The sequence below is a fragment of the Roseibium sp. genome (assembly GCF_965232425.1).
Classification (GTDB): domain Bacteria; phylum Pseudomonadota; class Alphaproteobacteria; order Rhizobiales; family Stappiaceae; genus Roseibium.
The window spans coordinates 2481938-2934992 of the sequence record NZ_OZ246971.1; the positions used below are offsets into that span (position 1 = coordinate 2481938).

General features: G+C 61.2%; 441 protein-coding genes and 4 tRNA genes (2 of these 445 cut by a window edge). 207 read left to right on the plus strand and 238 right to left on the minus strand.

Going from position 1 to position 453055, the window contains the following annotated elements; genetic code table 11:
* A protein-coding gene (locus ACO08A_RS11310; protein WP_422041160.1) for a DUF2125 domain-containing protein crosses the window boundary here: on the plus strand, positions 1-28 show its end. The gene continues 1031 nt to the left of window position 1, outside the view; only the last 28 of its 1059 coding nucleotides appear in the window; its start codon lies off the left edge, out of view; it ends in the stop codon at positions 26-28.
* A 23-nt stretch (positions 29-51) separates the two neighbouring features.
* Here the strand turns inward: ACO08A_RS11310 and ACO08A_RS11315 are convergent, their stop codons facing one another.
* Positions 52-513, minus strand: coding sequence for a GNAT family N-acetyltransferase (locus ACO08A_RS11315; protein WP_422041161.1), 462 nt, complete (start codon positions 511-513; stop codon positions 52-54).
* 218 nt (positions 514-731) lie between these two features.
* Between ACO08A_RS11315 and ACO08A_RS11320 the strand changes: the two genes are divergently transcribed.
* From ACO08A_RS11320 to ACO08A_RS11330, 3 genes are all read left to right on the plus strand, one after another.
* A complete protein-coding gene (locus tag ACO08A_RS11320; RefSeq protein ID WP_422041745.1) occupies positions 732-1577 on the plus strand; it encodes a DMT family transporter in 846 nt (281 codons plus the stop codon).
* Between the two features lie 91 nt (positions 1578-1668).
* Positions 1669-2553: an HpcH/HpaI aldolase/citrate lyase family protein gene (locus tag ACO08A_RS11325; RefSeq protein WP_422041162.1), complete on the plus strand. Its 885-nt coding sequence runs from the start codon at positions 1669-1671 to the stop codon at positions 2551-2553.
* Between the two features lie 12 nt (positions 2554-2565).
* Entirely contained in the window at positions 2566-2769 is a 204-nt protein-coding gene (locus ACO08A_RS11330) for a DUF1737 domain-containing protein (RefSeq protein ID WP_422041163.1), read from the plus strand.
* Between the two features lie 73 nt (positions 2770-2842).
* Here the strand turns inward: ACO08A_RS11330 and ACO08A_RS11335 are convergent, their stop codons facing one another.
* From ACO08A_RS11335 to ACO08A_RS11355, 5 genes are all read right to left on the minus strand, one after another.
* Positions 2843-3616, minus strand: coding sequence for a sulfotransferase (locus tag ACO08A_RS11335; RefSeq protein ID WP_422041164.1), 774 nt, complete (start codon positions 3614-3616; stop codon positions 2843-2845).
* A 316-nt stretch (positions 3617-3932) separates the two neighbouring features.
* On the minus strand, positions 3933-4946 hold the full coding sequence (locus ACO08A_RS11340) for an ATP-grasp domain-containing protein (RefSeq protein ID WP_422041165.1): 1014 nt from the start codon (positions 4944-4946) through the stop codon (positions 3933-3935).
* Positions 4918-5571, minus strand: coding sequence for a LolA family protein (locus tag ACO08A_RS11345; protein WP_421980357.1), 654 nt, complete (start codon positions 5569-5571; stop codon positions 4918-4920). The genes ACO08A_RS11340 and ACO08A_RS11345 overlap by 29 nt, the downstream gene beginning before the upstream one ends.
* 84 nt (positions 5572-5655) lie before the next feature.
* Positions 5656-8445, minus strand: coding sequence for a DNA translocase FtsK 4TM domain-containing protein (locus ACO08A_RS11350; protein WP_422041166.1), 2790 nt, complete (start codon positions 8443-8445; stop codon positions 5656-5658).
* Positions 8442-9665: an aminotransferase class I/II-fold pyridoxal phosphate-dependent enzyme gene (locus tag ACO08A_RS11355; RefSeq protein ID WP_422041167.1), complete on the minus strand. Its 1224-nt coding sequence runs from the start codon at positions 9663-9665 to the stop codon at positions 8442-8444. The genes ACO08A_RS11350 and ACO08A_RS11355 overlap by 4 nt, the downstream gene beginning before the upstream one ends.
* Positions 9666-9837: 172 nt before the next feature.
* Between ACO08A_RS11355 and ACO08A_RS11360 the strand changes: the two genes are divergently transcribed.
* Positions 9838-10497 carry an SGNH/GDSL hydrolase family protein gene (locus ACO08A_RS11360; RefSeq protein WP_422041168.1) on the plus strand — a complete coding sequence of 220 codons (660 nt, stop codon included), beginning with the start codon at positions 9838-9840 and terminating at the stop codon, positions 10495-10497.
* 2 nt (positions 10498-10499) lie between these two features.
* Here the strand turns inward: ACO08A_RS11360 and ACO08A_RS11365 are convergent, their stop codons facing one another.
* The 3 genes from ACO08A_RS11365 to ACO08A_RS11375 form a co-directional block, all read right to left on the minus strand.
* Positions 10500-11018, minus strand: coding sequence for a hypothetical protein (locus ACO08A_RS11365; RefSeq protein ID WP_422041169.1), 519 nt, complete (start codon positions 11016-11018; stop codon positions 10500-10502).
* A 19-nt stretch (positions 11019-11037) separates the two neighbouring features.
* Positions 11038-11301 (minus strand): DUF1674 domain-containing protein, encoded by a 264-nt coding sequence (locus tag ACO08A_RS11370; RefSeq protein WP_421980352.1) that lies wholly within the window; start codon positions 11299-11301, stop codon positions 11038-11040.
* Between the two features lie 164 nt (positions 11302-11465).
* A complete protein-coding gene (locus tag ACO08A_RS11375) occupies positions 11466-12704 on the minus strand; it encodes a glycosyltransferase family 87 protein (RefSeq protein WP_422041170.1) in 1239 nt (412 codons plus the stop codon).
* A gap of 376 nt (positions 12705-13080) precedes the next feature.
* Between ACO08A_RS11375 and htpX the strand changes: the two genes are divergently transcribed.
* From htpX to purH, 4 genes are all read left to right on the plus strand, one after another.
* On the plus strand, positions 13081-14043 hold the full coding sequence (gene htpX, locus ACO08A_RS11380) for a zinc metalloprotease HtpX (RefSeq protein ID WP_422041171.1): 963 nt from the start codon (positions 13081-13083) through the stop codon (positions 14041-14043).
* A gap of 138 nt (positions 14044-14181) precedes the next feature.
* Positions 14182-15558, plus strand: coding sequence for an RsmB/NOP family class I SAM-dependent RNA methyltransferase (locus tag ACO08A_RS11385; protein WP_422041172.1), 1377 nt, complete (start codon positions 14182-14184; stop codon positions 15556-15558).
* Positions 15559-15786: 228 nt separating this feature from the next.
* Complete coding sequence (locus ACO08A_RS11390; protein ID WP_422041746.1) at positions 15787-17463, plus strand: heparinase II/III family protein; 1677 nt, start codon at positions 15787-15789, stop codon at positions 17461-17463.
* A gap of 96 nt (positions 17464-17559) precedes the next feature.
* Entirely contained in the window at positions 17560-19176 is a 1617-nt protein-coding gene (purH, locus tag ACO08A_RS11395) for a bifunctional phosphoribosylaminoimidazolecarboxamide formyltransferase/IMP cyclohydrolase (RefSeq protein ID WP_422041173.1), read from the plus strand.
* A 53-nt stretch (positions 19177-19229) separates the two neighbouring features.
* Here purH and ACO08A_RS11400 read toward each other — a convergent pair whose 3' ends face one another.
* Both ACO08A_RS11400 and ACO08A_RS11405 read right to left on the minus strand, forming a co-directional pair.
* Positions 19230-20609, minus strand: a complete 1380-nt coding sequence (locus tag ACO08A_RS11400) for an MFS transporter (protein ID WP_422041174.1) — start codon at positions 20607-20609, stop codon at positions 19230-19232.
* Positions 20610-20685: 76 nt separating this feature from the next.
* A complete protein-coding gene (locus tag ACO08A_RS11405) occupies positions 20686-25497 on the minus strand; it encodes an NAD-glutamate dehydrogenase (RefSeq protein ID WP_422041175.1) in 4812 nt (1603 codons plus the stop codon).
* 94 nt (positions 25498-25591) lie between these two features.
* On the opposite strand from ACO08A_RS11405, the gene ACO08A_RS11410 reads away from it, so the two are divergent.
* The 3 genes from ACO08A_RS11410 to leuD all read left to right on the plus strand — a co-directional run bounded on the left by ACO08A_RS11410 (position 25592) and on the right by leuD (position 27853).
* Positions 25592-26158 (plus strand): peroxidase-related enzyme, encoded by a 567-nt coding sequence (locus tag ACO08A_RS11410; RefSeq protein WP_422041176.1) that lies wholly within the window; start codon positions 25592-25594, stop codon positions 26156-26158.
* 89 nt (positions 26159-26247) lie between these two features.
* On the plus strand, positions 26248-27198 hold the full coding sequence (gene argC / locus ACO08A_RS11415) for an N-acetyl-gamma-glutamyl-phosphate reductase (protein ID WP_422041177.1): 951 nt from the start codon (positions 26248-26250) through the stop codon (positions 27196-27198).
* A 49-nt stretch (positions 27199-27247) separates the two neighbouring features.
* Complete coding sequence (gene leuD / locus ACO08A_RS11420) at positions 27248-27853, plus strand: 3-isopropylmalate dehydratase small subunit (protein WP_422041178.1); 606 nt, start codon at positions 27248-27250, stop codon at positions 27851-27853.
* 153 nt (positions 27854-28006) lie between these two features.
* Here leuD and ACO08A_RS11425 read toward each other — a convergent pair whose 3' ends face one another.
* Positions 28007-28531 (minus strand): flavodoxin domain-containing protein, encoded by a 525-nt coding sequence (locus tag ACO08A_RS11425; RefSeq protein ID WP_422041179.1) that lies wholly within the window; start codon positions 28529-28531, stop codon positions 28007-28009.
* A gap of 438 nt (positions 28532-28969) precedes the next feature.
* Here ACO08A_RS11425 and ACO08A_RS11430 point away from each other — a divergent pair, with 438 nt between their 5' ends.
* Complete coding sequence (locus ACO08A_RS11430) at positions 28970-30820, plus strand: EAL domain-containing protein (protein ID WP_422041180.1); 1851 nt, start codon at positions 28970-28972, stop codon at positions 30818-30820.
* A 39-nt stretch (positions 30821-30859) separates the two neighbouring features.
* Here ACO08A_RS11430 and ACO08A_RS11435 read toward each other — a convergent pair whose 3' ends face one another.
* The 5 genes from ACO08A_RS11435 to ACO08A_RS11455 all read right to left on the minus strand — a co-directional run bounded on the left by ACO08A_RS11435 (position 30860) and on the right by ACO08A_RS11455 (position 34849).
* Positions 30860-31747: a formyltransferase family protein gene (locus ACO08A_RS11435; protein WP_422041181.1), complete on the minus strand. Its 888-nt coding sequence runs from the start codon at positions 31745-31747 to the stop codon at positions 30860-30862.
* Positions 31734-32861, minus strand: a complete 1128-nt coding sequence (locus tag ACO08A_RS11440; RefSeq protein ID WP_422041182.1) for an SIS domain-containing protein — start codon at positions 32859-32861, stop codon at positions 31734-31736. Before ACO08A_RS11440 ends, ACO08A_RS11435 begins: the two co-directional genes overlap by 14 nt.
* A gap of 160 nt (positions 32862-33021) precedes the next feature.
* On the minus strand, positions 33022-33501 hold the full coding sequence (locus ACO08A_RS11445) for a hypothetical protein (RefSeq protein ID WP_422041183.1): 480 nt from the start codon (positions 33499-33501) through the stop codon (positions 33022-33024).
* A 132-nt stretch (positions 33502-33633) separates the two neighbouring features.
* Positions 33634-34140 carry a Crp/Fnr family transcriptional regulator gene (locus ACO08A_RS11450; RefSeq protein WP_422041184.1) on the minus strand — a complete coding sequence of 169 codons (507 nt, stop codon included), beginning with the start codon at positions 34138-34140 and terminating at the stop codon, positions 33634-33636.
* A 25-nt stretch (positions 34141-34165) separates the two neighbouring features.
* On the minus strand, positions 34166-34849 hold the full coding sequence (locus ACO08A_RS11455; protein ID WP_299477884.1) for a response regulator transcription factor: 684 nt from the start codon (positions 34847-34849) through the stop codon (positions 34166-34168).
* A 192-nt stretch (positions 34850-35041) separates the two neighbouring features.
* Here ACO08A_RS11455 and ACO08A_RS11460 point away from each other — a divergent pair, with 192 nt between their 5' ends.
* Positions 35042-35581: a L,D-transpeptidase family protein gene (locus ACO08A_RS11460; RefSeq protein WP_422041185.1), complete on the plus strand. Its 540-nt coding sequence runs from the start codon at positions 35042-35044 to the stop codon at positions 35579-35581.
* A gap of 27 nt (positions 35582-35608) precedes the next feature.
* Here ACO08A_RS11460 and ACO08A_RS11465 read toward each other — a convergent pair whose 3' ends face one another.
* On the minus strand, positions 35609-36094 hold the full coding sequence (locus ACO08A_RS11465; RefSeq protein WP_422041186.1) for a hypothetical protein: 486 nt from the start codon (positions 36092-36094) through the stop codon (positions 35609-35611).
* A gap of 167 nt (positions 36095-36261) precedes the next feature.
* Here ACO08A_RS11465 and ACO08A_RS11470 point away from each other — a divergent pair, with 167 nt between their 5' ends.
* From ACO08A_RS11470 to ftsY, 4 genes are all read left to right on the plus strand, one after another.
* Positions 36262-37155 carry a neutral zinc metallopeptidase gene (locus ACO08A_RS11470; RefSeq protein WP_422041187.1) on the plus strand — a complete coding sequence of 298 codons (894 nt, stop codon included), beginning with the start codon at positions 36262-36264 and terminating at the stop codon, positions 37153-37155.
* A 149-nt stretch (positions 37156-37304) separates the two neighbouring features.
* Positions 37305-38213 carry a diaminopimelate epimerase gene (gene dapF / locus ACO08A_RS11475; protein ID WP_422041188.1) on the plus strand — a complete coding sequence of 303 codons (909 nt, stop codon included), beginning with the start codon at positions 37305-37307 and terminating at the stop codon, positions 38211-38213.
* On the plus strand, positions 38210-39478 hold the full coding sequence (gene mtaB / locus ACO08A_RS11480; protein WP_422041189.1) for a tRNA (N(6)-L-threonylcarbamoyladenosine(37)-C(2))-methylthiotransferase MtaB: 1269 nt from the start codon (positions 38210-38212) through the stop codon (positions 39476-39478). Before dapF ends, mtaB begins: the two co-directional genes overlap by 4 nt.
* An 85-nt stretch (positions 39479-39563) precedes the next feature.
* Positions 39564-40859, plus strand: a complete 1296-nt coding sequence (gene ftsY / locus ACO08A_RS11485; protein WP_422041190.1) for a signal recognition particle-docking protein FtsY — start codon at positions 39564-39566, stop codon at positions 40857-40859.
* Between the two features lie 14 nt (positions 40860-40873).
* Here ftsY and ACO08A_RS11490 read toward each other — a convergent pair whose 3' ends face one another.
* A complete protein-coding gene (locus tag ACO08A_RS11490; protein WP_422041191.1) occupies positions 40874-41497 on the minus strand; it encodes a CGNR zinc finger domain-containing protein in 624 nt (207 codons plus the stop codon).
* Positions 41498-41634: 137 nt separating this feature from the next.
* Between ACO08A_RS11490 and ACO08A_RS11495 the strand changes: the two genes are divergently transcribed.
* Positions 41635-42252, plus strand: a complete 618-nt coding sequence (locus ACO08A_RS11495) for an FMN-dependent NADH-azoreductase (RefSeq protein WP_422041192.1) — start codon at positions 41635-41637, stop codon at positions 42250-42252.
* Positions 42253-42306: 54 nt separating this feature from the next.
* On the opposite strand, the gene ACO08A_RS11500 is transcribed toward ACO08A_RS11495, so the two are convergent.
* The 3 genes from ACO08A_RS11500 to gloB form a co-directional block, all read right to left on the minus strand.
* Positions 42307-42732: a cupin domain-containing protein gene (locus ACO08A_RS11500; protein ID WP_422041193.1), complete on the minus strand. Its 426-nt coding sequence runs from the start codon at positions 42730-42732 to the stop codon at positions 42307-42309.
* Positions 42733-42797: 65 nt separating this feature from the next.
* Positions 42798-43010 (minus strand): hypothetical protein, encoded by a 213-nt coding sequence (locus ACO08A_RS11505; protein ID WP_422041194.1) that lies wholly within the window; start codon positions 43008-43010, stop codon positions 42798-42800.
* A gap of 123 nt (positions 43011-43133) precedes the next feature.
* Positions 43134-43916 (minus strand): hydroxyacylglutathione hydrolase, encoded by a 783-nt coding sequence (gloB, locus tag ACO08A_RS11510; RefSeq protein ID WP_422041195.1) that lies wholly within the window; start codon positions 43914-43916, stop codon positions 43134-43136.
* A gap of 121 nt (positions 43917-44037) precedes the next feature.
* On the opposite strand from gloB, the gene ACO08A_RS11515 reads away from it, so the two are divergent.
* The gene (locus ACO08A_RS11515) at positions 44038-44838 is read left to right on the plus strand and encodes a class I SAM-dependent methyltransferase (protein WP_422041196.1); all 801 of its coding nucleotides are present in this window, start codon (positions 44038-44040) and stop codon (positions 44836-44838) included.
* A 12-nt stretch (positions 44839-44850) separates the two neighbouring features.
* Here ACO08A_RS11515 and metW read toward each other — a convergent pair whose 3' ends face one another.
* Entirely contained in the window at positions 44851-45483 is a 633-nt protein-coding gene (gene metW, locus ACO08A_RS11520) for a methionine biosynthesis protein MetW (RefSeq protein WP_421980326.1), read from the minus strand.
* A 1-nt stretch (position 45484) separates the two neighbouring features.
* Entirely contained in the window at positions 45485-46687 is a 1203-nt protein-coding gene (gene metX / locus ACO08A_RS11525; RefSeq protein ID WP_422041197.1) for a homoserine O-acetyltransferase MetX, read from the minus strand.
* 250 nt (positions 46688-46937) lie between these two features.
* On the opposite strand from metX, the gene ACO08A_RS11530 reads away from it, so the two are divergent.
* The 3 genes from ACO08A_RS11530 to ACO08A_RS11540 are packed head-to-tail and all read left to right on the plus strand — an operon-like array spanning position 46938 to position 49878.
* On the plus strand, positions 46938-47783 hold the full coding sequence (locus ACO08A_RS11530; RefSeq protein ID WP_422041198.1) for a chorismate mutase: 846 nt from the start codon (positions 46938-46940) through the stop codon (positions 47781-47783).
* A gap of 14 nt (positions 47784-47797) precedes the next feature.
* Positions 47798-48916, plus strand: a complete 1119-nt coding sequence (hisC, locus tag ACO08A_RS11535; RefSeq protein WP_422041199.1) for a histidinol-phosphate transaminase — start codon at positions 47798-47800, stop codon at positions 48914-48916.
* Between the two features lie 17 nt (positions 48917-48933).
* Entirely contained in the window at positions 48934-49878 is a 945-nt protein-coding gene (locus tag ACO08A_RS11540; RefSeq protein ID WP_422041200.1) for a prephenate/arogenate dehydrogenase family protein, read from the plus strand.
* Here the strand turns inward: ACO08A_RS11540 and ACO08A_RS11545 are convergent.
* Positions 49862-50767 carry a polyprenyl synthetase family protein gene (locus ACO08A_RS11545; protein WP_422041201.1) on the minus strand — a complete coding sequence of 302 codons (906 nt, stop codon included), beginning with the start codon at positions 50765-50767 and terminating at the stop codon, positions 49862-49864. The two genes, ACO08A_RS11540 and ACO08A_RS11545, sit on opposite strands and share 17 nt — an antisense overlap.
* Positions 50768-50927: 160 nt before the next feature.
* Between ACO08A_RS11545 and ACO08A_RS11550 the strand changes: the two genes are divergently transcribed.
* The 4 genes from ACO08A_RS11550 to ACO08A_RS11565 all read left to right on the plus strand — a co-directional run bounded on the left by ACO08A_RS11550 (position 50928) and on the right by ACO08A_RS11565 (position 53841).
* Positions 50928-52148: a class I SAM-dependent methyltransferase gene (locus tag ACO08A_RS11550; RefSeq protein WP_422041202.1), complete on the plus strand. Its 1221-nt coding sequence runs from the start codon at positions 50928-50930 to the stop codon at positions 52146-52148.
* Positions 52135-52878, plus strand: a complete 744-nt coding sequence (gene mtgA / locus ACO08A_RS11555) for a monofunctional biosynthetic peptidoglycan transglycosylase (protein WP_422041203.1) — start codon at positions 52135-52137, stop codon at positions 52876-52878. Before ACO08A_RS11550 ends, mtgA begins: the two co-directional genes overlap by 14 nt.
* A 180-nt stretch (positions 52879-53058) precedes the next feature.
* Positions 53059-53244, plus strand: a complete 186-nt coding sequence (gene rpmF / locus ACO08A_RS11560) for a 50S ribosomal protein L32 (RefSeq protein ID WP_306142215.1) — start codon at positions 53059-53061, stop codon at positions 53242-53244.
* A gap of 171 nt (positions 53245-53415) precedes the next feature.
* Entirely contained in the window at positions 53416-53841 is a 426-nt protein-coding gene (locus tag ACO08A_RS11565) for a hypothetical protein (protein WP_422041204.1), read from the plus strand.
* Positions 53842-53850: 9 nt separating this feature from the next.
* Here ACO08A_RS11565 and ACO08A_RS11570 read toward each other — a convergent pair whose 3' ends face one another.
* Positions 53851-54492 (minus strand): septation protein A, encoded by a 642-nt coding sequence (locus ACO08A_RS11570; protein WP_422041205.1) that lies wholly within the window; start codon positions 54490-54492, stop codon positions 53851-53853.
* A 241-nt stretch (positions 54493-54733) separates the two neighbouring features.
* Between ACO08A_RS11570 and ACO08A_RS11575 the strand changes: the two genes are divergently transcribed.
* Positions 54734-55564 carry a hypothetical protein gene (locus tag ACO08A_RS11575; RefSeq protein ID WP_422041206.1) on the plus strand — a complete coding sequence of 277 codons (831 nt, stop codon included), beginning with the start codon at positions 54734-54736 and terminating at the stop codon, positions 55562-55564.
* An 8-nt stretch (positions 55565-55572) separates the two neighbouring features.
* Here the strand turns inward: ACO08A_RS11575 and ACO08A_RS11580 are convergent, their stop codons facing one another.
* The gene (locus ACO08A_RS11580; RefSeq protein ID WP_422041207.1) at positions 55573-56391 is read right to left on the minus strand and encodes a methyltransferase domain-containing protein; all 819 of its coding nucleotides are present in this window, start codon (positions 56389-56391) and stop codon (positions 55573-55575) included.
* 93 nt (positions 56392-56484) lie between these two features.
* Here ACO08A_RS11580 and ACO08A_RS11585 point away from each other — a divergent pair, with 93 nt between their 5' ends.
* On the plus strand, positions 56485-57201 hold the full coding sequence (locus ACO08A_RS11585; RefSeq protein WP_422041208.1) for a DUF3299 domain-containing protein: 717 nt from the start codon (positions 56485-56487) through the stop codon (positions 57199-57201).
* A gap of 21 nt (positions 57202-57222) precedes the next feature.
* Here ACO08A_RS11585 and ACO08A_RS11590 read toward each other — a convergent pair whose 3' ends face one another.
* The 3 genes from ACO08A_RS11590 to ACO08A_RS11600 form a co-directional block, all read right to left on the minus strand.
* On the minus strand, positions 57223-57678 hold the full coding sequence (locus tag ACO08A_RS11590) for a YybH family protein (protein ID WP_422041209.1): 456 nt from the start codon (positions 57676-57678) through the stop codon (positions 57223-57225).
* A 66-nt stretch (positions 57679-57744) separates the two neighbouring features.
* Complete coding sequence (locus ACO08A_RS11595; protein ID WP_422041210.1) at positions 57745-58149, minus strand: nuclear transport factor 2 family protein; 405 nt, start codon at positions 58147-58149, stop codon at positions 57745-57747.
* The gene (locus ACO08A_RS11600) at positions 58136-58678 is read right to left on the minus strand and encodes a redoxin domain-containing protein (protein WP_422041211.1); all 543 of its coding nucleotides are present in this window, start codon (positions 58676-58678) and stop codon (positions 58136-58138) included. Before ACO08A_RS11600 ends, ACO08A_RS11595 begins: the two co-directional genes overlap by 14 nt.
* A 70-nt stretch (positions 58679-58748) precedes the next feature.
* On the opposite strand from ACO08A_RS11600, the gene ACO08A_RS11605 reads away from it, so the two are divergent.
* A complete protein-coding gene (locus tag ACO08A_RS11605; RefSeq protein WP_422041212.1) occupies positions 58749-59354 on the plus strand; it encodes a TetR/AcrR family transcriptional regulator in 606 nt (201 codons plus the stop codon).
* Positions 59355-59513: 159 nt separating this feature from the next.
* Positions 59514-60443 (plus strand): peptidoglycan-binding domain-containing protein, encoded by a 930-nt coding sequence (locus tag ACO08A_RS11610; RefSeq protein WP_422041213.1) that lies wholly within the window; start codon positions 59514-59516, stop codon positions 60441-60443.
* Between the two features lie 80 nt (positions 60444-60523).
* On the opposite strand, the gene phbB is transcribed toward ACO08A_RS11610, so the two are convergent.
* Both phbB and ACO08A_RS11620 read right to left on the minus strand, forming a co-directional pair.
* The gene (phbB, locus tag ACO08A_RS11615) at positions 60524-61252 is read right to left on the minus strand and encodes an acetoacetyl-CoA reductase (protein WP_422041214.1); all 729 of its coding nucleotides are present in this window, start codon (positions 61250-61252) and stop codon (positions 60524-60526) included.
* A gap of 136 nt (positions 61253-61388) precedes the next feature.
* A complete protein-coding gene (locus ACO08A_RS11620; protein WP_306142204.1) occupies positions 61389-62570 on the minus strand; it encodes an acetyl-CoA C-acetyltransferase in 1182 nt (393 codons plus the stop codon).
* 297 nt (positions 62571-62867) lie between these two features.
* Here ACO08A_RS11620 and phaR point away from each other — a divergent pair, with 297 nt between their 5' ends.
* On the plus strand, positions 62868-63464 hold the full coding sequence (gene phaR / locus ACO08A_RS11625; RefSeq protein WP_422041215.1) for a polyhydroxyalkanoate synthesis repressor PhaR: 597 nt from the start codon (positions 62868-62870) through the stop codon (positions 63462-63464).
* A 97-nt stretch (positions 63465-63561) separates the two neighbouring features.
* Here phaR and ACO08A_RS11630 read toward each other — a convergent pair whose 3' ends face one another.
* A complete protein-coding gene (locus ACO08A_RS11630; protein WP_422041216.1) occupies positions 63562-63996 on the minus strand; it encodes a GlcG/HbpS family heme-binding protein in 435 nt (144 codons plus the stop codon).
* Between the two features lie 255 nt (positions 63997-64251).
* Between ACO08A_RS11630 and ggt (ACO08A_RS11635) the strand changes: the two genes are divergently transcribed.
* Both ggt (ACO08A_RS11635) and ACO08A_RS11640 read left to right on the plus strand, forming a co-directional pair.
* Complete coding sequence (ggt, locus tag ACO08A_RS11635; RefSeq protein ID WP_422041217.1) at positions 64252-65847, plus strand: gamma-glutamyltransferase; 1596 nt, start codon at positions 64252-64254, stop codon at positions 65845-65847.
* A 126-nt stretch (positions 65848-65973) separates the two neighbouring features.
* Positions 65974-67359: a multicopper oxidase family protein gene (locus tag ACO08A_RS11640; protein ID WP_422041218.1), complete on the plus strand. Its 1386-nt coding sequence runs from the start codon at positions 65974-65976 to the stop codon at positions 67357-67359.
* 7 nt (positions 67360-67366) lie between these two features.
* Here ACO08A_RS11640 and ACO08A_RS11645 read toward each other — a convergent pair whose 3' ends face one another.
* The 6 genes from ACO08A_RS11645 to ACO08A_RS11670 form a co-directional block, all read right to left on the minus strand.
* On the minus strand, positions 67367-67687 hold the full coding sequence (locus ACO08A_RS11645; RefSeq protein WP_422041219.1) for a hypothetical protein: 321 nt from the start codon (positions 67685-67687) through the stop codon (positions 67367-67369).
* Positions 67688-67904: 217 nt separating this feature from the next.
* Positions 67905-68198: a hypothetical protein gene (locus ACO08A_RS11650; protein WP_422041220.1), complete on the minus strand. Its 294-nt coding sequence runs from the start codon at positions 68196-68198 to the stop codon at positions 67905-67907.
* Between the two features lie 409 nt (positions 68199-68607).
* Positions 68608-70044, minus strand: coding sequence for an alanine/glycine:cation symporter family protein (locus ACO08A_RS11655; RefSeq protein WP_422041221.1), 1437 nt, complete (start codon positions 70042-70044; stop codon positions 68608-68610).
* A gap of 242 nt (positions 70045-70286) precedes the next feature.
* Positions 70287-70646: a 50S ribosomal protein L20 gene (gene rplT, locus ACO08A_RS11660; RefSeq protein WP_306142195.1), complete on the minus strand. Its 360-nt coding sequence runs from the start codon at positions 70644-70646 to the stop codon at positions 70287-70289.
* A 26-nt stretch (positions 70647-70672) separates the two neighbouring features.
* Positions 70673-70870 carry a 50S ribosomal protein L35 gene (gene rpmI / locus ACO08A_RS11665; protein ID WP_145345317.1) on the minus strand — a complete coding sequence of 66 codons (198 nt, stop codon included), beginning with the start codon at positions 70868-70870 and terminating at the stop codon, positions 70673-70675.
* 269 nt (positions 70871-71139) lie between these two features.
* Positions 71140-71754 (minus strand): FMN-dependent NADH-azoreductase, encoded by a 615-nt coding sequence (locus ACO08A_RS11670; RefSeq protein WP_422041222.1) that lies wholly within the window; start codon positions 71752-71754, stop codon positions 71140-71142.
* A gap of 94 nt (positions 71755-71848) precedes the next feature.
* On the opposite strand from ACO08A_RS11670, the gene ACO08A_RS11675 reads away from it, so the two are divergent.
* Positions 71849-72742, plus strand: coding sequence for a LysR family transcriptional regulator (locus ACO08A_RS11675; RefSeq protein ID WP_422041223.1), 894 nt, complete (start codon positions 71849-71851; stop codon positions 72740-72742).
* 681 nt (positions 72743-73423) lie between these two features.
* Here ACO08A_RS11675 and acuI read toward each other — a convergent pair.
* The 5 genes from acuI to ACO08A_RS11700 are packed head-to-tail and all read right to left on the minus strand — an operon-like array spanning position 73424 to position 78632.
* A complete protein-coding gene (gene acuI / locus ACO08A_RS11680; protein WP_422041224.1) occupies positions 73424-74416 on the minus strand; it encodes an acryloyl-CoA reductase in 993 nt (330 codons plus the stop codon).
* 15 nt (positions 74417-74431) lie between these two features.
* On the minus strand, positions 74432-76066 hold the full coding sequence (locus ACO08A_RS11685; RefSeq protein ID WP_422041225.1) for an AMP-binding protein: 1635 nt from the start codon (positions 76064-76066) through the stop codon (positions 74432-74434).
* A 2-nt stretch (positions 76067-76068) separates the two neighbouring features.
* Positions 76069-77190 (minus strand): dimethylsulfoniopropionate demethylase, encoded by a 1122-nt coding sequence (locus ACO08A_RS11690; protein ID WP_422041226.1) that lies wholly within the window; start codon positions 77188-77190, stop codon positions 76069-76071.
* A gap of 12 nt (positions 77191-77202) precedes the next feature.
* Positions 77203-77829: a DUF1326 domain-containing protein gene (locus tag ACO08A_RS11695; protein WP_422041227.1), complete on the minus strand. Its 627-nt coding sequence runs from the start codon at positions 77827-77829 to the stop codon at positions 77203-77205.
* Complete coding sequence (locus tag ACO08A_RS11700; RefSeq protein ID WP_422041228.1) at positions 77829-78632, minus strand: DUF2182 domain-containing protein; 804 nt, start codon at positions 78630-78632, stop codon at positions 77829-77831. The genes ACO08A_RS11695 and ACO08A_RS11700 overlap by 1 nt, the downstream gene beginning before the upstream one ends.
* Positions 78633-78786: 154 nt before the next feature.
* Between ACO08A_RS11700 and ACO08A_RS11705 the strand changes: the two genes are divergently transcribed.
* The 15 genes from ACO08A_RS11705 (at position 78787) to ACO08A_RS11775 (ending at position 95026) form a co-directional block, all read left to right on the plus strand.
* The gene (locus ACO08A_RS11705; RefSeq protein WP_422041229.1) at positions 78787-79518 is read left to right on the plus strand and encodes a FadR/GntR family transcriptional regulator; all 732 of its coding nucleotides are present in this window, start codon (positions 78787-78789) and stop codon (positions 79516-79518) included.
* A gap of 268 nt (positions 79519-79786) precedes the next feature.
* A complete protein-coding gene (locus ACO08A_RS11710) occupies positions 79787-80293 on the plus strand; it encodes a tetratricopeptide repeat protein (protein ID WP_422041230.1) in 507 nt (168 codons plus the stop codon).
* Between the two features lie 17 nt (positions 80294-80310).
* Positions 80311-80934 (plus strand): hypothetical protein, encoded by a 624-nt coding sequence (locus ACO08A_RS11715; RefSeq protein WP_422041231.1) that lies wholly within the window; start codon positions 80311-80313, stop codon positions 80932-80934.
* 434 nt (positions 80935-81368) lie between these two features.
* Positions 81369-82814 carry a type II and III secretion system protein family protein gene (locus tag ACO08A_RS11720; RefSeq protein WP_422041747.1) on the plus strand — a complete coding sequence of 482 codons (1446 nt, stop codon included), beginning with the start codon at positions 81369-81371 and terminating at the stop codon, positions 82812-82814.
* A complete protein-coding gene (locus tag ACO08A_RS11725) occupies positions 82795-83085 on the plus strand; it encodes a hypothetical protein (RefSeq protein ID WP_422041232.1) in 291 nt (96 codons plus the stop codon). Before ACO08A_RS11720 ends, ACO08A_RS11725 begins: the two co-directional genes overlap by 20 nt.
* Positions 83086-83372: 287 nt before the next feature.
* Positions 83373-84659, plus strand: coding sequence for an amidohydrolase family protein (locus tag ACO08A_RS11730; protein ID WP_422041233.1), 1287 nt, complete (start codon positions 83373-83375; stop codon positions 84657-84659).
* A gap of 47 nt (positions 84660-84706) precedes the next feature.
* Entirely contained in the window at positions 84707-85834 is a 1128-nt protein-coding gene (locus ACO08A_RS11735) for a substrate-binding domain-containing protein (RefSeq protein ID WP_422041234.1), read from the plus strand.
* A gap of 256 nt (positions 85835-86090) precedes the next feature.
* Positions 86091-87614: a sugar ABC transporter ATP-binding protein gene (locus ACO08A_RS11740; RefSeq protein ID WP_422041235.1), complete on the plus strand. Its 1524-nt coding sequence runs from the start codon at positions 86091-86093 to the stop codon at positions 87612-87614.
* Positions 87607-88551 carry an ABC transporter permease gene (locus ACO08A_RS11745; protein ID WP_422041236.1) on the plus strand — a complete coding sequence of 315 codons (945 nt, stop codon included), beginning with the start codon at positions 87607-87609 and terminating at the stop codon, positions 88549-88551. The genes ACO08A_RS11740 and ACO08A_RS11745 overlap by 8 nt, the downstream gene beginning before the upstream one ends.
* Positions 88548-89507 carry an ABC transporter permease gene (locus ACO08A_RS11750; protein ID WP_422041237.1) on the plus strand — a complete coding sequence of 320 codons (960 nt, stop codon included), beginning with the start codon at positions 88548-88550 and terminating at the stop codon, positions 89505-89507. Before ACO08A_RS11745 ends, ACO08A_RS11750 begins: the two co-directional genes overlap by 4 nt.
* A 21-nt stretch (positions 89508-89528) precedes the next feature.
* Positions 89529-90890 (plus strand): substrate-binding domain-containing protein, encoded by a 1362-nt coding sequence (locus ACO08A_RS11755; RefSeq protein ID WP_422041238.1) that lies wholly within the window; start codon positions 89529-89531, stop codon positions 90888-90890.
* On the plus strand, positions 90883-91521 hold the full coding sequence (locus ACO08A_RS11760; protein ID WP_422041239.1) for a hypothetical protein: 639 nt from the start codon (positions 90883-90885) through the stop codon (positions 91519-91521). The genes ACO08A_RS11755 and ACO08A_RS11760 overlap by 8 nt, the downstream gene beginning before the upstream one ends.
* On the plus strand, positions 91518-92354 hold the full coding sequence (locus ACO08A_RS11765; protein ID WP_422041240.1) for an alpha/beta hydrolase: 837 nt from the start codon (positions 91518-91520) through the stop codon (positions 92352-92354). The genes ACO08A_RS11760 and ACO08A_RS11765 overlap by 4 nt, the downstream gene beginning before the upstream one ends.
* Complete coding sequence (locus ACO08A_RS11770; RefSeq protein ID WP_422041241.1) at positions 92351-93505, plus strand: fumarylacetoacetate hydrolase family protein; 1155 nt, start codon at positions 92351-92353, stop codon at positions 93503-93505. The genes ACO08A_RS11765 and ACO08A_RS11770 overlap by 4 nt, the downstream gene beginning before the upstream one ends.
* A 12-nt stretch (positions 93506-93517) precedes the next feature.
* The gene (locus ACO08A_RS11775; RefSeq protein ID WP_422041242.1) at positions 93518-95026 is read left to right on the plus strand and encodes an aldehyde dehydrogenase (NADP(+)); all 1509 of its coding nucleotides are present in this window, start codon (positions 93518-93520) and stop codon (positions 95024-95026) included.
* A 48-nt stretch (positions 95027-95074) separates the two neighbouring features.
* Here the strand turns inward: ACO08A_RS11775 and ACO08A_RS11780 are convergent, their stop codons facing one another.
* The 7 genes from ACO08A_RS11780 to ACO08A_RS11810 all read right to left on the minus strand — a co-directional run bounded on the left by ACO08A_RS11780 (position 95075) and on the right by ACO08A_RS11810 (position 102611).
* Complete coding sequence (locus tag ACO08A_RS11780) at positions 95075-95851, minus strand: SDR family oxidoreductase (protein ID WP_422041243.1); 777 nt, start codon at positions 95849-95851, stop codon at positions 95075-95077.
* The gene (gene denD / locus ACO08A_RS11785; RefSeq protein WP_422041244.1) at positions 95848-96834 is read right to left on the minus strand and encodes a D-erythronate dehydrogenase; all 987 of its coding nucleotides are present in this window, start codon (positions 96832-96834) and stop codon (positions 95848-95850) included. Before denD ends, ACO08A_RS11780 begins: the two co-directional genes overlap by 4 nt.
* Positions 96835-97073: 239 nt before the next feature.
* The gene (locus ACO08A_RS11790; RefSeq protein WP_422041245.1) at positions 97074-97658 is read right to left on the minus strand and encodes a sarcosine oxidase subunit gamma; all 585 of its coding nucleotides are present in this window, start codon (positions 97656-97658) and stop codon (positions 97074-97076) included.
* Positions 97651-100608 carry a sarcosine oxidase subunit alpha family protein gene (locus ACO08A_RS11795; protein ID WP_422041246.1) on the minus strand — a complete coding sequence of 986 codons (2958 nt, stop codon included), beginning with the start codon at positions 100606-100608 and terminating at the stop codon, positions 97651-97653. Before ACO08A_RS11795 ends, ACO08A_RS11790 begins: the two co-directional genes overlap by 8 nt.
* Positions 100605-100892 (minus strand): sarcosine oxidase subunit delta, encoded by a 288-nt coding sequence (locus tag ACO08A_RS11800; protein ID WP_422041247.1) that lies wholly within the window; start codon positions 100890-100892, stop codon positions 100605-100607. The genes ACO08A_RS11795 and ACO08A_RS11800 overlap by 4 nt, the downstream gene beginning before the upstream one ends.
* Positions 100889-101344, minus strand: a complete 456-nt coding sequence (locus ACO08A_RS11805; RefSeq protein WP_422041248.1) for a pyridoxamine 5'-phosphate oxidase family protein — start codon at positions 101342-101344, stop codon at positions 100889-100891. The genes ACO08A_RS11800 and ACO08A_RS11805 overlap by 4 nt, the downstream gene beginning before the upstream one ends.
* Positions 101345-101360: 16 nt before the next feature.
* Positions 101361-102611, minus strand: a complete 1251-nt coding sequence (locus ACO08A_RS11810; RefSeq protein WP_422041249.1) for a sarcosine oxidase subunit beta family protein — start codon at positions 102609-102611, stop codon at positions 101361-101363.
* Between the two features lie 114 nt (positions 102612-102725).
* Here ACO08A_RS11810 and ACO08A_RS11815 point away from each other — a divergent pair, with 114 nt between their 5' ends.
* Positions 102726-103715: a GlxA family transcriptional regulator gene (locus tag ACO08A_RS11815; protein WP_422041250.1), complete on the plus strand. Its 990-nt coding sequence runs from the start codon at positions 102726-102728 to the stop codon at positions 103713-103715.
* 32 nt (positions 103716-103747) lie between these two features.
* On the opposite strand, the gene glnT is transcribed toward ACO08A_RS11815, so the two are convergent.
* From glnT to ACO08A_RS11860, 9 genes are all read right to left on the minus strand, one after another.
* A complete protein-coding gene (glnT, locus tag ACO08A_RS11820; RefSeq protein ID WP_422041251.1) occupies positions 103748-105055 on the minus strand; it encodes a type III glutamate--ammonia ligase in 1308 nt (435 codons plus the stop codon).
* 55 nt (positions 105056-105110) lie between these two features.
* Complete coding sequence (locus tag ACO08A_RS11825) at positions 105111-106439, minus strand: FMN-binding glutamate synthase family protein (RefSeq protein ID WP_422041252.1); 1329 nt, start codon at positions 106437-106439, stop codon at positions 105111-105113.
* Between the two features lie 10 nt (positions 106440-106449).
* Positions 106450-107136 carry a protein GlxC gene (locus tag ACO08A_RS11830; protein WP_422041253.1) on the minus strand — a complete coding sequence of 229 codons (687 nt, stop codon included), beginning with the start codon at positions 107134-107136 and terminating at the stop codon, positions 106450-106452.
* A 2-nt stretch (positions 107137-107138) separates the two neighbouring features.
* Positions 107139-108035: a class II glutamine amidotransferase gene (locus tag ACO08A_RS11835; RefSeq protein ID WP_422041254.1), complete on the minus strand. Its 897-nt coding sequence runs from the start codon at positions 108033-108035 to the stop codon at positions 107139-107141.
* Positions 108036-108163: 128 nt separating this feature from the next.
* Positions 108164-108856, minus strand: coding sequence for a helix-turn-helix domain-containing protein (locus tag ACO08A_RS11840; RefSeq protein ID WP_422041255.1), 693 nt, complete (start codon positions 108854-108856; stop codon positions 108164-108166).
* A 124-nt stretch (positions 108857-108980) separates the two neighbouring features.
* On the minus strand, positions 108981-110114 hold the full coding sequence (locus ACO08A_RS11845) for a CaiB/BaiF CoA transferase family protein (protein ID WP_422041256.1): 1134 nt from the start codon (positions 110112-110114) through the stop codon (positions 108981-108983).
* Between the two features lies 1 nt (position 110115).
* The gene (locus ACO08A_RS11850) at positions 110116-111258 is read right to left on the minus strand and encodes an extracellular solute-binding protein (protein WP_422041257.1); all 1143 of its coding nucleotides are present in this window, start codon (positions 111256-111258) and stop codon (positions 110116-110118) included.
* A 26-nt stretch (positions 111259-111284) separates the two neighbouring features.
* Positions 111285-112094 (minus strand): IclR family transcriptional regulator, encoded by an 810-nt coding sequence (locus ACO08A_RS11855; protein WP_422041258.1) that lies wholly within the window; start codon positions 112092-112094, stop codon positions 111285-111287.
* Between the two features lie 39 nt (positions 112095-112133).
* Positions 112134-112970, minus strand: a complete 837-nt coding sequence (locus ACO08A_RS11860) for an amidohydrolase family protein (protein ID WP_422041259.1) — start codon at positions 112968-112970, stop codon at positions 112134-112136.
* Between the two features lie 115 nt (positions 112971-113085).
* Between ACO08A_RS11860 and ACO08A_RS11865 the strand changes: the two genes are divergently transcribed.
* The 9 genes from ACO08A_RS11865 (at position 113086) to ACO08A_RS11905 (ending at position 120976) form a co-directional block, all read left to right on the plus strand.
* On the plus strand, positions 113086-114393 hold the full coding sequence (locus tag ACO08A_RS11865) for an extracellular solute-binding protein (protein ID WP_422041260.1): 1308 nt from the start codon (positions 113086-113088) through the stop codon (positions 114391-114393).
* A gap of 101 nt (positions 114394-114494) precedes the next feature.
* Complete coding sequence (locus tag ACO08A_RS11870) at positions 114495-115391, plus strand: sugar ABC transporter permease (RefSeq protein ID WP_319384663.1); 897 nt, start codon at positions 114495-114497, stop codon at positions 115389-115391.
* Positions 115392-115394: 3 nt separating this feature from the next.
* Complete coding sequence (locus tag ACO08A_RS11875) at positions 115395-116261, plus strand: carbohydrate ABC transporter permease (RefSeq protein ID WP_422041261.1); 867 nt, start codon at positions 115395-115397, stop codon at positions 116259-116261.
* Between the two features lie 6 nt (positions 116262-116267).
* Positions 116268-117356, plus strand: coding sequence for an ABC transporter ATP-binding protein (locus ACO08A_RS11880; protein WP_422041262.1), 1089 nt, complete (start codon positions 116268-116270; stop codon positions 117354-117356).
* A gap of 3 nt (positions 117357-117359) precedes the next feature.
* Positions 117360-118472: a mandelate racemase/muconate lactonizing enzyme family protein gene (locus tag ACO08A_RS11885; RefSeq protein ID WP_422041263.1), complete on the plus strand. Its 1113-nt coding sequence runs from the start codon at positions 117360-117362 to the stop codon at positions 118470-118472.
* A 9-nt stretch (positions 118473-118481) separates the two neighbouring features.
* Positions 118482-118811 (plus strand): L-rhamnose mutarotase, encoded by a 330-nt coding sequence (locus ACO08A_RS11890; protein WP_422041264.1) that lies wholly within the window; start codon positions 118482-118484, stop codon positions 118809-118811.
* A gap of 63 nt (positions 118812-118874) precedes the next feature.
* Positions 118875-119930: a Gfo/Idh/MocA family protein gene (locus ACO08A_RS11895; protein ID WP_422041265.1), complete on the plus strand. Its 1056-nt coding sequence runs from the start codon at positions 118875-118877 to the stop codon at positions 119928-119930.
* On the plus strand, positions 119927-120379 hold the full coding sequence (locus ACO08A_RS11900; protein ID WP_421980264.1) for a MaoC family dehydratase: 453 nt from the start codon (positions 119927-119929) through the stop codon (positions 120377-120379). The genes ACO08A_RS11895 and ACO08A_RS11900 overlap by 4 nt, the downstream gene beginning before the upstream one ends.
* A gap of 72 nt (positions 120380-120451) precedes the next feature.
* Positions 120452-120976, plus strand: a complete 525-nt coding sequence (locus ACO08A_RS11905) for a MaoC family dehydratase (protein ID WP_422041266.1) — start codon at positions 120452-120454, stop codon at positions 120974-120976.
* Positions 120977-121000: 24 nt separating this feature from the next.
* Here ACO08A_RS11905 and ACO08A_RS11910 read toward each other — a convergent pair whose 3' ends face one another.
* Positions 121001-122131 (minus strand): CaiB/BaiF CoA transferase family protein, encoded by a 1131-nt coding sequence (locus ACO08A_RS11910; protein WP_422041267.1) that lies wholly within the window; start codon positions 122129-122131, stop codon positions 121001-121003.
* 272 nt (positions 122132-122403) lie between these two features.
* On the opposite strand from ACO08A_RS11910, the gene ACO08A_RS11915 reads away from it, so the two are divergent.
* Positions 122404-123372, plus strand: coding sequence for an SMP-30/gluconolactonase/LRE family protein (locus tag ACO08A_RS11915; RefSeq protein ID WP_422041268.1), 969 nt, complete (start codon positions 122404-122406; stop codon positions 123370-123372).
* 152 nt (positions 123373-123524) lie between these two features.
* Here the strand turns inward: ACO08A_RS11915 and ACO08A_RS11920 are convergent, their stop codons facing one another.
* The 3 genes from ACO08A_RS11920 to ACO08A_RS11930 all read right to left on the minus strand — a co-directional run bounded on the left by ACO08A_RS11920 (position 123525) and on the right by ACO08A_RS11930 (position 127190).
* On the minus strand, positions 123525-124235 hold the full coding sequence (locus ACO08A_RS11920; protein WP_422041269.1) for a hypothetical protein: 711 nt from the start codon (positions 124233-124235) through the stop codon (positions 123525-123527).
* 692 nt (positions 124236-124927) lie between these two features.
* The gene (locus ACO08A_RS11925; protein WP_422041270.1) at positions 124928-125893 is read right to left on the minus strand and encodes an AraC family transcriptional regulator; all 966 of its coding nucleotides are present in this window, start codon (positions 125891-125893) and stop codon (positions 124928-124930) included.
* Between the two features lie 232 nt (positions 125894-126125).
* The gene (locus ACO08A_RS11930; RefSeq protein ID WP_422041271.1) at positions 126126-127190 is read right to left on the minus strand and encodes a helix-turn-helix domain-containing protein; all 1065 of its coding nucleotides are present in this window, start codon (positions 127188-127190) and stop codon (positions 126126-126128) included.
* A gap of 950 nt (positions 127191-128140) precedes the next feature.
* Here ACO08A_RS11930 and ACO08A_RS11935 point away from each other — a divergent pair.
* Together ACO08A_RS11935 and ACO08A_RS11940 are read left to right on the plus strand one after the other, a co-directional pair.
* On the plus strand, positions 128141-130531 hold the full coding sequence (locus ACO08A_RS11935) for a hypothetical protein (protein WP_422041272.1): 2391 nt from the start codon (positions 128141-128143) through the stop codon (positions 130529-130531).
* A 472-nt stretch (positions 130532-131003) separates the two neighbouring features.
* Positions 131004-131525: a hypothetical protein gene (locus tag ACO08A_RS11940; RefSeq protein ID WP_422041273.1), complete on the plus strand. Its 522-nt coding sequence runs from the start codon at positions 131004-131006 to the stop codon at positions 131523-131525.
* 220 nt (positions 131526-131745) lie between these two features.
* On the opposite strand, the gene ACO08A_RS11945 is transcribed toward ACO08A_RS11940, so the two are convergent.
* Positions 131746-131822 (minus strand) — tRNA-Arg (locus tag ACO08A_RS11945).
* 358 nt (positions 131823-132180) lie between these two features.
* Here ACO08A_RS11945 and ACO08A_RS11950 point away from each other — a divergent pair.
* From ACO08A_RS11950 to ACO08A_RS11960, 3 genes are read left to right on the plus strand one after another with little or no spacing between them, the layout of a single operon-like run.
* The gene (locus ACO08A_RS11950) at positions 132181-133044 is read left to right on the plus strand and encodes a hypothetical protein (RefSeq protein ID WP_422041274.1); all 864 of its coding nucleotides are present in this window, start codon (positions 132181-132183) and stop codon (positions 133042-133044) included.
* Positions 133022-134539 carry a M48 family metalloprotease gene (locus tag ACO08A_RS11955; protein WP_422041275.1) on the plus strand — a complete coding sequence of 506 codons (1518 nt, stop codon included), beginning with the start codon at positions 133022-133024 and terminating at the stop codon, positions 134537-134539. The genes ACO08A_RS11950 and ACO08A_RS11955 overlap by 23 nt, the downstream gene beginning before the upstream one ends.
* Positions 134540-134556: 17 nt before the next feature.
* Complete coding sequence (locus ACO08A_RS11960) at positions 134557-135348, plus strand: alpha/beta fold hydrolase (RefSeq protein ID WP_422041276.1); 792 nt, start codon at positions 134557-134559, stop codon at positions 135346-135348.
* A 22-nt stretch (positions 135349-135370) separates the two neighbouring features.
* Here the strand turns inward: ACO08A_RS11960 and ACO08A_RS11965 are convergent, their stop codons facing one another.
* From ACO08A_RS11965 to ACO08A_RS11985, 5 genes are all read right to left on the minus strand, one after another.
* A complete protein-coding gene (locus ACO08A_RS11965) occupies positions 135371-136234 on the minus strand; it encodes an RNA polymerase factor sigma-32 (protein ID WP_421980257.1) in 864 nt (287 codons plus the stop codon).
* Positions 136235-136452: 218 nt separating this feature from the next.
* Entirely contained in the window at positions 136453-137046 is a 594-nt protein-coding gene (locus tag ACO08A_RS11970) for a CarD family transcriptional regulator (protein WP_421980256.1), read from the minus strand.
* 452 nt (positions 137047-137498) lie between these two features.
* Positions 137499-137831 (minus strand): ferredoxin FdxA, encoded by a 333-nt coding sequence (gene fdxA / locus ACO08A_RS11975; protein ID WP_306142131.1) that lies wholly within the window; start codon positions 137829-137831, stop codon positions 137499-137501.
* Between the two features lie 216 nt (positions 137832-138047).
* Positions 138048-138413 (minus strand): RNA-binding S4 domain-containing protein, encoded by a 366-nt coding sequence (locus tag ACO08A_RS11980; protein ID WP_422041748.1) that lies wholly within the window; start codon positions 138411-138413, stop codon positions 138048-138050.
* A 38-nt stretch (positions 138414-138451) separates the two neighbouring features.
* The gene (locus ACO08A_RS11985) at positions 138452-141652 is read right to left on the minus strand and encodes a helicase-related protein (protein WP_422041277.1); all 3201 of its coding nucleotides are present in this window, start codon (positions 141650-141652) and stop codon (positions 138452-138454) included.
* A 790-nt stretch (positions 141653-142442) separates the two neighbouring features.
* Here ACO08A_RS11985 and pyc point away from each other — a divergent pair.
* The 3 genes from pyc to ACO08A_RS12000 all read left to right on the plus strand — a co-directional run bounded on the left by pyc (position 142443) and on the right by ACO08A_RS12000 (position 148389).
* Positions 142443-145883 (plus strand): pyruvate carboxylase, encoded by a 3441-nt coding sequence (gene pyc, locus ACO08A_RS11990; protein ID WP_422041278.1) that lies wholly within the window; start codon positions 142443-142445, stop codon positions 145881-145883.
* 191 nt (positions 145884-146074) lie between these two features.
* Positions 146075-146671, plus strand: a complete 597-nt coding sequence (locus tag ACO08A_RS11995; protein ID WP_422041279.1) for a hypothetical protein — start codon at positions 146075-146077, stop codon at positions 146669-146671.
* 152 nt (positions 146672-146823) lie between these two features.
* Complete coding sequence (locus ACO08A_RS12000) at positions 146824-148389, plus strand: DUF1254 domain-containing protein (protein ID WP_422041280.1); 1566 nt, start codon at positions 146824-146826, stop codon at positions 148387-148389.
* A gap of 29 nt (positions 148390-148418) precedes the next feature.
* Here ACO08A_RS12000 and ACO08A_RS12005 read toward each other — a convergent pair whose 3' ends face one another.
* The gene (locus ACO08A_RS12005) at positions 148419-149174 is read right to left on the minus strand and encodes a glutamine amidotransferase (RefSeq protein ID WP_422041281.1); all 756 of its coding nucleotides are present in this window, start codon (positions 149172-149174) and stop codon (positions 148419-148421) included.
* Between the two features lie 128 nt (positions 149175-149302).
* Positions 149303-149779, minus strand: a complete 477-nt coding sequence (locus tag ACO08A_RS12010; protein ID WP_319384637.1) for a TerB family tellurite resistance protein — start codon at positions 149777-149779, stop codon at positions 149303-149305.
* A 306-nt stretch (positions 149780-150085) separates the two neighbouring features.
* On the opposite strand from ACO08A_RS12010, the gene ACO08A_RS12015 reads away from it, so the two are divergent.
* From ACO08A_RS12015 to ACO08A_RS12035, 5 genes are all read left to right on the plus strand, one after another.
* Positions 150086-151348, plus strand: coding sequence for an imelysin family protein (locus ACO08A_RS12015; protein WP_422041282.1), 1263 nt, complete (start codon positions 150086-150088; stop codon positions 151346-151348).
* Between the two features lie 89 nt (positions 151349-151437).
* Positions 151438-152967 carry a di-heme oxidoredictase family protein gene (locus ACO08A_RS12020; RefSeq protein WP_422041283.1) on the plus strand — a complete coding sequence of 510 codons (1530 nt, stop codon included), beginning with the start codon at positions 151438-151440 and terminating at the stop codon, positions 152965-152967.
* Positions 152968-154038 carry an imelysin family protein gene (locus tag ACO08A_RS12025; RefSeq protein WP_422041284.1) on the plus strand — a complete coding sequence of 357 codons (1071 nt, stop codon included), beginning with the start codon at positions 152968-152970 and terminating at the stop codon, positions 154036-154038.
* The gene (locus ACO08A_RS12030) at positions 154019-155176 is read left to right on the plus strand and encodes a DUF1513 domain-containing protein (RefSeq protein ID WP_422041285.1); all 1158 of its coding nucleotides are present in this window, start codon (positions 154019-154021) and stop codon (positions 155174-155176) included. The genes ACO08A_RS12025 and ACO08A_RS12030 overlap by 20 nt, the downstream gene beginning before the upstream one ends.
* A 148-nt stretch (positions 155177-155324) precedes the next feature.
* Positions 155325-158210, plus strand: a complete 2886-nt coding sequence (locus tag ACO08A_RS12035; RefSeq protein ID WP_422041286.1) for an AsmA family protein — start codon at positions 155325-155327, stop codon at positions 158208-158210.
* A 64-nt stretch (positions 158211-158274) separates the two neighbouring features.
* On the opposite strand, the gene ACO08A_RS12040 is transcribed toward ACO08A_RS12035, so the two are convergent.
* Together ACO08A_RS12040 and ACO08A_RS12045 are read right to left on the minus strand one after the other, a co-directional pair.
* Complete coding sequence (locus ACO08A_RS12040) at positions 158275-159333, minus strand: adenylate/guanylate cyclase domain-containing protein (RefSeq protein ID WP_422041287.1); 1059 nt, start codon at positions 159331-159333, stop codon at positions 158275-158277.
* Entirely contained in the window at positions 159330-159698 is a 369-nt protein-coding gene (locus ACO08A_RS12045; protein ID WP_422041288.1) for a group I truncated hemoglobin, read from the minus strand. Before ACO08A_RS12045 ends, ACO08A_RS12040 begins: the two co-directional genes overlap by 4 nt.
* Before the next feature lie 305 nt (positions 159699-160003).
* Between ACO08A_RS12045 and ACO08A_RS12050 the strand changes: the two genes are divergently transcribed.
* Positions 160004-160771, plus strand: a complete 768-nt coding sequence (locus tag ACO08A_RS12050) for a ChbG/HpnK family deacetylase (RefSeq protein WP_422041749.1) — start codon at positions 160004-160006, stop codon at positions 160769-160771.
* Between the two features lie 56 nt (positions 160772-160827).
* Here ACO08A_RS12050 and phnN read toward each other — a convergent pair whose 3' ends face one another.
* The 9 genes from phnN to phnG all read right to left on the minus strand — a co-directional run bounded on the left by phnN (position 160828) and on the right by phnG (position 168072).
* Positions 160828-161406: a phosphonate metabolism protein/1,5-bisphosphokinase (PRPP-forming) PhnN gene (gene phnN, locus ACO08A_RS12055; protein ID WP_422041289.1), complete on the minus strand. Its 579-nt coding sequence runs from the start codon at positions 161404-161406 to the stop codon at positions 160828-160830.
* Positions 161399-162544 carry an alpha-D-ribose 1-methylphosphonate 5-triphosphate diphosphatase gene (locus ACO08A_RS12060; protein WP_422041290.1) on the minus strand — a complete coding sequence of 382 codons (1146 nt, stop codon included), beginning with the start codon at positions 162542-162544 and terminating at the stop codon, positions 161399-161401. The genes phnN and ACO08A_RS12060 overlap by 8 nt, the downstream gene beginning before the upstream one ends.
* On the minus strand, positions 162541-163290 hold the full coding sequence (locus ACO08A_RS12065) for a DUF1045 domain-containing protein (protein ID WP_422041291.1): 750 nt from the start codon (positions 163288-163290) through the stop codon (positions 162541-162543). Before ACO08A_RS12065 ends, ACO08A_RS12060 begins: the two co-directional genes overlap by 4 nt.
* 110 nt (positions 163291-163400) lie before the next feature.
* Positions 163401-164105 (minus strand): phosphonate C-P lyase system protein PhnL, encoded by a 705-nt coding sequence (gene phnL / locus ACO08A_RS12070; RefSeq protein ID WP_422041292.1) that lies wholly within the window; start codon positions 164103-164105, stop codon positions 163401-163403.
* A 16-nt stretch (positions 164106-164121) separates the two neighbouring features.
* Positions 164122-164910: a phosphonate C-P lyase system protein PhnK gene (gene phnK, locus ACO08A_RS12075; protein WP_319384624.1), complete on the minus strand. Its 789-nt coding sequence runs from the start codon at positions 164908-164910 to the stop codon at positions 164122-164124.
* Positions 164907-165836 (minus strand): alpha-D-ribose 1-methylphosphonate 5-phosphate C-P-lyase PhnJ, encoded by a 930-nt coding sequence (locus ACO08A_RS12080; protein WP_422041293.1) that lies wholly within the window; start codon positions 165834-165836, stop codon positions 164907-164909. Before ACO08A_RS12080 ends, phnK begins: the two co-directional genes overlap by 4 nt.
* On the minus strand, positions 165833-166954 hold the full coding sequence (locus tag ACO08A_RS12085) for a carbon-phosphorus lyase complex subunit PhnI (RefSeq protein ID WP_422041294.1): 1122 nt from the start codon (positions 166952-166954) through the stop codon (positions 165833-165835). The genes ACO08A_RS12080 and ACO08A_RS12085 overlap by 4 nt, the downstream gene beginning before the upstream one ends.
* A 3-nt stretch (positions 166955-166957) precedes the next feature.
* Positions 166958-167599 (minus strand): phosphonate C-P lyase system protein PhnH, encoded by a 642-nt coding sequence (gene phnH, locus ACO08A_RS12090; RefSeq protein ID WP_422041295.1) that lies wholly within the window; start codon positions 167597-167599, stop codon positions 166958-166960.
* A complete protein-coding gene (gene phnG, locus ACO08A_RS12095; RefSeq protein ID WP_422041296.1) occupies positions 167599-168072 on the minus strand; it encodes a phosphonate C-P lyase system protein PhnG in 474 nt (157 codons plus the stop codon). Before phnG ends, phnH begins: the two co-directional genes overlap by 1 nt.
* Positions 168073-168202: 130 nt before the next feature.
* Between phnG and phnF the strand changes: the two genes are divergently transcribed.
* The gene (phnF, locus tag ACO08A_RS12100; RefSeq protein WP_422041297.1) at positions 168203-168943 is read left to right on the plus strand and encodes a phosphonate metabolism transcriptional regulator PhnF; all 741 of its coding nucleotides are present in this window, start codon (positions 168203-168205) and stop codon (positions 168941-168943) included.
* A 17-nt stretch (positions 168944-168960) separates the two neighbouring features.
* On the opposite strand, the gene ACO08A_RS12105 is transcribed toward phnF, so the two are convergent.
* On the minus strand, positions 168961-169803 hold the full coding sequence (locus ACO08A_RS12105; RefSeq protein ID WP_422041298.1) for a LytTR family DNA-binding domain-containing protein: 843 nt from the start codon (positions 169801-169803) through the stop codon (positions 168961-168963).
* Between the two features lie 60 nt (positions 169804-169863).
* Positions 169864-170043, minus strand: a complete 180-nt coding sequence (locus ACO08A_RS12110) for a hypothetical protein (RefSeq protein WP_422041299.1) — start codon at positions 170041-170043, stop codon at positions 169864-169866.
* Between the two features lie 32 nt (positions 170044-170075).
* On the opposite strand from ACO08A_RS12110, the gene ACO08A_RS12115 reads away from it, so the two are divergent.
* The gene (locus ACO08A_RS12115) at positions 170076-170732 is read left to right on the plus strand and encodes a VPLPA-CTERM sorting domain-containing protein (protein WP_422041300.1); all 657 of its coding nucleotides are present in this window, start codon (positions 170076-170078) and stop codon (positions 170730-170732) included.
* Positions 170733-170794: 62 nt separating this feature from the next.
* On the opposite strand, the gene ACO08A_RS12120 is transcribed toward ACO08A_RS12115, so the two are convergent.
* Positions 170795-171274: an Lrp/AsnC family transcriptional regulator gene (locus tag ACO08A_RS12120; RefSeq protein WP_422041301.1), complete on the minus strand. Its 480-nt coding sequence runs from the start codon at positions 171272-171274 to the stop codon at positions 170795-170797.
* Positions 171275-171414: 140 nt separating this feature from the next.
* Here ACO08A_RS12120 and ACO08A_RS12125 point away from each other — a divergent pair, with 140 nt between their 5' ends.
* Complete coding sequence (locus tag ACO08A_RS12125; RefSeq protein WP_422041302.1) at positions 171415-172431, plus strand: 1-aminocyclopropane-1-carboxylate deaminase; 1017 nt, start codon at positions 171415-171417, stop codon at positions 172429-172431.
* Positions 172432-172525: 94 nt separating this feature from the next.
* Here the strand turns inward: ACO08A_RS12125 and ACO08A_RS12130 are convergent, their stop codons facing one another.
* Positions 172526-174136: a BCCT family transporter gene (locus ACO08A_RS12130; protein ID WP_306142103.1), complete on the minus strand. Its 1611-nt coding sequence runs from the start codon at positions 174134-174136 to the stop codon at positions 172526-172528.
* Between the two features lie 272 nt (positions 174137-174408).
* Here ACO08A_RS12130 and ACO08A_RS12135 point away from each other — a divergent pair, with 272 nt between their 5' ends.
* The 9 genes from ACO08A_RS12135 to ACO08A_RS12175 all read left to right on the plus strand — a co-directional run bounded on the left by ACO08A_RS12135 (position 174409) and on the right by ACO08A_RS12175 (position 183819).
* Positions 174409-175173 carry an SDR family oxidoreductase gene (locus ACO08A_RS12135; RefSeq protein ID WP_422041303.1) on the plus strand — a complete coding sequence of 255 codons (765 nt, stop codon included), beginning with the start codon at positions 174409-174411 and terminating at the stop codon, positions 175171-175173.
* A 129-nt stretch (positions 175174-175302) separates the two neighbouring features.
* Positions 175303-176328, plus strand: a complete 1026-nt coding sequence (locus ACO08A_RS12140; protein WP_422041304.1) for a LacI family DNA-binding transcriptional regulator — start codon at positions 175303-175305, stop codon at positions 176326-176328.
* 225 nt (positions 176329-176553) lie between these two features.
* Positions 176554-177873 carry an ABC transporter substrate-binding protein gene (locus ACO08A_RS12145; RefSeq protein ID WP_421980223.1) on the plus strand — a complete coding sequence of 440 codons (1320 nt, stop codon included), beginning with the start codon at positions 176554-176556 and terminating at the stop codon, positions 177871-177873.
* A gap of 136 nt (positions 177874-178009) precedes the next feature.
* Positions 178010-178957, plus strand: a complete 948-nt coding sequence (locus tag ACO08A_RS12150; RefSeq protein ID WP_306142098.1) for a carbohydrate ABC transporter permease — start codon at positions 178010-178012, stop codon at positions 178955-178957.
* On the plus strand, positions 178954-179895 hold the full coding sequence (locus ACO08A_RS12155) for a carbohydrate ABC transporter permease (RefSeq protein WP_306142097.1): 942 nt from the start codon (positions 178954-178956) through the stop codon (positions 179893-179895). The genes ACO08A_RS12150 and ACO08A_RS12155 overlap by 4 nt, the downstream gene beginning before the upstream one ends.
* Complete coding sequence (locus tag ACO08A_RS12160; protein WP_421980222.1) at positions 179892-180080, plus strand: hypothetical protein; 189 nt, start codon at positions 179892-179894, stop codon at positions 180078-180080. Before ACO08A_RS12155 ends, ACO08A_RS12160 begins: the two co-directional genes overlap by 4 nt.
* 4 nt (positions 180081-180084) lie before the next feature.
* Positions 180085-181182: an ABC transporter ATP-binding protein gene (locus ACO08A_RS12165; RefSeq protein WP_421980221.1), complete on the plus strand. Its 1098-nt coding sequence runs from the start codon at positions 180085-180087 to the stop codon at positions 181180-181182.
* Positions 181175-182170 (plus strand): ABC transporter ATP-binding protein, encoded by a 996-nt coding sequence (locus ACO08A_RS12170; protein ID WP_422041305.1) that lies wholly within the window; start codon positions 181175-181177, stop codon positions 182168-182170. The genes ACO08A_RS12165 and ACO08A_RS12170 overlap by 8 nt, the downstream gene beginning before the upstream one ends.
* An 11-nt stretch (positions 182171-182181) precedes the next feature.
* Positions 182182-183819 carry a dihydroxyacetone kinase subunit DhaK gene (locus ACO08A_RS12175; RefSeq protein WP_422041306.1) on the plus strand — a complete coding sequence of 546 codons (1638 nt, stop codon included), beginning with the start codon at positions 182182-182184 and terminating at the stop codon, positions 183817-183819.
* 80 nt (positions 183820-183899) lie between these two features.
* On the opposite strand, the gene ACO08A_RS12180 is transcribed toward ACO08A_RS12175, so the two are convergent.
* The 8 genes from ACO08A_RS12180 to ACO08A_RS12215 form a co-directional block, all read right to left on the minus strand.
* Positions 183900-184790, minus strand: a complete 891-nt coding sequence (locus ACO08A_RS12180; RefSeq protein ID WP_422041307.1) for a phytanoyl-CoA dioxygenase family protein — start codon at positions 184788-184790, stop codon at positions 183900-183902.
* Positions 184791-184882: 92 nt separating this feature from the next.
* Positions 184883-186385, minus strand: coding sequence for a pyridoxal phosphate-dependent decarboxylase family protein (locus tag ACO08A_RS12185; protein ID WP_422041308.1), 1503 nt, complete (start codon positions 186383-186385; stop codon positions 184883-184885).
* Positions 186336-187415 carry a cysteine synthase A gene (cysK, locus tag ACO08A_RS12190; protein WP_422041309.1) on the minus strand — a complete coding sequence of 360 codons (1080 nt, stop codon included), beginning with the start codon at positions 187413-187415 and terminating at the stop codon, positions 186336-186338. Before cysK (ACO08A_RS12190) ends, ACO08A_RS12185 begins: the two co-directional genes overlap by 50 nt.
* Positions 187416-187885: 470 nt before the next feature.
* Positions 187886-189457: a winged helix-turn-helix domain-containing tetratricopeptide repeat protein gene (locus tag ACO08A_RS12195; protein WP_422041310.1), complete on the minus strand. Its 1572-nt coding sequence runs from the start codon at positions 189455-189457 to the stop codon at positions 187886-187888.
* A 129-nt stretch (positions 189458-189586) separates the two neighbouring features.
* Positions 189587-189946 carry an antibiotic biosynthesis monooxygenase gene (locus tag ACO08A_RS12200; protein ID WP_422041311.1) on the minus strand — a complete coding sequence of 120 codons (360 nt, stop codon included), beginning with the start codon at positions 189944-189946 and terminating at the stop codon, positions 189587-189589.
* A 23-nt stretch (positions 189947-189969) separates the two neighbouring features.
* Positions 189970-190149, minus strand: coding sequence for a hypothetical protein (locus ACO08A_RS12205; RefSeq protein ID WP_422041312.1), 180 nt, complete (start codon positions 190147-190149; stop codon positions 189970-189972).
* Complete coding sequence (locus ACO08A_RS12210; protein WP_422041313.1) at positions 190142-191383, minus strand: MFS transporter; 1242 nt, start codon at positions 191381-191383, stop codon at positions 190142-190144. The genes ACO08A_RS12205 and ACO08A_RS12210 overlap by 8 nt, the downstream gene beginning before the upstream one ends.
* Positions 191384-191425: 42 nt before the next feature.
* Positions 191426-191668 (minus strand): DUF1127 domain-containing protein, encoded by a 243-nt coding sequence (locus ACO08A_RS12215; protein ID WP_422041314.1) that lies wholly within the window; start codon positions 191666-191668, stop codon positions 191426-191428.
* An 84-nt stretch (positions 191669-191752) separates the two neighbouring features.
* Between ACO08A_RS12215 and ACO08A_RS12220 the strand changes: the two genes are divergently transcribed.
* Positions 191753-192658, plus strand: coding sequence for a LysR family transcriptional regulator (locus tag ACO08A_RS12220; RefSeq protein ID WP_422041315.1), 906 nt, complete (start codon positions 191753-191755; stop codon positions 192656-192658).
* 438 nt (positions 192659-193096) lie between these two features.
* Here the strand turns inward: ACO08A_RS12220 and ACO08A_RS12225 are convergent, their stop codons facing one another.
* Positions 193097-194662 carry a CHAD domain-containing protein gene (locus tag ACO08A_RS12225; protein ID WP_422041316.1) on the minus strand — a complete coding sequence of 522 codons (1566 nt, stop codon included), beginning with the start codon at positions 194660-194662 and terminating at the stop codon, positions 193097-193099.
* A gap of 213 nt (positions 194663-194875) precedes the next feature.
* Between ACO08A_RS12225 and ACO08A_RS12230 the strand changes: the two genes are divergently transcribed.
* Positions 194876-194960: transfer RNA gene (locus tag ACO08A_RS12230), tRNA-Leu, on the plus strand.
* A 31-nt stretch (positions 194961-194991) separates the two neighbouring features.
* On the opposite strand, the gene ACO08A_RS12235 is transcribed toward ACO08A_RS12230, so the two are convergent.
* On the minus strand, positions 194992-195873 hold the full coding sequence (locus tag ACO08A_RS12235; protein WP_422041317.1) for a LysR substrate-binding domain-containing protein: 882 nt from the start codon (positions 195871-195873) through the stop codon (positions 194992-194994).
* Positions 195874-195982: 109 nt separating this feature from the next.
* Between ACO08A_RS12235 and ACO08A_RS12240 the strand changes: the two genes are divergently transcribed.
* The 4 genes from ACO08A_RS12240 to speB all read left to right on the plus strand — a co-directional run bounded on the left by ACO08A_RS12240 (position 195983) and on the right by speB (position 201456).
* Positions 195983-196732 carry an SDR family oxidoreductase gene (locus tag ACO08A_RS12240; RefSeq protein WP_422041318.1) on the plus strand — a complete coding sequence of 250 codons (750 nt, stop codon included), beginning with the start codon at positions 195983-195985 and terminating at the stop codon, positions 196730-196732.
* Between the two features lie 256 nt (positions 196733-196988).
* A complete protein-coding gene (locus ACO08A_RS12245; RefSeq protein ID WP_422041319.1) occupies positions 196989-198107 on the plus strand; it encodes a 2Fe-2S iron-sulfur cluster-binding protein in 1119 nt (372 codons plus the stop codon).
* A complete protein-coding gene (locus ACO08A_RS12250) occupies positions 198104-200386 on the plus strand; it encodes a mechanosensitive ion channel domain-containing protein (protein ID WP_422041320.1) in 2283 nt (760 codons plus the stop codon). Before ACO08A_RS12245 ends, ACO08A_RS12250 begins: the two co-directional genes overlap by 4 nt.
* Positions 200387-200490: 104 nt before the next feature.
* Positions 200491-201456 (plus strand): agmatinase, encoded by a 966-nt coding sequence (gene speB / locus ACO08A_RS12255; protein ID WP_422041321.1) that lies wholly within the window; start codon positions 200491-200493, stop codon positions 201454-201456.
* A gap of 30 nt (positions 201457-201486) precedes the next feature.
* Here the strand turns inward: speB and ACO08A_RS12260 are convergent, their stop codons facing one another.
* Complete coding sequence (locus tag ACO08A_RS12260; RefSeq protein WP_422041322.1) at positions 201487-202086, minus strand: helix-turn-helix domain-containing protein; 600 nt, start codon at positions 202084-202086, stop codon at positions 201487-201489.
* Positions 202087-202368: 282 nt separating this feature from the next.
* Between ACO08A_RS12260 and gcvT the strand changes: the two genes are divergently transcribed.
* The 8 genes from gcvT (at position 202369) to ACO08A_RS12300 (ending at position 210168) form a co-directional block, all read left to right on the plus strand.
* Positions 202369-203466: a glycine cleavage system aminomethyltransferase GcvT gene (gene gcvT / locus ACO08A_RS12265; RefSeq protein WP_422041323.1), complete on the plus strand. Its 1098-nt coding sequence runs from the start codon at positions 202369-202371 to the stop codon at positions 203464-203466.
* Positions 203467-203482: 16 nt separating this feature from the next.
* Positions 203483-203848, plus strand: a complete 366-nt coding sequence (gene gcvH / locus ACO08A_RS12270) for a glycine cleavage system protein GcvH (RefSeq protein ID WP_306142076.1) — start codon at positions 203483-203485, stop codon at positions 203846-203848.
* 14 nt (positions 203849-203862) lie between these two features.
* Positions 203863-206718 (plus strand): aminomethyl-transferring glycine dehydrogenase, encoded by a 2856-nt coding sequence (gene gcvP / locus ACO08A_RS12275; RefSeq protein WP_422041324.1) that lies wholly within the window; start codon positions 203863-203865, stop codon positions 206716-206718.
* A 47-nt stretch (positions 206719-206765) separates the two neighbouring features.
* Positions 206766-208181 carry an L-serine ammonia-lyase gene (locus ACO08A_RS12280; RefSeq protein ID WP_422041325.1) on the plus strand — a complete coding sequence of 472 codons (1416 nt, stop codon included), beginning with the start codon at positions 206766-206768 and terminating at the stop codon, positions 208179-208181.
* A gap of 146 nt (positions 208182-208327) precedes the next feature.
* On the plus strand, positions 208328-208906 hold the full coding sequence (locus ACO08A_RS12285; RefSeq protein ID WP_422041326.1) for a YqaA family protein: 579 nt from the start codon (positions 208328-208330) through the stop codon (positions 208904-208906).
* A gap of 14 nt (positions 208907-208920) precedes the next feature.
* A complete protein-coding gene (locus ACO08A_RS12290; protein WP_422041327.1) occupies positions 208921-209445 on the plus strand; it encodes a disulfide bond formation protein B in 525 nt (174 codons plus the stop codon).
* Positions 209442-209696: a hypothetical protein gene (locus tag ACO08A_RS12295; RefSeq protein WP_421980197.1), complete on the plus strand. Its 255-nt coding sequence runs from the start codon at positions 209442-209444 to the stop codon at positions 209694-209696. Before ACO08A_RS12290 ends, ACO08A_RS12295 begins: the two co-directional genes overlap by 4 nt.
* A gap of 37 nt (positions 209697-209733) precedes the next feature.
* Entirely contained in the window at positions 209734-210168 is a 435-nt protein-coding gene (locus ACO08A_RS12300; protein ID WP_422041328.1) for a metallopeptidase family protein, read from the plus strand.
* Between the two features lie 42 nt (positions 210169-210210).
* Here ACO08A_RS12300 and ppa read toward each other — a convergent pair whose 3' ends face one another.
* Positions 210211-210750 carry an inorganic diphosphatase gene (gene ppa, locus ACO08A_RS12305; RefSeq protein ID WP_422041329.1) on the minus strand — a complete coding sequence of 180 codons (540 nt, stop codon included), beginning with the start codon at positions 210748-210750 and terminating at the stop codon, positions 210211-210213.
* A 130-nt stretch (positions 210751-210880) separates the two neighbouring features.
* On the opposite strand from ppa, the gene ACO08A_RS12310 reads away from it, so the two are divergent.
* Positions 210881-211456 (plus strand): hypothetical protein, encoded by a 576-nt coding sequence (locus tag ACO08A_RS12310; protein ID WP_422041330.1) that lies wholly within the window; start codon positions 210881-210883, stop codon positions 211454-211456.
* Positions 211457-211478: 22 nt separating this feature from the next.
* Here ACO08A_RS12310 and ACO08A_RS12315 read toward each other — a convergent pair whose 3' ends face one another.
* Positions 211479-211997 (minus strand): GNAT family N-acetyltransferase, encoded by a 519-nt coding sequence (locus ACO08A_RS12315; RefSeq protein WP_422041331.1) that lies wholly within the window; start codon positions 211995-211997, stop codon positions 211479-211481.
* A gap of 539 nt (positions 211998-212536) precedes the next feature.
* Here ACO08A_RS12315 and ACO08A_RS12320 point away from each other — a divergent pair.
* Positions 212537-212926: a DUF2794 domain-containing protein gene (locus tag ACO08A_RS12320; RefSeq protein ID WP_319384575.1), complete on the plus strand. Its 390-nt coding sequence runs from the start codon at positions 212537-212539 to the stop codon at positions 212924-212926.
* 75 nt (positions 212927-213001) lie between these two features.
* Here ACO08A_RS12320 and ACO08A_RS12325 read toward each other — a convergent pair whose 3' ends face one another.
* The 4 genes from ACO08A_RS12325 to ACO08A_RS12340 all read right to left on the minus strand — a co-directional run bounded on the left by ACO08A_RS12325 (position 213002) and on the right by ACO08A_RS12340 (position 218173).
* Positions 213002-213784, minus strand: a complete 783-nt coding sequence (locus ACO08A_RS12325; protein ID WP_421980192.1) for a Bax inhibitor-1/YccA family protein — start codon at positions 213782-213784, stop codon at positions 213002-213004.
* Between the two features lie 171 nt (positions 213785-213955).
* Entirely contained in the window at positions 213956-214729 is a 774-nt protein-coding gene (locus ACO08A_RS12330) for a hypothetical protein (protein ID WP_422041332.1), read from the minus strand.
* A gap of 148 nt (positions 214730-214877) precedes the next feature.
* Positions 214878-217460 (minus strand): ABC transporter permease, encoded by a 2583-nt coding sequence (locus ACO08A_RS12335; RefSeq protein WP_422041333.1) that lies wholly within the window; start codon positions 217458-217460, stop codon positions 214878-214880.
* Positions 217457-218173, minus strand: coding sequence for an ABC transporter ATP-binding protein (locus ACO08A_RS12340; protein ID WP_422041334.1), 717 nt, complete (start codon positions 218171-218173; stop codon positions 217457-217459). The genes ACO08A_RS12335 and ACO08A_RS12340 overlap by 4 nt, the downstream gene beginning before the upstream one ends.
* 157 nt (positions 218174-218330) lie before the next feature.
* Here ACO08A_RS12340 and ACO08A_RS12345 point away from each other — a divergent pair, with 157 nt between their 5' ends.
* The 3 genes from ACO08A_RS12345 (at position 218331) to thpR (ending at position 220781) form a co-directional block, all read left to right on the plus strand.
* Complete coding sequence (locus tag ACO08A_RS12345; protein ID WP_422041750.1) at positions 218331-218927, plus strand: arylesterase; 597 nt, start codon at positions 218331-218333, stop codon at positions 218925-218927.
* Positions 218928-218997: 70 nt separating this feature from the next.
* Complete coding sequence (locus ACO08A_RS12350; RefSeq protein WP_422041335.1) at positions 218998-220050, plus strand: aldo/keto reductase; 1053 nt, start codon at positions 218998-219000, stop codon at positions 220048-220050.
* Positions 220051-220244: 194 nt separating this feature from the next.
* Positions 220245-220781, plus strand: a complete 537-nt coding sequence (gene thpR, locus ACO08A_RS12355; protein ID WP_319384570.1) for an RNA 2',3'-cyclic phosphodiesterase — start codon at positions 220245-220247, stop codon at positions 220779-220781.
* Here thpR and ACO08A_RS12360 read toward each other — a convergent pair.
* Positions 220763-221950 carry a glycosyltransferase family 4 protein gene (locus tag ACO08A_RS12360; protein ID WP_422041336.1) on the minus strand — a complete coding sequence of 396 codons (1188 nt, stop codon included), beginning with the start codon at positions 221948-221950 and terminating at the stop codon, positions 220763-220765. The genes thpR and ACO08A_RS12360 overlap by 19 nt on opposite strands.
* Before the next feature lie 84 nt (positions 221951-222034).
* Here ACO08A_RS12360 and ACO08A_RS12365 point away from each other — a divergent pair, with 84 nt between their 5' ends.
* Positions 222035-222826, plus strand: a complete 792-nt coding sequence (locus ACO08A_RS12365; protein ID WP_422041337.1) for an alpha/beta hydrolase — start codon at positions 222035-222037, stop codon at positions 222824-222826.
* Here the strand turns inward: ACO08A_RS12365 and ACO08A_RS12370 are convergent.
* Complete coding sequence (locus ACO08A_RS12370; RefSeq protein WP_422041338.1) at positions 222815-223456, minus strand: DNA-3-methyladenine glycosylase family protein; 642 nt, start codon at positions 223454-223456, stop codon at positions 222815-222817. The genes ACO08A_RS12365 and ACO08A_RS12370 overlap by 12 nt on opposite strands.
* A 112-nt stretch (positions 223457-223568) precedes the next feature.
* Between ACO08A_RS12370 and gluQRS the strand changes: the two genes are divergently transcribed.
* The gene (gene gluQRS, locus ACO08A_RS12375) at positions 223569-224453 is read left to right on the plus strand and encodes a tRNA glutamyl-Q(34) synthetase GluQRS (protein ID WP_422041339.1); all 885 of its coding nucleotides are present in this window, start codon (positions 223569-223571) and stop codon (positions 224451-224453) included.
* A 9-nt stretch (positions 224454-224462) separates the two neighbouring features.
* Here the strand turns inward: gluQRS and ACO08A_RS12380 are convergent, their stop codons facing one another.
* Positions 224463-225434 carry an AEC family transporter gene (locus ACO08A_RS12380; protein WP_422041340.1) on the minus strand — a complete coding sequence of 324 codons (972 nt, stop codon included), beginning with the start codon at positions 225432-225434 and terminating at the stop codon, positions 224463-224465.
* A gap of 193 nt (positions 225435-225627) precedes the next feature.
* Here ACO08A_RS12380 and ACO08A_RS12385 point away from each other — a divergent pair, with 193 nt between their 5' ends.
* Positions 225628-226773: a hybrid sensor histidine kinase/response regulator gene (locus ACO08A_RS12385; RefSeq protein ID WP_422041341.1), complete on the plus strand. Its 1146-nt coding sequence runs from the start codon at positions 225628-225630 to the stop codon at positions 226771-226773.
* Positions 226774-226829: 56 nt separating this feature from the next.
* Here ACO08A_RS12385 and ACO08A_RS12390 read toward each other — a convergent pair whose 3' ends face one another.
* A complete protein-coding gene (locus ACO08A_RS12390) occupies positions 226830-227468 on the minus strand; it encodes a 2-hydroxychromene-2-carboxylate isomerase (protein ID WP_422041751.1) in 639 nt (212 codons plus the stop codon).
* A gap of 164 nt (positions 227469-227632) precedes the next feature.
* Here ACO08A_RS12390 and ACO08A_RS12395 point away from each other — a divergent pair, with 164 nt between their 5' ends.
* The gene (locus ACO08A_RS12395) at positions 227633-228490 is read left to right on the plus strand and encodes a phosphatase PAP2 family protein (protein ID WP_422041342.1); all 858 of its coding nucleotides are present in this window, start codon (positions 227633-227635) and stop codon (positions 228488-228490) included.
* A 24-nt stretch (positions 228491-228514) separates the two neighbouring features.
* Here ACO08A_RS12395 and ACO08A_RS12400 read toward each other — a convergent pair whose 3' ends face one another.
* Together ACO08A_RS12400 and ACO08A_RS12405 are read right to left on the minus strand one after the other, a co-directional pair.
* Positions 228515-228805 carry a hypothetical protein gene (locus ACO08A_RS12400; RefSeq protein WP_422041343.1) on the minus strand — a complete coding sequence of 97 codons (291 nt, stop codon included), beginning with the start codon at positions 228803-228805 and terminating at the stop codon, positions 228515-228517.
* Between the two features lie 102 nt (positions 228806-228907).
* Positions 228908-229357 carry a low molecular weight protein-tyrosine-phosphatase gene (locus ACO08A_RS12405; RefSeq protein ID WP_422041344.1) on the minus strand — a complete coding sequence of 150 codons (450 nt, stop codon included), beginning with the start codon at positions 229355-229357 and terminating at the stop codon, positions 228908-228910.
* A gap of 80 nt (positions 229358-229437) precedes the next feature.
* Here ACO08A_RS12405 and ACO08A_RS12410 point away from each other — a divergent pair, with 80 nt between their 5' ends.
* Complete coding sequence (locus tag ACO08A_RS12410; protein ID WP_422041345.1) at positions 229438-229734, plus strand: 4a-hydroxytetrahydrobiopterin dehydratase; 297 nt, start codon at positions 229438-229440, stop codon at positions 229732-229734.
* Positions 229735-229746: 12 nt separating this feature from the next.
* Here ACO08A_RS12410 and ACO08A_RS12415 read toward each other — a convergent pair whose 3' ends face one another.
* On the minus strand, positions 229747-229974 hold the full coding sequence (locus ACO08A_RS12415) for a sulfurtransferase TusA family protein (RefSeq protein ID WP_422041346.1): 228 nt from the start codon (positions 229972-229974) through the stop codon (positions 229747-229749).
* Between the two features lie 204 nt (positions 229975-230178).
* Here ACO08A_RS12415 and ACO08A_RS12420 point away from each other — a divergent pair, with 204 nt between their 5' ends.
* The 4 genes from ACO08A_RS12420 (at position 230179) to ACO08A_RS12435 (ending at position 233750) form a co-directional block, all read left to right on the plus strand.
* Complete coding sequence (locus ACO08A_RS12420; protein ID WP_422041347.1) at positions 230179-230988, plus strand: substrate-binding periplasmic protein; 810 nt, start codon at positions 230179-230181, stop codon at positions 230986-230988.
* Between the two features lie 71 nt (positions 230989-231059).
* The gene (locus ACO08A_RS12425; protein WP_422041348.1) at positions 231060-231632 is read left to right on the plus strand and encodes a DUF924 family protein; all 573 of its coding nucleotides are present in this window, start codon (positions 231060-231062) and stop codon (positions 231630-231632) included.
* A gap of 430 nt (positions 231633-232062) precedes the next feature.
* Positions 232063-232401, plus strand: coding sequence for a P-II family nitrogen regulator (locus ACO08A_RS12430; protein WP_421980174.1), 339 nt, complete (start codon positions 232063-232065; stop codon positions 232399-232401).
* A 20-nt stretch (positions 232402-232421) separates the two neighbouring features.
* Positions 232422-233750 carry an ammonium transporter gene (locus ACO08A_RS12435; protein WP_319384556.1) on the plus strand — a complete coding sequence of 443 codons (1329 nt, stop codon included), beginning with the start codon at positions 232422-232424 and terminating at the stop codon, positions 233748-233750.
* Positions 233751-233874: 124 nt separating this feature from the next.
* On the opposite strand, the gene ACO08A_RS12440 is transcribed toward ACO08A_RS12435, so the two are convergent.
* The 19 genes from ACO08A_RS12440 to ACO08A_RS12530 form a co-directional block, all read right to left on the minus strand.
* The gene (locus tag ACO08A_RS12440) at positions 233875-234990 is read right to left on the minus strand and encodes a methyl-accepting chemotaxis protein (protein ID WP_422041349.1); all 1116 of its coding nucleotides are present in this window, start codon (positions 234988-234990) and stop codon (positions 233875-233877) included.
* A gap of 111 nt (positions 234991-235101) precedes the next feature.
* On the minus strand, positions 235102-235785 hold the full coding sequence (locus ACO08A_RS12445) for an HAD family hydrolase (protein WP_422041350.1): 684 nt from the start codon (positions 235783-235785) through the stop codon (positions 235102-235104).
* Positions 235786-235824: 39 nt separating this feature from the next.
* Positions 235825-236583 carry a carbohydrate ABC transporter permease gene (locus ACO08A_RS12450; protein ID WP_422041752.1) on the minus strand — a complete coding sequence of 253 codons (759 nt, stop codon included), beginning with the start codon at positions 236581-236583 and terminating at the stop codon, positions 235825-235827.
* A gap of 118 nt (positions 236584-236701) precedes the next feature.
* On the minus strand, positions 236702-237595 hold the full coding sequence (locus ACO08A_RS12455; protein WP_422041351.1) for a cation diffusion facilitator family transporter: 894 nt from the start codon (positions 237593-237595) through the stop codon (positions 236702-236704).
* 113 nt (positions 237596-237708) lie between these two features.
* Entirely contained in the window at positions 237709-238401 is a 693-nt protein-coding gene (locus tag ACO08A_RS12460; RefSeq protein ID WP_422041352.1) for a DUF1223 domain-containing protein, read from the minus strand.
* A 208-nt stretch (positions 238402-238609) separates the two neighbouring features.
* Positions 238610-239236, minus strand: a complete 627-nt coding sequence (locus ACO08A_RS12465) for a DsbE family thiol:disulfide interchange protein (RefSeq protein ID WP_422041753.1) — start codon at positions 239234-239236, stop codon at positions 238610-238612.
* Positions 239237-239241: 5 nt separating this feature from the next.
* A complete protein-coding gene (gene ccmD, locus ACO08A_RS12470) occupies positions 239242-239415 on the minus strand; it encodes a heme exporter protein CcmD (RefSeq protein WP_422041353.1) in 174 nt (57 codons plus the stop codon).
* 4 nt (positions 239416-239419) lie between these two features.
* Positions 239420-240184, minus strand: a complete 765-nt coding sequence (locus ACO08A_RS12475; protein ID WP_421980167.1) for a heme ABC transporter permease — start codon at positions 240182-240184, stop codon at positions 239420-239422.
* Positions 240185-240285: 101 nt separating this feature from the next.
* Positions 240286-240957, minus strand: a complete 672-nt coding sequence (gene ccmB, locus ACO08A_RS12480) for a heme exporter protein CcmB (RefSeq protein WP_422041354.1) — start codon at positions 240955-240957, stop codon at positions 240286-240288.
* A complete protein-coding gene (gene ccmA / locus ACO08A_RS12485) occupies positions 240954-241616 on the minus strand; it encodes a heme ABC exporter ATP-binding protein CcmA (RefSeq protein ID WP_422041754.1) in 663 nt (220 codons plus the stop codon). Before ccmA ends, ccmB begins: the two co-directional genes overlap by 4 nt.
* A 184-nt stretch (positions 241617-241800) precedes the next feature.
* Complete coding sequence (locus ACO08A_RS12490; RefSeq protein WP_422041355.1) at positions 241801-242583, minus strand: hypothetical protein; 783 nt, start codon at positions 242581-242583, stop codon at positions 241801-241803.
* A gap of 161 nt (positions 242584-242744) precedes the next feature.
* Positions 242745-243554, minus strand: a complete 810-nt coding sequence (locus tag ACO08A_RS12495) for a hypothetical protein (protein WP_422041356.1) — start codon at positions 243552-243554, stop codon at positions 242745-242747.
* A 30-nt stretch (positions 243555-243584) separates the two neighbouring features.
* Entirely contained in the window at positions 243585-244352 is a 768-nt protein-coding gene (locus tag ACO08A_RS12500) for a hypothetical protein (protein ID WP_422041357.1), read from the minus strand.
* Between the two features lie 64 nt (positions 244353-244416).
* Positions 244417-245340: an RDD family protein gene (locus tag ACO08A_RS12505; RefSeq protein WP_422041358.1), complete on the minus strand. Its 924-nt coding sequence runs from the start codon at positions 245338-245340 to the stop codon at positions 244417-244419.
* Positions 245337-246335, minus strand: a complete 999-nt coding sequence (locus tag ACO08A_RS12510) for a stage II sporulation protein M (RefSeq protein ID WP_422041359.1) — start codon at positions 246333-246335, stop codon at positions 245337-245339. Before ACO08A_RS12510 ends, ACO08A_RS12505 begins: the two co-directional genes overlap by 4 nt.
* The gene (locus tag ACO08A_RS12515; protein WP_422041360.1) at positions 246335-247612 is read right to left on the minus strand and encodes a DUF58 domain-containing protein; all 1278 of its coding nucleotides are present in this window, start codon (positions 247610-247612) and stop codon (positions 246335-246337) included. Before ACO08A_RS12515 ends, ACO08A_RS12510 begins: the two co-directional genes overlap by 1 nt.
* 17 nt (positions 247613-247629) lie before the next feature.
* Positions 247630-248586 (minus strand): AAA family ATPase, encoded by a 957-nt coding sequence (locus ACO08A_RS12520; RefSeq protein WP_422041361.1) that lies wholly within the window; start codon positions 248584-248586, stop codon positions 247630-247632.
* Positions 248576-249910: a hypothetical protein gene (locus ACO08A_RS12525; protein WP_422041362.1), complete on the minus strand. Its 1335-nt coding sequence runs from the start codon at positions 249908-249910 to the stop codon at positions 248576-248578. The genes ACO08A_RS12520 and ACO08A_RS12525 overlap by 11 nt, the downstream gene beginning before the upstream one ends.
* The gene (locus ACO08A_RS12530) at positions 249907-250623 is read right to left on the minus strand and encodes a DUF4129 domain-containing protein (RefSeq protein ID WP_422041363.1); all 717 of its coding nucleotides are present in this window, start codon (positions 250621-250623) and stop codon (positions 249907-249909) included. Before ACO08A_RS12530 ends, ACO08A_RS12525 begins: the two co-directional genes overlap by 4 nt.
* Before the next feature lie 445 nt (positions 250624-251068).
* Here ACO08A_RS12530 and acnA point away from each other — a divergent pair, with 445 nt between their 5' ends.
* The 5 genes from acnA (at position 251069) to ACO08A_RS12555 (ending at position 258042) form a co-directional block, all read left to right on the plus strand.
* Positions 251069-253744 (plus strand): aconitate hydratase AcnA, encoded by a 2676-nt coding sequence (acnA, locus tag ACO08A_RS12535; protein ID WP_422041364.1) that lies wholly within the window; start codon positions 251069-251071, stop codon positions 253742-253744.
* A 259-nt stretch (positions 253745-254003) separates the two neighbouring features.
* Complete coding sequence (locus ACO08A_RS12540) at positions 254004-255734, plus strand: DUF1963 domain-containing protein (protein ID WP_422041365.1); 1731 nt, start codon at positions 254004-254006, stop codon at positions 255732-255734.
* Between the two features lie 42 nt (positions 255735-255776).
* Positions 255777-256265: a glyoxalase superfamily protein gene (locus ACO08A_RS12545; RefSeq protein WP_422041366.1), complete on the plus strand. Its 489-nt coding sequence runs from the start codon at positions 255777-255779 to the stop codon at positions 256263-256265.
* A gap of 126 nt (positions 256266-256391) precedes the next feature.
* Positions 256392-257366: a hypothetical protein gene (locus ACO08A_RS12550; protein ID WP_422041367.1), complete on the plus strand. Its 975-nt coding sequence runs from the start codon at positions 256392-256394 to the stop codon at positions 257364-257366.
* 67 nt (positions 257367-257433) lie between these two features.
* On the plus strand, positions 257434-258042 hold the full coding sequence (locus ACO08A_RS12555) for a hypothetical protein (protein ID WP_422041368.1): 609 nt from the start codon (positions 257434-257436) through the stop codon (positions 258040-258042).
* Positions 258043-258060: 18 nt separating this feature from the next.
* Here ACO08A_RS12555 and queF read toward each other — a convergent pair whose 3' ends face one another.
* The 4 genes from queF to queC form a co-directional block, all read right to left on the minus strand.
* Complete coding sequence (gene queF, locus ACO08A_RS12560) at positions 258061-258528, minus strand: preQ(1) synthase (RefSeq protein WP_422041369.1); 468 nt, start codon at positions 258526-258528, stop codon at positions 258061-258063.
* Between the two features lie 62 nt (positions 258529-258590).
* The gene (queE, locus tag ACO08A_RS12565; RefSeq protein ID WP_422041370.1) at positions 258591-259319 is read right to left on the minus strand and encodes a 7-carboxy-7-deazaguanine synthase QueE; all 729 of its coding nucleotides are present in this window, start codon (positions 259317-259319) and stop codon (positions 258591-258593) included.
* Positions 259316-259702 (minus strand): 6-carboxytetrahydropterin synthase QueD, encoded by a 387-nt coding sequence (gene queD / locus ACO08A_RS12570; RefSeq protein WP_422041371.1) that lies wholly within the window; start codon positions 259700-259702, stop codon positions 259316-259318. Before queD ends, queE begins: the two co-directional genes overlap by 4 nt.
* Positions 259695-260384 (minus strand): 7-cyano-7-deazaguanine synthase QueC, encoded by a 690-nt coding sequence (gene queC, locus ACO08A_RS12575; RefSeq protein WP_422041372.1) that lies wholly within the window; start codon positions 260382-260384, stop codon positions 259695-259697. Before queC ends, queD begins: the two co-directional genes overlap by 8 nt.
* Before the next feature lie 194 nt (positions 260385-260578).
* Here queC and ACO08A_RS12580 point away from each other — a divergent pair, with 194 nt between their 5' ends.
* Positions 260579-261175: a TetR/AcrR family transcriptional regulator gene (locus ACO08A_RS12580; protein ID WP_422041373.1), complete on the plus strand. Its 597-nt coding sequence runs from the start codon at positions 260579-260581 to the stop codon at positions 261173-261175.
* Positions 261172-261819: a hypothetical protein gene (locus ACO08A_RS12585; protein ID WP_422041374.1), complete on the plus strand. Its 648-nt coding sequence runs from the start codon at positions 261172-261174 to the stop codon at positions 261817-261819. Before ACO08A_RS12580 ends, ACO08A_RS12585 begins: the two co-directional genes overlap by 4 nt.
* Positions 261820-261880: 61 nt before the next feature.
* Here ACO08A_RS12585 and ACO08A_RS12590 read toward each other — a convergent pair whose 3' ends face one another.
* Complete coding sequence (locus ACO08A_RS12590; RefSeq protein WP_422041375.1) at positions 261881-262309, minus strand: cysteine rich repeat-containing protein; 429 nt, start codon at positions 262307-262309, stop codon at positions 261881-261883.
* Between ACO08A_RS12590 and ACO08A_RS12595 the strand changes: the two genes are divergently transcribed.
* Positions 262308-262679, plus strand: coding sequence for a hypothetical protein (locus ACO08A_RS12595; RefSeq protein ID WP_422041376.1), 372 nt, complete (start codon positions 262308-262310; stop codon positions 262677-262679). The genes ACO08A_RS12590 and ACO08A_RS12595 overlap by 2 nt on opposite strands.
* 82 nt (positions 262680-262761) lie before the next feature.
* On the opposite strand, the gene ACO08A_RS12600 is transcribed toward ACO08A_RS12595, so the two are convergent.
* From ACO08A_RS12600 to ispG, 3 genes are read right to left on the minus strand one after another with little or no spacing between them, the layout of a single operon-like run.
* On the minus strand, positions 262762-263499 hold the full coding sequence (locus ACO08A_RS12600) for a DUF429 domain-containing protein (RefSeq protein WP_422041377.1): 738 nt from the start codon (positions 263497-263499) through the stop codon (positions 262762-262764).
* On the minus strand, positions 263492-264382 hold the full coding sequence (gene pdxY / locus ACO08A_RS12605) for a pyridoxal kinase (protein ID WP_422041378.1): 891 nt from the start codon (positions 264380-264382) through the stop codon (positions 263492-263494). Before pdxY ends, ACO08A_RS12600 begins: the two co-directional genes overlap by 8 nt.
* 21 nt (positions 264383-264403) lie before the next feature.
* Positions 264404-265663 (minus strand): flavodoxin-dependent (E)-4-hydroxy-3-methylbut-2-enyl-diphosphate synthase, encoded by a 1260-nt coding sequence (ispG, locus tag ACO08A_RS12610; RefSeq protein WP_421980138.1) that lies wholly within the window; start codon positions 265661-265663, stop codon positions 264404-264406.
* Between the two features lie 185 nt (positions 265664-265848).
* On the opposite strand from ispG, the gene ACO08A_RS12615 reads away from it, so the two are divergent.
* From ACO08A_RS12615 to ACO08A_RS12630, 4 genes are all read left to right on the plus strand, one after another.
* Positions 265849-266736, plus strand: coding sequence for a 4-hydroxy-3-methylbut-2-en-1-yl diphosphate synthase (locus ACO08A_RS12615; RefSeq protein ID WP_422041379.1), 888 nt, complete (start codon positions 265849-265851; stop codon positions 266734-266736).
* A 285-nt stretch (positions 266737-267021) separates the two neighbouring features.
* Positions 267022-267804, plus strand: a complete 783-nt coding sequence (locus ACO08A_RS12620) for a 3-hydroxybutyrate dehydrogenase (protein ID WP_422041380.1) — start codon at positions 267022-267024, stop codon at positions 267802-267804.
* 37 nt (positions 267805-267841) lie between these two features.
* Positions 267842-268855: a patatin-like phospholipase family protein gene (locus ACO08A_RS12625; protein ID WP_421980135.1), complete on the plus strand. Its 1014-nt coding sequence runs from the start codon at positions 267842-267844 to the stop codon at positions 268853-268855.
* Between the two features lie 465 nt (positions 268856-269320).
* Positions 269321-270151, plus strand: a complete 831-nt coding sequence (locus ACO08A_RS12630) for a pentapeptide repeat-containing protein (protein WP_422041381.1) — start codon at positions 269321-269323, stop codon at positions 270149-270151.
* 84 nt (positions 270152-270235) lie between these two features.
* Here the strand turns inward: ACO08A_RS12630 and ACO08A_RS12635 are convergent, their stop codons facing one another.
* On the minus strand, positions 270236-271036 hold the full coding sequence (locus ACO08A_RS12635) for a MipA/OmpV family protein (RefSeq protein WP_421980133.1): 801 nt from the start codon (positions 271034-271036) through the stop codon (positions 270236-270238).
* 231 nt (positions 271037-271267) lie between these two features.
* Here ACO08A_RS12635 and ACO08A_RS12640 point away from each other — a divergent pair, with 231 nt between their 5' ends.
* Positions 271268-271564, plus strand: coding sequence for a YggT family protein (locus tag ACO08A_RS12640; protein ID WP_421980132.1), 297 nt, complete (start codon positions 271268-271270; stop codon positions 271562-271564).
* A gap of 61 nt (positions 271565-271625) precedes the next feature.
* On the opposite strand, the gene ACO08A_RS12645 is transcribed toward ACO08A_RS12640, so the two are convergent.
* The 4 genes from ACO08A_RS12645 to ACO08A_RS12660 form a co-directional block, all read right to left on the minus strand.
* Positions 271626-271817, minus strand: a complete 192-nt coding sequence (locus ACO08A_RS12645; RefSeq protein WP_422041382.1) for a Trm112 family protein — start codon at positions 271815-271817, stop codon at positions 271626-271628.
* A gap of 36 nt (positions 271818-271853) precedes the next feature.
* Positions 271854-272531, minus strand: a complete 678-nt coding sequence (locus tag ACO08A_RS12650) for an LON peptidase substrate-binding domain-containing protein (RefSeq protein ID WP_422041383.1) — start codon at positions 272529-272531, stop codon at positions 271854-271856.
* A gap of 86 nt (positions 272532-272617) precedes the next feature.
* Positions 272618-273616: a thioredoxin gene (trxA, locus tag ACO08A_RS12655; protein WP_422041384.1), complete on the minus strand. Its 999-nt coding sequence runs from the start codon at positions 273614-273616 to the stop codon at positions 272618-272620.
* A 122-nt stretch (positions 273617-273738) separates the two neighbouring features.
* Positions 273739-274260 carry a prolyl-tRNA synthetase associated domain-containing protein gene (locus tag ACO08A_RS12660; protein ID WP_422041385.1) on the minus strand — a complete coding sequence of 174 codons (522 nt, stop codon included), beginning with the start codon at positions 274258-274260 and terminating at the stop codon, positions 273739-273741.
* Positions 274261-274501: 241 nt separating this feature from the next.
* Here ACO08A_RS12660 and ACO08A_RS12665 point away from each other — a divergent pair.
* Positions 274502-274576, plus strand: a tRNA-Gly gene (locus tag ACO08A_RS12665).
* Between the two features lie 73 nt (positions 274577-274649).
* Here the strand turns inward: ACO08A_RS12665 and ACO08A_RS12670 are convergent.
* Positions 274650-275675 carry a zinc ribbon domain-containing protein gene (locus ACO08A_RS12670; RefSeq protein ID WP_422041386.1) on the minus strand — a complete coding sequence of 342 codons (1026 nt, stop codon included), beginning with the start codon at positions 275673-275675 and terminating at the stop codon, positions 274650-274652.
* A 251-nt stretch (positions 275676-275926) separates the two neighbouring features.
* Between ACO08A_RS12670 and ACO08A_RS12675 the strand changes: the two genes are divergently transcribed.
* A complete protein-coding gene (locus ACO08A_RS12675) occupies positions 275927-276493 on the plus strand; it encodes a hypothetical protein (protein WP_422041387.1) in 567 nt (188 codons plus the stop codon).
* Positions 276494-276613: 120 nt separating this feature from the next.
* On the opposite strand, the gene ACO08A_RS12680 is transcribed toward ACO08A_RS12675, so the two are convergent.
* From ACO08A_RS12680 to ACO08A_RS12700, 5 genes are all read right to left on the minus strand, one after another.
* Positions 276614-276841: a hypothetical protein gene (locus ACO08A_RS12680; protein WP_422041388.1), complete on the minus strand. Its 228-nt coding sequence runs from the start codon at positions 276839-276841 to the stop codon at positions 276614-276616.
* A 78-nt stretch (positions 276842-276919) separates the two neighbouring features.
* Positions 276920-278203, minus strand: a complete 1284-nt coding sequence (locus tag ACO08A_RS12685; RefSeq protein ID WP_422041389.1) for an ATP-binding protein — start codon at positions 278201-278203, stop codon at positions 276920-276922.
* Entirely contained in the window at positions 278187-278870 is a 684-nt protein-coding gene (locus ACO08A_RS12690; RefSeq protein ID WP_422041390.1) for a winged helix-turn-helix domain-containing protein, read from the minus strand. The genes ACO08A_RS12685 and ACO08A_RS12690 overlap by 17 nt, the downstream gene beginning before the upstream one ends.
* A 72-nt stretch (positions 278871-278942) precedes the next feature.
* Complete coding sequence (locus ACO08A_RS12695) at positions 278943-279269, minus strand: PepSY domain-containing protein (protein ID WP_422041391.1); 327 nt, start codon at positions 279267-279269, stop codon at positions 278943-278945.
* Positions 279270-279446: 177 nt separating this feature from the next.
* Positions 279447-280331 carry a DMT family transporter gene (locus tag ACO08A_RS12700; protein WP_422041392.1) on the minus strand — a complete coding sequence of 295 codons (885 nt, stop codon included), beginning with the start codon at positions 280329-280331 and terminating at the stop codon, positions 279447-279449.
* A gap of 583 nt (positions 280332-280914) precedes the next feature.
* On the opposite strand from ACO08A_RS12700, the gene ACO08A_RS12705 reads away from it, so the two are divergent.
* Positions 280915-282450 (plus strand): hypothetical protein, encoded by a 1536-nt coding sequence (locus tag ACO08A_RS12705; protein WP_422041393.1) that lies wholly within the window; start codon positions 280915-280917, stop codon positions 282448-282450.
* A 36-nt stretch (positions 282451-282486) separates the two neighbouring features.
* Here ACO08A_RS12705 and ACO08A_RS12710 read toward each other — a convergent pair whose 3' ends face one another.
* Positions 282487-282972, minus strand: a complete 486-nt coding sequence (locus ACO08A_RS12710; RefSeq protein WP_422041394.1) for a hypothetical protein — start codon at positions 282970-282972, stop codon at positions 282487-282489.
* Between the two features lie 131 nt (positions 282973-283103).
* Here ACO08A_RS12710 and ACO08A_RS12715 point away from each other — a divergent pair, with 131 nt between their 5' ends.
* Positions 283104-283502, plus strand: coding sequence for a nuclear transport factor 2 family protein (locus tag ACO08A_RS12715; protein ID WP_422041395.1), 399 nt, complete (start codon positions 283104-283106; stop codon positions 283500-283502).
* A 340-nt stretch (positions 283503-283842) separates the two neighbouring features.
* Here ACO08A_RS12715 and ACO08A_RS12720 read toward each other — a convergent pair whose 3' ends face one another.
* Both ACO08A_RS12720 and ACO08A_RS12725 read right to left on the minus strand, forming a co-directional pair.
* Complete coding sequence (locus ACO08A_RS12720) at positions 283843-284895, minus strand: Gfo/Idh/MocA family protein (RefSeq protein WP_422041755.1); 1053 nt, start codon at positions 284893-284895, stop codon at positions 283843-283845.
* An 87-nt stretch (positions 284896-284982) separates the two neighbouring features.
* On the minus strand, positions 284983-285768 hold the full coding sequence (locus ACO08A_RS12725) for a ThuA domain-containing protein (protein WP_422041396.1): 786 nt from the start codon (positions 285766-285768) through the stop codon (positions 284983-284985).
* 215 nt (positions 285769-285983) lie between these two features.
* On the opposite strand from ACO08A_RS12725, the gene ACO08A_RS12730 reads away from it, so the two are divergent.
* From ACO08A_RS12730 to ACO08A_RS12740, 3 genes are all read left to right on the plus strand, one after another.
* Complete coding sequence (locus ACO08A_RS12730; RefSeq protein WP_422041397.1) at positions 285984-286352, plus strand: hypothetical protein; 369 nt, start codon at positions 285984-285986, stop codon at positions 286350-286352.
* Positions 286352-286912: a TetR/AcrR family transcriptional regulator gene (locus ACO08A_RS12735; RefSeq protein WP_422041398.1), complete on the plus strand. Its 561-nt coding sequence runs from the start codon at positions 286352-286354 to the stop codon at positions 286910-286912. The genes ACO08A_RS12730 and ACO08A_RS12735 overlap by 1 nt, the downstream gene beginning before the upstream one ends.
* A gap of 101 nt (positions 286913-287013) precedes the next feature.
* Positions 287014-287523: a hypothetical protein gene (locus ACO08A_RS12740; RefSeq protein WP_422041399.1), complete on the plus strand. Its 510-nt coding sequence runs from the start codon at positions 287014-287016 to the stop codon at positions 287521-287523.
* Here the strand turns inward: ACO08A_RS12740 and ggt (ACO08A_RS12745) are convergent.
* Positions 287517-289253 (minus strand): gamma-glutamyltransferase, encoded by a 1737-nt coding sequence (gene ggt / locus ACO08A_RS12745; RefSeq protein WP_422041400.1) that lies wholly within the window; start codon positions 289251-289253, stop codon positions 287517-287519. The genes ACO08A_RS12740 and ggt (ACO08A_RS12745) overlap by 7 nt on opposite strands.
* 174 nt (positions 289254-289427) lie before the next feature.
* On the opposite strand from ggt (ACO08A_RS12745), the gene ACO08A_RS12750 reads away from it, so the two are divergent.
* Positions 289428-289796: a c-type cytochrome gene (locus ACO08A_RS12750; RefSeq protein WP_422041401.1), complete on the plus strand. Its 369-nt coding sequence runs from the start codon at positions 289428-289430 to the stop codon at positions 289794-289796.
* A gap of 41 nt (positions 289797-289837) precedes the next feature.
* Here ACO08A_RS12750 and ACO08A_RS12755 read toward each other — a convergent pair whose 3' ends face one another.
* Positions 289838-290809 (minus strand): endonuclease/exonuclease/phosphatase family protein, encoded by a 972-nt coding sequence (locus ACO08A_RS12755; RefSeq protein ID WP_422041402.1) that lies wholly within the window; start codon positions 290807-290809, stop codon positions 289838-289840.
* A gap of 97 nt (positions 290810-290906) precedes the next feature.
* On the opposite strand from ACO08A_RS12755, the gene ACO08A_RS12760 reads away from it, so the two are divergent.
* Positions 290907-291305 carry a YchJ family protein gene (locus ACO08A_RS12760; protein WP_422041403.1) on the plus strand — a complete coding sequence of 133 codons (399 nt, stop codon included), beginning with the start codon at positions 290907-290909 and terminating at the stop codon, positions 291303-291305.
* Between the two features lie 27 nt (positions 291306-291332).
* On the opposite strand, the gene ACO08A_RS12765 is transcribed toward ACO08A_RS12760, so the two are convergent.
* Positions 291333-292100: an SDR family NAD(P)-dependent oxidoreductase gene (locus tag ACO08A_RS12765; RefSeq protein ID WP_422041404.1), complete on the minus strand. Its 768-nt coding sequence runs from the start codon at positions 292098-292100 to the stop codon at positions 291333-291335.
* Between the two features lie 132 nt (positions 292101-292232).
* On the opposite strand from ACO08A_RS12765, the gene ACO08A_RS12770 reads away from it, so the two are divergent.
* Positions 292233-292799, plus strand: coding sequence for a TetR/AcrR family transcriptional regulator (locus ACO08A_RS12770; RefSeq protein WP_422041405.1), 567 nt, complete (start codon positions 292233-292235; stop codon positions 292797-292799).
* A 419-nt stretch (positions 292800-293218) separates the two neighbouring features.
* On the opposite strand, the gene ACO08A_RS12775 is transcribed toward ACO08A_RS12770, so the two are convergent.
* Positions 293219-293911 carry a hypothetical protein gene (locus ACO08A_RS12775; protein ID WP_422041406.1) on the minus strand — a complete coding sequence of 231 codons (693 nt, stop codon included), beginning with the start codon at positions 293909-293911 and terminating at the stop codon, positions 293219-293221.
* Between the two features lie 746 nt (positions 293912-294657).
* On the opposite strand from ACO08A_RS12775, the gene ACO08A_RS12780 reads away from it, so the two are divergent.
* Positions 294658-296031, plus strand: a complete 1374-nt coding sequence (locus ACO08A_RS12780) for a lipopolysaccharide biosynthesis protein (RefSeq protein ID WP_422041407.1) — start codon at positions 294658-294660, stop codon at positions 296029-296031.
* Positions 296021-297151, plus strand: a complete 1131-nt coding sequence (locus tag ACO08A_RS12785; protein WP_422041408.1) for a GNAT family N-acetyltransferase — start codon at positions 296021-296023, stop codon at positions 297149-297151. Before ACO08A_RS12780 ends, ACO08A_RS12785 begins: the two co-directional genes overlap by 11 nt.
* 9 nt (positions 297152-297160) lie before the next feature.
* Here ACO08A_RS12785 and ACO08A_RS12790 read toward each other — a convergent pair whose 3' ends face one another.
* From ACO08A_RS12790 to ACO08A_RS12800, 3 genes are all read right to left on the minus strand, one after another.
* The gene (locus ACO08A_RS12790; RefSeq protein ID WP_422041409.1) at positions 297161-298792 is read right to left on the minus strand and encodes an AMP-binding protein; all 1632 of its coding nucleotides are present in this window, start codon (positions 298790-298792) and stop codon (positions 297161-297163) included.
* A 75-nt stretch (positions 298793-298867) separates the two neighbouring features.
* A complete protein-coding gene (gene xerD / locus ACO08A_RS12795; protein WP_422041410.1) occupies positions 298868-299791 on the minus strand; it encodes a site-specific tyrosine recombinase XerD in 924 nt (307 codons plus the stop codon).
* Entirely contained in the window at positions 299791-299934 is a 144-nt protein-coding gene (locus ACO08A_RS12800; RefSeq protein ID WP_319384484.1) for a hypothetical protein, read from the minus strand. Before ACO08A_RS12800 ends, xerD begins: the two co-directional genes overlap by 1 nt.
* Before the next feature lie 129 nt (positions 299935-300063).
* Between ACO08A_RS12800 and ACO08A_RS12805 the strand changes: the two genes are divergently transcribed.
* From ACO08A_RS12805 to ACO08A_RS12815, 3 genes are read left to right on the plus strand one after another with little or no spacing between them, the layout of a single operon-like run.
* Positions 300064-300711, plus strand: coding sequence for a shikimate kinase (locus ACO08A_RS12805; RefSeq protein ID WP_422041411.1), 648 nt, complete (start codon positions 300064-300066; stop codon positions 300709-300711).
* Positions 300712-300730: 19 nt separating this feature from the next.
* Positions 300731-301873 (plus strand): 3-dehydroquinate synthase, encoded by a 1143-nt coding sequence (aroB, locus tag ACO08A_RS12810; protein WP_422041412.1) that lies wholly within the window; start codon positions 300731-300733, stop codon positions 301871-301873.
* The gene (locus ACO08A_RS12815) at positions 301870-303195 is read left to right on the plus strand and encodes an HlyC/CorC family transporter (protein ID WP_422041413.1); all 1326 of its coding nucleotides are present in this window, start codon (positions 301870-301872) and stop codon (positions 303193-303195) included. Before aroB ends, ACO08A_RS12815 begins: the two co-directional genes overlap by 4 nt.
* 77 nt (positions 303196-303272) lie before the next feature.
* On the opposite strand, the gene ACO08A_RS12820 is transcribed toward ACO08A_RS12815, so the two are convergent.
* A complete protein-coding gene (locus tag ACO08A_RS12820; RefSeq protein WP_422041414.1) occupies positions 303273-303527 on the minus strand; it encodes a BolA family protein in 255 nt (84 codons plus the stop codon).
* A gap of 83 nt (positions 303528-303610) precedes the next feature.
* On the minus strand, positions 303611-303853 hold the full coding sequence (locus tag ACO08A_RS12825) for a hypothetical protein (protein ID WP_422041415.1): 243 nt from the start codon (positions 303851-303853) through the stop codon (positions 303611-303613).
* A gap of 121 nt (positions 303854-303974) precedes the next feature.
* Between ACO08A_RS12825 and ACO08A_RS12830 the strand changes: the two genes are divergently transcribed.
* The 4 genes from ACO08A_RS12830 to ACO08A_RS12845 all read left to right on the plus strand — a co-directional run bounded on the left by ACO08A_RS12830 (position 303975) and on the right by ACO08A_RS12845 (position 308583).
* Positions 303975-304565 carry a DnaJ domain-containing protein gene (locus tag ACO08A_RS12830; RefSeq protein ID WP_422041416.1) on the plus strand — a complete coding sequence of 197 codons (591 nt, stop codon included), beginning with the start codon at positions 303975-303977 and terminating at the stop codon, positions 304563-304565.
* A 65-nt stretch (positions 304566-304630) separates the two neighbouring features.
* Complete coding sequence (cobS, locus tag ACO08A_RS12835; protein ID WP_421980095.1) at positions 304631-305617, plus strand: cobaltochelatase subunit CobS; 987 nt, start codon at positions 304631-304633, stop codon at positions 305615-305617.
* A 7-nt stretch (positions 305618-305624) separates the two neighbouring features.
* Positions 305625-307529, plus strand: a complete 1905-nt coding sequence (gene cobT / locus ACO08A_RS12840; RefSeq protein WP_422041417.1) for a cobaltochelatase subunit CobT — start codon at positions 305625-305627, stop codon at positions 307527-307529.
* Entirely contained in the window at positions 307471-308583 is a 1113-nt protein-coding gene (locus tag ACO08A_RS12845) for an esterase-like activity of phytase family protein (RefSeq protein ID WP_422041418.1), read from the plus strand. The genes cobT and ACO08A_RS12845 overlap by 59 nt, the downstream gene beginning before the upstream one ends.
* Positions 308584-308629: 46 nt before the next feature.
* Here ACO08A_RS12845 and ACO08A_RS12850 read toward each other — a convergent pair whose 3' ends face one another.
* The 3 genes from ACO08A_RS12850 to rpmB all read right to left on the minus strand — a co-directional run bounded on the left by ACO08A_RS12850 (position 308630) and on the right by rpmB (position 310114).
* Entirely contained in the window at positions 308630-309022 is a 393-nt protein-coding gene (locus ACO08A_RS12850; RefSeq protein ID WP_422041419.1) for a GFA family protein, read from the minus strand.
* An 84-nt stretch (positions 309023-309106) separates the two neighbouring features.
* Entirely contained in the window at positions 309107-309793 is a 687-nt protein-coding gene (locus tag ACO08A_RS12855; RefSeq protein ID WP_422041420.1) for a queuosine precursor transporter, read from the minus strand.
* A gap of 24 nt (positions 309794-309817) precedes the next feature.
* Positions 309818-310114 (minus strand): 50S ribosomal protein L28, encoded by a 297-nt coding sequence (gene rpmB / locus ACO08A_RS12860; protein ID WP_319384474.1) that lies wholly within the window; start codon positions 310112-310114, stop codon positions 309818-309820.
* A gap of 343 nt (positions 310115-310457) precedes the next feature.
* On the opposite strand from rpmB, the gene ACO08A_RS12865 reads away from it, so the two are divergent.
* The 3 genes from ACO08A_RS12865 (at position 310458) to ACO08A_RS12875 (ending at position 314039) form a co-directional block, all read left to right on the plus strand.
* Positions 310458-311291: a DUF3108 domain-containing protein gene (locus ACO08A_RS12865; protein WP_422041421.1), complete on the plus strand. Its 834-nt coding sequence runs from the start codon at positions 310458-310460 to the stop codon at positions 311289-311291.
* A 172-nt stretch (positions 311292-311463) separates the two neighbouring features.
* Positions 311464-312423 carry an acetyl-CoA carboxylase carboxyltransferase subunit alpha gene (locus ACO08A_RS12870; protein WP_422041422.1) on the plus strand — a complete coding sequence of 320 codons (960 nt, stop codon included), beginning with the start codon at positions 311464-311466 and terminating at the stop codon, positions 312421-312423.
* A gap of 368 nt (positions 312424-312791) precedes the next feature.
* Positions 312792-314039, plus strand: coding sequence for a L,D-transpeptidase family protein (locus ACO08A_RS12875; RefSeq protein ID WP_422041423.1), 1248 nt, complete (start codon positions 312792-312794; stop codon positions 314037-314039).
* Positions 314040-314106: 67 nt separating this feature from the next.
* Here ACO08A_RS12875 and iaaH read toward each other — a convergent pair whose 3' ends face one another.
* From iaaH to typA, 4 genes are all read right to left on the minus strand, one after another.
* A complete protein-coding gene (gene iaaH / locus ACO08A_RS12880; protein WP_422041424.1) occupies positions 314107-315582 on the minus strand; it encodes an indoleacetamide hydrolase in 1476 nt (491 codons plus the stop codon).
* An 84-nt stretch (positions 315583-315666) separates the two neighbouring features.
* Entirely contained in the window at positions 315667-316440 is a 774-nt protein-coding gene (locus ACO08A_RS12885; protein WP_422041425.1) for a helix-turn-helix transcriptional regulator, read from the minus strand.
* Between the two features lie 75 nt (positions 316441-316515).
* Positions 316516-317568: a MaoC family dehydratase gene (locus tag ACO08A_RS12890; protein WP_422041426.1), complete on the minus strand. Its 1053-nt coding sequence runs from the start codon at positions 317566-317568 to the stop codon at positions 316516-316518.
* Positions 317569-318284: 716 nt separating this feature from the next.
* Positions 318285-320108: a translational GTPase TypA gene (gene typA / locus ACO08A_RS12895; protein ID WP_422041427.1), complete on the minus strand. Its 1824-nt coding sequence runs from the start codon at positions 320106-320108 to the stop codon at positions 318285-318287.
* 242 nt (positions 320109-320350) lie between these two features.
* On the opposite strand from typA, the gene ACO08A_RS12900 reads away from it, so the two are divergent.
* The 4 genes from ACO08A_RS12900 (at position 320351) to folK (ending at position 323482) form a co-directional block, all read left to right on the plus strand.
* Positions 320351-320812: a MarR family winged helix-turn-helix transcriptional regulator gene (locus ACO08A_RS12900; RefSeq protein WP_422041428.1), complete on the plus strand. Its 462-nt coding sequence runs from the start codon at positions 320351-320353 to the stop codon at positions 320810-320812.
* On the plus strand, positions 320809-322020 hold the full coding sequence (locus ACO08A_RS12905) for a multidrug effflux MFS transporter (RefSeq protein WP_422041429.1): 1212 nt from the start codon (positions 320809-320811) through the stop codon (positions 322018-322020). The genes ACO08A_RS12900 and ACO08A_RS12905 overlap by 4 nt, the downstream gene beginning before the upstream one ends.
* 108 nt (positions 322021-322128) lie before the next feature.
* Entirely contained in the window at positions 322129-322947 is an 819-nt protein-coding gene (gene folP / locus ACO08A_RS12910; RefSeq protein WP_422041430.1) for a dihydropteroate synthase, read from the plus strand.
* A 1-nt stretch (position 322948) separates the two neighbouring features.
* Positions 322949-323482 (plus strand): 2-amino-4-hydroxy-6-hydroxymethyldihydropteridine diphosphokinase, encoded by a 534-nt coding sequence (gene folK / locus ACO08A_RS12915; protein ID WP_422041431.1) that lies wholly within the window; start codon positions 322949-322951, stop codon positions 323480-323482.
* A gap of 295 nt (positions 323483-323777) precedes the next feature.
* Here folK and ACO08A_RS12920 read toward each other — a convergent pair whose 3' ends face one another.
* The 5 genes from ACO08A_RS12920 to ACO08A_RS12940 all read right to left on the minus strand — a co-directional run bounded on the left by ACO08A_RS12920 (position 323778) and on the right by ACO08A_RS12940 (position 327667).
* A complete protein-coding gene (locus ACO08A_RS12920; RefSeq protein ID WP_422041432.1) occupies positions 323778-324461 on the minus strand; it encodes a hypothetical protein in 684 nt (227 codons plus the stop codon).
* Positions 324462-324469: 8 nt separating this feature from the next.
* On the minus strand, positions 324470-325690 hold the full coding sequence (locus ACO08A_RS12925) for an argininosuccinate synthase (RefSeq protein WP_319384461.1): 1221 nt from the start codon (positions 325688-325690) through the stop codon (positions 324470-324472).
* A 135-nt stretch (positions 325691-325825) separates the two neighbouring features.
* Entirely contained in the window at positions 325826-326356 is a 531-nt protein-coding gene (locus tag ACO08A_RS12930) for a hypothetical protein (protein ID WP_422041433.1), read from the minus strand.
* A gap of 447 nt (positions 326357-326803) precedes the next feature.
* Entirely contained in the window at positions 326804-327004 is a 201-nt protein-coding gene (locus ACO08A_RS12935; RefSeq protein ID WP_422041756.1) for a GDCCVxC domain-containing (seleno)protein, read from the minus strand.
* Positions 327005-327049: 45 nt separating this feature from the next.
* Positions 327050-327667, minus strand: a complete 618-nt coding sequence (locus ACO08A_RS12940) for a TetR/AcrR family transcriptional regulator (RefSeq protein WP_422041434.1) — start codon at positions 327665-327667, stop codon at positions 327050-327052.
* Positions 327668-327842: 175 nt separating this feature from the next.
* Between ACO08A_RS12940 and ACO08A_RS12945 the strand changes: the two genes are divergently transcribed.
* Both ACO08A_RS12945 and ACO08A_RS12950 read left to right on the plus strand, forming a co-directional pair.
* The gene (locus ACO08A_RS12945) at positions 327843-328304 is read left to right on the plus strand and encodes a (2Fe-2S)-binding protein (RefSeq protein WP_422041435.1); all 462 of its coding nucleotides are present in this window, start codon (positions 327843-327845) and stop codon (positions 328302-328304) included.
* Between the two features lie 3 nt (positions 328305-328307).
* On the plus strand, positions 328308-330497 hold the full coding sequence (locus tag ACO08A_RS12950; RefSeq protein ID WP_422041436.1) for a molybdopterin cofactor-binding domain-containing protein: 2190 nt from the start codon (positions 328308-328310) through the stop codon (positions 330495-330497).
* Positions 330498-330569: 72 nt separating this feature from the next.
* Here ACO08A_RS12950 and ACO08A_RS12955 read toward each other — a convergent pair whose 3' ends face one another.
* From ACO08A_RS12955 to ACO08A_RS12965, 3 genes are all read right to left on the minus strand, one after another.
* Positions 330570-331181: a cytochrome P460 family protein gene (locus ACO08A_RS12955; protein ID WP_422041437.1), complete on the minus strand. Its 612-nt coding sequence runs from the start codon at positions 331179-331181 to the stop codon at positions 330570-330572.
* A gap of 295 nt (positions 331182-331476) precedes the next feature.
* The gene (gene rlmN, locus ACO08A_RS12960; RefSeq protein WP_422041438.1) at positions 331477-332700 is read right to left on the minus strand and encodes a 23S rRNA (adenine(2503)-C(2))-methyltransferase RlmN; all 1224 of its coding nucleotides are present in this window, start codon (positions 332698-332700) and stop codon (positions 331477-331479) included.
* A 215-nt stretch (positions 332701-332915) separates the two neighbouring features.
* Positions 332916-333425, minus strand: a complete 510-nt coding sequence (locus tag ACO08A_RS12965) for an invasion associated locus B family protein (RefSeq protein WP_422041439.1) — start codon at positions 333423-333425, stop codon at positions 332916-332918.
* 285 nt (positions 333426-333710) lie between these two features.
* On the opposite strand from ACO08A_RS12965, the gene ACO08A_RS12970 reads away from it, so the two are divergent.
* Together ACO08A_RS12970 and ACO08A_RS12975 are read left to right on the plus strand one after the other, a co-directional pair.
* Complete coding sequence (locus tag ACO08A_RS12970) at positions 333711-334277, plus strand: sigma-70 family RNA polymerase sigma factor (protein ID WP_422041440.1); 567 nt, start codon at positions 333711-333713, stop codon at positions 334275-334277.
* Between the two features lie 303 nt (positions 334278-334580).
* Positions 334581-335258 carry a M15 family metallopeptidase gene (locus ACO08A_RS12975; protein WP_422041757.1) on the plus strand — a complete coding sequence of 226 codons (678 nt, stop codon included), beginning with the start codon at positions 334581-334583 and terminating at the stop codon, positions 335256-335258.
* 12 nt (positions 335259-335270) lie between these two features.
* On the opposite strand, the gene ACO08A_RS12980 is transcribed toward ACO08A_RS12975, so the two are convergent.
* A complete protein-coding gene (locus ACO08A_RS12980) occupies positions 335271-336590 on the minus strand; it encodes an NADase-type glycan-binding domain-containing protein (RefSeq protein WP_422041441.1) in 1320 nt (439 codons plus the stop codon).
* Between the two features lie 177 nt (positions 336591-336767).
* Here ACO08A_RS12980 and ACO08A_RS12985 point away from each other — a divergent pair, with 177 nt between their 5' ends.
* A complete protein-coding gene (locus tag ACO08A_RS12985; RefSeq protein ID WP_422041442.1) occupies positions 336768-338198 on the plus strand; it encodes an MFS transporter in 1431 nt (476 codons plus the stop codon).
* Positions 338199-338258: 60 nt separating this feature from the next.
* Here ACO08A_RS12985 and ACO08A_RS12990 read toward each other — a convergent pair whose 3' ends face one another.
* Positions 338259-338804 carry an RNA methyltransferase gene (locus tag ACO08A_RS12990; protein ID WP_422041443.1) on the minus strand — a complete coding sequence of 182 codons (546 nt, stop codon included), beginning with the start codon at positions 338802-338804 and terminating at the stop codon, positions 338259-338261.
* A 166-nt stretch (positions 338805-338970) separates the two neighbouring features.
* Here ACO08A_RS12990 and ACO08A_RS12995 point away from each other — a divergent pair, with 166 nt between their 5' ends.
* Together ACO08A_RS12995 and ACO08A_RS13000 are read left to right on the plus strand one after the other, a co-directional pair.
* Positions 338971-339954 carry an NADPH:quinone oxidoreductase family protein gene (locus tag ACO08A_RS12995; RefSeq protein ID WP_422041444.1) on the plus strand — a complete coding sequence of 328 codons (984 nt, stop codon included), beginning with the start codon at positions 338971-338973 and terminating at the stop codon, positions 339952-339954.
* 31 nt (positions 339955-339985) lie between these two features.
* Positions 339986-340933, plus strand: coding sequence for an aminotransferase class IV (locus ACO08A_RS13000; RefSeq protein ID WP_422041445.1), 948 nt, complete (start codon positions 339986-339988; stop codon positions 340931-340933).
* A gap of 11 nt (positions 340934-340944) precedes the next feature.
* On the opposite strand, the gene xth is transcribed toward ACO08A_RS13000, so the two are convergent.
* A complete protein-coding gene (xth, locus tag ACO08A_RS13005) occupies positions 340945-341754 on the minus strand; it encodes an exodeoxyribonuclease III (RefSeq protein ID WP_422041446.1) in 810 nt (269 codons plus the stop codon).
* Positions 341755-342353: 599 nt separating this feature from the next.
* On the opposite strand from xth, the gene ACO08A_RS13010 reads away from it, so the two are divergent.
* The gene (locus ACO08A_RS13010) at positions 342354-343556 is read left to right on the plus strand and encodes a porin (protein WP_421980060.1); all 1203 of its coding nucleotides are present in this window, start codon (positions 342354-342356) and stop codon (positions 343554-343556) included.
* 141 nt (positions 343557-343697) lie between these two features.
* Here the strand turns inward: ACO08A_RS13010 and ACO08A_RS13015 are convergent, their stop codons facing one another.
* The gene (locus tag ACO08A_RS13015; RefSeq protein WP_422041447.1) at positions 343698-344183 is read right to left on the minus strand and encodes a TetR/AcrR family transcriptional regulator; all 486 of its coding nucleotides are present in this window, start codon (positions 344181-344183) and stop codon (positions 343698-343700) included.
* 536 nt (positions 344184-344719) lie between these two features.
* Between ACO08A_RS13015 and ACO08A_RS13020 the strand changes: the two genes are divergently transcribed.
* On the plus strand, positions 344720-345454 hold the full coding sequence (locus ACO08A_RS13020) for a GH25 family lysozyme (protein ID WP_422041448.1): 735 nt from the start codon (positions 344720-344722) through the stop codon (positions 345452-345454).
* A gap of 39 nt (positions 345455-345493) precedes the next feature.
* Here the strand turns inward: ACO08A_RS13020 and ACO08A_RS13025 are convergent, their stop codons facing one another.
* A complete protein-coding gene (locus tag ACO08A_RS13025; protein ID WP_422041449.1) occupies positions 345494-345985 on the minus strand; it encodes a hypothetical protein in 492 nt (163 codons plus the stop codon).
* A 196-nt stretch (positions 345986-346181) separates the two neighbouring features.
* On the opposite strand from ACO08A_RS13025, the gene ACO08A_RS13030 reads away from it, so the two are divergent.
* Positions 346182-346613 carry an SH3 domain-containing protein gene (locus tag ACO08A_RS13030; RefSeq protein WP_422041450.1) on the plus strand — a complete coding sequence of 144 codons (432 nt, stop codon included), beginning with the start codon at positions 346182-346184 and terminating at the stop codon, positions 346611-346613.
* A 10-nt stretch (positions 346614-346623) separates the two neighbouring features.
* Here ACO08A_RS13030 and ACO08A_RS13035 read toward each other — a convergent pair whose 3' ends face one another.
* A complete protein-coding gene (locus ACO08A_RS13035; protein ID WP_422041451.1) occupies positions 346624-347160 on the minus strand; it encodes a CAP domain-containing protein in 537 nt (178 codons plus the stop codon).
* A 382-nt stretch (positions 347161-347542) separates the two neighbouring features.
* Entirely contained in the window at positions 347543-348838 is a 1296-nt protein-coding gene (gene ccrA, locus ACO08A_RS13040; RefSeq protein WP_306141946.1) for a crotonyl-CoA carboxylase/reductase, read from the minus strand.
* A gap of 283 nt (positions 348839-349121) precedes the next feature.
* Between ccrA and ACO08A_RS13045 the strand changes: the two genes are divergently transcribed.
* The 6 genes from ACO08A_RS13045 (at position 349122) to ACO08A_RS13070 (ending at position 354432) form a co-directional block, all read left to right on the plus strand.
* The gene (locus ACO08A_RS13045) at positions 349122-351119 is read left to right on the plus strand and encodes a methylmalonyl-CoA mutase family protein (RefSeq protein WP_422041452.1); all 1998 of its coding nucleotides are present in this window, start codon (positions 349122-349124) and stop codon (positions 351117-351119) included.
* Positions 351120-351276: 157 nt separating this feature from the next.
* Positions 351277-351657 (plus strand): hypothetical protein, encoded by a 381-nt coding sequence (locus ACO08A_RS13050; RefSeq protein WP_422041453.1) that lies wholly within the window; start codon positions 351277-351279, stop codon positions 351655-351657.
* A gap of 160 nt (positions 351658-351817) precedes the next feature.
* Positions 351818-352813 (plus strand): sodium-dependent bicarbonate transport family permease, encoded by a 996-nt coding sequence (locus ACO08A_RS13055; protein ID WP_422041454.1) that lies wholly within the window; start codon positions 351818-351820, stop codon positions 352811-352813.
* A 4-nt stretch (positions 352814-352817) separates the two neighbouring features.
* Entirely contained in the window at positions 352818-353129 is a 312-nt protein-coding gene (locus ACO08A_RS13060) for a P-II family nitrogen regulator (protein WP_319384438.1), read from the plus strand.
* 105 nt (positions 353130-353234) lie between these two features.
* On the plus strand, positions 353235-353894 hold the full coding sequence (locus tag ACO08A_RS13065) for a carbonic anhydrase (RefSeq protein WP_422041455.1): 660 nt from the start codon (positions 353235-353237) through the stop codon (positions 353892-353894).
* Positions 353895-353913: 19 nt separating this feature from the next.
* Positions 353914-354432 carry a DinB family protein gene (locus tag ACO08A_RS13070; protein WP_422041456.1) on the plus strand — a complete coding sequence of 173 codons (519 nt, stop codon included), beginning with the start codon at positions 353914-353916 and terminating at the stop codon, positions 354430-354432.
* Between the two features lie 36 nt (positions 354433-354468).
* Here ACO08A_RS13070 and ACO08A_RS13075 read toward each other — a convergent pair whose 3' ends face one another.
* Positions 354469-355590, minus strand: coding sequence for a mandelate racemase/muconate lactonizing enzyme family protein (locus ACO08A_RS13075; protein ID WP_422041457.1), 1122 nt, complete (start codon positions 355588-355590; stop codon positions 354469-354471).
* Between the two features lie 58 nt (positions 355591-355648).
* Positions 355649-356689 (minus strand): isopenicillin N synthase family dioxygenase, encoded by a 1041-nt coding sequence (locus ACO08A_RS13080; RefSeq protein WP_422041458.1) that lies wholly within the window; start codon positions 356687-356689, stop codon positions 355649-355651.
* A gap of 126 nt (positions 356690-356815) precedes the next feature.
* On the opposite strand from ACO08A_RS13080, the gene ACO08A_RS13085 reads away from it, so the two are divergent.
* The gene (locus ACO08A_RS13085) at positions 356816-357703 is read left to right on the plus strand and encodes a LysR substrate-binding domain-containing protein (RefSeq protein ID WP_422041459.1); all 888 of its coding nucleotides are present in this window, start codon (positions 356816-356818) and stop codon (positions 357701-357703) included.
* Positions 357704-357763: 60 nt separating this feature from the next.
* Here the strand turns inward: ACO08A_RS13085 and ACO08A_RS13090 are convergent, their stop codons facing one another.
* From ACO08A_RS13090 to ACO08A_RS13120, 7 genes are all read right to left on the minus strand, one after another.
* A complete protein-coding gene (locus ACO08A_RS13090) occupies positions 357764-359482 on the minus strand; it encodes a methyl-accepting chemotaxis protein (RefSeq protein ID WP_422041460.1) in 1719 nt (572 codons plus the stop codon).
* Between the two features lie 194 nt (positions 359483-359676).
* Positions 359677-360570, minus strand: coding sequence for a DMT family transporter (locus ACO08A_RS13095; RefSeq protein ID WP_422041461.1), 894 nt, complete (start codon positions 360568-360570; stop codon positions 359677-359679).
* Positions 360571-360582: 12 nt separating this feature from the next.
* Positions 360583-361314 carry a TenA family protein gene (locus ACO08A_RS13100; RefSeq protein ID WP_422041462.1) on the minus strand — a complete coding sequence of 244 codons (732 nt, stop codon included), beginning with the start codon at positions 361312-361314 and terminating at the stop codon, positions 360583-360585.
* Positions 361315-361379: 65 nt separating this feature from the next.
* Positions 361380-362414, minus strand: coding sequence for an aspartate-semialdehyde dehydrogenase (locus tag ACO08A_RS13105; RefSeq protein WP_422041463.1), 1035 nt, complete (start codon positions 362412-362414; stop codon positions 361380-361382).
* A 379-nt stretch (positions 362415-362793) separates the two neighbouring features.
* Positions 362794-363537 carry a maleate cis-trans isomerase family protein gene (locus ACO08A_RS13110; protein ID WP_422041464.1) on the minus strand — a complete coding sequence of 248 codons (744 nt, stop codon included), beginning with the start codon at positions 363535-363537 and terminating at the stop codon, positions 362794-362796.
* Between the two features lie 39 nt (positions 363538-363576).
* Positions 363577-364713, minus strand: coding sequence for a M24 family metallopeptidase (locus ACO08A_RS13115; RefSeq protein WP_422041465.1), 1137 nt, complete (start codon positions 364711-364713; stop codon positions 363577-363579).
* Positions 364706-365788, minus strand: coding sequence for a pyridoxal-phosphate dependent enzyme (locus tag ACO08A_RS13120; protein ID WP_422041466.1), 1083 nt, complete (start codon positions 365786-365788; stop codon positions 364706-364708). The genes ACO08A_RS13115 and ACO08A_RS13120 overlap by 8 nt, the downstream gene beginning before the upstream one ends.
* Before the next feature lie 155 nt (positions 365789-365943).
* Here ACO08A_RS13120 and ACO08A_RS13125 point away from each other — a divergent pair, with 155 nt between their 5' ends.
* Together ACO08A_RS13125 and ACO08A_RS13130 are read left to right on the plus strand one after the other, a co-directional pair.
* Positions 365944-366276 carry an ArsR/SmtB family transcription factor gene (locus tag ACO08A_RS13125; protein WP_422041467.1) on the plus strand — a complete coding sequence of 111 codons (333 nt, stop codon included), beginning with the start codon at positions 365944-365946 and terminating at the stop codon, positions 366274-366276.
* Between the two features lie 22 nt (positions 366277-366298).
* Positions 366299-366802, plus strand: a complete 504-nt coding sequence (locus ACO08A_RS13130) for an arsenate reductase ArsC (protein ID WP_422041468.1) — start codon at positions 366299-366301, stop codon at positions 366800-366802.
* Positions 366803-366810: 8 nt separating this feature from the next.
* Here the strand turns inward: ACO08A_RS13130 and ACO08A_RS13135 are convergent, their stop codons facing one another.
* On the minus strand, positions 366811-368010 hold the full coding sequence (locus ACO08A_RS13135) for a multidrug effflux MFS transporter (protein WP_422041469.1): 1200 nt from the start codon (positions 368008-368010) through the stop codon (positions 366811-366813).
* Positions 368011-368239: 229 nt separating this feature from the next.
* Here ACO08A_RS13135 and ACO08A_RS13140 point away from each other — a divergent pair, with 229 nt between their 5' ends.
* Entirely contained in the window at positions 368240-370459 is a 2220-nt protein-coding gene (locus ACO08A_RS13140) for an esterase-like activity of phytase family protein (protein WP_422041470.1), read from the plus strand.
* Positions 370460-370769: 310 nt separating this feature from the next.
* The gene (locus ACO08A_RS13145) at positions 370770-372665 is read left to right on the plus strand and encodes a methyl-accepting chemotaxis protein (protein ID WP_422041471.1); all 1896 of its coding nucleotides are present in this window, start codon (positions 370770-370772) and stop codon (positions 372663-372665) included.
* 13 nt (positions 372666-372678) lie between these two features.
* On the opposite strand, the gene ACO08A_RS13150 is transcribed toward ACO08A_RS13145, so the two are convergent.
* Positions 372679-373551, minus strand: a complete 873-nt coding sequence (locus ACO08A_RS13150; RefSeq protein ID WP_422041472.1) for a LysR family transcriptional regulator — start codon at positions 373549-373551, stop codon at positions 372679-372681.
* 85 nt (positions 373552-373636) lie between these two features.
* Here ACO08A_RS13150 and ACO08A_RS13155 point away from each other — a divergent pair, with 85 nt between their 5' ends.
* The 7 genes from ACO08A_RS13155 (at position 373637) to ACO08A_RS13185 (ending at position 381697) form a co-directional block, all read left to right on the plus strand.
* Positions 373637-375100: an aldehyde dehydrogenase family protein gene (locus ACO08A_RS13155; protein ID WP_422041473.1), complete on the plus strand. Its 1464-nt coding sequence runs from the start codon at positions 373637-373639 to the stop codon at positions 375098-375100.
* Positions 375100-376077 (plus strand): membrane dipeptidase, encoded by a 978-nt coding sequence (locus tag ACO08A_RS13160; protein ID WP_422041474.1) that lies wholly within the window; start codon positions 375100-375102, stop codon positions 376075-376077. Before ACO08A_RS13155 ends, ACO08A_RS13160 begins: the two co-directional genes overlap by 1 nt.
* Entirely contained in the window at positions 376074-377759 is a 1686-nt protein-coding gene (locus ACO08A_RS13165) for a hypothetical protein (protein WP_422041475.1), read from the plus strand. Before ACO08A_RS13160 ends, ACO08A_RS13165 begins: the two co-directional genes overlap by 4 nt.
* Positions 377756-378382, plus strand: coding sequence for a DUF3726 domain-containing protein (locus ACO08A_RS13170; RefSeq protein WP_422041476.1), 627 nt, complete (start codon positions 377756-377758; stop codon positions 378380-378382). Before ACO08A_RS13165 ends, ACO08A_RS13170 begins: the two co-directional genes overlap by 4 nt.
* 12 nt (positions 378383-378394) lie before the next feature.
* Positions 378395-379405: an Ldh family oxidoreductase gene (locus ACO08A_RS13175; protein ID WP_422041477.1), complete on the plus strand. Its 1011-nt coding sequence runs from the start codon at positions 378395-378397 to the stop codon at positions 379403-379405.
* Positions 379406-379484: 79 nt separating this feature from the next.
* Positions 379485-381308: a BCCT family transporter gene (locus ACO08A_RS13180; RefSeq protein WP_422041478.1), complete on the plus strand. Its 1824-nt coding sequence runs from the start codon at positions 379485-379487 to the stop codon at positions 381306-381308.
* Positions 381309-381460: 152 nt separating this feature from the next.
* Positions 381461-381697: a hypothetical protein gene (locus ACO08A_RS13185; RefSeq protein ID WP_422041479.1), complete on the plus strand. Its 237-nt coding sequence runs from the start codon at positions 381461-381463 to the stop codon at positions 381695-381697.
* On the opposite strand, the gene ACO08A_RS13190 is transcribed toward ACO08A_RS13185, so the two are convergent.
* Complete coding sequence (locus ACO08A_RS13190) at positions 381652-383751, minus strand: winged helix-turn-helix domain-containing protein (protein WP_422041480.1); 2100 nt, start codon at positions 383749-383751, stop codon at positions 381652-381654. The two genes, ACO08A_RS13185 and ACO08A_RS13190, sit on opposite strands and share 46 nt — an antisense overlap.
* Before the next feature lie 193 nt (positions 383752-383944).
* Positions 383945-384931, minus strand: a complete 987-nt coding sequence (cysK, locus tag ACO08A_RS13195; protein WP_422041481.1) for a cysteine synthase A — start codon at positions 384929-384931, stop codon at positions 383945-383947.
* Between the two features lie 391 nt (positions 384932-385322).
* Between cysK (ACO08A_RS13195) and ACO08A_RS13200 the strand changes: the two genes are divergently transcribed.
* Positions 385323-386213 (plus strand): DMT family transporter, encoded by an 891-nt coding sequence (locus ACO08A_RS13200; RefSeq protein ID WP_422041482.1) that lies wholly within the window; start codon positions 385323-385325, stop codon positions 386211-386213.
* Between the two features lie 21 nt (positions 386214-386234).
* On the opposite strand, the gene ACO08A_RS13205 is transcribed toward ACO08A_RS13200, so the two are convergent.
* The 12 genes from ACO08A_RS13205 to tsaD all read right to left on the minus strand — a co-directional run bounded on the left by ACO08A_RS13205 (position 386235) and on the right by tsaD (position 395971).
* The gene (locus tag ACO08A_RS13205; protein WP_422041483.1) at positions 386235-386624 is read right to left on the minus strand and encodes a VOC family protein; all 390 of its coding nucleotides are present in this window, start codon (positions 386622-386624) and stop codon (positions 386235-386237) included.
* A 4-nt stretch (positions 386625-386628) separates the two neighbouring features.
* Positions 386629-387048 (minus strand): hypothetical protein, encoded by a 420-nt coding sequence (locus tag ACO08A_RS13210; RefSeq protein ID WP_422041484.1) that lies wholly within the window; start codon positions 387046-387048, stop codon positions 386629-386631.
* Positions 387049-387124: 76 nt separating this feature from the next.
* Positions 387125-388237 carry a 3-isopropylmalate dehydrogenase gene (leuB, locus tag ACO08A_RS13215; RefSeq protein ID WP_422041485.1) on the minus strand — a complete coding sequence of 371 codons (1113 nt, stop codon included), beginning with the start codon at positions 388235-388237 and terminating at the stop codon, positions 387125-387127.
* Positions 388238-388377: 140 nt separating this feature from the next.
* A complete protein-coding gene (locus ACO08A_RS13220; protein ID WP_422041486.1) occupies positions 388378-389142 on the minus strand; it encodes a sulfite exporter TauE/SafE family protein in 765 nt (254 codons plus the stop codon).
* 4 nt (positions 389143-389146) lie between these two features.
* Complete coding sequence (locus ACO08A_RS13225) at positions 389147-389941, minus strand: helix-turn-helix domain-containing protein (protein ID WP_422041487.1); 795 nt, start codon at positions 389939-389941, stop codon at positions 389147-389149.
* Positions 389942-390360: 419 nt separating this feature from the next.
* The gene (locus ACO08A_RS13230; RefSeq protein ID WP_421980018.1) at positions 390361-391536 is read right to left on the minus strand and encodes a M20 aminoacylase family protein; all 1176 of its coding nucleotides are present in this window, start codon (positions 391534-391536) and stop codon (positions 390361-390363) included.
* A gap of 143 nt (positions 391537-391679) precedes the next feature.
* On the minus strand, positions 391680-392339 hold the full coding sequence (locus ACO08A_RS13235; protein ID WP_422041488.1) for a class I SAM-dependent methyltransferase: 660 nt from the start codon (positions 392337-392339) through the stop codon (positions 391680-391682).
* An 88-nt stretch (positions 392340-392427) separates the two neighbouring features.
* Positions 392428-392853 carry an EVE domain-containing protein gene (locus tag ACO08A_RS13240; RefSeq protein WP_421980016.1) on the minus strand — a complete coding sequence of 142 codons (426 nt, stop codon included), beginning with the start codon at positions 392851-392853 and terminating at the stop codon, positions 392428-392430.
* Entirely contained in the window at positions 392854-393144 is a 291-nt protein-coding gene (locus ACO08A_RS13245; protein WP_422041489.1) for a YciI-like protein, read from the minus strand.
* Positions 393145-393222: 78 nt separating this feature from the next.
* A complete protein-coding gene (locus tag ACO08A_RS13250; protein WP_422041490.1) occupies positions 393223-394230 on the minus strand; it encodes an NAD(P)H-dependent glycerol-3-phosphate dehydrogenase in 1008 nt (335 codons plus the stop codon).
* Positions 394217-394720, minus strand: a complete 504-nt coding sequence (locus ACO08A_RS13255; protein WP_422041491.1) for an NUDIX hydrolase — start codon at positions 394718-394720, stop codon at positions 394217-394219. The genes ACO08A_RS13250 and ACO08A_RS13255 overlap by 14 nt, the downstream gene beginning before the upstream one ends.
* Before the next feature lie 144 nt (positions 394721-394864).
* Positions 394865-395971 carry a tRNA (adenosine(37)-N6)-threonylcarbamoyltransferase complex transferase subunit TsaD gene (gene tsaD, locus ACO08A_RS13260; RefSeq protein WP_422041492.1) on the minus strand — a complete coding sequence of 369 codons (1107 nt, stop codon included), beginning with the start codon at positions 395969-395971 and terminating at the stop codon, positions 394865-394867.
* A gap of 108 nt (positions 395972-396079) precedes the next feature.
* Between tsaD and hemC the strand changes: the two genes are divergently transcribed.
* From hemC to ACO08A_RS13285, 5 genes are all read left to right on the plus strand, one after another.
* Positions 396080-397003 (plus strand): hydroxymethylbilane synthase, encoded by a 924-nt coding sequence (hemC, locus tag ACO08A_RS13265; protein WP_422041493.1) that lies wholly within the window; start codon positions 396080-396082, stop codon positions 397001-397003.
* 7 nt (positions 397004-397010) lie between these two features.
* The gene (locus ACO08A_RS13270; protein WP_422041494.1) at positions 397011-397727 is read left to right on the plus strand and encodes a uroporphyrinogen-III synthase; all 717 of its coding nucleotides are present in this window, start codon (positions 397011-397013) and stop codon (positions 397725-397727) included.
* A gap of 110 nt (positions 397728-397837) precedes the next feature.
* The gene (locus ACO08A_RS13275) at positions 397838-399802 is read left to right on the plus strand and encodes a hypothetical protein (protein WP_422041495.1); all 1965 of its coding nucleotides are present in this window, start codon (positions 397838-397840) and stop codon (positions 399800-399802) included.
* Positions 399803-399880: 78 nt separating this feature from the next.
* Positions 399881-401869, plus strand: a complete 1989-nt coding sequence (locus tag ACO08A_RS13280; RefSeq protein ID WP_422041496.1) for a heme biosynthesis protein HemY — start codon at positions 399881-399883, stop codon at positions 401867-401869.
* 185 nt (positions 401870-402054) lie between these two features.
* Positions 402055-402130 (plus strand) — tRNA-Thr (locus ACO08A_RS13285).
* 196 nt (positions 402131-402326) lie between these two features.
* Here the strand turns inward: ACO08A_RS13285 and ACO08A_RS13290 are convergent.
* The 3 genes from ACO08A_RS13290 to ACO08A_RS13300 all read right to left on the minus strand — a co-directional run bounded on the left by ACO08A_RS13290 (position 402327) and on the right by ACO08A_RS13300 (position 405609).
* The gene (locus ACO08A_RS13290) at positions 402327-402959 is read right to left on the minus strand and encodes a hypothetical protein (protein ID WP_422041497.1); all 633 of its coding nucleotides are present in this window, start codon (positions 402957-402959) and stop codon (positions 402327-402329) included.
* Between the two features lie 332 nt (positions 402960-403291).
* Complete coding sequence (locus ACO08A_RS13295) at positions 403292-404284, minus strand: hypothetical protein (protein ID WP_422041498.1); 993 nt, start codon at positions 404282-404284, stop codon at positions 403292-403294.
* A 347-nt stretch (positions 404285-404631) separates the two neighbouring features.
* Complete coding sequence (locus ACO08A_RS13300; protein ID WP_422041499.1) at positions 404632-405609, minus strand: sterol desaturase family protein; 978 nt, start codon at positions 405607-405609, stop codon at positions 404632-404634.
* A 253-nt stretch (positions 405610-405862) separates the two neighbouring features.
* Here ACO08A_RS13300 and ACO08A_RS13305 point away from each other — a divergent pair, with 253 nt between their 5' ends.
* Positions 405863-407263 (plus strand): hypothetical protein, encoded by a 1401-nt coding sequence (locus ACO08A_RS13305; protein ID WP_422041500.1) that lies wholly within the window; start codon positions 405863-405865, stop codon positions 407261-407263.
* Positions 407264-407408: 145 nt separating this feature from the next.
* Here ACO08A_RS13305 and ACO08A_RS13310 read toward each other — a convergent pair whose 3' ends face one another.
* From ACO08A_RS13310 to ACO08A_RS13330, 5 genes are all read right to left on the minus strand, one after another.
* On the minus strand, positions 407409-407627 hold the full coding sequence (locus ACO08A_RS13310; RefSeq protein WP_422041501.1) for a tautomerase family protein: 219 nt from the start codon (positions 407625-407627) through the stop codon (positions 407409-407411).
* A 61-nt stretch (positions 407628-407688) separates the two neighbouring features.
* Positions 407689-408033 carry a hypothetical protein gene (locus ACO08A_RS13315; protein ID WP_422041502.1) on the minus strand — a complete coding sequence of 115 codons (345 nt, stop codon included), beginning with the start codon at positions 408031-408033 and terminating at the stop codon, positions 407689-407691.
* A 150-nt stretch (positions 408034-408183) separates the two neighbouring features.
* Entirely contained in the window at positions 408184-408495 is a 312-nt protein-coding gene (locus ACO08A_RS13320) for a non-heme iron oxygenase ferredoxin subunit (protein ID WP_422041503.1), read from the minus strand.
* An 88-nt stretch (positions 408496-408583) separates the two neighbouring features.
* Complete coding sequence (locus ACO08A_RS13325; protein ID WP_422041504.1) at positions 408584-409612, minus strand: fatty acid desaturase; 1029 nt, start codon at positions 409610-409612, stop codon at positions 408584-408586.
* A gap of 3 nt (positions 409613-409615) precedes the next feature.
* Positions 409616-410371 (minus strand): class II aldolase and adducin N-terminal domain-containing protein, encoded by a 756-nt coding sequence (locus ACO08A_RS13330; RefSeq protein WP_422041505.1) that lies wholly within the window; start codon positions 410369-410371, stop codon positions 409616-409618.
* Between the two features lie 110 nt (positions 410372-410481).
* Between ACO08A_RS13330 and ACO08A_RS13335 the strand changes: the two genes are divergently transcribed.
* Entirely contained in the window at positions 410482-411363 is an 882-nt protein-coding gene (locus tag ACO08A_RS13335) for a LysR family transcriptional regulator (RefSeq protein ID WP_422041506.1), read from the plus strand.
* A gap of 312 nt (positions 411364-411675) precedes the next feature.
* Positions 411676-412443 carry a hypothetical protein gene (locus ACO08A_RS13340; protein ID WP_421979996.1) on the plus strand — a complete coding sequence of 256 codons (768 nt, stop codon included), beginning with the start codon at positions 411676-411678 and terminating at the stop codon, positions 412441-412443.
* Between the two features lie 32 nt (positions 412444-412475).
* Here ACO08A_RS13340 and ACO08A_RS13345 read toward each other — a convergent pair whose 3' ends face one another.
* From ACO08A_RS13345 to ACO08A_RS13375, 7 genes are all read right to left on the minus strand, one after another.
* Positions 412476-413264: a crotonase/enoyl-CoA hydratase family protein gene (locus ACO08A_RS13345; RefSeq protein WP_422041507.1), complete on the minus strand. Its 789-nt coding sequence runs from the start codon at positions 413262-413264 to the stop codon at positions 412476-412478.
* Complete coding sequence (locus tag ACO08A_RS13350; RefSeq protein WP_422041508.1) at positions 413261-414121, minus strand: hydroxymethylglutaryl-CoA lyase; 861 nt, start codon at positions 414119-414121, stop codon at positions 413261-413263. Before ACO08A_RS13350 ends, ACO08A_RS13345 begins: the two co-directional genes overlap by 4 nt.
* A 301-nt stretch (positions 414122-414422) precedes the next feature.
* Positions 414423-416054 (minus strand): acyl-CoA synthetase, encoded by a 1632-nt coding sequence (locus tag ACO08A_RS13355; protein WP_422041509.1) that lies wholly within the window; start codon positions 416052-416054, stop codon positions 414423-414425.
* Positions 416041-418035: an acetyl/propionyl/methylcrotonyl-CoA carboxylase subunit alpha gene (locus tag ACO08A_RS13360; protein WP_422041510.1), complete on the minus strand. Its 1995-nt coding sequence runs from the start codon at positions 418033-418035 to the stop codon at positions 416041-416043. The genes ACO08A_RS13355 and ACO08A_RS13360 overlap by 14 nt, the downstream gene beginning before the upstream one ends.
* Positions 418035-418550 carry an O-acetyl-ADP-ribose deacetylase gene (locus ACO08A_RS13365; RefSeq protein ID WP_422041511.1) on the minus strand — a complete coding sequence of 172 codons (516 nt, stop codon included), beginning with the start codon at positions 418548-418550 and terminating at the stop codon, positions 418035-418037. Before ACO08A_RS13365 ends, ACO08A_RS13360 begins: the two co-directional genes overlap by 1 nt.
* A gap of 4 nt (positions 418551-418554) precedes the next feature.
* Positions 418555-420162, minus strand: coding sequence for a carboxyl transferase domain-containing protein (locus tag ACO08A_RS13370; RefSeq protein ID WP_422041512.1), 1608 nt, complete (start codon positions 420160-420162; stop codon positions 418555-418557).
* A gap of 1 nt (position 420163) precedes the next feature.
* Positions 420164-420793 carry a TetR/AcrR family transcriptional regulator gene (locus ACO08A_RS13375; protein ID WP_422041513.1) on the minus strand — a complete coding sequence of 210 codons (630 nt, stop codon included), beginning with the start codon at positions 420791-420793 and terminating at the stop codon, positions 420164-420166.
* Between the two features lie 183 nt (positions 420794-420976).
* Here ACO08A_RS13375 and ppk2 point away from each other — a divergent pair, with 183 nt between their 5' ends.
* From ppk2 to ACO08A_RS13390, 3 genes are all read left to right on the plus strand, one after another.
* Entirely contained in the window at positions 420977-421885 is a 909-nt protein-coding gene (gene ppk2, locus ACO08A_RS13380; RefSeq protein WP_422041514.1) for a polyphosphate kinase 2, read from the plus strand.
* Positions 421886-421989: 104 nt separating this feature from the next.
* Positions 421990-422997 carry a Gfo/Idh/MocA family protein gene (locus tag ACO08A_RS13385; RefSeq protein WP_422041515.1) on the plus strand — a complete coding sequence of 336 codons (1008 nt, stop codon included), beginning with the start codon at positions 421990-421992 and terminating at the stop codon, positions 422995-422997.
* Positions 422998-423182: 185 nt separating this feature from the next.
* Entirely contained in the window at positions 423183-423752 is a 570-nt protein-coding gene (locus tag ACO08A_RS13390) for a VPLPA-CTERM sorting domain-containing protein (protein WP_422041516.1), read from the plus strand.
* Between the two features lie 99 nt (positions 423753-423851).
* Here ACO08A_RS13390 and infC read toward each other — a convergent pair whose 3' ends face one another.
* Positions 423852-424391, minus strand: a complete 540-nt coding sequence (infC, locus tag ACO08A_RS13395; RefSeq protein ID WP_420336971.1) for a translation initiation factor IF-3 — start codon at positions 424389-424391, stop codon at positions 423852-423854.
* Positions 424392-424690: 299 nt separating this feature from the next.
* On the opposite strand from infC, the gene ACO08A_RS13400 reads away from it, so the two are divergent.
* Positions 424691-425155 carry a translation initiation factor IF-3 gene (locus tag ACO08A_RS13400; protein ID WP_422041517.1) on the plus strand — a complete coding sequence of 155 codons (465 nt, stop codon included), beginning with the start codon at positions 424691-424693 and terminating at the stop codon, positions 425153-425155.
* A gap of 40 nt (positions 425156-425195) precedes the next feature.
* Here ACO08A_RS13400 and ACO08A_RS13405 read toward each other — a convergent pair whose 3' ends face one another.
* Both ACO08A_RS13405 and ACO08A_RS13410 read right to left on the minus strand, forming a co-directional pair.
* Positions 425196-425576 (minus strand): YkvA family protein, encoded by a 381-nt coding sequence (locus ACO08A_RS13405; RefSeq protein WP_421979984.1) that lies wholly within the window; start codon positions 425574-425576, stop codon positions 425196-425198.
* 154 nt (positions 425577-425730) lie between these two features.
* A complete protein-coding gene (locus ACO08A_RS13410) occupies positions 425731-427419 on the minus strand; it encodes an acyl-CoA dehydrogenase family protein (RefSeq protein WP_422041518.1) in 1689 nt (562 codons plus the stop codon).
* A 168-nt stretch (positions 427420-427587) separates the two neighbouring features.
* Here ACO08A_RS13410 and ACO08A_RS13415 point away from each other — a divergent pair, with 168 nt between their 5' ends.
* Positions 427588-428472 carry a YihY/virulence factor BrkB family protein gene (locus ACO08A_RS13415; RefSeq protein ID WP_422041519.1) on the plus strand — a complete coding sequence of 295 codons (885 nt, stop codon included), beginning with the start codon at positions 427588-427590 and terminating at the stop codon, positions 428470-428472.
* Between the two features lie 21 nt (positions 428473-428493).
* Here ACO08A_RS13415 and ACO08A_RS13420 read toward each other — a convergent pair whose 3' ends face one another.
* A complete protein-coding gene (locus tag ACO08A_RS13420) occupies positions 428494-429420 on the minus strand; it encodes a DMT family transporter (RefSeq protein ID WP_422041520.1) in 927 nt (308 codons plus the stop codon).
* A 362-nt stretch (positions 429421-429782) separates the two neighbouring features.
* Between ACO08A_RS13420 and ACO08A_RS13425 the strand changes: the two genes are divergently transcribed.
* Positions 429783-430967: an NAD(P)/FAD-dependent oxidoreductase gene (locus ACO08A_RS13425; RefSeq protein WP_422041521.1), complete on the plus strand. Its 1185-nt coding sequence runs from the start codon at positions 429783-429785 to the stop codon at positions 430965-430967.
* A gap of 34 nt (positions 430968-431001) precedes the next feature.
* On the opposite strand, the gene ACO08A_RS13430 is transcribed toward ACO08A_RS13425, so the two are convergent.
* The 7 genes from ACO08A_RS13430 to secA form a co-directional block, all read right to left on the minus strand.
* Positions 431002-431799: an alpha/beta fold hydrolase gene (locus ACO08A_RS13430; protein WP_422041522.1), complete on the minus strand. Its 798-nt coding sequence runs from the start codon at positions 431797-431799 to the stop codon at positions 431002-431004.
* 76 nt (positions 431800-431875) lie between these two features.
* Positions 431876-433057, minus strand: coding sequence for an adenylate/guanylate cyclase domain-containing protein (locus ACO08A_RS13435; RefSeq protein ID WP_422041523.1), 1182 nt, complete (start codon positions 433055-433057; stop codon positions 431876-431878).
* Between the two features lie 68 nt (positions 433058-433125).
* The gene (locus ACO08A_RS13440) at positions 433126-434631 is read right to left on the minus strand and encodes a glycosyltransferase family 39 protein (RefSeq protein ID WP_422041524.1); all 1506 of its coding nucleotides are present in this window, start codon (positions 434629-434631) and stop codon (positions 433126-433128) included.
* Between the two features lie 36 nt (positions 434632-434667).
* Entirely contained in the window at positions 434668-435099 is a 432-nt protein-coding gene (locus ACO08A_RS13445; RefSeq protein WP_422041525.1) for a GtrA family protein, read from the minus strand.
* Positions 435089-436120 carry a glycosyltransferase family 2 protein gene (locus ACO08A_RS13450; protein WP_422041526.1) on the minus strand — a complete coding sequence of 344 codons (1032 nt, stop codon included), beginning with the start codon at positions 436118-436120 and terminating at the stop codon, positions 435089-435091. The genes ACO08A_RS13445 and ACO08A_RS13450 overlap by 11 nt, the downstream gene beginning before the upstream one ends.
* A 147-nt stretch (positions 436121-436267) precedes the next feature.
* Positions 436268-438037 (minus strand): B12-binding domain-containing radical SAM protein, encoded by a 1770-nt coding sequence (locus ACO08A_RS13455; protein ID WP_422041527.1) that lies wholly within the window; start codon positions 438035-438037, stop codon positions 436268-436270.
* Positions 438038-438285: 248 nt separating this feature from the next.
* On the minus strand, positions 438286-441060 hold the full coding sequence (gene secA, locus ACO08A_RS13460; protein ID WP_422041528.1) for a preprotein translocase subunit SecA: 2775 nt from the start codon (positions 441058-441060) through the stop codon (positions 438286-438288).
* Between the two features lie 268 nt (positions 441061-441328).
* Here secA and ACO08A_RS13465 point away from each other — a divergent pair, with 268 nt between their 5' ends.
* From ACO08A_RS13465 to ACO08A_RS13480, 4 genes are all read left to right on the plus strand, one after another.
* Positions 441329-442192, plus strand: a complete 864-nt coding sequence (locus tag ACO08A_RS13465; RefSeq protein WP_422041529.1) for a peptidylprolyl isomerase — start codon at positions 441329-441331, stop codon at positions 442190-442192.
* 140 nt (positions 442193-442332) lie between these two features.
* A complete protein-coding gene (argJ, locus tag ACO08A_RS13470) occupies positions 442333-443574 on the plus strand; it encodes a bifunctional glutamate N-acetyltransferase/amino-acid acetyltransferase ArgJ (protein WP_422041530.1) in 1242 nt (413 codons plus the stop codon).
* A gap of 83 nt (positions 443575-443657) precedes the next feature.
* Positions 443658-444059: an 8-oxo-dGTP diphosphatase MutT gene (mutT, locus tag ACO08A_RS13475; protein WP_422041531.1), complete on the plus strand. Its 402-nt coding sequence runs from the start codon at positions 443658-443660 to the stop codon at positions 444057-444059.
* 39 nt (positions 444060-444098) lie between these two features.
* Positions 444099-444308 carry a Flp family type IVb pilin gene (locus ACO08A_RS13480; RefSeq protein WP_422041532.1) on the plus strand — a complete coding sequence of 70 codons (210 nt, stop codon included), beginning with the start codon at positions 444099-444101 and terminating at the stop codon, positions 444306-444308.
* Between the two features lie 52 nt (positions 444309-444360).
* On the opposite strand, the gene ACO08A_RS13485 is transcribed toward ACO08A_RS13480, so the two are convergent.
* Positions 444361-445248, minus strand: a complete 888-nt coding sequence (locus ACO08A_RS13485; RefSeq protein ID WP_422041533.1) for a class I SAM-dependent methyltransferase — start codon at positions 445246-445248, stop codon at positions 444361-444363.
* 250 nt (positions 445249-445498) lie between these two features.
* On the opposite strand from ACO08A_RS13485, the gene ACO08A_RS13490 reads away from it, so the two are divergent.
* The 4 genes from ACO08A_RS13490 (at position 445499) to ACO08A_RS13505 (ending at position 447964) form a co-directional block, all read left to right on the plus strand.
* On the plus strand, positions 445499-446182 hold the full coding sequence (locus tag ACO08A_RS13490; protein ID WP_422041534.1) for a ComF family protein: 684 nt from the start codon (positions 445499-445501) through the stop codon (positions 446180-446182).
* 107 nt (positions 446183-446289) lie between these two features.
* The gene (gene grxC / locus ACO08A_RS13495; RefSeq protein WP_422041535.1) at positions 446290-446547 is read left to right on the plus strand and encodes a glutaredoxin 3; all 258 of its coding nucleotides are present in this window, start codon (positions 446290-446292) and stop codon (positions 446545-446547) included.
* A 47-nt stretch (positions 446548-446594) separates the two neighbouring features.
* Positions 446595-447449, plus strand: a complete 855-nt coding sequence (locus tag ACO08A_RS13500; protein ID WP_422041536.1) for a carbon-nitrogen hydrolase family protein — start codon at positions 446595-446597, stop codon at positions 447447-447449.
* Positions 447446-447964 carry a DUF1178 family protein gene (locus ACO08A_RS13505; RefSeq protein WP_422041537.1) on the plus strand — a complete coding sequence of 173 codons (519 nt, stop codon included), beginning with the start codon at positions 447446-447448 and terminating at the stop codon, positions 447962-447964. Before ACO08A_RS13500 ends, ACO08A_RS13505 begins: the two co-directional genes overlap by 4 nt.
* Positions 447965-448023: 59 nt before the next feature.
* On the opposite strand, the gene ACO08A_RS13510 is transcribed toward ACO08A_RS13505, so the two are convergent.
* The 3 genes from ACO08A_RS13510 to ubiG all read right to left on the minus strand — a co-directional run bounded on the left by ACO08A_RS13510 (position 448024) and on the right by ubiG (position 450205).
* Complete coding sequence (locus tag ACO08A_RS13510) at positions 448024-448536, minus strand: hypothetical protein (RefSeq protein ID WP_422041538.1); 513 nt, start codon at positions 448534-448536, stop codon at positions 448024-448026.
* Between the two features lie 218 nt (positions 448537-448754).
* On the minus strand, positions 448755-449447 hold the full coding sequence (locus tag ACO08A_RS13515) for an alpha/beta fold hydrolase (protein WP_422041539.1): 693 nt from the start codon (positions 449445-449447) through the stop codon (positions 448755-448757).
* Positions 449444-450205 (minus strand): bifunctional 2-polyprenyl-6-hydroxyphenol methylase/3-demethylubiquinol 3-O-methyltransferase UbiG, encoded by a 762-nt coding sequence (gene ubiG / locus ACO08A_RS13520; RefSeq protein WP_422041540.1) that lies wholly within the window; start codon positions 450203-450205, stop codon positions 449444-449446. Before ubiG ends, ACO08A_RS13515 begins: the two co-directional genes overlap by 4 nt.
* A gap of 201 nt (positions 450206-450406) precedes the next feature.
* Here ubiG and ACO08A_RS13525 point away from each other — a divergent pair, with 201 nt between their 5' ends.
* Positions 450407-451657, plus strand: coding sequence for an aspartate kinase (locus tag ACO08A_RS13525; RefSeq protein ID WP_421979961.1), 1251 nt, complete (start codon positions 450407-450409; stop codon positions 451655-451657).
* A 70-nt stretch (positions 451658-451727) separates the two neighbouring features.
* Positions 451728-453055, plus strand: partial view of a phosphoenolpyruvate--protein phosphotransferase gene (ptsP, locus tag ACO08A_RS13530; RefSeq protein ID WP_422041541.1) — the 5' portion only. 940 nt of this gene lie beyond the right edge of the window; the window shows 1328 of its 2268 coding nt (coding positions 1-1328); the start codon lies at positions 451728-451730; its stop codon lies off the right edge, out of view.

Sequence of the window (453055 nt, forward strand, 5' to 3'; positions counted from 1 at the left end):
CCCGCCGCTGTTTTCAGCGGGAACATAACCCGGCCGAGATCCGGGCGCTGCTCAGTCGCCGGCAACGCGATCGATGGGGATCACGTAGCTCTTACGATGGTCGGGTTCCGCAATCTTCTCGTAGAGCGCGACGGCCGGAGCGTTCTTGCCCGGCACAATCCAGCGTAGGTGAAGCCAGCCGCGCTTTTTGCCTTCGGCCACGAGAGCCTCGATAATCTTCCGGCCGGTCCCCTGGTTGCGGTGTTCAGGATGGACATAGATTTCATCGAGCTGGCCGATGCGCAGGCCCGTGATCAGCTCGGGCAGATCGAAGTAGACACCGAACCCGATCAGATCCTCGCCCGAAAATGCGCCGAGCACTTCCGCGTTCCTGTCCGACAGGATGCGTTCTGCGTAGTAGTCGTCTGGTCGCCGCGGTGCGCCGCGTTTCAGGGCCTGCGCGTTTTCCGCGATAAGTGGCGCAAGCTTGTGAGCATCGTCCTGCCCCAGCGTTCTGATTTCCGCAGTTGTCATGAAGTCCCCGGGATTCACAGGTCAAAATTAGTGCCCCAACATGTCCCGAAACGGGAGCCGGGATCAAGGACCTGAGTGAATTTCTTCTGGGGGTTCAGGTTCCCCTTTCGATATTGGACGATTCGTGCCAAGAGCGCGGAAGGTTCACGCACAGGTGCGGGGGTGTGGTGGAAAACGGACGCATAAGGGCGACGGCAATTGGCTTGAGCGCCGTCTTGATGTGGGCAACGCTTGGCGTCTTCGGCGCCGGGTCCGGGGCCGTGCCGCCGTTTCTGCTGAATGCGCTCTGTTTCGGCATTTCCGGTTCGCTCGCGGTGATCTGGCTGGTCTGTTCAGGCCGCCTCGGGCTGCTCCGGCAACCGCTCAGGGTCTGGATCTTCGGGACGGTCGGTCTGTTCGGGTTTCATTTCTTCTACTTCACGGCGATCCGGAATGCGCCGCCGGTGGAAGCCAACCTCATCAACTACACCTGGCCGCTGCTGATCGTTCTGTTTTCGGCATTTCTTCCGGGGGAGAAGCTGCGCGCGCATCATCTTCTCGGCACGGTGCTCGGCCTTGGCGGCGCGGCGCTACTGATCAGCGGTGGCGACGGCGTCCGGTTTTCGGGCAGTCATGCCATCGGTTACGGCGCGGCGGTCGCGTCCTCGCTTTTCTGGTCGAGCTATTCGGTTCTGTCCAGGCGGCTCGGCAAGGTGCCGACGGAAGCCGTCGCGGGGTTCTGCCTGATGACGGCGGTCCTGTCGGCTCTTTGTCACCTGATGCTTGAACAAACGGTCTGGCCGGGTGACGGGCGCGAATGGGCCTCCGTTGTCGCGCTTGCGCTGTTTCCGGTCGGGCTCGCCTTCTTCACCTGGGACATCGGCGTCAAGCGTGGCGACATCCAGGTTCTGGGTGCCGCGGCCTATTCTGCACCCTTGCTGTCGACGCTGCTGCTCATCGCCTTCGGCTTCGGTGCGCTGACGCTTTCGGTCCTGATCGCCTGCCTCGCGATCACGCTGGGCGCCGTCATCGCCGCCAAGGACATGATTTTCGCAAAGGCAAACAAAGGGAGAAACGGCGTCTGACATGTGCCTTTTCTTCTCCCTTCGGTGAATTTCACAGCGCGGCACAATCTTCTAGGCTGCGCCAACTTGTCTAAATCCACAGGATGACCCGATGACCGCAACGCTCAGGCCACGCCGCTCAGCCCTTTACATGCCGGGTTCCAACGCCCGGGCGCTGGAGAAAGCGAAAACCCTTGACGTCGACTGCCTGCTTCTGGATCTCGAAGATGCGGTCGCTCCCGATGCCAAGGATCTCGCACGCACGCAGATCGGCGAGGCGATCGCCGCCGGCGGGTACGGTGACCGGGAAGTCGTCATCCGGATCAACGCGCTCGACACGCCCTGGGGCGAAACCGATCTGCAGGCGGCCATCCAGGCCGGCCCGGACGCAATCCTCGTGCCCAAGGTGAACTCGGCTGCGGATCTGCAGCGGGTCGCGCACATGCTGTCGCTCCACAAGGCGCCAACGGCCCTGCGGTTGTGGGCGATGATGGAAACGCCCGAAGCCATGCTGAACGCCGGCGCCATCGGTGCCTGCGGCCGGGACCCGGAAGTCAGGCTCGACTGTTTCGTCATGGGCACCAACGACCTCGCCAAGGAAACGCGTGCGCGCCTGTCACCGGGCCGGGCGGCCATGATGCCGTGGCTGATGACATGTGTCGCTGCTGCGCGTGCAGGCGGTATCGACATTCTCGATGGCGTCTACAATGCCTTTCAGGACGAAGAGGGATTTGCGGCAGAGTGCGCACAGGGTGCGGACATGGGCATGGACGGCAAGACCCTGATCCATCCCAAGCAACTCGCGCCGTGCCATGACGCGTTTAGTCCGTCGGAGGCGGAAATCCAATGGGCGCGCAGGATCAACGACGCGTTCGAGTTGCCCGAAAATGCAGGCAAGGGCGCGATCCAGGTAGACGGGAAGATGGTTGAACGGTTACATGCAGAGATGGGCAAAAGGGTTATCGCAATCGCCGATGCCATTGCCGCACGCGGTTGACGGGACTCACGCATGAAACTCTACAGGCTGATCACGGGCACGGATGACAGCGCCTTCTGCCACCGTGTGACCCAGGCGCTCAACAACGGCTGGGACCTTCACGGGTCACCGACGGTTTCGTTCGACACGGCCAAGGGAACCACCATCTGCGGACAGGCTGTGGTCAAGGAGGCCCAGGGTACCTATTCACCCGGCATGAAGCTCGGTGAGCAATAGGCAGCCGGACGGGGTCCCGCTGCGGTTCTCCAAGGCGGCAACCGCAGCATCCATCCGATTGCTGTCAAAAAACCTAGTGTTTCAGCCGGGTTTCGAGAAGCTCGGTTAACCTGACCGCGTCAAACGGTTCCTTGAGGAAGTCGAACAGGGGTTCGAGTTTGCCGGCGCCTTCCAGATAATCTTCGTATCTCAGGCGGTGGCAGACCTCGGGATTTGTCTCGGCGTAGGCTGCGGTCAGTTCCTCGAAATTGTTCCATTTCCGGCGAACGTCAGCGGGCTGCATGTTTTTCCAGAACGATGACTTGACCACATTTTCAAAGGCGCGGTTCTGGAAAATGAAGCGGCTGCCCGGAAAATAGGTCCGGATGGTATCGAGAAACTTCGGGAAATATTTCGGATCGTTGTGATACCGGATTTCTTTGAAACCGAGAACGCGGGCATCGCCTTTCGGACAGAGCACCTTCGAGACGAAGGTATCGAAGAGGCTCAGCGCATAGTCGTCGACACTGACGTCCTCCATGCCGTACCAGGGATCGAGCGACGTACCGACCATCTTGCCGAAATAGGGCCGTTCACTGGAAATGATCGACCGCTGCGGTTCCTGCCGCTGCTGAAAATTCCCCTCGCCGCGAATAGCGGTGACCGACCGGCAGAGATGGACAAGCGCATTGCAGTTTTCGCCACGCACGAAATAGCCCGGAATGGAATTCAGCAAATGCTGCGTCAGCGTCGATCCTGACCGCCCGAACGCCACGACAAAGACGTACCCCTCCCTGGGGAAATAAAGCGAAGGATACTGCCTGTGCAGTTGGAAACTGTCCTCCCGGAGCGGCAATACATTCGACATCTTCTTGATCTCCTAATCGAGCGGTTTCTGCCCGAACTCTTCCGTTCGGTGAAACGCGCCATACCCCAACCACCTGCCATTGATCACCTTCGGCACGCCCGCCTGATTTCGAGTGTCAGAAATCTGTTGTTGTCGAGCAGCGGTCACAGCCTGCGATCAGCGGCATCTTGTGAAGTGAAACACGAAACATGGCTGTTTTTTGTTGAAGGGAAGAATTGCAATCAAGTCTTGTGAAATTTAATTTGAAACAACGAATTTAGATCTAAAATCTATTTGCGGTTACTCATAATCGAGAATTAATACAGATAAAATCGAACTATTTTGCAAACAATCTACTGAAAAGCGTGCCGTAAATGGCCCCGACGCATGCCGCTTCGCCAGGGCCTTGCCGATAAAGATTGCTCAACCCGGGAGCGGCGTTGACCTCCAGGATGACAGCCTCAGCGGTGTGTGGGGCGCTCCCGGTGAGGATCATGTCGACGCCCGCATATCTGAGACCCAGCACGGCTGCTGCCTTGCGCGCAGCGTCCAGGACCCCGGGTGCAAGCTGACCGGTCACGATGTCGGCGGTTCCGCCAGTTGAAAGATTGGTCACGGGCAGAAGTGCCACCCTGTCGCCTGCGCCGGGAACACTGTCGCGGGTGAGCCCCTGGTGGGCAAGCGCGGCATCGATCCTGCCGTCGGACGGCGCGATCCTGGTGTGCGCACCGATCAGCGTGGCAATGCTTTGCCTTCCATCGCCCGTAACCTGGGCCGCCCGGCGTTCGACGGCGCACAGGACATCGCCATCAAGAATGATGACGCGCAGATCCCGGCCAGACATCTCCGGCTGCAAAAGCAGCTGCGGGTGCGTGCCTGAAAGCCGATGCAGCATGTCGCTCAGTTCCGCAAAACCGTGAATGCGGAAGACATCCTGGCCTTCCTGGCCGATGTTGGGTTTCAGGAAGAGGGGAAAGCCGTGGTCTTCAACGAATTGCAAAATGTCTGCGGGCAGCTGACGGCCCGTACGGACGTCCTGGGCGAAGACAAGCAGGCTTTCAGGGACACGGACACCTGCCTGTTCAAGGAAGTGGAGCGAATAGGCCTTGTCATTCGCGATCTCGGCACTGCCGAGCGGATTGATGTCAAAGCGTGTCCCCTTGAAGAACCAGCGCTTGCCGCGCCCGTCTTCAATGCAGCCGGCATGGCCACGGCTGTCGCCGGCCGTCAGGTGGAGACCGTGTTCGGCGCAATATTGCTCAAGCAGTTCGTAAACGACCGACCGGCCGCGTGTGTCCGTTCTTGCGGCCGCGCCGTTCCGGTCAATTCCGGCCTTTGCGCTGGTTGGCATTGGCCAGATAGTCGATCTTGAAGAGATCGGGGTTGGTCGGGGCGTTGGAAACGACGTTATAGACGGCAACGGATGTGTCGTAGCCCTGCTGATCGGTCACGGTCCATTGCTTCAGGGCGAAGTTGTCGGTGTCGAAGATCAGAGTCAACGTCCCAGAATTGAACCGTGTCTTGTCGAAAATCGTGACGGTGATCAGGTCCTTCTCGACAAGGACATTGGTGACATTGGTGTCTTTCTCGAGATCTATGGTGTCGGACAGAAGGAAACGGAGCGGGGTCTGACCCAGAGGCCAGATATCCTGGGTGTTGAGCTTGCGGTCCCGGACGGAGACGGACTTGCCGTCGGCGACGATGTCGAGAACGGAGGGCTTGTTGTAATAGAAGCGGACCTTGCCGGGGCGGGCCATGTAGAACTTGCCGTCCGACTGGCTGCCGTCCGGACCGAACTGGATGAAGTCGCCGTGCATCGTTTTCACGGAGTTGAAAAAGCTGCTCAGCTCCTTGAGCGTCTTTTGTTCCTGCTGTGTCAGCGCGTGCGCCGGCAGCAGACAGGCGAGCACCAGGCATGCCGCCAGAAAAAGGCGGCCAATGTGTTCGGCAAGACGGGAGGCAAAGCGTGTCGGCATGATGCAATGTCCTAAGTCGTTAAATGACGCGAATACTATACCCCAGGTAATGCGCCTGTGTGGCAAAGCTTTGGCATTTACGGCCTAAAACTCTTCCTCGACACCGTTTTGCACGAGAATTTCCCGCTTGCCGGCATGGTTGGCCGAGCTGATCAGCCCCTCCTGCTCCATACGCTCGATGAGCGATGCGGCCCGGTTGTAGCCGATCGAGAGCCGTCGCTGGACATAGGACGTCGACGCCTTCTTGTCGCGCAGCACGATCGCGACGGCCTTGTCGTAGAGCTCGTTGCCCTCGCCGCCGCCGGCAAGTCCGCCGCCGCCATCGTAGGGGCTTTCGGCTTCTTCGTCCTCTTCCGTAACGGCTTCAAGATATTGCGGCGTGCCCTGGACCTTCAGATGCTTGACGATGTCCTCGACCTCATCATCGGAGACGAAGGGGCCGTGAACGCGCTGTATCCGCCCGCCGCCCAGCATGAACAACATGTCGCCCATGCCGAGGAGCTGTTCGGCACCCATTTCACCGAGGATCGTCCGGCTGTCGATCTTGGACGTCACCTGGAACGAGATCCTGGTGGGGAAGTTGGCCTTGATCGTACCGGTGATCACGTCGACCGATGGGCGCTGTGTCGCCATGATCAGGTGAATGCCGGCGGCACGTGCCATCTGCGCAAGGCGCTGGATCGCCCCCTCGATGTCCTTGCCCGCGACCATCATCAGATCGGCCATCTCGTCGACGATCACGACGATGTAAGGCATCTTCTCGAGCGGCAGTTCCTCTTCCTCGTAGATCGGCTGGCCGGTGTCGCGGTCAAATCCCGTCTGCACGGTGCGGGTAAAGCTCTCGCCCTTTTCAAGCGCCTGCTTGATGCGCGTGTTGTATCCGTCGATGTTGCGGACACCCATCTTGGACATCTTCTTGTAGCGGTCCTCCATCTCGCGGACGGTCCACTTCAAGGCGACAACGGCTTTTTTCGGATCGGTCACCACCGGTGTGAGAAGGTGCGGAATGCCGTCATAAATGGACAGTTCCAGCATCTTGGGGTCGATCATGATCAGTTTGCACTGTTCCGGCGTCAGCCGGTACAGCAAGGACAGGATCATGGTGTTGATCGACACGGACTTGCCCGAGCCGGTGGTACCGGCAACGAGCAGGTGCGGCATGCGCGCCAGATCCGCGACGACACTTTCGCCGTTGATCGTCTTGCCGAGCGCCAGCGGTAGCTTGGCCTTGGATTTTTCGAAATCCTGCGCGGCGATCAGCTCGCGCAGCAGAACCGTCTCGCGCCGGGCATTCGGCAACTCGATGCCGATCGCGTTCTTCCCGGGTATGACGGCGACACGCGCGGAAATCGCGCTCATGGACCGCGCGATATCATCGGCAAGACCGATGACGCGGGAAGACTTGATGCCCGGTGCCGGTTCCAGTTCATAGAGGGTCACGACCGGGCCGGGGCGCACTTCGATGATCTCGCCGCGTACGCCGAAATCCTCAAGGACGCCTTCCAGAATGCGCGCATTCTGTTCCAGGGCATCGGCCGACAGGCCGGGAACCTTGCCGCTTGCCTTCGGCTCGGAGAGCAGCCGCAACGGCGGCAGTTCGTATTCCTCCGGAGCGCCCAGGAAGGACGGCTGGGCTTCCTCGATCGCCCGCTTGCTCTGTTTCGGCCTGGGAGCCGGTGGGATGACACGGCCGGCCGGCGCCTGGGGGGCCGGCTGTCCCGCCGGTGCCTGGGGCTGGTTCGGTGCAGCGATCCCGACGGGCATCGCCTGCTGACCCGCAACCGGCCCCTTGTCGATAAGGAGGTCATCGGGTTCGAAGCCTTCGCCTTCCTCGTCGAATGGTGCGTCCATCAGCGGGCCGTCCAGATCCTCGTCTTCCGCGTCGCGGCCGCGGTCATAGAATTCGTCCAGACCGTCGTCGTCGTTCGGCATTAGCCGCCCTGTCAGCGCGCGCCGCAGGGCGGAAAACCTGCCGCCGCGCCGCTCACCGCCGTCGCCGTCTATCCCGGCGTCGTTCTCATCGAAACCGTCTTCGTCCCAATCCTCGTCCTCGTCGATATGACGGGTGCAGTTAAAACCGGTGAGACGGCGGAGTTTGGCGGTTGCCTGAAGACGCCAGTGCTCGACCTGTCCAACCATGGCGCTGAAAAAGAGGGACATTCTCGATTCAGCGTCGTCGTCATCAAGGCCCAGTTCCTCTTCGACCGACCGGCCGTGTCCCTTTGCGGCCGCAGCGCGTGTGCCATGCGCCGGATCCATTTCCGCATCGTAGCTGTCCTTGCCACCCAGCCATCCGGCTGCCGACAGGAGAAAGAAAATGGCCGGAACGCCGAGCCCGAGACCACCGATGATGGTCGCGGCGCCGGAGGTCATGTTCCCGGTGATGAGTGCGGGCACCTGATGGACGGAGTCGCCGAAAAAGCCGCCCAGACCGGTCGGTAGCGGCCAGCTGTCCGGGACCGGCAGCGCCGCGAGCGCGCCGGCGGAGAGGCCGGATCCGGCAAGCCAGTACACCAGCCGCTTGCGTCCGATGCCGAGCGCGTGCCCTGCCATGAGCCGCCAGCCCCACAGCACCAGCGGTACGAGGAAAACGGCGGTCGCCAGCCCGATTGTCTGCATGAGGATGTCCGCGACAACCGCTCCGGGCGTGCCGAGCGCATTGCGGACCGTGCCGTCGGTGGCGTGATTGAGGCTCGGGTCGTTCACCGACCATGTCGCAAGGGCGGCCGCGAGCATGGCCGCGAGTGCGATGAGGGCCAATCCGGACGCGCCGACGAGGTTCCGCCTCAGAAAGCGCTTGATCGGGCTTTCGGTGTCCAACAGGTCGACGGGTGACCGGCGGCCATTGCCGCGGATTGCGCTGGCGCGTCTCATGCCTGTTCTCCAAACCATTTTGCCATCCGCTCAAGTGCGATTTCCGTTTGCTCGAGCGGCGCTGTCAGCCCGACGCGAATGAAATCGCGGCCTGGGTTCGTGCCGTCCGACTGATCGGACGCGAGATATCCGCCCGGCACCACCTTGACCCCGCAGTCGCTCCAAAGCCGGCTGGTGAGCGAAATGCCATCGCCCCAGCGGCTGACGTCAAGCCAGAGGAAGAAGCCGCCCTCGGCGGTCACGTTGCCCATGATCGGGCCGAGATGCCGCTCGGCAGCCTCGAATTTCTGATTGTAGAGCCGTCTGTTTTCGATGACGTGGTCTTCGTCCTGATAGGCTCTGACCGCCACGGCCTGCGCCGGCAGGGGAACCTGCGGCGCAGCCAGCCCCCTGAATTTCGCCCATTTGCGCAGAAAGTCCGGATCGCCCGCAGCAAAGCCGCAGCGCAGTCCCGCAAGGTTCGAGCGCTTGGACAGCGAATTGAGGACAATGATGTTGGCGAAGCCGCCGCCCATCGCCGCGGCTGCCTCCAGGATGCCCGTGGGCGGCGTCTTCCGGTAGATCTCCGAATAGCATTCATCGGCGAAAATGTAGAACCGGTGCTTGCGGGCAAGGCCGATCAGGCGGGTCCAGAAATCGAGGTCGGCCGGGAAGCCTTCCGGATTTGTCGGCGAGGCGACATAGAATGCGACGGTTTCCTCAAGCAGGTCCGGATCCAGGGCGTCCAGGTCCGGCAGGAAATTGTTCCCCGGAACGGCATCGAGAAGCACGGCGCGCGCATCGGCGACATGCGCCGCCGCCGCATAGGTCTGGTAGAACGGATTCGGCAGGATCACGACCGGATGGTCCAGACCCTTGGCCAACTGGTCCCTGGCCGCAATCGCGCCGAACGAGAGGCCTTCGCGGGACCCGTTCAGAGGCAGAACGCCGTCCTTTGGATCGATCGCGCCATCCAGATGGTAGCGCCGGTCCAGCCAGCCGGCGACCGCACTCCTGAAAGCGTCCGAGCCGTTGATCGGCGGGTAGCGCCTGAAATCGGCCATGTTCTCGGCAAGAACCTCCGCCGTAAAACCTGGAATGGCGTGCTGAGGTTCGCCGATCGTCATGATGATCGGGTCAAGTCCGGGGGTCTTACCGTCAAGAAGTTCGGCAAGGCGCTGAAAAGGATTGGAGCTCGGCAGAACAGCGCCGCGCGTATAGGCTTGAGAGCTGGCAGTCATGCAATATCCGGCAGTCGTTACGCAGTACTTTGAGCCGACCCTATCGCCTTCTTGGTAAATCTCTGATTAACCAAGGAACAAATGGTGACTTTCATGATGGCCGATTGCCTGCCGTGCCGTTCTTTTTTAAGCTCGTGGGAGAAAATCCGATTGTGATCGCAAAAGGTTGTTCATGGCGCTGAAAAAGGATCCCGTTTCCGTCGTCTGCTTCGGAGACTCGCTCACCTGGGGGTTCAATCCCACGGACAAGTCCAGATACGGCCATGATGTCCGCTGGACGCGCCGGTTGCAGCAGGAACTCGGGGCCGGTTTCTTCGTCATCGAGGAAGGCGTGAACGGCCGTACCACCGTTTTTGAAGATCCGACACGCGGCGACAAGAACGGGCTGGCGCACCTGATGACGGTGCGCAAGACCCACATGCCGATCGACGTCCTGATCATCATGCTCGGATCGAATGATCTGCAGGACCGGTTCAACATGAGCGCGAATGCGATCGGCCTTGCGATGGGCAGGGTGCTGTTTGCCGCAACCCAGGCGACAGACGATGTCGAGGGCCGTGCGCCGAAAGTGCTGCTGATGGCGCCGCCGCCTCTCGGAGATTTCACGGGTCTCGAGTATGAGGGCCTTTATTCGAACGCCCATGGCGGTGTGCAGTCGAGACGGCTGGCCGAGGTCTATGCCGGACTTGCGGAGCAGTACGGAACGGCGTTTCTCGATGTCGGGCGTATCATGGCGCCGAGTCCCCTGGACGCTGTGCATTTCGAGGCTGCGCCTCAGGCAGAGCTTGCCCGGGTGATTGCATCCGAAGTCCGGACGCTCGTCGACGGGTGATATCAGGGGTTGATGCGCTCCAGAGCCTTGAGGACGCGCACCCTTACCGAACCAGCCGTTTCGCGCGTCATTGCTTCCTTCAGCCGGTCGAGAGCCTCGTTCCGATGTAACGGGAACCGTTCGGCGTGAAGCGCGAGCGCATAATACGCCCAGGCGCGCAGGAACCTGTTTTCTGCCTCAAGCGATTGCAGAATGAAGACGTGAAGGGGACGCTCGGCCTCACCGGGTATCGTCAGATGGTCGAAATATTGCAGAAGGTGAAGGCGGGTTTCCCAGTGGCTGAAATGGGCGAGGGCCGCAAGGTGGCGTGCACTGCGTTTCTCGGAAAGCGCCGGTTCACCTTTCGAGAACGCATGCTTGAGAAGCCAGGTTGCGCCGCGGTCGCAGCTTTGATCGGTGCTCAGGTCGATCAGGTGATCCACGAAACCGGGCTGAAGATGAAACCTTTCGTAGGCGGTCTTGAGCGTGGACGTGGTCTTGCCGTCCCAGCTACACACGAGTTTTTCAAGCGTGTCGCGCATGATGACCGCATTGCTGGCGTCAGAAGTCGACCGTCAGCCCCTTGATTTCCCAATCATCGTACCGAGTCGGTTCAAGGCCGCCGCGGCCATTCACTTCGTCCGGCAGGGCGTCCTGTTTCGCGTCGATCTCCCGGCGCCGTGCCTCGGCCTCTTTCAGCGCGCGCTGGGCGGCGGGCGGCAGATCCTCGAAGCGCTTTTTCGGCCTGTCTTCAATATCGGTGGCGAGGCTGGGAACATCGCTCTGGCGATAGGCGTGTGTCGGATTGTCTTGTTCGTCTGTCATGATCGCCTGCAGCAGGTTCGGTTCATGCGCTGAAAACGCGCTGTCGGACGCAATATAGGGCAAGCTTGGCAGCTTTTGCAGTGCCTCATGCGATCAGGAAACGGGGCCTATTCAGCCGGCTGATTGCAGGCAGGCGCGGCCCTCGCCCGGGCTTGATCGAACCGTCACGCGCGTTGCAGGGCCTCACTATCGCGTGGCACTGGCCCGGACGCCCTTCGCCGTATGAGCAGAAAGAAGCCCGTGACCAGCAGTGCCGTAATCACGAAGACAGCGGCCGCGTGCGCAGTGAGGGACGGTGGCAGGAGGGACAGCAGCAGCATGTAGATCAGGGGCTGCATCCAGGTCAGGCCGGCCAGGAACTGCAATTCCGCGGGCCAGTCGGGCAACGCGCGGGCCACAAACAGAACGCCGACCGCAAACAAGGGCCAGCTGTAATACATGAAGGAAGGCGCAACGAGCACGCTGAGAAGCAGCACCATCCCGAGCCGCAATTCATGTGGCCACGTCCTCTGGAGACGGAACGCACAGATCGCGCCGGCAAGAATTGCTGCCAGAACGAGTGCCGTTCTCACGTCCGCCGCGACATCGAGCCGGCCGAGAAAGGACCGGAAGGAGGTGTCCCATTGCAGGGCCGTCAAGGCGTAGGCCTGATACAGCGGGGTCGAAAACGAGGCGAGGTAGCTTTCAAAGAGACCGGGCCCGAACATGACCAGCGTCAGCGACGCCAGAAACAGGGTTCCGAGCGTCGCCCAGGCAATGCATCGCCACGCGCCGATGCCGGCCAGGAAGAAGGGGATCAGCAGGCCATATTGTGGTTTGATCGTTGCAACCGAAAGTGCGAGACCGGACAAAACGGGCCGTGACTTGGCGTGCACGGTTGCAAACACGATGAGCGCGATCACGAAGACGGACAGGTTCAGCCTCAGCAGGATCTGAACGGGTGCCGCGGAGGCAGCGAACAAGGCGGAAAGGGCGAAGGTCTGCCCGGTCATGCGCGGGATCGCAAAGAGCGCGATCAGCGTGAGGCAAATGAAGGCGATCTTGACTGTCGCGAAGTCGAACCAGGCAAAAACATGAAACACCGGCATGGCGTGCGGCGGATTAAGGAAGATCAGATCCGAGAGCCGCTCCGAGAGCCCATCCCGGAACAGGCTTGGATCATAAACGTATGACGAAGAACCGTAATTTGACATTTCCGATGCCCGGTAGAATGCGGCCATATCCTCGACCCGGGCATCTTTTAACGATGACGGAAGGTATAGGAGGGGAGCTCTTGTGTTGAAGAGGCACACCAGGGTTCCGAACGCGGTGATGATGAGCAGCCACAGGAAGATCGGGCCGCCAAAACCGGTCTTGATGGCGCGCGATTCCCAGAAGGGCAAAAGGCTTCGTGATGACGACAATTGGATGACCTAACGGAAGAAGGTGAAAAGAAAATTCTAAAAACCTTAAGTTGCATCAATGATTGAAGATTCCGTTAAACTCTAGATTGCACAATATTAAGTTGCGCACGATTTGTCTGCCTGCGAACCGTCTTCAGAACCACCGAATCCGATCGAAAACGTTGTTCCATCTCGCAATTTCTCAAAAAGATTTATGGCGTGAACAGTGCTGTGCAGAGGGCTTCCGGGAGCGCACCCGGGAGAGTGCGATCGTGGTGTGCACAGAAGGCAAACTTGCCAAGATTGCCGGCAATACCCATCTTCAGTCTGGAATTTTGACAGGCCGGCGGCACTGCCGATGCCGGCAAGAGAGAACAGGAAACGGACACCACACGCGATGAACTACGTACGCACAGCCATGCTGCTGGCAGCTATGACCGCGCTTTTCATGGGCATCGGCTTCATGATCGGCGGTCAGGCGGGCATGATGATTGCTCTTGCGATTGCGGCGGCGATGAACCTGTTCAGCTACTGGAACGCGGACAAGATGGTGCTGCGCATGCACCATGCGCAGGAAGTCGATGAGCGCTCCATGCCTGATTTCTACCGCATGGTGAAGCAGTTGGCGCAAAACGCCGACCTGCCGATGCCCAAGGTTTACATCATCAACAATCCGCAGCCCAATGCGTTCGCGACGGGCCGGAACCCGCAGAATGCCGCCGTCGCCGCGACAACAGGCCTGTTGAACATGCTGACGCCCGAGGAAGTGGCGGGTGTCATGGCACACGAACTTGCACATGTGAAAAACCACGACACGCTGATCATGACGATCACGGCGACGATTGCCGGCGCAATTTCGATGCTGGCCAACTTCGCGTTTTTCTTTGGCGGCAACCGGAACAACCCTCTGGGCATCGTCGGCATGCTGCTCATGATGATCGTGGCGCCGATGGCGGCGATGGTCGTGCAGATGGCCATTTCCAGAACGCGCGAATATGCCGCCGACCGGATGGGCGCGCAAATTTGCGGTGAGCCCATGTGGCTGGCCTCCGCGCTCGGCAAGATCGCGGGCGGTGTACAGCGCATTCATAACCCGGACGCGGAAGCCAACCCTGCGACGGCGCACATGTTCATCATGAATCCGTTGTCCGGCGAGCGCATGGACAATCTGTTTTCAACGCACCCGAACACCCAGAACCGGATCGACGAATTGCGCAAGCTGGCGAATTCCGGCCTTGGAACGGGCGGTGATGCGGCTTTCCGGACCGGTGGCAGCGCCCCCCAGTCGGGCCCCTGGTCGGGAATGGGCAGCCGGCCGGCAGACAGTTCGCCGGAGCGCTCGAAAGGACCGTGGGGATAAGCGCCGGCCGGAGGTTCAGAATTTTCTTTTCCGGCCTTGGTATTCGCCGTAAAATCTGTCACACGCGCCGCAGCCGGAGATCCGGTCTGCGGCGCTTCGATTTCGTCGCGAACATGCGACCCTCAGCAGGAACACGTCTTGAACAATCGCGGCAACAGGCGGCCGGGTCCGTCCGGCAGAAAAGAGAGCGAGCAACCGGACAGGCCCGGATTTGCCGCTCGAAAGGTCGCGGCGGACATCCTAGGCAACGTCGTCCACAAGAAGCGGCCGCTGGATGGGGAACTTGACGCCTCGTCGGGACATTCCGGGTTTCGCGCGCTGCCTGGCAACGATCGTGCGCTCGTAAGGGCGATCGTGGGGGCGTCGCTTCGCCGCCGCGGTGAGATTTCCGAAATTCTGGACCGGCTGCTCGACCGGCCGATCCCGGAAAAAACCGGCAGGGTGGTCGATATCCTGCACATCGCGATCGCGCAGATGCTTTTCCTGGATGTGCCGGACCGGGCCGCCGTTTCCCTGGCTGTCGATCACGCAGGGCTCGACCGGAGGGCACGCCCCTACAAGGGTCTCGTGAACGGGGTTCTGCGCCGGCTTGGCCGCGAGCGGGCCGATCTTGTTTCGGATCTCGATCCGCAGACGCTGAACACGCCGGACTGGTTGTGGCAAAGCTGGACGGACGGGTATGGCGAGGAGACCGCCAGAGCGATCGCGACCGCGCATCAGGGCGAGGCCGCGCTCGACCTCAGCGTCAAGTCTGATGCAGCAGGTTGGGCCGAACGGCTGGGTGGCCGGGTCGTCGTGGGCGGAAGCGTCAGACTGGACCGGAAAGGAGCGGTCGAAGCGCTTGAAGGGTACGAAGAAGGTGCCTGGTGGGTCCAGGATGCGGCCGCATCGCTGCCGGCGCGTTTGCTGGGAGACGTCCGGGGTCTGAAGGTCGCGGATCTTTGTGCGGCTCCCGGAGGCAAGACCGCGCAACTGGCAGCGGCCGGCGCGGAAGTAACGGCTGTCGATATCTCGAAAGGCAGGTTGAAGCGGCTTGAAGACAACATGCGGCGGCTCAAGCTGGACGTGACGACCGTTGTCTCCGATCTGCGGACCTACGTACCAGAGAGCCCGTTCGACGCCGTCCTGCTGGATGCGCCCTGCAGCGCAACCGGAACGATCCGGCGGCACCCGGATGTGGCATGGATCAAGAAACCCTACGACATCGAGAAGCTCGGTGAGATACAGCGCGAGTTGCTCGACAGGGTTCTCGACTGGGTCAAACCGGGCGGCCTCATCGTCTATTGCACCTGTTCGCTCGAAAAAGCGGAGGGAGAACTTCAGGCCGATGAATTCAGAGCCCGCAATCGGGAAAAAGTGGATCTTGTGTCCTTGAAGGCAGCGGAAGTCGGCGGACTTGAGCACCTGGTCACCCAAGAGGGCTATCTTCGCTGCCTTCCGCAGCACAGGGTGGGTGAGAGCGAGAAAATCCGCGGTATGGACGGTTTCTTTGCGGCCCGATTCAGGCGCTCTTAACGTAGCTTAAACCGTTCACTTGCATTGTTTCCTTAAATGAAATGCTAACCTTAATTGTCTGTTTCAGAACTGAAGAGCCCTCATGGGTTCGAAAACCGGAGAATTCACGATAGTTGCGCGTAAACCATCAGTCTCGGGGATGGTTTGGTGAATATAGCTAGCCTGAACGAAAGAAGCCGCGTCTGGCGGCTCGTGGCCCTGCATATCTGGCACCGTACCCTGAAATGGATGCATGGCGGACCCTTCTTCCGCCTGCAGCCGTTTTCGTCTGTGCCTTCGCGCCTGTTGATCGCGCCGCAGGATCTGCGCACTGCGGACGAGACAAACGCCGCCGACATTTACGGCGGCAGGTTCCTGTTTTCCGGGCACCTTGTTGAAACGCAAGGACGTTCTCCGTTCGAGATGAATGCCGTTCACGAGGATTGGCAACGCGAGTTGCACGGTTTCGGCTGGCTGCGGGACCTGAGGGCCGCCGACAGTCAGATCGCGCGGCAGAATGCGCGTGTCCTGGTCGAAGACTGGATGAAATACAGCGGCCGGCGGCATCCGATCGGCTGGGAAGCGCCGGTCGTGACCCAGCGGATCATCTCCTGGCTGGCCCATTCGCCCTTCATTCTGCAGGACGGTGATCACGAATTTTACCGGCGGTTCGTCAAATCGCTCGCAAGACAGGTGCGCTACCTGCGCCAGACGATCAACGAGACCGAGGACGGGGTGGTCCGGCTGCGAGCTGCCATGGCCGTAGCGTCCGCCTGCATCTCCATGGCGGGCCAAGGCCGGTTTGCACGCCAGAGCATCCGGCGACTCGATCACGAACTGACGCGGCAGATCTTGCCCGACGGCGGACATGTGTCGCGCAATCCGCGCGCTTTGATCGACATTCTGGCGGATCTTCTGCCGCTCCGGCAGGCGTTCGTCGCACAGGGGCTGGAGATGCCGCAGGCGATGCTTCAGTCCGTGGATCGCATGATGCCGATGCTCCGCTTCTTTCGTCACGGCGACGGCGCGCTGGGCCATTTCAACGGCATGGGGTCCACGCCGAGCGATCTCGTGGCGACGATCCTTGCCTATGACGATGCACGCGGTGCCCCGCCCCTGAACGCGCCGCACTCGGGCTATCAGAGGTTGAGCGGGGGCAGCTCGGTCGTTCTGATGGACACGGGACCCGTTCCCGCGCTTTCGGTTTCCGGCGATGCACATGCGGGGTGCCTGTCGTTCGAGTTTTCCTCAGGCACCAACAGGCTCGTGGTGAATTGCGGTGTGTCGCCGCGTTCCAATCCGCTCTGGCGAAAGGTCAGCCGGTCGACCGCCGCGCACTCGACCCTGACCATCGAGGACACCTCCTCTTGCCGGTTCCTGTCGGAAAAGCCATTCGGCAAGATGCTCGGCTCTCCGATCCTCTCCGGTCCGTCCTATGTCCCCCTCGAGCGGGAGGACGACATGGCCGGAAGCCGCATCACCGCCTCTCATGACGGCTATGAAGCCGATTTCAACGTTTTCCACGAGCGCGATTTGCGTCTTTCGGGAGACGGGACCGTCCTTGACGGCATCGACACCGTGAGAGCGCTCGGGTCGATCGACACCGAACACCGCTACGCACTGCGGTTTCATCTCTATCCCGGCCTCAGGACCTCCATGTTGCGGGGCGGTTCCGCTGTCCTCATGGTCTGCCGGGACGGTGAGGCGTGGGAGTTCGAAGCCCCGGGAAGCGAGTTGTCGCTGGAAGAAAGCATCTACCTTTCCGATGTCTACGGTCACCGGAAGACCGACCAGATCGTCGTCACGGGGTCACTGCTACAAAAACCGGCGGTCGGCTGGCAATTCAGAAAAACGGCGACCGCCAAGCTGAGCCGCCGCGGCACCAGCGAATTCGACGAACTGGACGAGTTGCCGCTGGAAGAATAAGCGCGCTTCGCAGCGCTTGCGGACCTTCCGATTTTGCCGAAGACATGTTAGGGCGTCGTCGGACCCCCCGATCGTCCCCTTCTGCGAGGCAAATTCATGGCCATTGTGTCCAAAGCCGTTCCTGTTCCCGAGCTTGTGCCCGTCAAGCGCGCCCTCCTGTCCGTTTTCGACAAGACCGGTCTTGTCGAGTTCGCGCGCGCGCTTTCCGAACGCGGCGTCGAGCTTGTTTCGACGGGCGGGTCCTACAAGGCCCTGGCGGATGCAGGACTGGCGGTCACGGACATCTCCGAGGTAACCGGCTTTCCCGAAATCATGGACGGGCGCGTGAAGACGCTGCATCCGAAGGTCCATGGCGGGCTGCTGTCGATCCGGGACGATCAGGACCATCAGGCGGCGATGGCGGATCACGGCATCGTCGGGATCGATCTCTTCTGCGGCAATCTCTATCCGTTTGAAGATGTTGTCGCCTCGGGCGCGGACTACGCCACGGGGATCGAGAACATCGATATCGGCGGGCCGGCGATGACCCGCGCCGCCGCCAAGAACCATGCCTACGTCACCGTGGTGACCGATCCGTCCGACTATGACGCCGTGATCGCGGAACTGGATGCCAATCAGGGGCAGTCGCCGATCGGCCTGCGCAAGCGGCTCGCACTCAAGGCATTTGCCCGCACGGCGGCTTATGACGCGGCGGTTTCCAACTGGATGGCAGACCAGCTCGCAGAGGCGACACCGGCGCATCGGGCGGTCGGAGGGGCACTTGCCGAAGTGATGCGCTACGGTGAAAACCCGCATCAGACGGCCGGCTTCTACAAGACCGGGGAAAACCGGCCCGGCGTTGCCACTGCACGGCAGATCCAGGGCAAGACGCTTTCCTACAACAACATCAACGACACCGACGCCGCGTTCGAGCTCGTCAGCGAGTTCGATCCGGCCCGCACGAGCGCGGTTGCGATCATCAAGCATGCGAACCCGTGCGGCGTCGCGGAAGGGGCAAGTCTCAGGGAAGCTTACGAAAAGGCGCTGCGCTGCGATCCCGTGTCCGCGTTCGGCGGGATCGTCGCGCTCAACAAAACACTCGATGCACAAGCCGCGGAAGAGATCGTCAAGGTGTTTACCGAGGTGATCATTGCGCCCGATGCCGACGAGGCTGCGCGCGAGATCATTGCCGCCAAGAAGAACCTGCGGCTCCTGGTGACCGGCGGCCTGGCGGATGCGCGCGCGCAAGGCCTGTTCGTCAAGTCGGTTGCGGGCGGTCTCCTGGTGCAGTCGCGCGACAATGGCGTGGTCGACGACCTGGATCTCAAGGTGGTGACCAAGCGCGCGCCGAGCGACCAGGAGCTTGCCGACCTCAAATTCGCCTTCCGGGTCGCCAAGCACGTCAAGTCGAACGCGATCGTCTATGCCCGCGACGGCGCCACCGTGGGCGTCGGCGCCGGCCAGATGAGCCGGGTGGATTCGGCGCGCATCGCCGCGCGAAAGGCGTTGGATGCAACGGAAGCCGCAGGATTGAGCGCGCCGCTGACCGAGGGCTGCGTGGTCGCTTCCGACGCCTTCTTCCCGTTCGCGGACGGCCTCTTGTCCGCAGCCGAGGCGGGCGCGACGGCCGTCATCCAGCCGGGCGGTTCCATGCGTGACGACGATGTGATCGCGGCGGCGGACGAGGCCGGTCTTGCGATGGTGCTCACGGGAATGCGCCACTTCCGGCACTGATCAAGGGCACTCTGAGGTGTCCTGCAATCGGACCGTTGCCGCGCGCCGGAGAGCTATCCGGCGCGTTTTTCCTGCACGCTGAGCATCAAGGCAAAGCCGACCGCGAAGAATACGAGCACCACCGACATGCCGCCGGCCTGGCTGCCCGAAAGGGCCGTGACAATGCCGACGGCAAGCGGTGCCAGGAAACTGGTGACCTTTCCGGACAGCGCCAACAACCCGAAATACTGTGTCATGTGCTGCTTCGGTGCGAGGCGTATCAGAAGGCTTCGCGAGGAGGCCTGCAGCGGACCGGACACGGCACCGATGACCGCGCCGAGGCCGATGAACATCTGTTCCGGCAGGGAGGCGAATTGCGCGCCCGCCGGAGCCGCCTGGGTCTTGATGAAAAACAGGACCGTCGTCCTGTCGATGGAAATCATGCCCAGTCCGCAGATCATCAGAACGACGAGAGAAACGAGGATCACCGGTTTCGCGCCGAACCTGTCATCGAGATGACCGGCCAGCACAAGACCGGCGATCCCGGTGATGATGACAATGATGCCGAAGACGCCGATTTCAATCGATCCCCAGCCAAGTTGGCCGGCGGAATAGATCCCGCCAAAGGCGAAAAGGGCGACCAGGCCATCCTTGAAAATCATGTTGGCAATCAGGAACTGGAAGATGTTCCGGTTTGTCCTTGCCTGGGCGAGGCTGGCTGCGAGCTCCGACAGGCCTTCGCGCACGGCTGTTGCGATTTTCCGCCGTGCGGGCGTGTCCGGCACGAAGAGGAACATCGGCACCACGAAAACGACATACCACAGCGCGGAAAAGGGGCCGGTGACCCTGTCGCCTTCCTGTGTTGCCGGATCAAGGCCGAGAACGGGACTGATGCCGGCCAGCGTCTTGCCGGTCTCCGCATTGGCGGAAAACAGCAACAGGGCGATTGCCAGCGTGATGAGCGCACTGACATAGCCCATGGCCCAGCCGAAGCTCGACAGCCTGCCGACCCTCTCGTGGGGAACGAGCGACGGCATCATCGCGTTGTTGAAGACAGTGGCCACTTCGATGCAGAGCGTGCCGATCGCGAAGGCGACGAGTGCTATGGCGACGCTGTTGCTTCCGCCCGGCGCAGCATACCAGAACATCCAGCAGCAGATGACGAAGGGGATGGAAAACAGGAAGATCCAGAGCTTGCGCTGGCCGGTCGCATCGGCCACCGACCCCAGGATTGGTGCCAGCAGGGCGATGCCGAGACCGGCCGTTGCCGTTGCGAACCCCCAGAGCGATTGGCCTTCCTCGGGTGTCGCCGCCAGAACGGACGCGAAATAGGGGGAAAAGACGAATGTCGTGATCAGGGTGAAGAACGGTTGCGCCGCCCAGTCGAACAGCGCCCAGGACCAGATGGCGCGGCGATCCGTGTTGTCCGGAAAGTCAGTGGAAACATCCGTCACGTGACGTCCTCTTTCGATTGCAAAGACCGGCAGAAAGACTGCCGGCCCCGAGTTTACAACGTCACCTTGCCGACCGTTATGCAGACCCGCAGATTTCAGCCAGCAGGCCTGCCGCAACCGTGAACTTGGACACGCTCAGGCCGCCATCCAGGATCTCGTTGACCGCACCGTGCCGGTTTTCCGCTTCACCGGCATGCTCCGTCAGCCAGTTGGCGAAGCTGCCGGCCCTGATGGCGGCGCTTGCAAGATCACGATGGGCAGAGAACAGGATCGCACGCGCCCGGTCGAGGGCAAGGCCGTCATAGTAGTCGCGGACTTCCAGCCCGCTGGCCAGTTCGTGCATGTTGCCGATCTTGAAGTGATGCGCCACCTGGTAGTAGGCCTCCGCCGCCGTTTCGAGATCGGCGCCGGTTTCCTCCGACACGATGACGATGTCGGGGATCGCCTGTTCCGCGATCAGCCAGGCAATGCGCCGGGCGAGCGAGGCTGGAACGCCCTTCTCCTCGTATTCGGCGGCGCGCGCATTGAGAAGCTCTGCCGGCTCCTCCGGCAAAAGGCTTTCCAGGCGCTCGCGCAGGTCGGCGATACCGTTTCTGAACCGGTCGACGACCGCCGACAAGCCCTTGTCGAAATGGACGTTGCGCTTGAACCAGACCACCCGTTCCAGAAGCAGCGATTGAACCTCGGTGTAAAGATCGAGCTGCAGGCCGCCGTCTATCTTCGTATCGAGCGCGTCGATTTCCGTATTGAGGTCGGTAAGATCGAAACTGTTGCGCACCGCGACAAACCCCTGGGCGATTTCCGTGGGTGTCGCGCCCGTCTGATCCATCAGCCTGGTCAGGAAGGTTGCGCCGCCCCGGTTGATCATGGAGTTGGCCAGCATCGTTGCGATGATCTCGCGGCGCAGTCGATGACCGTTGATCTCGTCCTCGTAGGCAGTCGCCATCTGCTCGGGGAAATAGCGGAACAGTTCCCGCGCGAGATAGGCGTCATCCGGCACGGAACTGTCCAGGAGCGCGTCGTAGAGGGTGATCTTGGCATAGGCCAGAAGGACGCCCAGTTCGGCCCGTGTGAGGAGCTGTCCGGCCTTTCGCATTTCGCGCAAGGTGGCCTCGTCGGGAAGCTGCTCGACGACGCGGTCGAGCAGATCCGCCTGCTCGAGCTGGCGCATCATGCGGACCTGGAAGCCGAAATCCTCGAGGCCACGCAGCTGCGTCATCGAAATGGCAAGTGTCTGCAGGTAGTTGTTCCGCAGAACCAGGTCGGCGACTTCGTCCGTCATGTCGGCGAGCAGCGTGTTCCGCTCCTCGACGTTCAGTTTTCCCGACTTGACCGCCGCTCCGAGGGCGATCTTGATATTGACTTCCATATCGGAAGAGTTCACTCCGGCGGAATTGTCGATCGCGTCGGAATTGCACCGGCCGCCATTCTTGTTGAACTCGATGCGAGCCAGCTGGGTGAGGCCCAGGTTCGCCCCCTCGCCGATAACCTTCGCGCCGACATCCGGTGCCGTGATCCGGATCGGGTCATTGGCCCTGTCGCCGGCGTCCGCGTCGGTCTCCGTCGTTGCACGGATATAGGTGCCGATGCCACCGAACCACAGCAGGTCGACATTCATCTTCAGGATCGCCGTCATGACTTCCTGGGGGGTCGCCGCGGCCTTTTCGAGGCCGAGCAGTGCCTGGATCTCCGGGCTCAACGGGATCGACTTCAGCTGACGGGAGAAGATGCCGCCGCCCTTGGAAATCAGATCGGTGTTGTAGTCGTTCCAGGACGACCGGCCGAGATCGAACATGCGATTGCGTTCGTCCCAGGTCCTTGCCGGGTCCGGGTCCGGATCGATGAAGATGTCCCGGTGGTCGAACGCGGCAACCAGTCTGGTCGCCTTGGACAGAAGCATGCCGTTGCCGAACACGTCGCCGGACATGTCACCGACACCGGCCGCCGTGAACGGTTCGGTCTGGATGTCCCGGTTCATCTCGCGGAAGTGGCGCTTGACGGCCTCCCAGGCACCGCGCGCGGTGATGCCCATCTTCTTGTGGTCATAGCCGGCGGAGCCGCCGGAGGCGAAGGCGTCGCCGAGCCAGAAATGGCGGCCTTCCGAAATGCCGTTCGCGGTATCGGAGAACGTCGCGGTTCCCTTGTCGGCGGCGACAACCAGGTAGGGATCGTCAACGTCGAAACGCTGTACCCGTTCCGGCGGCAGGATCCTGTCTTCATCCAGATTGTCCGTGACATCGAGAAGGGCGTTGATGAAGATCTTGTAGCTTTCCGTGCCCTCCTTGAACCAGGCATCCCGGTCGGTGATCGAGGGGAGCTGTTTTGGCACGAAACCGCCCTTGGCGCCGACCGGAACGATCACCGCGTTCTTGACCTGCTGGGCCTTGACCAGCCCCAGCACCTCGGTGCGGAAATCCTGCGGACGGTCGGACCAGCGCAGGCCGCCGCGCGCGACCATGCCGAAGCGCAGGTGGACGCCCTCGACGCGGGGGCTGTAGACGAAAATCTCGCGGAAGGGCCGCGGCTGCGGCAGATCGTCGATCTGGCGGCTGTCGATCTTGAACGCGAATGTCGGCTTTGGCTGGCCGTCGGTATCCAGCTGGTAGAAGTTGGTCCGCAAGACCGATCCGATGGCGTTCTGGAACCGGCGCAGGATGCGGTCGTCATCGAGGCTGGAAACGTCTTCCAGATCCTCGCTCAGTTCGCCGGCAAGGCGATCGGAGCCGAGTTCCCGGTCCTTTTCGGTCACATCCGGATTGAAGCGGAGATGGAACAGTTCCACCAGCTTCGCCGTAATCGCCGGATAGTTGTTCAAGGTGCTCCACATGTAGTCTTCCGAAAACGGGATGCCCGCCTGACGCAGGTATTTCGACAGCGCCCGAACGACGGCAACGTCGCGCCAGGCGAGGTCGGCGGTCAGGACGAGACGGTTGTAGCCGTCGTTTTCCGCGCGACCCATCCAGATCGCCATGAACATGCTTTCGAGCCGGGTCTGGAGCTCCTCCGGAAGATCGAAGTCTTCCCCGGAATGGCTCTCGAGGGTCATTTCATGCAGGTACGACATCGGCGTGTCGGCCGGTGTGACCCGGTAGGTTCGCTCGTTGATCACCTTGAAGCCCATGTTTTCCAGAAGCGGCACACGGGCGGAAAGCGGGATCGGCGAACCGCAGTGGTACACTTTCAGCGACAGGCGGTTGCCGCTCGATCCGGACGGTCGGTGGAACGTGATCGTCGTGTCGTCCAGTTCGCTCAGCGTTTCCAGTTTCACGATATCGGAAAGCGCGGACTGGGCGTTGTAGACCTCCTTGTAGCCGCCGTGGAAAGACAGCGCATACCGCTCGGCCAGCTGGCGTGCCTGAACCGGCGGAAATTCCTTGTTCAGGGCGTCCTTGACGTTGTCCGACCAGGTGCGGACCATGTCGGCGACGGCGGTCTCCAGCTCTTCCTGTTCCGGTTTCGGCGTTTCGCCGGTGTCGCGGCCGATAATGTAGTGGACCCGTGCCAGGGGGCCCTCCAGGTAGGTGACATACCAGGCCGACAGACGGCCTTCGTAGATGGACGCCAGATAGGTTCCGATATTGATCCTGACCTCGGTCGAATACCGGTCGCGCGGGACGAACACCAGGATCGAAACGTAGCGGTCGAACTTGTCCGGACGCGACAGGACACGGATGCGCGGGCGCTCATCGAGCTGCAGGATGGCAATGGCGAAATCGAAAAGGCGTTCGCGTTCGATCTGGAACAGTTCGTCACGCGGAAAGGCTTCCAGAACGTTGCGGAGCGCGCGCCCCGAGTGACTTTCAGAGCCATAGCCGGCGCGCGCCAGAACGCTGGCAACCTTGCGGCGCAGGAAGGGGATGGTGCTGGTCGGCTCGGTATAGGCCGTGGAGGCAAACAGGCCGACAATGCGCAGCTCCCCCGTCAGCCGGCCGTCATCGTCGTAGATCTTGGCGCCGACATAGTCCATGTGCACGCGCCGGTGCACGGTGCTGCGCACATTGGCCTTGGCAATGATCAGCGGTTCGGGGTTTTTCAGGAATTCACGGATTTCGGGCGTGATCTGGACATATTCGGAGCCGCGCCTGAGAACCCGGACGTCGGGATCCGTCAGCAGTCCGAGACCGGTGCCTTCGGACGGGGAGAGTTCGCCCTCGTCGACGCCGCCCTCGAACTTGTATTCCCGCATGCCGAGGAAAATGAAGTTGTTCTTCTCCATCCACTCCAGGAAGTGGATGGCTTCCCAGAGATCATCGCTGCTGCCGGGGATCTGCGTGGTCTTGAACGTGTCGATCGCTTCGGCAAGGCGCTCCTGCATCGGCTTGAAGTCGTCGACAACCGATCTGACGGAGGTCAACACGGCGTCGAGCCGCGCCAGCAAGGCGTCACGGGCTTCTTCCGAATCGATCCGGGTCACGTGGATATGAATGAAACTTTCCTGGCGATCCTTGCGCTTGGGCGGCTTTTTCCGGGCGACCGAAGACAGCAGCTTGCCGCTTTCGTCGCGCTCGACAATGAAGATCGGGTGGAGCACAAGATGCACGTCGAGTTTGCTGTTCTGCAGCTCGTCCATCACCGAATCAACCAGGAACGGCATGTTGTCATTGACGATCTCGATGATCGTCAGGCTGTCGATCTTCGGATTCTTGTTCTTTGTAGAGGGGTTGGTGATGCTGACGCGATGGGTGCCGAGCTCGTGGTCCTGAAAATCCTGCCAGGCGCTCCGGGCAAAGCCGTTCAGTTCCTCGGCGGTGTAGGCAACCAGATCCTCGGCGGCGGCCCGGTCATAGAAGGCGGCCGCAAACTCCGCCAGGGCGGGACTTTCCTGGTTCAGACCAGCATGAACTGCGTCGATGAGTTTTTGTTTCTCGACGTCATGTTTGTCCGGCATTTCATACCCCCTAGGCGATCTTAGTTGTGGCTCTGCCGCATGATATGATTTTGTATTGCTGCGACATAAAAGTTTTCATGACGGGAGAGGCAAATTGTCAAGTAAAGTCACGGCCTTGCTAATCGATTCAAACGAACCTTTGAACGAAAAAACCAGGGCCTACTTCCAATTGTGCGAGGAGAAGCTCGGACTGATCCCCAATGTGCTCAAGGCCTATTCCTTTGATGACACGAAGCTGCGCGCCTTCACCGACATGTACAACGATCTCATGCTGGCGGATTGTGGACTCACCAAACTTGAGAGAGAGATGATTGCCGTTGCGGTATCCGCCGTCAACAGCTGTTTCTATTGCCTGACCGCCCATGGCGCGGCTGTTCGCGAGCTGTCCGGCGATCCGGTGCTCGGTGAGCTGATGGTCATGAACTACCGTGTTGCCGAGCTGAGCGACCGGCAGCGCGCCATGCTCGACTTTGCGGTCAAACTTACCGAACGGCCTGCCGAAATTCTGGAGAGCGACCGGCAAGCCCTGCGCGATGCAGGTTTCAGCGACCGGGATATCTGGGACATCGCGTCCGTGGCCGCCTTCTTCAACATGAGCAACCGGGTCGCGGCGGCAACCGACATGCGGCCGAATGATGAGTATCACTCAAGGGCCCGTTGAAATCTGGTCGCGCCGACAATCGGTGACAAGACGGTCGATTGGGTGTATGACGCTCTCGATTTTACTGAAGTCGAGGAGAGGAGCGGGCCATGGCCGCGCGCGTGTTCATAGATGGTGAAGCCGGTACGACGGGTCTGCAGATCCGCGAGCGCCTCGCCATGCGCCGCGATCTGGAGCTGATCTCAATTCCCGACGAGAGCCGCAAAGACCCGGCGGCGCGTGCCGAGTATCTCAACAAGGCGGATGTTGCCATCCTGTGCCTGCCGGATGCGGCTGCCCGGGAAAGCGTCGCCCTGATCGAGAACGACACGACCCGCGTGATCGACGCGTCCAGCGCACACCGGGTTGCCGATGGCTGGGCCTACGGTTTTGCGGAAATGGAGCCTGGCCAGGCGGATGTCATTGCCGGCGCCATGCGCGTGACCAATCCGGGCTGCTGGCCGCAGGGCCTGATTGCATCGGTTCGCCCGCTCGTTGCCGCGGAACTGCTACCGGCCGATTTTCCGCTGACCTACCATGGCGTTTCGGGATATTCCGGTGGCGGCAAGGGGATGATCGCCGACTACGAGGGACAGGGCACGAGTGCGAATGTCCACGCGCCCTACGGGCTTGGCTTCAATCACAAGCACCTGCCGGAAATGACAGCCTACGGGCTGCTGGCATCGGCGCCGCTGTTCACGCCTTCGGTCGGCAACTATTACAAGGGCATGCTGACCGTTGTTCCCTTGAACCTGGCCGGTCTTGACCGGATCCCGACCGGGGCAGAACTGCATGCCGCGCTCGCCGATCACTTCGCCGGCGCCGCCAACGGGTTTGTCGAAGTTGCCCCGCTGGAGGCACTCGAGCGGGCCGATTTCCTGGATCCGCAGGCCGTCAACGACACCAATCTGCTGCGTCTGCATGTCTTTGCTAACGATGCGCGCGCGCAGGCGGCCATTATCGCGGTCTACGACAATCTCGGCAAAGGGGCGTCCGGTGCGGCGGTCCAGAACCTCAACTTGATGCTCGGCGTCGATCAGACCACAAGCCTCGCGGCCTGAGCCCGAAACACGGCGGCCGCGACCGACTGATCCTTCAGGAGAAAGAACATTGGAAAAATTTGAAACCCTGACCGGTGTCGCGGCACCCATGCCGATCGTGAACATCGACACCGACATGATCATTCCGAAGCAGTTCCTGAAGACGATCAAGCGGACCGGTCTCGGTACCGCCCTGTTTCACGAAATGCGGACCAATGACGACGGCTCCGAGAATGTTGATTTCGTTCTGAACAAGGCGGCGTATCGCGATGCCAAGATCCTGATCGCCGGCGACAATTTCGGCTGCGGCTCGTCGCGCGAACATGCGCCCTGGGCCCTGCTGGATTTCGGCATCCGCTGCGTCATCTCAACGTCCTTCGCCGACATCTTCTACAACAACTGCTTCAAGAACGGCATTCTGCCGATCGAAGTGTCCGAAGACGAGCTGGAAACGCTGCTGCACGCGGCGGAGCGTGGCGCAAACTTCACCCTGACGATCGACCTGGAGAACCAGGAAATCCGGGGCCTTGAAAGCGGCGACATCGCCTTCAAGATCGACCATTTCCGCAAACACTGCCTGATCAACGGCCTCGACGATATCGGCCTGACCATGGCGAAGTCCGAGCAGATCGATACATTTGAAGGCCGGTTGGGCGAAAGCCGTCCCTGGGTGTGATCCATCGCACTAGCTGACGCACCCGAAATGACCCGGGCAACCGGATCAAGACAGATACAGCCCTGCTGCCCGTCACCGGGCGCAGGGCTTCTTCGGTCTTGCGGGCGTTAGACTTCTTGGGGGCATGGCCGGCGCGCGCGAAACACCGCGCCCTCAGGAACCGGCGAAATCCGTGACCGTCTGTTTCAGGGTCTCCCAGTCGGTGAACTCGCGCATCTCCTGAAGGTCTTCATTGAGATGTCCCGCCAGGTCGCCTTCCAGCAGGGCCGATTTCTGGAACCAGTCGTAGTTGCCGGGCTTCACCGCCCCGGCGACCTGGATGGTCTGCGCCGGTTTCCAGCGCGTTGCCTCAAGAAAGGTGCCGACATATCCGCGGGCCTCGTCGAGCGTATCGGGAAATGCGGCCGCGAGGCTGACGGAGACAAGAAGGCCGGGCATCTGGTTCAACCGCTCCCGGTTTGCAAAGGCAAACAGTTCGAGATCGGGCTGATGTTTGCCCGAGTGCACGGAGCCTGCGACAATCACCTTGTCGTAGTCGGTGACCGTCAGTCCTCCGGACAGATCGCTCACATTGTGAAATCGAACCTCGTGACCTTCTTCGGTCAAGGCTGCGGCCATGAACCTGGCAATCTTGTCCGTTTGTCCTTCAGTGGTTGCATAGGCAATCAGAACGTTCACGCGTGCCCCCATCTGCTTGCATTCGATAGGGTCACGCTAGCACACGGCGGATGTTCGTTCCGTCCGCAATTCCACGTGTTTTTCCGCGCCTGATTGCGTCAAATTGACCTGCCTCTGCAACTCGGATAGACGAGGTCTGTGCCGGGTGGCGCTTCGCTACGGCGTTTTGTAGGACCGAAACTCGCGCAACGTTTGTCAGGATTATGCAAGCAAAGCGATAGAATAATTCGCATGCAACTTATCCCGATGGGGCAGTGTTCCGATTTATGCTTGATTTTTTTCTGCCTTGTTGCCCTATCTGAATCCTATTCTGCGAAAATTGCTTACTAGCATCATGCGAGAGGTCAAACTAAACTTAAGACGTTCAAATGATTCCAAATTTGCACTTATCTAATCTCTTGGTGCTCCATTGATTGTGTGTTCATTCGAGGCCCACACGTGATACCTGCGCAAATCCTTGACCAGATTACCGACAAGTGCACCGAAGGCCTGGCACTTGCGCTGGCTTGCGACGAAGACGGCGCAATCATGGAGCTTCAATGGTGCAACAGCGCCTTTACCCGGATCACCGGCTACGGGTTCGATGAGATTGTCGGCCAGCGCGGGACGATCCTGATCGGGTCGAGCATGGACCAGGGCGATCACCTGATCATCATCGAGAAGCTGATGAACTGGGAGCATTTCTCCGTGAAGGTGCGCAACAATCGACGCAACGGGGAACAATACTGGCAGAAGATGAGCTGGGTGCCGCTTTCAGACGCTCAAACCGGCAATCGCTGGTGGCTCTGCTCCCTGGTGGAACTGGAAGACCAACCTCGCGAAACAGCGCGGCGCAGACCCTATCCCGCGGTGGAACCGGACCAGGGGCAATTCGCGGTCTTCGCCGAGAAGATCAAGCGGCTCGAGAAGGAAAATGCGCGGCTGCACGAACTCGCCAAGATCGTGGCGAAGGAATCGAATGAGGATGCGCTGACCGGGCTCTCCAACCGGCGGCACTTTGAAATCGAGCTGAAGTCCTGGATATCGGATCTCAAGCAGGGTGGCCGGGACTTCGCCGTCTTCTACATCGACCTGGATCGCTTCAAATCCGTGAACGACACCCTGGGCCACGACGCCGGAGACCGGTTGCTGATCTCCGTCGCCGGCATGCTGCGCCGGCTGACAGACGGAAGAGATCTTGTTGCGCGTCTCGGCGGGGATGAATTCGTCGTCCTGAGACCGCTTGGCGACAGCGCCCTCAATATCAGCGGCCTGGCCGATGCGATCGTCCAGGAAATGCACGCTCCCTTTGCATTCGAGGGAAAGTCGACCTTCTGCAGCGCAAGCGTCGGGGTCGCCATCGCGAATGCCAGGATGGAGATCCCGGAGCAGGTTGTCGCGGATGCGGATATCGCTCTCTACCACGCGAAGTCGCAAGGCAAGGGTAGGTGGTCCTTCTTCACCGAGGAAATGCATGCCGAGGCAATCGCGACCAAGCGGCTGGTGTCGGACCTCCTTGTTGCATGCGAGAAGCGCGAATTCGTACCGCATTTCCAACCCCTGATCGACGCTGCCACCGGCAGGATCGCGAGCGCCGAAGTGCTCGTCAGGTGGGCGCATCCCAGGCTCGGCCTTCTGCCGCCCTCCGCGTTTCTGGAGACGGCGGCAAGCATGGGCATTCTGAAGCGGATCGACGAAATCACCTTCGCGGCGCTTCCGGACATCCTGGCTTCGTTCGACAGAGCAGGCGTCGAGCTGCCACGCCTTTCGATCAACATTTCGGCCGGGCGGCTCGCGGACCCGACCTTCATTCACGACATCAAGAGTTCCGGAATGGATCCGCAGAGACTGACCATCGAGATCCTGGAGTCGGTCTACCTGGAACGGATCGGCGATGTCGTTCAGTGGACGCTCGGCGAACTCAGGGCGCTGGGCGTGACGATCGCACTCGACGATTTCGGAACGGGCCATGCGTCCGTTCAGGGGCTTTTGAAAATCAAGCCCGCCGTGCTGAAGATCGACCGCCAGTTCATCCAGCCGATCGTTGAGGACGAGACCGCCCGTGCCCTGGTCGCGTCCATCATCGGCATCGGCAAGAGCCTCGGGATGAGCATCGTCGCCGAAGGCGTGGAAACGGAACATCACGCGCAGTTCGCGAGCGCCATGGGATGCGACTACCTGCAAGGCTTTCATTTCGGCAAACCGATGTGCTCGGACGATCTGCAGCAGCGCCTGGCAGAAACGGCGGGCGCCTTCTGGCATCCCGGAGCCGAACACGCCGGGTTGGAACGCATCCAACGGTTTTCCTGAAGCTCCGGATTTGATGACGGCGCCTCTCTGCCCGAAACGCTACCGGTCCGGCTCAACGTCGTTTTGCTGAAGACAATCCCGCATGCGCCGGATCAGCGCAGGCGCAGTCGAGAAGCCGATATGCCCGCTGTAGCGATAGGCTTTCAGTTGCTTCGCGACAGCTTGCGAATAGGCAATCTGAAAGGGTGTGAAATCGCGCCCCGCGTCCAGCAAGGTGGCGAGCAGCGCCTTTGCGAGAACGGGGTATGCATAAATGCAGAACTTGAAGCCGATATGCAGCGGGTTTGCCGGCAGGACGCCATCGCAATCGTGAAAGGGCAGGCCGGGCGTTTCGATGACGACGCGGCCCTCGTCGAAACCGGGGTCCAGCTCATGCACGACAACCTTGCCAAGATGTCCGTTGGCCTGTTTCAGGCCGGCTTCGATCGTGTCAAGAAAGGGCCGCGGACCGCGAATTCCGTGTTGTGTGTCCGACGGGTGCACGTTCCAGGCGCCAAGTCGCGGGCTGCGCAGGATCCCTTCGGGAATGAGCTGTCCGTAGAAAGCGGACAGGATGATGTCCGGCTTGCAGGTTTCCATCCAGTCCAGAAAGGGCGATGCGTGTATGGAGCCGGAAAAGAACGCGGTCCCCCGTTCGGTGCAATAGGACCGGGTTCGTTCATAGGAAAGCCTGCATTGCTCCGGCGAATAGTGCTGCCAAAGCCGTTTCCCGGCGCTGATGCGCGCTTTCGGATCCATGACCGCATCCGTGGCGACGCCGGCCAGCACGAGAGGACCGTTGCGCACCGCGTTGATCTCCTCGATTGCCGCTACGCAGGCGAACAGCGGGACATCGCTTGCGAGCAGCAGGACACGAAGACCTGCCCCAATGGCGTGGCCGGAGGGGATATGCTCGCCCCAGTCGTCCGTGCGGTCAGGCATCTCCATCGAGGCGGGTCCGGTCTCCCCGGTCCCGGATTGAGCCCTGATTGTACCAGGGATTGCCCGAGGCGTTGGAAATCAGCTCAAAGGATGGTTTTTCGTCGATTTCCGACAGGTGCGCCGCGACCATCGCGAAGAAATGCAGGGTGTGCAGCGTCGCATCGAGAAGCGGTCCTTCGGGCGCCTTGAACTCGTGAATGTCGACATTGTCCGCCGACGGGCAGGCGGCCAGCAAGCTTTTCGTTGCCTCGACGCGATCTTCCTCGAACGGGTTTCCGGCGGGGGTGCGCAGGATCAGGATCGCGAGCCGGCGCGATGTCGGGCCGACGGCGGCGATCTGGCTGTGCGTGAACTCATGAATGAGATTGGTCGCAATGTTGACCATCGCGATTTCGTTGAAATACATCCGGATCAGCTTCACGACCGATTCATCCCAAACCGGGTTCGACAGCACGAGGAGATCCCGCCCGGCCAGGCGTTCGGCCAGTGCCTCGGCTTCCGCAGCGTTCGCATTTTCGGCAAGGAACGTGCCCGCCCTGTCGAGCAGGTTTTCGTTCGCACCGTCGAGGATGCCGAGTTCCCGGCAGATGGCCGTCGCGCTGGCAAAGAATTCGACGGCGCTGAACAGCGGATATTCCGGGTCTTCTTCGTTCAATTGCCACTGAAACGCCGCATGGCCGTCGGCAAGCGCGCGCGCCTCCAGCTCGTCGCCGCCCTTGCCCGACGACCAGACCACGATGTTGTTCGTTCTTGTCGAAAGGTAATCATAGGCGATCAACGGTTCCAGGGAGGAGCCGCTGTAGGAACACAGCACGAAGACCGTGTGAGGGTCGGCGATCGCGTCGTCGTTGAAATACCAGTCCAGGCGGTAGTCATTGATCACCCGGGCCTCGACATGACTGTGCTCGGCAAACAGGAAAAGACGCAAAAGATCTCCCACCACAGCGGAGCAGCCCATTCCCATCAGGACGATGCGCCGGACCCGGTTCTTTCCCGCGTGAGGGTAGGGGTTGAGACAGCGGTAGCTTGTGGTGCGCCTGACCTGCTCGGCCATTTTCGCGTTCATCAGCTTGAACCGTTCCACCCTGTCGCCCAGAGGGCTGGCAGTCGTGTCGTTCATTCTGTTGGTCCTCCCATGGGAAATCCAGGCTTTTCAGAGAAGCGGCCGGGCCGGTGCAGTGCCACTGGTGGCTATTGATACGCGATTCGTCCGGATGTCGGCAGCTCCACAAGCGCGCCAGCGGAGAGGCATATGGCTTTGTGGAACTGCCGGTCCGGTTTCAGTTTACGGTCAATCGCGTTCCATCGAACTGATTGGCGAACCTGCGCTTCGGCTCGGCATCGTCCGCCAGCGGATTCTGTCCCTTGGCATAGGCCTTGCCGGTAAAGCTGCCGGACACGCTTTCAAAACGGCCGTCCTTCTCCCCGGAAAAACTGATGTCGTAGACCATCTGGGTCGCGCCGTTGCTGTCGCTCTCGCGCGCCGGGTCGTTGAAGTCGATAATCGCGGCGCGGGCGCTGTCGGGACCTGTCATCTCCCAGGTTCCGAGGCCGGAGGTGTAGCCGCGGACCTGCTGGCCCTGGCTGACGAGGCTGACGGAGCCGCCGGGATTGAGTGCGAGAAGCCGCTGGCTCTCATTCGGCTGCACCAGGAGGTAGGTTCCCTCCATGGCAGTGGTGTCGTTGTTTGCGGCGAACGCCACCGGGGCGGCGGTCAGGGCGCCAGCCAAGATTGCAGCGGGAAGCAGGGATTTCATCATTTCGGTCATCTCCTCTCTCATCGGAAACGCTCATCAGGAGCGGTTGATCAGGAGGTGGGAACGAAATGTGGCGGCGAACCGGCGGCAACCTTAAACTTTGGCAACGTCGCGGGAGTTCAGGATCAGGCGAGGTCACTCCCCCTTGGCATCATCCCGGAGGCGCCGTTCGGCATTGAGCTGTTCGAGTTCCGCCATCTTGTCGCCGATCGGCCGCAGGGCTGCAATCGTGGCGCGGTACTTGAGCGAGTGCTGTTCGAAGAGCCGGCGGGCGAGTTCGGGATATTCCTGGATCATGCGCTTGAAGAGCGCGCGCCGGATGCGGATGATGCTGACCGTCCCGACCGCATCGGCGCGGCACGGCCGCCTGCTTTCCGTCAGGAGCGCCGTCTGGCCGATGAGCGTGCCCGCGCCGACCCTGTCGACTTCCTCGAAGCTGTCTTCTTTCTTTTTCAGAAGGACAACCGTTCCGCTTGTGATGACAAGCCCGCCGTCAGCGCGCTCGTTCTCTTCGAAGAGGCGCTGCCCGTCGTGATAATCCATGCTTTCGGCACTGAAGGCGAGCAGGCGCAGCTGATCGTCCTGGAAATCCGAGAGCATCGGGATTTGTCTGAGAATCGCAATGTCTTGGGCAAGGCTCATGCCCAAGATTTACGCTGAATACCGGTCAGGGCACAAGCTTATATCCACCGGCTTCTGTCACCAGAAGCTCGGCATTCGACGGATCCCGCTCGATTTTCTGCCTGAGGCGATAAATATGGGTTTCCAGCGTATGTGTCGTGACACCGGAATTGTATCCCCACACTTCATGCAGGAGGACATCGCGGGTGACCGGTTTTTCGCCGGCACGATAGAGAAACTTCAATATGGAGGTTTCCTTCTCGGTCAGCCTCACCTTGCTGCCGGCGTCGTCCTGCATCACCTTTGCTGCCGGACGGAAGGAGTAGCGGCCGATCGCGAAGGTCGCGTCTTCGCTCTGCTCGTGCTGACGCAGATGGGCACGCACGCGCGCCAGCAGGACCGCGAACTTGAACGGCTTGGTGACGTAGTCGTTCGCGCCGGCTTCAAGACCCAAAATGGTGTCGCTGTCGCCGTCATGACCCGTCAGCATGATGATGGGTGCCTTGAACCCGTTCTTGCGCAGGAGCTTGACGGCTTCCCGGCCATCAATGTCCGGAAGACCGACATCCATCAGCAGCAGGTCGACATGTTCGTCCTTGGCAAGCCCGATACCGGAAGTCGCCGAATCCGCCTGGATGGTTTCGAACTCATCGTAGAGGGAGAGCTGTTCGACGAGCGCTTCGCGCAGTTCGGTATCATCATCGACAATCAAGATCGTGCGGGCGGTCATGGGTGCGGTCCTCGCCAAGTGTCTTCAATTGATCACGCCAACTTGTGCAAACGTCACATGCGTGTTCCTGCCTCTATGTGCGCGGGAAATAGTCGCCGCACAAGCAGGCATTCGTCAATTCTTCTTCACGCGGGGTTTAGGTCTGGTTTATCAATATCTTCAATCGGCATTCGCAGGGCGGGAACCCAAATCATGCTTAATTCGGGCAAACCGGCGGAAACACTGGAAGTCAGACCCCTGGCGCGTGACCGGACCAGGGGAATTATCCGGCTCGGCCCGATCACGGTTCCGTGTGCCCTCGGGAGGTCGGGTGTGATCGCCCGCAAGAAAGAAGGCGATGGTGCAACGCCGCTGGGCTGTTTCGAGCTCCTGCATGTCTTTTATCGGCCCGACAGGGGACGTCCGCCGAAAACAGTGCTGCCCGTCGAGCCGATAACAAGTGATGCCGGCTGGTGCGACGATCCCGGGCACCGCCTCTATAACCGCCCCGTCACACTGCCCTTTGCGGCAAGTCACGAAAAAATGTGGCGTGACGACCGGCTTTACGATGTCGTCGTGGTGCTTGACTGCAACATGTATCCGGCCGTCAGGGGGCGTGGCAGCGCAATCTTCTTTCACATTGCGCGCGAGAGCTACACACCCACGGAAGGATGCGTTGCTGTCTCGCCCGCGCATATGCGCCTGTTGCTCGAACGCGCCGCGCCCGGGTCTTGCATGACAATCAGGCGGTAGAGGGACCGGGGGTGTGCGCCTTCGGCTTCACTCTGCCGCCATCTGCGGCCGGTACACCGTGAACGAGCCACGGGTGACAACACGTGTCCGCCGGCCCTCGTCATTGGTCCAGTCGGCCGTGCGGACATGGAATGCGTGCTGCTGTACGCTGAAGCTGCCGCCGATATTGCATTCCAGAAAGGTCGCGAGACCGTTGGCGTCGATGCTGACAAGGATCGCGGTGTGTCTCGGCGTGCCGCGTTCGGCGAACTCGTCGTAACCGCCACCGTCCGGATTGTCGACCGATACGTCGACACGAAAGCTGGTGAACTGGAAGACATCGCCCGGTCTGGCATCATGCAACTGCTCGATTTCCCGTCCCCAGTCATAGGTTGACGAGGGTTTGTGAAAATCGAGCGCGCTGAAGCCATTGTTGACCAGCGTCCAGCATTGGCCGTCGCCCTCCTGCCGCCCGAGGCGGTCGCGTGCGAAGCTGATGAGCCGTTGGGCTTCCTGTTCCGTGACATCGCGCATTTCAAACGTCCTTCAATTGCAGCCCTGACGACGCGCATTCTCCGGCGAAAGGCGCCAAATTGCTGTAATTGGGATCACAATCAGGACGCCGCCGGGTCTTTTGACGTACCGGACGAACGCCCGGTCTGCTATTGATGACGGAGGGACAACGGACGGATACGTAAGCCATGCGCTGGAAAGGCCGCCGCGGCAGCAGCAATATCGATGACAGGCGGGGCAGGAGCAGCGGGGCGCGCCTACGCATGCCCCGTGGACGGCGCGCGCGCACCGGCGGCGGCATCGGGCTGACCGGGCTCATCATCGTGGCCGGGGTGGCCTGGCTCATGGGCATCAATCCGCTCACCGTGCTCAGCCAGCTCGACGGCGGCGGATCCTATGCGCCCGATGTTCAGCCGCAGGCGCCGCAATCGGTGGCGAACGACGAGACCGCGCAATTCGTCTCCGTCATCCTCGCGGATACGGAAGATACGTGGAGCGCCATCTTCTCCGATCTCGGCGGTGACTATCCGGAGCCGACGCTGGTTCTGTTTTCCGGGTCGGTGTCGTCCGCGTGCGGCTATGCCAGTGCCGCGACCGGGCCATTCTACTGCGGGGCGGACGACAAGCTCTATATCGACCTGTCCTTTTACAAGCAGCTTGCCGACCAGCTGAATGCACCCGGCGATTTCGCGCAGGCTTATGTGCTGGCGCATGAAGTCGGCCATCACATTCAGAACGTTCTCGGCATTCTGCCGGAGTTTCACAAGATCCGGCGCACGCTCAGCAAGACCGAGGCGAACGCCCTGTCGGTCCGGGTGGAGTTGCAGGCGGACTGTTTTGCCGGGATCTGGGCGCACTATGCCGCGCGGCAGCGCGGTTTTGTCGAGGCAGGCGACATTGACGAAGCGCTCAACGCGGCCAGCCGGATCGGCGACGACACCCTGCAACTCCAGGCGCAGGGTTACGTCGTGCCGGAAACCTTCAATCACGGTACGTCCGAGCAGCGGGCCAGGTGGTTCAGGAAGGGATTCGAAGCCGGCGCGATCGACGCCTGTGACACGTTCAAGGCCGCGCAGCTTTAGAACCGTTTCGTGATGCCGACCCCGTCGCCGGACGCATGGCAGGTCTGAAGCGGGTGCCCACTGGTAATTTGCCGCGTTTTCCGCCATATAAGGCGCCAGATCGCAAAACACCGATCCGTTTTCAAGAACCTGAAAGAAGTGCACCCGGTATGGCGTCTGAGATCAGACCCTTTTTGAAGATGAATGGCCTGGGCAACGACTTTGTTGTCTGGGATGCGCGCGCGCAGCCGTTGCGGCTTTCCGGCGACGTCATTGCCAGGCTCGGAGACCGGGACAACGGCATCGGATTCGACCAGATGATCACCGTTGAACGGTCATCGCTCGGTGTCGACGCCTTCATGCGCATCCACAACCAGGATGGCGGTGAGGTCTCGGCCTGCGGCAACGCGACCCGCTGCATCGGGCGCCTCTTGATGGAAGAGGTCGGAAAGGATCTCGTGACCATCGAGACGAGCGCCGGGCTTCTGCACGCCTTCGACAGCCCGGGACCGCGCAACGTGACGGTGGACATGGGCGCGCCACGGCTCGGCTGGGAAGAAATCCCGCTCGCCGAGGAGTTTGCGGATACGCGTGCCATCGAATTGCAGATCGGCCCGATCGACGATCCCGTTCTGCACACACCGGCCGCCGTCAACATGGGCAATCCCCATGCGATTTTCTGGGTCGATGACGTCGAAGGCTACGAGCTCGAGCGGTTCGGGCCCCTGCTCGAACATCATCCGATCTTCCCCGAAGGGGCCAACATTTCGCTCGCGCATGTGTTCGACGAAAACCAGATCCGCCTGAAAGTGTGGGAGCGCGGTGTCGGCCTGACGCTGGCGTGCGGGACGGCTGCCTGCGCGGTGGGTGTTGCCGCGGCCCGCGACAGCAAGACCGGCCGCAAGACAACGGTTCATCTGCCGGGCGGACCGATCGGCATCGAATGGCGCGAGAGCGACAATCACGTGCTCATGACCGGATTGACGGAGGTGGAGTTCGAGGGCGAGGTCGATCTGGACACGCTCGAGTGGCGCAAGACCGGATCCGGGGACGCAGTCGAGGCCGGAGAGGCTTCATGAGCATCGACGTGGTGACATTCGGCTGCCGGCTCAATTCCTACGAGTCGGAGGTGATGAAGCGCGAGGCGGAGGCTGCTGGGCTCAAGGACGCGATCCTGATCAATACCTGCGCGGTCACCAATGAAGCCGTTCGCCAGGCGCGGCAGGCCGTGCGCAAGGCAAAGCGCGACAATCCCGACGCAAGGGTGATCGTGACCGGTTGCGCCGCACAGACGGAAACCGAGACTTTTTCCGCCATGGAAGAAGTGGACCTCGTTCTCGGCAACACGGAAAAGCTTGAGCGCAAATCCTACCATGACGTTGTTGCCTTCGGCATTTCGGACAGCGAAAAAGTCCGCGTCAACGACATCATGAGCGTCGGGGAAACGGCCGGACACTTGATTGACGGCCTGACCGGACGCGCCCGCGCCTTCGTACAGGTCCAGAATGGCTGCGATCATCGCTGCACCTTCTGCATCATTCCCTATGGCCGCGGAAATTCCCGTTCGGTGCCGATGGGTGTCGTCGTCGACCAGATCAAGCGGCTTGTCGACAACGGCTACAATGAAATCGTTCTGACCGGCGTCGACATCACGTCTTACGGCGCGGACCTGCCCGGTGCGCCGAAACTCGGGACGCTGACGGCCAAGATCCTGAAAATGGTGCCGGAGCTGAAGCGCCTGCGCCTGTCTTCGATCGATTCCATCGAGGCGGACGCGGACCTGATGGCGGTGATCGCGGAAGACGCCCGGCTGATGCCACATTTTCATCTGTCGCTGCAGGCCGGGGACGACCTTATCCTGAAGCGGATGAAGCGCCGGCATCTTCGCGCCGACACGATCCGCTTTTGCGAAGAGGTCAGACGGATGCGGCCCGACGTGGTCTTCGGCGCGGACATCATCGCCGGTTTCCCGACCGAAACCGAGGAGATGTTCGGAAATTCGCTCCGCATTGTCGATGAGTGCGGGCTCACCCATCTGCACGTTTTCCCGTTTTCACCGAGGCCCGGCACACCGGCCGCGCGGATGCCACAGCTCGATCGCAGCATCGTCAAGGAGCGCGGTGCGCGTCTGCGGGCGAAGGGCGAAGACGTGCTGCTCTGTCATCTGAAGAGTGAAATCGGCAAGGTGCGTCCCGTCCTGATCGAAAAGGAAGGCCTTGGCCGGACCGAGCAGTTCACGCAGGTGGAACTCGCAGGCGGACAGGCCGGTGATATTGTCGAAACCCGAATTATCGGTCATACCGGACGGCATCTGCTGGGCGAAGCCCTTTCGAAGGCCGCGTGACCTGCGGACAGCATTCGGTTTCACATCGGGTTACCTGTCGGTCCGGCAGCCAACGAGCGCGACGGACGAGTTTTAGGGCAAATTCATGAGCGAGAAAAAACGTGGATTTCTGGGCCGGCTCTTCGGCGGGAAGGACAAGCCGGACGCGGAGCCGGATGCTGTTGCCGAAGCCACGGCAACCCCGGAAAAGGTCCGGGAGCGGATCGATGAAGATGCTGCCGATGTGACGGCGTCCGTTGAAATGAATGTCGAGCCGGTCGCTTCGATGAGTGCACCCACCGAGCCTTTCGGTATCGGGTCGGAGCCGCAGCTGATCCCGGACATGCCGCCGCCACAGGTTCCTGCCGGCCCGGAAGAATTTCTGTCGACAGATCTTGCAGATGAGCCGGAAGAGCCACCGGCAACGGACAGCGCCACAGAACCGGACGCGGTGGCCGAGCCGGAACCTGCCCTAGAGGAGCCGAAGCAGACCTGGTTTCAACGGCTGAAGAAAGGTCTCTCCCGATCGTCCGCGTCGCTGACGGAAGGCATCACGTCGATCTTCACCAAGCGCAAGCTGGACGCCTCCATGCTGGAGGAGCTTGAGGACATTCTGATCCAGGCGGATCTCGGCGTCGACACGTCCATGGCCATCACGGAGCGGCTGTCGGACGGGCGCTACAACAAGGAAATCTCCCCGGAGGAAGTCCGGGAAATCCTCGCCGAGGAAGTCGAGAAAGTATTGGAGCCGGTTGCACAGCCGCTCGATCTCGATACGGGGAAGAAACCTCACGTTGTCCTGATGGTCGGCGTGAACGGGACGGGCAAGACGACGACCATCGGCAAACTCTCCCGCAAACTGCGGTCCGAGAACAAGAAGGTGATGCTCGCCGCCGGCGATACCTTCCGCGCGGCGGCCGTCGAACAGCTCAAGATCTGGGGTGAACGGACCGGTGCAGAGGTGATTGCCCGGGACACAGGTGCCGATGCTGCCGGGCTCGCCTTCGACGCCATGAAGGAAGCGCAAGAGAAGCAGGTCGATGTGCTCCTGATCGACACGGCGGGCAGGCTCCAGAACAAGGCCGAGCTGATGGATGAGCTGGAAAAGGTCATCCGGGTCATAAAGAAACACGATCCCGAAGCACCGCATACCGTTCTCCTGACGCTCGATGCGACCACGGGTCAGAACGCCCTCAACCAGGTCGAGATCTTCGGCAAGGTTTCCGGCGTGACCGGGCTGGTCATGACCAAGCTCGACGGCACGGCGCGCGGCGGCATCCTGGTGGCGATTGCCGCCAAGCACGGACTGCCGGTGCATTTCATCGGCGTCGGCGAGGGTGTCGAGGATCTGGAGCCGTTTTCGGCCAAGGATTTTGCCAGCGCCATCGCCGGCCTCGCCTGACGGTTCAGGCCGCTTCAGGCTTTCCTCATTCGCTCCCTGAAGGCGGCCGTCTTGGCGCGATTGCCGCATAGTTTCATGTCGCACCAGCGGCGTTTCCTGTTCTTGGTGACGTCCGTGAACCAGAATGTACAAGACGGCCCTGCGCAGTTGCGGGTCAGCCGGCAATCCGTCTTCGTCAGAAGCTCTGAAATCTGCTGCGCGATCGGCACCAGCAGATCCGCCGCGGTCCCGATTTCATAGGCCCCTGCGAGGCGCAGTCCCGCACTGCCCGTGTCGTCCGGCAGCAGCCGGAACCGGTAGGTTCCCGCTGACATGAGGCTGTTGATCCCTTCCATTTCTTCCGCCGTGAGCTGCCAGCCGGGGCCCCCGTCCTGCCGGATGACCAGTGCCCTAAACCATTCGCGAAGCTCCCGCGCCTGCGCCGCCGCCGCATTCAGGTCTTCCGCCGGGATACGGGCAAGCGTGTCCGCGGCCTGAGCGTCGCTCAGAATACCTGCGGCCGTCATCCATGAGATCAACGCGGGGCCGTCCGCGATCCACTCAATCTCGGTCCCGTGCGGTGCGCCGACGGAGTTCAGGAAATCTAGCGCCGGATGATCGGCAATCAGGATGGGCGGCGTTCCGGCCGGATCAGTCACTCGGTTTCCTCTTCGCGTTCACGGGCTTTTGAAACCATCAAACAGTTATTTTGCAGGTTGCTCAACTTGTATGTAACCGTCAAATATGCATTTTGAAGGTTGCAAGATATCCTTTCCCAATTCCAGGAGATTTCGGAATGACCAAGATCCTGCATATCAATGCATCGCCGCGCGGTTCGAAGTCGCAATCGGCCCAACTGGCAAACGCCTATCTCGACACGCGGAGACAACGGGAGCCGGCCGTTGACGTCGATACCCTTTCCCTCTGGGAGGAAGATCTGCCGGAGTTCGACGGCGACAAGAATGCCGCCAAACTGTCTTTCTTCGGCGTTGGCGAGATGGATGCGGCCGGCAAGACCGCCTGGGACCAGGTGGTAGAGGTCACGCGGCGGTTCATGGCCGCCGATGAATATGTCTTCAACATTCCCATGTGGAACGGCGGCATCCCGTACAAGCTCAAGCACTATATCGATGTGATCACGCAGCCGGGTCTCCTGTTCGGCTTCGAACCGGAGCGCGGCTATTTCGGGCTTCTGGAAAACAAGGCCGCGCATGTGTTCTACAGTTCGGGCGTCTTCGCGCCCGGAGCTGACAGGAAATACGGCGAGGACTATCACTCGGCCTACATGAACTGGTGGTTCGGGCTCGTCGGGATCGAAAAGGTCGCCACGACGCGGCACCAGCCAAGCATTCTGACACCCACACCGGCTGATGACCTGGAACGGGCGATCGAACAGGCAAGGGCAGCCGCCTAACAGAGCGCCTGATCCTGACGACGGCGGTGGCCATGAAGGCCGCTGCCGCGGTCTTTACAGGCCTGGTTCCCAGCCGTCAGGGGCCATTTCGAATCCTTCGAACTGAAAACCCGGTGCCACCGTACAGCCGACAAGCGTCCAGGCTCCCAGTGATCGCGCCTGCTGCCAGCCGTCACGCGGCACGATGCCCTGCGGACGTTCACCGATGACGAGGTTGTTGCCCAGCCTGAGATCCTGCCGTGACTTGCCGTCGGTGCTGATGGACAGCTCCAGCGGCGCTCCGCCATACCAGTGCCACGTCTCGACGGCGTCGACCTTGTGCCAGCGCGACACGATCCCTTCGGGCAAAAGAAAATAGATCAGGGTAGAGGCCGCCCGGCCGTCCTGGTCCGTTACCTCGTCGCGGAACGTTTCGACGTAAAAACCACCCTCGGGATGCGGCTGCATGTTCAACAGATCGACGACGTCTTCGGCCGTCATGTTGGCAAGATCCTGCATCTCAAGGGAAATCCCGGTTGCGAGCGGAAGCGCTCAGTTGGGTTTGGTCAGGATTTTGTATCCGTACAATAGGCGAGGTCATCGATGGTTTCCCGCAATGCGGCGACAACTTCCTCGTAGAGTACCTGCATGTCCAGTTTGTGGCCGCCCCCATGGTGCATGGGGATCGCTTCGGCCTGGCTCAGGATACGGTGCACGACGTCCTTTGCGCGCTGTTCGGCAGTGCGTGAGGTGGACGTTCCGGCATTTGCTGGTGTCATGGTTTCTGCCCCGACATGATCACGATTGGGTGCATATGGGGACGGAAACCGGTGATATAAGGCTTTTGCCGAAGAAATGAGCCTCGTATTTTTGCCTATTGAACGCTCGGCAAAGAAACCGCGTCAGGCGTTGTCTTTTCGTGTCCTGATCTCTGCAAATATTTCCGCAGCAGACTTTCCGCTCATGCCGAGCGCGTCGGCTACGGAAGCTTCGCCCGCGCGCAGGAAGGGGTTTGTTGCCTTCTCGACAGACATGGTCGTGGGAAGCGTCGCTCCGCCGCTTGCACGGATCCGGCCGACCTCTTCGGCGCGCGCCTGCAGGTCGGCATTGCCGGGTTCGATAGTGAGCGCGAACTTCGCGTTTGCCTCCGTATATTCGTGGCCGCAATAGATGCTGGTGTCGTCGGGAAGCTGGTGAATGAGTTTTTCGAGGGACGACCACATCATTTCCTTGTCGCCCTCGAAGACCCGGCCGCAACCGAGCGAGAACAGCGTGTCTCCGGTATGGGCCATTCCGATTTCCGGGACATACCAGGAAATCTGATCGAGCGTGTGTCCCGGGGTTGCGATCGCCTTGATTTCGTACGGACCGCACTTGATGTGGTCGCCATCTTCCACCGTCCGGTCCAGCTCCGCGATCTTCTGCCGCGACCGCGCCGGGCCATAGACGGTTGCTCCGGTCGCCTGCTTGAGATCGCCCAGCCCCTGAACGTGATCCCAGTGATGGTGGGTGATGAGGATATGGGTGAGGTTCCAGCCCTTTTCCGACAGCGCTTTTTCGTAAGTGGTGGCCTCGGGGACATCGATGGCGATGGTCGTGCCGCTTTCGCGGTCGTGAATCAGCACACCAAAATTGTCGTTGAGGCAGGGAAACTGGTGGATCTCGGTTGTGTCGCTCAAGGCCATGTCGAAGGTTTCCGAAGTGATTGACTTGTTGTTTGCCACAGTGGCAAACAGGAAGCCGGAGGGCAAGACGGGAAGCGATGGCTTTCGGTCCGTGCCCGTACCCTAGCCAGTTCGGACCTGAATGTATCTCGACGTCGTTCATTTGCGCGCCTTTTACGATCTGCCGCTCGGGCGCCTGCTGCGCAGCCTGATCGGGGCGCCGATCCGCGAGATGTGGCCCGAGCTGAACGGGCAGCGGCTCCTTGGCGTGGGCTATGCCGGACCGTTCATGCGCCCCTATCTCGATTCGGCGGAACGTGCGATCGCGGCAATGCCGGCGCCCCAGGGTGCCGTGTCCTGGCCGCGCGAGCGCGACAGCGCCTGCACGCTCGTCGAGGACGCCAGTCTGCCCTTCCCGGACATTTCCTTCGACCGGATCATGCTGGTGCATGCGCTTGATCACTGCTCGGAACCGGAGGCGGTTCTGAAGGAAGCCTGGCGCCTGCTTAGTCCCGGCGGACGGCTGATTGCCGTGGTGCCGAACCGGCGCGGCCTTTGGGCACAATCCGAATTGTCGCCCTTCGGATACGGCCGTCCCTATTCGAGCGGCCAGCTGAAGGATCTGCTCAAGAGCTGCGAGTTCAATGTGGTCGACGACAAGGAAGCGCTGTTCATGCCGCCGTCGAAGGCGCGCACGATCCTGCGCGCCGCGCGCACCTGGGAAGGGATCGGCCGGCGGATCTGGCCTGTCTTCGGCGGCGTGCTTGTCGTGGAAGCGGAAAAAGTCGTCTTTCAGAGCCTTCCTGCCGACGGCAAGAAGAGCCGTCTCCGGGTCCTGCGCCCGGTGTTCATTCCCGAAGGCGTTGCCACGGGTCTGAAGCCCGTCAGGGCAGTGCGGTCCCAGAAGACAATTCTGTCACGTGAGGTGCCGGAAGGCTCGTGATGTGGGACCGGATCACCGTTTCAGCAGGAAAACGGCCTGTTCGGCGACGATGTTCCAGACCCACCAAGGCGCATTGACCGGGATCTTGTTGCCCTGCGCGCTCAGGGCGATCGCCTTTTCGACGTCCGCGTCCAGTTCGTGGCAGAGTTCCACGAAGTCGCGCAGCGAACAGAAATGAATGTTCGGCGTGTCGTACCACTCATAGGGCAGGTATTTCGTCACCGGCATCCGCCCGCGGAACAGGAGCTGCATGCGGTTGCGCCAATGGGCGAAGTTCGGGATCGAAACAATCACCTGTTTGCCGATGCGCAAAAGCTCGCTCATCACCTTTTTCGGCTCGCGCGTCGCCTGCAGCGTCTGGCTGAGGATGACCACGTCGAAGGCATCGTCCGGATAATCGGCGAGGTCCTTGTCGGCATCGCCCTGAATGACCGACAGGCCACGCGCGACACACCGGTTCACACCGGCCTGGCTCAGCTCCACGCCGCGGCCGTCAACTTGGCGTTCCCGCGCGAGATAATCCAGCAGCGCGCCGTCTTCCGAGCCGATGTCGAGCACGCGCCCGCCGAGCGGAACCAGCGAGGCGACGACCTTGTGGTCTCCGCGCACCTCGCCGGCGCGGGTCTGTCTGGGAGCCAGGTTCATGTCAGTCGGCCTCCCCCGGCGCAGGTATTCCGCGCGCATGGGCCGCGCCGGTCATGAAACCCTGAATGGTCTCGAACATTTCCGGCACGTCCAGAAGGAAGGAATCGTGCCCGCGGTCGCTTTCGATCTCCACGAAGGAAACGTTCGCCGCGGCCGCATTGAGCGCCTTGACCACGCTGCGGCTTTCGGAGGTCGGAAACAGCCAGTCGGACGTAAACGACATGACGCAGAACCGGGTCCTGGTGCCGGTAAAGGCCGCCGGCAGCGCCCCGCCGAATTCATGCGCCAGGTCGAAATAATCCATCGCCCGGGTCACGTAGAGATAGGAATTGGCGTCGAACCGGTCGACGAATGTCATTCCCTGGTGGCGCAGGTAGCTTTCGATCTGAAAGTCTGCGTCGAAGCCGAAGGTCAGCCGGTCCCGGTCCTGGAGGTTCCGGCCGAATTTCTGGTGCAGGGATTCGTCCGACATGTAGGTGACGTGCGCCGCCATGCGGGCGACCGCGAGGCCTTTTGTCGGCCGGACACCCTCACCGATATAGCCGCCGCCGCACCAGTTCGGATCCGCCATGATCGCCTGGCGCCCGACTTCGTGAAAGGCGATGTTCTGGGATGTGTGCCGCGCCGAGGCCGCGATGGGGACGGCCGCGAACACGCGCTCCGGGTAGCTCGCCGCCCATTGCAGCACCTGCATGCCGCCCATGGATCCGCCAATAACCGTAAAGAGCGTGTCGATGCCGAGAAAATCCACCAGCCGGGCCTGGGCGCGGACCATGTCCCGGATGGTGATCACCGGCAGATCAAGTCCGTAGGGGGCACCGGTTTCCACGTTGATCGATGCCGGACCGGTGGTGCCGAGGCAGCCGCCCAGAACGTTGGCGCAGACAACGAAATAGTGGTTGGTGTCGATCGGTTTTCCCGGGCCGACCATCAGTTCCCACCAGCCCGGCTTTCCGGTCACCGGGTTGGTCGAGGCAACATACTGGTCGCCGGTCAGCGCATGGCAGACGAGGATCGCGTTCGACTTGTCCGCGTTGAGCGCGCCATAGGTTTCGTAGGCAATCTGCCACGGTGCCAGCTGAACGCCCGAATCCAGTTCAAGCGGTTCATCCGCCGAAAAGCGCGCAAGCCTGCTCGACGGTGCCTCCGCTTCGTTCGCTTTCACATGGTCAAGCGCTTCCGGATTTTTGCTCTCAGTTGGCATGACAGGTCGGGCGTTCTTCTTGTATTAACCGGGGAACCTCGGGTGATGATGCTATACAGGACTGAACGTGCCCTAAATCCGGTTCGAGGGTTCGGGTTCGGCAAATCAGCCAGACGAGCGACCTAGCCGTGCGTGGCTCGATGAGTCAATGATTTCTTTTGCGTTTGGGCAATCACATGAATATGACTATGCGCCGCTGCACCATGAAACGAGGCTGGGACCCCAGATGCCGCAATCACCGGACGATGGCATGAAAACCGTCGATCTGCGCACCCGCGTCGACGAGATCGACATGCGCATCCACGAGGCCCTGATGGAGCGGGCGGAGGTGGAAACCGCGCTCCAGAATGCCGACAGCGGGACCGCGGTCGCAGCGCTGACCTACCGCCCTGATCGGGATGCGGACAGTGTCCGGCAGATGCTGGAACGGCACCGGGGCACGCTGCCGATCGCTGCGGTCGAACAGATCTGGCGCGACATTATCTGTGCCTGCACGCTGCAGGGAACCGAAACCGTCATTTTCCTGGACGGCGGCGCCGAGCTGATCGACATGCTCGACCTGGCCAGGTTCTATTTCGGGTTTTCGACGGAGCTCGACCCGTGCAGCGACGCCTCGGACGTCGTTGACGCGGTCGGCCTTTCATCCGGGAATGCAATCGGCCTCGTCGCCCTGAACGAGCGGGCGGACCTGCCTTGGTGGCGGGGGCTCAGCGAGACGGGCGCGCTCGTGAGGGCGCGCTTGCCGTTCGTGATGCTCGATGAACGCCCGGCCGATTTGCCGGCGCTGGTTCTGTCGCGGGCGGACAACCTTGTCGACAACACCGACGTTACGGTTTATGACGCGCGCTGGTCCGATGTTCTGCCCGGCAAGCTGATGGATCAGGGTATTGAAGTTCTTAGCTTTTTCCGGTCAGGTAGCGGTGTCGACGCATTGCTGGCGATATCGGGAGAACTGACCGAGGAAGATGCGCTGGCCGCCTGCACTGCAGCCGGGGCCAGACCGGACGTGCTGCGCCGGGTCGGCGGCTATGCCGCGCCGATCGACGGCGAAACCGATGGCGACGACGAGTTCGGCGGCGAAGAGCCGCAAGACTGAGCGGGAAGATGACGATGAGTGAAGCAGACGTGACCAGATCCGAGCGCCCGCAACCGCGCGCAGGTGTCATGGATATTGCCGCCTATGTTCCGGGCAAATCCAAGGGCACGCATGGCAAGACGCTGCACAAGCTGTCGTCCAACGAGACCCCGCTCGGTGCGAGCCCGAAGGCGAAGGCCGCCATTGAAACGGTCGCGCATAACCTTGAGCTTTATCCCGACGGTGCCGCCAACGAGCTGCGCGATGCCATCGCGGAAACCTATGGGCTGCACCCCGACCGCATCATCTGCGGCGCCGGTTCGGATGAAATCCTGAGCTTTCTCGCCTATGCCTATCTGGGGGCCGGCGACGAGGCGATCTATTCCGAGCATGGTTTCCTGATCTATGACATCGCGATCCGTGCGGCCGGCGCCACACCGGTCGTTGCGCCGGAAACGGATCTGAAAACCGACGTCGACGCCATCCTCGCCCGGGTGAGCGACAAGACGAAGATGGTTTTCATAGCCAATCCGAACAATCCGACCGGAACCTACCTGCCGTTCGAGGAAGTCAAACGGCTGCACGAGGGTCTGCCTGCACATGTGCTTCTCGTTCTTGATGCGGCCTATGGCGAATATGTGCGCAAGAACGACTATGAAAGCGGGATCGAGCTCGCGGCGACGTCCGACAACGTGGTCATGACCCGCACCTTCTCCAAGGTTTACGGGCTTGCCAATCTGCGCATCGGCTGGGGCTTCGGTCCGTCGCATATCATCGATGCGCTCAACCGGATACGCGGCCCCTTCAACGTCTCGGGCATGGCCATCGCGGCCGGGATCGCCGCGGTTCAGGACCGCGAATTCCTGACACGGGCCGTCGAACACAATGACGAATGGCTGCCCTGGGTGACCGCGGAGCTGGAAAAGCTCGGCCTGAAGGTGACGCCGAGCGTCGGCAATTTCGTGCTCGTCCACTTTCCCGACGAAGACGGCAAGCGGGCGGCAGATGCGGATGCCTATCTTCTGCAACATGGCTGCGTTCTGCGCCAGGTTGCGAATTACGGCCTGCCGAATGCCCTGCGCATGACCGTCGGCTCGGAAGAAGCGAACCGGACGGTCGTCGAACATCTGAAGACATTCCTGGGACAGGCCTGAAGGCAGAACAAGAAGACATGACTGGCGCTCCCATATTCGACCGGATGGCCCTGATCGGCATAGGCCTGATCGGTTCCTCGCTCGCGCAAGTGGCGCGGCAACGCGGCCTCGTGAACGAGATCGCCATTTCGACCCGCTCGGCCGCGACCCTGCAGCGCGCGGAAGAACTTGGCCTTGGCGACCACTACGCGCTGGATGCCGCAGAGGCTGTCGAAGGCGCGGATCTGGTCATTCTCTGCGTGCCGGTGGGTGCCAACGAAGCCGTTGCCAAATGGATTGCGCCGGCCCTCAAAAAAGGTGCGATCCTGACCGATGCGGGGTCCACCAAGGAATCGGTGGTGGAACAGGTGAGCCCGTATGTTCCGGACGGTGTGCACTTCATTCCGGGACACCCGATCGCCGGTACGGAACATTCGGGTCCGGATGCCGGCTTCCCGACCCTGTTCGACCAGCGCTGGTGCATTCTCACGCCGCCGGAAAACACGGATCCGGACGCGCTTGCCAGGCTCAAAGCCTTCTGGGAAGGCTGCGGATCCGATGTCGATCTGATGGAGCCCAAGCATCACGACCTGGTTCTGGCGATCGTCTCCCACCTGCCGCACCTGATCGCCTACAACATTGTCGGCACCGCCGACGATCTGGCCACCGTGACCAAATCGCAGGTGATCAAGTATTCCGCATCTGGGTTCCGTGATTTCACGCGCCTGGCCGCGTCTGACCCGACCATGTGGCGGGACGTCTGCCTGAACAACAAGGAAGCCATCCTTGAGATGCTGGCCCGGTTCTCTGAAGACCTGTCCGCCATGCAGCGGGCCATCCGCTGGGGTGACGGCGAGATGCTGTTCGACCTGTTCACCCGCACCCGGGGCATCCGGCGCTCGATCATCGAGGCGGGTCAGGAAACAGACGCGCCGGACTTCGGCCGCCATGCGGCCGGAACCCCGGTCAGTTCGACCGACTGACGATGAAATCCGCCAGCGCCGACAACGTGCGGGCGCTTTCCCGGTAGGGTGCCAGCAGCTGTTCGGACTCCTGCAGAAGTGTCTTCAGTTCGGCATGGGTCTTTTCCGCGCCCCAAAGGCCCACAAGCGTGGCCTTGCCCGCTTCGGCGTCCTTGCCGGTCGCCTTGCCCATGACTTCCGGGCTGGCCTCGACATCCAGAAGGTCGTCGGCCAGCTGGAAGGCCAGCCCGATCACTTCGCCGAAACGTGTCAGCCTGTCGATGTCGTCATCGGATGCGTCGGCGACGATGGCGCCCGAGCGGCAGGCATAGCGCAGGAGCGCGCCCGTCTTCATGGACTGGAGCAGACGGATTTCCGTTTCCGAACGGTCCCGGTGTTCCGATTCAAGATCGAGCATCTGGCCGCCGGCCATGCCGCCGACACCGGCTGCCCGCGACAGTTCTCTCGACAGCCGGAGCCGGACGGCGGCATCGCCGTGAACGGTTTCGCTGCCGACGACATCAAACGCGAGCGTCAGCAAGGCATCGCCTGCCAGGATCGCCGTTGCCTCGTCAAAGGCCTTGTGCACGGTCGGTTGTCCCCGGCGCAGGTCGTCGTCATCCATGGCCGGAAGATCGTCATGGATGAGCGAATAGCAGTGGATGAGTTCCAGCGCGCAAGCTGTCTGCAGAACGCCGTCATCATCGCGGCCGAACAGTCTGGCGGCCTCGACGACAAGGATGGGCCTGAGGCGTTTGCCGCCGTTGAGCGCGCCGTGACGCATGGCGTCGACCAGCCGGGGTGGGCGTGCTATCTCACCGGACAGCGCCGCCGGGTCCAGGATGTGTTTGAGAACGGTTTCAATCCGGGCGCCCTGTTCGCTCAGGTGCTGCGTCAGCTCAATCGTCACGAGGTACTCCAGACCGTATTTCCGGCAATTGCAAAGTTCGGCTTTCCCTGAGACCAATTCTTTGTATCGTCAAGACCGGAATTTCAAAAAATAGATCGACCGGCTAGTTTGACCAGCCACATACCGCGCCCGGATCGGGCCATCACCTGGAGACCCGCACATGAAATTGCTGTCGAACCTGTTGCGTTCCTTCATCAAACGGGGCCGCATGCGCGTCATCGACGTGACGGGAAAGGTTCACGCGTTCGGCTCCGGCGAGGACGGTCCGACGGTGACCATCCGTCTGCATGACAAGAAGCTCTACACAGCGCTGTTCCTGAACCCGGAACTGGCCGCAGGCGAAGCCTACATGGACGGCACGCTGACGATGGAAGAAGGGTCGACCTGCTACGATTTCATGTTCCTGTTCTCCATCAACAGGGCGCCCCTCGGCGCGCATCCGGTGCAGGGCCTCCTGCGCAAGGGGTGGAAGGCATTTCGGCGGCATCAGCAGAAAAACAGCGTCGAACGCGCCAAGAAGCAGGCCCGGCATCACTACGATCTTTCGACAGACCTTTACCGGCTGTTTCTTGACGAGGGCCTGAACTACAGCTGTGCCTACTACACCGACCCGGACGTGAGCCTCGAGGCGGCGCAGGACGCGAAGCTGACGCACCTGGTGGCCAAGCTCGACCTGGAAGATGGCATGGAGGTCCTGGAAATCGGCGGCGGCTGGGGATCGCTGGCGATCAGGATGGCGGAGGCCGGAGCCCGCGTCACGTCGCTGAACGTGTCGCCGGAACAGGTCAAGATCGCGGAAGAGCGGGTCAAGGCGGCGGGCGTGGAGGACCGGGTCAGGTTCGTGCTCAAGGACTACCGTGAATTCGAAGGGCAGTTCGACCGGATCATCTCGGTCGGCATGATGGAACATGTCGGCATCGGTCACCTGGATGACTATTTCGGCAAGATCCGGGAGTGCCTGACGGATCGCGGTTATGCGGTGGTCCATTCCATCGGGCGCATGACGCCGCCGGGCACGACGGGGCCGTTCATCAGGAAATACATTTTCCCCGGCGGATACGTCCCGGCCCTGTCCGAAGTCTTTGCATCGACCGAGCGCCTCGGGTTATGGGTCTGCGACAACGAGATCCTGCGGCTGCACTACTACTACACGATCCGGGACTGGCGCATCCGATTCGAGGAGAAGCGCGCTGCGGCGGCCGGGCTTTACGACGATGCCTTCTGCCGGATGTGGGAGTTCTATCTGTGCGCGGTCGAACTCGGGTTTCTGCACGGCTCGAACATGGTATTCCAGCTGCTCCTGTCGAAGGAACGCGATGCCGTACCGATCATCCGCGATTTCATTCAGGACAATGAACGGAAGTTGAATGGGACGACGTAAGGCGGCAGCCGGGAGCGGCAAGGGCTCTTCCCGGGACACCCGCAAAAAGCGTTCTTTCTGGCAAAGGGTCCGGCGGCGGCTGTTGCAGCTGCTGATGCTTGTGATCCTGTTGCCGCCCGTTCTCACGATTGTCTATTCCGTCGTCCCTCCGGTCAGCACCCTGATGCTCGCCCGCTATGTCCAGTTCCTCTGGGTTGACCGGCAATGGGTTCCCCTTGAGGAGATTTCTCCCAACCTCGTCAGATCGGTCATCACCTCCGAGGATAGCGGGTTCTGCACCAATGACGGCGTGGAATGGGAGGCGCTCCAGGACCAGGTCGAGGCGCTCAGCGAGGGCGAACGCCCCCGGGGGGCCAGCACGATCACCATGCAGACCGCGAAGAACCTGTTTCTTTGGGGCGAACGCTCCTATGTCAGGAAAGCGCTTGAATTGCCGCTTGCGCTGATGCTGGACGCAATCCTCACCAAGAGACGGGTTCTGGAAATCTACCTCAACATCGCGGAGTGGGGCGAAGGCATCTTCGGTGCAGAGGCCGCAGCGCAGGCCTGGTTCGGCAAGCCGGCGAAGGACCTGACGCGGACCGAAGCCGCGCGTCTGGCCACCGCACTGCCCAATCCGCTCGGCCGCAACCCTGCCAATCCGTCCGCCGGGCACCGCCGTCTGGCGGCGACCAATCTCGCCCGTGTCCGGTCTTCGGGCCCGATTTTCGGCTGTGTTCTGGCCAATTAACCCTGATACAAGGCGGATCAAACGGTTGCGCCTGAAATTGACCGAGAATTTTTTGTGTTTGGGGTGGCAAAACGCCGGCGTTGCCTGTATAACGCCGCGCATTCCAACACGCTGCGTGACGCCACGCCCCGGGCTGACCCGGTCCGGGCCGCGCGGTTATGGACCACGGAGAAAAACAAAATGGCAGTTCCAAAGAGAAAAACCTCGCGTATGAAGCGCGGTTTTCGCCGTTCTACGGACGCCCTTAAGCAGCCGACTTACGTCGAGGACAAGGATTCAGGCGAACTGCGTCGCCCGCATCACGTTGACCTGAAGACCGGCATGTACCGGGGCCGTCAGATCCTTTCCCCGAAAGAAGACGCATAAGCTCTTCCGCAGGGTGGATCGCCGCTTGGCAAACCAGATTGAGGCTGGCCTTGTTTCGACAGGCCGGCCTTTTTCGTTTGTTTTGAAGTCTTGCCTTGAAATCGTGTCTTTGATCGTGTCAGGTCGGCGCACTCCGCCCACCCCGTGTCCGCCTTTGCCGGGAGCCGCGCCATGCGCCTTTTTTCCGCACTTCCCTTCACGCTCTTCTCGCTGCTAATCTACAACGCGCTTGCTTTTACGACGGGCGCGGGCAATCCGCTGTTCTGGTCGGAGCCGATGATCTCGATCGCGATGGTTTCCGGCGCAACGTTCGAACTCCTGGCGAGCGATCTGCTGATCACGCTCGGCCTGTTCTTTCTGTTCATCGAAATCCTGAAGGCAACGCGGATCGGCACGACGGCGCTGCTCGATCACATGTTCTCGGTTCTGGTCTTCGTCGCCTACCTGGTCGAGTTTCTGGTGTTGCCGCAGGCGGCCACGTCGCTGTTTTTCATCCTGATGGTGATATCGCTGATCGACGTGATCGCAGGCTTTTCGATCTCGATCACCGGCGCGCGCCGCGACGTCTCTTTCGGGCACGGCGGCGAGCATCTTTAACCCTGAGCATCAGGCGTCCTTGGCCTCGTCGGTGATGGCGTATTTCTGGATCAGGGGAAGCTGGGTCAGGGTGAACACCAGCGTGATCGGCATGATGCCGAACACTTTGAAGCTGACCCAGAAATCCGTCGAGAAACTGCGCCAGACGATCTCGTTGATCGCTGCCAGCACGAAGAAGAAGATGCCCCAGCGAAAGGTGAGTTTGCGCCAGCCCTCGTCCGTCAGCTTGAAGGCACTGTCGAAGACGTAGCCGAGCAGCGCCTTGCCGAAGAAGAGGCCGCCGAGCAGGACGGACCCGAACAGGCAGTTCACGATGGTCGGTTTCAGCTTGATGAAGAGTTCATCATGCAGCCACAGCGTCAGCGCGCCGAAGACCAGGACGACGACGCCGGAAACCAGCGGCATGATCGGCAGGCGGCGCGTCAGCCACAGAGAAACGGTGAGCGAAATCGAGATGGCGACCATGAAGGCCGCCGTTGCCAGGAAGATCGGCTCGCCGATGACCTGCAGAACCGGAAACGCGTTGGCAATCTGTTCGCCGCGCGAGTTGAACAGGAAGAACACGCCGAGCGGACCCAGTTCAAGCGCCAGCTTCAGGAGCGGTGACAGCTCCTTTCGGGTCGGATCGTTCGGGTCGTGTTCCAATTCCATAGTGCAGATGCTCCTGATCAGGTGTTCCCGGGAAATAGGGGCAAGGGGGCAGGCGGGTCAAGGTTTTTGGTGAGAGATAGGCCCGGTTGCCTGCTGACAGATAAGTGAAACCCGCCTCTTGGCGAACCGACAGGGCCGTTTCGTGACAACTTGCCGGAAACCTGCACGGCGCCTGCACACGGCCGTGGTTCATTCGGAGCCGTTTCTTCAGCGTGTCTTGCGATCTGCAATGGATGGCCTTTTGAGTTTCTTGCTGCTTTTTCTGACCATCAGTGCCCTGCTGACGGCTCCGCTGCATTTCTTCGGCTGGAGGTCCGCGCTCAAGCTTTGCGCCTGCGCGGTCTTCGGGTTTTCGCTTTTCGGGCAGCTGAACCCCGGCACCTCCGAGGCACGACTGCTTGCCGGACTGGGTGCCGTTGTCTTCATCGTCGGGTTTGCGGGCAGCAGCCTGGTTCGGGGCGGCCTTGGCGGCCTCCACCTGCTCTCCGGCGACGAAGGACCCTGTCCGGGCGGTACGCGAGAATTGCCGGTTTGGGCAGAACTGGCCGCGGGACTTTTCTTGTCCGTCACCATCACGTTTCTGGTCTTTGTCGCCTTGTCCTGGTCGATGCAAAGCGCGTCCTATCCCTTGCTGATGCATCTTGGCCTGGCGGTTCCCGGTGCCTTGCTGGTCTGGGTGTGGTGGGCACTGGATTGGCGGAAGCCGACCAGGGCCGACGGTCTGCGCCAGACCTGTCTCGGATGCGGCCTGTCGCTGCTGCTGCTGACGTCCGGCAGCTGGTTCTGGTATCCATTGACAGTTCAGGCGGCGGTGAAAGACACCGTCGGTGACGCTTCGTTCTGCCTCTGGAACTCCGATACGCGGAAGCTGATGGAGAGCTGGGATGCGTTCACGTTTCTGACGGCACCGAAGCGGACGAGCGATTCCCACTTCCTGCTGGCGTCCGGCGACGGCCACATGTGGGCGTGGAGCTATTACAGGTTCGGTTTCGTTCCCAACACCAAATACAAAGGTAGGGCCTGGTTCACTGTTGAGTGTGCCGACGCGCCCGATCTGAAATCGGCAGAGTAGATGCCAAGCTATTGTTTCCGCCCGGCGACCACGTGGATGTTCAGCAAGGCGAAGAAGCGGTGGTTCTTGTCGCGGCCTTCCAGGTCCGCGTAAAAGGTCTTCGCTTCGGCTGCCGGGATTTTCTCCTCTAAAACACAGCGCTGAAGGGTTTCGGTCAGGTCGAAGATGATCTCGGCGTCGGCAAGCCTCTTCAGCAGGATGGGATGAACGCTGTGGTGGGTAATGGTGAGGTGGCCACCAACGAGATCGACAAGCTCCCGGCCGATCATCGGATTGAGAAACCCGTTTCTGAAGGCGTTCTCGGCATGGCGTGAAATTTCGGCGAGATCCGACCCGATGACGAAACTGCTCCAGTCCGGCTCCGAGGCGCAGACAATGCCGCCGGGGCGCACGATCCGCGCCATTTCGCCGATCGCCGCTGCGGGATCCGGGATGTGCTGGAGGGACCGGTCGATCCGCGCTGCGTCGAACAGATCCGGATCGCATCCAAGCCCATGGATGTCGCCCTGGCGGACGGTGATGGACGGGTCCGCGTCCCCCAGTACGTCGGTGACGTGGTGCTGTGCGGCCTTGACGAAACGGTCGCTCAGATCGAATCCGGTGACGCTGCCGCCAGGAACCAGCTGCTTCAACCGCGGCAGATCGAAGCCGAGGCCGCAGGCGAGGTCGGCAACCTTGCTGTCCGGGCCAAGGACCAGCGCCTCATAGGAGGTTCTCTTGTAGGTCTGGAAGTCCGGCAGGTGTTCCATCAATGACAGGCAGATCTCCAGCTTTGCGAGGTTGGCGGCATTGTCCACCTGTCTGAAACCGTCTGCGAGAAAGGTCATGGCACTATCCCTGCGCTGAAGTCATATGCCTTGCCGGCCGGAATCTGCTATCTATCAGGCAATCGAGCTGAAAAGAACACACGGGTCCTCGAAATGCGCGCAATCCTTTGCCTGATCCTGCTGATTGGCCTCATGCAACCGGCATGGGCGGTGAAACAGGTGAACTGGCAGGATCTGATCGACCCGGTCGCGGCTGATTTCGATGATCCCTTCGCCGCGCTCGGTCTCGCCGAGCTGAGATCTCTCGGTACGGTCCTGCGGTTGCGCAAGCTGCTCGCCGATCCCGGTCTTGAAAGTGATGCGCGGGCGGATGCCGCAGATCGGCTCGATCGCGAAGAGGCGAAACTTGCAGCGTCCGGCGTCGACACCGATGGTCTTTTGTCCCGCCGGCAGGAAATCGGCCGCAAGCGCGCGGAAGCGGTGATGGCGGGCAATCCCGATCTCGACGGCAGGCGCATCTCGATTCCCGGCTATGTCATTCCCGTTCTCGGCGCGGAGAACGCGGCCTCCACCGGCTATCTCGTTCCGGAACGGGGCATGTGTTCCCACACGCCCGCTCCCGACCCGAACCAGATGATCCGCTACACGCTGGCGACCGACTGGACGGCCGATTCCCTCTACGAACCGGTCGAACTCGTCGGCACGCTCAGCATCAGGCCGACCCGGCAGGAGATCACCCTGATCGACGGGCAGGTGGAGATGATCGCCGTCTTCGACATGCAGGTCACAGCAGTCGTCCCGCGCGCGCAGAAAGAACCCGGCACGGCAGAGAGGTCCTTTCTCCACTTCAAGCCTCCGCAGACGCGCTAGGCATCTGCGGACAAGCGTGGGTCACCTGGCGTGCTGATGCCACATGTCCGTGACCACTTTCCAGCCGTCTCCGGACGGCTTGAGCACGAAGAGATAGGTTCCGGTCGCATCCATGCCGACGCTTTCCATTTTGGCGTCGACTGACCCGATCATGACGGCAAGCGTGCCGTCGTCGGAGACGAAGAGCGTGTCTATGGAATGGGTGACGTCTCCCTTGTTGGCCGTGACGAACTCGAAGAGTTTCCTGGGTTCTGCAAGGCCTTCGACCGCGGGCTTGCCCTGCTCGATCCAGATCGTGTCATCCGCGTAGAGCGACAGGACGGCGTCCGCATCGTGATCTGCCACGGCTTCATTGAAGCGGTCGTTCAGGCGTTTCAGTTCGGTAACGGGATCGGCGCGGACATCGCCTGCCGAAAGAAGGGGGCCGGCAATCGCCGTTACGACTGCAAGCTTGATGAGAGATTTTCGGACATACATCAGTTGGTCTTTCGCGTGATTCATCTTCTGAAACGAGGTGTCTTTCGGCCAACGGAAAAGAAAGGTTCAGGCCGCATTTGTCTTTGGTCGTGTGACGATCACTTCGCGGGTGATCTGCCAGCGGTTCCTTTCGCGCAGCAGATCGATCCCAAGCGTGATCTGCATGTCGGGCCCGGTCAGCTCATTCTGCCGCGAGATCAGGACGTGGGCCTTGTCGCCGTCGACCGAGACATGATGAAATTTCGCCCAGGTTCCGATGGTGCCGTTGTTGGCCTCCAGGGCCGAGCGGATGATGTCCCGGAACTCCGCCTTGCCCGACACGCTGACCGCATCGTCCGGATCGAGCATGATGACCTGCATGTCGTCGTGATAGATCTCCTCGAGGATCGCGGAGTTGTTTTCGGCGACGTTCTCGATCAGGCGCTGAATGACGGCCTTGATTTCCTGCGTGGTCGTTTCAGATGTTGTCATGATGCGTCCCCCTGACCGGGTAGTTGTTGGCCGGGTTCTTGATGAAATTCAGTCCCATGAGCATCGACGACAGGGCCGGCCGCGCGAAGGGCGCGTTTGAAATGTCGACGACCTGAAGCTCGCCCGCACCATTGACGACAAAGAGCCCAGGCTCGGCGAAAGGGCGGTCGGTCTCTTCGGCGGAACGCGGATTGGAAACATAAAGACCGAGCGTTTGCATTTCACCGACACCCAAACCGATGCCGATGGGAAAGCTTACGCCCGCCTCGCCGGCCTGATGCGTGGCGCGATCTTCCGGGTCGGCCGACGCCGCCACGACATCCACGCCGATCCTGCTCAGCTCGGGCGCGATTTCTTCAAGTTCCGTCAGGTATCTGGTGCAGATGGGGCAGTGTTTGCCGCGATAGATCACGATCATCTGCCAGTCGTGCCCGTTTGCCGGCGTTCCGAGTTCCACTGTTCCGCCACCCAGGCGGGACAGGGTGATTTTCGGGAAGGCCTGACCTACAAGAGGTTTTGAGTTTGTCATCAGGGGCTCCGTGATATATATAATGACCGATACATAAATATCGGAGCGCAACAGAGTCAAGAGATATATATTGACCGATACAAAAAAAATGGGTCGCCCGCGGACATTTGATAGCCGGCAGGCGCTGACGGCTGCCATGAACGTGTTCTGGGCGAAGGGCTATGACGGTGCTTCGCTGAAGGATCTGACCGGAGCGATGGGCATCAGCGGGCCGAGCATGTATGCCGCGTTCGGTGACAAGCGGGAACTCTTCCTCAAGACCATCGACCTTTACGGAGACGTCGACGGGTGCGCGCCCGTTGTCATGTTCGAGAGCGAACCGGACATCCGGATTGCCGTGCGCGGGTTTCTGGAAGAGGTGATCACCTACGCAACGGCCCATGAAAGCGGGGCGAAGGGATGTTTCCTTGCCTCGAGCGTGTCGGCGAGCATCGGCGAAGTCGAGGGTGTCAAGGAGCGTGTCGAAAAGGCGATCGAAGACACGGACAAGCGCCTTGCCTCCCGGTTCGAGCGGGAAAAGGAGAACAAGGTACTTCCGGAAGATTTCCCCTCGCTCGAGCGCGCCCGGCTTCTTTACGATATCAGGCAGGGCTACATGTTCCGTGGCCGTGCCGGGTGGACGGCGGAGGCCATGCGCCGGGACCTGGATCACCGGGTCAGCATGATCCTCGCCTGAGGCGACGTATCGCGCCGGTGCCCGGGATCGCATTCACAGGCGGGTCCGGTCTTGATCCCGACAACCACGCCATAATTGCCAAACCTGCCCGGGGCACGCATTGTGTCGGTATACTTATCGTAAGGTAAGGTTTGACGCCTGCCTTGGGGGAGACCGGCCATGATGCTGTTGAAAATTGGTTCGCAAGGCGAGGCCGTGGAGCAGGTGCAAGGGGGCCTGAACCACGCAGGTGCCTCGATCTATCCGGAGTTGGAGACGGACGGGAACTTCGGCGGCAAGACCCATGCCAGGGTGGTCGAGTTCCAGGGCAAGAACGGTCTTGCCAAGGACGGCATCGTCGGACAGCAGACGAAAGGGGCGCTGGACAAGTTCATCGAGGCTTTCCTCAACCACATCAAGACACTGACGCCGCCAGCCGATGAGCAGGCCGCGCGCGACCGTATCGTCGACATAGCGCGCAAGATGCATGCAAGCCATGGCTGGCGACTGTCCGACCAGCTCGGCGCCGACCGCCAGCGGATCGCGATGAACTATCAGGCCGACAGCACCACCAAGGAACGCCAGGGCGGCGCCATCCTTGCCCAGATCGCCATGCTGACCGGCAACCCCGGTATCCAGGCGCATCGATGTCTTCATATTTCGGACACCGACGTCCAGCGCTATGCCGCCGCGCTGCCGCCGATGGATATCGGCAAGTGGTGCGGCGCGTTCGTCTTTGCCGTCTACAAGCTTGCCGGGCTGAAGATCGGGTCCTGGCCCATGGTGAGCACGGCAGCGCCAAAACAAGGAAAGCCAACGCTGTTCACGACCGTGACGAAGGCGTCGGACGTGAAACCCGGCGACTACGGGGTTGCGAACTGGGGCAAGGACCCGGTCACGAAGAAGCCGGGTGAAAACCACCACTTTCTCGTGGTGAAGGTCAACGGCGACCAGCTGACGACAATCGAGGGCAACGTCAATTTCCGGGTCAATGACACGTTCGCGCCGCTCACCATCGTGCAGCGCGACAAGTACTCGATCCACGGCATCATGAAGGACCCGCAAAAGGACAGCGGCTTCGGCCGGCCGATCTGGTCAAAGGTGCTTTGAGCAGGCGTTGCCGAACGGCTAAAAAAAAGAGCGCCCCGTAGGCGCTCCTTTCAGATTTGAAGATGTCCGCAGACGATCAATCAGCCGTTGGCGACGTATTGGCCGCCGTTGATGGTCATGACCGCGCCGGTCATGAAGGCGGAGGCGTCGGAGGCCAGGTAGACTACGGTCTGGGCGATTTCTTCCGGGTGGCCGAGACGGCCGACCGGGATGTTGGAGACGATCGACTCCAGCACCTTTTCCGGCATGGCGGCAACCATGTCGGTGTTGATGTAGCCCGGGCAGACGCAGTTCACGGTGATGCCCTTGAAGGCGTTTTCCTGTGCCAGCGCCTTGGTGAAGCCGATCACGCCGGCCTTGGCTGCCGAGTAGTTGGTCTGGCCCATCTGGCCTTTCTGGCCGTTGATGGAAGAAATGTTGATGATGCGGCCGGAGCCGCGTCCGCGCATGCCGTTGATGACCGGATGGGTCATCGTGAACATGGAATCCAGGTTGGTGGACAGCACGGCGCGCCACTGGTCGAAGTCCATCTTGTGGAACATGCCGTCGCGGGTGATGCCGGCATTGTTGACCAGCACCTCGACCGGGCCGAGTTCGCTTTCGACCTGGGCAATCCCGGCGGCGCAGGCTTCGGGGTCGGAGACATCCCATTTGTAGACATGGATACCGGTTTCCGCCTTGAAGGCTTCCGCCTTTTCGGTGTTGCCCGCGTAGGTGGCTGCCACGGTGTAGCCGGCGTCCTTCAGCCCGCGCGAGATTGCCTCGCCGATGCCGCGTGTTCCGCCCGTGACCAGTGCGACCTTGCTCATTCCCCTTCCTCCTGACTACCAGTTGGCCTCTTGGAGCTTTGCTCCCGGCTCTTCAACAGAGTGTTTTGTTCAAAAACTTCGGTGCTTGGACCACGGCCGGACGGTGCCGGCCATGATCCTTGTCAATTCCGTGCGATCAGCGCTCCAGGCACATGGCAACGCCCATGCCGCCGCCGATGCACAGGGTCGCGAGACCCTTCTTGGCGTCGCGGCGGTTCATTTCGTGCAGCAGGGTCGTCAGAATGCGCGCGCCCGATGCGCCGATCGGGTGGCCGATGGCGATCGCGCCGCCGTTCACGTTGACGATGTCGGGGTTCCAGCCCATGTCCTTGTTGACGGCGCAGGCCTGTGCGGCAAAGGCTTCGTTGGCTTCAACGAGGTCCAGGTCCGCCGCCGCCCAGCCGGCTTTCTCCAGCGCCTTGCGGGAGGCGGGGATCGGACCCGAGCCCATGATGGCCGGATCGACGCCGGCGGTTGCCCAGGAGGCGATCCGGGCGAGCGGCGTCAGGCCGCGCTTTTCAGCTTCGGCCGCGCTCATGACGAGGATGGCGGCGGCGCCGTCGTTGATGCCGGACGCGTTGGCGGCGGTGACGGAGCCTTCCTTGGTGAAGGCCGGGCGCAGCTTGGCAACGCTCTCAAGGGTCGCGCCGTGACGGATGTATTCGTCGTCCTCGACCACTTTCTCGGCCCGGCGTTCCTTGACGGTCACGGGCGTGATCTCGTCCTTGAACTTGCCGGCTTTCTGGGCGGCCTCGGCCTTGTTCTGCGAGGCGACGGCGAATTCGTCCTGCTGATCGCGGTTGATCTGCCATTTCTCGGCAACGTTCTCCGCCGTCTGGCCCATATGGTAGCCGTTGAAGGCGTCCCACAGACCGTCCTTGATCATGGTGTCGATCATCTTGTAATCGCCCATCTTGTAGCCGTTGCGCATATGCGCAGCATGGGGCGACAGCGACATGTTCTCCTGACCGCCGGCCATCATGATCGTGGCATCGCCGGTCTGGATCTGCTGCGCTGCAATAGCAACGGTGCGCAAACCGGATCCGCAAACCTGGTTCAGGGTCCAGGCGGATGAACTGTCGGCAATGCCGGCATTGATCGCGGCCTGGCGTGCCGGGTTCTGTCCCTGCGCGGCCGTCAGAACCTGACCGAACACGACTTCGTCGATGTCTCCGCCTTCGACGCCGGCCTGTTCCATGGCGGCTTTCATGACGATTGTGCCCAGGTCATGTGCCGGAACGTTGGCGAACGAGCCGTTGAAAGACCCAACAGGCGTGCGGGTTGCGCTGACAATAACGATATCTGTGGAAGCGCTCATACTACTCTCCAGGACTGATGGCCGAATGGCCGTAGACGGACGGTGCCTAAAGGGCACTTTTCGATCCTCAATTATGGGAGGACTAGAAACTGCCCGGGATACGGTGTCAACCGTAACAGCCCTTATCCGGGGGGTCTTTTCGCATTTGCGGCATAATCCTTTCGTCAGCGCACATAAAAAGAGTGGCACGATCCGATACGATTGGCTTAGTCTCTTTGTCGGAGGAGGCGGCACGTCGGCGAAAGCACTGTCGTCACATGGAAAACTAGCCGTAAGGCTGACAGGCGGAAATGACGAATGGCTAAGACAACCGAGCCTACAATCATCAAGAAATACGCCAACCGGCGGCTCTACAACACGGGCACCAGCACTTATGTCACGCTTGAGGATCTTGCGGTGATGGTGAAGGGAGAAGAAGACTTTGTGGTCTACGACGCCAAAACGGGGGAGGACATTACCCGGTCGGTGCTCACGCAAATCATTTTCGAACAGGAAGGCAAGGGCCAGAACCTTCTGCCCGTCACCTTTCTGCGGCAGCTGATCCGCTTTTACGGCGACAGCATGCAGGGCCTGGTTCCGAGCTTTCTCGAGTATTCGATGACATCGCTCACCAAGGAACAGGAAAAGCTGCGTTCGCAAATGAGCGAGGCATTCGGGGCGACCGCTTTCGACGCCATCGAGGATCAGGTGAAGCGAAACACCGAGATGTTCGAGCGGGCCATGAAAATGTTCATGCCGTTTCCGACCGGTGAATCGGGAAATTCCTCGACTGCCGGATCAGCACCCGCCGCCGATGCCAAGAAGAGCGCATCCGGCCCGGGCGAGCTCGATGACATGAAACGGCAACTGGAAGAAATGCAGAAGAAGATCAACCAGCTTTCGGACAAATCCTGACACCCGGACAAGGTTGTCGATCAGAATGAATGCCGGCAGGAAGCGGGTTGCCGCTTCCTGCCGTTGTTTTGCCGGGCGCTGTTTTCACCCTTGAGCGTCAGCCGCAATCGGCGACCAGACCGGCCGTTTCGATGCCGGCCACGGCGCAGGCTTCGTCGTTTTCGGATGTGTCGCCAGTAATGCCGACAGCGCCGAGTGTTTCACCTGCGTCATTCCTGACCAGCACGCCGCCCGGCACCGGTATGATGTTGCCGCCGGCGGCGCCGTTGAGCGCATTGACGAAGTGAGGACGCGTTTCCGCGTTGGCGTTCAGCCACCGGGTTCCGGTGCCGACCGCAAGCGCGCCGTTCGCTTTGCCGGTCGCGATCTGGGGGCGCAGGTTGGACGAGCCGTCCTGCCGCTTCAGGGTCACGGTATGACCACCTGCATCCAGAACGACAACAGTGAGCGGCTTCAGGCCCAGCTCGGCCGCTTTTGCAAATGCGGCGGAAGTGATGGTCTCTGCCGTTGAAAGTGAAATGCCATTTGCCATTGAATGTCGTCCTTTTGAAGGTTCATAACGGGGCGGGGCAAACACCTTTCTCAAGTCGCGCTACGTACGGCACCAGCCGCGCTCGGCTGTGTGCGCCCCATTTGCATGTTTGCGCATTTGCCGGTCACTCCTTAAGGTGCTGCCCTCAATCAGGGCTTGCTAGCAGACCGGAGCGCAGGCGAATAGGTGGCTTCGCCGAGAAACTTCTGCGGCGAAACGGAACAAGTGATGTGAAATTCGGGTTGGAGGAATTCAGTGAAGCGTGATTTTCAGGCCCCGGGCCGCTCGCCGGTCTTTGCGCGTAACGCGGCGGCTGCAACCTCTCACCCCCTGGCGACAAGCGCCGTTCTGGAAGTTCTGCAAAGCGGCGGCAATGCCGTCGATGCGGCAATCGCCGGGGTGGCCGTGCAATGTGTCGTCGAAACACACATGACCGGCATCGGCGGCGACTGCTTCGCGATCGTGACCGAGCCCGATGGCCGGCTCACCGGTTTCAACGGGTCCGGTGCGGCACCAAAAGCCGCGTCGCCCGAGCGTCTCGCGGAACTCGGTGTGAAGGAGATTACCGATACGTCTGCCCATGCCGTCACCGTGCCCGGAGCCGTCAGGGCGTGGGAAACGCTGCTGTCGGCCCATGGCACGCGATCCTTCAAGGAGCTCTTCAAGCGCGCCATCGAGTATGCCCGCGACGGGTTCCCCGTGGCTCCGAGGGTTGCGCGCGACTGGGCGCAGAACGTTTCAAAGCTCTCAGAGGATGAAATCTCTGCGGCGCGCTACCTGATCAACGGCGCGGCACCGGAAACCGGCACCATCTTGAAATACCCGCATCTGGCCGACACGCTCGAACGGATCGCGGAAGGCGGCGCGGACGCTTTCTACAGCGGCGACATCGCCCGCGACATCGTTTCGGCGCTCCAGGCCAAGGGTGGCCTGATGACCGAAGACGATCTTGCCGCCTGTCACACGACCGCTGTCGCCCCGGTCATGCGCGACTACAAGGGCTACTCGGTCGCCGAACTTCCGCCGAACGGGCAGGGCGTCATCGCGCTTGTGATCCTGGGGATTCTCGAAAAGTTCGATCTGGAAAACATGGACCCGCTCGGCCCGGAACGGTTTCACCTGGAAATGGAGGCCTCGCGCATCGCCTACGCGGTCCGGGACAAGTTTGTCACCGATCCCAATTACATGGATGTGTGCCACACGCGGCTGATCGGGTCAGACTATATCGAGCAGCTCGCGCGCCTGGTGTCGCTCGAGAGCCGCACCTTCCCGATTCCCGAGACCTCCCTTTCGCCGCAGACAGACACGGTCTATCTGAGCGTTGTCGACAAGGACGGCCTTTCGGTTTCCTTCATCAATTCGCTGTTCAGCGATTTCGGCTCGGGGATCGTCGCCCCGGCAAGCGGCGTGCTGTTGCACAGCCGCGGCAGGTCGTTCAAGGCCGCGCCGGGACACGCCAACTCGATCGATGGCGGCAAGCGGCCACTGCACACGATCATTCCCGCCATGGTTCTGAAGGATGGTGCCCCGTTCCTGTCGTTCGGCGTGATGGGCGGACAATACCAGGCCTGCGGCCACGCGCATCTGCTGACCAACATCATCGACTACGGCATGGACGTGCAGGCCGCGATCGACTTTCCGCGCATGTTCTTCGATCTGGATACCCACGACCTCCAGGCGGAACGGCTCGTGCCTCCGTCAACCATCGACGGCCTGAAAGCACGCGGCCACACGGTCGTTCCAGCGCCCGGTCCGATCGGCGGCAGCCAGGCGATCATGATCGACAAGGCGCGTCATCTCCTGACCGCAGGCTCCGATCCGCGCAAGGACGGTCACGCCGCCGGTTACTGATGCAAGGACGCCTTGTGATCGTTCGCGGACCGTGAGGACGGGCCGGCTGCGACATCAGATGCATTGTTTGACCTCCATGCACGATGTTAACTGCAGCCGGGCGCGACCGATAACCACGAGGTAATCATGTCTCATCTCACGAGACGCGAGCTGCTGATCGGCAGCTCTGCAACCGTGCTGGCTGCTTCTGCCGGGGCATTCGCCGCCGACAGGGCTCTTGCAGGCACGCATGCCCTGACCCTGTCGCATCTCGACTACGGCATACTCCCGGACACCGTCACCAAAGGCATGATGAGCTTTGCAGTGGACGGACCGCCACCGGTGCTGCGGTTCAAACAGGGCGAAGCGGCCGCGGTCGACGTGACCAATAAACTCAACGAAGCATCCGTCGTTCACTGGCACGGGCTGCGCATTCCCAACGGCATGGATGGCGTTCCCTATCTCACCCAGTACCCGATCGAGGCAGGTGACCGGTTCCGATACGAATTTACGCCACCGGACGCGGGCACCTTCTGGTATCACCCGCATTGCAACACGCTGGAGCAGATGGCGCGGGGACTGACAGGTGTGCTGATCGTCGAAGAGCCCGAAGATCCGGGTTTCGACAGCGATCTGCCGCTCAATATCCGCGATTTCCGGCTCGGGGGCGACGGGCAGTTCATTGCCCTCTTCAAGGCACGCAGCGCGGCGCGCGGCGGAACTCTTGGCACTGTGTCGACGGTCAACTGGAAGGTTGCTCCGGATTTCGATCTTCAGGCGGGGAGCCTTGTGCGCCTGCGCCTTGCCGTGACGGATGTTACCCGGGTTGGCAGATACGAGATCGAAGGCGGCGAAGCGATGGTGATCGCCATCGATTCCAATCCCCTTCCGGTTCCCGTGCCGGCCCGTGATATCGAGCTTTCACCCGGTCAAAGGGCCGATATTGCGCTGAGGGTTCCGGACAACGAGGATGATACCGTCCGGCTCGTTCTCAAGCGCAAGTTCGATCAGAAGGTTATCGCGCATTTCCGTCCGCGCGGAGGCAGCGTCAAGCGGGACTTGCGCGAATTGACCCCGCTGCCCGCCAATCCGGTGCCCGCGCCGGACCTCAACAACGTGGAAGTGATGGAGTTCGTCTTTGGCTGGTCTCCAGAGGGCGATGCGCCGCAGGCCAGCATTTGCGGAACGCTCGGCTATACGTTCTGGTCGATCAACCGGAAGGCCTGGCAGGGCGACGTGCCGGGTCCGCTCGACCCGCTGGCGACGTTGAAGCTCGGCAAGACCTATGTGCTGAGACTGCGCAACGAGACCCCCAACGATCACCCGATACACCTGCACGGCGTTTCGTTTCAGCTGCTGCGTTCAAACAAACGCAAACTGGCGCCGCTCGTGACCGATACGGCGCTGCTGCAATCGCAGGAGACGATGGATGTGGCTCTTGTTGCCGACAATCCGGGTGACTGGGCCTTCCACTGCCACGTGATCGAACACCAGAAAACCGGTCTTGCCGGTTTCCTGCGGATCGAAGACTGACGCGGAGCTACGCGGAGAGCGAGACGGTATGAGTCCGCTCGTCGTCTTCATAGGCGGACGCGGCGGCGTATTGCCGGACATGGTCTTCGCGTTCCAGCAGAGTTTCATGATGAAATTCGCGCCCGGCCAGCAACTGCGTTGCGTATTCCGCGTCGGCACCATGATAGGTGTTCCGCAGTGCGGCGGAGGCGACGTGGACGGGAACCATCGGAAGATCGGAAAACTGGCGTGAAACCGACAGGGCGTCTTCCATCTGTGACACCGGTGCATCGAGTGGCTTTTGGCGTGTCCGCATCGCATGGACGGCGGGAACAGGTGTGACAATCATAATCCATACTCCGTGTTGGGCCAGACCGTGGCCATCGTGTCGGAGGTCCGGTGTTTCCGGATCTGGGTTCAATATAGGTATCGAATCAGCCGGCAAATGTGCTGGAGATCACTTATGTGCCGACTTGACGCAGATTTGCCTGCCACGTGAAAAAAGACCCGGAGCAAGTTGCTCCGGGCCAGGAACTCCAGTGGTACTTCTGGAAATCAAGAAAGTGTCAGCGGTCGGTCCTGATCAGGTGCCCGGCTGCACGCTGCCTCGGCATTGCAGCGGTGGCGCGATAGGCATCGGCGCAGAGCTCGGGACCCGATCGGCGGCGCGGCCGCTCCTGAAGCTCGATCTCGCCTGAAGCGAGCAGGTGGGCAAGGAAAACCGAATTGGGGTGATAGTCCCGGAAGAAGGTTTCAGGCTCGCTGCGGTGCTCCGGTTCGGGCGGCGGCGGCAGGTAACCTGCAAAATCGCCCTCGGACCCGGACCGCGTCTCTCCCGAAGAGGGACGCTGGCGCCTCACAATGGCACGGCCTGTTGCACTTACCGGGTTCACTCGCACTAAAAAACGCCTCGTTGTTTCAAAATGGCACGCTCAGCGCCTTCCTGCCTGAAACGACGCAATCCTTATGCCAATATAAGAAGCCGTTAACCTTTTGCCCGCGGAATCCGGCCAAAACGAGGTCACAAAAGTTAACGGCTTGGTGCTTTGGGAGACAGATCGTGTGATCGCGGGGGCGTGCGGGCCCATGGATATGGTGCACTGGTGCGCGGATTTCCGGGCAAAGCGGATCCGCCCGCTGCCCGGTTGAGGCTGAGGATCTCCGCGGTCGCACGTCACTGCGGATAATGTCTTGCGTGTCTATCGGGCAGAGAATGGAACCGGCGGCCCGGGAGCCGCCGGCGGTGTCGACGAGGAAATCTTCGAACGGTCAGGCCGCGTCCGGATCCTTGCCGGTCCACGCGGTCCGGTCGATGTCCAGATCGGCGAACTTGTCCGGGTTGAGCACCGGTCGGTCAACGCCGGCGCGGATCTGCTCCTTGAAGTCGTCGAGGATCCGTTTTGCCGTCGGGAACAGCATCATCAGTGCCAGCAGGTTGACCACGGCCAGCACGCCCATCAGCGGATCGGAGAAGAAGAACACTGCCGTTGCGCCCGGTGCCGTCGCGCCCAGGAAGACGACGCCCATGACCAGAACCCGCAGCACCTGAATGGCCGCCGTGTTGCCGGTCATCGATGTGAGCGCATTTTCACCGAGATAGTAATTGTAGATGATCGAGCTGAACGCGAACAGCAGGATGGCCAGCGTCAGGAAGTAGCTTGTCCAGCCGCCGAGATGCGAGGCCAGGGACTGCTGCGTCAGCACGATGCCGTCGACCGCCTCGTCGCCCGGCACATAGACATCGCCGAGCAGAATGATGAGAGCCGTACAGGTGCAGATGATGATCGTGTCGATGAAGACCGAAAACGACTGGGTGATCCCCTGGCTGATCGGATGGCGGACATCCGCCGTCGCCGCGACGTTGGGAGCTGACCCGAGGCCCGCCTCGTTGGAGAACAGGCCGCGGCGCAGGCCTTGCGCAAGCGCGGCGCCCATGCCGCCGCCGACAGCTTCCTCCCAGCCGAACGCGTTGGCGACGATCATGTAGAGCGCTGCCGGGATTTCGGTGACGTTGATGACGATGACGAGCAGCGCCATGGCGATGTAGCCGACCGCCATGATCGGCACGACGATGTCGGCGACCTTGGCGATGCGGTGAATACCGCCGAAGACGATCAGGCCGGTGATGACGGTCAGGCCGAGTCCGGTCCAGATGCGGCCAATGCCGAGGCTTTCCTCCGCAGCGCCCGCGACCGTGTTGCCCTGAAACGCGTTGAAGCCGAATGCGAACGAAGCAATCAGGCAGACCGCATAGAGGACGGCAAGCCAGCGGTAGTCCTCGCCAAGCCCGTGAATGATCGAGCGCGCCGGGCCGCCGCGATAGGTCCCGTCGCCCTCCGAACGCTTGTAGAGCTGGGCCAGCGAACACTCGATCAGGCTGGTCGCCATGCCGACAAGAGCAACCGCCCACATCCAGAAGACGGCGCCGGGGCCGCCCAGCGTGATGGCAACGGCGACGCCCGCGATGTTGCCGCCGCCGACGCGTCCGCCAACGGACAGCAGAAGGGCTTCGCGCGCCGAGATTGCATTGGGATCCCCGGTCTGGTTCTTGGATGACAGCACCCGGAACATGCGCCTGAAGAACCGGATCTGAACAAAACCGGTCACGACGGTGAAGAAAACTCCGATGATGATGAGGAAGGGTATGAGCGCCCATCCCCAGGTCAGGTCGCCGATGAGACCGAAAAACGATTCAAACAACTGCATGGAACCCGCTCCCCATTGCTGCGCATCCACCGGCAAGTGCCCACGTGCCGGATCTATCAGCGTAGGCGCGTCGGGAAAGGATTTGCAATAAAAAAGGGAAACGTTTTCAAAAATGCAGCCTATGGGTGTTCTGCCCTGGCGCCGGGCGCATGCTCGCGATCTTCGAAGCGCGCGGCCCCTGTGCCACAAAAAAAGCGCGGCTCGATCGGCCGCGCTTTTCGAAAATTCTCTCGTCTGATGGCTTAAGCGGTCAGAGCGCCCTGTGCCTTGTCGACCAGCACCTTGAATGCGTCGGGCTGGTTGATGGCGAGATCGGACAGAACCTTGCGGTCGACTTCAACGCCGGCCTTGTTCAGACCGTCAATGAAACGGCCGTAGGTCATGCCGTGCTGGCGGGTTGCCGCGTTGATGCGCTGGATCCAGAGCGAGCGGAACGTGCGCTTCTTGGCCTTGCGGTCGCGGTAGGCGTATTGTCCTGCCTTCTCGACGGCCTGCTTGGCAACGCGGATGGTGCTCTTGCGGCGGCCGTAATAACCCTTGGCGGCCTTCAGAACTTTCTTGTGGCGAGCGTGGGCGGTGACGCCCCTTTTGACGCGTGACATTTAGATGATCTCCTTGGGGGCTGGCTTTAAGCGTAGGGCAGGAACTGCTTCACGATGCGTGCATCCTGATCGCTGAGCGTGGTCGTTCCACGTGCGTTGCGGATGAACTTGTTCGTGCGCTTGATCATGCCGTGGCGCTTGCCGGCCTGCGCGGTTTTCACCTTGCCGGTCGCGGTCACCTTGAAGCGCTTCTTGGCGCCGGATTTCGTCTTCAGCTTGGGCATTTTGCATCCTTTCCTTGGCGCATCCGCATCAGCGGGTGCTTTTTTGTTGGAGCATTCAGAGCCGACACGGCATGCCCTTTTCTGCCGGGAGGACCTGCATTTGCATGCAGAAATCCAGTCCACGACGAGCCGGACGACTCTGGACCGGGCGCTTATATGGGAGGTTTCGGCGGATTGCAACCGGATTCGGGGCGGAAACCCTTGAAAGTCGCGGGGCGGATTTCCCGCCCGGCGACAGATTTGTCATATCCTCGCACTTCACCGCATATTCATGCGGCAAGCCGGCACTCATCCTTGGCTGCATCCAGCCGCGCCGCGACGGTCTCCGCATCGCCCGTGGTGCCCTGAACGGAGATGAAGCGGATGTCCCGGATGCCCAGGAAGGACAGCAGAAACCGGAGGTAGGGTTCGACGAAATTGGCCGCCGAGAACGGCTGGCCCTCCAGATAGCCTTCCGCGCCATAGGCGCATACGACCACCGCGCGGCGGGTTCTGGCGAGACCCGCGAAAGCACCGTCTCGATAGGAAAAGGTGTGACCCATCCGTACGATCTGATCGATCCAGGCCTTGAGAGCGGCCGGGACACTGAAATTGTAGATCGGGGCAGTGATCAGAAGCGTGTCGGCTTCCTGCAGTTCACCAATCAGAGTGTCGGACAGTTCGGTCGCGGCCTTCAGGTCGTCGGTCATGTTTTCAGCCGGCGTATAAAACCCTTCGATCGTCTTCTGGCTGATGATCGGAATCGAGCCATCGGCCACCTGCCGCGAGATGACCCGGCAGCCGGGATGCCTTTCCCGGAAACAGGTTTCGAAATGGTCGGCCACGGCCGCGGAATGCGAGCCGGTCCGGCGGGAGCTGGAATTGATGCGCAAGAGCAGTGTCATTGGAGGTCTCCTTTGTGGGAGGCCCAAAGCTATTTCTGCGCCGGTGCAAGAAAAATACGATGGCACGCAGCAGAATCGTGCATAAAATGCACGAATGGACATTCAATCTCTCAAGACGTTGCTTCTCGTGCGTGATATCGGCAGCATCGCCGGGGCCGCCCGCGCGCTGGATGTCGATGCTTCCAGCGTGTCGCGGATCGTTGCCAATGCGGAAAAGGAGCTCGGCGTCCGTATCTTCCAGCGCAGCACGCGCAAACTGGCGCTGACCGAGGAGGGCGGTCGCTATCTGCAAAGGGTCGCGCCGCTGCTGGAAGAGCTTGAAACGGCGGCGGAGGAAGCCGCGTCTCAGGGTGCGTTGCCGAAAGGTACGCTTAAGATGACGGCATCCGTCGCCTTCGCGCAGGAGGGTATCATGCCGGTGCTGCCGCTGTTCCAGGAGCGCTATCCGGACCTGTCGGTCGAGCTTTACCCGTCCGACTACAACATGGACCTGCTTGCGGAGGGGCTCGACCTTGCGGTCCGCCTGGCGGCAGCTCCGAAGGGGGATCTGATTTCCACCCGGCTGTTTTCTTCGCATTACCGTGTGGTGGCGTCGCCTGCTTATCTTGAAAAGCATGGCCCGGTGGGTGAGCCGAGGGATCTTGCCGATCACAATTGCCTGTGTTTCGCGCTGCCGGGCTTCCGCAACAGCTGGAAGTTCCGGAGCGAGGACAGCGGGCCCTTCGAGGTCGATGTTGCGGGCAAGACGGTGATCGCGAGCGCGCTCTCCCTGCGCGAAGCTGCCCGCCTCGGCATGGGTGTTGCGCTCCTGGCCAACTGGCTGATCCGCGGTGATCTGAAGGACGGCCGTCTTGTCGATCTCTTTCCGGCGTATGATTGCGCGGCAACCGATTTCGACACGGCCGCCTGGATCCTCTACCCGAGCAAGGCCTTCCTGCCGCAAAAGGTTCGGGTCATGGTCGATTTCCTGAAAGCGGAGCTTCGGTGAAATCCGGCCGGCGGCGTCAGTTCCGGTTGCCCATCGGCACGCCGGGGCTCACCGGCCCCGGGTCTCACGATGTTCGCCCGGGGTGACGATGAAAGGGTTGGTCCGTCTCCCCATTCGTCATTCCGGACAAGCGAGGCTGAGCCGAACGCCGATCCGGAATCCAGATATCAGCGTGAGTGGAGCGAACCCGGATCTTTCTTTCGGGCAAGAGGCCGCGCTTTCAGCGCGGAGTATATCTGGGTTCCGGATCAGCGCGCAGCTGACGCTGCACTTGTCCGGAATGACGGGTCTTTGTGTTGCTTGTCATCCCGACTAAGCGGAGTGCAAGCCGGGATCGGGGAGGAACTAACGCGGCGGTGTCTGGGTTGTCTATCGGCACGCCGGGGCTCCCCGGCCCCGGGTCTCACGATGTTCGCCCGGGGTGACGATGGAGGGTGTTGCTGTGTCTCGCCGTCTTTCCGGAAGGACGAGGCTCTCTTTCTTGTCATCCCTGCGTAGGCAGGGATCCAGCAACCTCTTGTTCGACTGCAATTCTCTCTTGCCGCCGCGTGGATTTCCGGATCCCGTTCTACCGCTTGTGCGGCAGGCCGGGATGACACCCTCCAAGCAGCCGATCCTTCGAGACGCACGCAAGCGTGCGCCTCAGGAGGAGGGTTGAACCGGATGAAGGCCCGGTCCGCGTCAGGCGTTGACGTCGACGACGACGCGGCCCTTGACCTGGCCTTTCAGGATATCGGCGCCGAGCCCGGGCAGATCTTCGAGCGTCGCCGGCTGGATCATGGCCTCCAGCTTGTCCATCGGCAGGTCCTTTGCCAGCCGCTCCCACGCCTTGAGGCGGGCATCGTAGGGCTTCATGACGCTGTCGATGCCGAGCAGGTTGACGCCGCGCAGAAGGAATGGAATGACGGTCGCCGGAAGCGCCGCGCCGCCTGCCAGGCCGACGGCTGCGACAGACGCCCCGTATTTCATCTGGCCGAGCACGCGGGCCAGCATGGCACCGCCGACCGCGTCCACGCATCCGGCCCATGTTTCGGCTTCCAGCGGACGCTTGACGGTTTCATTGACGTCGTCGCGCGGGACGATGGTGCTGGCGCCGAGGGATTTCAGATAGTCCCAGGTGCTTTCGCGGCCCGTCACGGCGGCGACCTCATAGCCGAGATTGGCGAGAATGGCGGTCGCGACCGAGCCGACGCCACCGGCCGCGCCGGTCACCAGAACGGGTCCGTCGCCGGGTTTCAGGCCGTGGTCTTCCAGCGCCATGACGGCGAGCATGGCCGTGAAGCCGGCCGTGCCGACGGCCATCGCGTTGCGGGTGGAGATGCCTTCGGGCAGCGGCACGAGCCATTCGCCCTTCACGCAGGCCTTCTGGGCGTAGCCGCCCCACCAGACCTCACCGACACGCCAGCCGGTCAGGACCACCTTGTCGCCGGGCTTGTACCAGTCGTCCGAGGATTCCAGGACCGTGCCGGCAAAGTCAATGCCGGGCACGTGGGGATAGTTGCGCACCAGACCGCCACCCGGACCGACACACAGACCGTCCTTGTAGTTCAGCGTGGAGTATTCGACGGCGACGGTGACATCGCCTTCCGGCAAGCGGCTGTCGTCAAGCTCCTGAACCGACGCGGAGGTCTTGCCTTCGTCGTTCTTTTCAACGAGGAGTGCTTTGAAAGTCATGGTCAAACTGCCCTGTTAGCTGGTGTTTTCCGTCATCGTCCTGGCGTCCTCGCGCAGAACAAACTTCTGTATCTTGCCGGTCGCCGTTTTCGGCAATTCGGTGAAGACGATCTTTTTCGGTCTCTTGAAGCCGGCCATGTGCGCGCGGCAGAAGTCGATCAATTCATCTTCCGTCAAGGTGCTGCCGTCCTTCAATTCGACAAAGGCGCACGGCACTTCGCCCCATGTCTCGTCCGGCAGGGCGACGACCGCCGCAAGCACCACATCGGGATGCCGGTGCAGAACGCCCTCCACCTCGACGGAGGAAATGTTTTCGCCGCCCGAGATGATGACATCTTTCAGTCTGTCGCGGATCTGGACATAGCCGTTGGGATGGCGAACGGCCGCATCGCCCGATTTGAAGTGGCCGCCGGAGAAGGCTTCGGACGTTGCCGCCTCGTTCTTGTAGTAGCCCTTCATGACGGTGTTACCGCGAATGACGATCTCGCCCTGGGTCTCGCCGTCCAACGGAACCGGCGCGCCGGTGTCCCGGTCGACAACATCCACCGTTTCCGTCATCGGAAAGCCGACCCCCTGCCAGGATTGCAGCTCCGCCTGCTCGTCGGCGGACAGGTCTTCCCATTCCTCGCGCCACAGGCACTGCACGACATGGCCGTAGGTTTCCGTCAGCCCGTAGACCTGCATGACCTCGAAGCCAAGCGCCTTCGTTGCCGCCAGCACGGCCGCCGGGGGCGGTGCGCCCGCCGTCATGATCTTGACCGGCGCGGGCAGCGGCCGCCTGTCTTCCTCCGGTGTGTTGACCAGCATAGACAGCACGATCGGAGCGCCGCCAAGGTGGGTGATCCCGAAGCGGTCGATCAGGTCGAAGACGGCCTTGCCGCTGACCTGGCGGATGCAGACGATGGTGCCGGCCATCAGTGTCATGGCCCAGGCGTGGCACCAGCCGTTACAGTGGAACATCGGCACGGTGTAGAGATAGACCGGGTGCCGCGGGAGCTCCCAGGCGACCGGCGTTCCCATGGCCATGAGATAGGCGCCGCGATGGTGGTAGACGACACCCTTAGGGCGTCCGGAGGTTCCCGAGGTGTAGTTGAGCGCCAGGGCCTGCCATTCGTCGTCCGGACCGGCCCATGCGAAGGCGGGGTCGCCCTTCTCGATCAGGCCGGCATAGGTTTCCGTGCCCAGCCTGTCGCCGCCCGGCCCATGGGGATCGACGATGTCGACGACCGGGAGGCTCTTGCCATTCAGCGCGAAAGCCGCCTTGACGACGCCGGAAAAGGCCGTGTCGGCGATCACCAGCCGGGCGTCGCCGTGATCGAAGATGTAGGCGACGGTTTCGGCTTCGAGACGGATATTGATCGTGTTGAGCACCGCCCCCGTCAGCGGGACGGCGTAGTGAAGCTCGAAGAGCTCCGGCGTGTTGGCGGCCAGAACGGATACCGTGTCGCCCGGGCCGATGCCCCTATCCTTCAGGCTCGAGGCCAGGCGGCGCACCCGCTCGTGAACCTCGCGCCAGGTAAGGCGCAGGTCGTTGTAGACCAGCGCGGTCCTGTCCGGGAAAATCGCCGCCGTGCGTTCCAGGAACGACAGGGGAGACAGCGGCACGTGGTTGGCTGTCTGCCGCGGGAGCGCTTCGTAATGCTCTTTCATCGCTACCCCCCCTGATTGGTGAATGCCGTTTCCCAGACCGTTGCCGAACGCATGCCGTGCGGCGTGTCCACCTGGACCTTGGTGCCGTCGTCCCAGTGGGTCATCCTGACCATGCCGATCGCGACATTGGTGCGAAAGTCCGGCGAGTAGGCGGCTGAACTGACGGTGCCGACCTGTTTGCCGCCGGCGATCACCGGCCACAGGTCGTCGCAGGACGGGACCGGGTCACCGTCGATGGCAATGCTGCGGATCTGCCGGACCGGACCTTCGACCGCAACACGCAGCAGGGCGTCGCGGCCAATGCAGCCGATGGCCTGTTGCGTCTGGCAGAACTTGCCGAGCCCGCATTCATGCGGCGTGTTGTTGCGGGTCATATCGTTGCCGTAGGAGAGCAGCTGGCCTTCGATCCGTTCGATCAGGTTGGGGCAGCCTGCGCGGACGTCCATGTCTTCGCCGGCAGTCATCAGGGCGTCCCAGATGGGCTCGCCGAGATGCGATCCGTCGACATAGAGTTCAAACCCGTCCTGTTTCGAATAGCCGGACCGGGCGAGTACCAGTTTGTGCCCCTGAAAGTCGACATAGTCGTAGCGGAAGAAGCGGATCGACCGGATCTTCTCGCCGAAGACCCTGGCAACGAGGTCTTCCGCCTTGGGGCCCTGAATGGCCAGCGGTGAGACGTCCGGTTCGTCGACATCGACTTCCAGCCGCAGCGCATGTGCCAGTCCCTTGATCCAGAACAGCAGGTCGCTGTCGGCCACCGAGACCCAGAACTTGTCTTCGGCGAGCTTCGTTGTGACCGGGTCGTTCAGCATGCCGCCGGTCTCGTCGACCATGGGCGTGTAATAGCACTGCCCTTCGACCATGTTGGACAGATCGCGTGGGGTCAGCATCTGTGCCAGCCGCGCGGCATCCGGTCCCCAGAGTTCGACCTGCCGTTCGCATGACACATCCCAGACCTGAACCTTGGATTTCAGGTGATGGTAATCCTCTTCGACGGAATTGAAGACCGTCGGAAGCAGCATGTGATTGTAGACCGTGTAGGCCTTGACACCTGCTGCCTGAACCCGGCGCGAAAACGGCGTGTTGCGCGTGCGGCGGGAAATCGAAAGAGCCGGGACCTGCATGCCGGAACCTCCCTACGCAGCCTGCTCGACGGCAGGACCTGACCAGTCTATCTGACAGATCTCGGCACTGCGGCCGTCGAAATCCCAGACACGGCCATAAGCGCGCACGCGGCCCTGGGTGGCTGTAGCGACGGTGATGTCGGGGCCCATCCAGTATTCGGTGTTCGAGATGACCACGTCTTCGTCGGGGCTGGCGCCCGGAACCGGAACGACTTCGCCCTTGATGGCCTTGCCGACGACCAGGCGACGCGTCTTGCCTTCATTCGTGTAGGAGACAGGCGCGCGTTCAGCGCCAAGAAACTCGCTGACGAGGACCTTGAAGAGGCCCGTCGTACCCTTCGCCTGTCCGGAGAAGATCTTCACGAGGCCCTCATAGGCGACGTCGCTCGCCCGATCGTCAATAAAGACCGCTGCTTTCCAGTTGCCCCGGGCCATCAGGCCGGGAATCTCGATGAGAAGCCCGATATTCAGGCCAGAGAGGTCTTCCCCCATGTAGTGGCCTTCGTCGATGCGCACACCACCCCAGGTCTGACAGTAACCTTCCGTTGGCGGGTGCTTTCCAAGCGACACAACGCAAGGGCAAAAGACCGTGCAGTTGCAGTTCAATATTAATTCACCGCGTATGGCCCATCCGGACATCAGATTCCTCCGTTCAATAGATCGATAAGTGCCAGGACGCCGACCATCGTCCCGGAAATGATGAGAAAGACGCCCAGCGGTGCGCTGATGCGATTGCCGATCTGCGGCAGCTTTTCCAGCGTCATCAACACCATGGCGAGGCCCATGAAAGCCAGGTTCATGGTCCCGGCGACAAAGGCGAGCAGCATCAAGGCCCAGCAGCACCCGAGGCAGACGGCACCGAGGCGCAGACCGAGGCGCAATGCGCCCACGTGTCCGGGCTGCCAGTGGCTGAAAAAGAAGGTCATCGGGTTCTGGCAGGCCGAGAGGCAGGCATTCTTCAGGCGGCTGAACTGGTAGGCGCCTGCAACGACGAGCAGCAGCGCATTGAGCGGAGCGGATGTCGACTTGCCGGCGCCGTCCAGAAGATGAAGATCCGCCAGCTGCACCTGCACATAGGCCGCGGGAAGCGCGAACCCGATCCAGACCAGAAGATAGCCGGCGACGAGAACCGCAAGCGAACTTCCGCTGGCCGCGTCGGTGTAGGTCATGTCGGAATAGGTCTTGAACGCGGGAAATGCCGTCGGTGCCATCATGGCAAGCGACATGAGGGACCACATGGCCGCCACGGACACGAACCCGGCGTCGGCGACGCTCCGGGTGCACAGTGAAATCAGGTAGGCAAGCCCGTACTCAGCGGCAGGATGTGGCACTGCAACGGGCACATGCGTGGCAACGAGCAAAGCCCATGCCGCAAGCACGCCGCCGAAAAACATCAGCCACAGTGTTCCGTGGCCGGGCAGAAGACGTGACAGTGCCTTCACCCGCTCCTCCCATTTTTTTGGTTGCGCTACGCTGCGCTTCCGTCATTTAAAAGTCAAACATTTAATTGTCTGACATTTGTTTTTTTGCAATTGACCGTTTGGATAGGTGCAACTAGGTTGTCTGCGTTTAATCTTGAGGGCATGTGAGGGCGTTTTGGCGATTGAATTCGACACGATTCAGAAACAGGGACTTTCGGTCCAGATCGCCAATGCCATTCGTGACGCCATTCTTGAAGGCCGGCTGGCGGGCGAAGAACGCCTGCCGAGCGAAGCCGACCTGGCCGACAGGTTCGGTGTCTCCCGTTCAACGGTCCGCGAAGCGCTCAAACGCCTGGCTGCGCAGAACCTTATCCGGAGCGAGCGTGGCTCGTCCGGTGGCGCATTCGTCAATCGCATGACCTGGTCGGAGGCGCAGGACAATCTCGTGACGACGACGCGTCTGCTGATCGGGATGAATGACATTCCGCTCGAAGATGCGATCGAGGCCCGGTTTTCGCTGGAAGCCGCGGCCCTGCCGCTCGCTGCCGACAAGTGTGCGGAGGACGACCTGACGGCCATGCGCAAGGAGACAACCCGGCAGCGGGATCCCCTGACCAGCGATGAGGAATTCTGTGCATCCGACGTGACGTTTCATTCGACCATCGCGCAGTCGACCGGCAATCCGCTGCTGGCCTTTCAGCTGTCGGCCGCGTTCGAGGCGATGCAGCCGCTGATGAACATGCTTGTCTACCGCCTGCGCGACCGCGAGCGGATTGCGGACTATCACGATGCGCTTCTGATTGCTCTCAAGGAACGGGACGCCGTCGCGGCTGCAGAAAGTCTCGAACAGCTGTGCGCCTACACCAAAGAGCTCGCCGCGCAGCGGCGCAAGCCCAAGGCCGGCTGACATTTTCCATTCGCTTTTGTTCTTTGCCCGAGCCGGTGCGTGGCCGCGTGTTTGCGCGCGGCAGTTGCTTAGCGGAAGCTTATCCGTGAAGGGCAAATTTTTACGAAATGTAATTCGACGCTCTTAACCAATAATTTTCACAATCCCTCTAACTTCAATGCAGACCGACAGAGTAGCGGCGGGGGATATCGCGAATACTGCGTAGTAATGCTGATGCAGTGGATTGATCCCGTCAGAGTAATAAGCGGCGTGGTAAGAGACAATGTGGTTGCGTAAACAGTCTTCTGCTTTTGCGGTATCGGTATTTTTGCTGGCAGGTTGCCAGTCCGGGGATCTGGCAAACCTGTCGACCTTCGGCGACAGTGCCGCTTCGAATGACGACCTTTCAAAGGTCGCCTACTACCCTGACGACGAACTCCTGCAGCTTGCCAGGGTTCAGTTCAAGGAAAAGAACTACGGTCAGGCCTATGCCATCTACAAGCGGGCGGTCGAGGTGTATCCGAAAGACCCGGTCGCCTGGATCGGCTACTCGGCGTCTGCAGACATGATCGGACGGTTCGACAATGCCGACATCGGCTACAAACGTCTCGCACGGATGATACCGAACCGGCCGGAGTACCTGAACAATGTCGGCTACTCCTACATGTTGCGCGGCAACCTGGTATCGGCACGGCGGTACTTTCTGAAGGCCTATGACATCGATCCGAGCAACCAGACGACCGCCAACAACCTGGAACTGCTGCGCAACAGCACATCCTTTGCCAATCGCGGCTAGTGAGGGAAAGCGGCGACGTGAACGGCCCCAAGATGACAGGCGAAGCGAACGAAGGCTCCAACGGAGCGCTCAAGGCACCTGCGGCAGGCAAGGATCCATCGCCCGTCGCAGCCTTCCTGCAACGCAATATCCGCATCCTCGTTGCGCTCAATGCCGTCTCCGTCGCGGTGACGATCCTGTTGTTCGTCGGCCTGTTTTTCTCCTGGTCGGCAACGGCGGAACTCAATCAGATCCGCCGCCAGCTTGACGGGCTCCAGGAATTCGAAAAACGGATTTCCGGCAATGTCGCGCTGATGAATACCGGCGTTCAAAGCCGCCTTTCGAAGATGGACCAACGGCTCAGCCAGATCCAGTCAGGCGTCAGGCTGATGCGGATCGAGCGCGGCGATTCCGACATCCCGGTCGACAACCTGAAGACCAGGGTCGACGCGGATATCGACTTCTTCCATTCGTCGACGGCGACCGCAATGTTCTCACCGGCCCTGTCGGCACAAAGTGTCAACCGGTTCGAGCGCGCGCGCGGGACACCGCGCGTCAGCTTTGCGCGCCCGCCGGCCCCGGCCCAGGGATCAGCCGAGGGATCGGCCCTGTTCCGGCGGGTGGTCACTGCCGACGGCAAGGTGCGCTACGAAAAGCGGTGAGTTTTCCCGTTTGTAGCCGACGGTGCCCCAAGCGGTCACTTTGAGCCGAAACCTGACATTCCTTCACACCAGCGCCGCCCCTTGCGATGGTCGCATCGCGTCCGTTCAAACCTGGTTTGTTGCCGGATGCGATTAAACTTTCAATTTTTAGGTGTATTGCGGTTGAATTCATGAGATCAAAGCTTCATTCGGTAAGATAAAATCACGGCCAAAATCTCGATTAACGAAGTTTCTGCGTGATCACTTTCAGTTTTAAGTTTTTTTTCACCAGCCGTTAATCGTCGGCAACTTAGTATTGATTGTCAGTCGGCGGGGGCTCTTTCAATATCTTAGGTATTTTTGCTAGGATGCGGAAGCAAAATTCACGTCGGTAGTGTTAAAAACTGCGAATTCTGAAGACGAGACCTGACGTGAAGATATCGTCCCTATTGACAATGGTGATCGCGATAGTCGGCCTGAGCATCGCGGCTCCGGGTGCAGCCAAGGCGCAAGTCGACGAGATGACGCTTGTCGTCAACGGCGGCAGCATCTCCAAGGTTGTCATGCAGCCCGGAACGACGCGTACCGTGAGAACCAATCGCAAGTTCTCCGATCTCGTGGTCGGCAATCCGGAAACGGCCGATATCGTGCCGCTCTCCGAACAGGTTCTTTACATTCAGGGCAAGGCGCCCGGACTAACCAACATTTCGATCTACGACGCCTCGAAAACGCTGCTCGGGGTCATCGAGGTCCGGGTACAGCTGAACTTCGACGATGTCGTTCGCGCGATCCGGGCCGTTGCGCCGACCTCTCTCGTTTCCGTTTCCAATATAGGGAACAAGATCCGACTGAGCGGTTCGGTGAACAATGCCGTGGAACTGACAAAGGTTCTGGAAGTCGCGCAGCAGTTTTCCGAAGCGCCCGTCATCAATGCGCTGAGCGTGCGCAGTCCGCAGCAGGTGGCGCTGGAAGTGCGCGTCCTGGAAGCCAGCCGCTCGATCGGCCGCGATCTCGGCGTGAACTGGGTCGGCCGGTCGGACAATGGCAACGTGAGTACAAGCGGCTCGCGCGTCCAGGTGGGAACCAACGAAGACGGCGGTCTCGTCGCACTTCTGGGCACCGGCGCCAGCGTCGCGCAGCAAGGGGCACTGCCCTTCGGCACCCTGATCGGCAAGGTTCTGGAAACCGCGGGAATCCGGATCGACACGATTATCGACGCACTGGAAGGCAAGGGCCTCGTGCGCCGGCTGGCGCAACCCAACCTCACGACAATCAGCGGCGAGACCGCCCGCTTCCACGTCGGCGGAGAAGTGCCTATCCAGACGGCGGTCTCCAACGCGGGCGGTGTCGCCTCGTCAACCGACTACCGGCCGTTCGGGGTCCGTCTGGAATTCGTGCCGACGGTGCTTGACGCCAGCCGCATTAATCTGCGCGTCATGACCGAAGTCAGCGATATCGACAACTCGATCAACGTGAACGGCAATCCCGGCTTCACCTCGCGGCGCGCGGAAGCGGTGATCGAACTGAAGGACGGGCAGAGCTTTTCCATCGCTGGCCTCCTGGAGAATGTCGATACCCGTGACATCAGCCAGCTGCCCTGGCTGGGCCAGGTGCCGGTTCTCGGCGTGCTCTTCCGGTCCACAAGCTTCCAGAAGCGCGAGACGGATCTCGTCATCGTGGTGACGCCCCGGCTGGTCCGGCCGGCGCGCCCGGACGAACCGCTGGCATCGCCGCTCGATAACACGCGGCCAACGAATGACGTCGAGATGTTCGCGCTCGGCCTGCTGGAAGTGAACAAGGACATGCTGCGCAAGTACAAGGAAGGCGATGGTCTCATCGGACCATACGGCCATATCGTCGATCTGGAACTCGAGGATGGTTATGTTTACTCCAAGAACTGATCGGCTTGCGGTTCTCGCGGCAGTGCTTCTTCTCGGCGGGTGTGCCGACTACATGAGCCACCGGGACACGGTGACGGTCGGCGCTGGCAGCGCCATGCAGGCCAATATGGGCATTCACACCGTGCAGCCGTTCCCGCGACAGGCCTACAACACCAACCTGCCGACAGACGGACAGACAGCTGTGAACGCGCAGGAGCGCTATCTGACGCCGGGTGACAAGGATGTGGTCACCGCTGCCGGCTCGGAAGCGGCGATCAGCGGCGGTTCCTGACGTTCTCCGAATTTTGCCGGACTTTCATTCCCTGGCTGCAGTGTTTGCGGCGGGACGCCCCGCTCACTTCGTCCATTCCTGTCCAAATTCCGCTGGATGCATGGCGAAAATGACAATGGTGAAGGCGGTTTCTGCGACAAAAGTAGAAATACTTATCCATATTTCAGAATAGTCCAATATATGGATAAACAGTGCGACAACCTGTCTTGTTGTCGAGCTGAAGTCTGACATCCTCCCCCGCAACGCACCGGCAGCAAGACTTCGCCGGAGTGACTTGGGAGGATCAAATGACACAAACCGTCATCCAGGGCGCCATGATCTGGAACGGCGTCGCGGACGTTGCCGTTCCGGGGACCGTCGTGGTCGAGGGAAACCGGATAGAAAAGGTCATCAACGGCACGGAACTGCCGTCCGGCCTGTCGGACAACACGATCGACGGAACCGGAATGACGCTCATGCCGGGCATGGTCGAGGGCCATTGCCATCCGAGCTTCACAGGGATTTCCGAACCGACCGAGTTGGGGCAGCTGTGTCCGGAAAAGCACATGCTGCTGACGGCGCAGAACCTGAGACTTCTGCTCAGCCACGGATTCACCTCCATCTTCGAAGCGGCCTCCGCCAAGCCCATGCTGGGCGTTACGGCGCGGGATGCGATCAATGAAGGCCTGATAGACGGTCCGCGCATGATGGCCGGCAGCCCTGAAGTGACGACAACGGCCGGCCTCGGGGACGAGCGCAAGCGGCACATTTACCAGGAGAGCTTTGGCCTGGTTGCTGACGGGCCGGATGAAATGCGGCGTGTGGCCCGCGAGTGTGTGCGCGACGGTGTCGACGTCATGAAAATCAATATCTCGGGGGATGAATTCGTCAGCCATGCCCGGGCAGAAATCACGCCGACGGAAGACGAAGAGCTGGCGGCCTTCGTTAAAGTCGCCCATGCTTTCGACAAGATGGTGGCCGCCCATGCCAGGTCATCCCAGAGCGTCAAGATGGCGGTGCGCCATGGTGTGGATTGCATCTACCACTGCGACTTTGCCGATGAAGAGGCTCTCGACATGCTCGAAGGTGCCAAGGACCGCATCTTCGTCGGTCCCGCCTTCGGACTTGTTCACAACAGCACGCGTGAAGGCGATGTCGTTGGCCTCACACGGGAGGTGGCCGAAAGCATGGGGCTGTTCCGAAAATTCGAAGCAACGTGCGCGACCTATCACGAAATACGCAAGCGCGGGGTGCGTGTCGTCGTCGGGGGTGACTACGGTTTTTCCGTCACGCCAATGGGTCAGAACGCCCGCGATATCGAGCATTTCGTCCGCTATTTCGGGTATTCGCCCGTCGAGGCGCTGCGCTGCGCCACTCATGTCGGCGCCGAGCTCATGGGATGCAGCGACGAACTGGGCCTCGTCAAGGAAGGTTACCTGGCGGATCTGTTGCTGGTGCGCGGTGATGTGGTGCAGGACGTGTCACTGCTCCAGAAACAGGACAACCTGGCCATGATCATGAAGGACGGCGTTGCCTGGAAAGATCCACGCGAGAGCGGGCAGCGAACTCCGGGCCTGATTCAGGCCGCCGAGTAGAGACTCCCAAAAATTTCTATCCACGACGCATTATTACGGAGGAGAAAATGCGTATCAGAACGATTGTGGCCGCGGCCGCATCCCTTTGCCTGTCCGCAAGTGCGGCTCTGGCCGATTATGACGGCGTCCCGAGAACGTTCCTGTGGAACCCGGGGTCCGTGGACATTTTCGATGCCGCGGAATTCAAGAAGGAGGGGCCCTATGTCATCGGGTTCTCCAATGCGTCCATTTCAAATCCCTGGCGTGTTGCCATGCTTCACGGCATCGAGGCCGCAGCCGAGCGGCACGCCGACAAGATCGAGCGTTTCATCATCACGGACGCGAATGACGATCCGTCCAAACAGGCAGCAGATGTTCAGGATCTCATCGCCCAGGGCGTGGATATCCTGCTGATCAGCCCGGCAACCGCCGAAGCGCTCGATCCGGCGGTCCGCCGGGCCAAGCGACAGGGCATTCCGGTGGTACTGGTCGACCGCCAGGTCTCGTCCGACGAGAATTACATCACGTTCGTGACCGCGTCCGACCAGGCGCTGGGCCGCATTTCCGCCCAGTGGCTCGCGGAGAAGCTCGGCGGTGAAGGCAAGGTGGTCATGCTTGGCGGACTGGCCGGCGCTTCGCCCGCGGAAAACCGGATCAAGGCGGCAATGGAAGTGTTCAACCAGTTCCCCGGTATCGAGGTTCTGGAAACGCAATACACATCCTGGTCGCCCGCGAACGGCAAGACCATCATGTCCGCCCTGATCCAGAAATACGGTGACGAGATTGCAGGTGTCTGGGCAGACAGCGGTCTGCAGGGCTCCGGTTCGATCGAAGCCTTCCTTGCTGCCGGGTACGAAGCCGGAAAGATCCCGCCGCACACGGGTGGCGACTTCAACGCAATGTATCAGCTTTCGGTGCAGAACGACGTTCCGATGATCGGTATCGATTATCCGCCGGCAATGGGCGCCGAGGGGTTCGAAGTCCTGTTCGATGTGCTTGACGGCAAGGGCATTCCGCGCCGCATCGAGGTGAACCAGCAGGTGGTCGTGTCGGAAGGTCACGAGACCCCGTCGGTGAAGGCCGATGTCTTCACCGCCGACTATGCGCTCATGGACAAGCCGGGATCGGTCATCATGTCGTCGGGCGTCGGCGCGGACTACGATCCGGCAACCTTCACCGCAGATTATCCGAAATAAGTTCCGCACCGGGCGGCCTCGGCCGCCCGGCAACGGCAGATCGGGGCGGCCTCGGCCGCCCGGCAACGGCAGATCGGGGCGGCCTCGGCCGCCCGGCAACGGCAGATCGGGGCGGCCTCGGCCGCCCGGCAACGGTGGATCGGTGCGGTCTCGGCCGCCCGGCAACGGTGGATCGGTGCGGTCTCAACCGCCCGGAAACGCTAGATCGGGGCGGCTTTGGCTACCCGATCACGGAAGATCGGGAGGAGATCAGGTCATGTCTGAGCCGGTACTGGCCGCGCGTGCGCTGTCAAAGTCGTTCGGGCCGAACGAGGTTCTGAAAGGAATTGAATTCGAGGTTCACGCGGGCACGTCGGTGGCGCTTTGCGGTGAGAACGGGGCGGGAAAGTCGACCCTCATCAAGTTGCTGTCCGGTCTCTACCAGCCGACATCCGGACACGTCGAATTCAACGGAATACAGGAAGACTGGTCCAGCCCAAGGGCGAGCCTTGACGCGGGGATTGCCGTCGTCCACCAGGAATTTTCCACGATCGGCGCACTCAGTGTCGCCGAGAACATTTTTCTCGACGCCGAACCGCGAACCCGGTTCGGCCTGGTCGACCGCCGGGCGTTGGTCACCCAGGCAGAGGTTCTGCTGGACAAGCTCGGGATCCATCTGTCTGCCAGATCCCTCGTCGATGATCTGAGCGTCGCAGACAAACAGATGGTCGAAATCGCGAAGGCGCTCCGATCGGATGCCAGGGTTCTCATCCTCGACGAACCGACGGCCGTCCTGTCACAGAACGAGACCCGTCATCTCTTCAAGATCATCAGTGAGCTGCGGACGCGGGGCCTCGGCATCGTCTACGTGTCGCACCGGCTGGACGAGATCTTCGAAATCTGTACCGACATCACGGTGATCAAGGACGGTGTGGTCACATCACAGGGGCCGGTTGCCGCGTACACGCACGATACGGTCATCGCGGCGATGGTCGGGCGCGAGCTGGGGAACCTGTTCCCGGAAAAAGCACAAGGTGCCGAAACCGGAGCGGCCATGCTGGAGGTCAGGGATCTCGTCGTCGCCGATGGAATGCCACCGGTCAGCTTCGAAGTGAGAGCGGGTGAAATTCTCGGACTGGCCGGATTGGTGGGGTCCGGGCGGACGGAACTTGCGCTTGCCATCTATGGCGCAGAAGCCGCGAACGGCAGCGTCCTGATCGAAGGCGAGCCGCTGGACTACCGGTCTCCGTCCAACAGCATTGATGCCGGCATACTCATGCTCACCGAAAGCCGGAAGGACGACGGGTTGTTCCTGAACAGTTCGGTTGCGCGCAACTTCGCCGCGACCACGCCCGGACACGGGGTTCATCCCGCACGTGTCGCCCTCGGGCACGAAGAAGCCCGGGCCCGCGTCATGAAGGAGCGCTTCGGCGTCGTGGTCGACAATGTCGGCCTGCCGATCTCGGCTCTTTCGGGCGGCAACCAGCAGAAGGTCCTGATCGCGCGCCTCCTGGAAAACAGGCCCAAGGTACTCATTCTCGACGAACCGACACGCGGGGTCGATGTCGGCGCCAAGTCCGAGATCTACAAGATGCTCCGGCACCTGGCTGACGAAGGTATGGCGATCCTCGCGATCTCATCGGAACTGATTGAAATTGTCGGGCTTTGCGACCGGGTCTTCGTCATGCGCGATGGAGAGTTGGCCGCGGAACTGACGTCTCAGGAGATATCGGAAGAAGCGATCATGGGTGTCGCGGCGGCCGAAACTCCGAGCCACCACGGAGTTGCCTCCCATGGATGACGTTATTCGCATGACGCGCGCGCAGCCGGTGCATCTGGTTGTGCTGGCGCTTATAGGCCTGGTTGTTCTCGTCGGAATGTACAGTTCCGACCGGTTCGCCACGCCTCTCAACTTTGCCAATGTCCAGGACCAGATGGTCGCGCTGGCGATCGTCGCCCTTGCGCAGACCATCGTCATTCTTTCCGGCGGGATCGATCTGTCCTATGCCGGAGCACTTGGCCTTCTCACGGTCGTGTTTGCCTCGATCGCGGGTGAAGACCCCGCCAGTTTTGCGGCCGCAATCGCCGTCGTTCTCAGCCTCGGCGTTTTTATCGGCGCGGTGAATGGCGGGATCGTCACGTTTGTGGGCATCCATCCGCTGATCGTGACCCTGGGCACGTCGACCATCCTTTCGGGACTGGCGCTCCTGATCACGCGCCAACCGACCGGATCCGTCCCGCTGTTCTTCGAAGACCTCGTCTACGGGCGTATCGGCATGGTCCCCTATGGTACGATCTTCACGCTCTTTCTCTATATCCTTGCCGGCTTCCTGCTCTGGAAAAGCCGCCTCGGGCTCAGGATCTACGCAATCGGCGACAACGAACAGGCGGCGTCGATTTCGGGTGTTCCGGTCAAGTCGACAAAGCTGATCGTCTATGCCCTTTCCGGGTTCCTCGCCGCGGTTACCGCGATCTACATCTGTGGCCGTTTCGGTGTGGGCGATCCGAGAGCCGGTGTCGGTTTCGACCTCAAATCGATCACGCCGGTCATTGTCGGCGGAACGTTGCTGGCCGGTGGCCGCGGCGGCGTTCTGGGAACCCTGCTCGCCGTGATCGTTCTGGCATTGCTCGCCAATGTCCTGAATTTCATGAACGTATCCAGCTTCTACCAGTGGATCGCGGAAGGGCTGATCATCATCGCCGCCGTCTCCATCTTCGTCGGGAGAAAGAGCAAATGAGCATGACCGCGCTTTTCGGAAAAAACGGCGGTACGGTCCGGGCACAACAGAACCGGGAACTGCTTTTGCTCACCGGGTTCCTGGTCGTCATCTGGGCGGTCACGACGGCCCTGTCGCCAAGGTTCCTGAGCCCGGCCAACCTGAGCGACATCCTGCTCCAGGCCGCACCGCTCGGATTCGTGGTGATCGGGCAGATGATCGTCATCATCGTGCGCGGGCTGGATCTGTCGGTCGCTTCCATCATGGCCACCGTGGCGGTTCTTTCCATCGGGTTGAATGACAACACCGTCGTGATCTTTGCCGTCGGCATTCTGCTCGGCGCGCTGATCGGCGGCATCAACGGGTATCTTGTCGCCTATCGCGGAGTGACCCCCTTCCTGGCAACGCTTGCCACGATGATCGTGCTGCAGGGGATCCGGTTTGCCTATACGGGCGGCGCGCCCGGCGGAACGCTGCCGGACACCTTTCGGTGGCTTGCGACGGGTGATCTGTTCGGTATACCCGTCGCGCTGATCCTGCTGGCAATTGTTGCTTTCGCCGCGCACTGGCTGCTCGAATACACGGTCTATGGGCGGCGCCTGAAACTTTACGGCGACAACCCCGATGCGGCCTACATGACCGGTGCGCCGACCCGGCTGCTCGTGGTCAGCGCGTTCATGATCTCGGGCGTGCTCGCCGGACTGGCCGGTCTCGTTCTCGTCGGATATGTCGGGATCGTCGACAACTGGACCGGGCGCGGCTACGAGCTCGACAGCATTGCGGCGGCCGTGATCGGCGGCGCGGCGCTGAGCGGCGGCAAGGGAAGTGTTCCAGGCGTTCTCCTGGCAACGCTCGTGCTTGTCTCGCTCTTCAACATCGTCGTCATCCTCGGTTTGTCCATTGAGTTGCAACTCGTCATCAAGGGGAGTTTGATCTTGCTGGCGGCGGCTGTTTACATGCGGCGGTCACGACGTTGATACGAGGCTGAGGGCAAGCGCGTGCCAAGCGGCGAAACTCCAAGATCCAACCTCATCCGAATTGCCCGGATCCTGGGTTGTTTCGATCATCTGAACAGCCCGAGGCCAACGCACGAGATCCTGGGCGCCGTCGGCATGGGCCGGTCGACCGGTTTCGCGCTCCTGAGAGCCCTGACCCTGCGGGGCTGGCTTGAAAGAGTCGATCACGGGTCGCTCAGGCTGGGGCCAAAGGCCGCCGGACTTGCCTATGTGCCGCTCGAGTCCGTTGACACGGCGCTGCCGGGCAGCACCGCGGCGCTGCCACTGGACAAAACAGCTGGAGAGTCCCATCACGCCGTCACCGAATGGGATGCGCGCCTGTTCGAAACGGTCGCCACGCATACCTACAAAAGGCCGGCTCCATTCCGCATCGGCTTTGCCAACGCGTCGCTTTCCAACGAGTGGCGCAGGGCAATGTTTGAAAGCATGCGTTATGCGGAACGGCTGCACGCGGACCGCATCGAAGCCTTTCTGGTCAGGGAGGCCGGCGACGATGCCCGGGTACAGGTGCATCAGATAGACGAACTTGTCGAAAGCGGGCTTGATCTGCTCCTGGTCAGCACGACCAATGCCCATTCCCCCTTGCTGGACCGCAAATTGAAGGAGGTTGCGGATGCCGGACTTCCGGTGGTTGCGGTTGACCGCCGCCCGCGCGATCCCTCATCCCTGGTCTCTTTCGTGACCGCCTCGGACCGGCGTATCGGGCGCATCAGCGCCGTGTGGCTGGCGGAAAGGCTGAAGGGTGCCGGCCGTATCTGGATGCTGTCCGGTCTGGAAGGCGCCAGCCCGGCCATGCGGCGCCAATCGGCGGCGTTCGCGGGTTTTTCCGAATTTCCAGGTATCCAGATCGAAGCGGTGACCTACACGGACTGGACGGAGGAGGGTGGCCGCAATGCGGTACAACGTCTGTTCGAACAGGGAGCCGACACCCCTGACGGGATCTGGTGCGACAGTGGTCTGCAGGGGGTGGGGTCTTTGAAATTCTTCATCGAGAACGACCTTCCCGTGCCCGCCCACACAGGGGGCGATCTCAACCAGATGTACAAGCTCGCGCTCTATCACAAGGTTCCGTTCGTCGCGCTCGACTATCCGGCGGCAATGGGGGCCAGGGTTGTCGAGGTGGCGCTGGATATCCTTTCCGGCAAATCCGTACCGCGCAGGGTGGAAGTGCCGGTTCCCATCGTTCTTCCGCGTGGTATGGAGACGGCAAGTGTCCGCGCGGATTCCTGGGCGGAACGGCACGTGGGCTGGGACCTGCCCGGAACGGCAATCCTGTCCCAGGGGCCGAGTCTGCGTGGATTGCGGGCGGACGCGGAGAACAGGCAAGGGTCGCGACATGGATAAGGCCGATACACCTTACGACAAGGCCATCGATATCTTCGAAGGGCTGCTCGAGCAGCCGCTCCGTAATGTTGTTTCCGGACCTCTTCCCCTTGCGCGTTCGGTCGGGCTGGCCACGACATCGGGGTACAGAGCCGTTGCCATTGCGGAGAGCGAAGGTCTGTTGGGCAGGTCGACCGGTGGGGCCTATCTGCGCGGCCCCTCGGCACTGGCGACCGGGCTCTCCGCGCTCGGTTTCGGTGAATTTGCACTTGTGGCCGAGCCCGTCCTCATCCAGTTGCGGCAATCGACCCGGCTGACGGCCTTCCTTGCCGTCCTGAGCGATGGGGCATGCGCGATCGGTCCGTTTTCCAGCGGGCGCGGCATCACTTTCGTGACGCCGCAGCGGCACTACAGCCTGTTGATCCCGCCTTCCTTCGATCGCGAGAGGCTCGCCGAGGTTTCTCTTGTTCATCAATTCGAGGCGGTGGCGGCACAGCGTGCCGTAATCTCCACTGTTTCGCAGCGCCAGGACCGGCGGTGCATCGTGGGTGTCCTGCTGCCGGGTTCCCGCGACGTGACCGGAAACGAGCTTCGTTCAGAGCTGGCCAAGGCGGCGGATCTTCTGTGTTCGCATGCGGAGAAACCGGCATGAACGACTTGACCGAGCGCGACCTGTGGAATCCCCAGTTCCGGTTCTCCGACGTTCTGGAGGACTTCGACGAATGGCTCCGGTGGCGGGATGCCGCGAGCCGCGCGGCAGAGCGGTCCCTGTCATTCGAACGCTTTGCCTATGGCGCGCATGGCCGGCAGTGGATCGAAACGACGGAGTGCGGCACGGTTCAAAGCCGTGTCGTGCCGGTATTCATTCACGGAGGTTATTGGCGCAGTTTGAGCGCAGAAGATCATCGGTGCGTGCTGACCGGTCTGTCTTCGCTTGGAAACAGATGCGCGAATGCCGAATACCGGCTGATGCCCGAATTCCGCTTGGACGACCTTGTCAGCGATGCGGTCGCCGCTTTCGGCCGACTTGCAGAACTCTATTCCGGTGACACGCGGTTCCTGCTGGTCGGACACTCGGCCGGTGCGCATCTGGCGGTGAGCATCGCACGCAAGGCCGGGCTGACCGACAGGCTCGCAGGCGTTGCCGCGATCAGCGGGGTCTACGACCTTGCACCTGTCGCCAGGTCTTTCCTGCAGGATGAAATCGGACTGAGCGATGAAGAGATCCGCTCGCACAGTCTGATCGGTGCCTCGATCGACACACCGCTCCTTTGTATTGTCGGCGGAGACGAGACCGACGAGTTCAAACGGCAATCCCTCGCCATGTCCGAAAGCGCCGGGGCGGGGCATCTCATTGTGCGCGGAGCGAACCACCTCAGCATCCTCGCCGACCTGAATTCGCAAAAAAGCCCCTTGATTGATGCGCTTGGCGTCTGGTTAAACAGCTCCAGCCATCCTGCAGAAGTGGACACGATATCATCATGACCTCTCAACTGAACCTGCCGGGCGACGGGATCTTCGTATTCCGGGTCTGGCGGCCGGACCTGTCCGGCCCCAGTCTTTGCGTCGTGCGCGGCGATACCCTGATCGACGTTACCTGCGCAGCCGTGCCGACGATGCGGGATCTGCTCGAACTCGAAGACCCTGCCGGCTGGGTCTCCGATGCCGATGGTGTTGCGATCGGGACACTTGACGAAATTGCGGCCAATTCGGTCGAGAGTCCCCACCCGGCACGGCCCTGGCTGCTCGCTCCGGCCGACCTTCAGGCGATCAAGGCCTGTGGTGTCACCTTCGCGTTCTCGATGCTGGAACGGGTGATCGAGGAGAAGGCAAAAGGGGATCCGGCGAAGGCGGAGACAATTCGTGCGCGCTGTCATGCGATCATCGGAGACAGCCTCAGGTCCGTGACCCCAGGGTCCGAAAAAGCGGCACAGCTCAAGGAAGCGCTGATCGCGGAGGACGTCTGGTCGCAGTATCTGGAAGTCGGTATCGGACCGGACGCGGAAGTCTTCACCAAGGCGCAGCCCACGTCCGCCGTCGGCTACGGGGCCTCGGTCGGCCTGCACCCGGTGTCCAACTGGAACAATCCGGAGCCCGAAGTGGTGCTGGCCGTCGACAGTTCCGGAACGGTCAAGGGGGCGACGCTCGGAAACGACGTCAATCTTCGTGACGTGGAGGGCCGCTCCGCGCTGTTGCTGGGCAAGGCAAAGGACAACAACGCGTCCACATCCATCGGTCCTGCGATCCGGCTGTTCGACACCACCTTTTCGATCGACGATGTGCGCCGTCTCGAATTGGATCTGAAAGTATCGGGCACGGACGGATTCGAGCTGTCCGGTCACTCCACCATGACGGAGATCAGCCGGGACCCGCTGGACCTTGTCGGCCAGACGCGCGGGCGGCACCATCAGTATCCCGACGGGTTCCTGCTGTTCCTGGGAACGCTGTTCGCGCCGACCGAGGATCGCGACGCTCCGGGTGAAGGCTTCACCCACAAGCTCGGCGATATCGTCAGCATTTCATGTGCGCAGCTCGGCACGCTGCGCAACACCGTCCGGCTCTCGACCGAGTGCCCGGAATGGTCGTTCGGAACAAGCGCACTGATGCGCAACCTGTCAAAACGCAATCTAATCTAGGGGACAAGCGGCATGCTAACGGGCAAGAATCTCATCAACGGCGAATGGGTCTCGGGCGAAGCGACGTTTCAGTCGCAGCCGGCCGACGGAACGCCAAACAGTTTTTCAGAGGCGTCGGTTGAGGACGTCGACCGGGCGTGCCGTGCTGCGGATGAGGCTTTCGAGGTTTTCAGCACCACGAGCGATCAGGAAAGAGCTGCCTTCCTGAACAAGATCGCGGACGAAATCGAGGCGCGGGGCGCGGAGCTGACCGAGATTGGCGGTCAGGAAACGGCATTGCCTGCCGCCCGTCTCGAGGGAGAGCGCGGCCGCACGACCGGGCAATTGCGGCTGTTTGCCGAGACGATCCTGAAAGGGGACTACCTGGACAGGCGCCACGACGGCGCGCTGCCGGATCGTCAGCCGCTGCCGCGTCCCGAACTCTTTCTGGTGCAGAGACCGATCGGACCGGTTGCCGTTTTCGGTGCGTCCAATTTTCCGCTGGCATTCTCCACGGCAGGCGGCGACACGGCATCGGCCTTTGCCGCCGGTTGTCCGATCGTCGTCAAGGGCCACCCGGCCCATCCCGGCACGGGTGAGCTGGTTGCGCAGGCCATCGATGCCGCGGTGAAAGCCTGCGGGCTTCCGGCGGGCACATTCGGCTTCCTGCAGGGCACCACGCTCGCGCTCGGTCAGGGCGTCGTGCAGCATCCGCTGATCAAGGCGGTCGGCTTTACCGGATCCCTGAGGGGCGGGCGCGCGCTGTTCGATCTGTGTGCTGCGCGGCCGGAGCCGATTCCCTTTTTCGGTGAACTCGGCAGCGTCAACCCGGTTTTCCTTCTGCCGGGCGCCCTGGCGGCGCGCGCAGAGGCGATCGGTGAAGGCTGGGCAGGGTCGCTCACCATGGGCGTCGGACAGTTCTGCACCAACCCCGGCGTCGTCGTCGTTCATGCCGGTGAGCAGGCTGACAGCTTCGCGGAGAGCGCCGTCACGGCGCTAAAGGCGGTCGGCGCGCAAACCATGCTGACCGACGGGATCGCAAGCGCCTGCCGCGACGGGCAAAGCCGGATCGGCGCCGTTGCCGGTGTCGAAACGCTGCTCAGCTCGGTCAGCGACAACCGGGGAGCAACACCGGCCGTCTACCGGGCCAGCGCCGAGACCTTTGTCGGAAACCGCGACCTTCAGGAAGAGGTTTTCGGGCCCGCCGGTGTCATCGTGACTGTCAGGGACGATGCGGAAATGCGGTCGGTTGCGCGCAGTTTCGAGGGGCAGCTAACGGCGACGCTGCAGATGGACGAAAGCGATGCGCCCCTGGCGAAGTCGCTGATGCCGATCCTGGAGCGCCGCGCGGGCCGGATCCTGGCCAATGGCTTCCCGACCGGAGTGGAAGTCGCCGAAGCCATGGTTCACGGCGGCCCCTATCCTGCCTCGACCAACTTTGGCGCGACGTCCGTCGGTACCATGGCAATCCGCCGCTGGCTGCGGCCGGTCTGCTATCAGAACCTGCCCGCAGACCTGTTGCCTGACGCGGCCAGGAGCTGATTTCAATTGCCGCCGGCGCTCTGCCGGCGGCGCTTTTTCGGAGATGCTCTAACCGCGTCCCACGAAGGGCATGTTCGTCGCCATCACGGTCAGAGTGAGCACATTGGCGTCGAGCGGCAGGCTGGCCATATAGACCACGGCGTCGGCGACATGGGCCGGATCCATGGTCGGTTCCGGCGCCAGTTCGCCGTTTGCCTGGGGGACGCCCCCGCTCATCTTTGCCGTCATGTCGCTGGCCGCGTTGCCGATGTCGATCTGGCCGCAGGCGATGTTGAACGCACGCCCGTCGAGCGATGTGGATTTGGTCAGACCGGTGATGGCATGTTTGGTTGACGTGTAGGGCGCCGAATTCGGCCGGGGCGTCGTCGCGGAAATCGAGCCGTTGTTGATGATGCGCCCGCCGCCGGGCTCCTGCGCCTTCATGAGCTTGAAAGCCTGCTGCGTGCACAGGAACGCACCCGTCAGGTTCGCTGCGACCACGTTGCTCCATTCCTCGAAGCTGATCTCCTCCAGCGGAACGGGGGAATTGCCGATGCCGGCATTGTTGACGAGAAGGTCCAGCCGTCCGAATTCGGCGCGCAGCTTTTCAAAAAGTGCACTGACCGATCCGGGGTCGCCGACGTCGCATGTCATCCAGGACACCTTGTTTCCCGTCTCGCGCTCTAGGTCTTCCGCCGCAGAAGCGAGAACCTGATCGCGCCGGCCCGTAATGACCACATGCCAGCCCGCCGCGCTGAGACCCTTGGCGACCGCCTTGCCGACACCTGTGCCGCCGCCGGTCACGAGGGCGGTCCTGTCGGCAATGCTCGTTGAAGTCTCGGTCATGGGGTTACGCCCTCCAGTTCGTCTTCGATATGGATCTTGATGATGTCGTCGAAACTCGCTTCCGCTTCGAAGCCAAGTGCCAGTGCGCGCTGCGCATCAAAGTTCCTTGGCCAGCCGGAGACGATTCTCCGGATGTCCGGATCCGGTTCCCGGCGGATGAGGTTCGCGGCTTTCGCACCGGCAACGCGGCGCAGGGCCTCGATCTGTTCGCCGACAAGGGCCGACAGGCCCGGCATGGTCAGGTTGCGCCGCGGCCCCAGCTGCGACGTGTCGAGACAGGCTGCATGCGCGCAAAAGCCGACAGCGGCGCGCGGACTGGCAAACCAGTGGCGGACGTCTTCTTCAACGGGCAGAAAGGCTTCCTCGCCGACGAGGGGCTCGCGCAGGATGTTGGAAAAGAAGCCCGAGGCAGCCTTGTTCGGCTTGCCGGGCCTGATGCAGATCGTTGGCAAACGAATGCCGATGCCGTCAAGAAAGCCCTTGCGGGAATAGTCGGCCAGGAGCAGTTCGCAGATTGCCTTTTGTGTGCCGTAGCTGGTCAAGGGCGTCGTGAAGAAGTCATCGCCAATCCTGTCGGGAAACGGCTCGCCGAAGACGGCGATCGAGGACGCGAACACGAAACGCGGGCAATAGGGTTCCCGGGCGGCTTCGCTGCGAATGGCTTCGAAAAGATAGCGCGTTCCGTCCATGTTGATGGCGTAGCCCTTGTCGAACTCGACTTCCGCTTCGCCCGACACGATTGCGGCCAGGTGGAAGACGAGATCCGGTCTGCCGGCAATAAGCGACACCGCGTCTTCCTGCCTGGCAAGGTCCACCGTCCGGGTGGTCGAGATAGCCTGAAGTGGTGCCGGCACCGGTGGTTCAATGACATCGGCAAGCGTCAGACTTTCAACCTCGGTCCCGAACAAAGCCGGACTTTCGGCGAGTCTTGCAACAAGTTTTTGTCCCACCATGCCGGCTGCGCCGGTCACAAGTACACGCATCTTCCTCAGTGCTCCTCCAGTGGTGTCGTGCGAAGCTGCCGCTGCAAAACACGTCATTTGCCTGTCCGGGAAATCCGCTTCGTGAAAAAGCTGTCCGCTTTTACCAAGTTGCCGCCGGCAATTCCAACTTTCTGTGCCAGCCGGTTTCTGGAAGGCGATCAGGACCGCGCGGACGCGATCCGTCTTCCCAGCCGTTTACGCCTTCCGACCTCGGTGCACTAGACAGGCCCGGTTGGCACTCAGGCCCGCAGGGCAACGGTGGAGCGGAGGCCTTCGCGCAGGACGTGGAAGAGAGATCCGCCATAGGAGCGCCCGGCGAACAGGCGATAGTGTCTGTCCGTCTCCAGACAGAGAATGAAACAACCGATGTGCTCAATAACGGTCCTGAGGGCGGCACCCTTGGTGAGCGCCGCGGTGTCCGCGTGCGTCAGGCGTTCGAAGACGCCGGGAAGGTCCGGTCCGGTCACATCCAGGCATATCCAGCCGTCATTCTGCTCGGTGACCGACGCGGTGTCCTGAAGAACCGATTTCAGTTCGGTGGCAAGATGCTCTCGGGTTTTGTGGTCAGCGGCAATCATCCACTGGTCCCTGCCGATCCAGAAGGCGGTGTGCTCTGCGCCTTGCCGAAATGCGCCGGGTGGCGGCAGATCTGTTCCGAGGATATCCGCAAGGCGCGCCGCTGCCGCGTCTTCCTTGCCGGTTCTCGCGGCAACGGAGGCAAGGGCGAGGCCGGGCTCGACGTCCAGTTTGAAATCCTTGAGGGTGAAACTGCTCTCACTCGTTTTCGAGGTCGGTACGGATTGAGTCAGTTTGTAGTCAGGCACGCAGACGTTCTCCTTCCGGATCGATGAAATGGGGGCTGACGACCTGCGCGCGGATCGTCATGCCTTCTATCGGGTTGGCAACGATGATCTTCTCCCCGTGGCGCGTGTCGCCCCGTTCCAGGAATGCCAGCGCGATCGGCTTTTCCATGTGCGGGGAATAACAGGCCGAGGTCACCCAGCCCTGATCGCTCGCGGGATCGTGCTCGGCGCCGTCGTTGAACAGATGCCCGCCTGCCGGGATGGATGTGTCTTTCTCAGATGCGATCAGGCCGACGAGCCGCAGGCCGTTTTCATCGGAAAGCCCATCGCGTCCGGACAACACGGTGCCGATGCTGTCCTTCTTGCGGGACACCATTCGGCCCAGTCCGAGATGGGCAGCCGAGGTCTGGCCGTTCAGTTCATTGGCCGTTGCGTGGCCCTTTTCGATGCGCAGGACGCCGAGGGCCTCCGTGCCATAGGGCGTGACATCGAACTCCTCGCCGGCCGCCATCAGGACCCGCATGAGGCTGTCGCCATAGCGGGCGGGAACGGCAATTTCATAGGCCAGCTCACCGGAAAAGGAGATCCGGAACAGGCGTGCCCTGGTACCGCCGCAGACCGTGAGATCCGCGCAGGCCATGAACGGAAAGGCCTCGTTGGAAACATCGAATTCCGGGTCGACGATCTTGGCAAGCAGGTTGCGTGAATGCGGGCCGGCCACGGCATATTGGGCCCAGGCCTCGGTGGTTGAAATCAGCTGGACATCCAGCTGCGGGCACAGGCACTGGCGAACAAATTCCATGTGGCGATAGACGCCAACCGCGTTGGCCGTCGTCGTGGTGACGACGAAATGATCTTCGGCAAGGCGCGCCGCGGTGCCGTCGTCCATCGCGAGACCGTCCTCGCGCAACATCAGCCCGTATCGCACCTTGCCGACGGGCAGCTTGGCGAACCCGTTGCAATAGACCCTGTTCAGGAACGTTGCCGCGTCGCGGCCCTGCACATCCACCTTGCCGAGGGTCGTTACATCGCAGACGCCGACGGACCTGCGGACCGCCAGCACCTCCCTGTCAACGCTGTCGCGCCAGTGTGTCTCGCCTTCGCGGGGGAACCACTGTGCGCGCAGCCAAAGGCCTGCTTCGGTGAAGACGGCGCCCTGTTCGGTGGCCCAGTCGTGACTTGGTGTGGTGCGCACCGGCCGGAAGTGCTTGCCCCTGGACCGGCCTGCCAACGCGCCGATCGCGACGGGCGTATAGGGCGGCCGGTAGATCGTCGTACCGGTCTCCTCGATGGTCCTGCCGGTCAGTTCCGCCATGAGGGCGAGGCCGGCGACGTTGGCCGTCTTGCCCTGATCGGTTGCCATGCCGAGCGTTGTGTAGCGCTTCAGATGCTCCACCGACCGGAAACCTTCCTGATGCGACAGGCGGATATCCTTGACCGTGACGTCGTTCTGGAAATCGATCCAGGCGCGCCCCTTGCCCTCACCCGTGTGCCAGAAGGGGGAGACGGATACCGGACTGTCGTCACATGCGGGAACGTCAAACGCAGCAGCGGTCATGCCGAGGTTCCGCAGCGCATTGCCGGAGGCGTCCGCGCCTTCGCGAAAGGCATCTGCTGTCGTGAACGCGCCGTTGGCAGCACCTGCGACCTGCAGTCCGACCGGCAGGGATTCCGGCGGCACGAATGCGGAAATGTCCGGGTTCCAGACCGGACGGCCGCGTTTGTGCGAGGTCAGGGAGACAGCCGGGTTCCAGCCGCCTGAAACACCCAGGGCTCCGCAGGCGAGCGTCCGGATGGTCCCGTCGCCGAGGCGGACGGTGACACCCGACAAGGCCCGCCGCCCGGCGGCGTCGATCACCTTTGCTCCGGCGAGCAACTCGTAGTCACCGAATTTGGATGCGTCCGGCCGGACATCGATGACGGCTTTCACGTCCAGTCCTTTTGTGATCAGGTCCAGCGCCGTCCGGTGGCCGTCGTCATTATTCGTGAAGATCGCGGTCTGCATGTCGGCCGCAACGGCCCAGCGGTTGGCATAGGCCCGGATGGCGCCGGCCAGCATGATGCCGGGCCTGTCGTTGTTTTCAAAGGCGATCGGCCGTTCGGTGGCGCCCGCGCACAAGATCATCTGCCTTGCGTAGATCCGCCAGAGGATCTGGCGCGGCAGGGCAGCGTCCGGATCGGCCAGGTGATCGCTGACCCTTTCCAAAGCGCCATGTATGCCGTGATCAAAGGCACCGAATACCGTTGTCCGTTTCATCAGGCGGACATTCTTCAGGCTCTGCAGTTCGTCCAGTGCCGATTTCAGCCACTCGGAACCAGGCTGCCCGTCGATTTCGTAGGTTTCCGCATTCAGCCGTCCGCCAAATTCGAAGTCCTCATCGGCGAGGATCACCCGCGCACCCGAGCGGCCCGCCGTGAGCGCCGCTGCAAGGCCTGCCGGTCCTGCGCCTGCAATCAGGATGTCGCAATGCAGGGCACCCTTGTCGTAGATATCCGGATCCCCTTCGCCGCTCGCCGCGCCAAGTCCGGCGGCGCGGCGGATGGCCGGTTCATAGAGCTTTTCCCAGAATGCCTTCGGCCACATGAAGGTCTTGTAGTAGAAGCCGGCGGTCAGAAAGTTGGAGAACAGGTCGTTGATGCCCATCATGTCGAAGGCGAGCGAAGGCCACCTGTTCTGGCTTTTCGCGACAAGTCCGTCGAAGAGCTCTGCGGTGGTTGCGCGCGTGTTTGGTTCCCGCCGCGCGCCGTCACGCAGTTCCACAAGCGCGTTCGGTTCCTCCGAACCGCTGGCCAGGATCCCGCGCGGGCGGTGATACTTGAAGCTTCTGCCGACGAGCTTGATGTTGTTCGCCAGAAGCGCCGAAGCAAGCGTGTCGCCCTTGAAGCCGGTATAAGTCCTGTCGTCGAAGCGAAAGGAAATTGCCGTAGTCCGGTCGAGCTGGCCGTTCTGAAGACGGTTGATCTGGCTCATCGGCTGACCGCCTTTTCCAAGGCGAGGTCGCTGGCAAACGCGACATCCAGGATCTCATGTGTCGTGGTGTCCCGCGTGACGACAAGCCAGGAGCGGTCGCCCTGTTCATGGAACCAGAGTTCACGATGGCCTCCGGCCGGATTGTCGCGCAGATACTGGTAGGTGAAAAAGGCAGCGTCCGCGTTTTCGGCCTGCCAGTCCGGACGGTCCAGAAGGGAGGCGTCGCCGAGATAGACGAATTCCTCTGCATCTCTCGGACCCAGAAGCGGATGGGGAATGATCATGCGGGCATGTCCTGAATTTTCTGCTTCCACAGGGTTCTGAGCTCGGCTTCAGAGGCCCCTTGTTCGTAAATCGGTGACAGGAGCGGCTTGCAGGCGGTTACCTCGATCAGGACAACCGCATTGACCATGCCGGTCAGATCCGGCCAGAGCGCCGAGAAGTCCGGCAGCAAGCGGTCAAAGGTTGCCGAGCCCTTGCTTTCAAGGCGGGCCTTCCCGCGCAGCCGAATGCCTTTGCGCGACAGGATATCGACGAAATTGATTTCCACCTCGGGACGGGCCCGGATGTTCCGCACCGTGTTCGGAGACCGCATTTCGGCAAAGGCAACCGTCGCATGATCAACGACGATGAACGTCCCCTTCGGTGACAGGTTCACCTTGCCTTCGGCGTCGGCGGTGGCGACAAATCCAAGGCGCCATGTTTCGATCAAGTTACGCGCCGATTCCGTGATCATGGCAGGGTTCCTTCCCTCAATGGAGGTTCGGCTGGGCGCCGACCCCTTTTTCGTCGATCATCAGACCCTTTTCGAAACGGTCGAAACGGAACGCTGTTGCGCATTCATGCGGCTGGTCCGTTGCCAGAAGATGCGCGAAAGTGAAGCCGGAGGCCGGTGTCGCCTTGAAGCCGCCGTAGCACCAGCCGCCATTGAAATAGAGACCTTCAACCGATGTGCGGTCGATGATCGGAGAGCCGTCCATGGACATGTCCATGATGCCGCCCCACTGGCGCAACAGGCGCACCCGCCCGATCATCGGCATGATCGCCATGCCGCCCTCGCAGACATCCTCGACAACGGGAAGATTGCCGCGCTGGGCATAGGAATTGTAGCCGTCGATGTCACCGCCGAAGACCAGGCCGCCCTTGTCCGACTGGCTGACATAGAAGTGCCCCGCACCGAACGTGATGACACCCGGTAGCAACGGTTTCAAACCCTCCGAGACGAAGGCCTGCAGTACGTGGCTTTCGATCGGAAGACGCAGGCCGGCCTGTGACATCACCCGGCCGGAAGAGCCCGCGACCGCAACGCCGACCTTTCGTGCTTTGATGAACCCGCGCGTTGTGTCGAGGCCGGTTACCCTGCCGTCCTCGATCCGGAAGCCGGTCACTTCGCAATTCTGAATGATGTCGATCCCATGCCGGTCCGCGGAGCGGGCGTAGCCCCAGGCCACGGCATCATGCCGGACCGTGCCGCCGCCGCGGTGCATGAGAGCGCCCTTGATCGGGAACCGGGCATTGTCGAAGTCCAGGAACGGCGCTTCACGCCGGACCGCGTCAGCGTCCAGCAGTTCCGCATCGGTGCCGTGCAGGATCATCGCGTTGCCGCGCCGGCGGTAGGCGTCGCGCTGCCCGTCGGTGTGAAACAGGTTCATGATGCCGCGCTGGCTGACCATGGCATTGTAGTTGAGGTCCTGTTCCAGACCTTCCCAGAGATCCAGCGAGAGCTTGTAGAAGCGCTCATTGCCCGGAAGCAGGTAATTGGCGCGGATAATGGTGGTGTTCCGGCCGACATTGCCGCCGCCGATCCAGCCCTTTTCCAGGACGGCAATGCGGGTCTTTCCGTAGACCTTGGCAAGATAATGCGCCGTCGCAAGGCCGTGCCCGCCGCCGCCCACGATGACAATGTCATAGCCTGATTGCGGGTCAGGGTCGCGCCAGGCGGGTTTCCAGCCCTTGTGACCCGTCAGCGCTTCCCGAATGACCCTGAAACCTGAATAGGACACCGCTTCCTCGCTTTCATTTCAGCGAAGTGTGCCGGAATACAAAAACAAAAATCTCCAAAATATGTCATATTCTATGCAAATAATGACGCGAGCAAATGCTTCGTAGGAAAGACGATGATGAGCCGGAATGAGAAAGCTATCGGGTTTGTCCTGGTCGGCGGATATGCGCTCATGCCGGCAACATCCGCTATCGAGCCGTTGCGGGCCGCCAACCTCCTGAGCGGCAGGAACCTTTACCGTACGCGCCTGTTCTCGCAGGACGGCGGGTGGATCGCGTCCTCCTGTGGCGGCGCCTTCGAGACCGAGCCGCTGTCAAGTGCGACCGGTGACCTCGATATTCTGTTCGTGGTTGCCGGTGGCGACCCGCTGGCAAAGCCCGGAAGCGCACTCTTTTCTCACCTACGGGCCTTGAGCGTGCGCGGGGTGCCGCTGGGCGGGATCTCCGGCGGTGCCGTCTATCTTGCAAAGGCCGGCGTGATGGAGAACCGGCGTTTCACGGTTCACTGGGAGTATTTCGAGGCGTTGCAGGCCGGGAACGACCGTTTCCTGATGGAACGCAGGCTGTTCGTGATCGACCGGGACCGGTACACCTGTGCCGGCGGGGTTGCGCCGCTCGACATGATGCACGCCATCATCCGGTCCGATCACGGTGCAGAGCTTGCAAAGTCAGTCAGCGACTGGTTCATCCACACCGGCATTCGAAGCGCGGAAGATCCGCAGCGCCTGGAATTCGCGGACAGCAGGCATGCGTTTCATGCCAGTGTCGATGCTGCCGTCGAGCTTATGGAAACCCACCTTGCGGATCCGTTGTCTCTCGAACAGATCGCCATGCTCAGCGGCAGCGGGCCGCGCCAGTTGCAACGCCGGTTCGATCAGCAATTCGGTTGTCCGATGATGCAGGTCTACATGAGACTGCGCCTGAAGAAAGCAGACGAACTCATCCGCAAGACCAGGCTGACCTTCATGGAAGTGGCGCTCGCCACCGGCTTTTCCAACCAGAGCCATTTCGGCAAGGTGTTCCGGGACCATTTCGGCATGGCGCCGCGCGACCGCCGCAAGCAGGCGGCCGGAGAATTCATCAGCGAAGTGATCCCGTTGAACTGAGCGACGCCGGCGAAGTGATCGCCAGCTTTCACTCAGATATCCAGCGTGTTCTGCCGCTCCCACTCGGTCAGATGCGAAGCATAGGAATTCCACTCGTTCTGCTTCAGCTTGAGATAGGCAGCCGAGAAGTTCTCGCCCATTGCGGCCTTCAGGACCGCGTCGCCGTCATAGGCGCGCAGCGCGTCGAGCAGGTTGAGCGGCAGGCGCGGCGCATCCTTGACCAGGTGTCCTTCGGCATACATGTCGATGTCGTGGCGCTGGCCAGGGTCGGACTTGTTCTCCAGCCCGTTGAGACCGGCGGCGATGACGACAGCCTGAAGCAGGTAGGGATTTGCCGCTCCGTCCGGCAGGCGCAGTTCAAACCGGCCGGGGCCGGGTACGCGAACCATGTGGGTGCGGTTGTTGCCTGTCCATGTGATCGTGTTCGGCGCCCAGGTGGCGCCCGACGTGGTGCGCGGCGCGTTGATCCGCTTGTAGGAATTCACCACCGGATTGGTGATCGCGGCGAGGCTTTCCGCGTGTGCCATGATGCCGCCGAGAAAATGCAGACCCTCGGCGGACAGGCCAAGCTCCATGGCGTCATCGGCAAAGGCGTTCGCCGTGCCGGCCTCGTTCCAGACCGAGACGTGGCAGTGGCAGCCGTTTCCGGTCAGATGCTTGAACGGCTTGGGCATGAAGGTTGCCCGGAGCCCGTGTTTTTCGGCAACTGATTTCACCATGAACTTGAAGAAGGAATGCTTGTCGGCCGTTTTCAGGGCGTCGTCGAATTCCCAGTTCATCTCGAACTGGCCGTTGGCATCCTCGTGGTCGTTCTGGTAGGGGCCCCATCCGAGTTCCAGCATGTAATCGCAGATTTCCGAGATGACATCGTATCTGCGCATGACGGCCTGCTGGTCGTAACAGGGCTTTTCCGCCGTATCCAGCGGATCGGAAATCTCCGATCCGTCGGGCAGGATCAGGAAATACTCGGCCTCGACACCGGTCTTGACCCTGAAGCCCTGCGTCCCGGCCCTTGCGACCAGCCGCTTGAGCGTGTTGCGCGGAGCCTGCTCGACCTCCGCATCGTCCATGACGCAATCCGCCGCGACCCAGGCGACGTCCTTCTTCCAGGGGAGCTGGATGACCGAGGATGCATCGGGGATCGCGAACAGATCCGAATTCGCCGGCGTCATGTCCAGCCAGGTCGCAAATCCCGCGAAGCCGGCGCCTTCCGCCTGCATGTCGGCAATGGCGGCAGCGGGAACCAGCTTGGCACGCTGGTAGCCGAAGAGGTCGGTGAAGGAGATCATGAAGTACTTGACCCCATTCTCCTTCGCAAACTGAGATAGATCGATGCTCATGGATACTCCTCGTTCCCGATTGGAAAGGTGTATTTTCTTATGGTCTTTCGTTGATCTAAAATGTCTTCTTGCCCGGGATCCAGTCGGTGCCGGCCAGCGGCACGCCCGCCATTGCCGCCGATTCGATCGTCAGGGCGCACAGGTCTTCCGGCTCCAGGTTGTGGACGTGGTTCTTGCCGCAGGCGCGCGCGATTGTCTGGGTCTCCAGGGTCATCACCTTCAGATAATTGGCAAGACGCCGTCCCGCGGCAACCGGATCGACCCGCTTCATCAAGTCCGGGTCCTGAGTGGAAATGCCTGCGGGGTCCTGGCCTTCGTGCCAGTCGTCATAGGCCCCGGCCGTTGTGCCGAGTTTCCGGTAGTCCTCCTCCCAGCGCGGGTCGTTATCACCGATGGCCACCAGCGCGGCCGATCCGATGGAGACCGCGTCCGCGCCGAGCGCCAGCGCCTTGGCCACGTCCGCGCCGTTGCGGATACCGCCGGAGATGACGAGTTGGACTTCCCGGTGCATGCCGAGGTCCTGAAGCGCCTGCACGGCCGGACGGATACAGGCGAGCGTCGGCTGGCCGACATGCTCGATGAAGACTTCCTGGGTGGCCGCGGTGCCGCCCTGCATGCCGTCGAGAACGACGACATCCGCCCCGGCCTTCACCGCAAGGGCCGTATCGTAGTAAGGCCGTGCGCCGCCGATCTTGACGTAGATCGGCTTTTGCCAGTCGGTGATTTCGCGCAGTTCGTGGATCTTGATCTCCAGATCGTCCGGACCGGTCCAGTCCGGATGCCGGCAGGCCGACCGCTGGTCGATCCCCTGGGGCAGGGTGCGCATTTCCGCGACACGGTCGGAAATCTTCTGGCCCAGAAGCATGCCGCCGCCACCGGGTTTCGCGCCCTGGCCGACAACGACCTCGATCGCATCGGCGCGCCTGAGATCGCGCGGGTTCATGCCGTATCTGGACGGCAGATACTGGTAGACGAGCAGTTCGGAATGGCCGCGCTCTTCCTCGGTCATGCCGCCGTCACCTGTGGTCGTGGACGTGCCGGCCAGTGTTGCGCCGCGTCCAAGGGCCTCCTTCGCGGGGCCGGACAGGGAGCCGAAGCTCATGCCCGCGATCGTGATCGGGATCTTGAGTTCGATCGGCTTCTTCGCGAAGCGCGACCCGAGCACCACATTGGTGTTGCAGGTCTCGCGGTAGCCTTCCAGCGGATAGCGCGACATGGACGCGCCGAGAAAAAGCAGGTCGTCGAAATGCGGAACCTTGCGCTTCGCGCCGCCGCCACGGATGTCGTAGATCCCGGTCGCGGCGGCGCGGCGGATTTCGGAAAGCGTGTAGTCGTCAAAGGTCGCGGACGGGCGCGGGGTCGTGATCGGCTTGTTGGTTGACATGGCTGGCCCCTCAGTATGCGTCCGCATTGTCGATGTCGAAATTGTAGAGCTGGCGGGCGGAGCCGTAGCGCGTGAATTCCTCCGGCTGCACATCGCTGATGCCCGCCTTTTCGAGCAGGCCGCTCAGGCGCTCGATGTGTTCGGGCCGCATCTCCTTGGCGATGCAGTCTGCACCCAGGCTCTTGACGGAGCCGCGCACGAACAGTGACGCTTCGTAGAGTGAGTCGCCAAGCGCGTCGCCGGCATCGCCCAGGACGACAAGGTTGCCCGCCTGCGCCATGAATGCGGACATGTGGCCGATACTGCCCTTCACGACGATATCGATGCCTTTCATGGAGATCCCGCAACGCGAGGATGCGTTGCCTTCGACGACGAGGAGACCGCCATGCCCGGTGGCGCCCGCATACTGGCTGGCGTCGCCTTTGACGATCACCGTTCCGGACATCATGTTCTCGGCAACACCCGGGCCGGCATTGCCATGCACGGTCACGGTGGCTTCGGCATTCATGCCCGCACAGTAGTACCCGACGCTCCCGCGCACATCGACACTGACCGACGCATCGATACCGACTGCAACGGCGTGACTGCCGCGCGGGTTCAGGACTTCAAACGCGGTGTCGTTGCTGCCGTCATCTATGGTGTGAAGGGCCTGGTTGAGCTCGCGAAGCGGCTGGGCCGACAGATCGAATGTGCGCACGGTCAATGCTCCCAGAAATAGACGGTTGCCGGTTCGGGTTCCCAGATCCTGGCTGTCTCGATGCCCGGCAGGTCGGCAAGCGCACAGTATTCGGAGCCGAAGGCAACGTACTGGTCTGTCTCCGCCATGACGGCGGGCTTGCAGGCAATCGGGTCGCGCACGACACCGAAACCGGACCGCGTGCCGACGACGAAGGTGTAGAATCCGTCCAGATCGCTGAGCCCGCTTTCCAGCGCTTCACCGAGCGAACTGCCTTTTTGAAGCTTGTGCGACAGGTAGGCAGCCGCGACCTCGCTGTCATTTTCGGTCTCGAACGTCTGCCCGGCCCGGATGAGCTCGCGGCGCAGATTGTTGTGATTGGAGAGCGATCCGTTATGCACCAGGCACTGGTCCGGGCCGGTGGAGAACGGGTGCGCGCCGTTCGTTGTCACGGCCGATTCCGTGGCCATCCGGGTGTGGCCGATGCCGTGGCTTCCAGACATGCCGGCAATATCGAAACGATCTGCCACGTCCTTCGGCAAACCGACTTCCTTGAAGATCTCGACAGTCGAACCGGCGCTCATGACGGTGACATCGGGCCTCAGGCGTTTCACGGCAGCGCGCGCTTCAGGCACTCGGTCTTCAGGAAGCGTGATGACCGCATGGGTGGATTTGACCTCGACGCCGACGCCCGTTCCCAATGCTCCGGACAGGTCCGCCTCAAGTGTCTTGAAATCGGTTTCCGGGATCTGCGACTGAATGGTGATCTTGCCCCGGTCATCGACACCTTGTGTGTAGATGGCGATGCCGGCGCTGTCAGGTCCGCGTCCCGTCATCGTGACGAGCATCTCCGACAACAGCCGCCCGAGTTCCGGCTCAAGGGCCTTGTCTTTCAGAAACAATCCAACAATGCCGCACATTGCGTGCAAAACCTCCGTTTCGAATTCGGACGGACGTTATCAGGCCAATGTCAGCGGTTCAACTATGAAGAATAAATTTTTCCTAAAAGGAATATTCGCGTCTGAGGCTCACGCTGGCATGGGCTCGTTCAAGTGGTCTTTTGCGGATAGGAAATGACGGACAGGTAGCGGATCGGCAGGTCGACAAGGACTTCGGGTCCGTGCGGTGCATCGGCGTCGAAGAAGAGACTGTCACCCGCTTCCATTTCGTAGGTCAGGTCTCCATGCCGGTAGATGACCTTGCCCTGAAGCATGTAGATCAGTTCCGTGCCCAGGTGCTGGAAGGTCGGAAAGACATCCGATTCCTCCGTCAGGCTGATCACATAGGGCTCGACGATGACGCCGCTGGTGTTGCTCTCGATGTGCCCGAGCAGATTGTACTGGTGTCCCGCCCGGGTTCCCCTGCGCTCGATTTCGACGCCTTCTCCCGACTTGACGAAAACGGCGTTGCGCGGTTCCTCGTAGCGTTTGAAGAGATCGGTGATCGGGATTCCCAGGGCACCGGTAACGGACTGCAGCGTGGAGAGGGACGGCGATATCATGCCGTTTTCGAGTTTCGACAGCATGCCGAGCGAAAGCCCGGTCGCCGAGGCGAGGTCCGCCACCGTAATGCCGAGCTGCTTGCGGTGTTCGCGCACTTCCCGTCCGATGGCGAGTTCGAGCTTCTTTTCCCGCTTTTCGGTCACCTGATGCGGGTTTTGCGTCAGGCTCCCCTGTGCTCCCTTTGATGCCGCGCCCGGTTTGCCAGCCGCTTTCTTCCCGGATTTTGCGTGTTTCGTCATTTCAAGAATGTTCTTTCCGAGAGCGGATGAGCAGCAGGAAACCTCGTCCCGTACCCTAGATACCTTTATCCGCACGCCGCCTGTCAAGGGCCTGCTCGAGCCTGCCGGAGGCCGGGTTGTTGCGTCAGTCGGTTGGCGATGACCAGGAAAGCGGTTCTTCGCCCAGATAGGGCGCAGGCCCATGTGCTGCTGGACGGCTGCCATCAATGCGCAGGGGCGACAGCAGGGTATTGAAGCTCTCGTCTCCGCGCCGTGTTTCTCCGATCATGCCGAGTTCCTGAAGTATCCCGGAGTTGACCAGCTGGTGCCAGTCCATGACGGGAGCTGCCCAGAGATCCGCGTCGTCCATCTTGTCCAGCCACGCCTGTGTCGGCTGTGTGGCGACCTGATCGGCAAGCAGCCGCGCGATCACATCACGGTCCTCGAACGGGTCCAGACCCTCAAGAGACGCGGAGATCCCAAGGCATCGGAAGAGAGCCTGAAGGTCATTCATGGCGATTGCCATATGGCCGTCGGCCGTCTGATAGACGCCATAGGGAGCTGCGAGATAGGCATGGGCGGGGTTGTTGCGCGGACGGGTCGGCGTCTGCCGCCCGTCGTTCAGAAATGTCGACAGCAATTCGAATTGCAGATCGGTGATGGCTTCGATCAGGCTCGTTTCGACAACGCCGCCTTCGCCGGTGATGCCGCGCCGGACCAGCAGCGCCAGGATCCCCTGCGCCAGGGCCGCGCCAGCCAGCACGTCGGCGACTGGCAGACCGATGGCAACCGGGCCGTGCTGTTCCGCCCCCGTCAGCCACATGACACCGCTGCGCGCCTGCGCCAGCAGATCCTGGCCGGGCAGGGTGGACCAGTCATTATCGCTGCCATAGCCGGAAACCGAGCCATAAACGACGCGTGGATTGCGCTCCCTGACGTCCTTTGGGCCGAACCCGAGCCGCTCGATGACCCCGGGCCGGAAGTTCTGCACGACGACATCGGCCTCGTCGATCAGTTCCCAGACCTTCTGCCGGTCCGCTTCCGACTTGAGATCGAGCGCGAGGGAGCGTTTGCCCCGGTTGATGGCGTGGAAAATGGTGCTCTCCCCGTCGATCAGGACATCGGACACATAGAGATAGCGGGACAGGTCTCCCTTGCCGCGGCGCTCGATCTTGATCACGTCCGCCCCGAGGTCGGCAAGGCGGAGGGTTGCATATGGACCGGCAAGGAACTGGCTGAAATCGACGATCTTCAGGCCCTTCAAAGGGGCGTCGCTCATGTCAGGCGCCCTCCCGGAAGCTTGCGGCGAAGGCGGCGTCAAGCGCCGCGATGGCCTCATCGACACCGGTTTCGCCGGTCAGCGCCGCGTTGACGATCTCCGAGCCTTCCTGCTGAAAGGCCATGTAGCCGTCATGCCGCGGTCTCAGCCAGGCGGCCTCGTGTGTCAGCCTGGTGTTCCAGTAGGCGTTGAGCACGGGCTCGTTCACCTCGGCGCTTCCCCAGGCAACCGCATTGCCGGGCTGGCCGTTCGCCCGCGCATAAATGCCCGACTGGCAGTCTGCGCCGGCGACCCAGGCGACGAACCGGCTGCAGAGTTCCGGCTGCCGGGTCCGGCTGGAAACGGCCAGACCGGTTCCACCGAGCGCGGAGCCGACCGGACCAAAGGATCCGAGTACCGGAATATCGGTAAAGGCGAGGCGATGCGCGCGGTACCCCCGGTTGGCATAGCCCTTGTAAAGGTAGGTGAGCGGCGCCAGCCGCAGAGTGCTGTCTTCAGCCAGCCGGTCCATCGCGGCGATCGGGTCCATCTTGAAGCAGTCCGGATCGATGTGATCGGTCACGGCCTTGAGCTGTGAAAACACGGTTCTTGCAACGTCGCCCGGTAACAGGCGCTCCCGGTCCGATCCGCATGGATGGCCGATATTTGCAGCGAGCGTATAGATGCACATCAGGCAGTGCGGCGGACGCATGGGAAGGATGACGGCACCCTGCAGCGCCGCCTCTTTCACATCCGCCCAGGTTAGAGCCCGTTCGCCGAGATCGGGCCGGTGCGCCTGCACCTGTGTGGCAGCATCGACGGGCAGGGCCCATTGATGGCCGTCGATCGTGTAGCTCGCATAGCTCTTGCCGACGGTTTCATTGGCAATCGCGGTGAGGTCCTCTTCCGGAATGCTCGCATCGAGCGCCAGCAGGCAGCCGTCGCGCGCCGCGGCCCCAACATGGGGATGGTCGATGATCATGAGATCGTATTTGGCGGCCAGTTCATCGACAGGCGTGCTTTCAAATCCCTGCAGCGATCTTTTGTCCCAGGTGATCGTCACACCGGGGTTCGCCGCTTCGAATTCGGCAGTTGCCGCGATCAGCGGGTCGTAGCCGCGCGGGTCCGACCATGTCATTCCTTTGAGGGCGATCGCGCCGGTCATGCCTTGTCTTTCCTGTTTTCCCGAACCTAACCGGCCGCGCCTGCGCCGATCTTTTTCGATATCTCGTTGCCCGCATCGATCAGCACTTTCTTGCACTCGTCGATGTCGGGATCACTGGACTTGATGAGGCGCCGGACAAAAGGCACCGTCAGCGAGGCGGCGACCTCTCCGCCAAATCCGATGATCGGAACGGAGACGTTGTGGACCCCCTGAATGATCGCCGACGGGCTCTGGCAGACGCCCGTCTCGGCGGCCTGCCGCACCGTGTCTTCAAAGACGTCCAGCGCTTCTTGTGTGAAATTGGGGTTTTTTGAACACATCTGCGCCCGCTTTTCGCGCGTCATCTGATAGCTCAGGCAAGCGCCCGATGACGTGAACACCATCGGGACACGCGCGCCGAGACGCACCGAGGTGATGTTGTTTCCCGGCGGATCGACCTGCGCGATGACAAGAATTTCGCTGCCGTTGAGGATCGCCAGGTGAACGGACTGGTTCAGCCGGATCGCCGTTTCTTCCATGATTTCACCGGCCACGGCCGTCAGGCGCTTCGTCGGCGGAAAGCGATGGGACAGCTCGAACATGCGCATGGTCAGGGAGTAGCGCTCGCTTGCGGTGTCCAGCATCACGTAGCCGCGGCTCTGGAGGACGGCCAGCATGCGGTAGATCTCGCTTATCGAGCGGTTGAGCGCCTGTGCGATTTCCGCCTTTTTCAGGCCCTGCGACTGCTCGGCCAGAAGTTCAAGAATATCGAGCCCCTTCGACAGAGCGGGCGCGCTGTATTTCAGGTTCGCGTCGGCGTCGCCGTTTTCGTTTCTGTCCTTGACTTTCTCAGGCACGGGGCATCCCTCGTTTCTCGTTCAAAGGCCCTGTGTGCCTCAGAGCTGCCACAGCCTGCAAGCGTTGATGCGGTAAAGCGCATTTCTTTCATCTTCGGACCAGCCTGCGGTCAGATTGTGCGTGGCAGCCACCCAGATAGCGAGACCGCCTCCGAGGTTGCAGACCGGGCTGTCGGATCCCCAGACAATCCGGTCGGTGCCGAAGGCTTCGACGGTTTCATCGACATAGGGCCTTATGTCCTCAAGGGTCCACGTGTCCGGATCGCCATAGGCAATCACGCCGGAGATCTTGGCGGCCACGTTCGGCCTCTCGGCCAGGGCCTTGATGCCTGCCCGCCAGGGGTCGAAAGACTGGGCGGCGACGTCGGGCACGCCGCAGTGATCGAGGACAAATTGGACGTCGGGGCAATGGTCGACCAGCTCCAGGGCGAGGCCATGCTGGCGCGGGAACACGCACAGATCGAATGTCAGTCCCGTTCCCGCCATGCTCTTGATGTTGTCGCGGAAGGTTGCCGTCGTGCTCGTTTCGTCCGGAACGACATGAAGCACGCGCCGCAGACCCTTGACGTTGGGATTGCTTGCCGCGCGTTCCAGAAAGGCCGGAAAGCCGGCACTCTCAGGGCGGCAGGAGGAAATGGCGCCGCGCAACAGGCTGTCCGGCTCAGCCATCAACTCCTCGATCATCCGGGTTTCGTCTTCAATCAGTTGTTCGGCAACGTCGACTTCCATGTGCAGACACCCCTCGATCCCGAGGCGGCCGGCGTTGCGTGTGTAAGCGCCGAACCGGCTGTCCTGATTCAGCGCTTCGACGTCGCTCAGCCAGGGATAGTCCAGCCGGTCCCGGTAAATGAGATGCAGGTGTGTATCGAGCAGCATGTTGAGGGTCCTCCCGTTTCCAGATAATCGTTGACTAAATATAAAAGTCAAGTTTATATATGAATTATTGACGCGAAGTGCAGGGCTGACCTTCGCCGATCAACGGGAGGAACAGATGGGTAATCACGGACTTAAATCGCTGCTGTGCGCGACCGCGCTGGTGGCCGTCGCCGGCAATGCTGCTGCCGGTGAATTCGACGGCGTGACGCTGCAGGCCAAGCTGATCGGCGGCCAGCAATACGAGGCGCTCTACGCGCGCATCGGCGAGTGGGAAGAAAAGACCGGTGCGAAAGTCGACGTCATTTCAAAGAAAAACCACTTTGAACTCGACAAGGAATTCAAGTCCGACCTGGCCGCCGGAACGCTCGGCTGGTGCGTCGGCTCCAATCACTCCTCGTTCGCGTCCCAGTACCCGAGCCTCTACACGGATCTGACGCCCTACCTGACAGCCGACTTCATCGGGGAATACGTTCCGTCCAACATCGCCGCCTCCAAGATCGGCGACGCCCTGGTGATGCTGCCGCGCGCGCAGTTCGACGTTTCGGCGCTCTATTACCTGAAGTCAATCTACGAGGATGAGGACAACAAGGCCGCCTACAAGGCGAAAACCGGCCGGGATCTCGCTCCGCCCGACACCTGGGACGAGTACAAGGAACAGGCAATCTTCTTCACCGACGCGCCGAATTTCTACGGCACGCAATATGCCGGCAAGGACGAGGCGATCGTCGGCCGTTTCTACGAGCTGGTCATTGCCGAAGGCGGGCAGCTGTTCAACGACGACTGGTCACCTGCCTTCAATTCGGACGCCGGCAAGCGTGCGCTCAAGTGGTTCGTCGACCTCTACGAGGCCGGTGCCGTTCCTCCAGGCACGACCTCCTATCTCTGGGATGACCTCGGTCAGGGCTTTGCGTCCGGAACGATCGCGCTGAACCTGGACTGGCCGGGCTGGGCCGGTTTCTTCAACGGCGAGGACTCCTCCAAGGCGGCCGGAGATGTCGGCGTCAAGGTTCAGCCTGCGGGCACCGCCGGTGTGCGCACCGGCTGGTCCGGTCACCATGGCTTTTCGGTCACGGAATCCTGTGACAACAAGGAAGCCGCGGCGTCCCTGGTTGCCTGGCTGACCAATGAGGACAGCCAGAAGCTGGAAAGCTCCGCAGGCCCCCTGCCGACGCGGACCGCCGTCTGGGACCACGTTGTGTCCTCGGCTGAGGGCGACGCCTACCGGACCGAGGTGCTGAAGGCCTTCCAGGCGGCCGCTTCGCATGCCTTCCCGGCGCCACAGACGCCTTACTGGATCGAAGCGACCAACCTCATCTATCCCGAGCTGCAGGCCGCCATCCTTGGCGACAAGTCGATCGACGACGCACTAAGCGACGCATCGGAAGCCGTGGATGAGATGATGCAGGAAAACGGCGTCTACTGACGGCGCTGCCAATCGGCCGGGGGATCCGTCCCCCGGTCGTATCCGGGTCCGGCCCGGCATCCAGGTTCCACTGAAATTCCCTGTTTTCGAGGACGCAAGCAATGTCACGCTTCCGGCCACCGCCCTGGTTCGTTCTGCTGCTGCCCGCGATCATCATCCTTTCGGCAGTCGTTCTGATCCCGCTGCTGCTGTCGCTTTACTCCAGTTTCACGCCCTATCGGCTGACGCGTCCGGAGACGCTGTACAAGTGGATCGGCACCTACAACTACGAAAAGGCGATCGAGAGCGCGCATTTCTGGGCTGCCTTCGGAAGGACCATTCTGCTTCTGACCATTGCCCTCAACCTTGAAATGCTGATGGGTCTCGGTCTGGCATTGCTCGTCAACAAGGTCACCTACGGACAGCGCACGCTGCGCACGATCATGATGTTCCCGATGATGTTCTCGCCGATCCTTGTCGGATTCCAGTTCAAGTTCATCTTCAACGACAATGTCGGCCTCGTGAACAACGCCCTGCAATCGCTCGGGCTTTCCAATGTCGCGATCCCCTGGCTGGTGGATGGGCAACTTGCCTTCTTCTCGATCCTGGTTGCCGAAATGTGGTCGTCGACGTCGGTCTTCGCGATCCTGATCCTGGCGGGCCTGTTCGCGGTGCCGCGGGATCCGATCGAGGCCGCGAAGGTCGACGGCTGCACACCCTGGCAGAGCTTCCGGCACATAACGCTGCCCTACATCATGCCGTTCATCTACATCGCGCTGGCGATCCGGTCGCTCGATGTCGCACGCGCCTACGATATCGTGCAGATCATGACGAATGGCGGACCTGCGCGCAGGACCGAGCTGTTGTGGACCCTGATCGGCAGGACCGGCTATGTCGATGCCAAGATGGGTTACGCCAATGCCATGGGTTACATCTCCATTTTCCTCGCGATCTTCTTCACCATCTACTTCTTCCGCAAGCTGAATGCCGCGCGGAGCGAACTTGGCATGGCGGGCTGAGACATGAATGAAAATCTTCAATACCGGATCCGGGCCCGCCTTCTGAGGGTGCTGCATTTCGTGACGCTGTTCATCGCGATGGCCATCATCTGCGTCCCGGGCTTGTGGGTGGTGCTCAATTCCTTCCGTCCGACCGTCGAGATCATGGCCAAGCCACCCGTCTGGGTGCCCGGCGACCTCAACCTAGACAATTACCGCGCCATGTTCGGTGCGGTCGGCGAGGGCGGTGTGCCGGTGCTGCAGTATTTCACCAACTCCCTGATCATTTCGGTGACCTCGACACTGATCGCGATCCTTGTCGGCATGGCCGGCGGGTATGCCTTTGCCCGCTACCGGTTCAAGGGCAAGGCATCCATCTTCATCGGCCTGATGCTTACGCGTGCAGTGCCGGGTGTCTCCCTGTCCCTGCCGCTTTTCATCGTCATGGCGAAGACGGGGCTGATCGACACGCATATGGGACTGATCCTGGTCTACGTGGCCCTGAACGTGCCGTTCACCATCTGGCTGATCGACGGTTTCTTCCGCCAGGTGCCGGTCGAACTTGCCGAAGCGGCGGAAATCGACGGGTGCACGCGCTGGCAGGCGTTCTGGAAAGTGGAGTTTCCGGTGGCCCGCGCAGGTGTCGCATCGGCGGGCATATTCGCCTTCCTCACCAGCTGGAACGAATATGCGCTGGCCAGCCAGCTGACCCGGTCGACCTTTTCCAAGACCATGCCGGTGGGCCTCCGGGATTTCACCAGCGAGTTCACCATCAACTGGGGAGGGATGTGCGCGCTCGCGGTGCTGATGATCATACCGGCGCTGATCCTCACCTTCCTGGTCCAGAAACACCTTATTGCCGGCCTGACCTTCGGCGGCGTCAAAGGATAAGACAGAATGGCGAAAGTTAACCTGCGGAAGGTTGTCAAGAAATACGGCGCGTTGCAGGTCGTTCACGGCATTGACCTGGACATCGACGACAACGAGTTCGTCGTTCTGGTCGGGCCGTCGGGATGCGGCAAGTCGACGACGCTGCGGATGATCGCCGGTCTGGAAGCCATCTCGGACGGCGAGATCTCCATCGGCGAGCGGGTGGTGAACGATCTGCCGCCGCGCAACCGCAACATCTCGATGGTGTTTCAGAACTACGCCCTTTATCCGCACATGACCGTGCGCGAAAACCTCGGCTTCTCGCTCAAGATCGCGAAGCGGCCGCAAGAGGAAATCGACCGGGCCGTCGATGCGGCGGCGCAGATCCTGAGCCTGTCGGACTACATGGACCGGAAACCGGGTGCGCTTTCCGGCGGCCAGCGTCAACGGGTGGCGATGGGACGCGCCATCGTGCGGCATCCGGACGTGTTCCTGTTCGACGAACCCCTGTCGAACCTCGACGCGAAGCTGCGCACGCAGATGCGCACCGAAATCAAGAAGCTGCACCAGAAGGTCAAATCGACGATCGTCTATGTCACGCATGACCAGGTGGAAGCGATGACGCTGGCCGACCGGATCGTGATCATGCGCGATGGCCATATCGAACAGGTCGGAACGCCTCTTCAGGTGTTCGAGACACCGGCGAACACCTTTGTCGCAACGTTTATCGGGTCTCCGCCGATGAACCTCCTCGGCGGGGTGATCAGGGACGGTGGGATCGCCATCGAAGGCGGCCCGCAGATTGCCGTGCCTGACCCTTTCGCAGGCAAGGTCTCGAACGGCCAGGAAGTGATTCTCGGGTTCCGTTCGGACAATCTGATGCCGAGCGGGCACGCAATGCCGATGGAAGGCGGCTTCACCGAGTTCGACATGAAGGTGGATCTGTCCGAGCCGCTCGGCACGGAAACGCTGCTGTTCGGATCACTTGCCGGGAAGGAGGTTCAGGCGAAGATGCTCAATCCGCGCCCGGTGGCAGATGGTGAAGAGCTGCGCTTTCAACTGGACCTGACCCGCTGTCACCTGTTTGACGCGAACAGTCAGCAGTCGCTGAGGTAACACATGGCCGAGATCAGAAACGTCCGCATATACATGGCCGACCTGAAGCCGAAGGTGAAGCGGGTCGATGCGATACAGAGTTTCGTCAGCCAGGAGACACCCTTTGTCGAGATCACCGATTCCGACGGTGTCTCGGGGCGCGGCTACAGCTATACGATCGGCCAGGGCGGTCCGGCTGTGATGGCGTTGCTGCGCCACACACTGGTGCCGCAGCTGATCGGCCGGGAGGCCGAGGAGATCGAACGGATCTGGCGCGATCTCCTGTTCTCGACACATGCGACGGCGGTCGGCGCCATCACGTCTCTCGCACTTGCGGCGATCGACACGGCGCTCTGGGACCTGCGCTGCAAGCGTGCGCGGCTGCCGCTCTGGCGCATGCTCGGCGGGGCGAAAGACCGCGTTCCGATGTACACCACCGAGGGCGGCTGGCTTCATATCGAGACGCAGGCCCTGGTGGACGATGCGCTTTCGGCCCAGGCAATGGGATTTGCCGGTTCGAAGATCAAGATCGGCCGGCCGCATCTGAGCGAGGACCGCGCGCGCCTCAAGGCCGTGCGCGAGGCGGTGGGCGATGTCTACGAGATCATGGTCGACGCGAACCAGTGCTTCTCGCGCGCGGAGGCGACCCGCCGGGCCCGGATCCTGGAGGAGTTCAATATCGGCTGGTTCGAGGAGCCGATGCCGGCGGACGATGTCATGGAGCATGCGCGGCTGGCCGCCCATACATCCGTGCCGATCGCGGTGGGTGAAAGCCTCTATTCCCTCAGCCAGTTCAAGGATTACCTGGTCAGCGGTGCGGCCGGCATCGTCCAAGCCGACGTTGCGCGGATCGGCGGCATCACGCCCTGGATGAAGGTTGCCCATCTGGCGGAGGCCCACAACGTCCCGGTCTGCCCGCATTTCCTGATGGAGCTTCATGTCAGTCTTGTCTGCGCGATCCCAAATGCGCCGTGGCTTGAATACATCCCGCAGCTCGACAGTCTCACCGCATCGACGATGCGCATGGAGGCCGGCAGCGCCATTCCGTCAAACACACCAGGACTCGGGATCGACTGGGACGAGGAAAAACTGGCCGCGGCCCGGATCGCGCCGTTCGATGCCGAGTTCTCGCAATAGGAGCGTGTCATGCAGAGAATGGGAATGATGATCGGCCTGGAGCAGGAAAAGGTCTCCGAATACAAGCGGTTGCACGCGGATGTCTGGCCCGGTGTCCTGAAGATGATCTCCGATTGCAACATCCGCAACTATTCGATCTTCCTGAAAGAACCGGAAAACGTTCTCTTCGGTTACTGGGAATATCACGGCGAGGACTTTGCGGCCGACGCGGCGAAAATGGCCGCCGACCCGGAAACGCAGCGCTGGTGGGATGTCTGCATGCCCTGCCAGAAACCGCTGGACACCCGGAAGGACGGGGAATGGTGGGCCATGATGGAAGAGGTCTTCCACCAGGACTAGCACCTTTTCAGACTCGGGTGCGGCCGGCTCCCGATGCAGGTAGCGAAAGGCTCTGGAGACAAGATGTTCGAGGATCTGCAACAGCATTGGCCACGGGCGGCCAATCCGAAACCGATCGTCATTTTCGGGGCGGGGTCCATCGTGACGGACGCGCACCTGCCCGCCTATGCCAATGCCGCATATCCGGTCGCGGGGGTCTACGACCCGGACCTGGAAAAGGCACGGGCGGTCGCACAGGCACACGGGATCGCCGCCTTTTCAAGCCCGGAGGAAGCGGCCGGCCACGCGGACGCGGTCTTTGATCTTGCGACACCGCCCGATGCGCATGCGGACATTCTCGCCATCCTGCCGCCGCGCTCCGCGGTGCTGATTCAGAAGCCGATGGGCAGCGATCTTGCCGGTGCGACACGGATCCTGAAGACCTGCAGGGACCGCGATCTTCTGGCCGCGGTGAATTTTCAGCTGCGCTTCGCGCCGATGATGCTCGCGCTGCAGGATGCGGTGACAAAGGGTGTCCTCGGTGACATCGTCGATTTCGATGCCTGGCTCGCGCTCGATACGCCCTGGGGCCTGTGGAAGTTTCTCGAACCCCTGCCGCGTGTCGAAATCAGCCTGCATTCGATTCACTACCTTGATTTCATCCGCGGTCTGCTCGGCAATCCGTCGGGCGTCCATGCCAAGTCGATGGGGCATCCCTCGTCCAGGATCGCCCAGACCCGCACTGCCGCGATACTGGACTACGGAGACCGGGTCCGGTGCGCGCTGTCGATCAACCACAATCACGCGTTCGGGCGCAAACACCAGGCATGCGAATTCCGAATCTGCGGCACGAAAGGCGCTGCCTACCTGCAGCTCGGCGTCAACCTCGACTATCCGAAGGGGGAGCCGGACATTCTTGAAATCAACACGGGCGAGGGCTGGAAGAGCATTGCGCTCGACGGCAGCTGGTTTCCGGACGCGTTCACGAGCCGGATGAGCCAGCTTCAGCGCGTCGCCACCGGAGAGGAAGGAAGCCTCGTCAGCAGCGTCGAGGATGCCTGGCACACGATGGCCCTTGTCGAAGCCGCCTATGAAAGCAGCGCCGCGCCCGCCACGCCGATTGCGAGGAAGCCCCAATGAACATTCAGGAAATCTACTACGAGGACTACGAGATCGGGCATGTGCGCGAGACCTTCGGGCGAACGATCACGGAAACGGACTTTGTCGTTCACGCCGGGCACACGGGTGATTTCTTTCCCCACCACATGGATGCCGAGTGGTGCGCCAAGCAGGATTTCGGCCAGCGGATCGCCCACGGCACCATGGTGTTTTCCATCGGTATCGGACTGACGGCGAGTGCCATCAATCCGGTCGCCTTCTCCTACGGCTATGACCGGCTGCGTTTCATCAGGCCGGTTCATATCAACGATACGATCCGCACGCGTCTGACGATCGACCGGAAGTTCCCGGACCCGAAGCGGGAGGGCATGGGGCAGGTCTTTGAAAAATGCGAGGTCCTGAACCAGAGGGATGAAACCGTCCTGTTCGCCGAGCATATCTACCTGGTGCAGATGCGCGGGGAAGGGTGAAAAGCGTGACCTTGCCAACACCTTGCCGGCACCCGTTCGAAATGATCCGTCAATCCTGGAGGAAGGAAAGCCATGAGTGACCTGCGCTATGACGACGAGCACGACGATGCAAAGCTGTTCAACGTGGAAACCTGGCTCTACGAGGATTTCGTGGTTGGCGACAAGTGGCGCTCCATCCGCCGGACCATTTCCGAAGGAGAGGCAATGCTGTTCAACAGCCTTGTCATGGACAATCACCCTTACGTCGCCGACGAGATCTTCGCGTCCGAAGAGGGGGTGTTCAACCGTCGGCTGGTCGCCGGCGCGATGGTGTTCAGCTACGGTCTCGGACTGATGGCGCACAACAACGTCAACACGTTTTCCTACGGCTACGACAAGCTGCGTTTCATCAAGCCGGTCTTTATCGGAGACACGATCTACACGGTGCGGACCAACCTGGAAAAACGCCCGAAATACGAAGAGATGGGGCTCGTGAAGGTGTCCTACCAGGTCTACAAGAACAAGGGTGAGCTGGCGCTCTATGCCGAGCACCTGCAGACCGTGAAGTATCGCCACCCGGAGAATTTCACACCCGAAAAGAGGGCTGGTTCGGGCTGAGAGTCCGAACCTGGCGTCCGGACCCTAATCCAGATATCTCCCGGTATCCGCACCGAGCGCCGGTCCGCCGGCAGCCGATGTCATCACCTGTCCGTCCATGCGGATCGGGCAGCGGGTCGTTCTGATCGCTGTGCCGTCGGGAGCCGTGACGGTCTGAACGGCATCAAGCGCCGCGAAGCCTTCGGTTTCGATCAGCGCCGGCCAGTCGAGGACGCGCGCGCACCAGATGTCGGCAGGCTCCAGCCTTTCCAGCCAGTCCCCGACATCGCCCTCTCGCAGAAAATCGCGGAGCACGGACTTGACTTCGTCCCGTTGCGAAAAGGCGAGGCCGGGATCGGAGAAGGGCGCCAGGGCCGGGCACTCCAGAAGCTCCGCCAGTTTCGCGATGGGGGCCATGGCAATGGCGATGTAACCGTCCTTGCAGGCGTAGATCCCGTAAGGCGCACCGACGGAAGCGTTGGCGTTGCTGACGGCGCTGCGCTGCGACATGGCGCCGTCACCATTGAGGAAAGCCGTGAAGAGCTCGAACTGCATGTCGATTGCCGAGGACATCAGGTCGACCTCGACAAGGCCGCCCCTGCCGGTCTTTTCGCGCCGGAGCAGGGCTGCCATGATGCCCTGAACCAGGTGATTGCCGCAGGTGATGTCGAGAACCGCGAAGCCGGCGGGCACCGGCGGATCGTCGCGGTTTCCCGAAAGCCAGGCCATGCCGCTCAGCGACTGGACGAGAAGGTCCTGCCCGGGTTTTTTGACCCAGGGGCCGGTCGTGCCGTAACCGGTGACGGCACCGTAGACAAGCCTGGGATTGCTTTTGCGGACATCTTCCCATCCCAGGCCGATCCGCTCCATCACACCCGGCCGGAAATTGTGGATCATCACGTCCGCGGTGCTCAGGAGGTCCTTGATCCCGGCCAGGTCTTCCGGGTTCTTCAGGTCGGCGGCAACGCTCGCCTTGTTCCTGTTGATCGTATGAAACAGCAGGCTGTCCGTACCGACTTTCTGATCGGAGATCACCAGCGATCTGCACAGGTCGCCGACGCCAGGCCGCTCGATCTTGATTACCTCCGCCCCAAGGTCCGCGAGCCGGAGCGCTGCCATCGGACCGGCCAGGAACTGAGCGAAATCGAGGACACGCAATCCTTCCAGCGGTTTCATGACGTCTGGCTCCCAAATGATCCGTATATGAAACTCTTTTTTATATACCAATATATCAGGTCATGCGTCGCTTCAAGCTTGCCGGCAAATGAACCGGATGTACGCGGCAGCGGCGACGCGCTTCCCCGAACACGCGCTTGAGGCTCCGTGGTTGCGAGCGGCGGCAAGTCCTGCGCAGAATGTCAGTGGTTCAGGACCGTCCGGTTCCGATAAATCGGGGGCCGATAACCTGAGCAAAGTGATCCATCCGTCTCGCAAGAGTGTGTGAAAGAATGTCAAACGACAACAACCAGGGTGGCGGCTGGACGCCGTCGACGCGCTACCCCGATCCCTCCGTCATTTCGCTGGACCCGCGTTTCGACGCACTGAAACTGCCGCTTGCCGGTGTCGAGAGGCTTGCCACGGGCTGCCGTTGGAACGAAGGGCCGGTGTGGTTCGGCGATGGCCGTTACCTTCTGTGGAGCGATATCCCCAACAACCGGATCATGCGCTGGGACGAGGTAACCGGGGCGGTGTCGGCCTATCGCGAGCCGTCGACCTTCGCCAACGGCCAGACACGGGACCGTCAGGGGCGCCTGATCACGTGCGAGCATGGTGGCCGGCGGGTCACGCGCACGGAATATGACGGCACGATCACGGTCCTGATCGACCGTTTCGACGGCAAGCGGCTGAACTCTCCCAACGATGTCGTCGTGAAGTCGGATGGATCGGTGTGGTTCTCCGACCCGCCCTTCGGCATCCTGGGTAATTACGAAGGTCACAGGTCGGAACCCGAACTCGGCCAGAACGTTTACCGCCTCGATCCGGAGACAGGGGAGGCGTCGATTGTTGCCGATGACATCCTCGGACCCAACGGTCTGGCTTTTTCGCCGGATGAGAGCAAGCTCTACATCGTTGAATCCCGCGGCGTTCCGAGCCGGAAAATTCTCGAGTATGATGTCGCGGCGGATGGCAGATCGATCTCGGGCAAGCGTATCCTGATCGATGCCGGGCCCGGGACGCCGGACGGCTTCCGCGTCGATGTCGAAGGCAACCTGTGGTGCGGCTGGGGCATGGGATCGGCGGATCTTGACGGGGTCATGATCTTCTCGCCGGACGGCACGCCGATCGGGCGCATCGCGCTGCCCGAGCGCTGCGCAAACCTGTGTTTCGGCGGGCGTGCGAACAGCCGCCTCTTCATGGCTGCGAGCCACTCGGTCTATGCGCTTTACGTCAATGTCGCCGGGGTGAAGGGCGGGTAGTTCGGCGCAAACCGCAGTTCTGATTCGTCGGTATCCGACCAGACGGCCGTAGTCAGCGTGATCGCGAAACGCCAGCCGGTGGTGATGGTGGTGCATAAAGGATAAGCGGCCCATGGGGCCGCTTAACAGGTTTGTCCGCTTATTGTTTTCCGTTAGGTGTCACTGCGCCTGTTTCTGCGCCAACTCATTAGTCCGAGGAGGCCGAGGCCACCTGCAAGGAGCGGCAGGGCTGCCGGCAGCGGTACGACAGAAACTGAGTAAAATCCTGTCGCGATTGATGATCTTGTTTTGCCGTCTTGTGTGGGGTGCTGAGATATGGAGTTCAGTGCCTGCCAGCCGTTACCCACATCCGCCTGGATGGCCCAGGAAAGCGTGAAGTCCTGTCCGGCACTGTTGTTCACGACGGCGCCCAACGCTCCGAAAGTGCCGATTTCGTCCAGGCCGATGCTGGCAAGATCGGTAATCCAGGGGTTGGCGCCCAAACCGGACACGGTCATCGTCAGCCGTGTAGCGGCGTTTGTCGGGTTTAGGTTGATGCTGTTCAGCCAGGTCGTTGTCCCTGTCCAGGTCGCGGTCGTGCCGCTCACGCCGCTGAAGTTGAGCGGATCAGCCGAGCCGTTAAGCCCGGCGCCCGTGGGTCCGTAGTCGACTTGATTCAATCCATAGTAGAGTTCGCTCAGACCGCTCGTGTCAAAATTTGAAAAATTCCAGACCGCCAGGCCATTTGCGCCGGAGACTCCATTCCCGGAAAAGTTGTTTCCACCTGGAGCGGGATAAACCGGACCTGCTGGTGCTGCCTGAGCGCCGATTGAGCCGATTGTCATTGAAGCGCAAAATGCGCCTACGATAAGTGCCGTTTTCATAACTACCCCCTGTCTTGCAGTAAAACGTAGTTCTTCTGACAAAAAGCCATGTATATATTGGCTTTTTTAAAGCAAATATTGATATGTGCTTGGATATTTAACGTAAATAGAATAGGCATATCGTGTATTTGATGTCAAACATGGTAAATAAAATTAATTTTCACTGATATGTTATTTTCCAATTATTGAAAATAACAGAAATTTGAACAATATTCATGAAAACAAAGGCTTGCTTACCTTACGTAATATAAATCACTAATGTAAGTAATGACAGGTACTTGAAAAAACTATCAGGTTAGATTGTAGGGTCGGAGAACAAGGTTTTTTTGGTGGTGCCGGGCGGGTTGGGGGAATTGTTGAAGGTCGCTAGCCGCAAATTCTCATTTTTCCGAAGGCCCGTTCGGCGCACCTCTCAAAGTAAAAAAGCGCTACCGGTACCTCTTTCGCCTGGAGCATCACCCCCGTACGAGGCCATCAAGCCTTTTGCTTCGGCATGGTTCGGGATTGCCTGGCCAGCGCGGCCCCGTTCGCGATGTGGCCGACGTCTTCGCCTGAAATCGTGTGTTGAAACCGCAAGTCGGCTGTTGACGATCCCCGATGGGACAATCTGGTGGGCTGCGCCATTCAGGACAATCGAACAACCGGCCGAACCGTGCCTGAACCGGAGGCTACCCACCGTGTGCAAAGCGCGCTTAAGCGCGTCCCAATTCGTGCACGGCGCCGTTGAGGCGGTCTTTCCGCCAGATGCCGGGAGGGCTGCCGAATTCGCGTTTGAAGGCGGTCGAAAACGAGGGTTCGGAATCGTAGCCTGCAGCCAACGCGATCGAGCCGATCGGACGGCTGGGCTCCGTTTCGAGTTGATTGGCAGCCATGATGAGGCGCCAGCGGGTCAGGTAGCGCACGGGCGTGACACCCGTGACGTCGGCAAAGCGGGCCGCAAAACTGGACCGTGACATTCCGACTTCCGATGCAAGGCCAGTCACGTGCCAGTCCTTTCCAGGATCCGCGTGGATCAGTTGCAGCGCCTTTGCGATCTTGGGGTCCTTCATACCCGCAATCCAGCCCGAATTTTCCGGGGCGTAATCCTTAAGCCAGCCGCGCATGAAGGACATGTACAGGAGATTGACCAGTCCATCGAGCTGGGCCAGAGCTCCCGGGTCATCCGAATGGGCTTCTGCCGCGACCGCGCGCAAGACAGGTTCCAGCGCTGAGAAGCTCGAATGGCTTTGATCCCGCAGGACAACCTGATCGGACAGGTGCTCCACGAGGTCCTTTGCCGTCTGACTGCTGAAGTTGAAACGCGCGCAGATGATCGACGTCTCCTCTCCCTCGGCATCCTTGACCACTTCGCAGATTTCGCCGGCATGAACGTCATGCATTCGCACACGCGTGTCGTTTTCGGCGAAGGTCACCATCCGGGCGTCCGGCGTGCTCCCCAGGACATGTCCGTGGCCTTTCGTGAACATGACCATGTCGCCCGGCTTCAGTTGAATTGTCTGGTCGCGGAAGGTTACGCAGGCGGTTCCCTTGAAAATGCAATGAAAGACAGCCTCGTCCGCTGCCGGAGATTCGAAAGCCCAGTCGCCGCGCAGGCTCAAAAGTCCTGTGACCCGGTTTCTGACGGTGATGTGTTTCAGGATGTTGCTGATCAGGTCCAAAGTTCATCCCCGGGATGAGATTTGTGACAAGGAAGTTTTTTACCATTTTGAAGCTAGGTGAATATTAGCGCATGAAAAGTGACGCAGATCACGGCCCACCGTGTTTCGGACTTATGAAAAAGACACTTGGCGTTTGGAAGAAGAAACCGGATTGCGAAAGCCTGCGGTATGCTCCGGCAGGCCTTTCGGGTTCCTGTTGCCGGCGCCAGACGCGGCGCCGTTTGCCGTCAGGTCATTGCCGGAACCGTCCGGCGAAAGAGCAAAAATCCGGCGATCCCTGGCGGATTATCGTCTTCTTGCGGGTCTGCGAGGGTTGTTCTCCGAAATGCTTGCGGTAGTAGAGCGCGAACCGGCTGCAGTCCCAAAAGCCTTCACACGCGGCGATATTGCCGACGGACTCGCCGGAGTAGCGCTTGTCGCGCAGCCTCTGCCGCGCGTTGTGCAGCCGGATGGCCCGTGCATAGGAATGCGGACCCATTTGCACGTGACTGGCAAAAGCCTGTTCGACGGATCGCATCGAGCCCAGCCTGGAAAGCGCCCTATTCAATCCGTCGCCAATCGTGAAATCATGTTCGCAGATGAGACGGCGGGCCCGGAAAAAGCGATCCGAGGCCGGTGTGCGCCGATCGACCTCAAGCCCGCCATGTATCAGCCACTCCAGCGAGAAAGCGGACATGATGCCGGACATCATTGCTTCGCCGACAGACTGGCCCGATTTCGGACTTCCGGCCATCGAGGTGCGTGGTCCGCCCAAAAGAGGCAGCATGACGTCCTCCCTCAGTCGGGACGCGAGCCGTTTCGACCGGACAAATGCTCCTTCCGGCCGCACCTTTTCGAACCAGGTCCTTGCTTCGGGAACCAGAATATCATTTTCGAGAATGGCCTTGCCCGCAACGCTCAGCGTCAGAAGCGTGCTGTTTTCCGGCGCGGGCATTGCCGCAGCGCCTTCGGGCGGCAGCACAAAGATCCACGAGGCGGGGTCCCGTGTACCGAAAACAAGGTCTTCGGTGTCTTCGCCAATGCAAACGCAAAACAGAAACCTATCCGGATCGACTTTCATGCGCATCTCCACCGTGCAGGCGCATCTGGACAGGTGGATCGAGGCCTCCTCCATGGGCGCGAACGCCACGCTCGCGTCAAACTTGCCCGGGCTGAGCTGGACGCTTTCCAGCCTTACGCCGTCAAATAGCTTCGAAAACGCGTCTATGTCGTCGCATGGGACGTTTTTCGCAGCGGGCGATGCAGCGGGGACATTATCCGGATCATCGCGGCGGTTCGTCAGGCAATGCACGTTCATTGGGTTGTCACCGCCAACGTACGGAAGGATAGGGCCCTTGCCAGGCTTCCCGGCGCCTGCATGGGGCCTTTCATGAGATCGTTGCGCAGGTCAGGAGGGCGGACGCCGTTGCCGATAAGTCTCATGAGAATGGGTGCTTTCATTTCGATGCGGTAACGGCTTCACGGGCAGAAATCGCGCCGACCGCATCCTGCCCGCCGGCGGACGCGGCGTTTGTTTCGGGAGCGGCGCGCGAGAGCCGCAAAAGATTGCTTGCGATCCTCAAGATATCATTCCGGGTTTTCTTTCGCTTTTTCGGGCCTCCTGAATTCTTTCTTCATGCTCCAAGATTTTCCGCGCGCATTGCCTGCGGCTTACGTCGCTGAAACATGGCTTTTCTGGTTTCGGTATCCATTGCTTTTCTTGATTTTGAAACGCGGTTCCCGCTTGCCTGAAGCGCTTCGGGAACACCAGATCCCGACACGCGTTTCCTTCCGATTTGGAGGATCGAATAAGGAAATCGGACTATGGAAAATGGCCGGTTTTTCAAGGTAATGAGATGAATTTCCCCGGAGCTGGAACGGCTGTCATTCGGCTGAGAAATCGGGTTTAGAAGCCCGAATTCCTCACCCGGAAGCGGCCCAGTTTAGGGGTAGGTCCGGGTTGACCAGGGTATCGGGACATTCACGCGCAAAATCCGGTGTTGCATTCGTGCGGCCGGTGAGGTGCGAGGCGGGCAGATGGGGAGCCATGCCTCATGTCTTTTCCGCGCGTGAGCCTGGTTTCCAAACCGCGATCACCGCGTTTCCGCGCGCTCCCGGACATTTCGTTTCCATCAATCCAGCCACGCCCACCAGACGGAAAAGGACGGCCCGGCCCGCTTCGCCGATCCGTGCCTGCGCGCGTGGGTCAATCCAACCAAGCCTTCGAACAGCCGCCGTGCAGACCGCGCAGCACAAGGAAGTAAGACCATGAGAAATCCCCTCGCCAACAAGCGACACCAGCTGCTGACATGCGCGCTTTTGTGTTCGACGGCGATCGCCTTGCCGTCACCGGTCCTCGCCACCGATATCCTGATTTCACTAGATCATCCGCTCTTCGACGCGTCCCGGGCCAACGGCTCGATCACGCTTCCGACAGATTTGAACTCGCTTACACTTGCAGAGGGAACGGAGATTTCCATCACTGACGCGGTGGGGTTGGAAGTCTTTTCAAGGGCCGGCGTTACGGTCACGAACAACGGACGCATTGTCACATGGGGTTCCAACGGAGGGACCAATGCGCTCGACCCGCAGTCCCTCGGATATGGCGACGGCATTTTCGTCCTGGGGTCGGACAATGCCACGATCATCAACAACGGGTTCATAAGTATCGGCGATTTTTTCGCCAATGCCATTTTCGGCTATGACGCAAGCAAGTACACGATCGTGAACACCGGCAATATCCTCATCCGCGAAGATATTCTGGAAGACAATACAGCTTGGGATACCTGGACCCCAGATTTTCCGGGACAACTTAATCCTCATGTCCTCAACCCGGACTACCTCACTACGGGAGACGCGCCTCAGATTATCCAGACCGCCGGCGCATCGGCCGGTATCAGGATCAATTCGTTTCTGGAGAACGCCGGCGCGGCCTCGACCGCGTTGGGTGGCCACTATGTCGTCAACAACGGCACGATCACATCCTATGCGGTTCAGAGTCGCGGCATTTATCTGGATGGAGCGTCCCGTGTCACCTGGGATCACGACAATGATCCCAACACGGAAGAAGTCGAGCTGTCGGACGACTGGTTCTCGATCTACTCGACTGCCGTAAATAACGGCAGGATCCTGATGATCGGGACGACACCCAGTAACCAACAGGTGTATGACGTTTCGGGTATGCGAGTTGAAGGCCATCACGCGACCCTGATCAACAACGGTTACATCGAAATCCGGCCTGTAGGGTTCGGTATCGACTACAACGGCAACAGCGGCACGGTCATCAACAACGGCACAATGTTGGTACTTAACCAAGATTCGCACGGTATCGAGCACTACCGGAACGGTTCTTCGCTCCCGGCCGACTTGAAAATCAGCCTGACCGTGAACACGGGGCTCATCTCCGTTCAAGGCGACAACACCCACGGCATCACGCTGAGCGGACATGACGGCCACAGGCTCATCAACTACGGGCGGGTGTTTTCCCGGGACGGATACTCGATCGATGTAAACACATTCGGATCGGGGGGGCTGGCGACGGGTGACAGGAACACCGTCTACCTGCTGGACGGATCGATCCTCTACGGTGATGTGTACATACGTGACGCCAGCCAGCCATACACGGACTTTCGCCTCGGCGACGGACTCAATGCCGTCGTGCGCTTCGATACGACCAACGGAAACCTGCCGGACAACATTGTTTCAAGGCACGGACACGTCGTTGTCGGCGACACGCTCTACGTTGTCGATCTCGACAGCTATGCCCAGCAGGATCAGGTTGCGTGGTCGATGGTCTCCCAGATCCAGAATGCCATTGACGATGGCACCGAGGCGCGCCCGCCGGCAGGCGATTTCGCCTTCAACGGCGACGCCGACGGCATGGCGAACAAGTGGGCCAGGGTGTTCGGTGGCTGGGTGCAGGACGATGGCGACGACGATGTCACCTATCTCGACCCCGACGCCGACCATACGCCCGGCTATACCGGCTACTCGGTGGGGACGATCGTCGGCGTAAACAAGGAAAGGCTCAGCTATTTCGCAGGGGCTGCCTACAGCAGCGTTTCCGGCGACGAGGAGGTCTCCTACGACACCTACTCAGGAACCCTGTTCGGCGGCGTCTCCGGCAATATCGCCGAACGGCTCAACGTTTCGCTGACGGCCGGCGCTGCCTATAACAGGACCGACCGGGACATGGCCGACAACACGGTCTCCGGCGGGATCGATTCGGACACGGCCAACTATGCGTCCGTGTTTCTTTCACCTTCGCTCCTGGTGAGAGGTCCGTTCGGCAGCTCCTTCCGGGTGAACTATCTGGGAAGCTGGACACAGGGCCATGATTTTTCCTTCTCCGGCGGTACGCAGCTGGATGTCGACAGCCGGTTCAGCAATGTCATCGGCACGCAGTTGCAGATGGCGCACAATCTCCCCGTGGTGAACGACACATTCGGAACCCGGATCCGCTACGGTGTCGAGGCGAGCTATGCCGATGGCCAGTCGGTCGGCTACAACCTGATGGGCACCGACCTGGAAACGCCCTACGACAACGGCTTTACCGCCCGCGGGTTCGCCGCCCTGGAAGTCGGTCCGACCTATATCGAGGCTGGCTACAATACGGACGAGCAGGTCTCCATCAATGCCGGTCTGAGGCTGAAGTTCTAAGGTCAGGACCAAGCAACGTTCCGCCGGCCCCGCACATGCGGGGCCGTTCTTCGAAGCCGGCCGCCAGCGGACCTCCAGGCGGCCGGCTTCGTTTTTAGCGATGGTGGCACGAGACGTCAGGAGGCCAATTCAGAATGTCCCATTGAGACACGCTTTGATTGATTTTCTGCTTGTTCTCACAGTAATTCTGCCGCAGTGGAAAATCTTGCAAGGATATAAGTGTGAATTTCAAACACGTATGTGATTACCTCTGAAATTGCTCAAATAAAAGTGGCGAACTTAAATTTAAATTTTTTCCTACTACTCGCGCAGTGCTGAATTTTGAAATAAAAATCAGGAGTTTTAATTTTATATTCTCAGCTCCGTGTCGATCCGAAAACAAGATCTATTAAAAAAGTTTAATTTCCAGAATGCCGATATATCACCATCTATAAACCGTGGGTTGTAAAACATAAAACCTGCGAGGCAAATCATGGAAGATATTTTTGGCTTGAATCTTGATTTCAGCGATCAGGACCGCGGACCTTCATTTGAATTCCAGCCTGACAGTCTGATGTCTCCTGAGCAAGTTGCCGATGTATTTGAACGTGTTTCAACAGAGCTGGAGCATGCGGACAATTTTGAGTTGACGAATTGCCTTGCGCCGGAAGCAGATCCTGCACCAGGACTTTCCCCCGGCGACAAATCCTGGTTCCAGGCCTCACCGGACAGTTTCGACTTTGCCGTGCCCATGAGCGGCGGCGTCGGGTACGAAATCAGCAGTGTTGCCGATGGTCCGGCCGGCAGGCTGGAAATTCTCATGCCGCAGCTGAACGCACTCATCGACGACCTCAAGGATCTGGCAGGGGAGGATGCGGTACGCAGATTTCTGGAGACCGACATAGAACTGTACAGCTACATGCGGAACTACAGCGTTGCGCAAAACCTTGTGTCTCAGCTCATGACGGAATTGGCAAGCTTGGTCAAGACTATCAACCAGACCCTGAGAACCTGAACTGCTTCTGCCGGGTCGTGGGCGGCAACCGGCGACGCGGAGCCTGGACCGGATCCGTTGGCGCACCGCATGCCGTGATAAAGACCGCAAGGATCATCTGCGAGGGTTGCAGGCAAGCTGAGGATTTCGCCGCATACTTCGACGGGGGATTCTCGCGACGGGTGTGAGTCTGGAGCACCCGGCAATTGTGAATCGGGTCTTCAGCTGGACCTGCAAAAATTGGTGACCCCGACAGGATTCGAACCTGTGACCCTCAGATTAGGAATCTGATGCTCTATCCTGCTGAGCTACGGGGCCGGTAAAGGGTCGATTAGCATGATTTGACGGACTTTGCGAGCCCGGAGATGGTCCGCGGCGAAAGTCGGCAGCGCTGCACCCGATGCGGGTTTGCCGGACGTCTGAAGGTGCCGTTTCACGGTTTTGTCTCGGGCTTGCCTTATTCGGTGCTTAGCAACGGGAGCAAGGTTTTGCAGGGCGCTGGCGGTGCCCCATGTCAGAAGGGTTGTGGCCAATAGCGTTCCAGAAACAACACAGGCGCGTGCACGATTTGCGTTTGGGAAGAGCGCAGGGGGAAAAGGCCCCCGACGCCCCGGCAGCGGCTTCGCGATTGTCTCGGCCGGTCAAGGCAGGCTGGGTCCTCAGGACCGGCAGGCAAGTGGCTTGTTGTTTTTGTCTCGCGGTATCCGGTCTTGCCTGCGGGGGAGGCCCGTCAGCGGCGCAGGCCGCACCCTCCGGCGTGGAGCCGGAGATCAATGCCGATGAAATTCTCCTCGCCTGTGCGGGAGACATCGCCGGCGGCGTGCCGCTGGTGGCCGCGGCTTCGGACGGGACATTCGAGGGCGTTGACGGTGCGCTTTACCGGGCCGTCGACCTGCGCCCCCTGAGGGACGGCGCGCGCCGCGAACCGGCCCTGGCCGATCTCATGACGGGCGCAGCCAGCTATCTGGCGGTGCCCGTTGCCGGACCCGATCGGTGGGGGCTTGTGCCCGCCTGGATCGTGCGCCGGGACCGGCATGGGACGTCTCTTGGCCAGGCGGAGATGCTTCGGCGCGGCGAAGCGCTGTTCGCGCCGGACGTTGCGGCGGGAGACTGTGCCGGCCGGCTGCGGGCTGCCGAACGCACGGCACGTGCCTCGGAATCAGGCCACTGGTCCGGCGCAGCGGCGGCGACGGTCTTTCCCGCCGGGAAGCCTGCGGCCTTTGCCGGACACGCCGGGCGCTACGTCATTGCCCGCGGGCGCATAGTTTCACTTGGAAAAACGGCGAGCACCCGCTATCTCAATTTCGGTAGATACTGGAAAACCGATCTTACGGTGACATTCAAGTCCTCCGAAGAAAACACGTTCAACGCGATCCTTGGCCGGAATGGCCATAAGGTCGAAGACCTCGCAGGGCAGCGCGTTGAGGTTCGGGGGGTCTTGCAGGAGAGAGACGGGCCGTATATTGCGCTCCGGCATCCCGAGCAACTGGTGGTCCTTAAAGGCAGAAGGGTGGGAAGTGGCGGTCAGGACGGCAATTGAATCCCAGCGCGGCACGCGTTCGACGACCGCCGGTTCACGTCCCGGGCGGCCGGCCCGCCGTCTCGTGCGTGTTTTCGGCGTGCTCGCGCTGTCGCTGCTCACCGCATCATGCCAGCTTCTGGGCGACGGAACCAGTGTCGGTACCGTCTCAACGGGTGTCCGCCCGAAACTCACCAGTGACATCGGTGCGCGTGAGCACCCCAGGGTCGTCGCCACATATGGCGGTGTCTACAAGGACCCGGGTGCGGAACGGGCTGTGGCCAGTGTCGTCGGACGGCTGGTCGCAGCCTCGGAGGACCCCTCCCAGAGTTACCAGATCACGATCCTCAACTCTCCGGCGATCAACGCCTTTGCCCTGCCCGGCGGCTATCTCTACGTCACCCGGGGACTTCTTGCGCTGGCCAATGACACGTCGGAAGTCGCCGCAGTTCTTGCGCATGAAATGGCGCATGTCACGGCGAACCACGCTATCAAGCGGCAGCAGCGCGCGGAGGCCAAGCAGCTGGCCGACCGGATCCTGAATGACGTGGTTCAGGATTCAGAGGAAGCGCGCAAGGCCATCATTTCGTCGCAGCTGTCTTTCGCGCGCTTCAGCCAGGTCCAGGAACTGGAGGCGGATGCCATCGGCGTCAAGACGCTGGCGCGGGCCGGTTTCGATCCCTATGCCGCGGCCCGTTTCCTGCGGTCCATGGCGGCCTACGCGCAGTATCAATCGGCTGACGCCTCGTCGCCCGGTGCTCCCGACTTCCTGTCATCGCATCCTTCAACGCCGGAGCGACTCCAGATCGCGGTGAAATCGGCACGCCAGATCGGCGCACCGGGTATCGGCGAGCGGGACCGGGACCGCTACCTCAACCAGATCAACGGCATGCTCTACGGCGACGATCCGCTGGAAGGGTTCGTGCGCGGCCGGTCCTTCCTGCACAAGGCGCTGGGCATCGGCTTCACGGTGCCGCAGGGCTACATCCTGGAAAACTCCACGGAAGCGGTTCTGGCCAGCAATGGCGACGGCACGGCCATCCGCTTCGACGGCGCGGATGTCAGCGGCTTTCCCAACCTGGTCGACTACATGAAATCCGGCTGGATCAACGGCCTGCTTCCGGAAAGTGTCCGGGAGACGACCATCAACGGATTGCCGGGGGTCACGGGGGCCGCGATCACGCAGGGCTGGTCCTTCCGCATCGCCGTTGTCCGCATCGGCCGGACCGGCTACCGGTTCATCTTTGCCAGCCGGTCTCCCAATCAGCGCTTCGACACGGATTTCCGTGCAACCGTCGACAGTTTCAGGCAGTTGACGCCGACCGAGCGGGCGCGGCTGCAGTCGCTGCGCATCAAGGTGGTCAAGACCAAGCCGGGCGATACGCCGCGCAAACTTGCCGTCGGCATGAGCGGGGTTGAGCCGTCCCGGCGGCTGCAGTTCTTCTCCATCCTGAACGATCTCGATCCGAACAAGGCCATTCCCACGGGGACGGCGGTCAAGCTCGTGGTGGAGTAGATTTCCGGGCAAATCCCATGGACAAGAACACGGCTTCCGTTTCAGCGCGGTTTCGGCAGTACGGAGAACCGCCCTCACAGGTGGCGGTCGTGCATGGGGGGCCGGGCGGTGCAGGTGAAGTCCAGCCTCTTGCACGAGAACTCGGGGCACAAGGGTATCGTGTCCTGGAACCTTTCCAGACCGAAAACACTATCGCGGGACAGGTCGCGGAACTGGCGGCACAGATAAACCAGTCGTGTCAACGGCCTGTCTGCCTGGTCGGATGGTCGTGGGGCGCCTGGCTCGTGTGCCTGCTGGCCGCAGAACATCCGGAACTGGTTTCCAGACTTCTCCTGGTCGGAAGCGCACCGTTTGATGCACGCCATGCGGAGGCCGTGGCGCAGACGCGTCTTTCCCGCCTGTCAGAAGAAAGGCAAGCGGAGTTTGCGCGCGTATCAGCGAACCTCGATGACCCTGGAAACGTCAGGAGATTGGCGGAGCTGACCGACGCAGCCGACACCTACCTGGCGCGCGGCGCAAGTCCTGCCGAAATCAATTTTGACCGGGAGATTCACGCAGCTGTCCGGGCCGAAGCGAAAGCGCTCAGGTCATCGGGACGGCTGCTGGAACGACTCACACATGTGCGTTGTCCGGTCACCGCATTCCATGGTGACCATGACCCGCATCCTGCAATTGGCGTGAAGGAACCGCTGGCCTCGGTGCTTCCGCGTTCGGATTTCATCCTGCTGCACAGGTGCGGTCACAAGCCCTGGAACGAGACGCACGCGCATTACGTGTTCTTCGCGGCCCTGGAAAGCGCAATGCGCTAGCGCCCGATCGGGCTCAAGCGTTTCAGACGCTGTAGACCGCTTCGTCCGGCTGTTCATTCAAAAGGGCCGAGCGCAGTTTTTCCATGGCACGGCTCTCGATCTGGCGAACGCGCTCCTTGGAGATCCCGAGCTTCTCGCCGAGCGATTCCAGCGTTGCCCCGTCTTCGGACAGACGGCGTTCCTTGACGATGCGCAACTCGCGCTCGCTTAGGACTTTCAGGGCCGACCACAGCCATTTCCTGCGCCGTTCGGTGTCGATGTTTCCTGTGACGATTTCGTCCGGCAGGGGGGCATCGGACACGAGGAAATCCTGTCTGTCGGCGCTCGAGCCTTCGCTGTCCGTGACAGGCGCATTCAGCGACGTATCGGGTCCGGACAGACGGGCCGACATCAACGCCACATCGGCGTGTTTCACGCCGATCGCATCGGCGATCTTCTGATGAAGTTCGCTGTCGGTCAGCGGTGTCTGGTTGTTCGAGAGTTTCGCCCTGAGACGGCGCAGATTGAAGAACAGCGCTTTCTGCGTCGATGATGTTCCGCCGCGGACGATCGACCAGTTGCGCAGAATGTAGTCCTGGATCGAGGCCCGGATCCACCAGGTCGCATAGGTGGAGAAGCGCACTTCGCGTGCCGGTTCGAACCGGGCGGCCGCTTCGAGCAGGCCGACATGCCCTTCCTGGATCAGGTCGCCGAGCGACAGACCGAAATTGCGGAAGCGGGATGCGACTGCAATCACGAGGCGCATGTGCGACAGAGACAGTTTCTCCAGCGCCTTTTCATCCCGATGATCCCGCCAGCGGACCGCGAGCTCCCGTTCTTCCTCACGCGTGAGGTAGGGTGCTTTCATTGCCGCCTGGACCAATTGCCGCTTTTCGCTTCCCGACATGACTGACGCTCCGATGTGTTATCGGGTTAACTACGTATCAATGCACAGGTTAGATCACTCGGAGTGGCTGCTGTTGCGGAATTTTTGCACTTCTGCGTGATGCCGGTGTGAGCGGTTGTCGCCGGCACCGGTATGTCGGTTTCCCGGTTCCGGAACGAAAAAGGGTCCGGCGCGAACCGGACCCTTCCCGAAAGTCATGTGCGATCGGGCGACGAATTTCAGGCAGCTTCTTCCTTGTCTTCGTCGTCTTCTTCGACATCAGCCTCGGCAGCGGCCGCAGCCTTGAGGCGGCTCGGCGACTTCGCGAGGTTCTGCTCGATCTGCTTCACAGCCTCGGTTTCCGAGCACTTGTTGACGGCAGCGATTTCGCGGGCCATGCGGTCAAGGGCCGCTTCGTAGAGCTGGCGTTCGGAGTAGGACTGTTCCGGCTGGCTCTCCGACCTGTAGAGATCGCGGACAACTTCGGAAATGGCGATCAGGTCGCCAGAATTGATCTTTGCCTCGTATTCCTGTGCACGCCGGCTCCACATGGTGCGCTTCACCCGCGGCCGGCCCCGGACTGTTTCGAGAGCCTTCTTGACCGCTGCCGGATCGCCGAGTTTGCGCATTCCGACGGAAGCGATTTTCGCGACCGGTACACGAAGGGTCATCTTGTCCTGTTCAAAAACGATGACGAGCAACTCCAAAGTGTGACCCGCAACGCTCTGCTCTTCGATGGCGGTAATCTGGCCGACGCCGTGCGCCGGATAAACGATATGCTCGCCTGTCTTGAAACCTTGACGCTGCGCGGCTTTTTTGGTGCTTGTTGCCATACTGATATTCTCTCCTGCGCAGTTGCGATCTTTTCAGACCGATGCTTGGCCATGTTAGCCATCTGTTTTTTTTGCGACACGAACCCCGCCGAGCGATCCTTTACGGAACGCCTGTTGATATGCGGCGTGTCAGGGCTGGTCAGTCGTGCCTTTCCACTATAGAAACTGTTCAGTCATAAGAGCTGCCGGGAGGTGACGCATCCGGTTTCGCTGGGATCCGGAACACGTTTCGTACACTCCGTTTTGGGGGTTCTTCTCGTGGTTGGCGACTATCCCCAATATGTAACATACTTTTGTGGAAAATTAAAGTGTTACGCTTTTGTGATGCACAATGACCACAAAACGGCCACTTGAGCACCGCGTGCAGGCCGTTGAATTCAATCAATTTATCAGCAGGACCCTGTCAAGACGCCGCATGCGGCAGGTTGCCGCACACGTAATGCCGCGACGAATCAGGATGGCGGGTTCGGAGAGAAATGCTCTTCAAACTTGTTTTCCTTGCCGTCGAATTCCTCGGCGGTCGGGAGCGGGTCCTTCTTCTCCGTGATATTGGGCCATTTCTCGGAGTACTCGGCGTTGATTTCGATCCACTTCTCCAGGCCCGGCTCGGTATCGGGCAGGATTGCCTCGGCCGGGCATTCGGGTTCACAGACACCGCAATCGATGCATTCGTCGGGATTGATGACGAGAAAGTTCTCGCCTTCGTAGAAACAGTCCACCGGACAGACTTCAACACAGTCCGTGTACTTGCACTTGATGCAATTGTCTGTGACGACGTAGGTCATCGAATCCTCGCTGCGGGTCACGCCGGGCGGTTTCGCGAACCGTTGTCCGACCGGCTGTCATTTGCGTGCAGCACGTCCAAAGCGGGGTGCACGGCCAAAAAATCAGATCGGTGTTGCCTATCGTTTTTGTCTGGGACGCGCAAGCGTCCAGGATGACGCAATCCGGACGAACAAGAGAAAGTTATTCCGTTTTCTCTTCAAAAACCGGAATCTGCGTCAGTTTTCACCGCGGAAGGCGTCCATCTTGCGGCGATCGCGCTTGGTCGGACGGCCGGCTCCGGCTTCGCGCTGACCGGGCGGTGGCGGCGGTGCGGCTTTTTTGGGTGGCGGCGGAGGCGAGAGATCCTCGTAAAGGGTGCGGGCCTCTTCGTAAGGGCCGCGCCTCGAGCCGAGCGCCACGATTTTCAATACCAGAACCTTGCGTTCAAGGACGATGGTCAGCACATCGCCTGTCTTGACGGTCTTGCTGGCCGAGGAAATCTTGTCCTTGTTGATCCTGACATGGCCGGATGTCGCCAGTTTCTGTGCCAGGGAGCGCGATTTGGTGACCCTGGCATACCAGAGCCACTTGTCGACACGCAGGACGCCCGCGTCAGGCGAATTCTGGCCGCCCGCCGGAATTACTTCTTGTCCTTGCTGTCCATATCCGCCTTGAGGGCCATCAGGGCCGCAAACGGCGAATTCGGATCAATCGGTTTGTCCTTGGGCGGCGCGCTGCGGCGGTTGCCGCCGTCAAAACCCCTGTTGCCACCGCGATTTCGGTTCGGGCCGCCTTTGCCGCCACCCTTGCCGTGCCGCTTGTCGCCCTGGTTGCCTTTCGGACCCTGGTTCTGACCCCTGCGCTGATCGCCGCGGCGCTGGTCCTGCCGTCCGCGCGGTCTGCGGTCGTGCCGCCCGGGACGCCAGATTTCGATCGTGACGGTTTCCATCTCGACAGGTTCCGAGCTCTCCGCGGCAGGTGCTTCGGATGTTGCGCTGTCCGCTTCGTCAGCAGCGCTGCCTTGCGGCTGCGCGGTTTCTGCCGCTTCAGGTGCTGCCGCGCTTTCGACGGGTGTGCCGTCAGCATCAGCCGGCGTGGCCGGATCGTCCGTCGGAACAGCGTCGGCTGCCACGGCTTGGTCTGTTGCCTCTTCTGCCGGTGCCGCGTCGGAAACGGCTGTTTCATTTTCCGCGGCTGCTTCGGCAGCCGGTGCATCCGGGACGGCAGGGTCTGCCTGAGGCTCTTCTGTGACCGCAGGAGCGCTGTCGTCCGGTTTCGCGGCCTCTTCCGTCGCCCCGGCCTCGGGCTGTGTCCCGGCCTGCTCCTCCTCTGGTGCCGTTGCCGTTTCCGGCTTGACCGTGACGGGCCGCTGCACTTCCTTCGTTTCGACCCGATAGCCGAGGGATTTCAGGACAGCGGAGAAGTCCTCGCCTGCACAGCCCAGAAGGGATGTCATTGCCACGGTCACCATGAAGCCGCCGCCTTGCTCGATCGCGCCTTCCGGTGGGCTGACCTCTGCGTCAAGCGGTTTCCAGGCGATCAGCGGACGGATCAGGTCCGCGAGGCGTTCCAGAATGTCGACCCTGACTGCGCGTGATCCGCACACCCGGAAGCCGACAACCTTGTAGAGCGCCTTGTCGATCGTTTCGTCGACCGGAATGGAGGTGCGGCCCGATGCGGAGAGCTGCGGCAGTTCCGTCATGCCGTTCATGTCGAGCGACCCGTGCTTCAATGCCCAGAGCTGGGCAATCAGCTGGCTGGGCGCCGGCTTCAGCAATGCGGGTACGAAGACCGTGTAGGCGCCAAACCTTACGCCATGCTTGCGCAGGGAAGCGCGCATGTCCTGGTCCAGCTGCCGGATCTCGTCGGACGCGTCCTGGCGCTCGAGGATGCCGAGCCCTTCGACGATGCGGAAACCGATCCCGCGCGCCAGTCCGTCCAGGCCTTCGCCGGATTTCAGATCGACAAGGGGTTTCAGCAGCGTTTCGATCTGCGCCTTCACCCAGAGATCGAGACGGTTCTGGACCGTGTCGCGCGGCGCGCCGGTCAGATGCTCGTCCGCAAGCAGGAGCACGGTCGGAGCCAGAACCTCTTCACCCGCAACGAGCTTGGCGACAGGTTCACCACGCCAGCGGATGGCCCCCTCGGAGGTCAGCACGAAATCGCCGTTCTCAGACTTGCCGAGTTTTTCGGCGCGCGACTCGATCTCGGTTGTCAAGGCAACCTGGGCGGCAGCGCGGACCGTCTTGCCGTCCGGCCCTTCCGCGGCCGCATCGGGGGCAAACCGGAAGCCGAGGAGGTTCCCGATGTGCTGACCTTCCACGAGCACATCGCCGCTCGATGTGATTTCTGCTTCCAGCATTGCGTTCTCTCTCAAACGTCGCATCAATACACTTGTCCGCCGGTCCACAAAGCGCTGTGTCAGGCGATCGTGAAGGGCGTCAGATAGTCTGTCTTCGATGTCGCGTGTCTCGCCCTGCCAGTGGGCCGGATCGGCCAGCCAGTCGGGTCGATTGGCAACATATGTCCATGTCCGGATGTGCGCGATCCGGTTCGCGAGAGTGTCGATATCACCATCTGTGCGGTCTGCGAAGGCCAATTGACGCGAGAACCAGTCATCCGCGATATAATTTTCCTGCATCAGATGGGTGTAAATGGCGTTCAGAAGCTCGGCGTGGTTGGCAGGCGCGATCTTGCGGTAGTCAGGCACCTGGCACACATCCCAGAGCAATTCGATCGCTTTTTCGCCCTGTGCCATGCCGGATATTGCCGGATCACGCAACAAATGTTCAAGAGCGGTGATATCGTCACCGGTCGGCGCGCGCGCCAGGCCCTCTTCCTGCGGCACCTTGTCGAGGCTTTGCCGCAGCGCCGCGGCTGAGGAAAAATTCAGCGTACTGTTGCGCCATTGCAGCACTTTCAGGCTCTCGAACTGATGGCTTTCGATCTGTTCGATGAGGTGATCGTCGAGCGGATCGACCCGTCCGGTCACGCCGAAGGTGCCGTCCTTGGTGTGCCGCCCGGCGCGCCCGGCGATCTGGCCCATCTCGGACGCGGTCAGCTGACGGTACTGGTATCCGTCATATTTCCGGTTGCCGGCAAAGGCGATGTGATGGACATCGAGATTGAGCCCCATTCCGATCGCATCGGTCGCCACGAGATGGTCGACGTCGCCGTTCTGGAACAGTTCGACCTGGGCGTTGCGCGTCCTCGGGCTGAGCGATCCGAGAACGACGGCCGCACCGCCGCGCTGCCGGCGGATCAGCTCGGCAATCGAATAGACTTCGTCCGACGAGAAGGCGACGATCGCCGAACGCGCCGGCAGGCGGGATACCTTCTTCGATCCGGCATATTCCAGTATGGACATGCGCGGGCGGGTGATGACGTTAAGGCCCGGAAGCAGCTTTTCCAGGAGAGGCCGCGCGGTCGATGCTCCCAGGAGCAGCGTTTCCGACTTTCCGCGAAGGTTCAGAATGCGGTCCGTGAACACATGTCCGCGATCCAGGTTGCCGGCGAGCTGAACCTCGTCAATCGCCACGAACTCGGTGTCGAGATCGAGCGGCATGGCCTCGACCGTCGACACCCAGAAGCGCGGCTTTTCCGGAATGATCTTCTCTTCCCCGGTGATCAGGGCAACGCTGTCGGCGCCGGCGCGCTCGACCATTCGGCCATAGACCTCGCGCGCAAGCAGACGGAGCGGCAGGCCGATTAGGCCGGACGCCTGCGCGAGCATGCGTTCGATGGCCAGATGCGTCTTGCCTGTATTGGTCGGACCCAGGACGGCCGTTACGGTGCGGGACCTGGCCGCCGGCGGCAAAGGCAACGTTGAAGGACGGGGCATGGGAGTTTTGTGGTCGGCTTTCTCGGGGCTCTGCGCCTAAATCTTGTGCCGGGTATCTAACACAGCGAAACCGTGACTGTCGCTGATTCTTTTGGCAAAGGTCCCTGATTTCGCGCGGTTTAATTAATTGTGGAGAACGACTCCAGAACAAACCGAAACCGAATCGCTGACTCTCGCTGATTCAGGATTTGTTCCCTACAATATATGGGTCCCAGCCTGATTTGCGGCACAAAATGGTGAATCTGGTCAATGGTTTGAGTCGCTTCGCAATATGAGGTCCGCGTGACCGCCGAATCGTGTCAAGTCTTAAATAAGTCTAAACGTGGCCTCCGAGCTGCCTGGGGCCGCGTTTACCACCGGGACACAGCGGGAACGAACGTGGCACGAATCGCTGAGCCCAGCCAGTTCCAGGTTTGTTCCGTACCAGATGTTGGGGCTGAGAGCCGCGTTTGGCCCAAGTCGACAGCAGCATTTTTTTTGATCTGCGTCTGCGGGCCGGCAGCGGAGACATTGCGTGCCAGGGCGGCACAAGCCGTTTACCCTGTTTTTTGCCGCTCAGATCGCCGGAGTGAAGTGTTCATGCTGCGCTGCAAAAATTTTTCTAAGTCTAGTTACGTTCGTAACTTTCGGCATTTCGGGTTCATTTTCCGCAGCTTACCTGTGCGCGCGCAAAAATATTTTCCAAGTTAAGAAAAGGACACCCTTTCTGCCCCTTTTCAAGTGCGTGCGACCAAAGTAGAAAACGTTCCAAAATCAGACTTGCCGTTTCGAAAGATGGGGGAGAGGGCGTTTGGCGATCACAAAGATTCTCGTTGCGAACAGATCGGAGATTGCGATCAGGGTGTTCCGGGCCGCCAATGAACTCGGCCTGAAAACAGTCGCGATCTATGCCGAACAGGACAAGCTTGCCCTGCACCGGTTCAAGGCCGACGAGGCCTATCAGGTCGGCAAGGGCCTCGGCCCGATCGAGGCATACCTGTCCATCGACGAGATCATTCGGGTTGCCAGGCTCGCCGGTGCCGATGCCATTCACCCCGGTTACGGGCTGTTGTCGGAAAGCCCGGAATTCGTGGATGCGTGCGAAGCGGCGGGCATCACATTCATCGGCCCGAAATCCGATACCATGCGGCGGCTCGGCAACAAGGTCGCCGCCCGCAACCTGGCGATCGAAGCCGGTGTGCCGGTGATGCCGGCAACCGACCCGCTTCCCGACGACATCGGAGAGATCAAGCAGCAGGCCCTGGAGATCGGCTACCCGGTGATGCTGAAGGCCTCTTGGGGTGGCGGCGGTCGCGGCATGCGGGTGATCCCGGACGAGGCGACGCTCGAAAAGGAAGTTCTGGCGGCGAAGCGCGAGGCCAAGGCGGCTTTCGGCAAGGATGAGATCTATCTTGAAAAACTCGTGCAGCGGGCACGCCATGTCGAGGTTCAGATCCTCGGGGACGGCGAGAACGTCGTGCACCTGTTCGAACGAGACTGCTCCATCCAGCGGCGCCATCAGAAGGTGGTCGAGCGGGCACCGGCGCCCTATCTCGACGAAGCAAAGCGCACGGAGCTGTGCGAATACGGTCTGAAAATCGGCCGGGCCGTGAACTATCGCGGTGCAGGCACCGTTGAATTCCTGATGGATGCCGACACGGGCTCCATCTACTTCATCGAGGTGAACCCTCGCGTTCAGGTCGAGCACACGGTGACCGAGGAAGTCACCGGCATCGATATCGTTCAGGCGCAGATCCATATCGCGGAAGGTGCCAGGATCGGCACGCCGGAAAGCGGCGTTCCCGTGCAGGAGAAAATCCGTCTCAACGGCCATGCCCTGCAATGCCGCATCACGACGGAAGATCCCGAGCAGAACTTCATTCCCGACTACGGCCGCATCACCGCCTATCGTGGGGCGACCGGGTTCGGCATTCGTCTCGACGGCGGCACGGCCTATTCGGGTGCCGTGATCACCCGTTTCTACGATCCGCTTCTCGAGAAGGTCACCGCCTGGGCGCCGACCGCCGAAGATGCCCGCAAGCGCATGGACCGCGCCTTGCGCGAATTCCGCATCCGGGGTGTCGCGACCAACCTGGTGTTCCTGGAGAACATCATCGATCATGCCGACTTCCGGGCGAACAATTACACGACCCGGTTCATCGACGAGACGCCTGCGCTGTTCGAACAGACCAAGCGGCAGGACCGGGCGACCAAGCTCCTGACCTATATCGCCGATGTTTCGGTCAACGGCCATCCCGAAACGAAAAACCGGGTTCGCCCGCCGAAGGACGTGGCCGCGCCCGTCGTGCCGGATTTCGGCGACGACAAACCGGAGGGCACGCGGCAGCTTCTTGACGCGCTCGGTCCCAAGGGCTTTGCCGACTGGATGAAGGACCAGAAGCGCGCGCTGATCACCGACACGACGATGCGCGACGGTCACCAGTCGCTGCTGGCAACGCGTATGCGGACCCATGACATCGTCAACATCGCGGATGCTTACGCTGTCGGCCTGCCGACACTGTTCTCGCTGGAGTGCTGGGGCGGCGCGACCTTCGATGTCGCCATGCGGTTCCTGACCGAAAGCCCCTGGGAGCGGTTGCACCACATCCGGGAAAAGGCACCGAACATCCTGCTGCAGATGCTGCTGCGCGGCTCCAACGGTGTCGGCTATACGAACTATCCCGACAACGTCGTCAAGTTCTTCGTCAAGGAAGCGGCGGAAAACGGGATCGACCTGTTCCGCGTGTTCGATTGCCTCAACTGGGTCGAGAACATGCGCGTGTCGATGGACGCAGTGCAGGAGGCGAACAAGCTTTGCGAAGGCGTGCTCTGCTACACCGGCGACATGCTGGACAGCGCCCGGCCCAAGTATGACCTGAAATACTATGTCGGCCTTGCCAAGGAACTGGAAGCGGCAGGTGCGCATATCCTCGGCATCAAGGACATGGCGGGGTTGCTGAAGCCCGAGGCCGCACGGGTTCTGATCAAGGCGTTGAAAGAGGAAACCGGTCTTCCGATCCACTTCCACACGCATGACACGTCCGGTATCGCGGCGGCCACCGTTCTGGCGGCCGTGGAGGCCGGTGCCGATGCGGTCGATGCGGCCATGGACGCGCTTTCGGGACTGACGTCGCAGCCGTGCCTCGGCTCGATCGTCGAGGCCCTGAGGGGCAGCGAGCGGGACACTGGGCTCGATGCAAAGACGATCCGCCAGATTTCGTTCTACTGGGAGGCCGTGCGCACGCAGTACCGGGCCTTTGAAAGCGATCTTCGCTTCGGTGCGTCGGAGGTCTACCTGCACGAAATGCCGGGCGGACAGTTCACCAACCTCAAGGAACAGGCCCGCTCGCTTGGCCTTGAGACGCGCTGGCACGAAGTGGCGCAGGCCTATGCCGACGTCAACATGATGTTCGGCGACATCGTCAAGGTGACCCCGTCTTCCAAGGTGGTCGGCGACATGGCGCTGATGATGGTCAGCCAGGGTCTCTCCGTTTCCGAGGTGGAGGATCCGGCCAAGGACGTGGCGTTCCCGGACAGTGTCGTGAAGATGCTGCACGGCGATCTCGGCCAGTCTCCCGGCGGATGGCCGACGGCTCTGCAGACGAAAGTGCTCAAGGGCGAAGCGCCGATCAACGTGCGCCCCGGATCGCTTCTTGATGACGCGGATCTGGATGCGGAACGGAAAACGGCCGGCGAGGCGGTCGGACGTGACATCGACGAGATCGATCTGGCGTCCTATCTGATGTATCCCAAGGTCTTTACCGATTTCGACAGGGCGCAGCAGCAATACGGACCGACCTCGGTTCTGCCCACGCCCGTCTATTTCTACGGGCTGGAAGCGGGCGAAGAGGTCTTTGTCGACCTTGAACCGGGCAAGACGCTGGTCGTGCGCTGCCAGGCGATCGGCGAGACCGACGAAAAGGGCGAAAAGAAAGTCTTTTTCGAGCTGAACGGCCAGCCGCGCAACGTCAAGGTGCCGGACCGGGCGCACGGCGCCACGGGCGCCGCAGCTATGCGCAAGGCGGAGGACGGCAACGCGGCCCATGTCGGTGCTCCGATGCCGGGCGTGATCTCCACGGTGGCCATCGCCGCCGGGCAGGACGTCACGGCCGGAGATGTGCTTGTTTCCATCGAAGCGATGAAAATGGAAACGGCGCTTCACGCCGAAAGAGACGGCACGATCAAGGAAGTTCTGGTGACGCCAGGCGCTCAAATCGATGCAAAAGACCTTCTCGTGGTCTTCGAAAGCTGATCGAGCAAAGGTGAGCAGGTCGCACTTTGCTGCGATCTGCCCGCTAGTTACTTGTATTTTATTCTGAAAATCCTGCCAATCACGCGAACTCACATGCGATCACCTGTCATGTGAATTGTCGTCTTGCGTTCTGCAGGCGGACACTCTTCCGGCCAGGCCCCTGAAAAGGGCGTTAGCTAAGGGAGAGAACAATGAGGAAGCTACCTTTTTGGCTGGGCGGTGCGATTGCATCCCTTGCCCTGACGACCGCGGCCCACGCGGCGTGCGATGTTCAGAAGCCGGGTTACGAGCTGACCGGGGACGAAGCCGAAGCGGTCTACGACTGCCTGAAGGCGGATCTGCAGGCCGGGTATCAAAAGGGTCCGAAGAGATGGATCCCGGAGGCGTTCGTGAAGGACTATCCCGGCTGGACCAAGGCCAGCGCCTTTCCGGCGGCTCCGGGATTTCACGGTGGGCGGTTCCTGATGACCTACGTGAACGCGATCGGGGCGGACGAATATCTCAAATACAAGCCGGAGAACGTGGTGGTGCCCGCCGGAAGCCGGATTGCCAAGGAATCCTTCGCCGTCAGTGACGACGGCAAGGTGACGAAGGGACCGCTGTTCCTGATGGAAAAGGTTGCCGCCGGCACGTCACCGGAAACCGGCGACTGGTACTACATGATGGTCGCGCCGAACGGATCGCCGCAGGCGGTCAACGTGATCAGCGCCTGCAGCGAATGCCACCTGGAGAATTTCGGTGAGCAGGGTGGTCTCGGCTATCCGGTCGAAGATGCACGGATCAAGTAGCCCTGCTGTCAGAACAGGCAGCGCCAGAACGGGGTGCCAGACACCCCGCTTCTTTGAATTTACGTCGCGTTTTAATTGACTTCACCGGCAGATTCGCCAGTCTCTGAGAGGACCGCGCAACGACGCAGTCAGCCCAAAGGCTGGAGAGAGCCATGAAAAGATATGTGTCACTGTTTGCACTGTGCTTCTTCATCGAAACCCAGGCAGTTCTTGCTTCCGACAAGACCGTCACGCCGCCCGGCTATAACACGCCAATTCCGGAAGACATTCTCACACCCGACGAGGTGGAGACCCGGTTCGGAACGCTCAGGTTCGTGGATGGACGCCCGACACCCGAAACCAGCGCACTCATGTTCGACACGCTCGACTTCGTACGCGGGATGGAAGTCTTCCTGAACTTCATTCCGGCGACGTCCATTGAAGGCATACGGCGCGGCATGGCCGATGTAGGGGTCGATGCGGTCAACAAGTTTGCTGTCTTCGAAGACCTGATGGATTCAAATCCGCTGTTCCTGACGGGCAATACCGATACTGTTTACGGCTCTTCGATCCTGGACCTGGAACGGGACGGCCCGGTTGTCATCGAAGTGCCGAAGGGACAGGGACCGACGACGGTCAATGATGCCTATTTCAGGTTCGTAACGGATATGGGCGTGCCCGGTCCGGACAAGGGTGAGGGTGGAAAATACCTGATCCTGCCGCCGGATTATGACGGCGATCTTGATCCGCCTGTCGGCGGCTACACGGCGGAGGTTGATGGTGAGACCTATTTCGTCTCCAAATCCACCAGTTACATCAACTGGTTCATCGCGCGCGGCTTTCTGGTCGACGGCAAGACGGACGCAGCCGTCGAAGCTTATCGCACAGGACTGAAAATCTATCCTCTGCGTGACAAGGCTTCTCCGCCGTCCATGGAATTCATCAATGTTTCCAAAAAGGTGTTCAACACGATCCATGCGAACACATTTGAATTCTACAACGAGTTGAACACCGTCATCCAGAAAGAGCCGGTCTCAACGTTTGATCCGGAGCTGCGCGGCCTGGCGGCGGCAATCGGCATCGAGAAGGGCAAGGACTTCAATCCCGACGAGCGAATGACAAAGATCCTGACCGAAGCCGTTGCGGTCGGGAATGCGACGGCCAGATCCATCTGGCTGAAGCCGCGCGACAAGGAAGCCTACCTGTACGAAAACAGTGGCTGGTACACTGCGTTTATCGGCGGCAACTGGCAATGGTTGCGCGACGACGGCAACGGCGGCCGCTACCTGGACGCCAGGACAATGTTCTTCTACATGGCGACCGTCAACACCCCGGCCATGGTCCTGAAGTTGCCCGGTAAGGGTTCGCAATATGCTCTCAATGTCACGGACAACACTGGAACCTTCCTCGACGGCTCCAAAACCTATTCGCTGACCATTCCGGCTGATGTTCCGGCAAAGGATTTCTGGTCGGTTGTTGTCTATGACCCGCAGACACGCTCCGAACTGCAGACGAGCCAGTCCTTCCCGAGCAAAAACAACCGGCGCGACAAGATGGTGGAAAACGACGACGGATCGGTGACGTTACACTTCGGTCCCGAGGCACCGGCCGGTAAGGAACAGAACTGGATACAGACTGTAGCGAACAAGGGCTGGTTTGCCATTCTGAGATTATACGGACCGGAGGAAGCCTGGTTCGAAAAGACCTGGCGGCCCGGCGAAATCACGCTGGTTCAATAGTCCTCGGGACGTAAGGGATGCGGTGGAGCCTACTCTGCCGCGTTCAACTGGGCGCGGTTCACCTGGACTGCCGCCGTGCCGATCCAGATGTCGAGAAAGTCGTTGAGCCATCTCCTGACCGCCGGGTCATAGACGAAGCGGCCGGCGAAATGATCGCGGCGCTGCTGCGCACCGGGAAGCTCCATGCGCGGGGCTGCCTTGGTGGTCCACTTGACCATCATCTGGTGGGTCAGCTCGGGGTGAAACTGGATGCCGTATGCTGACGGGCCGACACGGATCGCCTGGTTGGGGTAGGTCGGGCCCGCGGCCAGCAGTTCTGCTCCGCGCGGACAATCGAAGCCTTCCCGGTGCCACTGGTAAACCTTCTCCGGCCAATTCATCAGGTCCTTGCCAGCCGGTGTCGGTTTCAGCGGGTAATAGCCGATCTCCACCAGTTCATCGCGGTGCCCGGCAACGGTTCCGCCGAGATGCTTCACCATCATCTGGGCACCCAGGCAAATCCCCAGGAAGGGCTTTTCCTCTTTCAGGGGAACCTTGATCCAGTCGATTTCCTTGTGAACGAAGCCGTCGGGATCGTTTGCGCTCATCGGCCCGCCGAAGATCACCGCTCCGGCGTGGTCGGCCATCGTGTCAGGCAGCGTGTCGCCGAAACGGGGCTTGCGGATATCAAGGGTGAAGCCGCGCTTCACAAGTTCCTGGCCGACGCGGCCGGGAGAAGACGTCTCCTGGTGCAGGACGATCAAAACCTTGGAGGGGCCGGTCACCGGGCTGGATTGAAATCTCATGACACAAATATGAGGGAGCTTGCCGCAAAAATCGACCCCCGTTGCACTGCGAGTTCAAAGAAAACACTGAAACCAGAAAAACATACGCTGTTCGGTTGTGCTTCGGGGCTTGTCAGATTTTCTCAGGGTCAAGACCCCTCTTCGTCTTCAGGTGCGGTCTGGGCCACCTTGTGACGAAGGGTCATGCGGTCGCGAGTCGAAACGCCGAGGAGTTCGGCAACACGCCAGATCGTATTATCCTCGAATTCGTGGACGTGTCCGTCCGCGTAAACGATCTCCCACATCATTTCGACGATAGCGAGCCGTTCTTCCTCGTCGGTGGTTCTTTTCAAAACCGAGGTGAACCCGTAGAGATCGACGGCCTCCTCGTCGCGCTGTCTTGCAGCCGCGATCAGTTCGGACGTTTCCTTGTCGGTAAGCTCGTAATGCTGTTGCAGGATTTCCCTCAGCTTCGCGCTTTCGCTTTCCTCGATGACGCCGTCGATATCGACCAGGTGAAACAGCAAGGCGGCGGCGGCCAGACGCTTGTCGTCTTCCGCAAAGGTTTTCTTGCCGTTGTCACCAAACGTGATCTCCCGGACGAAGCTCTTGAGCGCACTCAGCATATCTTTTTCTTCCTGTCTTCGGCGTCCCGTCTTGGGTTCCAATAGCTATACCATTCCCGCTGGAGCATCAAAGACTTGTTAAAACCACTCATGGATTCAAAGTGGGAACGAAATCCGGTATTTTCTACTCAACTTTTTTGAATCATTCTAAAGTATTGATTTTTATTGATTTTAAACTTGACAATTACCTTCATGAAATGGTTTCACCCAATGAGCGCTGATGGATCATTGCGTCGCGCAAATCATGTTAGCAATCAGATGGGGCGGTATTTCATGTCTCCGATTGCGCCAAAAGGGGATGGACCCATGAAATCACTCAAGTTTGGTCTACTGACGGCCACGGCTCTGCTTGTCACGCCGGCGATGGCAGCGGCTCCTGCTGACGTCTTGTCGACCTACGGCGATATCGCTCAGGCAAGTTACGCGGACTCTCTTGCAACCGCCAAAACTCTGAAAGGTGCGATCGACACGTTTCTAGCCGAACCGACCGAGGCAAATCTTGCAGAGGCGCGTTCCGCGTGGATCGAAGCGCGCAACCCCTACCAACAGACCGAAGCCTACCGTTTTGGCAACGCCATCGTGGATGACTGGGAAGGCAAGGTGAATGCCTGGCCGCTCGACGAAGGCCTGATTGACTATGTCGACGCGTCCTATGGCGAAGAATCGGAAGAAAATCCGTTCTACGCCGCCAACCTGATCGCAAATCCGAAGCTGACAGCCGGCGGCGAGACCATCGATGCCAGCAATATCACCGCCTCCCTGCTCGCCGAGCAACTGCAGGAAGCCGGTGAAGTCGAAGCCAACGTGGTCACCGGCTACCACGCCATCGAATTCATGCTCTGGGGCCAGGATCTCAACGGCACCGGCCCGGGCGCCGGCGCACGTCCGGCAACCGACTTCGACCCGGCAAACTGCACGGGCGGTAATTGCGAGCGCCGGATCCAGTATCTGCAGGCAGTCACCGATCTTCTGATTTCCGACCTGGAAGAAATGGCTGCGGCCTGGGAGCCGGGCGGAGCTGCCCGCGAAGAGCTGGCGGCAAAGGGTGAGAACGGCGGTCTTGCGACGATCCTGACCGGCATGGGTTCGCTGTCCTACGGGGAACTGGCCGGCGAGCGCATCAAGCTTGGCCTGCTGCTGCACGATCCGGAAGAAGAGCATGACTGCTTCGCGGACAACACGCACATGTCGCACCTGAACGATGTCATCGGCATCCGGAATGTCTATTTCGGTTCCTATGCGAGCCCGCTCGGCAACAATGTCTCGGGTGCGTCCCTTGCGGATATGGTCGCTGAAAAGGACCCGGCACTTGCCGAAGAAATGAAAACGAAGCTTGATGCGACACTGGCCGCCTTCGAGGTCATGAAAGCGCGCGCAGACGGCGGCGAAGCCTACGATCAGATGATCGGCGAGGGCAATGAAGAGGGCAATGCCGTGGTTCAGGCCGCTGTCGACGCCCTGGTCGACCAGACCGCTTCCATCGAGCGCGTCGTCAAGGTGCTCGGCCTGGACGAGATTGCGTTTGAAGGTTCGGACAGCCTCGACAACCCGGGTGCCGTCTTCGAATAAGGGCAGACCGTCAGGCGGCGGTTTTCTGCCGCCTGACGTTTGTTACGCTCTGCGAATTGGGGCTCGCGGACCACAATCAGGATGCGACTATGACACTGGGGTCCCGGTTGATGGCGCTCATGGGCGCCTTGTTTTGTTTTTGTCTTGCGGCCAGCGCGGCTGCCGCCGACGACATCCTATCCCACCGCGATGATCTGACTGAGAAAGACAAGGCCAAGGTCTCCGGGGTTTTGGCTGCGCCCGCTGACTTTGAAAGACCCGAAGCTTTCGAGCCGATGCAGGGCGGGGCGGGAACCTCGACTCGCCGTCCGAACCGGGATGCCTTTTCCCATTCAAACGCCAATCTTACCTTCGAAGAGCAGCACGATTTCAAGGTCGGGAACGGCCTTTTCAAGAAGCTCTGGACATCTTCGCCATCATCGACCCGTGCTTCCGACGGGCTCGGCCCGCTCTACAACGCACGCTCATGCCAGGGATGCCACCTGAAAGACGGGCGCGGGCGGCCGCCGCTGCCAGGTGAAAAAGCGGTCTCGCTGTTCCTGCGTCTTTCCATCCCGCCCGAAACGGACGAACAGAAAGCCGCACTTGCGTCGAAAGAGATCTTACGTGTGCCCGAGCCGACCTATGGCGGCCAGTTTCAGGCCTTTGCGGTACAGGGTCTCGCCGGTGAAGGTCGTTTCGATATCGAAACCGAAGACATTGTTGTTCCGCTTAACGGCGGTGAAACGGCCGTGCTGCAAAAGCCGATCTACAAGATCCGCGATCTCGGGTTCGGCGAAATGCATCCCGACACCCTGATCTCGCCGCGTGTCGCACCGCCGATGATCGGCCTGGGGCTCCTGCAGGCCATTCACCCGGGAGACATCGAGGCGCTGGCAGATCCGGACGATCTGGATGAAGACGGGATTTCCGGAAAAGTCAGCCGTGTGCGCGATCCGGCCACGGGCGATCTTGCTGTCGGCAGGTTCGGCTGGAAGGCGTCCAATCCGACGATCCGGACGCAAACGGCAGGTGCCTTTTTGGGTGACATCGGCATCAGCACGCCCGACCAGCCATACAATTTCGGCGATTGTACTGAAGCCCAAACCGATTGCAGGGCGATGCCGCACGGAGAGCAGGCGGATCTTGGTATCTCCGAGGCGCCCGATCCGGTCATGGATCTTGTCACTTTCTATTCGGAAAACCTCGCCGTGCCGATGCGACGGGACGTCGATGATCCGGATGTGTTGCTGGGCAAGCAGGTCTTTTACGAAACCGGCTGCGTTGCCTGTCATCAGCCAAAATATGTCACGAGCCGAAACGCGGACAATCCGGCGCACCGGTTTCAGCTGATCTGGCCCTATACCGATCTCCTGCTGCATGACATGGGTGAAGGCCTTGCCGATCATCGTCCTGTCGGAGACGCCACAGGGCGCGAGTGGCGCACGCCACCGCTTTGGGGCATCGGCCTGACGCAAACCGTCAACAACAACACGCGGTTTCTTCACGACGGCCGTGCGCGCAATCTGCTGGAAGCCGTGCTATGGCATGGCGGCGAAGCGCAGGAGGCCCGTGACAAGGTCGTGGATATGCCGCCGGAACACCGCAACGCACTGATCCGATTTCTGGAGTCCCTTTAGATGAAATACCTGGTTCTGACCGCGTTTCTGACCGGAACGTCAGCCGTCAACGCGGCAGACTTCAACCCGCCGCTCGAAGGCTTGATCACCGGCTATATCCGGCCGGCAACAGCTGCCTTTGCAGAGACCGCATCCGGCTTGCCAGACGCTGTTTCCACGCTTTGCACGGCGGGAACCGAAGCGCCTGCCGGTGCGTTTCAAAAGGTGTTTTCGGACACTGTGCGGGACTTCTCGCGCATCCAGTTCCTGCGTTTCGGGCCGCTGCTCGACGACGACAGGCTCAGCCGCTTGTCTTTCCGGCCGGACCCGCGCGCCAGGGCGCAACGACAGATCAGAAAGCTCTATGCATCGAAGGATCCGAGTGTGCTATCGGCGCAAAGCCTCGGCAAGAAGAGCGTTGCGGTGCAAAGCCTGACCGCCCTCGAACTGATCGCCTTTGACACGGACACGACCGTCACGCTCGGGCTTTCAGGAGAAGACAGGGACTACACCTGTGGTTACGCTCTCGCCATTGCCGCGAACGTCGCGGAGATCGCGGAGGCGGCTGCGGCCGACTGGGCAGATCCGGACGGCTATGGTCTGCAATTGCTGTCCGCCGGACCGGAAAACGACAGGTACCGGTCGGGCAAGGAGGCTCTTGAATCTGTTTACAACGCGCTGGCGACCGGCGTCACGATCGCCAAGGATCAGGACATCATCCCGGCGCTTGGAAAGTCGGAAGACAAGGCGAAACCAAGACGGTTTCCGTTTTCCCGGTCGGGCAACAGTGTCGTCTATCTGACGGGAGAACTGAACGGCATTCAGGATGCGCTCCTCAGCATGGATCTCAAACCGCTGATGGCGCCGGCGGACCAGTGGACCCTGGATACATTGGGGTTCGAATTCACGAATGCCGGAAATTATCTTGCAGCACTCGAAACGCCTCTGCGCAAGACGTTTGCGGAGGGCGGAAACTACAATCGTGTCGCCGCGCTTTCGATCACGCTCTCTTCCATCCAGGAGTTGATGACTGACGGCGTTGCCGGTGCACTCGGTCTTGCCGGAGGGTTCAATGCCCTTGACGGAGACTAGGCGAACCGCATTTTCACGCCGCGGGTTTCTGACAGCCCTTGGCGGGCTGGCCGCAGCGCCCGCTTTTTCGGGCTCGCCAATGGCGGAAAGCCTGCTTGAGCGGCGCGCGGGTGATGATGCGGCGCTGTTCGCCAGCGCCTGCAAGATGGCTGACGGCCGCTACGGTATCGGTCTGCTGGATGACTATGGAACGGTTCTGGCCAGGATAACGCTTCCCGGCCGGGGCCACGGGATTGCCGTCTCGCCAGACCGGCAGCGGTTTGTCGCCTTCGCGCGTAGACCGGGAACCTTTGCCATCCTCGTCCGGCCCTTCGAGGACGTAAGCCCGGCGATGCTTGTCGCCGAGACGGGACGGCATTTCTACGGACATGGGTGTTTTTCGGCCGATGGGCGGCTGCTCTATGCGGTTGAAAACGACTTTGCGACGAACCGCGGTGTCATTGGCGTCTATGATGTCAGCGGGTGGCCACCGCGCAGGATTGGCGAAATTCCGAGTTTTGGGATCGGACCGCACGACATCGCGCTTTCTGCCGGCGGAACGACGCTGGTCGTCGCCAACGGGGGGATCGAAACACATCCCGACACGGGCCGCGAAAAGCTGAACCTGGAGACGATGCAGCCGTCCGTCGCCTTCATTGACGCTGCCACGGGCAATCTGCTGGTGCGGCATCGGCTGAACCCTGCCCTGCATCAATTGTCCCTCCGGCACATGGCACTGGATGAAAAGGGGCGGGCCTGGGTCGGCGGACAGTATGAAGGCCCTGCTTCGGATGCGCCGCCGCTCGTTGCCGTCATTCATCAGGACGACGTGCCGCGAACGATCGATGTTCCGCAGCCTTTTGCTGGAAAACTCAGAAACTACATCGGTTCCGTCACCGCGAACGGACGTGGCGATGTCATCGCCACGTCGGCACCGCGTGGCGGTCACACCCTCTTCTGGAGCGCCGGGTCATGGAATTTCCTCGGGGCGCAATCCATTCCGGACGGATGCGGTGTTGCGCCGGCCGATCAGGGCAGTTTTCTGATCTCGGACGGGAACGGCGGCGTGTCTTATGTCGGCGAACCGGACGAACCGCCGGAAGTTTTGTCGCGTCCCCCCGGTTATTCCTGGGACAATCACCTGGTTGCCATCTCCTGAGCGGGCTGAAATCCGTCGATGACCCGCCCTCTTCGGTTGCGCATTCGTTCCGTTTCCTGCTTTTGTCAAATTCAGGGTGCAGTGTGGGTGTGGATGAACGGCTGTTTGGTCTACATTGGAGCCGATTCGCGAAAGGAGACGCTGAAACATGCGACGTCTTTTGATCGGGCTGGGCAGTCTGGTGATCTTGCTGGTGGCGATCGTTCTGATCGTCCCTCTTTTCCTGCCCAAGGACGAGATCAAACGTCAGGTGGTCGAACAGGTGGACAAGCGCCTGGGCTGGCGCGTCCGGCTGGACGGCCCCGTTTCCCTGTCTCTTTTTCCGGGGTTCACGCTCGATGCGCGCGACATCGGTCTGTCCGGTGAAGCGGGCGCGGACGGTATCGAATTTGCCAGGGCCGACAGGATGGAGTTCGGACTGGCCTGGGGCGGGTTGCTTTCGGGCAACATCCAGGTCACCGGCATCAGCCTGGACAACCCGGACATTTACCTGGAAGTGAGCCCGAACGGATCGACAAGCTGGGAGCCGCGCCGCGATCTCGGCCTTCGCGACGGAAACGCGGAGCCCGCTGCGGCCCCGGAACAGGGCAACACCGGAAGCGCGGTGCCGACGGCCGGAGCCGCAACAGGGGCGCCGTCGGGGAGCTATCTGAAGAGCATCGGCGTCGACAGTCTTGAAATCAGCGGCGGCACGCTGACCTACAAGGACGCCTCACAGGACACGCCGATAAAGGTCAGTGACCTCGATCTTTCGCTGTCCGCTCCAGATCTATCCGGCAAGGTTGATCTGACGTCGAGTTTCGTCCTTCAGGACATACCGATCAGCGTTGCCGGCGGGTTGGAGAACCCGCTCGGCATGACGGCGGGCGAGCAGGTGCCTCTGGATCTGATGGTGTCGACGGGTGAGAACACGTTCTCCATCTCGGGAGAGGCGGGGCTTGAACCGGTCCGCACGCAGCTTGAGATCACCTCGGCCGGCCCGTCGCTCAAGGCCCTGGCGGAACTCGCCGGCCAAACGCTCGACGCCGACCCGGGCGCTTATTCTTTCGACGCGAAGTTGTCGGGTACGGAGGCCGCCGTATCCCTTGCCGACCTTCACCTGGTGCTCGGTCAGTTGTCGCTCGGCGGGGCCGCGGACGCGGACCTGTCCGGTCTCGTTCCCGAAGTGTCGGGCCGGCTCGTCCTCAAGGACGGGTCGATCAAGGACCTCTTGATGCTCGCCGGACGGGATCTGCCCGCAAGCGGGAACCTGAGCGCCGATCTGGCCTTTGAAACAGTCGGACTGACCGGTGCCGAACTGGTGGCCGGGCTCGACATGAACGGGTCCGTGTCCATTTCGGACGGCGAGGTGGGCGGGTTGGGCCTTGCCTCGACGGTCGGCGATCCGGAGGCTGACCGGCTGACCGATCTGGCGCTTGATCTCGACCTTCAGGGTCTCGAAAATCCGATTTCGCTCAGCGGTGCGCTTGCCTGGCGCGGCGAAGCGTTCAGCGTTGCCGGCGAAGCAGACACGGCTAGCCTTCTGGCCGGGAATGCCGCGCCGGTCTCCGTCTCCCTGAAGGGAAACAGGGTGAGCGCGGGATTCGCGGGCCAGGTTGTGCTGCCGGGCAACATCGACGGTGCGGTGAATGTCGATACGGCCGATCTCAGGGGTCTCATGGCGTGGCTTGGTCAGCCTTTGGGCCCCGGTGGCGGTCTGAAGACATTCAAGGCGTCCGGTATCTTTGGCATTCAGCCGGACGCGGTTTCCTTTGAAGAAACCCGGTTTACGCTCGATCAGACAAGCGGCGAGGCAAACGGCCGGATCGCCCTTGGCGGAAAACCCAAGGTAACGGCGCGTCTTGCGTTGCGGGAACTGGTTCTCGATCCCTATCTGGGCGATGCCCCTTCGGCATCCGGCGGCGGCGCTGCGGGTTCGACCGGCGGCGGTGGCGGCAACACCGCGGGCGCCGGTCAATCCGCCTCGGCCGGCTGGAGCAGCGATCCGATCGACTTTTCCGGGCTTCAGGCCGCGGACGTCGATTTCAAGGTCACTGCCGGCCAGATCCGCTGGAACAAGATCAAGATCGATGAAAGCACCCTGTCCGCCAATATCCAAAATGGCGTGCTGACCGCCAATCTTGAGAAACTGGCGCTCTATGACGGGTCCGGAAACGGCACGGTGACGCTGGATGGTACATCGCAGACGCCAAAGCTGGCCGCGCGGTTCACGCTGTCGGGCCTGAGTGCCTATCCGCTGTTGCGCGATGCCGCGGATTTTGAATGGATTGAGGGCAAGACCGCCATCAATCTCGATGTGACCTCCAGCGGCGGGTCGCAACTCGCGCTGGTCCAGGGACTGGGTGGTGCCGCCAGCTACGAATTCATGGATGGTGCGATCCGGGGCATCAACATTCCGAAAATGGTGCGCGGCCTGTCCGTCGAAACCTTGCTTGGCTGGCAGGAGAATCCATCGGAAAAGACCGATTTTAGTTCCCTGAGCGCATCGTTCAACATTCAGAACGGTATTGCCCGCACGGAAGATCTTGCGATGGTCGGACCGTTGATGCGGATGACCGGCAGCGGAACCACGGATCTTCCCGGCCAGAGTCTCGACTGGCGCGTTGAACCGAACATCGTGCCGACGCTCGAAGGACAACCGCCGATGCCGCGTCGCAAGGGCGAGGACAAGAAGATGGCCGGTCTCGGAGTTCCGATCGTGATCAAGGGATCCTGGAACGATCCGCAGATCTATCCCGACATTGCCGGGATCCTCAAGGATCCCGAGGCGGCCTACAAGCAACTGCAGGAAACCGGCGGTGAGCTGATGTCGATCCTGCAGGGCAACAAGGATGCGCCCCAGGAGCTCGTGGAAACGGCCAACGAGACCATCCGCAGAGCGACAGGCGGGCGGACCCAGATCGACGTGCAGAAAGTGATCGACGGCGAGGTCGACGACCAGGAAGTGCTGCAGGCGGTCGAGGAAGGGTTCGGATTGCCGCCGGGGCTGCTCGGCAGCGTTCTGGGGCGGAAAAAGGAAGAAGACAACAACTGACGGTGCCGGCGATGCTCGCACACTGCCGCTCAACGCGTGGCCCGGGGCCGCGATCCGACCCCTGTCAGAACCGTCCGGTCTTGCGCGTCAGCTCGATACCGGGGCTGACCCGCATCAGGCGCATTTCTCCGAAACTGCGCACTTCCTGCTTGCCGAGGTCATCGAGATGGAACTCCTCGACCAGGTATTCCTTCATCGAATCGGGTGCAACCACGCACATGGGATTGGCAAAGGCCTGCAGGCGCGCCGCCAGGTTCACCGCCGAACCGAAAACGTCGTAGACGTATTTCTGGATGCCCACGACGGACCCGACCGCCGACCCCGTGCCCAGACCGATGCGCGCTTCCCATTTGTACTGGTGGCTCTGGTTGCGGCGTTCCAGATACCGGATGAAGCGGACGGCGCAATTGGCGACGGCCCGCATGTGATCCGGTGACGGTTCGGGCATGCCTGCGACGGCCAGGTAGGCATCGCCGATCGTCTTGATCCGTTCACAGCCGAACTGTTCCGCGATGCGGTCGAAGGCGGTGAAGATATCGTTGAGTTCGCCCAGGGTCACCGTCGGGTCGTGGTTCGCCGAGAACTTCGTGAAATTGACAAAGTCCAGCATGACCACCGAGACACTGTCATAGAGCTGGGGCGTGACCACGCCGAAGGTCTTGAACTCCTCATAGACCGTGCGCGGCATGAGATTCAGAAGGAGACGCTCGACGCGCTCCTTCTCGCGTTCCAGTTCCCGCGTGTTGCGCTCGACCATCGAGGAATAGCTGTCGATCATCGATTCCAGCTCGCGGATGCGCGTGATGTTCTGGCATTCGACAACAAGCAGGTCGCTTGCTTCCGCATCGGCGCTTGAAATGGCCAATGCGATCACAAGCGTGCGCCGCTTCAGCTTGACCGAGATCTCGCCGTTGTAGCGCCCGGTCTGCTCCATCGCGGTGCGGACTTCATCGACATCGATATCAGGCAACACCTCCTGCAGGGAAGCGCCGACCTCCGGCTTGCCGAACCATTCGGCAAACGGGGCATTGCTGAACAGGAAGCGGAGATCATCACCGCGCACGACGGCGATTCCGACACCGATCGCGCGCAGGAGCTGCTGGTTGATGGCCGTGATGCTCATGACACGCCCGTTGACAGTATGCTTGTCCGCCGCGCCTCGATTTCGATCATGACCGTCTCGATGTCCTGCGGCGAAAAGCCATGTTCGGACAGGGTCTCACTCAGGAGCCTGCGAATCTCGTCGAAATCCTCATGGGTGAGATCAAGCGAGGCGTGCGCGCGACGCAGGCGTTCGTCCGAATAGGAGACGGGTCCGCCGAGAAGCGCCGAAATGAACTTGGTCTGATGATCGATCAGCTTCGGCATGTCGATGCCGTCGAAAAAATCACCGATCCGGTCGGAGTCGAGCACCTTGTCGTAAAAGTCCATTACGATACGGCTGATAGATTTGAAGCCGCCATATTTATCAAAAAGCGCGTTGGACATGCCCGAGATACTCAAATGTTAGCGACTTGCCTTAAAGAAAATCAGACTAGGCGAGTGTGCACTCAAAGAAAAGGTTTTTGGATTTTTAGCTGTAGATTTTTGAGCTTGCACAAATATTCATCAAATTCTCGATCTTGCACGTATTCACAAGCTCGACGCTAGGGCATTCTCTAAACAAACCCGTTGGCCGTTTCTAATGCGTCAATTCATGACAAGGACAGTCCGCACAAGCCCGGCAGACTGTGCTTTGATGGTTCCGGACATAAGCGGGGTTACGAGTTGTGGCGGAGAAAGTCAGATTGCTCGTGCGTGCCGACGATGCGGGATCCTGCCGGGCCTCCAACCAGGGGTGCCTCAAGGCCAGCATCGAGGGCATCGCGCGCAGTGTCGAAGTGATGATGCCCTGCGCCTGGGTGGCGGATGCGGCGCAGCTTTTCAAGGACCGTCCCGACGTCGATATCGGCATTCATCTGACGCTGACCAGCGAATGGGACGGCGTGAAATGGCGCCCCATGACACATGCTCCGAGCCTTGTCGACCGGCATGGCAACTTCCTGCCGCTGTTGCAGGACCGGCCCGGTGACGACCGGCCGTCGCTGAGCGGCCGGCGATGGAGGATCGAAGAAGTCGCCGCGGAATTCAGGGCCCAGATCGAATTGGGGCTCGACCTCTTCCCCGGTGCTTCGCATATCAGTAGTCACATGGTGCGGCACTTTGCCGATTTCGATGCGGGACTGGGTGACGTTGTCTCAGGGCTCTGTGCCGAATTCGGACTTCTGGACGATCCGTTCAAGGACGGGCTGCCGAGGTTCGTTCCCTATCCTGCACATCCACGGGACAGCCAGGCCCGCGCAGCGTCCTTCGTGGAAGCGCTGGGTGGTCTCGAGCCCGGGACACACATTTTCATCGATCATCCGGCGGTCGATGGCGGTGAACTGGCCGCGCTGGGTCATCCGGGATACGAGGACGTATGCGCGGACCGGGTCACCTGTCTGGAGACGCTTACCAGTCCCGCGGTCCGGCGCGAGATCGACCGCCTCGGGATCGAGCTGATCAGCTACCGGGATCTGTAGAGAACTTGCGTCTGTGCCCGAAACCCATGCCTGCAAGACCATGTTTGCGGGCAGCGTCAGAGCTCCAGAGCGCGCAGCATCCGTTCGACACCGTCTTCGATGGTGCCGGTGTTCTCGATGCGGACGAGATTGGCGACGTCCTGCGGTTCCAGGTCCGCACGCTCAAGGCGTTTTGCAATATCCGCCCTGCTTTCACGCCCGCGCGCGGCTAGTCGGTCTGCAAGAATGTCGACCGGTGCGGTGATCAGCAGCACAATGGCGGTTTGATACTTGTCCGCCGCGCGCTGCAGCACGCGTCTCGACCCGTTGGCGATCACCGTATCGCCGGCACGGATGCGGGCGTCACAGGCCTGCGGGATGACATAGCCAAGCCCGTGGGCTTCCCAGGAAAGCGCCGTTTCACCCGTGCTTACCAGCCTGTCGAATTCAGGGCGGGTCAGGGTTTCGTGGTCTTCCGCGTCGGGGTCGCATTCCCGCGTGATTGCACGGCGGGCGAAGTGCACGCCGGTGTGGTCTTCCAGTCTGTCCCGGAGCGCGGACATCAAGGTGTCCTTGCCGGCTCCGCTCGGGCCGACAACCAGCACCATCCTGCCCGGTCCGAGCTTTTGATCCGGCGCTTTGGCAGCATCAGGCAACGCGTCTGCCCTCGCGCCAGACACCGCGCACGATCGGGACGTTGCCGACGAGCCTGACCTGGATCATGTCCGCGCGCAGTCCCGGCGCGAGGCTGCCCCGGTCGGTAAGACCGATTGCACGCGCAGGGCTGGACGTCACCATGGCGACGGCTTCGGGCAAGTCGATGGTCTCGATTTCGCCGGCGAGCTGAAAGGCCGCCTGGACGAGGGATACGGGCACATAGTCGGAGGAAAGCACGTCGAGATAACCTGCTTCGGCCAGTTCGCGGGCGGATACATTGCCGGAGTGCGAGCCGCCGCGCACGACGTTCGGTGCGCCCATCAGGACCGCCATGCCCGCCTCGTGGGATGCTCTGGCGGCTTCGAGCGTCGTCGGAAACTCGGCAATCTTCGTCTTCAGCGCTACGGCCTCTTCCACGTGGTCCACGGTCGCATCGTCGTGACTTGCGATCGCGATCCCCTTTTCCTGCGCGATCGCTGACAGCTTCCTGCGATTGTCGGGGGCCAGGCCGCTCGCGCGCGCCTGACGGCGGCGAATGAACTCGTCCATTTCCGCGTCGGAGAAACCCTTCTTGCCCTGGTAGTAGGTCTTGTAGGCGTTCAGGGACACGAACTGTCTCTGGCCGGGCGTGTGATCCATGAGCGAAATCAGGCGGATGCTGTCATCCTCCTGGAAGACTTCGTAGGCGCTCAGGACATCAGGGGCGGAGACTTCACAGCGCAAGTGGATGAAGTGGTCCGCGCGCAGACGGTGTTCGCGCTGGCCCGTCTCGATCGCATCGGCAAGCGCGCGCATGTCGGAATAGCGCAGGTCCGCATCCTCATCCATTCCCACCCGGAGCGCATCGAAGACCGTGGTGATGCCGGCGCAGGCGATCTGGGCATCATGGGCCTGAACAGCGGAGACCGTGTTCCAGCGCACCTTCGGCCGGGGCGCGTAGTGCGTTTCCAGATGGTCGGTGTGCAGCTCGATCAGCCCGGGCAGCAGATAGTCACCCTCGCAGTCATGCCCGTCGACATTGCTCGGGGTTGCAACAGCTTCGATGGTACCGCCGGTATGCACGCTCAGAGACCCGTCAATCACCTCGTCTGCAAGAACAAGACGGGCGTTTTTGAAGACTTTTGGATGCGTGGTCATGCATTCTCCCTGTCGATCGGTCGGGCGGACGGGGTTTCCGCCGACCTTGCGGGCGTGGTGCCGGTCAGCTGAAACACGGTGTGAACGTCAAACGGAGCGCCGCGCTCCGGTTCCTGGTAGAGAGCGAAGGAACCGCACAGGCGTTCCCTGCCGGTCACCTCGGAAAAGTGGGATTGTGCCGCTGCCGCAAGTGCGTTGGCCTCGTCCTCGTCGTCGAGCTTGTTCGACAGGGTCATGTGAAACCGGAACTCGTCGAAAATATAAGGGTATCCCCAGCCGGTCAGGTAAGTGTCCTGTTTCGGGGTCAGCTTACTCTGGCGGCGGCGCTCAAGATCGGCCTCCGACAGGGGTGCGCGAAACGGTTCGAACTGGCGCACGCACAGGGCCGCGAAGGCGGCAAGGCCGGGTTCGGACCGGTCCGGTGTCAGGGCGAGAAACTTCCCGAGACGGTTGACGTTCAGGCCGGCGATGCGGAAGGGGGCGATTTCGGATGCGAAATTTCTGCAGGCGGTGACCAGACCGGCCTCATCCACGCCGGGCTTCAGGTGAAAGGGTGCTTTCAGCGTCCCGTGGAAGCCGTAGCGGCGCGGGCTGGCGGTCAGGTCATGAAACCGGGCGGCGTCCATGCCGGCGGGACGGGGCCTACCCGCGCCCTCCCCGCCAAGCGGGTCGCGCCCGAGCCAGGCGTTGCCCAGCCGCATCAGGGTGTCGTCAGCATCGGCGGCAAAATAGATCGCGTAGCGCATGTCGGTATCACGGATTTTGTTTCCAAGGCCAGGAGGCTGGCGTAACGGCGGGAGGTGACTGTTCTGTGACAGTTTGCTCCCGTCCGCAACTGTTTCGTTTGCAGGCGCGTTCAGGCAGCGGCTTCAGCGGCAAATGCGGTGACGTCAATGATCCGGTCGGCGATTTCCTCACGCACATCCTGATCATGGAGAATGCCGACCATCGCCACACCCTGTTCCTTCTTTTCCTGGACGAGACGCACCACGACCGCCCGGTTGGCGGCGTCGAGCGAGGCCGTCGGTTCGTCGAGCAAAAGGATCGGGTAGTGGGCAATGAAGCCACGCGCGATGTTCACGCGCTGCTGCTCGCCGCCGGAAAAGGTTGCCGGTGGCAGGGTCCAGAGCCTTTCCGGCACATTCAGCCGCGCAAGAAGGCCGCGGGCCCTGTCGACGGCTTCCGCTTCGCCGGAGCCTTGTGCCACAAGCGGTTCCGCCACCACTTCCTCGGCCGAAACCCGCGGGATGGTGCGCAGAAACTGGCTGACATAGCCGATCGTGTCTTCGCGCAGCTTCAGAATCTCGCGCGGCTCGGATGCGGCGACATTAATGATGTCGTCGCCGATCGTGACCAGGATCTGGCCCGAGTCGCAGCGGTAGTTTCCGTAGATCATTTTCAGGATGGAACTCTTGCCGGCCCCCGAAGGACCGCCGAGCACGACGCATTCTCCAGCGTTTACGGAGAATTCGACCTTGTCGACGACCGGGATGACGGTCCCGCCCTGCAAATGCATGGTGAAGGACTTCGAGACACTGTTGAGATAGAGGCGGACGGGCATGAGTAAGATACCTCGCTCAGACTTGAAGAATGGAGGATACGAGGAGCTGCGTATAGGGCTCGCGCGGATCGTCGAGTACCTGGTCGGTCAGACCTGCCTCGATGACATTGCCGTGGCGCATGACCATGATCCGGTGCGACAACAGACGGGCAACGGCGAGATCGTGGGTCACGATCACGACTGACAGGCCGAGGTCCGCCACGAGGCGCCGCAATAGGTCGAGAAGCCTCGCCTGGACCGAAACATCCAGTCCGCCCGTCGGCTCGTCCATGAACACGAGGCGCGGATGTGTCACGAGGTTGCGGGCAATCTGTAGGCGCTGGCGCATGCCGCCTGAGAAGGACCGGGGATCGTCGTCAATCCGGTCGCTTTCGATTTCCACCCGGCCGAGCCAGTCATCGGCGGTGGACCGGATGTTGCCGTAATGGCGTTCGCCGACGGCCATCAGCCGTTCGCCGACATTGGCACCGGCCGACACCGTCATGCGCAGTCCGTCCGCCGCGTTCTGATGAACGAAGCCCCAGTCCGTGCGCATCAGCAGACGCCGTTCCGCCTCCGTGAGCTGGTAGAGATTGCGCATGGTGCCGTCGCGCATCCGGTATTCGATCGCGCCCGTCGTCGGAGCGAGGCGGGTGGACAGGCAGTTGAGCAGGGTCGTCTTGCCCGATCCGCTTTCTCCCACGACGGCGAGAACCTCACCGGGCCAGAGGTCGAACGACACGTCCGCGCAGCCGATCCGGTCGCCGTAGTAGCGGGTGACATTGTGAACCTGCAGAAGCGGGTCTTCGGAAGCGAACACGCTCATCGGGTCGTCTCCTGGAAGTTGGTGCTGCCGATCTGGGCCGCGGCCGGATCGGCCGCCATCGGGCCGCGATGTCCTGCCGCGCGGCGCTCTTCGCAATAGTCGCTGTCGGAACAGACGAACATGCGTCCGCCCCTGTCGTCGAGAATGACTTCGTCGAGGTAGACGTTTTCCGCGCCGCAGAGGCCGCAGGGCTTGTCGAATTTCTGGACCTCGAACGGGTAGTCCTCGAAGTCGAGGCTCTTGACCTTGGTGTAGGGCGGGATCGCGTAGATCCGCTTTTCGCGGCCGGCGCCGTAAAGCTGCAGCGCCGCCATTTCGTCGATCTTCGGGTTGTCGAACTTGGGCGTCGGCGAGGGGTCCATCACGTAGCGGTCATTGACCTTGACCGGGTAGGCGTAGGTGGTCGCGATATGGCCGTTCTTGGCGATGTCCTCGTAGAGTTTCACGTGCATGAGGCCGTAATCCTCGAGCGCATGCATTTTCCGGGTTTCGGTTTCCCTCGGCTCCAGAAAGCGCAGCGGTTCGGGGATCGGAACCTGGAACACCAGGACCTGGTCTTCGGTCAGAGCCTTCTCCGGGATGCGGTGCCGGGTCTGGATGACGGTTGCTTCGGAGGTTTCGAAGGTCGTCCGGATGCCGGCAGTCTTTTCAAAAAAGCCGCGCAGCGAAACCGCATTCGTGGTGTCGTCGGATCCCTGGTCGATCATCTTGAGGCAATCGTCCTTGCCGAGGATCGATGCGGTCACCTGCACGCCGCCGGTGCCCCAGCCATAAGGCATCGGCATTTCGCGCGAGGCGAACGGCACCTGGTAGCCCGGGATCGCGATCCCCTTCAGGATCGCGCGGCGGATCATGCGTTTCGTCTGTTCGTCGAGATAGGCAAAATTGTATTCGCCCTGATCGTAGAGTAGTGCCGTGTCGCTCATTCTGCAGCCTCCTGGGCAGTGTCGCCGCTCTCTTCCTGCCGGCGTTTTTCAAACCATTCGGCCCGCATGCGGCGCACGAGATCGAGCTCCGCCTGGAAGTCGACATAGTGGGGCAGCTTGAGATGTTCGACGAAACCCGTCGCCTGGATGTTGTCGGAATGGGAGAGGACGAATTCGATGTCCTGTGCGGGGGCGACCGGCTCTTCACCGAGTTCCTGCCAGCGCAGGGACCGGTCGACCATGGCCATAGACATGGCCTTGCGTTCGACCTGCCCGAACACCAGCCCGTATCCGCGGGTGAATGTCGGTGCCGCCTTGGCCGAGCCCTTGAACTGGTTGACCATCTGGCACTCGGTCACCTTGATCGTGCCGAGCGTCACCTCGAAGCCGAGTTCCTCCGCGAAGAAAGCAACCTCGACTTCGCCGTAGCGGATTTCACCGGCAAACGGGTGCGTGCGGCCGTAACCGCGCTGCGTCGAATAGGCAAGCGCGAGCAGAAAACCCTCATCGCCGCGTGCCAGGTTCTGCAGCCGCAGGTCCCGGTCGGCCGGAAAGGACAGCGGTTCGCGGGTCAGGTCTCCGACCGGCGTGTCCTCGTCCGCGCTCTGGTCGGGTTCCATCAGGCCCTCGTCGCCGAGCAGATCGGTCACCCGTGGCATGGCCTCGTCCTGGACGGGTGCCGTTTCAGCGGTCGGTTGTGCGTGATCGTCTTCCGCGGCCAGCGCAAAATCCAGAAGCCGGTGGCTGTAGTCGAATGTCGGGCCGAGCACCTGTCCGCCCGGCAGATCCTTGTAGGTGGCCGAGACGCGGCGTTCGACCAGCATCCGTGCGGTATCAACGGGTTGGCTGTAGCCGAAGCGCGGCAGCGTGGTGCGATAGGCGCGCATCAGGAACGCGGCTTCGATCAGGTCGCCCCGTGACTGCTTGATTGCCAGGGCGGCAAGCGTTTCGTCGTAGAGGGAGCCTTCGCCCATGACGCGGGCAACGGAATGGGCAAGCTGTTCGGCGATCTGTTCCAGCGTCAGGGCCGGTACGGACGTGTCACCCCTGCGGCGCTTTGCCAGCAGCTTGTGAGCGTTGCGGATGGCTTTCTCGCCACCCTTGACGGCGACATACATGTGTCAAACCTCCGTGAGCACGACACTGGTGGAGCGTGGCAGCGCGGCGATGTCCGTCTTGCCGGCGAAAATCAGGTCAATTCCCCTCGGAAACTGCCTGTTGTTGCTGATCACCTGGTCCCAGAAGACCGGCGGGATCGGGTTTACAGCAAGCGCGGCGGTGTCCCGGATGCCGGGACCGCTCAGGGTCACCTTCTGCGAGGTATCGAATTCCTGTCCGCTCAAGATGACCGTGGTCGATTCATCGGGATACTCCGCCGAGCCCTGGTTGAAGCTTGCAAGCGGGATCAGCTGTTTCGGGTCGCCGACAAGCGCAAACGCGGCATCGACGGGTTCGCCGACAATCGGCGCGCCGGTGTGAAACCGCAGGAACGCCTTGACGGGTTCGGACGACATCAGTGCCCGGTCGAGCCAGACCGGGGTGTCGTAGTCGAATAGCGTCAGGGCGATCGCGGCAGCGGTGGGCGTCAGCGGTTCAGGCGGCGCGAGCGTACCGGTTTTCAGCGTCTGGCGTGTTCCCGGACGTGCCATCGCGTTCATGATCGCGCGAAAGCAGGCTTGCGCGTCATGCACCGGATCCGGAAAGCCGGCTGCGAGCGGCGCTTGCCGGACATTCGGGCCGGATGTTGCGGTTGCCGTTTCCATCAGTTGTCTCCCCGCACCATGGTGAAGAAATTGACCTTCGTCGCCTCGGTTTCTTCCCGGACGGTTTCGCGGTTATCGGACTGCGCCGCGGCAAGCGGCGCGATGACGCTGGTCTCGATGTGCTCCTTTGCCTCGGCGCGTTGCCAAAGAGCGTCGATGACGGCGGACTGAAGCGCCTTTTCCTTGTTGCGTCCGAGGCTGTAGGCGCTGCCGGTCTCCCCGGTTTCCAGCCTGACGACGCAACGTGTCACGGTGACTTCGCCCAGGTTGAAGGGGCTGCCAGTGCCGCCCATGCGGCCGCGCACCATGACCAGGCCGGTTTCCGGCTGGCGGACGAGTTCATAGTCGGGGGCGTCGATGGTCCGGTACCGTTCGGCGACGGCTTCCGGTGATGCAGCGGCAAGCGTTGCGATGATTTCCCGGCGGGCGGCGTGTCCGCTCTCATCCGGGTTCAAGGGTGTGGCTTCGGTCATGATGCGCGCCTTCAGGTTGGCGGTCACGGGAGGGACTGTCGAAATCAGCTTCTGTCTACCGATTATTTGTCTATTTGTCTATACAAATAATCCAGTTGACTCTTTGGTACCGAAATTTGATGACGTGCACATGACGAACACAACCTCACTCGACCGCAGTGCCGGGATCGCCGTCTGGCGCCAGATCATGGAAACGCTGAAGGCCGAGATCATCAGCGGGGCCTTCGAGGAAGGCAGCAAGCTGCCGCCCGAATCCAGTCTGGCCACGCGCTTCGGCGTAAACCGCCACACGGTCCGCCGGGCGATCGCCGCGCTGACGTCGGAAGGCATCCTGCGCGCGGACCAGGGAAGGGGAACATTCGTCGCCTCGGCGCCGCTCAGCTACCCGATCGGTCCGAGAACGCGGTTCTCCGAGATCGTTTCCGGCCAGGACCGTTCGCCGAGCGGCCGGCTGATCGGCTCCGCGCTGGAAGAGGCCGACGCGCTACTTGCCAACCAGCTCGACGTGCCGCTCGGTACGATGCTGATCCGGCTGGAAACGCTGCGCGTCGCAGACGGCGTTCCGATGATCGTGGGCACAAGCTGGTTCGTGCAGGCGACCGTGCCGAATTTCGTGGCCGATTATGCCGAGAGCGGATCGATCACAGAGGCGCTCAGGCAGGCGGGGATCGAGGACTACCGGCGCAAGGAAAGCCGGATCACCTCGGAACTGGTGGAAGCCAGGGATGCGCAACAGCTCGGCATTTCCCTCGGACAGCCGGTGCTGGTCGTTGAAAGCATCAATCTCGACACGTCCGGCAAGCCGATCCAGTACACCCGCGCCCGGGCCGCCGCCGACCGGATCCAACTCGTGGTGAACGGCGACATTTGAGGAGCACCGTGCGCGGTTCAGACAGTCTCGGCTCGTGAAAACTGAGAAAGCTGCTGCCGGGCCGCTTCGAGATAGGTCGCGCTGAGAGGAAGCTCCCTGCCGTCCTTGAGCCGAACCCGGTATCCCCGGTCCCGTTTTTCAATTGCTTCGAAAAAGTCCAGCGCGACCCAGTGTGACCGGTGCACGCGCGCGCCCGGACAGCCTTCCAGAAGATCGATGGCGTCGCCAAGACGCATCAGGATCAGGGCCCTGCCGCTCGTCAGGGTGACCTCGGCATAGTGATCCTGCATCGAAATCGAGACGATTGCTCCGCCCCGCACCTCCTCGGGCAGTCTTGACATGAGCGGGATTGCGTTACCCGGAGACCGGTGGGTCTCGCCGGACAACGCAGTATCAGCTGCCAACGGTGCAGACAGCTGTTGCGTTGGTACGTCCTTGCCGCCTCGGTTTCCGAACAGTTTCGGCCAGAGCACGAATTCGGTCAGAAGAAGCAGTGCCGAGAAAACCGTCACCTGGACGAACAGGAGCGGAAAGGGGGTCGTGATCTCAAGCTTGTCCCCGACCGTTCCGTAAAGAACCGATATGTAGCCGGCCGCCGGCAAGGCAGCCAGGACCACCCCGAAGAGAAAGCGCGGCAGGGACGACAGGAACTTCAGAAACCGGCTGTGGTAACTGACATGCACGATCGGAACGACGATCAGCGCGCATCCGAGAATGTCCAGGCTCCAGAACACCGTGCGCTGCCAAAGGCTCATCGTTTCGTAGGTTCCGAACGGACCGACGCCGATAGCCAGAAACGTTATGCCGAAATAGAGAAAGAGCTTTCTCTCGGGATCAAAAACAACATCAATTTCACGCATCGCGAATTAGACTTTACGAATTAAATCACTGTTTTTCAACGGTTTCGCGCAAGCGGCGTTTCACTTGTACGGGCTATCTGCATAAGTCGCCGGCGCATACTGCAATGGGGAAATGATTATGCGCGGCGCTTCAAAAATCAACCGTCCGGTCGAAAAATGAACGCCGCGGCCAGCATGCGAAAAGGGGGCTGCTTCAGCACCCGCGCCGTTTTTCAGGTCAGTCCAGGTGATTTCCTTCAAATCCGATTTCCAAACTCAATGCGAGGGTCAATATGAAAAAACAGATTTTAACCGCGTTGCTGGCGCTTACCGTTCCAACGGCGGCGTCCGCCGCCACGATGACGCTTGGCACGATCGACGATGGATCCGTGAGGACGTTCGGCGGGGCCGTGGTCGATACCGTCGACACGTCGGTGTCCGTCGCTCAGTCGGGTGGTAACATCACCAACGGCGTCTTCGAATTCAATCTCGCCGCCATCGACGACACTGCAACGATCAATTCAGTCTCATTTCAATGGACCAATTCCCGGTTCGTGTCGAACACGGGCGCCCTGGCCGCCGTCGACCTGTTCGCCTATCTCGGAGACGGTACGGTCTCGATCGCAGACTATGATGCCGCCGGGGACCAGGTTGCCGACACAAGCGTTGCGAAAGGCGGATCGGGCGGGGATGTCACGACCATCGCGTTTACCGATCTCGGCATGGTTACGACCGCACTCCTCGGCGATCTGCTGAGCGTCAGGTTCGAAACGGACAGTTTCGCGTCCTTCCGTGTTGCTTCTCTTGAAAACAGCACCTGGGATGCGGCACGCCTGGTCGTCGATTACACGCCCGCTCCGGTGACGGCGGTCCCGCTTCCGGCCAGCGGTCTGCTCCTGTTGGGTGCACTTGGCGGCGTTGCCGGCCTTCGCCGCCGCAAAAAGGCCTGATCCCGATCCCGGGCCGATGCACCCGGCGCCCGTTCTTCCCACAAGGACGGGCGCATTCCTGCTCAGAACGACAGCGGCGCGTTGTCCGTGACTTCCTTCATGACGAAGAATGTCCGCGTCTGGCGGACACCGGGCAGGGCAATCAGCTTCTCGCCATGCAGCTTGTTAAAGTCGGCCATGTCCTTGACGCGGATCTTCAGGAAATAGTCAAAGTCGCCGGCGACCAGGTGGCAGTCGAGAACAAAACTCAGTTTGCGGACCGCGTTCTCGAACTCGGCGAAACTCTGCGGCGTGGACCGGTCCAGCACGACGCCGACAATCACCAGCGCGGCGCGATCCACCTGGTCCGGGTTGACCATGGCGCGCACCGAGCTGATCACACCTTCATCGAACAGTCTCTGCGTGCGCCGGTGACAGGTCGCAGCGCTGACACTCACCCGTTCGGCAAGCTCGGCGTTGGAGAGCCGCCCTTCGCTCTGCAAAAGCTTGAGGATTTTCCTGTCGGTCCTGTCGAGCAGAATGTCTGCGGAAGAATCTTTCATTTGTAGCTCTTTCAATGAAGGAAAATCTGATTTTCCGTTCTTATGTAACAGAAAACGAATAGCTCTTTAGCAAAATTCGAGAGCACCTTTCTACTGATCTCTGTCAGCCTCTGGAGATCTGAAATCGCAAGGTGCCTGCCATGAATCTTGAAAAATTCGAACGCTATCCCCTGACCTTCGGGCCGACGCCCATCGAACATTTGCCGCGCCTTTCCGACGCGCTCGGGGGCAAGGTGCAGATCTATGCGAAACGGGAAGACTGCAATTCCGGGCTTGCCTTCGGCGGCAACAAGTTGCGCAAGCTGGAATACATCGTTCCGGACGCAATTGCCTCCGAGGCCGACACGCTGGTCTCCATTGGCGGTGTGCAGTCGAACCACACGCGCATGGTGGCCGCGACGGCCGCGAAAATCGGCATGAAATGCGTTGTCGTCCAGGAGAAGTGGGTGCCCCATTACGATGCAGTCTATGATCGTGTCGGCAACATTCTGCTGACGCGGCTCATGGGGGCCGATTCCAGGCTCGTCGAGGACGGCTTCGACATCGGCATCCGCAAAAGCTGGGAAGACGCCATGCGCTCGGTGCGGGACGCCGGTGGGACGCCCTACGGCATTCCTGCGGGTGCCTCCGTGCACAAATATGGCGGCCTCGGCTATGTCGGGTTTGCCGAAGAGGTCAAAGCGCAGGAGGCCGACCTGGGGTTCAGCTTCGACTACATCATCGTGTGCGTGGTCACGGGCTCCACGCAAGCGGGCATGATCGTGGGCTTCGCGGCGCAGGACCGCGCCGAGAGGGTGATCGGCATCGATGCCTCCGGCACGCTTGAGCAGACGCGCGCGCAGGTGCGTCAGATCGTCGACCATACGGCGGAGATCGTCGAACTGGGCAGACGGGTCTCGGACGCGGAGATCGTCATCAATCCCGACTATGCCTACCCGGCTTACGGGGTGCCTTCAGAGGAAACCAACGACGCGATCCGGCTGGCGGCCAAGACGGAGGCGATGATCACGGATCCGGTCTACGAGGGAAAATCGATGCAGGGCATGATCGACCTTGTCAGGAAGGGAAAAATCGAGGACGGCGCGAAAGTTCTTTACGCCCATCTTGGCGGTGCACCGGCGCTCAACGGTTACAGCTACTATTACAAGGACGGCTGAAAAAAGCAGTGTCCGGCCAATCGTGACCGGACACAGCCATCAAGGGTGATGTTCCAGGCGGCAGGTTGGTTTTCCGCCGCCCGGGATCATTGGCTCAGAGTTTCGCCCGTTCCGCTCTCAGTGCCAGGTACAGGCAGTAGCACATGACCAGCACGACGAGCGTGAACGGAATGCCGGTGGAGACCGCCGCTCCCTGCAGGGCGGACAGACCGCCTCCGAGTAGCAGGGCAATCGCGACCAGGCCTTCGAGCGTGCACCAGAAGACGCGCTGGATGACGGGCGCATCCATCTTGCCGCCGGCCGTAATCGTGTCGATCACCAGCGAGCCGGAATCGGACGATGTCACAAAGAAGATCACGATCAGCAGAAGCGAGATCGGCGCGACGATCTGGTAGAGCGGCAGCTCCTTCAGGAAGCCGAACAAGGCGCCTTCCGGCTTGTAGGCGTCGATGACGGTTGCCCGGACGCCTTCCGCGCCGCCGGCATTCAGCATGTCAATGGCTGCCCCGCCGAAGGTGGACATCCACAATGCACAGACGGCGGTCGGCGCGATGAGGGCACAGATCACGAATTCACGCACTGTGCGGCCCCTGGAAATGCGGGCGATGAACATGCCCACAAACGGCGACCACGCGATCCACCACGCCCAGTAGAAGGTTGTCCAGCCGTGGAAGAAACTGGTGTCCTCTCGCCCGAACGGGTTCGATAGCGCCGGTAACAGCATGATGTAGTCGGTCATCACCGAGAAGTAGCGCGTCGCGGCGACGCCGATACCCGTTGCGATGATCACGAACAGGAACAGGCCGACGGCCATGATCATGTTGATCTCCGACAACCGCTTCACGCCGGCGTCCATGCCGAGCAGAACCGAGCCGAGAGCGATGGCCGTAATGCCGATGATGAGCAGCACAACCACGGTGGGTGAGGGTTCAATGCCGAAAACCTCGTAGAGACCGGCGGCGACCTGTTGGGCACCGAGACCGAGCGATGTGGTCAGGCCGAACAGGGTTGCGAAAACGGCAAGCGTATCGATCGCATGGCCCCACCAGCCCCAGACGCGTTCACCGAGGATGGGATAAAAGGCTGACCGGAGCGTGAGCGGCAGGCCGAGATTGTAGGCGAAGATTGCCAGTGACAGCCCGACGGCGGCATAGACCGCCCAGCCTTCGAGGCCCCAGTGGTGGATCGTGCCGACAATGCCGATATATTCGTTGCCCGGCTCGTTTATGTCGATCCCGAGCGGGCTCGCTCCGCCGCTTTCGGCGAAGTTGTAGTAGACCGGCTCAAGCACGCCGAAGAACAGCAGGCCGATGCCGATGCCCGCCGCGAACATCATCGCGATCCAGCCGGCATAGGAATAGTCGGGTTTCGCGTCCTTGCCGCCGATCCGGACGGAGCCGACCGGCAGGATGATCAGCGCGAGGCAGAAGAGCGTGATGGCATTGACCGACAGGACCAGGAACCAGTCGAACGTGCTGGTCAGCCAGGGCCGCAGCCAGCCGAAGAACGACGCGGCCGCTTCCTGGTTCGCAAGGGCGATCAGGACGAAGGCCGCGATCAGGATACTCGATATCAGGAAGACAGGGTTGTGCAGATCCAGACCGAAGGGCCGAATGTTGTCCTGCCCGAGTTCGTATTCCGTTTCGAAGTCCCAGACCCGGGGATCCGGATCCAGCATCTTCTTGGTTTCTGGCGTGTCAGACATGTCCCCTCCTCGTGACGTTCTGTTCCCCATCCCGCAAGCGTTGCATATGAGCGAGGCGGGAGTCCAATGATTGTGCGAAAAAATGTCGCAGTGAATTTGCTACATGCGTCACCGGTTATTCCAGTCCCGACAGTTGGGCTTCCGTAGGGGCTGCCTTGCTTCTGCTACCTACCGCCGCGGCCTTCATGCTGGAAAACTGCTTGCGCAGCGCCCGGGGTACGGGCACTTTCCAGCCCTCATCTTGGTCGTCTCATCCAGAAAGGCGTTATTTCATGACAAAGCGGGTTCTCGTGTCTGCCGGCGCCGCCGGGATCGGGCGGGTCATCGCCGAACGCTTTTTGAGCGAGGGCGCGCAAGTCGCCATCTGTGATGCCGATGCGGAGGCCGTCGTTTCCTTCTCCGAGCAGCACCCAAATGCCGTTGCGGCCGTCGCCGACGTGACCTCGGAGAGCGAGATGGGGGATTTCCTTGCCGAGCTCGAGGCCAGGTGGGGCGGCGCGGATGTCGTTTGTGCGAATGCGGGCACCGGTGGCCCGGCCGGTGCGATCGAGACGCTTGACTACGGGGACTGGCAAAGCTGCGTCGCAACCAACGTGCATGGTGCGTTTCTGACCTGCCGCTGGGCGGCGCGGGTGATGAAGGCGCAGGGATCGGGCGTGATTACCCTGACGTCCTCGACCGCGGGCATCATGGGCTATCCGATGCGTTCTCCTTACGCGGCCGCCAAATGGGCGATCGTCGGCCTGACGAAGACGCTCGCGATGGAACTCGGTCCGCACGGCATTCGCGTCAACGCCATTTGCCCCGGCGCCGTCGAGGGGCCGCGCATGGACCGGGTTGTCGCCAACGAGGCCGCCGCACGGGGGCTGAGCGAGGACGAGGTGCGGGCGCTTTACGTGGACGGTGTCTCGATGAAGACCTGGGTCACGGCGGAGGACGTCACCAACATGATTTCCTTTCTCGCCTCCGACGCGGGCCGGAAAATCTCCGGACAGATCCTCGCCATCGACGGCCACACGGAGACCCTCGCTCCTTAGGGTCAGGGCTCATTCATAACCTCCTGACACATATTCATTTTCTTGGAAAAGGCTGTACCGGCGCTACATTTTGATTGACGTATGTCAGTTTGGCGCGCCAGATTGACGGTCCCTCGGGAGAGAAGCGAAGTGAAGCCGACAGTCCACGATATTGCGCGCGAAGCAGGTGTCAGTCTTTCGACCGTCGACCGGGTCTTGAACGGCCGTGCGGACGTGCGGCCGAAAAATGCCGAACGTGTCAAGGAGGCAGTGCGGAGGCTCGGCTATGTCCGGGATACGAATGCCGCGAACCTGGCCAGGAAGCGGCGTTACAAGTTCATGTTCGTTCTGCCGGAAGGTCCAAACCATTTCGTCGAGACGGTCGCGGGTGCGGTGCGCGAGGCGGCGGCGGCCCAGGTGACCGACCGGGCCGATGTCGAGATCGTTTATGTGAATGCGGCGGACCCGCACGCGGTGGTCAAGCGCCTGAAATCCCTGGATTTGGGGACACTTGACGGGGTCGCGTTGATGGTCCCGGAGACGCCGCAGGTGCGCGACGCGATTGCGCACATCAAGAGTGCGGGCGCCTATGTCGTTGCTTTTGTTTCCGATTTGCCGAATTCAAGGTGTGACCACTTTATCGGAATTGACAATTTCTCCGCAGGCCAGACGGCCGGTGCGCTGCTTGGAAGGTTCCTGCGCAGGGAAACCGGATGCATCCTTGTGACGAGCAATTCCATGGTGGCGCGTGACAGTATCGAGCGTCGCTACGGCCTGGATGAAGTGCTTTCACGCGACTTCCCGAAGCTCAAGGCCCTGCCGACCATCGAGTTTCACGACGACCCGCAACGCATTCGCGATACGCTCGCCCGCGCCACGGCAACCCATGCCGACCTGAAAGCCGTCTACTCCATGGGGTCGGGCAATGCCATCATGCTGGAGGCCTTGCGGGAGTCGGCCGCCGGTCTCGATCTCGTGGTCGTCGCGCATGACCTGACGCCGGTGACACGCCAGGCGCTGGTGGATGGCGAAGTCGATGCCGTGATAGCGCAGAATGTCGGCCATCTCGCACGCAGCGCGTTACGCGTTTTGCGGGCAAAATGCGATGATGCCGGCATCTACGAAGCCCAGGAGCAGATCCGCATCGAGATCGTCATGCGGGAAAATCTCTACTGAGTGGACGTTCTTTCGCAGGCGATGCATTTCCCGAAAAGTCAATAAAATTAGGTAGTTAATATCCATTTTTGGAGCTTTTTCCGGTTTGCTAGCGAAAAAAGAAAGACGTATGTCAGTTTTGATGTTGACTTGACATACGTATGTCAAATAGGCTTGCCGGGCACTTGGAGGAGTGCCGCCGTCCGGCAGGTGCCGGGGTGCGATCATTTCGGGAGGAAATCAGCGATGAAAACTGCGAAACTTCTCGCGGCGACCGCTTTTGTGGCGGCCAGCGGGCTCAGCGTGTCTCAGGCGCAGGCAGACGAACTGACGCTGTGTTGGGCCGCATGGGATCCGGCCAATGCTCTTGTTGAACTTTCCAAGGAATTCGAGGCCCAGTCGGGCCACACCATGAAGTTTGAATTTGTTCCCTGGCCGAACTTTGCCGACCGCATGCTCAACGAGCTGAACTCGGGCGGCAAGCTCTGCGATCTTCTGATCGGTGACAGCCAGTGGATCGGCGGCGGTGCCGAAAACGGCCACTACGTCAAGCTGAACGACTTCTTCGACAAGGAAGGCATCTCCATGGACGACTTCGCTCCGGCGACCGTCTATGCCTATTCGACGTGGCCTAAGGGGACACCGAACTATTACGCGCTGCCTGCCATGGGTGATGCGAACGGCTGGTTCTACCGCAAGGACTGGTTCGCGATGCCGGAAATCCAGGAGGCCTTCAAGGCCGAGCACGGACGCGACCTGGCCCCGCCGAAAACACAGATGGAACTGCTCGAAGTCGCCAAGTTCTTCCAGGGCCGCGAAATTGACGGGCAGAAGCGCTACGGCGCCGCGATCTTCACCGAGCGCGGATCGGAAGGCATCACCATGGGCGCGACCAGCGCCATGTATCCGTTCGGCTTCAAATATGAAATGACGCCGGGCAAATACGACATGGAAGGCGCGGTGAACTCGGCGGATGCCGTCGCGGGTCTGGAGTTCTACAAGGAGCTCTACAAGACATCGACACCTCCGGGCTACACCGACAGCTACATGGAACAGTCGCTTGATGCGTTCAAGTCCGGCCAGGTGGCCATGGCCATGAACTGGTTCGCCTTCTTCCCGGGTCTCTACGCCGATCCGGATACCGGTGGCGACAAGATCGGCTTCTTCGTCAATCCGGGCCAGCTGAAGGAAGCATCCACGCTCGGCGGGCAGGGCATTTCCGTTGTCGCCTATTCCGACAAGCAGGATGCAGCCCTTGAATACATCAAGTGGTTCGCGCAGCCCTCCGTTCAGAAGAAGTGGTGGGATCTCGGCGGCTATTCATGCCACGTCAGCGTGCTTAACGATCCGAACTTCGCGGACAGCGCCCCGTTTGCAGCGGACTTCCTGCTCGCCATGGACGGCGTCATGGACTTCTGGCAAGAGCCTGCCTATGCGGAGCTGTTGCTGGCGATGCAAAAACGCCTTCATGACTATGTCGTGGCCGATCAGGGAACGGCAAAAGAGGCTCTGGACAAGCTGATCGAGGACTGGACGGAAGTCTTCGAGGACGAAGGCAAGCTCTGAGGGCTTTCCAAACACGGGCGGGCAAGCAGCACGCTTGCCCGTCCGACCCCGAAATGCCGGCGGGCGGCTGATCCACCGCCAGGGCGGGACATTCTCCCGCCGGTTTTTCCGGACCACCTTTCCAAACGGGCCACAGATGTCAGATACCCCTATCGACCGCGTAGCGAAAGCGACGCCGCCCTCGGTTGCGGCCAAAATTCGGGGCTTGAGCGATCGCGCAATAGCCTGGCTTTTCGTCCTGCCGACGATCTTCCTGCTCCTGGCGGTGAACATTTTCCCGCTGATCTGGACGATCAACCTGAGCTTCACCAACTTTCGCGCCAACCGGCCGAACCGGGAAGTCGACTATATCGGGCTTCGCAACTACGAACGCATTCTGACGGATGAAGACATCTGGCTGACGATGCAGGCGACGGCACATTTCCTGTTCTGGACCATCCTTCTGCAGGTGCTGATCGGGTTCACGCTGGCCTGGCTCATCAACCGGAAATTCAAGGGCAACGATCTCTGGACGACGCTGATCGTTCTGCCGATGATGTTGTCGCCGGCCGTCGTGGGCAATTTCTGGACCTTTCTCTACCAGCCGCAGATCGGTCTCTTCAATTACGGGATCTCCTTCCTGACAGGCATCGACCCGTCGTCCTTCCAGATGATCGGTGATGTCAAGCTCGCCCCCTGGTCGATCGTCATCGTCGACACGTGGATGTGGACGCCCTTCGTCATGCTGATCTGTCTCGCCGGGCTCAGGTCGATCCCCGACTATATCTACGAGGCGGCGGAGATCGACCGGGCCAGCCAGTGGCGGCAGTTCTGGACGATCACGGTGCCCATGGTGCTGCCGTTCCTGATGCTGGCGGTTCTTTTCAGAGGGATCGAGAACTTCAAGATGTTCGATCTCGTCGTGCAGCTGACAGGCGGCGGGCCCGGATCGGTGACCGAGCTCACCTCCATCAACCTGAAGCGCGAAGCCTTTGAGAAGTGGCGCACCGGATACGCGTCCGCCTACGCGATCATCCTGTTCGTGACGGTGTTCGGTCTCGCGTCGATCTATGTGAAAGCCCTGAACAAGGTGAAGGAAAGATGAGCAGCTATTCCATTACCGAACCTTCGCGGCTGCAAAAGTGGCTGGCCGGCACCCTGGTCGTCTTCTACGCGGTCATCACGCTGCTGCCGCTCGTCTGGATCCTGACCACCGGGTTCAAGTCGCCCGTCGATGCCATCGCCTATCCGCCCAAGGTCTTCTTCGAACCCTCGCTGGAAGGGTACGTGAACCTCTTCACGACCCGGACGCGCGTGTCTCCGGAAGCGCTGCAGGCGCTGCCGCCCCCGGCAACCTGGTACGAGGAGATCGTGCGCAATCGCGACATGGTGATCGCCGGCCCGTCACGTTATGGCGAACGCTTCCTGAACTCGGTGATCATCGGCTTCGGATCGACGTTCCTGTCCGTTTTCCTGGGCACGCTCGCGGCCTACGCGTTCTCGCGCTTCAAGGTGCCCTTGAAGGACGATCTCCTGTTCTTCATCCTGTCGACCAGGATGATGCCGCCGATCGCGGTCGCCATCCCCATCTTCCTGATGTTCCGCACGCTTGGCCTGTCCGACACGCATCTGGGCATGATCCTGCTCTACACGGCGGTCAACATCTCGCTCGCGGTCTGGCTGCTCAAGGGGTTCATGGATGAAATCCCGCGCGAATATGAGGAAGCCGCACTGATCGACGGGTATACGCGGTTCCAGGCCTTCTACAAGGTGGTGCTGCCGCAGGCGGCCACCGGGATCGCGTCGACGGCCATCTTCTGCCTGATCTTTTCCTGGAACGAATATGCGTTCGCGGTCCTTCTGACCTCGGGCACCGCACAGACGGCACCGCCCTTCATCCCGACCATCATCGGCGTCGGCGGCCAGGACTGGCCGGCGGTGGCTGCCGGCGCGACGCTGTTTCTCGTCCCGGTCATGGTGTTCACAATCCTGCTGCGCAAACACCTGCTTCGCGGCATCACATTCGGAGCGGTGCGCAAATGAGCCAGTTCGTACAAGGTCTTATGCGGTTGCGGCGTGGTCCCTGGGAGATGCTCGCATCGGTGCTGATCGCCATCGGCGTCGTCATGCTGATGCAGCCGGTCGTGCTGTGGGCCTACACCTACTCCTTCATCGTCACACTGACCGGCACGGTGATGTTCATCATCGTCAGTCACTTTCCGGACTAGAACCATGGCTGAAATCGTAATCAAGAACCTCAGGAAGGAATTCGGCGACTTCACCGCCGTGCAGTCCTCTTCCTTCAAGATCGAGGACGGCGAGTTCTTCATGCTGCTGGGCCCGTCCGGATGCGGCAAGACAACGACGCTGCGCATGATTGCCGGTCTGGAACTGCCGACCTCGGGTGAAATCTACATCGACAAGGAAGAGGTCGGCCAGAAGCCTGCCCGCCAGCGCGACATCGCCTTCGTCTTCCAGATGTTCGCGCTCTACCCGCACATGAACGTGCGCCGGAACATCAGCTATCCGCTGGTCAGCCAGGGCATGTCCAAGAAGCATGTCACGGAAAAGGTGGCCGAAGTGTCCCGCATTCTCGGCATCGAGGACATTCTCGACCGGCCCGTGAGCGGCCTGTCGGGAGGAGACCGGCAACGCGTGGCGCTCGGCCGCGCGATCGTGCGCGAGCCGAAGGCCTTCATGATGGACGAACCGCTGGGCGCGCTTGACGCGGAATTTCGCGAGCATATGGCCGAGGAACTGCGCGCACTTCATGACCGCATGGGCGCCACGACGGTCTATGTCACCCACGACCAGCTGGAAGCGATGCAGATGGGCGACAAGATCGTCGTCATGAACCACGGCGTGATCGAACAGTTCGGCACCCCGCAGGATATCTACGACAAGCCGGCGACCATGTTCGTGGCCGATTTCATCGGATCGCCATCCATGAATTTCCTGCGCTTTCACGGCGAGGTTCATGCGGGCTCCTCGAGCGTCCGGATGCACCACGTGGACCTTGCGGTTCCGACGGTGCGCGAACCTTTCGAGGGGGATCTCGTCTACGGGATCAGGCCGGAGCATATCGCGCTCAATGATGACGGCGGCAACCGGGGCGAGGTGGTCGCGGCCGAGTACCTGGGAACGACCCAGATCGTGACCGTGAAAACCGTGGGCGGCGACCTCAAGGCGAGGATACCCTCGGATCAGCCGGCAAGACCCGGTGAGACCGTCGGCCTTGCGTTCAACGGCACGACAGCGACGCTTTTCGACAATCAGAGCGGTCGCGCCCTCAGGTCCGATCTCAACGAGGGAGTGCTTGCCCATGTCTGAAGTGCGGCTCTCCAATCTTTCGAAGGCGTTCGGCGACACGGTTGCCGTCTCCGACGTGAGCATGACCATCCCCAACGGGGCATTCGTTACCTTGCTCGGCCCGACTGGGGCCGGAAAAACCACGATCCTGCGCCTGATCTCCGGGCTGGAGGAGCCGGACGCTGGAGATGTTTCGATCGGCGGCAGGTCCGTGGTCGAGGACACGCCGGCGCAGCGCAATGTCGCCATGGTGTTTCAGCAGTATTCGCTCTACCCGCATATGAGCGTCCGGGAGAATCTGGCCTTCCCGCTGCGCTCGCCGCTTCTGAAGACACCGGCCGAGGAGATCGAGCGCAAGGTGGCGGAAGTCGCCGAGGTTCTCCGGATCTCGCACAAGCTGAACAACAAGGCGACGGCGCTCTCGGGCGGTGAAATGCAGCGTGTTTCCATCGGCCGCGCCCTTGTCCGGGACCCAACCATCTACCTGATGGACGAACCGCTCAGTTCGCTGGATGCCAAGCTGCGCTCGGACCTCAGGATCGAACTGAAGCGTATTCAGGAAAGTCTCGGCGCGACGCTGCTTTACGTCACCCACGACCAGATCGAGGCGATGACCATGTCGACCCATATCGGCGTTCTGGACCAGGGCAAGCTGGTGCAGTTCGGGACACCGCGCGAGATCTACGAGAACCCGGTCAATCTCTATGTCGCCGGCCGGCTCGGGCAGCCCCGTATCAACGTGCTGCCGGCGGACATGTTCGCCGGTGCCCCGGCCGGGGCCGCGCAAATCGGGCTCAGACCCGAACACATACAACAAGGAGAGGGCAAGGGATCGACGGTGAAGCGCGTCGAACACCTTGGGGACCAGATCCGGCTGCATCTCAAGCTTGATGGACATGACGTCGTCACGCTCGCCGATGCACATGCGGATCTGGAACCGGGCGACACGGTCGCCATTCAGCCCCGCAATCCGCTTTTCTTTGACGCCGGCGGCGTCCGCATCACCTGAGGAGAGGGAACATGAAGCAGTTCATCAACTCAAAGGAAGCACTGGTCACGGAAGCCATTGACGGTGCTTTGCGTACGGCAGGCGGCCGATTGGCACGCCTCGACGGTTATCCGCATATCAAGGTGGTGGTGCGAACCGACTGGGACAAGTCGAAGGTGGCCCTCGTGTCCGGCGGCGGATCCGGCCACGAACCCAGTCACGCCGGTTTCGTCGGCCAGGGGATGCTGACGGCCGCGGTGTGCGGGGAGGTTTTTGCCTCGCCGTCCGTTGATGCGGTCCTGGCGGGCATTCTCGCGGTTACCGGAAAGGCCGGTTGCCTCGTCATCGTCAAGAACTACACGGGCGACCGCCTGAATTTCGGCCTGGCGGTTGAGCGCGCACGGGCCTTCGGCCTGAAAGTCAACATGGTGATCGTCGATGACGACGTTGCCCTGCCCGACCTGCCCCAGGCAAGAGGGGTCGCCGGAACGCTTTTCGTTCACAAGATTGCTGGCGCGCTCGCCGACCAGGGGGCGGATCTCGCCACGGTCACGGAAGCCGCCGAGCAGGTCATTGCCGGTGCGGTTTCCATCGGCATGTCGCTGGATACCTGCACGATCCCCGGGTCTCCCAAGGAGGACCGGATCGGCCCTGGCATGGCGGAACTGGGCCTCGGCATCCACGGTGAAGCGGGGATCGAACAGGTTGCCTTCTCCAACGCAAAATCGGCCATGGCCATGGTGGTCGACCGGCTCGAACCGGCGCTGGCGCCCGGTCCGCATGTTGCGCTTTTGAACAATCTCGGCGGGACGACACCGCTCGAGATGTCCGTCCTCGCCGAGGAACTGACGCATTCGCGCATTGGCGGACAGATCCGCTGGCTTGTCGGGCCGGCAGCGATGATGACCTCGCTCGACATGCATGGTTTCTCGGTTTCGCTTTTGCCGGTCAGCAAGACGGAAGAAGCGCTCCTGCAGGCACCGGTGGCGCCGTGGGTCTGGCCGGGTTGTCTCGCGCTCGGTCCGGTGTCCATTTTGCCGCTTCCCGATGGTCTGTCACCGATCCAGCCATTGCCGTCGAAGAACGACGATACGCGGCGGTTCATCGAAAAGTGCTGCAACATCCTGATCGCGGCGGAAGACGACCTCAACGCGCTTGATGCCAAGTCGGGCGATGGCGACACCGGAAGCACGCTGGCGACCGCCGCACGCGCGCTTCTGACGGCGCTCGACCGGATGCCGCTGGCCGATCTGACCCAGCTCTACCGTGCGATCGGGGTCGAGCTCAGCCAGACGATGGGCGGGTCGTCCGGGGTGTTGCTGGCGATCTTCTTCGCGGCGGCGGGCGACGCGTCCTCAAGCGGCAGCGATTCCATCGGTGCCTTGAAGGCAGGCCTTGACCGGGTGATGCAGGTCGGCGGGGCCAAACCCGGCGACCGGACGATGATCGACGCGATGATGCCTGCGCTCAATGCTCTGGAAAACGGGATCGATGCGGCGGCGCGCGAAGCGCGCCAGGGGGCAGACGCCACGTCCCGGATCACCCGCGCGCGGGCGGGCCGGGCGAGTTATGTCTCGGAGGCCGCACTTTCCGGCCACAACGATCCGGGCGCGGAAGCGGTTGCCCGGCTCCTGGAAGAGCTTGCGGCAGAACCGGCCCTGACCGCCTGACAGGTCTTGCACCGGCGGATCGATCAGGGTGTTCTGCCCGGATGGTTCGCCGGCCGTGATGCCTGCCAAGACGCCGGGGATCAGAAGGCGCTGCGCGCGCCGCCGGACTTCTGAAGCTGAAAGATCGAGCTGACGTCTTCGGCTGGGGGCAGGGGCAGCCGGACCGGCACCTGGGTCATGCGCGGTTCCAGGACCGGTTCGCCGATGATGACCCGGTCGAGCAGGTCTTCCCACTGTTCGCGTTGCGGCAGCCGTTGAAGGTAGGCCGAGCCGCCCATGAGCGGCCAGGCGTCCGCCGCACAGCATTCGTAAAACAGCATCAGGCGCGCCTTGTCAGACACGTTGGGCGCGGATCCGTGCAGCGTTCGCGCGTGATGGACCGACATGGAACCTGCCCTGCCGGTGATCGACACGGCCTTGTCGCGTTGAAACGCGGGATCATCCGGGTCGACTGCGCCGCAGAAGATGCCGTCGCGGCTGTTGTGACTGAGGATCGGACCCTTGTGCGAACCCGGGATCACCTGGAGCGGACCGTTTTCTGGCGTGACGTCTTCCAGCATGACGCCGAATGCCAGCATGTCGTCATTGGTGTGCGGGTAAAAGGCCCAGTCCTGGTGCCACTCGACGGCAGCTCCGCCGCCCGGTGCCTTGGCATTGAGCTTGGATGTCTGAAGAACGGCATTCGGGCCGACCAGTTGACGGAGGACCTCGGTAATGCGGGAAGCTTTCAGAACGTCCCAGAAGAACGGGTGCTGCTTGTGCGGCAACTTGATCCGCGTGAGCTTGGGCGTTTCCCGCGAATGCCCCCCATCAAGGTCGTAGACGTCGTTGCTTTCGCTGACATGCCTTGACCGGTCGATGAAATCGTAGGTGATCTCCTGCATCTTCCGGAGCTGCTCGGCGGAGAGGACGTCTTCGACCAGCAGATAGCCGTGTTCGAAATAGAACTCGATCTGTTCCCTTGAGATCATCCACCTGCTCCCGTTCGTCGCCCAACCCGATATGGTATCGATACCATCGCGCGTGAATCCGGTCAAAGCATCCATCCCGGCGCGAGCCGGGGTCAAGGGACCGGCTGCCGGGCGTCTTTCCGGGACAAGGCTGCGGATCCGCCCGCAACTGCGTGCCAGGCGTCAAGGATGAGATCGGCGACCGGGCCGGCGTCGGCCGGCATCGTCGCGTCGCAGATCACCGAAATCCGCATCACCCAGTCGTCCCGCCAGCGGGCACCGCCAACGAAGATCGAGCCGTGGTCGCGAAGCCTCGCGATGACGGCTTCCGTCAGGGCCTTTCGTTGCAAGGCGGTCTCCCCGGCGCGCCCGAAGCTGACAATCACCTGATTGAGGACAACGTCGTTGACGACACGAACGCCATCTGCGCCGCGCAGGCGTTCGGCGATCTTGCCGGCGATCGCGCAATGCCGGCCGACAAGATCCTGAACGCCCTGTCTTCCGAGGAATTTGAGCATGGCCCAGGTCGGCAGCCCGCGGGCACGGCGCGACAGTTCCGGGACAAGAAACGACGGGATCCGGTCCTGTTCACCCACCATCGGCAGGTAGCTGGCGTCAATGCTCATCGCTTTTTGCAGGCTGTCGCGATCGCGGACAATGGCATAGCCTGAATCAAAGGGAGTCTGCAGCCACTTGTGCCCGTCGACCGCCCAGGAATCCGCCCACTCGACGCCGTTGGTGAGGGGGCGGTAGTCCGGGTGGGCGCGTGCCCAGAGCCCGAAAGCGCCATCCACGTGTATCCAGGCGTTGCGCCGTTTAGCGATCTCCAGGATGTCCTGAAAGGGATCGAAGGCACCCGTGTTGATCTGGCCGGCCTGGGCAATCACGATGGTTGGCCCCTCCTGCCCTGCCAGCTGAGCCGCCAGATCCGATGCGATCATCCGGCCTTCGCCGTCGGACCTGACCCGCTTCACCCGGTTCCGTCCCAGGCCAAGATAGCCGAGAGCCGAAAAGACCGACGTGTGCGCGTCGTCGCCGACGTAAACGGTGATCGGGGGCGCTCCGAAAAGCCCGTCCCCATCCGCATCCCAGCCAGCCCGGCGCAGGACGGCGCCGCGCGCAGCGGCAAGTGCCGTGAAGTTGCCGACGGTCGCGCCGGTGACGAAACCGACCGCTGCCTCTTCGGGCAGGTGCAGAACATCGAGCAGCCAGCCCGCAGCAATCTCTTCCACCGCCGCTGCCGTCGGTGAAGACGTGTGAAAGGCCGCGTTCTGGCCCCAGGCACCGGCGAGCCAGTCGGCGGCCACGCCGACCGGCGAGGAGCCGCCCAGCACCCACCCGAAAAAACCGGGATGGGTCATCTGTGTCAGCCCCTGTTCGCCGCGGTCCACCAGTTCGTTCACGACGTCGGCCCCGTTGCTGCCGGTTTCCGGCAGGGGCTCGGAGAAGACGCCCAGCATCTCCCGGTAGTTTCGCTTCGGTGCACACGGCTTTCCCTTCAGCCCGCGCCGATAGGCCGTTGCGTGGGCCTGCGCGGTCCGAAGAACGTCGATTTGATCCGTTGCATCAGCCCAGGTGGTAGCCGGGAGTGGACTTGGAGATAGAGACTTCGTCATCTGTCATGTCCTCCGGAATATCCTCAAACAGCGGCGTGGAGAGATAGCGTTCCCCCGTGTCGGGAAGCATGCAAAGGATCGTCGAACCGGGCTCGGCTTTTTGGGCGACTTCGATCGCGATTGCAAAGGACGCACCGCCCGAAATTCCGGTCAGGATGCCTTCCTGGGACGCGAGTTTCTTGGCCCACTCAACGCCGGCCATGCCGGCAACCGGGCGCAGGTCGTCGTAGTAGTGATTGTCAACGGATTCCTGCAGAACGGCCGGAATGAAATCGGGCGTCCAGCCCTGGATCGGGTGCGGTTCAAAGGCCGGATGGCTTGCGGCGGGCGAGCCGTCGCCGGTCCGTTCCTGGACGTGACCGCTGCCGAGCAACTGGGCGTTGGCGGGTTCGGACAGGATGATCTTCGTGTCGGGGCGTTCGACCCTGAGCACGCGGCCGACCCCGGTCACCGTTCCGCCCGTGCCGTAACCGGTCACGAAATAGTCCAGCCGCTGGCCTTCGAAATCCGCCATGATCTCCCGGGCGGTGGTTGCCGCGTGGATTTCCGCGTTCGCCTCGGTTTCGAACTGGCGCGCCAGCAGCCAGCCATGCTTTTCTGCCAGTTCAACCGCCTTGCGGTACATGCCGAAGCCTTTTTCCGCGCGCGGTGTCAGGACAACCTTGGCACCGAGCAAGCGCATGAGACGGCGGCGCTCGATGGAGAAGCTGTCGGCCATGGTGACGACAAGCGGGTATCCCTTCTGTGCGCATACCATGGCGAGCCCGATCCCCGTGTTGCCGCTGGTTGCTTCGACAACGGTCTGACCGGGCTTGAGCTTGCCGCTTCGTTCGGCGGCCTCGATGATGTTCACGGCCAGGCGATCCTTGACGGAGCCGCCCGGGTTCGCCGCTTCGAACTTGACGAAGAGGTTTATGCCGTCCGGGGCAAGGTTGTTGATGCGCACGGACGGTGTGTTGCCGATCGTGTCGAGAATGCTGTCATAGGTGTGGCCAACGCCTGATGTCGTTCTGAGTGTTCCGCCGGTCATACTCTTTCCTTGCGTTAAAACGGGTTGCAACAAAGCGCCGCCGGTATCTGGCACGGCATGCGATCTGCTTACGCTGAGGAAAGTGACACGGCTTTTCAACCAAGTCTTGAGCGAAGTTTGAGGAAACCATGAGGATTTTTGAAAAAGCGTTCCCCAATCATGGAGATTTTTGGACGCAGGTTTGCCGCAGGCGCTGTCCTGACCCTAGGGTACGGACTCATAAATGAAGTCAATTTGGTTTGGATCGTTTTAACCAGCTGCGAGGAGCGAAAGCGCAGGAAATGTGGTTCATTTTCAAGCCTTTCGCGACGCGGCAGATGGCCAAAACGGCCAAATCCGAAGGGCGGCAAAATGGCTTCACCTCGCAGCGTCACCGCGCTTGACCGGGCAAAAAGCCCGCTCTACGCACGCTTCCTCTCGAGATTTTGCCATTTCTGCCGCCAAATCGGCTTCATTTATGGGTCCGTATCCTAGTCGACGCCGCGCCGCTTCAACGCCTCGGAGAAGCGTTTGCGCACAGCCTGATCCGCGAACGGAAAGGAGCGGAAGAAGTGTTCCTGCGTGATCGGCTGTTGCTCGGCATGGACCTGTGCGGCCCAATGCGCCGCTTCCGCCTCGTTGCCGGCAAGCTCGTTGGTGAACATGGCGATCACGCGAATGAGGCTGTGCGCGCCGGGCGCGCGCGCCGCCCGCTCCGCCCAGAGTGCGGCCTCCTTGTCATGACCTTCGATCGAAAGGCTGAGCGCCCGCGTTCCGAGCATCGCATACAGCAACGGATCGAGCGGGCTCAGGCCGCGGGCTTCGTCGGCAAGACGCATGCCGTCCGAGCTGGATCCCGTGAGCGTCTCCGTCCAGGCCCGCGCATACAGGCCCTGGGCAAAATTCGGGCTGAGGGAGGTGGACCGGTTCAGCCAGGTCTTCGCCCCGTCCAGATCGCCGGTGAGCCAAAGGGACCGGCCCATGTTGAAGTTCGCGAACGGGTCCATCGGATCAATCTCGATGGCGCGTTCCGCTGCCCGCCTGGCCGCATCGACCGCGAATGCCCGGTTGTCCGAATAGTTCATGAAGGCTGTCTTGAAATGGGCGAAGGAAAGCGCGGCATGTGCGCGGGCGAACCCGGGCTCCATCGCCACTGCTTTCTTGAACATGGCCATGGCGACCTCGTTCTCGGCAGCGTCAAACCGATAGAGCGACTGGAGCCCGAGATGATAGGTGGTCCAGACGTCGATGTTTTCCGGCGATTGCAGTTGCGCCCTTGAGGCCTCGCTCAGCGGAATCTGCACCTCGATCGCGAAAATGACCTCGGCGATGATCGTCTCGCGGATGTCATGTACCTCCGCGATCGACGCCTTGATCCGGTCTGCCCAGATGACCTGGCCATCGGAGGTTTCGGTCAGGACCACGTTGATGATGACCTGGTCGATGAATTTTTCGACGCTGCCGGACAAGACGTAACGGACGCCAAGCTGTGTCCGGATGTCCGACAGATCGCTATCACGTGACCCGAAGCGGAAGGAGGAGCCACGCGCGATCACCGAAATCCAGCGCAGGCGCGCAACCGCCGCAATGAGTTCGTGCGGAATGGCTTCGCCCAGTGTGCGCGCAACCGGGTCGTCGCCGATGGCGTCGAATTTCAGTATGGCAATCGACGGCCGCTGTGAGGCGTCCTGCACCGGGTGGTCGCCGTTCCCGGTTTCCGGTGTTGCCACCGGTTCGGCAACTGCTTGCGGAGCGCGCCGTTCAAAGGGGGCGACCCAGCGCAGCCCGCGGCCATGTACGGTTTTGATCTTCTCCTGCTTCGCACCGGAATCCTCCACGGCGGATCGGGCCGACTTCACGCAGGTCGACAGTGCGGCATCGGAAACAGCGCGGTCGTTCCACAGGACCGAATTGATCTCGTCCTTGGAGACCATGCGGTCGTGGTTGTCGATGAGCAATTTCAGCAGATCAAGAGCCAGCGGTTCGACATTGACCGGCTCACCCTTGCACCGAAGTTCCTGGCGCGTCGTGTCGAGCTCGAAATCCGCAAAGCAGTAAATCATGGCTCACCATAGCAAACTTCCGTAGCGGGGAGAATTGCTTAGATGAGCAGGCGTCCTGAAGTGGCACCGTCCGTCCAGAACCGGGCGCGCTGCCGCTTTCCGTTCGATTTTTGCGTGATGCCGCCGATTTCAGGTCGCGGTCCCTGTTGCCTGAGGTGAAACCGCCCACCCTGTGCTCAAATCGACATGGCGGATCGAATGCTCCTCGATCAGGTTCTCGTATCCTTCGGGCAGGAAGGACTGCTGCCACGTATCTCCAAATCTCCGTTTCACGGCATCAAGATCGTCCCAGAGCGAGGCAAACACGAGATAGTCCTCATCGGAGGCGATGCCCCGCCCGAAGAAATATCCTGAATTGCCGGGTTCGTGCCTGACCACGTCCACCGATGTGGTCGCGAATTTCTCCAGAAGGGTCTTTGCGTGGCCTTGCCTGATCCTGACCTGAAACAGCCGGAGGACCGGTCCTTTTCCTGATTTCTGTTCGCTCATACTGTTCTCCTAAACACTGCCTTTCAGACGGCAAGTTGAGGCGCCAGGACGCCGGGATATTCCTGGAGACACATGAGCCGGAAGACCGCCAGATCCAGAAAGAGCTTCTGGTAGGCGTTCACCGACATGATGCCGAGAAGGGAAAGCGCCGCCAGGACAGCCAGGCACACACCACCCCAAAGAACCCGGTACCGATCACGCATTGCTCAGCGCGTTCCCGAAGACGCGATCCTTTGCCGCCAAAGGGCGCTCGTCGATCGGAAGGTGCACAAGCGCGGCGACAACGCCGGACGCGACGACGCTCCACCACATGATGTCGTAGCTGCCGGTTCGCTCGAACACGAGCCCGCCGAGCCAGGCACCAAGAAAGCTGCCGGTCTGGTGCATCAGGAAGACGATCCCGACCAGGGTTGCCAGGTAGCGCGCACCGAAAATCTGCGCGACGATCCCGGTCGTCAGGGGAACGGTGCCGAGCCAGGTGAAGCCCATCACCGCCGCGAAGACGAGGGTCGAGATATCCGACGGCGGAAACAGGACGAACAGGGCGACGGCCGCGGCGCGCGCCAGGTAGAGGATAACCAGGATCTTCTTCTTGCTGAGGTGGTCGCCGAGAAGACCGCAGATGAACGTTCCGGCGATATTGGTCGCACCGATGGTTGCGAGCGCGGCGCCGCCGACCCAAGCCGGCAAGTGCCGGTCCAGCAGATAGGCGGGCAGATGCGTGCCGATGAAGGCGAGCTGGAACCCGCACACGAAAAAGCCGAGTACGAGCAGCACGAATCCACGGTGTGACAGGGCTTCGGAAAGCGCCGACCGCAGCGACTGGTCAGCACCGGGTTCGACCGATCGTCCGCTCAGAACCGGTGCGAGCGCGCAGATGGTTGCCGCAACGAGTGCCAGGCTGACGAGCGCCAGAGGCCAGCTGAACGCGTCGATCAGGCTTAGTGTGACCGGGACCGAAAGGAAAATGCCGAGGGAGCCTCCGAGCGAAGCAACGCCAAGCGCCGAGCTGCGGCGCTCGGGCGGAAACCGCCGACCGACCGCTCCCAGCACGACGGCATAGCTGGTGGCGCTCAGTCCGATGCCGACAAGCACGCCAAGCCCGAGAACAAGGCCGAGAGATGTCGATGCGGCCGATGCGCAGAGCAGTCCACCTGCATAGAGCAGGCCCCCGGCAAAAATTACGCGTGCGCTGCCGAACCGGTCCGCGATCATGCCGGCAAAGGGTTGTGCGATGCCCCACATGAGGTTCTGCAAGGCGATGGCGAAGCCGAAGGTTTCCCGGTCGACGGCGGGAAGACTTCCGGTGACCGGACCAAGAAACAGGCCGAAAGAATGTCGCATCCCCAGGGCGACGAGCGCGATCAACGACCCTGCGAGCAGGATCAGGCGCGGATCGACTTGAAACCGGGTTGCCGGCCCAGACAGTGCGGGCATGTCAGTTCTCCGAGGTTTTGCTGGAATGCGAACAGGAATACGCTAGGCGCCATGATTGCGCCGGCGCTCGTTTTCACCTGCGTGGATGATGGAGGGAATCTCACTGCGATCGATCCCCAGATCCTTGAGCGCGGCGTTGCCGAGGGCAGCCAGTTTCAGGCGATCTTTCCGCAGTTTTCGCCACGCCCGGTAACGCCGAATGGGTCCGTGCCATAGCCAATTGGCCAGCCGCGTTCCGTGCTCCACCATTTGCCAAGGCGGATAGAATTCCGAACTCTTTGCCATCTCTCTCCGCCACCAGGTTCGCCGGACAGAAAGATTATTGCCGCCTGCTTGTTATTGATCAAAATGTATTATTCAATAAGTGATATGCAGAACTTCAATATCAGGCATGCCGATCTCAATCTGCTTGTCGCATTCGATGCACTCTACAAGGAGCGTAGCGTCACGCGGGCGGCGTCCAGGCTCTCCCTGACGCAACCGACCGTGTCCGGGATGCTCAGGCGCCTGCGGGACACCTTTGATGACGACCTGTTCGTCCGCACATCTCACGGCATCGTGCCGACGCCAAGGGCCGACGGGATCGCCCCGCGGGTGGCGGAGCTTCTGGATGACATCGGTCTGCTTCTCGCGCCGGACGCGTTTGATCCAACCAGCTCCGCGTTCACGGTCAGGGTCTGCGGCAGTGACTATCTCCTGCACACGATCCTGGACACGTTTGCCGAGAGGGTACTCCGGACGGCGCCCGGCGCACGCGTCTCGATCCTGCCGAGACCTGCGGAGGGAGTTGCGCGGCAGCTGGAGAACGGCGAGATCGATCTGGTGCTCAGCGACCGGGAGCTGGCGGTGCCCGATCTGCCGTCGCGTTTCCTTTACAGGGACGACTTTGTCTGCCTTTCCAGTTACGGGGATCTCGCGGACGGCCCAGACATCACTCTTGACCGGTTCTGCGAGCTTGAACACGGCTTCGTCGACCCGACCGGCGGCAGCTTTCGCGGACCGATTGACGACGCGCTTGAAGCGGTGGGTCGGAAGAGAAACGTGGTGCTTGCCGTTCCGGGTTTTGCGATGCTGCTGGAACTCATGAAATCAAGACCTCTGCTCGCCTTCGTTCCGGTCCGGATCGCGGCGGCATTCGACCACGGCTTTTCCCGTGTCAGGACGCCCCTGGAGCTGCCCCATCTTGAAATCGTCGCAAGCTGGCATCCGCGCATGACGCGCGATCCGAAACACAAGTGGCTGCGCGAGACGCTCGTGTCGATCGCCAACACCTGACCTGTGTCACTCCAATCCACAGCCTCATCCTGAGGAGTACGCTTGCGTGCGTCTCGAAGGATGGGCCGCACGGCAGCGTGCCAGCCGCCTATCCTACGAGACAGCGCTGACGCGCTTCCTCAGGATGAGGTGTTTTTTCCGCTCGTCATCCCGGCCAAGCGCAGCGCAGAGCCGGGATCGGGGAGGCAGAGGACATGATGTTCTTGGTCCGCCCTCCCGGAACACCGGGGTTCCCCGGCCCCCGGGTCTCACGCTGTTCGCCCGGGGTGACGATAGGGCGCACTTGCTTCCTTGTGACAGGTTCCGCTTTGCTGCGTGGCTTTTCCGCAACCTGCGCCGTCCCGGACCTGATCCGGGACCTGAATGCGATTGGACAGGGGACCCCGGCTCTGGGCCGGGGTGGCGGTCGGGATCGCATGGCAGCTTCGCGATCAGCTTCTAGAGCCAGAAGCGGGGCGTTTCGCGGGTGGCTTCCCAGTAGCCCTTGGCGTGTTGCCACATGGTCTGGCACTGGGATTCGTGCCAGCCGATCACGAAGCCGATCGCCTGGCCGACGGCGACCGCATCCTTGCCTCCGGCAGCGACCTTCTGCGGCAGGGTCTCGGCCATGGCCACGTCATTGAGGTAACCGAAAATGTCCTGAAGCTTTTTCATCCGTTTCAGGAAGGGCTTTACCGTGTCCACCGGATAAAGCGAATTGTAGAACTCGATGCCGTAGCGCATCTTCTTCATCGCCTTGCGCATTTCGTGCCGCTCGGGAATCGTGAGCTCTTCCAGGCGTTTGCCGTAGCGGAGCACCTTTTTCCATTGCCTGGCGAGGGCCTTGGACGAATAGGTTTCGATCGGTTGCGCCAGCAGCGCCGTCTGGTCGAAATTTTCCGGATCGAGCCAGCCGCGGCCTTCCGTGTAGGCCGCCAGGTCCAGCAGGAACCCATTGACTTCTGCAGACTTCAGATGGTCGACGACGGCATTGCGCGTATCCTCGCTGCGAGAGGCGTTCAGTTTCGCCAGAAGGATGTCGAGCGACAGGTTTGCCGGCGTCTTGTCCGCCAGCGGCTGCACGATTTCGTCGATCAGCACATCGAGATCGCGCATCGAACCGGCTTCGGCGGCGATCGTCCTGGCCATCCGGTCCAGGGGTGCGACGGTGGCCGGGTTCAGTCCCGGCCTGAACAGACGGAAGGCACTGCGCAAGCGCCGCAGCCCGACGCGCAGCTGGTGCGGGCCTTCCGGGTCCCGCGACCCGATGACGACGACGCGGTTTTCCGAAATCTGTTTCAGGCAGGACCGCAGGACGTCGCGAAAGGCCAGTTCCACGCTGGTGCCGGGCGTGAAGCTGATCTTCTCGGCAAAACAGGGCTCCGGCGTCTCCGGTTGCCTGCCCTCGGCAAACCGGTAGCCACGCTCGGCCTTGCTGTAGGGGGAGAACCGGAAGGGAGCGTCTTTCAACAGCCCCCTGGCGGCATCGAAAATTGCCTGGCCCGGGCCTTCGAGCAGTTCCATCTCGAGTTCGGCGAGCGGCTGGCTGCCGTCGCCTGCGAGGATGTTGCCCGTGTCGAACGCCAGTTCGATCCGGGCACCGTCCTGATCGCGCGTCAGCTCGCGCGCCGTGCGTTTCATCACGGTTTCGAAGCATTCGCTCAAGGGCGCATCGCCGATGGTTTTCTCAAGAACCCGGGCAACTTCCGGATCTTCGATCACCGTGAAGTCGAGCGCGCGGCCCCTGACCGGATGTTCGGCTTCGACGGGTGAGGACAGCCCCGCGACGACGCCGGTTCCCACCTTGACGGTCTGCACCCAGCTGCGCCCGGACTTCCTGACGCGGAGAGAGATCTTCGCCTTGCGCAGCGCCTGGTCGGGCGTGTCGAAATAGATCGACTGCAAGGTCTTGGTCACCGCACGGCCGGCCGTGAAACCGTCAATTGCGCCCATGCGCTTCAAGGTGTCCTGGGCGGATGGATCCAGTTCGAGCTTGAGCTCGATTTCACGTCCTGACTTGCTCATGCAATCGTTCTAGCCAAGCCCAAAACGCTTGTCCAGAAAAGCCGCACAATTTGCGCTTTTGTTAGCAGGCTAAGCGTCCGGGACATCAGGTTGGCGCATCGGTTCCGCGGCCGCCGAGATGTTCCCGCGACATGCCGAATTCCGGTGCAGCAGAGCGAGCGGGCGCTTGCATCGGCACTTGGCCCATGATAGGCACCCTCTCCGGTGTCAGTTGCCCCTCTGGCGGAACTGGTAGACGCGCGGGATTCAAAATCCCGTTCCTTCGGGAGTGCCGGTTCGATTCCGGCGGGGGGCACCACTCTTTTCCTTCCACCAGCGGCAACAACCGGTCACCACCGTGCGCAGATTTCGGTGAGCCATGCGCGCAGGGTGCTGACGGGTGGCGATCGCTGGTCACCTTGCCTGCAAACGAAGTAAAGCGCCTTTTCCAGCTGGATTTCCGCGTCACCCAGACGGATCAGCCGGCCCGCCTCAAGATCATCCGCGACAAGAATGCGACGCACGAGGATCGCGCCCTGTCCGTCTATCGCGGCCGCGATCAGAACGGCAGAGTCGGGGAAGGTGGAGCTTCTCGATTGAATGTCGGGGTCGTGCAATCCCGCCTCCGCCGCCCATCTGTCCCAGAACGGATGAAACCGGTCGTGCAGCAGCGGCAATCCGGCTATGGATGCAGGCGCGACCGGGCCCACTGGCACAAAGGACGGCGCTGCAACGGCGACGAGCTGTTCGCTCTGCAGGCGCTCGCAGTAAAGACCGTCCGGCGGATCGCCACCGTAGCGCAATGCCACGTCGACATCGCTTTCTCTGAAATCAACCAGCTGATCGTTGGTGTCCAGATAAACGGAGATGCCCGGATGCCGGTCCCGGAACCGGGGCAGCTTGGGCACCAGCCACCTGATCGCCAGTGACGAGGAGAGCGAAATCGTCAGGGAGCGGGGCGTTCGCGTTCGCCGGGTTGCGCCGATGCCCTGTTCCAGCGCCGCGAAAGCGTCCTGCGTCGCCAGGTGCAGCCGTGTTCCGGCTTCCGTGAGTTCTACCCCACCGGGCAACCTGCGCAGCAGCGTAACGCCGAGATATTGCTCCAGCTGCTTGATCTGGCGGCTGACGGCGCCGTGGGTCACGCCCAGGTCTGCAGCCGCTCTGCTGAGGTTTCGGCGGGAGGCGGCTGCGTCGAATGCCTGCAGGGCCCGAAGGTGCCTTATGTTGCTCATAGCTATGAGTTTATCTCACATTAGCAGCCCGTAAAGTCGTTATCGTGTCGTCAGTTTTGCGCCTATCATTGATGATACTGCGCAAAATTATCATAGCGGAGACGAACACGTGACGACTGTCAGAGTGGCCCTGATGACCGGAACAGGTCAGGGCATCGGAAAGGGCTGTGCCGTCGAGATGGCGAATGCGGGTTACAAGGTCTCGCTGATGTCGCCATCAAAGCGTTCTGCGAACCTCGCCAAGGAACTGGGCGGCATCGGACGCCAGGGTTCCGTGCTGGAGGCAGACGATCTTCAGGCGATGGTGGACGCGACGCTGGAGACCTACGGCAGGGTCGACGCCGTCGTCAGCAACATGGGGCATGGCGGCGGCGTGCCTGAAACCATCAAGACGGTCGGTTTCGATCCGGAGTTCGACGGGCCGCTGCTGGAACTCACCGACGCGCTCTGGCATGACAGTCTCGACATGTATGTGCTGAATGTCGTGAAGCTGGCGCGGATCGTAACGCCGATCATGATCCGGCAGGGTGGCGGGTCGTTCGTGAACATTTCTTCCATGAACACGGTGGAGCCCCGAGCGGCCTATCCCATGAGCATGCTGCGCGGGGCGCTTCACAGCTTCGCCAAGCTCTACGGTGACCGCTACGCTCGGCACAACATCAACATGAACAACCTGATGCCCGGCTTCTGCGAGAACGTGAACCTGTCCGACTTCGCACGAAGATCCATCCCGGCTCAACGTCCGGCATCGTTTGCCGAGATCGGTCAGGCGTGCGTTTTCCTGGCGTCGGAAGGCGCCCGCTACATCAACGGCCAGAACATCCTCTCTGACGGCGGCATGAATCGCGCCGTGCGGTAAACGAAGCGCGCGCGGCCAGTCACTCCCATGCCGCCGCCGGATCAAGGTTTCCAAAAACCTGTTCCGGCAAAATACCTGCGCCTGGCCGCCTGATGCCAAGGTTTTGGCGTTGGAAACACATCAATTTATTGGAGCCGCGACCTGCAATACGTTATCGATAGCAGGTGAGGGGATGTTTTGCGCCGCTGCCATTGTGCCGTCTTCAGGCGGACCGGGGCCACAAAGCGGAAAACAGCATGCGGGACGGAAAAGTTACATGATCAGCAGACTACGCATCCTGAGCGGCCTGGTTTTGTTCGTGTTCGTGACGGGTCACTTGCTGACGCTCGCATTCGGGCTTCATTCGATCGGCGCAATGGAAGCCGCCGGACGGGTCCTGATGGGGCCGTTCGGCAACCCGGTCGGCGGACCGCTCCTGATCCTGAGTTTCTTCGTTCATGCCGGCCTTGGTCTATGGACGGTCTTTTGGCGCAACAGTCTCTTTTCCAACTGGGCGGATGCGGGACAGGCTGCCCTGGGACTGGCGATCGTGCCGCTGCTCCTGCCCCACATCATGGGCACCGTGGTCGGCCCCGCGATGACGGGCGCGCATGTGGATTTCAAATGGGTGCTCGCGGTTTACTGGATGTTCGTGCCGCATCTGGGCATTCAGCAGGTTCTTGCCCTTATCGTCATCTGGGTTCATGCCTGCTACGGCCTGTTTCTGTGGATGCAGGTGCAGAAATGGTGGGGGCGCTATGCCACCTTTTCCTACCCGTTCGCTGTCATCGTGCCCGTTGCCGCCCTGCTCGGGTTCGTCGAATCCGGCAAGATCCTGATTGCCAACAGTGGCGATCCGGAGTTCATGGCGCCGGTTCGTGAAGCCGCGGCCGCATATGGTTCCGTCGGTGACACGTTGAACCAGATCCAGAGCCAGGTCCTGTGGTGGTACACGGCCCTCGTCTTGGTCATCCTCGTGGCCCGCGCGATCCGCCTTTGGGGCAAGCGGCCGAAGATCTCGATCACCTACCGCGACGGCCCGACGATCGAGCGAACCGCCGGGGTCAGCCTGCTCGAAACCGCCCAGTCCATGGATACTGCCCATGCCGCGCTTTGCGGGGCGAGAGGGCGCTGCGGCTCGTGTGCCGTTCGCGTTCTGGAGGGGCATGAGAACCTTGAACCGCCCGGCAGGACCGAAGCGGAGACCCTTGCGCGCCGGTCCCTTCCCGATGGCGTCCGGCTCGCCTGCCAGGCCATGCCGGCCGGAGGGCCCGTCACCGTGGAGCGGGTGTTTGATCCGACGATCTCCCCGGTGGAGTACCAGGAACTGCTCCGGGGAGAAGCTCTTGCCGCGCGCGACGCGGACCCGGCTCCGCAGAGCGGGGGCGCCGCATGATCAGGCTGTTCGCGACGCTGATTTTCCTGGGGCTCCTGCATGTGGCGACGCCCCTGTCGGCCCAGATGATGCTTCCGGGTGCCGGTTCTGCCGAGACGGTGGCGGCACCGGCGGAACCATCGCCGAACGACATCAAGGAACTGGCGCGGCTTCTGGCCGATCCGGCGGTGGTCAACTGGCTGCAGCAGCGGGCCGCAGGGCTGGGCGATGACGGAGCCCCCGCCAACCTGACATTCCGCGAAAGCGTTGAACTGGGCCTCGTACAGATCCAGTTGCGCGTGCAGGAAGTCGGCGCGTCGCTGGCCCTTGTCCCCGGGCTCCCGGCCATCGTTTCCAGTACATGGCAGCAGGGGCTGACGCCGCGGGAGCAGCTGAATTTCGTCGTTCTGCTGATCATTTTCGTTTTTGTCGGCGTCGGGCTTGAATGGCTCTACTGGCGCTACGCCGGATATTTTCGAAGACGCATCGAACTGTCCCGCTCGAACCGCTATATCGACAAGGTCCGCTCGGCGCTGACGCGCCTTGCGCTTGTCTCCGGCGGCGCGGTCTTCTTCTCGCTCGGCACGATCGGCACCTTCGTCATTTTCGACTGGCCGCCCAATGCCGAGGAATTCGTCCTGGAACTCCTGTTCGCGCTGGTTATGCTGCGCGTCGTGTCCGCGCTGGCCTTGTTCGCGCTCGCCCCGCGCATCGAGGCGCTGCGCCTGGTGCCGCTTTCGCGGCAGGATGCGCGGGGTCTTTATCTCGGCGTCATGCTGGCCTCCGCGGTGATGCTGTTCGGACACGGCCTGGCCGAGACGATCGTGGTCCTTGGAGCCGACGAGCCGGTCGGCCTCACGATCGATATCATCGCCGCCGCGATCACGACGATGCTTGCGATCCTGCTGCTCTGGCTGATGCACACGCGCAGCGAACCGAAACGCCAGTCCATCGTGATCCCGGTGGTCGGTTCGATGACACTGTTCATGCTGTTCATTCTCTGGCTGATCGGCGCTTACAGTGCCGCCGGAACCCTTGCCGTCGTTGCCCTGCTGATCCCCGCGGAGCGCATGGTGCGCAAGACTATCGAACAGGCTTTCGAGGAAAGCCGGGCCGAGGCGACGCCGGCAGAAGACAGCAGCGAAGCCAACGCCGCCAGCGAAACGGAGGCTGAAAGCGGGACGGAAGTCGTCGTTGAGCAGGAAGCGGGACCAGACGCGGAGACGCCGGACGAGACCGAGCAGGAGGCGATTGAGAATGCCGAGGCGATGCACGGTGTCTATCTGCCGGTCGCCGTGCGGCTGGGCCGGTTTGTCGTCGTCGTCTCCGCGGTGGTCTGCATCGGGCTGTTCTGGGGTGTTCAGCCGTGGAACATGTCCGCCGTCGATTCGGCCCCGGCACAAGTTGTGCGTGTCCTGATCGATGTCATGGTGGCCTTCCTGATCGGCGATCTCGTGTGGACCGCGACCAAGACCGCCATCGATCGGCGCATGGCAAGCATGCCGAAACTGGTGCCCGGAATGGCGCCCGGACCGGAAGCGCGCATGGCAACCTTGCTGCCGCTTATCAAGAAGGTCGTCCTCGTGACGATCCTGGTGATGGTGGCGCTGATCGGCCTGTCCTCCATGGGCATCAACATCACGCCGCTGCTGGCAGGTGCCGGCGTCGTCGGCCTGGCGGTCGGGTTCGGTGCCCAGGCGCTGGTGCGCGATATCGTCTCCGGGGTCTTCTTCCTGATCGACGATGCGTTCCGGGTCGGTGAATATATCGAGATGGGCGACATTCGCGGCACCGTGGAATCGATGTCGATCCGCTCCCTGCAATTGCGCCATCACCGCGGCGCCGTTCACACCATCCCCTTCGGCGAGCTGAAGTCGCTCACCAACTACAGCCGCGACTGGGTGATGATGAAGCTGGAGTTCCGGGTTCCCTTCGACACGGACCTGAAACTTGCCAAGAAGATCGTCAAGAAAATCGATGCGGAACTGCAGGAAAATCCCGATTACGGCGGCAACTTCCTCCAACCTCTGAAGTTTCAGGGTGTCCGGCGCATGGAGGAGTTCAACATGGTTGTCGGCGTCAAGTTCATGACCAAGCCCGGCGGCCAGTGGACGATCCGCCGCGACGCCTACCAGCGTATCCGCGACGAATTCGAAAAGGCGGGGATCAACTTCGCTCAGCGGAACGTCAAGGTGGAGGTCATCGGTGCCGACGAGCTCGACGAGGAAACCAAGGAAAAGGCCGCCGCTGCGGCCTTGGACGCCATCGAGCAGAACATGGAGCCCGCACCGGGTCAGTAGGGGTACCCAATTCTCCGAAGCGCAGTTGCTTGCAAACGGTCGTTTTTCCAGCAATGTAGGATGCCGCTCCGGCGAACGAAACAACATGTACAACGGAGAGCCTCATGTCGGGACACGGTTATGAATCCGGCCGCCTGAACCTGCCTTTTGTCGGGATCTCGACCTTCGGCAAGAAGGAATACGTCTCCGACTGGGATGCGATCGATGCCGATGTGGCCGTGCTGGGCGCTCCGTTCGATTTCGGCTGCCAGTTCCGATCCGGCGCGCGTTTCGGGCCACGCTCTGTGCGCGAGGCATCGACGCTGTTCAGTTTCGGTCACGCGGGGGCCTATGATCACGAGGATGACGCGACCTATCTCGGTGCGGATGTCAGGATCGTCGATATCGGCGATGCCGACATCATTCACACCAAGACCGAGGAAAGCCACGCCAACATCGAATACGGGGTGAAGAAGATCCTGTCGGCTGGCGCCCTGCCGGTGGTGATCGGCGGCGACCACTCGGTGAACATTCCCTGCATCAACGCGTTCAGGGACGATTGCGCGGCGAACGGGCCGATCCACGTGGTCCAGATCGATGCGCATCTGGATTTTGTCGACGAGCGCCACGGGGTTACGGCAGGCCACGGCAATCCGATGCGCCGGGCGATCGAAAAGGACTACGTTTCCGGCATGACCCAGCTGGGTATCCGCAACGTGTCCTCGACCGCGAAGGAAGGTTACGAGGATGCGCGCGCGCGGGGGTCCGACATTCTGTCGGTTCGGCAGGTCCGCAAGCTCGGGACCGATGCCGTCCTGGAGCGCATTCCCGCCGGCGCCCGATACTACGTCACCATCGACATCGACGCGTTCTGCCCGTCCATTGCACCCGGTACCGGCACACCCAGTCACGGCGGGTTCCTGTACTACGATGTCCTGGAGATTCTGCAGGGGCTTTCGAAGCGGGGCCGCGTCGCAGGTATCGACCTGGTGGAGGTCGCACCGGATTACGATCCGAGCCAGAGCACGCAGATCCTGGCGGCGCAGATCCTGCTCAATTTCATCGGCTTCATCTTTCACAACCGACCGTGAGTTTCTTAAAGGAAACAGGCCGGCGTCCGCCTATTCGAGGCTGACCCAGAGCACCTTTGCGTCTTCGTCGCCGGTCGAAATGCAGCCATGGCCCATGCCGCTGTCATAATAGACACTGTCGCCCGCCTTCATCGGCAGCGGTCTGTAGTGCTCGGTGAAGAAGGTCAGCTCGCCGCTGATCACATACATGAATTCCTCGCCCCGGTGGCGGATCCAGGAATCGAATTCGGAAACGTCCCGCGCCTTGATCGTGCTGATATAGGGGAACATGCGCTTGCTGGTCAGCTCGGTGCACAGGAGTTCGTGAGAATAGGTGGGCGTTTCCTGCAACTCGCCGCCACCGGCGATGGTGACGTCGCGGCGGCCTGAAATATCGCTCGGACCGGACTGCACGAAGAGCTGCGGCGTCTTGAGTTCCAGGGCCTTGGTCAGACGGCGAACGATATCGAAACTCGGTCGCGTCTGACTGTTCTCGATCTTGGAAAGGGTCGACCGGCCGATGCCGGCCGCCTTCCCGGCTTCCTCCAGCGTCCAGCCTTTCTTGAGCCGCGCCTCGCGGATCATCTTTCCCAGATGATCGGTGTCGCCTGCGTCGGTGATGTCATCGTCGGATTGGGAAACCGGGTCCATGTCAGCTCTTTCCGAATTTTCCTGAAACTCGCACAGTCTCAGAAACAGGTCAATTTCTTCTCGTTAAAACATACGTTGCGAATTATGGAAAAGTTTCCTATAAGAAACAAATGATGAGAAAGGGGAGCGTTGTGGCGTTTCCGACGGGGCTTCAGGGTGGTAGTCTTCTCCCTGACCCGACGCCACGACATCCTGTCCGGCCCGCGCCTTCTTCTCCGAAGGAAACCGGGTTCTGAAATCGGACCGGAGCGGCTCCAACTGGAACAGGAAAGGACCGGTACCATGGCTGACGCTCCCAAACGCACACCCCTTTACGACCTTCACGTCGAACTTGGCGGCAAGATGGTGGATTTCGCCGGCTGGGAAATGCCGGTCCAGTACCCGCTCGGCATCATGGGAGAGCACAAGCAGTGCCGCGAGAGGGCCGCGCTTTTCGATGTCAGTCATATGGGGCAGGTTATCCTCAAGGGTGAAAATGTCGGAGAAAAGCTGGAAGCGCTCTGCCCGCAGGCGTTTGCCGCGCTGAAGGAAGGCAAGGCGCGCTACGGCTTTTTCACCAACGACAGCGGCGGCATCATGGACGACCTGATCGTCTCCAATGCGGGCGACCATTTCTTCGTCGTGGTCAATGCCTCGATGCGGCACCAGGATATCCCGCACATGGCAGCACATCTCGACGGTGTCGAGGTGACCGAGATCTTCGACCGGGCGCTTGTGGCTGTGCAGGGACCCAAGGCGGAGGACGTTGTCGGGGCGCTTTGCCCTGCGGCGCGCGACCTCAAGTTCATGGAGACGACGGTCGCCGACATAAATGGCGTCGAATGCCGTGTGTCGCGTCTCGGCTATACCGGCGAGGACGGCTACGAAATCTCCATTCCCGAAGACAAGGCCGTCGACATCACCCGGGCCTTCCTGGCGGACGACAACTGCGAACCCGCAGGTCTCGGTGCGCGCGATTCCCTCCGCCTTGAAGCCGGGCTGTGTCTCTATGGAAGCGATATCGACACGCAGACATCACCAATCGAGGCATCGCTGATCTGGGCGATCCAGAAGCGGCGCCGTGAAGAAGGCGGTTTTCCGGGCGCGGAACGCATTCAGCGCGAGATTGCGGACGGCCCGTCGCGCAAACTCGTCGGGATCCGCCCCGAAGGCCGCGCGCCCGCGCGCCATGGTGTCGAAGTCCAGGCCGCGGACGGCGGCACTATCGGCGAGATCACGTCCGGCAGCTTCGGTCCGACGGCCGGCGGTCCGGTCGCGATGGGATATGTTGCCTCCGCTCACGCCGAGCCGGGTACCAGGGTAAATTTGATCATCAGAGGCAAGGCGCAACCGGCCGAGGTTGTCGCGCTGCCCTTCGTACAACAGAATTACAAGCGCTAATCGTGGAGAGACCGACATGAGCACCTATTTTTCCGAGGACCACGAATGGATCAAGGTGGAGGGCGATACCGCGACCCTCGGGATTACCGCCCACGCTGCCGAACAGCTCGGTGAGATCGTTTACGTGGAGCAGAAAGAAACCGGTGAAAGCTTCGAGAAATCGGATGAGATCGGCGTCGTGGAATCGGTCAAGGCCGCGTCGGAGATCTACGCACCCGTCGACGGCGAGATCGTCGAGGTGAACGGCTCCCTGGCGGACAGCCCCGCAACGCTGAGCGAGAGCCCGGAAGCCGATGGCTGGCTCTACAAGATCAAGCTGTCGAATACCGACCAGCTGAGCGAACTGATGGATCTCGACGCCTACAAGGCCTTCATCGCCTAAGGGAACTGCAACAGATGGCTTTCGAACTCACGACCTACCAGGCCTATGATTTTGCCAACCGCCGGCACATCGGCCCGTCGCCTTCCGAAATGGCGGAGATGCTGAAACTGATCGGCTTTGCCAGCCTCGACGACCTGATCGATGCCACCGTGCCCCCGGCGATCCGGCAGCAGGAAGCGCTCGACTGGGGCGGTCCCGGCCTGTCGGAGCGCGATGCGCTCTTCCATATGAAGCAGGTGGCGTCGAAGAACAAGGTGCTGACGTCCCTGATCGGCCAGGGATATTACGGCACGACGACACCGGCACCGATCCTGCGGAATATCCTTGAGAACCCGGCCTGGTATACGGCCTATACGCCGTATCAGCCGGAGATTTCGCAGGGGCGTCTCGAAGCCCTGCTGAATTTCCAGACCATGGTGTCCGACCTCACCGGGCTCGATGTCGCCAATGCGTCGCTGCTGGACGAATCCACGGCAGCCGCGGAAGCCATGACGATGGCAAAGCGGTCGGCGAAGTCCAAGTCGAACACGTTTTTCGTCGACGAGAACTGTCATCCGCAGAACATCGCCGTCATTCAGACGCGCGCCGAACCGCTCGGCATCGAAGTCGTCGTCGGAAATCCGGACACGCTTGATCCGGAAGCCGTTTTCGGCGCGATCTTCCAGTATCCGGGCACTCATGGGCATGTGCGTGATTTCACCGGCATCATCGGCAAGCTGCACGAGAACAAGGCGCTTGCCATCGTCGCGGCCGATCCGCTGGCCCTGGCTCTCCTGAAGTCGCCGGGTGAAATGGGGGCCGACATTGCCGTCGGTTCGACGCAGCGCTTCGGTGTTCCGATGGGATATGGCGGTCCGCATGCCGCCTACATGTCCTGCAAGGATGCGTTCAAGCGCAGCATGCCGGGCCGGATCATCGGGGTGTCGATCGACAGCCGCGGCAAGAAGGCGTACCGCCTGTCGCTACAGACCCGCGAACAGCACATTCGCCGCGAAAAGGCCAACTCTAACGTGTGCACGGCACAGGCGCTGCTGGCGGTGATCGCGTCCATGTACGCAGTCTATCACGGGCCGGACGGCATCAAGGCTATTGCGCAGTCGGTTCACCGCAAGACATCGCGCCTGGCGACGGGTCTTGAGAAACTCGGTTTCAAGGTCGAACCGGAGGTCTTCTTCGACACGATCACCGTCGAGGTTGGAGCGCTGCAGGGCGTGGTCATGAATGCGGCGGTCGCCAACGGCATCAACCTGCGCAAGGTCGGTGACACGCGCGTCGGCATCTCGCTCGACGAACAGACCCGGCCGGAAACCATCGAGGCGGTCTGGCGGGCCTTTGGCGGCGACATGATCGACGACAGCGAACTGAACCGGGATTACCGGCTGCCGCAGCACGCCTTGCGGGAGAGCGCCTACCTGACGCATCCGATCTTCCACATGAACCGCGCGGAAGCGGAAATGACGCGCTACATGCGCCGGCTGGCAGACCGTGACCTTGCCCTCGACCGGGCCATGATCCCGCTCGGCTCCTGCACGATGAAGCTGAACGCGACCATCGAGATGATCCCGGTCACCTGGCCGGAATTCTCTGACCTGCACCCGTTCGTTCCGGAAGATCAGGCCGCAGGCTATCACGAAATGATCTCCGATCTGAACGACAAGCTGTGCCAGATCACCGGGTATGACGCGATCAGCCAACAGCCGAATTCGGGCGCACAGGGCGAATATGCCGGTCTCCTGACCATCCGGAACTATCACGTGGCGCGGGGAGAAGGGCATCGCAACATCTGCCTGATCCCGACGTCTGCCCACGGCACCAATCCTGCGTCCGCACAGATGGTCGGTTACAAGGTCGTGCCGGTGAAATCCGACGAAAAGGGCGATATCGATCTTGACGATTTCCGCGAGAAGGCGGAGCAGCATTCGGAGAATCTTGCTGCCTGCATGATCACCTATCCCTCGACGCATGGTGTCTTCGAGGAAACCGTTCAGGAAGTCTGCCGGATCACCCATGATCACGGCGGCCAGGTCTATATCGACGGCGCGAACATGAATGCGATGGTCGGTCTGTCGCAGCCGGGCGCCATCGGCGGTGACGTCAGCCACCTCAACCTGCACAAGACCTTCTGCATTCCGCATGGCGGCGGCGGTCCGGGCATGGGTCCGATCGGCGTCAAGGCGCATCTGGAACCCTACCTGCCCGGTCATCCGGAATACGGCACGGCCGTCGGTCCGGTCTCCGCTGCACCGTTCGGATCACCGTCCATCCTGCCGGTCAGCTGGGCCTATGTCCTCCTGATGGGCGGGCCGGGCCTGACGCAGGCGACCAAGGTCGCGATCCTGAACGCCAACTACATCGCGGCGCGGCTGAAGGATGCCTACGAGATCCTCTATACGTCCGAAACCGGCCGGGTCGCGCATGAGTGCATTCTCGACACGCGCCCCCTTGCCGACAGCGCCGGGGTGACGGTCGAGGACGTTGCCAAGCGGCTGATGGACAGCGGTTTTCATGCACCGACCATGTCCTGGCCGGTTGCCGGTACGCTCATGGTCGAACCGACGGAATCGGAACCGAAGGCGGAGCTCGACCGGTTCTGCGACGCGATGCTGTCCATCCGCGCGGAAGCGCAGGACATCATCGACGGCAGGATCGATCCGGAAAACAACCCGCTCAAGAATGCACCGCACACGGTGGCAGATCTTGTCGGCGAGTGGAACCGGCCCTACACGCGCGAGCAGGCGTGTTATCCGGCTGGTTCGCTCGACGTCGACAAGTATTGGGCGCCGGTCAACCGGGTCGACAATGCCTATGGCGACCGGAACCTGGTCTGCACCTGCCCGCCGATGTCGGACTACGCGGAAGCGGCTGAATAAATCTAAGGCGCGGCGCTCACGGGCGCCGCGCATTCGGGGCCGATCGCATGTTCCTCAGCGTTTTCGACATCTTCAAGATCGGGATCGGCCCATCGTCGTCGCACACGATGGGGCCGATGACCGCGGCCGTCGACTTTCTGGACCGGCTTGCCGCCGGTGACGGCGGACGGTTTGCACCCGCGCAGGCCGCGCATCTGAGCGCATCGCTGCACGGGTCGCTGGCCTTTACCGGCAAGGGTCACGCAACCGACCGTGCGGTCATGCTGGGTCTGCTCGGGTTCCGTCCGGACAATGTCGATGCCGGGCTTGCCGAACAAAAGCTGCAGCAGTTGCTGCAGACACGGACACTGGTTGCCGGCGCGTGCGGCGATATCCGCTTCGATCCGGATCAGGATCTTGTCTTCGATTACGGTCCCGCCCTGCCGCTGCATGCAAACGGCATGAAACTGACCGCCCGGGATGCAGACGCTCACGTTCTGCTCGCCGAGACATACTATTCCATCGGTGGCGGGTTCATCGCGACGGAAGCCGAGCTCCTGGCCGCGGAAAAAGCGCCAGATGTCGATCTTCACGATGAAAAGGAAGCCATCGGCTATCCGTATCCGTTCGGATCGGCAGCGGAAATGCTGGAAATGGGCCGTGCCTCCGGCCTGAGCATTGCCGACATGAAGCGGGCCAACGAAGAATCCGTCCTCGGACGGGATGCGCTCAACAGCCGTCTTGCGGCCATCTGGTCGGTCATGGACGCCTGCATCACGCGCGGCCTCAAGCTGGAGGGCGTTCTGCCCGGCGGGTTGAGCGTCAAGCGCAGGGCCAGGGCCATCCATCAGCGCCTCCAGGAGCAAACCGGATCCAACAGCCAGCAGCCGCATGCCATCAATGACTGGCTGTCCGTTTATGCGATGGCGGTGAACGAGGAAAACGCCGCCGGCGGCCAGGTGGTGACGTCGCCGACAAACGGGGCCGCAGGTGTCGTGCCCGCAGTGATCCGCTATTACCGGGATCACTGTGTCGACACGTCCCGGAAGGGGATCGACGATTTTCTGCTGACCGCCGCCGCGATCGGAGGCCTCATCAAGCACAATGCGTCGATCTCCGGCGCGGAATGCGGCTGTCAGGCGGAAGTCGGTTCGGCCTCCGCGATGGCCGCGGCGGGACTGTGTGCCGCGCTTGGCGGCAGCAATGCGCAGGTCGAGAACGCGGCCGAGATCGCGCTCGAACATCACCTCGGCATGACCTGCGATCCCGTGAAGGGCCTGGTCCAGGTGCCCTGCATCGAGCGCAACGGCATGGGTGCGATCAAGGCGGTATCGGCCGCTTCGCTTGCGCTCCACGGGGACGGCGTTCACTTCATGCCGCTGGACAATTGCATCGAAACGATGCGCCAGACGGGGCAGGACATGCGTGACAAGTACAAGGAAACGTCGCTGGGCGGACTGGCTGTCAACCTGCCGGAGTGCTGACACCGGCGCCCGGAAGGCAGGTCTTCGCCTTCCACCGGAGACCTGTCACGAGGGCGGGTCTGCTCTACGCACGAGATTTTCAATCAATCCTGGTATTTGGCGGATCTGTTGGTGACTTTTTAAGTCACTGCCGCTATGGAAGCGCCATGATCAGACGCCTCTACGACTGGACCCTGTCCCTTGCCGCCGGACCGCGCGCGCCTGCCGCGCTCGGGTCCGTTTCCTTCGTCGAAAGTTCCTTTTTTCCGATCCCGCCGGACATTCTCCTGATCCCGATGGTGATCGCCCGCAGGGAGAAGGCCTGGTGGTACGCGCTGCTGTGCACGCTGACATCCGTTCTCGGCGGCATACTGGGTTACCTGATCGGCATGTTTCTGTTCGAACAGGTCGCCGAACCGATCTTGACCTTCTACGGCAAGATGGACAAGTTCGACGAGTTCAGCGCGGTCTTCAATCACTGGGGATGGTGGTTCGTCTTCATCGCCGGCCTGACGCCCTTTCCGTACAAGGTCATCACCATTGCCTCCGGCGTGGCGGGACTGAGCCTGCCGATTTTCATCGTTGCCAGCATTGTCTCCAGGGGCCTGCGTTTCTTCATCGTTGCGGGGCTGCTCTACTTCTTCGGCCCGCCGATCAAGGAGTTCATCGAAAAACGCCTCGGTCTCATGTTCACCCTATTTGTGGTGTTGCTGGTCGGCGGCTTTATTGTGCTGCGCTACATCTGATTGACGAGGATGCGATGATCCAGGGCTTGACTGCTCGAAACGTGACCGGGCTTGTCCTTGCGGGCGGGCTTGCCGTGATTGCGACGGCCTGGGGTTTTCAGCTGATTGGCGGCTATGTTCCCTGCAAGCTCTGCCTGGAACAGCGCGTGCCGTACTATGTCGGACTTCCCGTGACCGCACTCGCCCTTCTTCTGATCACGACGCAACGGACCGGCCTGGCCTTGCTTGTTCTCTTGGGCGTGGCCGCAATCTTTGCCTACGGATCGGGCCTGGGCATCTATCAGGCAGGTGCGGAGTGGCAGTTCTGGGCGGGGCCCAATGATTGCGGCGGGGGTTCGGCTGCGCCCAACTCCGCCGCAAACATGCTGCAGGCGCTGCAATCGACCCGCATCGTCAGTTGTACGGAAGCCAGCTGGCGCATGCTGGGGCTTTCCTTCGCCGGCTGGAATGCCGTTGCGTCCGGCGGTCTTGCCATCCTTGCCCTTGTGGCGGCTTTTTTGTTGAATCGGTCAGGAAACAAAGCCACTGTGAGCGTATGAGCGGAAAAAAGCACCCAAAGGAAGAGCAGCGCGAAGAAGCTCTCAAGGCACTCGATCGCGTGCAGGCTGAAAGCGAAACGATCGTGGGTTCGACCTTCGTGCGCATGGCCGACAGGGCAAAAGACCATTTGAACGCTGCGGACAAGGACGAGAACGATCAGATCGAGGTCTGGGGAACCCGGATCGGCAGGGTTGCCGGGGTGATATTCGCGATCGGGCTGGTGATCTACCTTTTCGTTACCTACTTGTAGGTCGAATATCGCGCCCCGGAGAAGCAAGGCAGGCAACATGGCATCCGTCCGACCGATCAGCCGAAGCGACTGGTCCGACCTCAGGGCACCCGATCTGTCCGACTTCGAGAAGATGGCCAGCGAGGTTCTCGCGGGACTGCCGGACGATGTGCTGCTGCGCTGCGGCCACATCCAGATCAGCCTTGCCGATTATGCTCCCGACGACGTACTGGATGCGCTCGCGATCGAAGACCCGCATGATCTGCTCGGACTGTTCGAAGGGCAGGGTCTCGCTCAGGGAGGTGACGCTGAATACACAGGCCAAATGCCGAACCGCATCTGGCTGTTCCGGCGGCCCATTCTCGATTACTGGGCTGCCATGGACGAGACCCTCGGCGATGTCGTTGCGCATGTCCTGATCCATGAAATCGGCCACCATTTCGGCCTGTCCGACCAGGACATGGAACGCATTGAGGCCGCCGCGGACCTTTGATCCGCCTGCGGCCTCACCTGTGATGTGCCGTTGCGGCCGCTCTTACTCGGCCGGTGCAGCCTGTGCGCGTTCAATCGACTCGGTGATCAGCTTCTTCGCGGCCTCGGCGCCTTCGACACCGGTCACCTTTACCCATTTGCCGGGCTCCAGATCCTTGTAGTGCTCGAAGAAATGCTTGACCTGATCGACCGTGATCTGCGGCAGGTCGGTCACGTCGTGAATATGGGCGTAGCGTTTCGTGAGCTTCTGGCCGGGCACGGCGATGATCTTTTCATCCTGTCCCGACTCGTCTTCCATCATGAGGACACCGATCGGGCGGCAGGACATGATCGCGCCAGGCACGACAGGGCGCTGGTTGACGACCACAACGTCGATCGGGTCGCCGTCGCCGCACAAGGTGTGCGGAACGAAACCGTAGTTGCCCGGGTAGCGCATCGGAGTGTAGAGGAAGCGGTCGACGTACATGGCACCGGCGTCCTTGTCCATCTCGTATTTGATCGGCTCGCCACCCACAGACACCTCGATAATCACGTTGATGTCTTCCGGCGGGTTGCTGCCGATTGGCACGGCATCGATACGCATTTTGAAACTCCTGTTGATTGCTGCTGCGTCTATCGCAATCCTGCCGGAGAAGTTCAAGCTATTATTTTGCATTGCACCAAAAGTCGAAAGTGCAGATCTACCCGCACAAACGGTTCCGGAGGCATGACACATGAGAAGATATTTTTCCTTCATCCAGAGGCGCGTGACTGCAGTGGTTGTGGTGTTGGCCAGCATGGGCCTGAGCGCCAGTGCAGCGGAAATCACGAGCGCCTATACCAAGATCAACCTTGAGGATTGCAACCAGCTTGAACGTGCCGCAGAGGAGGGAACATTCGGCGGCAGCTGGACTTGCCCGGGCTATGGCGGACTTCAGGTGCTTGTTTCGGAGGGAGACCTGCGCATGTTCGTTTCCTTCGGGCCAGACGCTGAGAACGAGCCTGCCGCCGGCCAGACGCTTTCCCGCTTCAACACGATCAACGAAACACTTGAGTGGCGATTGCGGGACGGGGTGCCGTTTGCAACCATCCTCAGATGGTTTCCGAGCCTCGATGAAGGCAAGGGGACCGGAAGCGTTCTCATCGTGACCCAGTTGAAACCCGGGGCAACCTGTCAGGTCGGCAGGATCGATGCCCAGGCGAACCCCGGCGCCAATCAGATGAGCCGCGATCTGGCCGACACCATGGCCGGAACCCACAATTGCTCGCTTCCCCCGATAGTGCCGGGAAACAAGGGCATTTTTCAGTGATGCGTGCTGCCGGTGTCAGGTGTCAGGTCTTTCGGCCCGGCCAGCTGTAGATCGAGAGTTCCATGCGGCGCCCGCCCATCCGGTACCAGGACTTGGCGGTCAGCGTGCCGCCAAGGGCACGGTAGAAGCTTCGGGCGGGTTCGTTCTCGCTCAGGACCTGCACGGCAAGGCCATGCAGGTTCCTGGACGCGAGCGTCTTGCGAACGCTGCCGAAAAGGGCCTTTCCGAAGCCGAGGCCCTGATATTCCGGTTTCAGGTAGAGCTCGTAGATTTCCCCTTCTATGCCGGTGTCGCGCAAACGGCATCGACCGAATGTCGCGTAGCCGGCCGGGACATCGGCAACGGAGACGATCTTGATCTCGACACCGCGCTCCAGAGCACCGCGCCACCAGCCGGTTCCGCGGCGTGTCACCATCTTCTGAAGGTCGACACCATGCAGAACGCCCCGGTACGCGCCGAGCCACGCCTCGCTGTGAATGCCAGCAAGCGCTTCGCAGTCCGCGGGCCGTGCCGCGCGTAAATCGATCAGGTCCGTGCTCATCCTGAGGGAAGGATACAACAAGCCCGGCAATGGAGAAGAGGCAAATGTGCGTGCGGGCTCGAAAAGTGAGACGCGACTTGTGTCCGGGTGACCGTTTCAGGTCATGGGAGGCGCATTCCGCAAATGAAAAGGGCCGGCATATTGCCGGCCCTTCAGTTGCCCTGATGTTTGACTCTGTAAATCTGGCTGACTGGTAAGAACCCCGGGGGGCTGGGGGGCTAATGCATTCCGCGATCCTTACTGGTCACACCCATCAGGGTATGATCGAAATATGGGTAGTTAAAATGGCTTGCCAAGGGCTGGATTGCGGCAAAATCATGGAATTTTGGGCATTCTTTCAGGGCAAGTTACCGTTGCGTGAAAACGGGCCTGCAATCACGCGAAAAAGGCCGTTCCGCCTCACGCATTCGTGAGACGGAAATATGTTTCTGAACGCGCGGGCTTGCCATTGGCCCCAATTGCGACGCATCATGACAGGACGATGACCCCGGGGCCGGTCGCCGGGGCAAATTACGGGACACCGATCGAATGGAGGCGGAATGAGCGAAGCCGATGACAGCGCGTTTCAGCGCGGCGCGGGAACCAACCCGTCGCCGCTAAGCCAACCGGCTCTGCCTTCCAAACCCGTCGTAGCCTTCAACCGGAAAGAACTCGACACGATCCTTCGGCTTTACGGTCGCATGGTTGCCGATGGTGAGTGGCGCGACTACGCGATGGATCTTCTCAAGGACAGGGCGGTTTTTTCCGTGTTCCGGCGGACCTCCGAAATGCCGCTCTACCGCATCGAGAAGGATCCCAAGCTGGCGCGCCGTCAGGGCGCCTACAGCGTTGTCGGCGCCGGTGGCATGATCCTGAAACGCGGCCATGACCTGTCACAGGTGCTGCGCGTTCTGGAGAAGAAGAAACATTTGCGCGTGGTCGACGCCTGATCTGACCGGAAGCATCGATGTGCAGAAACAAAAAAGCCCGGCAGTGCCGGGCTTTCTCGTTTGAATGCAGAGCGCTTATTCGCGATTGCCGAACAGCTGCAGCAGCATCAGGAACATGTTGATGAAGTCGAGGTACAGACGCAGGGCGCCCATGACGGACTTCTTGGTGGCGACTTCGCCGCTGTCACCTTCGTAGTACATTTCCTTGATCTGCTGGGTGTCGTAGGCGGTCAGGCCGGCGAACACCAGAACACCGATGACGGAGATCGCGAACTGCAGGGCGGAAGACGCCATGAAGATGTTCACGATCGACGCGATGATGATCCCGATCAGACCCATGAAAAGGAACGAGCCCCAGCCGGAGAGGTCCTTTTTCGTGGTGTAGCCGAAGATGCTCAGCGCTCCGAAGGAAGCGGCCGTGATGAAGAACACGCGTGCGATCGAGCCACCGGTGTAGACCAGGAAGATCGAAGACAGCGAAATGCCCATGATGGCCGAGTACACCAGGAACATGGTGCGTGCGGACGAGGCGCTCATGGACTGAACGCGGAACGAGAGCCAGAGCACCATTCCGAGCGGCGCGAGCATTACAACCCATTTCAGCGGGCTGCCGTAAAGCGTAACGCCAAGCTGGGTGAGCATCGTTCCGTTGCCCATCGTGGCAACAGCCGCGCTCTGATCGGAGGTCGTCGCCAGCATCATGGTTGCCAAAGCGAAGAAACCCGTCAGCGCAAGGCCGATGGTCATGTAGTTGTAGACGCCCAGCATGTAGGCGCGCAGGCCTTGATCAATGCCGGCCTCGGCGCGCGAGCCGGCAACGGTGTAGGCGCCTTGAGATTGACGGTCAAAGGTCGACATGGTTGTGTTCTTCCCCTTCTAGATCGATTTTTGCATGTACCATTACATGCAGCACAACTCCCTCAACATATGGGAAAATGCGGACACAAGCACAAGATCGATTTTCTGAAAAAATCTTAATCTTTCTGCTCCTGACCGCATTATACCGCATTATGCTTAAGGAAATGAAAGTTATTTCATTGCCTTGAGGCGGGAGGCGATCTGCCGGTCGCAGTCGCCACCGGGATTGCGGACGATTTCTTCCGAGGCAAAATCAAGGATTTCCCGTTCCTTGTTGCGCATCTGTTCGACGGTCACGCCCGGTTTGAACCACTGCAGGACGGCATAATCCCCGCCCGCATCCGTCAGGAACGCAACCGGTTTTCCGCCTTCGGTGATGCCCATGCGGCCCACACGCACTTCCTCGATGGCAATTTCGCGCGCCTCGCCGTCAATGGTCATCTTGGTCTTGCCGACATTGAGTTTCTTGAGTTTCGATCCGTTCGTGCCGACCCAGTTGCCGAAGAACCGCTTGCCCTTCTTTTCAACGGAAAGACAGGAATTTTCGAAATTCGGGATCGACAGGCGCACCGCCGAGACCTCGACAGGTTCTTCGCCCTTGGGGGCCAGCGTGTATTTCATCGAATTCTCACCCGTCCGGTACACGCGGATCCCGACAGGCGTGTATCCGCTGTCACCCATGGTGCGGCTGAAAAAATCGAACTGGTTTTCGTCGTTGGTGCCGGCGCGGCGGTAGAGCCAGCGCTTCGGCAGGCCATCTTCGAAAACCAGCCAGTCGCTGACGACAAGCCCGCGCGGGCCCTCCGGCGTGTTCAGCTGCCAGACGCCGGTGTGAAACGGACTTTCGGCATGTGCCGGCGCTGCAAATGGAAGCGCTGCCATCGACGCGACAATGCCCGCCGCCGCGATAATTTTCAGTGCTGACCGCTTTGAAATCTCAAACATGGAACCTGCCCTTCTTCCGTTCCTTTTCCCGAGCTATCCGGATAAACAAGAACAGGGGCCCATGCAAGCAAGAGCGGGTTGCAGCAGGTGCGGAAAAACCGGGTTTGCCGGGCGGCCGCGTCCGCACCGGCAAACGCGGCCCGCGTCGTCAGAGGTTGCGCAGAACCGGCGCCGGTTTTTCACCAAGGATGCGCCAGGTGCCGATCAATCCGAAACCGACCGTCAGGACAAGTGCGACCAGGGCAGCACCCGCGGCCGTGACCGGCATCAGCACGAAGGTCCCTTCCATGATGCGCGTGATCACGAACCATGCGGCGACACCGCCCGCAACCAGCGCGAAAACGGCGGTCGTGAGGCCCAGAATGGCGTATTCCAGGCCATAGGCCAGAATGAGCCGCGGCCGCGTGGCGCCGATCGTTTTCAGGATGACGGCGTCATAGATGCGGTTGCGATGGCCGGCCGCAAGAGCGCCTGCCAGAACAAGAACGCTTGCGATCAGGGTGATGGAACTGGCGCCGCGGATTGCCCATGCAAGCTGCGCGACGAGATCGTTGACCTGCGCGATCGCATCCTTGACACGCACGGAGGTCACCGTCGGAAACGTGTTGGACACGGTCTTCAGAAGGTCGAGTTCGGTCTGCGTCGGGACATCCTCTTCCCAGCCGAGCGTCATCAGATGGGCATGCGGCGCGCCGGCGAAGGTGTTCGGCGAAAACACCATGACAAAGTTGATCGACAGGGATTGCCATTCGATGTCACGGAAGTTGGCGATTTCCGCCGAGATCTCGCGCCCGAGGACGTTGACCGTGACCTTGTCGCCGATCTTCAGCCCAAGTTCCGTGCCGGCCTCGGCATCGAATGAGACGAGCGGTACGCCGGAATAGTCTTCCGGCCACCAGCTTCCTTCCGTCAGCTTGGAGTTTTCGGGAAGCGTGGTTTCATAGGTGATCCCGCGATCGCCGCGCAGAACCCAGTCGGAACCTTCCTGGGCCGGTACGAATTCGTCGGACGGAATATCGTTCAGGCTGACGATGCGCCCGCGCAACATTGGCACGCTGCGTATCTCGCTGGACGGCGCTTCCGCGCGCAGCAGGTCGTTGAACGCATCGCGTTCATGGCTCTGAATATCGACGAAAAAGAAACTCGGTGCCTTGTCCGCCATTGTCGCGGTCAGTTCGCGGCGCAGGTTGCCGTCGATCAGGGCCAGCGCGACAAGCAGGGACAGGCCCAGCCCGAGGGACAGGACCACGGAGGGCGTCAGCGCTCCGGGCCGGTGGATGTTGGCGATGGCCAGCCGCAGTTCGGTGGAGCGCACGCTCGGCAGCCTGCGCGCCAGCATCATGATCACCCTGGCCACCAGCACGAGCAGGATGAAAGCGAAGGCAGATGCCGTGATGTAAACGGTTGCGATGAACTTGTCGTGAGACAGAAGCACTGCGATGCCCGCCAGCAGGACCACCATGACTGCGGTCGCCGCCAGATAGCGTTTGCGCGGGAGTTTCGTGCCTCCAGTGACGATGTCGCGGAAAAGGGCCGTCGGGGGCACGTCATGCGCGCGCCCGAGCGGCCACAAGGCGAATGCAAGCGCCGTCAGGAGCCCGTAGACGAGCCCGAGGCCGAGTTCGGCCGGATAGATGTTCGCCGCGAGCTGAACCGGCAGAACGTTGGCCAGCGCCGCAGCGGCCGCGAACGGTATCAATGCACCGACTACGAGGCCGATCCCGATCCCGATCAGGGCGATAACCAGCATCTGGACCAGGTAGATCCGGAAGACGAAGTCGCCGGTCGCCCCGAGGCACTTGAAGCTTGCGATGACTTCCCGCTTGGTTTCCAGATAGGCGCGGATCGCGTTTGCAACGCCGACACCGCCGACAACCAGCGCCGTCAGACCCACGAGCGTCAGGAACTGGGCGAAGCGCCCGATGCTGCGTTGAAGGCCGGGCGATGCGTTTGCACGCGAGCGGATCCGCCAGTCCGCCTCCGGCTGTTCGGCCTTGACCTGTTCAATCACGTTCTCGATGTCCGCAAGGTCCGGAGCCGGCGACATGCGCACGCGGTAGTGCCAGCGTACGAGACTGCCCGGCTGCACAAGGTCGGTGTCGCCGATCGCCGCGTCGGAAATCATCAGGCGCGGACCGAATTCCATGCCACCGGCCAGCTTGTCCGGTTCGGTCTCGATCACGTCGGTGATGCGGACAGTCGACCGGCCAAGGGCAAGCGTGTCACCGATCTCGACATCCAGCCGCGCAAGCAGTGCCAGATCCGCAACCGCGCCCCAGACGCCGTCCTGCTGCGACAGCGCGTCTTCAAGGGACTGGCCGGACTGCAGGTCGAGTGTGCCGTAAAGCGGATAGGCGTTGTCGACGGCCTTGAGTTCGACGAGCGCCTGCTCTCCCGTATCGGAGCGCCTGGACATGGCGCGCAGCGTTGCAACGCGCGACACCGAGCCCAGGGTGTCCAGAAACGCGGTCTCGTCGGACCCCGCCTGCCGGTGGATCAGCGAAAAGGAGAGATCTCCGCCCAGGATTGCCTGACCTTCGTTGGCAATACCCTCCGTCAGCGCGCGCGAAACCGACGTGACGCCGGCAATTGCAGCGACGCCCAGGGCGATACAGGCAATGAAGATGTAGAACCCCTTGAGACCGCCCCGAAGTTCTCTCAGAGCGAAACGGCTTGCCAGTGCAAATGTCTGGTTGCCGGCGGCTGAGCCGGAAGGCACAAAACCGCTCATGCGGTGACCTCTTCCTGCGCGAGGCTGTTGCCGGCCGTTTCTTCCTCGATCTCACCGGAGCGGACCCGGATCATCCGGTCGCATTGCTCGGCGAGAGCGGGATCGTGGGTGACCAGGACCAGTGTCGTCTTGCGTTCGCGCTGGGCGCTGAACATCAGGTCGACGATCTGCGTACCGGTCGAATCGTCCAGGTTACCGGTCGGCTCGTCGGCGATCAGGATTTCCGGTTCGACAACCAGGGCGCGCGCGACCGCAACACGCTGCTGCTCACCGCCCGACATCTGCGCGGGGTAATGATGAAGACGGTGGCCAAGGCCGACCGCGTCCAGTTCCGCCTCGGCTTTCTCGAAAGCGGACGCGTCGCCTGCGAGCTCCAGCGGCACGGCGACGTTTTCAAGCGCGGTCATGTTCGGAACGAGGTGAAAGGACTGGAAAATGATGCCGACCTTGCGGCCCCTGAACCTTGCCAGCTGGTCCTCCGACAACGGGCCGAGTTCCGATCCGGCGACATTGATCGACCCTTCGTCCGCCCGCTCGAGACCGGCCATCACCATCAGCAGGGTGGACTTTCCCGATCCGGACGGTCCGACGAGACCCACCGACATTCCCTTTTCGATGTCGAGATCAATGCCCTTCAGGATGTGGACCCTGCCGGCGCCCTCCCCAAGCGTTAGATGAACGTTCTTGAGGGAAATCGCGGGTGTATTTGTCATCATCAGACCTTTACAAAGGGCTCGGTTGACGTCTTCCTGATCAACGTCCGCTCTCGACTTTTGAGCGCTCTGCGACCATATGGGCCTGATGTGGTTGGTCTTCCAGTCCTGAAAGAGTTTTAAAGTGAACCGTATCTGCCTAATTTTCAGCGCTCTGATGTTCCTGTTTTCACCGGCAACCGTTTTTTCAGCGGACATGAAGCTTGTGGTTCTCGGCGACAGCCTGTCGGCCGGATATCAGCTGGGGCCGGAGGAAGGCTTTCCCGAACAGCTGCAAAAAGCCCTCGATGCGCGCGGATACTCGGTCGAGGTCGTGAATGCGGGCGTTTCCGGCGACACCACGTCGGGCGGTCTGTCACGGCTGGACTGGTCGGTCGGTCCGGACGCGGATGCGGTCATCCTCGAGCTGGGTGCCAATGACGCCCTTCGCGGCATACAGCCTGATCTCACGCGCAAGAACCTGGACGATATGACCCGGCGGCTGCGCGAACGCGGTGTCGAAGTGCTGCTCGCCGGCATGCTGGCGCCGCGGAACCTCGGACCCGAATATGCCGACGTCTTCGATCCGATCTATTCAGACCTTGCAAAAGCTCACGATGCCCTGCTTTATCCGTTCTTTCTCGAAGGGGTTGCCCTCAATCCGGATCTGAACCTGTCCGACGGAATGCATCCGAATGCGGACGGGGTCGCCGTCATTGTCGACAAGATCCTGCCGAAAGTGGAAGAACTTCTGGCAAGAGCCCAGTCCTCCTGAGGGGCCGTCCGGCTCCCGGCCCTCCCGACGTCCTCGGGGGGGCTCATTTCAGAACCTGAAGGAATGTCCGATGGAACAGCGCCGTCTCGGCCGCACCGACATGCATGTGAGCTCTCTTTGCCTCGGAACGATGACGTTCGGCGAACAGAACACGGAGGCCGAAGGCCACGCACAGATGGATTATGCGTTTGAGAAGGGCATCAACTTCTTCGACGCTGCGGAGCTTTATCCCATCCCGTCAAACCGGGAGACGCAGGGACGCACGGAACGCATCATCGGAACCTGGTTCGAAAAGACGGGTCACCGCGACAAGGTCGTCATGGCGACCAAGGTGGTCGGGCGGACAGTTATGGACTGGTTCCGCGAAAACGGTCAGACGGGCGAGCTGTCCCGCAGCCAGATCGAATTCGCCGTTGAGCGAAGCCTCAAGAACCTGAAGACCGATTACATCGATCTCTACCAGATCCACTGGCCGGACAGGAATGTCTCCGGCTTCGGTTCCAACCCCACGCGCTGGAAGGACGCGGAGCCGGTCGAGAACGAACACAGCATCCAGTCCACGCTCGAGGTCATGGGCGATCTGGTCAAGGCCGGGAAAGTCAGGGCTGTCGGCGTCTCCAACGAGAGTTCCTGGGGAACGATGCGCTATGTCACCGCATCGGAGCTGTACGACGTTCCCAGGATCGCCTCGATCCAGAACGCCTATTCGATGGTCAACAGGACTTTTGAAACGGGACTTGCGGAAATCGCGCGCCGCGAGGACATCGGGCTGCTGGCCTATTCGTCGCTCGCGCAAGGCTACCTGACCGGAAAATACCGCAATGGCGCTCTGCCGGCCGGTGCCCGCAAGACCCTCTTCAACAAAATGCAGCGCTATGAACACCCGCGGACATTCGAGGCGGTGGATGCCTATTTCGAACTGGCGCAGGAGGCCGGTCTCGATCCGGCCCAGATGGCGCTCGCCTTTGCGAAGTCGCGCAGTTTCATGGCGTCCGTCATCATCGGTGCGACCCGGATGGACCAGCTGGAAACCGACGTCGCGGCCGCCGACCTCGTCCTGAGCGGCGATGTGCTTGAGAAGATCGACGCCATTCACCAGGAATTCGGAAACACCGCGCCCTAGGCGTTTTGATTGCGCTCGCGCCAAAAAGAGAATCAGTTTCCGCGTGTGCTCCGAATTTTTACTTCTCAGATCTTGTTCGGCCCGGGAGCGTGAGCCGAATTCCGATTCAGCGTCAGAAGCTTAGATTTTTGTCTTGCGATTTTCATGAAGTTGATTCCTCATGGTTTTCGTCAGCGACTGCGGAGGGAGACCCCATGCCGCGCCTATTTACAGGCCTTGAGATTCCGTCCGAGACGGCTCTCATGCTTTCCATGCTCCGGGGAGGCCTCCGGGGCGCCCGCTGGATCGATCCGGAAAACTATCATCTCACGCTGCGCTTCATCGGGGATATCGATGACCGTACCGCCGATGAAGTCGTTGCGGCGCTGGATCGCGTTCGGCGCGAGCCGGTCGAAATCCGGCTGACCGGCCTCGGGTCCTTCGGAAACGGCAAGCCGCACGCCGTGTGGGCGCGGGTTGAACCGACGACACAGCTTGCGGAGCTTCAGGCCGAGCAGGAGCGGATCCTGCAGCGCATGCATCTGCCCGCGGAACGCCGGAAATACATTCCCCATGTCACGATCGCACGCTGCAAGACATCCACCAACGAGGATGTCGCCAAATGGCTCAGTGAGCGCGGCAATTTCCAGGCGCCGCCCTTCGTCGCGGGACGATTCGTTCTGTTTTCGGCCAAGTCGAGTGTGGGCGGCGGCCCCTATCTGGTTGAAGAGGCCTATCCGCTCGCGGCCTGATGCAGGACCTTTGCATAGACATCGAGGGTGCGGCTGCACATCGTTTCGACCGAGAAATTGCGGTGCACGTGGTCAAGTGCGCGCGCCTTCATCGCCTCCAGCATCCCGGGTTCCTGCGCAAGAACCGTGTTGAGCGCAACGGCAAGGGCCGTTGCGTCGTCCGGCACGACACGCCAGCCGGTGCGCTCTTCGTCCGCGACTTCGGGCGGTGCCAGGACGGTTTCCGGAACGGCGCCGTGATCGGAAACAATGACCGGTACGCCGGCAGCCTGTGCCTCGACCGCTGCTCTTCCAAATGCTTCGGGTTCAACGGAAGCGACGACCGACACGTCTGCAAGCGCAAGGGCCGCCGGGACATCGCTGCAATGGCCGACCAGCCGGACCTGGTCCTGCAATGCGTTGTCGGCGATCATTTTTTTCAGGCCTGCGACATAGCTGTCCCGGCCCTGCGCATCACCGGCCAGGATGGCGACCGGGTCCCTGTGGCCCATGTCGCGCAAGTGAGCCATGGCCGCAATCACGACCTTCTGCCCCTTCCAGCCGGTCAGGCGCGCCATGTTCAGCACGATCGGTTTTCCGGCCGGTACACCCCAGCTGTCCTTCAGGGCCTGCTGCCGCAAGGCACTCACACTGTCAGGAGCGAGGCCTTTCAGATCCGAGCCGCGCGGGATCACGGTTATCCTCTTTTGCGCAAACGGATGCCGCGCCGTGATCAGATCCGCGATGAAGCGGGAATTGGCGATCACGGCATCGCCGCGCGCCATTACCGAATTGTAGAACGATTTCAGGGCGTTCGATTGATTGTAGGTGCCGTGATAGGTGGTGACGAAGGGGACGTTCGCGGCGCGCGCGGCGCGCAGGGCCGACCAGGCAGGCGCCCGGCTTCTGGCATGCACGATATCGACGTGCCTTGCCGCGATCAGATCCTTCAGCGCACCGGCGTTCTTGAGCATCTTCACCGGGTTCTTGGACTTGACCGGCAGGACGATATGCTCTGCGCCCGCCGCTTCCAGTTCCGCAACCATCTGCCCGCCCTGGCTGACCACCAATGCCGTGCCGCCGGCTTCGACGATCGCCCGCGCGACGTCGACAGTTGTGCGTTCGGCACCGCCCGAATTGAGGTCGGGGATCACTTGCAGGACGGTCGTCCCGGGCTGGAATTGATGCAATTCTTGTCTCCGGAGAGCTTTTAAGTTCGGTTCAGCCGTGTCAAAGGGCAGGCAGAAACGTCACCAGGAAATGAGAGCCATAATATGGGTGGACAGGAACCGCAATTCATTCAGGTCGGAAAAGGCGATAAGGAACGCCAGATCGCGGTCGATGTCACCGATGGTGGTGCTCCGGCGGTGCTGTGGCTGTCCGGGTTCAAATCCGACATGACCGGCACGAAGGCGGAGGCGGTTGCCGAATTCGGCAGGCGCACCGGTCAGGCAGTCGTGCGGTTCGACTATTCCGGACACGGACGCTCAAGCGGGCGTTTCGAAGAGGCGTGTGTTTCCGACTGGCTGGAGGAGGCCGAGGCGGTGTTTGACCGGTTCTGCGGCAACGGTGCGCTTCTGATCGGCTCATCGATGGGCGGCTGGCTTGCGCTGCTGCTGGCGTTGAAACGAAGGCAGTCCGGGCTGGTCAAGGGACTTGTTCTGATCGCGCCGGCCGTCGACTTCACCGAGGAGCTGATGTGGAAACAGCGCTTCAACGATGATATCCGGTCGGCAATCCTCGACAACGGCTTCTGGGCACAGCCCTCAGACTACGGTGATGATCCCTATGTCATCACGCGCAGGCTGATCGAAGACGGTCGCAACCATTTGCTCTTCGGGCGGGACTTGCATCTCGGCGCACCGGTCACGATCCTCCAGGGCGCATTGGACCCTGACGTCCCGGCAAGCCACGCGCAAAGGCTGGTCGAGGCGCTGCCCCGGGACGATGTGACGTTCACGCTTGTTCCCGACGGAGATCACCGCTTGTCGCGCCCGCAGGATATTGCGCTTCTGCTTCGGTCGATCGAAGCCGCGCTTGCAGGCTCTCGACACTCAGACCGGTAAGGTCTCGCGGCCGTTCTTCATGACGCGGTACCACGCCCAGAACAGCCGGGCCGCGACGGCGCGGTGGGGCGCCCATTTCAGCGCAATCCCGTCGAGATCGTGCACCGCCGGTCTTTCTGCGAGGCCGAGAGCGTCCTGAACGGCGATCTGCAGGGCAAGGTCGCCGCTCGGGAAAACATCCGGATGGCCGGCACAAAAAAGCAGGAAGATATCTGCGCTCCAGCGTCCGATCCCCTTTATCTCACAAAGGGCCGCGTGTGCCTCGGCAGCCGGCTTTTCGGTGAGCCGGGCAAGATCCAGTCCGCTCTCGCAGGCGGCAGCAACAGCGCGCAGGGTCCTGATTTTCGGCCGGGAGAGACCGGCTGCAGCGAGGTCTGCGTCGGAAAAACACGCGAGCGTCTCGGGCGTCAGCGGAGATACGAGGGTGCGCACCCGTTCAAAGATTGCAGACGCGCTGGCAACGGACACCTGCTGCGCCGTTACGATCTGGGTCAGTCCGGCAAAATCGGCGGTCCGGCGGCGAAGCGGCAGAGCGCCCGTCGCCCGGGCGACGGCGGCAAGTTCCGGATGCACAGCGATCAGCGCCGTCAATCCTGCCTGAACGTCCTCGTCGGTCTCAATTGATCTCATCTGGCGGGTCTCATCTGGCGGGTCTTGTCTTGCGCGGCGTCCCGGGAGTGGTAGGTATACAGGCGGTCATGATTCATGTCCGCGTCCGCGTCAACCCGTTCCTGCCGCCTTCATGAGCAAGCCTGTCTTCCGTTTCGCCCCTTCTCCGAATGGACATCTTCATATCGGTCACGCGCTTTCCGCGCTTTTGAATGTGCGTGCAGCCGTGGCGCTGGAGGGGCGGTTCCTGGTGCGTGTCGAGGACATCGACCAGGCCCGGTGCACGCCGGAGCTTGAAGCCGGCATGTTCGAGGACCTGGCATGGCTGGGCCTGCCGCTTGACGAACCGGTCCTGCGGCAATCCGAACACTTTCCCGACTACCGTGCGGCACTCGAAAGGCTGCAGGACATGGGTCTGATCTATTCGGCATATCTCTCCAGAGCCGAAATCAAGCGCTTCGTACAGGATACCGAAGACAGCGGAAAACCCTGGCCGCGTGACCCGGACGGCGCGCCGCTCTATCCGGGCGACACCAATGTTCTCTCCGAAAGTGAACTGGGGAAACGTATGGACAGCGACGCGCCGTTCACGTTGCGCCTGGACATGGGCAAGGCGCTCGCGCGGGTCGGCGCCGGCCTCACCTGGCAGGAAGCGGGGTCAGAGGGGAAGGCCCTTTTCGGGCCCGCCGAAACGGTTCCGGCCGATGCGTCACGCTGGGGTGATGTGGTGCTGGCGCGCAAGGATACGCCGACCAGCTACCATCTCGCCGTGGTCATCGACGATGCGCGCCAGGGCATCACGGACGTTCTGCGCGGACAGGATCTCTACCAGGCAACCAGCGTCCACCGGGTTTTGCAGTGCCTGCTCGATCTGCCGGAACCCCGGTACCGGCATCACCGGCTCGTTCTCGGCCCGGACGGGCGCAAGCTCTCGAAATCGAACGATGATACGAGCCTCAAGTCGTTACGCGAAGGCGGGCTTACGCTCACGGAGCTGCGGCGACGCATCGGCCTTTGATCCGCGCCGTCAGAGCGCGCCATCGAACCAGTACGCCAAGAACGACGTCCAGAGGCTGATCGTTCCGATCGCAACGAGGGTGGTCAGTGTGATCGCGTTTGCCGACATCGCATGGCCTGTGCCGTAGCGGTTGGCGAAGATATAGGCGTTCACGCCCGTCGGACAGCCGGCGGCGAGCGTTGCGGCGGCTGTCCAGAGCGGGGGAAGCTGAAACAGGAAGGCAGCAGCCAGAAACACCACGGCCGGCATGATCAAGACCTTGATCGCGCCGAGCAGAAAGCCGGGCAGAATGTTGCCCCGCAGTCCATAATGCACGAGGCTCATGCCGAGAGAGAGCAGGGCCAGCGGAAGGGCTGTCGCGGCGATGCGGCGCAGCACGTCGTCACCGACCTCCGGTATGTCCAGACCGGTCTGACGCCAGAGCAGTGCGAAAACCACGGTGATGATGAGCGGATTGGCGCATACCTTTCGGCCGGCCTCAAGCACGAGCCTGCCGACCGGCGGCATTTCGCTGCCGCTGTCGATCGCCGCCGTGCGCTCCATGGCGATGGCCGTGATGACCGTCATGGTGGCAAGGTGAACGGAGATGATCAGCAGCAGTGGTACAAGCCCGCCATTGCCGTAGACGGCGGCGATGAGCGGCATGCCGACAAGCACGACATTGGAGTAGGAGGCCGAGATCGCCCCGATCGCGCCGGCCCTGGCCTCGCGGCGAAACACCTTGCGAATGACCAGTGTCCCAAGTGTCCAGGCAACGGCAACACCCATGAAGTAGCTTCCCCAGAGGGTCAGCGGAAATCCGCCGGACAAGTCCGCATTGATGAGCGAGCGAAAGATCAGGACCGGCACGGCGACGATGAAGACGAAGTCGCCGAGCGCTGCACCGATGGACTGGTTCAGGACGCCAAAGCGGGCGAAGCAATAGCCGATCCCGATCAGGAGAAAGACTGGGGCGACGATCAGGAAGGTCTGTGCAAGCATCCGGTTTCAGCGAGGCCTCGGGGGCGAAGAGGGTGGTCGAAAATTGCCGTTGGGAATTGCTTTTAGGGGATTGGATCGCGCGCCGCTAGCCTTCAAAATGGCACTCACAAAAGACACTGGGTCTTCCCGTTTCCTCCGAATGCTGGAACCACGGTGATCCGATTGTTCCTGCGCGCAGAAGGAACCGGGCTTCATGCCGGACCGTGATGACGAAGCTGTCAAGCTGGCATTGCTGGCACATGATCTCAGGACACCGCTTGCCGCGATGCGGCTGACCGCGGAACTGATCGGTGCCAGGCCGCTTGATGAGGACCAGTTCGACAAGCTCTCGATCCTCGTTCGATCCATCGATGCGCTGACGGCGATGACCGGTGAGCTTGTCGAGGCAGTCAGGTCCGACGATGTAACGGAAACGCCGCAGCAGGCTGTTGCTGAGATCGTGCGCGACTGTGCAGAGCTGTTTCAGATTGCGGCGGAGGAAAAAGGCCTGGTTTTCCGACTGCATATCGAGCCGGACGCATGTGACTTCGTGACATCCCATGCCGCAGAGCTGCGCCGGATCGTGACGACGCTGCTGGACAATGCCGTCAAATACACCGACCAGGGGTCGGTCGACATCGACGTGACGCAGGACGGGTTTTCCGCCGACGCCCAAAAACGCGATGAACACGAGTGTGTCCGCATTTCGGTAACGGATACCGGGTCCGGGATCGACGCGGAAGAAGAGGCAACATTGTTCCGTCCGTTTTCGCGCGGCAGGCGCGGTCTTGAAACAGTGGCGGGTTCGGGTCTCGGGCTCTGGGGAGCCGCCTGTCAATCCAGCGAACTGGGGGCGCAGCTTCGCTTGGTTCGGCCCGAGGCGGGCGGAAGCCGTTTCGAGCTTCGCATTCCTGTGCAAAGAGGCATTGCTCCAGTTCGTCGGCCTGTCCTGGACATTCCTCCCCGGGCGGAAAAGAGGACGGCACAAGCCGCTGCACATGTTCTCATCGTCGATGACAATGAAACAAATTGCCGCCTCATGTCCGCGCTTATGGAATCGTTCGGATATTCCTTCGACGTGGTTCACTCGGGCGATGACGCGCTGGGCGCAATACGATCAAAGGCATATGATGCGGTGCTTCTCGACCTTAACATGCCGGGAAAAAGCGGGGTTGAAACCGCGGGCGAGATCAAGCGCGACCCGGCGATTTCGGATCTGCCGCTGATCGCCGTGACAGCAGCGCTGGAGGCAGTCGGCGAGACGCGGCTGCACGCTGCGGGTTTCGCGGACGTCATTGCAAAACCGCTGTCGCCGGCAGACCTGTTCGCCGCGCTGGAGCGCGTGCAGGACGGCGGATGAGCCTTCGGCTGCTCCGTGATCCTGACAGGAGTTTCCGGGCAGGCGCCTGAGTGGCCTTACCCGCGCGTGGCTGTTTCCAGTGCAAGTTCCAGCCGGTCATCGCCCCAGAAGAGTTCGCCGCTTTCCAGAACGAAACTGGGTGCGCCGAAAATACCGCGCTCTTCCGCTTCCGAGACAGCTGCCCGCAATCCGATCTTGGTTTCCGAACTGGACGCCTCCTTGAGCACCTGCGTCACCGACGCGCCTGTTTCCAGCAGAAGGTTGGCCATGAGGCCTTCATCCGAAATATCCAGACCCTGGCCGAATTCGGCGACATAGACCGCACGCGTAAACGCTCCGATCCAGGATTGCTGACGGCCACCATGGGCAATCCGTGCGGCGAGCAGGCTGTGCTGGGGAAACGGTGCCGGCATGGTGAAGGGGATGCCGTATCGTTCGCATTGCCGCTCCATGTCCTGCCACATGTAGCGGCCCTTCGCGGGATGAAGGTTGAAGGGAGACGTGTCCCAACCCTGCTTCTTGAAAATGGGACCCAGCAGAAACGGACGCCAGACAATGCGGATGTTGCAGTCGCTCGCCAGAGTCTCGATGCGCATGGCTGACAGATAGCTGTAAGTGGACGCGAACTCGTACCAGAATTCCACGGCCGGCCGCAGGTCTGCCTGTTCAGAACCTATGTCGGATTTTGCATGCATACCGGTCTGGCGGCTTGTGGACACCTTGTGATACTCCCCTTGAATGCCTGCCGGTCTCCGGGGCTTGGTTGGCATCGCCGGATGCGTTAGGTCATAGCTTTGCAAGACAGGCTGCACCGCAACGACCTTGAACGCGAAACTCCGAATTGGTTCGAAAAGCAGTAATGACGCAAACCCTATCACACGAGAATAGTCCCAAGTCTCCGCTTCGCAAGATAGCCGGTTGGTGCAGGGCGCACCCGATGGTCTGCGTCACGATCTACATCGCCGCGGTTTCCGCGTTTTTTCTCGCCTTTCCGCGTGTCGATTTCCTCGTCAGCGGCCTGCTCTATTCGGAGACGGCGGGGTTCTGGGCTCAAAATGATGCCTTTTTGAGAGATGTCAGGCACCTCGGGCCGTTTCTCGTGCGCGTGATTGCGATCAGTTGCGTCGCGGTGCTTGTTCTGAAGCTCCTTGCACCCGGCCGGCCGCCGATCCTGCCGCTGAGACAGCCGCTGTTTCTGCTGACTACGCTCATCATGGGACCCGGTGTCCTGGTAAACACCATCCTGAAAGACAATTGGGGCCGTCCGCGGCCCAGGTATGTCGAGGAGTTCGGCGGTGACCTGCCGCATCAGCCGGTCTGGGTCATTTCCGATCATTGCGAGCGCAACTGTTCCTTCGTTTCGGGCGAAGCCTCTGCCGCGATTTGGCTTACCTCGGTTGCGTTTCTCGTGCCGGCAAGCTGGCGCAAGGCGACGCTCTGTTTCGTGCTGCCGCTTTGCGTGATCCTCTCGGCCAACAGGGTTGCGTTCGGCGGACACTTCTTTTCCGACACGCTGATTTCCTGGGGTGTGACGCTGCTGCTCATTCTCGCCGTCTACCATCTTCTCTACCAGAGGGTTCCGCCGCTGGTCACGGACCGGAAGCTGGATGAATGGTTCACGGTAAAGGGCCGCCGTCTCCATCGCAGTCTGCGCCGCGCCGGACGTCGTGCGAAACGTCTGCTTCACGGGATCCTGCAGCGGTTCTCGGAGCAGTGATTCCAACCGATGCGTTGTCATCGATCATGTGAGGTGCTCTGAATCCGCCTGGATCCGCTTTTTTCTCGGACGGGTTCGTTTCAGAATTCTGGCAAAACGCAACGGAGACCGGTTTTCAACCCAGGTGATCGCGTCGTTCAGGGGCGGTGTTGCGCGGCGGCGCCTTCGCAGGAGGCGTGCGGCGCTTCTGCTCGTTCCGACAATCACGATCAACCCGAGCGCAAGCAACGGCACCCCGGTCGGGATGGGCAGCCATACCGTTGCAAATCCCAGCAACAGGAGCAGGGCGGCCAGGGACCACCAGAGGATTTTCATTGCAAACGCAGCCTCACCGTCGGGTCCGTACCCTAGCGCAGGCTGTAAGAAGGATTTATGAAAGCAACCGGTCAAATGCCGCGGGAATCGAACACGGCCTTTTCAGGCAATGCCGGAGAGCAGTTTCTCGCACCCGGACCGGATCAGGCGGAACACGTCCTCAAATCCTTCCGGACCGCCAAAATAGGGATCAGGCACGTCCATCGGCGGCGCGTTCAGCAGGAGGCGGATCTCGGCGCGGGGCGTTTTGCTGATGGACGCGAGGGCGGCTAAGTTGTCGCCGTCCATGGCAACGATCACGTCGAACCGGTCGAAATCTCCCGCGGTGACGGTTCGGGCCTGCTGATGAGAGATGTCGAGCCCGTGTCTGGCGGCAATGTCAACTGATCGCGGGTCGGGTGGATTGCCGACGTGCCATGGTCCGGTGCCCGCCGAATCGATCAGGAAATCAGAGGTCCGGCCGGCCTCATCGACGAGCCCGGAAAAAATGCCCTCGGCGAGGGGGGAACGGCAAATGTTGCCAAGACAGACAAACAGAACTTTGTGGGTCACCGCACTCTCCGATATCCTCAGGACCGACATCGTGCTTTTGCATGGCGGGAATTGCAATATCATAGCGAAGGGTTGGACAGATGGTTGAACGACTGAAACCGGAAGATCGCGCCGCCGGGCTCCGGACCTTGCCGGACTGGCATCTGTGCGAAGGACGAGAGGCCATCTTCAGGTCCTTCAAGTTCAAGGACTTTTGCGAAGCTTTCGGGTTCATGGCACATGTGGCGCTGATAGCCGAAAAAATGAACCATCATCCCGAATGGTCGAACGTCTACCGAACGGTCGACATCACGCTTGCCACCCATGATGTCGGAGGGCTGAGCGAACTGGATCTTGAGCTTGCCCGTCAAATCGACAGCGTCGCGTCGCGGGAGTGATGTAACGGGGCTTCAGGTGCCCTTGGCGAGCAGGAACCTGTGACCGAACTCCGTGCGTTCGCTCGAAACGAGCGTGTGGCCGTTTTCCTGGCAGAAATGGGGGATGTCGATTTCGGCCATCGGATCGGTCGTCAGAACGATCAACCGGTCGCCGGAAGGGATCCGCGACATGGCCTTGCGCGCCTTGAGCACGGGGAGCGGGCACTTCAGACCCTTCAGATCAAGCAGGGTTTCGGACACAGTAGACCTTCTTTTTTGCTGTCGAGCGGTTTCTCGCACAATCTCCGTACAAGGCATTATCTAGTTCAAAAGACAGATGGTTTCCATTCCTTCAAGGGCCATTAATGATCGTCTGATATGAAAGTGCCAAGTGCATTTGTTCGAATCGCGCATGATCAGGGAGCGCCTGCATCTCGTTCTGATGCCGGATAGTTCGGAAGTGACATGACCTCGAAACCCTGGCTGATCTTCGCCGCCGTTGCCTGGCTCGCGCTCGGGGCGACCCCTTGTGTCTCTGCCGAGACCCAGTCGATCCGGATCGTCACGCAGAGTTTTGCACCGCTTCAATGGGACAATGACGGAACACCGGACGGCTATGTGGCGCAGTATATTTCGGCGGTGATGGAGCGGGTCAAAAAACGCATTCCGTTGAAGACCGCGTCGATCGAGTTCATGCCGTGGAAACGCGCCATGCTGACCGCTGAAAGGGTTCCCAACGTATTGCTGTTTTCACTTTCCCGCACGCCTGAGCGCGAAGGGCAGTTTCTCTGGCTTGGCGAGGTGTCACCCTATGGCCAGTATCTTTTTCGGCTCAGGTCAAACCCGAAAATTGCTGCCGATACCGTCGCTGATCTGAAGGGCGCCGGCGTGCGGATCGGCGTGCAGGACGGCGGCAACACGCATGCCTATCTCCGCGAGGCCGGTCTTGAAACTTCCGGCCAGCTGGTTCCGATAACCGACTATCGCCAGGGGATCGAAATGCTTTACCTCGGCAGGATCGATCTGCTGCCGCTCACGGGGTTTCTCGCCGAGGCCTCCGCGTGCCGGCAGGGATATGACGGCGACCAGTTGCAGCCCGTCGTCTACATAGAAGACCTGGCAAAACCGCTCTGGGCCGTCTTCAGCCGCGGCACGGACGTCCAGCTCGTCGAGGCGTTCAGGGATGAAATGGCGGCGCTGAAAGAAAGCGGCTATCTTGCAGAACAGATGCGCCGTCACCGGGAAAACTGGCAAAGCCGCGCGTGCGGTGACTAGGTTGTTCACTCGCATTAAGTTCTTGAGACTGAAATGGCATGGGATATGACGAAATCCCGTTAGGAAGAGTGATGACGAGTGGACGTGCCCAAATGCCCGAGATGACCGTTTCTCCCTTGGACGTTCTCGATTTCTGGTGGCAGGCAGGTGCGCCGAAATGGTTCGCCGGTGGTGACAAGTTCGATGGAAGCTGCCGCGACGGCTTCCGCGAAACCGTCGAAGCCGCGACCGCCGGCGCGCTGGATCACTGGGCGGATACCGCGGACGGCGCCCTCGCACTGCTCATCCTGCTCGATCAGATGACGCGCAACATCTACAGGGGGACGCCCGAGGCGTTTGCTTCCGACGCAAAGGCCGTGTCGATTGCCGAGACCGCCCTGGAAAGAGGTTTCGACCGCGCCTTCCCCAAGGACGTGCGGGTGTTCTTCTACCTTCCGTTTGAACATTCGGAAAACATGTCCCACCAGGAGCGGTCCGTTGATCTGTGCCGGCGCCTGGGAAACACGGACTTTTATCACTACGCCCTGATCCACATGGACGTGATCAGGCGTTTCGGGCGCTTTCCTCATCGCAACAAGATCCTTGGGCGTGACTCCACTCCCGCGGAGATGGCCTACCTGGACGATGGCGGTTTTTCCGCCTGAAATCAGCTTGCGGCCATGCTTCTGTCCGTTGCCCCGGCGTAGACCGGTCGGCCTTCCGGCTTCGATATCCGGTTGCCTCATTTCGATGCTTTTGCCCAGTCTTCGATCTGCCTAATTTTTCACACCTTGCCTGCAATCCGTCTATTTTTTAGTCAGAAAAATTGCCTCGAAATTCATCACGTTCAGATTTCTTAACGGGTGAATTTTCGGCAAGATCACACAAGCATCTGAAAAAATTACTTTTTTCACTTTCTCTCGCCAGTTGGCACGGTCCTTGATTAACAGACGCCGACGTTGGCCCGGCGATTGGGTCATGGTGCATGCGAGATCTGAACAGTCTTCCAGAGGGGCTTCAAACAGACACGGCACCGGGGCTGACGACCGAGTCCCTTCGACGGGAAGGGGCGAAAAAAGGGGAATGGTACGAGCAATGAAAATAGTGATGGCCATCATTAAGCCGTTCAAGCTCGACGAAGTGCGCGATGCCCTGACGGGCATCGGCATACAGGGTCTGACGGTGACCGAAGTGAAAGGCTATGGCCGCCAAAAGGGGCATACCGAAATCTACCGCGGAACAGAGTACGCGGTGAGCTTCCTGCCGAAGCTGAAAATCGAAGTCGCCGTCGATACCTCTGATGTCGAGAAGGTAATCGACGTGATCTCCGGGGCCGCCAAGACCGGCCAGATCGGAGACGGCAAAATATTCGTTCACTCGATCGATCAGGCTGTGCGCATCCGCACTGGCGAAACAGACGCCGAAGCTCTGTGATTTAGGTAAGGAAACGTATCATGAAAAAACTTGTCGCAAAGAGTGCGGCGGCGCTTGCCGTGTTGAGCCTTTCGGCTCTGCCGGTGTTCGCTCAGGATGCAGCTGAAACTCCGGCCGTGTCTCCGGAAGTTGCTTATATCTTCAACACACTTCTGTTCCTCATCGGCGGTTTCCTCGTCATGTGGATGGCTGCCGGTTTCGCAATGCTGGAAGCCGGCCTCGTGCGTTCGAAAAACGTGTCGATGCAGTGCCTGAAGAACATTTCGCTCTACTCGATCGCAGGCGTGATGTTCTGGATCACCGGCTATAACCTGATGTACACCGGCGTCGACGGCGGTTTCATCGGTTCCTTCGGTCCCTATTCCTTCGATCCGGTCGGCGGCGACGCCCTCGACACCGGTTACTCGACGGCGTCCGACTGGTTCTTCCAGATGGTCTTCGTTGCGGCAACGGCGTCGATTGTTTCCGGTACGGTGGCCGAGCGCGTGAAGCTCTGGCCGTTCCTGATCTTCACGGCTGTTCTCACCGGCATCATCTACCCGATTTCCGGTTCCTGGCAGTGGGGTGCCGGCTGGCTCTCCGAGATGGGCTTCTCCGACTTCGCCGGTTCCACGATCGTTCACTCCGTGGGCGGCTGGGCTGCTCTGGCCGGTGCCATCATTCTTGGTGCCCGTAAAGGCAAGTATGGCGCTGACGGCACCGTGCACCCGCTTCCCGGATCGTCCATGCCGCTTGCAACGCTCGGCACGTTCATCCTGTGGCTCGGTTGGTTCGGCTTCAACGGCGCGTCGCAGCTCGCAATGGGTTCCATCGGCGATGTAACGGACATCTCGCGCATCTTCGCCAACACCAACATGGCTGCTGCCTCCGGTGTGATCGTCGCGGTGATCCTGACGCAGGTTCTCTACAAGAAGGTCGACGTGACCATGGCGCTCAACGGCGCGCTTGCCGGCCTCGTCTCCATCACGGCTGAACCGCTTGCGCCGAACATGTGGGCAACGCTGTTCATCGGTGGTGTCGGTGGTGCGATCGTTGTCTTCGCCGTTCCGCTGCTCGACAAGCTGAAAATCGACGACGTTGTCGGCGCCATCCCGGTTCACTTGCTTGCAGGCATCTGGGGCACCCTCATCGTTCCGCTGTCGAACGGCGATGCTTCCTACGGCACACAGATCATCGGTATCGTGTCCTACGGCGTGTTCGCATTCGTCGCCAGCGGCATCGTCTGGTTCATCCTGAAGAGCACCATGGGTATCCGCGTCTCCGACGAAGAAGAGGCTCTTGGTCTCGACAAGGTCGAAATCGGCGTGGAAGCCTATCCGGAATTCGGAACCGGTTCTCAGCGTCTCTGAGGTTCAGAGGCGAAGAAAGAAATCTCCCAGGCGGTCTAATGGCTCGGACCGCAAACTGGAAACCCGGGGGCGACCCCGGGTTTTTTTTGTCTTCGGAACGGTGCCGCCGTTCAGGCGGAATGTCTCAGGCGGAATGCGTCAGGCGGTCAGCCACGTCCTGAACCGTCTCCGAGGCGCGCTTGGCGAGCTCGATGTTGCGGGCGGACCCCTTGATGGCGTTTTCCGTGTCCTTGCGGATCTGGTGAAGGTTGGTCGACACCTTGTCGAGCGCGGCGGTCCGGTCCGTCATCTGGCGGGAGGTCGCCTCGTTGCGGCTGGTCAGGTCGCTCAGATAGGTCTCCACCGACGAAATCTGCTCCAGACTGTCGGCGCTTTGGGTGTCGGAAAGCTGCAGCTTCTCTTTCGCGGTTTCGACCAGCTGTCGTGTTTCGGCAAGCGATCGCGTCATTTCCGCGAGGATCCTTGCAATGGATTCAACCGCTTTCTCCGTCGATCCGGCCAGAGCTTTCACCTCGCCTGCGACGACAGAAAAGCCCTTGCCGGCGTCACCGGCCCGGGCCGCTTCGATGGTGGCGTTGAGCGCGAGCAGGTTGGTCTGAGACGAGATCGACGAGATTTCCTGCGCCAGATTTTCGATATCGTTGAACTTGCTGGTCAGATCCGACGTCGCAGCGCCCAGATGCCCGACCAGCTCTGCGGCGCTGAGGCAGGTTTGCGAGATTGCGGTTATGCCCTCGCGCGCCTGCGTGATCTTGCCTCCGGCATCGGCAAGATCCTGCGTACAGCCCTGCGCTTCAAGGCCCACCGAGTGGAGATCCTTCTGGATATGCTCGGACGTTGAAATGAGGTCCGCGAGAAAGTCCGCACGTTCCTTGCTGGCAATGTTCACCGCCCTTGCATTCTGGCCGATCTCGGAAACGACGGCCCATGCTTCTTTCAGCTGTCTAATCTCCTCTTCGACGGGAAGCGGGGAGAGGGCGCCGCCCGGCGCCCTGTCCGGACAATCCGGACCGACCGGCCCGGCACCGATGGGGTCGGCGGCGGTTCGTCCCGCGTTTCCCGCCTCCTTGTTTTTCAGGGTGAGATAGGCGCTGACGAGTGAGACAATGAAGGGCACGGCCGTCGACAGGAGGGCCTGCCAGATGATGAGTTCGGCCGGCCCGAAAACGGCATCGACCTGATTGATGACGGTCAGGATCGATCCGACGATCAGAGCCGTGATCACTGCACGCTTGAACATGGGGTGTCCCTTCAGTTTACGGGATCCGAATCATGGACGCCCGCGGTCAGTATCGGAGTCTGCCGCGCCGGCCTTTCGATACCCTGAATATGTTGAATGAAGCCGCTGATGTCACGCAGGGGTGCTGCCGGACCGCAGAAGGCCGGCCAGGTCATCATGGGTGTCGACAATCCGGTGTGCGCCGGCCTGGCGCAGCTGGTCCGCGTGGCCGTGGTGACTGTGCCCGCCGCCGATGAACCCCCAGACGGTCATTCCGGCGGCAAGGCCGGCCTTAACGCCGTTGGCACTGTCTTCGATAACCAGGCAGGAATTCGGATCCGCTCCGAGTTTCTGAGCGGCGAACAGGAACAGGTCCGGAGCCGGCTTGCCGTTCGGCACCTGTTCGCCGGAATAGATGTGGGGCTCGAAATAAGCGTAAAGGCCCGTGTGCTGCAGTTTGTGGACCAGCCTTGCCAGGCGAGAGGACGAGGCGACCGCGCGCGAACCGCCATGGTTTTGGAGAAGCTGCTTGATACCGGCAATTTCCGACAGTTCGCGGTTGATGCGTTCCATGGTGGCCGCGTCGAGGTCGGCACTGAAGTTTTCCGGCAGCGGTCCCTTGCCGAGTGCCCGGTGGTCCCGGTCGAGGGTTGCCCAGAAATCCGTGCCCCCCAGACCCTGAAACCGGTCCATGTACTCGTCCAGGTCGTAGTGCAGGCCGATCCGGGCAAGGTGTTCCCGTTCCACATCAACGTAGATCAGTTCCGAATCGACCAGAACGCCGTCGCAATCAAACAGGATTGCTTCAAATGCCATGCGCGTATCGTCCTTTTCTGACTTGCGTCGGTTCTGAGCCTAGTGGGAGCCGTCAAACAGTCCCTTAACGACTTGTCGTTGAAACAAAATGACAAGAAGGCAGGGAGGCAGGATCGCAAGCACGGCCAGCATCAGGCCGGGGAGGCTGGCGCGGCCGAAAAACTGCATACCCCTCACGAGCGTGTAGGTGGCCTCCTCGGAGGTCACCATCACCGGCCAAAGATACTGGTTCCAGCCGTTCACGAACAACACAAGAAAGAGTGCCGCAGCCGTCGGTGCCGAAAGCGGCATCAGGATGTCCTTGAAGAATTTCCAGCTTCCGGCCCCGTCCAGTCGTGCCGATTCCAGGAGCACATCGGGAACGGTCAGAAGGAACTGACGAAAAAACAGGGTTCCGAGCCCCGAGGCGACAAGCGGGAAGATGAGACCTGCCTCCGTGTTCACCAGCCCCAGTTGCGCGACGACGTCATAGGTGGGCAAGAACCGGGATTCGAGCGGCAGCATCAACGTCAGAAGAAGGACGGCAAAGATGGCGCTTGCGCCCTTCACCCTGAAATAGACCAGCGTGTAGGCGGCAAGCAGGGAGACGGCCACCTTGAGCGACGCAAACCCGGCGCCCAGCACGAATGAATTCCAGAGCATGCCGGCAACGGTGATGTCTCCGGAGAACCCAGCGCTCGATGTCAGGAAGGCGGTATAGTTGGCAACAAGGGCTCCGCCCGGATCGAGGCGCGGCAGAGTCGGAGTGCCGGGGGCATGCGTGGTTGCGGCGAAGAGCATATAGACCGGCAAACACATGAGCACGGATCCTGAAATCAGGATCGTGTGATCCGCGATGGTCCGGGCTCTGCGCCTGAATGCATGTGTCAAAGGTGTTTCCAACTTCGTTCCGCCTGAGCGGTTTCCCTTTATCTGGTCATACGACCACGATACCCGAATGTTTGGCCTTGTGTTCCGGCTCGACATGAATGGTGATGCGGGCACCTGGAACACCTTCCTTGATCGCGGCTTCGATCCGGTCGCAGATGTCATGGGCCGTGTCGACCGACATGTCCCCGGGGACAACGAGATGGAAGTCGATGAAGGTGGACCTGCCGGCAATGCGCGTGCGCAGGTCATGGGCTTCCAGCGCCCCTTCTCCATGCTGGGAAATCTGTTCGCGGATCGTGCCGAGAACCTCGGCGGACGCAGCCTCATCCATCAGGCCGCCAATCGATTCCTTGACGAGTTCCCAGCCGGACCACAGCACCAGAACGCCGACGATGACCGCAAGGGCAGGGTCGAGCAGTTGCCAGCCGGTCAGCAGCACCAGGCCAACGCCCAGAAGCACGCCGACGGAGGTCACGACGTCGGTCATAAGGTGCTTTCCGTCCGCGATGAGTGCGGGTGAGCTTGATCTTCTGCCGAAGCTCATCAGAAACCGGGCCCAGGCGCCGTTGATGATCGCCGATGCCAGGTTCATTCCGATCCCGAGCGGGGAATAGTTCGGATGGTCACCGGCGGTGAAACCGATCCAGGCGGCCCGGAAAATCGAAATCGCGGCCAGCACGATCATCACGCCGACAAAGACGGCAGCAAAATACTCCGCCTTGTCATGCCCGTAGGGATGGTTCTTGTCCGCCGGCTTGGAGGCCAGCCACACGGCGGCGAGCGCAGCGATGGACGAGACGATATTGACCGACGTTTCGAGCGCATCGGAATAAAGAGCGACCGACCCGGTCAGAAGATAGGCGCCGATCTTGAGGGCCAGAACGAGGATGCCGACGAATATGCTCGCAAAAGCAACCCGAAGCCTCAAAGCCTGATCCATGCACTTCCCCGTTGCGTGAGCCGCGTCGCGGCAAAGGGGTAGCAGCTTTTACGCAGGAAACAAGATATCCGCCGCGTTAATCCTGTACTTTCCGGATCGGTGCGGACGGAGCCTCAAGCTCCGTCGCGCAGGTTCATGACCGCGGCGCCGATGATCTTGCCTGGCCCGTCGCGGTCCTCGATCTGCACGATGATCGCGCAGCGCGCATCGCCTTTCAGCATCAGTTTGGATTTGGGCATGCGGAAGGTTTCCGCGCCGCCTTCCCATACGCCGATTGGCTGGAGGTTGCGCACGATGTTCACGTAGCGGATCTTCCTACCGGCATTCTCACCCCGGCCGATGTCGATCGTCGCTTCGTCCTCGATCCTGAGGAAATAGACCGTTGCCATCTTGGCACCGGCAGGCAGTTGCCCGTCCAGATCGGCCTGAACGACCATGTCGGATATTGTCAGATCTACCTCTGCGGTGAACGGGTCGGCGCGGTCCAGGGCCGCCCGGACGTCGCGTTCGCGACTGCCGACAACATGTTCCTCGCCGTTGATGACCATCTGCGGAGTATAGACCGACCGGTCGCCGCGACGGGTGGCGTAGGCGCGCTGCCGCTGGGAATGGACCGGGCTGGCAAGGGTGTCCTTCCACCCGAGATAGTCCCAGTAATCGACCGGCATCAGAACCGTCAGGACATCGTTGTCTTCCTCAACCAGGCGTTCGGCCAGCTTGTCCGCTGGCGGACACGACGAGCAGCCCTGGCTCGTGAACAGTTCCACCACCTTTTTCGGCTGGGCGTCGGCGACGTCAATCGACAAGACCAGTCCGGCTATTCCCGCCAGAACAACAGCACACGACCGGAAAGCCCGTTGCGCTTTCCGAAATTCAAGACCCACCATTTGGCTCGTTTCCTTTTTCGGTTGCTGGTAAAATATGCAACTTGGCTTTCAATCGCGAGTCACGAGCCGGTGACATCGGAGAGATCGGGGGAAATTCGCGGAAATGTGAAATCGGCCGATCTGGCCGTTACCGGTTCTCAGCCATGATTTTACTGAGTTCCGGCAGGAAGACTTCCTGGTAGGACGCGGGGCTCAGCGGTCCGATGAACTTGTATCGGATCGTGCCTTGCCTATCGATGACGAAGGTTTCCGGCACCCCGTAGACGCCCCATTCGATGGCCGTCCTTCCGGCCGGATCCGCGCCGATGCGGCTGTAGGGATTGCCGAGACTTCCAAGGAACCGCCGGGCATTTTCCGGCTTGTCCTTGTAGTTGATGCCGAGCAGCTGAATGCCGTCGACCTTTGCCAGATCTTCCAGGAGCGGATGTTCCTGGCGGCAGGGGACGCACCAGGACGCGAACACGTTGACAACAGATACCTCGCCGAGCAGGTCGTCGCGGGAAAATCCCAGAACCGGAGCACCATCGCTTGAGATGCCTTCCACGGCGGCAAGGGAAAACTCGGGGGCGGGTTTGTCGATCAGCGCGGACGGGATCTTCTGGGGATCGTTGCCCATCAGAAGCTGGAACATGAACAATCCGGCCAGAGCCAGGAACACGACGAGAGGCAGCAGGACCAGAACCGGGAAGCCGCGTTTCCCGGCTGTGCCTTCGGAGGTCTTGTCCGGATCGAGCCCGGTTTCCGGTGCTTCCATTTCGGTCATTGTTTGCTGGTGTCCGGTCGGTTGCGTGAAATTCCCTGTTCGGCGAGCTGTCTCAGCGCACGGTCCTGGACGATCTTGTCGATCCTGACCCAGGCAACAAGGGCCACGACCGTCAGAAAGCAAAGCGCGTAGGATGCGATGATGAAACCGGAATGCGGTCCGAGATCCATGGGCTTACTCCGCAGGCTGCGCTGTCGCCGCAGCGGTTCCAGGATGTGAGGCGCTCGCCGCTCTCATGCGCAGCGCACGAACGCGGCGGCGCAGGATTTCGTTGCGCATCGCCATCAGGTGCAGCACGAAGAACAGCAGCGTGAAGGCCACCGCCATGATCAGGAGCGGCCAGAGCTGGTCCGGGTGAATGGTCGGCCCGTCAAAGCGCATGACGCTGGCGGGTTGATGAAGGGTGTTCCACCAGTCCACGGAAAACTTGATGATCGGCAGGTTGAGCGCGCCGACAAGCGTCAGCACGGCTGCGGCCTTGCCGGCCTTGATCGGGTCATCCATCGTGCGCCAAAGGGTCATGAGACCCAGATACATGATCAAGAGCACCAAGACGGATGTCAGGCGCGCATCCCAGACCCAGTAGGTTCCCCACATGGGCTTGCCCCACAAGGATCCGGTCAGCAAGGCCATGAAAGTGAAGGCGGCGCCGATCGGGGCAGCACTTTTTGCTGAAACATCCGCGAGCGGGTGTTTCCAGACCAGCGTCCCGATCGAGGAAAGCGACATGACGGTGTAGCACATCATGCATAGCCAGGCGGCCGGGACATGGATGTACATGATCCGGATGGTCTGACCCTGCTGGTAGTCTTCGGGTGCCTGGAAGCTCATGTAGAGCCCGATTGCGAAGGTGATCACGCACAGGCCGACGAGCCAGGGCAGAATGACCTGCACCAGCCTCAAGAACCGCGTCGGATTTGCATAATCCCAAAATGCCATGGTGTCTTACTTACTGCACTCTCCCGGTTCCTTCAATGCACTGCCTTGTCGCAGACGGCATTGCGCTCGATCAAGAATGAGCGATGTTCACGTCTGGCGACTCAGTCCGAGGAGAAACGCAGGGCGGCGGCCGAAGCGACGGGACCGACAACCGCTGCGATCAAAGTGAGCGCACACAGGATCAGGAACGGCGTCAGGAACGGGACCGGGTCATGAATGGCGGCATCGGCCGAGCTGACGCCGAAGATCAGAACGGGGATCGCGATGGGGATGACAAGAACGGCAAGCAGCAGGCCTCCCTTTCGCAGCGACACGGTCAAGGACGCGCCGATCGCACCGATCAGGGTGAGCGCGGGTGTTCCGACGAGCAGCGTCAGGGTGACGGCCCCCATCGACACCGGGTCGAGGTTCAAAAACACGCCGAGAAGCGGGGCCGCAACGACCAGCGGTAATCCGGTCGCGATCCAGTGGGCCAGGCATTTGACCAGCACGACGAGTTCAAGTGGGCGGCCGGACATCATCATCAGGTCGAGGGTGCCGTCCTCCCGGTCCGCCTGAAACAGCCGGTCGAGCCCGAGTAGGGTTGCCAGCAGAGCGCCGATCCAAAGGATGGCCGGACCGATGCGGGCCAGAAGATTGAGGTCCGGACCGACACCGAACGGAATGACGGTGACCACGGCCAGAAAGAACAGGACACCCACCAGCGCGCTGCCGCCGACGCGGACCGAGAGACGCAGATCGCGCCTGAACAAGGCCATCGCCCAACCGCTCATGACAGGGCATCCTCCATCGGCAACGCGGCCGGGTCGCTCGCCTTCAGGTGCAGCGTGCGGATCTGGTCGAGTGCGAGGTCGGTATGCGTTGCCGTGACGATGAGGCCGCCGTTTTCCAGATGGGCATTCATCAGGCCGAGAAGCTGCTGTTCGGACGCCTTGTCGAGCGCGGATGTCGGCTCGTCCATGAGCCAGACCGGCCGCGGCGTGATCAGAAGACGCGACAGGGACAGGCGCCGTTTCTGCCCGGCAGAAAGATAGGCTGCAGGGAGTTGCGCGGTGTGGCCGATCCCGAGGGTTTCCAATGCCTCTCGCGGCGTGCACTTTCCGCCGTTGAAGCCGCCCGGTTCGCAAGACGCGGTGAAACTCTGCCAGAAGTGGAGATTTTCCAGAACGGAGAGCGCCGGTTTGACCGCATCCTGATGGCCGAAATAGTGCGCCTGCTCTTGCGGCAGAATGTCGGGTATTCCGCCGTCCAGCTGCAATGTGCCGGACGCAAGCGGCACGAGCCCGGCCAGCGTTCTGAGCAGGGACGATTTGCCGATGCCGTTGGCACCGGTCACGACGAGGGCTTCCCCTTTTTCAACGGTAAAGGACAGATCCTGAAACACCCGGCGTCCACCGCGGTCGATCGTCAGGTTTTCGGCAACAAGCTTCAGAAGACTGCTCCGCATGAAAGGGCACGTTCGTCTTGTTAGTTCCGCGCACTGGTATCACGCAAGACATTTCGGCGACTTGTCTTGTGTCAATTGCCCGGGTTCTTTAGCGGGCACGAAAGTCCGCTGAGTGGCCCGCAGGTTTGAGATGAAACGCTGCGCATTGACGCAGCGCTTCGTTGCCCGCTCAATCGAAGACGGACGCGATCTGGTCGACGTTCACGCCTTCCTTGATCTCCCGGAGCCGGGCGTAGATCAGCGCGATGAGGATACTGATGTAGCCTGCGCCGAGCGTGGACATTCCGGCAAACAGCACGACGCCGATGATAAGTCCGATGGAACCGATGCTGGCGATCAGGCCGACCACAAAGACGGCGAGGAAGCTGATGATCACGGACAGGATGATCCCGAGTATCAGCGCGCCGACGATCGGCCAGCGATACTCCTTGGTGAGAAAGCGGCTGCGTCCCATTGCGCCGAAACCGGCACGTTCGATGACGATGACGGGAGCGATCACGGCAAACACCGCATAAACCCACAGTCCGGGAACGATGAACAGGACCACGCCGATGGATACCAGGATCGACACGACGATCGTGATGACCGCAAGCGGGACGATGACGCTGATGGCGGGTCCGATGTACCGGCCGAGCTGGATGGGACGGGACAGTTTTGCGTCATAGGCAAGCTGAACGAGAAGTGCCGTCGTGATGGAATAGACCACCATATTGATCAGCAGCGACAGAATGCTCGCAACGACGCTGCCCGGTCCCGAGAACTCCTGAACTTCCAGACCAAGGGCGACGTTGAAACCGGTCAGTGCGCCCGAGATCAGGAAGCCGATCAGCGTGGGTACGAAACCGATGATGATGATCTTGATGAAGTGGCCGAACAGAATCGAGAAACTCTCGCCGACAATCGAGCCGACACCGAGCGACGCCATGGGTTGGCTGTAACCTGTGTCCGTCATGCAATTACTCCGTTTTCGTCAAAAAGAATCACTTAATGCAAAAATCTCCGGGGCGTTGTGCCTGCACCTGAAACGCGAGCGACTCGTCCCGGGGATCCTGACAATAAGAGCAACGGTACCTGTCCACAAGCGGTGCAGCGGACACGGACCGGTCCGAAGGGTCAGTCAAACACGGAGGCGATCTGGTCAACGCTCACCCCTTCCTTGATTTCGCGGAGCCGGGCGTAAATCAGCGCGATCAGGATACTGAAGAGGCCTGCGCCGAATGTGGACACCAGGGCTTCCAGGATCAGGTCCAGGACAAGGTTTCCGAACAGCATGGACACGAGGGCTGATGCGACGCCGATCACCATGTTGATGCCGATCAGGATGAGCAGGAACAGCACGATCAGTCCGACGATCTGCCAGCGGTATTCCTTCGTCAGCCCTGCGCTGCGGCCAAGACCGCCAAAGCCGGCCCTTTCGATGACGATCGCTGGCGCCAGCACGGAAAATAGGGCCAGGATCCACAGCCCGGGCACGACAAGCAGCGCCAAGCCGATCATCATCAGGATACCCGATATGATGCTGAGGATGATCAGGGGCAGCAGGGTCGAGAATGCCGGACCGAGATATCTGGCCATGCGCGGTTGCCTGTTCATTTTCGCGTCATAGGCGAGTTGAACGAGCAAGGCCGTTGTTACGGCATAGACCACGAACTGGATGATGATCACCAGAAATATGGCGATCGCGATGCCTGTTCCGTCGAAGTCGGGAACGGAGGTGCCCGCCAGTGTGCCGAATCCGATGAGGGCACCCGACAGGATCAGACCGACCAGTGTCGGACCGAAGGCCAGCAGGTAGACCTTGAAAAAGTTACCGAAGAAGATTGCGAAACTGTCTCCAAGCAACGTCGTTACCCCCAGCGGCTGCCGGGGCTGAACCGTCGAAACATCCACCATCACATCTTCCTCGCTTTCCAATTCGTCCATGCAACAACGTCACCGGCAATCTCGCAGGCTTCAGTCGAAGACCGATACGATCTGGTCGACACTCACGCCCTCCTTGATTTCGCGGAGCCGGGCGTAAATCAGCGCAGTCAGGATACTGACAAGGCCCGTACCGATCGCAGTGAGGGCGGCGTATAGGATGATCGACAACGCCAGGATACCGCTGCTCATTGCCAGATCGGTCACAAACAGCGCCAGGACGATGATCACCATGGCGCAGATCCAGGTGATTGAAAGCGCCCCGAGAATTGGCCAGCGGTAGCCTTTGGTCAGTTTCGCGCTGCGGCCCAGCCCCTTGAAGCCAAGCCGCTCGATGACAACGGCAGGTTCCATCACGGAAAACACGGCGTAGACCCAGAGACCCGGGATGATGAAGGCGAGCGCGGCGACCCCCATGAGCAGGCCGACGACGATGCCGAGTATTGCGATCGGAAAGATCGACGCCAGGGCGGGAGCCATGTATTTGCCGAGCCTGATTGGCCGTTCCAGTTTTGCGTCATAGGCCAACTGGACCAGAAAGGCGGTCGTGACCGAGTAGACGACCAGGTCCACCAGCCCGGTCAACGCACTGGCGCCTCCGGATGCGGTTTCTGTTTCCTCCAGGCTCAGGACCGTATCGAAACCGACGAGCGAACCCGAAAGAACGACACCCAGCAGGCTGGGCACGAAGCCGATCAGCAGAACCGGGAAAAAATGCCTGCCCAGAGTGGAGAAGCTCTCTGCAACAAGGGTGCCGACGCCAAGCGGTATCTGAGGTTCCGGAATCTGCGCGTCCGTCATTTGTGCTCCAGCCCTGGCGCGATTGGTACTAACTCCGGATCTCCGGAAGATTTCAGCAGGTCACTCACGCATCCTCGCCGTTCTTCGCATAGTGCTTGTTTTCGCGTCGGTCTCCGAAAAGCTGGCGCTGTTCCAGATGCTCGCGCTGTGCCTTGTAGAAGGCCTGCAGAAACTTCATCCGGTCTCCGGGCGGAACGGGGCTGGCATAGCCGATCTTCTTGCGGATCTTCTCGACGATCGTTGCGATCGTCTTGTCCCGTTCCGCCAGGATATTGCCGGCCGGGCGCGTCTCTTGCGCGCGCAGGAGCCCCTCCAGTGTCTGCAGTTCGAACGCGCCGTAATGGTCGAGCTGGTGGGACAGGAACACGAACCCCTTGCGGTCCTGGGTCAGCGCGCGGGGTTCCCGAGCGAGGTCCTTCAGGAGCACTGGGACCGGCAGGTGGATAACATGCGTGCCGGCCATCATGTCGCCCAGCCGCCGGCGATAGCGGTCGAAGATCGGTATGAACAGGCACACCGCGATCCACCCGAAGGCAAGGAGCGATGACAGAGGGGAGGACGCGTCCAGCATCAGAACAAGCGTCCCGGGCAGAAACACCTCGGCTTCCTTCATCATGTTGCGAAGGACCAGAGCGTGGGTCGTCAGGGGACCGCCGTCATGGGAGACGACCTTGATCTTCATGATGCGCTTGCCGAGCGTCTGACCGTTCCAGGCCAGTTCGGCGAGGATGTAATAGGGAACGCGAATGAGGAAGAACAGGAGCGCGCCGATTGCCACGAGGGTCTGCGGTCCGGTGATGTTCAGCGTTGCAAACAGGATCATGATGCAGATTAGAGCGGCGGTCGTGATGGCGATGTCGACGATCTGCGCACCGAGCCGGACACCGACACCGGCAACCTGCATTGTCAGCGGCACGCCTTCCGGCGGCATGAGCTGATCGGGCGAAGGGCGTTCCGTTTTCCGTTTTTTCCGCAGCCTTGGGATCATTTGTGGTCACGCCCCGCGAACACAAACCAACTCAGCCAGAGCGCGCCGATGCCCCAGCCGATGATGAAGCGCATGTAGATGTCCTGGACGAGCTGCCTGCCGAAACCTTCCAGGAATGCCGCGACCAGAAGCATCAGCGCGGCGACAAGCGCCAGTTTCAGGGCATCTCGGCCCGCCAGCCGCAGCGACGTGATGCGCGAGACGTCACCGGGAAACATCAATGCTGTTCCGAGCTTCAGCCCGCCGGCACAGGCGATGCAGATTGCCGAGAGCTCCGTGACCCCGTGGATCGACAGCCAGCCGGCGATGTCCGGGCCGAGGCCGCGGTCGACATGCAGCGCATAAAAGGCCCCAAGCATCAGGCCGTTGTAGAATGTGAGAACGATCGCGGGCGCACAGGCGAACACGCCCAGTCCGAAGACGAAGATCGCGATGCGGGTATTGTGCGAGAACAGATAGGTAGCGAACGCGCCCAGTCCGGAAGCGTCCGGGTTCTCGTCGTAAATGACGGACCGGAGGGCTTCGTAGGTGGCGTCGGGTCCGCGTCCGCCGGCCAGTTCCGCCGGCATGAAGACGTAGTACCAGTCCGGGCTTTCGAAATAGAGCAGGTATCCGGAAAGGGCGCCCAGCCCCATGCACAGGAACCCGAGCAGGATGAAAGGCCAGGAGCGGCGCATGGCCTGGGGCGCGCTGTAGGTGAAGAACTTCCGAAAGAGGCCGCCAAGGCGTTCCTGAGGCGCATAGACACACAGGTAGGCGCGGGCGGTCAGAGCTTCCAGGTAGCCGAGCAATGCCCTGTCGAGTGAGATTTCGCGCGCGATTGCGAGCGATGTCGTCGCCTGCCGGTAGAGGGATGCCAGGTCCCGGGCCTCTGCGAAATCCATGTGCTGCACGCCGCGGCTTTCCGCGGACAGGACGAGCTGCTCAAGCCGCTGCCAGTCAGCTTCCCGCTCCTTGCGAAAGCGCGCCGAGCGCATGAGATCCTGATCCTGCATCAAATCATCTCCCGCGCCTTGATTTCCAGGTAGGTCGAAATCAGGCGGGCCGTGACCGCGTTCGGCTTGGCGTCGACGATCGTCACTCCCATGCGGGCAAGCCTTTCCAGCACGAGCCTGCGTTCGTTCATGGACTGGTTGGCCGCAACGAGGGTCGCCGCGCCGTCGAGGCTGTCCGGCGCAGTTTCAACCAGGGTTTCCATGTCGGGATCGCGAATGGCGACGAAGATCAGGAGATGGCGCTTTGCAAGGATGCCGATATTCTCGATCAGAAGTTCCGCCGAGGTCGTGTCGATGAAGTCGGTGAAGACAATGATCAGGCTGCGCTTGGGCGTGCGCGCGTTCAGTTCCGTGAGCGCGAGCGTGTGATTGGTCTCCCGGCTGACATAGGAGAGTTCCGCGGTCCAGTTGCGCAAGCGGGCAAAGGCATTGCGTCCGGGGGCCGGGGCGGCGAAGGTTCTGGGGCGGACATCATAGGAATAGTAGCCGACGAGATCGCCGCCGACCGCGGCGGCCCAGGCCGTTGCGAGACCCGCCGTGACCGCGTGGTCGATCTTCGGCAGGCCGGCGATTTCCTCGCGCATGAGATAGCCGTTGTCGAGGGCGATGATCACGTGGTGGTTCCGTTCCGCGCGCAATTCCTTGGCGACCAGCGAGCGGCGCTTGGCCGAACGTTTCCAGTCGATCGACTTTATGTCCATGCCGGGCACGAAGTCGCGCAGCTGGTGGAATTCGGATCCCTCGCCGAGGGCGCGGTTTTCCTTGACACCGTAGAGGGTCGACATGACCGTCGTCGTGATTTCACCGGATTGCACCTGCCGGATGTTGGGCACGACACGAAGTTCGGCTTCCATGTTGAGCCTCGGGACGAACTCGAGCAGTCTCAGCTTCGACACCCAGAACAGCCAGAGATGTTCCAGATGCCAGATGCCCCGCCGCACCGCGCGGACCTCCATGTCCGCGCGGCCGGTGCCGTCGGCACCGGGCAGAAAGGCGATCTCGTGCGCGCCGCTCAGGCCTTCCGGCCACTCCAGTTTCGCGCTCAGGTTCCGCGGTGCCCGATCAAGGGCGAGCCGGAGGCGGACCGTCTCACCGACGAAGATTTCCGGGGGTGCCTCGAAGGTCAGATTTTTCGGACGCTGCAGCGATGACGCCATGTCGAAGGCGACCAGCAGTCCGAGAAGCAACCAGGGAAGAAGGGCAAGATCGCGCAGCGCCGTGCTCGCGACGATCATGGTCAAGGAGACCAGAAGCGTCACGCCGGCAAGGGCGAGCAATCTTTTCGACGGACGTATCAGCGCGGTGCCTCGATCTGGTTGAGAATGTTGTCTAGAACCTGATCGGCGCTGCGCCCCTCGATTTCGGCAGCCGGACCAAGAACGATCCGGTGGCGAAGCGACGGCACGAACAGGCGTTTGACGTCGTCGGGGATGGCGAAGTCGCGCCCGTTGAGCGCTGCGGTCGCCCGCGTTGCGCTGACCAGCGCGTCGGCGGCGCGGGTCGAGGCGCCGTATGCGATTTCGGAATTCTGGCGTGTCGCCCTGACGAGACGGAGGATATAGGCGAGGATGTCGTCCTTCAGGATGATGCCGTCGACCAGCTTGCGGGTTTCCGCGAGCGCGGCCGCGTCCAGCACCTTCGACAGCGTCGCCGTTTCCAGTCCCGATTCCAGCGGCTGTGCCGCATGCTGGCGCAGGATGGCCATTTCCGTCGCCTCGGGCGGGAAATCGATCATGAGCTTGAACAGGAACCTGTCCAGCTGGGCCTCGGGCAGGGGGTAGGTGCCCTGCTGTTCGATCGGGTTCTGCGTCGCGACAACGATGAATTCGCTGCCGAGGGAATGGTCGGTGCCATCAATCGAAACCGTGCGCTCGTTCATGGCCTGCAACAGGGCGGCCTGGGTCTTGGGTGGCGCGCGGTTGATTTCATCTGCAAGCAGCACTTGGGAAAAGACCGGTCCCTTGGTCAGATTGAATTCATTCGTCCTGAAATCGAAGATCGAGGTGCCGAGAACATCACCGGGCATGAGATCCGGCGTGAACTGGATGCGGCCGAAATCAAGGTCGAGCGCAGCGGAAAAACTGCGCGCCAGAAGCGTTTTGGCCGTTCCCGGAGGTCCTTCAAGCAGGACATGACCCCGCGCAAACAGAGCGACCAGCAGAAGGTCGATGATTTCGTCCTGGCCGAGGACGGCTTTTCCGATCTCGGCTCTCAGGGTGTCCGTGCGTTGGCGTAGGACCTCAAGCGTCATGGGTGATTTGCTCCAAAACCTGTTCGAACTCGTCTATGAGGTGAATTGCTTCTGCGGCGTGAATGCGTGCGGGCAGTCGTCTGATCTCGGCAAGGACCGACCGGAGCCGGGCTGCCTCGTCCGGATGCCGGCGGTCCGCGAATTTCAGGAATTCATCCTCGCTCGCATAGTGGCGGGCGTGTGAAGGCCCGAAGAGCGAGGCCGCCACCGCCGATATCCGGGCGGCTGCATATTCGTGCACGAGCGCCCCGTCCTGACCGGAAAGCCGCATCAGCCGGGCCCGCGCCTCGATGGCGAGTGCCTTGCCCGAGCCGGCCGTGGCGCGCTCGCGCAGGACCGGCCCGTACCGGAGTGCGGCGGACCACAGGAACAGCACGAGCAGGGCACCCGCGCCAAGCCACAGAATGAGAAAGGGCGGACCGAAAAAACGGCTGAGATCGGCCCATGTGCGTTCGCGAACCGGTTCCTGGAACGGATCGCGCAACCAGGATGTGCGGCTGTAGTCGATAACGATGTTGCCCTCGCCGGTCCGTGACGACAGGAAGTCCGCCGCGATTTGCGCGTTGTCGCCGAGACGAAGACCGTGGTTGTTCAGAAGATCCGGGTCTGACAGGACAAGCACGCGATCGCGTGCGCCGTCCTCCTCAAGCGATGCGTCGGCGGGAAGCGGGCAACTGCCCAATATCATCGCATCGGATGTCCCTATGATCGGATCGCAGCCCTCCTTGCGGAACATCTGTGCGGCATAGAGCCTGGCTCCGAGCGTGGCGCCATCCGTGGTGCGATAGCTGAAGTCGGTAAAAGGCGTTCGTCCGTAGACAAGGTCCGCTGTACCCCCGCCGGTGATTTCCTCAAGTGTGTCCCCGATCTTGCCGGGTTCGATCAGCAGCACCGGGTGCGCGATCCCGGTGAGGCGCATGCCGCTGCGCCACTTCGGCAGCACGACAAGTGTTGGAACGGTTTGCGCCTTGGTGAGGATTGACTCGGTCGCGAAGTCATATTCATCCGACTGAAGCAGATATTCCTCCTTGGACGCCGGCGGTGTGCGCGCGACGTCCAGCGCGGTGTCATAGATGGGCAGGATCAGGAGATCGACGGTGGTCTGGTCGATCGGCCAGCCGCCGGAAAAATTGTAGGAGGTGATGTCATTGGAGGTCAGCCAGACCTGGAGGCCGTCCAGGCCCGACGGCGAGCTGCGCAGGGTCTGCTGGCGCTGCGACATGACATACCAGACGGCCAGCGCGGCAACGACGACGACGGCCGCAATCACGAGGACCTCGATGCGCGGGCCGCCGGAGCGGGGTGCTGTGGACGTCTCGCTCATGATGCACCGGCTCCCAGAAGTCGCTGGCAGGAAGAGACATGGTCCCGGAACTCGTCCTCCGACACGTCCCGGCCGCCGAACTGCACGCGCTCACTGGTCAGGACAAGCGCGCGCAGAAGGGTCTGCTGGGCGTCCGCGAGCGGGATGTTGCGCAAGGTGTCGCGCGCGGTCCAGCTGCGCTGCATGAGGACGCCGTTGGTCGTCGCCAGAGTCGCCAGAACCTTCTGCGTCAGCAAAACCAGGGCCTGGCGCCTGTCCGCGATCCCCAGGATATCATTGAACGATCCGAGTTTTTCCGCCCAGGCCGGCGTGTTCTGAGGCCCGGCTGCGCGGCGGCTTTCGGGGTTGTCTGCGTCTCTTTGCAGCGTGATCGCGATGTTTCCGCCGAAGCGGAGCACAAGATAGATGATGCCGGCCAGGATGAGACCGGCAATCAGCATGAAGGTCCAGCGCGCACCGGGCAACGGGACGTTTTCCGATCCGGAACGGGCCGCCGGCTGCAGGGGCTGCTGTTCGGTTTCAAGCTTGGGCGCCGGGGCCGTGGGATCATAGTAGGCGACGTCCGGATCGATCCCCCGCAGGCGGATCGACCGTAGATATTCCTCGCCCGAGTCCCCGATTTCCAGCGGTTCGCGAACCGGTTCCTGCGCGTTGACCGCGATCAGGGGGGCCGTCAGGCCGAGTATCAGGAAGGTCAGAAACAAGCGCCGCATGGCCGTTTTGATAGCGGGAACGGGTTAACGTGGCAATAATCCGGTGCCAACGGCAAAGTCCGATCTCTGGTTGTATTGACATTGTCAATCCGCACAGGGCCCTTCGTCCCGTGCCGGTGGCGGGAAACGGCGTCAAAAATCCTCATGTCCAGGTCTGGAAATTTTTGTATACGTTTGTATATAAAATCTGATCCGTTCGACGGGGCTCCAGCCTTCACGGCCGATCACTTGTTGCCCCGCTTGCGGGACAATCGTGCGCTAACGCTGGTGATCAGCGCCAAAGTTTTGTATAGGGGCAGCGAGGCGGTGCGCATTCGACGGCATAGCCCGTCGGTCCACCGGAAACGGGCATTTTCGGCTCCATCCGCGGAGCCGCCGGAGATCATGACAGGCAGCGGGTCAGACGCGAACCTGCTGCTGCGGACAGTGAAGGAGAGCACGTGCCGTGACCCAGTCCCTTGACAGTTTCAATTGCAAAAAGACTCTTCAGGTCGGTGACAAGACCTACACCTATTTCTCCATTCCCGAAGCGGAGAAAAACGGTCTAGAAGGTGTCTCCAAGCTGCCGTTTTCCCTGAAAGTCGTTCTTGAGAACCTGCTGCGCTTCGAAGACGGCCGCTCTGTCACCAGGGAAGACATCGTTGCCTGTGCCGAGTGGCTGAAGGAGAAAAAATCCTCGCACGAGATCTCCTACCGGCCTGCGCGCGTGCTGATGCAGGACTTTACCGGCGTTCCCGCGGTCGTCGATCTTGCGGCCATGCGCGATGCCGCGGTGAAGCTCGGCGGCGACCCGGAAAAGGTCAATCCCCTGGTTCCGGTCGACCTGGTCATCGACCACTCGGTGATGGTCGACTATTTCGGCACCAAGGACGCGTTCAAGCTGAATGTGGAACTGGAATACGAGCGCAACCAGGAGCGCTACGAATTCCTGCGCTGGGGCCAGTCCGCATTCGACAATTTCCGCGCCGTGCCTCCCGGAACTGGCATCTGTCACCAGGTGAACCTGGAATATCTTGCGCAGACGGTGTGGACCAAGGAAGAAAACGGCGAGACGATCGCCTACCCGGATACGCTTGTCGGCACCGACAGCCACACGACGATGGTCAACGGGCTGGCGGTTCTGGGCTGGGGCGTCGGCGGCATCGAGGCGGAGGCCGGCATGCTCGGCCAGCCGATTTCCATGCTGATCCCGGAAGTCATCGGCTTCAAGCTGACCGGCAAGCTGAATGAGGGCATCACCGCGACCGACCTGGTGCTGCGGGTGGTGGAAATGCTGCGCCAGAAGGGCGTTGTCGGCAAGTTCGTGGAATTCTACGGGCCCGGTCTCGATAACCTGTCGCTGGAAGATGCGGCGACCATCGCCAACATGGCTCCGGAATACGGCGCGACCTGCGGATTCTTCCCGGTCGACAACGAAACGCTGAAATATCTTGAGGCGACCGGCCGCGACAAGGACCGGGTTGCCCTCGTCGAGGCCTATTCCAGGGCACAGGGCATGTTCCGCGCCGGCGGCGAAGAGCCCGAATTCACCGATACGCTGGAACTTGATATCACCACGGTCGTTCCGGCCGTCTCCGGGCCCAAGCGCCCGCAGGACCGCATCAATCTTTCTGATGCCGCCAGCGGCTTCGCAAAGACCATGGCGGAAGAGTTCAAGAAAGCGGACGAACTTTCCAAGCGGGTCGCGGTCGAGGGCAAGGACCACGATCTCGGCAATGGCGACGTTGTTATCGCGGCAATCACCTCTTGCACCAACACGTCCAATCCGTCGGTTCTGATCGGAGCGGGCCTCGTCGCCCGCAACGCGCTGAAAAAGGGCCTCGACGTCAAGCCGTGGGTGAAGACCTCGCTGGCGCCGGGCTCCCAGGTTGTGACCGACTACCTGGAAAAGGCCGGCCTGCAGGACGATCTCGACGCGCTCGGCTTTGACCTAGCCGGTTACGGCTGCACCACCTGTATCGGCAATTCCGGTCCGCTCGATCCGGCCATTTCGGCTGCGATCAACGACAACGACCTGATCGCCTGCTCGGTTCTGTCCGGCAACCGCAACTTCGAAGGACGGGTGAACCCGGATGTGCGCGCCAACTACCTTGCATCGCCGCCGCTGGTTGTCGCCTATGCCATCGCCGGGAACCTGAACGTCAACATCACCGAAGACCCGCTCGGCAATGACCAGGACGGCAATCCGGTCTATCTCCGGGACATTTGGCCGAGCACGGAAGAGATCACCGATCTCATCCGCGCCTCCATCACCGAAGAGATGTTCCGCGGGCGCTACGGCGACGTCTTCAAGGGCGATGCACACTGGCAGAACATCAAGGTGGAAGGCGGGCTGACCTATACCTGGCCGGTCTCCTCGACCTACGTCCAGAACCCGCCTTACTTCGAGGGCATGACCATGGAACCGCAGCCGCTCGAGGACATCGAGAATGCCGCGGTCATGGGCCTGTTCCTGGATTCCATCACCACCGACCACATCTCTCCGGCCGGTGCCATCAAGGCCGACAGCCCGGCGGGCCAGTATCTGTCCGAGCACCAGGTCGCCCGCAAGGACTTCAACTCCTACGGCTCGCGCCGCGGCAACCACCAGGTCATGATGCGCGGCACCTTTGCCAATATCCGCATCAAGAACCAGATGGTGCCGGGCGTCGAAGGCGGCGTCACGATGAAGGACGGCAAGAAGGAATGGATCTACGACGCCTGCATGGAATACAAGGAAGCCGGCACGCCGCTGGTGATCTTCGCGGGCAAGGAATACGGCACAGGGTCCTCGCGCGACTGGGCGGCCAAGGGCACCAAGCTGCTCGGCGTGCGCGCCGTGATCACCCAGTCCTTCGAGCGCATCCACCGCTCCAACCTTGTCGGCATGGGCGTCATTCCGTTGACCTTCAAGGAAGGCGAGAGCTGGCAGTCCCACGGTATCAAGGGCACCGAGCGCGTCACCATCCGGGGCATCGCCGACATCAAGCCGCGGCAGATGATGGACGTGGAAGTCACCTACGAGGACGGCACCACCAAGACCATCGAGTGCCTGTGCCGCGTCGATACCGAGGACGAGCTGGAATACATCAAGGCCGGCGGCATCCTGCACTACGTGCTGCGGAACCTGGTGAGCAGCTGATCCCTGTTGAAGCCGGATTGAACTTTGAGCGGGCCCTTCGGGGCCCGTTTTCGTTATTGACCAGGAAACTTGGCGCGTTCGTTATCTTTCTCACAATTCAATTTACCCGAGCTTAATGTCTGAAAGTAAATATGAGGTGTGAGACTGATAATATTTGGACGTTGCAATGCCCGAGGATATTTATAGCGAAGCAGGATTGGTATTTATTGCAGGGTTAACTTTACTATTAATGATTTTTATTATCGGATTTTGGCTGTTTTTGTCTAAAATTGTCGGCTTTCTCCCCAGGGGCCCCAAGCTGAGAACGGTCTCGCCCGCCTTCACGGTCGAGCCGGATCGTATCCACGATATCCTCGAGCAATCCAGCAACCGGGCGGCGCGGCGCATCAGGCGGCCCGTCCCGGAGCCGGCGGCCCGTGCAGGCACCGGGAGTGCCGCCGACAGCGCGCGGCTGGCATTCGACGGCGGCGCCGCGAGTTCCGTTTCCCCTCCGGACACATCACGACGGGTGTCGGCTGAAATACTGGAAACGGTTTCGGTTGTGCTGCGCAGACAGGTTCCGATCCGCTCCGATGAAAAGCCACGATCATGGTTCGGCGGGCTTCCGATGATGCCCGACAACGTACCTTGGCCGAAATCGATCTCGCTCGGCCATCCGCAGCGCGGCGAAATCCCGCTTCATTTTCTGGGGCAGATCTGTTGTGCGGAGCTGCCGGAGGAACTCTGGGGCGGGCTGGGGCCGCGCGACGGCTGGCTTCTCTTTTTCATTGATCCGAACACCCGCGATCTGGACGGGCGGACCGAAGGCTGCCAAGTGATCCACACGCGCGTGCTCGGGTCCGAGCGTCCGGCGCCTCCGGAGTTGGATCCGGTCCGTGACGGAACCCAAACAGCGCCTCATGATGGGCATTCCGGGGGCGCAGGTGGCGTCCCGAACACCTGGCGCCGCTGGCCGGTTGATTTCGTGACCGTGCCGAACCGGGTCGTTCGTGACGGCGAAGTCCTGCGCGTCGCGCCGGACCGCTTCGCGCATGTGCTTTATGCGGGCAAGGAGGTCTCCGATGCCGAACGTCCACCGGTGCCGGAGCCGTTCACCGTGCGGATGGCGCTTGCCGTCCTGACGTCTATCGAGACCCGCCTCGCCAAGCAGCCCCTCAAGCCTGATCTGCCGCAAACGGTTCTGGACGCGCTGGAGGACCCGGAGGTCTATCGCGCGCTCAGGCCGGATGTCTCCGCCTTGCAACACGAGATCAGGGAGCTGGAACAATCCCTGAGTGCTGCCGCCGAAACGGATGGTGCAAAGCCCGAAACGGACCTTGAACGCCTTTGGCAGTTGGAGGAACGGCTGGAACACGACAAGAGACTGGCCGCGGTGCTTGACCGGTTTCCGTCGCCGGTTTCGCTTCGGAACTACCGGCAGGAAACCATCCGTGCCAACGAGAGCTGGCGGGAGGATGCCTTGCGCGACCTGCGTGACATCATCAACCAGCTTCGCTCGGACGAGCCGGACAGGGCGCTTTCAAACGGGGAATGGGCCGATATTGCCGTTCATCTCGACCAGACCCGGACCAGCTATTTCGAGTTCCGGGACACCGAGGGAAGCGAACAGGGCGTGCAGGCGTTCGAGCAGGATGTCTCGCTTTCCGGGCTCTACAACGCGGCCTATGTGCGCCTTTGGGAATATGTCGCGGATTATTATGCCGATCCCGAACACCGGCCTCTGATCCCGGCGGACGTTCTCAGCCGTTTCGAACCCTACTGGCGCCGGTTGAACGACAACCGGCCGCACCGGACGGGCGGGGCCTTCGATGGCGTCCAGTCCGAGCCGAAAGGCGGCCCGACGTCGCGCGTCCTGCTCCTGCACCTGGCGAGCGACGATGCCATGCACTGGGCGTGGGGCGACGCCGGGATTGTCTATTTCACGATTTCGACGCAAGATCTTCAAGACGGACGGTTCGAAAACGCGACAGCCACCCTGGAGTGCTACTGAGTTCGTGCCCCCGTCCGCAATCTGTCAGATCGGGGTTGAACAATGTCCCAAGCACGGCCGCCCAAGATTTCCCACATCGCCCCGGTCCTCCGGGTCAGCGATCTCGGCCAAGCGCTCGCCTATTACCGGGACAGCCTGAAATTCACCGTCGCCTTCGAGTGGGCGGACGGCGAGGGCGAGCCGGTCCGCTACGCGGTTCTCGAATACGGAGAGGCCGGTGTCCACCTGACGCAGAGCGACCAGCCCGGCGGTACCACCGCCTATTGCTTCGTCGACGGGATCGACGCCTATCATGCCCTGGCGCAGGCGTCCGGCGCCAATATCACAGAGGACATCAAGGACCAGCCCTGGCGGATGCGCGAATTCGAAACCCGCGATCCGGACGGGAATGTGATCCTTTTCGGCGAACATCTCGACCGTGTCGAAATGCGCGAGAAACCGGGCCACCGGCACCTGTGGGACAGTTTCTGGTATCACGGGATCTTCCACCCGCATGATCATGATACGCCGGGGGACAAGGCGGAGAGATGACGTGAGGGTATCGAACCTCTCTGCGAAAAATATCCATATGTGATGTGGCCGCTTGTCGCCGCGCCCAAAGATTGGCTAACCTTACGTCCGTTGTCGTGGAAACCTGTCAAAAACAGGAGCCAGTTTATGTGGGATTTTGATTTTTCCCGCGCCGTCGGATTGATGGTGCGGACATTTCCTTATCTGATTTTCAGAGTGATTGTTTATGGCGGCATTGCCGTTGCCTATGTTGTCGTTACCGGATTTGGCGCGGGCGTCGGCTACGGACTTGGCTGGTTCGGCGGTCCGGATTCGCAGGCCGGGTTCGCTTTCTGGGGTGGCCTCATCGGCTTCGGGCTGACGGCGACCGTGATCTATCTGCTGCGCGAATATCTCCTTTACACGGTGAAGGCCGGGCATATTGCGGTTCTGGTGGAACTGATGGACGGCAAGGACCTGCCCGACGGGCAAGGCCAGGTCGCCTATGGCGCAAGCGTGGTCAAGGAACGGTTCGTCCAGTCAAGCGCGCTTTTCGGGCTCGACCAGCTCGTGAAAGGCGTGATCCGCACGATCAGCGGTGTTGTCGAAGGTATCGCGTCGGTGCTGCCGATCCCGGGGCTGAACGGTCTTGTGTCGCTGTTCAGGGCCTTCATGAAGGTTGCCGTTGGGTTCGTCGACGAAGTGATTCTTGCCCATGCCATTCGCACCCGCTCCGACAATGCCTGGGCCTCGGCGCGCGAAGCGCTGGTTCTCTACGGGCAGAACTACCAGCCGATGCTGAAGAACGCCGCCTTCATTGCCCTCTTCACCTATATCATCGCCATCCTGGTGTTCCTGTTCATGCTCGCACCGGCTGCCGGGCTGGTCTACCTGATGCCTGGTTCTTGGAGTGCGGGCGGTCTCGTCTTTGCGATCATTTTCGCTTGGGCGGTGAAGGCCGCCGTTCTGGAGCCGCTCGCCATCACACTGATGATGCAGGTGTTCTTCAAGGTGACGGACGGCCAGACACCGAACCCGGAATGGGACGCGAAGCTGTCGCAGATGTCCGACAAGTTCGTCGAGATCAAGGACAAGGCCTTCGAAGGGGGGCGGCCGGGCGGCGCCAACGCTCCTGCGGAGTGAGGTGAGCGCAGAGTTGGAAGACCGGCAAGGATCACGTTGCAGATACGATATTTTTCAGGGGGTACTGATGACAATTTCGAAGACGCCGGCCGGGATTGCCGCCGTGGTCCTTGCCGGGCTTGCGCAGCCTGCTCTCGCCGATGACTGCAGTGACCGTTTCACCGAGATCTACATGCAGCTCGACCAGGGCGTTCCGACGAAAACGGTCGCGACAACCCAGTTCAAGGGCGCGCCGGCCACGGTCAATGACTTTCTCTATCTCAGCCAGGATCATCACATGACCGTGCCGACCAATCCGGCCGGTCCGTGGGTGCTGACCTATCAGAACGTCATGTACCAGTCGGCGGACGCGGGCAAGACATGGGCCAAGGTGCGCGATCTCGACAGTGCCCAGAACGCGGAAGGTGCGATCGCGGCGAAAAAGACCAATGCGGAAACCATCCGCAATGCCGCGTGCGGTGAGGAGACCATCGACGGGGTGGTTCTGGAAAAGGTTGCCGCCGACCTGACGGTGAGCCAGGGCATGGTCACGGAAAACCGGTATACCTACTGGCTTTCGCGCGACGACGGCTTCATCGTCAAGGCGCTCTACGAGACCACTGCGCCCAATTTCGAAATGGTGACGACCCAGACGATCGAGCCGGCACCGGAGCTTTCCCTGCCAACGCCGCAATAGGGTGTGACTTGAACTTCCTTAACCGCGTCCGCGATAGGAGGCGACGCCCTGCTCTGGGATCCAGACGTCGTCGGGTGCCGGGCCGGTCTGGTAGAAAACGTCGATCGGTATGCCGCCGCGCGGGTACCAGTAACCGCCGATCCGGAGCCATTCCGGGTCCAGCAGGTCGACCAGACGCTTGCCGATCGACACCGTGCAGTCCTCGTGAAACGCGCCGTGATTGCGGAACGATCCCAGAAACAGTTTCAGGGACTTGCTCTCCACCAGGAAGTCCCGCGGAACGTAGTCGATGACGAGATGGGCAAAGTCGGGGGCGCCCGTGATCGGACACAGCGAGGTGAATTCCGGGGCAACGAAGCGGACCATGTATTTCGTTCCGGCCTGCGGGTTCGGCACCTTTTCCAGGACGGCTTTTTCCGGATCGTCGGGCAGGTCCGTCGCCGCTCCAAGCTGTGTCAGGTTTTCATAAATGCTCTTGTCGGACATGGTTGTCTCCTTGTCGCCCTCCCTCCGCTTCACAGTCCGGATGGCGGGCGTTCGTTTCCTGGTCAGACGCCTCTCAGGTTGCCCCAGACCAGCGTGTGCAGTTGCGGCAGAACGGTTGCAGAATACAGCCGGTCCGACGTGACCTTGCCGACCAGCCAGCGCATGCGGTCCATGATGCCGTTCATGTCGATGAAGCCGTCTTCCTCGCCCGGATGCGGCGGTGTGTGGTTGCCCGGCTGCAGGTAAAGCGGCTGCCCAGGGTAGCGGCTGGCGACCTCGCGGGCATAGGCATAGTCGGCATCGTCGAAAACGACCACCTTCATTGCCACCCGGGTTGCCGGTCCCGCCGCCTCCACGCATTCCGCGAGCCTTTGCCAATCCGTTTCCATTCCGCTGGAAGGCGGCTTCGGGCTGAGGGTCAGCAGATCGAGGTCCCCGAACCAGTCCCTTGCGATGCTGCCCTGGGTTTCCAGTGCAAACCGGTAGCCGTCCTCCTGGCCCAGATGGATCAGCGGGCCGAGCGGCTGAATGGCCGGATTGCCGCCGGAGAGCGACACCATCAGCGGGTGCCCGCCGGACAGAATGTCCACCTGCATCAGGATCGAGGCGGGTGTCATCGGCTGCCATTCATCCCTGTAGGCGCTGTCGACCGCATGCAGCGTATCGCACCAGGAACACCGGTAGTCGCACCCGCCGGTGCGCACGAAAACGGTCGGCTGACCGATCAGGGCGCCCTCTCCCTGGATAGTCGGGCCGAAGATCTCGTTGACTCGTATCGTTGCCGCGGTCATGGGCGCTGATCCGGCGGAACATGGACAAGCGGCCGGTACTCGGCGCTGGTCTTCGGGGTTTCCCTGACGCGCACGGCCGCCGTTTCCGGCCAGGCTTTTCTGCACCAGTCAAAAAGGTGCCGCGCCAGGCGTTCCGCGGTCACGCAGTCATCGCCGAGGACGTCATTGAGATGGCGGTGATCGAGCGTTTCGTCGATATAGGTCTTCAGCGACTTGAGTTCGTTGTAATCGCGGACAAAGCCGATCGCGTTCAGCTCTTCGGAGGCCAGCTCAACTTCCACGACGTAGTTGTGACCGTGGAACCTGGCACAGGGATGGTCCTCCGGCAGGCCGTGCAACTGGTGGGAGGCGGAGAAGTGGAATTCCTTCGTGATCCTATACATTGCAGGCCACTTTCCAGAAGTCCGCGTCCGCGTAGTCCGTCGGATCGACGCCGCCTGCCAGATGAAAGGCTTCCCGGCGTTCCACGCAGGTGCCGCAGCGCCCGCAGTGTTTTTCGCCGCCCTTGTAGCAGGACCAGGTCTTGCGGTAGTCGAGGCCGAGCCGCAGGCCTTCGGCGGCGATATCCGCCTTGCTGATGCTGACATAGGGCGTGAACAGGCTGATTTCGGCATACCCGTCCAGCGCGTAGCGCTGCATTGTCTCGAAGCTGGACGTAAAGGCCGGGCGGCAGTCCGGATAAATGAAGTGGTCACCGCCATGGACGGCCGTTGCCACCGTATCGGCGCCGCGCGAGGCCGCGATGCCAAAGGCGATGGCAAGCATGATCGCGTTGCGGTTCGGCACAACGGTGATCTTCATTGTGTCTTCGGCATAGTGCCCGTCCGGAACATCGACATCGTCGGTCAGAGCCGAGCCGGTGAGCTGGTGGCCGATGTTGGAGATGTCCATCAGGATATGTTCGGTACCGAGTTCTTCGGCGCACAGACCGGCAAACTCCAGTTCCTTCCTGTGGCGCTGGCCGTAGTCGAAGGAGATGAGGCCGGCAAGCTCATGATCCTGCGCGATCCTGTGCGCAAGAGTGACGGAATCCATTCCGCCGGAACAGATGACAAGTGTTTTCAACGATGTGGTCCCTTGTTTTCGCTGGCACCGGGTAGGCTGCGACCGGTGGCCTGCTCGCGGCAGGCGGCGCGCCTTTTAACAGGTTCTGACGAAAAGGGAAGGGGCAAGCCGCCCGAGCCGGGAAAGACGGGCACTTGACATTCCTCTGCAATTGTATAGGAATAATTTCACTGCAATCGTAGAGAAATGATTCAATGGCACGTCCGAAGAGCTACAACAGGGAAGAGGTCATCGAACGCGTGGTCCTTGCGTTCTGGCAGCATGGCTACCAGGCCCTCGGCCTCAGGGAGCTGGAACGTCTGACGGGCCTGAACCAATTCGCGATTCGGACCGAGTTCGGCGGCAAGGAGGGGCTCTATCTGGAGGCGCTGGATTTCTACAGCGAAAAGGCCATCGACCATGCCATGCGGCCGATGAGAGATGGCGACATTCAGGACATTGTCGATTTCCTGGAAGCGCTGGTGACCGACGGCTCGATGACGTCCAGTGCCCACGGATGCCTGGTGGTAAACACGGGAATTGAAAATGCACGGGTCGGAAGTCCGCGGCTTGAAAAAGCCGTCCGGCGCTACTGGCAGGCACTCGAGATCTGTTTCAAGACCTGCCTTGAAAACGCAGCCGCCGAGGCGCGGATCGATCCGTCGACGGACTGTCCTTCAATGGCAAAGGGGCTGGTGTCCGGGGTCATGGGGGTTCATGTGCAGAACCGTCTGGACGGGTCCAACCGGGGCGGACGCTTTCTGGTTGGCGTGCTGTGCGATCAATTGCGGGCCATGGAGCGGAGCGCATGACGAAGACACCCCCGATCCCGGAACAGGTTGACGCTGTTCCGGGTCTCAGCACCCTGCGGCGCGGCAACCTCAGATGCGTGATCACGGATCTCCGGGAAGACGGCGTCTGTCTTTACAGCCCGGTGCAGAAGACGAGTGCGGCACTTGCAGAGACCTATGACGTCCGCTTCCTGTTTGCGCCCAACCACTATCACAACAAGGGCATAGCGGAGCATGTCGCGACCTTCAAAGACGCCGACCTCATCGCTTCGGACGCTGCCAGGCCCAGGCTCAAAAAGGTGACGGGATACCGTTTCGGAGATCTTGCAGAGCTCCGCAAGGCGCTTCCGGACAGCGTGTCGCTTGTGGAACCCGAGGGACTCAAGACCGGCGAAGTCTGGATGGTCATCCGTGCAGCGCGCGAGATCGTCTGGGTCGTCACCGATGCCTTTTGCGGTCTTCAGGACAAGGGTGATGAGCGCGCGCGCGCCGGTTTTCTGAAGACGTTTCCGACCTACGGGCTTGAGGACAAAAAGCGATTTTCGGACTGGGTGCGACAGCGGTTGTCAAAAGAGGTGCCGACCATGATCGTGCCGTGTCACGGGGAGATCGTGGAACACGAGGCATTGGGCGCGGAAATCAACGCACTGCTCGGAACGCTATAGACCCGCCTGACCCGGGTTCGGCCAAGCGGCAAGCGGACGGGACACGGCGCGGTTTGAGACGTCAGTCTTCGAGACCGAACTTTTCCGCAAATGCCTTCATGACAGGCTGACAATCGGATGAAACCTTGTCCGCATTCTCTTTCAAACAGGAGAGAACACGTCCTCCGCCAAATTCGACGCCGGAGCAGTTGGCCTCGATATCGGCGGCGCAAATGGCAATGGCCTCGCTGGCATTGGCGAACATGAAATCAAGAGCGTCGGCAAGGTCGACGATGGAGTTGGCGCAGGCGTCGCTGATCTTGTCCTCATGGGCATACATGCAGGACAGCATCCGGCCGTGGCCGGGCGTCACCTGGTCACAATAGGTGGTGATTTCCGTTTCGCATGCTTCGAGGACACCTTGTACTGGGCCCTGGGCCGTTGCTGCCGTGCTGACGGCCGCGAACCCGAAAGCGATGCAAATGCTGCGAATGCGCAGGAAAAATGTCATGACGATCTCCGAAACATCAAGGATTTACAACGACATATACAGTGACGCCATTTTCTACGACGGGGCGATAATAGACACCGCCGCAATTGAAGTAGGCGTTGTAAGGGCTGCATCCAGCGACGGAGGTCCGGCGATTGACGCGGCGGGTCGTGCGCCTGGAGGTGCGCCGCGCTGTGTTGCGTGCTGCGTTCTGTGCCTTCGCGGTTCCGATGCCAGCGACGATCGGCAATCCGGAAGAAACACCCGAAAAATCAATCGGACTGGAATAGGCAAGCGCGAATCCGATCGCCGCAGCCGATACAAGTTTCAATCGCCTCACGTGAATATCCTCCTGCAAGCGGTATCAGCGGACAGCCGCGATGCTGCCTGACACTGTTTCCATGATAGCTTGCGAAGAGAGGCTCTAACGAGTCGGGTGACTTCCTGATGACAGGATTGCCTACGTCACCCCATTACGCCCAGATCGCCATGCGCAATCCGCGCCCGTCCCGCCGGAACGGGTCGGGAAACGGTTTCGCGATGCCCCCGAGGCAGCGCTCGGCAATCAGGCTGTTGGCGGCTGCGTCGAGGAGATCGTCCCGGCCGCAGCCTCTCGGCGGTTTCTGATCGAGGAAGGCGGCAGGCAGCCCCTTTGAGACGAGCAGGTCCCGGCGCTGGTCGAGGCCGTCGGGATTTGCGCGGCTCTTGACCTTTTTCGGCAGGCTCATTTCCCGCCCGCCGTTCAGCCGCCAGAAGGCGAGTTCCGGATGCACCTCGAAGACACGGTCTTCCAGCTCCGGTGTCATCAGCGCGTCGATTTCCCTGATTTTCGGGAACAGGTAGAAGCACTGCTTGGACACTTTTCTGGGCGGTTCCGATGTCTTTTGGGCGGTTTCGCACGCGTCCAGGTAATCGGTCTCGTAGACGGCGGCGCGCGACGGGACGGAGAAGACGGAGGATTGCCGTTCGCCCAGATGTCTGCGCGCGGCCTTTTCCGGGCCTCTGCCGGTCTGGTCGAGCGTCTCCGGCAGCCCGATGGGCATGTCGACCGCGATGATCGCAAGAATTGGATCGCATGCCAGAATGCCGGCGAAGGACGGGAAAACCTCCAGACGCAGGCCGGCAGGATCATCGAGATTGCGCAACACGGCGACCCAGCCGGCCTTGCAGCCGTCAACGCCGGCGACCCAGGTGCCGGCACTCTCAGGCACGGCTTCTCGATTCAAGCACGCGGCGGGACGTCACCAGCGCCATCGCGCGCACGACAGATTGCTGTTCCTCCGCAAAGAGCAGTTCGTCGGCGCCTTTCTTGACGCTTCTCGCAACCAGCTCGAAGATCGAGGCAGAGGCGCGTTTCAGGGCCTCCTCATCGTCAAACCCGGCCAGGACATTCGACAGGAAAAGCCCGGCAATGAGATCGCCGGTGCCGTGGGGCGGATTGTTTATGGCGGCGTGTTCGGCTGCGACCGCGCCACGCGGACCCGCCAGCAGGTTGGCGATCGAATTGCGGCGGAGCGCCGGCGACGAGGTGATCAGGACCCGCTTTGCACCGAGCGACCGTGCGGCGGAAAGGGCCTGGAGCTCGGTTTCGACCTCGCGCTGCGTCAGCCAGCCAAGCTCGAAGGAGTTGGGTGTGACGATATCCGCAAGTGGCACCAGTTCGTCCCGGATTGCCTCCGCCGTTGCCTTCGGAACGTAAAGCCCGCCGCCGGTCGCGCTGTGATGGTCGCCGAGCACCGGATCGCACAGGTAGAGCGCGTCCGGGTTGGCCGTCTTCACGGCCTTGACCAGTCCGGCGATCGGCGCCGCCTGTTCGGCATTGCCGAGATACCCCGTCATGACGCCACCAAGTTCGGCCAGTTTCGGAGACGCCGCAAGATCGCGGGCGAGCGCTGCAAAATCATCAGAGGGGGCGACGATGCGCGTGCCCTTGCCGTGCCCCGGATGCCAGGGCAGCAGAACCGTCGGAAGAAACCAGACGGCGTGTCCGATCCGCTCCAGCGCAAAGGTCAGCCCGCGGCCGCTGATGCCGCCGCGGACGACCTGGGACGTGATCACCAGAAGCGGTGCTTTCGGCGGTTCGGGCTGCATCATGCGGAATGCCCTTCGGCGGGATCAGGCTGCATCGGACGATGATTTCGCACCGGTGCCGTAGCGCTTCTCGATATAGTCCAGAACCATCTTCTTGAACTCGTCCGCGATGCCATCACCGCGCAGTGTCGCCACCTTTTCGCCGTCCACGAAGACGGGGGCCGAGGGCGTTTCGCCGGTGCCGGGCAGTGAAATGCCGATATCGGCATGCTTGGATTCACCCGGGCCGTTGACGATGCAGCCCATCACAGCGACGTTCAGGCTTTCGACGCCCGGATACTGCTCGCGCCACGCGGGCATCGATTCGCGGATATGGTCCTGAATGTCGCTCGCCAGTTCCTGGAAAACGGTGGAGGTTGTGCGGCCGCATCCGGGGCAGGCCGCCACGACCGGAACGAACGCCCTGAACCCCATCACCTGAAGAAGCTCCTGGGCCACCTGAACCTCGCGGGTGCGGTCGCCGCCCGGTTCCGGGGTCAGCGAGACGCGGATGGTGTCGCCGATGCCCTGCTGCAGCAGGATGCCCATGGAGGCAGCCGACGAGACAATGCCCTTGGTGCCCATGCCGGCTTCGGTCAGGCCGAGATGAAGCGCATAGTCGCAGCGGCGCGCCAGATCGGCGTAAACCGCAATGAGATCCTGAACCTGGCTGACCTTGGCAGACAGGATGATCTTGTCGCGGCCCATGCCGAGGCTTTCGGCCCGCTCCGCCGACAAAAGGCCGGACTGGATGATCGCCTCCCGCATGACCGCGGCCGCGGACACCGGATCGGCACTTTCCGCGTTTTCGTCCATCAGCTTCGTGAGCAGTTCCTGGTCGAGCGATCCCCAGTTGACGCCGATGCGTACCGGCTTGTCGTGCTTCAGAGCGATGTCGATGATCTGCGAAAACTGCGTGTCGCGCTTGGCCTTGAAGCCGACATTTCCCGGATTGATGCGGTACTTGTCGAGCGCGGCGGCGCAATCGGGATAATCGGTCAGGAGCTTGTGGCCGATATAGTGAAAGTCGCCAACCAGCGGAACATCGATGCCGATGCGCTGCAGCCGTTCCTTGATGCGCGGCACTTGTGCAGCGGCCTCTGCCCGGTCAACGGTGATGCGCACCACCTCCGACCCGGATCGGGCAAGAGCCGCGACCTGGGCAACCGTTGAATCCGCATCGGCCGTGTCGGTGTTGGTCATGGATTGCACAACAATCGGCGCATCACCGCCAACCTGGACATTGCCGACCATGACACCCACGGATTTTCGGCGGGGCAGGGGTTTTGCGAAATCATCGATCATGACTGAAGCCAACCGGTTGAGGATGTTTGTCCACCATATGAGGGAATTTGGCCCAACTTTCCAGCACTGGATGGAAAAGTGCGGCGAAAAGCATACGGAATTGAGCGTTGCTGCGCGCAGCGCTAGCGATTTTCTAAGGAATCTCTACCTATAGTGAAGCGTGTCGGTCATCCTGGGGGCAATTCATGTTCATTACCGTGCTGGAACGATCCTTGTCCCTGGCGCAACACAATGTCGGGACGGTTTTCAGAACCGGCTGGGCCTATATCCTGCTTCTGCTCGCACTCAATTTTGCCATCGGATCCGCGCTGATGCCCGAGAGCGGGTTTTCGACCGTGTCCTACATGACGGAACCGGTCGCCAAGGCGGATGAGGGGGCGCTGCGCACGCTTGCAGCCCTTGCCAACCTGCTGGTCGGATTTTCAATCGCGATAGCCTATGTCCGGCGCATCCTGATCGATGCGCGCGACTTTCCCGTCGTGGTTGGTAGGCGTACCATCAGGGTGATCTTCTTCCAGATCGTCCTTGGTCTGATCGGGTTCCTGTCGCTCATCCCGCTGATCATTGCTGCGTCGATAGCGGCTGCCCTGACCGGCGGTCTGGGTGCGCTGCTGATGGTGTTCGCGCCGTTCATCGCGCTGATGGTGGTCCAGAGGCTCTCCGTTGTCCTGCCAGCTGCGGCGGTCGACGATCCGCTGTCCCTGAAAGAAAGCTGGCATGCAACGTCTGGGATGGGCTGGGCCATGGCCTTTTCGGCGCTGATCATGAGCCTGCTGGCGGGTTTCCTGGTTTTCGTCTGGGGCTTTCTCCTGAGTGTCAGCGACGGTCTGGTCCCGGCGAGCGATCTCTGGCAGCAGGTCCGGTCCGCAATCTTCCCGATGGGTACCATGCTGATCCTGGTCTGGGTCTTTTCCAGCCTGCATGCAACATTCTACGGGCTGATCCGCGAGCGCTTCGCCGAAAAACTCGGTCTTCGGGAAGAGGATTACCTGCAGGCCGATGCCCAGAGACAGGTGGCGCGCGAGCGCGCACACAAAGCGCTCGCCGGTGCAAGGCGCGTCAAGCGGGACTGATCTCACCTAGGGTACGGACCCATAAATGAAGCCATTTTGCCGTCCTTCGGATTTGGCCGTTTTGACCATCTGCCACGTCGCGAAAGGCTTGAAAATGAACCACATTTCCTGCGCTTTCGCTCCTCGCAGTTGGTCAAAACGATCCAAACCAAATTGACTTCATTTATGAGTCCGTACCCTAGGCAGCCGGTCCGGCTTGCATCACTTTTCATCATTGTGATGTTGCAGTGCGGCGATAACTGGTGAAATGTGGCTCCAGATTTTTTCTTGCCTGGGAGATCCCGCATGCTTGCCAACAAAACCGCCGTTGTTACCGGATCAACCTCGGGGATCGGCCTTGGCTGTGCCCGCGCCTTCGCCGAACAGGGTGCCAACATCGTGATCAACGGTCTCGGCGATGCTGACGAAATCGAGCAGACACGGGCGTCAATCGAAGCCGATTTCGGCGTCCGGTGTGCGTATTCACCGGCAAACATGCTCAAGGCGGACGACATTGCGGCCATGGTGGCGGACGCCGAAAAGGATTTCGGGTCGGTCGACATCCTGGTCAACAATGCCGGTATCCAGTTCGTGTCGCCCGTGGACGAGTTTCCGGTCGACAAATGGGACGCGATCATCGCGATCAACCTTTCCTCGGCGTTTCACGCGATCCGCGCCGCCGTGCCTGGCATGAAACAGCGCGGTTGGGGCCGGATCATCAACACGGCTTCCGCGCATGCGCTCGTGGCGTCTCCCTACAAATCCGCATATGTGGCGGCAAAACACGGGATTGCAGGCCTGACGAAAACGGTCGCCCTGGAAGTGGCGGAGCAGGGCATCACCGTGAACGCGATCTGCCCCGGCTATGTCTGGACACCGCTCGTCGAGGCGCAGATCCCGGACACGATGAAAGCGCGCAACATGACCGAGGAGCAGGTCAAGAAAGAGGTTCTGCTCAAGGCGCAGCCGACCAAGGAGTTCGTCACGGTCGACCAGGTGTCGGGATATGCCGTGTTCCTGTGCAGCGATACGGCATCGTCGATCACCGGCTCGGTCCTGCCGATCGACGGTGGCTGGACCGCCCAGTAAATCTGCAAGGGTCAAATTTCGGGGAAAGGCGACGGACGTGGCTGCTGCCAAGAAGATCAATCTCGCATTGCAAGGCGGAGGCGCCCACGGCGCCTTTACCTGGGGTGTTCTCGACTGGTTTCTGGAGGACAGCCGTTTTTCCATCGAGGCGATCACCGGAACATCCGCCGGAGCCATGAACGCGGTCGTGCTGGCCAGCGGCATGGAAGCAGGCGGCGAGGAAGGCGCGCGTGCCAGCCTCGAGGCGTTCTGGCGCGAGGTCAGCGACGAGGCCCGCTTCAGTCCCATCCAGCGCTCGCCGCTTGACGTCATGCTCGGCAACTGGAGCCTCGATCACTCGCCGAGCTATCTCTACTTCGACGTTCTGTCGCGATTTGCGTCCCCTTACGAATTCAATCCTCTCAACATCAATCCGCTCCGCGATGTCGTCGAGAAGATGGTCGATTTCGACAAGGTGCATTGCTGCTCCGGCGTCAAGCTGTTCATTGCGGCGACCAATGTCTTTTCGGGCAAGATCCGGGTGTTCAGCGAAAAGGAAGTCACGCTGGACGCGGTGATGGCATCGGCCTGCCTGCCGCAGCTCTACCAGGCGGTGGAGATCGATGGCGAACCCTACTGGGACGGCGGTTACATGGGCAATCCGCCGCTCTATCCGCTGTTCTACAATACCGAGACGCCGGATGTCGTTCTCATCCAGATCAACCCGCTCGAGCGGCGCGAGGTTCCGAGAACGGCGCGAGAGATCGTCAACCGGCTGAACGAGATCACGTTCAACTCCACCCTGTTGAGAGAACTCCGGGCGATCGATTTCGTCACGCGGCTCATCGAAGAAGGAAAACTCTCGAAGGACGAATACATGAAGGTGCACATGCACCGGATTTTTGCGCGTGAACTCAAACCGCTCCAGGCCTCGTCCAAAATGAATGCCGAATGGGCCTTCCTGACCGAATTGCGGGATCTGGGACGCGACACCGCTAAAGAATGGCTGGATGCGCATTTCGACGATATCGGCAAGCGGTCGACCATTGATCTCAGGGACGAGTTCGCCTGAGCCGGCGCGCACAACCCGAAACGCGATTAACGCCTTGTTAGCCACGTTCGCAACCAGCGTTGCAGAATGCAATGCATGACATATGAAGACTTCCTGAACAAAATCAGCATTTTGTGGTGGCGTAAGTACGACCGACTAGATCTGGATACTTTTTCCGGGCAACAAACTGGCAAGGCTTTTGCGATCTGATTGGCACGCTGATTGTCAGGTTGTGCGTCGTCAGCGCCTTATGTGGTGGAAAGAAGCGGGCATCTGCGACCCCGCCCGCTTCTTTCTTCCCACTTTGCTTTGCCCAAAACAGACCCGGACAAGACTTGTGTCAGCCCCGCTGCTGCACAATTCGGGTGATATTTTGACCGCAATCTCATAGCATTTTTGTCAATAGGCGTTTTCTGGACAGAAACCGTCCTTAAACTGTTGCTGTTGGATACCTATCTTTAGGTCAGATCGAAAAAAGGGTTTGGAATGACGAACCGGGTTACGCATGTTCTTGCAGCAGGTTTGGGTGCAATGGCTTTCCTGTCGATTGCCGGCGGTGCCCTGGCCGGCAGCGATGAAGAGAAAATGGCCGAGATCAAGGAGAACGGCGGCTGTCCCAAATGCGATTTGAGACTGACCGAGTTCAGGTTCCTGAATGTTGAAAATCCGGATTTCAACCGCACCAACCTGCGCGAAACGGACCTGAAGGAAGCCGTGCTGACCGGCGGCGATTTCCGCAACTCCGATCTGAGACGCGCGGAAGCGGAGCGGGCGAACTTCGCCGGAAGCAACTTTACCGGTTCGAACATGCGCTCCGCCGATCTGGAGAAAGCCGACTTCACCGACGCCAATCTGACAGGGGTCGATCTGCGCGACGCGGATCTAAACGCCAGCATCCTGAACGGAGCCGTTTTCGACAATGCCGATCTGCGCAACGCCGCGTTCATCCGTTCGGTTGCCACCGGCGCTTCGTTCGAAGGCGCCAAGATGGACGGCGTGAACCTGGAGCGGGTGGACTTGAACGGCGCGAATTTCAAGAATGCACGCATCCGGCAGGGAAAACTGGACCGGATCAAGGCCGACGGCGCGGACTTCTCCGGAGCTGATTTTACCGGTGTCCGGCTGGTCAGTGCCGACCTCTCCAATGCCAACCTGACAAATGTCGATTTCGATGGCGCGCTCCTGCGCCGCACGCGTCTGGTCGGTGCCGACCTGACCGGCGCGGACAATCTCGATCCGAGCCGGATCCTGGGCGCCTGCGGCGACGCGACCACGAAGCTGCCGAAAGGCATCGAGCTGATCGAGTGTTCCTACTAGGACGCGACTTCACATCGACCGATCCAAAGAAAAAGGAGGCCTTGAGCCTCCTTTTGTGCGTTTGTGAGCGAGTATCCTCAACTCTCAGAAAACGTCGAACGCGAACCGGTAGCTGACGCCGACGCCGATGCTGAACTGGTCCTTGCTGCCGGCTTCCGCGATCGGGCTGTCCGCCGCGTCGCCGACCAGACGGTCATAGCCGCCGCGAATATGCAGACGCACGTCGTCGTTCCAGTCATAGCTGCCGCGTGCGGCAACACCGACGCTCTTGAAACCGGCACCCGGATCATACTGCGTCAGGCGGCCGCCGCTGTTGGCGGCTTCCGTGGCGGTCACGCCGAAATAGGTGTCCATGTATTCGCCCGACGCAAAGCTGGCGCGGGGCCCGAAGCTGAATTCCCACTTGTCGCCCGGGTAAAGAATACCGTCGATTCCCAGCTGGCCGACCTGGCCGGTGTGACCGTTGATGCCCTGGCGCAGTTCGGCGAAGGCGCGGAAATGTTCCGTGCGGAAGCCGCCGCCGAGCCCGAGTTCAAGCGCCCAGTCGACCGTGTCGGTGCCGGTAAGGTCGGAGCTGTCGCTCGCCTTGCGTTCGCCGATGAAATTGAAGGACGGGAAGAAGAACACGCCTGCCCTGCGGCGTCCGTCAACCACCTGACCGAGGCCGGGAAGGTAGAAGCGGCCGACCGAAATGATCGGCATCGGGTAAACCAGGTAGGAATCCGCCGATTCATACCGGGGTTGGACGATCGCGCCGATGCCAAGGTCCACCACGAATTGTTTCGTCGCATCCTCAGCGGAGATTTCACTGCTCTGTGCGAGGGCGCTTCCGGACGCGGCGCCCATGGCGAGAGCGAGCGCAACGCGTGTCAAGGTCTTGAACATTCAGGCCACATCCATATGGAGATCATTTGCGTGCAAGATAGCACGAAGCAGCCTTACTCAAAGCCTAAGGAATCCTTGTTTTGGCGAAGTGTTGCATTTGAGCATCGGATTCGCCTGTGACCCTGTCAAAGGCGGCGTTCGGACAATCCCAAGATCTTGAAAGTGCCGTCTTGCAGGGGCGCGGCTGGGGGGCTACATGAGAGGAAATGCATTTCGGCAGTAGGAAATCACATGAACGCTTTGGTCGGATCGCTCCTGGACGTTGTCAGCACGGCACTCTACCTCTACTCGATGGTCATCATCGCTAGCGCCATTTTTTCATGGCTCTATGCGTTCAACATCGTGAATTCGAACAACCAGGTGATCAACACGATCGGCCGTGTTCTCTACAATCTGACGGAGCCAGCGCTGCGGCCGATTAGGCGCTTCATGCCGGACCTGGGCGGCATCGATATCTCGCCCGTCATTCTGCTGCTGATCATCATGTTCCTGCAGAGTTTCATCGCCCGCATCGCGTTTTCCATGTAAGCAAAAAGCCCGGACGTGAAATCCGGGCTTTGTTGCGTTCCGATTTCCCCAGGGGGCAATCCTAGTCGTCCAGCTGCCGCGCCTCGTCCGGCAGCATGATCGGTATGCCGTTGCGGATCGGATAGGCGAGCTTCGCCGATCTTGAGATCAGTTCCCTGGCTTCGGCATCATATTCAAGCGTCGTCTTGGTCACCGGGCAAACGAGAAGCTCAAGCAGCTTCCGGTCGACCGGACGTTCGGGTGTGTCGTTCATCGGAAATAATCCTCTCAGGACGGTCCGCGAGGCGGCTTACTGCAGCGTCGAGCCGCCATCGTTCTGTGACCGTGCCAGATCCATCTCGGTGATGGCAATGAGCGTTTCGGCGCGCGTCTTCAGGTCGCGGGCTTCCAGCAGCGCCTGTTTCTCCTGCGGGCCGTAGGGGCACATCATGCACAGTGCATTGACAAGCACCTCGGTCTCCGCCTCCGAGACGCTTTGCCAGTCCGCTTCCAGATTGTTGGCATCGAGATAGTCGCGCAAGGTCTTGAGAAGCCCGTTGCGGTCGACATCCTCCTCGCCGTCCCCACAGGTCAGATCGGTCGCGAACGGCGCGAAATCACATTCGACTTCCCGGAAGGCGCTGTAGGTCGTCAGCTCCTTTCCGAGGGCAAAACGGGTGACCCCCTGAAGGGTGATCAGGTAACGCCCGTCGCCGGTTTCCTGAAAACTCGTCAGCCGGCCGACACATCCGACATTCGCCAGCGCCGGAGTATCTGACTGTGCGGACGAGGCCTCGGAGGCGGGCTGAACCATGCCGATCAGGCGGTTGCCGGACAGGGCGGCATCGATCATGTCGAGGTAGCGCTGCTCGAAGATGTTCAGCGGCAGCTGCGTTCTGGGCAGGAGCAGTGCGCCGGAAAGCGGGAAGACGGGCAACACGGGTGGCAGATCCGCGATCGTTTCGTATATGGCATTTCCCGCCTGCATTTCCTGGCCTTTTTTTGTTGTGTTCGTTCAGGCACCGGTGCTTGGGACCGGTCTTACCCGGTTATGTGTGTCACTGCGCGCGATCGTCAAGAAAACAGAACCGCCGAGAGTTTCCGCCGGCCGTAGTTGCTGGCCGGATCCTTGAAGCCCCAGGCTTCGAAGAACTGCAGAAGCTGCTTGCGGGCGGCGTCCTCGTTCCATTCGCGGTCCCGGCGCACGATCTCGATCAGCTGGTCGACGGCGCCTTCCTTGTCTCCCTTGCCGTTGAGGCCGAGGGCGAGGTCGAAGCGGGCCTGGTGATCCAGCGGATCCTTGGCGATACGGTCCTGGAATTCGGCAAGATCCCCGAGCGAGGCGGCCTGCTCGGCAAGGTCCAGTGCCGCTTTCGCCGCCAAGTAGGCCTCGTCGGAGCGCTTGTCCTCGGGGACGAGTTCGAGCGCCTGTTTCGCACGGTCGAGTTCTTCCGCGCCGAGATAACACTGCGCGAGGCCGGAAATGGCCTTCACGTTGTCCGGTTCCATCTGCATGACGGCGCCGAACATCTGGGCGGCCTGCGGAAAGTCGTTTTCCGACAGAAGGGCCGCGCCCTGTTCCAGATAGGCGTCGGTCTGGTTCGCCGGGGCCGGCCCGGCCAGCTTTTCGATGAATTCCTTGACCTGGCTTTCCTGTTGCGCGCCCATGAAGCCGTCCACCGGCTGGCCGTCCTTGAAGGCGACCACGGCGGGAATGGACTGGATGCCCATCTGCCCGGCGATTTCCGGATGATCGTCAATGTTCATCTTTGCCAGCTTGACCGTGCCGCCGGCCGCCTTGACCGCGGCCTCGATAATCGGCGTCAGCTGCTTGCAGGGTCCGCACCAGGGCGCCCAGAAGTCGACGAGCACGGGCTGGTGCCGGGAGGCTTCCAGAACGTCGGCCATAAAGGTCTGCGTGGTGACGTCGAACACCAGGTCACCGCCGGATGCGCCGTTTCCACCGCCGTCGCCGCCGCCGAAACCGCCGCCCTGGCCGCCGTAACCACCACCCATGCTGGCACCGAATCCGCCGCCAACCTGGCCGCCGACGCTGTAGTTGCCATTGCTCATTTGCCCGCCTCGTGTTTTCCGGCCGTGGATTTCACACCGGCCATTCTCGCATCTCGATTATTCGAATCTGCTCCTAACATGGAGCCGCCGCGCTTGAAATACAAACTCCCGTATCGGGAGACCTAGAGCCCGGCGTCCTTCGCCTGTTCGCTGACCGCCAGCACACGCGCCTCGTGACCGCAGGCTTCGGCGAATTTCAGGAGATCCGCAGCGCTGATCGCCGTTGTCGCATCGTTTCTGAGCGGATGGTAGTTGAGGATGTCGTGCTGCATCATCGCCGCATCGAACACTGGCGTGACCCGCAGGCTGCCGCGGTCGTTGATCAGCGAGAACGGCGTCACCGATCCGGGTTCAACGCCCAGAACCTCCATCAGGAGATCCGCATTGCCGAATGACACCCGGCCCTGTGCGCCGACGATCTGGTGCACCTTTTTCAGGTCGATCTCCGCATCATGGAGCGCGACGATCAGGAACAGCCGGCCCTTCTTGTCCTTGACGAACAGGTTTTTCGTGTGTCCGCCCGGGATCCGGTCGTGCAGGTCGCCGGATTCGGCCACGGTGAAAACAGGCTGGTGATCGACGGTGGAAACCGTAATGCCGAGTTCGGCCAAGAAGGACAGGAGGTCGTCGCGCGTCGCTGGCATGTTTTTTCCCGGGATAGTGTCTGGTTCAGGCTGTTTAGCGCGATTGCCCGTCCTGCGACAAGCGGAAACCGATCGGAAAAACGCCTGTTTTCTGCCGGTTTTTGTTTGCTGCCCGGTCGGCAGCCGTCAAAAAGACACCTAAAAAAAATTCTTCAATTTCCTTGTTGCAATCCGTCCCGGCTTGGTCCATATACTGCGCCACCGACGCGGAGGCCGGACGGCCCGAGCGCAGGAACACTATGCGGGTGTAGCTCAGGGGTAGAGCACAACCTTGCCAAGGTTGGGGTCGTGGGTTCGAATCCCATCGCCCGCTCCAGATTTCAAAGGCCTACGAGAAATCGTGGGCCTTTCTGCTTTTGCAGGGAGCTTGCCTGTTCTCGTGGTTGAACTCATGGCTGCAGAGACAGGCGATCGGAAATTTCGTCCAAAAACGCCTCTATGAACGTCTCGCCGCCACGCATGAAGATCGGTTTTCCGGGTATCTTCGTTCGTGCCTCGACACGGGTTCCGTCCTGGGTCCGGGAAAACTCCAGCTGCATCTCACCCGCCCAATTCCAGGCAGAGGATGACGTTTCGGTCTCCAGAACGCAGCTCTCAGTGCCCTGACTGCCAGATTTGATCGGCAGCTCACGGCCCGCCAAGGCTGTCGCCGCCGCTGCTATGACCCGACCGGGAGGCATGTCATAAAGGCGCGATGCCTGCCGTTCCGTGTACCAGTTGAACCGCCGTTTCACCTTGGCATCAAGTTCCATCATGAATTCCACCGGTGCCAGTTTTGCACCCGAAACGTTCACGATTGGCAAGACGCCCTTCAGAAACTGCTCGGCCGTCATGCCGCCCATGGTTGTTCCCGCGGCGTCTTCGACGAGCTTTCGAACCTCCGGTGAATGCAGAACGAGGCGATAATCGAGCGTGTCCTGCCAATCATCAGAATCTGTTTCGAATTTTTCCCCGTCGATGGCCGGTGGTTTAGCCGCAGACAAGGCGTTTCCGCACCGGCTACAAAACTTGTCGGTGTCATTCACGTCGTTGCCGCATTGAGAGCAGAACAATTCAGAGTCCTCCCAGGTCAGGGGCCTTTCCCATTGACCGTCCGTGTTGCTCGTAAGGTGGCAAAAATGGTCGATTTTGTCACTGTGCGCTGCTCCACGAAGAGCGCCCAGAGCGTAGAAGATCTTTCCGCTGAAACTGCCGTTTCGCACTGCGGTTTCAAAGCCCCGTCGATATTCACGAAAGGCCAACCGTGCGTTCAACCTCGGTGTTGCTTTGCTCCGGCCCTGTTCCCTGATGACTTTCGATTTTGCGAAGGAGTTTTTCGTATTTGAAAGGTCAGTCACCCAAGCAATCGGACGATTAGAGCAACTAATTGTATTCATTGATTGTTTTTTCAGCAACTCGTGGCGCGCCTTGTGCAAGGGCAGGCGTGTGCTTTCGGACCAACCGGGACACCGGCAGCCGGTATTTGAGGACGCACCGTCCGATCCGAGTTGGGTCGGTGCGGTCAGTTTGCTGGCCCCGGGAGGAAAGAAACAACGCCTGAGGCGGGTGCGCTACCTGGCCTTGTCGGGAGAAACAATCTGCCCCGTAAGCCTGTAGGCAGAGTGGATGCTTGATTTGATTTAAAGGGAAAGACACCGTGATGTTTTGTTTTCCACGTATCACTGCTTTGACTTTTTTACTTGTTGCCGCTCCGACCTCCGGTCACGGCGCGACTGTTTCAAACGTCGGCACGTTTGAGGGCAGCGCTGACTTCGCAAGCAGCGGCGGGGGCGCGATCGTCAATGCCGCACATCCTGCCTATGTCCCCAACAGCACCTCTTCGGCCTGGGTCTGGGATGCTAATCCGGCGGCGAGCCCGATCACGTTCACGCACACTTTTGACCTGACCGGTTATGACATAAGCACGGCATCGCTTTCCGGCTTCTGGGGTGCGGACAATTTTGGAACGGCAAGCCTGAATGGCAATGTGATAAGCAGCATTGCGTTCGGTTATCCGGCGTTTCAGTCCCTGACAGCTTATATGGCCACATCGGGATTTGTCGGTGGTCTCAACACATTAAGCTTCAACGTGACGAATTTGGGGGCCTATTCCTCCCGCAACCCGGCAGCGTTTCGTGCCGAAGCGCTGGTAACGGCCACACCGGTTCCACTGCCGGCGCCCTTTGGCCTTCTCGCTGGCGCCCTTGGTGTTCTCGGTCTTGCAGGATGGCGCAGGAAGCGCGCAGCCGCCTGAACCGCGTCATGCAGTCCTGTCACGTTACTTCAACGAAACAGAAAAAGCCGCCTATCGGGCGGCTTTTTTCGCTTGAGCGGCTGCTTTGCATTGGTGCCATGAGAGGCAAGGCACCCGCCGTCACGCGGTGGGCTGGGTTTCGCGGATGATGCGGAAGCCGGGGCCTTCGATGTCTTCGGAGGGCTTCGGCATGAACGGGGCCGCAAGGAGCGCAAGGCCGGTGGCCGCGAGGGCGAACATGGCCAGGAGGGCCATGACCACCAGGCCAAGACCGGCCAGGGCGCAGCCGACAAACAGCGCAACGGCGGCCGCGGCGGCGGAGGTGATTTTTGCAAGAACGGTTTTCATCAGTGACATCTCCATATTCATGATCTCTTCGATGACCCTGATATGGAGACCCGGGCTTTCGCCTGCCTGACCGCAAGTTTACATTTCTGTAAAGTTGAGCGTGACACGCAGACCGTTCGGATCGTTTTCCGTCAGGCGCAGTTTCGCGTCGTGACGGTCCGCGACGGCGCGCACCAGCGCCAGGCCCAGTCCCGTGCCGTCGCTTTCGCGGGCCGCATCCAGACGGACCATCGGTTTGATGATTTCCGCAAACTCGGACGGATCGACGCCGTCGCCGTCGTCGGCCACGCCGATCGCGCCGCCATGGGCAAACAGCGTGACCCGGTCGCCCCCGTGCACCAGGGCGTTCTGAATGAGGTTCGCCAGCGCCTGGACCAGCATCTGCCGGTCGGCGATGACGGTTGCGGGCGCTGTCACGGAAAGGTCGAGATGCTTGCCGCTGTCCTCGATCACCGCCTCGTATATTGCCGCGATTTCTTCCGTCAGATCCCCGAGCGCGACCGGTCCGAAGCCGTCCCGGCCGACGCCGGCCTCGATCCTGGCAATCCGCATGATGGTGTCGAAAATGCCCGAAAGCCGTTCGGCTTCTTCGAGCGCCGCGCTGCGCTCCTCCCCGTCCGGCAGCATTTCCAGCCGGGCCCTCAGACGGGCGAGCGGGGTCCTGAGGTCATGGGCGAGGCTCGCGCTCAGATGGCGGGTCTGCGCCACCAGGCGCTCAAGTTCGTCCGCCGTTCTGTCGAGGCGGCGGGCCAGATCATCCAGGTCATCGGAGGAGCGCGCGGTGCCCGTGCGCGCTTTCAGGTCGCCATCGGCCAGCCGGCCGAGCGTTTCGTTGATCTTCTTCAGGCGCCGCTGCGCCAGATATCCCGCGCCCAGGCCGATGGCGAGCGCGACAGCCACCACGACAGCCGCCGTGGTCCACAAGATACGGCCGAGCAGCTCAAGCGCGTCGAGACTGTCATCGAGCGGCACGGCAATGAGGACAGGTTCGTCCTCGCTGTCTTCGGTGATCAGGACGCGCCAGGCTTCCGATCGCCTGAAGTCCTTTTCCAGGCTGACGGTTCCGCCACCCCGTTCCGCGACGCGGGCGAAGGCTTTCGGAAGGCCGCCGAGACCGGAGACCGGCCGGATGATCACGGAAAACGTATCGCGTTCCATGTCATCGGCCTCAACGGCGGCGGCCAGGCCAGCAAGCGAGGTATCCACCCGCTGCAGCACGGCGTCCCGGCCGAGCGTCAGCGCCACGATGATCGCAACGGCCATGCCGACGGCAAACAGGCCGGACAGCAGCAGCGTCAGCCGCAGGGCCGACGAGCGGACCAGCCAGCGGACGGGCGCGATGAGCCTACCTGCCAAAGACATAGCCTTCGCCCCGCCTGGTCCGGATCAATTCGTCGCAGAATGGTTTGTCGATCTTGGCGCGCAGACGGCTGATATGGGTCTCGACGACGCTGGTCGTGGGGTCGAAGCTCATGTCCCAGACCTGTTCCAGCAACATCGTGCGGGTGACCAGCCGGCCGGGGCGTCGCATGAAATATTCCAGAAGCTTGAATTCCTTGGCCATCAGCTCGATGGTCCGGCCCTGGCGCTCGCAGTTGCGTGAAAGAAGGTCGAGGCTCAAATCCGCGAAGCGGAGCACGGTCGGTTCGCTGGTTTCCGACGCCGCGGTCTCCCGCCTGCGGCCGAGCGCGTTCACGCGCGCCGACAGTTCGACAAAGGCAAAGGGCTTGGTGAGATAGTCGTCGCCCCCCGCCTCGAACCCTTCAACGCGCGAGTCGACTTCGCCGAGCGCCGTCAGGAACAGCGCAGGCGTCGTGTCCTTGGAGGCGCGCAGCGATTTCAGCACCGCGAGCCCGTCCAGACCCGGCACCATGCGGTCGAGGATCAGGACGTCGTAGTCCTGGCCCATGGACGCGAGCAGGGCTTCCTTGCCGTCCGTGAAATGATCGACGACATGGCCCTCTTCGCGCAACCCGCCGGCGACCCATGGTCCGAGGTCCCGGTCGTCTTCAAGAAGTAGAATTCGCATGTCTTTCCATAGGCTGTTTCCGTCCGGGGAAAAAGGCCGCCGTTTCCGGCAGCCTCTTGCGCGATGTTTGTATTAGCCCGCAGACCTGTCGCCGTCATCATTGTCATCGTCGCCATCCGCCTCGACTTCCAGGACAGCCCCGGTTTGCGCGTCGATTTCGACTTCCACTTCCTGTCCGTCGGCGGTCAGGATCTCGATCTCGTAGACCTGTTTGCCGTCCTCCTGCTCCAGCTCGGTTTCCTGAACCGTGCCCGGTACCTCCTTGAGAGCGATCTCAATGGCTTTGGTCATATCGAGGTTCGCTGCCGCAGGGACAGACTGCGCCGAATGGGCGCCAATCGCACTTGTCGCCAAAAGCATGCCAGCTGCAATCGTTCCGCAGATCAGTTTCTTGTCCATGTTTCTTCTCCATCTCCAGGTTTCAGAAAGGCACCGCGCCTTTCGATGACCTGAAGATGGACGGCGCAGCTTACGCTCACCTGCGCCCGACTTTACAATTGTGTAAAGAACGCGATTGTCGGTCTGGCTGGGTTGAAAGGGCAGGACGACACGCTGCGGGCCAGTGCCGCTTGCAGACTAGCCGGTCCGCTGCTTCACCAGGCGCTCGCGCCACATCATGTAGAGGCCCGAGAACACGATCAGGGCGGTGCCGGCCAGCATCGAAAGGCCGGGGCGTTCGCCGAACACCGCCATGCCCAGGATCACCATGAAAAGAAGCCGCGCATAGCGAAAGGGTGCGACGACGGACAGGCTGGTCGAGCGGATCGACGCGGTGAGCAGCAGGTATCCGAGCGAGCCCAGCAGGACGATGGAGACGAGAAACACCCAGTCCGCCTCCGGCGGCAGAAAGGTGTCCCCATCCAGCACGATCCATGCCATGGCAAAAGGCAGGGCGGCGAGCGCCGAATAGGCCGCCAAGCTGGCAGAGGCCATGTCGGGCGGGGTCATGCGCGTCGTCAGATCGCGAACGGACAAGCCGACCATCGACAGAACCGCCCACAGGGACACGGCGTCGAAGCCGTCGGCCCCCGGTTGCACGATCAGGAGAACGCCGGCAAATCCGAGCGCGATCGTGCTCCAGCGGCGCCAGCTCACCTTCTCACCGAGAAACACGACGGCGCCCAGCGCCACCAGCAGAGGCGTCGCCTGGATGATCGCCCCGACCGCGGAAAGCGGAACGAGAGCCAGGGCCATGACCATGCCGACCATGGCCACGACTTCAGCGAGATAGCGGACGAGGAAAACCGGTGCGAAGATCCGGCGATCCATCAGCCGTGCGCCCTGCAGCTTGGCGATCAGGCAAAACATGACCGACCCGCCCGCCATCATCAGGAACATGATCTGCGGTGGTGCGACGGATTCCGAAACCAGTTTGATCAGGGTGTCGGCCATCGCGAATGCGCCCATGGACAGGACCATCAGGATGATGCCGCGCAAATTCGACTCGGTGGCCTGGTTCATGGAGCTCCGCTGCTTCGGTTTCGGCCACTGACCTTAGGTGATGGACCCATAAGTGAGGCGGAAATGGTTTGAGGCGGATTGCTTCTTCTCAAGGAGCGGAAGCGCAGGAAATGTGGTTCATTTTCGAGCCTTTCGCGACGCTGGGGAGAAGCAATCCGGTCAAATCCGAAGGACATGGAAATGGCTTCCCCCCGTGGCGTCAACGTGCTTGACCGGGCAGGAACCCCGCTCCGCACACCCTTCCTGACGGGATTTCGCCATTTCACATGCCATTTCAGTCTCATTTATGAGTCCATCACCTAACGCGCATATGTACCCGATTTCCAAGAAACGGCAACGGACGGCAGGACCGCCGCGGGAAACGGCCGGTACTCGGACTTCCGTTTTCCGATCAGGCGAAGTCCCATCAAGTGTTTTACACGGCAACCTAGTCACCTGAATCTGAAGTTCGACTCACTTTGCAGAGGGCTTCGAACGAGCTTCAAATTCACCGCACTAGCATTTATACACTGACGTTGCGTTAAATCTCTTTGCGCGCCAAAGGTGAAGTTTTGCCCGTGTTTGTTTCGATTGGATCCCTGTTGTGAACGTCATACCCGTAGACCCCGAGACCTTTCAGCCGGCACTCGACGCGGCGTCTGCCGGCGACAGGATACAGTTGACACCGGGGACTTACAGCGGCGTCTACACGATCAGCCGCCGGTGCGGCGCCGCCGGCCGGCCCATCGTGATCGAGCCCGCGCCGGGTGTCGATCCGAAGGACTGCGAAATCAGCCGGGGTGTGAGCGCGGACGATTTTCGCCTCCCGGCCAACCGGCTGGCGCAGCACGCGCTCGAGATCGGATATGATTTTCCCGGCCTTTATCCCTGGATCGATGATGCCAGCCTGCGGATCTACCGGTGCCAGCACGTGGTGGTGCGCGGCCTGGCCTTCTCGAAGTCCTGGCCGACCCACGTCTTCATCGAATCGGCCGCCGATATCAGCCTTCAGGACTGTGCCTTTGAAGATGCGACCTTCTGCATCGGTGCGCTGGGTGCCGTCACGCGGGATATCCTGATCGAGAATTGTACCTGGACACAAGACACGGTTCCCGACCGCCTGTGGCAACAGATCCCGTGGTTCCGGGTGCATGGTGAAGAGGTTGATGCTGAAAAGGACTACCGTCTCTTTGACGGGGATTTCTTCCGGTCCAACGAAATCTCCGGCGGCGTCACCATCCGCCACTGCACGATCAAGGCGGCGTTCAACGCGATACACGGCTTCAACACCTCGGCCCAGGCCGCGCTCAATCGTGACTTTCACATACACCACAACACATTCGAGCAGATCCGGGACAATGTGTTCGAACCGGAGGACGGCGCGTCGAACTGGTGGTTCCACCACAACGACATGATCGATGTTCACAAGTGGTTTTCGATCGAGTGCGAGACGCGCGGACCGATGTACATCTTTTCCAACACGGGATCCTTCCGCACGCAGCAGGGGCCGGACCCGTCTCAGGGCGAAAAGGACGACAACAGGGGTGGTGCGGTCTTCAAACCGATCAAGAAGGTCGCGCGTGCAAGGGGACCTTTCAGCGGTCTTTACGTGTTTCACAACAGCTTCATCACCCGGTCCAGCTACATCAAGAAGGGGCTCCTGCCGGGCCTCAGCCACAGGAACAACGCCATCGCCTATGCGCCAGCCAAAGGGGAAACGCCCAGGGCAAACGGCTTTTTCGGCAAGGTTCTAGAGCCGGAATACGACAAGCGGTTCACGTCCAGCTGGCCCCGATGGACCATCGATTTCGACGGGGATGTCGTTGAATTTCCGGCCTTTGCGGCCGAGATTCTCGCTGCCAGGTACCCGCTTGGACGAAACACCAATGACCAGGGCCCGGACTTTGCAGGCGCGGGCCATACGCCTCAGGAGTTCGAGCTGACTGCCAACAGCCCGGCAAGAGGAACATCGATCGCCTTCAGCATCTTGCTCCCCTCAGGCCACTGGTCTTCACCTGGGGGCCTCAATGTGGGGGCCTTGCAAGGCCAACCGGGGTCTCCTGAAAGCGATCGCTTTCAAGGTCCCGTATTCCAGCCAACCCTCGAAGAACGGCACTATGACACGTTTGTGGGGGTCTAGGTTGAGCAGCGTCTGCCGTCTCTAGTCTGCGCGCGGTTACCCGCACTCCGCCTGCGGTGCCGGATAGAGCAGGAAGACGCGGTCGTCGCTTTGCATGAGGTCCGGTGAGAAATCCTCGCCTTCGACAATCAGATAGTCGACGATGGACATGCGCAGGTTCTGGCCGCGGAGGGTGAACCGGATGCGGCCACCATCGCCTTCCGTTCCACAAGAGCCGTCAGCGCGGCAATAGGCGAAGCTCTGGTAAAACCGCCCGTCCCTCAGCGTGAATGCAAATTTCAACACGATTGCGTAGTCGTCCGGGCGCATGGTCGGGTCCGCGGTGAACCAGATGCGCGCGACCTGCTGTCCGGGATGCGCGGCAAGATGATCCGTCGAATAAACCCGAGAATAGCAAGCCCCATTTGCGAACCGTTCGGCAAAGCCTTCTGCTTCGGCGGTCTCCAGTCCTGCAAACAGACCGGCGGTTGCCAGCGTGCCCGCCAGAGCTTTCCTCCTTGCAACAAATGATCTTCCAGGCACGGAGTGTTCCTTTCGACGTTTGTTCGTTGGTCTCGGCAACGCCGCAGCATAGCATCTTGACCCCGGATACGGTTTCGCGAACCATTTCCACGTTCCTGATCCCAGCGCTGAAAGGGGCCGGAGGCGCAGAAATGACCATCAAAACCAGCAACACCGGCGTTGTCCGATCTTTCGTTGACGCGTTCAACGCAGCTGATCATCAGACCATGGCGTCCTGTCTCGCTGTTGAGCTTGTGGCAGAGGTGACGCAGAGGGATGGCAGCACGAAGCAAGTAAAGAGCCGGGATGCCTATATGAACCTGATCGCGCAACTGGATATCGGGACCGTTCGCCCGACCCTGACGATCACCCAGATTGCCGACGTCAATAAAGACCAGGTGTTGGCGATGTTCGAGGTAAGAGCGGTGCGCAAGGGCCGAAAGCTGCACAACTTCGCTGCCTATCTCATGACCATACGCGGTCAGCAGATAAACAGGATCTGGATGGTTGAGGCACTGCCTGAAGAGAGCGACACATTCTGGTCCGCGTGATACCGGTGTATCAAAGGATTTCGACTGGAAATTACGGGAGAGGTTGTGGCAACGGCGTGTGATACTTTCTGAATTCAAGGCACTGAAACGATTTGTGTTTTCAGATAAATCTCGATGCGGCTGCGTGCTCGTTCGGGAGGCGGCGCGACAAGTCGTCTAAAATTTGAGGTAAAACGCAGCTGCGGCCTGAACGAAGTATCAGGGAGGATACGCTATCTTGTGCATACATTACATGGAGGGACGGCGGACTTTGCAGTCTTCTGGTGATGTTGCCTTGCTGTAGTACCCACTTTGCGCGGCGGAGCCCCCCGGCTCCGCCGTCGTTCATTCAGCTCCCGCGTCAAAGCCCGACTTTCAGGAACTGGCCGTTTTGGGCGTCCGACAATTCGGCCATATCAAGTGCGGCCTGAAGACGGGCGCCGTGAGCGAAATCCGGCTCCGGCCCGGCCTTGGCCAGAATGGCATCCGCGAACCTTTCGTAGACGGTCGGCACCGGTTCGGCGGCGACCTCCTGCCAGCGGGCTTCCGTCAGATCCGCTCCCCGGCAGATGCGCAGGCTTTCTTTTCGTTTTTCAAAAAGGACCTCCAGACCGCCCTTGTCGCCGTAGAGACGGAGGCGCAGATCGTTGAGGTGGCCGGAGGCAAAGCGGGTCGCGGTGATCGTTCCAAGCGCTCCGTTTTCAAGTTCCGCCTGCATGGTGAAGCTGTCATTAGCATCGAGCGGATAGTCGCCGATCCGGTTGCCTTCCGCCTTGTCGAAGGTCTTCAGGCGGCAGGATAGTTCCTGAACCGGGCTTTGCGCGGCAAAGGTTGCGAAATCCAGGATGTGGATGCCGACATCGCCGAGCACGCCTTTCGAGCCGTGCTCGCTCGACAGACGCCACAGCCACTGGCTTTCCGTGCGCCAGTCACCCCAGGCCGGCTGTGTCAGCCAGCTTTGCAGGTAGGACGCTTCGAAATGCCTGAGAGCACCGATTTCTCCCGCGGCGACCAATTGAGCCGCCTTCTGCAGAACGGCGACATCCCGGTAACTCAGGTTGACCATGCCGACGACGCCCTTGTCCCGCGCCAGCGCGGTCATCTCGGCAGCGTCGGCGACATTGGTCGCAAGCGGCTTTTCACATAGAACGTGTTTTCCGGCATGGAGAAGCTGCAAGGTCGTTGGATGGTGGGCGGCGTCCGGCGTCACGTTCGAAACGGCGTCGAATTCGCCCCAGGCGATCGCGTCTGCCAGATCCTCGAACCGGTGCGGGATCGCGTATTTGTCACAGAAACCGGCGAGCATCTCCGGGCGGCGGTCGACGCCCGCGACGATCTCGACCTCCCGGTTCTTGCCAAAGGCGGCGGCGTGATTTCCCGCCATGTTGCCGGTTCCCAGGATGAGAAGGCGGATCGGACGATCAGATGAGGACATGGCAAACTCCGTCCTGCTGTGAAACGGGAGCCGGCGCCGGAGACGCCGGGTCATTGACATCTTCGATCAGCGGAAACCTTCTTCGCCGTCGGCGTGAAGTTTCGGCCCGCGTTCCTCAATTTTTTCAGGCGCGGCATCGACGGGAACATTCGGTGCGGCATTGGGATCCGTGATCCTCGCCATCGGGTTGAAGGCCCATTTGACGCCATTCTTCAGAACGGTCTGGACCGTCGTGTCGTGATAGGTCGGATAAGTTTCGTGTCCGGGGCGGAAATAGAAAATGTTGCCCGCGCCGCGCTTGTAGGTCAGGCCGGACCGGAAAACCTCGCCGCCCTGAAACCAGCTGATGAAAACCGTTTCCAGCGGTTCGGGCACGCCGAAAGGCTCGCCGTACATTTCTTCCATCTCCAGCTCGAAACTGTCCGGAAGGCCCCGGGTGATCGGATGGTTTCGGCTGGTAACCCAGAGACGTTCCCGCTCGCCGGCCTCGCGCCAGGTCAGGTTGCAGGGACTGCCCATCAGGCGCTTGAACGGTTTGGCGAAATGGGCCGAGTGCAGAAACATCATGCCCATGCCGGACCAGACAGCGTCGCAGACCCGGTCGACGACTTCGTCGGCGACGTCGCCATGGGCCGCGTGACCCCACCACACCAGAACGTCCGTTTCGGCGAGCCGTTCTTCGGTAAGTCCGTGTTCGGGGTCCTGCAGGGTCGCCGTTGTCGCGCTGATCTCCGGATCGGTATTCAGCGCATCGGCGATGCATTGATGCATGCCGTCCGGATAGGTGCGGGCGACGATTGCATTGTGCTGCTCATGGACGTTCTCGCCCCAGACCAGGGTTCTGATCGGCATGGCCGTTTCTCCAGGTTCAGTCGACATTTCAGGAAGAGCGCCTGTATTTTCAAAGCGCTTTGAATAGCGCTAACACGCCATTTTTGGAGTGTCAATCTGCCACCGTTCAAGCAAGCGCGATTTGCGCTGAGTACAGTGTGACGGCACGCCGCATAGCGGTTCGGGGGAATGATCTATATACAAACCATACTATATGGTATGGTAAGGAAATTGATATGAATGTTCTTCTCATGATTGCAGCGGTCCTCTCCGGACTGACGTTTCTGATCCACACGTTTCTTGGGGGGCGGGAGATTGCAGTGCCCTTGCTGCGCGCGCCTGATCTCGAACCCGTGCCGAAATATGTGAGCTATTACTGCTGGCATATCGCGACGATCGTTCTTGCCGCGATGGCGGCAATGTACGGGCTTGCGGCCCTTTATCCGCAAAGCTGGGAGCTCGGATGGATGGCAACGGGTCTTGCGCTCGCGTTCTGTTTCCTCGGTTTGGCGCTTCCCCCGTTGAAGAAACAATCCTACAAGGCAATGCCGCAAGGTTGGCTGTTCCTGCCGATCGCGCTGCTGGGCATTGCCGGTGGAGTTTGATGGAGCCAAGAAAGCGATTTGCGAAAAAAGACTGGCTGGATCTGGGGTTGCAACGCCTCGCCCGGGATGGCGGAGCTGCGCTGACAGTTGACGCCATGTGTGAAGCCGCAAACCGGACACGCGGTTCTTTCTATCACCACTTCGAGGACCACGGCGCCTTTCTGGAGGCGCTGTTCCTGGCGTGGAAACAACGCAACACGCTGGACGTTGCGGATGCGATCCTGCAACAGCCGCAGGACAAGCGTGCGCAGACCCTGTCCGACATTGCCAACATGCTGGATCAGGATCTCGAAAGAGCCGTGCGCCAGTTCGCACAGGCCAACGGCATCGCGCGGGCGATCGTTGAAGAGGTCGACGGAATTAGAACGGAGTTCGTCGTCGGTCTCTATCGTGATGCGGGCCTGGCACCCGACCTGGCCAGGGAAATCGCGCAACTGGAATATGCCGCCTATGTCGGCAGCCAGATCGTGTGGCCGAACATGACCGCCGAGGACAGGATCCGGCTCGACCAGCGCTTCGCCTCCATGGTGTCGAAGGCATTCGGGCCGGGCCGAGGTTAGGTCTTCCCGCGATCGCTCACGCAAATGTGAACACTAACCCTTCTTCAACGGCTTGCTGTTATTCAGGGGCGTCTCCGGACTCTCAGGAAACGGAAAGTGTCATGCATGTACTTCGCCAACCGATCACAGCCGTCGTCATTGTCTTCTGGTTCTTCTTCTGGCTTCTGAACGGGCTCGACAAGTTTTTCGCGCGTCAGGACATCGTGTTCCTGCACTGGTGGGGCAATCACCGGGTTGAAAAGTTCACGATGTATTTCGACAGGCTTGCACTGGATCCGGCATTCGTCCAGGCAACATTGATCTTTGCCGGGATCGTCGAGTTCGCCGCAGCCGGGTTTTTCGTCTGGGCCTGGGTGCGGCTTGTGCAAGGCAAGCCCGGCGTGGCCTATCGCACCGACCTGGCGATTACCGTTTCAATCGCTGTCTTCCTGGGGTTCACGATCTTCGATGTCATCGTGGGCGATCGGGCGGAATTGCTGGAGCATTCCACCTATATCGGCGTGCTGCTGGTGTCCTTCCTGGCCGTCGCGGCGGAAAGCTTCTTCCACCACCTGCGGGACCTCGACAGCCAGAGCACGCTGAACAGGCAGTTCCCTCCGGAACCTCAATAGCCCAGGGTCAGCGCGCCCTTGCGGCGCGGATCCGAAAAACCGGCAAGAGTGCCGTCGACGCTCATGATCGACTGGGTCGACCCCATCGCGTTCTTGACGGCAACCTTGTGGCCCCTTTGCTCAAGCAGCCTGACCGTATCCGGCGAGATGCCCTCTTCGATGCGGATCTCGTCGGGGAGCCACTGGTTGTGAATGCGCGGGGCAACCGTCGCCTCGGCAATGTTCATCTGGTGATCGACGATGTTGAGGATGATCTGAAGTGTCGTCGTGATGATGCGGCTACCGCCCGGTGATCCGGTCGCCAGGTGAAAGGCACCATCCTTGAAGACCAGCGTCGGGCTCATCGAGGAGAGCGGCCGCTTGCCGGCCTCAACCGCGTTGGCCGTTCCACCAATCAGCCCGTAGGCATTCGGAACTCCGGGCTTTGCGGAAAAGTCGTCAAGCTCGTTGTTCAGGAGAACGCCGGTTCCATCGGCAGTCAGACCGGAACCGTAGGAAAAGTTGAGCGTATAGGTGTTCGAAACCGCGTTGCCGTCCTTGTCGACAACCGAATAGTGCGTGGTTTCGTTGCTCTCAAAGGGGAGCGGGTCGGCCGGTTTGACGTCTTCGGAGGGGCGCGCCGTGTCCATCCTGATGGTCCCGGTCAGCGCCGCGGCGTAGTCGGGCGATGTCAGCCCGGTGACGGGAACGCTGACATAATCGGGGTCGCCCAGGTATTTGGACCGGTCCGCATAGGCCAGCCGCATCGCTTCCGACATGGCGTGGATCGCGTCGGCTGAGTTCGGTCCGAACTCGTTCATGGGGAAGTTTTCGAGAATGTTGAGGATCTGAACGATATGAACACCGCCGGACGAGGGCGGCGGCATGGAGGCAATCTCGTAACCTCTGTAGGAGCCGGTCACCGGCTCACGCCAGACAGGTTCGTAGCTCGCAAGGTCTTCGACGGTCATGCTGCCGCCAGCCGCCTGAACCTTGCTCGCGATTTTTTCGGCGACGTCCCCCTGGTAAAAACCGACCGCACCTTTTTCGGATATTAATTGCAGGGTTCCGGCAAGGTCCGCCTGGACGAGCGTTTCGCCGGGCTGATAGGGAACCCCGCCCGCCTTGAAGAAAATCTCGGCAGTGGCCGGGTCGGCGGTGAGGCGCTCGGCGCGCGCGGACAGCGCGTCCGAGAGGCTCGCCGTTACGGTGATGCCGGCTCCTGCCAGTTCGATTGCCGGAGCAATGAGATCCTGCCAGGTCACGTTGCCGCTGCCGTGTTTCTCGAAAGCCTCGGCAAAGCCGGCAACGGTGCCCGGAACACCGATGGCGAGCCCTGAAAAACGGGACTTTTGCTTGTCCGGTTCGCCGTCCGGTCCGAGAAACATGTCTTTGAACGCACCAGCCGGTGCCTTTTCCCGGTAGTCCAGCGCATGGGTTTCACCGCTTTCGGCCATGTGGATCATCATGAAGCCGCCACCGCCGAGATTGCCCGCGCGGGGCAGGGTCACCGCAAGCGCGAAGCCGGTCGCGATGGCAGCGTCTACCGCGTTGCCGCCTTTCTTGAGGATCTCCACACCCACGGCTGTTGCGACCGCCTCCTGGCTGGCAACCATGCCGTTCTCAGCTGTCACCGGATGGAAAAGATCCGTCTGGGAGTAAATCGGAGCGGTTTGCGCCAACGCGTGGACCGGGGTCAGCGCCAGCACCACCGCGGCAGCGCAAATTGTCAAATTCAAGCGTCGAGCCATGTCACTCTCCCATGCCGTATCGTTGAGACTGTGTCGCAGTTTTTGGTGTGCGGCAATTCAAAATCGCGTGCTAGTTGAAGTCTTTAAATTCGTTTGATCCACCGCAAGGCCACTTTCCGACAGCTGCGTCACTCTCACTTGTGTGAGTTGGTGCACGATTACAAGGAGGCCTTCATGTTCCAATGTGCGAACACCAGTAACCCGGCAGCCCGGCCGGCAAGGATCTGGACCACTTGCTGGCTTGCGGCCTTGATGCTGGTGGCTCCTGTCGGATCGGCATCTGTCCACGCCGCCGATCCGGCGACAGGAAAGACACTGGCGCTGCAGTGGTGTTCGTCCTGCCATCTGGTCTCCGACGATCAGCCGACAGCTGCGAGCGTGTCGCTGCCGAGTTTCTATGACATTGCCAAAGACCCCGACTGGACACAGGCGTCACTTGCCACCTTCCTGAAAGACCCGCATCCGAAAATGCCGAACATGAATCTCGGCAATGTCGAAATCGCGAACCTCGCCAGCTATATCGACTCGCTTTCGACGGATTGACGGAAAGGGATGCGGAACGGCATCCGTTGCCGGGCGTGGTGTCAGATGTCGAATTGCGCGCGCATCGCCGCGTGAAAGGAACCGGAGTAGGTGTCATCCTGGGCTTCGAACACCTCGTCGGGAAGGCCATCATTGAAGACGCGCACATCAACGACGCGATCGGTCATGGTCGCGCTGGCAAGGATGTGGTCGAGCGCCTGGCCCTTGCCGCGGTGGATGACCGTCTGGCGCTCCGGCAACGGAAGCGAGGCGTCCAGCTGAAACAGCCTGCGATGTGCCCAGTCCGGTGATGCGGTATCGTCCGGATCCGCGCGCAGGAGGCGCAGGGTGCCGGTTTCACCGGTCGCGTTGAAGTCGCCCGTCAGGATGATCCGGGCTTTTTCGTCCCTGTCGAACAGGGCTTCGACCGCAAGACGCAGCTCCAGTGCCTGGGCCGTCTGTTTCAGGACCGAAAGCAGGTATCCTTCGGCCCAGACCGACGTGGTTTTCCAGGAGCGCTTCTCGGTTTTGCCGCCCCGGATCATCGCGGCGATCGGTGCCCTCAGGTGCACCACGAACAGATGGAGAGGCTTCAATCCGCCGACATCGATCTCAGACCTCAGGATCGGACGCTCGAAGGTGACATGCTGCGGTTCGTCATATCCGGGCATCGCCGTTGACGGCTGCCAGAGCGGCGCGTGCGCACGCTGCTGGAACAGGCTCTCTTGCGCAGTGATCGGATAGCGCGACAGAGTGACAAGATTGTGCTTGTCCCCGGGACCCTTTCCGGGTGCGCGCTCGCTTGCCGCGCGGTGATAGGTTTCGTAGCGCGTGCCTGAAAGCAGCAGATCGAGCGCGAGAAACTGCCGCTGCGACGCCCCCTTCACCTTTTGCGCGTTGACTTCCTGCAGGCACAGGATGTCCGCATCGAGTTCCTCGATCCTTGGACGCAAAGCGCCGATCCGCGGTCTCAGGCCGGCAGGGTCGAACCGGTCGCCGCCGTAGGATTCAATGTTGAATGTGGCCAGTTTCATGCCGGAAGACCTTGAGACTATTCAGATGCTTAACGATAGCGGTTTCGCGCATTTGGTGATAGTCAATCTGACCAATTGCCTGGAGCCAGAAATCTCGATGACGACTGACATGTGTCCGTGCGGCAGCGGTAAAACCCTTGCGTCCTGCTGCGGTCCGCTTTTGTCCGGCCTTGCAAATGCCGAGACCGCGGAAGCGCTCATGCGCTCCCGGTATTCGGCCTATGTCACCTTGAACATCTCTTATCTGAAGGACACCTTGTGGCCAAAGAACCGGACCGGTTTCGATGAGACCGCAACAATGCAATGGGCGCGCGAAAACCACTGGACCGGCTTGACGGTTCTGCAGGTTCACGGAGGTGAGACCGCCGACAGGGAAGGGACGGTGCTGTTCGAGGCGAAATTCCTCGCCGCAGGCAAGCTGCACACGCATCGCGAGCTCAGCCGGTTCCGGAAGAAGGCAGGCCGCTGGTACTATGTGGAGGCCATCCCGGCATGAAGGGGGCGATCGCGGCGCCCCCGTCCCCTAGTTCCGGCCCGCCATGACACCGCCGTCAACGTCCCAGATGGCACCCGTTACCCAGCCTGCCTCGTCCGAGAGCAGGAAGTCCACCGCCGAGGCAACATCTTCGGCTGTCCCGATGCGGCCGATGGGGTGAAAGGCATCAAATCCCTGTTTCAGGGTTGCCGAAATCTGGTCTTCCGGAATGAAGGCGCCGTAGATGGGCGTTTCGACGACGGCGGGCGCGACCGCGTTGACGCGTATGCCCTGGTCTCCAAGTTCCATCGCCAGGTGCTGCGTGAAGGCGTGCAGGCCTGCCTTTGCCATCGAATAGGCGGAAGACGGTGTCGCCTTGACAGCCTGGTGCGCCCACATCGATCCGAGATTGACGACAGATCCCTTGCCGGTCTCCGCCATTTTCCGGGTAACCGCCTGCGTGATCAGGAAGGTTCCCCTGTTGAAGGCATGGTACAGGTCGAAATCGTCTCCCGAGTGGTCCAGGAACGGCTTGGGACTGAAATAGCCTGCCGCGTTGACCAGGTATCCGACCGGCTGCTCCAGGTTCGCGATTTTCTCGATCAGGCGCTCCACGTCCTCACTCAAGGTCACATCCGCCCGCCATGTGCTGACGTCTACCTGGTGCAAGGATTCCAGCCGTTCGCGTGCGGTGGACAGCTTGTCCGGGTTCCTCCCTATCAGAACGAGAGAAATGCCCCGGGCCGCGAGGCGATGTGCCGTTGCCAGGCCCATGCCTGACGTTCCGCCCTGAATGATCGCGATGCTGTTCGTCATTGTTTGTCTCCGGTTCGTCGTTTGATCACATTTATCTACCTACTGATAGATAGACTGGACGTGCGACATATCAGTGTTGCGCTTCGACTTGTCAAGGCCTATCTATCAGTCGATAGATAAGGAGACAGATCCGTGACCGCATCCACCGCAGATACAGAAGAAAGAATCCTCGATCTCGCGGAAACTCTTATCCGGCAGAACGGCTACAACGGCTTCAGTTTCCGGGACATCGCTTCCGGTGTGGGCGTGAAGAGTTCGAGTGTGCACTATTATTTTCCGACCAAGGCCGATCTGGGCGCCAGGGTCGCAAGGAGATACACGGAGCGGTTTCTCGACCTGTTGGGCGATCCGGTGCATCCGGACAGGTCGGCCGAGGCGCTGATCGTGAAACTGCACGGCGAATTCGCCCGATCCCTGGGTCAGGACGGACAGATGTGTCTTTGCGGTATTCTGGCGGCGGAATCGTCGGGACTGCCGGAGGCCGTGGTGACGGAAGCAAGGGCCTTCTTTGACCGGACAGGTGCGTGGTTGGCGGACGGATTGCGGACATCGGACTGGGGCGCGGGCGTTCCGGAAGAAGATCTGACCAGGCAAAGCCTGCGCATTCTCGCCCAGCTTGAGGGTGCGATGCTGATTGCCAAGGTTCAGGGGCAACCGGCTGTATTCGGCGATCTCGCGCCGAAGCTTGCCGAAGCCTGATGACGATTGCACGCCGCAGAGTTATTCGACGCGTTCATTTCAATTAAATGAACCGGAAAAAGTAATACAACTTAATTATTTGGCCTGTTTTCTTAAAAATACTTAATTTGAATATCTTCTCGTTCAGTAGCACCTTTTGTGTATCGAAGAACAGCCTGAGTGGAGGATGTTGAAATGTTGAGATACGCAAACAGACATATGGAAGAACTCAGAAAAGAAATCGAAATACTGCTGGATCGGAAAGATCTGGATCCTTCCGAAAAGAGCAAGAGGCTCAGCCGACTGGATCGGTCCTACCAGTTCTGGCGCCAGTTTGCCTGACGCGGCCACCCGCGCCGTTCGGGCGCGATACCCGGGGATGAAAAAAACGCGGCCTCTGGGGCCGCATTTTTTTGTGTCGCACTGCTTGTCGTCAGGGATCAGCGCGCCTTGCGCCGGCGGGACGCATAGCCGAGCAGTCCGAGACCTGCGGGCAGCAATAACCCAGCCGCCGGGATCGGGACCGCGGTGATGTTCACCGTGTCGATGAAGCCGCCATAGGAATCCTGCTTTCCGGCTGCAGCGAATGTGAGAGTGTAGTCTCCGGCGCTTTGAACTTCGAAGAGTGCTCTGACCAGCGTCCAGGTGCCGACCGCCGTCCCCAGAGAAGCGTCAGGGCCGGTGATGAAGCCTGACAGGAGACCGCCACTGATTGAATAGTCGATCTTGTTCGAATCGGCATTTCCGGTGCGCGGGCTGTACCAGAAGGAAAGTGCATAGGTTCCCTCGCCCAACGACACGTCCTGTTCCATGGACGAATTGGAGTTGTTGCGCGGATGGCTGTCGAGCTCGATGTAATGCTGACCGGAATGCGCGTCGATCGAGCCGAGCGTGCGGTTGGTCTGTACTTCGATGCCGGCGCCGCTCGCGGTTTTCCAACCGGTAATCTCGTCAAACACATCCCAGGAAGACCCGGTGGTGGCGAGCTTGGAAAGCTGGTTGCCCTTGACAAGGCCGGTCGGGTCGAGGGTCGAGACGTCTTCGAAATCACCATTGATGATCATGGCGTTTGCAGACCCGGCGGCGAGGAGCGCAGCGCCGGCACATGACGCGATCGCGATTGCCTTAAGCATCATTGTTTTCCTTTTTTCACCGGCACGAACCGAAGTCTCTTCGAATTCTGATGGGGTGTTCGCAGCGGTTTGAAGAACGCATATAAAAAAATCCTTTCATCCTATAAAATCTCCCTATCAGCAGCGCAATCAGATCCGCGCGGATCGAGGGGATTGTCTTAAAATATGGTTAATTTTTCAGCGATGCTGTCCGCGGCGCAGCTCAAAAGAAAAAATCCGGCCCCTGCGCTTGGCGGCGATGCAGGGACCGGATCAAGACGCGGATCGAAGGGGAGGCAACCCTCTGAATCCGCAAGACAACCGGGTTCAAAATAGTTCGGACCAGACGTACTCAAGGTGACATTCAGGTACCGGACGACTCGCTTGTTCCCTATTTGTTCCTGTTTTTGCTGCTCTGTCAAGCGGTGATCTTTCTGACGCCTGTCCTGATTGGCTAACGCATTGCAAGGAAAACGGAAACCGGCGGCAACCCGGCAAAGACCGGCCCGGATGCGGCAGGATCACGGTGACACCTGCCGGTTCGACAAGCAGGTCAGCTGAACCGGGCACGGCAAGCGGCGGGTTCCCGATTGGGCAGACTGCCGGAAATTCATCACGCAGGTGTGAAGCCGCTTTGGCCGGCAGGTCCCGAAAGCCACGGAAAATTAAGTCCCTTGTGACAAAAATACGGAAAGAATTTCTCAAGGGCCCTCCACGTGCGATCGACTGCCAACTTCTGGACAAAGCGTTTTCAGGACGCTCCCTGGATGCAAATCCTGGGGAAGGGTGCCGATCAGATCGCGGCTGCCTCGGGTCGCGGGTCTTCTGAAAAGGCGGCTGCGGGACGCATGGCCGTTTCCACTTTTGCCGTCCGGGTGGCCGGCGCGGGACTTGCCTTCCTCTCCCAGATTGTCCTGGCCCGCCTTCTCGGCGCTCATGACTACGGCATCTATTCGGTTGCCTGGACATTCGTGATTGTGCTCGGGGTGATGGCCTGTGGCGGGTTCTCGACATCGGCGAGCCGGTTCATTCCGCAATACCGGCAGGCCGAGGATCTCAATGGCCTTCGGGGGTTTCTGACGGCCAGCCGGCAAGTCGCCTTCCTGATCGGTGTTGGGACGGCAGCGCTCGCGATCGCCGGGGTGTACCTGTTCAGCGCCGAGATCGCGCCTACCTATGTCGAGCCGCTCGTGATCGTGTTTCTCGCGTTGCCGTTCTTCGCCTTCGGGCTGGTTCAGGACGGGATCGCACGCAGCCACGACTGGCCTTCGCTTGCCATGCTGCCGACCTATATCTGGCGCCCGCTGGCCATTCTGTTCCTGCTGGTCGCGGTCAGCGTCACCGGCATGCCCACGACGGCGACCACGGCGGCGATGGTCGCGGTCGCGGCGACATCACTTGTTGCGGCGTATCAATACTTTCATCTGAGAGCGCGGCTGCCGCGCAAGGTGCCGAAAGGGCCGGCCAGGGTCGACCTGAAGACATGGCTTACCATCTCCCTGCCGATGCTGATGGTGGAAGGCTTTCTGCAACTGCTCACCAGTGCCGACGTGATCATGGTGAGCTTCTTTCAGAGCCCCGACGAAGTCGCGGTCTATTTTGCAGCCTCCAGAACGCTCGCGCTCGTGCATTTCGTCTATTTTGCGGTGCGGGCCGCCTCCGCGCACCGCTTTTCCAGCTACAAGCATAACGAGGACAGGGACGGGCTGGCGGCCTATACGCGGCAGGCGACGCTCTGGACATTCTGGCCTTCGCTGGGCGCGGGACTCGCGCTCCTGCTGGTCGCGCCGTTGCTGTTGCGTCTCTTCGGCAGCGGATTTGAAGACGGCTATCCGCTCATCGCCCTCCTGATGATCGGTGTGCTCGCGCGGGCGTCCGTCGGTCCGGCAGATGCGCTCCTGTCGATGACCGGACACCAGACGTCCTGTGCAGGGATCTATGCGGCCACATTTGTCGTCAACGTGGTGCTCAACCTGATTTTCATTCCCCTGATGGGTCTGGCAGGTGCGGCGATTGCCACAAGCTGTGCGATCTTTTTCGAAGCGACCGCGCTTGCGATGACCGCCCGGCGGAAACTGCATGTCACAACCTTCGTGCTGCCGCTCATGCTTGCCGGCCGGAGGCGGTCGGATGCTCCCTGACAGCACAGGTGGGTCCGGGCTCGAGGCGCGCTTCTTCGATCCCCTGCAAGACGATCTGCCGCTTGAGGCCTGGCAAGACCTGAGCGATGTCGCGGTCGACCCGAACCCTTTCTTCGGTCCGGCTTTCCTGCGCTCCCATCTCAGGCACATGGGACCCGGGCGCGTGAAGCTGCTGGCCGTGCGGGACAGTCTTACGGGCCGGTGGCTGATGTCGGCACCTATCCAAATCCGTCCGGCCGGTGTTCTCGTTCCGGTTCCGACCGTTTTCACGACGGAGTATGGCCCGGTCGGCTCGCCGTTGCTGCACCCTGACGCCGGCACCTCTCATGCCAGGCGGTTCTTCGAAGCAGCCGCCGGTAAGACCGGGATGCTAGCGCTCCCGCACCTGCCGCTAGCCTCAGGGGCGGCCCGTATGCTGATGGACCTCGATGGCGCGGATGTCCGCGTTGCCGAAAGCTATCACCGGGCCTGTCACGACGGCGGGCCGGACGGGCAGGCCCAATTCGATGAAGCCTTCAAGGGCAAGCGCCGAAAGGAAATGAAGCGGCTTCTGCGCCGTCTTGAAGACGAGGGCCCGGTTACTCTGGAAACGATCGGGGGAGATGCCCTGCAGAGCCGTTTCGAGCAGTTTCTCGAACTTGAGGCATCGGGATGGAAAGGACGCGAGAACACGGCACTCGCCAGCCAATCGCAAACGGCGGCCTTTGCACGGGAAACTGTTGCCGGGGCGGCCCGTACCGGCCGCGTCCGGATCGACGAGCTACGGGTCGGAGAGACGCTCATCGCCTCGCTCGTGCTGCTGGTGGATGGCGGCCATGTCTTTGCCTGGAAAATCGCGTTTGACGAGGCCTTTTCCCGGTATTCGCCAGGTGCGCAGCTGGTCCTCTATACGTTCCAGGAGAACCTGGCCATGCCGGAATTCACGCTGGCGGACTCGCTGGCGATCCCGGGGCACTCCATGATCGAACCGCTGTGGCGAGGCCGCCTGGAAATCGGCACTTTGTTCTTGGCCGACGGTCACATGGCCGCGTTCAAGACCAGGGTCTGTGCCGCGGATCTGGCTCTTGAACAGTCGCTGCGGCGGCTGGCCCGGGATGTCAGGAGAAGGGTCAGGTCCTGAACCTGGCGGTCAGGACGCCTCCGCGCGCGCCATTTCACGGAGCTTGCGCCGAATGACCTTTCCCGTCGTCGTCATCGGCAATGAGCTGACGAATTCGATCTCCCGCGGATATTCATGCGCGGAAAGATGTTCGCGGACAAAATCACGAATATCCGATGCAAGGCTGTCGTTGTCCTGTTCGTCCGGTTTCAGGACGACGAATGCCTTGACGATCTCGGTGCGCAGTGGATCGGGTTTGCCGACCGCTGCTGCAAGCGCGACGGCGGGATGCCTGATCAGGCAATCCTCGATCTCGCCGGGGCCGATGCGGTAACTCGCAGAGGTTATGATGTCGTCATCGCGTCCCACGAAACGGAAATAGCCGTCCTCGTCCATCACGCCCTGATCGCCGGTCACCATCCAGTCACCTATGAACTTGTCGCGGGTCGCGTCCGCGTTGTTCCAGTATCCAAGGAACATCACCGGATCCGGTCTCCTGATGGCGATCTGGCCAAGGCTTTCGGGGGGCAGAACCGTGCCGGTGTCATCTATGATGGCGACCTCATGTCCCGGTGTCGCCTTACCGATCGCGCCGGCACGGGTGACGCCGAGGCTTGCGGCTGACCCCAGGACCGCATTGCATTCCGTCTGGCCGTAAAACTCGTTGACCGGGAAACCGAACTCCTGCGCGAACCAGTCATAGGTCTCGCGCCCGAGCGCTTCGCCGGCGGACCCGACGCTGCGCCACCGAAGCGCAAATCGCGCGGCGGGGTTCTCGACCGACCGCAGCATTTTCAGGGCCGTCGGCGGGATGAAGGCGTTCCTGATCTGCTGTTGCTCCATCAGGTGAAACGCGAATTCGGGATCGAATTTCCGTGCGGCGTACGACACGACCGGAACGCCGAGTTTCAATGCGGGAAACAGGGCGTTCAGCAAACCGCCGGCCCAGGCCCAGTCGGCAGGCGTCCATAGGATATCTCCCGTCTGGCCGAGAAAATTCTGCGACAGCTCGATACCCGGCATATGGCCGAGCAACACCCGATGGCCGTGAAGAACGCCCTTGGGCTGGCCGGTCGTGCCTGACGTGTAGATCATGAGCGCCGGGTCGTCCGGTTTCGTGACCAGGGTTTCGAAGCTGTCACGCGCGGCGTCCATGAGAGCCTGAAAGGATCTGGCGTCCGATGCAGGTTCATCGACGGATATGACATGTCGGAGCGCCGTCAGGTCATCGCGGATGAGCGAGAGCTTTTCAAGGCCGCTGCCGTTGGTCACGATCACCTTGGCGCCTGAATTGGTGAGGCGGTAGGCCAGTGCGTCCCGCCCGAAGAGCGAGGCAAGAGGAACGGCAACGGCGCCCAGCTTGTAAGCGGCGACATGTGCGATGGCGGTTGCCGGACCCTGTGGCAGAAGCAGCGCGATCCGGTCGCCCCGCTCGACACCAAGACCGCGTAGCGCGTTGGCAAAGCGGTTGGCCGACCGGTTCAGCTCCAGGTGTGTCCAGTCTTCCACCTTGCCGGTTGGCAGAACGTGGCGAATGGCCAGCCGTTGCGGGTCGCGCGCCGCCCAGGAATCGCTCACGGCGTGCGCCATGTTGTAGGTTTCCGGCAGCGACCAGCGGAAGCCGGTTTTCAGCGCTTCAAAGTCGCTGGCAGGTTGAAGCATTGTCTGCGTCCGATGCAAAAATTTTAGGCAGCGGAGTGTAAGGCGCTCTTTGTTGCAGTGCAATAGGATCTGCGATCAACGCTGCGCCAAAGGGTGCGCGTGTTCGACGAGCTCGCGCAGCCGCTCATCGAGAACATGTGTATAAATCTGTGTTGTAGAGATGTCCGCGTGACCCAGAAGCTGCTGGACGACACGCAGATCCGCGCCGTTTTGAAGAAGGTGCGATGCAAAAGCATGACGCAAAACGTGCGGTGAAATTTTCGTCACATCGAGTCCCGCCGTTTGGGCAAGTGCCTTCAGTTCCCGGGCGAAGTGCTGCCGTGTCAGATGACCTGTGTCCCCGTGCGAAGGGAACAGCCAGGGGCTGTTGGCGTAAGAGCCCTCCGCCGATCGCAGCGCCACGTAGTCCTTCATGGCCAGCTGGGCCGCGTGAGAAAGCGGCACCAGTCTTTCCTTTCCTCCCTTGCCCCTGATCTCGATCAGCCTTGCATCCCGCATCGCCGCGCTCACGGGCAGGGCAACCAGTTCGGAAACGCGCAAGCCCGTGGCGTAGAGCACCTCGATAAGGGTGTACATCCGGTGCGCGCGGAGACGGGCGGCGGCACTGCGCTGGGATTTCAGTGTCTCAGACCGAGCCGTCTCTATGAGCCGGTCGACGTCCTCAACCGACAAGACCTTGGGAAGGCTTCCGCGTTTCTTCGGAGAGGACAGGGTACGGGTCGGATCATCCTTGCGCGTTCCCTCGGCATAGAGAAACTTGAAAAACTGTTTCAACGCAGACAACCGCCTTGCCTGCGATGTCTCGGCAAAGCCCCGCCGGGTGAGGGCGCTCATGTAGGCGGAGATGTCGTCCGCCCGAGCGTCCCTCACCTCCTTGCGGCCGAGAAAACTCGAAAAGTCCTCCAGGTCCCGCCGATACCCTTCAAGTGTGTTTTCGGCAGCTCCCCTTTCGGCGGCTAGCATCTCCAGAAAGGTTTCGATGTCGAAGCCCTTTGCCATCAGCGTCCGAAGCCGTCCTTCTTGACCCTGACCGTGATCTCCCGTTCGCGGGGATCCACGAAGTTTGCCAGGGCGTAAACCGCGCCATAGCCAAGCGCGCCGAGCAGGGCAAGCACAAGCAGCAGGCGGGTCAATGTCGGCACATCAGTCTCCCGGGACGAATCGAATACCTGAATGTTCCGAAAACGTAGCGATTTGCGCAAGCCAAACAAAGAAAATCGCTGGCTGCGTTCCGCCACGTGTCTTTTCAAACGAATGTGGTACAACGCAGCATGAATGACAAAGACCAGACAGGGGACCAGCCCGCGTTGACCGCAGACGATACGATCAGCTCCATCGACATCGACCGGCTCCTTGGCGCACTCGGGACCCGCTCGATCGTGCTTGTCGGCATCATGGGATGTGGCAAGTCGACTGTGGGAAAACGGCTTGCCGCGCGTCTGGGTCTTGAATTCGTGGATGCCGATGCCGAAATCGAGCGTGCCGCCAACATGACCGTGTCGGAGATCTTCGCGGAACATGGCGAGCCCTATTTTCGCAGTGGGGAAGAAAGGGTGATCGCAAGGCTGTTGAGCGAAGGACCGCAGGTTCTGGCGACCGGCGGCGGCGCGTTCATGAGCGAAACGACTCGCGCTGAAATCGCAGCGAACGGACTTTCGATCTGGCTGAAGGTCGACTTTGAAACCGTGATGGCACGTGTGCGGCGGCGTGCGACCCGGCCGCTCCTGCAAACACCGGATCCCGAAGGAACCATGCGCAATCTTCTCGCCGAACGTGAACCCGTCTACGCAATGGCTGCGCTGACCGTCACATCCAAGGATGTGCCGCATGATACCGTGGTCGACCAGATCATCATCACGATGGCCGACTACCTGTTTCAAGGCGGGGACGGTTCGGCTCCGCAGACCTCGAACACCTGAAATCTGGATTTAGAACGTAATGGCAGACACGATTGCGGCCACGGCCCCATCCGAGCGGACAACGGTGCGGGTAGATCTCGGCGAACGCGGTTACGATATTCTGATCGGGCGCGGCCTGATTGAAGAGGCCGGTTCCGAAATCGCCTCGATCCTGCCGAAGGCAAGGCTGGCGATCATTGCCGATGAAGCCGTGGCAGGGCTCCACCTGGCATCTTTCTCGCAAAGCCTGGGTGCGGCGGGACTCGATCATGGAGCCTATACGGTTCCATCGGGAGAAAGCACCAAGTGTTTCGCCCAGTTCGAACGGCTTTGTGACGAGGTGCTGGCGGGACGGTTCGAACGGGGTGATGCCGTCGTCGCGCTGGGCGGCGGCGTTGCCGGCGATCTCGCGGGCTTCGTTGCTTCCGCGACCCGGCGGGGCATGGCGTTCGTTCAGGTGCCGACGACCCTGCTTGCACAGGTCGACAGTTCGGTCGGCGGAAAGACCGGCATCAATTCCCGGCACGGCAAGAACCTGATCGGGGCCTTTTACCAGCCGTCACTCGTGCTGGCCGACACGGCGGTGCTGGATACGTTGCCGCTGCGCGATTTCCGCGCCGGGTATGCGGAGGTTGCGAAATACGGCCTGCTCGGTGACGCCGACTTCTTCGCCTGGCTCGAAACCAACTGGAAGGGTGTCTTCGAAGGCGGTCCGGAACGGGAGGAAGCCGTTGCCCGGTCCTGCCAGGCCAAGGCCGATATCGTGGCCGCGGACGAGTTCGAAGCCGGCAAGCGCGCGCTGCTCAATCTGGGGCACACATTCGGCCATGCGCTTGAAGCTGCCGTCGCCTATGAGACCGAACGGCTTGTCCACGGCGAAGGGGTTGCGATCGGCATGATGCTGGCACACGAATTTTCGGCGCGGCTGGGTCTCATCGACGATGCAACGGTCACACGGGTGCACGCGCATCTGACCGATGTCGGTCTGCCGGTCCGGATCCAGGATATTCCGGGCCAGCTTCCGGGCGCTGAAACATTCATGGACATCATTGCCCAGGACAAGAAGGTCAGCCGAGGTGCGCTGACCTTCATTCTGACACGCGGTATCGGAGAAGCCTTTGTCGAAAAAGGCGTTGATCCCGCTGTCGTCACTGAATTTCTCAAGGAGAAACTCGATCAATGACGGAAACAGCTCTTTGGCTCGCGATCGGAGCCGTGTTCGTGCTCTTGTTCCTGTCGGGGTTCTTTTCCGGCTCGGAGACGGCGTTGACAGCGGCATCCAGGGCACGCGTTCACCAACTGGAAAAGACCGGCGACTGGCGCGCGCGCGTCGCCAGCCGGCTGATCGCATCCCGGGAACGCCTCATCGGAGCGCTTCTACTGGGAAACAATCTGGTCAACATCCTTGCATCGGCCCTGGCGACAAGCGTGTTCCTGACGCTGTTCGGGGAGGCCGGTGTTGCGATCGCGACGCTGGTCATGACGGCGCTGGTTCTCATTTTCGCGGAAGTCCTGCCGAAGACCTGGGCGATTTCGAACCCGGAGCGTTTCGCGCTCACGGTGTCGCCGATCGTGCGGGTCGTGGTGGCCGTGTTCGGTCCCGTTGTGGCCGGCGTGGAATGGATCGTCCGACACATCCTGCGGTTTCTCGGCGTTCAGGTCGGCGCGGATGCCTTCATCCTGTCGGCCCATGACGAACTGCGCGGCGCGGTCGACCTGCAGCATATCGAGGGCGGGCTGGAAAAGGGCGAGCGCGATCGCCTTGGCGGTCTGCTCGACCTTGCCGATCTCGAGGTGTCCGACGTCATGGTGCACCGGACCAACATGCTGGCACTGAATGCGGACGAGGACCCGGTGAAGCTGGTCGACGCGGCGCTGGCCGCGCCCTATACGCGCCTGCCGCTCTGGCGCGGCGAAAGCGACAATTTCGTCGGCGTCCTGCATGCGAAGGATCTGCTGCGCGCCCTGCACGCAGCCGATGGCGACACGACCAAGATCGACATTCTCGAGATCGCGGCGCCGGCCTGGTTCGTGCCCGACACCACGAGCCTTCAGGATCAGCTCAATGCCTTCCTGCGGCACAAGTCGCATTTTGCGCTTGTTGTCGACGAATATGGCGAAGTGATGGGATTGGTCACGCTGGAAGACATCCTGGAGGAGATTGTCGGCGAGATCGCGGACGAACATGATCTTGAGCTGGAAGGGCTCCGCCCGCAGGCCGACGGCTCGGTCATCGTCGACGGATCGGTACCGATCCGCGACCTGAACCGTGCCGCCGACTGGAGCCTGCCGGATGACGAGGCGACAACCATTGCCGGGCTTGTCATCCATGAAGCCAGGATGATCCCGGAAGAGCGACAGATCTTCACCTTCCACGGGTTCCGGTTCACCGTTCTGAGGCGGGAGAAAAACCGGATCACGCGGTTGCGCATCATGCCGCTCGGCACCTCGAGGGGCATGACGGCGGCTGAACCGCAGCGTCCGGCGACGGAGCCGGTTCAGTAGCGGCCGGTTTTCATCTTATCAGGATATTGAGGTGACAAGCCACGCGCAGGAGATGCTGGCGCATGCCGCGCAGCGTCTCAGCGGACCTCGATGGCAAGTGCGTGGACACCGTTTTCGAATTCTTCGGCCAAGGCCTCGTTGATGGCCCTGTGCTGGGCGACACGGTTCATGCCTTCGAAGGACTTCGCGGCAATTTGAACCCGGAAATGAGTTTCGCCGCCTTCACGCCAGCCGCCATGGCCCCGGTGTTGCTCGGATTCGTCGATTACATTCAAGGATTCCGGTGCAAAGGCGCGGGTCAGCTTGGCGGTGATCGTGTCTTTGGTGCTCATGCCGTTCAACGTGTGGTCAGAGTTTGAAATGTCAAGTCTTTGCTGGGTCCGCGAGGCCTGATAAAGTTACGGGCTGTCTAGGGTCAGGACCCATTAATTTGGTTGAATTGGCGCAGCAAACGGCGATGAGTTGCAAGGAAAAGCGCGACAAGCGGGCTTTCTGCCCGGTTGAGCGGTTTGACGAAGCAGACCGAAGCCGTTTTTGCGTCCCGCAGGGATAGGGTGAATTTGCCCGGCAACATCGTTGCAAATCGTTGGAAACCGGACGGTTTCCTGCAGCTTTGCGCCTCGTATCCGAACAAATTCATCCCTACCAATTCATCCAAATTAATGAGTCCTGACCCTAGCTTCGGCCAGTTCAAGGTGCCGGAAATTAGCTTTGGACACCGGGGAAATGCAACAGCCTACGGGTTGCCCGCCAACAGATAGAGTTCGATATTCGACCGCATGAAACTTGACTCAAAACTTTTCGACAGCATCCGGGTGAAGCCGGACAAGGAGCGCGCCGCGGAGGATACGCATCCGGTGTGCGACCATCCGGGCTGCAAGCGCCCCGGCCAGCACCGGGCGCCGAAAGGGCGTGACCGGGAGGGGCAGTATTTCAACTTCTGCGTCGATCATGTCAGAGAGTACAACAAGTCCTACAATTACTTCGTCGGAATGGGTGACGAGGACGTCCGCTCCTACCAGAAAGACAGCCTGACCGGTCATCGGCCGACCTGGAAAATGGGCGTTAACAAGCAGGCGGCAGACGGGCCGGACGGCTATGATCCGCGGTCACAGATGCGCGGCCGCGCCCGCCAGCGGGCCGAACAGGTGCGACAACCTCGCCAGAGAAAGCTACTAACGCTTGAAAAACGGTCCCTGGATGTGCTCAATCTGCCTTACACAGCCCGTGGCGCGGAAATAAAAGCGCGCTATAAGGAGCTTGTAAAACTGAATCATCCGGACGCAAATGGCGGTGACCGATCTTCCGAAGACCGATTGAGGGAGATCATTCAGGCCTACAACGTTCTGAAAAAGGCTGGTTTCCTTTAAGCCGGTAGCTCCCTGCCGGCCATTTCCAATTGATCCATCCCGTTATCCGGGACTTCGGAGGACTGATGACTGAGACGACGACTGCGGCCATGGCGACGCCGGACACCGAGGTTTCTGTTGAAGAGGTGTTCGGATTCAAATCCAGCCTCAAGGTGCCTGCATTCTCCACGCCGTCAGAACACGTGCCGGAGCGTGACGACGACTACCTGTTCGACCGGGCGACCACCCTTGCGATCCTTGCCGGCTTCGCACACAACCGCCGCGTCATGGTCACCGGCTATCACGGCACCGGCAAGTCGACACATATCGAGCAGGTCGCCGCGCGCCTGAACTGGCCGTGTATCCGTGTGAACCTGGACAGCCACATCTCGCGTATCGACCTTGTCGGCAAGGACGCTATCGTGATCAAGGAAGGGCAGCAGGTCACCGAATTCAAGGACGGCATCCTGCCCTGGGCCTATCAGCACAATGTCGCACTGGTGTTCGACGAATACGATGCCGGCCGGCCGGACGTGATGTTCGTGATCCAGCGCATTCTGGAATCGTCGGGGCGTCTGACCTTGCTCGACCAGAGCCGCGTCATCCGGCCCCATGCCGCCTTCCGGCTGTTCGCGACGGCGAACACCGTCGGTCTCGGCGACACGTCCGGGCTTTATCACGGCACGCAGCAGATCAACCAGGCCCAGATGGACCGCTGGTCGATCGTGACGACGCTGAACTACCTGCCGCATGACAACGAGGTCGATATCGTTCTGTCGAAGGCCAAGAACTTCCAGACCGAGGAAGGCCGGAACACGGTCTCCAAGATGGTGCGTCTGGCCGACATGACCCGGAACGCGTTCATCAACGGCGATCTTTCGACGGTCATGAGCCCGCGTACGGTGATCACCTGGGCCGAAAACGCGGAAATCTTTGGCGATGTCGGCTTTGCCTTCCGCCTGACCTTCCTCAACAAGTGCGACGACATGGAGCAGTCGCTCGTGGCTGAATTCTATCAGCGCTGCTTTGGCGAAGACCTGCCGGAATCCTCCGTCAACGTCGTGATGAGCTGAGGATCCGATGGCACCGCGTCCGGGTCACAACACCCTTCCAGGCAACAAGCCTGCACCGTCGACCGAACCGTTCAAGCAGTCGGTCAGCGGCACGATGCGTGCGATCGCAGGCGAGGCGGAACTGGAAGTGCTGTTTTCCGGAGACCGCCCGGGCCTCAGCGGCATGACGGCGCGCCTGCCCGAGCCGTCGCGCAAGGTCAACGCCCACGATATTGCGGTGACGCGCGGCCTGTCTGATGCCATGGCGCTGCGCATTGCCTGCCACGACAAGGCGGTGCACTCGAAAAACCTGCCGCAGGGATCGGAAGCACGGGCCATCTTCGAGGCGGTGGAACAGGCGCGCTGCGAAGCCGTCGGTGCACGGCGGATGCAGGGCGTTGCCGAAAACCTGGCCGTCATGCTGGACGACCGGTTCAGAAAATCGGGTGCGCCGGATATCGCAAGCCGCGATGAAGCGCCGCTTCAGGATGCGCTGTCGCTGATCGTGCGCGAACGCCTGACCGGCGAGCAGCCGCCGGAAAGCGCGAAGAACCTCGTCGACATGTGGCGCGGCTGGGTCGAGGAAAAGGCCGGTTCCGAACTCGACCTGCTGCAAACCGAAGTCGAGGACCAGAATTCCTTCGCGAGCCGGTTCCGGGATGTGCTCAAGTCGCTCGATATGGGTGATGATCTCGGTGACCAGGACCAGGACACCGACCCGGAAGAGAACGAGGATCAGGGCAACAACGACGAAGCCGAAACCGGGGAAGACGAGAACGACAGCGGTGAGCAGGAAGCCTCGCCGCAGGAAATGGAGCTGTCCGGCGAGGAACAGGACGCGGGCGATACCGAAGCCGCGGACATGGATATGGAGGACTTCGCCGAAGAGGACATGGCGCAGGACTCCGAAGAACCCGGCGAGAGCGACCGGCAGGACACGCCTTTTTCCAACCGGCCCGAAACGGACTATCGCGTCTTCACGAACCAGTTCGATGAGACCGTCACCGCAGAAGAGCTTTGCGACACGGCCGAGCTCGACCGACTGCGCGGGTTTCTCGACAAGCAGCTGACGCATCTGCAGGGCGCCGTCGCGCGGCTTGCCAACCGTCTGCAGCGCAAGCTGATGGCCCAGCAGAACCGGGCCTGGGATTTCGACCTCGAGGAAGGCCTGCTGGATACTGCGAGACTGACCCGTGCCGTCACCGATCCGATGTCGCCGCTTGCCTTCAAACAGGAACGGGATACCAATTTCCGCGACACGGTCGTGACCCTCCTGCTCGACAATTCCGGTTCGATGCGCGGACGCCCGATCACGGTCGCCGCCACCTGCGCGGACATACTGGCGCGCACGCTGGAGCGCTGCGGGGTGAAGGTCGAGATCCTCGGCTTTACCACGAAGGCGTGGAAGGGCGGCCAGTCGCGCGAAAGCTGGATCGGGGCCGGCAAGCCGCCGACACCGGGCCGGCTGAACGATCTGCGCCACATCATCTACAAGTCCGCCGATGCGCCGTGGCGGCGGGCGCGCCGCAATCTCGGGCTGATGATGCGCGAGGGACTTCTCAAGGAGAATATCGACGGCGAAGCGCTTCTTTGGGCACACGAGCGCCTGCTCGGGCGGCCCGAGCAGCGCCGGATCCTGATGATGATTTCGGACGGTGCACCCGTTGACGACACCACCTTGTCGGTCAATCCCGGGAACTACCTCGAGCGCCACCTCAGATACGTGATCGAGGAAATCGAAACGCGGTCACCCGTCGAACTGATCGCGATCGGGATCGGCCATGACGTGACGCGTTACTATCGCCGCGCCGTGACCATCGTGGATGCGGAAGAACTGGCCGGCGCGATGACTGATCAGCTGGCGGATCTGTTTGATGACGAAGTCCAGCAGGCTCAGCAGGGGCACGGCAGACGGCGCGGCGGTCGCCGCTAGGGACAGGAATTGGGGGCAGAGGCATTTGAGGCGGGTCGGTTCCAGTTTCGCAGGCGCTTTGTTTCTGGTCCTGACCGTTTCCTTCCTCGACGCGCCCATCGTGCGGGCGCAGGACGTCCTGAGCGAAGGACTGCCCGTCAAGGCGCGCACCCGGACAATCGACAGCTTTCACATCGGTCATGACGATCCGGTTTTCGGCAAGCTCACGTTTCTGGGCGGCCTTGAACTGCTTGCATCCGACAGGAAGGTCGGCGGTCTGTCCGGGCTTCTGTCGCTTGAGGGCGGCCATGCCTTTCTTGCCGTCACGGATAACGGGCACTGGGTGCGCGCCACCGTCGAACAGGAAGACGACGGCACGCCGCTTGATATCAAGGATGTCCGTTTCGCGCCGCTCCTGGGCGCGGACGGAAAAACGCTGCGGGCCCGCTGGGGGCACGACACGGAGGCCCTGACCCTTGCTCCATCCGGTCTTTATGTGACCGCAGAGTACCAGAACGCGATCTATCACTATCCCTGGCCGCTTGCGACGGGCCGGGAGCGCATGATCGGACAGGTCGACCTGCCGGAGGATATGGCGTCCCTGCCGCGCAATGCCGGTCTCGAGTCCCTGGCCGCAGGTCCGGACGGAAGCCCGCTTGAAGGCAAGCTGATCGCCGTCTCCGAATCCAGCAAGAGCGACGCACATGATTTTTCCGGCTTCATCATCGGGCCGGGCGGCGTCGAACGCTTTTCTATCGATCGCCGGGACCGGTTCGATGCAACCGATGCAGCCTTCCTTCCCGATGGCGACCTTTTGCTGATGGAACGCAGGTTCAACCTGCGCGACCTGATCGGTCTGAGACTGCGCAGGTTCGAAGGTGGCTCGATCAGGCCGGGCGCGAAACTGACGGGAGAGGTGATCCTGGAAGCCGGTTTCGAGCACCAGATCGACAACATGGAAGCCCTGGCCGTGCATCAGAACACGGACGGCGAAACGATCCTCACGCTGCTGTCGGATGACAACCGCTCCATGTTGCAGCGGACGGTATTCCTGCGGTTTCGCCTGAACGATTGAGCAATACTGCCGCAAGCTGATCGTCAACGTCTGGCGCGTGGATTCCCTAATCTTCGCGGCGGCGGTCAGAGCGCCGGTCTTTCGCATAGCGCGTCTTCACGGGAAACTCCGGCAACCAGTTTTCCCTGCGTTTGGTCCAAAGTTCATATGTCGGCGCGAACTGGTCCGTATCGTCAAGCGAGCCAAGATTGATCTCGATTTCGTCGCAGGTGTGCGAAAAGACGGATGATCCGCACTGAGGGCAGAAGTGGCGCCCCTGATAGCTGTGCGTTTCGCCTTCAATCCTGATCGCGCTCTCGGGAAAGACAGCGGATGCGTGGAAAAGGGCACCATGCTGTTTGCGGCAGTCCAGACAGTGGCAAAGACCGACACGATAAGGTTGTCCGTGTGCGGCGAATCTGACTTTGCCGCACAGGCAACCACCAGACGTCACTTCCATGTCTGCACTCCGTTTTGCGACCACGGGTGCTTAGCATACATGCTGCGAAACGGAGAGCAGGCTTTCGAACAGGTGTGTCTGAATCTATGCCGCAGAGCCGTTGGGTGTGGGCTGAAACACGTTCAAAATGATGCGGTATGGCGCGAGCAGGGCCAGGGCGACCAGGATCTTGACCACGAGATCGCCGGCTGCGAGCGAGACCCAGAGCAGGGTTTCCGTTTCGCCGCCAATACCAAGGAAGGGCACCGGGAAGGCCAGCGAGCCGTCTTCCATGCCGAAAAGCGCATCCACGAAAGCGAAGCTTGCCGAAAAGGCGATGCCGAAGAAAAGCAGCGTATCGATCACCGAACCGATCAGCGAGGACGCCATGGGTGCCTTCCACCAGGTCATCCGGCGCAGCTTGTCGAAAATGGTGACGTCCAGCAGCTGGGCGACCAGGAAGGCGGTGCCTGAAGCGATCAGGATACGCGGCGTGGTGAAGGCTTCGTTGAAGACCCAGAAGATCATCGGAAAGACGATTGCCAGCAGAAAACCCGTTATGACGACCTTGCGCGCCGCAGACGGACCGAAGCGGCGGTTGGTCAGGTCGGTGACAAGGAAGGCGATCGGATAGGTGAATGCGCCCCAGGTCAGCGTGTCGGCCAGGTTGACGCCGCCGACGACATGCTCGACCGGAAACTGAACCAGGTAATTGGAGGCCGCAACGACAAGCGCCATCGCGGCGATCGCGATGGCGTGATGTCCCGCGGAGAAGCTCCGGGTATCCGTCATTTCATTTGCCCCGAAAGGGTTGGATCAGGCAGCTGCCGCTTCGGCCTGCTTGCGCTTGATGCTGACCTTGATCTTGCGGGCCGCATCGGACAGCTGGCTGTCGGCGGCTTTCAGAAGGTAGGCATCCAGGCCGCCGCGATGCTCGACCGAGCGCAGGGCATGGGCGCTGACGCGCAACTTGAAGGTCTCGCCAAGCGTGTCGCTCAGGAGAGAAACGTTGCACAGGTTCGGCAGGAACCGGCGGCGGGACTTGTTGTTTGCGTGCGAGACGTTGTTGCCCGTCATCACATCTTTGCCGGAGAGTTCGCAACGGCGTGCCATGATATCACCTTTTGTTTTCGTGGCTGGGCCGTTACATGGAACCCAGCAAGTCCAAACCGGAACCGGCGCGGACCTTAGGTCCGGCGACATCGTCTCCGGCATTTCTCGGAAAAAGTTGCCCCGCTATAATGGCAGTGCGCTTGAACGTCAAGACATGTCCTGCCCGAGGAGCCGATTCTGTGGTTTTATTCGCACAGGTACACGGCGTTAACCACTGAGTTACCATAATTTAGAATGATTGATGCGGTTCCCAGGACGATTTTCATGCTAGTGTTGACTGTACGGAACATATTGGCACGGGGCGCGGATCGTTGCCGGTTGGGCAGCGTGGAGGTTTGTTGAAGTGTTTGGTCTGTCGTCACTCGGACGCCTCGTCGTCCTTCCATTGCTGGCCGGAGCGCTGCTGGTTTCGCCCGCCCAGGCGAAAAAGAACAGCGTCGGCGGTGTCTACGCAATCTCGCTCGCCGGTTTCAAGATCGGGCGCGGAACGCTCTCGCTCGTGATGCAGGGAAATGCCTATTCGGCAAAGGTCACGGTCGCGCCCGCCGGTATCGGAACATTGTTCTCGACGGGGAAAGGCGGCGCGGAAGCGTCCGGCTGGCTGGTCGGTTCGAAGGTGGTGCCGTCCAAGTACCGGATGGCCTCGCAAGCGGCCAATCTCGATTTCTACGTCAATCTCAACCAGGGCTCGCGCAATATCCGCTCCATGGAGGTCGCGCCCCAGTTCAAGCCGAACAAGGAACGGATCAAGATCACCAACCGCCACAAGCGGAACGCGATCGATCCTCTCAGCGCCGCGCTGATGCCGGTCAAGCGGTCAAAGGACAGTTTCGGACCGAAAGCCTGCTCCCGCAAGCTTCCCATTTTTGACGGATGGACCCGGTTCGACATCAAGCTGAGCTACGAAGGCACCAAAGAAGTCTCCGGACGCGGCTATGACGGTACGGTGGTCGTCTGCAAGGCGCGTTGGGTGCCGGTCGCCGGACACCGTCCCTCCAAGGAGTCGGTCAAATACATGGCAAAGGCGAACATGGAAGTCTGGATCGCCCCGATGGGCCGGGACAATGTCCTCATTCCCTACCGCATTGCCATCGACACCAAGAACGGGCGCCTGCTCGTGGAGGCGACCAAGCTGACAATTGACGGCGCAGGCAGCGACCAGGCCGCGCGGCGTTAACAACGCCAACCACATTTGCCGCGCTTGACCGGGGCGGAGACTTGCGCCCCCTTGCGTCTCTTGTTACAGCGCTCCACATTACGCCATTGGGGCGCGCAAGCACCTTACAGTCAGTTTTCCGGACCGGCCCGTCACAAGCCGGCCTGCCGGGTTGTTTCGGGTAAACAAGTACATGCACAGCTATCTGGAGTTCGAAAAGCCCGTCGCGGATATTGAAGGCAAGATCCAGGAGCTGCGGGCCATCGCAGCCGAGGATGGCGAGGAAGTCAATGTCGACGACGAGATCGAGCGGCTCAACGCGAAATCCGCCCAGACACTCCAGGATCTCTATTCCAAGCTCACGCCCTGGCAGAAGACACTGGTCGCCAGGCATCCTGACCGGCCGCATGCGGTCGATTACGTGGCCGGCCTTGTGGAAGACTTCACGCCGCTGGCCGGTGACCGGAAGTTTGCCGAAGATCATGCGCTGCTGGCCGGGATCGGCCGTTTCCGGGGTCAGTCGGTTGCCATTCTCGCGCAGGAAAAGGGACATGACACCGACACGCGCCTGAAACACAATTTCGGAATGGTGCGCCCGGAAGGGTACCGCAAGGCCGTGCGCATCATGGAACTGGCCGAGCGTTTCGGTATTCCGCTGATCAGTTTCGTCGATACGTCCGGCGCCTATCCGGGACGCGGTGCCGAGGAACGCGGCCAGTCGGAAGCGATTGCGCGCTCGACGGATGTCGGCCTCGGACTGGGTGTGCCTTCCGTTGCCGTGGTGATCGGCGAGGGCGGATCGGGCGGTGCGATCGCGATTGCGACGGCAAACAAGGTGCTCATGATGGAGCACGCGATCTATTCCGTCATTTCGCCGGAAGGGGCAGCGTCCATCCTCTGGCGCGACAGCGCCAAGGCGCAGGATGCAGCGACCGCACTCAAGATCACGGCTCAGGATCTCAAGCAGCTGGGTGTCATCGATGACATCATCGTCGAGCCCGTCGGCGGCGCGCACCGGGCGCGCGAGATCGTCATCGACACTGCGGGCAAGTCCATCGAGGCGGCTCTGGAAGAGCTGGCCGGTCTGAGCCCCGAAGAAATCCGCAAGCAGAGACGCGACAAATTCATCGCGATCGGCCGGACACTGACCTAGGTCATACCATTGCGGTCTGTTTTATGAGGGTATGACCTAAGGTAAATCTCGTATCTTCACGAGAAAGCCAGCAACGGATTCAGCTCCGCAATTGAAAAAGCGGGCATTTTTGCCATTGTGTGGCCAGATTCTGCCTGCATTCAGGCACAGTTAGGGCAATTGAAGGGTCAATTGCCCCGGTTTTTGTTTGCATCACCGGAATTTGCTTCGCAGGGGCAGGCGGGTTTCAGTAACTTATCGTCAACTAACATTCCCTAGCCTTTGCGCGGGGGCGAGACGCAGGGAACCAGAAACGATTTTACGGGAATTGACTTCCACGTTTCCGGTTCCACTCAGTTCGGGATAGTAAGATGGTCTTTGGGCGCCGATTGAAAACGCCAGCCGCGCTGCAGAAGCGGGTCACCGGAAACGGTGCCGGAAAAGCGGCAAGGCTCGGATCGCTGGTGATTGCCGCCGGCGTGCTGGCGGCCTGCCAGGCCGACGAGTTCGGCGCCGGGCCGAAGCACCTGCGTCCGGTCAGCGATTCCATCAAGCGCAAGATGACCGACCTCAACATGAGTTCGACGTCGCCGATCATGATCCGCATCTTCAAGGAAGAGTCAGAGCTTGAGGTCTGGAAGCAGACAAGGACCGGCAAATACAAGAAGCTTGAAGAATTCGAGATCTGCAAATGGTCCGGAAAGCTGGGTCCGAAGTTCAAGGAAGGCGACCGGCAGGCGCCCGAGGGCTTCTACGAAATCACGCCTGCGCTGATGAACCCGAATTCCAGCTATCACCTGGCCTTCAACCTCGGCTATCCGAACAGGTACGACCGCGCGCATGGCCGCACCGGTTCGCATCTGATGGTGCATGGCGCGTGCTCCTCGCGCGGCTGTTACGCCATGACGGACGAGCAGGTCGAGGACATCTACGCGCTTGCCCGCGACAGCTTCAAGGGTGGTCAGAAGTCCTTCCAGGTCCAGGCGTTTCCGTTCCGCATGACACCGGAAAACATGGCGCGTCACCGCGACAGCGAGCATCTCGACTACTGGAACATGCTTAAGACCGGTTACGATCATTTCGAAGTGACCCAGAAGCCGCCGAAAGTCTCGGTCTGCGAAAAGAAATATGTCTTTGACGCCACGACGCTTGTCGAAGGCGTGCCGTTCCGCGCCAGCGCCAAATGCCCGGAATACCAGGTGCATCCGAGCATCTCGTCAGCCGTTGCGTCCAAGCAGAGCAAGGACGACGAAAAATTCCAGCAGCTTGCGGCACGTTTCGATGCCCGCGAAGAGCGCCAGCAGCGCCGCGAAGATCGCAACAAGCGTATTGCTGAAGTCTTTGGCAACAGTGGCGACGAGGCTGAAATCACGACGGCCACGATCCCGTCCGCCGACCAGCCGGCATCCTCTGCCGGGAATGCAAGTGCTGTTGCAGCAGCAAGCGCCCCGGTCGAAACAAATGGGGAAACCGGCGAGACGGCTGTCGAAACGGCTTTTGCCCCGCAGGAACAGTCCAGCGGCAGCGCGGCCGGACGTTTCCTGAAACGGTGGGTTCCCTTCGGTTCGAAAACGACCGAGGCCGAGGCCAGTGTCGGTCCGATTACGACGGACGTTGTTCCGGGTGCCAAACCCTGACCTGAGCGGCCAGGGTTCGCGGATTTCGCAAGATATCAAATGACATCGGATCGTTTGCAGATACGCGCTATCTAGGTGCCTGCATGCTTGGCAATGCGCTTTCGACGGCGAGACCGAGTGCGAGCAGATGCCGGTCGCTGTAAGCCGGTCCGTCGAGTTCAAGGCCGACCGGCAATCCGTCCGCCGTCAGACCGATCGGCAGCGACAGGCCCGGAATACCGGCGATCGAGCCCGGGTCCGTGTTGCGGATGAATGTCTGGAATGTCGGCACATCTTCCCCGTTCAGCGAGACCGTCATGTCCGACCCTGAAATCGGCTGGGCCTCGAGCGGCGTCGTCGGAAAGACGAGGGCATCCAGCCTGTTTTCGGCGAAGACTTCCGCATAGCCCGACTGCACCAGGGGCCTGAGATCGGTCACGGCGGCCGCGTAGACTTCATCCGGAATGGCCTGATCGCCAAGCACGAGGTTTTCGAAGACGAATTTGACATCCGGGCTTGCCACCCCGGCGGCGACGTCTTCCAGCGTAAGCCCGCTGCCGCTTTTTTCCAGGAATGCGGCAAGGTCGCGCCTGACCTCCCAGAGTGCGATCGGGAAGCCGGCCTTGGCCGCAAGGTCCAGTTCGCTGCTGATATCGACCTCAATCAAGGTCACACCGGCCTTTTCCAGCGTGGCGAGCGCTTCCCTGAACAGCCGCTCCGTTTCAGGCGATAAATTTTCGGTCAGGACTGATGGAACGCCAAGGCGCACGATACTCAGATCGGCGGGTGCAATAGTCTTGTCAGTGCCGGTGATGACCGTGTCGAACAGAACCAGATCTGCTACTGACCGGGCAATCGGTCCGGCGGTGTCGCGGGTTGCCGAGATCGGGATGATGCCGCCTGGCGGATAGCGTCCGACCGTCGGACGCAGGCCGGATACACCGTTGAGGGCAGCGGGAATGCGAACGGAGCCGCCGGTGTCGGTGCCGAGGCCGGCCGGTGCCAGGCGTGCGCCGACGGCAGCGCCGGTGCCACCGCTGGACCCGCCGGCAAAGCGGTCCGCATCATAGGCGTTGGCGACCGCGCCGAAGGCGGCATTGTTGGAGGTGATGCCAAAGGCAAGTTCATGCAGGTTGGTCTTGCCGATAAGGATCGCACCGGCGTCCCGCAGTTTTGCAAGGACCGGGGCGTCTTCGGCGGGGAACCAGTCCTTCAGCGCAGGCGTGCCGCCTGTCGTGGGCAGTCCTTTTGAAGCAATGTTGTCCTTCACGACAATCGGCACGCCATGCAGCGGACCGAGTTCGCCCCCGGCGGCAACGCGCTCGTCGGCCGCGGCTGCAGCCGCGGCTGCGCCCTCGCTGTCGAAGCTGATATAGACGTTGCCCGGATCGTCACCGGTCCTTGCGATCAGCGCGTTTACCAGTTCTGTTGCGGTCAGTTTCTCGTCGGCGATCGCCTTTGCCGCTTCCGCGGCGGTCAGGTCGGTGATGTCCTGGGCGGTGGCGGCGGGCGCGGTGAGAAGCGCTGCTGCTGCCAGAAGGCCCGGTAGGAAGTGCCTGGTCATTTGTGGTCCCCTTCTTTTGGAAGAGTACACAGCAAACGCCGAATTCCGAATGTCCGCATCCTCCAAAATGAGGAGGGAAACCGTTTATTGCAGGGCGTGAGGCCCGTTCAGGCTGGCCAGAAGTTCCGCCCGGCTCCCGGTGCCCGATTTCTGAAAGATCGCCTTCAGGTGGGACCGGATCGTCGTTGCCGAGACCCCGAGATCGGCCGCCATCTCGCGGTCCCGTTTGCCCATGCTGAGCAGTCCGAGCACGTCCTTTTCCCTTGCCGTCAGTCCGTGTTTTTCCGCCCAGGCAAGGAAGCGTCGCTGCGGATCGGTTTCGCGCAGCCGGTCTTCTTCCAGGCGCAGGTTGCCAAGGGCATTGCCGAAGGCCGTGCCGATGGCATCGAGCAGATCCAGGTCCCGCTTCTGAAAGGTTTCGCGGCCCTGTCCGCGCCAAATACGCAGATCGCCGAGATGGTTCACACCCGAATAAGCGTGGAAGTTCATTCCATGCCGCAGGCCGTCGCGCGCCAGGAAGTCGTTGAAGAACTCGGTGCGCAGGAAGTCATCGCGCGTAATCACCTGGTTCAAATGGGTGGCGCGCCGGCACATGCGGAAACGCGGCGTGATCGGGTCGCAATACTGGAAGTGGCTTTCGTAGGCGGCGAGGTTGTCCTCGTCCATGTTGAGGAAAACGCCTCCGGTATCGCCCGCATCCTTCTGCCACGTGTAGGACGCGAAATGATCGGCCTGGAAGAGATCAAGCAGGCGTTCCCCCAGCTGCAGCCGCAGCTCGTGCGCCTCGCGGATCGCGACCATGTCCTGCATGATGGCGAATACCAGCTTCGTTTCCCGTGCCGAGAGCGTCGTCAGCATGACCGGCCTCCTTGGCCCTCATGGTAACCGGGAACCGGGCCCCCGTCACCTGCAAGCGCCTTGCGGGCCCAAAAGCTATTTCGGCATCAGCGCCCAGTAGTCGAAGTCGAGGATCACGTCGTCGAGATACTTGCCATCCTCGCCCTTGAGCGGGAAATCCTGGCACGGGCGGTTCTTGGTGGCCACGAGCCGCAAGCGCAGCGCGCCGACATCGTGGCGTCCGTCGATCTCGGACGCGTCGAGAACTTCCGACCAGGCATAGACCGTGTCGCCGGAAAACAGCGGCGCAACATGGCGGCCACCGTTAATGCCGGCGATGTGGAAGGCGTTGCCGAGGCCGTTGAAGGAAAGCGCGCGGGCCAGCGAAATCACGTGACCGCCATAGATCAGGCGCTTCCCGAAGCGCCCCTTTGCCTCCGTGCGCTGGTTGAAATGCACCTTGGCCGTGTTCTGATAAAGGCGGGTGGCCATCTGGTGTTCGGCTTCCTCGACGGTCATGCCGTCGACATGATCGATTTTCTCACCGACCGCATAGTCGCCGAAGCGGAACTCGGATCCGGAAAGGGCGTTGTCCCAGTTTGCCGTATCGAGCAGCGGCGCGGCCGTGCCGAGCGCATGCGGGTCGATGGCGGCCGGAAGGTCCGGCACAACCGGCTCCGGTGCGGGAGAGCCCGGGTCGCGCTTGTTGACCATCACCCAGCGGACATAGTCCAGGACTTCCGTCCCGGTGGCCGTATAGCCGGTGGACCGGACATAGACGACACCGGTCCTACCGTTGGAGTTTTCCTTCTTGCCGATCACTTCGGAAATGGTCGACAGGGTGTCGCCGGGATAGACGGGCGCCAGGAAGCGGCCACCGGCATAGCCGAGATTGGCAACGGCGTTCAGCGAGATGTCCGGTACCGTCTTGCCGAAGACGATGTGGAAGGTCAGGAGATCGTCCAGCGGCGCATGGGCGTAGCCGAGCGCCCGGGCGAAAGCATCGGAAGACTGAACCGCGAAACGGGACCCGTAAAGCGCGGTGTAGAGCGCCTGGTCGCCGCCCGTTACGGTGCGCGGTGTCGCATGACGGATCACCTGGCCGATCTCGAAGTCCTCGAAAAAATTGCCGCGATTGGTCTTGCTCAACGATCCCTCCCAGATCCGGTTTGTTGGGCGCGATTAGAGCCTATTGCAGCGCACACAGGCAAGTCAGACCTTGGGGGTAGGGTGAAATCCAACCGGCCACCTGAAGGGTGTGTGCCGCCGGTCCTTCGAGACAGCGCTGCGCGCGTCCTCAGGATGAGGCTGATGGGTTCGGCCCTAGCTGTGATCAAGACAGATGCCGCGGCTGCGCCCCCCGGCCGCAACGCGGCGCCTCACCACCGTCATTGCCAGACTTGATCTGGCAATCCATACCGCGAACGGCCGGTGATGCACAGCCGTGAAATCGGAATCGAAACGGCATGGATTGCCGGATCAGGTCCGGCAATGACGGCTGAGGGGCTTTTGCATTTGAGGCAAGCCCTGTCTGCGAGCCGGGATCGGGGAGCCGCCATGTCCCGTCACGCGCCAACACTCAGGCTCTCCGGTCCCGGATCTGCGCTGCGCTGAGCCCGGGAAGACGAAGGCGGGGTGGTTTCGGGTGGCTTGAACAGACCAGGTCTCGTTCTTGTCATCCCTGCGAAGGCAGGGAACCAGTAATCTTCAGCCCGCGTGACGTTTGCCGTCGCCAGGCGCAACGAATACCGGATCCCGGTCATGCCGCTTGCGCGGCAAACCGGGACTGGCGCTTGGGGTGTGTGAGCGCACAAAAAAGCCCGGGCGATTGCCCGGGCTTTCGGTCGGCTCAGGACCTTCCGGCGTTACGCCGATGCCTTGTTGGCGGCGCGTTCCGCGCGCTTGCGGGCATGCGGGTCGAGTTCCGCCTTGCGCAGACGGATTGATGTCGGCGTGACCTCCACCAGCTCGTCGTCGGAAATGTAGGAGAGCGCCGCTTCCAGCGTCAACTTCATCGGCGTCGTCAGCTTGACGGCATCGTCCTTGCCGGCGGAACGGATGTTGGTGAGCTGCTTGCCCTTGAGGACGTTGACCTCAAGATCGTTGCCGCGCGTGTGCTCGCCGACGATCATGCCCGGATACACCTTCGTGCCCGGATCGATCATCATCGGACCGCGGTCTTCCAGGTTGAAGAGTGCGTAGGCAACCGCCTCGCCCGTGCCGTTGGACAGGAGCACGCCGGTGTGACGCCCCTGGATCGGTCCCTTGTAGGCTTCGTAACCGTGGAAGATGCGGTTGAAAATGGCGGTGCCGCGGGTATCGGAAAGCAGCTCGGCCTGGTAGCCGATCAGGCCGCGCGTCGGCGCGTTGAACACCAGGCGCGTGCGCCCGCCGCCGGACGGTCTCATTTCCAGAAGATCGGCTTTGCGCTCCTGAAGTTTCTGCACGACGATGCCGGAGTGCTCCTCGTCGACGTCGATGATGACTTCTTCGATCGGCTCCAGGCGGTTGCCGGCGGAATCGAACTGGTAGACGACACGCGGGCGGCCGACACCGAGTTCGAAGCCCTCGCGGCGCATGTTCTCGATCAGGATCGCCAGCAGCAATTCGCCGCGCCCGGACACGATGAACGCGTCAGGCTCGTCCGTGTCTTCCACCTTCAGGGCAACGTTGCCTTCGGCTTCCTTCATCAGCCTTTCACGGATCACGCGGGACTGCACCTTGGAGCCCTCGGTTCCGGCCAGCGGGCTGTCATTAACGCGGAAGGTCATGGACAGCGTCGGCGGATCGATCGGCTGGGCCTGAAGCGGTTCGTCGATGCCGGGTGCGCACAGGGTATCGGCAACAGTGGCCTTGGCCATGCCGGCGATCGCGACGATGTCGCCCGCCTCGCCCTGTTCGATCGGCTGGCGTTCCAGGCCGCGGAAGGCGAGGATCTTGGAGACGCGGCCGGCTTCGACCTGGCTGCCGTCGCGCGCCAGCGCCTTGATCGGCATGTTCGGCACGGCCGTTCCGGAAACGACGCGCCCGGTCAGGATGCGGCCAAGGAAGGGATCGGCCTCGATCGTGGTGGCCAGCATGCGGAATTCGCCCGGATCGGCCTCCGGCGGCGCAACCTTGTCCAGCACCATGTCGAAAAGCGGATCCATGTTGTCCTGCGGTCCGTCCGGTTCTTCGGCCATCCATTCCTGTTTCGCCGAGCCGTAGAGAACCGGGAAGTCGAGCTGGTCCTCGTTGGCGTCAAGCGCGGCAAAGAGGTCGAACACTTCGTCCAGTACCTCGTCGGCGCGCTGCTCCGGCTTGTCGATCTTGTTGATCGCGACGATCGGCTTCAGGCCGAGTTTCAGCGCCTTACCGAGTACGAACTTGGTCTGCGGCATCGGCCCCTCGGCGGCGTCGACGAGCAAGATCACGCCGTCGACCATGTGCAGGATGCGCTCGACCTCGCCGCCGAAATCCGCGTGACCCGGGGTGTCGACGATGTTGATGCGCGTGTCTTTCCAGACCAGTGAGGTGACCTTGGCGAGGATGGTGATGCCGCGCTCGCGTTCGATGTCGTTGGAATCCATCATCCGCTCTTCCGTGCGCTGGTTGTCGCGGAACGCGCCGGATTGCTTGAGCAGGACGTCAATCAGGGTGGTCTTGCCATGGTCAACGTGCGCGATAATGGCAATGTTGCGAAGTTTCATGTGTGGCTCCAAAAGACAGAGCGGGCCCGGTTGGGACCCGCAGTCTGTCTGGACAATTTTGAACTGGGATCGGCATAAGCGCCGAATTTGGCGCCTTTATACGTGGATAGCGGCAATTGTGCAATGCAATGCAGTCATGCGGCGGATCACATGTGCCGCCTGTCTTGCCGCCCGCCATTGACAGCATCGCCGCCAGGCTCTAATTCGTAAGGAAACCTTATTAATAAAAGCTGCTGGTCCCCATGACGATCGCCTACCCGAATGTAAGCGTCACAATGCTGGTCGTCGATCTCGCGCGCATGCTCAGGCGGCGCTTCGAGGCGGCGCTGGCCGATGTCGAGACCGGATTGACCGTCGGTGAAGCGCGGACCCTCTTTTACGTGTGGCGCAATCCGGGACATCGTCAGGCGGCGCTTGCCGATATCATGTTCGTTGAACCGATGACGCTGGTCGGCTATCTGGATTCACTGGAACGGGCCGGGCTGATCCGGCGTTGCCCGGACCCACGCGACAAGCGCGCGAAACTGGTTGAACTGACGGCAGAAGCCGACCCGCTCCTGGAACGGATCGGAACAGCCTTGCAATCGGTGCGCGCGACCGCGCTGGAGAACATTGCCGAGAAGGACAGGGATGTCCTGGAATCGCTGCTTCAGGTGATGAAGGACAGCCTGATCTCCGAGGAACTTCCGGGGCGCCGCAAGTGACTGCTCAGACAGCCATCATGAGTGCGCGGCGCACGTCGCTTCTCGGTGCGGCGCTTGTTGCCATCGGGCCGATATCGATGGCCCTCTACACGCCGGCGATGCCTGTGCTGGTGGCTGTTTTCGGAACCAATGAGGCGGCGATCAAGCTGACGCTGATCGCCTATTTCGCCGGCTTCGCGGTCGCCCAGCTGATATGCGGCCCGCTTTCCGATGCCTTCGGGCGCAAGCGCGCGACGCTGGCCTTCCTCAGCCTCTATCTCGCCTCCAGCTTCCTGGCGACTTTTGCGCCGACCGTCGAGTTCATGCTCGTTGCGCGCACGTTGCAGGGCATAGGGGCAGCGGTCGGCATCTCGGTTTCGCGCGCGATCGTCCGGGATCAGTTTACCGGGCAGGCATCGGCGCGCATCATGAACGCAATCGCGATGATGCTGGCCCTGGGTCCTGCCGTTTCGCCGACTATCGGCGGTTTCGTCCTGGAGCTTTTCAGCTGGCGGGAAGTGTTCTGGTGCATGGTGATCTACGGTGCGGTGCTGATGGTCTGTGTTGCCGCCTTTCAGGTGGAGACCAATCCCAATCCGGGGCTGCATCATCTCAATCCCGGGCAGCTTGTCACCAACTACGTGACGCTGTTGAAGGATCCCCGCTTTCTTGCGCCGAGCATACTCATCGGATGCGGTCTCGGCGGGCTTTATGCGCTCGCAAATGTCCTGCCTTTCGTTCTGATGAATGATGTCGGTCTGTCGCCGTCGCAATTCGGCATGGCCATGATCATCCAGTCCGGCTCATTCATTGTCGGTACGATTGTCACGGGCAGGCTGCTCAAGGTGGTGGAAGCGCGCCGGCTCGTTCCCGTCGGCATGATGCTTTGGGTGGTCTCCTCGACGCTGATGTGCGTTCTGAGCCTGACGATGGAGCCGACCGTCCTGACCGTCATGGGGCCGGTCGCCCTGTTCGTGTTCGCGCTGGCATTCGTCCTGCCGGCGAGCTTCACCGATTCCATGGCGCCGTTCCCCAACATCGCCGGGGCTGCCTCGGCCATGACCGGGTTCATGCAATTCGGCGGCGGCATTCTCGCCGGTCTGATCGTCGCAGCTCTCGGTGACCCGCTAGTCGGCTTGGCGACGGTTCTGCCCCTGATGCCGATCGTCGGGATCGGGCTTTACCTTCACTTCCGGAACAGGGCGGTGCGCTTTGCACCGGCCGAATAGCCAGCCTGCCCCGCGTGGAGGCGTATTTTTTGCGGGCACGGTCCCGCGCGCTTGACGCTGTCTGCTGGAGAAGGCATCTGTCCATCGGGACAGAAAAGGGATCTCGCGATGGCGAAAGCCGCTACTTACGTTCTGCCAACAGACCGCGCACACGTGATGGGCATCCTGAACGTGACGCCCGACTCCTTTTCGGACGGCGGCAGGCACAATGAAGAACAGGCCGCTCTGGCGCACGCCAGGGCGATGATCGCCGAGAAGGCCGACATTCTTGATGTCGGCGCGGAAAGCACCCGGCCGGGCTCCGAGCCCGTCGTGCTGGAAGACGAATGGAAACGACTTGCGCCGGTGCTCGAACCGGTCTGCGACCTCGGCATTGCGGTTTCCATCGACACCTACAAGGCTGAAATCGCCCGGCGCGCCTGTGCCGCCGGTGCCGTGATCGTCAACGATGTCTGGGGTCTTCAACGGGACCCGCTGATGGCCGACACGGTTGCCGAGGCTGGGGTGCATGTGGTGATGATGCACAACCGGGAAAAGGCGGACGCTGCCATCGACATCATGAGCGATATCGACCGGTTCTTCGAGACGTCGCTACGGCTCGCGCAGAGCGCGGGCATTCCGCGAGAGAAACAGATCCTCGATCCCGGGTTCGGGTTCGGCAAGACGATCGATCAGAACTTTCTCATCCTCAACCGCTTCGAAGATCTCAAGAAACACGGCCAGCCGATCCTGGCGGGCGCCTCGCGCAAACGGATGATCGGCGCTGTCCTCAATGTGGAGACCGACGACAGGCTTCATGGATCGATGGCCGTCCACATGACAGCCCTTTTGAAAGGGGCGGCCATCGTGCGTGCACATGATGTCGGTCCACATGCGGATTGCGTGCGTATGCTGCAAGCAACGCGACTTGAACGGACCGCTTCCTGAAATGACACTTTCCGATACTCACGCCGATACTCACGCCGATGCCCCGACACGCTGCGCGCTCGGGCTTGGTTCCAACCTTGGAGACCCCAGGGCCAATCTCGATGCCGCGGTAAGGCTGATCGAGCAAACCCCGGGCACCACGCTGGTCGCACGGTCGTCGGACTACCGGACGCCACCCTGGGGACCCGTTCCGCAGGACGATTACCTCAATATCTGCGTCGTGGTGGATACCTATCTGAGCCCGCAGGAGCTGTTGCAGCGTTGTCTTGGTGTTGAGAAGGAACTCGGCCGTGTCCGCGACATTCGCTGGGGCCCGCGTATCATCGATGTCGATGTGCTGATCTACGGTATCCGGAAGGTGCAGGAAGACAATCTCGACGTGCCGCATCCCAGAATGGGGGATCGTGCCTTCGTTCTCATCCCGCTTGCGGAAATCTGGCCGGACGCACCGCTGGGCGACGGCCGCACGGCGCTGGAAGCACTCGCGACCTGTCCGGATCAGGACGGGGTGGTCAGGCTGGAATACGCGGACTAGGCTCAGGACCCATTAATTTGGTTGAATTGGCGCAGCAAACGGCAATGAGCTGCAAGGAAAACCGCGATAAGCGGACTTCCTGCCCGGTTGAGCGGTTTGACGGTGCAGATCGAAGCCGTTTTTGCGTCCCTGAGGGATAGGGTGAATATGCCCGGCAACGTCGTTGCAAATCTTTGGAAACCGGACGGTTTCCTGCAGCTTTGCGCCTCGTATCCGAACAAATTCATCCCTACCAATTCAACCAAATTAGTGGGTCCTGACCCTAGGCTCCGGCCGAGCCACAGATTTCCGGTTCTCAAGCGCCGACAAAACTCTTCATGTGGAACCGCGCGTTGTCAGGATGGGGTTTGTGGTCCTGTCCGTAAGGGCAGGCGTGCCGTGCCAGGCAGCCGGACCAGCAGGCAATCTCAGGGCCCTTGTTAAGATGATCCTTGCAGGCGGATACATTGTAGCCGGTTTCCGCGGAAATGGCGCTCACGGGACATGCGGTGAGACAGGGCCTGTCGTGGCAGTCCTCGCAGGGACCGGTTTCCCCGGAGCGGTCCGGCAGGATGACCGGGTCGGCCGACAGAAGGGCGGCCCGGAACCCGGTCCAGGGTCCGTAGGTTTCATGGGCAAGCACGCCCAGGGGACTTTGGGAAAAACCACCGCATTTCAGCGCCCATTGCTGGAAGGGATAGTAGGGCGGCCCCTCGAAGGGAAACAGGGCTTTGCGGCCGTGGACGGCGGCCAGCCGGGTAAGTTGCCGTTTCGTGTAGCGGTCCATCGGGTGCGGGGTGCCGTCCCGGTATTCCGGGGCGGATGTGAGCGGCCCCCAAAGGGACGGACCGGTGCTGCCGACCAGAGAGAGGGTGCGGGCCGGTCTACCGTCCGCGATGTCCGGAACATCGTCGTCCGCGGATGGCTCAAAGCTGCCGAGCAACAGAAAACCGGCGGCCGCGAGATCGTCGTTCAGTTTCGCGAGCGCCGGGTCCGACATGGTCTTCCTCAGCCGAGCCGGTCGCGCTTTGCGAGCGTGCGCAGGCGCAGTGCGTTCAGCTTGATGAAACCGGCGGCGTCCTTCTGGTCGTAGGCACCCTGGTCGTCCTCAAACGTCACCAGTTCTTCCGAGTAGAGCGAGTAGGGTGACGACCGGCCGACCAGAATGACATTGCCCTTGTAGAGCTTCAGCCGGACCGAGCCGGTGACGTGCTCCTGGCTTTTGTCGATCAGGGCCTGCAGCATCTCGCGCTCCGGCGAGTACCAGAAGCCGTTGTAGATCAGCTCGGAATAGCGCGGCATGAGCTCGTCCTTGAGGTGCGCCGCACCGCGGTCGAGCGTGATCGATTCCATGGCCCGGTGCGCGGTCAAAAGGATCGTGCCGCCCGGCGTCTCGTAGATGCCGCGGCTCTTCATGCCGACGAACCGGTTTTCGACCATGTCGAGGCGGCCGATGCCGTTGTCGCGGCCATAATCATTGAGCTTTGCGAACAGCGTTGCCGGGGACATCTTTTCGCCGTTGAGCGAGACCGCGTCTCCCTTTTCGAAGCCGATTTCGATCTCGGTGACGACATCCGGTGCTTCGGTCGGATCAACCGTGCGCTGGAAGACGTAATTCGGGGCTTCCTCTGCCGGGTCTTCGAGCACCTTGCCCTCGGACGAGGAGTGCAGCATGTTGGCGTCGACGGAGAACGGCGCTTCGCCGCGCTTGTCCTTGGGGACCGGGATCTGGTGCTTCTCGGCGAAATCGAGCAGATCCGTGCGGGACTTGAACGACCAGTCGCGCCACGGCGCAATCACCTTGATATCCGGGTTGAGAGCATAAGCGGACAGTTCGAAACGGACCTGGTCGTTGCCCTTGCCGGTTGCACCGTGGGCAACCGCGTCGGCACCGGTTTCCTCGGCGATCTCGATCAGGCGCTTGGAGATCAGCGGACGGGCGATGGACGTGCCGAGCAGGTAGACACCCTCATAAACGGCGTTGGCGCGGAACATCGGGAAAACGAAATCCCGGATGAATTCCTCGCGAAGATCGTCGATGTAGATTTCCTTGATGCCGAGCATCTCGGCCTTCTTGCGCGCGGGCTCCAGTTCCTCACCCTGGCCGAGATCGGCCGTGAAGGTGACGACTTCGCAGCCGAATTCGGTCTGCAGCCATTTCAGAATGATCGATGTGTCGAGGCCGCCGGAATAGGCCAGAACAACTTTCTTGATGTCTCCATGCGCCATGTTTGGGAAAGTCCAGTTCGATGTCTAGGGCGGCTTTACCGCACCGTTGAAAATTTGCGGCAATTTATCCGTTTCGCCGCGCGGCGCAAGCCCTTCCGGATGGCCAAATCGTCGCCTTTTGGTGCGGGCGCGGCGTCAGGTGCCGAGCTTGATCGAGATCTTCTGCATGAACTCGGTCGCGCGGTCGTCGTCAACCTGCACCGTGGGTGTCGGAACACTTCCAATCTCGAGGTCAAGTGCGAAGTCCCGCCACGCGTTGACGGTCTCTGCAAACCGTTCCGGGGAGCTGCAGGCCGCTTCCGCGTCTTCATTGCGGTCGGCGTACCGGTGGTTGGAAATGTATTTGTCTACCGAAAACCGGAGACCCGATTCGCCGGGCTGCACCGGCGCATCCCTGTCCTGATCCGTGCTGTTGCCGTCCAGCAACCGGGCGGCAAGGTAATGCCTTCGGATGCGTTCCTGGCCCCGGCGGTCCTTGACGATGCCCTTCTGCAGCGTGAAGCGGGACAGGTCCGGCCAGGCGTAGACCTGCTCCTCATGGCCTTCGACGAACCTGATCGCCTCCCGGCTGAGTTCGATGAATGTATCAGCCCTGGGCCGGCGCAAGGTGAAGAGAACAGTTGCGCCAACGGCAATCCCGATCGCCAGATAAACGAAAAAACTCAAATCAAGTTGCCCAAGCAACATGTAAACCACACCGGCTACCGCAGCTCCCGCGACCGCTGATTCACCGATCGCCCACAAATAGAGCTTTGCAAGGTCAGGTCTGAGGATGAGCTTGTTTGCGGCCGTCACTGAAAAACCAAAACCGGAGGGAAAGGAAAACGGGGTGTCATTTGCCTTGATATGACGGGAACCCGTTCAAGATCAATGATGGTCTGTGACCAAATGCAGCGCTTTGCCTCCCCGATCCCGGCTCGCGCGTCGCCTGGCCGGAATGACGAACAACTGAACAACCTCATCCTGAGGAAGCGCGCCAGCGCTGTCTCGAAGGACGGGTCCCGCGTTCAGAGCCTGCCGCCCATCCTTCGAGACGGACCCTATGGTCCTCCTCAGGATGAGGTCATGGGGAAGCGTGGCTGATCGGGTGCCGGATTGCGTGTCGAAGTGATGTCATCCGCAGCACTTGTTGCCTCGTTGGACCGGCGGGCAGGGCACGGTTGCGTAAGAGCAAAAGACGCAGCAATCGCCGGGCCTGGGTTTGAGAACCGCATGGCAGGACCGGCAGTCGTAGAACCACCGGCAGGCGTTTTCCGGCATGGTTTCCTCGGCGGATGATCCGCATTCGGGACAGGTGATCACGCTTTGAAGAATCGGTGATTCCGTAGCGTTTTGATCCAAAACCCGTTCCTCTCGAGGCTATTCCGCCGCTGCGCGGGTTGCGGAGGCAGTGCCGTATTTTGCCAGGAAAAGATCGACGCTTTCCTCGATGATCCTGCCGATTTCCTCGCGACCCGGAACGCGGGCGGCATAAATGTTCGGGAAGAAGGCGCGGGACTTTATCAGCCCCAGGAACTGTTCGGCGGCAACGGCCGGATCCTTGGCCTTCAACTTGCCTTCCTCCGTCGCGCGTTCGATAAACTCCGCGAACACGACCAGCTTGGTCATGCGGGCGTTCATGTCGGCAGCCAGTTCGGGGTCGCGAATGGTCTCGCTCATGATCATGCGGGCAAGGCTCATGAAACACGGATTGATCATTAGCTCGCCTTCGGCCCAGCCGAGCCTTACAAGCGCATCGCGGATGGGAAGGTCGGGATCATAGGGAAGCTCGAGCGCAGAGTTGATCTGGTCGGCCAGGCACTGGTTGATGGCCCGGAACAGGACGTCCTTGCTCTCGAAATGATTATAGACTGTCCGCTTGGAAACCTGGGCGCGTTCGGAAATGCGGTCCATGCTCGCCCCGGCATAACCTTTTTCCTGAAACTCCGCGATCGCGGCTTCCACGATCTGTTTTTTCTTCTGGTCGGATACGGACATGTCGTGCTCAGTTCAGCCCTGTTTGCATTGTTCTTGTTTTCTTTGCCCCGTTCTTTTTTCCCAAAAAATGCGCTCTATGTAAACTAGGGCGTTTACAGACGCGGAAGTCGGTATTACACTGCACAGTGTAGTTTACACCCCTTAGCCAGAAAAGGCCAGCCAAGGGAGACGCCTCATGTCAATAACACTCAAGATCAACGGGGAAACGCGCACGCTCGATGCCGACCCCGAAAGCCCGCTGCTGTGGGCTCTGCGCGACGAACTGGGAATGACCGGCACCAAATTCGGCTGCGGAATTGCGTCCTGCGGTGCCTGCACCGTGCATTGGGACGGTGTTCCCATCCGGTCCTGCCAGACCTTTGTCGGCGATATGGACGGTGCCGAGATCACCACTATCGAGGGCATCAATGGCAAGGCCGCCGACGCGATCCAGGCAGCCTGGAACGAACTCGACGTGCCGCAATGCGGCTATTGCCAGTCCGGCCAGATCATGGCGGCGACCGCGCTCCTGAGCGAAACGCCCAAGCCGACCGACGAAGATATCGATGCCGCCATGGACGGCAATGTCTGCCGCTGCGCCACCTATGCCCGCATCCGCAAGGCGATTCACCTTGCGGCCGACAAGATGGAGGGTTGATCCATGTTGCATCTGTTGCAGAAGCCGCTTGAAGCGGCTGCGCCGACACGGCGTACGTTCCTGAAGATCTCTGCCGGAACCGTCGGCGGTCTCGTGCTGGCGATGAACCTGCCGCGCGCTGCCCAGGCGGCGGCCGGAGACGGCGAGTTCATCCAGCCCTTCGTGCATATCCGGCCCGACAACACCGTTATTGTCCTGTCCAAGCACCTGGACAAGGGGCAGGGAACGGCAACCGGTCTGTCGACGCTGGTCGCCGACGAACTTGACGCGTCCTGGGAGCAGGTCACGGTCGAGCATGCGCCGTCCAATCCGCAGGTCTATGCCAATACCCTGTTCGGTGTGCAGGGCACCGGCGGATCCACCGCGATGGCCAATTCCTTCATGCAGTACCGGCAGGCCGGTGCCGCCGCGAAGGCGATGATCGTTGCCGCCGCCGCCCAGGAATGGGGCGTCCCGGCCGGTGAAATCACGGTGTCCGACGGTGTCGTCAGCCACGGCTCCGGCAAGTCCGCCACGCTCGGCGAACTCGCGGGCCTTGCGGCACAGCAGGACGTCCCGGCGGTACCGGTGCTCAAGACACCGGATCAGTGGGTCTATATCGGCAAGTCCTTCCCGCGCGTCGATGTGAAGAACAAGACGATCGGCGCTCCGAATACCTACACGATGGACTTTCAGCGGGACGACCTGCTTGTTGCCGTCGTGGCCCGCGCACCCCGGTTCGGGGGCAAGCTGAAGTCGTTCGATGCGACCGAAGCCAAGGCCGTTCCCGGCGTCGTCAACGTGCTGCAGATCCCGAATGGGGTTGCCGTCGTCGCCACATCCACGTGGCCGGCGATCAAGGCGCGCGATCTCCTGGAGATCGAATGGGACGACAGCGCTGCGGAAACCCGGTCCAGCGACGCCATGATGGCGGAGCTGAAGGACATGACCGCAAAACCGGGCCTGAAAGTCCGCGAAGACGGCGATGCCGACGCGGCCCTTGAGGGCTCGGCGCGGGTGATCGAAGCCGATTTCGAGTTCCCGTTCCTGGCCCATGGTGCCATGGAACCGCTCGATGCGGCGCTCCTTTATGACGGTGAAAGTGCTGAGCTCTGGCTCGGTTCGCAGATCCAGACGATCGATCACAACGTGGCGGCAACGATCCTCGAGGTGCCGTTCGAGAAGGTGAAGATCAACACCATGTGGGCGGGCGGATCGTTCGGCCGCCGTGCGCAGGCGGACAGCCATCCGGTTGCGGAAGTCGCCTTCCTGGCCAAGGCGATGCTGGCCGCCGGCATGGACCCGGCCCCGGTCAAGATCGTGTGGACCCGCGAGGACGATATGGCCGGCGGCTACTACCGTCCGATGTCGGCGCACAAGATCAAGGTCGGACTGGACGCGGACAACAACGTCACCGCGTTCAAGTACCACATTGCGGCCAAGTCGATCATCAAGGGCACGCCTTTCGAGGCGATGCTGATGAAGGACGGTGTTGATCACAACATGACCGAGGGCGCGCATGACACGACCTACGCGTTCCCGCTCATGAACATGGATCAGTCCTACCAGGAAACCCAGGTTCCGGTCCTGTGGTGGCGGTCCGTCGGCCACACCCACACGGCCTACGTGATGGAGACCATGGTCGACCGCATCGCCAAGGAGGCGGGCAAGGATCCGGTCGCGTATCGCCTGGAACTGCTCAAGGATGACCCGCGTAAGGCAAATGTCCTGAAACTGGCCGCCGAGAAGGCCGGCTGGGATACGCCTGCCGCCGAGGGACGCCACCGGGGTGTCGCCGTGCACAAGTCGTTCGGCTCCTATGTGGCCGAAGTGGCGGAAGTCTCCTTCCGCGACGACGGTACGGTGAAGGTGGAGAAGGTGGTTGCCGCGGTCGATTGCGGCACGCCGATCAACCCGGACAACATCCGGGCGCAGGTCGAGGGCGGTATCGGTTACGGACTGGGCGCAATCCTGCGCAACCAGGTCACGCTTGCCGATGGCGTTGTCGAAGAGACCAACTTCGACACCTACGAGCCGATCCGGATCTCCGACATGCCGGAAATCGAGGTGCATATCGTTGCGTCCAACGAAGCGCCGACCGGCATCGGTGAGCCGGGCACGCCGCCGATCGGACCGGCGGTCGCCAATGCGATTGCTGCCGGGAAAGGCGACTGGGTCACCAACCTGCCGTTGACGAAAGCCGGTCTGGTCTGACCGCCTGCGTGAAGCGATCAAAAAACGAAAGGCCGCCGGAGGGCGGCCTTTTCCGTTTGAGGGGTGCGGGGTCTATTGACCGATCCTGTATTCCTCGGGAACGAAGAACGTGAAATCGCGCTCGGCCACACCGAGATGACAATCATGGCAATAGGTCATGAGGTGCGGATTGTCGCCGGTCGTGTCACCGAAGATCGACCCGTCCGGGATGACCATGAAGTAACGCCAGTCGGCTGTTTCGGGACTTGTGCCCTCAGGGAGTTTTTCCATCCCGAACATTGCGCCGGGGAAAACACGGCCATCACCGGTGACCGTGACGCTGTCCTTGGCTAGGACGGAGCCGACAGGCAGTTTTTCGCCGTCCTTCAGGATCGCGTAATTGACCGCGATGGCATTGGCGTAATTGTTGACGTAGCGCTGTCCGTGTGTCGCAGAAACAAAGGGCGCGTCGTTGAAGATTTCCCAGGACTGGTAGTTCCGGATTTCATCCAGCTCCGATCCGGCGTAGAGCCCGGCCATGCGCACCTTCAGGCCATCGTAGATCTCGCGGGCTTCGTCCTTGGTCAACTCGGCCGGGTCCTCGATGGCGATGTGGCTGTCGGACGGTTCCGACTGCGCGAGGGCGTCCACGAGTACTGCGGATAGAATCAGCAGGGCCAGAAAAATCAAAACGGTTTTGCTCATAATGCACTTCCTTCACAATATCGGCGTCAGAGGCCCGTGCAGGTGAAGTGGTTGCCGATCATGGTAATACAAGCTTCCTGCAAAGACTTGAAAGAAATGAAGTGTTTCACCGCCTTGTGTGCGGTGTTTACCGGGTCGGGGCGCCTTTCCGGCATAGCCGAGACAGGCCGGAGGCCGCCGGCCTGGCTCCCCGGCCGGGGAGGCCGTCGGCAAAATTACGCAGGATCTAAAGGCGATCCGGCTCGCGGCGCCATCACGCCGCTCAACCTTGAAAGACAAGCAGGTTTCGAGAAGTTCAGGAAGCCGCCAGCGCTTCACGTTCCTTCTTGCGCATACGTTCGGAGGCCGACTTGAGCTGGCCGCAGGCCGCGAAAATATCGCGCCCGCGCGGTGTGCGGATGGGGGACGCATATCCGGCGCGATTGACGATGTCCGCGAATTCCTCGATCCGTTCCCAGTCAGAGCATTCGTACTCGGAGCCCGGCCAGGGATTGAACGGGATGAGGTTGATCTTCGCCGGGATGCCCTTGAGCAGGCGCACAAGGTCCAGTGCGTCCTGGTTGCTGTCGTTGACGCCTTTCAGCATCACGTATTCAAACGTGATTCTCTTGGCATTCGAAAGACCCGGATAGTTGCGGCAGGCGTCCAGAAGTGCGTCGATGTTCCACTTCTTGTTGATCGGTACCAGAATGTCGCGCAGGTCGTCGCGTACGGCATGGAGCGAGATTGCCAGCATGCAGCCGATCTCGTCGCCGGTGCGGAAAATCTCTGGCACGACGCCCGATGTCGACAAGGTGATGCGGCGCTTGGACAGCGACAGTCCATCGCCATCGGAGGCGATCAGCAGCGCCTTCTTGACGTTGTCGAAATTGTAGAGCGGTTCACCCATGCCCATCATGACGATGTTGGACACCAGACGGCCCTCGCTCGGGACGATGGCACCCTGGGGCGTGTCGGCATCGGGAAAGTCGCCGAGGCGGTCACGCGCCATCAGTACCTGGGAGAGAATTTCCTCAGCGGTGAGATTGCGTACCAGCTTCTGCGTGCCCGTATGGCAGAACGTGCAGGTCAGCGTGCAGCCGACCTGGGAGGAAACGCACAGCGTGCCGCGGCCTTCTTCCGGGATGTAGACGGTCTCGACTTCAACGGGGCGGCCGGCGCCGCGCGGCGGAAAGCGAAACAGCCACTTGCGGGTTCCGTCGACCGAAATCTGTTCGGAGACGATTTCGGGGCGGGCGATGGTGAAGGCCTCGTCCAGCTGTTTGCGCAGATCCTTGGCAATGTTCGTCATCTCGCCAAAGTCGGAGACGCCGCGGACATAGAGCCAGTGCCAGAGTTGGGAGGCGCGCATGCGCCATTGCTTTTGCGGTACGCCGATCGTGCCGAGAGCTTCGCCAAGTTCCTCGCGCGAAAGACCCACGAGCGTAGGCTTTTCCTCACCGGACAGGGATTGCGCCGCTGTCGCAGTCACCGTAGGCGCGTTCGGATTGTCCCGCGCGATGTCGAGCGTCATTGCCATGATGTGATCCGTATCGTGTCCGGCGCTCTGCGATGCGTTGATACACGCAGCCGCGGCGCCCGGAGCGCCTGCATCGGCAGGCCCTTTGTCAAGCGCTTCCAAAACCACAGATGAGCTGAAAAATCAAGGTGCCGGGCTTTTCCGGCCGCACGGATATGCCGCTCCCGGTCAGACGGTTCCGACCGGGATGTCCCGAACAGCGGGCGAAAGCTGCGCTAGCGGCAGGCCTGGGCCGCCGTGTCTATGGCCGCAGTCACGCCGGACAGCGAAAATTTGTAGGTCGTCCGGGTTCCGCGGCTCGATTCGCCGTTGACCGTCATCTCACGGCCCGCCTTCATCGCGGCAACAAGCTGGGCCTCGGTCGCAGCGTTTTCGACCCAGGCTCCGTCATTGTTGGTGAAAAGCGTAAAGCCCTTGCCGTCAACGTCGACGTTGACGGAAGACTTGTCCTTGAACGGATAACCGACAACGAGGCTGGGCTCTGACGAGACACCTTCTGCGGGACGCGACGTCACGAAGAAAAAGACCTCTCCGTGATTGCGGTCGCCCGGCAGCATTGTGGTCGGCTTCGTCAGCGCGTAGCAAACCTTGCCGCCACCGCTTGGCGTCGTGTACGCCGCCCAGTCCTTGTGTTGCTTCAAAAGCGTCGGGGTCTGCGCGAAAGCTGCTGCACTTGAAACGGCCAGGCCTGCGAGGGCCAGTACCAGCGATTTTGCTTTCATCATCTCCACACCATCTGGCTATGAGTTTTCGTCAAATTTGATGCAATTGCCGTCGTTCTTATAAACCTAGCTTTAATGATAACTTAAAGCTGGTTACGAAAGGGTTGAAGCCTTGGCCGGGCAATTGCGGGTTTTTGACGTTCCTGCCGATTGATCTCGATTATTTCTGTTTCCCCTATTGGCTCTTGCGGTTAATCGCGGCAACAGTGTGGCAGAAACAGCTGAACCCTCTTTCGAAAAGTTTCGAACCTGCTAAAGAATAGGGTCGGAAAGGGAGCACGACAGCTTTTGGTGCAAGCGCAGTATTTTTCAGATCTGATCGTCAAGGTCGCGGCTGACCGCGACAAGAACGCATTTGTTGAATTGTTTGATCACTTTGCCCCGCGGCTGAAGGGCTACCTGATGAAACAAGGCGCGGACGCGGCAGTGGCGGAAGAAATCGCGCAAGACGTCATGGTCACGCTCTGGCGCAAGGCCGATCTGTTCGATCCCAGAAAGTCGTCGGCGAGCACATGGCTGTTCCGTGTTGCGCGCAATCGCCGCATCGACCGGCTGCGGCGGCAGAAGACCGCAGACCTCGATCCGGAAGAACCCGCGCTTCAGCCGGCACCGCTTCCGGACGTTTCGGAAGAGATGGATGCACGGCTGCGGGAAGAGCGGGTACGTGCTGCAATCACCAAGCTGCCGGAAGAGCAGATGGAAGTGGTCCGGCTCGCGTTTTTCCTCGGCCAGTCCCACAGCGAGATTTCCGAGACAACCGGCTTGCCGCTCGGAACCGTCAAGTCGCGTATCCGGTTGGCCTTCGGCCGGCTGCGTCAGCTGATCGAAGCCGACGAAGCGGTCGATGTGGATTAGGACACGGACGCATAAATGAAGCCGATTTGGCGGCAGAAATGGCAAAATCTCTCGAGGAAGCGTGTTCAGAGCGGGCTTTTTGCCCGGTCAAGCGCGGTGATGCTGCGAGGTGAAGCCAATTTGCCGTCCTTCGAATTTGGCCGTTTTGGTCATCTGCCTTGTCGCGAAAGCCTTGAAAATGAAACACATTTCCTGCGCTCTCGGTTCTCGCAGCTGGTCAACAGGATCCAAGCCAAATTGACTTCATTTGTGAGTCCGTACCCTGGGCCGGCGTGCGCGGCTGCGGCTGTCTCGCTGCTTCTCGTGGCCCCGGGCCAGGCCAGTTCGCTTCCGGACGGGTTTGTTTATCTGAAGGACCATGTTCCCGATATCCGCCATGAAATCCGGTACGCAGGCCGGGATAATTTCATGCGCAAGCGGCTGCCGGGATACAATGCCGGCGAATGTGTCCTGACCGAAGCGGCGGCCAAGGCGCTCGGCAAGGTGCAGAACGCTGCCGTCGGCAAGGGATATTCCCTGGTGGTCTTCGACTGCTACCGTCCGCAAAGCGCTGTGGACGCGATGGTCGCCTGGGTCGGATCGGGCAAGGGAACGGACCCGGCCTATTTCCCGAATGTCTCGAGATCGCAGCTGATTCGGCAAGGATATATCGGTGCCAAGAGCAGTCATGCGCGCGGTTCGACAGTCGATGTGGGTCTTGAACGCCTGTCCGCCCGTCAACCGGCTGAAGACAGGGCCACTGTCTGCGCCCGAACGGACCGCGGCACAGTCGATTTCGGAACGCCGTTCGATTGTTTCGACCCGGCAAGCCGAACCGAATCCACTGCTGTTTCCAAAACGGCACAAGCCTACCGCCGCGATCTCGTGGCGCTCATGCGCAAGGGCGGGTTTCGCAATTATCCGGGTGAATGGTGGCACTTCACCCTGACAAACGAACCCTTTCCGCGCCGCTCGTTCGATTTCGCCATTGATCGAAGATGACCCCGCCCGTCGTCAGTCGGCGAACAGGGGAACAAATTCCGAAACGGCGGTATCTGTGTACTTCGATCCGGGAAAAACGGTTTCGATCTGCAGCTCCAGCCAGGTGGTCTCGACCGGCTGCGCAAAGCTGAAGCTGCTTGCCCGCATCGTGTCGGGCAGTGAAATGACCTGGGTGTCTCCGCTGGAAAGGGTCACCCGGGCCGTGCGGACCCGCGCATTCTTGCCAAAGATGTCGCGGTTTTTCGCATAGCCGTTGACGATCTCAAACCCGGCGAGTTGCCGGGGCCGGTCGAATGAAAGCACGATCCGCTCCCCCGCTCCGTTTCCCGACACGCCTTCCACCCACGCGGTTGCCAATTTGCCGTCGAACAGATTGTTGGGGCCGTAGCGGTTGCCAAGCTGCGGGTCCAGCATGGAACTCGCGCAGACATCGAATGCGCCGCCTGAACCGGACGCTGAAGCGCAGTGCCTGCCGGCAAATCTGGGCAGCGGCGCGTGGGCCGTCTGGGGAGAATTGAGCGCAAGCGCCGCGGTCTTCGGCGGCGTGGACGGTGCCGCGCCCGGTTCCGATTTTCCGCCGAAGTAGAACTCGCCGATCAGGGCCTCGTTGAGCCAGGGGAGCTGGCGCTGACCCGTCGAGACATAGACGCTCTCGCGCACCTTGCCCATCAGGTGGCGCACTTCGAGGTCGGGCGTATCGATCAGGCGGGCCAGCGCCTCGGTGAACGGGCTGTTGTTTCCGGTACCGTCCAGCGCCACGTCTCCCGGTGCCGTCGCAAAGGCGATCATCATGCCCGCGGCATTGGCTTCCAGACGCGCGAGCCCGTTGGAGGTGCCCCTTGAGAGGGACCGCGGCAGCGGATTGTTCCGGCAGGCATCGAAGAAAACAAGCTTCAGCCGCGCGCCGGAAATCTCCATGATCTCCAGCAGATCGTTTGCCTTGATCGCCTGGCCGGGGAGGTCCGTGGAGGCGATGATGTCGGCATCGACCGGAAGCAGCCAGTTGCGTCCGTTCACCTGAACACCGTGCCCGGCGTAGTAGACAATGGCCACATCCGCGCCCTGGGCCTTGCGCCCGAACTCCGTGAGGGCCGCGGCAAAGGCGACCTTGTTCCCGTCAATGAGGCGCACCACGTCGAAGCCCAGACCCGACAGCTTGCGGCTCATCAGATTGGCGTCGTTCGGCGGATTGCGCAGTGCCGACATCGTCCGGTAGGCGCCGTTTCCAATGACAAGCGCAACCCTTTCGGACGACGCCCCGGCCGCGCCGGGCGGCAGGGTAAAGAGCAGAACACACAGTATCGACACGAGATATTTGAAACGAACAATCATCGATCTTCCCCCGGCAATTCCTTCAAGAAAACCGCCCGTTGCCGCGAATTGCAAGATCCCGTGTCCAGCCGCCCGAGACCGATGCTCAAAAAGAGCTCTTGACCTCAACTTAGGTTGAGCCCCTAGGTAGGGGCGGCATTGAGCGAAGTCCTGTTCTCAAAAAGAGATAAACCACTCATGACAGCCACATTCGAGCAACCCGGGGAAGCCCGGTGGAGCGATGTCCTTTGGGGAGCGCATGCACCCGTTTCCGCGGTTCTGGCGGGCGGTATCATTCTGCATGCGGTCAACATCAATATTTCGGCCACCATGCTGCCGACGATCGTCGCGGAGATCGGTGGCCAGAGCCTTTACGCCTGGAATGCCACCTTGTTCACGCTTGCCGCGATCCTGAGCGCGGCGATCACCGGAAAGATCCTGAACCGGATGGACGTGAAACGGTCGTTTGCCCTGTCCGGCGCCGTGTTCGCGCTGGGCAGCCTGATCACCGCGCTTGCTCCGGACATGCCGGTGATGCTTGCCGGGCGCTCGGTGCAGGGCGCCGGTGGCGGCATGATGTTCACGCTGTGCTACGCGATGATCGTTTTCGCCTACCCGGAACGCCTGTGGTCCCGTGCCGTGGCGCTGCTCTCCGGCACCTGGGGCATCGCCATGCTGTTCGGGCCCGCCATCGGCGGCATGTTTGCCGAGTATGACATCTGGCGCGGCGGCTTTGCCGCGCTGATCCCGGTCACGGCGGTCTACTCGCTGATCGCCTGGCGGCTCCTGCCGACAGTCGGGGACACGCTGCCGCCGGCGGGACCTATCGCCTTCGGCCAACTGGCGCTGCTTGCGGGTGCCGTGCTGGCGGTTTCGGCGGGATCGCTCGCTGGATCGTTCGGCGGTGCGGCCGTCGGCGTCGTCGTCTCGATCCTTCTGGTGCTGATGCTTATGCGCCGTGAAAACGCGTCCGATATCCGCCTGTTTCCGAAGGGGGCGATGTTGCACGGAACCCCGCTTTTCCTGTCATTCGCGGTAATGTCGCTGCTGATTTTCTGCGTGAATGCAGAGTTTTTCATGCCCTTTTATCTGCAGCGCCTGCACGGCCTGTCTCCCCTGCTGGCCGGTTACATCGCGGCCCTGATTTCCATCGGCTGGTCATGTGCGGAGGTTTATTCCGCGCGCTTCACCGGGAAAGCCATGCACAGGGTGGTGTTCGCGGGGCCGGCCGTCCTGCTCGCAGGCACGCTGGTCCTGGCGGCCGCGACACCGGCCCATGATGTCACCGGGGCGGGGCTGGCGGGGTTGCTATCGCTCGCGCTCATTGTGGTAGGGGCCGGCATCGGCCTGAGCTGGCCGCACCTGAACACGTTCGCCCTGCAATATACCGACGACTCGGAAAAGGAAAACGCGGCGTCCGCCCTGTCGACGATCCAGATGTTCGCCGTGTCGTTCGGAACGGCGGTCGCAGGCCTGGTTGCCAATCAGACAGGTTTCAATACCCGCGACGACATTGCAGCGACGGCGAACTCCGCCGCGTGGCTGTTCCTGACCTTTGCGCTGATGGCGGTCCTCGCCTGGGTTGCGAGCCGCTCGCTTCTCACGAAACTGAAGGAACACGGTGCATAGGCTCTGCTTCCGGTCCGGACCGCATTCCGGTCTGTTCGCGGCTGCTGCCCGGGCGCCGGGTCAGGTGCCCGGAACCTTGCGGCCCTTGCGCATGACCGGACCGCCGCTCACGTGTTTCGCGCGCTGGCTCGTGGGGGCTCCTGACGAGACGGGACGTTCCGCATAGCGCCCGAGTGCCCGGTGACGGTCATACATGACGATCGCTCCGGCCATGGCAACGTTCACGCAGAACTTTGTCGGGATCCGGACCACGTGATCGCAGCGCTCCAGCATCTCGGGCGACAGGGATCCCCGTTCCGGCCCAAGGACATAGGCCGCCTGAAGGGGGTGTCCGAAACTCGGCAGGTCAATGGACTCGTCGGTCAGTTCTATCCCCACCAGCTGACAGCCGCGCGGCAGGTCCATCGTGTCGACGCTGTCCCAGGTGAACACCGGCAGGTGTCCGGGGCTCTTGGAGGTATCCGACGGAGGCGCGGACCGGATTTTCTGATCCGCGTCGACGGTGAAAAAGAAGTTCGCGCCGAAGGCGTGGGCCGATCTCATCAGCGTGCCCAGATTCATGCGTTTTGAAAGGCCTTCCGCTCCAATTGCAAAATATCCGCGCATTTCTTCGTCCCGTTTGTCCCCGTGCGAGCCTCATACCGGAAAGCAGGCCGGTTTTGAACCGCCCGCTTAGCCGGAATGCCTATAGGTCCTCTCGTCAGGACTTGCTAACGTTGCACCCTTGCGGCACTGCCGCACCCGTCTACGCTCGTGTTGTCCAGAGGTTCCCTTGAAAGCCTGTCTTTGCAAATCCTTCGGTCCGGCGTCCAGCCTGGTGATCGAGCAAATCGACGAGCCGGTCGCCGGTCCGGGCGAGGTCGTGGTCAGGGTGGAGGCGTGTGCCCTCAACTTTTTCGACACGCTGATCATCCAGGGCAGGTACCAGTTCAAACCTGAGTTCCCGTTTTCGCCGAGTGCGGAGTTCGCCGGCATTGTCGATGCCGTCGGTCCGGGCGTCACGGATGTTGCGGCCGGTGAGCGCGTGATGGGATACATGAAGTGGGGCGCAGCGCGCGAAAAGGTGCTGGTGCGATCTGCGGACGTGATCCGGATTCCGGAGGGCGTTTCGTTCGAGGTCGCCGCGGGGCTCGCAGTGACTTACGGGACGACGCTTCATGCCTACAAGGACCGGGCAGATCTTCAGCCGGGCGAGACCGTGGCTGTCCTGGGAGCTTCCGGCGGTGTCGGTCAGGCCGCGGTTGAGATTGCCTCCGTGATGGGCGCGAAGGTCATTGCCTGCGCTTCGTCAGAAGACAAGCTCGCCTTTGCCCGTTCACTTGGTGCGGACCTGACCATCGACTATTCGAAAGAACCACTGAAAGAGCGGCTCAAGGAGCTCACCGGGGGCGCGGGGGCCGATGTGGTTTATGATCCCGTCGGCGGAACCCATTCCGAACAGGCGCTCAGGGCGGCCGCCTGGGAAGGCCGGTTCCTGGTGATCGGCTTCGCCGCCGGAGACATTCCGAAGATACCGCTCAACATCGTCATGCTGAAAGGTGTGGATGTACTCGGCGTGTTCTGGGGTGCTGCCGTGGAACGTGACCCGGAAGGCCACCGGAACAACATGACGCGCCTGCTTGACTGGGTACAGGAGGGGCGTTTGAAGCCGCATATCCACGCGGTTTATCCCCTGGAAGAGATCGCCGTCGCGCTGGACGAGATTGCCGCACGCAAGGTGCGCGGCAAGGTGATCCTGAAGCCTCGGGCCACCTGACCCGGGACCCGAACAAGGACTGGACGCTGCCATGACCACAGTCTCGAGCGACCAACAGGCCGGCGGCGGTCCCTCAGGTCTTCAGTCCGGTGCTGCCTGGATGCGCGGCAGGGTCATGCCGATCGCCGAGGCATCGATCCCGCTCAATGACTGGGGCCTCATCCATTCCGACATCACCTATGATGTCGTGCCTGTCTGGGAGGGCGCGTTCTTTCGGCTCGGGCTCTACGTTGAGCGGTTTTTCCGGTCAATGGAAAGTCTCCGCCTGGATCCGGGACTGAGCGAATCGGATGTGAAAACCGTGCTGCATGATCTCGTGTCCGCGACCGGGCTGAAACGCGCCTATGTCGCGATGGTGACATCAAGAGGCGTCAATACCGTCCCCGGATCGCGCGATCCAAGGGATTGCAGGAACCACTTCTTTGCCTGGTGCGTGCCCTATATTCATGTCATCCGGCCGGATATCGCGGCGTCCGGCGCAGCCGTTCATGTGGCCCGGACGGTGACCCGCATCCCTGCGTCCAGCGTCGATCCCAGGGTGAAGAACTATCACTGGGGCGACTTCACGAAAGGGCTCTTCGAGGCAAAGGACGCCGGTGCGGAGACCGTGTTGCTGCTCGACGGGGAGGGAAATGTCACGGAAGGCCCCGGTTTCAATGTCTTTTCGATCAAGGACAATTGCCTGGTGACGCCTGACGATGGTGTTCTGGAGGGCATCAGCCGGCGGACGGTGCTGGAAATCGGCGCTGAATTGGGATTGGTGACGCAGACGAGGACGCTGCCGCTCGAAGAATTGCTTCAGAGTGACGAGGTCCTGATCTCGACATCCGGTGGCGGGGTTGCGCCGGTCACGAAAATCGATGACCGCCTGTTTTCGAACGGATCGCCGGGTGAAGTGACCCTTACGATCAGGGAAAGGTATTTTGCCTGGGCCAACAGCCCGCAATACCGTACCGAAATTGACTATCGGGCCGAGTGACCGGATTCAGACTATGCTTCGAACACCGCGATGACAGGTGCGTGGTCGGACGGCTTTTCCCAGCCTCGCGCTTCGCGGATCACCGATGTCGACTTGACATGTGATGCCAGCGGGCCGGAGACCCAGACATGATCGAGCCTGCGTCCCTTGTCGGCTTTCGACCAGTCCTTCGCCCGGTAACTCCACCAGGTGTACAGCTTTTCTTCCAGTGGCGTGAACCGGCGCATGGCGTCGAGCCAACCACCCGCCTCGCGCACTTTCTCGAAGAGGTCCGTTTCGACGGGCGTATGTGACACCACCTTGAGAAGCTGCTTGTGTGACCAGACGTCGTGTTCATAGGGCGCAACGTTCAGATCGCCCACGAGCACGGCCGGACGGTCCGTTTCCTTTCCCTTCAGCCAGCCCTTCATTTCGTCCATGAAGTCGAGCTTGTGGCCGAATTTCGGGTTGATCTTGCGGTCCGGTTCGTCACCGCCCGCCGGCACATAGAAATTGTGCACGCGCAGGCTTGCGCCGTTGAAGGGAATATCGACAGCGACGTGCCTGCTGTCTCCGACATTGCAGAAGTCCCGCTTCTCGACGTTGCTGAGCGGACGGCGGGAGAGTGTGGCCACACCGTGATAACCCTTCTGCCCGTTGATGGCGATATGCTCGTAGCCGGCCTTGCGGATGGCGTTTTCCGGGAAGTTCGCATCCGGGCACTTGGTCTCCTGAAGGCAGATGACGTCGGGTGCGACCTCGTCGATCAGCTTTTCGACGATCGGCATGCGCAAGCGCACGGAATTGATGTTCCAGGTTACGAGCTTGAGCCGATCTTTCATCGTCAGGTATCCGCAGCAGTTGAAGTCCGCACAGTCATACGGATTCGGACGGCAAGCGCAATATGCCGTCTCACGAGTCCCTGTCCACACACATTGCTGCTGCCGGTTTGGTCGCGCCGCTCACCGGGCCGGCCTAGGAAATCTGCGATTTCGAAGCTGCCTCGTCTAGTTTTCTAGACAAATGGACAGAAAGACAATTTGACAAAATTGTTATTTGAGTCCATTTTGCACTTGCGAGATGATGCTCTCTCAGAGGCCGCCGGAAGGTGGTTCTCCAAAAACACGCCAATAATAGCCAAGCGCCAAATAATAATAACAAAGTAAAACTCCGAGTCGGATGAAGCGGCGACGGAGCTATCTTTGTTGTTAATTATTCTTTAATTTCAATATGTTGCAAAAAAGTGACTCCATTTTTCAATCTAAAGCTGAGGTCGAAAATGCTCTTGAGGTGAATCGGTAAAAATGATTTCAGTTATATCGAGCAGGCAATTTATTGGCTCTAAGCTCGGTGAGCGTTGTCAATAAGCTGAGATGTGAAAGATTTTTGGGGTTTTCACTTTGATGTGTTTGCTTGTGATCGAAAAAACTTGGAGATTACTATGAAACTTAAGGGCTTGATGCTCGGCGTGGCAGCTGCTGCTACCGCTACAACCGCTCAGGCGGCCGATCTTCCGGTTGCTCCGGAGCCGGTCGACTACGTACGCGTCTGTGACGCTTACGGCTCCCGCTTCTACTACATCCCGGGCACCGAAACCTGCCTGCGCGTTGGTGGCCGTCTGCGTACGCAGTTCGTCGTCAACAACGTTCTGGAAGACGGTAACTGGGAAAACCGTGATCAGGACGGCTACGACTGGCTGACACGCGGTTACGCTTACCTTGATGCCCGCAACGCGACCGAATTCGGTACGCTGCGCGCCTATGTTGCCCTGCGCATGCAGGTGGAAAACGGCGAAAACGGCTTCAAGCTGGACGCTGGTTACATCCAGTGGGGCGGCCTGACAGCCGGTTACCTCGGCTCCAACTTCAACATCTACACCGGTCAGGCCTTCATCGGTGTCGTCACCCGTGACTGGTCCGACGTGACCACGAACCAGCTTGCCTACACCGCTGCCTTCGGCAACGGCTTCTCCGCAACGCTGGCTCTGGAAGACCGGTCTGACCGTGAAGTCGGCGACTACGGCGGAACGCGCATGCCCGACGTTGTCGCGGCTCTCGGCGTCTCCCAGGGCTGGGGTTCCGCACAGCTCTCCGGTGCCCTTCACCAGGTCTACCCGGACGCAGCCTTCAACAGCACGAACACTTCGGGCGATGAAGACAGCCTCGGTTGGGCAATCGGTGCCGGTGCGGTCGTGAACCTGCCGTTCGCGAATTCCGGTTCCAACATCTACTTCCAGGGCTTCTACGCTGACGGTGCACTGTCTTACATCGGTAACGGCATCACGGGCGTCTCCGTGGTCAACAACGCCGGCACGACTCTCGGTTCCGTCTCCGACTACGGCGGAAACGGCGACAAGAGCACGGGTTACTCCCTGTCCGCAGGTGTGTACATCCAGGCAACGCCGACCATCGGTGTGGCACTTGATGGTTCCTATGCTCACGTTGACCAGGAAGACTTCATCGGCAACACCGATGCGGATATCGACCGTTGGGCAATCGACGGTTCCGTACAGTGGGAGCCGGTCTCCGGTTTCGTCCTCGGTGCCGACGTAGGTTACGCCAACACCAGCGCCGACATCACCGGCGAAAACGTTGACGACCTCGACGAACTCCTCTTCGGTGTTCGTATGCAGCGTACGTTCTAATCCCAGGATTAGGATCTGGCTGAGAAAGATTGACCTCCTCTCAGTCAACAGGCCCGGCAGACTCCAAACTGCCGGGCCCCCCCTTTCACGACGAAAGCGGGCGCCGGCTCAAGCCGTCACGACGGGACGTGCACTCTGGTGTCAGGCGACGACGCTGTTTTCAAGAAGCTTTCTGAGCGGCGCATAGGAGCGGCAGATCTGCTCTTTTTCCTCGGTCCTGGTCCTGATCTGATCGAAGGACATCCTGACGAATTCGCACAGGTCCTCGAAATCCACCTGCCCGAGTGACAGCCTGTCCCTGAAAGGTTCAAGCGCCGTGCCGATGGCCTCGTTGCAGATGCGCATGATGTTCTTTTTCTTGGTCTTGTCGATGCCTTCCAGGATCTGAAGGATCTCCTCGCCGTGAGGCATCTGCAACATCATCTCGCACGGTTTCGCGCTGAGGTGCATGAACGCGATGTCCAGCCGCGCGCCGAGATCCTCGACGTCGGTGCATTCTTCCGAGATCAGATTCGCCGACTTGCGCACATGATGCTCAACCGCGTCGTAGATCAGTTGTTCCTTGCAGTCATAGGCGTTGTAGAGCGTCTGCCGGGCGACACCGGCAGCCGTCGCGATTTCGCTCATCGTTGTTTTCTTGACGCCATAATGAGAAAAAAGTTGAAGAGCTGTCTCAACAATCTTTGTTTCACGCTCGTTCATTCATGCCCCCGGAATTATTTTTGTTTTTTCACTTTTTAGTGTCCGTGGGCAATTGAGTCCATATGAGGGACAATTAATGCGGTGTGTTTTTCTGGCGACCGCCAGATTTTGTGTGTCTTGCCGGGTGTTTTCCGGGTCGAGTCTTGCGTATTACTGGTTGCAATGCAAGAGATTGCATTGACAAATTTGCTGAAAACTGTTCGACGGCAAGGCTTTGGCGCGATGTTAGTCTTAATAACATTGACTTGCTCCTCCACTGCTCCAATTCTGTGAATATCGACGCGGATTTTCTTGAAAGCGCGCCTTCGCCCCTGTTTTGCCGAAAGTGTCCGGCACGGCGGTTTTGTTGCCAATTGCCGATCACTTTTGCGGAAAAAGCGAAGAAACATCCACGCTCCGTTAGGAAATTCCGCGCATTTTGGTCAATGACAGAAAGTGTTTGTTAACCTGTCGAGGGTGCCGTGTTGCCGCGTATTAGTGTCTTTGCTTCGATCATCGGATTGGTTTTCCTGCTGGCTGCCTGCTCGGCCTATGACTTTCCGGACCCGACACCGGAAGATTATGCCGTCCACGGGATCGACATCTCCCGCTGGCAGGGCGAAATCGACTGGGAGGAAGTCAAGCGGTCCGGTGTTCAGTTCGCCTGGATCAAGGCGACGGAGGGCGGTGACCACGTCGACCCGCGCTTTGCGCAGAACTGGATCGCGGCGCGCAAGGCGGGCGTACCCAGGGGTGCTTACCATTTCTACTATTTCTGCCGTCCGGTCGAGGAGCAGATTTCCTGGGTGAAGGAAGTCGTGCCGAAGGATCCCGAAGCGATCCCGCTGGTGTTGGACATGGAGTGGAATGCCCATTCCAAGACCTGCACCAAGCGTCCGGAGCGCGCCAAGATCCTGCGCGACATGAAGGTTTTCCTCGACGAGATGGAGCGGCACTACGGCAAGCGCCCGGTGATCTATTCATCGGTGGATTTTCACCGGGACAGGCTCGTCGGTGCCCTGAAGGGCGAGCAGTTCTGGCTGCGTTCGGTCGCCACCCATCCGAAGAACATCTATGACCAGCGCGATGACTGGGTGTTCTGGCAGTATACCGCGGAAGGCCGTATTCCGGGCATCAAGGGGGATGTCGACCGGAACGCGTTTTACGGAACAAAGTCCCAGTACCGCGCCTGGCTCAACGGCAAGCTGAGGCGCTGACGCGGGCGGGTCAAAAGCTCCGATTGCGGTCCGGAACGCTTACCGGATCTTGATCTGGTGGGCGATGTCCTTGCCGTTGGTGACGGTGACCTGCTTGAAGCCGATCAGCTTGCAGAAATCGAGAAAGTTCAGTTCGTGCGGATGATTGGACCGTGCGAAAAGCTCGGTCGAGCGGGCCAGTGACGTCAGCGCGGCGAGCAGCGCGCGCAGCCGGTAGAGCGTGTCGTACTGGCCGTCGCCGGTTGCGACAATGATCAGTTTTTCAAGGTCGCCGCCCTTGGCGAAGAGATGGTATCCCGCCGCGTGGTTCTGCTTCGAATGCTGCGCGGCAAGGCCGATGACAAAGGCTGCTCTGGAGCGTTTCTGCGCGTCATTGGCAACCGGCAGTTCCGATATGTAGACCTCGTTGGTCTGCGGTTCGGGGTAGTAGTAACCGGCGTGGGCATCGAAGGCGATCGCGGCCGATTGCGACGCCAGCAGCAAGGTCGCCGAGACAATGGACGCCGCTGCAAGTTCCTGAAACCGTTTCATCCTGGCGTGTTCCCCCCTTGAATTCTTCGCCCAGTGAAGCCGATAGGGCGGTGAGTGGGCAAGCACAAAGTGGTTTGCGGGCGCCATCACGGCCGCGTCACGGTTGCCGCGCTATACTTTTGCCATGATGTGTTCCCACATCTTCGCCGTGTGTGGGCATTCGGTCCGGGCGGAAACCGCCCGGGAGCGACAGAAAATGGAGAACAACAAGATGCTGATCCGCTTGCCGCTGGCCCTGTGCGCCGTGGCCATGATGACAATGCCGGCGCTGGCGCAGTCGGGAGGTCCCGCGATTGCCTACACGACCGCCAACCTGAACATGCGTGCAGGTCCGGGAACCAACTACCCGGTTCTTGCAACCGTGCCGCAGGGCGGCGGGGTTACCGTCTTCGGCTGCACGGCAAACTTCTCCTGGTGCGATGCCGCCTTCGCCAATGTGAAGGGCTGGGTTTCGGGCAAGTACCTGAGCTACGGTGTGCAGGGGTCTTACTACGGTCGGCCGATCCCGAGCGCCGGGGTCTATATCGGCGTGCCGCGTTACGGCAGCAATTACCCCATCTACCGGCGTCCGCCGCCGGTCGTGCGGCCGGTTCAGCCGATCTATCCGAGATACCCCAGGCGCTACTGAGACCGAAGTGTCAGCTGCCCGGCCTCGGAGCAGCCAGCACGAGCGACCAGAAAACCTTGTGTTTCGCCGTCTGTGAATAGGCGGTCGCGATGCCCAGGCGCGTCGCGTCCGGTGTCAGCAGCACCTGGTTGTGCTTGGGCGATTCGCGCCAGCCTGAAAAGGCCTCCGCAAAGGTCCGGTAGCCGGCGCTGACATTCTCGGCTGCCGCCGTTTTGGGCTCGCCGATGGACGACAGACGGGTTGCCAGTTGCTGGTCCGGCGCAAGCGAGGCCTGGACGCTGCCCGCCCTGGCCATTGCCTCGGCCTGCGATTTTGCAATGCCGGTGAGCTGTGCGTCCGGTGTAACGGCCGACAGGCCGTTGTTGATCCGGTACTGCGAAATCATCTGTGCGGCGGTCGCCGCGTCGACCTCGCCGTCGGCGCGCGCCAGGTCCTTGTAGAAGGGCGGTGTCTGAAAGCGTTCGCTCTGACAGCTTGCCAGGACGAGAACCGCCAGCGCGGCGACAGCAAGCCTGGCGGACGTGATACATGATTTTGTCTGGATCACCTGATGCGGCTCCGGAAATGACCTGATTCGAACGGCGGTTAGCAGACGAGGACATCACAGCAGAATTACGGCGGGGTAAAAATCAACTGGGGGCAAGGCAAACTGGTCAAGTGAATGTTATCCCGGCCAAGCGCTGCGCGCGCCGGGATCGGAGAGGCAATGACCTGTCGGATCTCGCGGTGGCCGTTTTCCTGCGCCCGGCCTCCCCGATCCCGGGTCTCGCGTCGCTCGCCCGGGGTGACGATGGAGGGTACGGTTGCACTTGTCCGGATTGACGGGTCTATCGGCGCCAAGTAAAAAAACCGGCCCGTGAAACACGGGCCGGTCAGGCTGCATCAGGCTTGTCAGGGTCTGTTGCCCAAGCCTTTCAGGGAGCTCTTTGTCAGCGTTTTCCGGCTTCCAGAACGTCTTCGAACGTCCTGAGCCCGGTTGTCGGAGCGCAGACCAGCACCGACATGTTGCCGGGAGCGTGCTGGTTCTTCCACATCTTGGTGTGGGCGCTCGGGATCTGGTCCCAGGGGAACACTTCGGACATGTACGGGTCGATGCGTCGTTCGATCATCAGCTTGTTGGCTGCTGCCGCCTGTTTCAGATGGGCGAAATGCGAGCCCTGCAGACGCTTCTGGTGCATCCACATGTAGCGGACGTCGAAGGTGCAGTTGAAGCCCGACGTACCCGCGCAGATGACCACCATACCGCCTTTCTTACAGACGAAGGTCGAGATCGGGAATGTCGCTTCGCCCGGGTGCTCGAAGACGATATCGACATTGTTGCCCTTGCCGGTGAATTCCCAGATCGCCTTGCCGAACTTGCGGGCTTCCTTGAACCACTCGCCGTATTCGGGCGAGCCGACCGTCGGCAGCTGGCCCCAGCAGTTGAAGTCCTTGCGGTTGATGACGCCCTTTGCGCCGAGATCCATGACGAACTGGCGCTTGTCCTCGTCCGAAATCACGCCGATCGCATTGGCGCCTGCCGCCGTGATCAGCTGGATCGCATAAGACCCCAGGCCGCCGGAGGCGCCCCAGACGAGCACGTTCTGGCCGGGCTTGAGTTCATGCGGATGGTGTCCGAACAGCATGCGGTAGGCGGTGGCGAGCGTCAGCGTGTAGCAGGCGGCCTCTTCCCAGGTCAGGTGCTTGGGCCGCGGCATCAGCTGCTGCGCCTGGGCCCGGGTGAACTGCGCGAAGGAGCCATCCGGCGTTTCATAGCCCCAGATGCGCTGCGTGTTGGAGAACATCGGGTCGCCGCCGTTGCATTCCTCGTCGTCGCCGTCGTCCTGGTTGCAGTGAATGACAACCTCGTCGCCGACTTTCCAGCGCTTGACCTTGTCGCCGACGGCCCAGACGATCCCGGAGGCGTCGGATCCGGCGATGTGATAGGGTGCCCCGTGCCCGTCAAACGGGCTGATCGGTTCGCCGAGGCCGGCCCAGATGCCGTTGTAGTTGACGCCCGCGGCCATCACCAGGACCAGCACCTCGTGGCTGTCGAGTTCCCAGGTCGGCACGACCTCGAGCTGCATGGCGTCCTCGGGCGCGCCGTGGCGCTCGCGCCGGATCGCCCAGGCATACATGTTCTTCGGGACGTGACCGAGCGGCGGAATTTCACCGATTTCGTAAAGGTCTTTCACCGGAGCATCCTCAAATGTTCGGTTGTCATTGGCTTCAGCGGTTGCAGTCATTCATCCCCTCCCAGGGCTTTGCTTGGCTCGCGATTTCGCAACTGCACAAGGCATGTTTGGCTCAAATTCCTATTTTGCGCAACTATTGTTCAAAATCGCGCGCCGATCTATACGACTATTGCTTAACTTGCGTTTTGATGCCAAGCATATTTTGCATTGCACAGACAGATTTCGCATGCGCGTAATGTCAGGCACGCTCCACCGGACCGGGAGATCCGGATAAAATGGGGATCAGGAAAGAAGAATAAGGCTGTCAGAAGAACGTCTTAGGAGGACTATCGGCATGAGCCAGACCGGTGAAACAGGCAAAGAGCGGGATCGCCCGTGGATTTTTCGGACCTATGCGGGCCATTCCACAGCGGCGGATTCGAACAAGCTCTACCGCGGAAACCTGGCCAAGGGTCAGACCGGATTGTCCGTCGCCTTCGATCTGCCGACACAGACCGGCTACGATCCGGATGACATGCTGGCGCGGGGCGAGGTCGGCAAAGTCGGCGTGCCGGTCACGCATCTCGGCGACATGCGTACCCTGTTTGACGAGATCCCGCTCGAGCGCATGAACACGTCCATGACAATCAACGCGACGGCGCCCTGGCTGCTGTCGCTCTATATTGCGGCAGCGGACGGGCAAGGCGCCGACCGGAAACTTCTCTCCGGCACGACCCAGAACGACATCATCAAGGAATATCTCTCCAGGGGCACCTACGTTTTCCCGCCGGCACCGTCGCTGAAACTGACGACGGACGTCATCGCCTGGACCTATTCCAACATGCCCAAATGGAACCCGATGAACGTCTGCTCCTATCACCTGCAGGAAGCAGGTGCGACGCCGGTCCAGGAACTTTCGTTCGCGCTCGCCACTGCGGTCGCGATCCTGGATTCCATGAAGGCAAGCGGGGCGATCCCTCAAGAGGATTTTCCCAAGGCCGTCGGGCGGATCTCGTTCTTCGTGAATGCCGGGATGCGCTTTGTCACCGAAATGTGCAAGATGCGCGCATTCACCGAACTCTGGGACGAAATCTGCCGCGACCGCTACGGCGTGGAGGACGAAAAATACCGGCGGTTCCGCTACGGTGTTCAAGTCAACTCTCTCGGGCTTACCGAACAGCAGCCGGAAAACAACGTCTACCGTATTCTGGTGGAAATGCTGGCCGTGGTGCTCTCCAAAAATGCGCGCGCGCGGGCGGTGCAGTTGCCTGCCTGGAACGAGGCGCTCGGACTGCCGCGGCCGTTCGACCAGCAATGGTCGCTCAGAATGCAGCAGATCATGGCCTATGAAACCGACCTTCTGGACTATGCCGACATCTTCGACGGGTCGGTGGAGATCACCAACAAGGTCGAGGCGCTCAAAGCGGAAGCCCGCGAGGAGCTTGCCCGGATCGACGCCATGGGCGGTGCGGTTGCCGCTGTCGACTCAAGCTACATGAAGCGGCAGCTCGTTGAGTCCAATTCCGCGCGCCTGGCCGCCATCGAGGCGGGCGACCAGGTTGTCGTCGGCGTGAACCGATGGACGGAAACGGAGCCATCTCCCCTTGCGGCCGGCGAAGACGGCGCGATCCTGACCGTTCCCGAACATGTCGAGGCGGAGGCAATCGAAAAGGTCAAGGCCTGGCGGGATGCGCGCGATGATGCCGCCGTTGCCGCGGCGTTGTCGGAGCTGAAATCCGCCGCCCAGGAAGGCCGGAACATCATGGAACCTTCCATCGCGGCGGCCAAGGCGGGCGTCACGACCGGGGAGTGGGGCCGCACGCTGCGCGAGGTCTTCGGAGAATACCGGGCCCCGACCGGGGTCGGGCAAGCCGCGCGCGACGATGCCGGGGACCTTGCCGCGGTCCGGGCGGACGTCAACGCCGTCTCCGAAACGCTTGGACGCAGGTTGAAGTTCCTGGTCGGGAAGCCGGGCCTCGACGGTCATTCCAACGGCGCGGAGCAGATTGCCGTGCGGGCGCGCGACTGCGGCATGGAAGTCGTCTACGAGGGCATTCGCCTGACACCGGCGCAGATCGTCAACGCGGCCGTGGAAGAGGATGTGCACGTGATCGGTCTTTCGATCCTGTCCGGCTCGCACCTGGCGCTGGTGCGCGACGTCATGGACCGGCTCAGGGCGGCCGGTGCGGATGACATTCCCGTCGTTGTCGGCGGTATCATCCCCGACGAGGATGCAGCTCAACTGAAGGCCATGGGCGTCGCTGCCGTCTACACGCCGAAAGACTTCCAGCTGACGGATATCATGGCCGATGTCGTCAGGATCGTCGGGGCGAGAGGGGCGCGGGCGGCCTAGAACAGCAGGTGGAATCAGGCCGGGGAGATGATTCGCGGTTGCAATTCCTGAAGTGAAGCAAGCGGTTAACGGATCGTAAAGATTTGTTAATTCTTCCTTGAGATCATGAGGGAAGTCCCGCCAGAAGGCGGGATTCTCTGATGGCCAGGAGGCCGGAATGGCGACGACGATCGAAAGGCCGCAATCGGCCCAGGTCGTGGCGCATGCGACAGAGTATCCTGCGGACAGGGACGGTGACGGCACCGGTTATGACCGCAGAGGCAAGCGTAACGGCGCGCAGCGACACGACAGCGACACCGGTTACTCCACGGACGAGCCGGCTGTTCTCATTGATGCACATCACCTGGAAAACCACGCGCTCGACGGAGTGGCTGCCTATCGTGCGGCTGCGTTGCAGGCCCTTGAACCGCGTGTAGAACACGGACCGGTGCACCCGCTCCGGGGTGCCCAGGAAGGGATCGGGCCGGACAATATCCGCCACGCCTACGAGGATCACGGCGAAACGGAAGAGCGGCACGAGATAAACGTTGCGACCTGACATGCCGATGGGACTGTTGTCGTAAACCGCAGCCTCGGCACCCGATTTTGCTTGAACCGCCTGCCGGAATGTCCCATATCCGCCCGAATACGTATTGTTACGTATCCCGCTGCAAGCTGAAAAACCGGCGGGATGCGCGTGGGTTAAGGGCAAAACGGTCTTGGCAGACACAATTCTCTCGTTGGCGGCGGAAAACCTGCTGTCGCCGATCATCCTCTTTTTTGCGCTCGGTCTGGGTGCGGCGCTGGTGCGCTCGGACCTGTCGGTGCCGGAGGCGGCGGCCAAGGCACTTTCGATCTATCTGCTGTTTGCCATCGGCTTCAAGGGGGGTGTCAGCGTCAGCGCGCATGGCGTCGATTCCACGCTTCTGCTCGCGCTCGTCGCCGGCCTGATCCTGTCCTTCGCGATCCCCTTCACCGCCTTCGGGCTCCTGAGGGTGATGACGCGCCTCGGGACGGTCGACGCGGCGGCCGTGGCCGGGCACTACGGCTCGATATCGATCGTCACATTCGTTGCGGCAACCTCGGTCCTGCAAAGCCAGGGGATCGCCAGCGAGGGCTATCTCGTTGCTGTCGCGGCCGCCATGGAAGCGCCGGCGATCCTGTCCGCACTCTGGCTGGCCGCCAAGTTTTCCTCGCCGGACACCAATGCGGAGCGCGCAAGGGGATCAAAAGGCCTTTTGCGTGAAATTCTCCTCAACGGGTCGATCGTCCTGCTCGTCGGGTCGTTCTTCATCGGCTTCCTGTCCGGTCCGAAAGGCCTGTCGGAGATAGAAAGTTTCATCGTCTCTCCCTTCAAGGGGGTCCTGTGCCTGTTCTTGCTCGACATGGGACTGGTTGCCGGGCGCGGCCTGCGCAGCAGTGCGGGACTGCTCAGGCCGGGGCTGATCCTCTTCGGTGTCCTGATGCCGATGATCGGAGCGGTTGCCGGTCTTGCGGCAGGCAGCCTCATCGGTCTGTCCGTCGGAGGAACCATGCTGCTCATGACCCTGAGTGCGTCGGCATCCTATATCGCGGTTCCGGCCGCCATGCGGGTTGCGTTGCCGGAAGCCAATCCCTCGATCTATCTGACAATGTCGCTCGGGATCACGTTCCCGTTCAATCTGACGCTCGGAATACCGCTTTACTTGAGCATCGCCCAGGCTACGGGAGGTTAAGCCCATGGAGATGAAGAACGCGAAACGGGTGGAAATCATCATCGAAGCACCGATGGAAACCCGGTTGACAGACACACTCGACGAGGCCGGCGTCACCGGATACACGATCCTGCCGGTGATGGGCGGCAGCGGGCGGTCCGGAAGGTGGAGCCGTGAAGGCCAGGTCTCGCGCGCCGGCGGCATGGTCGCCATCATCTGCATCATCCGCCCCGAGCGGCTCGACGAGCTGCTTCAGGCGGCATTCGAGGTGGTTGAACGCCATATCGGTGTCGTGACCGTTTCGGACTGTTCGGTGCTGCGCGCGGAACGTTTCTAGGGTCCGTACCCTAAGCCGTTTCGGGCAATTTGCATTCGCAGGCCCAAGTGATAAGAACCTCCTGACAGGCGGTAAGACCTGTTTGCAGTTCAGGAGGCTAATTCGTTGACTTTTCCCGCACCCCTTCTGGAAGGCTATGGCCGCTACCTGAACAAGGGCTTCGTCCGCTACAAGGAAACGCATGAGCGCCTTGCGGTCTACGGTCAGAAACCCGACGTCCTGGTGATTTCCTGCTGCGACAGCCGCGTCACGCCGGAAGGCATCTTCCACGCCGGTCCGGGCGAATTGTTCGTCATCCGCAACGTTGCCAATCTCGTGCCGCCCTACGAGGAAACCGAGGGCCAGCACGGCACAAGCGCGGCGATCGAGTTCGCGGTCAACGGCCTGAAGGTCGGGCATATCGTCGTCATGGGGCACGGCCAGTGCGGCGGGGTGAAGGCGTTCCGCGAACACGCCAACGAGCCGATGGCCACCGGTGAATTCATCGGCCGCTGGATCAAGCTTCTGGAGCCGGCCGCAATCGCCATGGCCTGCATGCCGATCGACAAGGCCGACGATCCGCAGCTTGCAATGGAATATGCCGGGATCCGGCATTCGCTCAAGAACCTGCTCACCTTTCCGTTCATCGAGAGGGCCGTCGCGGATGGCGGCCTGCTGCTGCACGGCGCCTGGTTCGACATCGGATCCGGAGAGCTTCGGCTGATGGATCCCGAAACCGAACGGTTCGAAGCCGCCCTGCCGGACGCGCTGCCCGCCGGCAGCTGACGATCGACGGGAGTGTTCGATGCAGATTGACCCGGGGCTTTACCAGCGGTTTGCGGCCTATAACAGCTGGATGACGGAAAAGGCCTATGCGGCCGCTGCGCAGATGAGCGATGAAGAGCGCAAGGCCGACAAGGGCGCGTTTTTCAGGTCGGTTCATTCGACGCTCAATCACATCCTGTTTGCGGATCGCGTCTGGATGAAGCGGTTCTCGGGGGTGGCCTACGCCGTCAACGGCATGGGCGTTGATATCTTCGAGGATTTCGGTGCCCTGCGAAACGCGCATCTGGAGATGTGCGGCGACATTGAAACCTTTGCCGGTAAACTGACTTCCGCGTGGCTCGCGGAGCCGATGACTTGGACGCGCAGCACCGACAATGTCACGCGTTCGCGCCCCCGCTGGCTGCTCGTGACGCACATGTTCAACCATCAGACCCATCATCGCGGCCAGCTGTCGACCCTACTGATGCAATCGGGGATCGACATTGGCGTGACGGATCTTCCGTTCATGCCGGACCTGATCGAGATGTCCGGGGGTTGAGCGTCCTCTTCAACGCAGACTGACGGCGGTTGGGATCTAGGTCCAGCTCGCGGCCGGATCGCCAAGCGCGGCACGGTCGACGGTCAGTCCGAGGCCGGGTGCGTCCGGTGCAAGCACGCCGCCATCGGCGATCGGAGCGTCAAATTCCGCGAGCTGCCTTGTGACCATGTCGCGGCAATCGAGAATGCACCTGAGATATCTTGCCGGGACCGTCTGACCGAGATGGGCAATCGCGGCAAATGCGATCGTGGAACCGACGGTATCCTGGACGCTGAGCGTCAGGCCCGCCGCCCTGGCCATGTCTCTCTGACGCCGGCCCGGCGTAAGGCCGCCCGCCTTGGATATCTTGAGGCCGATGCCGTCGCAGGCATCCAGCGCGATGGCTTGGGCAAGGTCCGCATCGGCCTGCATGAGTTCGTCGAGCATGATCGGGACGCGGCAGCGGGCGCGGAGCGACAGTGTTTCGCGCCAGGTTGCACAGGGCGCTTCCAGCACGAAGTCTAGACCGTCAGGAAGAAGGGTCAGCATCCTGAGTGCGGTTTCCGGGGTGAGGCCGCCATTGGCATCCACCAGGAAGAACTCGCCCGCTTGCCGGTCCGCCAGCGATGCCTCGATCCGTGCCGCATCCAGCGCCGGTCCGCCGTCGCGGTCCAGGGCGCCGATCTTGACGGAGTGCCCGAGATATCCCAGTTCACGATGCCTGGAAACGTTCTGCCGCATCTTTTCCGGTGTATCGGCCGGGATCGACGACATCACCGGCATGCGCTGACAAGTTGAGCCGCCCAAAAGCATCCAGCAGGGCATTTTTGCAGCCTTGCCGAGAATGTCCCAGGCGGCGACATCAAGCGCGGTCTTCGCGTGAAGGTGACCGGCAAGGGCTTCGTCCATGGCATCGTAGAGACGCTCCACCTGCCTCGGATCCCTGCCTATGAGGTGCGGGGCGATCTCGGCAATGCCGGCACGCACGCCCCGGGCGTGAGCCGCGATATAGCTTGATCCGAACGGCGTGCTTTCGCCCCAGCCTTCCAGGCCGCAGGCGGTCTCCATGCGCACGATGCTGGCATCGAAAACCCGAAATTCGCGTCCGCCGGAGAGCGTGTAGGTGCCGCCGGAATAGGGCAGGTCCGCCTGATAGAGGTCGATACGTTCGATTTTCATCACTGCCCCGGGTGTGCGAAAGGGTGCGCTGGATTCCGGCACTTTTTCAGAAACAGCGTCAGGCTGGAATCTTCTGAAGATGGGGGTAGCTGTCAACAAAACGCCCGTACTTGTGCGCGCCGCAAGTCACGGCTTCGTAGCGGGCGGGATTGTCCGCGTCGATGCAGGAGGCAAGCGGCGCGAATTCGGCGTCATAATCGGCGTCGATGAAAAACGGGATGGAATAGCGTTCGCGGCCGCTGGTGTTGACCACGCGGTGGAGGTTGGCGAGGTAGCGGTCGTTGGTCAGCCGCTGCAGCAGATCGCCGATATTGATGACGAACGTTCCCGGGATCGGCGTGCCTTCGACCCATTGCCCGTCCCGGTTCAGGACCTGCAGGCCGCCGACATCGTCCTGCGCGAGGATCGTCAGATTGCCGTAGTCCGTGTGCGCCCCGATGCCGATGATGCTCTCATCGACGATGCCGGTCTGTGGCGGATAGTGCAGGAGACGCTGAATGCTGATCGGTTTCTGCAGCTTGGCCTCGAAATAGTCTGGAGCGAGATCGAGGCTCCGCGCGATCCCGGACAGGATCGTCATGGAAAGGCGCTTCATCTCTTCGTGGTAGCGGTAGACCGCTGCGCGAAAGCCCGGAAGGCGTGTTTCCTCCGGCCAGAGGTTCGGCCCGAAGAAAGGGCAGTCCGGTTCTGACTCGGGGCCGAGGTCGAAACACTCCTTCAGGTCCCTGGTCTTTTCCGGGTCGGTGTTTTCGCCGAATGGCTCAATGTAGCCGCGGAGTGTCTGACCTGAGCGGGACACGTGCAGGGCCATCTTTTCGGCTTCCGGCAAATCGAAAAAGGCCCTGGTCTGGTCAAAGGCGGTTTCGACCACCGCGTCGGCGATGCCGTGGTTTTTCACGTACATGAAGCCGGCATTGGCGAGGGCCCAGTTGATCTCGCCGGCAACCTTGTCCGGGTCGCTGCCGTCCAGAAGGGGCGCGAGATCGACAACCGGTATCTTGTCGAAGGACTGACGTTTGGCATGCAAGGCATCGTCGAGCTTGGCTATCTGGTCGTTCGGCATCTGGTTTCCTGACGGATCACGCGTGAGCTTAGCCATGTTTTTCCGGGAACGTCCTTCCTGGCAACGTCAAAAATTTTTCTTCTGGCTTAGAAAAAGTAATGCAAAGGAGATCGCCAAGTCATACGATCAAGTCACTTTGAATAGGCTCTGCATGAGGTCAATTTGCCAAAACGCCCCTATGACCTGCCGCCGTTGAATGCGCTTTTGAGCTTCGAGGCCGCCGCGCGCCATGTCAGTTTCAAGGCCGCCGCAGCCGAGTTGAACGTTACGCCGGCCGCTGTCAGCCACCAGGTGAAATCGCTTGAACAGGACCTCAAATGCGCGCTTTTCCACCGGCACCACCGGGGCGTGGAACTGACGGAGATCGGCGCCTATCTGTTCGTCGCGCTTCAAAGGGGTTTCGAAGAAATCGGCGATGCGCTCGACCAGTTGCGCGCCAGGGTCTCAAGAGCGTCGGTAACCGTGGGTGCCACCACCGCGATGAGCGCGCTCTGGCTGACGCCGCGCCTTGCGCAGTTCTGGAAGTCCCACCCGCACATTTCCGTCTCGCAGATCGTCAGCGACACCGGCCAGGGTGGCGGCGACTGCGACCTGAGCATTCACTACGGGGACATGTCGCAGGAAACGGGATCGTGCCGGGCGCTGTTCCACGACCGGATCTCTGCGTTGGGAAGTCCGCGCTTCGCCGAACAGAACCGGATGGAAACAATCGAGGATCTTGCCGCGCTTCCGCTGATCCACCTGGATTCGGCGGGGACAGACTGGACGGACTGGCAGGACTGGTTTGCCGCGCTCGGGTATCGCGGTGCGTTGCGCAACGCGCATCGGGTGAACAACTATGTCATCGCCCTGCAGGCGGCACAGGACGACATGGGCGCGGTTCTAGGCTGGGAGGGGCTGACCCGATCTTTCGTGGAAAGCGGCAGTCTGGTGAAGCTGTTGCCTGAAACGGTGTCATCGCCGCGCGTCTATTTCGTCAAGCTGCATCCGCACGCCTCCGAACAGGCAAAGCTGGTCTTCAAGTGGCTGGCCGACGTCTCCGGCGATTGACCGGCCCAAAAAAACACGGGGGCGAAACGCCCCCGTGCAGGATTTCATCTGCAGATGTCTTCAGGCAGCGGCCACGTTGCGCAGGAACGTTTCGACTTCCTGCTTCAGTTCCTCCGTGCGCGCGTTGAGCATTTCGGAGGCATCCAGAACCGACTGAGACGATTCGGACGTTTCGTTGACGGTGCCCGACAGTTCGGACATGCGCGAGGAAACGAAGGTCGTCCCTTCAGCCGCTTTCTGCGCGTTCTGGGAAATCTCCCCGGTCGCGGAGCCTTGCTCGTTCACTGCTGCGGCAATGGTGCTGGTGTAGGAGTTGACCTCCTCCATGATCGTGGTGATTTCCGCAATCGCGCTGACGGACTCCTTGGTGGCGTCCTGGATTGCCGTGATCTGCGCACCGATTTCCTCCGTTGCCTTCGAGGTCTGCGTGGCCAGTTCCTTCACCTCCGCGGCAACAACCGCAAAGCCCTTGCCGGCCTCGCCGGCGCGGGCCGCCTCGATGGTCGCATTGAGCGCCAGCAGGTTGGTCTGTTCGGCGATCGCCTGAATGAGGGTCACGACCTCACCGATCTTGGAGGCGGAAGAGGCCAGTCCCTCGACCTTCTCGTTGGTAACGCGCGTGCCTTCGGTCGCGCGGCTCACGACTTCCGTGGTTTGCGCCACCTGACGGGAGATTTCACCAATGGAGGCCGACAGTTCTTCCGCGGCGCTTGCAACGGTCTGCACGCTCGAGGTCGCGTCGTCCGCCGAATTGAGGGTCTCGATCGCCCCGGATGCGCTCTGGCCGGACAGATCGGACAAACGGCCGGCGGTGCCGCCGAGGTCCTGGACGGTGTCGTTGACCGAGCTCAGCACGTTCGAAACGTTGTTGCGGAAGTCCTCAATCAGGGTCTGCACCGTGTTCTGGCGATCGAGCGTGGCGGAGTCGTTTTCACGCTGCTGCTCAGCAAGCGAGATGCGTTCCGCTGCCCGGTTCTTGAGCCCGTTGACCGCCTGCGCAAGCATGCCGATCTGGTCGGTCCGGTCCTTGAACGGAACCTCGTCATCGAGATTGTCCTGCGCGATCTGCGACGTGATTTCAGCAAGCGCGGTGACCGGGCGCAGCTGCCGGCGGATCGCGAAGATCAGCAGCAGCACGGAAATGACGACCACGGGCAGCGCCAGCATGGTGTAGTCGCCCATCAGCTCCCAGACATTGGCCTCAACTGCGGCTTTCTCGACCCCGGCATAGAGAATGCCGGTGATGTTGCCTTGAGTGTCGAAGATCGGCTTGTAGACGGTGAAGTAATCCTTGCCGAGAATGGTTGCCTGGCCGTGGAAGGTCTTGCCGCTCATGATCACCGGATAGACCGCGCCGTTCTTGCCAAGCGGGGTCCCGACGGCCCGCTTGCCGTCGCCCTTGATGATGTTGGTGGTCTTGCGCCAGAAGTCCTTGTTTTCGGGATCCCACTGGAAAACGGTCGCTGTTTCGCCGGTCATCCGCCCGATCGAATCGATCATGGTGTGATCGTCGTTGAAAACAGGGAATTCCGCGAGCTCGATCCGCGTCACGTTGCCGGTGTCGGTCCAGGTGACATCGGCCCCCTCCACGCGGTCCTGAAAGATCGTCGCGGCCACCCTCAGGTTCACGTCCTGCTTGGTGATTGCGGCGGTCTGCGCCTGGCCGAGGGCGACCTGATACAGGATGAACCCGACGACGAACATGGAGATTGTCAGCACACCGGCCGAAACGATGGCCAGCGTCGACGTGACGCTCAGGCGAGCGGAAAGATTTTTCATGGAATACCCCTTTTGCCTCTCCTTAGGGGATCTACGGAATTAAAGTAAATTTTGAGCAAACGTATTCAGAGATGAGTCATAAATTTCAGAGGCCTGTGGAAAAAATTCAGGCAGATTTTCACGGATACTGCATCGTGAAAAATACTGACTATGAAAACGAAGAAAGAACAGAAACCTGCTTCTGCGCAATTGCGCTAGAACGCAAACAGCAGGGCGCTGCCGGCAACGACCAGAAGCGCTCCCGCCCATGCGCCAAGCGCCGGGAATTCACCGGTCCGCCACCACATCATCGGCAGCATGACCGCGGGTGTCGTCGCCGAAAGCGTCGCGATGATGCCGACTTCGCCGCCGGACAGCGCAAACAGGATCAGTGTCATCCCGATGCCCATTCCAAGGAGGCCGGAGAGCGCGATGATGCCGACGATCGGGACCGTGAAGCGGCCCGCGGGCTTGACCCAGCTGAAGGGAAGCCGCGTGAGAACCACCAGGCACAGGGCAGCGACACCGACCCGGATGCTTGAAGCTGCCACCGGGTCTGCGCCGGTTTCCATGACAGGCCGGGCGATGAGCGAGCCGACCGACTGCGACAGGGCAGCGGCAAATCCCAGGGCGACGCCGATCCAGACAGGTCCCTTGATGCTTTCCCACTTGTGCAGCTGGGATTTGCGTTTGCCGAAGCGGATCGCGAGCAGGACGCCGGCAAAGATGGTCACGATCCCGATGGATTGCATGCCCGTCAGGGTCTCATCGAGAACCAGCCAGCCGAGGATCGCGGAGAGCGGCGCATTCAGGGAAAACAGCATTGCGGTCCGGCGCGGACCCATCCGGTTCAGGGTCAGGAAGAGGGCCGTGTCTCCTGCGAAGATGCCGATGAAGCCGGACAGAACCAGTGGTGCCACGTGCTCGCCGCCGATCGTGTTCCAGCCGCCCGCGACCAGGACCCAGAGGCACAGCATCAGTGTCACCATGACCATGCGGGTGCAATTGAAGGCGATCGCGCCAAGATGCTGCGCAGGGCCCGCCGAGAGCAATCCCGTCAAGGCCCAGAGCGTGGCCGCGCCGAGTGCGGCGGCTTCATAGATATACATTGCTTCGATCTTTTAGCCCGCGCCGGGGTGCTCGGGCGGGTGACCGGACCAGGCCGTTTCGAAAAAATCCCGTTCCAGCGCGCTCATCTGCCTGAAAAGGTCAGCCAGTCTCTCCTGCATTTCGGCACTCAGGGACGGCCCGATCCGATCGAGTTCCCGCCGGATCCAGTTGACGAAATCCTCAAAGCCCGCGACCGCGTGGAGGTCGATCCATTCCGCCAGATAGAATTGCGCGGGGCGCGGTTTTTCCGCTTCGCGTTCGCCCCAGGTGAGATAGCACCATTCCGCGCAGAGGAGGCATGTCAGTCCCTCGGGATAGGTGCCGCCGCCCGATGACGTCAGAAGCAGATCCGCAAAGGAGCGGGTCACCGGCCCCTGCGCTGCCTGCGTGTAGGTTTCCCGCGGCACGCCTAGTGCATCGAAGGAGCGCAGGAAGTAGTCGTTTTCCTCCGATGTCAACAAGGCGAGAAAGGCGGACAGCCGCGACTTGGCCTGCATGTCCGGAGCCTTGGCGACAAGGTAGCCGAGCGTGGATGCCAGATCCGTGATGAAGGTGTAGTCCTCAATCAGGTAGCGGGCGTAGGCCTCGTCCGGCATGGTGCCGTCACCGATCGCGTGCGTGAAGACATGATCCGTTGCTTCGGACCAGAAGGGTTCGGCCCGCTGCGCAAGCCAATCGGTGAACCTGGCTCCGGGCACCGAGGCGCAATGGTCGTCAAACGACAGGGTGTGGGGCGCAGGCATGAGCGAGCGGCGCTTTCTGACTTAAATTTGGAAAACGGGCGCCGGACGGCGCCCGCTCAAAAGGATCACGCAGCGGCTTTTTTCGGAGTGATCAGGCCGCGGTTCACGAGGACTTCGGCAATCTGGATTGTGTTGAGTGCCGCGCCCTTGCGCAGGTTGTCGGAGACGACCCAGATGTTCAGGCCGTTTTCGACGGTCGCGTCTTCGCGGATGCGCGAGATGTAGGTCGCGTCTTCGCCGGCAGCTTCGTAGGGCGTCATGTAGCCGCCGTCTTCATGCTTGTCGATCACGAGGCAGCCCGGCGCTTCCCGCAGGATGCTGCGTGCCTCGTCGGCGGAAATCTCGTTTTCGAACTCGATGTTGACGCTTTCGGAGTGGCCGATGAAGACCGGAACGCGGACAGCCGTGCAGGTGACCTTGATGCTCGGGTCGAGCATCTTCTTGGTTTCCGCCAGAACTTTCCATTCCTCCTTGGTGTAGCCGTCTTCCATGAAGACGTCGCAGTGAGGAATGACGTTGAAGGCGATCCGCTTCGGGTACTTGTTCGGCTCGATCGGATCGTTGACGAAGACGGCGCGGGTCTGGTTGAACAGTTCTTCCATCGCCTCCTTGCCGGTGCCGGACACGGCCTGGTAGGTCGACACGACAATCCGCTTGATCTTCGCATGTTCGTGAAGCGGCTTCAGCGCCACGACCAATTGCGCGGTCGAGCAGTTCGGATTGGCAATGATGTTCTTCTTGGTGAAGCCGGTGATGGCATCGGCATTCACTTCGGGAACGATCAGCGGCACGTCGGCGTCGTAACGCCAGGCCGAGGAATTGTCGATCACGACACAGCCCTTGGCCGCAATCCTCGGCGCCCATTCCTTGGAAACGGAACCGCCGGCGGACATCAGGCAGATATCCGTGTCGGAGAAGTCGAAATTCTCCATCGCCTGAACCTTCAGCGTCTTGTCGCCAAAGGACACTTCCGTGCCCTGGGAACGCCGTGAAGCGAGGGCGACAACGTCATCGGCCGGAAAGCCGCGCTCTTCCAGGATGTCCAGCAGTTCCCGGCCAACATTGCCCGTGGCGCCTGCAATTGCGATCTTGAAACCCATTTTCGGTCTAGTCCTTGTCCGTCTCCCCGCTTCACCGGCTGCCCGGAAGAAGGCTGGCCGGCTCTCGGCGCCTCCCATCCCCGGGGAGGCGGGATGAGCGGCACCGTCAAGCGGTGGTCTTGGTTGTCTTTGTTGTGCGTTTGAAAGCGGTTACGGCAGCCGAACGGGTCTCGCCGCGCAGGAAAGTTGCGCTGGCAAGTGCCTTGGTCATCATATCCAGAATGTCGGCGCGTAGCCGGTTCATCGGGTGCTCGCAATCGTCAAAACTTGAGACGGCGGTGTTTTTGCCCGGAAATCAGGCGAAGTCAACACGCAAACCAGCGAATCGGAAAGAGAATGGTCGATTTGTTGCCCAAAGGCCGCGATTGGGGCAGACGGGTCAGCTGTCGAACAGTTTTCCCGGGCCTGCTCCTGCGGTTTTCAGAGCCGCCAGCTTCATCATATGCCACGCAAGCGCCAGGTTCGAGCTGATCACCGGCTTGGCCAGTCTTTGTTCACACGCTTCGATCACCGGAAAGGTGCGCAGGTTGGTGCAGGAGGCGAACACTGCCTCCACTTCGGGGTCGTCTCCGACTGCCTGAACGGCCTGCTCGACCGACTGCGGGGTGATCCGGGCGACCGTTGCCTCCTCGGACTGTCCGAACGACCCCACTCTGACCGGATCCAGGCCCGCTTTCCGCAGCAGATCAACGACGGCTTCCGAGACTTCGGCGATATAGGGGGTCACAACGCCGACCCTGGTCACGCCGAGATGCTTCAGCGCCGTGACGACCGCCACGGCTGGATTGGTGACGCGGGCGTTCGGATGCGCCTTGCGGATCGCCGTTTCAACCGCCTCGGAGCCGATCACCGTCGACGCGGAGGTGCAGGCGTAACCGATCACGTCGAGAGGCCGGTTTCCCGGAAGCAGGGCAGCCGTATCCGTGAGGCCCGCCTTCATGCGCATCAGCGTTTCCTCGTTGACCTCCGGATCGCTCGGGATGCGCGAATGGTAGAGCACTACGTCTTCAAGATCGAAGAGCGGGCGGAACTCCTTTTCGATGGTCTCGTCGGCCTGAAGCACGATCAGGCCGAGCGCCGCTCTTGAGCCCAGGCCTTCGTCGCATTCAAATTGCAGTTCCAAGGCGCTCCTCCCGGTGTGCTTGCCCTAGGGTGCGGACCCCTAAATGACCGGTATTTCCTTCGGTGCAGGCGTGCTGAGAAACTCGGGCGGGCCATCCCGCACGACGATGTTTTCTTCATGCACCATCATCTTTCCGTTCCCAAGGTCAATGCTCGGCTCCAGTGTCATGACCATGTTTTCCTCCAGTCCGGTCGTATCAAAGCTCGTGACGGAGGGCATTTCGGTCAGTTGCATGCCGAGGCCGTGGCCAAGTCTGCCGACATCGCCGTCGTCCTGTCCGAGAACGGCAGTCATGGCGCTGAAAAGATCCGCGCAGGTCCTGCCGGGCCGGGCTACGGCTGCGGCCGCCTCGACGGCCAGGACAAGTTTTTCATGCGCGACACGGACCGCATCTGTTGCGACGCCGATCGCGAAATTGCGGTCGAAATCGCAGAAATAGCCGTTCTTGGTCGCGCCGGTGTCCAGCATGAGCACGTCGCCCTTTTCAAGTTGCTGGTCCGTCGGCGGCGAAATGACGTCGCCGTAGCCGCCCTGTCCCGCGCCCCCGACAAGGTAGGGGACATCGTCGGCACCCTGACGCAGCAGTTCGATCCGGAAGGTGCGAAAGACCTCTTTCAGTGTCTGGCCTTCCTGAAAAAGGTTTGCGGCATTTGCAAATCCGGCCGACCCGATCCCGCAGATCTGCCGCAGCAGCGCGATCTCGCGTTCGGATTTCACCATGCGCAGCTGCAGCATCAGATCGGAGGCATCAACGAATTCAAGATGGGAAAGGCGGGTGGTCAGTTCCCGGAAATCGCGAAGCGGCATGCGCAACGTGCTCTCACGGCCCATCGGCATGCCAACCTTGCTGAACCGCGACAGGCAGTCCGCCAGAAGCGAAATGCCGTCGTCGGTGGGGTGCGGCGCCGAGAATGTCCGGATGTCGTCGATCCAGGTCGCGGCCATCAGGTGAGCGCCGATCTGGGGGATGATGGCAATCGGTTTTCCGGAGACAGGCACGACAAGAAACCACGGGCGGGTCGGGCTCTGCCAGAACAGCGTGCGGAAACCGGTGAAGTACCGCAATTCCGCTTCCGTGGTGAAGAAAAGCGCGTCAAGCCCGTCCGCCCGCATCGCGCGCTGTGCACGCGTCAGTCTTTCCTCGAACTCCGTTTCCGGAAAGTCGGGTTCAGCCATGCTCCGGGCCTTCCGAAAGATAGCAGAGCACCCGCGACTGCGCCGTCAGGCCCAGATCCTCGAATTTGCCCCTGGCGTGCTGGAGCGCTGCGATCCCCGCTGCGCCGGACGGTGTGGTGGCGAGGTCGTGTTCTTTCAGCCAGGTCACGGTTCCGTCGGCTTCCTCATCCGTGATCGTGGCGAAGGTGTTCGCCTCACGGGCCAGAAACTTGAGGGCGAGATGAGAAGGTTCCTTGCAGTCCAGGCGACCCATGTTCGAGACCGGGCCGGGGGCGACAACCGGTTTACCGGCCGCAATGCTCGCCTGAAGGGCGGGAGCAGCTTCCGGCTCCACAACGATGATGGCGACCTCGTCTCCCCAACTGGTGCGCGCGCTTGAGGCGCAACCGGCGGCGAGGCCTCCGACGCCTGCCTGCAGAAAAACGTGGGTCGGCGGTTCCGGGATCTGTTCCTCGATCTCCGCACCCATGATCAGATACCCTTCCATGACGTCCCTGCCGGGCGCCGTCATGTCCGGCCACGTGCTGTCCGACAGGAGCTGCCAGCCGTTCGCGCTTGCCTGCCGTTCGGCCTCGGCCATGCTGTCTTCATAGATCGCGCCGGCACGGACAACCTGCGCACCCCGGTCCCTCAACCGGTCCGCAAAAGCCTCTGGAACCGTCTCGGAGACGAAGACGACCGCCGATGCGCCGAAGATCCTGGCCCCTTCGGCGAGCGACAGGCCGTGATTGCCCGCACTGGCGCAGACGAAGGTCGTGCCATTGAGTGCAGTCGCCGGATCGCCGGCTTCGCCTGCCTCGATTTTTGCAAAGGCCCGTTTGGCGATCGCATAGGCGGCGCCAAGTGCCTTGAAACTGCCGAGACCCAGGCGATTGCGTTCGTCCTTGATATAAAGAGCTCCAATCCCGAGTTCCGCAGCGCGCTCAGGGAGATCCAGCAGCGGAGACGGCGTCACACCGGTCACGTCCGCAAAAAAGTCCCGCGCCGGACCCAATGATCGCGAAATGTCACCTGCAGCGAGTTCCGGTGCTGTGTTGAGGCCCTTGCCGAACCATGCATTCGCCAGTGTTTTCATGAAGTTTCTTTCTCCGTCCGTCAGCGCAGATCAACAGGTCGGACAACGGAACACAAGGGCACCCCGCGAAATGACGCAATCTGAACATGCGGGGTCCGGTGGCGTAAGCGAATTTGTCTCTTGTATTGTACCGAGACATCAAGATATCATGAATTATGGATATAAATGATGCATTGGGTGCGTTTGGCGCACTGAGCCAGAAAACCCGCCTTGATGTGTTCCGGCTCCTGATCAACGCAGGTTCGGAGGGCATGAGTGCGGGGGACGTCGGAGAAGTCCTCGGTGTTCGCCAGAACACCATGTCGACCAATCTGTCCATCCTCCTGCAGGCCGGGCTGGTTCGAAACGAACGCGACGGGCGTTCGATCCGTTATTTTGCGGATCTGGATGGAACGAAGGATCTGCTGACTTTCCTCATGGCGGATTGTTGCGGCGGTCACCCCGAGCTGTGTGCCCAGGTGATGGAAACGGTCGTGTGCCGGAAGTAATAGCGTATTTCGGGAGATTTTGATGTCCAGCGAAACCTACAATGTCCTGTTCCTCTGCACCGGCAATTCGGCGCGGTCGATCATCGCGGAGGCGATCCTGAATCGGGACGGACGCGGCCGTTTCAAGGCGTTCTCAGCCGGGTCGCGCCCTGCCGGTCATGTGCATCCGGAAGCATCGGCGCTCTTGAAGAAGCTGAATTTCAAGACTGAGGATTTCAGGTCAAAGGACTGGTCCGAGTTTGCAGATCCGGATGCACCGGTCATGGATTTCGTCTTTACCGTCTGTGACAATGCCGCCAAGGAAACCTGCCCTGTCTGGCCCGGACAGCCGATGTCCGCGCATTGGGGGGTTCCCGACCCGGCTTCCGTGAATGGCAACGAATCCGAAAAACGGCTGGCGTTCAGTGACACGTTCCGCATGCTGAACAACCGCATCTCGATCTTCATTAACCTGCCGCTATCGTCGCTCGACAAGCTGTCACTGCAGGAACGGCTCGACGAAATCGGCAGCAAGGCTCCGGCCTGATTGTTTCATCAGGCGGGTGCCTTTGCTTCTGGTTGCGGACGAAGCGTGAGCACTGCCAGAACGAAGGCGATGAAGGCGCAGGCTGCGACCGCACCGACAAGCGGCAATGCCGTCCGGTCGAAGAACGGGCTGCAGATCAGGATCATCAACCCGCCGGCAACCATCTGGAACGTCCCGCCGAGGGAAGACGCCATGCCCGCATGCTCGCCGTGTTCTTCGAGCGCCATGACCATCGTCGGCGCGATGACGAGACCGAGGCAGGAGTTTCCGAGGAAGAACATCGCCATCAGCACCGGCAGGTCATCGAAGCCCAGCCAGACAAGCATGAAGAGGGACGATGTTGCGAGCGCGAACCCGCAGACCGCCCAGAAGGCGACGCGGCCCATGCCGTATTTCTGGCCAAGGCCGGCGGCGAACTGGGACGCAGCGAAAAAACCCACCGCGTTGACTGCGAAGACGAGCGAGAACTGCGTCGGGGACAGGGCGTATTGCGTCATGTAGACGAGCGGCGCCGAGGCGATGAAGACAAAGAAGCTCGCCAGGGCGAAGCCGCCGATCATCGTCAGGCCCATGAACCTGAAATCCTTCATCAGGAAGATGGAGCTGCGCAGGAGCGCCGCAGGGTTGACGGGAACGCGCCTGTCCTCTGACAGCGTCTCGGGAAGGCGCAAGGCGGTAAAGATCATGGCGGCCAGCGCGATCAGGCCGAGCGCACCGAAGATCATGCGCCAGCTGGCGACGGAAATGATCATGCTTCCGGTCAGGGGGGCCAAGAGCGGGGAGATGCTGATCACCAGCATCACCAGCGCCATCAGCCGCGTTGCTTCCGTCCCCGTATGCAGATCCCGCACGACGGCACGCACGATCACCATCGGCGCTGCCGCACCGAGAGCCTGGACGAAACGCCCGAACGTGAGCATGGAGATGTCAGTTGCCATCGCGCAGATGATCGATCCGGCGATGAAGACCGTCAGCCCGACAAAGATCGGCGGCCTGCGGCCCATCCAGTCCGCGATCGGGCCGTAGATGAGCTGCGCCAGGCCGAAGGCGATGAAATAGACGGTGAACGTCATGTGGGCGCCCGCGTCGTCCGTCCCCAGATCGCTGACGATCTGCGGCGTTGCGGGAAGGTAGAGGTCTATGGCGAACGGGCCGACGGCTGCCAGCAGCCCCAGAACAAGGGCGGCACGGACGAATCCGATCTGCATGTGAGTTATCCGAGATTGAATTGCGCGCAATCGGCGCAAGAAATTTTGCGTGTTGCAACGTGAGAGAATTGTCGGGTCTTGTCCAGTTAATTCTGACGCGCGGGCACTCGACCGTGCGCATAATTTATTCGTGTGCGTGTCATCGAACCTTCATGCAACTGTCACCGTTTCTGTAATGTCGCCGACTAGCTTGCGCCCACCTCACACCAAAAAACTGGGAGCTAGTGCAATGTCAGACCCTCGCGGATGTTTCCTGAAGGGCGTCAGTCTTGCCGTTCTGGCCGGTCTTGGAACCGTGTCGGCGGCAAAGGCGGATTATTTCGAACGGGTCAACACCTATCCGGTCTACAAGACCCTGCCGGACGGCGCCGACACGGCAACAGAGACCGTCGCGGAAATCATCCATGCGTCCAAGGACGGCCGCACACTCGCCTTCACCGACAGTCCGGGCGATGCGATCGTGTTCGTCAATGCCGGCAACCCCCTGAACATTCAGCCCATGGCACGGGTCGATCTCGGCGGTGAGCCGACATCCGTTGCCGTCGGTGAAAAGGCGGCCTACGCGGGCGTCAACACCGGCGAGGACTATCTGAACCCGGCCGGTCATCTGGCCGTGATCGCGCTCGAAGGCATGGGCATCACGGCAACATGCGACGCCAAGGGCCAGCCGGACAGCGTCGCCATTTCGCCGGATGGCAAGTTCGTTGCGATCGCGATCGAGAACGAGCGCGACGAGGATCTCAACGACGGCGTCATTCCGCAAATGCCGGCCGGGCATCTGGCGATCTTCGATCTCGACGAGAATGGAGCGCCGACCAACTGCGATGCTGGCCGCATCGTCGATCTGACGGACCTTGCCGAGGTTGCGCCGACCGATCCGGAGCCGGAGTTCGTTTCCATCAATTCCGCGAACCAGGCCGTCGTCACATTGCAGGAAAACAATCACCTGGCCATCGTCGACCTTGCTTCCGGCGATGTCGTCGCCAATTTCTCTGCAGGCGCTGCGACGGCGGAGAATGTTCCGGTCAAGAAAGCGCGTATGAGCGATGCGTCGGGCAGCAGCGAGAACGTTGCCCGTGAGCCGGATGCGGTTGCCTGGATCGACAATGAGCGCTTCGTGACCGCCAACGAAGGTGACTACGAGGGCGGCTCGCGCGGCTTCACGATCTGGAACACGAAGGGCGAGGTCCTGTTCGACAGCGGCAACCAGATGGAACATCTCGGCATGTCGCACGGCCACTATCCGGCCAAGCGTGCACACAAGAAGGGCACGGAGCCTGAAGGTGTTGCCGTCGGCACGTTTGGCGGCGATACGCTGATCTTCGTCAATTCGGAGCGCGGCAACTTTGTTGCGGTCTACAAGGATACCGGCGGCGAACCGGAGTTCGTCCAGTTCCTGCCGACCCATGTCGGCCCGGAAGGCCTGCTGGCGATCCCGAACCGGGACCTGTTCGTCGTTGCCAATGAAGTCGACAGCGCGGAGGACAATGTCCGCTCGCATCTCTCGCTCTACAAGTTCGGTGCCGATGCACCGTCCTATCCGTCCGTCGTTTCCGGTGTCGATCCGGAAAAGGGTGCACCGATCGGCTGGGGCGCGATATCCGCACTGGCTGCAGATCCCTCGGATGCAAACACGCTCTACGCCGTCAGCGACAGCTTCTACGATGATGCCCGGATCTACACCCTGGACATCGCGTCGAGACCGGCACAGATCACCTCCTACGTGACCGTCACCGGTTTCGACCAGGAAAAGCTGGACCTGGAAGGTATCTCGGTTGCCAGTGACGGCGGTTTCTGGCTCGCCTCTGAAGGCCATCCGAAAAACGAGCGCGCGCATCTCCTTCTCAAGGTCGGTGCCGATGGTGCGATCCAGGAGCAGATCACCCTGCCGCAGAGCCTCATCGACCAGGCGAAACGGTTCTCGTTCGAAGGTGTGGCCGAGTTCGAGATGAACGGCCAGACCCTTGTTGCTGTCGCCGTGCAGCGCGAGTGGAACGACGATCCGAAGGGACACACCAAGATCGGGATCTACAATCCCGCAGACGCGTCCTGGGGCTTCGTCCACTATCCCCTCGACGCGCCGAGGAGCGCGGCCGGCGGATGGGTCGGTCTGTCCGAGATCGTTTCCATGGGTGGCGGCGACTTCGCCGTTCTGGAGCGGGACAACAAGGGCGGCGAAGACGCGGCGATCAAGCAGATCACCGTGATCTCCCTGAAGGATGTCGTTCCGGCCGCACACGGCGAAACCCTGCCGGTGCTGAAGAAGCGCTACGCGATGGACATTCTGCCGGCAATGGCTGAAGGCAAGGGCTGGATCCTCGACAAGCCGGAGGGCCTTGCCATCACCGCCGACGGACATCTGATCCTGGTGACGGACAATGACGGTGTCGATGATGCGCCTGGTGAAACACAGCTCTTCAATCTCGGCCCGGCATCGCGGCTTAACTAGGTCAGGACTTTCCCGGTCCTTCCTTGACGAACCCGGCTGCCGCAGCAGCCGGGTTCTTTTTTGTGTTGCTGAGCCTCACGCCGCCCCGGCCCTGAGCCGGGGCCTCCTGCGGGGCGCCGCGAAGGTCCCGGATCAGGTCCGGGACGGCGCGGGTGCATGGTCTCAACTCTGAAGGCTGGCGCGGGCGGGGAAGGTCTCCGGGTCTTTATCCGCACCTGTTCTTGTTGGCCTTGTTGCCGTTTCGAATTTATTGGTAATTTCGGACTAGGTTTTCTCTCAATGCGTTCCAACGCGATTCGGGAGACCTCCTTTGACCATCCGCAAGCGGCTTTTTCTTCTGGTAGTTGTGCTGACGGTGCCGATCGTTTCATGCGCCGGATGGATCATTCTGTCAGCCTACAAGGACCTTGCGCGCGATGGCGCGAAACTCGCAAGCCTGCCTGCGCTGCAGACGCTGTGGAACGAGTCTGTCCTGCGGGATTCGGAAACCTTGCCCGGCAGCGTGCTGGCCGCGTATCCGGACTGTGCGCCGGAAAAGCCTTCGGATTCCAGTGCGGGAAGACTGGGCCAAGCCCACAGGGTCAACCTGTGCATAGGCGAAAAATCGGGTGTCACCGCCAACAGGTCCCAGGAGACCAATTTGCTTGCCGGCCTTGTTGCCGGTCAGCTTTCGGATCTTGTGGTGCGGACCAGTGCTCTCGTGCGCAATGGTGAAAGGGTCGCCGGCAAATCGGAACTCAGTCATGCCGACACCATGTCGGTGCTGGTCGGAGCCGGCCAGTTCAAGGTGCTTGCTGACACGATCAGCGCCGCGACCCGCGCGGACCAGGGCGCGCTGACTTCGAGCGAGGATACGCCGTTCAGCACGGCGGCCAAGGCCTACCGGCAGGCAAACGGCAAGTTCCAGGGCGAAATGGCGCGCGTGGCCAAACAGGTCGGCCAGGGCGCCGACGGGACACAAATCGACCTGTCGCCGCTGCGCGCGCGTTTCGGCGAATTCCTTGCCGCGATTGACGGTTTGCAACAGGTCAGCCAGACGGAACTCGGATCCAGGCTGGAGACGATGGTCCGCCAATCGAAGCTGCGTATGTGGGGTGTCGCCATTGCCCTCGGGGTCGTCTTCCTGCTCGCGTTTGGCGTCGCCTGGCACTTCAGCAAGTCCATTCTTTACTGCATTCATGCGCTCAACAGCGGGATCCGGAACCTGGCCGACTCGGACGGGCTCGACAAGGAACTGCCGTTTACCTACGGCCATACCGAGATCTCGGATATCGCCCGCGCTGTCGGCTACTATCGTGACCGGACAATCGAACTGACGGAGGAACGCCAGCGTCTTGAAGGGCAGGCCGCGGCGGAACGCCAGCAACGTGTCGAAACGCTCATCGAGGGTTTCAGGACCCGCATGACCGATCTCCTGTCGGAAGTGAACGATGCGCTCGCCGACATGCAGCACACGTCCGGAACGCTGGAGGACGTTGCCCAGGACGCCGACCAGCGGGCACGCGACACGGCCGCCGCGTCTTCCGGCGCGTCACAGAATGTCGATGCGGTCGCGGAGGCGACCGAAGTGCTGGCGAATGACATAACCGCGATCAGCCGGCAGGCGCAGGACGCGACGGATCTCGCGCAGGCCGCGAACCAGAATGCGACCGCGGCGAACGCGGAGATCGAAAGCCTTTCGGAAATTTCGAAGTCGATCGGCGAGATCGTGTCGTTGATCAACGCGATTGCGGACCAGACCAATCTCCTGGCGCTCAATGCGACCATCGAAGCAGCGCGTGCGGGTGACGCGGGCAAGGGTTTCGAAGTGGTCGCCGGCGAGGTCAAGACCCTCGCCGGGCAAACCGCTTCGGCGACAGAGCAGATCACCGGCCAGGTCGCGCTGGTTCAGGAACGCACGGACCGTGTCGTCGAGGCGATCGAGAAGATCATCGCGGATATCGGCGATGTCACGAACTGCACCACGCAGATCGCGGGCGATCTGGAAAGCAAGCGGCAGTCGACGGATGCGATCAAGGGCAATGTTCTTGAAGCGGCGGACCAGACACGGTCGGTCGTCGGCGACATGGCGCAGGTGGAGCAGATCGCTCAGCAGTCGAGCTCTGCGGCCGCTGAAATGGAGAGCCGGACCAGCGATGTGGTGAAACGGACCGAGGATCTGCGCAACGAGATCAGGGAGTTCCTGAACGACGTGGCGGCGGCTTAACCGGATCCACCTCTCAAGCCAGCGCGGTCCCCAGGATGAAGCCGGCGCATTCCTTCGTCAGGTCCCTGAAACGCGCGCGATCCCGGACATGGAGATAGACCGCGCGTTTGTCGGGCAGGTCGGAGATTGGCCTGAAAGCCGTCGATTCGGGAATGAAGCGGGCAACGGTTTCCGGCAAAACGGTGACCCAGGCGCCGGTCCTGACCATCGTGATCAGCGAATGGGTATTGTGGATCGTGACGTCGGTGTTCCGGATCGCTTCGACGAGACGCGGCGTCTTGATGAGGTCGCACAAGGCGTTGCGGATGAACGGAGCGGCGGTGACGTCTGCGATCCGGGGTGGTTCGCCCCGGGTGATCAGCGGATGATCGGCAGCACAGACCAGGCCGAACCTGTCCTCGAACAGGCGCGTTGACGTGACACCGTTGAGCGGATGATGCCCCGAGGCGATGCCGATATCGGCCTTGCCCTGGGCGAGCGCGTCCAGCACCTGCTGCGTGTCCGTGTCACGCAATTCGACCTTCACGCCCGGGAACATCCGCGTCATGTGGTCCAGCACCGCCGGAAACAGGATTGCCGCGACCGAGGGAACGGACACGATGCGGATCAGCCCCTGTGACGCGTCCGCCGCGGCTTCGATGCTGCGAACCGTCTGCTCGAACTGGCGCACCTGCTTCAGGGAAAGTTCAAACACCTGCTCCCCCAGGGGAGACAGGCGGTTTTTGCGCTCTCCTTCGAACAGTCTCCTGTCCAGATGGTCTTCCAGCTGTTTCAGCGTCATCGACACCGCGGACTGGGTCCGGCCGAGCCGGTCGGCTGCTTCGGCGAGACTGCCGGTCTGGGCCACGGTACAAAAGCAGCGGAGCATCTCGATCTTGATGGACATATTTAAGTTTTTCTGAAGTTAAGTTAAGTTATTTGAGTTTGACTGATGTCATATCGAATGTCCATGCTGTTTGACAACAGACTTCATGGACTTGGGATCCGCCGTGACACACCTCAACCTGATTGCCGGGACCTGGCAGGCCGGGACAAGCGAAATCGAGAACCGAAACCCGTCCGACCTGAGTGATCTGATCGGACACTTCGCGCAGGCAGGCGCCGAGCAACTGGATCTCACGCTGGAGCGTGCCCGTGCCGCGCAAGCCGAATGGGCGTCCTACGGCCTGGAGCGAAGGCAAGCGGTGCTGATGAAAATCGGCTCCGAGCTGATGGCCCGCGCCGAAGAACTCGGGAGGCTGCTGTCGCGCGAGGAAGGCAAGCCCTTTGCCGAGGGCAGAGGCGAGGTCTACCGGGCCGGGCAGTTTTTCACCTACTATGCGGGCGAATGCCTGCGTCAGATCGGCGAGAATGCCGACAGCGTGCGCGACGGGGTCGAAATCGATGTGCGCCGTGAGCCCGTGGGTGTCGTGGCGGTCATTTCACCCTGGAATTTCCCGACCGCGACAGCTTCCTGGAAGATCGCCCCGGCACTGTGTTACGGCAATGCGGTTGTCTGGAAACCGGCGAACCTGACGCCCGCATCCGCCGTTGCGCTAACCGAAATCATCGAAAGGCAGGACATCCCAAAGGGGCTGTTCAGTCTTGTCATGGGATCCGGCCGCTCCATCGGTCAGCGGCTCGTGGAGAGCCCGCAGGTGGATGCGATCTCGTTTACCGGGTCGGTCGAGGTCGGCAAGGGAATTGCCGGATCGGCCATCCGGAACCTGACCAAGGTGCAGATGGAGATGGGCTCGAAGAACGCCCTTGCCGTCATGGACGACGCCGATCTCGATCTCGCCGTGACGCTCGCGCTCGGGGGTGCTTTTGGCGGAACCGGGCAAAAGTGCACCGCTTCTTCGAGACTGGTCGTTCACGAGCGTGTGCATGATGCCTTTGTCGACAAGCTGGTCGCGGGCGCGAAGGCGATGACCGTCGGCCATGCGCTTGAAGAGGGAACCCAGATGGGACCGGTCGTAAGCGGAGAACAGCTTCAGGAGAACCTCGACTACGTCGCCCTGGGCAAGTCCGAGGGAGCCGAACTCGCCTGCGGCGGTGTCCGCCTGGAGCGCCAACACAAGGGGTATTACATGTCCCCGGGTGTGTTTGTGAATACGACCAATGATATGCGCATCAACCGCGAAGAAATGTTCGCGCCGCTCACGAGCGTGATCCGGGCCGGCAGTTACGACGAGGCACTGGCGACGGTGAACGACACGCATTTCGGGCTCACATCGGGGATCGTCACGAAGAGCCTCGCCCGGGCCAGCCACTTCCGCCGCAATGCGCGCACCGGAGTCGTGACCGTCAATCTGCCGACGGCAGGTACAGACTACCACGTCCCGTTCGGCGGCCGGGGCGACAGTTCGTATGGACCCAGAGAACAGGGCAAGGCCGCGGCGGAATTCTACACCACGGTCAAGACTGCCTATATCAGCGCGGGGAGCCCGGACTGATGCGGATCGATGCGCTGCAATACGCCAACTGGTCGGAAAAGATCTTCCGGCAACTGCGTGAAGGCGGTGTCGACGCGATCCATGTGACGATCGCCTACCATGAAAACTTCCGGGAAACCGTGCTCAACTTCGAGACGTGGAACCGCTGGTTCGAGCAGTATCCCGATCTCATCATGAAGGGCGCATGGGCCTCGGATATTGACGAGGCGCGGCGCACCGGGCGCACGGCCGTCTTTTTCGGTTTCCAGAATCCGTCGCCGATCGAGGACGATATCGGTCTGGCCGAGATCGTGCACACCCTGGGTGCCCGGTTCATGCAGCTCACCTACAACAACCAGTCGCTGCTCGCGACAGGCTGCTACGAGAGCGAGGATACCGGCATCACCCGCATGGGGCGGCAGGTGATCAAGGAGATGAACCGGGTCGGCCTGGTCGTCGACATGAGCCACTCGGCCGACCGGTCAACCATCGAGGCGGCGGAGATTTCCGAGCGGCCCATCGCGATCACGCATGCCAATCCGCACGAGTGGGCGCCGGCGCTCAGGAACAAGCGCGACGATGTCATCCGGGCGGTCACCGGACATGGCGGCATGCTGGGGTTTTCGATCTATCCGCATCACCTGAAGGACAAGTCCGGCTGCACACTTGAGAGCTTTTGCGAGATGATTGCCCGCACGGCCGACAAGTACGGCATTGAGCATCTCGGTCTCGGCACGGACCTGTGTCAGGACCAGCCCGACAGTGTGGTCGAATGGATGCGGGTGGGGCGCTGGACAAGGGAAATCGACTATGGCGAGGGCTCCGCCGAGAAGCCCGGATTTCCCGACATGCCCGGCTGGTTCCGCGACAACAGGGACTTCGGCAATATCGAAGACGGCCTTCGCGCGGTCGGCATGAACGAGATCGAGATTTCCGCGATCATGGGGGACAACTGGTACCGGTTCTTTGCCGACAGCTTCGGGAGGATGTCCCGGTGACTTCCGAACAGCTGCATGTGCCCCGCCGGGACCCGGCAACGATGATGCGGCTCAGCCGCCTGGGGTCTCTGCATCAGTGCCGTCTCAGCTTCATGCGGATCCTGACGCGCCGCATGGCGCGGGAGAACTGGCAGTTTTCACGTTCCCTGTTCGACATCGACAGCAACGGCGTGGGACGGGCGGTCTATACGGCGCAAGGTCCACAGCGCGCCTATTCGCTGGTCGCCTTTGCCCATGATCTTCCGGCCGACAAACGCTCGGACCGCGTGATTGCCGATGCCTGGGACGCGACCTTCACGCTTTTTGACGGTGTTCCGACCGGGGATGATCTCGAGCGGCTGGCCAAAAATGTCCCGTTGCAGGAAGCGGGGCGGGTCAGCCAGACCGAATTGTCGCTGTCGCGGGCAAACCGGTCCGTGCGGCTCTGGACCCATGTCGTCGAGCGGCTGGCATCCGGCCGGCAACCGGATCATGACCAGATCGATGCCGTGGGTTACCTGATGCGCACGACCGCGGTCTACGGGTCCGGCAAGTTCGGCGCCGCCGACCGGGATGTGATCGCGGATCGTGAGGAAATGCAGGCGCCTTTTCAGGCCGAAATGCTGTCGGTCTATCTGACAAGGACGTTCGTCCGCGACCTTGTAAACCACATGGCCGGGAGCCTTGGTGGCACGCGGGCGGTCCCGCTGGAGCCGGAAATGGCGCGGCGTCTTGGGATAGGCAACTCCACCGGCCTCGGCATGGCGCCGTTCATCATCAATCATCCAATCCTTTTCAATAACTGGATGATGGTGCGCGAGGAGGCGATATCCCGCGTCCGGAGCATCAGGTGCGCAAGCCCCGAAGACACGGAAAATTTCCGCCGACTGGTCGAACGAAGTGCCGTCTCCGTCGAGCGCTGGCGATCGGAGCATCCGGTGCAGCTTGAAAAAGTGTCCTGTCTGAAGGCCGATCTGCAGATCCTTTCGCAGTATCTCCCCGATTGGAATGCGACGGCGGACCATCCCTGGAACAGCCTGATCGAATGGTCGGAGAGATCCTTGAGCGAAGAAGGGCAGGAACTCGTCGCCTCGCTCATCCTGGAGCCCTACGGCGCGCTGGTCGATGGCCTCGCGGGGTGCATGGCCGACGGCAATCCGGACGCATTCCGTATTGACGGCTCGATGACCCTGCGTGATGTCGTGGCTCTGCTTCAGCAGCAATTCGGCTGGGCGCTGGGGCTTGACTGGAGCGATCCCGCCAATTGCGGGCGCGCCTGGTATGTTTCGGAGGAGAAACTCGAGCCGCGCATGGGTGAACGGTTCGAGGAACCGATCGCCGATTACGAGCAGCCGCTTGCGCCCGCACGCGATGCCGCTGCCGCGTTTTCCGCATTGGAGAGATGCGACCCGGAAGAGGCCGTCGCCAAGTTTCTGCTTCGGCATCCGGAGCACCGTCACACCGTCCGGCGGGCGCAGATGGGACGTGTCGCACCTTACGGGGAAATCCGTGACAACACGATCAGCGCCTCGGTCATGCCGATCGACATGCTGCGCGCGAAACTGTCGTTTTTCGGTGCAACGCATTTTGATCCCCGCTCCGACCGATGGGTGCGGATCTGCATGTATTCAGGTGCGCCCTATCCCGAAGACCTCACCACGGCAAATGCCGACCTCTGGGTCTATCCGGAGCCGGGCGAATGAAACGATCCCTGAACGAGATCGAGGCGACGGCGAAACGTGCCGCACGCGGGGCCGGCTATTCCTGGGGACTTGCTGAAGAAGCGTCCAAGGCAACCCGGTGGCTTTGCCAAAATGGCCATGACGGTGTGGCCGCGCTTGCCGTGCTGCTTGACAAGGACCTTGCAGGTTCCGGGGATCATCGGCCGCATGCCGCGGGCGAGACCTGGCGCGGCGCAAGAGATCTGTGTCCGCTCATGACGGGCGCATTCCTGTCCGACTGCGCACGCAGGCTTCGCACCGCTCCTGTGGAAATGGAACGGGTGGCGGTGCCCTTGTTCATCCTGCCATTCGCAGCGAACGCGGCTGCTGAGCTGACGTGCTGCCTGACGGTCGAGATGGATGGTCATGTTGCGGAGACCGACGGCGACATTCTGCTTTGCCCTGACATGCTTCCGGACCTTGCAGAGCAGATACGTGTTCGCGCGCGCGAAACGATATCTTCCCGGCGGCCGCGCAGCGCGCAGATGTGCCCTGATCCGGACAGCTGGGACCGGCTTGCGGTGCTCGCACACCGCACCTACGCGCCGGCTACCCGTGAATCGCGTCTTCTGGGCGCGGGTGCGGGCCTCTCCGACAATGACTGATGAGGTGCAATCATGACCGAGACGCGGACACTCTCGCTTGCCGAAATCGAAGACCTTTCCTTCCGCGCCCTCGTGGCGGCGGGCACGGCGGAAAAGAGCGCCCGGGCACTGGCGCTCGCCACCGCGGCAACGGAGGCGGACGGGGTCGCCAGTCACGGCCTGGCCTATATCCCGATCTATTGCGAGCACGTTCGCTGCGGCAAGGTTGACGGCAGTGCGGAACCCGTGCTTGCGCGGCCGAGACCCGGCGTGGTTGCCGTCGACGCCGCGACCGGATTTGCGCACGCCGCGATCGACCTGGGATTTGCGGCCCTCGTCCCGGCTGCCCGTGAGCAGGGCATCGCCGTCCTGACGATCCGGAACAGCTATAATTGCGGAGTCCTCGGCTATCACACCTTCCGGCTGGCGCAGGAAGGACTGGTCGGGCTCGGGTTCACGAATGCACCGGCGTCCATCGCGCCGTCCGGAGGCGCAAAGCCCGTCGTCGGCACGAACCCGTTTTCCGTCGCGGTTCCGGGCGCCGACGGTCAGCCCGCGCTGCTGATCGACCAGAGCGCCAGCACGATCGCCAAGAGCGAGGTCATGAAACATGCGCGCGAGGGCAAACCGATCCCGATCGGCTGGGCGCTCGATAGCGAGGGCAATCCGACCACCGACCCCAATGTCGGGCTCAAGGGATCGATGGCGCCTTCGGGCGGCTACAAGGGCGTCGGGATTGCGCTGCTGACGGAAGTCATGGCCGCCGCGCTCGCCGGAGCAACGCTCGGGACAAATGCTTCGCCCTTTTCGGGAACCGCCGGCGGTCCGCCGCGGACCGGGCAGTGCTTCATTGCAATCGACCCGGGCGTGACGTCCGGAGGCAGCTTCAACGCAATTGTATCGGAACTGGTCGAAGCGATCCGGTTTCAGGAGGGAGCACACCTTCCCGGCGACGGGCGGCGATCCAAGCGATTGGCGGCACGGGGAGACGGCGTTGCCGTCAATGCCGCAACGCTCGCAAAGATCGAAGCCCTTCTCACCTGAACGGCCCGGCGGCCAACCGGGGAGCTGCCGGCATCACTCCACCCGGACAGTCACGGCACATGTGAACAGGAGGTCACACATGTCAATCAAGCAACCTTTTACCGATCTTCAGATCAAGAAGTCCGCCGGCGGCTTCTACGACGGCCACAGCGTCGAGATCGCACTTCTCAGCAAGGCGATCATGGTGGCGCTCGTGCTCTGGGCGCTGGTCTGGCCCGCAAACGCAAACGGTGTTCTGGGAAGCCTCAACTGGCGGCTTCTGGAGGACTTCAACGGTTTCTACATCGTCATCGTCGGGCTGTTCTCCTTCTTTCTTCTGGTAATCGCCATCCTGCCGCGCACGGGCAGCCGGGTGATGGGAACGCCGGGCGAAGCCCCCGAGTTCTCGACATTTTCCTGGTTCTCGATGATGTTCGGCGCGGGTCTCGGGGTCGGTCTCATGGTCTTTGCCACGGCGGAGCCGCTTGGCCTCTGGGGATCGAACCCGGTCGTGCTGGCCGGTGACGTCGTTGCCAACAGCGAGAACGCGGTTCAATCCGGCTACCGGTACACGTTTCTTCATTACGGCTTTCATGCCTGGGCGATCTACGTCGTGACGGGGCTTTCGCTTGCCTACTATGCCTATACACGCGGAATGCCATTGACCATCCGGACCGCGCTGACGCCCCTGTTCGGCCGTCTCATGAACGGTTTCCTCGGCCATGTCGTCGACGTTCTCGGCGTCGTTGCCACCATCCTCGGCGTCTCGGTCACCATCGGCTTCGGTGTGTCGCAGTTCATCGACGGTCTTTATGCCATAACGGGCATGCAGTGGATGATGGACACGTCCGGAGATGCGCCTGCACCCGGAACGGTCGGCCTGATCACCGGTCTCGTCGTGATCATGGGACTGTCGATCATCTCGGCCGTTTCCGGCGTCGGACGGGGGGTCAAATACCTGTCCAATCTCAATCTTGTGCTGTCGATCATCCTGCTTTTGACATTCGTGATCTTCGGCTCGTTCCTGTTCGCGATGACGACCTACGCCACTGCGTTCGCCGATTACATCCTTCACTATGTATCGCTGAGCTTCGGGGCTTTCGGTCCGCAATCACCGGCCGAATTCGCAGCGGCGCTGCCGCCGGAAGCCGCGCCCTTCGCGGACGCCTTGCGGGCGGGGGCGACAAATGCCTGGGGTTCGTTCGACGCGTTCAAGTCGGGGCTGGAAGGCGATGCCGCGGCGCTGCCGGAAAACGTGCTGGCCGCCGCCTATGCGGCCGGTGAACCCGGACGCCAGTTCGGCTGGCAGGCCGGCTGGACCACGTTCTACTGGGCCTGGTGGATCGCGTTCTCACCCTTCGTGGGGCTGTTTCTCGCCCGCATCTCGAAGGGCCGTTCGGTGCGCGAATTCATCATCGGCTGCGTCATTGCGCCGGCCCTTGTCTGTTTCGCCTGGATGACAATCCTTGGCGGAACGGCCATCGACCTGGAACTGACAGGCGGCGCCGACGGGGCGATCATCGGGGCATCCAACACGGCGAAACTGTTCGTCACGCTCGGACAGATGCTGTCCGGCGGGTTCCTGGCCGCCATCACCGTGATGTGCGTTGTCCTCATCCTGACCTTCCTGGTGACGTCCGCCGATTCCGGCATCCTCGTGATGAACACGATCATGTCCGGCGGAGAGCAGCAGACCGGCATCAAGCACCGCATCGTCTGGGGCGTCATCCTGACACTGGTGATCGGGACGTTGCTGATCGCCGGAAAGACCAATGGTGGTGCCGATCCGATGGAAGCGCTGAAAAGCGCGATGATCATCGGCGCCCTGCCGTTCACCATGGTGATGGGCCTGATGTGTGTCGCGCTGGGCAAAGCGCTCTACCGCGACGGCCTGCGGGAAAGAGCTGTGGTGCCGGCAGAATAATCTGCGACCCTCTCATACCAACCTTCATAGATAGAAACCCATTTCACCGGGATTGTTTTGCCACAAGGCAAGGCGCGGTTTGCGCGCTAGTGCCGGCACTTCAAGCAAATTGCAACGCGGCATTGGGGCAAAAGAACCCGGCCTCCGGTGGCATGAAACCGGCCATCGGCTGCGTTGTGGCGCTTGCCCGATGCGCCGGCATCGCGCTGCGCACCACGCCTGACCGAGTGGACCGGTTTGATGCCATGAAATGGGTTTCTATCTATGAAGGTTGGTATCAGGCAGGCGGTGCGATCCGTCTGCCCGATCCGGCCTTGCTTTCCGAAACGTCAAACGGCGCCGATCAGGCGCGTTCGCGCAAGCCCGCCTTGCGCAGACCGTCCATGTAGGTCTCGATCTGGTCTTCCTTCTTCAGGTAGAACAGATGCTCCCGGGCAAAGTCGATCGAGAATTCCGGCTTGAGTTTGGTCAGCTCGCGAATGGCACGTGCCGCCTGGTCCTTTTCTCCCAGAAGACCGAGCGCGGCGACGAGATGGGCCTTCGCCCAGTATTGCGCATTCGGGATCTGGACCGACTTGCGCGCCCAGCTGACGGCGTCCTCGTATTCTCCCCTGAACAGATGTGCCAGTGAGCGGTAGGAATAAAACGCCCACCGGAACGGGTCGTGCGGGCTCAGGCGAATGGCGATCTCGAACTGCTCGATGGCCTCGTCCAGACGTCCCTCGTAAGCGAGCGAATCTCCCAGACCGCAATAGGTGACCGCGAGGTAAGGATTGAGCTCGACCGCGTGTTCCAGGGCGTCGATCGCAAGATCATATTCACGGCGCGCCAGGTACACCCTGCCGATGGTGAAGAAGCTGTTGGCGTCCTGATCGTCCAGTTCCAGCGCCCGCCTAGCCGCGATCAGGGCTTCGTCCATCCGGTCATCGTCGGGCGCGGCATCGAAATAGACCATGCTGAGCACGATCGCGTAGGCAAGCCTCGAGTGGGCGCTTGCGAAGTCGGGATCGAGATCAAGCGACTGACGGAGCAGGTCCTGGCAACGCTGGTTGGCCTCGGGCGTGAACTTGTAGAACTCGGCGACGCCAAGCTGGTAGAGATCCCACGCCCCGAGGTTCTTCCTGGGGCGGCGCTCCGCCTTGCGCTGCTCGGTCATGCCGAGTTCGGATTCGATGCGAGACGCCACCAGTTCGGTGATCTCGTCCTGCAGGTCGAAAATGTCCTTCATGTCCCGGTCGAAACGCTCCGACCAGACGCTGTTCTCGGTGCCGGCATCGACAAGCTGAACGGTGATCCGCACGCGCTGACCGGCCTTGCGGACACTGCCGGTGACGATGTAACTGGCGCCGAGCTTCTCGCCGATTACCCGGATGCCGTCCGCCGAATTCCGGAAGGAGAAGGTCGAATTGCGCGCGATCACCGTGAGCCAGCGGTTCTTGGAAAGCGCCGTCGTGATGTCCTCGGTGATGCCGTCGGCGAGATAGTCTTCCGAGGGCTCGGTGTTCAGATTGATGAATGGCAGGATGGCGACGGACGGTTTCATCGTTGCCATCTTGTAGGTCATGGCCTCGGGCACCTGTATGCCGTTTAGCGCCGGCTTTTCCTCCGGCTGACTGAGCTCGGCGACAAAGCGGAAACCGCGGCCGTGGATCGTGCGGATGGTGTGCTGCGCCGTGCCGTCGTCGCCCAGAACCTTCCGGGCCATCTTGATCTGGCTGCTGAGCGCGGAATCGGACACGAACCGGTCACCCCAGAGCCTGGAAAAGATTTCTTCTTTCGTCACCGTGCGCTCGGCGTTCCGGGCCAGGTAGGCTACGAGATCGAATACCTGCGGCTCAACCGCGACCGGTGAGCCGTCCCGCCGAAGTTCGAACCGGTCAGGGTCCAGTTCATAGGCCCCAAAGCGGAGATTGCCCGGCGGCGTTTCCCTGCCGGATGGATCGACGCTGTAGGCTTCGATCGGCCGGCTGATGTTTTTCACGTGCTGTTCGCCAAGAGCCGTGAACTCGACAGGAATGCGCCCTCCGATATGATCATACACCTGCTTGGAAAGCACGATGCCGCCCGGTTGCGCCAGCGTTTCAAGACGCGCGGCAACATTCACGCCGTCGCCGTATATGTCGTCACCCTCGGCAATGACATCGCCCAGGTGAATACCGATCCGGTAGCTGAGTTGACCAGGGCCTCTCTGCTCGGTGTTTGCAGCAAGATCCTTCTGGATCTCAATGGCGCACTGGAGCGCACTGACGACGCTCGAGAATTCAAGAAGGGCCCCGTCGCCCATCGTCTTGACGGTGCGCCCGGAATGGCGGGCGACCGAGGGGTCGACAACCGAGGCGCGGATCTCGTTCAACTGGCGCAGCGTCTGTTCCTCGTCGCGCTCCATCATGCGGCTGTATCCAACCACATCCATCGCAACGATTGTTATCAGCTTTCGTTCCATGTTCCGTGCTCTCGGTGGCGGGTCATCGGCTGTGGTGTTTTCCTGTCCGGATGATCTCCAGTTACGTGGTGCAATATGTCCAGCTGCCCATAAACTGACCCCTGTCGATTGTGACAGGAAGCAAGACTTCCACGTGATATTACGTGAAGTCAAACGAAGTCTGCTTTCTATGGCGGCAGAGCCGGACTTCCCGCTATTCGCTCACATCCTCCAGAAGTCCTGCCGACAAATACCGTTCCGCGGCGCTGGGCAGAATGGCGACAATCGTTCTGCCCTTCATCTGCCCGCGCCGGGCAACCTCAAGGGCGCAATGCATGGCGGCACCGGAGGAGATACCGCCCGGAATACCCTCGGTCGATGCCAATGATCTTGCTGTCTGGAATGCGCTTTCATTGCTGACTGTCATGACTTCATCGATCAGGCCGGTTTCCAGAACATCGGGAATGAAACCCGGGCCGATCCCCTGGATCAGGTGAGGGGCGTGCGTTCCGCCTGAGAGAACAGGGCTGTCTTCCGGCTCCACGGCGATGATGCGGATCTCGGGATTTCGCGTCTTGAGCACGTCTGCGACCCCCGTCAGCGTGCCGCCGGTGCCGACCCCCATCACGACGGCGTCGACAACGCCGTTGGTGTCGTTCCAGATCTCTTCCGCGGTGGTTCTGCGATGAATGCCCGGGTTGGCCGGATTGACGAATTGCCCGGGCATGATCGCCCCTTCCGTCTTGGCGATGATCTCCCGCGCCTTTTCAATGGCGGCATGAATTCCGCCGTCACGGGGGGTCAGCACAAGTTCGGCACCGAACAGCCGCATCATCTTGCGCCGTTCGAGAGAGAAACTCTCCGGCATCGTCAGGATGCAGCGATACCCCTTGGCCGCGCATGCGAACGCAAGCCCGATACCGGTGTTGCCGGAGGTCGGTTCGACAATGACACTGCCCTGTCCAATCGAACCGTCGGCCTCCAATGCCTCCAGCAATGCGACGGCGATCCTGTCCTTGACGCTGGCGACCGGGTTGAAGAATTCCAGCTTCGCCAGGACTTCGGCCTGGCATCCGGCATCGGCCGCCAGGCGTCCGATCCGCACGAGCGGCGTGTTGCCGATGGTTTCCAGAATGCTGCTGTAGACGCGGCCCCGTCCGGGCTTGTCGAAGGTGAGACGGGATCCAGGATGAGGGTGCATGTGTATTTCCTTCCGGCCGCATTGCGCGGGATTGTCTGTCTTGATCGCACGGGAAAACCTTTCCTTCCGGACGGTTCTCACTCCTGCCGCGTTCTGCAGGGGCGATCCCGAAAAGGTAGATCAGCGCAGCAAGGCTTGCTTGAGGTCCACATGAGGAGAACCTGGAGATTTCATGAAGAGACGCAAAAACACGGAAACATGCGGCCTTTCGGGGGATCCGAGGAGCAGGAAACCGGCTCATCCAACTGGCCGCAAGTGGTTGCAATCGCGCGCAATGGCTTTATTGAGGTACGTCGAAGTCGCTTGTTGAAGCCGCAGACGCTGTGCCGACGCCGTCTTTCAGGGCATCCGCCTCGCAGTTGCCGTTCTTCCCCGAAAGGTACACCTGGAATTGAATAGTCAATCTGCTGCCGTTCAGAACCGCAATCTGGGCATTGCGAGTGCCGTCGCGGTGCTCTTCATCTGGTCAGGCTTCATCGTGTTCTCGCGTGCCGGTGTCACGACAAGCCTCACACCGGCAGACATGACCGGCCTCAGGTTCCTGGTGGCGGGCGCGATCACGCTTCCCTTTGCCATCCGGTGGTGGCCACGCCATCTGCCATTCCACGCCGTTGCGCTGATGTCGCTGTGCGGGCCCGGTGTCATCTATTCGATGCTGATGTATTGGGGACTGAGCGAAGCGTCCGCGGCTTACGCAGGTGTTTTCGCCAACGGCGCGCTGCCTGTCTTCACCGCAGCGCTGGTCGCCGTGTTTGCGGCAAGTTTCCCTGCCAGAATGCAAGTCATCGGTATTGCCGTGATTGTTGCCGGGGCGGTGCTGGTCGGAAGCACCGGGCTGATGCAAGGCGGGAAAAACGTGGCCGTCGGCATCGGGCTGTTCCTGTCAGCCTCGGCGGTTCTCTCGGTCTATATTTTCGGCGTACGCCACTGGCAGATTACACCGCGGCAGGCGCTGGTTCTGGTCAATGTCCCGAATGCGCTCCTGTTCATACCTGTCTGGCTGCTTTTCCTGCCTTCCGGTCTCGCCGACGCCAGTCTTTCAAGCATCGTGTTCCAGGCCGCCTATCAGGGCCTGGGGCCCGGTTTCGTGGCCGTGATCCTGTTCGCCCTGGCGGCAACGCATCTCGGGCCGACGGCAACGGCAGGTTTCTCGGCCGCCGTTCCGGCCTCCGCAGCTGTTCTGGCGATCCCCGTTCTCGGGGAAACGCCCGGCTTTCAGGAATGGCTCGGGATCGGTGTCGTCACGATCGGTCTGTCCTTGCTGATCGTGAAACGCGGCTAGACAACATCGCGTCACGCTTGCTCAATAGCGTTCGATCAGGTCCCACTTGTTGCCAAAGGGATCCCGGAAGACGGCGACCTTGCCGTAGACCTCTTCGCGCGGGCTTTCCAGGAATTCGACCTCGTTTGCGCGCATGCGCGCGTGGTCGCGGTCGAAATCATCCGTGTGGAGGAACAGGAAAACGCGCCCGCCGGTCTGGTTGCCGATGGCTTTCACCTGGTCCTGGCCATCGGCCTGCGCGAGCAGAAGCCGGGTTTCGCTGCTGCCCGGGGGCGCGACCAGCACCCAGCGTTTGGCCTCTGACAGGTGTGTGTCCTCGATCAGGTCAAACCCGAGCTTTCCGACATAAAAGGCGATGGCGGCATCGTAGTCCGGGACAAGAAGTGCAATCGCGCCGATGGTCTGCTGCATCTGCCTATTGTGCCTTGCGATAGACGGAGGTGTTGGTGAAGCTGGCGACATCAACGAGATGGACGGTCTGCGTTACGGTCAGCGTGCGGCCGTCGTCGGAGAGTTCCCGGTCCGCCTTCATGATGGTCAGGCCGCCACGGCGGGCTTCGGATATCAGGTTCCTGTCGCCCTGGAACACAAGCCGCATCGCGTCGACAAGCCCGCTCTTGCCGAGCTTGACTTCCGGACCATCCGGGACCGCCTCGAACGTGTCGCTGCTTTCCTCGCCTTCCGCGGAAATCTGGCTCATGGTGAAGGAAACCATGCCGAAATTATCCTCGATCCGGAGCGTGGCGCTCTGCGGCGGTTCGCCCTGGTCGAACTCGCTTTCGTCCGCGTCCAGGATCCAGGTGCCGAGAAAGGGTGCGATTTTGTCGTCGATCATGTGACAGCATCTTTTAGAAAGAAAAACCGCCCACGGGATACCCGCAGGCGGTGCTTTTTGCAATCTCGCCGCCGGATCAGGCGCTGAGTGCGTTCAGTTCCGCGAGGATGACGTCGCCCATTTCGGACGTGGTGACGACCGTGTCTCCGTCCTTGGCGATGTCCTTGGTGCGAATGCCTTTTTCAAGCGCGGCCTCGATTGCCTTTTCGACCTTGTTGGCCGCGTCCACTTCCTCGAAGGAATAGCGCAGCGCCATTGCGAAACTGGCGATCATCGCGATCGGGTTGGCGGCACCGGTGCCGGCGATGTCCGGTGCGGAGCCGTGAACCGGCTCATAGAGCGCCTTGCGCTTGCCGGTGACCGGATCCGGTGCGCCGAGCGAAGCCGAAGGCAGCATGCCAAGCGACCCGGTCAGCATGGCGGCGACGTCGGAGAGCATGTCGCCGAACAGGTTGTCGGTGACGATGACGTCGAACTGCTTCGGCCAGCGGACGAGCTGCATGCCACCGGCATCGGCCAGCATGTGGTCCAGCTCGACGTCTTCATAGCCGTTCTTGTGCGTGTCGGTGACGACCTCGTTCCAAAGCACGCCGGATTTCATCACGTTACGCTTTTCCATGGACGTGACCTTGTTGTTGCGCGTGCGGGCCAGTTCGAAGGCGACCCTGGAAATGCGCTCGATCTCGTAGGTATCGTAGACCTGGGTATCGACACCGCGCTTCTGGCCGTTGCCGAGGTCGGTGATTTCCTTCGGTTCGCCGAAATAGACACCGCCGGTCAATTCACGCACGATCAGGATGTCGAGGCCCTCGACCACTTCGGGCTTCAGCGAAGACGCGTCGGCAAGCGCGGGATAACAGATCGCCGGGCGCAGGTTTGCGAACAGTTCCATTTCCTTGCGCAGGCGGAGCAGACCGGCCTCCGGGCGGACATCGTAGGGCACCATGTCCCATTTCGGTCCGCCAACGGCGCCGAAGATCACGGCATCGGCTGCAAGTGCCTTGGCCATGTCCTCGTCGGAAATCGCCTGTCCATGCTTGTCGTAGGCAGCGCCGCCCACATGGCCCTCGGTGGTGTCGAAAGTCATATCGGTGTTGGTGTTGAACCAGTCGATTACCTTTTCCACTTCCTTCATGATTTCGGCACCGATGCCGTCACCCGGCAGAAGCAGAAGACTGTGAGAAGCCATGAACGTTCCATCCCGCATTGTTGAAAACAGTTGCGCTCAGTTACCGCGTCGCGCCCCGTCTTTCAAGGCGTGGCCAGTTGCGAATAACTCAAGCGAGCGTGCGGGAACCGTCAAGCGTCACCGGATTCCGACGGAAGCCGTCAGATCAGACCACGGCCCGCCTGCCAGAAGAGGTTCAGCGCAAGGGCGGTCATGACCCATTTGAAACCGGTCTTGAACGTCTTTTCATCCATCTTGCCGAGGAGGCGCGATCCGGCGAGCGTTCCGAGGAATCCGCTGAAGATCATCAGCACGACCAGCCCGGCCCAGGGCGCGAAGGCAAACCCCAGCGCCCCGAAGGCGACGATCTTGAAGACATGCATGACGAGGGCGGTGACCGCCTGGTTGGCGACGTAGCCGTGCCGCGTCAGGCCGAGCGTTGACAGTACCGCACCGCCAATCGGGCCGGCCGCGCCGAAGAACATGGACAAAAACGTGGAAGCGAACCCGGCGGCTGCCATGGCCCGTTTCTGAACCCTGTCGAATTTCGGCGGCTTGATCCAGATCACCCAGAGCACGAAACAGCCGATCCCGGCCCTGAGGATGGAGGACGGCAGTTCGACCGCGATCGCGCCGCCGAGCGCGGCTCCGAAGACCGCACCGATCGTGAACCAGGCGAATATCGACCAGTCGACATGCTTGAGCTGCACGAGCGCGCGTCCGCCGTTGGAGCCGATCTGAACCGCGCCGTGGACCGGCACCAGCGCGCTGGCCGGCATCAGGTTCGCCATGATCGCGATCAGGGCGATGCCGCCACCCAACCCGACGGCGGCGGTGAGGCCGGATGTGAAGAAGCTGGCGAGGATCAGCGTGACGATCGAAAGGGTGCCGAGTTCATCGGGGAGAACCGCTGCCAGGACTTCCATCGGATCAGGACCACCTCGATCTTGCGTAGTTCAGCGCCTCGCGCACATCGAGCTGTCGGGTGGAATTGCCGCTGCGCACGTAGAAAACCGAGGATCTTCCGTCTTCCATGTAAACGGCGCGGGGTGCCGGGCGGATGATGATCATCGCGACATCCTTGCCGTCGACGCTTGCAAAAACCGTGTGAATGGACGGGCAGAGATCGCCGCCAAGGTTCTTGGAAACGATGTCGTTGACGGTGCGCTCGAACGCATCGAGATCCGCGCTCTTCAGGGTGGAGAGATCCTTTTCGAGACCGAGCGCCTTGCCGTCGTCATCAACGCCGACCAGAAGATAGCCGCCGTCGGCGTTGAAGAAGCCGGCAATGGTCTTGGCGATAACCTTTTCCAGCCCCCTGTTGATGCGGTTTTCCTTCATGTCCCAGCGCAGCGACGACTTGAACTCGACGCCGTCCGTTTCGCCCTTTTGCATGATGCTCGGAATATGAAGCGTCTGTTCCTGCCGCAGGGACCGGTAGGCTTCGGAGGTGCGCATGTAGTTGCGGCTGAAGATGCCGAAGGCAAGCCCGACAACCGCACCGAGAAGCGTATAGGCAACAGCGACATCCAGGTGGCGCGGCAGCAGCAGCAACCAGAGCCGCGCCGAAAGGAACTCGATCAGATCGGGCGCCGTCTCGGAAAACCGGGCCAGCTCCCACCAGACGACCACCAGGTTGAGGGGATGAATGACAAGAACGCCGACGACCGCACCAACCAGCACGTAGGACGCCAGGAAGGGAAGCTTGAACGGTTGAGATGTCATGTCGAAATGCCCAAAAGAAACCGGCTGCCGGAACCGGCGTCAGTCATATAGGGAAACCCGGCCGCCGTCATCCCGTTGAGCGCCGATTGTGACAAATCGGACTTCGGACTTTTTTCCCCCGATTTGTCATCCCGGTTTGCCGCGTCAGCGGCAAGACCGGGAGCCAGTATTCCCTGTGGTCGACGGTTGAAAGAAGAAGCAGAAACAGGTGGTTACTGGATTCCGGCCTTTCGCTTCGCTTCAGCCGGAACGACAAGGTCATCGACTGCGGGCCGCCTCACCGCGTCATGCCATGGCTTGATCATGGCATCCATGCCGATACGTGGGCCGGCGATCAAGGAGAGGCAATGCCATGGATTGCAGGGTCGGGCCCTGCAATGACCTAAGGTTGGGTTACCCCGCAAATGCGGCCGATGCCGTCAGGCGGCCTTCGCGGGCAGGGCGGTTTCCACGAGTTTGACCCAATAGGAACAACCGACCGGAATGAGGTCGTCGTTGAAGTCATATTCGGGATGGTGGAGGCCTGCGGTGTCGCCGTTGCCGGCGAAGATGAACGCACCCGGGCGCTCTTCGAGCATGTAGGAAAAATCCTCACCGCCCATCATCGGCTCGATGCTCCGGTTGACCTTGCCGTCGCCGGCAATGCCTTCCGCGATCTCCGCTGCGAAATCCGTCTGTTCGTCATGGTTCCGCGTCACGGGATAGCCGCGCCGGAACTCGAGCTTGGCGGTTGCGTCGAAGGCCGCCGCGATCGAGGTGACGATGTCGCCCATGCGTTTTTCCGCCAGATCCCGCATGTCCGCGTTCAGGCTGCGGACGGTGCCGCGCAGGACCGCGTCCTGCGGGATCACGTTGAATGCACTGCCGGCATTGAACACGGTGACCGAGACCACGACGGAGTCGAGCGGATTGGCGTTCCGGCTGGCAATGGTCTGAAGCGCCGACACGATCTTGGAGCCGACGACCACCGGATCGACGGTCTGGTGCGGTTTCGCGGCATGACCGCCCTTGCCGGTGACTGTGATCCGGAACTCGTCGGTGGCGGCCATGATAGGGCCCTTGCAGATCGCGAATTCGCCGACCGGCATGCCCGGATAGTTGTGCATGCCGTAGACCTCGTCCATCGGCCAGCGGGTCATCAGGCCATCGTCGATCATGGCCTTGGCGCCTGCGCCGCCCTCTTCGGCGGGCTGGAAGATCACCACAACGGTGCCGTCGAAATTCCGGGTCTCGGACAGATATTTTGCCGCGCCGAGCAGCATGGCGGTATGGCCGTCATGACCGCAGGCGTGCATCTTGCCCTGGACCTTCGAGGCGTAGGGTTTCCCGGTTTCCTCTTCGATCGGCAAGGCGTCCATATCCGCGCGCAGGCCGACGGTCCGCCCAGTGCCGCCATTGCGACCCTTGATCACGCCGACGACGCCGGTCCTGCCGATACCGGTCGTCACCTCGTCCACTCCGAAACTCTCCAGAAGTTCGGCGACCTTTCCGGCGGTCCTGACGGTTTCGTAGAGAACTTCCGGGTTCTCGTGGAAGTCACGGCGCCAGGCCGTGATCTCGTCAGCGAGGTCGGCAAGTCGGTTAACGATGGGCATGGAGGGCTCCTGGGAGAACGGCTGTAAACTCTTTGTGCCGCTAACCTATCGCAAGAACTGCAAAGGGGAAGACCCGAACGGCAAAAACTTCTGTAGATCGTTGTGAGAACAGAATTCTCACGGTGAAATTGCGGTGTGAGCCGTCAGCTTTTTCCAACGCGGTAGACAAAGGTTTTCTTGATTTCATTGTCTTCCAGGGCACCGACGACAGGAACTTCGTAAACGCCAAGTTCCGTGAGGCGGCCGGTCGGCAGATAGGATCTGCCCGGGTCACCGACCAGAACGTCGATGCCGGCATCGATCAGACGGTCCAGAAAACCCGCAACGGCATCCGCCATCTGCCGGTCGTAGAAAACATCTCCGCAGAAAACGACGTCGGCCGAAGGCGTGGCTTGCCGTGTCAGGTCGGTCATATCGAGGTCGAGCTGGACACCGTTCAGCTCGGCATTGAGACGTGCAGCGGCAATGGCGAACGGATCGATATCGACCGCGCGGCACGATTTCGCGCCTGCCATCATCGCCGCAATGCCAACCAGTCCGGAGCCGCAGGCGAAATCGAGTACGGTCTTTCCTGCAACCAGTGACGGTGTGTCCAGAACGTAACGCGCCAGGCCCTGGCCACCTGCCCAGGCGAAAGCCCAAAACGGCGGATCGAGGCCGAGCGCGCCGAGATCCTCTTCCGTCTTCTGCCAGAGTTCCATCGCCTCGTCCGCGACGTAGAGCCTGATTTCCTCCGCATGCGGGACCGGCTTGACCGTGGTTTCCCGGCGTATGAACGCGGCTGGATCCTTGATGCGCGGCATAGGGCTCACCGTTTCAAATGTGCGCCAAACGACTCTCCCCTGGGGGAGAGGGAGCCGAGCCGCGTGCATTCACTGCTTGGGCGCTTGCTCAAGCCGGATCTTTCAATCCGCCCATCTCACAGACGATTTTCCACTCGTCCGCCGTGACCGGCTGAACTGACAGGCGCGTGTTGGCCACCAATGCCATCTTCTCGAGGCGGGGTTCCGCCTTGACATCGGCAAGCGTCACCGGCTTCGGCATGTCGCACACGGCCTTGAAGTCCACGCATTCCCAGCGCGGGTCATCGGTCGTGGTGTCCGGATGAATGTCGCTGCAGACCTCAACGACGCCGACGACTTCCTTGCCGATGTTGGAGTGATAGAAAAACGCCCTGTCACCGATTTCCATCGCGCGCATGTTGTTGCGTGCCTGGTAGTTTCTGATGCCGTCCCACTGTTCGCCGGCATCCCCCTTGGCTTTCTGCTGTTCCCAGGACCATTTGTCCGGTTCGGATTTGATCAACCAGTACTGCACTTAGCTGACCTCCGGGTTCTTGATCACCCAGTTCCACGGGCGGATCTCGACGCTTTCGAACAGACCGGCGACGGCGTAGGGGTCTTCCTGCGAAATGGCGAGGGCTTCGTCCCTGCTCGCGGCTTCGATCACGACAAGGGAGCCGGTCATGTTGCCGTCGTCATCAAGGAACGGACCGGCCGCCTTGAGACCGTCGCCGAGGCCCTTGAGAAAGGCAATGTGATTGTCGCGATTGTCGAGACGTGTTTGCAGGGCACCGGGCTTGTCGGTGCAGATCAGGGCATAAAGCATGGCCGGGGGTTCCTGTTTGAAGTGACTCCTGCGAACCTAGGGCCGAGTTGTCACAAACTCAATGCCGGATTGCGGGTGTCAAAGGCTTTCCGTCTCCGCCTTCAGCGGACGCGCCATCAGGGTGTTGAGCGCGTCGTCTATCGAGAGGTCTTCATCGATCATCCGCGCGACCGTTTCGCAGATCGGAACGTCGATGCCGTGTTTCTGTGCCAGCTTGACCGCAACCCGTGCCGAATAGGCGCCTTCCGCAAGCTTGCAGCCGGCGGAAATCAGCTCCGAGGCCATGAAACCTTCTCCCAGCCTCAGGCCGAATGAAAAATTCCGCGACTGGGTCGACGAGCACGTCAGCACGAGATCGCCGAGGCCCGACAGGCCGGTCAGGGTTTCGCCCTGTGCGCCCATCGCGGTGCCCAGCCGGGTCAATTCGGCAAAGCCCCGCGCGGTCAGCGCTGCCTGGGCACTTGCGCCGAGCTTGCGGCCGACGACGGCCCCGCAGGCGATCGCGAGCACATTCTTCAGCGACCCGCCGATCTGGGCGCCCAGGATATCGATCGAGGCATAGGGCCGGAAACAGGCGGACTGGAGCGCCTCGCACAGGCTGAGGGCGGTTTTGGCCGAGTTCGCGGCCACCGTGACGGCCGTCGGCAGACCGCGGGCGACATCGTCGGCAAAGCTCGGTCCGGACAGGACACCGGGTTCGACACCCGGCAGCTCCTCGTTCATCACACGCGACAGAAGCTTGCCCGAGGTTTGCTCGATGCCCTTGGCGCACAGAACGACCGGACCGGAGACGGCGCCTGTTTTCTTCAGGGCCGCGAGCACACCGCGTGTCGTCTGCGCCGGGGTGACGAGCAAAATGGCGTCCGCGCCCGCTATGTCTTCCAGCGACCCGGTCGCATTGAGATCCTCGTCGAAAGTAATGCCCGGCAGGTAACGCGTGTTCTGCCGGCGCGAGCGGATCGTGGAGACCGTCTCCGGATCCCGCGCCCAGAGCCGGACGTCGCGCCCCGCACGGGCTGCCGTCAGGGCGAGGGCCGTTCCCCAGGCGCCACCGCCGATAACACCGACTGTCCTAATGGCGCCCATCGCTTTGCCTTTCCATGCGCGACCGTAATGTCTCAAGCTGTGCTCCAAACCCTTCGAAGAACCGGGCCTCCTGGGTCACATCGCTTGCGAACAGGTCGATCCAGAACAGGCGGAACCGGATCGGCGGGCCGCCTGCGCTCGGAGAGGATTCGAAATGTTCCCACTCTTGGGCAGCCTTTTCCCGAACGGTCCCGTGAAAATGCCGCCGCCGATGCAATCCATCGAGGCAATCGGGGACATTCTTCAGGATCCGATCCTGGTCGGCGAACGATTCGAGCGCGATATCCAACGAAAGTCCGGTCTCCTCGCAAAATTCCCGGCGGGCCGCCTGCAGGTAGCTTTCTCCCGGATCGAGCGTGCCGCCGGGAACCTGCAAACCGACATGCGGGAAGTCCGGCTCCGAAAAAACGAGCAGGTCCGTGCCGCATGTCAGGTAAACGTAAGCCTTGTGGTAGACGTTCATGCCGCCGGATTCCTTTGCGAGGGACATGCTCCGCGGAGCTTTTCCAAGACCGATCAGTTTTCGAATGTTCGGTCGATGGCGACCGAGCATCCGTTGATCTAACAGGCTCCCTGCACGTGCAAAAGGGCAAGTTTGTGTTCGGGGCAAGAATTCGCGGACCAGCGGAAACGATCAGGCCTTTGCGCCCTTTTTGCCGGCACCCAGGATGCCGGCCCGTTCCGAATCCAGCGGCCACCGGGGGCGGGGTGACAGGTCCATGTCGTCGACGGGACCGGCGCGCAGCCGTTCTATCCCGGCCCAGGCGATCATTGCGGCATTGTCGGTGCACAGCCGCATCGGCGGTGCGACAAACCCGGCGCCAGCCTCCTCGGCAGCAACGGTAAGGGCCTTGCGGATTTCGTGGTTGGCGGCGACACCGCCGGCCACAACGATGACCGGCGCAATGCCGGGATGGCGGGTGCGGAAGAGATCGAGGGCCGATTTCGTGCGTGCGGCGAGGACATCCGCGACAGCCTGCTGGAATGCGGCGCACAGGTCGGCAACCGTCTGATCGTCCACCGGTTCGAGTTTCTTGGCCTGGGTGCGCAGCGCGGTTTTCAAGCCGGCAAAGGACATGTCCAGGCCAGGCCTGTCGAGCAGCGGGCGCGGCAGGCGAAAGCGGCCGGCATCGCCTCTTGCGGCCATTTTTTCGACATGCGGGCCGCCCGGATAGGGAAGGCCAAGCAGCTTGGCGGTCTTGTCGAAGGCCTCGCCGATGGCATCGTCGATCGTCGTCCCGAGCCGCACATAGTCGCCGACACCGCGCACCAGCAGAAACTGGCTGTGGCCGCCGGAGACAAGCAAAAGCAGAAACGGAAAATCCAGGTCATCCGTCAGACGTGCCGTGAGCGCGTGGCCTTCGAGGTGGTTGACGCCGATCAGTGTCTTGCCCGCGGCCATCGCGATTGCCTTGGCCGTCATGAAGCCGACGATCACACCACCGATCAAACCGGGGCCGGCCGTTGCCGCGACCGCGTCTATGTCGTCCCAGTCGCAGCCGGCTTCGCGCATCGCTTCGGCGACAATCCTGTCCAGGATCTCGATATGCGCGCGCGCGGCGATTTCAGGCACGACACCACCGAACTCCGTGTGCTCATCGATCTGCGAGCGAATGGTGTTGGACAGGATCTCCCTTGCCGCCGGCCCGCGGACGACGGCGGCGGCGGTCTCGTCGCAGCTGGTTTCAATGCCCAGGACGGTCAGATTGGTCGCATTGCTATTTGAATTGACTGAAGTCATTGGTTTAGTGATCACGGCCTGTGCTAGGGTCCTGACCTTATGACAGGAGCGGAATTTCATCCCGCGTCCAGCCGATTTCTGCCGGGCGTAACATCTGGACGGTTAACCTTGCAATCAAATCCTTTACGAATCGGAACCCGGGGCAGTGCGCTTGCGCTGGCACAGGCACATGAAACCAGAGACCGGCTCAAGGCCGCGCACGGGCTTGGGGAAGACGCTTTCGAAATCGTGGTGATCAAGACATCGGGCGACCGCATTCAGGACAGGCCGCTGTCCGAAGTGGGCGGCAAGGGGCTGTTCACCAAGGAGATCGAGGAAGCCCTGCTCGACAAGCGCATCGATATCGCCGTGCATTCTTCCAAGGACATGCCGACGGTTCTGCCGGATGGCCTTGCCCTGACGGCCTTCCTCCCGCGCGAGGATGTCCGGGATGCGTTTCTCTCTCCCAAGGCGACGTCGCTCGAGGGGCTGCCGCACGGCGCGGTGGTCGGTTCAAGCTCGCTGCGCCGGCAGGCGATGATCAAGCGGCTGAGACCCGACATCGACGTGGTGATGTATCGCGGCAATCTGCAGACCCGATTGAAGAAACTCGCGGATGGCGCCGTTGATGCGACGCTTCTTGCGGCCGCCGGTCTGAAGCGGCTCGGGCTTGAGGCCGAGATCACCAGCATGCTTGGGATCGATGACTTCCTGCCCGCGGTCGGACAGGGCGCGATCTGCATCGAAAGCCGGGAAGACGACACGGCAACACTCGACAAACTCGCTCCCATCCACGATCCGGAAACGCAGATCCGCCTTGATGCCGAGCGCGCCTTTCTCGGGGTTCTCGACGGATCGTGCCGGACGCCCATCGGGGGGCTCGCAACCATTGCGGACAGAACCCTCAGGTTCAGGGGTATCGTGCTGAAGCCGGACGGCAGCGCATACCACGAGGCCGAGGAAGACGGACCGGTGGAAAACGCGGTCTCCATAGGTGTTTCGGTCGGCGAGGCCCTCAAGGAGCGCATGGGGCCGGGCTTCCTGTCAGGTTGATGAAGGCATGCGTTTCCTGGTGACACGGCCGCAACCGGAGTGCAAACGGACTGCCGACCTGATCCGCGCAGCCGGCCATGGTGCCGACGAGGCTCCGCTTCTGGAATTCCAGGCAGTGGCACCGGCTCAACTGGACCTGACGGCCGTTTCCGCGCTGATCTTCACCAGCCGCAGGGCGCTGGATGCCCTTGCCGGACACCGGCAACTGGAGCTGCTGCGAGACCTGCCCGTCTTCACTGTCGGCGATGCGACGGCGGCCGCGTGCCGCGAGGCCGGGTTCAAACGGGTCCTTTCGGCTTCCGGCGACGTATCGTCGCTCGGTGAGCTTGTCGTCTCAAAACGCCGGACGATTGAGGGCGGCAAGGTTCTCTATCCAGCCGCACGGGACCGGAGCAGTGATATCGAGGCTATTCTGCGCGAATACGGCATCGACTGCGAAACCGTGGTCGTCTACCGGATGGCGGCTGCCGGAGCGCTTGCCGATGACGTCCGCACCCGCTTGTGCGACGGCGGCTACGACGGGGTGCTGATTTATTCGCGGCGGACGGCGGAGACATTCTTGCAGCTGCTCGGTTCAGGCTGTCCCGACCCTGTTTTTTCCGGGTTACGTGCCTTTGCGATCTCGCAACAGGCGACAGAGCCCTTATCTGGGTATATGCGTGTTGAAGCGGCTGACGAACCGAGTGAAAAGGCATTATTGGAACTGGTCTTAGGAGCGTGTTAACCAGATCCGGGGGAGTCGTTGTTTTGCAGCGCGAAAAAGTCTGTGCCGAGGCAGTTCCGCTTCGTCATCAGGTGTGTATAGTGTGACCGGAAGGTTCAGGAGGAGAGCAGATGGCGACGGACAAAAAATCTTCTGGCGGTGCATCCTCATCAGGCGGAAGCGGATCCGGTTCTGCAGACAAACCCGGCAGCGGCGACAAGCCGTCCACAGCCTCTGGAGCCGGCGCGAAGCGTCCGGTAACGATCGATCTCAAGGCCGAAAAAGTGAATGAGAAGGCCGGCAGCGCGGGCGCGGGTTCTCCATCGTCGGGCATTCCCAAAACCGGTGCCACCGCGTCGGCTGACCCGAAACCGGCAGACAGCAAACAGGACAGCACGAGACCAACGGGCGCGAAACCGGCTGCCACTGGTACAAGTGCGCCGACCGGCAGCAAAACCGCGGCCGGAACCGCTGCAGCGGCAGCGGCGGGGACATCGTCTTCCGCAAAGACACCGGGTGCCGGCACATCTGCGCAATCCGGCACAGCCAAGTCTACCCCGACATCCTCGACCACGCCGCGCACCGCCAAGACCGGCGCTGGCGCAACGTCCGCCTCCGCCTCGTCCGGTGCGAGCGCATCGTCAAGGTCGACGTCAACCGCGTCCTCTTCCGCAAAACCCTCCGGGTCGTCTTTCTCAACCCCGCCGGAACCTGAGGAAAGCGGCGGCGTCGGCGCGTTCGGCGTTCTGATTGCAGCCGTGATCGGCGGTATCATCGTGCTCGGCGGCGGCTTCGGTCTTCACCAGGCCGGGATCCTGAAGCTCACGCCGGAACAGGACCAGCAGGTCACCAGTGCCCTGTCTGCCGCGGAACAAAAAATCGCTGATCTTGAGCGGAAGCTCGGCGAACTCGGCACGGCCGCGACGGACCCGTCCGCCGGCCAGGCGCTCACAGCGCTTGAATCCAAGGTGTCCGCGCTGGAAAGTTCACTTGAAAGCACCGCCTCCTCCGCAGCGTCGGATGTGACGCCGGCAATCGAGGCCCTGAAACAGGATTTCGAAAGCCTGCGCAGTGAAGTCGCGTCTGCAGGCGGCGCGGCAAGCGGGGCGGCGTCAGTCGATCTGAAACCGCTGGAAAGCAGGCTGGATGCCCTGGAAAGTTCGACCGGGCAGCAGGCCTCCGTCGATCTGAGCCCCCTGGAAAACCGCCTTTCCAAGCTTGAAACCGAAGCAGCGGCCACCACAGGCGAAGCCGACAAGCTGACGGGGTCGGTCTCCGGGCTCGAAACGGAACTGGGCGGCCTGAAAACACAATTCGCGGATGTCGAAAACCGTCTCCAGAACGCGGAGGCCACGGCGAAGGCGGCGCAGACCGCCGTCTCGACATCGGACGTTTCCCTGAAGACCCTTGCGGACAGCCAGGCCCGCGCAACGGAGACGCTGTCCAGTCTGTCATCCGACATCAGTTCCGTCGGTGCGGCCAACACGGCGGCCCTGGAAAGCATCCGGGCGGAACTGGACGCGCTGTCGAAAAGGCTGCAGCAGGTCGAAGGCACCATGGGGGACGCGACCGCCCGCGAAGTTGCCGCGCGCGCCCTGTCCGTCTCGGCGCTCAAGTCGGCGGTCGATTCAGGCCGTCCCTACGAAACCGAACTCGCGGCGGTCAAGGCCGGACTGCCGGCGGATATCGACGTCAAGGCATTGGAGGCACATGCCAAGACCGGGGTTGAACCGGTGTCGGTGCTGATTGCCCAGTTCCCGCCGGTTGCCCGGAATATCTACCAGACCTTCTCGGAACCGGATCACTCCGACGACGTTCTCGACAGCCTGCTTGCAAGCGCCAGGTCCATCGTCGCCGTGCGCGGTCCGGGCGATGCGGACGGCACGGGACCCGAGGCGGCCTTGCGGCGGATGGAAAATGCTGTTTCCAATGGGAACCTTTCCGGGGCGATTGCCGCGTATCAGGACCTTCCCGACGCCGCGAAGGCGGCCGGAAGCGCGTGGGTCGCCCGTGCCGAGGCCCGTGTCCAGGTGGACGGGCTGACGGAAAAGGCTTCACAGGAAGTGCTCAATGCGCTTGCTGCGAAGGACAGTTAAGCGGCGGCCGGGTTCCGGCCGTCCATGCCGTAGTTGTTTTGAGCCGGAGTCGCCCGGCGACGCTTGGGAGCGAGCTTTATGATCCGCGTCTTTTTGTTCTTTCTCCTGCTGTTTGCCCTGGCCGCCGGTTTCGCCTGGTTGGCGGATGTGCCCGGGACCATTTCCATCAGCTGGAACGGATATGTCTGGGAACAGCCGCCGGTCGTCGTCGCCCTCGTTGCCGGTGTCGCGCTCATTGCCTTTCTGCTCGTCGTCTGGGTGATCCGGACAATCCTGCAGTCGCCGGCGATCGCCGGCCGATTTTTCCGCCGCCGCCGCAAGGACAAGGGTTATACGGCGCTGTCCCACGGCCTGATCGCGCTCGGAACAGGCAACGCGAAGCTTGCGCGGCGCTACGGACTGGATGCGGACAAGCTGCTGCCGGAAGAGCCTGCGGCCAAGCTTTTGCTGGCCCAGACCGCGCAGCTCGCCGGCAAGGACGACGAGGCGCGCCAGCGGTTCGAGGCGATGCTGGATGAACCGGAGACAAAGGCGCTCGGCCTTCACGGCCTCTTCGTCGAGGCGGAACGCCAGGGAGAACCGGTTGCCGCCCGCCATTATGCGGAAGAAGCGGCCCGGACGTCGCCGGGCCTGGAGTGGGCCGGCAAGGCCGTTCTCGGCTACCAGGCCGTCGCCCATCACTGGGACGAAGCGCTCAAGACGCTGGAAAGCAATTATGCCGCCAAGCTTGTCGACAAGAAGAGCTACCGCCGTCAGCGAGCCGTCATCCTGACAGCGCTGGCGCAGAAACTCGAAGGCGGCGAACCGGAGCGGGCGTTCTCGCTGGCCAAGGAAGCCCACGGCCTGGCGCTCGACCTCGTGCCCGCCGCCGTTCTGACCTCGCGTCTGGCGACGCGCCGCGGCGATATCCGCAAGGCGGCGAAGGTGCTGGAAGCCACCTGGCGCCTGTCACCCCATCCGGAGCTCGCGGAGACCTATGCGCATGTGCGCACCGGTGACTCGGCGGTCGACAGGCTGAAACGGGTGAAGTCCCTGTCGGCACAGCGCACCAACACGCCGGAAGGTGCATTGGCGATTGCGCGGGCGGCCATCGAGGCGCGGGAATTCGAAGATGCGCGGGCGCAGCTGAAAAAGCTTCTGCAGTCCGAACCGACACGGTCCGCCTTCCTGCTCATGGCCGAAGTCGAGGAAGCCGAACATGGCGACCGGGGCCGCATGCGGGACTGGCTGGCGCGCGCGCTCAAGGCACCTCAGGACAAGGCCTGGGTGGCGGACGGGATTGTTTCCGCGGAATGGCAGCCGGTTTCACCGGTGACCGGCAAACTGGACGCCTTCCAGTGGACGTCTCCCGGCAGCGCGATCGAGGAAGAGGGCGATCTCATCGAGGACAGCCTTTTCGAAGCGCCCGTGCTTCCGGCGGCAGTCGCGGCGGCCGATCCGGCTCCCGCGCAGTCCCCAGAGCCGGTTCCGGCAGCAGACGATGCCACCGAAGAGGTGGCGGCTGCCGATGCGCCGAAGACCGTGGAACTCAAGGCGGAGCCCGTTGCCACCGCAGCCGCGGCAGCTCCGGAAACCGACGGGTCGGCACCGTCCACCCCTACAGCAGATGCAACCGCAAAGCACGGTTTCGAAGGCACGACGGACGACGTTCGCTACAGTCCTTCCCTGAGCAACCTGCCCGATGCCGCACCGAAGGCGGAGGCGGCCAGCAGCCCGGAAACCAAGGAAACTGTGAAGCCGGCCGAGGCAAAGGCAGGGTCCAAATCAGAGCCGTCTGCAAAATCCGGCGAAGACGCCGATACCGTCAAGGCGGATGCGGATAAGGGCGACGACGACAAGAGTGGTGCCGGCAAAGGCGCGGACAAGAAAGACGCCCCTGTAGAAGCGGAAGCGGGCAGCTCAAAGCCGGACGGCGACAAAAAGGCGGAGGCCGCCGCATCGGAAACGCCCGAGGAAAGCAACGGTCCCATCCAGTTCCCGCTGAAGCGCATGCCCGACGACCCCGGCACCGAAGAGGACGACAAGGACAAGGCCGACAAGGCCGCGCGGCCGCGTTTCTTCAACTGAGGTTCCGGTTGTTCGCGCCCCGTCAGAGGGGCGTGACCAGCGACCTTTGAAAACAATTTCGGCTGTCCTGCCGGGAACCTGCCATATGCCTCTTGCATCTGGCCTCAAGCTCCGGTAATTAGCGGCCCACTCGATCATGATCGAGCCCGCGCGCACCACGCGCGCCCTTCCCGCCACCGGGAAACGCCGCTGTAGCTCAGTTGGTAGAGCACGTCATTCGTAATGATGGGGTCGTAGGTTCGAGTCCTATCAGCGGCACCATGTTTTCCTGCGCTACTTGAGCGCGGATTTGCTCTAGGTTTTACTTCCAGCCTGCACCACTCAGTTTGAACTGATTGTCTGCCTTGCCGTTTCAGGGCGAGACGCCCTATCGTTTGGTACGCCTCCGGCACAATGCCGCCAAATGAAAAAGGCGGCCCCGAAGGACCGCCTCTTGACCCGTTTTTCCGGATCTGCCTCAGGCAGCTTTCTTCCTGCGCCAACCCGCAAGGCCGAGGATACCAAGACCCCCGGCAAGAAGCGGCAGTGCTGCCGGTATGGGGACTGCCGTCAACCGGATGTCATAGGTGGCTGCGCCGCTCGGGTTGTTGTCCGGTCCGTTCTGAACCGAGAATGTGTAAGGCGTGCCTGCCATCGCCTTGAAGATGAGCGATGTGCCCATGTTGTCCGCTTCGGACAGGATGTTGGTCTGAAACATCCTGCTGTCGGAGGTGTCCGACAATTCCAGAACGAATTCGGACCTGTTTCCGGTGCTGCCCTCCTGGACGAAACCGCCATCGACCGTCTTCGTGCCGTTCTTGACGGAAATCGGACCGAATATGAACTCGACGATAAAGTTCGACGTGGCGCTGAAGGAAAATACGTCGGTGGCACCGACAATCCGGCCATGAAGATCGATCTGACGGTATTCCGACGTGCCGAAACCCAATGCTCCAAGATTGGACCCCAGGGGGCTGGACGAGGCATCACCCAGTTTTTGCGTGCCGTCGACAAGATCCCGCGAGCCTTCGGTGTAGCCCATGGTCAGGGCGTGCGCCGGTCCGGCCAGGACCATCGCCACAAGCGTGGTTCCGATGAATTTCTTGAACATCTAAAATATCCCTCTCGCACACGATGAAAACGCTGTTGCATCTGCGCTCAGAGATGTTGTGTGCAAGGACCCTGAAGCGCCGGCACCCTTGCTGTAACAAGTGGTTGCCCTCGTTCCGTGGCAACATCGGTGCCATCTCAAAAGGGTGGTCTGGTGGAGCGAAGGCGGCGGAATTGGTCTGGTTATGCAAAGTTCATGTTTCAGAATGCGAACCGGGCTGCATTTTGAAAACGCTTTCCATCCCACCGCCGGATGGGGCCATGTTGACCATCAGTCGATGAGCGGCGGGGCGTTCAAAAGCGACGCTTGTTTGAGAGCCTTTTGTGCCGATATCAATCCAGCTTCATCTCGGAGGCTGCCACAGAGTTGGAGGCCGCCTGTGCGCGCTGCCATGCTCTGGCCAGTTCGTCCCACCACTCCGGCTTGGGATCGATCCCTTGCCAGACGCCGTCGTTCGCTGCGAACAGTTTCATGTCACGAACGTCCCGCTTGCCGGCAAGCTCCCGATAAACCCTGTCGCTTTCCATTATTTTGAACACGTGAAACCGCTTGATAGCTGCGACCGCATCTCGCTCCCTGTTAAAATTGTGCCGTGCAACGAGATGACCGGACGCATCGATTTCCCTGAATTCGTCCGGTGTCGGATTGTTTCGCTCGGCGTATAGCGCGACGAAGTAAAGCCCGAGGGATGAGCTTCCATTGGGTTTCAGACGGTTCAACCTTGTTATGAGTTCCTGCATCGTTGCCCCGGCGTTGAGGCTGTTGTCGGCCGGTGTCCTTGGAATCGCCGGTAAAGCTGCCAGCTGCGTCAATTCCTGCCGATAAAAAATACTGAGCGGAGCATGGGTCCTCATGAAGAGATAAACGGACTGACCTTGCATTTTTGCAACAAACATTCGCGAGATACTGTTCCACAACGGTCCAATACAATCCCACGGCACGCAGGTTTCGTGCAGATTCATTTTGTGGATTGCGTTGCCCAGAACCGTATTTTCAAGGGTCGTGCAATTCCGTTTTTCGCGGGCGTACAGACTGACGGCTATGCCTCCGGTCCAGAGCGCGAATGGCCGACCGGGAGCGATGACCGAAAGATGTTCCGAATACCGCTCAGCCAATTCCTGATATTCAGGATTGGTTCTGGACTTGGCGCTGCGCGGATTCTCCTGGATGAAGCGCCACTGCGTATTGATGCCGGCAACAAGCAAATCCCACATCTTGCTGATCGCACTGTCTTGGACCCTGGGGGGGAATTCGGCCGAAAACGCTTCCTTTTTGCTTGCCAGCAAGCTTTGCTCGGGTGCTTGGTCGTTCGGGTAGTCTGGCATGCCGGCTCCTTGCTTGACCCGCCCAATTTGGTCACATCGAGACAATGACCTGTCAATGCGGATATCCGGTGTAGCTTACACTTTAGCCGGCTAGCTGCTGCCAACGGACGTACCCAAGCGACCCACCGGTCTGGTAAACACTCACTCGCTGTCGGATTGTGATCAAGGAAATTCTGCCCTTGGGAACGTTTGCAGCGATGCCCCGCGCGTGCTTTGCGATGGCGGCCCGCATTTGGCTGGTTCTGGAGGCAGCGGGCAATGGTGTGTTTACGCCAGAACTTTTGCCTTTGCTCAAACGGCGTCGCGATCTTGAAACGCGGGCCGATCGTCCGACGGCACGAAACCAGTTAACCCATCATCTTCCGGCGGCGGGCCTGCATGCGCTCGTTGGCTTCCGCGGTGCCGTCGTGGAAGGAGCCGAACCACTTGTCCCAGGGGATCTCCAGGCTGCCGTAATTGCACTCGAAATAGCGGTGATGCATCTGGTGATGGAAAGTTCCGAGCGAGAGGCGGTTCCTGTCGTTGATCAGGAGCCCCTGGAAGCCGGTATGGGTCGTGATCGCGGTCAGGAAATAATACTGGAGGTGGAACAGGATATGCACTGGATGAGCGCCGATCAGAAAGTGGATGAACACCGATCCGAGAAAGATGGCCTGTTCCACCGGGTGCATGGACATGCCGGACCAGGGACCGACATTGATGTTGCGGTGGTGCAGGGAATGGACGTGCCGGTAGAGAAACGGCACGTGAAGCAGCCGGTGGATGAGGTAGAAATAGAAGCTCTCCCAGACGGGGATCAGGAAGAAGATCGCAACGAACCAGACCGGATCGGCCTCGAAGGTGATCAGTTTCATGTCACCGTTGGCCAGCGCCCAGAAGCAGATTGCTTCGAAGGCCGTCCAGATCAGGACGCCGCTTCCGAGCGTCCAGACCATGTTGTCGCGCACCTGCCCGCCAAGTGTGAACTGCCTGCCGTCGATCATCAGCGGGCGCGGGTCGAACTTCAGTTTCCGGCCCTGTGCCGAAAATGTATAGAACCAGAGATGCAGCGATCCGGCGACGATCAGGGTCAGCAGGATGTTGCGCATGTAGATCTGCGCGATCCAGCCGGGTTCAAGCGTCCTCATGTCTTCAAGAGGCGGCTGAAACCAGACATAGCAGGCGAAGGCTATGCCGACGATGATCAGCTTCTCGGTGATCAGGAACCACGAATTCCAGAGCCATTTCACCATCTCGACCGGGTTCAACGGCCATGTGAAAAAGGGTGAGGTCTTCAGCGGCACGTCAGGCAGATAGTTCCATCCCTTCAACTTGTCATCCGGCATGACGTCCCGCTCCGTTCGGTTGAAGAGAGAGTGGCACACAGCACGCGTGGTGCCAAACGGATTGACAGGACAGCATTGACCGGCCCGCCGGGTCCCTGCGTCACCTGTTTGAAATTCCCACGGCATTTCAACGATGTGATGCCGGCAGCAGGCGGGCCGTGCGCAGACCGCACCTGTTTCCATTCCGCTTGACGGCCCGGTACGACTCTCTAGTCTGCTCAAGATTGTGCCCTAACGTCAGGATTGGTTGTCCATGAATGAAATGTCTCATGCCGATATGGAAGTGATGCGCGAGGTCGTCGTTGAGGCGGCAAACAGTCTGAGCGCGCGGGTGCTCAACAACACCCACCTTAAGTGGCGTCCCGGGTCAAAGGCCAAATACAAGGAGATGCTCAAGGCGGCAAAACAGTCGCTTGGCGGCGAACTGGATGCGTTCGAGGAAAAACACGGCCGCACGGAGCCGTCCAAATCGACCTGGAGCGGCGCGCGTCCGACTACGGCACGCGGACCCGTGACCGCCGGTGGGCACAGGGGGGCGAGTTTCGTCAAGGCGGAGCCGCGGCGCGGACCGGCTTCCGGCATACAGATGGGAACCCATCGCGCGAAACAGGGCGGTTTCTGGAAGGCCTTCAAAAAAGGCGGCGATGGTATGGCCAAGACCTCGGTCCGCGAGCTGATCATGACCGGCATCGAGGAGAGCATCACGCTTGCCATGACGGACAGCAGCAAGTTCGATCCGACCTTTGAGACCGGATATAACGGTGAACCGTCGCCGGTCCAGCAGGAAATCATCACCGAAATTACGCAGATCCTCAAATCGGGTGGGATTCTGGATGCCGTGGCTGTGGAGGGCGGTGCCGAGATTGCCACCGAAATACTCGGATGCATGCCGCTCCTGGGTGCTATCACCAACCTCGGCAAGGGCGCCACCAACGGCATCAAGGGCGCGATGCGCTGGTATGATGCCAACAAGGTCGGAAAGGTGAGCGCAAAACTGATTGCACCGGGTCAGCCGATGCAGTCGGTTGATGCCGTCCAGCGGCTCATTGAGCGCAAGCGCACGCAGTACATGATCATGTCGGGTACCAATCTGACGGCCGGCGGCGCCCAGACGGCCGGGCTCTTTGTCGACCTCGGCGCGGCTACCGGGCCCGCGATTGGCATCAGCAAGGCGGCAGTCACTCTGATCCAGGTGTTGTTCCTGGTGATCCGTGACTACCGGGAATACACCAAGGCCAACAAACTGCTGCGCCAGAGGGTATTCGACAACGAAACGATCCTGGAAGCGGCACCGATCCTCGGTACCTATCTGATCACCGAGGCCGAGACCAGCACACTTCTTGCCATGATGGCCAATGGCCAGCTTGAAGGGCAGTGGATGGATCGCGTCGAAAAGGAACGGCGGCGCCTGGAATACCTCTATGAACAGGCCAATCGCTGTCAGCGCGAGGCTCCGTTCATTCTTGTCGGATACACGAGAACCGGATCGCGCTTCAAGGGTGAGCATTTCCTGGATCAGCGCATTCACAAGGCCCCACAGAGGATCATGTGGGAAATCGATCTGATGCTGCGCCGTGATCCGTCCGCGCTGAAGTCCTCATCAGGACGCGCACATGCCTTGAAGGAAAAACTGAAATCGGCTTTCAAGAGATAGCGTCTTACCTTGAATTGGCCTGCCTTCACCGGTCTGGCTGACCCCTTCCGGGTGCGCAGACAGCTTCGCAGTCGTGGGGGGCCATAAAGGACGGGCGGCGTTCGGGTGCGGCACGCGGTTTTCCCGGTTTCCCGCTAAAAAGGCCTCAGCCCCTGTTCTTCATTTCCAGGGCGACCTCGGTCGTGATCTGCTTGCCGGCGTAGCCCCACGAACCGCTGCGGATTTCCTGTATGCGCACGGAGGTGCCGGCCCTTATCGTCTGGCCGGCGACACCTGCAAAGGCGTCTGTTACATCCTCGATGATCCGTCTTTTCTCTTCGTCGGAAAAGACGCCCTCCACTACCTGAATTTCGATTGACGGCATGTGAGCCTCCCGGTCTTGGTCGGAGGCCGACAGTATGATGACCTGCTGTCCTGTTCGGCAATCAAAAGAAGGAATAATCGTCGAATATGATCGGGCCGTCCTGACCGAGCTCGAAAATCGGCGTGCCGGGCTGGTCCTCCTGGCCTCCGGATTGTCCGGGCTTGTGGGGCGACTGGTTGATGGTCTCTATCGGGATCCAGGTGGTGTGGCCCCCTTCTGCAGCAGACCGTCCGGGACCATGAATCGGCGGGCTCATGGTTTCGATCGGGATCCAGTCGTCGTGGTCGCCTGCGCTGCTCGTCGGCTGCTCGCGGAACTGGAACGTGTCCTGATCCGACGGCGCGTCCGCGTTGGAACCGCTCACCTGATGAGACGTTATGAAAGGCGGGTTTTTCAGTACTTCCATGTCCTTGTTCCTCGTATCCGGGCACCTTGTGCCGTTGCGATCTGCAAGGACGATAGAAGCGTGAGCGGCGCGGGGCTGTGATCCAGATTACGTTACGTACGCTCTGTAATCGTGCTGCGCCGTGCGGGTCTGTTCCCTAGGCCCGGACTGTCAACCCAGGGCCACGAGCACGCGCCCGCCTGCCACTTTCACCGGATAGGTTTTCAGGTCGATGCTGACCGGCGCAGACAGCGCTTCTCCGGTGCGGATGTCGAAGCGGCCGCCATGGAGCGGGCACTCGATGATGCAGTCCATCACGAGGCCTTCCTCGAGGCTTTCTTCCTCGTGCGTGCACATCAGGTCCGTTGCGAAGAAGCCCTTGTCGGTGTTGTAGATCGCGTAGCGGTGGCCGTCGTGGTGCCAGGCGATGAGGTCGTTTTCGTCGATATCGTCCGTGGCGCAGGCGTCAACCCAGGTCGTCATCGGATCTCCTTGTCAAATGAGTCTCGAGTCGCAACGGGCTGGAGGTCGCAAGGCAGACGTACAAGCGGGGTGCGAGGAACGAACGTTCTCACATCGTGCGCTCGGCGATGCGGCGCACCGGTCCGCCTTCGGTGATCATGTGCGGCGCCTGGCGTATGCTCATGGCTTTTGTCGACAGGCCCATGGAGCGGCGCAGTGCGACCAGAAACACCTCCCAGTTGGTCCGGAAAAAGCCCGGATCCGGTTCCGGCAACTGGTTCCTGACCGCTTCCGACAAGGCCGGCAGGCCGTGGAATGGAACCTGCGGGTAGAGATGATGCTCAACGTGATTGTTCATGTTCATGTAGAGGAAATTCGCGACCGGGCTGCCGCGGAACGAGCGCGTGCTTTCCAGGATCGACGGCGCGTTTTCCTGAAGTTCGACGTGCTGGATAAGCGTGAACAGCAACATGACCGGCGCGCCGAGAATGCGTGGAACAACCAGCAGCCAGACGGGCCACCAGATCCCGAAAAAAGGAGCCGCGAGGATCGCCGCATAGATCGCCAGCATGATCCGGGCGTTGCGGGTCATTTTGGGAAACTCGCTTTCCGGTGCCACGGAGACCATCACCGGCGTGTAGCGCCTGAGCGCAAGACCGAGAAACACCGACAGATGGAAACGCAACAGCGCAAAACCGGTAATCTCCGCCATCCAGCCACCGAAGCCCATCGGCGTGTCGAAGGGCATCTGGCTGTCCTTGCCGACATGCCAGGTATGGGTGTGGTGGTTGGTGTGCGTGTAGCGCCGGTGCAGCGGCTCTTCCATGTAGATCAGCGACGTGACCCACAGCACAGCTTCGTTCAGCCACCTTGTGCGGAACGCGGTCCCGTGAGCCGTTTCGTGGCTTATCGCGTAGCTTGGAACGCTTAGCAGGATCCCGTGCACGAGCATGGCAGGCCACATCCAGACCGTGCCGACAGACCACCAGACGAGAGAACCGGTGATCAGCAGGCCGAAGCCCCACTGGGCCAGATAGACGAGACCGGGCCGGTCGGACCGGGCCGCGATGGCCTTCAGGGTTTTCTTGTCGAGTTTCACACCTGAAGAGGCGGCGTTTGTCGGAACGTAGTCGGGCATTCTTCAGCTCGCGTAGTCGGATTTCTCGTCGTCGAGAATGGCCTTCAGTTCGTTGAGATGCTGATCGGCCTGTCCCGGATAGTCTTCCAGTTCCTGTGCCGTCTTTTCGGCGACGTCGTGCGGCATGATGCGCAGCGGCTGGCCGGTCTGCAGGGCACGGATATAGGTTTCCGCGGCGCGTTCGAAATAGTAGAGGCGGTTGAACGTATCGGCGACCGTGTCGCCGATGACCAGGACGCCGTGATTGCCCATGATCATGGTCTTGACCTTGGGGTCGGTCAGCAGGGAGGCGCACCGCGCACCTTCATCTTCGAAGGCGAGACCGCCATAACCTTCGTCGACCACCTGACGGCCGTAAAATGTCGCCGCATTCTGGTCGAGCGGGGGCAGGGTGCTGTCTTTCAGGCAGGCAAGCACCGTCGCATGGATTGAATGCACATGCATGACGCAGCGGGCATGCGGGCAAAGCCTGTGAATGGAGCCGTGCAGGCCCCAGGCGGTCGGATCGGGCGCATTGGGCGCTTCCATCGTCTCCGGGTCGTTCGCGTCCAGAAGCAAAAGGTCGGACGCCTTGATGCGGCTGAAATGCTGCTGGTTGGCGTTCATCAGGAACTGCGTTCCGTCGTCGTTGACGGCCAGGCTGAAGTGGTTCGCGACGGCTTCATGCAGGTTCAGCCGGGCCGTCCAGCGAAACGCGGCCGCCATGTCCACGCGTTCCTGCCAGTGGCTCATATTCGCGTTTTCTGCGAGCTTCAACATTCACCCTCTCCTTCACAAGTTTTCCGATCCTCGCAGGGCCGGCCGCTGCTGACAAACAAACATTTCAAGGCTATGACATTAACAAAATTAATGCATGGGTTATGCATCTTATGTCTCAGTCGAACCTGCCTCCCCTGACCTGGCTGCGCGCCTTCGAAGCGTCCGCGCGTCACCTGAGTTTCACGCGGGCCGCGGCGGAACTCAACCTGACCCAGTCGGCGGTCAGCCAGCATGTGCGCAGCCTCGAGGCTTTTCTGGGGCGGGATCTGTTCGTGCGCAAGACGCGTGCGCTCGAACTGACGGAAGACGGTGCCAACTACCTGCCCAGTCTTCGCGAGGCCTTCGACCTGATTGCCACGAGCACACAGGCGTTCGTCGGGGCGGACAGGGGCGCGAACCTGACCCTTCAGTGCAACATGGCGTTTTCCGTGTTCTGGCTCGCGCCGCGTCTGAAGCGTCTCTATGCGCAGCACCCCTGGCTGGTCCTGAACATCGTGACGCCGATCTGGGATCCGGAACGGCATGCTGCTTCCGCGACGGTCGAAATCCGTTTCGGCCGTCCCGAGGAAATGTCTGCGGCAGCCGAGTGCCTTGCGACTGACCGGTGTTTTCCGGTCTGTTCGCCGGATTATCAGAATGGCCGGCCGGACCTTGGCTCGGCAACCCTCTTCGATTGTGCGGGCACAACGGCGACCTGGAGCACCTGGTTCAAATCGCAGGGGCAGGACTTCGACCGGGAGGGCGACGTCAACCTGTCGTCGACCTACGTGATCGCGATTACCGCCGCGACGCGGGGGGCAGGGATGTCCATGGCGCACAACACGCTTGCCGGCGATTTGCTGGAAGCCGGGGTCCTGGTCAGCCCCTTTGCCCATTCGGCGCCGCTGGCCGAAGCCTATTTCCTGTTTCCGCCAGCGTCACATGCGGTGACGCCCGCCTCCGAGGCTTTCCTGGACTGGATCAACGCGGAATTTCAACAGACGCGGCCTTGAGACCTGCCGGCCGGACCGGGGCGCATCGGATCTGCCGTCTTTTCAATTGCTTGCCTGACAACCCAGGCGAAGAGAAAGCCAATTTGGCTCTAAATTTAATCTAGTTTGGCCGTGCATCTTCACGAATACGGTTACATTGTTTCTGGATAGCTCGATCTCTTTGTTGATTTCGCTTCGCTCAGTTGATTCAATGGAAGAATCAGTAAGTCTCCCCAGTTTGTTACGGTTTCGCTGTTCGAAAGCATGGAGAGCGGTTTGGGCAAATCGGCCAAAATTGAATTTTTACGACGCGTGTTACCATTAAGCCTTGGCGTGCTGGCCATTGTGGGCAGCTTCTACTTCATGTCGCCGCTCAGCTCTCTGGTCTGTCTGCTCGCGTCTGGCGGCATCTACGCTGCCCTGCCGCGTCCCACAGCGCCGTCCGGGGCGATCAGACCGGTTTCGAGGCCGTCGATACAGACGCTGGATGCCATCGGTTTCGGGATTGGAATTGTGTTCTTCCCGATCGCACTTCTTGGAATGGCAAACACATCGGGTGCGCTTGCGCTCCTCTCCCTGTCGGTACTTCTGCCCGCCGGCATGGCTTTCCTGTTCTTCGCCGTGGCCGTACGACAGGAAACCTCCTGGGTCCGGTTCTTCGGAAACGGCTTCGAATTCACCCAGTTCGGCCGGCGCGCGCGGGTTCCTTACGAGGAACTGAAGAAGATCGAGGTTCGCCTCTGGGAAGCCTCCGGCTGGGTCGCGTGGTTCCAGTCGACAATCGGCTCCATCGGACACAAGAAAGCCGTGCTCCTGAACGGAGCCGAAAGCACCAAGACGCTGGTATTCCAGCATCCTGTGACCGGCACCTTCACGATTTCATCCGAACTCATTCCCGATCTGCAGAGGATCCTCATCGGCATGGACCGGGCCGGCATCGACTTGCCGGAGGGCATCAGCGAGTGGCAGCGCAAGAAGATCCGAAGGCGGCGCGAGCGCATGTATGGCGGACCTGAGCCAGAGGGACCCAAGACCGAACAGGTGGAAGTCGCGCGCATCGCCGCCCTGATCGAACACGCACGTCGTCAGGCAACGCCCTGACGTCCGGCCGGGCAGTCACCTCCGGCGGGCGCTCAGCCGGACACCCAGTCAGGTTTTCTTTTTTCGAAAAATGCGGAGATACCCTCGCGGGCGGCCGGGGTTTCCCAGGTATCGGCGAGACGCCGGATCGTATCCTCGATGACCTCATCGGTGATCACCGGGCCGAGTGACCTGGCAAGTGCCTTGGAGGCGGCGACCGCTGCCGGGGCAGCGCCCAGATACGGCTTGATTTCCCTTTCGACGGCGGCCTGCAGTCCGGCCTCGTCGGTCACATTCGAAACCAGATCGAGCGCCCTTGCTTCTTCCGCGGAAAAGATCCGCGCCGACATGAAAACGCGCCGGGCCTTGCCTTCGCCCATGCGGGCAAGGACATAGGGGCTGATGGTGGCCGGGATCAGACCAAGCCGCACCTCGGTCAGGCCGAAACGCGCCATCTCGACGGCAACCACCGTGTCACAGACGCTCATCAGGCCGACGCCGCCGCCAAACGCCTGTCCCTGAACGCGTCCGATCAGGGGTTTGGGCAATTCATTCAGCGCTTTCAGCATCATGGCAAGCTTGCGCGCTTCAGCCATGCGGGTTGTCCTGTCCGCCTCGAACTGCTCACGCATCCAGGACAGATCGCCACCGGCGCAGAAGCTGTCGCCCGCGCCGGTCAGAACGACGGCTCGAATGTCATCCGCCGAAGCGAGCTGAGCGGCGGCCTCTGTTAGGTCGGCAATCATCTGTGCGGACATTGAATTGTGTTTGTCCGGACGGTTAAGCGTCAGGGTTGCGACGCCGCGATCATCCTGCGCAATCGATAGGGTTTCAAAGGTCATGGCTCGACGCTCCTCAGGCTGCGCGCATAGTCCGCGACGGCCTCCAGCCGATCGGATCTGATACCTGTTTCAAAACCCTTCTCCTCGACGAGCGCGATCACGGCTTCGGTCGCGACATTGCCCTTGGCGCCCGGCGCATAGGGGCAGCCGCCGAGACCCGCAATCGCGCTGTCGAAGACGCGCACGCCGCGCTCAAGGCTGACGTCGATGTTGGCAAGCGCCAGGCCCTTGGTGTCGTGGTAATGACCTGCCAACCGGTCGGCCGGTACGGCCGCCAGGACAGCGTCGAGCATTTTTCCGATCGTCTCCGGGGTGCCCGCACCGATCGTGTCGCCGAGGGAAATCTCGTAGCAGCCGAGTTCGAGCAGCTGGCCGGCAACGTCCGCGACCTTCTCCGGTGGTGTCGGTCCGTCATAGGGGCAATCGGTAACGCAGGAGACGTAGCCGCGCACGGGCATCGCGTCCTGCTCGGCTTTCTTGAGCAGAGGTTTGAACCGTTCGATGCTTTCGGCAACCGAGCAGTTGATGTTCTTCCTTGAAAAGCCTTCCGATGCCGATCCGAAGATCGCAACCTCGTCGGCTGATGCCTTGCGGGCGGCCGTGTAGCCTTTCACGTTGGGGGTCAGGACGGAGTAGACCACGGCCGGATGCCGGTAGATCCCGTCCATGACGTCCTGCGCATCGGCCATTTGCGGCACCCATTTGGGACTGACGAAGCTGGTGACTTCAATCTTGCGGAAGCCGCAGTCCGACAGGCGATCGACCAGTTCGATCTTGCGTTCGGTCGGGACGAACCGCTTTTCGTTCTGCAGCCCGTCGCGCGGACCCATTTCGAAGATTGTGACGAATTCGGGCATGTTGGTGCTCATTTGGGAGAAAAGATTTTGGCAGGTTGTCTTTCCAGACTTGTCGTCCCGGCCGAGTGCAGCGAGAGCCGGGAACCAGTAAACCTCGGCCTTTGTAATGGCTGCAAGACATAGTGAGTGCTGGATCCCTGCCTGCGCAGGAATGACAATTGAAGGTTGTTCCGGCGCTTTTCAACTTGCTCATCGCTCCCGCTCGGCGTGCGCATCCTTGCCGGTCTTTCGTTGTGTCCGCTTTGCTCACGCTGATGTCTGGAATGACAGATAAAGGTGCGTCCGTGCGCTGTCATCAGGCTCACCCCTCCCGCTCTGCACGTGCCCGCAGTTCGCGCCGGATAACCTTTCCGGTCGTGGTCATGGGCAGGGCGTCGACGAAGGCAACCTCGCGCGGATATTCATGTGCTGCGAGGCGGGTCTTGACGAATTCGGCGATGTCTCCGGCGAGCGCGTCGGTTGGTTCGACGCCGTCCTTCAGCACGATGAACGCCTTGACGATCTCGGTGCGCTGGGGGTCCGGTTTGCCGACAACGCCAGCCATGGCAACGGCCGGGTGGCGGAGCAGACAGTCCTCGATTTCACCGGGGCCGATCCGGTAACCGGAAGATGTGATGACATCGTCATCCCGGCCGACGAAATGCAGCCAGCCATCGTCGTCCTGCTGGCCCGTGTCTCCGGTCAGCATCCAGTCGCCGGCGAACTTTTCCGCCGTGGCCGCGTCGTTGTTCCAGTATTTCAGAAACATCACCGGGTCGGGCCGTTTGACGGCGATGTTGCCGAGCGTGTTTGCCGGCAGCGGTTCTCCGTGATCGTCAACGATGGCGACGCGATGGCCCGGAACCGCGCGGCCCATGATGCCCGGCCTTGCCGGCATCAAGCTGCTGCAGCTGGAGACGATCATGTTGCATTCGGTCTGGCCGTAGAATTCGTTGATCGTCAGTCCGAAGGTCTGACGGCCCCAGTCGATCAGCTCCGCGCCAAGCGTTTCGCCGCCGGAGGCCACCGACCGCAAATCAAGCTGCCAGCGCTCGTGGGCAGCCGGCACCTGGCGCATCATCTTCAGGGCCGTGGGCGGCAGGAACGTGTTGCGGATCTGCTGGTCGGCAAGTAACTGGAAGGCACTTTCGGCGGTGAATTTCGCGAACCTGCAGGCGATGACGGGGACGCCAAGAAAGAGCGCGGGCATCAGCACATCGAGCAGGCCGCCGATCCAGGCCCAGTCGGCGGGTGTCCAGATGCGGTCCCCAGGCTGGCCGAGGAAGTCATGACTCATCTCCACGCCAGGCAGGTGGCCGAGCAGAACCCTGTGACCGTGGAGCGCACCCTTGGGCTGGCCGGTGGTTCCGGACGTGTAGATGATGATGGCGGGGTCATCCGGGCCCGTGTCGAAAGGCTCGAACTCGGTCATGTGCCCGGCCATGCGGCTTGCCAGATCGTCGGCGCTGCTGTCCTCGCCATCGACGCAGAAGACCGCACTCAGGTGCGGAAGACGGTCTCTCAGCGGTTCCAGTTTCGCGGCGCCGTTCCTGTCCGTAATCACGACCTTCGTACCCGAATCGCGCAGCCGGTATTCGAGTGCCTCCTCGCCGAAAAGAGTAAAGAGCGGGATCGAGATCGCTCCGGCTTTCAGGGACGCGATATGCGCATACGCGGTTTCGGGCCGCTGCGGCAGCAACACGCCGACACGATCTCCGGCCTGAACGCCGACACTGACCAGAAGATTGGCCAACTGGTTCGACAGCCGTTTGAGGTCTGCGTAGGTATATGTGGCGGTATCGCCGCCCTCCTCCACGTAGATCAGCGCTTCGCGGGACGGTTCCCGGTCCGCCCAGGCATCGCAGATTGCCGCTCCGATGTTGAAGCGTTCGGGTATGTCCCAGGAAAAACGCGCGCAGAGATCCGCGTAGCTCTGCGCATCATGCGGCAGCATCGGCTTCCTCCTTCAAGGCAAGTAGAACGGTGCCGTCGGTCACCTGTTCACCTTCCGTAACGAGAAGCGCGCCGACGATGCCATCGCGCGGGGCCTTCAGCGTGTGTTCCATTTTCATCGCTTCGAGAATGAGCAGCGGCTGGTCCTTGACGACCTCCTCCCCCTCTGCGGCGAAGACGACTTTCACGAGACCGGGCATTGGTGCGATCAGCTGATCACCCGCACCGACCGCATCCTCGTCGCCGCTGAGCCGGTCGGGCAGGCCGATCGAAAACGCGTATCCGTTCTGGAAGACGGTCAGGTCGTGTTCACCGACAATCACCTTGGCGCCCGCCCTGTGACCGTCGCAGTCATAGGTCAATGCGTGACCATCGACCCGGACGATCTCATAGGTCTTGACCTCGGTGTCCAAGTGCACGGCAAAGCGGCGGTTTCCAAGGACGCGGACTTCGATGTCGCGCCGCTCTCCGCCGATCTCCAGCAAGGCGAACTGCCGCGAGGCACTCCAGATGCGCCATCCGGCGAGCGTCTCGAACGGATCCCTGCCTTCCGCGGGACGGGTGAGACCGAGCGCGGCGAGTGCGGCGAGCGCGACGGCGTCTTCCGGAGCATCCGGTACGTCGATGAGGTCGGCCAGGTCCCGATCGATCAGTCCCGTATCGACGTCGCCCCTGGCGAACCCGGCATGGCGGCACAGCGCCGACAGGAAAGCGGCGTTGGTCACGCAGCCGGCCACTTCCGTGGCCTCAAGGGCGGCCAGCAGTTTGCCCAGTGCCGCGTCCCGGGTCGGGCCGTGAACGATGACCTTGGCTATCATCGGGTCGTAGTAGGGCGTGATCTCGTCGCCCGATCGCACGCCGCTGTCGACGCGGGCAATTGCATCGGGAAGCGCCAGATGCTCCAGCGTGCCGATGGCGGGCAAAAACCCTTTGGGTGCGTCTTCCGCATAGAGCCGCGCTTCGAAGGCCCAACCGGAAAAGGCGAGGTCTTCCTGGGTTCTCGGCAATGTTTCACCGGAAGCGACACGCAGCTGCCATTCAACAAGGTCTTCCCCGGTGATCAGTTCGGTCACGGGATGTTCGACCTGCAGCCGGGTGTTCATTTCCATGAAATAGAACCGGTCGGACCGCAACCCGTCCGAGACATCGGCAATGAACTCGATCGTCCCCGCACCGGAATAGTCGATCGCCTTGGCGGCCCGGACTGCAGCCTCGCCCATGGCCGCGCGCATCTCTTCCGGCATGTCGGGCGCGGGCGCTTCCTCGATCACTTTCTGATGGCGTCTCTGCAGGGAGCAATCGCGCTCGAACAGGTGGACCGCATTGCCGTGGCTGTCGCCGAAAACCTGGATCTCGATATGACGCGGTTTGGTGAGATACTTCTCGATCAGGACGCGCCCGTCGCCGAAACTTGCCTCGCCTTCGCGCTGGGCGCCATCCAGGGCGCTGCCGAAATCCTTCGGATCGTCGACGCGGCGCATGCCCTTGCCGCCGCCGCCCGCGCGCGCCTTGATCAGGACGGGGTAGCCGATTTCGTCTGCCCGGGCTTTCAGGAACTCCGCATCCTGGTTCTCCCCGTGATAGCCGGGAACGACCGGAACGCCTGCCTCTTCCATCAGGGCCTTGGCCGCGTCCTTCAGACCCATGGCGCGGATGGACCTGGCGCTCGGGCCTATGAAGGCAATGCCTGCTGTGCCGAGCGCTTCGACGAAGTCGGGGTTTTCGGAGAGAAAGCCGTAGCCCGGGTGAACGGCTTCCGCGCCGCTTTTCCGGCAGGCTTCGATAAGTCTCTCGCTTTTGAGATAACTCTCGCCCACCGGGGCCGGACCAATGCGGAAGGCTTCGTCCGCCATGGCAACGTGCTTGGCGTTTGCGTCGGCGTCCGAATAGACCGCGACGGTCCGGATGCCGAGGCGTTTGGCCGTTTCGATGACGCGGCAGGCAATCTCGCCGCGATTGGCTATGAGGATTTTCTTGAACATCAGTCTTCTTTCCTCTCCAGCGCCTTGAGCAGGTAGGCATGGGCCGCATCATCGAATGCAACCAGCGTGACCGTTTCGATGTCCGGCAATTCTTCCAGGGTGTTCCGGATGGTTCCAACGGCCGTTTCAGCGGCCAGCCCTGTGGGATAGCCGTAGATACCGGTAGAAATCGCCGGAAAAGCGACCGTTCGGCAGTTGTTGGCTGCAGCAAGGCGGAGGCTGGATTCGTAGCAACTGGCGAGCAGTCCGGGTTCGCCTTCGGTACCGCCATGCCAGACCGGGCCGACGGTATGAATGACGTGCCTTGCCGGTAAATCGTATCCGGCGGTGATCTTGGCGTCTCCGGTCTTGCAGCCGTTCAAGAGGCGGCATTCCCGGAGGAGGTCCGGTCCGGCGGCCCGGTGAATGGCGCCATCCACCCCGCCGCCGCCGAGCAGTGATGAATTGGCCGCGTTGACGATGGCGTCGACCGTCAGCCGTGTGATGTCGCCGACATGTGTTTCGATCCGGCTCATCGGGTCACATCCTGAAGAGACCGAAGCGGGTGTCGTCAATCGGTGCGTTGAGCGCGGCCGACAGGGAGAGGCCCAGGATGTCGCGGGTCTTGCGCGGGTCGACAATGCCGTCGTCCCACAAGCGGGCCGTGGCATAGAGCGGATGGCCCTGTTCCTCGAACTGGTCGATGATCGGCTGCTTGAAGGACAGTTCCTCCTCGGCCGTCCAGCTGCCACCCTTGCGTTCAATGCCGTCGCGGCGGACGGTCGCCAAAACGCCCGCAGCCTGCTCGCCGCCCATGACCGAAATGCGGGAGTTCGGCCATGTCCACATGAAGCGGGGCGAATAGGCCCGGCCGCACATGCCGTAATTGCCGGCGCCGAACGAGCCGCCGACCAGCATCGTGATCTTGGGAACGGAGGTGGTGGCGACCGCGGTCACCAGCTTGGCACCGTCCTTGGCGATGCCGCCGCTTTCATATTTCTGTCCGACCATGAAACCGGTGATGTTCTGAAGGAACACAAGCGGCACCTTGCGCTGGGAGCACAGCTCGACGAAATGCGCGCCCTTGACCGCGCTTTCGGAAAACAGCACACCGTTGTTGGCGACGATGCCGACCGGCATTCCGTGGATATGCGCAAACCCGCAAACGAGCGTGGTGCCATAGCGTGCCTTGAATTCATCGAAACGCGATCCGTCGACTACGCGGGCAATCACTTCGCGAATGTCGTAGGGCGTCTTGAGGTCGGCCGGGACGACGCCCAGGATTTCTTCCGGGTCGTAAAGCGGATCTTCCGGTGTCTGCAGTGCCAGTTGATCCGCCTTGGCCCGGTTCAGGCTGGCAACGGCACGGCGGGCAAGCGCCAGTGCATGGGCATCGTCGCGCGCCAGATGGTCGGCGACGCCCGAGAGCCGCGTGTGCACGTCGCCGCCGCCGAGATCCTCGGCCGTGACTTCCTCACCGGTTGCCGCCTTCACCAGCGGCGGGCCCGCGAGGAAGATCGTGCCCTGGTTCTTGACGATGATGGTCTCGTCGGACATGGCAGGCACGTAAGCGCCACCGGCCGTGCAGCTTCCCATCACGACCGCGATCTGGGCGATTCCTTTCGCGGACATGTTCGCTTGATTGAAAAAGATGCGGCCGAAGTGGTCGCGATCCGGGAAAACCTCGTCCTGGTTGGGCAGGTTGGCGCCGCCTGAATCGACGAGGTAGATGCAGGGGAGGTTGTTCTGTTCCGCGATTTCCTGGGCGCGGAGATGTTTCTTGACCGACATTGGATAGTAGGTGCCGCCCTTCACGGTCGCATCGTTGGCGAGGATCATCACTTCCTGGCCCTCGACCCGGCCGATGCCCGCGATCATTCCGGCAGACGGGGCCGCGCCGTCATACATGTCGTGCCCCGCGAGCATGCCGACTTCCAGAAAAGGCGAGCCCGGATCGAGCAGCCGTGAAACGCGTTCGCGCGGCAGGATCTTGCCCCTGGACACGTGACGCTGGCGGGCAGTGTCTCCGCCGCCGTCGAGAGCCGTCCTCGCCGCCGTCCTCACGGTTTCCATAGCGGCCTCATGGGCGATCTTGTTGGCTTCGAAGTCACTGCTTTTCGGTGACAGGCTCGATTTCAGGATGCTCATGTCATCCGGCCTCCGTTGGGCGGTCTGTTGTTTCGGGGGAAACGGCTTTGCGCACCATGGTCAGATAGAGGTCTTCAAGTTCGGTCTTGCCGATCCGGCCGCCGTCCCGGTACCAGGTCGGAATGCCGGTCAGCATGGCGATGATCGCCCGGGTCGCGACCCTGGCATCGTCGGCCGTGTACCGGCCTGCGGTGGACCCTTCCTCCAGGATCGATGTCAGGATGGCTTCGTAGCGGCGACGCTCGCGTTCAATGACCTTGAAGTTATCCGGCTCCAGATTGCGAAGCTCCATGTAGGAGATGAAGACTTCTTCGGCGCGTTCCAGGTGATAGCGGATGTGAAAGCGGACGAAACGTTCCAGAGGATCCATGGCGCCCGGAAAGTCCGCCGTCTCCCAGGCGGCGAGCAATTCGGACATGTGGCTCAGCATCAGGTCCTTCAGGATGTCCTGCTTGGTCGGGAAATGGTTGTAGAGCGCGCCGGGCCTGACGCCGACGTCTGCCGCGATCTCGCGCATGGACACGGCGGCATAGCCGGCATTGGCGAACCGCTTCAGGGCTGCCTTGCGCACGCGCCTTGCCGTTTCCAGGCCCTTGGGCCGGCTTGCAGTCTTTACGGCATGTGTAGCCATTTCTTCCTCCGTGATTATTCAATAAATGAACGTTCATTCATTTACAAGCAAAGAATCGAACCGTTGACGCATGTCAGTGACCTATCGCCATCGAACTGGTCAGACTGTCAAAAAACTTACATGCTTAGGCTGTTCACACTTCTGGTGAGTGTCGAAGGTCGGGAAGTTTCAGAGGACTGATTTATGAGTGAGGAAAGTGCAAAGAGCTGGGTTGAGGCCGAATGGGCGGATTCCCTCGATGAAGAACTGGAGATGGAGATCGACGACAACCTGATCGCCAGGGATCTTGAGTTCATCTCGGACAAGAAGCACAAGTCGACCATCGACCGGAACACATACTTTCACGAACTACTCAGGCTGCAGGCGGAGCTGGTGAAGCTGCAGGACTGGGTGCAGCATACCGGCGAGAAGATCGTCGTCGTGTTCGAAGGCCGCGATGCGGCGGGAAAGGGCGGCGTCATCAAGCGCATCACTCAGCGGCTGAACCCGCGTGTTGCCCGTGTTGTTGCCCTTCCGGCGCCGACCGAGCGCGAGAAATCGCAATGGTACTTCCAGCGCTACGTACCGCATCTGCCGGCGGCCGGCGAGATCGTCATGTTCGACCGCTCCTGGTACAACAGGTCCGGCGTCGAACGCGTGATGGGATTTGCCAGCGAAGACCAGGTCGAGCAATTCTTCAACGACGTTCCCGAGTTCGAGCGCATGATCGTCCGGTCGGGCATCCGGCTGATCAAATACTGGTTTTCCATCACGGACGAGGAGCAGCAACTGCGCTTCCTGATGCGCATTCACGATCCGCTCAAGCAGTGGAAACTCTCGCCGATGGATCTGGAATCGCGTGTCCGCTGGGAAGACTACACCAAGGCGAAAGAGGAGACCTTCGAGCGCACCAACATTCCGGAGGCCCCCTGGTTCATCGTCGAAGGCAACGACAAGAAACAGGCGCGGCTGAATTGCATCAGCCATCTCCTGTCGCAGCTACCGTACGAGGAAGTGCCGCACGACCCGGTCAGCCTGCCGGAGCGGCGGTCCAATCCGGACTACGAGCGCAAGGTCCTGCCGGAGCATCTCTACGTACCCGAGAAATTCTAGGCTTATATATACGCGACGTTACTTTGGGAATTGTCCCGGCCTTGCAGGCCGGGATTTTTTCGTGCCAACTGGCGATTGCACCTCTTTATTCGGAGAATAACAAAATGGACGGCAACAGGGTCCGCTGGGGAATCATCTCGACAGCAAAGATCGGCAGGGAAAAGGTCATTCCCGGCATCAGGGCATCCCAGACAGGGGTTGCCGCCGCCATCGCATCGCGCGACCTTGACCGCGCGAAACAGGTTGCCTCGGATCTCGGCATCGAAAAGGCCTACGGCTCCTACGAAGAGCTTTTTGCCGATCCGGACATCGATGCGATCTACAATCCGCTCCCCAACCACATGCATGTTCCGGTGACGGCCCAGGCCGTCGAGGCCGGAAAACACGTCCTGTGCGAAAAACCGATGGCGCTGAGCGCAGATGAAGCGGCCACCCTTCTCGATCTACCGAAGGACAGGCTGGTCGCGGAAGGCTTCATGGTCCGGGCGCATCCGCAATGGATCCGGGCGCGCGACATCGTCCGCTCCGGCGAACTGGGCGCGCTTCATGCCATCCAGGGGTTCTTCAGTTTCTTCAATGCTGATCCCGGCAACATCCGCAACCGGGCGGACATGGGCGGCGGGGCGCTGATGGATATCGGCTGCTACACCATGCTGGCCGGGCGCTACTTCTTCGAGGCCGAGCCTGAGCGCGTGGTTTCGCTGATCGATCGCGACCCGGATTTCGGGACGGACCGGATCACCAGCGCGATGATGGATTTCGGCGCGGGCCGACAGCTGACCTTCACCGTGTCGACACAGTTGACCCCGTTCCAGAGGCTGCAGCTGGTCGGCTCGAAAAAGCGCCTTGAAATCCTCATCCCCTTCAATGCACCACAGGGCGAGGCGGTCGAATTGCGGCTGGATGACGGGTCCAAACTCGGCGACGGCGCACTTGCGCCCGAGACCATTGCGCCCTGCGACCAGTATGCCGAGCTTGCCGACCTGTTCAGCCGCGCGATCCTGGGCGAGAAAGTGCTCACCTACGGGGTCGAGGACGCGATACAGAACATGAAGATCATCGACGCCATCTTCGCCTCGGCAGAACGCGGCGAGTGGGTTGATGTGGGGTAGTGCGCTCGCTCTGGCTCAGTTCTCGAGTGTGACAGTTTTACGAACCGTGGAAACCGCAAGATGCAACCTTAAATATATTTTTGGTTGTATTTAACCGTAATGCGCTGAAAATTAATGTTATTTAATTTGACACACCGGCCTTTTTTACGTGTCGTAAACCCTACGTACTTTTGGGAGTTACGAGTATGCGTATTTTCAAACGCTCACTGGCAGGCCTGTTTGCGCTTTCACTTGCAACATTTGGGCTTTCGACCTTGTCCGCTCAGGCGGTCCCGATGAGCTGTCAAACCTCGCTGGGCAACAGTGGGGCGACCCTGACCTTGGCAAATTCGACGCAAGCCTTTTGCACGACCGGAAACGATACGAACACGATCAATTCGACCTACTCTCTTTTCGGTATGACGGGTTGGGTTCTTTCCGAGAAGAACGACAACAACGACGGCGACGGAACGATTGAGTTCACAGACGCTACCGGCAACGGCACGCAGAGCGGCGATTGGACGATCGATACGCTCGCCGGATTGTCGAACGTCGTGATTACCCTAAAGGCAGGCGATGGGTTCGGCGCCTTCCTTTTGGATCTAACTGTCGCAAATCCGCTGACAGGAACCTGGAGTTCGACGAAAAACTTGTCGCACGCATCGATCTACTACAATGGAACTCCGACCACGGTCCCGCTGCCTGCCGGAGCATTGCTTCTGGTCACAGGTCTGGCCGGACTGGGATTTGCCGCGCGCCGCCGCATGAAAGGCTGAACTGGTGCCTTTGCCCGGTGTCCTTGCCGGGGAGGCGCTTGATGCCAAAAAAAAACCCCGCATGCTGCGGGGTTTTTTGATTCCAGAATGGTGCGTCCGTTACTTGATCGGTGCCAGCACCATGACCATCTGGCGGCCTTCCAGCTTCGGAGCGGACTCGACCTTCGCAATCTCGGAGGTTTCTTCGCGGACCTTGTTCAAAAGGTTCATGCCCAGATCCTGGTGCGCCATTTCACGGCCACGGAAGCGGAGCGTCACCTTCACCTTGTCGCCGTCATTGAAGAAGCGCAGCATGTTCTTCATCTTCACGTCGTAATCGTGCGTGTCGATGTTCGGACGCATCTTGATCTCCTTGATCTCGACGGTCTTCTGCTTCTTGCGGGCTTCCGCAGCCTTCTTCTGGGCCTGGTACTTGTACCGGCCATAATCCAGGATCTTGCAGACGGGGGGATTTGCGTTCGGCTGAATTTCAACGAGATCCAGACCTGCATCAAGGGCGATATCCATCGCTTCTTCGGTCGGTATCACGCCACGGTTGGCGCCTTCATGATCAATCAATTGGACTTCGCGAACGCGAATTTCTTGGTTTGTGCGCGGGCCTTCCTTTGTAGGAGGCGGGGCGCGGAACGGACGGCGAATGGTCGCTAACTCCTCTAACGTTTCAACTTAGCGCCAGGTCATGGCTCTTCTTGATGCACAAAAAACCTCGGGACCCATGTACCAAGGTTTCTGCTGCATATGTCCTAGCGCTGCTACATAAAATCCTGCGAAACAGGCAGGAAGTCAACCGAAATCGGCGGTTTCTCCGGTCTCGGACGACTTACGGGCAGCCTCTGACGCAGGTTTCTTCCCGCAGGTGCGCGCGGAGTGCTTGTTGTAATTCGCAGGGCGATGCCTCAAGTAAGGATTTGCCGGATGATTTAAAGGAGACAAGAGACTTGGACGGCGGAAAATTCCTGCTTCAACTCCTGAAAATCGTTGCCGGGTTCGTGCTCGCGCTCATCGCCAGCGGTCTGTTTCTGGCCTGGGGCTTCTTTCAGGCGGCGCATCCCGGTGAAAATCCAGTCGCCTTCGGCGCCATGGTCGGCACGGGCCTTGTCGCGGCGAGCGTCGCCGGAGCGGCAGCGATGCTGCCGGCGGGCATCGCAATCGCGGTCGCCGAATTCGCGCGGCTCAAGGGGATCGTGTTTCACCTTGCCGCCGGTGGGGGGATCGCCTTCCTGATCTGGACACTCGGTCCGGAAGCCGGGGCAGAGACCGGGGCGGGCGGAGTGCGGCCGGGCAGCGTCGTCGCGCTCGCAGCAGGGTTCTTCGCAGGTCTCGTCTACTGGATCATTGCCGGGCGGACGGCCGGATGCTGGTTGCAAGGGCCCGCTGATCCACAAAGTAATTCAGAGGTTTAGGTCATGATTGCGCTTTAACGCGCAGCCTAGGATCCGTATCCTAGAGTTCCTCGTCCTTCAGGGCTTCGCGGGCCGCGTGATAGTGGTCGTCGCGCATATGCCCGCGGATCATCGCAATCGCCGCCATCAGAACGGTGGCATCGTCGCCGAAGCCGACGCCGATCAGGAAATCCGGGATCGTGTCGATCGGAAGCACGAAATAGGCAAGGGCCGCCAGAAGGGTGGCACGCACTTTGGCCGGTGTCGCCGGATCCAGCGCACAATAGTAGCCGGCGACCACGTCTTCCATGAACGGAACCTGGCGGGCGGCCTTCTTCGCCGTTGCGAGCAGTTTCTGCCGAACGTTGGTTTTCTGCTCTTCTTCCGGACCCAGATACTCGGGTTCGAACCCAAGATCCTCAAATGAAAAAGAGGATGTCATTGGTGAGGTCTCCCGTTTTCTGCCAGCTATACATGTGGTGAATCCGGGGAGGAGTTCAACAGAAAAGCCGGTTTTGCGCAAATGCGTCCGGCATTTGCCTGTCGTCTTTCGGGAAAGGAGAAGGGCGGTCAGACCGCCCTTTTTCGGTGGGGATTTACTGGTTGCCGCGGGTTTCGAGCAGCCGCCTTGCGATCACCTGGGCCTGGATTTCCGCGGCGCCCTCGAAGATGTTGAGGATGCGCGCATCGCACAGGACGCGGGAGACCGCGTATTCCAGTGCAAAGCCGTTGCCGCCGTGGATCTGGAGCGCGTTGTCGGCAGCCGCCCAGGCAACGCGCGCACCCAGCAACTTGGCCATCCCGGCTTCAAGATCGCAGCGCTTGCCGGAATCCTTCTGCCAGGACGAAAAATAGGTCAGCTGACGGGCAATCATCAGTTCGGCGGTCATGAGCGCCAGCTTGTCCGCGACACGCGGGAAGTGGATCAGGGACTTGCCGAACTGGACGCGCTCTTCGGCATAGCGCAGGCCGAGATCCAGCGCGCTCTGGGCAACACCGAGCGCCCGTGCGGCCGTCTGGATGCGCGCACCCTCGAAGGTCTGCATGAGCTGCTTGAAGCCTTCGCCCTCGACCTGGCCGAGAAGATTGCCACCGTCGACCTCAAAGCCGTCGAACGCGATCTCGTATTCCTTCATGCCGCGATAGCCGAGCACCTCGATCTCGCCGCCGCTCATGCCCCTTGCTGGGAACGGGTTCTCGTCCGTGCCGCGCGGTTTTTCCGCGATGAACATGGAAAGGCCCTTGTAACCGGACTCATCCGGATTTGTGCGGGCCAGAAGCGTCATGATGTCTGCGCGCACCGGATGGGTGATCCAGGTCTTGTTGCCGGATATCTTCCAGCTGTCACCGTCCTTCACGGCGCGCGTTTTCAGAGACGCCAGGTCGGATCCGGTGTTGGGTTCGGTAAAGACGGCGGTCGGCAGGATTTCGCCGCTCGCGATCTTCGGCAGCCAGTGCTGTTTCTGTTCTTCCGTTCCGCCGCACAGGATCAGTTCGGCCGCGATTTCGGAGCGGGTGCCCAGGGAACCGACGCCGATATAGGCGCGCGAGAGTTCCTCGGAGACCACGCACATGGCCTCCTTGCCGAGCCCGAGACCGCCGTATTCCTCCGGAATGGTGAGGCCGAAGACGCCGAGCTCGGACATCTGTTCAACCACTTCAAGCGGAATGTACTCGTTCTTCAGGTGCCACTCGTGCGCATGCGGCGTGACCGTGTCTTCGGCAAACTTCCGCATCTCGTTGCGGATCTGCTCCATAGTCTCGTCGAGGCCCGGGTCGCCGAAGGTGGAGTGTCCTGCCTGGTCGCGGATCAGGGCCGCGATTTCAGTGCGGATGGCCGGCGTGTTGCCGGTTTCGATCAAGGCGTCGATGTCCGGTGTGTGGTGGTCCGCCGCCTCGCCGGTGCTGATGCCAAGATCCGAAAGGCGCACGAACTCGCCCTGGTTCATCGGGATGCCGCCAAAAATCTGCGCCAGATACTCGGCGAAACCCAGCTGGACGATCCGTTCTTCCAGACTGCCGAATTTGCCCTGTTCGCTCAGGCGCTGCGCATAAGCGTCAAGCTGGCGCAGCGATTCCACGTAGGTCGCAAGCCATGCCAGGCCGTGGGTCGCACGCTGTTCCTGCTCCATCAGGCGGGAGGAGACGCGCCCGTCAGCGGTTACGAGCACGCGCACGCGCTGCGCTGCAAGATCAAGCAGACGGTCGAGGGTGTCGACCGCCGCGGCGGTCTGTTCGGCAAGGCTCTCTGGCGTTTCTGCCGCCGACAGGGCTGCAGTGGACATGGGCGATCTCCGTTTTCATTTGTTGCGCCAAGGCGCTTTTTGTTGAAGCTATGTTGCGTCGCACACACCCATTTGTCGAGCCGGAATTTGTTCTTCTTTCGGAGGGGGGTGAATTCACAGTCTACTCTTGACTGTAAGGGGCGACGAAGGCCAGATCAGGTTATGGGCGTGCAACAGGGCTTTCTGGCTGTTTTTTCGGTTCTCAAGGATGCAATCGGGCATTTTTCGCGCGACGACGGCTTCGCGATGGCAAGTCATGTCGCGCTGTCCGGGCTGCTTGCCATTTTTCCGATGCTGATCTTCATCGCGTCGCTGTCCGCCTTTTTCGGCATGACGGGCGCGGCGGATACGGCCTCGGACCTGATTTTCGACGCCTGGCCGGAAACGGTCGCCGCCCCTGTCGTGCGCGAGATCCACAATGTCCTGACAGTCCCGCGCGGCGACCTGTTGACCTTTGGCGCGATCGCCGCGCTCTGGTTTGCCTCCAACGGCGTCGAGGCGCTTCGGACCGCGCTCAACCGGGCCTACAGGCAGATGGAGCATCGCTCGATCTTCTTTCTGCGTCTGCAATCGCTCGGGCTTGTGCTGCTCGGTGCCGCGATCCTGCTGGCCTACACCTTCCTCGTTGTCCTCGCGCCGCTGGCCCTGGACGCCCTGGAAGCCTATGCACCGCAGGTCGAGACCTTCCTGCTCTCCATCAATGTCGCCCGCTATTCGCTCGCCGGGTCGCTGCTTGTCATCGGCCTGTTCGTGACCCACTGGCTGTTGCCGGCCGGCAAACGGTCCTTTCAGGACCTGTGGCCGGGCGTTCTGGCAACGCTGGTCATGTGGATCATCGCGGGCAGCGCCTTCGGTGCCTATCTGGCAAGCTTTGCCAACTACGTCTCCACCTATGGCGGCCTTGCCGGCATCATGACCGCCCTGATCTTTCTCTACATCTGTTCGCTTGTTTTCATTCTGGGCGGTGAACTCAACGCGGCAATCTCCCGGCAGCGCCGCTTCCGCAAACGCGTCAAGGAGCGGGCCGCCGCGGCTGTCGCGTCGGAGGTATGAGCGCCGTCATAGGGCAATGCTTCAGGCCTTTTTCGGGGTCTGCCGGATCACCAGAACAGCGCCGATAATGAGCGCCATGCCCGCAATCTGAACCAGCGTCAGCGTTTCATTGAAGAGGAAGTAGCTCTCGACCGCCGTTGCCACCGGCACGAGATAGAAAAGGCTCGCCACCTGCGAAACGGCCCCTTCGCGGATCAGGAGCATCAGCAGCAGAACCGCGCCGACGGACAGAACAAGGACCAGCCAGACAAGCGCGAAGACAAGTTCGCCCGACCAGACGATGTGCCAGCTTTCGAACAGCGAGAGAGGCGTCGTCACCAGCAGTGCCCCGACATACTGCCAGATCGTTGCAGCGAGAAGATCTGTCTTCACGGCGAAACGCTTCTGGTAGACCGTCCCGAGGCTGATCGCGGCCACGGACACAAGGGCAACAGCAACCGTGATCGCCGTGATCCCGGTGCCGCTGATATCGAATTTCGGTCCGAGAACCAGCAGCAGGCCGACACCGCCGATCAGCATGCTGATCCAGTGTTTCCTGGAGATCGTTTCGCCCAGCAGCAGCACCGCGATCAGTGCCGTCAGGACCGGCTGCAAGCCGACAATGATCGAGGACGCACCGGCGGGCATGCCCTGCTTGATGGCCCAGAAAATACCCCCCAGATAGATCCCGTGAACCAGCATTCCCGTGACAACGCAATGCAGAATGGCCATCGGTGTGACAGGCCAGGCTTTCGTCAGAAAGAGCGCGAGCACCAGAAGGATCGGCAAGACGGAAAAGAACCGGACCGTCAGGAAAACCATCGGATCGATGTAGGGTGCGCCGAGTTTCGATCCGATGAAGCCGGTCGACCACAGCAAGACGAAGATCACCGGTGCGGCTTTTGTCAGATAACTCAAGTCAGCCTCGAGAAGGGGATCGACGCCGATGCGCGTCCGAAGAAAATCCATCAGCGCCACTCGCCGCCCCGCCCCGAGCGGGATCAAGAGTGCGCGCCTTCAGGCAGTGACATATTCCGCCTTTGCGCGGCGCGCAATCTCCATTTCGGAACCGGCTCTGCAACAGCGCGTGCCAGGTCCCTCTGCAAACGCCGCAAGACGCGGATTTCGAAGCTTCCCGTCCGGAAATTCATCGCGTCATTTCGCCCTTCTGGCGGAGCGATAATCTTCGTGCTAGAGCATCGTTCGTTCAAATGAACGCACAAGGATGCTCGATCACTCCGGAAACGGTCAACTTTGGATGTTCAGCCGCTTGCAATTGAACTCCGGTTGCCCCAGTGACGACGACATTTGCATTGAGAAGGCGCAACGGAATGCAGGAAGAAATCGTCATCATCGGAGCCGGCCAGGCCGGTTCACAGCTTGCTCATTCGCTCCGCCAGGGCGGCTTTGAGGGTCCCTTGCGCCTGATCGGCGAGGAACCGCATCCGCCCTACCAGCGTCCGCCTCTTTCCAAGAAATATCTCGCGGGAGACGTGGGCGCCGAAGGACTCTGGCTTCGCCCGCCCGCGTTCTTCGAGACGAACAGGATCGACCACATTCCGAATACCAAAGTCGTCGCGATCGACCGCGCGGCCAAGCGGCTCGATCTGGCGAACGGCGACACGCTTCCCTACGGCAAACTTGTTCTGGCGACCGGCACGAATGCGCGATCGCTTCCGCTTGCAGGTGCCGACAAGAAGGGAGTCGCAACCCTGCGCTCGATTGCGGATGTCGACGCAATCCGCGAGGGCATGAAGACAAGCAGCAATATTGCGATCATCGGCGCGGGCTATATAGGTCTGGAGGTCGCCGCGGTGGCAAAGTCGATGGGCAAGTCGGTGAGTGTCATCGAAGCGCAGGACCGGCCGATGAAACGGGTGGTCAGCCAGGCGGTGTCGGACTATTTCGCCAAGCTGCATCGCGACAACGGCATCGATCTCCGGCTGGAGACGGGCGTTGAAGGCCTGGAAGGCGACGGCGCTGTCTCCGGCGTGAGGCTCAAGGGCGGAGAACTCGTTCCGGCCGAACTCGTGCTTATCGCTGTCGGTGCCGAGCCGAACGATCATCTGGCCACGGAGGCCGGGCTGGAAACCGATAATGGCGTGCTGGTGGACGGGTCGGGCCAGACCAGCGATCCGGACATCTACGCTGTCGGGGACTGCACGCGCTTCTATTCCAACCGGTATCAGCGCTCCGTGCGCATGGAGAGCGTTCAAAACGCCATCGATCAGGCAAAGGCCGCGGCCCAGTCGCTATTGGGCGAGGAGGTCGACTATGACCCGTTGCCGTGGTTCTGGTCGGACCAGTATGACGTCAAACTGCAGATCGCGGGCCTGTCGGAAGGCTATGACGACACGGTGGTTGTCGGGTCACCCGAAGACCACAAGTTCTATGTCGCCTACCTGAGCGGCGGCAAGCTCATCGCGGTCGACAGCATCAATTTCCCGCGCTCGCACATGCTGGCGCGCCGCGTCATCGGCGAAGACTGGCGCGCGGGTCTGCTGCCGGACGCCTAACGCCTGACCTCTGACGCCTGAACGGGGTGAGGTGTCAGACGGCGCCCGCATTTTGCAGGATGAGCCGGGTCACGTCTTTCGGGATCTCCAGATGAGGCATGTGCCCGACGCGCTCGAAAATGTGTGTCGCGACGATGCCGGGAAGCTTGTGGGCCTGCCGGGTCGGCAAGACCCGGTCCTGCGTGCCCCAAATCACCTTCATCGGCATCGGCAGGGCTGCCAGTTCGTCTCTCGGCAGAGTCTTTTGAACCGCGCCGTCGATGATTTCCTCCACGATGGCCTCGAGCGTTGCGGTCGCGCCGGGTTTGGACCGGCTTTCGGCGACGGTCTTGGCCAGGTATTTGGGGAGCCGGTACTCCCATCCGAAAAACTGTTCCAGCAGCACTTCCATGCCCGCCGTGTCGGTGGTCGTTGCGTATCGGCGCAGCAGGCGGTGATTGATTTCCGGACCGAAGCCGCCGGGCGCAAGCAGGGTGAGGCTCGCGATCCTGTCGGGATCTTTGAGCGCGACAAGCGCGGCGACCGCGCCGCCCATGGAGTGACCGACAAGGTGAACCCGATCCAGGTTGAGCGTTTCCAGCGATTGCGCGACCGCCTTTGCGGCGACCCCGGCATTGCCGATACGCGGCCAGTCCAGTGCCTGCCCGTGGCCGGGAAGGTCGAAGGCAAGCGACCGCTTCTTTCCCGCAAGCGCCGTCTGAATGTTCAGCCAGGTTTGCCGGTCGCCGCCGAAACCGTGCAGGAGGATTATCGGTTCCTGGTCGTTGCCGCCCTCGGCGGCCTGGTCGTTGAAGGGCAGGTGCTGCGGCGGTGCCGGGCGTAGATCGGTCATGTCTGTCTGTTTGTCCTCGGTCCAGGCCTCAATCGGAAATTTCTGAATTTGCGCGGAAACGCGAAGGCGGGCGTCCTCATGCGAGCGCGAAAAGCGGTTGCGGGTCCGTGAAGCCACTCAGTTCGAACGACCCGACGGGTTTTGCGCGCGCACCGCACAGTCTGGCGACGTCCTCGGTCATCAGAACATCAGACCCCGCGGTTTTCGTGAGGCTTTCGATGCGCGCGGCGGCATGCACCGTCTGCCCGATGACGGAAAAGGTCAAGCGGCTGGGCACGCCGATGTTGCCGAACATGACAGATCCCACGGACAGGGCGACGCCAGCCTGCATTTCCATGATGTTGGATTTGTCGTCGTTGATGGCTTTCAACCGTTTCCGGGTCTCGTCCGCGGCCTTTATCGCCAGAGCTCCGGCCCTTTCGAGGCCCTGCGTGTCGAGCGGAAAGACACCCAGCACGGCATCGCCGATGAAATCGAGAACTTCCCCCTGGTTGGCGAGGATTGCCCCGGCGGTCGCTTCGAAATAGGTGTTCAGCCAGTTCAGATAGGCATCGGGACCTAGTTCCTCGGCGATCGCCGTGGAGCGGCGCATGTCGCTGTAATAGATGACCGCATCCAGCGTTTCGCCGTCGCCATGCCGGATCTGTCCGCTCAGAACCTTGTTGCCGGCGTTCCTGCCGAGATAGGTTTCGGCGATCGTCCGGCTGATCTGGCTTTCGATGGTCGCGCGCGCGGCGAGCGCAAGCCGCTTCTGGATGTATTCGATGGCCGAGAGGGCATCGTCGCCGAAGCCGGTTTCGTGCCGGGTCGACCAGCTGACGATGATACCGGTGGTGGGGTAGTCCTCATTCGTGACCGGCAGATCGAATTTCGTCGGCAAGACAAGGTAGTCGGTGTACCCGGCGTCGCTCAGCCGGGTCAGCAACGGAAATTCCTGAGGGGCGTTCGACTTGGCCAGCCGGCGTCTGAACCGGGGCTCCTGATTGACGAGCACGGCGCGCACCGGGCTTTTCAGCCATTCTTCGGTCTCTTCCTCCGAATGCGCGATCAGGTCGTGCTGCAATTCACTGCCGCTCTCCCAGACGACGACCTCGGCCTCGATCAGGGGATGCAGCGTGGACCAGGCCATCATCGCGCGGTCGATCGGAACGTCGCATTTGCGCATGCGCTCGCACATCTGTGCGAACATCTCCGCAAGGTCCGGTGACCCGAGGGCCTGGCCGATGAGCCAGTCCTCGATGTCGTCGATTTTCGCCATACTGATCATTGGGCCAACGTAGTGGTCTTTGCCCACGGTTTCCAGTTGGAGCGTGCCGCTGAATGCCCTTAATTCACGGGAGCTTCGGCCACTTTGCCCGGAGGGATGATGAGCCAGTTTACGGTAACCTGCGGAATTTCGGCATCGGACAGATAGTCGAATGTCCTGCTGCCCTGGCGGACGGCGTCAGGATAAAGTTCCAGAAACTCCCGTAAGGGCCTGTCCCGGTCACCGCGCCAGACGATCATCAGCCCCTTGTCCTGCACGTCGTCGATGTCGATCCACGGGCTGAGCGTCCGGCTGTGGAGGTAGAACATCGACGGCCTGCCGGGCGCGTGCAGGGTGACATTGGCCGCGGACCACATGTCGCCGGCCACATAGGCCAGTTCGGAATTCTGGTCCTCTTTCCAGATCCGCGCCATTTCTTCCGCAACCGCGCGCGCGGGATAGTGGATGCGCGTCTGTTTCTGCTTCCAGTAGGGCTCCAGAACCGCCTGGCCGAAGATCACCGACAGGAAGATCGCCTGGATCGCGCTGGCTGCCGCCAGAGCACGGCGCGGGTGCGGCCAGAGCGCGGGAAGAGCGGCGAACCGGACGGCCACGACACCGGACAGCACAAACATCGGCGTGCCCCACATGTGCTCGAATTCGTTTCCGGTCACCGCCGAGGCCAGCAGGACGACCACCAGGGGGACGAAGGCGAACCAGAGCAGGAACCGGTCCTCGTGCGCGGATGCACGCGAGAAGCTCCGGTTCCACCCGGACCGGAAGGCCTTCACGCCCAGCCATCCGAACCCGGCGATCATGACGAGAAAGATCCCCGCGTGATTGCCGACCTGGGCAAGCAGGAAGTTGAGCGGGTTCCAAAGATAGCCGATGATCGAAGCGGCCGGCTTGCTGCGGCTCGCGGCGTATTGGAGCGTCAGGAAATCGGTGTCCAGCAGCCAGAGGATATGAGGCACCAGCAAGACCAGACCGGCCGCTGCGCAGAGCCAGGGACCGGGTGTCGAGAGCACCCGCCTGGCATCGCGGAAGACAAGTATGTAAAGTCCGATCGCACCGATGAGCAGAAAGACGAAATATTTCGTGTAGAGACCGAACGCGGCCAAAGCGCCGAGCAACAGCCAGTCGGCGAGACGTCCTGTTTCGAGCACCCGCAGGAACAGGAGGATCATGCCGGTCCAGACTGGGATCTGCAGAATGTTCGGGTTGAACTCGGGCATCGGCAGCGTGAAGTAGAACGTGACGCTGGTCAGCACGATCGACCAGAAGCCTTGCCACGCGCTCAGGCCGAGGTGTCGGCAGATCTTCCAGATGAACAGATACCCGATCGCGGCGGAGAGCGCGCTCAGCCAGAAACCGCCGACATAGGCCCCGCCTGTCAGGTGATGGGTCGCTTCAAGCAGCCAGGCCTGCATGGGCGGGTGCTTGGTGTAGCCGAGCTGCAGCTCGCGGCCCCAGGCAAATCCCTCCACGACGTCGAGCGGCGGGCCGGGAAACGTGAGCGCGGGAATCAGGGCGTAGAGCAGCGTCAGACCGGCGGCGTAAAGCAGTGCGGCGCGCGAAGCGGTCATTCTGATTCCCTTTTTCGCGGGCTCGAGGACGGACGGTCAGGAGGCGGCGGGATGATGGGTGAAGGCCCACAACCTGGCGCCGACGAACGAGAAGGCCGGAACAACGGCGATCGCAAGCCAGAGGCCGTAGATCTCCGGCCAGGGCGCAAAGGCAAGCCACAGGGCGAGGATCGTCGAATTGAGCGCAAATCCGCTGACGGAAATGATCAGGAACCTTGCCATGCTCTTCAGCATGGTCCCCGCCTGCCTCAGGTGACTGAAGCTCCAGAAATAGTGGCCGCTGAAGGACACCGTGAAGGCGGCCAGGAAACCGCAGACATTCGAGGGCACGACGGCAAGAAGACCGGCCTCGAACAGAACGGACGCGACGACGGCGTGGGTCAGGGTGGCCAGAATGCCGATAAGCGCAAACTTGCCGACGGCCGCGCCTTCCGTCTTCAGCGTGTCGCGGTTCACCTTAGCCAGCATGTGTTTCCTTGCCCGTCCCGGCATCTTCCTGCCGCTCGCTCTCGATAACGTCCTGCAGGATGTAGACCGGTCTCTGCTTGGCTTCGTTGAAGAGGCGGGCGATGTATTCGCCGATCATGCCGATGGAGAGCAACTGGACACCTGAAAAGAACAGGAGCGCCACCATCAGCGAGGCATAGCCCGGCAGGTCCGCGCCGAACAGGGACGTGCGCACCGTCAGGTAGATGGCATAGGCGAACGCGCCGAAGGATATCGCGGCGCCACCATAGAACCAGACGCGCAACGGCAGCGTCGTAAAGCCGGTCAATCCGTCCAGTGCGAAGTTCCAGAGTTTCCAGTAGTTGAATTTTCCGTCGCCGGCCTTGCGCGCGGGCCTTTCATAGGGGATCGCCATCGCCGGAAAGCCGACCCAGGCAAACAGCCCTTTCATGAAGCGGTTTCTTTCCGGCAGACGAAGCAAGGCATCAATGACGGCCCGGTCGATCAGCCGGTAGTCTCCCGCATTGGCCGGCATGTCGATATTCGCAAGCCGGTTGAAGAGCTTGTAGAACATGTTGGCGGTCGACCGTTTCAGCACCGTGTCGGAAGACCTGTCGACCCGGAGACCGTAGATCACGTCATAGCCGGCGCGCCAGCCATCCAGCATCTGCAGGATCAGGTCCGGAGGGTCCTGAAGATCGGCGTCCATGATGACGGCGATGTCGCCGCGTACGGCTTCAAGGCCGGCGGACAGGGCTGCTTCCTTGCCGAAGTTCCGCGACAGTCCGAGCAGCCGTCCCGGAAGACCGCTTTTCAGTTTTTCGGACAGGTAGTCCGCGGTGGAATCCCTGCTGCCGTCGTCGATGAACACGTATTCGTAGGCGAGCCCGGTCTTCTCGAGGACCGGCCGGGTTGCCTCCAGAAAATGACCGATCACGTCTTCTTCGTTGAAGACGGGAACAATCACGCTGAGCAAGGGGTCGGCCGGTCTTGCTGTCTCCCGGCGCGAGACATAGATTTTCGAGGCAGCCGTCTGGTTCATCAAGGTGTCGGATCTGAATTGTGGCCAGGGTGTTCCGCGCAACCTGCCGCAAATCCGTGCAAAAGACCAGCCCAAGCTTCGCTGCCGGCACGGCGCTTCACAGTTCACGGCTGCGCGATGTTATACGCTGCCGCGGCGTCATGCCAATCAGGCGGAGGCGGTTTTCTCCCTGGGCTGGGTTTTGTCCAGGATTTCCTTCTGTTTCCTGGCCTTGGCAACGGCCTGCTTTGCCGCGTCGTTGAGAGTGAAGATCTCGAGATCCTCGTTTTCGGCATCCGTCACGGGCTGTATGGCAAAATCGGTGTAGGCCGCTCCCCGGGGGTCTTTCTGGATCCGTTTGCGCAGTCTGTGGATCTTCCACCCGTAAAGGCCGAAGCGTGCATATTTGACGAGGCTTTCCAGCGCAAAAGACGGATAGTACAGCACCGCGGGCAGGCGGCGGAACCCGGGTCTGCGCTGGCGCGGGTCCTTGTAGCGGAAGTAGCCGCATTGCTGCGGATGAACCCCTTCGAAACGCATTGCACCGTAGATCTGCAGGCACAGCCGCCACACCCTGACCGGCTTGATGCCGTAGGCAACGTTGCGGCGCATCAGGGTTTCGACATGGTCGTCGGTATAGTACCAGTCCCAGATATCCCGGTAGGTCTGCTGCCAGACTTCGGCGCTCATGGTGGGGTGTTCGCAGGTGGTGTGTTCCAGGTCGTACCTGTTGAGGTCCGGATCGAGCCAGGTTCCTTTCTCGTAGAGTTTCTGGTGATCTTCTGAGCCGGGCAATGGCGTGAGCATCGTGAACTCGAGCATGTCGACCGGCAACTCACGCTGGATGATGCCGATGTCACGGCGAATGCTGTCCGGCGTGTCGTTCGGCAGCCCCATGATGAAACCCGCATAAGTCATGATGCCGGCTTCCTTCCAGAGCTGGAACATTTTCCGGTATTCGGTGATGCGGTTCTGGCCCTTCTTCATGTGGGCGAGGTTTTCCGGATTGATGCTTTCCAGGCCAATGAAGACATGGGTGCAGCCCGCGCGCGCGGCCTTGTCAACGAAACCCGGCATCCGGTGCGCCAGCGTGTCGATCTGGATCAGGAAGTGGATCCGAATGCCATCGCGTTCCTTCAGCTCGATGATGCGATCGAAAATGGGTTCCCAGTTCTTGTTGCGCGCGAAATTGTCGTCCGTGATGAAGAACGACGTGATGCCCTGGTCGTGGTTGGCCCGGATCAGTTTTTCGATGTCGTCCGCGTCGCGCCAGCGCGACTTGCGGCCCTGCACATTGATGATGGTGCAGAACGAACACTGAAACGGACACCCGCGGCCTGCATCGAAGGAAGAGAGACTGCCGTCGTATTTTCGCACGATGGATTCCGGCAGAAGCGGTGGCACCTGGCTTTGCAGTCCGGGCAGATCGTGCATCACGTTGTAGACGGGTTTGAGCGTGCCGGCCTTTGCTTCCACAAGCAGGCTTTCGAAATGCTCTTCTGCCTCGCCTGCGAAAAGGACGATGCCCATATCGACCGCTTCCTTGAGATCCGATGGCATGTCCTTGAGCATCGACAGGCAGCCGGATACGTGAAAGCCGCCTAGGATGACGGTCACGTTGTCCTTGCGGAGCTGTCTTGCAATATCAAGCGCGCGGGGAAACTGGTTGGACTGAACACCGACGAGACAGACGATGCCGGCACCGTCCCTCGTGTTGCTGACGATATCTGCCAGCGGCACCCGCATTGTCATTTCATCATAGGCGTTGACCGAGATGGCCGTTCCGTCTCCGAGTACCTGCCGGTCCGCGCAGTCCTGTGCGATGGCGTAAAGACATGCCATGGAATTGGACGGTATCCAGGCCTTCCACCATTGCAGCACGTAGCCATCGTCGTCGTAGTGCGACGGTTTGATGATTTCGATGTGAAACGTACCCATTCTGCATGGCCTCGCTGTCGCAGGGCATTGCAGCTCTCGAAATGGCGGCGAACTGCGCCGTGTTGTGCTTGAAACCGAGAACCCAAGCCCGTCCACTCGATCAGTTACGTAAGGTAAATCATGTTCAGGTGCCGCACAACACGTTGTGCTGATGCGAGATCACCGACCGCGTTGTTAAGCACAGCCAAAACAAAACCGGCACTCGGGTGGAGTGCCGGTTTCAAAGACGGTCCGCGATGACGATAGCGTCAGGTTAGCGCGCCGTGGCAATGCTTGTATTTCTTGCCGGAACCGCACGGGCAGAGCTCGTTGCGGCCGACCTTGCCCCAGGTTGATGGGTCGTCCGGGTCGCGCTCGCCCGGTGGCACGGCCTGCAGCTGCGCATCCGCGCGCGCCATCTCGTCTTCGCCCGTCAGTGGATCGATGTGATGCTCGTGCATTTCCGGCTGTGACGGCATTTGCGGCGGCTGTTCCGTGACCAGTTCCACGCGCAACAGCTGGGCCGTCGTCATCTGTCTAAGCTGGGCCAGCATGGATTCAAACAGGGTGAAGGCTTCGGTCTTGTACTCCTGCAGCGGATCGCGCTGTGCATACCCGCGGAAGCCGACGACCGATCTCAGGTGGTCGAGATTGGACAGGTGTTCGCGCCACAGATTGTCCAGGGTCTGCAGCAGGACTGCCTTCTCGACCTGGCGCATGATGTCGGGTGTGTACTTGGCGACCTTTTGCGCCATGGCCTCATCGGCCGTACGGCGCAGGCGTTCCTTGACCTCTTCCTCGGCAATACCTTCCTCGGCCGCCCAGTCCTTCACCGGCAGATCCTGGTTGAGATACTTCTTGACCTCTTCCTGGAGGCCTTCCGTATCCCATTGCTCCGGGTAGGCCTTTTCCGGGATATGGGAGGCCACGAGATCATCGATGACGTCGTGACGCATGTCGGTGACCGCGTCCTGGATCGCCTCTCCGTCCATCAGTTCGATGCGCTGTTCGAAGACCACCTTGCGCTGGTCGTTCATGACATCGTCGAATTTCAGGAGGTTCTTGCGGATGTCGAAGTTGCGGGCCTCGACCTTCTGCTGGGCCTTTTCCAGGGCCTTGTTGATCCAGGGATGGATGATGGCTTCGCCTTCTTCCAATCCGAGTTTCTGCAGCATGGAATCCATGCGTTCGGACCCGAAGATGCGCATCAGGTCGTCCTGGAGAGACAGGAAAAACTTCGAGTGTCCGGGGTCACCCTGACGGCCCGAGCGGCCGCGCAGCTGGTTGTCGATCCGGCGGCTTTCGTGGCGCTCCGTGCCGATGACATAGAGCCCGCCGGCTGCGAGAGCCTTTTCCTTGAGCGCTTCAACCTCGGCCCTGATCGCGGCTTCCTTCGCGGTGCGCTCTTCGCCCTCGGGCATATCGCCGAGTTCCATGGCGATCTGCATGTCGGCGTTGCCGCCGAGCTGGATGTCGGTTCCGCGGCCGGCCATGTTGGTCGCGATCGTGACGGCGCCCGGCAGTCCGGCCTGGGCAACGATGAACGCTTCCTGTTCGTGATAACGTGCGTTCAGGACCGAGAAGATCTTGGACTTGCCGTCATCCTTCTTCTGGGCGTCGGCAAAGGCGGCCGGGTCGCTGAGATCGATCTGCTTGTAGCCGTGCTTTTTCAGCAGTTCGGCGAGGAATTCGGACTTCTCGATCGACGTGGTGCCGACAAGGATGGGCTGGCCGCGCTCCTTGCAGTCGTCGATCAGCTGGGCGATCGCCGTGAATTTCTCCTGCACGGTCCGATACACCTCGTCATCGTCGTCCAGCCGCTTGACCTCGACGTTGGTCGGGATCTCGACGACCTCGAGCTTGTAGATGTCGGCAAATTCGTCGGCTTCCGTCGCAGCCGTACCGGTCATGCCGGCGAGCTTGTCGTACATGCGGAAATAGTTCTGGAACGTGATCGACGCCAGTGTCTGGTTTTCCGGCTGGATGCGTACCTTTTCGCGGGCCTCTAGGGCCTGGTGGAGGCCTTCGGAAAAACGGCGGCCGGGCATCATTCGGCCGGTGAACTCGTCGATGATGACAACTTCGCCGTTACGGACGATATAGTCCTTGTCGCGCTGGAAGAGCTTATGCGCCTTCAGGGCCTGCTGAAGGTGGTGAACGATCGACACGTTCTCCACGTCATAGAGCGAGTCGCCCTTCAGGAGTTCGGCTTCGCTGAGCAGGGCCTCGAGCTTCTCGTTACCGGCTTCCGTGAAGGTTGCAGAGCGCTGCTTCTCGTCGAGTTCATAGTCTTCTTCCGCGAGACTGGGGATGAAGGCATCGACCGTGTTGTAGAATTCCGACCTGTCTTCCAGCGGCCCGGAGATGATCAGCGGTGTCCGCGCTTCGTCGACAAGAATGGAGTCGACCTCGTCGACGATGGCAAAGGAATGATCGCGCTGCACCATCGACGCGCGGTCGTGTTTCATATTGTCGCGCAGGTAGTCGAAGCCGAATTCGTTGTTGGTGCCGTAGGTCACGTCGGCCTCGTAGGCGGCGCGGCGCTCGTCATCGGACAGACCGTGGACGATGCAGCCGACCGTCAGTCCGAGAAACTTGTAGACCTCGCCCATCCATTCGCTGTCGCGCTGGGCGAGGTAGTCGTTCACCGTGACGACGTGGACGCCCTTGCCCGTCAGGGCGTTGAGGTAGACCGGCGCGGTCGCAACCAGCGTCTTGCCTTCACCTGTTCGCATTTCCGCGATCTGTCCCGAATTCAGAACCATGCCGCCGATAAGCTGAACGTCGTAATGGCGCTGGCCGAGCGCACGCTTGGCGGCTTCGCGTACGGTCGCGAAGGCCGGAGCGAGGAGATCGTCAAGGCTCGCACCGTTTTTCAGCTGGTTCCTGAATTCCTCGGTCCGAGCCCTGAGGGCTTCGTCGGACAGGGCCTGAACTTCCGGCTCGAGAGCGTTGATCTCGTCGACCCTTGCTCGAAATGTCTTGATCTTCCGGTCGTTCGCAGATCCGAAAAGCTTACGTGCTAGTGCGCCAAGGCCAGCCATGTGGCGGTCCTTCCCTACCCGGCGGCGCCCACAATGGCAATATGGCGCCCGCCCTTGAAATCGTCTCAATTGCTGTCCACGTTGCCGCCAGACGCAACGCGCCGGCCGGTGAACGCGGCCTGAAAGATGCCTTCCCGCCGAAAAGCAGGGACGCCCGACAGATAAGAGGGGGCTCTATGCTTGTCAACGCCGCTGGAATAGGCAAAGTACCCACGCCCTCCTGAATGAGGGAACGAAAGTTACTGTTCCTATACGTAAAGGACTTCTCATGTTCCGAATTTCGATGCGCAGGCCGGTTCAGGCTGTCGCCGTTTCCTTGCTGGCCGTGACGCTCGGATCCGCCTCGCTCAGTGCCGCCGAACCTGGTGACGTGGTCGCCAAGGTCGGCGATGCGGATATCACGGAAGCCGATATTGCGTTTGCCGCACAAGACCTTGGCCAGCAGTTGCAGCAGTTTCCGCCCGATCAGTGGCGGGCGCTCCTGCTGGATGTTGTCGTGGATATGGAACTGATTGCACAGGCTGCACGCAAGGATGGCCTGGACCAGGATCCGGACTTCAAGAAGCAGCTGGAGTTCCTTGAACTGCAGGCATTGCGCAATGCCTATATCTCCCAGAAAATCGACGGGGCGATCACGGACGAGGTGCTCAATTCGGCCTACGAGGAAGAATTCAAAGACTACGAGGGTCCGGAAGAGGTCAACGCGCGTCACATTCTGGTGAATGAGAAGGCGGAGGCCGAAGACCTGATCAAGCAACTGGACGACGGTGCGGATTTCGTGGAACTCGCCAAGGAAAAATCCACGGGGCCTTCCGGCCCGAACGGCGGGGATCTCGGCTATTTCGGCAAGGGACAGATGGTCAAGCCGTTCGAGGACGCCGTTTTCGAACTTGAGCCCGGTGCCTATACCAAGGAACCGGTTCAGACCCAGTTCGGCTGGCACGTGATCAAGATGGAAGACAAGCGGCGCCAGGAAAAGCCGGCATTCGAGGCCGTTGCAGGCGAGCTGCGCCAGCGGCTCATCCGTGAGCAGTATGAAGCCAGGATGGCCGAGCTCAAGGCGGCGACCGAAGTGGAAATTCTCGACGATACGCTTCAGTTGCCGAGCCAACAGAGTGAGGCGGCGCAGTAACGCGATCCGCGTATCTTTGAAGGACCCGGCGGTGACATCCGCCGGGTTCTCGCGTTTTCCGAACCTTTTCGAAAAGACTTGCGCTTGCCAAATGCGCTCTCTAAGGACAGCTGATCTTTCAATCAACCGGGACAGCTGTCATGTCGACGACCGTTTCTCCGCTCGCTCCGAAAACCATTCCCGACATGCCGGAGATACCGGGTGTCCGCTTTGCCACTGCGGCGGCGGGGCTGAAATATGCGGGCCGGACGGACGTTCTGCTTGCGACCCTGGACGAAGGGACGACGGTGGCCGGTGTCTTCACCCGGTCGAAATGCACATCCGCTCCCGTCGACTGGTGCAAGGACAAGCTCCGGACGGGCACCGCGCGGGCGCTTCTCGTGAACTCCGGAAATGCCAACGCCTTCACCGGCAAGAAAGGCAAGGCGGCCGTGGAACTGTCCGCCGACATCGTCGCCGGATCGCTCGGTTGTCCGAAGAACGAGATCTATCTGGCGTCCACGGGCGTGATCGGCGAGCCGCTTCCGGCCGCAAAATTCCAGGGTGTCGTCGAAGACCTTAAGTCCGGGCAGGACGAAAATGCCTGGCTTGACGCCGCCAAGGCGATCATGACGACCGACACCTATCCCAAGGTGGCAACGAGCGCCGTGGCGTTTGGCGGTCGGACAGTCACCATCAGCGGGATCGCCAAGGGCGCGGGAATGATCGCCCCGGACATGGCGACGATGCTGTCCTTCATTTTCACCGATGCCGCGATTTCGCAGGACGTGCTGCAGGCCATGCTGAGTGCCGAGACGGACGGCAGTTTCAACGCCATTACCGTCGACAGCGATACCTCGACGTCGGATACCGTGCTGCTGTTTGCAACGGGACGCGCGGTGGAAAAGGGCGTTGCGCCGATCCAGTCGATCGACGATCCGAGGGCTGAAAGCCTGCGTATGTCCCTGCGCGGTGTCATGCAGGACCTTGCGCACCAGATCGTCCGGGACGGCGAAGGTGCGCGCAAGTTCGTCGAGATCTGCGTCGAGAGCGCCGAAAGCGACGCGTCTGCCCGTAAGATCGCGATGGCCATCGCGAACTCGCCGCTCGTCAAGACGGCGGTCGCCGGCGAGGATGCGAACTGGGGACGGATCGTCATGGCGGTCGGAAAGGCCGGAGAACCGGCCGACCGGGACAAGCTTGCCATCTGGTTCGGCGATGTCCGTGTCGCCGTGGAAGGCGAACGTGATCCCGGTTACAGCGAAGAGGCCGCGTCTGCCGTGATGAAACAGGAAAACATCTCCATCCGGGTGGATCTCGGGATCGGTTCCGGCCGGTCCAGGGTCTGGACCTGCGATCTGACAAAGGAATATGTCGCGATCAACGGCGACTACCGGAGCTGATCGAAACTTGGCAGATATCGCAACGTAATCTTTGACATGCTTAACGGCTCCTTGTTCCCCGGTTGAAAACTGGATCGAAATTCATGACAAAAATTGTCCTAGTTGCCGCCTGCGCCCTTGTCGACGTGGACGGGCGCATCCTTCTTGCGCAGCGCCCTGAAGGTAAGTCCATGGCAGGATTGTGGGAATTTCCCGGTGGGAAAGTGGAAGCAGGGGAAAGACCGGAAGAAACCCTGATCCGTGAACTTGGTGAAGAGCTCGGAATCGAAGTTAACGAGGCGTGTCTGGCACCCCTGACTTTTGCCAGTCACACTTATGAAGATTTTCATTTGCTGATGCCACTTTACATCTGCCGCAGGTGGACTGGCACCCCGATTGGACGGGAAAACCAGGCCCTGAAGTGGGTGCGGGCAACAAGACTGAGAGACTATCCGATGCCGGCGGCAGACGAACCTCTCATTCCGCACCTGATCGACGCAGTATAATCAGGCAAGGCAGAGACCTGTCGGGCGGGAGTGTGTAACATGAAAAAGAAGTCAAATCCGGACGAATCGGCCATCCGGCTGCTCTCCCGCTTCGCGAATGACCAAAGCGGTGCGACGGCCATCGAATACGGGTTGATTGCCGGGCTGTTGGGGTCGGTCATCATTCTGGCCATGGTGCCCCTGGGAACCACCATCACTGACGATGTCTTCGGTACGATCGCGGGTGCCCTTGACAGCGCGTCAAAGTAGTTTTCCGTTTCCCGAAAACTTTCCGATTTAGCAGTGTTTTATCTGATCCTGGTCAGACCTTTCTCTCCGTAACCCCGAGCGCGTCGGCCAGTCTTGTTTTTGCCGAACCCGGACGCAGGGGCTTTTGCTGGCTCTCGTGCGGAGCCCATCCCGACAAGGTGATCAACGTGAAGGTGGCCCTGATGCGCCCGTCCGCATCCGCGTGGTCTTCGGCGTATATCTCTGCGGCACGAAGCAGTGCCGCGCGCGGCAGGGGACGCCCTTCACCCTGCTTCAGCACAGATGTCGCGCCCATGTCCCGCAGGTCGCGCAAGAGCGAAAACATCGTGTCATAGCGCACGGTGATCGTGTCCATGTCGGTCACCGGCAACGAAAATCCCGCACGCTGGAGCAGACTGCCGAGATCGCGCGTGTCGGCAAATGGCAGGACCCTGGCCGCTGCGCCGCCGCTGGTTTCCAATTCTGCACGCGTCAGGCTGTCCCGCAGCTCGGTCAGCGTGCCGGCGCCGGGCAACACAGCCATGAACAGGCCGTCGGGCGCGAGCGTGCGCCTTATCTGTATCAGGCTTCCGGGCAGGTCGTTGACGAGATGCAGGTTGAGCGCCGATACGATCAGATCGACCGACTGGTCCTTCAAGGGAACAAGCGCGTCGTCGACGACAAGATCGGGCGGCGGCAGATGCGGGTCGGCGAAAAACAGATCCGCACGCAGGATGGTCTCGGCCTTGCCGCTGTCGCCGATCGCCCTTGATATCCGGCCAGTGTGGCCGCCGAGGTCGACCGCGGTTCGAAAGACCCGGTTGATCAGGAGCAGGCGGTCCTGCAGATCTTCCGCGACATTGGCCAGCAGAAAGTCGGCCCCGGTTTTCGCGCGCTTGAGTGCGCGCTGTCGCCTTTTTCGGAGCAAGGCACGGTCAAACAGATCGGTTTGCGCGGTCACGTTAAGTCCGGTCGGTGGTCGTTTGTGACCGTCACTTAGGACATACGGGTTTCAAGGTCAAAGTTCCGATTTTTCAAAAAGGGGTTCAATTCTGTTTTCATCAATTATAAGTTGCTTTCGTGCGAGTTGCACTTGGGGGGCTGATTAATTGATTTTCATGCGGGAAAAGCTGTCGAGCGTTTCCTCGGGCGTTGTCCGGGGGGCATTGGATGCTCTGCTGCCACTTAGGTGTCTGTGTTGCGACCGGAGAGTGGGGTCGGACGACGGACTGTGTCCGGTCTGCTGGCATGGCATGGCGTTCATCGAGAAACCGGTTTGTTACAGGCTGGGGACACCTTTTGCCTATGATGTCGGCGAGGAGACCTGGAGCCCGCGTGCGATTGCCTCGCCGCCTGTTTTTGACCGGCTGCGGTCGGTGGCTTTTTACGAAGGCTCCGCGCAGCGTCTCGTGCTTGCCTACAAGTTCGGCGGCAGGCGGGAGCTGGCCCGGCCCATGGGCAAATGGATGTGTAACGCCGGGCGCGAGTTCCTGGGACCGGACAGCGTGATCATTCCCGTCCCGCTGCACTGGGCCCGGCTGGTATCCCGGCGGTTCAATCAGGCGGCCACGCTTGCGCAGGTGATCGCGACCGGGTGCGGCGGTACGTACCAGCCCGACATTCTGAAACGGCGGAAGCGAACCCGAAGACAGGTTGGTTTGCCGGCCAAGGAAAGACAGAAGAATGTCCGGTCGGCATTCGGCGTCGACAAAAACCGACTTGACCGGCTGGAAGGCCGTCACGTTGTTTTGATCGATGATGTGATCACCACCGGCGCGACCGTGACGGCATGCACGAAAACCCTTCTTGCGGCGGGCGCGGCTTCCGTTGACGTTCTCACATTTGCACTTGCGGATCCTGCGCGAAGCGATGCCGGGCAAGAAATCCACCCCTGACGTTTCGCTTTGCGTCTTGTGTTTCCGCAAACTGCACGCATATATCGCCCGACTTTTATTGGCACCTCCGGACTCGGCGGTGCACTTGCAGACGACGGGACTACGATATGGCCAAGGTGGAAATTTATACGCGGCAACTTTGCGGATTTTGTACCGCAGCCAAACGCTTGCTCGACAAGAAGGGCGTGGACTACACCGAGTATGACGCAACCTTCGACGGAGGCCTTCGGAAGCAGATGATACAGAAGGCGAATGGCCGCTCGACCTTTCCGCAGATCTTTGTCGGGCAGACCCATGTCGGCGGCTGCGACGATCTGCACGATCTGGAGCATTCGGGCAAACTGGACGCTCTGCTTTCTTCCTGATTAAGTGTCCGGGTAGAAAATTGCGTTCTTCCGGGTAGAGCGAACGAATGACCGTGATAGCTGCAGCCTGCATTCAGCTTCGAAGTGGCAAGGACACTTCGGAAAACACCGCGCGTGCGGAAGACCTGATCAGGGCGGCTGCCGGTGACGGCGCCACGTATATCCAGACACCGGAGATGTCGAATGTCCTGGTGCGCAGCCGTGAAGAGCTGATTGCGCGGATAGATGTCCTCGAGCGGGACCTGTTCGTGACCATGGCCCGGCGGGTGGCCGCGGATCTGGGCGTCTTTGTTCACGTCGGATCGGTCGCGGTTCTTGCGGGGGGCGGCCAGGTTGCCAACCGGGCGGTCCTGATCGCACCGAACGGCGCGATCGTTGAAACCTACGACAAGGTCCACATGTTCGATGTCGATCTGCCCGGCGGCGAGAGCTGGCGGGAATCGTCCACCTACAAGGCCGGAGAGCAGGTTCCGGTCGTTGACCTGCCGTTCGGCAAGCTCGGGATGGCCATTTGCTACGACATTCGCTTTCCCGGGATCTTCAGGGCTCAGTCGCGCCTGGGGGCTGACATCCTGACGGCACCAGCGGCGTTCACGCGGCAGACTGGCCAGGCCCACTGGCATGTGCTACAGCGCGCCCGCGCCATCGAAAACGGTGCCTATGTCATCTCGGCTGCGCAGGGAGGCCGGCACGAAGACGGGCGGGAAACGTTCGGGCACAGTCTCATCGTCGACCCGTGGGGGGATGTCGTTGCCGAACTGGACACCGACGCGCCGGGCCATCTGGTCGCCGAGATTGACCTGGCCAGGGTTTCCAAGGCACGCGCGCGCATTCCGGCAATCGCCAATGAACGCGACTTCGACTGCCGAATGACCCGGGCGTTCAGGGAGGAACCTGCTTGATCAAGTATTCGCTTGTCTGCGATGCCAAACACGATTTTGAGGGCTGGTTCCGGAACTCCGGAGACTTTGATTCCCAGCTTGCGCGGCAACTGGTGACGTGCCCGGCCTGTGGCTCGGCGAAGGTCGAAAAAGGGCTCATGGCCCCCGCGGTGTCGACATCACGCAGCAAGGAGGCGCGCGGTATCGCCCCGGCGGTGCAGCCGCATGAGCGCGAAGAGCCTGCGGCCGTGCCAACACCCAAATCGGTGGACACCGCGCTGCATCCTTCCGCCCTGCTTCCCGGCGACGTTCGGCAGAAAGAAATTGTCGAAGCCATCAGACAGGCGCGCGCGCGGATCATCGAAAGCTCGGAGAATGTCGGAACAGGATTTGCCGACGAGGCACGAAAAATCCATTACGGCGACGCCGAGGAGCGGAGCATCTACGGCGAAACGACGCCGAAAGACGCCGTCGACCTTCTTGAAGAAGGCATCCCGGTGATGCCGCTGCCGGAACTTCCCGAAGACAAGAACTGACCCGGCGCCGTGTCCGGCGGCGATCTTCAACGTACCGCCGGATCCCCGCTTGCCCCGGATTACTTCTGCGTCTTGACTGCCGCCGAAGAGCGCGAAGGCGTCTTGGCCCGCGCTGGTTTCATGTCGGCAAGCGTTTCTTCCGCTGCCTTGCCGAGTTCACCGACATTTTCCATTGCCGCCTCGTTGAGTTCCTCAACGACGGCCGCGCCTTGCGAAAAACTGTCCCGGAACAGCGATGCCTGCTGTTCGAAGTGCTCCTGGTACTCGGTTGCCATCTTCGAATAGAATTCCTGAAGCGTCGCGAATGTCTGTTCCGGCGCGACGCATTGCGTCAGCGACTTCGCGCATTCAAAGTCCTCGTGAAGCCTGTGGCTTACGAATTCCATATGGTCCTCGAACGCCTTTTCGGCATGGGACCACATGGTGGTTCCCATTTTCTGGAACCCGGCGACGGTCTTGGCCTCGATCCTGTCCTCTCTCTCGGCCAGGGACCAGTTCGTGAAGGACGGCATCGGCCACTCGAATTTGAGCGCGGTGAAGTCGAATACGTCCGGATTGCGTTTGGTTGCCATGTGTGATCCTCCGCTTGTCTGCCTTTCGCGCCTTAGGCCCGAAACCGTCCTGAGATCCATTCCATCCGGGTGTCAGGAGAGTTTGCGCGTGCCATCTTTCCCGGATCTACCGGACCAGCGTGAGACAACTCTAGTTTTGCTGCAATTCGAATCTTTGACAGGGATCAATAAAACCTGCGCCATCAGGTCGCAGACAGTGCCGGGAAGTGTGCCCGGGTTCAGGCAAGGAAAGCGCGCAGTTTCGCCGTCACTTCCTGAGGTTTCTCGAGCGTGGACAGGTGTCCGCAGTCTTCCAGAATGACGAGTTCGCTGCTGGCAACCAGTTGATGGATCTCAACGGAGAGATCCGGTGCGATCAGGCGGTCTCCGTCCCCGGTAAGCACGAGCGTCGGGCAGTCGACCCTTTCAAGGGAAGGGCGGGAGTCGACGCGTGCCGCGTTGGCGTCTTGCTGGCGGATGAAGGCATCGGCACCGGTCTGGGCAGCCATCTCGTGAACGATGGACCTGAGGTGTTCGCTGGTTTCGTTCTTTTCGTGCACGAAACCGGGAAAGAAGAGATCGGGGATCTTGTCGAAACGGTTTTTCCGGGCGAGTCCGGTCAAGACCTGCCTTTGCTTCGCCCTTTCCTCTGAATCCGCACGGGCCGAGGTGTTCAATAGCGCAAGTCTTTCAACGCGTTCGGGAGCGCGCCGCATGACTTCGAAGGCGATGTAGCCGCCCATGGAAAGTCCGGCGAGCGAAAAACGGTCCGGTGCGTCTTCCAGGAGACGGTCGGCAATTGCACCGATGCTGTCGTCCGACCGGTTGTCCGCCACCATGATCGGGCGATCCGAGAATGCCGCGATCTGGGGCGCGTAAAGACTTTCCGTACAGAGCAGACCGGGCACGAAGACGAGCGGGGTGCCCGTCATGATGCATCCGGTCTTTCCGCGAGCAGCATGTAGTTCACGTCCATGTCGCGGGACTTGATCCACGCGTCGGTCAGGGGATTGTAGCTCACGCCCGATCTGTCCGTGATCGTGAGGCCTTCGGTGTTCAACGGATCTTCGATTTCGGACGGCTTGACCAGTTTCTCGTAGGAATGTGTGCCCTTGGGCAGCCAGCGCAGCACGTATTCGGCGCCGACGATGGCAAGCGCATAGGCTTTCAGCGTGCGGTTGATGGTCGCAACGAACATCATGCCGCCGGGGCGGACCATGCTGCCCGTTGCCTGGAGAAACAGGGGGACATCCGCGACGTGTTCCACCACTTCCATGTTCAGGATGACGTCGAAGGTCTCTCCGGCCGCCGCGAGTTCTTCAGCGGTCTGTGCACGGTAATCGATGTTGAGACCGGAACTTTCCATGTGCAGCCGGGCAATCTTGATGTTGGTCTCCGAAGGGTCCGCGCCGACCACGTCGGCCCCGAGCCGGGCCATCGGTTCGCTCAACAGGCCTCCGCCGCAGCCGATATCCAGGAACCTCAGACCCTTGAAGGCGTCGGAGGCCTTTGGATCGCGTCCGAACTTCCGGCACACTTCCTGTTTTATGTAGGCAAGGCGGACGGGATTGAACTTGTGCAGCGGTTTGAACTTGCCCGTCGGATCCCACCATTGCTCAGCCATTGCGGAAAAGCGGGCAACCTCCTCTTCGTCGATGGTACTCGCGGTCGTTTGAGCCTTGACTGACATTGGACACATCCCTTTCCTCGGCGACGTCACTGCGTGTTGGGCACCGTTCACTGTTTAGCTGTCGTTCAGCGTCCTTGACCATTTGTCAAGTGAGCGCAGGTCACGTGGAGTTGCAGCAAGGCAGCACAGACTGTATGCATGACCGCCGATCCATCCGGAGCGTCTCGCGCTTCATGACAGACTAGATTGAATACGAGTGGTATGGCCCGACTGGTTTTAAAATTTGGGGGGACTTCGGTTGCCGATCTCGATCGAATCCGAAATGTGGCCCGCCACGTGAAAAGGGAAGTGGAAGCCGGACACCAGGTTGCGGTGGTCGTTTCAGCAATGGCTGGGCAGACCAACAAGCTGGTGGAATATTGCCGCGATGCCGCCCCGCTTCACGATGCACGCGAATATGATGCCGTTGTCGCGTCCGGCGAGCAGGTCACATCCGGCCTGCTTGCTATCGTGCTGCAGGACATGGGTGTGAACGCGCGCTCCTGGCAGGGCTGGCAGGTTCCGATCAAGACCGACGAAAACCACGGCGCCGCGCGGATCCGCGAGATCGATGCCGGCTTCCTGGCCGAACGTCTGGACCAGGGGCAGGTTGCCGTCATGGCCGGCTTTCAGGGGATCTCGCCGGACAACCGGATCGCGACGCTCGGGCGCGGAGGGTCGGACACGAGCGCGGTTGCGATCGCTGCAGCCATCAAGGCGGACAGATGCGACATCTATACGGATGTCGACGGCGTCTACACGACCGATCCGCGGATCGTGCCGAAGGCACAGCGTCTTGAGCGCGTCTCGTTCGAGGAGATGCTCGAAATGGCGTCGCTGGGTGCGAAGGTTCTGCAAGTGCGTTCCGTTGAAATGGCGATGGTGCACAATGTCAGAACGTTCGTGCGCTCCAGCTTCGACGATCCCGACGCGCCACAGGCCGGCAAGGACGGTCTCCCAATTGGTACTCTCATTTGCGACGAGGATGAACTCGTGGAACAGCAAGTTGTCACCGGCATTGCCTATGCCAAGGACGAAGCCCAGATCTCACTGCGTGACGTGGCCGATAAGCCCGGCGTCGCGGAATCGGTGTTCGGGCCGCTCGCCGACGCCCACATCAATGTCGACATGATCGTCCAGAACATCTCGCCCGACGGCAAGACCACGGATATCACCTTTACCGTGCCGGAGGGTGATTTCGAGCGTGCCAAGAAGGTGCTGGACGACAACCGCAGCGAGATCGGCTTCCAGAATCTGGAAGGGGCGACCGACGTCGTCAAAGTCTCCGTGATCGGGATCGGCATGCGCTCTCATGCCGGTGTCGCGGCCCAATGTTTCCGCGGCCTTGCGTCCAAGGGCATCAACATCAGGGCGATCACGACATCGGAAATCAAGATATCCGTGTTGATCGATTCCGCCTATGCAGAACTTGCGGTCCGGACTCTCCATTCGCTATACGGGTTAGACGGATAGTAAAACCGGCGGGCGGTACCGGACGAACGGGGCCGCCGGCCGCCTGAGGCGGAAATCAGACGGGGGCGCAATGCGCAGCAACCTAGCCGGACCGCGCCTTTTGCTCCGCAGGCTCCGCGAAGTCATGGCGGAGCCGATCACGGCGCAAGAGCGACTTGACAAGATCGTCGTGCTGATTGCGTCGAACGTCGTTGCCGAGGTGTGTTCGGTTTATATCCTCCGTGCGGATGGCGTGCTTGAGCTCTATGCGACCGAAGGTCTGAACCGCGAGGCGGTTCACAATGCGTCGCTCCGTGTCGGTCAGGGCCTTGTCGGCCTGATTGCCGCGGAAGCCCGTCCGCTCAATCTCCCGAATGCGAGCGCCCACCCGGGCTTCACATACCTGCCGGAAACGGGCGAAGAGGCCTACAATTCCTTTCTCGGGGTACCGATCCTGCGCGCCGGCCGGACGCTCGGCGTTCTGGTCGTCCAGAACCAGTCTCACCGCACCTATCTCGAGGACGAGGTGGAGGCCCTGCAGACGACGGCGATGGTGATTGCCGAAATGGTGGCGGCCGGGGAGCTGGAGGCAATCGCGCAGGAAGCGACCGGGCTGGATCTTTCCAGGCCGATCACGGCGACAGGCGCCGGCCTTTCCGAAGGCGTCGGTCTCGGCCACGTCGTGCTGCATGAACCGCGCGTCGTCGTCACCAACCTGATTGCCGAGGACACCGACCAGGAGACAGCGCGCTTGGAAGGCGCCATCAACCGGCTGAGGCTTTCCATCGACGATCTGCTGGCAAGCGGCGAGATCGCCGCGATGGGCGAGCATCGCGAGGTGCTGGAAGCCTACCGGATGTTCGCCTATGACCGGGGCTGGATCCGCAAGATCGAGGACGCGATCAAGAACGGACTGACCGCCGAAGCCGCCGTCGAAAAGGTTCAGAGCGACACGCGCGCGCGCATGCTCCGTCAGACGGATCCGTATCTTCGCGAAAGACTGCATGATCTGGATGATCTCGCGCACAGACTGATCCGAGAACTCATGGGCCGCGAGCACGGCCCGGGCCTCGGCGAGCTGCCCCAGGATGCCATCATTGTCGGCCGCAACATGGGTGCTGCCGAGCTGCTCGACTATGGACGCGACCGGATCAGGGGACTGGTTCTGGAGGAAGGCGGGCCGACGAGCCACGTGACCATCGTTGCGCGTGCGCTCGGAATTCCCACCGTCGGGCTGGTCGACGACATCGTCAGTCTCGCGGATGCGGGCGACGCGATCATCGTTGACGGCGACACCGGCGAAATTCACCTGCGTCCGGCGGTCGACCTGGAAAACGCCTATGCCGAGAAGGTCCGCTTCCGGGCGCGTCGCCAGGCCCAGTACCGGCGGCTGCGCGGCAAGCCCTCCGTCACCAAGGA

Bases quoted from the DNA above. Each gene is read 5' to 3' on its own strand.
- ACO08A_RS11315 (WP_422041161.1), bottom strand. From the start codon at position 513: ATGACAACTGCGGAAATCAGAACGCTGGGGCAGGACGATGCTCACAAG.
- ACO08A_RS11320 (WP_422041745.1), top strand. From the start codon at position 732: ATGTGGGCAACGCTTGGCGTCTTCGGCGCCGGGTCCGGGGCCGTGCCG.
- ACO08A_RS11325 (WP_422041162.1), top strand. From the start codon at position 1,669: ATGACCGCAACGCTCAGGCCACGCCGCTCAGCCCTTTACATGCCGGGT.
- ACO08A_RS11330 (WP_422041163.1), top strand. From the start codon at position 2,566: ATGAAACTCTACAGGCTGATCACGGGCACGGATGACAGCGCCTTCTGC.
- ACO08A_RS11335 (WP_422041164.1), bottom strand. From the start codon at position 3,616: ATGTCGAATGTATTGCCGCTCCGGGAGGACAGTTTCCAACTGCACAGG.
- ACO08A_RS11340 (WP_422041165.1), bottom strand. From the start codon at position 4,946: ATGCCAACCAGCGCAAAGGCCGGAATTGACCGGAACGGCGCGGCCGCA.
- ACO08A_RS11345 (WP_421980357.1), bottom strand. From the start codon at position 5,571: ATGCCGACACGCTTTGCCTCCCGTCTTGCCGAACACATTGGCCGCCTT.
- ACO08A_RS11350 (WP_422041166.1), bottom strand. From the start codon at position 8,445: ATGAGACGCGCCAGCGCAATCCGCGGCAATGGCCGCCGGTCACCCGTC.
- ACO08A_RS11355 (WP_422041167.1), bottom strand. From the start codon at position 9,665: ATGACTGCCAGCTCTCAAGCCTATACGCGCGGCGCTGTTCTGCCGAGC.
- ACO08A_RS11360 (WP_422041168.1), top strand. From the start codon at position 9,838: ATGGCGCTGAAAAAGGATCCCGTTTCCGTCGTCTGCTTCGGAGACTCG.
- ACO08A_RS11365 (WP_422041169.1), bottom strand. From the start codon at position 11,018: ATGCGCGACACGCTTGAAAAACTCGTGTGTAGCTGGGACGGCAAGACC.
- ACO08A_RS11370 (WP_421980352.1), bottom strand. From the start codon at position 11,301: ATGACAGACGAACAAGACAATCCGACACACGCCTATCGCCAGAGCGAT.
- htpX (WP_422041171.1), top strand. From the start codon at position 13,081: ATGAACTACGTACGCACAGCCATGCTGCTGGCAGCTATGACCGCGCTT.
- ACO08A_RS11390 (WP_422041746.1), top strand. From the start codon at position 15,787: ATGCATGGCGGACCCTTCTTCCGCCTGCAGCCGTTTTCGTCTGTGCCT.
- purH (WP_422041173.1), top strand. From the start codon at position 17,560: ATGGCCATTGTGTCCAAAGCCGTTCCTGTTCCCGAGCTTGTGCCCGTC.
- ACO08A_RS11405 (WP_422041175.1), bottom strand. From the start codon at position 25,497: ATGCCGGACAAACATGACGTCGAGAAACAAAAACTCATCGACGCAGTT.
- argC (WP_422041177.1), top strand. From the start codon at position 26,248: ATGGCCGCGCGCGTGTTCATAGATGGTGAAGCCGGTACGACGGGTCTG.
- ACO08A_RS11435 (WP_422041181.1), bottom strand. From the start codon at position 31,747: ATGGAGATGCCTGACCGCACGGACGACTGGGGCGAGCATATCCCCTCC.
- ACO08A_RS11440 (WP_422041182.1), bottom strand. From the start codon at position 32,861: ATGAACGACACGACTGCCAGCCCTCTGGGCGACAGGGTGGAACGGTTC.
- ACO08A_RS11445 (WP_422041183.1), bottom strand. From the start codon at position 33,501: ATGATGAAATCCCTGCTTCCCGCTGCAATCTTGGCTGGCGCCCTGACC.
- ACO08A_RS11450 (WP_422041184.1), bottom strand. From the start codon at position 34,140: ATGAGCCTTGCCCAAGACATTGCGATTCTCAGACAAATCCCGATGCTC.
- ACO08A_RS11455 (WP_299477884.1), bottom strand. From the start codon at position 34,849: ATGACCGCCCGCACGATCTTGATTGTCGATGATGATACCGAACTGCGC.
- ACO08A_RS11460 (WP_422041185.1), top strand. From the start codon at position 35,042: ATGCTTAATTCGGGCAAACCGGCGGAAACACTGGAAGTCAGACCCCTG.
- ACO08A_RS11465 (WP_422041186.1), bottom strand. From the start codon at position 36,094: ATGCGCGATGTCACGGAACAGGAAGCCCAACGGCTCATCAGCTTCGCA.
- ACO08A_RS11470 (WP_422041187.1), top strand. From the start codon at position 36,262: ATGCGCTGGAAAGGCCGCCGCGGCAGCAGCAATATCGATGACAGGCGG.
- dapF (WP_422041188.1), top strand. From the start codon at position 37,305: ATGGCGTCTGAGATCAGACCCTTTTTGAAGATGAATGGCCTGGGCAAC.
- mtaB (WP_422041189.1), top strand. From the start codon at position 38,210: ATGAGCATCGACGTGGTGACATTCGGCTGCCGGCTCAATTCCTACGAG.
- ftsY (WP_422041190.1), top strand. From the start codon at position 39,564: ATGAGCGAGAAAAAACGTGGATTTCTGGGCCGGCTCTTCGGCGGGAAG.
- ACO08A_RS11495 (WP_422041192.1), top strand. From the start codon at position 41,635: ATGACCAAGATCCTGCATATCAATGCATCGCCGCGCGGTTCGAAGTCG.
- ACO08A_RS11500 (WP_422041193.1), bottom strand. From the start codon at position 42,732: ATGACGGCCGAAGACGTCGTCGATCTGTTGAACATGCAGCCGCATCCC.
- ACO08A_RS11505 (WP_422041194.1), bottom strand. From the start codon at position 43,010: ATGACACCAGCAAATGCCGGAACGTCCACCTCACGCACTGCCGAACAG.
- gloB (WP_422041195.1), bottom strand. From the start codon at position 43,916: ATGGCCTTGAGCGACACAACCGAGATCCACCAGTTTCCCTGCCTCAAC.
- ACO08A_RS11515 (WP_422041196.1), top strand. From the start codon at position 44,038: ATGTATCTCGACGTCGTTCATTTGCGCGCCTTTTACGATCTGCCGCTC.
- metW (WP_421980326.1), bottom strand. From the start codon at position 45,483: ATGAACCTGGCTCCCAGACAGACCCGCGCCGGCGAGGTGCGCGGAGAC.
- metX (WP_422041197.1), bottom strand. From the start codon at position 46,687: ATGCCAACTGAGAGCAAAAATCCGGAAGCGCTTGACCATGTGAAAGCG.
- ACO08A_RS11530 (WP_422041198.1), top strand. From the start codon at position 46,938: ATGAAAACCGTCGATCTGCGCACCCGCGTCGACGAGATCGACATGCGC.
- hisC (WP_422041199.1), top strand. From the start codon at position 47,798: ATGAGTGAAGCAGACGTGACCAGATCCGAGCGCCCGCAACCGCGCGCA.
- ACO08A_RS11540 (WP_422041200.1), top strand. From the start codon at position 48,934: ATGACTGGCGCTCCCATATTCGACCGGATGGCCCTGATCGGCATAGGC.
- ACO08A_RS11550 (WP_422041202.1), top strand. From the start codon at position 50,928: ATGAAATTGCTGTCGAACCTGTTGCGTTCCTTCATCAAACGGGGCCGC.
- mtgA (WP_422041203.1), top strand. From the start codon at position 52,135: ATGGGACGACGTAAGGCGGCAGCCGGGAGCGGCAAGGGCTCTTCCCGG.
- rpmF (WP_306142215.1), top strand. From the start codon at position 53,059: ATGGCAGTTCCAAAGAGAAAAACCTCGCGTATGAAGCGCGGTTTTCGC.
- ACO08A_RS11565 (WP_422041204.1), top strand. From the start codon at position 53,416: ATGCGCCTTTTTTCCGCACTTCCCTTCACGCTCTTCTCGCTGCTAATC.
- ACO08A_RS11570 (WP_422041205.1), bottom strand. From the start codon at position 54,492: ATGGAATTGGAACACGACCCGAACGATCCGACCCGAAAGGAGCTGTCA.
- ACO08A_RS11580 (WP_422041207.1), bottom strand. From the start codon at position 56,391: ATGACCTTTCTCGCAGACGGTTTCAGACAGGTGGACAATGCCGCCAAC.
- ACO08A_RS11585 (WP_422041208.1), top strand. From the start codon at position 56,485: ATGCGCGCAATCCTTTGCCTGATCCTGCTGATTGGCCTCATGCAACCG.
- ACO08A_RS11590 (WP_422041209.1), bottom strand. From the start codon at position 57,678: ATGTATGTCCGAAAATCTCTCATCAAGCTTGCAGTCGTAACGGCGATT.
- ACO08A_RS11595 (WP_422041210.1), bottom strand. From the start codon at position 58,149: ATGACAACATCTGAAACGACCACGCAGGAAATCAAGGCCGTCATTCAG.
- ACO08A_RS11600 (WP_422041211.1), bottom strand. From the start codon at position 58,678: ATGACAAACTCAAAACCTCTTGTAGGTCAGGCCTTCCCGAAAATCACC.
- ACO08A_RS11610 (WP_422041213.1), top strand. From the start codon at position 59,514: ATGATGCTGTTGAAAATTGGTTCGCAAGGCGAGGCCGTGGAGCAGGTG.
- phbB (WP_422041214.1), bottom strand. From the start codon at position 61,252: ATGAGCAAGGTCGCACTGGTCACGGGCGGAACACGCGGCATCGGCGAG.
- ACO08A_RS11620 (WP_306142204.1), bottom strand. From the start codon at position 62,570: ATGAGCGCTTCCACAGATATCGTTATTGTCAGCGCAACCCGCACGCCT.
- phaR (WP_422041215.1), top strand. From the start codon at position 62,868: ATGGCTAAGACAACCGAGCCTACAATCATCAAGAAATACGCCAACCGG.
- ACO08A_RS11630 (WP_422041216.1), bottom strand. From the start codon at position 63,996: ATGGCAAATGGCATTTCACTTTCAACGGCAGAGACCATCACTTCCGCC.
- ACO08A_RS11640 (WP_422041218.1), top strand. From the start codon at position 65,974: ATGTCTCATCTCACGAGACGCGAGCTGCTGATCGGCAGCTCTGCAACC.
- ACO08A_RS11645 (WP_422041219.1), bottom strand. From the start codon at position 67,687: ATGATTGTCACACCTGTTCCCGCCGTCCATGCGATGCGGACACGCCAA.
- ACO08A_RS11655 (WP_422041221.1), bottom strand. From the start codon at position 70,044: ATGCAGTTGTTTGAATCGTTTTTCGGTCTCATCGGCGACCTGACCTGG.
- rplT (WP_306142195.1), bottom strand. From the start codon at position 70,646: ATGTCACGCGTCAAAAGGGGCGTCACCGCCCACGCTCGCCACAAGAAA.
- rpmI (WP_145345317.1), bottom strand. From the start codon at position 70,870: ATGCCCAAGCTGAAGACGAAATCCGGCGCCAAGAAGCGCTTCAAGGTG.
- ACO08A_RS11670 (WP_422041222.1), bottom strand. From the start codon at position 71,754: ATGACACTGCTCTTGCGCATCAATTCCAGCTCCCGCCGGACCGGCTCG.
- ACO08A_RS11675 (WP_422041223.1), top strand. From the start codon at position 71,849: ATGGACATTCAATCTCTCAAGACGTTGCTTCTCGTGCGTGATATCGGC.
- acuI (WP_422041224.1), bottom strand. From the start codon at position 74,416: ATGACTTTCAAAGCACTCCTCGTTGAAAAGAACGACGAAGGCAAGACC.
- ACO08A_RS11685 (WP_422041225.1), bottom strand. From the start codon at position 76,066: ATGAAAGAGCATTACGAAGCGCTCCCGCGGCAGACAGCCAACCACGTG.
- ACO08A_RS11690 (WP_422041226.1), bottom strand. From the start codon at position 77,190: ATGCAGGTCCCGGCTCTTTCGATTTCCCGCCGCACGCGCAACACGCCG.
- ACO08A_RS11695 (WP_422041227.1), bottom strand. From the start codon at position 77,829: ATGTCCGGATGGGCCATACGCGGTGAATTAATATTGAACTGCAACTGC.
- ACO08A_RS11720 (WP_422041747.1), top strand. From the start codon at position 81,369: ATGGTGATCGCGATAGTCGGCCTGAGCATCGCGGCTCCGGGTGCAGCC.
- ACO08A_RS11725 (WP_422041232.1), top strand. From the start codon at position 82,795: ATGTTTACTCCAAGAACTGATCGGCTTGCGGTTCTCGCGGCAGTGCTT.
- ACO08A_RS11730 (WP_422041233.1), top strand. From the start codon at position 83,373: ATGACACAAACCGTCATCCAGGGCGCCATGATCTGGAACGGCGTCGCG.
- ACO08A_RS11735 (WP_422041234.1), top strand. From the start codon at position 84,707: ATGCGTATCAGAACGATTGTGGCCGCGGCCGCATCCCTTTGCCTGTCC.
- ACO08A_RS11740 (WP_422041235.1), top strand. From the start codon at position 86,091: ATGTCTGAGCCGGTACTGGCCGCGCGTGCGCTGTCAAAGTCGTTCGGG.
- ACO08A_RS11745 (WP_422041236.1), top strand. From the start codon at position 87,607: ATGGATGACGTTATTCGCATGACGCGCGCGCAGCCGGTGCATCTGGTT.
- ACO08A_RS11750 (WP_422041237.1), top strand. From the start codon at position 88,548: ATGAGCATGACCGCGCTTTTCGGAAAAAACGGCGGTACGGTCCGGGCA.
- ACO08A_RS11760 (WP_422041239.1), top strand. From the start codon at position 90,883: ATGGATAAGGCCGATACACCTTACGACAAGGCCATCGATATCTTCGAA.
- ACO08A_RS11765 (WP_422041240.1), top strand. From the start codon at position 91,518: ATGAACGACTTGACCGAGCGCGACCTGTGGAATCCCCAGTTCCGGTTC.
- ACO08A_RS11770 (WP_422041241.1), top strand. From the start codon at position 92,351: ATGACCTCTCAACTGAACCTGCCGGGCGACGGGATCTTCGTATTCCGG.
- ACO08A_RS11775 (WP_422041242.1), top strand. From the start codon at position 93,518: ATGCTAACGGGCAAGAATCTCATCAACGGCGAATGGGTCTCGGGCGAA.
- ACO08A_RS11780 (WP_422041243.1), bottom strand. From the start codon at position 95,851: ATGACCGAGACTTCAACGAGCATTGCCGACAGGACCGCCCTCGTGACC.
- denD (WP_422041244.1), bottom strand. From the start codon at position 96,834: ATGCGTGTACTTGTGACCGGCGCAGCCGGCATGGTGGGACAAAAACTT.
- ACO08A_RS11795 (WP_422041246.1), bottom strand. From the start codon at position 100,608: ATGAGCCAGATCAACCGTCTTCAGAACGGCCAGCTCGACCGGACTACG.
- ACO08A_RS11800 (WP_422041247.1), bottom strand. From the start codon at position 100,892: ATGATCATTCCCCATCCGCTTCTGGGTCCGAGAGATGCAGAGGAATTC.
- ACO08A_RS11805 (WP_422041248.1), bottom strand. From the start codon at position 101,344: ATGATCACGGAATCGGCGCGTAACTTGATCGAAACATGGCGCCTTGGA.
- ACO08A_RS11815 (WP_422041250.1), top strand. From the start codon at position 102,726: ATGATGAGCCGGAATGAGAAAGCTATCGGGTTTGTCCTGGTCGGCGGA.
- glnT (WP_422041251.1), bottom strand. From the start codon at position 105,055: ATGAGCATCGATCTATCTCAGTTTGCGAAGGAGAATGGGGTCAAGTAC.
- ACO08A_RS11825 (WP_422041252.1), bottom strand. From the start codon at position 106,439: ATGTCAACCAACAAGCCGATCACGACCCCGCGCCCGTCCGCGACCTTT.
- ACO08A_RS11835 (WP_422041254.1), bottom strand. From the start codon at position 108,035: ATGTGCGGCATTGTTGGATTGTTTCTGAAAGACAAGGCCCTTGAGCCG.
- ACO08A_RS11840 (WP_422041255.1), bottom strand. From the start codon at position 108,856: ATGACGAAACACGCAAAATCCGGGAAGAAAGCGGCTGGCAAACCGGGC.
- ACO08A_RS11845 (WP_422041256.1), bottom strand. From the start codon at position 110,114: ATGAGCGACGCCCCTTTGAAGGGCCTGAAGATCGTCGATTTCAGCCAG.
- ACO08A_RS11850 (WP_422041257.1), bottom strand. From the start codon at position 111,258: ATGACCGGCGCGATCGCCCTCAAAGGAATGACATGGTCGGACCCGCGC.
- ACO08A_RS11860 (WP_422041259.1), bottom strand. From the start codon at position 112,970: ATGCTGCTCGATACACACCTGCATCTCATTTACCGGGACCGGCTGGAC.
- ACO08A_RS11865 (WP_422041260.1), top strand. From the start codon at position 113,086: ATGGGTAATCACGGACTTAAATCGCTGCTGTGCGCGACCGCGCTGGTG.
- ACO08A_RS11870 (WP_319384663.1), top strand. From the start codon at position 114,495: ATGTCACGCTTCCGGCCACCGCCCTGGTTCGTTCTGCTGCTGCCCGCG.
- ACO08A_RS11875 (WP_422041261.1), top strand. From the start codon at position 115,395: ATGAATGAAAATCTTCAATACCGGATCCGGGCCCGCCTTCTGAGGGTG.
- ACO08A_RS11880 (WP_422041262.1), top strand. From the start codon at position 116,268: ATGGCGAAAGTTAACCTGCGGAAGGTTGTCAAGAAATACGGCGCGTTG.
- ACO08A_RS11885 (WP_422041263.1), top strand. From the start codon at position 117,360: ATGGCCGAGATCAGAAACGTCCGCATATACATGGCCGACCTGAAGCCG.
- ACO08A_RS11890 (WP_422041264.1), top strand. From the start codon at position 118,482: ATGCAGAGAATGGGAATGATGATCGGCCTGGAGCAGGAAAAGGTCTCC.
- ACO08A_RS11895 (WP_422041265.1), top strand. From the start codon at position 118,875: ATGTTCGAGGATCTGCAACAGCATTGGCCACGGGCGGCCAATCCGAAA.
- ACO08A_RS11900 (WP_421980264.1), top strand. From the start codon at position 119,927: ATGAACATTCAGGAAATCTACTACGAGGACTACGAGATCGGGCATGTG.
- ACO08A_RS11905 (WP_422041266.1), top strand. From the start codon at position 120,452: ATGAGTGACCTGCGCTATGACGACGAGCACGACGATGCAAAGCTGTTC.
- ACO08A_RS11910 (WP_422041267.1), bottom strand. From the start codon at position 122,131: ATGAAACCGCTGGAAGGATTGCGTGTCCTCGATTTCGCTCAGTTCCTG.
- ACO08A_RS11915 (WP_422041268.1), top strand. From the start codon at position 122,404: ATGTCAAACGACAACAACCAGGGTGGCGGCTGGACGCCGTCGACGCGC.
- ACO08A_RS11920 (WP_422041269.1), bottom strand. From the start codon at position 124,235: ATGAAAACGGCACTTATCGTAGGCGCATTTTGCGCTTCAATGACAATC.
- ACO08A_RS11930 (WP_422041271.1), bottom strand. From the start codon at position 127,190: ATGAACGTGCATTGCCTGACGAACCGCCGCGATGATCCGGATAATGTC.
- ACO08A_RS11935 (WP_422041272.1), top strand. From the start codon at position 128,141: ATGAGAAATCCCCTCGCCAACAAGCGACACCAGCTGCTGACATGCGCG.
- ACO08A_RS11940 (WP_422041273.1), top strand. From the start codon at position 131,004: ATGGAAGATATTTTTGGCTTGAATCTTGATTTCAGCGATCAGGACCGC.
- ACO08A_RS11960 (WP_422041276.1), top strand. From the start codon at position 134,557: ATGGACAAGAACACGGCTTCCGTTTCAGCGCGGTTTCGGCAGTACGGA.
- ACO08A_RS11965 (WP_421980257.1), bottom strand. From the start codon at position 136,234: ATGTCGGGAAGCGAAAAGCGGCAATTGGTCCAGGCGGCAATGAAAGCA.
- ACO08A_RS11970 (WP_421980256.1), bottom strand. From the start codon at position 137,046: ATGGCAACAAGCACCAAAAAAGCCGCGCAGCGTCAAGGTTTCAAGACA.
- fdxA (WP_306142131.1), bottom strand. From the start codon at position 137,831: ATGACCTACGTCGTCACAGACAATTGCATCAAGTGCAAGTACACGGAC.
- ACO08A_RS11985 (WP_422041277.1), bottom strand. From the start codon at position 141,652: ATGCCCCGTCCTTCAACGTTGCCTTTGCCGCCGGCGGCCAGGTCCCGC.
- ACO08A_RS11995 (WP_422041279.1), top strand. From the start codon at position 146,075: ATGAGGAAGCTACCTTTTTGGCTGGGCGGTGCGATTGCATCCCTTGCC.
- ACO08A_RS12000 (WP_422041280.1), top strand. From the start codon at position 146,824: ATGAAAAGATATGTGTCACTGTTTGCACTGTGCTTCTTCATCGAAACC.
- ACO08A_RS12005 (WP_422041281.1), bottom strand. From the start codon at position 149,174: ATGAGATTTCAATCCAGCCCGGTGACCGGCCCCTCCAAGGTTTTGATC.
- ACO08A_RS12010 (WP_319384637.1), bottom strand. From the start codon at position 149,779: ATGCTGAGTGCGCTCAAGAGCTTCGTCCGGGAGATCACGTTTGGTGAC.
- ACO08A_RS12015 (WP_422041282.1), top strand. From the start codon at position 150,086: ATGAAATCACTCAAGTTTGGTCTACTGACGGCCACGGCTCTGCTTGTC.
- ACO08A_RS12020 (WP_422041283.1), top strand. From the start codon at position 151,438: ATGACACTGGGGTCCCGGTTGATGGCGCTCATGGGCGCCTTGTTTTGT.
- ACO08A_RS12025 (WP_422041284.1), top strand. From the start codon at position 152,968: ATGAAATACCTGGTTCTGACCGCGTTTCTGACCGGAACGTCAGCCGTC.
- ACO08A_RS12030 (WP_422041285.1), top strand. From the start codon at position 154,019: ATGCCCTTGACGGAGACTAGGCGAACCGCATTTTCACGCCGCGGGTTT.
- ACO08A_RS12035 (WP_422041286.1), top strand. From the start codon at position 155,325: ATGCGACGTCTTTTGATCGGGCTGGGCAGTCTGGTGATCTTGCTGGTG.
- ACO08A_RS12040 (WP_422041287.1), bottom strand. From the start codon at position 159,333: ATGAGCATCACGGCCATCAACCAGCAGCTCCTGCGCGCGATCGGTGTC.
- ACO08A_RS12045 (WP_422041288.1), bottom strand. From the start codon at position 159,698: ATGTCCAACGCGCTTTTTGATAAATATGGCGGCTTCAAATCTATCAGC.
- ACO08A_RS12060 (WP_422041290.1), bottom strand. From the start codon at position 162,544: ATGACCACGCATCCAAAAGTCTTCAAAAACGCCCGTCTTGTTCTTGCA.
- ACO08A_RS12065 (WP_422041291.1), bottom strand. From the start codon at position 163,290: ATGCGCTACGCGATCTATTTTGCCGCCGATGCTGACGACACCCTGATG.
- phnL (WP_422041292.1), bottom strand. From the start codon at position 164,105: ATGCCCGTCCGCCTCTATCTCAACAGTGTCTCGAAGTCCTTCACCATG.
- phnK (WP_319384624.1), bottom strand. From the start codon at position 164,910: ATGAGCGTGTTCGCTTCCGAAGACCCGCTTCTGCAGGTTCACAATGTC.
- ACO08A_RS12080 (WP_422041293.1), bottom strand. From the start codon at position 165,836: ATGAGCGACACGGCACTACTCTACGATCAGGGCGAATACAATTTTGCC.
- ACO08A_RS12085 (WP_422041294.1), bottom strand. From the start codon at position 166,954: ATGTATGTCGCCGTCAAGGGTGGCGAGAAAGCCATCCGCAACGCTCAC.
- phnH (WP_422041295.1), bottom strand. From the start codon at position 167,599: ATGGAAACGGCAACCGCAACATCCGGCCCGAATGTCCGGCAAGCGCCG.
- phnG (WP_422041296.1), bottom strand. From the start codon at position 168,072: ATGACCGAAGCCACACCCTTGAACCCGGATGAGAGCGGACACGCCGCC.
- phnF (WP_422041297.1), top strand. From the start codon at position 168,203: ATGACGAACACAACCTCACTCGACCGCAGTGCCGGGATCGCCGTCTGG.
- ACO08A_RS12105 (WP_422041298.1), bottom strand. From the start codon at position 169,803: ATGCGTGAAATTGATGTTGTTTTTGATCCCGAGAGAAAGCTCTTTCTC.
- ACO08A_RS12115 (WP_422041300.1), top strand. From the start codon at position 170,076: ATGAAAAAACAGATTTTAACCGCGTTGCTGGCGCTTACCGTTCCAACG.
- ACO08A_RS12120 (WP_422041301.1), bottom strand. From the start codon at position 171,274: ATGAAAGATTCTTCCGCAGACATTCTGCTCGACAGGACCGACAGGAAA.
- ACO08A_RS12125 (WP_422041302.1), top strand. From the start codon at position 171,415: ATGAATCTTGAAAAATTCGAACGCTATCCCCTGACCTTCGGGCCGACG.
- ACO08A_RS12130 (WP_306142103.1), bottom strand. From the start codon at position 174,136: ATGTCTGACACGCCAGAAACCAAGAAGATGCTGGATCCGGATCCCCGG.
- ACO08A_RS12135 (WP_422041303.1), top strand. From the start codon at position 174,409: ATGACAAAGCGGGTTCTCGTGTCTGCCGGCGCCGCCGGGATCGGGCGG.
- ACO08A_RS12145 (WP_421980223.1), top strand. From the start codon at position 176,554: ATGAAAACTGCGAAACTTCTCGCGGCGACCGCTTTTGTGGCGGCCAGC.
- ACO08A_RS12150 (WP_306142098.1), top strand. From the start codon at position 178,010: ATGTCAGATACCCCTATCGACCGCGTAGCGAAAGCGACGCCGCCCTCG.
- ACO08A_RS12155 (WP_306142097.1), top strand. From the start codon at position 178,954: ATGAGCAGCTATTCCATTACCGAACCTTCGCGGCTGCAAAAGTGGCTG.
- ACO08A_RS12160 (WP_421980222.1), top strand. From the start codon at position 179,892: ATGAGCCAGTTCGTACAAGGTCTTATGCGGTTGCGGCGTGGTCCCTGG.
- ACO08A_RS12165 (WP_421980221.1), top strand. From the start codon at position 180,085: ATGGCTGAAATCGTAATCAAGAACCTCAGGAAGGAATTCGGCGACTTC.
- ACO08A_RS12170 (WP_422041305.1), top strand. From the start codon at position 181,175: ATGTCTGAAGTGCGGCTCTCCAATCTTTCGAAGGCGTTCGGCGACACG.
- ACO08A_RS12175 (WP_422041306.1), top strand. From the start codon at position 182,182: ATGAAGCAGTTCATCAACTCAAAGGAAGCACTGGTCACGGAAGCCATT.
- ACO08A_RS12180 (WP_422041307.1), bottom strand. From the start codon at position 184,790: ATGATCTCAAGGGAACAGATCGAGTTCTATTTCGAACACGGCTATCTG.
- ACO08A_RS12185 (WP_422041308.1), bottom strand. From the start codon at position 186,385: ATGACGAAGTCTCTATCTCCAAGTCCACTCCCGGCTACCACCTGGGCT.
- cysK (WP_422041309.1), bottom strand. From the start codon at position 187,415: ATGACCGGCGGAACACTCAGAACGACATCAGGCGTTGGCCACACCTAT.
- ACO08A_RS12195 (WP_422041310.1), bottom strand. From the start codon at position 189,457: ATGATTTACTGCTTTGCGGATTTCGAGCTCGACACGACGCGCCAGGAA.
- ACO08A_RS12200 (WP_422041311.1), bottom strand. From the start codon at position 189,946: ATGAGCGAACAGAAATCAGGAAAAGGACCGGTCCTCCGGCTGTTTCAG.
- ACO08A_RS12205 (WP_422041312.1), bottom strand. From the start codon at position 190,149: ATGCGTGATCGGTACCGGGTTCTTTGGGGTGGTGTGTGCCTGGCTGTC.
- ACO08A_RS12210 (WP_422041313.1), bottom strand. From the start codon at position 191,383: ATGCCCGCACTGTCTGGGCCGGCAACCCGGTTTCAAGTCGATCCGCGC.
- ACO08A_RS12215 (WP_422041314.1), bottom strand. From the start codon at position 191,668: ATGGCAAAGAGTTCGGAATTCTATCCGCCTTGGCAAATGGTGGAGCAC.
- ACO08A_RS12220 (WP_422041315.1), top strand. From the start codon at position 191,753: ATGCAGAACTTCAATATCAGGCATGCCGATCTCAATCTGCTTGTCGCA.
- ACO08A_RS12225 (WP_422041316.1), bottom strand. From the start codon at position 194,662: ATGAGCAAGTCAGGACGTGAAATCGAGCTCAAGCTCGAACTGGATCCA.
- ACO08A_RS12235 (WP_422041317.1), bottom strand. From the start codon at position 195,873: ATGAGCAACATAAGGCACCTTCGGGCCCTGCAGGCATTCGACGCAGCC.
- ACO08A_RS12245 (WP_422041319.1), top strand. From the start codon at position 196,989: ATGATCAGCAGACTACGCATCCTGAGCGGCCTGGTTTTGTTCGTGTTC.
- ACO08A_RS12250 (WP_422041320.1), top strand. From the start codon at position 198,104: ATGATCAGGCTGTTCGCGACGCTGATTTTCCTGGGGCTCCTGCATGTG.
- speB (WP_422041321.1), top strand. From the start codon at position 200,491: ATGTCGGGACACGGTTATGAATCCGGCCGCCTGAACCTGCCTTTTGTC.
- ACO08A_RS12260 (WP_422041322.1), bottom strand. From the start codon at position 202,086: ATGGACCCGGTTTCCCAATCCGACGATGACATCACCGACGCAGGCGAC.
- gcvT (WP_422041323.1), top strand. From the start codon at position 202,369: ATGGCTGACGCTCCCAAACGCACACCCCTTTACGACCTTCACGTCGAA.
- gcvH (WP_306142076.1), top strand. From the start codon at position 203,483: ATGAGCACCTATTTTTCCGAGGACCACGAATGGATCAAGGTGGAGGGC.
- gcvP (WP_422041324.1), top strand. From the start codon at position 203,863: ATGGCTTTCGAACTCACGACCTACCAGGCCTATGATTTTGCCAACCGC.
- ACO08A_RS12280 (WP_422041325.1), top strand. From the start codon at position 206,766: ATGTTCCTCAGCGTTTTCGACATCTTCAAGATCGGGATCGGCCCATCG.
- ACO08A_RS12285 (WP_422041326.1), top strand. From the start codon at position 208,328: ATGATCAGACGCCTCTACGACTGGACCCTGTCCCTTGCCGCCGGACCG.
- ACO08A_RS12290 (WP_422041327.1), top strand. From the start codon at position 208,921: ATGATCCAGGGCTTGACTGCTCGAAACGTGACCGGGCTTGTCCTTGCG.
- ACO08A_RS12295 (WP_421980197.1), top strand. From the start codon at position 209,442: ATGAGCGGAAAAAAGCACCCAAAGGAAGAGCAGCGCGAAGAAGCTCTC.
- ACO08A_RS12300 (WP_422041328.1), top strand. From the start codon at position 209,734: ATGGCATCCGTCCGACCGATCAGCCGAAGCGACTGGTCCGACCTCAGG.
- ppa (WP_422041329.1), bottom strand. From the start codon at position 210,750: ATGCGTATCGATGCCGTGCCAATCGGCAGCAACCCGCCGGAAGACATC.
- ACO08A_RS12310 (WP_422041330.1), top strand. From the start codon at position 210,881: ATGAGAAGATATTTTTCCTTCATCCAGAGGCGCGTGACTGCAGTGGTT.
- ACO08A_RS12315 (WP_422041331.1), bottom strand. From the start codon at position 211,997: ATGAGCACGGACCTGATCGATTTACGCGCGGCACGGCCCGCGGACTGC.
- ACO08A_RS12320 (WP_319384575.1), top strand. From the start codon at position 212,537: ATGAGCGAAGCCGATGACAGCGCGTTTCAGCGCGGCGCGGGAACCAAC.
- ACO08A_RS12325 (WP_421980192.1), bottom strand. From the start codon at position 213,784: ATGTCGACCTTTGACCGTCAATCTCAAGGCGCCTACACCGTTGCCGGC.
- ACO08A_RS12330 (WP_422041332.1), bottom strand. From the start codon at position 214,729: ATGTTTGAGATTTCAAAGCGGTCAGCACTGAAAATTATCGCGGCGGCG.
- ACO08A_RS12335 (WP_422041333.1), bottom strand. From the start codon at position 217,460: ATGAGCGGTTTTGTGCCTTCCGGCTCAGCCGCCGGCAACCAGACATTT.
- ACO08A_RS12340 (WP_422041334.1), bottom strand. From the start codon at position 218,173: ATGACAAATACACCCGCGATTTCCCTCAAGAACGTTCATCTAACGCTT.
- ACO08A_RS12345 (WP_422041750.1), top strand. From the start codon at position 218,331: ATGTTCCTGTTTTCACCGGCAACCGTTTTTTCAGCGGACATGAAGCTT.
- ACO08A_RS12350 (WP_422041335.1), top strand. From the start codon at position 218,998: ATGGAACAGCGCCGTCTCGGCCGCACCGACATGCATGTGAGCTCTCTT.
- thpR (WP_319384570.1), top strand. From the start codon at position 220,245: ATGCCGCGCCTATTTACAGGCCTTGAGATTCCGTCCGAGACGGCTCTC.
- ACO08A_RS12365 (WP_422041337.1), top strand. From the start codon at position 222,035: ATGGGTGGACAGGAACCGCAATTCATTCAGGTCGGAAAAGGCGATAAG.
- ACO08A_RS12370 (WP_422041338.1), bottom strand. From the start codon at position 223,456: ATGAGATCAATTGAGACCGACGAGGACGTTCAGGCAGGATTGACGGCG.
- gluQRS (WP_422041339.1), top strand. From the start codon at position 223,569: ATGAGCAAGCCTGTCTTCCGTTTCGCCCCTTCTCCGAATGGACATCTT.
- ACO08A_RS12380 (WP_422041340.1), bottom strand. From the start codon at position 225,434: ATGCTTGCACAGACCTTCCTGATCGTCGCCCCAGTCTTTCTCCTGATC.
- ACO08A_RS12385 (WP_422041341.1), top strand. From the start codon at position 225,628: ATGCCGGACCGTGATGACGAAGCTGTCAAGCTGGCATTGCTGGCACAT.
- ACO08A_RS12390 (WP_422041751.1), bottom strand. From the start codon at position 227,468: ATGCATGCAAAATCCGACATAGGTTCTGAACAGGCAGACCTGCGGCCG.
- ACO08A_RS12395 (WP_422041342.1), top strand. From the start codon at position 227,633: ATGACGCAAACCCTATCACACGAGAATAGTCCCAAGTCTCCGCTTCGC.
- ACO08A_RS12400 (WP_422041343.1), bottom strand. From the start codon at position 228,805: ATGAAAATCCTCTGGTGGTCCCTGGCCGCCCTGCTCCTGTTGCTGGGA.
- ACO08A_RS12410 (WP_422041345.1), top strand. From the start codon at position 229,438: ATGGTTGAACGACTGAAACCGGAAGATCGCGCCGCCGGGCTCCGGACC.
- ACO08A_RS12420 (WP_422041347.1), top strand. From the start codon at position 230,179: ATGACCTCGAAACCCTGGCTGATCTTCGCCGCCGTTGCCTGGCTCGCG.
- ACO08A_RS12425 (WP_422041348.1), top strand. From the start codon at position 231,060: ATGACGAGTGGACGTGCCCAAATGCCCGAGATGACCGTTTCTCCCTTG.
- ACO08A_RS12430 (WP_421980174.1), top strand. From the start codon at position 232,063: ATGAAAATAGTGATGGCCATCATTAAGCCGTTCAAGCTCGACGAAGTG.
- ACO08A_RS12435 (WP_319384556.1), top strand. From the start codon at position 232,422: ATGAAAAAACTTGTCGCAAAGAGTGCGGCGGCGCTTGCCGTGTTGAGC.
- ACO08A_RS12440 (WP_422041349.1), bottom strand. From the start codon at position 234,990: ATGTTCAAGCGTGCAGTGATCACGGCTCTGATCGTCGGATCGATCCTG.
- ACO08A_RS12445 (WP_422041350.1), bottom strand. From the start codon at position 235,785: ATGGCATTTGAAGCAATCCTGTTTGATTGCGACGGCGTTCTGGTCGAT.
- ACO08A_RS12450 (WP_422041752.1), bottom strand. From the start codon at position 236,583: ATGTGTTTGCCGGTCTATATGCTCTTCGCCGCAACCACGCATGCCCCC.
- ACO08A_RS12455 (WP_422041351.1), bottom strand. From the start codon at position 237,595: ATGGATCAGGCTTTGAGGCTTCGGGTTGCTTTTGCGAGCATATTCGTC.
- ACO08A_RS12465 (WP_422041753.1), bottom strand. From the start codon at position 239,236: ATGGAAGCACCGGAAACCGGGCTCGATCCGGACAAGACCTCCGAAGGC.
- ccmD (WP_422041353.1), bottom strand. From the start codon at position 239,415: ATGGATCTCGGACCGCATTCCGGTTTCATCATCGCATCCTACGCGCTT.
- ACO08A_RS12475 (WP_421980167.1), bottom strand. From the start codon at position 240,184: ATGGCATTTTGGGATTATGCAAATCCGACGCGGTTCTTGAGGCTGGTG.
- ccmB (WP_422041354.1), bottom strand. From the start codon at position 240,957: ATGAGCGGTTGGGCGATGGCCTTGTTCAGGCGCGATCTGCGTCTCTCG.
- ACO08A_RS12490 (WP_422041355.1), bottom strand. From the start codon at position 242,583: ATGACGGACACAGGTTACAGCCAACCCATGGCGTCGCTCGGTGTCGGC.
- ACO08A_RS12495 (WP_422041356.1), bottom strand. From the start codon at position 243,554: ATGGACGAATTGGAAAGCGAGGAAGATGTGATGGTGGATGTTTCGACG.
- ACO08A_RS12500 (WP_422041357.1), bottom strand. From the start codon at position 244,352: ATGACGGACGCGCAGATTCCGGAACCTCAGATACCGCTTGGCGTCGGC.
- ACO08A_RS12505 (WP_422041358.1), bottom strand. From the start codon at position 245,340: ATGATCCCAAGGCTGCGGAAAAAACGGAAAACGGAACGCCCTTCGCCC.
- ACO08A_RS12510 (WP_422041359.1), bottom strand. From the start codon at position 246,335: ATGCAGGATCAGGATCTCATGCGCTCGGCGCGCTTTCGCAAGGAGCGG.
- ACO08A_RS12520 (WP_422041361.1), bottom strand. From the start codon at position 248,586: ATGACGCTTGAGGTCCTACGCCAACGCACGGACACCCTGAGAGCCGAG.
- ACO08A_RS12525 (WP_422041362.1), bottom strand. From the start codon at position 249,910: ATGAGCGAGACGTCCACAGCACCCCGCTCCGGCGGCCCGCGCATCGAG.
- ACO08A_RS12530 (WP_422041363.1), bottom strand. From the start codon at position 250,623: ATGCGGCGCTTGTTTCTGACCTTCCTGATACTCGGCCTGACGGCCCCC.
- ACO08A_RS12545 (WP_422041366.1), top strand. From the start codon at position 255,777: ATGTCCCAAGCACGGCCGCCCAAGATTTCCCACATCGCCCCGGTCCTC.
- ACO08A_RS12550 (WP_422041367.1), top strand. From the start codon at position 256,392: ATGTGGGATTTTGATTTTTCCCGCGCCGTCGGATTGATGGTGCGGACA.
- ACO08A_RS12555 (WP_422041368.1), top strand. From the start codon at position 257,434: ATGACAATTTCGAAGACGCCGGCCGGGATTGCCGCCGTGGTCCTTGCC.
- queF (WP_422041369.1), bottom strand. From the start codon at position 258,528: ATGTCCGACAAGAGCATTTATGAAAACCTGACACAGCTTGGAGCGGCG.
- queE (WP_422041370.1), bottom strand. From the start codon at position 259,319: ATGACCGCGGCAACGATACGAGTCAACGAGATCTTCGGCCCGACTATC.
- queD (WP_422041371.1), bottom strand. From the start codon at position 259,702: ATGTATAGGATCACGAAGGAATTCCACTTCTCCGCCTCCCACCAGTTG.
- ACO08A_RS12580 (WP_422041373.1), top strand. From the start codon at position 260,579: ATGGCACGTCCGAAGAGCTACAACAGGGAAGAGGTCATCGAACGCGTG.
- ACO08A_RS12585 (WP_422041374.1), top strand. From the start codon at position 261,172: ATGACGAAGACACCCCCGATCCCGGAACAGGTTGACGCTGTTCCGGGT.
- ACO08A_RS12595 (WP_422041376.1), top strand. From the start codon at position 262,308: ATGACGATCTCCGAAACATCAAGGATTTACAACGACATATACAGTGAC.
- ACO08A_RS12590 (WP_422041375.1), bottom strand. From the start codon at position 262,309: ATGACATTTTTCCTGCGCATTCGCAGCATTTGCATCGCTTTCGGGTTC.
- pdxY (WP_422041378.1), bottom strand. From the start codon at position 264,382: ATGATGCAGCCCGAACCGCCGAAAGCACCGCTTCTGGTGATCACGTCC.
- ispG (WP_421980138.1), bottom strand. From the start codon at position 265,663: ATGATCGATGATTTCGCAAAACCCCTGCCCCGCCGAAAATCCGTGGGT.
- ACO08A_RS12615 (WP_422041379.1), top strand. From the start codon at position 265,849: ATGTTCATTACCGTGCTGGAACGATCCTTGTCCCTGGCGCAACACAAT.
- ACO08A_RS12620 (WP_422041380.1), top strand. From the start codon at position 267,022: ATGCTTGCCAACAAAACCGCCGTTGTTACCGGATCAACCTCGGGGATC.
- ACO08A_RS12630 (WP_422041381.1), top strand. From the start codon at position 269,321: ATGACGAACCGGGTTACGCATGTTCTTGCAGCAGGTTTGGGTGCAATG.
- ACO08A_RS12635 (WP_421980133.1), bottom strand. From the start codon at position 271,036: ATGTTCAAGACCTTGACACGCGTTGCGCTCGCTCTCGCCATGGGCGCC.
- ACO08A_RS12640 (WP_421980132.1), top strand. From the start codon at position 271,268: ATGAACGCTTTGGTCGGATCGCTCCTGGACGTTGTCAGCACGGCACTC.
- ACO08A_RS12645 (WP_422041382.1), bottom strand. From the start codon at position 271,817: ATGAACGACACACCCGAACGTCCGGTCGACCGGAAGCTGCTTGAGCTT.
- ACO08A_RS12650 (WP_422041383.1), bottom strand. From the start codon at position 272,531: ATGCAGGCGGGAAATGCCATATACGAAACGATCGCGGATCTGCCACCC.
- trxA (WP_422041384.1), bottom strand. From the start codon at position 273,616: ATGAGCAATGGCAACTACAGCGTCGGCGGCCAGGTTGGCGGCGGATTC.
- ACO08A_RS12660 (WP_422041385.1), bottom strand. From the start codon at position 274,260: ATGCCAGCGACGCGCGACGACCTCCTGTCCTTCTTGGCCGAACTCGGC.
- ACO08A_RS12680 (WP_422041388.1), bottom strand. From the start codon at position 276,841: ATGAAAACCGTTCTTGCAAAAATCACCTCCGCCGCCGCGGCCGCCGTT.
- ACO08A_RS12685 (WP_422041389.1), bottom strand. From the start codon at position 278,203: ATGTCTTTGGCAGGTAGGCTCATCGCGCCCGTCCGCTGGCTGGTCCGC.
- ACO08A_RS12690 (WP_422041390.1), bottom strand. From the start codon at position 278,870: ATGCGAATTCTACTTCTTGAAGACGACCGGGACCTCGGACCATGGGTC.
- ACO08A_RS12695 (WP_422041391.1), bottom strand. From the start codon at position 279,269: ATGGACAAGAAACTGATCTGCGGAACGATTGCAGCTGGCATGCTTTTG.
- ACO08A_RS12700 (WP_422041392.1), bottom strand. From the start codon at position 280,331: ATGAACCAGGCCACCGAGTCGAATTTGCGCGGCATCATCCTGATGGTC.
- ACO08A_RS12715 (WP_422041395.1), top strand. From the start codon at position 283,104: ATGACCATCAAAACCAGCAACACCGGCGTTGTCCGATCTTTCGTTGAC.
- ACO08A_RS12725 (WP_422041396.1), bottom strand. From the start codon at position 285,768: ATGCCGATCAGAACCCTGGTCTGGGGCGAGAACGTCCATGAGCAGCAC.
- ACO08A_RS12730 (WP_422041397.1), top strand. From the start codon at position 285,984: ATGAATGTTCTTCTCATGATTGCAGCGGTCCTCTCCGGACTGACGTTT.
- ACO08A_RS12735 (WP_422041398.1), top strand. From the start codon at position 286,352: ATGGAGCCAAGAAAGCGATTTGCGAAAAAAGACTGGCTGGATCTGGGG.
- ACO08A_RS12740 (WP_422041399.1), top strand. From the start codon at position 287,014: ATGCATGTACTTCGCCAACCGATCACAGCCGTCGTCATTGTCTTCTGG.
- ggt (WP_422041400.1), bottom strand. From the start codon at position 289,253: ATGGCTCGACGCTTGAATTTGACAATTTGCGCTGCCGCGGTGGTGCTG.
- ACO08A_RS12750 (WP_422041401.1), top strand. From the start codon at position 289,428: ATGTTCCAATGTGCGAACACCAGTAACCCGGCAGCCCGGCCGGCAAGG.
- ACO08A_RS12755 (WP_422041402.1), bottom strand. From the start codon at position 290,809: ATGAAACTGGCCACATTCAACATTGAATCCTACGGCGGCGACCGGTTC.
- ACO08A_RS12760 (WP_422041403.1), top strand. From the start codon at position 290,907: ATGACGACTGACATGTGTCCGTGCGGCAGCGGTAAAACCCTTGCGTCC.
- ACO08A_RS12765 (WP_422041404.1), bottom strand. From the start codon at position 292,100: ATGACGAACAGCATCGCGATCATTCAGGGCGGAACGTCAGGCATGGGC.
- ACO08A_RS12775 (WP_422041406.1), bottom strand. From the start codon at position 293,911: ATGCTTAAGGCAATCGCGATCGCGTCATGTGCCGGCGCTGCGCTCCTC.
- ACO08A_RS12780 (WP_422041407.1), top strand. From the start codon at position 294,658: ATGCAAATCCTGGGGAAGGGTGCCGATCAGATCGCGGCTGCCTCGGGT.
- ACO08A_RS12785 (WP_422041408.1), top strand. From the start codon at position 296,021: ATGCTCCCTGACAGCACAGGTGGGTCCGGGCTCGAGGCGCGCTTCTTC.
- ACO08A_RS12790 (WP_422041409.1), bottom strand. From the start codon at position 298,792: ATGCTTCAACCTGCCAGCGACTTTGAAGCGCTGAAAACCGGCTTCCGC.
- xerD (WP_422041410.1), bottom strand. From the start codon at position 299,791: ATGGCAAAGGGCTTCGACATCGAAACCTTTCTGGAGATGCTAGCCGCC.
- ACO08A_RS12805 (WP_422041411.1), top strand. From the start codon at position 300,064: ATGAATGACAAAGACCAGACAGGGGACCAGCCCGCGTTGACCGCAGAC.
- aroB (WP_422041412.1), top strand. From the start codon at position 300,731: ATGGCAGACACGATTGCGGCCACGGCCCCATCCGAGCGGACAACGGTG.
- ACO08A_RS12815 (WP_422041413.1), top strand. From the start codon at position 301,870: ATGACGGAAACAGCTCTTTGGCTCGCGATCGGAGCCGTGTTCGTGCTC.
- ACO08A_RS12820 (WP_422041414.1), bottom strand. From the start codon at position 303,527: ATGAGCACCAAAGACACGATCACCGCCAAGCTGACCCGCGCCTTTGCA.
- ACO08A_RS12830 (WP_422041416.1), top strand. From the start codon at position 303,975: ATGAAACTTGACTCAAAACTTTTCGACAGCATCCGGGTGAAGCCGGAC.
- cobS (WP_421980095.1), top strand. From the start codon at position 304,631: ATGACTGAGACGACGACTGCGGCCATGGCGACGCCGGACACCGAGGTT.
- cobT (WP_422041417.1), top strand. From the start codon at position 305,625: ATGGCACCGCGTCCGGGTCACAACACCCTTCCAGGCAACAAGCCTGCA.
- ACO08A_RS12845 (WP_422041418.1), top strand. From the start codon at position 307,471: ATGACGAAGTCCAGCAGGCTCAGCAGGGGCACGGCAGACGGCGCGGCG.
- ACO08A_RS12850 (WP_422041419.1), bottom strand. From the start codon at position 309,022: ATGGAAGTGACGTCTGGTGGTTGCCTGTGCGGCAAAGTCAGATTCGCC.
- ACO08A_RS12855 (WP_422041420.1), bottom strand. From the start codon at position 309,793: ATGACGGATACCCGGAGCTTCTCCGCGGGACATCACGCCATCGCGATC.
- rpmB (WP_319384474.1), bottom strand. From the start codon at position 310,114: ATGGCACGCCGTTGCGAACTCTCCGGCAAAGATGTGATGACGGGCAAC.
- ACO08A_RS12870 (WP_422041422.1), top strand. From the start codon at position 311,464: ATGCACAGCTATCTGGAGTTCGAAAAGCCCGTCGCGGATATTGAAGGC.
- iaaH (WP_422041424.1), bottom strand. From the start codon at position 315,582: ATGACCAGGCACTTCCTACCGGGCCTTCTGGCAGCAGCAGCGCTTCTC.
- ACO08A_RS12885 (WP_422041425.1), bottom strand. From the start codon at position 316,440: ATGCTGACGACGCTCTCGGCACGGGAAACGAAGCTGGTATTCGCCATC.
- typA (WP_422041427.1), bottom strand. From the start codon at position 320,108: ATGAAACTTCGCAACATTGCCATTATCGCGCACGTTGACCATGGCAAG.
- ACO08A_RS12900 (WP_422041428.1), top strand. From the start codon at position 320,351: ATGACGATCGCCTACCCGAATGTAAGCGTCACAATGCTGGTCGTCGAT.
- folP (WP_422041430.1), top strand. From the start codon at position 322,129: ATGGCGAAAGCCGCTACTTACGTTCTGCCAACAGACCGCGCACACGTG.
- folK (WP_422041431.1), top strand. From the start codon at position 322,949: ATGACACTTTCCGATACTCACGCCGATACTCACGCCGATGCCCCGACA.
- ACO08A_RS12920 (WP_422041432.1), bottom strand. From the start codon at position 324,461: ATGTCGGACCCGGCGCTCGCGAAACTGAACGACGATCTCGCGGCCGCC.
- ACO08A_RS12925 (WP_319384461.1), bottom strand. From the start codon at position 325,690: ATGGCGCATGGAGACATCAAGAAAGTTGTTCTGGCCTATTCCGGCGGC.
- ACO08A_RS12940 (WP_422041434.1), bottom strand. From the start codon at position 327,667: ATGTCCGTATCCGACCAGAAGAAAAAACAGATCGTGGAAGCCGCGATC.
- ACO08A_RS12945 (WP_422041435.1), top strand. From the start codon at position 327,843: ATGTCAATAACACTCAAGATCAACGGGGAAACGCGCACGCTCGATGCC.
- ACO08A_RS12950 (WP_422041436.1), top strand. From the start codon at position 328,308: ATGTTGCATCTGTTGCAGAAGCCGCTTGAAGCGGCTGCGCCGACACGG.
- ACO08A_RS12955 (WP_422041437.1), bottom strand. From the start codon at position 331,181: ATGAGCAAAACCGTTTTGATTTTTCTGGCCCTGCTGATTCTATCCGCA.
- rlmN (WP_422041438.1), bottom strand. From the start codon at position 332,700: ATGGCAATGACGCTCGACATCGCGCGGGACAATCCGAACGCGCCTACG.
- ACO08A_RS12965 (WP_422041439.1), bottom strand. From the start codon at position 333,425: ATGATGAAAGCAAAATCGCTGGTACTGGCCCTCGCAGGCCTGGCCGTT.
- ACO08A_RS12980 (WP_422041441.1), bottom strand. From the start codon at position 336,590: ATGATTGTTCGTTTCAAATATCTCGTGTCGATACTGTGTGTTCTGCTC.
- ACO08A_RS12985 (WP_422041442.1), top strand. From the start codon at position 336,768: ATGACAGCCACATTCGAGCAACCCGGGGAAGCCCGGTGGAGCGATGTC.
- ACO08A_RS12990 (WP_422041443.1), bottom strand. From the start codon at position 338,804: ATGCGCGGATATTTTGCAATTGGAGCGGAAGGCCTTTCAAAACGCATG.
- ACO08A_RS13000 (WP_422041445.1), top strand. From the start codon at position 339,986: ATGACCACAGTCTCGAGCGACCAACAGGCCGGCGGCGGTCCCTCAGGT.
- xth (WP_422041446.1), bottom strand. From the start codon at position 341,754: ATGAAAGATCGGCTCAAGCTCGTAACCTGGAACATCAATTCCGTGCGC.
- ACO08A_RS13010 (WP_421980060.1), top strand. From the start codon at position 342,354: ATGAAACTTAAGGGCTTGATGCTCGGCGTGGCAGCTGCTGCTACCGCT.
- ACO08A_RS13015 (WP_422041447.1), bottom strand. From the start codon at position 344,183: ATGAGCGAAATCGCGACGGCTGCCGGTGTCGCCCGGCAGACGCTCTAC.
- ACO08A_RS13025 (WP_422041449.1), bottom strand. From the start codon at position 345,985: ATGAAACGGTTTCAGGAACTTGCAGCGGCGTCCATTGTCTCGGCGACC.
- ACO08A_RS13030 (WP_422041450.1), top strand. From the start codon at position 346,182: ATGGAGAACAACAAGATGCTGATCCGCTTGCCGCTGGCCCTGTGCGCC.
- ccrA (WP_306141946.1), bottom strand. From the start codon at position 348,838: ATGACTGCAACCGCTGAAGCCAATGACAACCGAACATTTGAGGATGCT.
- ACO08A_RS13045 (WP_422041452.1), top strand. From the start codon at position 349,122: ATGAGCCAGACCGGTGAAACAGGCAAAGAGCGGGATCGCCCGTGGATT.
- ACO08A_RS13050 (WP_422041453.1), top strand. From the start codon at position 351,277: ATGGCGACGACGATCGAAAGGCCGCAATCGGCCCAGGTCGTGGCGCAT.
- ACO08A_RS13060 (WP_319384438.1), top strand. From the start codon at position 352,818: ATGGAGATGAAGAACGCGAAACGGGTGGAAATCATCATCGAAGCACCG.
- ACO08A_RS13070 (WP_422041456.1), top strand. From the start codon at position 353,914: ATGCAGATTGACCCGGGGCTTTACCAGCGGTTTGCGGCCTATAACAGC.
- ACO08A_RS13075 (WP_422041457.1), bottom strand. From the start codon at position 355,590: ATGAAAATCGAACGTATCGACCTCTATCAGGCGGACCTGCCCTATTCC.
- ACO08A_RS13080 (WP_422041458.1), bottom strand. From the start codon at position 356,689: ATGGCTAAGCTCACGCGTGATCCGTCAGGAAACCAGATGCCGAACGAC.
- ACO08A_RS13090 (WP_422041460.1), bottom strand. From the start codon at position 359,482: ATGAAAAATCTTTCCGCTCGCCTGAGCGTCACGTCGACGCTGGCCATC.
- ACO08A_RS13095 (WP_422041461.1), bottom strand. From the start codon at position 360,570: ATGTATATCTATGAAGCCGCCGCACTCGGCGCGGCCACGCTCTGGGCC.
- ACO08A_RS13100 (WP_422041462.1), bottom strand. From the start codon at position 361,314: ATGCCTGCGCCCCACACCCTGTCGTTTGACGACCATTGCGCCTCGGTG.
- ACO08A_RS13105 (WP_422041463.1), bottom strand. From the start codon at position 362,414: ATGGGTTTCAAGATCGCAATTGCAGGCGCCACGGGCAATGTTGGCCGG.
- ACO08A_RS13115 (WP_422041465.1), bottom strand. From the start codon at position 364,713: ATGGCTGAACCCGACTTTCCGGAAACGGAGTTCGAGGAAAGACTGACG.
- ACO08A_RS13120 (WP_422041466.1), bottom strand. From the start codon at position 365,788: ATGAAAACACTGGCGAATGCATGGTTCGGCAAGGGCCTCAACACAGCA.
- ACO08A_RS13125 (WP_422041467.1), top strand. From the start codon at position 365,944: ATGGATATAAATGATGCATTGGGTGCGTTTGGCGCACTGAGCCAGAAA.
- ACO08A_RS13130 (WP_422041468.1), top strand. From the start codon at position 366,299: ATGTCCAGCGAAACCTACAATGTCCTGTTCCTCTGCACCGGCAATTCG.
- ACO08A_RS13135 (WP_422041469.1), bottom strand. From the start codon at position 368,010: ATGCAGATCGGATTCGTCCGTGCCGCCCTTGTTCTGGGGCTGCTGGCA.
- ACO08A_RS13140 (WP_422041470.1), top strand. From the start codon at position 368,240: ATGTCAGACCCTCGCGGATGTTTCCTGAAGGGCGTCAGTCTTGCCGTT.
- ACO08A_RS13150 (WP_422041472.1), bottom strand. From the start codon at position 373,551: ATGTCCATCAAGATCGAGATGCTCCGCTGCTTTTGTACCGTGGCCCAG.
- ACO08A_RS13155 (WP_422041473.1), top strand. From the start codon at position 373,637: ATGGACTTGGGATCCGCCGTGACACACCTCAACCTGATTGCCGGGACC.
- ACO08A_RS13160 (WP_422041474.1), top strand. From the start codon at position 375,100: ATGCGGATCGATGCGCTGCAATACGCCAACTGGTCGGAAAAGATCTTC.
- ACO08A_RS13170 (WP_422041476.1), top strand. From the start codon at position 377,756: ATGAAACGATCCCTGAACGAGATCGAGGCGACGGCGAAACGTGCCGCA.
- ACO08A_RS13175 (WP_422041477.1), top strand. From the start codon at position 378,395: ATGACCGAGACGCGGACACTCTCGCTTGCCGAAATCGAAGACCTTTCC.
- ACO08A_RS13180 (WP_422041478.1), top strand. From the start codon at position 379,485: ATGTCAATCAAGCAACCTTTTACCGATCTTCAGATCAAGAAGTCCGCC.
- ACO08A_RS13185 (WP_422041479.1), top strand. From the start codon at position 381,461: ATGAAACCGGCCATCGGCTGCGTTGTGGCGCTTGCCCGATGCGCCGGC.
- ACO08A_RS13190 (WP_422041480.1), bottom strand. From the start codon at position 383,751: ATGGAACGAAAGCTGATAACAATCGTTGCGATGGATGTGGTTGGATAC.
- cysK (WP_422041481.1), bottom strand. From the start codon at position 384,931: ATGCACCCTCATCCTGGATCCCGTCTCACCTTCGACAAGCCCGGACGG.
- ACO08A_RS13205 (WP_422041483.1), bottom strand. From the start codon at position 386,624: ATGCAGCAGACCATCGGCGCGATTGCACTTCTTGTCCCGGACTACGAT.
- ACO08A_RS13210 (WP_422041484.1), bottom strand. From the start codon at position 387,048: ATGATCGACGACAAAATCGCACCCTTTCTCGGCACCTGGATCCTGGAC.
- leuB (WP_422041485.1), bottom strand. From the start codon at position 388,237: ATGGCTTCTCACAGTCTTCTGCTTCTGCCGGGTGACGGCATCGGTGCC.
- ACO08A_RS13220 (WP_422041486.1), bottom strand. From the start codon at position 389,142: ATGGAAGTCCTGGCAGCGGTTCTCCCCGATGAACTCGGCACCCTTTCG.
- ACO08A_RS13225 (WP_422041487.1), bottom strand. From the start codon at position 389,941: ATGACATCTCAACCGTTCAAGCTTCCCTTCCTGGCGTCCTACGTGCTG.
- ACO08A_RS13230 (WP_421980018.1), bottom strand. From the start codon at position 391,536: ATGCCCATCGTTAACCGACTTGCCGACCTCGCTGACGAGATCACGGCC.
- ACO08A_RS13235 (WP_422041488.1), bottom strand. From the start codon at position 392,339: ATGCCGCGCATCAAGGATCCAGCCGCGTTCATACGCCGGGAAACCACG.
- ACO08A_RS13245 (WP_422041489.1), bottom strand. From the start codon at position 393,144: ATGCTTTATGCCCTGATCTGCACCGACAAGCCCGGTGCCCTGCAAACA.
- ACO08A_RS13250 (WP_422041490.1), bottom strand. From the start codon at position 394,230: ATGGGCGCCATTAGGACAGTCGGTGTTATCGGCGGTGGCGCCTGGGGA.
- ACO08A_RS13255 (WP_422041491.1), bottom strand. From the start codon at position 394,720: ATGTCCCTCGCAAAGGAATCCGGCGGCATGAACGTCTACCACAAGGCT.
- tsaD (WP_422041492.1), bottom strand. From the start codon at position 395,971: ATGACTTCAGTCAATTCAAATAGCAATGCGACCAATCTGACCGTCCTG.
- ACO08A_RS13270 (WP_422041494.1), top strand. From the start codon at position 397,011: ATGCGTTTCCTGGTGACACGGCCGCAACCGGAGTGCAAACGGACTGCC.
- ACO08A_RS13275 (WP_422041495.1), top strand. From the start codon at position 397,838: ATGGCGACGGACAAAAAATCTTCTGGCGGTGCATCCTCATCAGGCGGA.
- ACO08A_RS13280 (WP_422041496.1), top strand. From the start codon at position 399,881: ATGATCCGCGTCTTTTTGTTCTTTCTCCTGCTGTTTGCCCTGGCCGCC.
- ACO08A_RS13290 (WP_422041497.1), bottom strand. From the start codon at position 402,959: ATGTTCAAGAAATTCATCGGAACCACGCTTGTGGCGATGGTCCTGGCC.
- ACO08A_RS13295 (WP_422041498.1), bottom strand. From the start codon at position 404,284: ATGCCAGACTACCCGAACGACCAAGCACCCGAGCAAAGCTTGCTGGCA.
- ACO08A_RS13300 (WP_422041499.1), bottom strand. From the start codon at position 405,609: ATGCCGGATGACAAGTTGAAGGGATGGAACTATCTGCCTGACGTGCCG.
- ACO08A_RS13305 (WP_422041500.1), top strand. From the start codon at position 405,863: ATGAATGAAATGTCTCATGCCGATATGGAAGTGATGCGCGAGGTCGTC.
- ACO08A_RS13310 (WP_422041501.1), bottom strand. From the start codon at position 407,627: ATGCCGTCAATCGAAATTCAGGTAGTGGAGGGCGTCTTTTCCGACGAA.
- ACO08A_RS13315 (WP_422041502.1), bottom strand. From the start codon at position 408,033: ATGGAAGTACTGAAAAACCCGCCTTTCATAACGTCTCATCAGGTGAGC.
- ACO08A_RS13320 (WP_422041503.1), bottom strand. From the start codon at position 408,495: ATGACGACCTGGGTTGACGCCTGCGCCACGGACGATATCGACGAAAAC.
- ACO08A_RS13325 (WP_422041504.1), bottom strand. From the start codon at position 409,612: ATGCCCGACTACGTTCCGACAAACGCCGCCTCTTCAGGTGTGAAACTC.
- ACO08A_RS13330 (WP_422041505.1), bottom strand. From the start codon at position 410,371: ATGTTGAAGCTCGCAGAAAACGCGAATATGAGCCACTGGCAGGAACGC.
- ACO08A_RS13335 (WP_422041506.1), top strand. From the start codon at position 410,482: ATGTCTCAGTCGAACCTGCCTCCCCTGACCTGGCTGCGCGCCTTCGAA.
- ACO08A_RS13345 (WP_422041507.1), bottom strand. From the start codon at position 413,264: ATGACCTTTGAAACCCTATCGATTGCGCAGGATGATCGCGGCGTCGCA.
- ACO08A_RS13350 (WP_422041508.1), bottom strand. From the start codon at position 414,121: ATGCCCGAATTCGTCACAATCTTCGAAATGGGTCCGCGCGACGGGCTG.
- ACO08A_RS13355 (WP_422041509.1), bottom strand. From the start codon at position 416,054: ATGCTGCCGCATGATGCGCAGAGCTACGCGGATCTCTGCGCGCGTTTT.
- ACO08A_RS13360 (WP_422041510.1), bottom strand. From the start codon at position 418,035: ATGTTCAAGAAAATCCTCATAGCCAATCGCGGCGAGATTGCCTGCCGC.
- ACO08A_RS13365 (WP_422041511.1), bottom strand. From the start codon at position 418,550: ATGAGCCGGATCGAAACACATGTCGGCGACATCACACGGCTGACGGTC.
- ACO08A_RS13370 (WP_422041512.1), bottom strand. From the start codon at position 420,162: ATGAGCATCCTGAAATCGAGCCTGTCACCGAAAAGCAGTGACTTCGAA.
- ACO08A_RS13375 (WP_422041513.1), bottom strand. From the start codon at position 420,793: ATGGCTACACATGCCGTAAAGACTGCAAGCCGGCCCAAGGGCCTGGAA.
- ppk2 (WP_422041514.1), top strand. From the start codon at position 420,977: ATGAGTGAGGAAAGTGCAAAGAGCTGGGTTGAGGCCGAATGGGCGGAT.
- ACO08A_RS13385 (WP_422041515.1), top strand. From the start codon at position 421,990: ATGGACGGCAACAGGGTCCGCTGGGGAATCATCTCGACAGCAAAGATC.
- ACO08A_RS13390 (WP_422041516.1), top strand. From the start codon at position 423,183: ATGCGTATTTTCAAACGCTCACTGGCAGGCCTGTTTGCGCTTTCACTT.
- ACO08A_RS13405 (WP_421979984.1), bottom strand. From the start codon at position 425,576: ATGACATCCTCTTTTTCATTTGAGGATCTTGGGTTCGAACCCGAGTAT.
- ACO08A_RS13410 (WP_422041518.1), bottom strand. From the start codon at position 427,419: ATGTCCACTGCAGCCCTGTCGGCGGCAGAAACGCCAGAGAGCCTTGCC.
- ACO08A_RS13420 (WP_422041520.1), bottom strand. From the start codon at position 429,420: ATGGATTTTCTTCGGACGCGCATCGGCGTCGATCCCCTTCTCGAGGCT.
- ACO08A_RS13425 (WP_422041521.1), top strand. From the start codon at position 429,783: ATGCAGGAAGAAATCGTCATCATCGGAGCCGGCCAGGCCGGTTCACAG.
- ACO08A_RS13430 (WP_422041522.1), bottom strand. From the start codon at position 431,799: ATGACCGATCTACGCCCGGCACCGCCGCAGCACCTGCCCTTCAACGAC.
- ACO08A_RS13435 (WP_422041523.1), bottom strand. From the start codon at position 433,057: ATGGCGAAAATCGACGACATCGAGGACTGGCTCATCGGCCAGGCCCTC.
- ACO08A_RS13440 (WP_422041524.1), bottom strand. From the start codon at position 434,631: ATGACCGCTTCGCGCGCCGCACTGCTTTACGCCGCCGGTCTGACGCTG.
- ACO08A_RS13445 (WP_422041525.1), bottom strand. From the start codon at position 435,099: ATGCTGGCTAAGGTGAACCGCGACACGCTGAAGACGGAAGGCGCGGCC.
- ACO08A_RS13450 (WP_422041526.1), bottom strand. From the start codon at position 436,120: ATGAACCAGACGGCTGCCTCGAAAATCTATGTCTCGCGCCGGGAGACA.
- ACO08A_RS13455 (WP_422041527.1), bottom strand. From the start codon at position 438,037: ATGGGTACGTTTCACATCGAAATCATCAAACCGTCGCACTACGACGAC.
- secA (WP_422041528.1), bottom strand. From the start codon at position 441,060: ATGGCTGGCCTTGGCGCACTAGCACGTAAGCTTTTCGGATCTGCGAAC.
- ACO08A_RS13465 (WP_422041529.1), top strand. From the start codon at position 441,329: ATGTTCCGAATTTCGATGCGCAGGCCGGTTCAGGCTGTCGCCGTTTCC.
- argJ (WP_422041530.1), top strand. From the start codon at position 442,333: ATGTCGACGACCGTTTCTCCGCTCGCTCCGAAAACCATTCCCGACATG.
- mutT (WP_422041531.1), top strand. From the start codon at position 443,658: ATGACAAAAATTGTCCTAGTTGCCGCCTGCGCCCTTGTCGACGTGGAC.
- ACO08A_RS13480 (WP_422041532.1), top strand. From the start codon at position 444,099: ATGAAAAAGAAGTCAAATCCGGACGAATCGGCCATCCGGCTGCTCTCC.
- grxC (WP_422041535.1), top strand. From the start codon at position 446,290: ATGGCCAAGGTGGAAATTTATACGCGGCAACTTTGCGGATTTTGTACC.
- ACO08A_RS13500 (WP_422041536.1), top strand. From the start codon at position 446,595: ATGACCGTGATAGCTGCAGCCTGCATTCAGCTTCGAAGTGGCAAGGAC.
- ACO08A_RS13510 (WP_422041538.1), bottom strand. From the start codon at position 448,536: ATGGCAACCAAACGCAATCCGGACGTATTCGACTTCACCGCGCTCAAA.
- ACO08A_RS13515 (WP_422041539.1), bottom strand. From the start codon at position 449,447: ATGACGGGCACCCCGCTCGTCTTCGTGCCCGGTCTGCTCTGTACGGAA.
- ubiG (WP_422041540.1), bottom strand. From the start codon at position 450,205: ATGTCAGTCAAGGCTCAAACGACCGCGAGTACCATCGACGAAGAGGAG.
- ACO08A_RS13525 (WP_421979961.1), top strand. From the start codon at position 450,407: ATGGCCCGACTGGTTTTAAAATTTGGGGGGACTTCGGTTGCCGATCTC.